This window comes from Enterococcus sp. DIV0756, assembly GCF_051710745.1.
Lineage (GTDB): Bacteria > Bacillota > Bacilli > Lactobacillales > Enterococcaceae > Enterococcus_A.
On the sequence record NZ_JBIOLF010000001.1, the window covers coordinates 3,060,172 to 3,397,840 of the forward strand.

The following is a 337,669-nucleotide window of genomic DNA, read 5'->3' on the forward strand; positions in this document are numbered from 1 at the left end:
AACATCCCCGATGAATAGTAAGCGCACTTTTTTTCCCCTTCTCTAGTTAAGCATCTTGTCTTATTATAGTTGTTTTTGCTTGAAAATAAAAGATTCCATTCATCGTACGTAATGAACTTTAAAATTAAAAAAATTGCAGGCAACATTCACCTGCAATTCTTTGCTTTTAAACTATTTCAGCCGCCTCTTCTTTATTCCAATGCGCCTTCTGTTCACTTTTCGCACGATAGCTTTGGATGTGCTCCCAGTTTTCAGGATCTTGCTGATAGGTGTTGAAATCCAACTCATCCACCAGCCATTTTTTCTGTTCTTCATCATAAACCAGATTGGCGATGGCATTTTGCTTATCCGTGGTCAGCGCTTCATCGATTCCAACCTCCTCAACTAACTGCATCGAACGTTTAAGATCAATAAATACATCTAGTTGAACCTTGGTTTGTCCAGCATTCACCGAGATTGAATCACAATTGAGCTTGACCGATTGAAACTGCTGATCAAAGCTTTTCAAATAGGGTTTTAGCTCCGTAAAGCTCCGTTGCATTGTTTCCCTGTGGGATTTAGAGGCTGCCAACTGAGAAACATTCAAGCCTTCGCGAATGCCTTTATTGAAGGAATCAAAATAATTGACCACTGATGCCAACAGGTGCTTTTGAAATGGTTGATTGTTCTCATACAAACTCGTTTCTTTCACTGTCAGCCGCTGGTCTTCCGCTTCGAGATGGACTGTTTCCTTGGTTTTTTTCAAACCAAATTTTGGATGCGCCATTTCAGAAGACACCTTGTACGTTCCTGGTAGAAAAGGACCAAAAGTATACTTATTCCACTCCTCAGCATAATCTCCAGAGATCTCCTGCTTTTGGATCGTTGCTCGCAGCTCCGTTTCCTTAGGCAGTTCAATAACGAGAAAACGGGCCTTTGGATAAATTTGGGCGGGTTTCAAAAAGGAAGCTCCTTCTTCAACCAAAAAGTTCTCCTCTTTTTTTAAAAGCTCGACAACCTGCTCCTTCTTCAGCTTCTTTAGCTGCTGATAAAAAATAGTTCGTGCCTCTGTGCTAATTTTTTTCTTGTTTGAATAGCTAGGCATATACTGTTTGATTGTTGCGTTATCCTTTTTAAGCAATGCCTTCGCAAGACGATCCACAGTTGCATCCACACTATTATTGTACGTAGAATAGCTGACAAATCCGAAAATAATCACTACGACTACTACGAAGAGTGCCAATATTCCTTTTTTTCTAGTCATTAAGTCCGCCTCTGAAGGCTGCTTTCAAGGATTTGAAATAATAGTTGCGGCTTTCATTTGCGGAATTGATTTCCCACTTGTCATCTTTTTTCTCCAGCTTGACTTGATAGCCTTCACCGTTCATATTGTCATCCGTATTGATTGGTGCTTCATTGATTTTTCCAGGCAATTCCTGTAATAGATATTTCTCAGCATCCCGACGTACACTAGTGTAATCGGTGTATTTCCCTTTGTTTTCCTCTACGAACTTATCTGTGATTGATTTAGTATCGACATCATCTAAAAAGACCATTTCTGGGCGTACGTAGATAACTGCCGTCTCTGGGAAGAATTCCTTAAAGCTGTAAGTCACTTTGCCTTTTTCAGCATTTGTTTGCTGCAGTTGAGTAATGACTTTTTCCAGCTCAGCTGTCGAAGGGTCATACCTTGAGAAATCATCCTTCAAATTATTAATACTTTCTTCCTTAAAGGTCTTACGTTCCGTCTCTAAGTCATTTGCTAATTCAAGCTTTCCAGCAGCTTTCTTGTCCTCTTCTTTCACTTCGTCAGAACCATAAAAGACGCTTGTGATATACTGACCCACCAAGGCTTGGACCGCTTTTGTGTCATCGCTATATTTTTTCGTATTCAGTTCAAGTTCTATTCCGTCGTCTTTTTCATCCTCTGAATAATACATTGGCTTATAATGCAACTCATATTTCGCATCTTTCTTCACTTCAAATACCAATGGTTCTGTAAAACTCTTGTCCTCTGACAAACTCTCACTGCTCATTGTTTTAAAATTATCATTGGAATCATAAACATGCTCTGACGATACTTTTTTCCCTTCTTCGTCGTATAAAGAAAAATCATTCGAGGAGACATCTAATTTGTCTTTTGATTTGTTTTTCACTTTAATATCTAATGCCAAGAAGCCAGTCTCATCATCCACCTTTTTTCCATCGGGTATAATGTAACTACCATTTTCTACACTCATTTCAACCTTTGATGATTGTGCAACATTTTCCTTTTTTTCTGTCTTTTCGGCATCCCCGCCGCCAGAGCAGGCAGTCATTGTTAATAACAAACTACTCAGTAAAATTACCCCGCTAAACACTTTAAACTTTTTCACGTTTCGCCCTCCTAATTCCTTTTATATTAATGTTGATAAAAAAACGCTTATCTCCTACATGATATACGGAAAATATCGCTTCCGTCAACACAGTTAAAGAAATTAACAAGAAACAGACAGAACTTAAAAAAACAAATTAAATTAATGGATAAAAATGTAAAATAAAAGTCTAATAAATATTTATATCTATTTAATTTGTCATTTTCAATTCTTTTTTATTAAGTAATAAACAACATTAAAGTGGTTTTAGTATAAGTAGTGTTTTTAAAAAAGGAAATCAATTTTACCTATTCTCCGCAGCATGTACAATTTATCCATCATACGTTTACATAGACTGCTACGATCGAAACACGCAAAATAAAGAACCGAGAGACAGTGTTCTCTCGGTTCTTCAGCCGGCTAACTATTAATGTACCAATTCTAATTGACGTAAAGCTTTGTAAATCCCATCCTGATCGTTTGTATCGGTCACAAGATTGGCAGCTTCTTTGACGTGGTTTGCCGCATTTCCCATCGCTACACCTGTTCCGGCCAAGTCCAACATCTCGATATCGTTGTTGCCATCACCAAAGGTCACAATGTTTTCTGGTTTTATTCCGACTTTCTTCGCCAAGGCTAAAATCGTTTGCGCCTTAGACCCAGGATTTGGAATGATATCAACGCTGTTTTCATGCCAGCGAACCAAACGAAATTCAGGAAAAGCCGCTTCAAACTCGGCATCCATCGACTGATCATAAAAAGCACAGCCTTGGTATACTTCATGTTGAGAAAAATACTCTGGTTCATACTCTGGTGCTTGCTGACCGAAAGAAGACATCGCATTACGGACTTTCTCTCCATCAAAGTCGGTCACACGACCGAAGGAATCTAACCCAAAGAGCATAATGTCGATTTTCCGTTCACTGGCAAAATCAATCATACGACTCAGTGCTTCACGATCTAAGGTATGCTTATACACCTGCTCATGATCTAAGAATCCAGCGGAACCATTACAAATAATGTAATTCGTACAACCTAACTGATGAATCACATCGCCAGCCAACAAGCGGGAACGTCCCGTCGCAATAGTCACTAAATGTCCAGCCTCACGCAAAACCTTCAACGCCTTCATCGTGCTGTCTAAAGGTTTTCTTTGACTACTTAACAAGGTACCGTCAATGTCTAGTGCGATTAATTTTCTTTCCAAAATATCTCTCTCCATTTATATGTATTTGCTGCCCTCACGTAGGGCTAACTTACTGAATGAATGCTGCTGCATAAACGCTCTTACCCAATCAGGATTCACCTTACTATAATCACGCAATGACCAGCCAATCGCCTTCTGGATGAAAAACTCATCCGTCGTCAGATCCGCCAAGATCGCTTGCGTCAACAATTCTGTATCCGTTTGTTCTTTAAACATCAGCTGCAGATTAATCGCCACCCGCCGGTACCAAAAATTCTCATGTTGATAGAAAAAATGATACACCTGTTTAATCTCTGCCGGATGCGCCAGAACCCACGTTGAAAACACCTTACGCCACGCATCAATACTGTCCCACCAAGTTTTTTCACCCAATAATGGAAGTAATCCCTTTAGTTCCTCCAATGAAAACCGCGTGATGTTCTTTTGGGCTAAATCAATCGCATAATACTGATATTCCCGCTCTTCTTTACGATAGTTGCGAAAAATTTCTTGTATCAGCTCTTCCGTTGATAAGGTGGTACTTTCTTTTAAAAAAGGCCGTTCCAATAGTGCTCGTTGCGGCTTTTTGACCCCGCAAAAGGGAAAAAGATCCTTCATGTACCGTGCCATTGGTGCCGCAACCTCTGGCTGATTCGGAAAAACCAACGCGTCCATCCTTAACCTCCTTCATTGTAGAGAAGTTTCAGAGAATTTGCAAAAGCTTCTTACGCAATTCCACTTCAATCTTTTCGCTGTCTTTGAAAAAAAGTAATCGTTTTTTGCCAGCACCCAACAATTAACACATTTTTTTCAAAAAAGCAACACCTGAACTTGACTCTGCTTGCCCTTTTCCGTTATACTGACATTTGTGTAAAATAATGCAGCAGAAGAATAATAGCCCGTCCCCAGTTCGTTGCCAGTATTGGTTCAATTGTGTAACCGCGGCTGCGAAGGTGAAGATTGAAGAACGAACTACACGGATATGAATTTTTCAACGGATTATTTTACTCCAAAACAATTTATTGGAGGAATTTTTAATGTCACGTTATACAGGACCATCATGGAAACAATCTCGTCGTCTTGGTATCTCATTATCAGGAACAGGGAAAGAATTAGCACGTCGTCCATACGCTCCAGGTCAACATGGACCAAACAGCCGTGGAAAGAAATCTGAATACGGCTTGCAAATGTCAGAAAAACAAAAATTACGTTTCATCTACGGATTAAACGAACGTCAATTCCGTAACTTATTCGTACGCGCTAGCAAAATCAAAGAAGGTAAACACGGTGTTAACTTCATGATCTTACTAGAACGTCGTCTAGATAACGTTGTTTACCGTTTAGGTTTGGCTTCAACTCGTCGCCAAGCTCGTCAATTAGTAAACCACGGTCACGTAACTGTCGATGGCAAACGTGTTGACATCGCTTCTTATGAAGTTGAAGTTGGCCAAGTTATCGGTATCCGTGAAAAATCTAAAAACATGGTTACAGTAAAAGAAGCAGTTGAATCAGCTGTTGGTCGTCCAGCTTTCGTAAGCTTTGACGATGAAAAATTAGAAGGTTCATTATCTCGTTTACCAGAACGTGATGAAATCAACCCAGAAATCGACGAATCATTAGTCGTTGAATTCTACAACAAATTAATGTAAGACTTCTTACAGACACTCAAGTCCTTGGCAGCAGGGATTTGGGTGTTTTTTTATTATCTAAAAAAACTGTTTTAACTCTTTCGTTTGAAACTATGATAGAAATCTTATAAAACACAACTTTAAGCAGGCTCTTGTGGGGTCTTTTAGCAACTTGTTGGCAGCTATACAGACGGAAAAAGTGAGAAAAAAATACTTTTCTTTCCTTAAAATGAGAAATGTCTAATTTTAAAGAATGAAGGAGCTGTCCGAGCGTTTGCTCACTAAAGAATTAAGCCCTAGAATGATAGTAGTATATTCGATTGGAGCGATTCTTATGAACCCTAACCCGAACAATATTAAGTTAGTTGCAGTAGATATGGATGGAACCTTTGCGCGAAGTGATTATACCTATGACATCCCCCGATTCAAGGCGGCTTTATCTAGGATGAAAAAGGCAGGCTGCCAATTTGTCGTGGCTAGTGGGAATCAGTATTATCAACTACGTTCTCATTTTCCCGGCTATTATAACGAGCTCAGCTTTATTGCTGAAAATGGGGCTCTAGTAAAAGACAAAGAGGAGCTGGTTTTTTCAGCAAATATTTCGAAAGAGGCGATTACATCCGTTTTAGATTTATGTAAAAAACATCCGGAAGTCCAAAATGTCATGTGCGGTCTCAAGAGTGCCTATTGCCAACGGGGAACTGTAAGTGAAGAATTTTTTGAATTGACGAATATCTATTACCACAAACTGCAATGGGTAGATGATTTCGAACAAGTAGAAGATCAGATATTGAAGTTTGCGCCAACCGTTCCGGTGGAAAAAACTGCGTACTATTGTGATTTATTTCGTGAGAAATTAGCTGAGTTATTGGTGCCTACCAGCAGCGGTCACGGTTCAGTGGATTTAATCATTCCGAATTGTCATAAGGCCTCCGGATTGAAGAAGCTCGTTCAGCGTTGGGGAATCACGCCTAAACAATGTGCCGCTTTTGGTGATGGTGGGAATGACCTTGAGATGCTGGCGTATTGTGGTTTCGGCTACGCGATGGAAAACGCGTCAGATAATGTGAAGGAAGTTGCAGATTATGTCTGCCCTTCAAATGATGATGATGGGGTCCTCGTTACGTTGGATCAGTTGTTTCCAATCGGATAAGTAGGATGCTTCTTAGTTAAAAACTCAACATACTTCTTTAACTACTTTTTGCTGTAGTATCGACATTGAATAAATGAATGTTTAAAATTTTATAAGAAGACATAAACGATCTTTCTGACACTCATTTTCTTGATACCAAGACTTGGGTGTTTTTGTAATGGTCGAACCAGCATTCAAAAGTCACCAACCTAAATGGAGTACTGATAGGATAATTAGCAGTAATCTAATTAGTAACGGCAGACTATGTGCGGATTAATACGACGCTCTCTATTCAACAGATCAATAATCCAACTGCTTCAATCTTAGTTTTATCTCATTATTATTGATAAAATCAATCGTATATAAACGAGCGATATCCTGCTTTAAATTTTCCAATTTCGTATCCTCTTCAAAAAAATTCATTACACGCAGAACACCTTGAGCTATCAGTGTTCCTAATCCTCCAGAGCCTAGCTCAAAGCCTATTTCAGCGGTTTCAGATACTTGACTTTGCTTGATGTCCATCATTAATCCACGAAAATCCCCTTTGATAATGAACTCTTCCTTCTGCTCTTTAACCCTTTGTCTCAGCTCAGCAACATTCGTGACTTCAAGTAGTTCATCATTAGTACGGATATTTGCCAATTTGTCCAGCTCCTCTTTCTTTTTTCTGATGTCATTAGTATAGCACTTATTGAAAACGCTATTTTTAAAAGGCCTGTTGACGAGCCCCTCCTTATCACTGATAATTGTTAGATGGTATTGAACGAAAAAAGAAAAGAGTGAAAAAATGAGATACTGTCCTAATTGCGGTGCGGAGGTCCGCCAAGAAGCGAATTTTTGTCCGTCGTGCGGCTATCATTTGGAACAACAAATAAGACCAGCGGTTGGTCCTCAAACAGAATCAGAAAACAACAAACCCATGTATCAACCTAAAGTAGAAGAACCACTGAAGCTTGAACTGGAAAAAGTAGAAGGCTTAAATATTACTCGCGCTGAAATCAAGAAACAAGTTCAAGAAAAATTATCTGGCAGATATGGCGAATGGGCAAAAACAATTATTTTATTGATTGGTGTAAACTTCTTTGTAGGATTAGTTTTTCAAATTGCCTATGTTCGTTTCTTTACTCACGGGCTTTTGAGTATACTTAGCCCTTATAGCTATTACGACAGTTATGATTACGGGTATGATTATAACTATGGTTATGAATACGGCGCTCCCTATTCATCGGGGCTTTCTCTATTTGTCTGGTTTCTAATAATGATTGCTGCCTTAATTCTGATCTTTTTGATTGGCGCTTTATCGACCGCTGTCTTACAATGGTGTGCGATCCATACCTTAAGAGGCAATCGTGCAGATGGGGTACAAATTTTTGCTTACTTCATCAAGGCACAAAAAAATCGTGTCTTAAAAGCGAATGTGTTAATCGCCGTTTATACCTTCTTTTGGTCGCTGCTGTTCGTTATCCCGGGCATCGTAAAAAGTGCCTCCTACGCCATGACCAACTATTTATTGGAAAAGGATGACAACTTAAATGCCTCAGATACCATCTTATTAAGTCGCCAGATTATGCATGGCTATAAACTAGAATTTTTGATCCTGCGTTTTTCTTTCTTCTTCTGGAATCTCACAGCGATCTTCCAGTTCACGAATTTTTATGTAATGCCTTACCAAAACGTGACCGAAATTCTTTTCCTAGATATGCTCTATGAACATTACATCGAGCAAAACAAAGAAACTTTGGCTGCTTAATAAGCATTAGAAAAAGTCTTGAACTCTCTCTTATGAGAATTCAAGACTTTTTTGGCCTTTCTTAGTCAGATAGGGCTGAACTAACGACGTCAATGTTTCTGATAAGGATAAATTATCAGTGTCATCATAATAAGGCGTAGTTACTTGATACCAAGTATAAGTAAGATACGAAATCGTCGTAACTAGATGTTTATACGCCGAAGCGGATAAATCCTCTCGCATGACGCCATCTTCAACTAATACTTGAAAAATAGTTTGATAAAAATTCTTTAGTCGTTTTCTGAATAGTAGCAGTTCCTCTTTCATACTAGGGAATTCCTCATGAATATTTATGATGTATTCATAGTAGAATCTATTTTTTTCACGAATCTCCTGAATCTCATAAAAAGATTTCAATAAAACACTCATGGCATTTTCCTGCGTAATTTCACTATCAAACACAGCAAAAAATTCTTCATAAAGTTCCTTTTGAATTCGCAAAAGTAAATCCTCTTTTTTAGGAAAATGATAGGTCAAATTGCCGATGGTTGTCCCCGCAGCCTCCGCTATATCTCGCAATGAGACATTTTTATATCCTTCTTGAAAAAATAATTCTTTTGCACTTTCGTAAATAGCCGTTTTTTTGTCTAGCATAAGCACCCTCGATTTTTCTATTTCATTTATCATAAGCGAATCTTGAAAAAAAGTAAAAAAGAAATTGACAACATCTCCAGTACAGTGTACTATTCGTGTATAGTACACTGTACTGGAGAACTAATTTAAAAAGGGAGAGAACAAGATGACAATAAGAAAAAGACCACCCGCACAAGATATTGGTAGAATTTTAGGCGGTAAAATGGCACCAGAAGATTTTATTAAGATGATGAATGTTACTGAGCTCAATTGCGATACATTAGAGAAAATAGGCGAAGATGAAGCAGAAGATTTTGTAACCGTTTGCGAAAGTTTGGGTGATGCAGCTTTTACTTATGCTGAGAAGAATGAACAAGAAGGACACCTAGAAACGGCTAGTGAGTACTACTTCAATGCAAATGCTCTTTATCGATTAGGAGACTATGGCATCAAATCCATTGATGAAGAAAAATATCGCATCTACGGAAAACTTGTTGACAGCTTTAAACGCAGCAAGCAATTAATGGAGAAGCAGGAAGTTCACTATATTGAAATTCCCTTTGAAGGCAAAGAGATGCCCGCTTATTTATTACTGCCTGAAAATGCACCAAAGGATGTTCCCGTAGTCATTTGCGTTGTTGGTGCAACTGGCTTCAAAGAAGAGAATTTCATTATTGCGGAGACCGTCTTTAATCGTGGAGCAGCAGCGATCATATTTGATGGTCCTGGTCAGGGGGAATGCAATTTGAATCGCGAGTTGTATTTGACTGAAAATAATTATGATGATGCCGTTCTAGCGATTGTTAAGTATATAAAAAATCGGTCAGATTTGGGGAATAAAATTGGACTTGCCGGGGTAAGCTTTGGCGGGTATCTAGCAACTAGTGCAGCTTGTCGTTATCCAGAAGAGTTTTCAGGTTTAGTTGTTAGAGGAGGCTGTTCACAGTTGGATCAGTTAACTATGCACAGCTTTGCGGGGATTGATAAATTTTATATGTACAATTTCCTAAATAAATTTAATGTAGAGACCTTAGAAGAAGCTGAAGCGATTTCCCACAAAATGACACTTGATGACGTTCTTAAAAATATCACCTGTCCTGTTTTAGTCCAGCACACAGAAGAAGATCCCGTAATTGGCACAGTAGGAGCAAAAACTATTTATCAGAACTGTTCTAGCAAGGATAAGGAATACTATGAGATTTCCGGCAATGTCCATTGTGGGAATAATGAAGCTCAGAAAACTTGTACCTATGGAATTGATTGGCTCTTGGATCGACTGAAATAAAACGAAAATCGTCTGCACAAAATTGTGCAGACGATTTTCGTTTTATTCACTTGATTATTTATGGGTCTTTGTCTGTCGACTTTGATACATCTGCTTGAAAACATAGATCGCAATAAACAACGCGAACATACTCAACAGGCCAAACAATATTGTCTTGGTACTGCCGGTTAAATTGCTGCCGACATAGGAATAAACAATCGTTGCCGGAAGTTGCCCGATCCCTGTTGCAATCAGAAATGGCAGCGGCTTGATTGCTGTTAAACCAGCTGCATAACTGATAAAGTCAAAAGAAATAAATGGCAACAAACGACAAATGAGAATCGTATGTTTTCCATAGCGATCAAAGTACTCATCTAGCTTGTCCAATGAAAAATTCTTGTTCAAGCGTTCAACGAGATCTCGTCCGGCAATTCGTGCGATATAAAAGCACACCAATGCTCCCGCCATCGCGCTCGTCCATGAAAGCAAGGCGCCTTGCCACCAACCAAAAACTGCAGCATTCGCAAACGTAATCAAGAATGCCGGTAACGGGGCAATGATGGATTGGAACATCATTAGCAGGAACGAGATGACTACCGCCCAAACCCCAAAGGAGCGCAAATATCCCACAATACTTTCTACACTCATAGAACGAAACAGCATCAATACTTGGGTGACCTTCGAACGAATACCCGGAACAAAATAAAAGCCAATCACTGCCAGTAAAATGAACAGGATCAATAAAATCCGAGCAAGCGAACGTTTTTTTATTTTAGACATTATTTTTCTACATCCTCAACTTTTGCCCAACGATAGTATGAACCGTCATAATTTTTTACTTGCTTGAAGCCGCACATCTCCATGACTAGTTCCATATACGCCGAACGAATTCCAGCAGTACAATACGTAACGATCTTGTCATCTTTGGTTAAGCCCGCGTCTTCGAATAGTTTCGTTAGATTTTCATTACTCTTTAGCTTGCCATTTTTTTGGAATAGTTCTGTAAATGGTATATGAATCGCATCAGGCAAGTGTCCACCCTTAGCCTCTCCATATAAAACATCGCCGTCGTATTCTTTCTTTTCTCGAACATCTACAACTTTGTAGTCATCGTAATCCTTTTTCAATTCATCTGTCCGAATAATATGTTCCTGATCAATTGAATCAATTTTAACGTCAACAGGATCTAATTTCGTGCTCTCTATATCTGTTTTAAGTCCTGCTTTTTTCAATGCCGCAAAGCCGCCATCCACCATTTTAACATCCTGATAGCCAGCCGCCAGTAATTCCCAAGCAATCCGGCCATCGTCGCCCCAACCTTTTTGCGCACCGGCAAACAGCACCACTTCTTTGTCCTTCGCGATACCCTTTTCACCTAGACGTTTGCTTAGTTCAGCCGGTTCTAAAACCAATCCCCAGTTTTCATCGCCTGACGCGCCTTCTTCGACAGAAGCCAAATTTTGCCAGCCAATTGCTGTAGCACCCTTGATGGTCCCTTTGTTGGCTTCTTCCTCGCCGCGAGCATCAATCAGAATGATATCATCCATATTTTTCTTAACATACGCTGCATCCACGATGTATTCGCCGGTAAAAGCCGCGGCTTCCTTTTCCGTTGATTTAGCTGTATCGGCTTTGTCATCACCGCCGCCGCATCCAGCTAATCCTAAAGAAACTAGTGCCAACAAACCAATCATTGTTTTTTTCATCATTTTCTCCATTCATTTGTCGTTTTTACCTCAATCTTCCAATCGAAGCCCAGGAATCTCCATCTTCGTTGCAGGGATCATTTAATTAATCCCACAACAAAGAAACATACCCCCGTATGTTTCCAAACGACTTCTTTTGCTGAATGGTTCTCATTCATAGTAAAAGAGCGTCCGCTGGGAAGGAGAACTTTAAATTCACATTCTTAGAGACTCTAAGGCAAAGTGTTACTCATAATCACTGATGAAAATTCAAAATACTCCCTCCCTTCTTTCTCGATTTTGCCCCTAATGAAAGTATATAAAACGCTTTATTGTTTTACAACCAGTCATTTATCAATTGCTCGTAAAATGACCTGCGGCTCTGTAGCTTCTTCCTGTTCTTCCAAGGCTTCAAACCGAAAGTCTTTTAAGACTGTTCCAACTGGATTTTGATCCACTAGAAAGTCGACTTTCTCTACTAGTGAGAACTGCTGCGCCTCCTGTGGTAAAAGCATTTCAAAGGATTGAATTGTTTTTTCTGGTTCCTCTTCTGGATCGCTCTCACTCGAAAACCCAAAGATCACTGTCTCCGTTGTTTCGACAAAAGCTGCAGATAGGACTGTTTTGAAAATCTCCACTCCAGTTTCATCAAAAAGATGCGTAGTCGTCAATCGTTGCAATGCCTGATAGATACCTGTATCCGATTGAGAAGTATCATCCTCTTTGATTCGCCATTTGTGGGTTTGGCCCACACCATTTGTAAACAGTGCCTCAATATCCATTTGCTCCGCTTCCTTCCCTACTTTTTTCCTCTTTTTTTGAGATACTTCGCGACTCGATTTCGAAACTTTTTCTCCTCTTTCTGCTCTTTATTTTTTCCATTTTTTTGTTCTTTTTTAGGATTTCCAGTATCAGAGTCTTTCTGCTTGTTGTCGCTTGAAGATGGAGCGTTTGGTGGTTCTTCTTGCGATAAATCGTGCGCCATAGCACCTTCAGCATTTATCGCTTGCTTCGCCTTTGTCTGACCGGTTGACTCATTCGGATCTCGTCCACTTAAAATACTTTGTTTGACCGCTGGATCTTTGTACTTCCCTTTGTCCGGCACACTCTTGCGGTCTTCAGAACTTTCGATTGACTGCTTCTCCGGTTGGCTATTTTTCATTTTGCCTGATACGTTCTTATCACGTTTTGGCTTTTCAGAAATAGCTTTGTTGGGTTCAGGTTGTTCTTCAATATATTGCAAATCAAGTTTCGTCGCATCTCGATTAAAATCGACGAATTCAGTGAACTTTCTTACCCCATTTGTCTCAAATATAGTCAGCATGGTTAGAATTTTTAAGGCGCCAGAAATTTCTTCACGATTCTTCGTTGGGTGAGCATTCTTCAATGTCCACGTATGTTTGCGCCCATTCGCGCCTTTGAAGATCGCTTTAAGCGTAAACTCATGATCCGCCAAATCATCGGTTCTAGTCGCGTCTTTTTCTTTTAGGTACTCCCTATACAAACAAGCTTCCTCCGTCGCAGAAAGAAAATCAGTATTGTCACGATACAGACGAGCAACAATCGTTTCCCATTCCCGTTGGTCAAAATAGCTTTCAAAAAGCACACTGAAACGCCGCAACGTGTTGTTCGGCGCTGCGTTTAGGAAGAGCTCTTTGATTAACTCCCGACAAGAAAAATCAGTAACGCTTACCGTCAAAGCCTGTCTCACTAAGACCGCGACCACGTACTCAATCGTCAATGAGCTATCCTTTGTCTCCCTGTAAAAATGAATGATTCGTTTTTCAAGATTGCTTCCAAGCATATGGAACAACTGTCTTTTTTCCAAGCGTTTTGTCTGCATACATTTCCACTCCTCGTCCTTTTCAACCCTAATACCATTTATACCGCTTACATTTTTTTCATGATTGAATTTATGATTTAAAAATAACTCTTAACAACGAAAAATGCTAGGCTTTCCGAACCCTTTCGACGTTATTTCCTTAAAAAAATTTGGGTTTAAAACACGTTTTTATGCAATAAAAGGAGCATTGACAGATTTCGAGCCGCTTTAAAGATAACGAAAAAAACGGACTAAAAAGTTGCTTTTGATCAGAAATTTTCGTTTTTTCTTTTAAAATCTATGCAACTTAGTAGACTAAATACTAGCATTAGATGGTCCTTTTTTAATAAACAAAGATTATATTAAAAAAAGAATGTTATAATTGTTTTATCATTTTTTAAAAGGGAGAATCACTATGGTTCCGATTTATATATGTGATGATAACGGACAGACATTAGCCTTTATCAAGAGCACGATCGAACGCTACTTGATGATCAAAGATTACGATATGCACGTGACGTTGGCGACTAGCGATCCAAATACGCTGTTAAATCAACGAACGCAAGAGGATTTACGCAGTATTTATTTTTTAGATGTCGATCTTGCGCACACCGAGTTTGACGGATTTACTTTGGCAAAAGCGCTTAGGAAGATCGATACACGTGGTTTTTTTATTTTTGTGACGACCCATGAAGAATTGATATTTGAAACCTTCAAATATCGCTTGGAGGCTATGAGCTATTTAACGAAGGAAAATCCGGCCCACTTAACAGAACAGATTCAAGAAAATCTGGATGAAATCTACCGCCTGATTTCGCAAGAACGAGGCTCGACGGAAACTTATTACACGATTCAAGCGGGAGAGCGCGTTTATCAACTCCCCCTATCAGAGATTTATTACTTCGAGACATCGGAACGTTCGCATTTTCTTCGCGTTTACGGGAAAGATCGGATCATAGAATTTCGGGGCAATTTGCAAGAAATCGAGGAAGAACTGACACCAGACTTTTGTAAAGTGCATCGTTCTTTTTTGGTGAATCTTGCAAAGATCAAATACGCAGATTATAAAAAGGCAGAGCTTGAAATGATAAATGGTGCAACATGTTTCATTTCAAGGAAAGGAAAACGATTGCTGAAGGAGCGACTAGAGAAGCGGTAACCCAGCAATTTTTGAAAGGTGAGGATCACGTGTTTTGGATGCTTTTGGGGATTAATTTTGCAAATATCAGCACCGCTTTTGTGCTTTTAGCATGGGCAAACAGTTTAATATTCAATAAAGGTTTAGACACGAAAAAGCTGATCATACTAACCTTTGCTATTTGGGGAAGCGCTGCTTTTTTAGGGACCTGTATTACGTATCAGCAGATAGTGACTGCGGGGCATTATGAAAAATGGTTATTATACGTGCAGAATGTTTATAATATAGTTTTTTATTTGATCTATACACACCTACTATTAAAAAAAGTGTTTATTTATCAACGAATGTTTGTCTATGTTTTTACTACTTTACTTATGGCTGCCATAAACTATATGATTTCAGGCTTGTTATATTCATCGGGTTTGGATCAACTGCTTTTGAACCAGTCAGTACTTGTTTCTTCCCTAGCTATTGATGGTAGTACCCTCATATTTACCATATTACTGATTAAATTTTTTGATAAATTTGGTTTATTTCAGCAGTTTGATGAGCTGCTGAAGCATCGAAGAGCGATTTGGCTGATGATCATCGGATTCTTTATTTATGACGCAGTCTTTATTCTGCGTGAAGCTTACGCTGATAAAACAGTCTTTTATTATGGCCTGTTTTATCTCGCCTTGTTTTTCATCGCCAGTTATTTCGCGATCAAGCTGAGTCGCCGCCAGCGCACTCGTCTAGCTCAGGAGCTGTTAACACAACAAGAAATCTATTCACGTCATTTAGAATTGGCGCAAAAAGAATTGCATACGGTACAGCATAATTATCAAGCAATTTTATCTTCTCTCACTAACTATGCAGAAGTTGACGATTCTATAGGAATGTTGAATTTCTTGCAAAAAGAAGTCTTTCAAATCGATCAGTCGGTTGACGAACACATCAAACAAATGAATCAGCTTGTTTTGATCGAGGTTGTGGAGTTAAAGGGATTGGTTTTGAGCAAAATTTTGGAGGCAGAAAAGCGCGGCTGTCGTTTATTGGTCGAAGTCCAAACGCCCATCACACAGATTTCGATGACGATAACCGATCTATTGAGATGTGTGGGCATTTTATTAGACAATGCGATTGAAGCCACTGCTGACGATAGCGAATTGACGTTGATTCTCCTACAAGAAAAGCATTTAACGATAGTGGTAAAAAATTCTTTTGACGGCACACCGGATCTGCAAAAAATTTGGCATGAAAGCTATTCAACGAAAGGTTCAGAGCGTGGATTTGGCTTGAGTAATCTGCGACAGATTGTCAGCGGATATGACAATATTTTGCAGGACACACGAATTGAACAAGATCAGTTCGTGCAGGTGCTGATTATTGAGAAGGAGGCTGCTTATGAATTTGCGTGAGCTTTTAATTGAAAACTTCTGGTCAACACTTACCATCAGTCTCTTACCACTTTATTTCGCTAATACTTTTTCTCACGAAGCCCCAACAAAGAAAAAAATGTTTGGTTGCTTATTCGTCTATACGACGATTTTTTCTATTGGAGCCAGTTTCTTGACGATCAACGATATTCAAAAGTTTCACCACATTGCTCCAATGACAATGATCGTAATGGTACTAGCAGATAGTCTCCTCCAGTTTTTAACGATGTGCATGATTTTTTCACGAACGCGAAAAATCTTACTACTGTTAAGCGTGACATTTTCGTCCGCGCTGTTTCATTTTTGGCAGTGGTTACTTGTTACTATGCTAGAGTTTACTGAACCATTTTTTTATAGTAGTGCAACAGGGGAAGCATTTTACCTATGGCTGATCAATTTCGGCGTAATGATCATTACTTCGTTGGCCTTGATTTATTGGCTGAAGAAAATGAGAGATAGCGAATTGATCACTGGATTGCTACGAGTAAGTGAACACCCGAAGATCGTGATCGCATTATTTATTTTAGAGCAAATAGCAATCATCGGTAGTTATTTTTTATATCGCCTATTGAAAGGAAATGCTATTTGGTTGATCTGCTTGTTTATTCTCTTGTTTCTTCTATGTTTACTGTTTATCACGATCGAAATTCGAGAGTATCATCAGGCGGAACAATTCGCAAAACAATTGGCTGAACAAAAAGCTTACACCTATTATCTGGAGCAGATCCAAAAAGAATTGCGGAAAACGCAACACGATTACAAAAACCTGCTTACGGCGATTTATGCCTACGCCCAAGAGAATGATTCTGTGACGGCGAAAAAGTATATAGAACAAAACGTGACGATCACTCAGCAAAAAATGGCGCACTATTTGGAACGTCTAGACATACTAGGGGAAATTTCTTCGTTGGAATTGCGGAAGCGTTTCTTAGATTTTTTAATGACTGTAGAACAAGCAACTGATGCTGTATCGATTGATCTGCCAAAAGAAATCCTGCCGGAAAAAGATTTTATCAATCTCCAGCGAATTTTGTCGCTTGAAACCGATGGGAAATTTGAACTACATGAAGCAGAAAATACAATGACTTTCTATTATAGGAAAGAGCCTTTAAACGAATTGAGTTAAGAACTGCGAGAAATTGCAGTTCTTTTTTTGCGAGTTCTGCTTTTCACAGTTCATAAAAAATACGAGCGTTGTTCGTAAATCTGAATAAGTTATCGAACGACCTGTATAGCAGAATTGTATCCGAAGTGAGAACCAAACTAATTTAATTAATTCCTCAGCACGAATTAGCTGACCAATCATGACACTTGAACGACATTTTAAGACAAAATCCATTTTACTGCCGATCAGTTTTGTATGATGGACGCAATAAAGGAGTGAAATCATGATGGAATTATTGAAATTAAAGCATATCTCAAAAACGTTTAAAAACATCGAAGCATTGAAGGATATCAGCATGACGATTCGGCGCGGTGAGATTCTGGGATTTTTGGGGCCATCAGGGTCGGGAAAAACAACAACGATCAAGATCGTGACCGGTCAGTTGAAGCAATCGTCAGGCGATGCGCTTATTTTAGGAACGGACACACGAAAAATCAACGAGAAAATCTATGAACAGATTGGGATCGTAACTGATGCTAGCGGGATTTACGAAGAATTCAGCGTTTATGACAATTTATTATTATTCGCGAAGCTATTGAAGGTCGAGCCAAAGGAAATCGATGTGCTATTGAAACGTGTCAATTTGCATGAGCAAAAAAAACAACACGCGGGAAAATTATCGAAAGGACAAAGCCAGCGTTTGATCTTAGCACGGGCAGTTTTGCATAAACCAAAATTGTTATTCTTGGACGAACCAACCTCTGGGCTCGATCCGTCAACCGCGCTTGAGATTCATCGTCTACTGATGGACCTCCGAGATGAAGGCATGGGCATATTTTTGACGACTCACAATATGGAGGAGGCGACAAAATTGTGTGATCAGGTCGCATTGCTGAATGAAGGACACATCGTGGAATTTGGTGCGCCGCAGGATATTTGTCTGCGCTACAACGAAAACAAAAAATACCGTATCTTATTAAACAACAACGAACGCATCACGTTGAATCACTGTCCAGCAAGTGCAGCGAAAATTCAAGATTGGCTGGTGGAAGACAAGATCGAAGCCATCCATTCTTGCGAGCCAACCTTGGAAAGCGTCTTTTTAACAGTGACTGGGAGGGGATTACAATGATTATCTCAATTTCAAAAATAAGCGCATTGACGCAATTCAAAGTCAAAGAGTTATTCAAAAACAAAACATTTCTTGTGAGTGTATTAATGGTGCCGGCTTTTATCATTTTGTATCGTTATGGATTTTCCAGCATGATGAAAGGTGACGGTCGCGAGATGTTGCTATCCTTAATCTTGCGGATGGGCACGCTGTTTTCAACAGTCATGGTGAGTTTGATGATGCCAGCAACATTGCTGGCAAAAGACAAGGAAAAGAATACGTTGCGGACATTGATGACTTCATCGGTAACAGGGATTGATTATTTCATTAGCTGCATCCTGCCAATTCTCTTAGTAACGATTGTCTTGAATTTGTTTGTACTAATTGTCAGCGGTGTCTCATTAGCTACCAGCGCATTGATTCAGTTTTTCCTAGCCACAACACTATCTGCAGTCGCTGCTAGTATTCTAGGCATGATTGTTGGGATTTTTTCGAAAAATCAAATGGCCGCTTCTAATAATATGGTAGGCTTGATGATGGTGCTGATGATGGTACCCTTGTTTTCTGACATGATCGATATTTTTGAAAAAATCAATAACTTTATTTTCACGGGGATCGTTGCAAAAATGGTTACTGGTTTTGCCACTGGAAACAACCAGCCATTGAAGATGATTGACTGGCTGGTAATGATTGCCAGCTGCGTGATTTTTATGATACTATTTTTAGTCGTTTATCGCCGTAATGGTTTTGAAAAAGAATAAGACGTCGAAATTAATCATTAAATTCTTCATGAGTTTAGATTTTCATAGCCAAAAATGGCCAGTGACAGAACGATAAAATCATTCTGTCACTGGCTTTCTATTTATTAACGCAACAATGAAACAATATCTTTCTTCGCCGCACTTTTCGCTGGCAACCAGCTAAAGACAATCCCGATCACAACTGATAACCCAAAGGCCAGCGTCACCGTAAACAGATCTGGCCGTACAGACAACGGAGTGAACATACTGATGGCAAATCCCAGAAGCATCGCAATCAAATACCCGATCGTTCCACCGACTAAAGTCAACGAAATCCCTTCTAGCAAGAATTGCATCATGATGTTGCCCTTTGTGCCGCCCATTGCTCGGCGGACACCGATTTCTTTGGTCCGTTCGGAGACAGAGATGTAAATCATGTTCATGACCCCGATACCTGAGATGAAGAGGGAGATACCGCCGATCACTGAGATTAACAAGGTAATACTTGTTAACAGCATCCGTAATTGATCGACCTGTCCAGCCAAATCCTCGGTCTTATAACTTCCCAGTTCTTTCCAAGTCCCATATTTTTTTAAGGTTTCTTCGGCTTCCTTCGAAACATTTTTTACATTGGCTGTTTGCTTCATTTTTACCTGAATCATGCTGCGATCTTCTGAATTGAAATAGTTTTCGAAGACATTTTCAGGCACCTCTGCCACCACATAATCCTCCTGTGTTGACACAATCGAACCTGCATTGCGATCGGCCATGATGCCGACTACTTCAAACAAATGACCGCCGATCTTGACACTTTGCCCCACTAATGAAGCCGGTTCTTCCTTTTGAATCGCTTTAGCCGCTGTTTGATCAATCACGACAACTGGATTTTCATTGTAATAATCGCTGGATTGAAGCGGACGACCATACAAGACATCACTGCCTTTATTCTTCAATAATTTAAAGCAATTCCAACGACCGTCATTACCGACATCATCAAAGGTTTGATCCGCGTACTTGATGCCATTGCGGGAATTGTCATAATAGCTCACCGATTGCACCCCAGGGATGCTCTCGATCTTACTAATATCCTCTTCAGTAAACGCATCTAGGCCATTTTCATAGAAATCCCCATTTTTCGGCGTATAGGTATAACCGACACTGCCGTCAAATTGATCCAAGCCAATAAATTCAGACGCGTAATTTTCAAAAGCACGACCAATTGAAAAGACGGTGATTACCGCGGAAACTCCGATGATCAAACCAATCATGGTCAAAAAACTCCGCCGCTTATTCTTTCCAATTGCTCTGAAAGAGGTTTTCCATACTTCACTAAACCGCATGTGCAACACCTTCTTCCAGGATTTCGCCATCCTTTACTGTAATGATCCGCTGACAATAAGCAGCGGCATCTGGATCGTGAGTCACCATCAAAATTGTGACCTTCTCCTCTTCATTCAACCGTTTAAATAATTGCATAATCTCTTCAGAAGTATGGCTGTCTAATGCGCCCGTTGGTTCATCCGCCACGATAAATTTAGGATTGCCGACGATGGCACGAGCGATCGCTACTCGCTGCTGCTGACCACCAGAAAGCTGCTTCGGTAATTTATTGTATTTATCCGCGATCCCGACTTTTCGCAAAGCCTCCATCACCAACGGCTTGGTTTGTTTTTGCTTCATCCCGCCATATAACAGCGGCAACGCCACATTTTCCATCACCGTATTATTATCGATCAACTGGAAGGCTTGAAATACAAAGCCTACTGATTTATTCCGCAAAGCCGAGAGCTTCTCATCATTGAACCGGTACGCATCCTCCCCTTCAAAACGATAGCTGCCTTCAAAATCACCATCTAAAAAGCTGATCGTATTGATCAGCGTTGATTTTCCTGAGCCGGATGGCCCCATTACCGCAACAAACTCGTGCTCTTCAATCGTCAGACTAATATCCTTTAAGACATGGATGCGTTCCTGATCTGCTGTATACAATTTGTTGATATTCTCCATCACGATCATTCAACGGTCACATCCATCCCATCCTTGATGCCTTTTGCATCTTTGATAATTTTGTCATTTTCATTCAAGCCTTCACGCAAAATATAATAGCCATTGCCTTTTTCAACAGAGAGCGCTTGCTTCTTGGCTTTTCCTTTAACAACTGTATAAGCAACATGTTCCCCATCTTTTTCCGCTACGCTCTTAAGCGGTAAATGAATCTCATTGCGCGGGATCAATAATTCAACCGAGTAACCGACAGGAATCGCTTCATCAGGAACTGCTGTAAAGTTATAGGTCACTAAACTATTTGTATCTTCTTTCGTTGGTTCATTGTTCATTTCCGCTAAAGATATCACCTTGCCTTTGACCGTTTTTTCATTATTTGCATACTTAATCTCAATCGGTTCATTCAAGGTAACCTTCGAACGATCATATTCTGTTACGGTTCCTTTGATCGCAGATTCTTCGCTCTTCAAGACCATCAAAGCTTGCTGCGGATCATTTTTTGCATCTTCATTTAAAGCCGTTACCACTGAATCGTTCGCTGCTCGAATCACTTCACCCCAACGATACGTCACCAAAATCTGATCCTTCGTCACATGGTCGCCTTCACTTACATGAATCGTTTGAACGGGTCCTTTTTCTGAATTGACTAGAACCGTTTGTTTCTTCGTTGATTGTACCTGCCCTTTTAAATGCAGCGGTGTTTGCTTGCTGACTTGATACATCTCCACTGCGGTATCATCTTTTGCATTTGCCTGGGTATTTTGATAGAGAAAAAAGCCAGCCCCCGCCGCCACTAACACGCCGATACCAATAATTATTTTTTTCATTCTTTACTCCATTCCTTCCATTCCAAAATTCGCGTACTTGTTGATTACTCTTTAAATTTTAGAGGAAAGATCGGATCGAGACTTCCAACGAAAGTACAAAATCAAAATAAGACTTTAGACCGAAGAACGTTTGTTTTTTTAATGGATGGAGTACTAGCAAGGAACTCGTTGACGCTAAGGACTTATTCCATAGTAAAAAGCATCATCAGAATTCCTTCCAACGATGCTCTCATTTATTTTTCCTTATTGATCTCTTTAGCGACCCGTTCATTCATTTTACGTTTCAGTTCATTAATTCGCGTTTTTGCTTGGATCTCGTGGAGCATGTTTTCTGCGAACTCGCCGACATCTTCACCGACTAATTCTAACACTGGAACATGATTGCTGGCACCTTCTTGGAAGAATGCCAACAACTCGTACATTGGCGTCAGCATGTCCATGCCATCACCTGCCGTAAATTCCCACAAAAATTTTTGCACTTCTTTATAAACAACTTGATAGTCATGAGGTAAATGTTTTACTTCGGCCATATGTTCATTGTATTCTACTTTATCGATACGCATTTGTTTGAAGTAGTTAAATAGATTCTTTTCAGCCATTGTCCTTGCTTCCTTTCAATTTATCAATCTGACCGGAAATGAAGGCCCAACGCTGCCAAAACAAATCCAGCTCTTTTCTGCCATCGTCATTTAATGAATAAAACTTCCGCATCGGACCAAGTGTCGATTTTTTCTTTGTAACGGTCACTAATTTTTTCTTTTCTAGTCTTAACAAAACGGTATAAACCGTTCCCTCAACAATATCTTCAAAGCCATATTTTTGTAAATTATTCGTGATTTCATAGCCATAGGTTTCGTGTTGATTGATGATCTCCAAGATCATCCCTTCAAGCACGCCCTTCAGCATCCCTGTAATCCCGTTCACTATTATCATCCTTCCCAGCTGCTGCGCTAACGTAATTTTTTCCGATAGACATATATAGATAATACTTGGAAAATCACAATTGCGCCAATACTCCATGCCAGTGCTATCCAGATATCTGAGGGGATTCTGCCATCAGTCAAGATTGACCGTAACGAATTAATGATTGGCGTCATTGGTTGATGATCCGCAAATCCGCGCAAAACCTTGGGCAGCGTCTCAGTTGGAACAAAACCTGAGCTAATAAATAATAGACCAATCAGCAAATAAGAAAAGGCGATCGCTGTTTCATTATTCTTCGCGATCAATCCAAAGAGGACGGCGATCCAAGAAAGTGCGTAAGTCACAACCAGTAAAAGCAGCAGCCCTACAGCCCAATCCAAGACATCTGCCTTTGGGCGAAATCCAATTAGAATACTGCTGATCAGAACAATCAGCGCGGAGATAAAATTGAAAATGACACTGGTCATCACGTGACTATTCAAAATCGCGGACTTTGCGATCGGCATCGAATGGAACCGTTCAAAAATACCATTTTGGACGTCGGTATTTAATCGAAAAGCCGTGTAACCGACACCGCTGGCAACAGTAAACAACAAAATTGCTGGCACGATAAAGCCTTTATACGTTTCTTGCGGAATCGTCATCGCTCCGCCGAAAATATAGATAAAGGCCAGCATCAACATGATCGGCATCAGGACCACGGTCATGATCGTATCCACGCTGCGGGTCATATGTTTCATCATCCGGCCGGTCAATACCATCGTATCTGCAAATACGTTCATTTTTCTCTCTCCCCTCGGTTTTCGACAATCATAAAGAAGACATCATCTAATGACGATTGTTTTTGAGTAAAGGTTAAAATTTCAATCTTCGCCGCTTGTAACTGATTCAAAACCGTTGTGATTCGTTCAACTTCATTATTAGTCACAACGTTCAAAGCCAATAATTCCTTGTTCATTTTTCCGCCGACAAGCTGTTCCGCTGCTTCCAAGGTTTCCTCGTCCGCAAAGGTCAATTCCAAGGTCTCCTTTGGTAAATGCTTCTTCACTTCAGCGATGCTTCCCTGCAACGCAATTTTTCCACGATTCAAAATCGCTACAGTATCAGCTAATTGCTCCGCTTCCTCCAAATACTGCGTAGTTAGAAAAATCGTCACCCCCGCTTTTTTCAGTGAACGAATCATTTGCCACAGAACTGCCCGCGCCTGTGGATCTAATCCAGTCGTTGGTTCATCCAAGAAAAGGATCTTAGGCGGATCAATCAAACTCATCGCCAAATCAAGTTTTCGCCGCATTCCGCCAGAATACGTTTGCGTCGGTCGATCCGCTGCTTCATGCAAATCAAACTCTTTTAGCAGCGCATCAGCCTTTTCTGTATAATTTTTCATATGACGAAGCTTTGCGATCAAAACTAAATTTTCCCGTCCCGTTAATACCTCATCTACCGCAGCGAATTGTCCTGTTAAGCTAAATTCCTTTTGAACGTTTAATGACTGCTCCAAAACATTCATTCCATCGATCGTAATGTAGCCATTATCCGGTTTCAGCAAAGTGGTCATCATTTTGACTGTTGTTGTTTTTCCAGAACCATTCGTTCCCAATAAAGCAAAAATACTTCCCTTTGATACACTAAAACTAATTCTATCTAAAACCTTGTGCTCAGAAAAAGATTTTTCCAGTTCAACAACGTTAATTGCTTTCTGCATTCTACTCACTCCTTATTCATTCCTCAGTACTTTGTAATATTAAGTACAGGTATAATGTATAACTATGTACTGGATTTGTCAACTACTTTGTTCTACTAAGTACTAAAAATTTTCCTTTACATCTGGTTAATCCTCTATTATACTTTCGTTAACCAATCAAAATTATATAGTTAACGAAAGAGTGAGTGTATGAAATTAAGCAGTCGAGAAATAGTTTTAGCCGGATTATTTGCAGCAGTCATTAGTATTTTAGCCCAATTCACTATTCCTTTTGGCCCGATTCCATTAACCTTACAGACCTTTGCTGTTGGGTTTGTGGTAACTATTTTAGGAAAAAAAACCGGTTCTATCGCCGTAGCGATCTATCTATTGATGGGTATGATTGGTTTACCTGTGTTAGCAGGCGGATCAGCGGGGATCGCTCATTATTTCGGACCGACCGGGGGCTTTTTAGTTGGATTTATTTTTCAAGCCTATGTTACTGGTCTGATTTTAGAAAAATTAACCTTCAATTATTTTTGGTCAATCACCGCTAATTTAGTTGGGGCTTTTATTACTCTGTTCTTCGGTTCGCTTTGGCTGAAATTTAGCGGAAGTTTACCATGGGATACCGCTTTTTCTGCCGGAATGATTCCCTTTATTCTGCCAGGTGCAATCAAAGCTGTTGCAGCTGGGTATCTGGGTGTTTTGCTTGGCAGAAGATTACCCTTTACGAAATTGGTGTATCGTTAAGTTTCCAATTCTGGAAACTTTTTTTCTTGACTTATTAATCAGGGTACCGTATTATATCAATTCGTAAGGTACCCTTAACAAAAGCTATGAAAGAAGCGAATACCTATGACAAAAGTTTTATTTTTAAATGTGACTACCCACGGACATGTAAATCCCTCGCTAGGTTTAGTCAATGAATTAAGCCATCGTGGCGTGGAGATTGTTTATTTTTCAAATGAAGAATTCCGCGAAAAAATCGAAGCGGCAGGAGCTGTCTATCGTCCTTATCATTATGATTTAAATATTTTTAAAAATGGCTTTGATGTGCTGTTGGATCACGGGTTAGATATCATGCAGGACGTCTTGCAACAAATTGAGGGCGAAACCTTCGATGCGGTCATCCACTCCATCGCGATGCCCTTCAGTAAACAGATCGCCGAGTACTTACACTTACCAGCAGTGTCCATGTTGGCAGTCTTTATGGGAATGAGCGATTTCACGCAACCCAACAAAACACCCTTAGCCGGAAAGTTTAAAACGCTGAATGATACCTATCTGTTGGAAGCAAAAAAAATCGAGCAGACACTTTCAGTTCAGATGCCTACCCGCTTTTTTGATTTGATTTTTAATATTGAACCGTTGAATCTTGTCTTCACCTCTGACTATTTCTTACCAGAAAGTGATCGCGAACTCTTCGATAACAAATACCTTTTAGTCGGCGCCGATTTCTATCAACGCCTAGAAGATACTACAGACTTTCCGATCGAACGTTTGCAGAGTGCCAAAAATGTCTTGTACATTTCCTTTGGCACGATCTTTGGTGATTATGCGAAGGATATCTATCAAAAAGTCTTTGAGGCGTTTGGCAATTCCGATTATCTAGTTGTAATGGCCGCCCATCACGTTGGTTTGGAAAAGCTGACTGTTCCTGATAATTTCATCGTGAAGGACTATATTCCACAAAATGAAGTCTTAAAATACGCCGATGTCGCCATCACCCATAACAAACTAAACAGTATGAACGATTTGATCTTAAATGAAGTCCCCTTCGTTTCATTACCAATGGGCTCCGATCAACCCGCCCTTGCTGATCGTTTAGTCGAGTTGAACGCAGGCATCCGTTTAGATTATCAACATGTGGATAGTGATGAATTAAAAGACGCTGTGGAAAAAGTGCAAGTCGAACCTGAATATTTAAACAATTTGAAAGCCATTAAACAGTCTTTCCTTGATGCAGGAGGGTATAAAAAAGCGGCGGATGCGATTTACGATTATCTAGTCTAAACAAACACCCGCAGTCTCTCTACTTACGAAAGACTGCGGGTGTTTTACTCATAATGTGACCATGCTGAATAAATCTCAACGATTTTATTTTTTTCATCAATTTTATAAACGACTCTATGTTGTCGATTTAATCGTCTAGAATAGCGACCTTCACTTTTTGGGACTAGCTTCTCAAACGATTGCGTTGGGGAATAAGGATCATTTTTTAACGTCTCTACCACTAGCATAAATTGATCTTTCAAATTTGACTGTTTAATTTTCTTTAGATCAGCTTTAGCCGAATTTTTGATCTCTACTCGATATTCTCCCTTTTCCATTACAAGTTATCCCAGTCAATCTCATCAATATCGGTAAATCCAGATTCGTCTTTTTCACGCTCTTTAATAACATCTAGCGTTCCTGTCTGTTCAAGATACAAGGTCTCTTGAATCGCTCTCCAATCTGACAAGCCAATCAATACAGCATTGTTTTCACTCTTATCACTAATGATTTCTATCTCTCTGTGATTCACATTCACTTCTTTTAATAGCTTGTAGAAGTTTTGACGGGCAGTGCTGGGATTTACTGTCGTTTCAGCCATCTCTTATCCCTCCTCTGTTGTTATCACAATCATGATAACGTACGGAATTAAGTACGTCAATTTCGCTGATTAAACTTTATGCTTATTATAATAATTAAGGCCCTTTTTGGACTATTCGACAGACATTTTCCGAGCAATTTTATCCAGACACATGAGGACGTTTAATAAGTGGTCAGCGTCAAGAGATAAGAAGGTAATTCCAAAAATTGCCAAGAAACACAGGAACACAACATTGGAACTGACGTTGGATGGTACCTACTCGGTGCTGTCCAAATTTTTGTGAAATTTCGGCTTATTTCCATAGATGCTACTTATAAGTCGCCGTTTATTCGTGAAAAGAAGCTGACCCGAAAGTCTAAAAGACTTTCGGGTCAGCTCCATCTCTGTTTAGTTTTGCTCCTGTCTCCAAGGCTGCACATTATCTTTACGATACACCGCTGCTTGCCCAATCGAGTTGAACAATTCCATTTTTTGCTTCACAACGGCTTTGGCTGCATCAATACATTCAGGATAGATCGCATTTGGGTCCCATAATTCAGTGGTTGAAAGAATCTCACGACATTTCTTATAGAAAGCATATTTGTAGTCAGATGAGATATTGACCTTTTGAATCCCAATTTGTACCGCTTTGGCGATCTCTTCATCTGGATTGGCTGATCCGCCATGAAGCACCAATGGAATATCGACTCTGCTCTTGATGTCTTCCAGTACATCCATCTTCAATTCCGGCTTGATGTCTTTTGGATAAATTCCATGAGCCGTACCGATTGCCACTGCCAAGGTATCGATTCCGGTTTTTTCAATAAATTCTTCCGCATCCTCTGGTTTTGTGTAGATAACCTCGGATACGCCGCCTTCAACAGAAGTTCCCGTATTCCCGATTGTGCCTAATTCACCTTCTACAGAAACACCGATCTTATGACAAACATCAACGACTTCCTTCGTGATAGCGATATTTTCTTCAAATGGTAGTAATGAACCGTCGATCATCACTGAACTGAATCCACAGTGGACAGCCCGCATGATGCTGGCTAAGTTATCCCCATGATCCATGTGGATAACGAATGGTACCGAACTATTTTTAGCACGTGATACCGCATATTGGAAAAATTCATCTTTGGTAAAATCCAATTCGGTTGGATGAACCGCGATGATCGCTGGCGCATCATTTTCTTCTGCTGCTTCAATGACCACCCGTAAGAAATTACTGTCTGCGACGTTAAAGGCTCCTACGGCGAATTTATTTTCTTTTGCGACTTCTAGCATTTGCTTCATATTGATTAACATTTGACTTTGTCTCCATTCTCATTTTAAGATTTATTTTTTGAACCCGAAAGTTCGATGTACCGTTTCACCACTTCTTTTCCGGCTGCCATCGTTTGATGAACAAGCGTCGGATAATCCACCTCAGGATTTTCTGCTAATTGCTTTTGAACTTCGGCTTTTTGCGCCTTCATAAAATCGGAACCTACGTTTATTTTATTGATCCCTAATTCGATCGAACGCAGGATATTTTTCTCACCCGCGCCTGATCCGCCATGTAACACTAACGGGAGGTTCGTCGCCGTTTTGATTTTTTCGACGATATCAAACCGAAAATCCGGCACATAACCTTCTGGATAATCTCCGTGACTAGAACCATAGGACAGTGCCAAACAATCAACGCCTGTCTCATTGATAAAACGAATCGCATCATCAGGATCGGTGTACATCTCATCATTGGTAAAATGATCGCCGGCTACGGCACCCATGTCGCCAACTTCAGCTTCAACACTGGCATTGTATACCTGCGCCAGTTCCACCATCGCTTTCGTGATTCGAATATTTTCTTCTAGCGGGTACATGGAAGCATCCATCATGACACTGGAAAAACCTTCATGCAGACACTGCTTTACAAACGCGACATCCTGTCCATGATCCAGATTGATCGCCACTTCGACTTTGGCATTGTTTGCCATCCGAATAATCGGTTGTGTTAAATAGCGAATATCCAAATGCTCTTTTAAATGATCCTGCAATAAATCGACAATAATTGGCGAGCGCATTTCCTCCGCCGCTTCGATCACGGCTTTGGCTGTTTCCAAATTGAAGCAATTGATCGCCATTACGGCATAGTTCTCACGATTGGCCTTTTGCAGCATTTCTTTCATCGAAACATACATGTGACAAAACTCCTTTTTCATACTAAAGAATTAATTTTTCTCTGAAAAATTAGTTCGATTTTCAAGCCGTATACCATTCCACTAGGTTCATTACCTGTGATTCTGTGTTGCTGTTGATTTAAGTTTTTTCAACGAATCTAACTGCGAAAAGTGGAACTGACACCCTTCCTACGAAATCTTGATCGAAGAAAAATCGACTTCTTCCTCTTCTTCATCGTCTTTGATGTCATTTTCAACAGGCTCTTTCTTCAAGGCGAACAACAGAATACCAGTAATCGCGGAACCAATTAACAAGGCTAACGTGAATTTCAACGGATCAGTCATCGCGGGAATAATGAAGACTCCACCTGAAGGAACTGGTGACCCAACGCCCCATGACATGCTCAAACCGCCGCCGATCGCTGCACCAACTGTACAAGAGAAGATCACTCGTAACGGATCAACTGCCGCGATTGGAATGACGCCCTCTGTGATCATACAAAGTCCCATTGGGAAAGCAATCTTGATATTGTCTTCCTCTTCTTTAGAATATTTGCGTTTGCGGACAATCTTAGATAGGACCCAAGAAATCGTTACACCAAATGGCGGTACCATGGAAGCCAATACTTTCACTGCTTCTGGTCCCTGCACGCCTTCTAGTAGCAAGCCATCGGCAAATAGTGAAGCAACCTTGTTGACTGGACCACCGAAGTCAAAGGCCGCCATTCCGCCAACGATCGATCCAAATAAGAATTTACCCGACCCCTGCAAGCCTTCCAAGAATTCTGTCAGAGCTTCTGTTGCCCAAACAATTGGCAACCCGATGACAAAGAACATCAATAATCCAATGATCAATGTAGATAAGAGCGGTACGATCATCATCGGCATCAAACCTTGCGCCCATTTCGGAACCTTTAGATTTTTCACTAAGAATAGTACGAAGAAACCAACCAAGTAACCGCCGAGCATCCCGCCTAAGAAACCAGCACCGATGGCATTCGCGATCAACCCCATAAACAAACCAGGTCCGATACCAGGACGATCCGCAATTGAATACGCGATAGCGGCAGCGATAACGGGTGCCAACAGTCCCATCCCCAACACGCCAAGTGAAACCAAAGCGTCTGGAACCGAATAGGCTGCCTTGTAATCCTCAATCACTCCGCCACCTGTCAAATTCCCAATTGCGATCAACAACCCTGCTGTAACAACAACCGGTAACATGTACGAGATTGCCGTCAGAGCATGCTTTTTCAATTGAAGCTGCTTAAACATTTAGTTCATCTCCTTCATTTTTATTAAGAAATAGTACACTTACTACGCCTTTACGATTTCTTCTTCGATCTTATTAATCAAACCCTTTGGTGCTTTGATTACCATGCTAGTCGGGATTTCCACCACCTTTTTCCCTTCAAAGCGATCTTTGCCGCCGACTTTGATATCTGCGGCGATAATCACCACATCGGCTGCCTGGATCTCTTCCATGCTTAACTCATCTTCCGTCCCGATCGTGCCTTGGGTCTCGATATGGCACGTGTGCCCCAGCGCTTTCGCGGCTTTTTCCAGCTTTTGTTTGGCGATGTACGTATGGGCGATGCCCGATGTACATGCAGCGATTCCAACAATTTTCATCATCTATTCCTCCATTTTCTTTTTTAATCTTCTTCCATTGGATCCCGTGATAATAATTCCATCATTTCTGCTTTTGTCTGGGCGTTGACCATATTTTCAATAAAGTCTTCGTCTGCTAAAAGCATCGCGACTTTTTGTAATAGCTTGATATGCATCGTATTGGCATCGGTATTTTTCACCGCGAATAGAATAATCACCCGAACCGGTTCTTCGTCCAACGATTCCCATGGGATCGGTGTGGCGGCTTTGCCGACAACTAACGAGGTCTTGATCACGCTATCCGATTTTCCATGAGGAATCGCAATACTATTTCCGATCCCTGTCATGCCTTCTGCTTCGCGTTCGAACACATCTGCCATAAAGTCGTCCTCGTCAACAATGTCCCCATTTGCCATTAGCAATCGTGTCAATTCACGAATGGCTTCTTCCTTTGTTTTCGCTTTCATTTCTAACTGAATCAACTCTTCGGTAATCACATCTGCGATACTAAAATCGTCCATCATTTGCTCTGCTGTCATCTCATATCTCTCCTAACATCTGTTTTACTCTTTTTTCGTCTTGTTTGGTAAATACGGAATTCACTAAAATCGTCGGGATCATCATCTCGATCGTCAAATTGACCGTGGTCAAAATCAGATCAATGTTCTGGTATTTTTCTGGTGCTTTAGAGAATTTTCGTGCCGACAACACATCTACGATCTCTAATTCAGGAAAAGCTTTGCGAACCTTCACCTTCAACAGCTCCGAGGTTCCCACTCCGCTGCTGCACATAATCAGTACACGTTTTTTCGAATGGATCATTTCTTTATATTTCACAAAATACAAGGTCAAAAAGCCGATCTCATCTTCAGAAATCTCATTTAATTGATACTTCTCTTCAGCGGCTTGACTCACCTGCTGAACCTGTTGAAAAACCTCTGGATATTCTAGTTTGATATCCCCCAGCAGATCATTTTTGACGATGATCTCATTCTTCAAACGGTACAATAATGGATCAATATGTTCATAAAGATCTTGGCGATTCGGTTGATGATCGACCTTCATCCCCATCAAGCGACTCATTTCAGTTGCAAAAAAATCAGTAATCGCTAAAGCTTCCTTCGATTTTCGATTCAGCTTAATCGGTTCCTTTTCCATTCGCGAAGAAATCAGATATTGAAATAAATAAAACGTCTCACTTTCTGGTAGAACAATATTCAGATAATGATTCAGCTTCGTAATCACCATCTTAGAAAGCTGATATAACTGATCATATTGCCTGATCAGCTCTTCTTCATCAGGGTCTAACAGTTCTGCACAAGTATCTGCGTGAATCTCCCCTTCTCTCACCCGTTTGATCAAAATATAAATATGGGAAAAGATATTGCTGTTATAGGGATACGCGATCCCATTTTGCAGCTTTCTCTCGATATACTCCAATAAGGAAGTGATAAAGTTGATATCATAGGAACTAATCTTTTCTTGTTGTGTGGAAAAGTCTTCCTCCCACACACGATTCGCACTGATCAAATGATTGACTGCTTTGCGAATATGCTTTTCTGTTCCTTCAATCGAGACTCGCTGACCCTTGCGAATCAGAGATAATTGGTACTTTAGCAAAAATTCATTCATCCGTACCAAATCATTCGTGATCACGGTATTGCTAACGTAATAGTCATCGAACAAATCATTGATCAGAACCTTCTTAGGTGATTTGAATAACAAAGTCAGCAAGATCGTGTTTCTTCTTTCAGAGGGGCCTTTCACAGTATCGCTGCCTCGTTTACGCACACTTTCTTTTAAATAATTGTCATAATCCAACCGAAAACCTTTTCCAACTTCGGCTGAAATGAGCTCTCCAACATCGGAGGCTTCATTGATTTTTTTGATTGTCCGGTAAATCGTCTTCGTGGAAACATTGGCAAATTCAGCTAACTCTTGAGCGGTGAGTGTCATCCCATGTTTGATAAACAGTTCGATCAATTGTGTTTCACGTTTGCTTAGCTGCATGTTGTCAACCTCCTTGTCATTAATATAGCCTTTTTTTATTCGTGTGCATTTTTTCTTATGTCCATTGAAATGGACATATTCATAAAACGCTTTCAATAACTGAATTGAAGTACGTTTGAAAATAACTGGATTCTCAAAGAAACAGAAAATACTGTTCCTTCTAAGAAATGCTTCGGATTGACCAATTCACTCACCCCTTTCGATTTTTTCTGAATAGATAAGAAAACCTCAGGAGAAAACCGCTCCTGAGGACTTTTTGTTTAGATGAATCATTTTATTGTCGATCACTGATTCTAAATTCGTATCCAAGTACGTTCTTATAATATTCTGGATACATCTCTCCACCGCATTTTTCGCAATCAAATTGCGGAGCGTTCTCAGGATCAAATGCAACATCTCCTGCATCCAAAAATTGAACCACTTCCTTTGGAATTTTTTCCTTTATCCCACATTCAAGACAAATGTAATGAACCACTCCATTGGAATCGAAGGCTTTTAAAAGCTGCTTCTTTTTCTTTTTCATACTTACGTTTCGATGCTTCTTCCCCAATTTTTTTATTCTCCTCTCGCATGAATCGTTCCGATTCTTTATTCTTCGCATATTTCACTACAAGTCGTCCATTTTTAGACACACTAACTCCACTAAATTCATAATATTCGCCACATCTAGTACATTCCAATGGATTTACTCCGAATTCTTCGGCTATTCGTTCACACCATGATTTTGGTTTAAGTGCTTTCTTCACATTCACAAGCATTCGTTGAATCTCTTTCTGGTAATTACTTACTACTTTTTTCATGATTGTCTTGATCCGCCGACTATAAATGCCGTATCTACGAATTGTTTTGAACTGGTTCTCTGGAATATGACGAATCAGTGCACCAATAAATTCCTCTGCCGACATCGTCTTTATCTTATCCGTGTTAGTTCGTTTATCGTGATACTGAAACATCACTATTTTCCCATCGTACAAAAGGATACGATTTAAAGCAATGGGACCACGTTTCATATAACGACTGATATATTCTAATATTTTTTTGAGAGAAGTTCGGCTCCTTTTGGGTGCATGCACGTAAAAGCCCTCTGCATTTTTCGTGTACGCCGCTTGTAAAAGCGGCTGGACTCGTGCCTTATCCCATTGGGATAAGGTTCTTCGAATAAGCTTTAGGACCGCATTCTGCCAATATTTCCTCAACATTGCGAACGGAAAATAGTCATAGTCCTTCCATTTTCCATCCTTCGTCAGTCCACCCATGGTGACGACTAAATGAACATGCGGATTGTATTCTAGCTGAGAACCGAAGGTGTGGAGTGTTGCCACAACCCCAGCTTGTATATGGTGTTTTCTAAAAAAATCTAATAGTATCCGTGCAGCTTCGTCCATTAATCCTTTTAAAAGCTCCCTACGATACTTCTCCTTCAGAAAAATCTCACGTAAACCTTCATCGATCGTGAAGATGACGTGCCGATGTGTCACTGTAAACAGATCATTCGCCGCAACCTCTGCCCACCGTTGACTTTCCCCTGTTGCACAAGTTGGACAAAATTTCCCTTTACAGCGAAAAGCAACTTTCTTTACATCATGGCATCCTTCACAGACAAATAGGCGGTAACCTTTTTTAAGGTCGCCACAATCGCGAAACTTCTTCACTTCTCTTTTCACAACGGATCGAATCCTTCTCGTGTACCTTTGATTGAACTTCTCCCAGTTCTGATATTCATCAAAGAAAATGGCGTGTAAAATATTGGGTTTCATGTCTCTAGTTTAATAGGAAAAAGACCAGATGAAAAGCGGTCAAAAGATTGATGTATCAATCCTTTGACCGCTTAAAATGTTATACTCCCTTTAATGTTAAAAAAAACAGCGAAAAAATCGCTGTCTAACGAGTGGCTTCCAATAAAAGAATTCTTCTTTCACATCCATTTTCCGAAATAACTCTTCCCTTGAAGGTTCTAATCCAAAAATAGGTTAGTTTTCCACCTGTGCAAAACTCGCCTGATTGGCCAATTGATAAATTGGGACCAATTGTTTATAGGTTTCTACCATAAATTCTTGCGCCGCTTCAGGCTTTTTCCACATTGGGTCCTCTTTTTTAATGATTCGACCAATTTGAAACTCCCCTTTTTTCACATCGCGGAACCTTATCAACAGTTTTTCTGTGCGTTCTGGTGACAACTCTTCCACTTTTGGTTTCGTATGGTCACCAGATAACACAAAATTTGGGGATAAGTGCTCAAAAAGCTCTTGATGATCCAATAATGCTTGAGCAATCGCTTTTTCATTTTTGGGCTGATCGATACACGATAACCACATAAAGACATAGTCCGGCCAAATTCCTAGCTGAAAATGCGGCTCCATCTTATAGCCGCGCTTTTGTCGACTTAAAGCTGACCAGGTATTTTCTGGCGGGTATGTTGTTCGACGCCGATGCTGGGCAATGTGGATAAATAATTCTTCCCCCAGCAGCGGTTCTAATACTTGTTGAAAAACTTCATCTAATTGTTGAAAAGTCGGTTGAATCTCTTGGCGAATTGCTGCCATTCGCTCATCCAATCCCTCGACTGCAAAAACGTCAAAACTCTTTTCAGTGAACATTGTCTTCCCCCTTATTCCTATTACTGTAATTCTACCTATCTTGGCACGGACTCACAAGTTAAGAAGCATTCTTCGCGTTGAGAAAAATTCCAACCAAATGATGGTTCCGACAAACATCAATTCATAATTTTGATAAAACCCACCGATTCTTTTGCGAATTTAAAGAAAATATTTCCTTCTCTTTGTTAAATCAAGTATATTATAAGTAGCCATTTTATTATTGGAGATTCAGAAAGTTATTTCTGAGGAGGGTAAAACGAATGATTTCAGACGCAATTGGGTTCGAAAAAAAATTTCGTTTAAAAGAAGATAAAAAATTTGAACATTATAAAATCATGCTTCCAAAATTACGGGAAAATGATGTCATGATAAAAATTTCCGCCATTTCGATCAGTACCTTGGATACGCAGATTCGCCAGACGATTAAAGGAGCGAAAAAACCCTATATTTTAGGCTTCGGCGGGGTTGGAATCATCACTCGTCTAGGCAGCAGCAATCCACATTTGAATGTCGGTGACCGTGTCCTTTACGTGAATAAAGTAGGAAAATACGGCAGCTATAGTAATTTCCAGATCGTTGATGTCCACTCCATCGTCAAACTGCCCGATTCTTTCCCAACCGATGAGGCCGCGGCTTTTTCTTACAGTTTCTTCTTAGCTTTTGAAGTCTTATTTAAACAGCTGAAATTAACACCTAAGCCAGGGAAGAACCAAGGGAATTTGTTGATCTTAAATACTTCGGATGGATTAGGTGCAACAATTATTCAATTAGCCAAGTGGGCAGGATTAAAAGTCGCTGCTACGATCAATAAAAACAATTCAGAGATTTGGATCAAAAACATGGGGGCTGATGTCGTCTTTTCTCAATCCACGCAGTTGTCGAAAGAACTATCTAACGCAGAGATGCTACCCGTTGACTATGTTATCAATCTAGATACTGAAAAAGAAAAGAGCTTTGAACACCTAGCAGAATTCAAAGACACCGCCCAAGTTTTACTACTGCACTTCATCAAAAAGAAAAACAAACAGTTTGATCCGGACTATCTAAACTTTTATTGCGAGGATTTCTTAGAGTCTTCTTTTTCTACCGAAGAAGGCGTAGCTTACTCACATAACGTTATGGAGCTTTTAGTCTACTTATGGGAAAAAAAGCAATTGACATCCATTTTGACTGCACAGCTAAACGGTTTTTCTGATAAAAATTTCTACGGTGCACACAAACTGATTGAAAACAATCCAAACTTTCGTCACCTAGTGTTAATCAACTAATCAAATCTCGTTCAAATGAACGAGATTTTTTTGTTTTGCCTATTTTTTTTATAAAAAACCCTGTTTTCGTCTCTTTCATAACGTATGTTGTCAATTCTCAAAGAAATTTCATGTATTTATGATGTTAACATTTGCTAATTACAAAGAATGGGATTAAGATATAAAATGGAATTTTCATTTACATTTTCATTTCAAATTTTCTAGGAGGTTTTTATGGATTATTCACTGACTACTCGGTTAGCGGCTGAGTTCTTGGGAACTGCTTTGCTAGTAATGCTAGGAAACGGTGCAGTTGCCAATGTTGATTTAAGAGGTACAAAAGGTTACGGCAGTGACTGGATGTTGATTGCGGTAGGTTACGGCTGCGGGGTTATGATTCCTGCAATGATTTTTGGTGGTATCAGCGGCAACCACATTAACCCAGCGTTTACAATTGGTTTAGCAGTTAGCGGGATGTTCCCTTGGGCAGAAGTTCTTCCTTACATCGTCGTTCAAATTCTTGGCGCGATGGTCGGACAATTAGTCGTAGTAGCCAGCTATAAACCTTATTATGATCAAACAGAAGACAAACTACACGTCTTAGGTACCTTCTCAACGATCAATAGTGTTGGTTCTAAATTTAACGGATTCGTGAATGAGTTCTTTGGTTCATTCATTTTATTCTTCGGCGCACTTGGAATTACCAAAGCCCCATTCTTCCAAAACAATTTAGGAACAGCTCACTTAGCATTAGGTTTCTTAGTTTGGACATTAGTCGCATCCTTCGGCGGACCAACTGGCCCAGGGTTGAACCCGGCTCGTGACTTAGGTCCTCGTATCATGCACGCCATCTTACCATTGAAACACAAAGGCGATTCACAATGGAGTTATTCTTGGGTACCCGTACTTGCCCCAATCATCGCTTCAATCGTAGCAATCGCATTATATAAAGCATTGTTTATCTAATTTAAAAAGGCATTTGCAAAATTTTGTGAATGCCTTTTTTCTATCTTTGAATTACTCTTCCGTTTTCTTCTTCCCGATCGCCGGATCTCTTTCAAGTTCAATCGTAACCGGTTTAGGATCATTAATGATTGGATTTGGCTCGACCTTCACGACCAAAACATCTTCTTCTCGGTTATTCTTGCTCCTTTGGATACCCGCGTTTTGCTGGCGAGCTTCAATGGACATCTCTTGAGTAACTGTTGTGTGGTATTTACCTTATCGATAAAAAGCTAGTTTTATTCTCACTACATATACAATTTTTCTAAGCACTGGAGTGTATAGAAAAACACGTAAAAAAGAGGGCTTGATTAAGCCCCCTTTCCTCATTTCTATTAAACCAATCCTTTAACAAACTCGATTGGAAACATTGTTTTCTCAGCCGTTTCTTCTACTGACATCCCTTGAGCTAAATAGCGTTTGGCTACACTTGCCATACTTTCAGAGACTTCCACAATAAACTTATCATAGTCGTAAAAACGCATCACCCGTTGTCCCCAAGGATATTCCTTGCTGTGATGAAGAAACTCGATTCCTTCAACTTTTGAAAGCTTGTCCTCCCACCTGTCTAAATCCTCAACCTCAAAATACAGTTGAAAATTATCCGACTGCTCCTTTGAATTTAATGGAACACCCAACAACCCTTGATAATCAGCCTGTAATGAAAAGCCGCTCTCAAAAGCAACATGGACATTATCCAGATCCATTTCTATTTTTTGTTCCATAACCTCTACATAAAACTGTTTCGCCTTCGTCATATCCTTCACTGCCAATAATACGCCGCCAAAATTCATCCTTATCACCCACAGAGCCGATGCTCGACTCCCCTTCTTTTTTACCAACTATACCCTTAGAATTTGGCAATTTCACTGTAAAAATCGGACATCTTCCGCTGATAAACTTGCGGTGTATTACCCGTCACCTGCTTAAAATCCCGATTAAAATGAGAGAAATCGTAATAACCAGCTGCTTCAACTATTTCTGTAATACTCTGCGAATGAGTCAATGAGCGAATCACTTGATTGACTCGGACTAAACGAGCAAACGTTTTGGTGCTCATTCCCAGATATTCATTGAACAGCCGCGTAAGATGGCGTTCACTATAAAACACTTCATTAGATAACTTTTTTAAAGAGACATTTCCTGATTGTTGAACGATCGTTTTTCTCGCAGTAGCCAACTCTGGCGGACAGTCTTTTAAGAGAGCATGGACAAATAGACGATCAACTCCAGCGAGTAGCTCTTCCACGCTTTCCGCTGCCTCCAACACTTCCAGCAGCACCTGATTCAATTTGGCATGAAGCAATTGAAAAGAAAAATGCTGATCAGCCAATTCATTTTGTTTAAGGCTTAGAAACGCATGAAGTCCAGCCGGTTGAAATTCAACGATGAATATCTGATTGAAAGTCGCAGCTTGCTCACCTACATTAGCAGCCACAGTCATTGGTCCAAGTAGCTGGTTATCAATTTGATGCTCCTTAAACCCACATACCAACGTCCCGCAGCCATGAGGAATGACCGTGTAGTTCTCAGAAATCGCTTGTTTCGTCGGAAAAGTCAACGTGTAATTCGAAATATAAGGCAGCAATGCCGCATGTGGCCTCACATACAGACACTCTTGATTCCGAAAAATAATCCTCTGAGTTTGCGGATACAATAACAGCGCCTTTTGATCGATCATTCTCTCACCTCATTCCTATTAATGGTTTAATTTTGGTCAAAATTGTTTGATTTTCATTTCGGATACCATTTTACTAATCTACTGAAGTAGAAAGTAAAACTGGCAACCTCATTTATATTAATGGTTCAATTTTGGTTAAAATTGATTGATTTTCATTCCGGATACCATTTTACTAATCTACTGAAGTAAAAAGTAAAACTGTCAACCTCATTCCTATTAATGACTCAATTCTATCATCATATCAAGCCTTTTTTAGTTGCTCCTAGATATTCATAACTTCCTTAAATAGTTATAACATGTTATAATTCTATAAAAAAGAGGGGATTTGAATGGGACAAATCAAAGTACGAAAGATTGGTAACTCCGTTGGGGGAATTTTCCCTAAAGAATGGGGATTACACGAGGGAGATATCTTGGAGGTTAAAAAAGAGGGAAATTACTTCATATTAGATGCCCAAGAAGTCGCAAAAAAGAAAGATCGTGAGTTAATCGAAGAGAGTTTTACGGAGTTTGAAACGAATCAGACTGTTTCTGAAAAAGAAATGACTACGCTCTTTAGCAAATATGGTTGGGGTGAGTAATGAAATCTTATCAGCTCATTTATTCCGTCTCTTTTAGAAATAGTCTGCTCCAGCTTATATCGGAATGGGAGAATGAACTTTTTCTTTCAGAAGAAAAAATCAAACATTTCGTTCAATTAATTTATCGCTCACTAGAATTATTAAAACTATTTCCTAAAATGCATGAAGATGTTTCTCCATTATATGGTTTTGACATTCCGACTTATCGAATCTTGATTGGTCAAAGTTATGCAATCTTTTACCGAATCGATGAAGAGAATTATTCAGTTCTAATTGTAAAAATTTTTAAACAGAAACAAATGCATCTGAAATTTTAAAAGACCAAGCACAATGATTAACTAAAAAACTGCGACTCTCATCGAGAATCGCAGTTTTTCATTTATTTATTTAGAAACGCCAACGCATTGGCAATCAAGTGCTGAACCGTTTCTTTCGGCATAACCGATAAGATATCCGTGATTTGAGGAGCAGATTTACTATCGGTAAAGACAACGTTCAACGGCATATACAGCTTCCGTCCTTTTTGTCCTGTTTCTGTTTGAACAGCTGACAAGATGGCAGGATAATCCACTGGTTCTGAATCATCCTTTAATTTTTCTGACATCGTGGTCAAAATTTGTTTAACGCCTTCGCTATCAAATTCTGCCAAGTCGGTATAAGTGAAGGTCACTTGGTTGGCATTCTTGATAAACAAGATTTTTTCCATGAATGTCATCAAGGTCTTCGCTTCTGTGTGATAGATATCTACGACTTTTTTAACAAAATCAAGATCCTTTTCAATTTCGATTGCTTTTAATTGTTCCGCTACATCGGTTTCTGCAGCATCAACTAATAGCATAATTCGTCTCGTTAATTCATCGACAGAAGTTTTTTTAATGTATTCCGCATTGGTCCAGTCTAATTTCTTTTGATCAAAATAAGCAGGCGAAGCGGACATCCGATTGATATCATAAGCTTCGATCAATTCTTCGCGGGTGAACAATTCTTTTTCTCCCACTGGTGACCAGCCAAGAAAGGCGATAAAGTTCAACAATGCTTCACTCAGATAACCATATTTACGATATTGACTGATGAATTGCAGGGTATTTTTATCCCGTTTACTCAATTTTTTATGAGTATCCAAGCTATAGATCAGGGTGATATGACCAAATAGTGGTTGTGGGATACCTAGTGCTTCGTATACTGCGATTTGTTTTGGTGTATTCGCAATATGGTCATCCCCACGTAAAACATGAGTCATCTTCATCAAATAGTCATCAATAACTACCGCAAAATTATACGTCGCCATGCCATTACTTTTTTCAATAATGAAATCTCCGCCGATGTTGTCTGAATTGAATTCCACTCGGCCTTTGATCATGTCATCCCAGCCATAAACATGGTCTTCAGGTAAATGAAGGCGAACGGTCGGCTTGCGGCCTTCTGCTTCGGCTTGTTTGATTTGTTCTTCTGTTGCGCCATACCAGCGGCCATCATAATGAGGCGCGATTTTGGCTTCGATTTGTTGTTCATGTAATTCTTTTAATTCTTCTTCGGTGGCATAGTCTTTATAAGCTAAACCAGCGTCTAACAATTGTTGTACATATTTGTGGTATAAATTCACACGATCTTTTTGGTGGTAAGGGGCAAATTCGACTTTCGGTTTATCCGGACCTTCGTCCCAGTCAATACCTAACCAATGAAGATTTTCCATTTGACTTTCTTCACCATGTGGAACATTGCGTTTCAAGTCGGTATCTTCAATTCGTAAGACCCAAGTACCTTTATAATGTTTAGCAAACAGGTAGTTGAATAACGCAGATTGCGCATTCCCTAAATGTAAAAAACCTGTTGGACTTGGTGCGTATCGAACTCGTACGTCGCCGGTAACTTCTACTTTATCTTTTTTCAATTTGATTCCCTCCAGTTTAAAAGCCCTAATAAATGACAAGATTATTAGGGCTTCAATAACAGATGCTATTATATGTTAAGATGCGTGATGAATCAAATGATTACGATTTAAATCGTCAATTGCTCGAGTTAAATCATCAATAAAATCATCACAAATGGCCATTGTCATGGATGGGCGAACGACAATCCGACTGATGGTTACATCATCAAGATTTACAGGAAGTGGGTAAGCAGGTACTTGCCACCCGTATTCTTTTAGCTTGTCCTCTAAATCATAAAGATTCCAAGTTAATTCAACATTATCTGCGATCTTCCAGCAGTTAATAGGTAATTGTGAACCATCATTGATGATTTCAAAAATACCTAAGTCCTTCAATTCTTGGTTAATTCGTTGTGACACGCTGCGAACATTGTTCATAATCGCCGTAAATCCTTCCCGACCGAAACGAATCATGTTGTAATATTGCGCCACGATATGTGCCCCGCTATGGGAGAAGTTGATAGCAATTGAATCTACGCTGCTGCCAAGATAAGGAACTGAGAACCGCATTTCTGCTGGTAAATATTCTTCCGTATTTTCGCGCCAAACAATCCAGCCAATCCCAGGATAGACCATCCCGTATTTATGCCCTGAAACATTGATTGATGCTACATTTTTCAAACGGAAGTCCCATGGTTTGAACCCATCAACAAATGGTGCAAAGAAGCCGCCAAATGCTGCGTCGACATGGATCTTAATTGGTAATTTTGCCGTTTTATTGTATTCCGAAACAAGTTCATCTAGTTTTTGAATATCATCTACGCGGCCAGTGTAAGTAATCCCTTGGATACCTACGATACCAATGGTATTTTCGTCTACATAATCCATGACGGTGTCAGTGTTTAATGACATATGGGTTTCATCCATTGGAACTTCCCGCATCTCGACGTTCCAGTACGTACAGAATTTTTCCCATACAACTTGGAAAGCCGACATGATAACTAAGTTGGGTTTGTGTTCATGTAAGTTGTCGACATCTAGTCCAGCTGCTTTTGCCCGATGTTTCCAGCTATGCAATAAAGCCAGACCGCCTAGCATACACCCTTCAGAAGAACCTACTGTTGACGTTCCGATGAAGTCTTGGAACAATTTTTTGCCTTCACCGATATTCCATAGATGAGCAATCATACTGATTGTATAATTTTCCATCGCAGTAGTTTTTGGATATTCTGATTTGTCAATCGCATTCGTTTCAAGTGAACCAAGCATCAAACGATCTGCTTGTGGTTCCATTTGAGTGGTACAGAATGTAGCCAAATTTTGATCTGCTTTCGCTTCATTCAACCGAATATGATTGACGAGCGTCTCGGCTGTGTCGGGGTTCATTCCCTCATAAGGTAATACTTCTTTAGGCATGCTGCGGGCAGCCTCTTTACTTCCTAAAAATGAACTTTCTAAATAATCTGTATGCATTTAAAAGATCTCCTTATTATTTTCTTGTTACCTAGATAAACTGCAAAAAGCGGAACTGAAATCCTTTTTCGTATTTTTTCTAGTGTGCTTGGTGGTGCAAATCGCTTCCTGTTTTATCATGATGATGCAGTGTCCAATTCCCATGGAATAGATACATGATGAATGGAATGAAGAAAACGATAATAAACGCGGTTAATAACAATGTCATATACGTATGCTTTTGTTGTGCTGTATAAGCAGCGGGCGGGAAGAAGGTTACGATAAAACCGAAAGCCGATAATACAAAACCTAGAATACCCATGATGACACGCATTACTTTTGATTTTGCCGCACGGAATGTCCGATTTAGGTCATCGTGTTTGAACACTAAGATCAAATAAGTAACGAACATCAGCATATACATTAAGGTATACAGTGCTACCGTCAAACTCATCGCTGTTTGGAATGAAAGGTTTGATTTGTCTCCCCCAGCACCAAAGGTTAATAATGCAGCCATGATCGATACAATGATCCCTTGCAGAATCATGACATTGGTTTCAACCCCATAATTATTGGTTTTAGCGAAACGTTCAGGTAAATAGCCCTCTTTTGCGGCTTCATACATCCCAGCATTTGGACCTACAACCCAGCTGCTGATTTCACCAATGATCCCAATAGCTAACAGCAGACCAATTAGACGTTCAATAAAGACAACATTCACCCATGGAAATTGCTGAACTAACGCACCATAGGCATAAACGATTCCTGTACTTAATTGAATTTTGGCATTTGGAATCGTTGCGCCGATTGAGATCGTTCCGATAATATCTGAAGCAATCGCACAAATCGCTAAAGCCATCATAACTTTTGGATAAATAGATGGTTTCTTTAAGTCTTTAACGTGAGTGGCTGAACCTTCAGCACCGGCAAAGGCTAGAATAAATGGCACAAATCCGACTAACACATTGCCGCTCCAGCTTGATGGCAAAATCGTATGCGGATTGATTTTAATCAACATCGGATTCCCTTTAACCAAATAAGTAATTGTTAAGAACAACAATAGAAAGACTGGAATGATGACACCAATTGTAAAACTCCATTGGGCAATTTTCCCTGTGATTTTTGTTCCTCGTTGTTGTGCGAAGATTAAGCCCCACAAGATGACCATCATAATGATGAATTTGAACAATGGGTTTGTATTAATCACTGGAACATTGAAGGTGATCGATAAACAGCCAATGATGAAATACATCATGGTACACATACCAACAGTGATATGAATCCATTGATAAAATAAAGCCGACCAACCTAGACGTTCGCCTAACATGTGACGACCCCAAGTAAAGATTCCGCCTTTACTCCAACCATCGACTGACGCCATTTCACCAGCCGAACGAGTGACGGGAATGAACCATAAAATACCTGCTAAAAATAGGAAAAACAACGCGGTCGGTCCTTGTTTAGCGAAAGCCGCAAAGCCGTAGACTGTCATGACCATTGAAGTGGTCATTGAGAATAGTTGAACACCCGTGAGCTGATTATGCTCAGTTATCGAAGTGCTCTTCTCTTCGTTATTCATTTGTGACACATCCTTTAAATTCATTGCAATCGAAGTGCGCACGTTTCGAACTACAGCCATCATCATAGACTTTACGAAAACAAAGTCAAACCACGAGAGAACAGCAAATTAGAACAAATATTAAAAATCATTCTGACATTATTATGGTAGAAACCCCGTACTGATCACCCCTTGCTTTTACTGTCGAAGGAAATAAAAAGGACTTTTTGAGAAAAAAAGCACAAGGTTCAAATTATGTAAAAAATGAACGCAAATTTTTAGAACGCAACCCGCGTTTTTGCGTATCAAATGATAGTCCTCACAAAGAAAGCGGCTGCAAAAAAGAATCCTCGCAGGTATCTTTAAATCAACTTTCACATCGTGCTTACCCTTCCTTTAATCATTGCAGATTATACTTATGCATTGAAGGAGTGTTAATTCATGAGCATCGATCTACTATTAGATTTTGAGAGTCAGGCATTATTCTCTATTTTTACTTATCTGAAGGAACATCCTGGTTTTCACGATATCAATGACATTTCAGAACAGATTGGGTTTGAGAAACGAACAACCGTAAAATATTTAGAGCGGCTAGCTGCCCTATCTAACGAAGTCAAGGAACGTACCGACGCTGCTCCGCTTATCATCTCGGAACGAAATTACCAAATCATTCCGCAACATTACTCAGAAAATAAGGAATTGTGCTTAGCAATCTATCACATCTCGATCAAGATCGACTTACTTGAAGGATTATTGCTAAATGATGACAATACGATGGACTCACTGACAGACAAATACAATCTGAGTTATTCTACCTTGAAAAAAGATGTGTACGAAGTAAGGGATTTTCTCAAAGAAGCCACTATTGAGCTTCATATTAGAAACGGCGAAATCGTATTAACAGGGTTGGAGCCAACGATTCGATTATTCTTTTTAAGCTTCTTTTGGCAGTTATATGGCGGCTATGGTCATCCCTTCAACATTGAAAACTCGACCGAAAAAAATTTTATTTTTGAGAAGCTTAGTTTTTTACTTTCGGATCAAATTGACCCCATCACCAAGATTCAATACGATTACTTAGTGGATATTACGTTGATCCGCTATTTATCCAATCACAAGATTGAAAACAATGAATTGCCGGTTGAATCCATTTTAATTGGAAATAAATTCGTTCAGCATTTTCATTTTATTACGGAAGAAAACGTCTCCGCCTACGCGAATTTTAAAGACGAACTTTACTTTATGCTGCTATTTCTACAATCAAAAATGGTTTTTTATCGCAATGCAGCCTTTTTCCGTGAACTAAAGAACTATCATAAAGAGATTGATTCGAATATTTATCAAGCTAACCAGTTCTTCTTCCAAAATATTGGACTGCTTTTTAATCAGTTCACCTTTGACTATGATGAACTGGAAAAAGAACTTTACGTGATTCACACGCGGTTGTTGTTCAAAAGTTTTTACAACTATGTACCTATTGGTGAGCATTACAATTTGTATCCTGAGGATATGGCGATCGTTCAAGAAAATCTCAGAGTTCGGTTCGAAAACATTTGTCCCCGAAATGCCCTGATCTACTCACAGCTTGACTATGCCCTTTTTCTTTACGCTGCGTTGAGTCTTGCCAATGAATTTATGACAGAATGCGAATTATCGATTTTTATCGATGATTCAAAAGGGGAATTTAATTCCATTTGGTTAAAAAAATTCTTTATGAAAAGTACGAAAGGATTAGTCAAACTAAACTTTGTCGATCCTAATCGCTTTTTACTAGCAGATGAATCTGTTGATTTAATTATTAGCACCAATAGATTTTTCCCAATTAAGAACAGCCAAAACAAACCTATCCTGTTTATCGAATGCAAAGACAAATACGAAGATCTGAAAAATGTTCAAGCAATGGTCCGCAAGATCATGATGGAAAAGACAAACTGCTGCAAACAAAACAAAATGATGAACACTTTCCAAACATAAATTTGACTTTTAGCCTTTTTTGAGAAAGTTCTCATCTTTGCAAAGCGACATTCCCAAGACACCGCCATGCAAAATAATTATTTCAGTGCTATACTGACCACAGTTCGTTTCTCTTTCCTAAAATAAAACGAACAATCAAAGACGATCGACCGACATATTCGATCGTCTTTGCGAGTTCTACTTCCTACTTTAGTAGGTTAGTAGAATCGTAGGCGTGACGAGAATCAACTAAACTTTTTCGCTTTTTGAAAAAGTTTATCCTTTAATACGAGTTAGTTGCCAGTTTTACTTTCTACTTTAGTAGATTAGTAAAATGGTAGGCGTACGAGCATCAACTAAACTTTTTCGCTTTTTGAAAAAGTTTATCCCTTTAATACGAGTTAGCTGCGAGTTCCACTTCCTACTTTTTAGTAGATCAGTAAAATCGTATGCGTAATGTGATTAAACTAAAAAAGAGCATTCTCTCGCAAGAATGCACCCTCCAACCTATGTTGTTTCTATTTTTTATTTGCGCTTTTTATCCGCCTTTTTCAAAGCATTTAAATATTGCTTTTTCACACCATTCTCTTCTTCACGATCACTGAGCTCTCTTAACGTCTCATAAAGCGTAGTGTTCACATAATTAGGAAGCAACAAAATACGACTTAACGCGTAAGCACTCCCCCAGCGAACAACCGTCCCAGGATTCGTAGTATTCTGGATTAATCGTTCAATACTTCTTTCTAATTCATTGGGATAAGCAACTGCTACATTCCCAATAATCCTTGAGGTCTCTCTCTTAATCGAATTCGATTCACTTGAAAGATACGCGTTCATGAATTCTACAATACTCGAATCAAATCTTGCCGGGTCCTCCTTAGTCATTGCTTCTATCGCTTCAAAGAGTATTCCTTGCTGCTTACTATCCAAAGCAACACTCTCTGCCTCTAGTTCTTTTACTGTTAAATCATTCGCCGCTATCATTTCGATAATAGCTTTCCTTTTCTCGATTGCCTTCATTTCCTTATTTGCTAAAACTGTTCTCACCAATCATTTCCCCTTCCTTTTACACTTAATTATTCATTTTTCCAACAATATAAACCGATTAGAAAATCCCTTATCGGCAAACGACTTCAAGGATAATTGCTTTTATCCCCTCATTCTACCGATACAATGGGAAGATGAAAAGGGGAAGAAGACAACATTAGCGGTCTTCTTCCCCTTTTCATTTACTTATTTACGCATATTTTTGAATAATCTGAACCAAGGCTTCCGTCGCACCTGGACCACTTTTTTCATCGTAATACTGAGTGAAGCGTTCATCAGCCAAATACATCTCGCTTAGACCTTTATGAGCTTCACCAGAGTATTTCCCCCAACTGAAACTGATCCACTCTTTATGCAGCTGATAAATCGCTTCTGCCAACGAAGGCGTTTCATCCGTTAAATAGTGACGCAACTTTTCTATTAACTCGGCCTCTACTGCCTGCATTTTTTGATAGTCGGCTTCCCTCATGTTCTGCCATTTTTGATTCGACGCTTCGACTGCGTCTTCACCATACTTTTCACGGATTTCTGATCCATAGTTCGCTTCATTTTCTACGATTTTTTCTCGTTTGAAAGCGTCAAATTTTTCTTTATTTGTCATTTTTAATTCTCCCTTATAGTAACGCAAGGTCTTATCAATTGTTTCCAGCAGCTGATCCAATTCTTGACGCTTCTGCTCTAATTGAATCTTTTGCTGAATCAATGTGTCCTCGATTTTTTCGTCAGGTCGGTCCACTAATTCTTTGATCGTTTTTAAAGGAATGCCCATTGAGCGATACAAAAGGATCTGCTGCAGCCGATCAATTTCTTTTTCAGTATACATGCGGTAGCCTGCCTCACTTAAGAAAGCCGGTTTTAATAATGCGCGCTCATCATAAAATCGCAGTGTCCGTGCACTAACACCTGAGATTTCCGCCATTTGTTTGACTGTATAATTCATCCTGCACCTCCTGACAAAAATAGCTTACACCTTAACGTAACGTAAAGGTCAAGTACTTTTTCAACTTAATCGAACATACAAAAAAAAACTCCTAGAACATAAATTCTAAGAGTTTTTTGACCAGTATCAAAATTTGATAGAAAGGTTCTTCGTCCACTAAGCTTCTTTCCGACACCCTGAAATCCGACAGGTGACTTACGTCGTGTGCCTCTGGTATCGAAGGATCAATCTTTCAGATCCACTCGACTCGTCGCATGAGACAAACTATAGCACATCCGCTTAGTCTTTGACAATCATTTTTGGTAGTTCTTATAAATTGTTTCCGTGATTTCTACGGTTTTCAAGGTTAATTCTTTGGTAACAATTGGACTTTCTAAACGTCCTTGCTCTAGACAGGCATTCACATGATCGACTTCAAAAACAAACTCACTCTGTTGATTGCTGTGGAGTGTTTCCTTTTGCCCATCTGCATAATAAATTTCAGCCGTATCTGTCTTCCAAAAATCAGGGACGATAATCTTTCCCTTCTCTCCATAAATAATCATCCGCTTTGACAAATCCAGATCAACGGTCAAAAAGATCGTACCGATCACGCCGTTCGGAAAATTAAGAGTCACCTGTGCTTGAGCATCCGATTGGCCCGCTGGAAAAGTTAACGTTCCTTTGAACTCTTCTGGAGAAGCATTCAATAAATGCTGCATATACTCTAATGGATACGTTCCGGCTCCTCGAAGAACACCGCCGCCCGCACTCAAATCACGGAACCAAGAAATGTGATCAATATTAGGATACGCTGTTACAGAATCTAGCCAGCGAAGAGCCCCAATTTTTCCTGATTGAATCACTTGCTGAATTTGTTTCGTAATTGGTAGAAAAAGTGCCTTTTGCGCTTCCATCAGAAACAAGTTGCGTTCTTCCGCTAATGCAAATAATTCCTCCGCCTGTGCAAGAGTCATAGTAAAGGGCTTTTCCAATAAGACGTGCTTATTATTCAACAAGGCCAGCTTGGCAGCATCGTAATGTCCTTTATTGTAAACAGCCACATAGACGATATCGACATCGTCGCTTTGACAGAGCGCTTCGTAGCTGCCGAATGCTTGTGGAATTGCTAATTCCTGTGCCATTTTTTGCGCTTTTTCGATCCCGCGAGAAGCAATCGCAGTGACCGTTCCTCCTTGACTTTCCTTCACCCCTGCTACAAAACGCGGCACAACTTGGGCTGTACTTAAAATGCCATAACGAATCATGTTATTTCCCCCTTATTCGTGGTTACAGTAATTTTTTTTAAGTGAAAAAAATTAAAAGACCTTCGTCCGAAGACACGTTTCCTTTTGTCTTAAACATGCAGATTGGCTCTCGCAACTGACCTCTCACAAGCGAAAAATGAAGGAACTGATTCGACCAAATCAGTTCCTTATTTTTTCTATTCTTTTTTTAAAGACCAGCGAATGTTTTATTTAAAACGAATAGGCAGAAATACCCATAAGTAGCTACCGACCAAATCTTAAAAATCAAGACGATCTTCAAATACTCGCGAAAAGTCAGATCCGTCATTCCCGCAACCAGACAGGTTAGATCGTCTGGTAAGAAGGGAAAGATGAAGCAAACGATCAAGAGTTTTTTGATGTCTTGAGTATGATCCTGCAAAGTCGTTTCAAATTTCTCAAAATTTTTTTCAGACAATACCAGCTGGGCAAAGCGTGGACCAAAACGACGAACCAATAAGAACAAGCCGATTTCTCCAATCACTAGCCCAATATAACTATACAAAATACCTGGAATATTGCCAAACATCAGCATTCCTACAATCGTCGCAAATCCACCCGGTAGAAAGGGAATGATTGGCTGGATCGCCTGCACGACGATAAAAGCGGTAATCGCAAAATTCCCAAAGTTTTTGATAAAACGCTGCAAATCTGCCACTGAACTGAACATACCAGAATGTCTAATATAGATTAATATAAGAATAAACGCAGCCAGACCGATAGCTGGCGCCACTTGGATCACTTTTTGCTGCCACGGGGCACGTTGCTTTGTTTTTTGTGCCATCCTTCCCCTCCTTTATAATCTAGAATTGCTTCGTTAAATGCTTATTGATAAAACTCACCGATTTGATCAACATAGGGAAGTGATTCTTTTAACGGATAAACGACGAAATCATGCATCATCCCTTCCACGACCTCCAAACGCATCGTGGTTCCTGTACTGCGTTTGATTCGATCTTGCAGACGCAGTACATCTGGATATAAGATTTCATCCGTGCCAGCTACTACTAGCAACTTTCCTAGCTGATCAAAATTTCCATAGATCGGTGAAACCATTGGATCAGTTAATGATAATTCTCCTGCATAGTTTTCCCCAGCTTCTGCCAGTAAATCCTTTTCCAATAAAACATCCTTTTTCTGCAACTCCTGAGAACGTGGATCGCTTAAAGACGCGTCCAGCCACGGGGATGCCAAGGCGATTTTCTTTGGTCGCTTCGGCAGCTCAATATTTCGTAAATGCTGCGCTAGACTCATAGCCAAACCGCCACCAGCCGAATCACCGAATAGGAAAAAACAATCATCTGGATACAAATACGCTAATTGGCGAAAGGCCATCTCTGTTAACGGCACTGTCTTTTCCGCCGTGTTTTCTGGCGCTAAAGGATAATCGAAATAACTAACCTTTAAATTATAGCGTTTGACGAAACGCTCTTGAATTTCTTTATGAAACGGCGAAGCTTCCAACGCATATCCGCCACCATGCAAGTAAAATACGTGACGTCTTGTAGGATGGGCTGGAAATAACGTGATCATCTGGTGCCCATCCACTTCTACAACCTTTTGCGGAATATCTGTTTGCGAAAGTTGACGACTAATCAATCGCCGACGCTTCGGCGGATCAACCATTGTTGCTCCCACGAGCTTTTTCATATTAATGACTTTAAAAACATTTTTTACAAATTTTGCTGAATAGCGCATCGCTATATCCTCCAAATAATTCCCACATAATCGCATAGAATCCGACTTTTCATGCTACAATAGACACGGTGGACTATTGCAGTCTGCTTCTTAAGCATAACGGAATCTGAAGGAGGTGTCCACAATCACAAAAACTAATCGCGAATACCTTTACGACAATATTCGTGGCATCCTGATTTTGCTCGTGGTCTTAGGACACGCATTGGAATATTTTCGTTTAGATAACAAGGTCGGTGAGTTTCTCTACGTCTTCATCTACCTGTTCCATATGCCGGTTTTTATCTTTATTTCCGGTTATTTCTCAAAAAATCTGAAAAAAGGCCGCTCCACCGCAGTGGAAACCTTTCTTGTTCCGTACCTTTTATTAAATTTGATTTTGACCCTGATCATGTTAGCCATCGGTAAGATTGATCAGTTCATGATCTTAAGTCCAGGCTGGACCCTTTGGTATTTATATTGTATGTTTATCTGGCGTTTATTGCTACCAGACCTCGTAAAAGTACGAAGAATCTTAATTTTAAGTTTTATTATCGGGATTTTCTCTGGTTTTCTGACCGAATTCGGAACCTATATGGCAATGGCACGAACCTTGGGCTTTCTCCCCTATTTCTTAGCCGGCTATTATACGACATCCGAACATGTTACCCGAATTCGGAAAATTCCTTTTAGGAAATTAGCCAGTCTTGGAATTATTCTTTTTGGCTTAATTACTGCCTATTTTTGGACAAAAAACAATTTACCACCAGAGCTTTTATGGCGAGATCGCGCGTACGCGTTCTTTCCCGTTCCTTTACTGCAAAACTTATTGACGATCGTCTTTTTATACGGAATCGGCTTTGCCTTTATCTTCGTCTTTTTGGCTCTCGTCAATAATAAGCCGCATTTTTTCACAGCCTGGGGACAGCGAACATTGGCTATTTACCTACTTCACGTTTACCTAGTGGCGCCATTAGTAGAATTTACTCAATTTGAAGATAACCCTGTCCTTCATTTACTTCTCTTAGTGGCAGGCAGCGGCTTTATCACGTATCTGCTGTCTCATCCTAAAGTGACAGAAATCCTGCGAAAAACACTTTCACGAATTCTACATTTTATCATGCCAAATAAAAACGGCGACTCGTCATGAGTTGCCGTTTTTCAGTCTAATGAAATTATTCAAAACTGCTTTCTGTTAAGCAGGCTGTAAAGATTTCCTTCACTGCTTCTTCGTCCATTGGCACATACGCATCCGTCTTGATCATGCTGTGATCAACCGCTTGTTTTGCCATTTCATCAAATTTTTCTTCATTAATGCCCACTTCAGGCAGAGTCATTGGAATCCCGCAAGCCTTGAAGTAGTCATACAATTTTTGGATACCAATTCGAGCGGCTAGCATGGGCACTCTTTCTTCAACGTCCCAAACATTCCATGCAAATTTCGCAAATTTATCAACTGTTTCATCATTCAAGGCATATTCCATCCAACGCGGTGTTAAGATCGCTAGACCAACGCCATGAGTAATGTCGTAAAAGGCGCTCAACTCGTGTTCCATTGGATGACAGGACCAAGCTCCTGATTTACCACTGCCCGTTAAGCCATTCAACGCCAAGGTACTTGCCCACATCAGGTTCGCACGTGCATCATAATCATCCGGATATTTCAACGCAATCGGACAATTTTTGATTACCGAACGCATCAAGCCTTCAGAAACCGAATCTTGGACATCCGTTCCTTCTGTCCGTTTGAAATAATTTTCAATTAAGTGACTCATGATATCAGCCGAGCCTGCTGCGGTTTGATACTTGTTCACACTAAAGGTATTTTGCGGATCTAAGAAAGAAACCTTCGGTAACATCGCTCTGCTTCCAGTTCCTAGTTTTTGATGGGTAGAAAGATTTGAGATAACCGCCCCGCTGTTCATTTCACTACCGGTTGCCGCTAAGGTCAGAATCGTCACTAATGGCAATGCCCCGCCTTGATATTTGCGACGCTGCAAGACCAGATCCCATGCATCTCCGTCAAATTTCGTTGCTGCTGCGACAACCTTCGCACAGTCGATCGTTGATCCACCGCCGACTGCTAAAATCACGTCAACCTTTTCCTTCCGACAGATCTCTGCACCACGACGCACTGTTTCTACTCGTGGGTTTGGTTCTACACCGGCTAATTCAAAAACTTCGTTGCCGTTCGCCTTCAGCTGCTCCATCACTTTATCGTATAAGCCGATCTTTTTAATGCTGCCTCCACCATAAACGATCAACACTCTTTTGCCGTATTGGTTTAATACTTCCGGCAATTCAGCCAAGCGATCCTTACCAAAACGAATATCCGTCGTTACATGAAAATCAAAATTCTCCATTTAACTTTCCTCCTACTGTTCACTTCTATTCAATAAGCATAAACCAAAGTTTTCCAGAATGGAACTAAGTTCGCTCAGATATACCTAAGTTATCCGCAAAAAATTCCGTAATCTGATCCATCGTGGCAATCTGAACAAAGTGCCGTTCCTCTGCGCTGACAAAGGTAATATTGTCTTGCGGATTCGCTTTAATAAAATCAGCGGTATGCTGATAAGGCACCTTTTCATCTTCTGTTCCATGCCAAAAGAATACAGGACGCCCCGCAACTTTTTCCGGAGCTAAGGATAAATCATATGCTTCTAACCACGAAGTCAGTTGCCGATAATCCTTCGGTAAATAGAATCCTAATTCGCCAGCATGCATAGCAATTCGTTCGCGATACTTGATTGGAGCAGGTGAGCCCATTACACAGGCAGCTACATTGATCTCTGGATGCTGAGTCAGCAGCATGCAGGTAGTAATTCCCCCCATTGAAATTCCGCCAACACCAATTTTCCCCATTACTAATCCAAGGTTTTCAAAATAATCCACCAAAAAACCGAACTCGTATAAATTCGTTTGGATGCTATCCCAAAAAGTCAGGGAAGGAATCTCCGAAGTTTTCGTCTTGCGCTCACCATGATTCGCGGCATCTGGCAGCAATACTCGAAAATTTTGCGCTGCTAACTTTCGCCCTTGCGTCAACACCAACTCCTTTGCCGTTTGCCAGCCATGGTAATAAATAACCAGCGGCAAAGGCTCGTAAATTTTATCCTCTGCAACAACTTCAAGCAAAGGAATATTGCCGACTGTGCGTTTGCGTACTACTACTTTCATCATGCTCCTCCAAGTACAAGTAATTACTCCTATTATACAGAACAACTTAGAAATACAGCTATCTTACCGCTCAAAAGATGAATGGAACCTGTTTATCCATCTTTGCCTAGTACAATATAATTGTAGCTACAAAAATTTTCCCCTTTTTTATGTAACTGCTCTGTAGTAAGATGGACAAAAGATTTACGCTGAACACATTTAAAATCTGAGGAGAAAGATGTTATGCGCTTAAAAATAGGAATAGTTGTCTTTTATACTCTCTTCACATTTTTTATACCCGCTTTAGGTGTCTCAACTCAACATTATTTTTTATTTGAATACAGTAATTTATTCTTTTTTATACTATTTTTCTTTCTGTTTAGAAAATTTTTGAACTTGCAAAGAAAAAAGATAATAATTAAACAAATCGTTCTTATTACAATTTTGAGCTTAATTTTTTTGATAATTAACGATACTCTATTTTCATCTATGGATCAAAATAGTATACCTATTGAAAAAGTACCATTGATTACTTTGATTGAATCTGTGACCATTGTTCCATTCGTAGAAGAAATTATTTTCCGTTATTGTTTTATTCCTTTACATAAGAATGTTTGGATCACGGGAATGCTGATACTTTCTTCCTCGATTCTTTTTTCACTTTTTCACGGTGTCTCCCTTTCAATTTTTATTTTTGGGTTACTGCTAAGTGCTCTATATTTATGGAAAAAAAATTTATGGTATCCATTGATAGTTCATTATATAAATAATATTATAGGGATCGCATTATACTTGATAAGTCTCGGATAATTTGGTTTAGGGTTCAAAAAAAACGCCCTTCACGAATGAAGAGCGATTAAGATCTTATTTTGCAATCAACGTTTCCAAGCCAACATACATCATATCTTTAAAGGTATTTTGACGTTCTTCTGAAGTAGTTTCTTCACCTGTCAACATGTGATCGCTAACGGTCATAATACCTAAGGTTTGAACATGGAATTTTGCGCCTAAGTAATATAAGATCGCCGCTTCCATCTCAACACCTAGCACACCGTATTCGGCTAATTTGAAGGTTGGTGCCAAATCATCTTTATAGAAGGTATCTTCTGACAATACATTCCCAACATGAGTAGTAAAGCCTTTTTCCATCGCTACTTTATAAGATTTCATCATCAGATCAAAATCAGCAATCGGTGCGAAGTGGAAGCCAGGAAAATGCTTCTCAACCATTGAAGAACTGGTTACAGCACCTTGAGCAATGATCAAGTCACGAACGTGAACGTCTTTGGACAACGCACCACAGGTTCCCACGCGAATCAATTTTTTCACGCCATAAGATTGGATCAATTCTTGTGCGTAAATACCAGCAGACGGCATGCCCATCCCAGTACCTTGTACAGACACCCGCTCACCTTTATAAGTCCCAGTGTAGCCTAACATGCCTCGCACATTGTTATAGCATTTCGCATACTCTAAAAAATTCTCCGCGATAAATTTCGCCCGTAATGGATCTCCCGGTAACAAAATTTTATCCGCGATCTCCCCTTGTTTCGCTTCAATATGAACGCTCATTGTATTCCTCCCAATAATATACTTACTTCTATACGATTATAACACCGCTAAAGTTTCTTTGATTAATTTCTTGAAGTCTTCTTTGACACGTTCTGTTGTTTCCACAACTTCAGCGTGGTTTAAATTCGCCTGCATGCCCGCCGCTAAGTTGGTAATACATGAAACACCTAGAACCTTCATGCCGCTGTGTGCCGCTACGATGACTTCCGGTACGGTTGACATTCCAACAGCATCTGCGCCGATTGTACGAGCCATCCGAATTTCCGCGGGTGTTTCATAGGTTGGTCCAGTGAATCCCATATAAACGCCTTCTTGCAAATCGATAGCCAATTTATTTGCGACTTCACGCGCTTTTTCTTGGTATTCCTTCGTGTAAGCTGCACTCATGTCCGGGAAGCGTGGACCCATGTTTTCATCATTTGGTCCGATTAACGGATTGGTTCCCATGAAATTGATATGGTCAGTGATCAGCATCAAATTCCCTGGTTGGAAGCCTTCGTTCACACCACCTGCTGCATTTGTCACCACTACTGAATGAATACCTAATGCTGCCATGACGCGAACAGGATAAGTCACCGTGTCCATCGGATTTCCTTCATAATAATGGAAACGACCTTGCATCGCCAATACATTTTTTCCGGCTAAACTGCCGTAAACCAATTGCCCAGCATGACCAACCACTGTGGAAACAGGGAAATGCGGAATCTCGTTGTACGGGATTACTACAGGATTTTCGATTTCTTCTGCTAATTCACCTAGCCCTGAACCTAGGATCAATCCAAATGCAACCTCAGCTACTCCTTTTTCTTGGATATAGCTGGCCGTTTGTTGAATTTTATCTTGTAAGTCTGTCATAAAGGTCTCCTTATATAAAATATTTTTTATTTCAATAATTTTAGGAAGCTTTCGCCATTTTCTGTTGCTGGAACGTTAAAGTTTTCGGCAATGGTCGCTGCGATATCTGAATAGTACCCTTGCGGTAATTTCCCTTGTGCCGCCATTTTCTTGCTGTAAACCAAGAAAGGTACATATTCACGGGTATGATCGGTTCCAGTAAAGGTTGGGTCATTTCCGTGATCGGCTGTGATCATCAGTAAATCATCGTCCTGCATTGCGTCCAAAATTTCTGGAATTCGTAAATCAAATTCTTCAATCGCATGAGCATAGCCGACAACATCCCGACGATGACCGAACAAGGCATCAAAATCAACGAGATTCGTAAAGCTCAAGCCCGTAAAATCATTTTTCATGACATCTAGCAACTTGTCAACGCCGTCCATGTTGCTCTTCGTACGAACCGCATCAGTGATGCCTTGACCATTGAAAATATCGTTAATTTTACCAACCGCAATCACATCTTTACCATTATCTTTCAATGAATCTAAAACGGTTTTACCAAATGGATCAAGGGCATAGTCATGACGGTTGCTTGTTCGAGTAAAGTTGCCAGGTTCACCAACATAAGGACGTGCAATAATTCGACCAATCATGTAAGGATCATCCTTCGTAATATCACGAACATATTGACAAATTTTGTACAATTCTTCTAACGGAATGATTTCTTCATGGGCGGCAATCTGCAATACAGGGTCAGCAGACGTGTAGATAATCAAATCGCCAGTCTTCATTTGTTCTTCGCCAAAGTCCTTGATAACTTCAGTTCCGCTATAAGGCTTGTTCGCACCCATGATAATTCCGCGACCAGAAAACTCAGAGATTTGATCAAGCAACTCTTGTGGGAAGCCTTCTGGAAAAACGCGGAAAGGGGTTTGAATATTCAATCCAGCAATTTCCCAATGACCAGTCATGGTATCCTTGCCGACAGAGATTTCTTCTAATTTTGTCGCATAGCCATCATGATCGGCAACATCCTTCACACCTTTCAGTGGACGAATCGTTCCAAGACCAAGCTGTTCCAAATGCGGAATGTTCAATCCAGCTTCTTCTGCAATATGACCTAATGTATCTGAACCGACATCTCCAAATTTTTCAGCATCCGGTGCTTCTCCGATACCGACTGAATCCATTACGACTAAGTGAATGCGCTTAAACATTTCTATTCCCTCTTTCTATTTATTTATATCAAAATAAGTAAGGCGAAACCTACTTATATATTTAACAAAACTTTTGTGCTGCTAAACTAACTGACACAGCTCCAGTATATTGGGTTCTTGCTGTTCCGTAAAATAAAAGCTATTCTGTGCAAGAATTGTGGAACTCGCATTGAATGATCAACTTCTTCAAAATCGAGAAAGTTTGTCTGACTCTTATCACGTATATCAGCCCCACCTTGAACTGCTGTAAAATAGTTGGACTGGCAGCTAGCTCAGTTTAGCGGAATTCATTTTTCGAAAACCGCGAAAAATGATTTCATCTTCGTACGCATACGATTTCACTAATATAATACGTTTGAACAATTGATTCGCAGCTAATTCGCATTAAGGGATTAACTTTTTCAAAAAACGAAAAAGTTAGTTTGATCCTCATCACGCATACCATCCAACTAAACCTCGCATATTTATGTCTGGTTTAAAGATTTTATTTTTGCCAGTCCAACCTTGAGCAACTGCGAAAGTTGGACTGGCAAAAAGGGCGTGACTAAGAACATTGTCCCATAGTCCCACCCTTTAAAAACGAAAGAATTATTTTGATTTGATGTAATTGACACCGTCTGCTTTTGGTGCTGCTGCTTTCCCTAGGAAAATGACCAGTACCACGATGGTTAAGACGTATGGTGCTGATTGTAGATACACGTCTGGAATTTGTGAAATGATCGGTAAGTTTGATCCTGCGATACTCAAGTTTTGTGCGAATCCGAAGAAGATCGCAGCCCCCATCGCACCTAACGGATTCCATTTACCAAAGATCATCGCTGCTAGTGAAATGAAGCCTTGACCAGCGATGGTTGTTTGCGCAAAACGTCCAGCGATGGATTGTGCAAAGACTGCTCCGCCCATTCCGCCAAGGAAACCAGAAATCAAGACACCTGAGTAACGCAAGGCGTAAACATTGATTCCCAAAGTATCCGCTGCCTGTGGATTTTCACCGACAGAACGTAAGCGTAAGCCAAAACGTGTTTTAAAAATCACGAACCAAGAAATTACCGCGACTAAAATCGCAAAGTACGCTGGTAAACTTGTATTTTTAAAGAAAAGATCACCAAGTACAGGAATCTTGCTTAATACAGGAAAATCAAAGTAACCAAATTGCTGTTGAATTGTATCTGTTTGGCCTTTACCATAAATAACCTTAATTAGGAAAATCGCTAATGGCGGTGCCAATAGATTCATTACAGTCCCACTGATAATATGATCCGCACGGAAGCTGACTGTCGCTACCGCATGCAGTAAAGAGAATGCCATCCCTGCTAAGCCGCCGACTAAAACACCCAACCAAGGCGTCATTGCGCCAAATTGATCGGCAAAAGCTAAGTTAAAGACCACTGAGCTAAACGCCCCAGCAACCATGATCCCTTCCAAACCAACGTTAACGATCCCGCTGCGTTCAGAAAAGACGCCACCTAAAGCTGTTAAAATCAACGGTGCTGAATACACAAGTGTCTGAGCAATAATTGAAGCTACTAAATCCATATTCATCAGACTTTGCCCCCTTTTTCAGATTCTTCATTCGGAGCACTTTCTATTTCTTGGACAGTTGCGACTTCTTTTTTACCGCCCATGACTTTTGCTAAACCAACACGTACGATGTAGTTGATGGCTACGAAGAAGATGATCAACGGAATTACACTATTGGCCAATTCACTTGGAATACCTGAGAACTGCATCCCTTGTCCGCCGAGCTTCAAGATACTGAACAGCAATGCGGAGAGTAAAATCCCCACTGAGCTTCCGTTTCCTAACAGCGAAACGGCCATTCCGTCAAACCCGATGCTGACAGATGTTCCTTGAACAAAGTAATTCATAAATGTTCCTAGTCCATAAACCACACCGCCAAGACCAGCTAAGGTACCTGAAATGATCATTGAGATTACGATCGTGCGTTTACTGCTCATCCCAGCATATTCAGAAGCAAAAGGATTCAAACCAACGGAACGAATTTCAAAACCTAGTGTTGTTCGTTTCATTAAGAACCATACAAGTACTAAGAAGACTAACGCTAAAATAATTCCCATGTTAACCCGTGACCCGCCGAATAAATTCGTTAACCAAGGTTCGCGTAATGAGGCATTCAAGCCGACACCTTTTGTCACACCTTTATTGGAAATGATATCTGGTGACATTACATGGTTAACGATATGATTCGCTACATACAGGATCACATAGTTCATCATGATCGTTACGATCACTTCACTGGTTCCGAAGAATGCTCGCAACAATCCAGGAATCGCTGCAGCCGCAGCTCCGGCCAAAGCACCAGCGATGATCGCTAATGGTAAAACAACGAATTTCGGTGAATCCGGCATGCTTAATGCGACCCAGATACTTGCGACCCAGCCACAGAGCGCTTGCCCAGATAACCCGACGTTAAAGAATCCTGCCGAGTTGGCAACGGAGAACCCAAGAGCGGTAAAGATCAACGGACCTGCACCCACCAAAATTTCTCCGATAGACATTTTGCTTTGGAACGCGGAACTGAACATCGCGTTATAACCTTCAATTGGGTTAAACCCAAACACTAACATTAAAACAGCACCAAGAACAAATCCTAAAATAACTGAAATAATCGGTACTAAAATATTTCTAATTCTTTCTGAGCGATCATTCATTTGTCTCACCAGCCTTTGCTAATTCTGCTCGCGCTTCTTCTAAACTATAGCCGGCCATCAATAGCCCAAGCTCGTTTTCAGAAGTTTCTTTCGGATCTACGATACCAACGATCTCCCCTGCATGAATAACCGCGATACGGTCAGAGACATTCAAAATTTCATCTAACTCAAAACTTACTAATAGCACGCCTTTTTGTTTGTCGCGCTGTTCAACCAAACGTTTGTGGATATATTCAATCGCCCCAACGTCCAGTCCACGAGTTGGCTGTGATACGATCAACAGATCTGGATCACGATCCACTTCCCGCGCAATAATCGCTTTTTGCTGGTTCCCGCCTGATAATGACGCCGCTGGTGCTTTTTCACTGGTCGTTCGTACATCGTATTCTTCAATCAAGCGTTTTGCGTAACGGTCGATTTCCCCATAGTTCAAGATACCTGTTTTACTGAATGGTTCATGATAATACGATTGCAGTGCAATATTCTCTGATAATGGCAATGGTAGAATCAAACCATATTTATGCCGGTCTTCCGGCACATGTCCGACACCCGTTTCAGTAATATGACGCGGTGCTTTTCCTGTGACGTCTTTTCCGCTAATTGTGACAGTTCCGCTTTCGACTTTGCGCAAACCAGTTAACGCTTGAATCAGCTCTGTCTGACCATTGCCGTCGATTCCGGCGATCCCGACAACTTCGCCGCGATGGACATCCAGTGAAAGATTCTTCACAGCTTCTAAGCCGCGACTTTCTTTCACAACAAGATTCTTAATTGAAAGAACGACTTCGCCCGGCGTTGCTGGTACCTTATCTGTTTTGAATGAAACAGAACGCCCCACCATCATATCGGCTAATTGTTGCGAGCTGACATCTTTGACGTCGACCGTTCCTATGTATTGTCCCCGACGAATGACTGAACAGCGATCCGCAACTTTTTTAATTTCATCTAGCTTATGAGTAATTAGAATAATTGATTTGCCCTCATTGATCAGGCCTTCCATAATCGTAATCAGCTCATCAATTTCTTGCGGTGTTAATACTGCCGTTGGTTCATCAAAAATCAAAACATTGGCGCCACGATACAAGGTTTTCAAAATTTCAACCCGTTGCTGCATCCCAACTGAAATATCGCGAATATACGCATCCGGATCAACCTTCAATCCATATTCTTCAGATAGACGAACGATTTCGGCCTTAGCTTTCTTTTTATCCAGCATCCCGTTTTTCTTCGGCTCGCTACCTAAAATAATGTTCTCTGTGACGGTAAAAGCATCCACTAACATGAAATGCTGATGGACCATTCCGATTCCTAATTGATTCGCTCTCGTTGGACTTGAGATATCGACGGGCTGTCCGTCCATTAGAATCTCACCAGAAGTTGGCTGTAATAGCCCGGACAAGACATTCATCAATGTTGATTTCCCAGCACCATTTTCACCTAAAAGCGCATGAATCTCGCCTTTTCGAATCTGTAAATTGATGTTGTCATTCGCTTTAAACGTGCCAAATTGCTTGGTGATATTGCGCATCTCAATGACAATTTGTTCTTCTGTCACTTTCTTTTCACATCCTATCGCTTTTTAAAACCTGACAAAACATTGCAACGCTAAGGGCGTTCTTCCCTTAGACAAATCAAGCACAGGCTGTGACTTGTCTAAAAGAAGACTTTTTTTAAAAGAGGACCATAGCCTCTCAAGTTGGAGACTATGGTCGCCTGATAATTATTTCTCAGGAGTTTCTGGAACTTTAACATCGCCATCAGAAATTTTTGTTTTCGCTTCTTTAACAGCTGCTTTCGCATCGTCTGAAAGGTAGCCTTTGGTTAAATCAACACCGCCGTCTTTCAAACCAAAGGTTAGATGCTTGCCGCCAGGGAATTTATCATTCAATGCATCCGTAGAGATTGATTGAACCGCTGCGCCCACGCCTTTAAGTGTTGAAGTTAAACAGAAGTTGCTTTCTTTACCGTCTTTAGATTTGTATTCGCCTTCTTTATCTTGGTCGCTATCGACACCGATAACCCAAACTTTGTCTGCTTCGTCGGCTTTTTCGTTACGCGCTTTCGCTTCGGAGAAGACCCCTTGACCTGTACCACCTGAAGCATGATAGATAATATCGATTCCACCGTTGTACATATTTGCTGCTAAGGCTTTACCTTTGGCTGGATCACCGAATGAAGCCGCATATTGTACGTCTACAGAAATATCTTTGTCTAATTTTTTAGCAGTATCCTTCACACCTTGAACAAAACCAGCTTCAAAGCGGTCGATTACGGCACCTTCTTCACCACCAACGAATCCTAATTTGTTTGATTTCGTTGTTTCAGCTGCTGCTACACCTGCAAGGTAAGCTGCTTCTTGGTCTTTAAATGTTGCTGATGCAACGTTGTCTTTGCCATCAATCACTGAGTCAATGATAACGAAGTTTGTATCTGGATTTTGATCTGCTGCTGCTGAGATTGGGTCAGCTAGTAAGTAACCAATCCCGAAAACTGTTTTGAATCCGTTAGTAACAGCTTGTGAAATATTTTGTTCATATTCAGAAGCATCGTTTGATTGGATATAGTTATATCCGCCAGTACCTTTTTTGATATCGTGTTCTTTACCCCATGCTTGAAGACCTTCCCAAGCACTTTGGTTAAATGAACGGTCGTCCACCCCACCAATGTCTGTTACGATTGCTACGCTGTGTTTCGCATCTTCTTTAGCCGCTCCGCCGGAAGAATCAGTTGAACCGCCGCCACTACCGCCGCCGCAAGCTCCTAGAGTCAGCAATGCTGCCATTGCCACGGTACCTAGGCCAAATAATTTTGCTTTTTTCATTTCTGTAAAGCCCCCTAAATATGTTTTTTTCAACAGTCCTGCGACTGAATGAACATGGTTTATAAATCTTTGTCAGTAAAGGTATACGGCAGTAACTCTCCAACGGTCATTTCTTTTGTTACTCCGTTGTCACCGACTAAGGTTACTGGCATCGCTGGATCGCAAAATTCCGCCATAACTTGACGACAAGCGCCACATGGAGAAATCGGTTCTGGTGTGTGACCAGCGACTACTAAATGACTAAAGGCTTTTTCGCCTTCCGAAACAGCTTTAAAAATAGCTGTTCGTTCCGCGCAATTCGTTAAGCCGTAAGAAGCATTTTCAATATTGATTCCTTGATAGGTTTTCCCTTCCTTGGTCACAAGACACGCGCCAACAGGAAATTTTGAATATGGGACGTACGCTTTGTCGAGTGCTTCAACTGCGATATCGATCCATTCTTGTTTACTCATGTATACTGCCTCCGCTCTTAGTACCCCGTACCAGATAGGCCGTTCATGATAGCAACACCTGAGCTGGCACCCAAACGAGTTGCTCCTGCTTCGATCATTGCTGCTGCTTCTTTCGCATTGTGGATACCGCCAGAAGCCTTAACACCCATTTCTGGTCCAACCGTTTCACGCATCAAACGTACATCTTCGACCGTCGCACCGCCAGTTGAGAAGCCAGTAGAAGTTTTAACAAAATCTGCGCCGGCTGCTTTCGCTAATTCACAGGCTTTGATTTTTTCTTCATTCGTTAATAACGAGGTTTCGATGATCACTTTGACCAATGCTTTATCTTTCGCAGCTGCTACCACCGCTTCGATATCTTTTTGAACTTTTTCGTCGTTGCCATCCTTCAATTCGCCAATGTTGATAACCATATCTACTTCATCAGCACCATTTTGAATCGCATTTGCTGCCTCGAACGCCTTAGTTTCGGTAGTATTTGCCCCCAATGGGAATCCGATCACGGTACAAACCGCAACGGGTTCGCCCTGCAATTCTTTCGCCGCAAGTGATACCCAAGTTGGATTAATACAGACAGAGTAGAAGCGGTATTTCTTTGCTTCTTCAATAATCTTCATAACCTCTTCTTTGCTAGCATCTGCTTTTAAAATTGTGTGGTCGATCATTCGATTTATTTCCATTTCTGACCCTCGCTTCTTTCATTATAATATACTTTTTATTGTTACAAAAAAGTTTTAAATACTTATTCTGTAATAATATCGTGAATTAAAATAGGCTCTTTTGGTGCTTCACCAATCGAAATATTTTGATAAAGTAATTTTTCAACGTCGGCAATTTCATTGGTATTCGCATAAATCGTTAACAACGATTCGCCCTCTGTAACTTTGTCGCCAATTTTTTTATGCAGCTTGATACCAACTGCATGGTCGATATCTTCTTCTTTCGTTTTACGTCCTGCACCTAATAGCATCGCCGCGATCCCGATTTCGTTAGCCACTAGCTCAGTCACATAGCCTGATGCCTTAGCAGGAAGTTCGATTTCATATTTAGCTGTCAGGATTTTCTCCGTATGATCGATCACAGAGACGTCACCGCCTTGATCCTTAACCATTTCACGGAATTTTTCTAATGCTTTTCCTGAATGCAAAGCTTCCTCTAACATTCCTCTAGCTTCATCCAAGGTCGCCGCTTTACCTGCCAGAACAACCATTTGACTTCCTAGCACATAACACATCTCCGTGAGATCTGCTGGGCCCTCGCCCTTCAAGGTATCGATCGCTTCAACGATTTCCAAACTATTTCCAATTGCCTCGCCTAACGGCTCAGACATATCCGAAATCACTGCCATCGTTTGACGTCCGGCAAGTTTTCCGATGCGGACCATGGTTTTCGCTAAGCGCTTGGCATCCTCAATGTTCTTCATGAAGGCCCCTTCGCCCGTAGTCACATCTAAGACGATCGCATCCGCGCCTGCCGCGATTTTTTTACTCATAATTGAGCTGGCAATCAATGGGATTGAATCCACTGTTGCAGTTACATCCCGCAACGCATATAGCTTTTTATCTGCCGGAGCCAGATTTCCTGACTGACCGATCACAGCAACTTTGCTCTTGTTCACGATATCAACAAATTCTTGATCGGATAATTCGATTTTAAAGCCGGGGATCGATTCGAATTTATCTAAGGTACCGCCGGTAAACCCAAGACCACGTCCAGACATTTTTGCTACAGGGACACCGACACTTGCTACCAGAGGTGCTAGAACCAAGGTTGTCGTGTCACCGACTCCGCCAGTTGAATGCTTATCCACTTTGACACCGTCAATAGAAGACAAATCAATGATGTCTCCCGAATTTGCCATAGCCAAGGTCAAATGAGAAATTTCCTCATCTGTCATATCCTGATAAAAAATCGCCATTAGCAATGCGCTCATCTGATAGTCTGGAATACTTCCGTCTGTATAGCCATCAATGATGAAATCAAGTTCATCTTTTGATAGGGCTTTACCGTCTCTCTTTTTCTCAATCAAATCTACCATTCTCATAGGTTTTCCTCCAAGCTTCAAAAGATATTATACAATAAAATGGCGAAAGGTAAACCACTTTAGTAAAACAGTTTACTAAATACAGAAGCGCTTTCTGTTAGCGCTGCCATCGTTACTATAACGGGTACTCAGCCCGTTGTCAACCCTGACCTACTTTTTTTACACTCTCACGAATAATTAATTTAGTTTGGAAGATTTTATTCGGAATTCGCTGAGAAGGGAAATTAATCGCATCAACTAAAAATTTAGCTGCTGAAAAGCCGATCTCACTACTCGGTTGAAAGACTGTGGTTAGCGGTGGAACCATATATTTACTGACTTCCAACCCATCAAATCCAACGACTGAAATATCCTCAGGAATTTTTAATCCCGCTTCATAAATCGCCTGATAGCACCCTAAAGCCATCTCGTCATTTCCGCAAAATATTGCTGTAATTTCCTTATTTTTTAATACTTCTTTTGCAGCATGATAGCCGCCCGAAATTGTTAATTCCCCAGAACAAATATAGCTTTCTTCAAAAGGCAATTGATACTCAAAAACCACCTGCCGATAAGCCTTCACACGCTCCGTCAATTGATAATACCCTTTACTCTCCTTAAGCATGCCGATATGACGGTGCCCCATCTCGACTAGCACTCGCAGAACTTCCTGGGCCCCAGCATATTCCTCAACTAGCAACTGACCCCAGTCGCGATCATTTAAGCCCCGGTCAATCAATACAATCGGGTGTTTACGGTAAAAATCACTGCCCAGCTTATGTTCACCCTCTAGATGATTCGGTGTCGCCAACAAGATTCCATCTACCGAGCGATGGGACAATTCATTTAAATAACGTTTTTCTTGCTCAATGTCATGGCGGGAATTACATAAAATAATCATATAGCCTAAAGGATTTAAATAACTCTCTACCCCTTCGATCACCTTTGAGAAAAAAAAGTCCGTTACATCGGGCACAATCATCCCGATTGTTTTCGAATGCCGGTTAATCAAATTCGCCGCGAAAAAATCTGGTTTATACTGATATTCTTCAACGATCGCTAATACTTTTTTACGGGTCTGTTCGCTGAAGCGACTGCCCTTATTATTTAAAATCTGCGAAACAGTCGTTACGGAAACGCCTGCCATCTCAGCGATTTCTTTGATGGTGATCTTCATCATGGTCCTTCTCTCTGCGTTTTTTTTAAGTGTAGCAAAGGAAAAATTAGAAAGAAAGTCTTTTTCATCAAAACACAAGACTTCTTGCTTGCTCTGTAGAAAAAAGAGCGTACATTAAAGACTGTAAGAATCAGAAAGCAGGTGAGAAAATGTTAGACGTTTTAGGAGCAATCAACAATCTACGCTGGACAACAGAGCACCATTTTCTGCACATCAAAAATCAGCACGAATTTATGCGCATCTGGGCAGTTCAATTTGAACTCGCTTATACTGATTTTCGTGTGATCCAAATGGCGCTGCAATTAGATAAGCAAACGGCATTGCTGCAACGCTTTACAAAAGCCTATGACGCAGTCTATCAATACGAATATGAATTCGTGAAAGGTGGACTTGAAGGCTTCAACCAGCAGTTCGGCAACCAAATCGAGGCCTATGGCGACGCTCAGCAAAGGTTATTAGCCATCCTAGATGAATTATTACAGCAACAGCCGCAAGTAACCGCAGAAAACGATTTGATTTAAATACAGTAAAAGAAGTGAGCTACGATGATCAAAGATTATGTATACGACGAAAAAAATCAATTAACTTTAGATATTTACGAACCACAAACAATCGAAGCCGCGATTATTTTAATTCATGGCGGCGGTTGGTTCCGTGGCGACAAAGCCAAAGAAACAGCTTTAGCAGAAAGACTGATGAATGATGGCTTCCTCGTTGTCGCACCCAACTATCGTTTAGCACCAGAGCATATTTTTCCCGCTGCTATGGACGACCTGCTGAAGGTCTATGACTGGCTAGCAAATAGTACGTATCCAGTGAAAGGAAAGATCACTACCCTTGGTTCTTCTGCTGGCGGAAACTTATCGATCGAGTTAGCTCTGCAAAAGGGAATCCCGGCTGCTTCTTGGTCAGGGATTATCGATCTTTATGATTGGGTAAATCAGCACCCAGAAGTCGTACCGGCGATGAATCAAAAACCTGATTTTGACAAACAAGCTAGCGGAAAAATCGATCAGGACGGCACAAACGATGCCTTTTACAAATGGTTTATCTTGAATTACGTGAATCAAGATCTGGCGCTTTTAAAACAAGCAGATCCTTTATCCCGCGTTTCAAATAACAGTGGACCAATTTTCATTGCCAATTCATTGGATGAATTGGTTCCTCTGTCTGGCGTTTATAAATTACAAAGTGCTCTAGCTGAAAAAGGTGTCCCCAGTGAAGTAAAATTGATCACTGGAACGGTTCATGGTGAGGGCTACTCAGACATCGCCTATCAAGCAACCGTGCAGTTTCTAAAAGAGAATTTATAAAAAAGAAACTACCGCAGAAACAGTTCTTTTCTGCGGTAGTTCTCTTTTTATATTTAGGTTAATTCAACTCTAAAATACGAACATTAAAAAAGCTGAACTACTGAAAACAACCAACCAATTCATTTGCTTAATTTAATTTTAAATATTTGGGTAATTATTCAGAACATAATTTTCGGCCTTTTGACTCCATATACCGTCGGTTTCAACCAAAATCTTACCCAATTCTGAATCCTCAGCAATCTCTGAGATTTTTTTCAATTCTGATTGCTTGTGGGTGTACACCAATTTTTTTCCACCGCCGATTGCTGGCTGCTCCAAGGTAGTTTCCCCTACGGCATCCAAACCTAGGATGTGGGTCACGACATTGGCCACTTTGACCTGTTTTTCTTCAATTAATTTTACGGCTTTACGCATGTCCTCGGTATTTCCACCAGAGGTTCCGACAAAGTGTGTAAAGGAATAATGAACATCATAGAAATTGACTGGTGCTGAAAATTCTTTATCCTGCGGACCAGCAAAGAAGTTTAGGCAACCATCCGGATTCAACATTTCTGCAGCCTCTGTCACGACCGCTGCGACTGGAATCATCACGAAGATATCGTCGAAGCCGCCGCCAACCGTTTCCTTTAACAGACTAACTTGATCGTCAACATCTGCGACATTTACATAAGAAACCTCGATCCCGTTTTGACTTGGATAAAGCTTTGCCGCGCGTGCTAATTTTTCTGCGTCACGATCGGTTACTACTAGTTTCTTGGGTTTAATCGGACCATGCAGAGCATAATCGATCGCTAGTAACCCCATCGGACCCGTACCGCCCATAATCAGTAAATTACCTTCAGGCTTAATCCCCATCTTATGTTCATAAGAACCTTCTTTTAAATGATAATTGGCTTCAAAAGCACCGATCACACAAGATAGCGGTTCAATCAATGAGCCTTCAAAATACGTATCGCCCTTATAAGGAATCAAGCAATCCTGATTCATAACATCTTCCGAGATCACAATATAGGTTGCGTCGCCGCCTGTATAGGGGTAAGAATACCCGGGACAGTCCGGCCGATCCGGCAATTGCAGATTGGCTTGCAGAACATAACGCTCCCCTTTTTTATACTTATGTGCCCATTTTCCACCAACCTCAAGCAGTTCGCCGCAAAATTCATGACCGATGATAATCGGATTTTCGGCTAAATCATTGGGTGCTTTTTTATGGTCCGCCCCTTGATTGGCTAATTTCCATGTCGACATACAAATGCTGTCGGTGATGACTGAAGCCAAGATTTCATTTTCTTTGATTTCAGGTAATTCAAATTCCTCCAAGCGCAAATCCTTCTTACCATATAAACGCACTGCTTTCGTTTTCACTGCTGTTCCCCCTAGTTTCTTCTATAATAATGCTAAGCTAAAATACCTAACCAATACCCAATGATTCCGACTGCGAATAAAACAAAGATTAAAACAATCGGACTGACCTTTTTCTTCAATAAATACATCATCAATAGTGTTAAACCTAACGCTGGCAATCCCGGCACCAAATCATCCAAGACATTTTGCACCGTTGTGATGACTGTTTTTCCATCCGCACCTGGTGTTTCCGATACAACTAATGGAATATTGACAGTCGTCCATTTCGTTACCAAGACCCCCATGATGAATAATCCTAAAATTGTCGCGCCTTCAGTCAATTTTTGTAATAAATTACCAGATAGATCTTTAACAATGTCCATCCCTTTACTGAAACCGTAAGTTAACCCAAACCACTTCATCGCTAAACGAATCGCGTTAAAGGCCACAAAGAATAAAATTGGTCCCATCACATTTCCAGATAAAGCCAAGGAAGCACCTAATGCTGCGGTGATCGGTCGTAAGGTTCCCCAAACCAACGGATCGCCGACACCAGCTAAAGGTCCCATCAAACCAACCTTCAAACTATTGATCGTTCCATCATCGATATCCGCACCACTTGCCCGCGCTTCCTCCATCGCCATTGTTACGCCAATCACCGGCCCACAAACGGCTGGTGTTGTATTGAAAAAAGTCAGGTGACGTTTCAAGGCTTCCGCTTGTTCTTCTTTAGTTTTATACACGCGGCGAATCGTTGGAATCATGTCTACACAAAAAGCCAAGGCGTGAATCCGTTCAAAGTTAAAGGATGCCTGCTGAAAATTCGAAAAGACAAATGTCGTCATTAAATCTTTTTTGGTTAATTGCGATTGCGCATAGATATCTTTTTTTGTTTCTACCACTGAAGTATTTTCCATTTAAGAATTCCTCCTAATCTTCTAACTCATCGTCGGCTAATTCGCCCGCAACGACCGCCGCTACTTGATTCCCCTGAACCTCATTTTTCTTAAAATTCGGATTCAGCTGTACATAGATTAAGGCAGTGATCAAGCCAATAATCCCGAAAGCCAATAAGCTAAACTCTAAGTAGCCGCCCATAACGAATCCAAGATAGAAGAATGGCATCAGGTAAGCGACACTCATCATGTTCAGCACCATCGCATACCCGACCACAACGATAAAGCCGCCGGCAACCGCCAACCCACCAGTAATCACATCGGGAATCATGTTCAACATATTCGTCACCATCTCTGCGCTGACAAAAGCCGCCACAATCGTCGCTGGGATTGCCACTCGCAACGCCTGAATGAACAAAGCACTAAAATGCAGGAAGATAATTTTATTGAAATTGGCTTTTTCCGCTTCACGATCTGCCGCATGCTGGAAAGCTACCGTAATTGTCCGTGCGATAACCGTCAATACTTGCCCCGCTGCCGCAACAGGCAACGCAATCGCGATCCCTGATTGAATATCCTGTTGACCAACCACAACTAAAATCGTCGAAATGACACTCGCCAACGCCGAATCCGGGGATTGCGCCGCACCAATATTCATCCAACCCAAAGCGATCAACTCTAGCGTTCCACCTAAGATAATTCCAGTCTGCACATCGCCTAAAATCAACCCAACCATCGTACAAGCAATCAACGGTCGATGCGTTTGAAATTCATCCAACACGCTGCCCATTCCGCATACACAAGAAAAAAGAAAAATAAAGACAATTTGTACTGCTGATAATTCCATTTTTGTGTCCTCCTCGTTATATAGCCGCTTAGAAGCCTGCTTCTTTCAGTTTTTCTTCAAAATTTCCCTTTGGATCAGTCGCGACTACCCGCAAGTCCAGCTCCACTCCCGCTGCTTCTAACTTACGAAACGCATCTGCTTCTGTTTGATCGACTGAGACTGCCTTGGTGATCTGTGTGCGACCTGTTTTGAATTGCATTCCGCCAATGTTGATGGATTTGATTGGAATCTGCATTTCGACTAACTCCAATACTTCCATTGGATTCGTGAATAGATAAAAGACGGTTTCATCTGCATATTTTGGATTGTTGTAGACCTTCACCGCTTTTTCTGGATCAACGATATTCACCTTGATTCCTGGCGGTGCCGCTTGTTTCACCAATGTTTTACGAATTTCGTCATTGGCGACTTCTTCGCTAACGACAATAATCCGTTTTGCGCCCGCTTCCTTCGCCCAAACCGTTGCGACCTGACCGTGAATCAAGCGATCATCAATCCTTGCTAAATTGATTTTCATCTTAAAACTCCTCCTCTTCTTCAATCACCTGTTGTTTAAACGCTTTCACTGTATCGCAGGGAATACTTGTAGCATGATTCACAATATCCTGCAGATTGTTTCCTAACATACTGGCTACCTCTAAGACAATCGGCAGCGACATCCCCGATACCACTTCAATCTCCCGCTCAGGATTTTTTAGTGCCACTGCACAGCTGGCATTGTAAGGGGTCCCGCAAAATAAATCCGTTAACACCAGATAAGACGCTGTTTCCTCACACATTGCCGCAGAAATCTTTTCTTGAATCGTGTCCAAGCCCTCTTCCTTCAAAAATTCCACTGATTCAAAATCAGGCAGTGCGCCAAAAATCATTTCCGCGGAATTCTTCATCTCATGAGCCAGCTTGCCATGAGCCACTAAAATTACTTTGTTCATAAGTCCCTCCCAGTTCTGTATTGATTGATAATTCTGCCGACCGCGCATTTTCACGATAGGCAGAATCAAAAATTACCCTCGTGTTTTGCCGCCAGCAACGTTGACAGTTACGCCATCCACATAGCTAGAGCGGTTAGAAATGAAGTATGCTACTAAGTCTGCTACTTCCCTTAATTTGCCATCGCGTCCCAAAGGAATTGTTTTAGTATTGGTGTAGCCGGCGCGTAATTGCTCCACTGAAATCCCTCGCGTATAAGCCAAGGCTGTTTCATACTCGATCGTGCGTAGGCCCGTTTCCTCCATAATCCCAGGCGCGATTCCCACAACGCGAACCCCTTTTTTCCCTAACTCCTTTGCCCAAGAACGAGTGAAGCTGTTCACCGCGGCTTTCGTCGCCGCATAGACACTTTGGCCTTCCGAACCTTCTAATCCACATTCCGAAGACATATTGATGATGACACCATAGCCTTGTTCAACCATTACACGACCAACTGCTTGCCCCATTAAGTAGACACCCTTTTGATTAATCGCGATCATCTTATTAAAAATCTGTTCGTTGATTTGGAATTTCCCGTCTTCGGTCATTTTTTCATCGACCAGCAAGGCTGGAATGTTGATGCCGGCATTATTCACTACCGCATCGATCGATTGATACTTCGCCACTGCTGCTTCTACCGTTTCTTCTACCGATTCAGGTGACGTCACATCCGTTTGACTGAAAAATAGCTTCTCGTGTGTAAATGATCCTTCGCGTAAATCCGCGTTAACAACATTGATCCCTAATTCACATAACTCCTTAACAATGGCCGCTCCAATTCCTGATGAGCCTCCCGTAACAATGACCGTCTTTCCTTCTACGCCTAACCAATCCATTGCAAACGCTCCTTTTAACATTTGTGATTTCTTTTTAACATTTGTTGCACCTTTATAGTAACCGCACAGGAAAACGTTGTCAATAACTTTTTGCAACTTTTTTAAAACGAAATCACAAAAGTGCAAAAAAAGTAGAACAACCGTTTATTGCTTTTGACCTTAGCGAGTGAACGCTGTAAGTATAATGTGAGCGTGTTTTTCGCTCACTCCTTAGGTCGTAAGACAGCTGGGGTTGAATCACATTTACGGATGTTAGTATTCAAGGGTCAAGAGTTAGATGAGGAGTACATAAAGATTAAAGATAGTTAAGTTACTGCGAAATTATCCATTTCAGGAACAATTTCCCTTGTTTCAGGAAGTATTTCCCTTTTGAAATTTATTGTGTGCTACATTCGAATTGCTTCAAAAATAATTTTAAGAAGTGTTCGTAATGCAAAAGGTAAAAAATTAAATATTCAAGAAATGCAAAAAATTAGCGGAGGAAATTCTGGTAATCCAGGTACATCGAATTGGATTAATGGTTTGGGTCAAGGAGGTAAGAAATCTTCCGGAGGTTCTTCTGCAATTGGACAAGGTTTTAATAATCAAATCGGACAGTGCATTGCTTGGGGATTATCAGGTCTTCGCGGTCCTCAAGGATGTGGGGGTTAAAACTTGTATTGAAAGTTTTCGATTAAAGAAAGGGGCTATTCTTTATGGTGTCTAAATCTACTATTATCGGAACCATGCAAAAATTAGATATTGCGTTAAAAATATCTGGTGAATCTTCTGAACTATCGTTGTATATTAATCAAACTTTAGAAATTTTGCGTAAAAGTGAAGGAGTTGCTTTCACTGGAGCTTTCCAACAATTCCTCAATAAGGCGCCTATAGTTAAATCTGAATCTACTATCAATTTTAATGATTTAGAAAACTCTCTATGGGAAGAGCTTTTTTCTATGAGACAGTTGGGAAATAATCTTTGGGGATCAAGTATAGGTTGGTAAACAATATTAACTTGTTCCTGAATCAATAAAAAGTGCTCAAAAGGTTGATGAAATCAACCTTTTGAGCACTTTTTATATTCCCTTTAAGACGAGTCTCTCAACTCGTCCAGATAAACTACTATTCATAAACCAATTCCATAATTGTTTCCTGCTGTTCTTCAGGTATTTCCTCATCACTCAAATAATACTCATAAGAAATCCCGCTAAATTTCCCACCAATTTTTTTAATCTCAGCCATCATAGCGAAATAGGGCTCCGTCATATCATCATATCGCCCGACATAAAGTGCAGATAACGCCTTGTAGGACGGAAGAAAATAGCTGTCACTTTCGATCTCCGCAGCATTTTTGACTTCTTCTGCCACGGGAAAGCCAACCTCCATTTCGACAGCTGATTCATCTAGTCCGCCGTTTTCATCCATATTTTTGAAAGATACGAAGGGTGTGCTCAAGATTTGGATTCCCTGTTCTTGAATAAACCCGCCTTGCTTCATAAACGTTGGTCCAATGACTTGAGGAATTTCTTCGACCTTCACCGTAAAGGTTTGAGAAAGAATCCATTGATCGGGTTTAACGATTTGTTCAAATTTCATTGATGTCGCCTCCTTTTTCTTAAGTGTAACGAATAAAAGTGCCAGAACCTGTCATATTAAAAATGATTTTCGTAAAAAGCAGCCACATAATTTAACACCTTCTCGCGAATCCAATCCGGTCCAAGAATTTCGACATTTTTACCCAGCGGAATTAAAAAGCGATAGAGATCATCAAATTCCGCAAAGGTCAAAGTCGCATCAAAGCTACTATCAGGATTGTCCGTCCAAGCAAAATCCGCAAACTCAGCATATTTTTTATAAGCGATCCGCTTGCTGAAACGCAGATGAACAGATAGCTGCGGAAAATTCAGCACTTCTTCTGGAAACGGATAGTTGATCGGCTCTTTTAAAAAAACATTTCTGATTTGTTTGAGGGGGAATAATTCCCATTCTCGCTTACTTAATTCCCACGCCAGCAAATACCACGTTTGATACTTGTACAGCACCCGTTTTGGTGCCAGAGATAAAAGTCGGGTTTGACCATACTCAGTGTGGTAAACACACTCGATCGCAAAATGATTGAACAACGCCTCTTTGATTTGCTCAAAGGTTTGGCTGGTAATCTCCGTCTGACTCAAATCGACCTCCAGCCATTCGCTCCAATCATAGACCGTGCCCATTTTCTTCAGCAGCTCTTCTGTATCAGCTAACCCCACGGATTGCAATAAGTGCAGGGCTAAAAACAAATCATCCTGCTCCGCCTTATCGATCAAGGCATTGCTGACATGATAGGAATCATCCAAAAAAATTCCGCCATTCCGACCTTTATTGGCATAGACGGGGACTCCCGCTAAACTCAGCGCATCGACATCACGATAGATCGTTCGAACCGAAACCTGGAATCGCTCCGCTAATTCCTTTGCGGTGACATGCTTGCGGCTCAATAAAATTAAGGTTGTTTGAAGCAAACGAATAACTTGCATGGCCCCTCCTTAAATAGAAAAAGACAGGACTCACCTATCTTTTCAATACTTCTCGTGCGGTTTCTTCTGTTGTCACTAATACATTAATATAACGGCCTTTTAGTGCGCTGGCGATCGCGTCGGCTTTATCGACTGCTTCTGCTACACCGATTCGATACGGTGTTCGCTTCAAATCAGCGATATCGATCCCGATTAACCGATCATCTAAGGTGTTATCAATATGCTCTCCCTCAATGTTATAAAAGCGCGACACCACATCACCTACCACTTTTTTCCCTTCCAGATAAGCCAGTACATCTTCGCCATAGAACTGCTTCCAGCTTTCACTTGCCTTCAAGGTTGGCGAGCCGATCCCTAAAATCGCGATATCAATTTTGCGCCAATAATCGATCAATTCTTGATTAAATTCATTTTCCATCAAGGCTTTTTTCAACGCGACCGTTTCGGGAAAAGCAGGCGAATCAATCAACAACGCACGACCATTCAGTTTCTTTGAAGCTTCATAGGTAATCGTGTTGACGTGATAATCACTGATCAAACGTCCAGAAGGACCGCCGATCATCGGTACACAGAGAATATTCTCTACAGCATAATCGGTCAAACCCTCAGGAATCGCCGACATGGTTTCGCCCCACGAAAAGCCAAAGATCATATCGTCTTTGATAATTTCTGTCAGGTATTCACCGACCCCTTGTGCTAACAACTTGTCCTTTTGCGTACGACTCAGATCTGTCCCCGCCTGTACGATGATTGCCTTCTCCAAGTCGAATTTTTCCTGCAATTCCTTTTCGATACTGTAGGTTCCGGCCTTATCATAATTGATCGAGATATTCACGATGCCCTCATTTCGTGAGCGCTTCAATAAACGACTAATCGTGCTGCGGTGAATATTCAGCTCTTTAGCGATCTGACTTTGATTTTTATCTTCTTGGTAGTACATTTCAGCAATGCGAACCAATAATTTATCTTCTTCTTTTTGCATGAACTTGCCTCCTTATCACATTTGTGAAAAACATGAGTCAATGTGATTGTACCCTTTCTTTGACTGTACTTGCAAGCCTTTTCCCTAAACGCAAAAAAATCCCACTCATTCAAAAATGAATGAACAGGATCAACTTTATTCCTTCACACTGCGAATAATGTAATAGCCTTTGTCCTTCGCCACAATTTCAGCGTTGCCAAAAACTTCTTCCATCTTGTTTTTTGCACTAGGTGCTCCTTGTTTCTTCTGGATCACGATCGTCAACGTCCCGCCGACTTTTAGCAGCGGTTCTGCTTCACTTAAAATCTGGTGCACGACTTTTTTCCCAGCACGGATCGGGGGGTTACTGATGATTGCGGCGTATTCTTGCTGATGCAAGGTCTCATAGATATTCGATTGATGAATATCTGCCTCGATCCCGTTGCGCTTCGCATTCCCCTGTGCTAGTTCCACCGCACGGTTATTCACATCGATCATTTCAACTGGATGCCCCGTTTGATACGCCAAAGCCATGCCGATTGGTCCATAGCCGCAGCCCACATCTAACAATGTTCCTTCCGGTAATTCCTCCGCATCGAAATGTTCGATCAAGGCACGTGAACCATAATCAACGGTGTCACGAGAAAAGACCCCGCTATCCGTCACAAATTGAAAATTTTTGCCTGCTAACTCAAACGACCATTGATGCAGATCGTGCGCCGTCTCAGGATTTTCCGAATAATAATGATTTGCCATAAACTTACCCTTCTGCTAATAAAATTTCTTTGATATCACGGGCGATCAAAGCACCTAGGAAATGATAGCCTTCATCTGATGGATGGATGCCATCGAATGTTTGCACGAACTCATTTGGTTTTGGATACACCGTCATGTGATGGTATAGATCAATCACATTGACGCCCGATTCTGCTGCCACCATCTTCGCTTTTTGGGCGAAAAGCTGTTGTTGTTCGTTGTCACCCTTTGGATAAATCTCTGTATTGATATACCCAGTCGTCAATAAAATCACTTTTGACGCATCAAAGGATTCAATGATTTCTTTCATATTTTCGCCGAAGGTAGCCAATGAATCCGCATGTTTCAGCGAATCGTTGGTGCCGAATGAAATGACCACAAAGTCACCTTCAGCATCCACAGCTTCTTCCACACGAGCCAATCCATCAGATGAAGTCTCGCCACGATTGCCTAACTGAACTAAAGTGTAGCCAGGAAAGCCCATCTCCGTCAGCTCATCAAGAATATACTTATCTAAAATATCACTGGTTTCACCATTCATCACACCAGCCAATAAACTGTCTCCGAATAAAACGATTTTTTTCATCCTACGCACTCCCTCTTACCATTTTCTTCCTTATCATAGCACGAAATGCGAAAATTATTTAGGCAAATAGCGCGAACCAAATTCCTCACGAGCCTTTTGACTATATTTCTGCACAAATTCTGATTTCTCATCCGTATAGGCATCACGATTGTGCTCATACTTTTCTTTTAACGCAAGCTTTAATTCTTCATATTGCCGCGCAACTTCTGGATACTTCCGTAGATAATCACGAAAATAGAGCTCATCCCAATCTCCTATAGCACGAACATGCAGATGATACACCTTTTCCGCAAATCCTTCCGGTGTATAGCCCTTATTCAAATCTAGTGTTTGTTTTTTCTGATCTTCAATCATCAAGATCCAGCCGGCTTTTTGCAACCTCGCTGAAGCATCTTCCATATCATACCCGTCAGGAAATTCCAGCAATATATCCACGATCGGTTTCGCGATCAAGCCCTCGACTGAGGTACTGCCAATGTGATTGATTCGTTGAATCGGAAAATCTGCGAACAACTTCGTTAACTGCTGCGCTTCCTCCTCGTACCATCTTTTATATTCCGAGCGATGTTCCTTCAAAATGATTGGAAATAGTTCCCACAATTCCGCCAGCGTCATTTCTTCCAGTTTCTTCATTTTACCCCGCCTTCTTGAATCTCTTGCATCTATCATACACTTTTTCAGAATGCTTCTCAGCTTTTCTTAACATCTACCTAGTTTTTCCCTCCGCAACTAAAAAAACGATGAAACTCCTACCATTATGATAGCTTTTTCCGCTTTTTTTCGGCTAAAATGGCATATAACGTTTTGTGTCAGGAAATTATTCGGATTTCTTAGAAGCAGAGCAATTTCTTCCACCATTTTTATGGTAGAATAAGCGCAGTTGCCAGTTCAGCTTTTTACTTGAAATTGACTGGAATGCGCATGAATACCTTAATAGGAATAAGGATGCCAGTTTGCGAGTTCCACTTCGTACTTTTAGTACGATTAGTAGAATCGTATGCGCAACGACTATCAGAATTATTTTCGAGGTTTTGGAAAATAATTTCCTAAATAGGAGTTAGCCTTGTTTTGATGATTAGTTGAATGGTATACGGCATGAAGATAGGATTCATTTTTCGATTTTGAAAAATGATTACTTTAGTATGAATAAGGAGGTTCTTATGAACGAAAGAGGGAACTATTTCCGGATCGCCCGCGATCAGTGGCAGGATTTCTACACACCGGGAAATACACCGTTGACGCAAGCAGAGCTTGATAATATCAAAAGCTTGAACGACCAAATCTCGATGAAGGATGTGGCCGATGTTTATGTACCCTTATGTCACCTGATCCATCTTTATATGAAGGATTTTGAGTCGCTCACGTTAAGCAAAGGGTTGTTTCTGCACCGTTATGTGAAGATGCCGCCGTTTATCATCGGAATCGCTGGAAGCGTCGCTGTCGGAAAAAGTACCACCGCTCGTTTATTGCAAACCTTATTAGATCGCCTATTCAAACATCAAACAGTCCAATTGATCACCACTGACGGTTTTTTATATCCAAACGCTGTCTTAGAAGAACGCGGAATCATGGATCGCAAGGGATTTCCCGAAAGTTACGACATGGAGAACCTGATTGATGTGCTGAATGAAGTGAAATCAGGCAAAGAAAATATTCCTATCCCAAAATATTCCCACGACGTCTACGATATCGTAGAAGGTGAATATGAAACGATCGATTCGCCAGATATTTTGATTGTTGAAGGGATCAATACCTTGCAACTGCCAGCCAATCAGCAAATCTACGTCAGCGACTTTTTCGACCTGTCGATCTATGTCGATGCCGATCCGAAAATGGTGGAGCGCTGGTATATCGAGCGTTTTGAATCCTTGCTGGACACCGCCTTTAAAGATCCAGATAACTACTATTATGACTATGCTATTGGGGATCGCAAAGAAGCGATCGCTATGGCGGAGGATGTCTGGAAAAATGTCAACTTGAAGAATTTGGAAGAGTATATCTTGCCAACGAGAGGTCGAGCTGATATTATCTTGCACAAGGCAAAACATCATATCATTGATGAAATCTATTTGCGTAAATACTAGCTTATAAAGAAAGCGTGCTTTCTTTTATAATAAAACTTGAAAAGGGGTAATAATTGTGACAAACGTTTCTGCCGAAATGACAAACGTAGAAAAAATCATCGTACTCGACTACGGTAGTCAGTACAACCAATTAATCACTCGTCGTATCCGTGAATTCGGTGTCTTCTCAGAACTTATGAGCCACCGCATCACTGCTGAAGAAGTCAAAGCCATGAATCCAAAAGGGATCATCTTATCTGGTGGCCCAAATAGTGTCTATGACGAAGGAGCCTTCTCCATCGATCCAAAAATCTTTGAATTAGGTATTCCCATCTTAGGAATCTGTTACGGCATGCAGCTGATCACATATAACCTAGGCGGAAAAGTTGAACCCGCAAAAAACCGTGAATACGGTCAAGCAACCTTAGAAGTCGTTTCTGATCACGCGGTACTATTTGAAGGAACGCCAAAAGAACAAACAGTCTTGATGAGTCACGGAGACCTAGTAACTCAAGTTCCCGAAGGCTTTGAAAAAGTCGGTACCAGCAAAGACTGCCCAATCGCAGCGATTCAAAATACTGAACGCAATATCTACGGGATTCAATTCCACGCAGAAGTGCGCCATTCAGAATACGGTAACGAACTATTACGTCACTTTGCCCTAGATGTCTGTCAATGTAAAGGCGACTGGACGATGAGCAACTTCATCGACATGCAAATCGCAAAAATTCGTGAACAAGTCGGCGACAAAAAAGTTCTACTTGGCCTATCCGGCGGTGTAGACTCCTCTGTCGTAGGGGTACTTTTACAAAAAGCCATCGGTGACCAATTAACATCGATCTTCGTTGACCACGGTCTATTACGTAAAAACGAAGGCGAACAAGTCATGGAAGCACTTGGCGGAAAATTCGGCTTGAACATCATCAAAGTCGATGCCAAAGACCGTTTCCTAGATAAATTAGCTGGCGTTTCTGATCCAGAGAAAAAACGTAAAATCATCGGAAACGAATTCGTTTACCTATTCGACGATGAAGCCACTAAACTTGCCGGCCAAGAAGGCATTTCTTTCTTAGCCCAAGGTACGCTTTATACCGACGTCATCGAATCTGGTACCGAAACAGCTCAAACAATCAAATCTCACCATAACGTTGGTGGATTACCAGAAGACATGCAGTTCGAATTGATCGAACCATTAAATACCCTATTCAAAGACGAAGTACGGGAATTAGGAACACAGCTTGGCATGCCAGACTCAATCGTATGGCGCCAACCATTCCCAGGACCAGGTCTAGGTATCCGTGTCCTTGGTGAAATCACCGAAGAAAAACTAGAAATCGTACGGGAATCAGACGCCATCCTGCGTGAAGAAATCGCCAACGCCGGTCTTGACCGCGACATCTGGCAATACTTCACTGTCCTACCAGGCATCCGTTCAGTCGGTGTTATGGGTGATGGCCGTACCTACGACTACACAGTCGGTATCCGCGCGGTTACCTCAATCGATGGTATGACCGCAGACTTCGCACGTATCCCATGGGATGTCTTGCAAAAGATTTCCGTTCGAATCGTGAATGAAGTCGCTCATGTCAATCGGATTGTGTATGATATTACGTCTAAGCCGCCAGCTACTGTGGAGTGGGAATAAAAGAGTAAGTGAAGTTGGCGCTGCAATACTGATTTAACAATGTTTTTGAAGTTGTAAAATGGATAAAAAAGAGGAAATTTAAATACGTTCCCCACCAGCCCCACCACCAACTTAATCAATAACTAGCTATATAATTAGCTCGATGAGTCGAAATACTTCGGTATTTCGACTTTTTTAGATATTTTTTCTTACACATTTTATGGTTCTGTTTCCTTTATAAAAAATTGTCCTATTACGATATAAAAAAAGACCATAAAAATACCGACCTCCAGAAGTTAGATCTTTGGGGGACGGTACATAATTTATTATCCTATTCAAGTTTAGTAGATTGATCTTAAATATTTTGAATCAAATATTCAATAAAAAACGAGGAGTTAGTCCAATGAGTTTCTATTGTATTTATAGAAACAGCTTTGTCTATCCAGTGTATAGACAAATTTAACTCATCAATAAAATCAGCTAATTTATCTAGATGCCTTAAAGAACGTTCCTCAAATACCTTATTCTTTTTCAAATATTGTTTCAAATCTAATATTTTCTTTCTATTTGAAATATCATCTATTTTATTTTCAGCATGTTTTATTTTTAACTTTTTATCGTTTGTAATTATATACTTCGGAAAGCTACTTTCATTTCCATGTAAATTCGATAACAAAAATTCATTTATGAGGGATTCGATTGTTGCTCTTAATAAATATCCTGTTGCGTATGGATATTCTTTAATTCTGATAGATTGTATTTCTTTCAAAAGGTCTTTACATTTACTTGGTTTCATACTGTCATAAATAGTCTGATCAATTGGATTTAGATTAGTTTTAGGTTTTGGCTTAAATGGTTTGGCTGGCGTTTGAGATGGCGAACTTTCAGTTATACTTTTTCCCTCTTTATTCTTTTCATCGTTGGATTTATCAGGACTAGTTGCTTGTCCTGACTGATTTGGATTTAGATTATTGCTTTTGGGAACATCTTCATTTGTGTCCTTTGTAGATTCTTCAATATTAGATTTTGAATTTTCATCAATATTGTCATTTGATGGCTCTTGATTTATCTCGCCTATTATAGGTAATAATACTTCTTCAATCCTTTTTCTTTTATTGAATTCTCGCGAAATTGAAAAATTTTCAATTTTAGACATTTCATTAATTTTAACTATTACTACTCTAATAATCTCCATTCTCTCTTTAGTAAAAGTATCCGGATTCTTCTTATCGAAGCCAATTGCGTCTCTAACTTCTATATTACTAAACAATCTATTAATGTTAGTATAGGCCATTTTATCTCTAACATCTTCATTGAAATATTCCTCATATTTATCGCTTATAATTTTAGCAATTGAACTATTAGTTTTCTTATTCGTACGTAATTGAAAAATTTCTTGCTCTTTTGGATTCCAAGCTTTAGTACCTCGACCTTTATCTTCACCAGAATGTAGTCGTTGCATGATAAAGAAAGCTTCTTCCTCATTAGCAACTAGACAGTCAATCTCTTCTAAAGAAACCTTTGCAGAATTATCCTTTTTCATTTTCTTAATTCTGTCAATTTGATTCTTTGACAAAAAGGTGAATGTCTCTGGGGCCGAAATCAATTTTATACAAGCTATCCTTCGGTTCCCTTCATAAACCGTATACCGGTCATTTCCCTTCTGTTTAACGACAGTAATAAGACTCGCATTAACCAATCCATTATTATAAATATCTTGAGCGAGATTAACCATATTTTGATGTCCAGCAGCATCAAAAAGTTTTTTTAAAGTATCTTGCTCAGTTGTAGCAACGTCATGCCTTGGATTCTCAAAATAGTTATCAATTTTCCCTACCTTTATTTTTTCAATACCCATACCCTATACCTCCAAAAAATTTAAGTACTCATTATCCTCTATCCTTTTAACTTTATTTGAAAAGAATAGGAATTCAGCACCTCTTTTTTTTGTCTGCAAAGTATATGATAGAGTAAATTTTATACTGTCAACATTGCAATACATACTATCAATTTCAGGTGCCAAATCATAAGTAACAATCCACTTTTTCTTATCTAGTTCATCTACAATTTTTTTTGATAACGTATAATGATCACCCATACTGTAGAAATTAGTATATAGACCTTTCCCCTTTTCAAAATAAGGAGGATCAAAAAAAGTAAATGCCTTTTTTTCCTTTTTTATTACATCATCAATGAAATCTAGAGCTTCTAAGTTGTAGATTTTAATTCTATCTCTCACAGAGGCTATCTTTAATATTTTAGCAATTATCTTTGCCTTATTAAAACGACAATCAATTAGATAGTTACCTGTCTGCTGATACCCTCCAATCGGACCTGCTTTATCAATAATTCCTGATCTATTAGTCCTATTGAGAAATAATGTTGAAAAACCAACTTCTGCTACAGAATAATCATAGATATTTTCTCTTATTTTTTTTTGTCTATGCCATTCTTTCAAATCAATATTTGTTGACTCAATTTTCGCTATTAATTCATCTGTATGATAGAGAACACTCTCCCAAAAACAATAAATACTATAATCATAGTCGTTAATAATTATTTTTTTTACATCCTTGCTTAAGAGTAGTTCCAAAGCAAGCCCCGCACCTCCACAAAAAGGTTCAATATATGTATCAACATTATTTTCTGATACTAACGCCTTAATATATTTATACATTTTATGTTTCCCGCCAGGATATCTTAGTGGTGATGGATTCATTGGTCTCCTCCAACAATAATTAGTGAAAGTATTTTAAAACATCCAATCTATTATACCATATCAAGCAATTCATCTAGTACTTGCTATTCTATTTCATTTTTTGATAAAAGTTTAGTAAGTATAGATAACTTATTACTAAATAAAAAAAATTGCCTTTATCTAGCCTTAACATTCTCAAAACAAACAATGTATCCCGCTAAATCACCCCAGCGTTTTCTTTCTTCTGGCAACCTAAGTTTTTCCATCCATTCCCCATTCAATCCCATTTGTTCTCCTCGTCTATAAAATGCCTTCAAATTAATAATGAATGTATTATGAAGACTAGTTCTTAATTTATCCTTATCTTGTTTTTCTTCCTTTGAAAAATAATTCCAATCGGTTCTCATTTTACAATAGGCTAAAGCTGAATTTACAACTTCTTCCCATAATTCGTGTAAATAATCATCTTGGTTATCTAGTACCTTGAAGATTGAATTATAAATGTCTAATGAATCTTCAAATGATAATGAGTCTTCCTCTTTCAAGTATCTAATGTAATCAAACATGTAACTACCTCCTCATTTCTTTATAACCAACTATACATTTAACTTGTTAGCCTTTTCAATAGTTTTTTTATAACACACTATATAAATAAGCCATCTCACAGCGAGACGGCTTTCTATCTCAATTAATTTCAATAAAATAGTCACCTACAACATCACCACTAGAATTAATCAAAAAATCTTTCCCCAGCTTTTCATAATCGATATAACTTAACAAACTACGTGGCACTTCATAATAGCCCAATGCCACTAAGGAATGCCCTACCTTCTCATATTTACTTAGATTTTCACTTCCACCTAAATGAATAATGTTCACTTCTTTTCCATCACAATCAGCGATATACTGAACCACTTCTTCTGGATAACTCATATAATCCCTCAATTCATCATATTTTTCAGCTAATCGTTGTGGAAAATCATATTCACCTATCGAAAATGGTGCATCATAATCAGTAATGAAGTATTCCTCATAAGATTCTCCATTTTCATCTATGAACTCATTTCCAACATAGATCGTCTTATACGCTGCTTCCAAGTCTTTTTCATCAAACGGAAAATGAAGATACACACCCAACAATACTCCTTCACGATATGCCCTTAAGTTCGTAAGATACAGCCAATGTTTACTATAACCACCCGCTCTTTTTCCATCCTGTTTTTGCATCATTTCTTGTGTTACAACAATTTTTTTCATGTCAATTCCGCCCTTCTGTTTTTGACCATCCATTTTGTTTCGAGCTGAGGCATCTTTAAGAACTTGATTTTTGATTTAGTTTTCAAAAAGCCTCGTATCGATTTTGAGTGGAATGGTTCATTTTGCTTTTTCGCTGTCGGCGCAATTGACACAGCAATGTTCTTTTGTAATGGAAAGGGACAAATTCATTTGAGCGGCTTTGCCCGACCCTTACAATGAAAAAAGGTTATTGCTAAATTGCTTCTGCCGATACGAAAAAGTGAAAGGAATCCTTCATCAAACCGCACGAATGGGAAACGAAATTTACGAAATTGCAGTTTTATGCAAAATAAAAAACCGCCAATATTGACGGTCTCTACAATCTATTTTTGCTCCAGTTTTATAATTCTTTCAATAATATTGAGCAGTTCATCTTTGTTCTTTGATAAAGATAGAGCGTGAATAACAGCAGCTTCTCTATTTGTTGTTGTTCCAAAAGAAAAGAAAGCTGGATAATCTTCATCAAGCGCTTCGATAATTTTTTCCAGAGTACTTATTTGAATGTTTGCAGACTTCCCACGTTCAATCCTACCCAAGTACGAAACATCAAAGCCTATTTTCTCAGCTAACTGTTCTTGAGTCATATTTTTAGCAGTTCTGAGTTCTCTAATACGATTCGCTATTTCCTGTTCTAATTTCATAATGACTATCCCCTTTAAACTCTCTCAATCAAGATTAAAGGTATTTCATCATTTTAGTTAGAATTTATTAATCCTTTAATCGGATATAAAATAGACTAATAAGTCCTTTTTAAGGTATAATTACATTGGTTACTAATTAAAAAGGGAGTGCATACAATGAAGTCTAATAATGGGTATGTTTGGGGAAAAGAAGAAGTTCTAAACTATTTATACAAAAAGCAGAAACTTACCGCTGCCGTTCAGGATGCAAGGTATGAGTTATCTGTTGCCAAAAATAGTTTTATAGAACTCAAAAGGAAATATAGAAAATACTTTGCATTGATGATTATCGTTCGCTTTTGTGTAGGTTTATTACTTCTATCTAAAGAGACACTGTTAGACATTTGGGGCGCAGTTTGGTTGATAGCGTTAATCGCATTAATTATTTTGAGAGTGCGTGGTGGGAAACAAGCAAAGTTAGATATTCAATTCGCAACGCAAAATTTATATAACAAACAAAATGATAGTAGCTATCTCGCTGGTATGAATGACTTTCCTCAAAAATTTTATTCATATTGGACTATTGATCGTCTAATCAATCTGATAAAAGAAAATCGTGCTTTGACCATTCAAGAAGCTTTTAATATTGCAGAAAATCAAGATTTTCAAAATGATCAATTAGCTTTGCAACAACAAAATCTTGCTGTTGCAAAATCAACAAACACAATAGCTTCTATATCAGCGGCCGCAAGCGTCGGAACTTTTTTAAATACCCGTAAAAAATAGGAGGCTCTCTATAAAGATGAAAAAGAAACCCATAATCATTATTGCAGTAATTGTAATTGTTAGTATCATTGGCTTTTCACTATACAATAATTCAAAAAAATTGAACGGCGAATACACCGCAAAAATACATGTTTTATTCATGGAATCAACAAGCACACTCTCATTTGAAGGAAATACTGTTACAGAAATATCCAAAGGAAAAGAGAAAAATAAAGGAACCTACGAAATCTCTGAAAGCAAGTTAGAAATGAAATTAGGTGATTACAACATAACTGCCGAACTTTCAAAAGATAAAAAATCATTTGTAATACAGTCAGCAGAAGGGCTCGTTGGACTGACAAATGGAACAAAATTTGAGAAAGAGGATAAATAGCATGAACAAGAAAAAGAAAATCATTTTAGCTATAATCGCTATTCTTGTTGTCTGTATTGGATCCTATGGCGTTGTTCGTCATAACAACGAAGTACAAGCACAACAGAAACAAGAGGCTCTGATCAAGAAAGAAAAAGAAAACCTTGAGTCCGCTAAGTCTGCTGTCGATCAAGCTTATAAGACACGAGACAGCAAAGATATTGAGGCTGCAAATAAAGCGATTGATAAGCTATCTGACAGCCAAAAAGAAGAAAAAGCAAAGCTTTCTAAAAGAATGAGTAAGCTTGACGGCTTAATAAAGCAACTATCTGAAATTAACTCAGCGCTCGAAAAAGCTAATATATCAAAGACGGATACCGATATTAAATCAGTACAAACATTACTCGACAAAGTAACTGATGACTATCTTAAAAATGATAAAAAGGCAATACAAAACAAATTAGATGCTCTAAAAGCGCAAATTGTGAAAGATGTCGAAAAAAAGAAAGCCGATGCAAAAGCGGCTGAGGAAGCAAAACTAAAAGAAACGGTGCAAGCACAACAAACTCAGCAAAATCAAACCGATCAACAAGCACCAAGCATAGATACAACTACAGCACAAAATAATCAGGCATCAGGTCAACCAGTCTATCAAGAACAGCCACAACAAAACTATCAGCAACCTGTTTATCAAACACCCGCAGAACAGCCGAATTATCAACAGTCAGCACAGCCGAATAATAATCAACAACCCGCTCAACAGACACCAAATAAACCTAGCACGCCATCTCAACCAACAGGCCCAAATGGCGGAAATGGTACAGCAAATGGAGCTGGAATCGTCGATAGCCCAGGGGGGTGGGATACAGCCGGAAATGTGGGCATGGAATGGCAATAGTAGATACTAACTCGATTCTCTCTGAGATCGAGTTTCTTTTTTGTTTAAATAGTTATTTATTAAATAGGAAAAACACGAAGCGCCCTGCTCCGTGTTTTTTGTCTTTACTTGTGTATTTGTTAACTAAAGTCCTCTAAAAATTGAGAGTTTGCCTTTTATTTTGCATACGCAAAATAAAAAAGTGAAGCTGCGCCCCACACCCCATACAATTCATGAAAATATTTTTTATTCTCAAATCCTATCCCTAAATAAAAGTTACCTTAAAAAATATTTTTGTCAATAAAAATCAGTTGATTTTAACTTTTTCTTACGTATTCGTTTGCGCGCTAAAGTAAAATTCACTGAAAAAGAAAGGGGATTTTCAAAATGAAACCTTCATAAATATAGAAAGAGATTTGCGCAGGCACACACCAAAAAAAAAAAAAAGAGGTATCTACCATGACGAAAAAGAATCTTAGCAAAGAAGTTTTTATCGAAAACAAAAAAGAAACAAGAAAAATATTTTCTATTGATACTATTGGAGACATAAGAAAACATTTGGGATATGAGACAATTGTAGTATTCAGTCGTTTTTTTATACGCCCATCTAGATTTGGAGATATAGAATATTGTGTACGTTTTTACAAAAAAAATGCAGAAGCAGATATAGACCTAACTCTCAATGAACTAAATAAACATAAACGTACTCGATTCTGGGAAGCTACTAACATTATTAAGTTAAACCCTGCTGGTTTTAACTTAATATTCAATGAAGCAACTACTCACGAACTTAAATTGGCAAAAATGTATATTTTAAGTCACCTTGGCGATAAAAATTATGCGAATGTTTTGCGATATATAAATCGAAAGATCTATTGTGAAAACCCCTTAAAAAAATAATGATTTCACTGGCGAAAGTTATAGTTATTTAACGATCGCCAGTTTTTTTATTCGTAAATTTCAATCCGAATCCATTTCTTTGAGCAAGTCTGCTTTCACTTCATCAAGTGTTAGATTTCCAGCACTTTTTTTGTACTCTTCAACTATTTGGAACACTCTTTGTCTGCTCACACCAAATTTTTTTGCAATTAGTGGTTTAGAAATATGTTCAACCATAGCTAGATAAAGAATTTCAAATTTATCCTTCTTACTTAATCTAGCTTTCCTTTCTAAAGTAAAACGATACCCACATTTTTTGCACAGAAAAGACTGCTGTGATTTTTTCCCTCTCAGTCCATGCTTAATGGCAACTCCATTGCATCCTTCTTTTATACATTTCATTTCAAATATATCCCCCATCACACTTTCTATAATTATTATAAACGATTTCTACCCACACACCAAATTTAACACGGGATTTTGTTTCAATATTTCATCTGACATAATGTAATCATAAGCCGCGCGGCTTATAAATAATAATCCGGTACAACTGGAAGAAAGAGGTTATCCATGAAAAACAGCATTTCATTATCAGAAGCAACACTCAAAGAATTACGAATTTTAGCGAAAGGCTCAAATATCAAACTTCCTAAATCAATTAGGGTCATTGCCGCTCGCATTACTGAAAAGCGTGATGAAAAAAAAGACCCAATCTCAGGCAGTCGTGCAAAAGTTGTATTGAATGCAGTTGATGCCAACACAGCACATGAATTAGAGAAATTGAACATTGAAATCAAACAATTAAAGGGCTTTGTAGTCGAAGTAGAAGGTACCGACGAATTTTTAGCAAATATCAATATTAAAGAGGTAATTGGAAAAGAATACAGTTTAGAAAATGCTGAAATCGCCTTACTTTGGGTAAGTCGTGGCAAGAATGAGGGTTCATACAGCGCTCTCAAATTAGTCTTATCTGATGAACTAAAAGAAATCGCTACGAATCATAGCAAGGCATAATTTATGAAAACAGCAAAGCGCATCACTTGCAACTATCGTCAGAAGAAGAGAGGGCTCCCTGCGTGGGTAGCCCCCTACTTCATCATTTTAGTCGATTTTCTATTTTGGTTACTACTATTGATTACAAAAGTAGGCAATATAGCTCCTTTACTCATTCTGTGGAATGTGGGTTTGATTGCAATAGCAATTCATTTACTCATTCTCTATCTATTTTCTACTCATTCGCCGATAAATTGCTTGAGATGGAAAAAATTATTGCAACTATTCTCAGAATATAGCTCTCTTATTGCTGAAGATAAGCCAACAAGATGGGAAATATCGTCTGATGAAGAAAAAGACATTATCAAGTTCATGCCAACTGGCTCAATTTCAAAAAGCATGTCAAATATCGAAATTGATGTACCGGAAAAACTAACACAGTTTTTAGAAGTAAAGACTGGAAAAATTTGGCACATCACCGATACTATCACTGAACGTTCGAGTATCACAATGATTTTTACACACAAGGAATTAACCAGAAACGAGGTAAACTTTGATGTTTAAATTATCTGATGAAATCGATTTAGAGAATTTCCATATTTTCCTAACAGGTGCAAGTGGAACAGGAAAAACAGCTCTTACCACTTTAGCAATCTTAAGCGCTGCTCGTGAAATTGCCGAATATCCTGTTCCTAACGCTTATAGAAATCTTCGTGTGATTGATCCAAAGGGTGCTTCTCTTTATTCCCTACGCTATTCGGTTGCTTTGGATGGCGCTGAAACTTTTGCAGACACACCTGAAAAAGCATTAGTCCTACTACAAGACTTCTATGAAGAGATTACTTATCGCGGAAAACTACTTGATTCACCACATTTAGACATGGATGCAGATTATCGCACACTTAATCTTCCTCCTTGCTGGTTATTTTTTGATGAATTTGTTGATTTAATCGAACAGGCGAAAATCAAAGACAAACAGCTCGCAAATGAAATTCAATCACTGCTTGTTCGCTGTGTCACTAAAGGGCGTCAATTAGGGTGTTTTTTGTGGATCACAGCAATGCGGGCAGACACAGCTTATTTGCCGGGCTTAGTCCGTTCCACGATGATTAATATTGCGCTTGCAACAGAAGGTCGGGAAATCGACGCTGAAAATGCTCGCATGATGTTCGGATCAGCGATCAATCTTCAAAGACCTCCAAAGAATACTAAATTCTATGGATATGCAAAAGGTGAAACAGGCAAACCAAAGTTATTTTTAACTCCGAAAATTGGTGGAAATACAGATGTACGACACGTATTGAACTATTTTTTAAGTGGTTAGTTAATGCTTGTTAATTACGAGAAAGGTTTGAAGACATGGAAATTAGAAAAAAAATGAACATTATCTTTTATGTAGGCGGTAAAACACAAATTGTCACTGACGAATCCGGACACCAACAACTTGAGATTTGGCATATTAAAGGCTATGTTACACAACCTGTTCAGGCACAAAACGGCGCTTGGGTCACTTATGTTGTTGATGATAAATTTTTATCAATGTCCTTTAAGAAAAAGAGCTAATAAGCTCAAAATGTTCGTTCTGCTAATTGGCTCTTGCTCACTTTTAGTGCTGGCAGTCAGGTAACAGCGAATTGCGAAAAAGAGAAAGTTCGACCCGCCGCTTGCGGTGCGGGGCGAACATATCTTTTTCGCTATATACGCTGACTACCAAACAGCCAGCATAAAGAGAAGCAAGAGCCGAAAACAGAACGAACAACTAGAGCTGAAGTTGCGCTTCTTATAAAGAAGCATAACAAAATATTCAAATAAGACTAGTTGTGGCACGCTCTTGTCTTACGTGCCACATTACGGAAAAAGTAAAAAAAGCTTCTATCTAAGATCAACAACACTATCAAGAAAATTGACGATTCAGATGCGGAAAGGATGAAATAGTGGTTAAGCAAGTCACATCAACAGAGATTATCGAAATTTTGAAAAAAACTTCTAGAGATTATCTAGCCACGCCTGAGGGTTTAGAACGTAGTAAAGAACTTGCTGAGAATCGCGAAAAGAATTTTTACAACGTTAAAAAGACTCGCTATCTCGCAAGTGAAAAAACAATCGTATATGAGCACAAAAAGAAAACAGAATTTTCCTTCAGGCAAGTACAATGCGCGTGGTTAGTAAAATTTTTACTTAAAATTCGTGACCCCGAACTTAGAAAAACGATTATTGATTCTAGTGATTTTAGCGAAGTTACAAAGGATGATTTACAAGAACTGTATGGCACAGGTATGACTGCAACTGACTGGGATGATTATCAAGCGACGTTATTAAGTGACAAAGAAAAAGCGAAACTCCGAAAAAGTCAAAAACGGTTGACTGATCTATGTTTAGCAAATAAATTTGATCTATTTTTTACGCTTACGTTCAATCCTAAAATTGTTGATTCATTTGACTATGATTCCGTGAAGAAAGCTTTAATGAAGTTTTTGGAATCTATGCGGAAAAAATACGGCAAATTTGATTATATTTTCGTTATGGAACTACACAAAAGTGGTCGTGCACACTGTCATGGTCTTACCTATAAATTGCCCCTATCATTTACTCCAAAACTAAATAGTAAAGGCGAAGCAATCGTAGAAAATGAGCATACAGTCTTTGACTGTAAAGAGTGGTCATCAAAATATGGCTTTGGAGAATACTCGAAAATAAAGAATTTAGAATCTGCGAGTCGTTACATTAGTAAATATATAACGAAAGACATGTTCCAGCTTGCCCCCGGGAAAAATAGATATTTATGTTCACAAGGGTTGAATCGTCCCGAGACAGAATATAGCGAGGTAGATTTTACTACTTTTTCAGAGCCGGACGCTCCAGTAATGGTCGTTCAAGACTGGGACGATCTCAAAAAACAGGCTTATGATAAGATTAAAATCTATGTAAAAAAAGACGAATTGGAAACAAGTGAAATGCCAGAATCTGAGGAACCGACACAAACAAAATATGTGGGTACACCAATAATTCAATCATTAATACAACAAACTATTAATAATCAAAATAAGCGACCATTAATCGATACAATAAAGGTTGATGGCGTACAATCCGAAAAAAGTATGAAAAAAGACTGCCCCCGCACCTCCACAGTATTGGGACAGCCATTTCCTATTGTAGATAAAAAATCTACTCTTTAGTATCTCATGCTTTTTCCGAAAAAGAAAGAACGGAGAAAATGAAGAATGCAAACTATTTGTAAGCAAGACTTAATCGAATTAGGCTACAAAGAACACACTGCTCGAAATTTAATTTGCCAAGCCAAAAAAATTATGGTACAAAAAGGGTATCCATTTTACAACAATAAACGGTTGGGTCGTGTTCCAACGCATGTTGTTGAATCAATCCTCGGCGTGAATCTTCACATTGAAGAAAGCGACGTGATTGAAAATGAGTAATAAAACGCAACAAACAACTAAATATACTGGTGTATTTAAAGACTTGAAAACTGGAAAATTTTTCTATCAAACTGAACTAGGTATAGATAGAATCAGTGGTAAGCGTATTAGAAAAAAAGGTAGAACTACACAAAATGGTAATCCCTTTTCCTCAGCCTACGAGGCTCATAAAGAACTCATTCGTATCAAAAGTGAGTACCATCAAGCTCAAGGTTATGCAAATTATAATATGACTTACCAACAATTCATGGATAGTGTTTATATTCCATATTATAAAACTGATGTTGAAGAGAGTACCTTTTTAGTTCGTGAAAAAACACTGGAAAAAATCCGTGATCGCTTTGCCACTAGTCCTTTGCGGTCGATAACGGTTGAGTCGGTACAAAATTTCAGAACGTGGTTACTTACTTCTCAAGAAGATGGTGGCGCTGGATATGCTCAATCATATGCAAGTCTCGTTTTTGGAATGTTCCGTAAAAGTCTTGATAAAGCCGTTGAATTGCAATATCTAGAACAAAATATCTCTAAAAGAGTAAAAGCAATTCCGAAAGGAAAATCCATTGTTCCCTATTGGACTAAAGATGAATTTGAAAAAGTAGTTAACCAAATTTATCTTGGTGACTTTTATGAACACTTAAATTTCGTGATGCTCTGGGTTTATTACATGACAGGTGTACGTGTTAACGAGGGAGCTGCTCTTTGTTGGGAAGATATAGACTTTTCAAAAAAGCGGATGCGAGTACATCATATGTTAGTCTTAAAAAACAAAAATGACTGGAAAAGAAATGCTTACACAAAAACCGAAGATGGAAAGCGAACAATTGCATTGGATGATGACACCATCTCTATCTTGAGAAAATGGCAAACACGACAAGAGACAATGGGACTTGGCAATAAAAATGACTTTGTTTTTACTTATGATGGACTTCCAATGGTCAAGTCAACTATTGCTCGAATTATTGCTCGTTATGCTAAATTCGCTGGAGTCAAAAAAATTCAAGCTAAAGGATTACGTCACAGTCACGCTTCCTACTTGATAAACGAGTTTAATGTATCAGTTTTGGTATTATCGCAAAGAATGGGACACTCTTCACCAGAAATTACCTTGAAACATTACTCCCACATGTGGTCTGGTGCTGACGTTGCCATTGCAGAAGAAATGTCTGGAAATATCAAAATTGAGACCGCAGAAAAATCAAAAGTACAATTTACTGGCAACCAAGCTGTTACACAAAAAGTTAAAAGTGGCACCCCACCAAAGTCACCACCAAAATGGTATGCAGACCCTAAAAAGTCAGTTGTATCAAGCTTTCAAGCTAAACCTGTGGCATTGGAGTGGGAATAGACTAAAAAAGCCTATAAACGCTATAATTCAGCGTTTATAGGCTTTTTTATAAGATGAAATAAGTAAATTAAAAATTTAATATATTCTCACTAAAGAACCAATAAGGATTTTCTCGGTGGTAAAATCCAACTTTGTGCTGTAAAAAATCGCAATTTCTTAGCTATTTTTCTATTGATTCTAAAATTATTTAATTGGGGCACTGAATAACTATATTCTCTCAACCATACTTTTAGTAAATCGAATAATTGTACAAAGTTTTGAAAACTTTATAGTCATTTCTATCCTCGAGTTTTCTAGATTACTCTATATCAAATAATGACTCATCAATATTTTGATTCATCTGTATTATTCGCTTATAAAATAGTTATGCGGTACGCAAATTAATAAAACAATTGAGTTTGCCTATTTCAAATCGGCATGCACATTACCAAAATACTTTTCTATTCACTAACCACTCTTTTATGGTAATTTCTAACCTTTCTTACTTTGTCACGTATACATTTCTAGCATTTTGACTTTATATTGTCAGTAAGACTGGTCAATATGGTTGCACAAAAGAATGTACATTAGACGCAATTGCCAATTTCTCTACAAACTGATAAACATCTTTATCAACGTATCCCTCTCTTAATAATGAAGCTGCTAATACCGAATATTCATTTACTAAATTTGTTAAAAAAATCGTACTATCATCAGTGTTTATTGATATAGGTAGTTCCAATGAATCTGGATTTCCAAAAACAGAACCGCTAATATTCAATGCAGAAATTTCTGAATACTTTTGTACGTAAGAGATTTTCTTATTTGAAGATGGATTAGCTTCAATGAACACCCCTAAGTTCAGCACTTTTTGCTGTATTAATCTTTGCGCCTTTTCCAAACAAAAAATGTAATTCTTGCTTATCTCTACATGAAGTGGTTGTTCTGCATATTCACGATAATTTTTATCAAAAGAATAGCGTAGAAATAACTTTCGAGCAGTGCGATTAGAAAAGGCGCTTTTATGTTTGTTAAACTTAAAATTCAATTGATATGGATATCTAGAACAAATCTTTTCATAAGACAGCTCAGGCTGCTTACTCAATTCAAGATGAGTATCTGGACAATCTCCCCGTAAGTGATAGGAACTTAAATAATCTTCAAAACTTGGAATTTCATCATATGATAAGACCTTTTCAAAAAAATCCCATTTATACTTTTCATACTCATCTTTTAAAAAGAATAGCAAAGAACTATTTTCAATGGAATTTACTAGCACTGAATACAGCCAAACAATATCGTCTAAGTAGTCACCAAGAGAACAAAAAATATTGTTCCGTTTTATATGAAAATAGTCTTCAATATTTATGCCTAAAGCTAATGCATGTCCTATACGATCGTTTTGACGATAACCAAGAAAATTTAAGACTTCATCAATTGCTCTAAGCCCATTGGCCAATGTTGGAAATTCTTCCCCCGCGTGATAAGTTGCGTTTATAACATAATCATTGGTTGTACCTGCTCGAATTTTGCGATAAGCAGCACCGAATAGTTCAGGTCGATTATTTTTCTCAAAGTTTGCTGTATCAATCCCTACTATCTTATGAGCAATTTCTTTTTTATCATATATCGCATTCCCTAAATCACCCGTATACTTTTCTATTCTTTCCAGTGCTTCAAGTAAGATGTCCGAATCTCGATTTATTTTTGTTCTTTTGTTTCCCTGATCTTCTATCATAGTCATACGCTTAGATCTTAATGGTTTGATAAAATGGACAATCAATCCATATTTGATTTTCTGTAGTGAGGGATCATTGGGTCCCAACTTTTTTTTTACTTTATCGTACTCTTGTTCATTCATGCTGTTTAGTTTCTCAATAAATTCAATATACTCAGAAGTAGAACCTTGCGGAGTAATACGAAGTTCGATATTCTTTATATACTTCTCCCTGTAATATTTATGGAATACACTCTGGATGACATCATCTTTTTCCTTTTTGTTTTTTACGAAAAATGCTTTGATTTCTTCTTTTTCCTTGAACTTGGTAAACCCCATGCCCAAATTGTCTTGAACAAATTGAAATTTCAAGATAGTCATTCCAGCGATGTAAAGATTAAATAAGGTTCTAACATATTCTGTGTCTGATTCATCACTATAGACATAGCTCATGATTTGTTGATAAAAATCCAGCTCAATCGCTGCATATTTCGTTAGGTTAAGGTCTTGATATTTTTCGTTCCAGTATTTGTTTTGTTCTTCTTCTAAAGTTATTGTTTCCTTCAGGATTCCTCGGGAATCCAAATAATTGAGGACATCATCTGCACGAATAATCTCCCAAAGATATTTGTTATATTTCTTTTTTAACCTAGTATTACAACAAATAGGCTTATCGATATACATGGTCAAATGAACTCGAAGCAGACGAACTTTTAGAATAAACTCCAATAGATCTTCTTTTTTTCCCACCTCATTCTCAAATTCTCTGAGTGATTCTTGGCTCTCAATAAATTTCGAAAACTGAGTCGTATCAGAAAACTTCAACTGTAAAAAAGAGTACCAATTGATATCATCTGTATAGCCTGATGCTTTTAAATGCATATGATTTTCTGAAATACGATTACGCTCCAGAATATCATACAACTGTTTGTTGTTGTGTCCAATAATACTGTTCACCTTGGAAGAAGTTGGAGTCTCTATATGATGCAAATTATAAGCAGCAAGAAACAGCTTCACATCTAGTTTGTTACGATAACCATCCCATTCCAAGAGATTGTCAAAATCAACGTATAAATTATCTTTGCTTTTCTTTAGAAAACAATCCGCAATAAATGGAAATAAGTTTAATGCATCAGCATCCCCATATTTTTTCTCAAGAATTTCCCCTAAAGAATCTAGTAAGTATTCTAAGTCATCCATATGATAATTATTTGGATAAATTTGGAGATATCTACTAGAAACATTTCTTCGATATTGCTCATTGCTCAAATCGAATAAACATCTGCAATAAGCATTTTCTGGAATAACACTGTCTATTCGAAAATAGTCCAAGCATAGTTCTCTATAAATTATGCGCATGATTCGATCTACATCGTTAAATAGTACCTTCATGTTATTCATTAGAATCCTCGCTTGTAACTTCGCTGATTTCTTTTTTGTTTTCATCATCTTCCTTTTTTGTTAGCATTGAATTCAACCCGTTTAGATAGTTACGTAGTTGTTTAAGGTTGTTGTTAAGTGTAGGAAATTTTTGAGATCTACTAGTAGCGATAAATCTGTTCATTAAATCAATTTCTTCTTTTTGAAGCAAACTAGGCCAAAGACCAAAAGTTTTATGATATTCTTTAGCTACATCCCTTTTTGTTCTAACGTGATTATCACTTACAGCCAAATTTAGCATATCTCTAAGTTTTAACAATTCTTCCTTTGTAACTTTTTTTATATCTTCTTCTGGGGAGGCCGTTATTCCTGAGATTTCCTCTGGTATGATACTCTCTATTAGATTACTTGTTTCTTCTACGTTTTTAAGCAATGGATCAAAACCTCTTTTGTCATCATGTTCTAATTGACTATTTTTAATACATATTGGTAATACCATTTTTTTCTGCATTTCCTTTTCTTCAAAAACATTCAAATCACCAGTGAAACAATCATTTACACGTTTTATCGCATGCTCTATGCCACTATTCGAAGACGAGAATGATCGACGAGAATAATTTTTTCTAATGAAAAAATCTAGGTCGAACATTGAGTAAAATAGATAACTCTTAATATCCATTCTACAGACAGCATAAAGCTTATTAATCACGGAGTTGATATCAGTTAACTGTGAAAATAAGTCGACTAAATAGTGATGATTTTTCTCAAAATCTGACTTTCTAAAAACATTTCTGTATTGGTATTGGTGTCCTTTCTGCTGATAGTTATGAACTTGTAGATTAGCTTTTCTTATATCTCCATCTGCACTGATATCGCTGTAAATAATTTGAAAGATATTATCTTTCTTATCTTCTGAATAAACAACCTTATTCTCCCCTGAAACTATCTTGTCATTGTAGTAAAAACTATCTGGGATGATTTTTCCTTTTGCAAGCGCAAAGTAATTGTCAAGTTCAATTTTTCTTAAAATCATTTCATCGTTCATGTTTTCCTTTTCAATTTTATCAAATTTCATCATAGAATTAACTAAACAATGTAGCATCTCAATTGAATAGGCTATTTTCATAGCATATAAAAAATATAATTTATCTTCTGAATGATTATTTTGCCGTTTATAAAGCTCAAAAACAGAAAATACATCACCCAAGCTCACATTGTAAGATTGTTTATTCTTGATTACCTCAAACTGATCACGCATATTTTCAGAAATAGTACTTCCCACCGAACTCAACAATTTAGTACAAATAAAACTATTACGAGCAGCGTACTCACGGGAATGCCACTCTAAGACTATCTCGTGTAGTGATTTTGGTAGTGTTTCACTAAGAACATTGAAAAAATATTGCCTGTATTTCACTACATTATTTTGCAGACTTGGAAGACATGAATTTAATTGTGTACTGACTCCATCAACCAATTTTTGATAATTATCGAATTGATGGATAATTTCTAACAACTGAAGTATTCCACGCAAATTAGCGGGATAAACAAACCTTGTTAATTCAAAGGCGTCCACTGGATCAATTTGGATTCTTACTTGCTCCATAATTGCGTTTTGAATAAATTGCCTAAAAGTTAAATCTTTACTTTTACCGTAAGATAGTCTTGTACACAACTTTACTAATTTTTCTTTTTGATTTAAATCGATAAAAGGTTGTAAAATATCTAAAACCTTCGTCTTTTGTTCAACCTCCAATACTACCTGTTGAGGTCTCGGTAAGCCTTTTTCAATAAAATTAGCAGCTTGTTCCCTCAGTTCAGCAATGTCCATTTCTTTATGAGCCAACAACTCTGAATTCTCTTTAATCAAAGCATCCATAACCGAATTAATCAGTTGCTCTTTTCGAAAAGCTATAAAAATTATCAAGCTTTGTTGATATTTTAGAAACTTGAATATGTTCTGCAAAGTATTATATACTTCACCGTTTGGAACCAAATCTAAGTCATCGATAGATAAAGAAATATGAGTATATTTAGTTTCCGCAGTTTCTACTATAAGTAAAAAAAAGCTAATTAACTCTGAAATTTTTTCAAAAAAATTCTGTTGTTCTTGAAGAGTAGCGAGTACTTCCACACCTGAATTCTTTTCAGCAAATGCTGATTTATCCACACGCATATTTTTTAAGACAGATATTATTTCTTTCACACCTTTATTGAACCGAGCGATGTTTTGGAACTCTTGATTATCTTGTTTTTCATTTTTTAAAACAATTTCATCTACTTTACTTTTTAACATCGCTACAAACAACTCTAAAATATTAATCTTTCCGTCAAAAATGGTGGGATCAATCTTGGGCAGAGGATATATATCCTGTTTCTTTTCTTTCTCAGTCCATGCTCTTTTTTTCAATGCACCTTCCGCTGATTGAACAAACGAACTTTTACCAGTCCCTCTATCACCAATAACACTAAAGATATTGTTGATATTTTTGTTATCTTCAGATGATTCTACATAATTCTCTGTCCAGTTCAACAATTGCTTTAACTGCTCTCTGTATAGATAATCATTATTCTTATCCAAATCATCTTTATTTTTAAAATCTTTAAATACATACTCTTTAGTTGCTTTGGCCCAATCAATTTCCAAATCCTGATAATAAACGGTTCCCATTTAAAAGCTCCTTCTCATATTTTTCTATTTAAAAATTATAGCGTTTTCAAAATTCTCTATTATTTAACCGATTCCCTCTTTACTCAATCCACCTTGCTTAAATATTTTTCTATTCAACCAGTAATTACTTTTCATTCATTATTTCCATTTACTCACTCTTGTTATTTAATTCCATTGATTAAGCAACTCGATTCGCCCTACTTTTCTCTCATCCAACATAAATCCTCTATCTCATAAAAATGTTTCTATTTTTATAATTTACCATCAATCAGAATCTTTCTCAATAACATTTTAAACGACTATCTATAGAAAAAATACAATAAAATGTTAAAAATAAATACATATAAAGATTTCAATCCTCTTTTCTTCAACCCATATCAGAAAAATGAAAACAGAGAGACTTTTTAAGGTCTCTCTATAACTTTTAAAGAAGACTTTTGACAAATAAAGAAAACAGGATGATTAATCCAACAAATATTCAAGAATTGATTGACCAGATTATAAATTATTCTCACCCATTAGAATAATCCTCCGCAAGCTATATTTCCTCATCAATACTCCCACAAAACCAATATGCTATACTAAACATAGTACCCGAAAGGAGCATTATGATGGGAGTAATTATTATCAAAGCCTAGCAAAAGCTTGGCAGGAATGCTTGAAGAGCTTTTGCTGAATCCTAAATTTTATATTATTAGGAGGGTAAAAGATGGCTTATCAAAACGCATTCGAACTTCTACCAGAGGAAATCGTAAAAGAGATCCAAAAATATGTGAATGGTACAATCCTTTATATCCCTAAGAGATCAACGGAACGTTTGCCTTGGGGCAGCAAGACTGCTAGTAAAGAACTTCTCAAACGAAGAAACCAACAAATCTATCGGGAATATCAGATGGGGAAAAGTACTCGCGAGCTCGCTGACAGCTATTATTTGGATATCAAAAGTATCCAACGGATCATTCGCACAATGAGAAAACAATGTTAAGAAAGAGCTGTCTTTGGCTCTTTCTTTTTTTATACAAAAGGATGCTCCTCTGCCTGCGAATCTCTCCTTTATACTAAAGATAGTACGAATGAAAGGATTTGGTTCACATGCGGATGAAATGAATTGCTGACTGCTAACTGCGATTTTGCTGAAAGGGGGAGCAATCATGACAAAGCCAAAGGTAAAGCTAGAGAAACTTCTTCATGAGAAAAAAAAGAGCGCATTTGAACACTCACAGCAACAATCAAAAAGCAAAGTGACAGGCAAGCAAACTGTCCCTCATGCTCAAAATAGACGTGGTCGACCGTTATCGAAATAATTAGTATAAAAAAGAGCAATCTGGACACTGATTATCATTCAGTAGTCAGATTGCTCCTTCTGTTTTGGTAATTATTTAAGTGAGCGTCTATTTTTCAAACTTTATCGTAATGCCATTTGGATCAACGACTGTCAGACTGCCATTCGCTTCTTTGGTGTAATCGATCTGGTTTTTCCAGTGCTCTTCTAAACGATCCAACTCAGCTTGGGTGGGTACGGAGAAGCTGAAATAATCTAATCCTAAATCGTTTTCTGACATGGCAGGGATATTTTTTCCTAACCAGATGTTGGATCCAATATGGTGATGGTAATCCCCTGTTGCGAAGAATTTGGCTTGATTGCCAAAATTATTCTTCAAGGAAAGTCCTAGAACTTCGGTAAAAAAGTTTTCTGTTTGCATCAAATCCGCAACCTTTAAATGTACGTGACCAACAATCGTTCCTTTTGGAAATCCTTCCCATGTGCCATCACTAGCTGCGATCACCGCTTCCGCATCCATTTCAAGCGTTACGCCAACGATTTCACCATCTGCACGAATATCCCATTCACTTTGCGGCTTGTCAAGATAGACTTCGATACCATTGCCTTCGGGATCGTTTAAATATAGGGCTTCGCTGTAGCCGTGATCACTTGCGCCAATCACTGGCGCCTTCACCGTTAAATAATGACGTAGGGCATTTCCTAAATCTTTTCGGGTAGGCAATAAAAAGGCAACATGGTACAAGCCGGTTTTAGGTGTTATCGGCAAAGGATTTTGTACCTTCTGTAATTCAAGCAATACCGTATCATCAACACCTAGCATACTTTGGTTTGCGTTTTGTTCTAAGACCTGTAAACCAATGATCTCTTGGTAGAAGCGGGTCATTTTTTCTAAATTGGCGACCTTCAACGCTACTCGTCCAATGTGTGCGGTGGCACTTAATTGAAATGTGGGAATAATTACTGTCATGGGAAAAACCTCCTTTTCGACTTAACGAACTTTATGAATTAATCCCACCTTAACATCTTACTATTTGTAAGTAAAATTCCATGCTCAAGAAATGGACTGACATGAAGCCAAATCAATTTTTCTATTTCGTAAAAAGTGTAGTTGTCTTTTATAATAGAAGAAAGAAACGGTTGAAAGGAGTTTGAGGCAATGGCTGAATCAACGGAACAAAGCTATAGACGGTTAATTAATAAAACCGAAGACTACATTGAACAGCATCTCGCAGAGCCAATCTCTTTAAGTGATTTAGCCAGAAACGCGCACTTTTCGGAATTTCATTTCCATCGAATTTTTAGAAAATATTCTTCAGAGACACTGAAGGAATTCGTGACACGATTCAAGCTAGAGCGTGCGGCTATTTTTCTATGTGTTGCTTCATCTATTTCGTTGACCGACATTGCCTTAAGTTACGGCTATACTGATGCGAGTTCCTTTAGCAGAGCCTTCAAGAAACATTTTGGCGTCAGTCCCTCCCGCTATCGAAAACAGCAAGAAATGACAAGCGCTTCTGGTAGCAACATGGAATAATGAAATTATCCATAAAGGGGGACACGAAAATGATCGAACCAAAAAGCATCACCACAGAAAATTTAGAGGAATTGACCATCATCTACATTCGTTTCAGAGGAAGCTATGCCGCCTTTAGAAAACAGAGCCGCAAGCTGTTCAACGAACTGTTCGAGTTCGCAACAAAGATTGATCTGATCATCGAAAATGAGACCAAAGTATTAACCATTTACGATGACAATCCATTTATTACCGATGACAAAAATTTACGCACCAGTGTCGCCATGACCATTCCCAACGATCGAACTGTTCAAGAAAGCGGGAATATCTGCACATCTAGTATTTCTGGCAAATTTGGTGTGGGGCATTTTGAATTATCCGCAAAAGAGTACGGGGATGCCTGGAATTATATGTATCATGAATGGCTGTTTAAGGATAAGCAGAAAGCCCGCGATGCCGTGCCGTTTGAATTGTACGTGACTGAACCGCCGAAAAATTCTAAGGATAAAAGTTTTACCGATATTTATATTCCGATCAATTGAGCAGAATTGAGATTTAGAAAAAGGGAATCGACTTGCTTTTTTGTGCTATCGTTGTCCGCTTTACTATTGTTCACTGGTATACACAGAATGAGTATAAATTTCCATAAGATCAAAAAGTACTAAAGCCAACATTCCAACGACTTTAGTACTTGTCATTTATCTCAAAATAAATTCCAGCTTTTAGTCTTTGTTAATCACCAACATCTTTCCCTGATAGCTCCGATCTCAAATCTTATGCATCCGTATTTCCGCCTTCGGGTGCGGATTCTGCTGGTTGTGTATTTCCTCCATCGTCAGATGACTGGCTGGGCGCTGGCTCAGGATTGGAGGTCTCTGGCTGAATCGGTGTCGGTTGTACCGGATTTGGCTGGACCGGTTGTGGATAGTACGGCTGCGGTTGTTCGCTATAAGCGGGTTGTTCAACCACTGGATTCTGTTGCTCTGGCTGTATTTCTTGGACATTGGGTTGTTCTTCCGATGGCTGAGTTGGCTCTTCTGTTGACTCTGTTTGTACTTGCGCTTCGGCTTCTAATTGCTGCTGGGCAAGTTCATTGGCAATTTGTGTTTTCAAATCATCTAATCTTTTTTGTGCAGCATCTTTATCATCTTTAAGATACGGGTCAATCACTTTATCGATCAGATCCTGCGCAGCCTTGATATCATCCTCGGTTCTCGATTCTTCAGCCTTCTTTATTGCTTTATCTACAGCCGCAATTTGTTTGAGAAAGCCAGCCAGTTTTGTCATTTTATCGGTCAGTTTTGTTTTTTCGGCTTTTTGATTCTCGTTTAGTTTTTTGATGGCTTCATTGGCCCTATCAATATCTTTGTCCAATCGGGTTTTATAAGCGGTATTAACTGCTGCTTCCGCGGTTTCCAGCGTTTCTTTTTCTTTCTCAATTCGTGCATCTAGTTTTTGCTGGGCGACCCTATCTGCTTCCACTTTATTATTACGTTGAGCGTCCCTGTATATTCCTGCGCAAATAACTAAAGCAGTAATAACCGTAGTGATCATGATGAGCACGAGGATTTTCTTATTCATTTTATCTGCCTCTTTTCGCAATTTTTGCTTCGTCTTATATAAATTCTCTGTTCAACGTCAAATAACAATTATAATGTTTTTATATAAAATATGTTATCAAAAAAAGAGAGGGTCAGCAATTTAATTCTGGAAAAATAACTTTTTTCATCATTCGAGACAAATTCGTTGTATCAAAACTAAATAAGCACGAGTACGATCACATTTTACAAAAAATTAGCCGCATCAATAACATGCACTGAAAACATTTGAATGTATCTCACAATAGCAGAACGAATAAAGATGGACTGGAATTTAAGATAAAACAAAACTGCGGAAGTTAAGTAGAAATCTTAACTTCCGCAGTTTTTATTTTAATTACACTCTCACCTCACCGATAAATCGCAAACAGCTTCTCATTATACGCATCGCCGCCATCAATATTGCTGCTTCTAAACACAGGAACATCGACTCCTCGCTCGACCTCAAGCTGGACAAACGTGGTAACCACTAATTGAATAATGAAGCAGCTCATCACCGTCGATGTTGGTCCGGTTTTGACCACTTCTGTATGAGCAATGCTGGCATCACCATAGACAGAGCGGTTATCCAAGATGACATCTGCCAATTCGAATAATCGCAGACCGCTGACATGGCGGCTAGTGCTATTTTTGGAGGCTTCTAAAGCTGTAAGCGCGATGATTTTCACACCAATTGCTTTTAAGCGTTGTGCCAGTTCGACCAATAACGCATTTCGACCAGAATTTGAGGTCATCACAATCGTATCCCCTTTTTCAAAGGGATACAGCTCCAGCAGTACATCCGCGTATTCAGTCGTTCGTTCGATCATGGTGCTCTTGAAGGCGTGATTCATTCCTAATTCATTTTCTAAAATCGGAATAAATCCAGCGTAGCCGCCTGCACGAGCGAAAACTTCTTGTCCAATAATATAGGAATGTCCCGTACCAAAAAAATAAACCTTCTTTTCTTGTTGGATACTCTCGCTCATCATTTGTGCGGCTTGTTGAATCTGGGTCTGTTCTTCATTGATGACGTAGGCCATACTTTCTTGAAGCACATGATAATAGTCCTGCATTCGATTCATCGTCGTGTGTGATACTATTCCAGCAGCTTTGGAATAGCTCTTTCCTCCTTTAGTTTTTTCTCTTATCTCATTATAGCGTATTATTCTAAATCGTTTCTCTTTGCTCATCGTGATAAAACCTTATTGTTATTGTTAAAAATCCTGTACTCTTGATTTTTTTGTAAAATCAAAATGGCTATGCAAAATCGCTATTAAGCAACTTCGCATAGCCTTTTTTACCCTAAGAATATCAATACCTCAATCGCAACAAGTAGCCCGATCAACAACGCCAGCCCTAATGGATGATAGGGATTGATCGCCCAACCGACACCAAAGGATTTTGGAATAATGATCGGGGCGTATCTTCCGCTAACCTTATCATCTTTCGGTATGACCATGAAGAATCGAACGATCGAGAAGATGAACACCACCCCGACAATCAGCATCGGCCATAGTTTTTGATTTTCCAGATTCGGCAGTCGACTCATCACAAAGGCAAAGATCACCGTCAACAGCAGCAGCACCACAAATACCCCATCAAACATTTTTCTTCGCTTCGTTCGTTTCACGAGCTCAGCGTCTTTTTTCATTTTGTCCATTAATTGTTCATCACCTTTCAACAATTCGTCTAAGGAGATTTGGTAGTACTCGCTAATTGAAATGATCATGGGAATGTCTGGAAAATTCCGTCCAACTTCCCAATTGGAGATGGTCTGTCGTGAGACATGCAGATGATCCGCCACCTCCTGTTGAGTCAATCCCAGTGCCACTCGTTGTGTTTTTAATTTTTCACCTAGCAATACTTCATCCCCCTAAATCAAACCTAATCGTTGAAAAGATAAGTTACAAGCAAGATACCAAAGCAACCACAAAATGACAAGCTCGAATGGTAAGCATCGTGATTAGATCAAGGGTTTGCTGCAATAATTTCTAAACTACTAAAAAAGTTAACGGACCTTGATATAAATATTTTTTTGTCTCTATTGCTAAAAAAAGAGAAATCAATCCGCGTCTTAGTACGTTATAAACCAAAAAAACTTCTTTAAAAACCCACTAAGAAAATCCTTAGTGGGCTATAGTTAAGAAATCCTTTTGCAGTTAAGGAGCAGAATATCTAGGATTTTATTCTGCTCTCCTCCTCTTATTGAGGTATTGCTCTAGTCCTAAAGAAAATACGACTAGCAGAGTTCCTATTATTATAAACAAGCTATTTTTTCGATCATTCATTTTAGGAAAAACTTTTGCATTACCCGTCTCACTTGTATTGGACCGCGCTGCTTTTGTTTGGATGCTCTGACCATCATTTCTTTGAGCTTTATCCTGTAGTTTAAGTGTATCATTTGAATCAACTGTTTTTATTGGAGAGTCTTTTTTCTGATTATCATTTTCATCTGATGGCTCCTTGGGAAGTTCATTAACTTTTTTTACTTCCTTATAAACATAAGCAACGATAATCGCTTCATAGCCAACTGTCCCTTGAGCATTACTTGGAACTTCGATCAATTCATACGTTTTTCCATCATGCTCGATTGTTTTTGGTCCTTCTGTACTGTATTCCGTATTTACTCGTTGCGTACTCTTTTCAGGTTCACGCAGCTCGTTACCGTCTTCATCTTTATAAGTAACAGTGATTGGTGTAATCTTCACGTATTCCACTGGGAAGTCGGTATCTTCCTCTGGATATTCGGTTGGAATATCTTCGTCGGGTGTCACGCGCTCGTACCCTGGAATTTCCGGCACAGTGATTTCCACGGATTCACCCGGGATACCTGGATAGTTCTCTGTTGGATACCCGTCGATAGGATCACCTTTTTCATCTGTTGGCGTTACGGTGATAGTTGTCTTATCTTTCACTTTTTTATAGACATAGTCAACCTTGATTTCTTCATAGCCAACTGTCCCTTGAGCATTACTTGGAACTTCAATCAATTCATACGTTTTCCCATCATGCTCGATTGTTTCTGGCCCTTCTGTATTGTATTCCGTATTTACTCGTTGTGTGCTCTTTTCAGGTTCATGCAGCTCGTTACCGTCTTCATCTTTATAAGTAACAGTGATTGGTGTAATCTTCACGTATTCCACTGGGAAATCGGTATCTTCCTCTGGATATTCGGTTGGAATATCTTCGTCGGGTGTCACGCGCTCGTACCCTGGAATTTCCGGCACAGTGATTTCCACGGATTCACCCGGGATACCTGGATAGTTCTCTGAGGGATACCCGTCGATAGGATCACCTTTTTCATCTGTTGGCGTTACGGTGATAGTTGTCTTATCTTTCACTTTTTTATAGACATAGTCAACCTTGATTTCTTCATAGCCAACTGTCCCTTGAGCATTACTTGGAACTTCGATCAATTCATACGTTTTCCCATCATGCTCGATTGTTTTTGGTCCTTCTGTATTGTATTCCGTATTTACTCGTTGCGTACTCTTTTCAGGTTCACGCAGTTTCTTACCGTCTTCATCTTTATAAGTAACCGTGATTGGTGTAATCTTCACGTATTCCACTGGGAAATCGGTATCTTCCTCTGGATATTCGGTTGGAATATCTTCGTCGGGTGTCACGCGCTCGTACCCTGGAATTTCCGGCACAGTGATTTCCACGGATTCACCCGGGATACCTGGATAGTTCTCTGTTGGATACCCGTCGATAGGATCACCTTTTTCATCTGTTGGCGTTACGGTGATAGTTGTCTTATCTTTCACTTTTTTATAGACATAGTCAACCTTGATTTCTTCATAGCCAACTGTCCCTTGAGCATTACTTGGAATTTCGATCAATTCATACGTTTTCCCATCATGCTCGATTGTTTCTGGACCTTCTGTATTGTATTCCGTATTTACTCGCTGTGTACTCTTTTCAGGTTCACGCAGCTCGTTACCGTCTTCATCTTTATAAGTAACCGTGATTGGTGTAATCTTCACGTATTCCACTGGGAAGTCAGTATCTTCCTCTGGATATTCGGTTGGAATATCTTCGTCGGGTGTCACGCGCTCATACCCTGGAATTTCTGGTATTTTGATTTCTACGGATTCACCTGGGATACCTGGATAGTCCTCTGTTGGATACCCATCTATGGGGTCACCTTTTTCATCTGTTGGTATCACTTTTAGGGTTACTTGATTTGAACGAAACACACCTGCATTTAAATAATGTTTGTAGGTAATATCATTTACTTCGAACTCAATTGTATTTTTGTCCTTCAAATTATTTCCAATTATAGGATATGCGTAATTTCTATATTGTGTTATTTGGTCATTAGGACCTAGTTCGAATTCAATTTGGTATTTTCCAAAAGGCAACTCGCCAAAAAAGTACTCGCCAACATTATCTGTAGTTGTCTCATCCGTTTTTTCATATTTTTCACTGTCTTCATTATACTTTCGTAAAATAACTTTATAATTGTCAATCGTCTCATCTTTTGCCTCTGAGTAAATACCATTTTCATCTTTATCTAAAAAGACTTTTCCACCTACGAAGGGATTTATAACAGTCGCTTGGCTATTGCCCGATTCAATCACATCCATCGTTTTGTTCGTTCGTGTTCCAAACGAATTATTGGCGAACTCACCAAACTTTATCGTCTCTGCATCAGCAATTTTAGCATCATATTCAAAATAAACTTCAGATTCTCCTTTTAAAACAGTCCCATCAAGTGATGTGATCTTGATTTTCTTTACTGATGAAAAATCTGAAACCTGTTCTGCTGGAATCCACTCAGATTCAAAATCTTCCTTATATGTCGCCTGTTGTTCATCCAATGAATACAAAACTTCATATCCTTCAGGACCTCTTACTGGCCCACTAAGAGTCACTGGAAACTCACTATTTCTTGCCTCTGTTTCATCAGTCAATACATGGTCTCCGACATATGGCAAGACATTTAATGACTCAGTAAATGGGTAATCCGTTTTCGTTGAATTTTGAATAAATAATCGGTAAGTAACCTCATTTTCTGGGACTACCACACTAGTTGAGAGAAATGGCGCTTGACTCTCAGATTTATTTTTAACTTTAACAAAATTCGTCAAAGCTTCAGCTCGACGGATATTTATCGTTTGTTTACCATGATAAACGAGTTCTTCTTTATTCCCATTATCATTTATATCAAGCGAGTCAGGTATCCCAACATACTTATCATTCGATTTATCTATATATTTGTCCTGATCTCCCCAAATAAAGTAAGACTCGATTTCGTTTTCTCCAACATTTGCATCAAAATTCAGGTTTAACGAATAATTTGCAGTTAATGATTGGTTTATCAGCTGCGCATCCTCATGTAAAAAGAAATAGGCATTTTTTCCTGTTCCCCTATAATTTTCTATTACCTTTGTTGGCAAAATATATGATTGACTTAAATACCGTATATTGGTCCGTTCTAATTCGATACCTTTGGGTGTTAATAATACATGTCCTATGATGCCGTCAATTTTTTGTGGTACTTGTTCCTCACCAGTTCCTAAATCTGTGATGAAAGTTACTGAGTGAGTGTAATTCACGTTGCTTCCGATAAATGCCTCATTTCGATCAAGATAACCGCCAAAATTTGAAAAGTAGGGCTCTTTAAGTAAGCGGAAGCTCGGCCCTGAATATTCACGGCTCAAAAGTGTAAACTCAGGAGGATCTTGGACATCAAAAGTGGCTACAAACGGAAAAAAACTCTCGTTTTTTCCCGGTTCTGTTAATTGGCTGCGAATGTCATTGATATTTTCTTTATCTAAACCAAATAGCAAACCCAGTGTTAACTCGCTAGATTTTGTATCACGCATCTTGATAGAGTCATTAAATACTAGCTTATAGGTTTTATATTTCCCTAAATCTTTTTTTAGAATGTAGTCATCTTTGTTCGTTGTAGTGGGAATATTCTCTGCAACGATCGTCTCATTTCCGGATTCATCAATACCAATCAGCTTATTATTACTTAACTGCTCAAGTTCTTCTTGGCTCAGGTTTGGCATCTCGGTTAGCAAGTGAAACCCTTGAAGTCCTGTGGATAGATTATCAAAATCCTCATTTGAGAAATCAATCGTAATTGTATCAACAGTAATCGTATTTTCTCCTGACTCTGTGTAAGAAAATCTTCCTGTAGCATCTGCATAAAACATCAAATTTTCTGTTGCTTCGGATAAAGTAACGTTTGAACCAGTCGTCTTCTTCTCCTTTTCTGAATAAAAACCAGCGGATGAATTGACAAAAAAGAGTCTGTCTTTCTGCGGTTTATTTCCCAAACTAATTTTCAATTCGACTGTATTTTCATCTAGTAAAACACGACTACCATCATCTTCGATATAGGAAATAGAGTATTTAACGGGCACAGTTTGTCCATTCGCTACACCAGGTATTTTTAATTTTGAGGGAAAAACAAATCCTTTTGGAACACTCGCGCCACTTATGTTTCGAGGAGCTATTACCCATTCTCCAACATTTCCGTTTATTTCGGATGACTCGAAAAAAATCGAACTAGGATCCTCAAATGTATGATTTTCACCTGGCAATTCAATCTTGACTATCACAGATTTATTCTCAACACCATAATGCGTACTATCTACAGGATCAATCTCATCATTGATAAAGGACCGCAAAAAAACAAAGTTATAGTTTTTGGCCGAAGCATTTGATTTTCCGTTTTCAACCTCTGTGTAACTATAACTGATACTATCTGATTGTCGCTCTAAGTCTGTCTTGTATACAGTCATCGTTCGAGCAGTAGCCAGATAAGTATCTTTCCGTAACTCTTCTCCTTCACTAGTAAGTAATTTAAACGGAACCTCGATTTGTCCGTCATCACGATACCCTATTTCATTCGTAGTGACAGTAAACGGGATTACCATATCTTGCCCAGGAGATAATCGGTTGAGGGTCACTCTTATTATTCTAGCTAAACTGACAGGATCAACGATTTGTTCTATCGCCTTAATATTAGCGCTGCCTTCATTTGGAAAATTCTTTAGATTGATACCTTTAAATTTATCTGCAGGGAACGTGTACTCTATTCTAGGTTCAACGTACGTTTCTTGTTGTTCTTCTAGTTGCGTATACTGCAGTATTGTTTTTAAGTTCAAAGTCTCTCCGCTCACAAAATCTGTTGTTGAATTGTTTAAGTACTGGGAACCGCTCATAGAAGTATCGTATTCTGTTCTGAAGGAAATCGCATCGAGGTTGTTCTTAAGCATACTCTTAGTTGCCGGTATCTCTTCTATACTTGGATTATGGCTTTCCTTTACTGAATTTTGTTTAGCATTCGAACTGTCCTCGCTTGTATTGCTTTTTTCTAGCTCTTCAGAACTTTGAACTGTTCCTTCATTTTTTTCCACTTTCGCTTTCTCAATTACTTCTTGTTCATTTTTCTCTTGAGGAGTCTTTTCATTTTCTCTACTCTCTGTTTGATTATTTACGGATGAGTTTATTTCTTCCGCAAACCCATATCCTCCTGATATTAACGTATTTGTTAGTAATAAAATTACTAATACAACTGACATTCTCTTTCTCATTATAAATCTCTCCTCACCTATTTACTTATTTTCGTTATGAGAAACATCAATTTTTGCGCTAAATAAAAATATGCGCTGTTCACCTATACGTGCGCTTTTTACAAACCAACTTACTCTTTTAATGGTCACATAACGTTATTTACATTTAATACTTAAATTATAATTGTGATAATATAATTTAAGTTATTATGAAAAGAACTCACAAAAAAAAGTAATTTGTCGTTTTATGACAAATTACTTTTCAATGATGACTTTAGACCAAACTCTTACAGCCAAAATAAGTATTTGATATCTTAATTGCTACTTTTCCCCAAATCGCCGCTTGTTTGTATCTCTTCCTGACCTCAAAAATTTGAATCATTTTTTTGCAAATATCTACTCCTTGGAATGGATTAATCGAAACATTTCTTTCTTCTGAAAAAAAATCTTCACTGATTGATTCACATCGAATATATTGTTCATTATAAAAACTAAGCATGAATTCATAAAACAAACGATTTGGATGGTTTAATTTTTCATTGTTTTTTGCTTCAAGTTTTTTTACTAGCTCGTTAGCCTCATTCATTCTATTTTCAGAGAGTAATACAGTAGCAAAGGTATAGACATACGCTTCAAAATCTCTTATGTAATCTTCATCATTTAACCGTTCAATAATCGCCTCAAAGACATTCTCAGAAGAAACTAGATTTGAATTTGTATAGGAATATAACAAGACCTTCGAGATACATTGTCTGACAAATCCTTCACTCTTTTTATCATAATTAATGTCTTTAATATTTTTCTCTAAAAAATAAGTTGCCTCTTCTGAAAAGCCATAATACAGCATGCATTGACCATATAAATAGTTCCATGCATCCATAAAATAAGTTTTTTCCTGCACACTATTTTTCATATCTCTCACTTCTGGCAACTCTTTTAATAGCTCAGAGCGCATACCTGATTCCCACTTAAGTAGCAAATTCAAAATGACTAAATATGCTTTTGTTTCTTTATTAGCTGTTAACTCCATAAGCTCATCACTAAGTTCTATAGATTTAGTCAGATGACCCGTGGACATCTCTGAGTGGATACAATAAATGTACAATACTTCTAACAAAAGACTGTATGAATAATTCTCCTTTTCATTGTTGAGAATATCGCAAAGAAAATGACTGATCTTTTGATTGTACAATGCATCATTTTGAAAAGCTAAATCCATTAGCTCTATTGAAAAGTAGGTTTCAACTGTTAATTCATGACTCAATATATCTTCTCTTAATTTTTTAAAAGTTCTATACTCGCCTCTGATTGTTGATTGTAGTGCTAAAACAAGTTGATCTTTCACTACTAGTGATTCGTTTTCTACAAATTCGCTTCGCACGCCATAACAATTTTCAATCGAAATTAGAAACTCGATACTAGGAACTCGGCGATTCCCCTCAATGTTTGATAGGTGAGGAATACTAATATGTCCCATTTCAGCGATTTCCTTCATGTCGTACCCCGCCACCAAACGTTTAAGCTTCAATAAGTATCCAATCATAAAAAAACCCTTCCTGTAATTATTCTTACTGGCTCTTAAAAGTGCTCATACTATAAATAATTGATCCATCATCTATAGAAAACGAATATTTGCGATTTTCGCACTATTTGTTTTCATACTTTAATAGCGTTCTGAAATAATATCCAGTTATATAAATGAAAATGATTTCAGCTAAAAAAATCTAGACTATTAGCTAATTACATACTATAAAATATTTCTAAATAAAATATAATATATTACTTCTAATCATTATATTACTATATTATTTATCGGACAAATTTGAAGCACTTTCAAAATAATCAACATAGTTTTAATGTTTCCAATTAATCGGAATATTTGGAAAATATAATTATTTTATTCTCTTATCAAGTCCGTCAGAATCATCAAATGTTATATCCCTAAGTCACTTAACTTGCTTAACCTCGAATCTCCTCTTATACTTATTAAAAGTAAGCAAAAAGAAGGGATTTCTATGGCAGCATTTCATCATATCTCACTATTAACCAAAGACAGTCATGAAAATGTGCGTTTTTATACCGAAGTTTTAGGGATGCGTTTTGTTAAAAATACCGTCAATCAGGACAATCATCGGATGCTTCACTATTACTATGGCGACTATCAAGGAGCACCTGGTAGCGTCGTGACCTTTTTCATCGTCCCTCATTTAGGACATCGCTATGAGAATAAGAACTTTATTGCGACGATCGGTCTGAAGCTTCCCCAGAATAGTTTGGATTATTGGAAGGAACGCTTCATTCACTATTCGATTGACTATACAATCAATGACCGTCAAATCCATTTATTTGATCCCGATCAGGTGGAAATCATTTTGACTGAGACTGATTTGCCGCCATTGGCCTTGGATCATCAAGTGAAAAATGAGGTTCCGGTGGATAAGCAGATTTTAGGCTTGAATTCTAGTCAGATTCACGTCAACGATCCTCAAGCGACGAGTGACTTCTTTGAAACGTTCTTAGGCTGGACAACGATTGATCAACGGATTCAATTGAACGCAACGGATTTTCTCGAAATTCTCCCTACTGAAACGGACAAACCTAGTCACATGGGACGAGGCAGTGCGGATCATATCGCCTTTGCTGTTACGGATGATGCCGCTTTAGAAGCGCTTCATCAACGGGCAGAAAAACAAGGCTGGCAAATTGAGAAAATCGTTTCGCGCGGCTATTTCAAGAGCCTCTATATTCGTGAACCTGGTGGGAACCGAATGGAGTTTGCGACCCTCACACCTGGCTTTACCATTGATGAGCCTTTGGAGAAATTAGGGGAAAGCTTTGCTTTGCCACCTTTTTTGGCTAATCAGCGAGAAGAGATTGAAGCGAATGTTTATCCAGAGAAATAGCAAAAAGAAGCATGGAATGAGTGTCGTCTTAACATTCATCCCATGCTTCTTTTACTATGAACTGTCGTTGTTTACGAAGTACTACATTTGAACCGACTTTTCTAAGCTGAAATTCAACTATTTACTTTCACTTTTGTTGACCACCATTCTTGAATTTCTTGGTCAATCTGATAGCCCTTACCCCAGATGGTACCAATGCACTCTTTTTCAAACCCCATTTGTTCAAACTTACTCTTTAGCTTACTAATCAAAAAAGATAAATGTGAGAGATTAGAGTTTGTGGTATTGCTTTCCCACAGCTTTTGGCATATCTCATTTCTAGAGACGATTTGCTTCGGATGTTCACAGAGTATATCCACTAATGAACGCTCCAATCTTGAGAAGTTAGGGATTACTTGTATTTTTAAAGGCCTTCTTTGAAAACTATTCTGTCCACCATTTTCCAAACTCTCAAAGCTGTTTATCAGCTCTCTTACTTCACTTTTCGTCATTTCTGAATGAATCCACCCTTTCAAACCACGAGTGGACCACTCTTGCATTTCTTCTTTGTTTGGCAGGGAAGCATCCTTTCTAATCACGGGTAAAGAATAAGGGCGAATATTTTCTAATAAAAGGTGCATCTCCTTGTCTGAGATCGTATCACTTAGAAGCACAATATCGTAGCACTCAAAAAAATCAACTAACGGCGCATTCTCCAGTACTTTCTCCAACAAGTTACTTGAACAGAACACTTCAAAGTTTAACAGTTGAAGTTCATTTTGAAATTCCTGATCAACAAGGATATTTTTTGTTAAGAACAGAATTTTTTTCACGTAGGGTCTCTCCTTGTTTAATATATTAGTGAATGAAAATTAAATCTATTTTAGGTAAAGCAGTTTTTAATTATAAGCAAATAAGCGGTTTTAGGCAATAATCACATACCTGTTTGATAGAATCGTTTTTACCACTCATCTTTCTTCAAAAAAACGAATGCTTTTGAGATTGCGCGGACGACTTGTTCAATTCTTAAAAGCATTTTATTCAGTTTTCTATGTAGTCATCTAGAATGTGCTTCATTCTAGATGACAAAAGACTCGTTACTATGCTGTGCTTACTTCGTTACTCCAGCTTCTACCGTCCACGTAATTGTAGACTGATAGGTTTTTCCAGCTTTCCCTTGTCCTTTTGGTACTCGTAATTTCACTTGATTTTTCTTCCAAACATAGGTGGATTCATTCTTAGAATTTTCGCCATCCCCTTTGAAAATGGAAGAAGGTGCTGAAGTTAGAGCCACTTCGCCATTTGAGCTCAAACCATTCGGATTCATAGCAGATGCCGTTTTCTTGTTATACATGTCTCCACTTGGCAAGACCAAGGCCGCTCCAGTTAATTGATCCGCACCAGAAGCAAAGGTAGTTGCCGAAGCCTTCAATGTCCAACCAGTTGCCGCTGGTCGTTCATCCGCTACCTGTACCCATTGATCCGTTGTTCCTTGTGCTTGGTACTCCATGTCTTTCCATTGGACTTCTTTTGTGCCGATATCAAAGGTTGATGGCACATAATCCAAACGAAGCTCTCCGTGTTCTCCTGTTCCTTCATTTTCATTGTCACTTGGATCCGTTGTAGAAGGATCTCTTGGATCAATTAAATTCGATAGAACAGTTAAATTCACTTCCGTCTTCAAATCAGCTGCTAATTGATTTCCAGTAGTTGCTCGAACAACAAACGTGACCACATAAGGCCCACCCACTGTATTTGGAATCGTAGCAATGTTTTCTACTTCAACGATCAAATCTGTTAAGTCACCATTGATAATTGTTTGCGCCTTAGCGTTCATACCTTTTTTCAAATAATCAGCATAGCTGGTTGATCCGACAGTAAATCCTGAAACATCGCTCCAACGTACCGTCAAATCATTCGCCTGAATAGTATTAATACTATTGGCTTTATGAACAACTAGCTTCACATCTACAGGATCAGAAGTATTTCCGCGGGTATCATCAATAATCACCTGTTCTGTGTATTCTTGAATATCCTGACCATTCGTGATGGTCGCTGAGCCGCCTGAAACAATCCCATTTCCACTATACGTGTAACCGAATTTATCTTTGTCTGTCTCCAACGCATTCGTATCTTCCACGCTAGCAATAAAGTCTTTAATAGAAGGAATTGCATCGCCTTCGACTACGTGAATCGTCCGACCTTTTCCAGTTGGTTTTGTCACATCTTTTACGACTGTTTCTAAATACTTGTCTGGATGACCGACATAGCTTACTTTGATCGTTTCTCCCCAATGGAACGGACGTGATAATGCACCTTTCCATTCGAAGCTGCCATCTGCTTTGACAGTCACCTGTCTTTGGTCAGCTGGTAATAAATCCAACGGTCCGCCGGATAGTTCGACCATTCCGCCTGGCGGCTCTGCCGTACCAGTAACACTATACTCATTTTTCGTTTCATTTGTTATTTCATCAATCGTCTTTACGTTAAATACGATTGGATCAACAACGAGCCGTTGTGCTTTTGATTTGTACTCTGAATTGAACTTACTAACCGTTCCATTATCTACAAACCCGTCCGCCAAATTGGTTGATTTTGAGCCGACGGTTGTATTTGTATAAGCAATCTTCGTTTTGTTTAATGGATGGAAGCTGTTGTCAGGGTTCGCATCATCAAAGTTGCCATTATCCCATAGACGGATGCGATGAACATAGTCATTCGCCGCTGGAATATTCATCGTTCCATTTAATGAAAACAGGTGGTCCTCTGCCGCTCGGGTAAATCCGATATCAAAGGTTGCCTGATCCGCAATAGTGATCGATGATCCGGCCGTAGTCATTTTTAATAAGCCATCTGTATTGCCGCTGGCACTTCGTAATTTAAAGCTCGAAGCCTCATCTAGATCTAGGCTAGCCTTGCCGCCAAAGTAAATTGCATCGCCAACGGCTTTTGCTGGATCGTTGGTCTCACCTACAGTTAAATCAAAGCTGGCATTTTTACCCAACTTGATTGAACCAGTATTTTTGAAATAAATCGGCGTCTCATCTTGACCACTGACCGCAGTTGTTTCATCGACCATCCCAGTGAAGCTGGCGTTTTCACCTAATTCGATCGAACTGTCAGCTACTTCCATTTGAAGAACTGTCGCATGATCTCGTCTCGGTGCTCCATTATGAATTTCTACTTCGGTGTTATCACCAAAATAGATACTATTGCTTCGACCTACTAATGACGCAGGTCGCTGATTATCTGGCCAAGTATTCGCATCACTTGGAAGATCCGAAACCAGCGAGATACTCCCTGGCGCGTAATCATTTACATACCAAGGTCCCGTTTTAGTCGGTGTCTTTAAATTGCTCATCGTGATTTTCGTCCCTGCACCATCTTCTGTGTAGAAGTTTCCACGAGGATAAAACACAAAGTTCGCTCCTAGACGACCATTATCCATCTGGATATTTGAACCGGCTTTAACATAGATTTCACCAACAGCGACATTGGCACTTCCGCGATAACTCCCTCCAACATAGCGCTGGTCGATCGTCACTTGCTGTCCGTCAATCGGTGATGAGTATGTTTCTGTTGGAGAACTCGTCATCGACGTATTTCCTGAAAGGATCAGTCTACCTCTAGAGCCTTCAAATGCCTGCGCACCATATTGGGTATAATTATGGGCTGTTATCACGTTTCCTGCGTTGGCATTGTATAAATCCGCAACGCCCCATTCATTCCCATTGTAGACAGTCACATTTTGGAACACGATATCCCAATCATTATTATTGAAATAAACCGTCAGCTCGCGGAAATCAATGGTTTTATTGTTTCCGTTAATGATTAGCTTTTTATCACTGCGATTCGTAAAAGCCTGTATAACACCAAAGCCACTTGTTTTATCTGACATCTTGAAATTATCCGTAATATTGATATAGGTAATCTCTGTTTTGTTGTTATTGTTGCTGGCGCTTCCCATCGCAGTACCAATCGACAACGCATTATCCCATTCTGCGCGGGAACCTACATCAAAGTAGCTGACATTGTCAAATTGACCATCTGTTACCTGCGGAACGGGTAATGTTCTTGTTGTCGGTGATCCAAGATCTAGTGCCGCTCTTGTCCCACGTTTGGCTGAAGTTTCTTTTTCTTCAGCACTAGTTGTTTCTTCCGTGGCTTCTTTTTCAGTCACAGATGATTCTTCTGTTTCTTTGCTGCTTTCTTCTTCATCAGCCTTCGCTTCAGCTTCTTTATCAATTTGCAAAGCTTCTGTTTTACCGATTGCTTGATCATTCATTACGTGAACGCCTGCCATTGTTGTTTGTTCTGGCAATTTATCAAATGCCACGTCAAGTTCCAATGTTTGGCTTAAACTTTTTTGCAAATCAACCTCTAACACATTCGTCTGACTATCAAACGAAACCAACTCTGATTCTTGCTGATTTTTCCCTTTTGAATACGTCACTCCATCTGGAAGTTCGATCTGCAAACGGTCCTTTTGGATAGCCTGCCCTTCCAACTCCACTGGTGCATAATCGATCTTCAAGGAAAGTTGATCAGTCTTGGTGTCGACCGATACAGCAGACTTGCCATCTACTGTTAACTGTACCTGCGGATCAACAGTGTCTAGATCACTCTCTACTGCCGCTACACTACCAGAAGGAAGGACAATATTTAGCACCAACACCAAACTAGCCACCCAACTAGAAATTTTGTGCTTCATTATTTTCTTCCCCCTCTCTTCGTTTTTTTACCACGAATAATAGTATTCCTAAAACAAGAACTACTCCCGAAAGAAACAGCTTGTTGCTTAAGAGCTCGCCTGTTTTTGGTAATACTTTCCCTAGAACAGTAGCGTTTGAGCCCCCTCCTGTTTTAGGAATACTAGTAGTGTTCGAACCACGTACTTCGTCATCCTTTGCGTCCGTAGCTTCATCGCCCCAGCCAGACAGCTGGATTGTTGTTTCAGATTCCGCGTTAGATGTCGAAGCCTGTGCCGAAACAGGAGAAGCTGCTAAAAGAAACCCCAGTAAAGCTATACATACGATTACTGAAAAACGTTTCATCGCTTTATCTTCCTCCTATTGTTGTGTCTTTTTTTCCCTCTTTTTACGAAAGAGAACCACAAGTAATACAATCAACAAGAAGGCAATGATCGCAACCAGAATATAAAGCAGATAATTTGGCTCAGGTTCTGGATCATTGATCGCTTCCTCATTTAGCTTGTTGGCTTCTTCTCTTGTAACCGTGAAATCTTTCGTCCATTCCCATGTCTGCTCCTTCCACTTTGAATCAGTGGTCGTTGCTTTCAAGTGAAGAGTATAATTTCCCGCTTTTAATGGCTCCTTCCCTAAGAAAAAAGGAACGTTGAAATTGGAATTTGGGGCCATTTTTCGATCCTTCAGCTGACCAGTAAGCAGAGCATTCTTGCTGCCCTTTTTAGTGACTTTTCCAGTGAAATTCAAGTTTGAAATAATCGCTGGCTGATCGTTTTGAACATTGGCATTGATAACCTTCTGATAGTTATTTAAATCAGGAAAGACGTTTAACAGATTCATATTTGGAGCGGCTATTTCATTTTGAATTGTCAATTTAACAGCCATCGCATAAGCAAAACGATTTTCAATATTGATACCTGTTTTTTTCTTTTCCTCTTTTTTTGTATCAGACGAAGCTTGATCATCCTTTTCAAAATACCAAGAACCTAAAATGACACCCTCTGGCGCATCCTGCGGAACGTTTAGTTTCATCGTGACAACTTTTTTCTCTCCTGGTGAAAGCGTCTCTGTACCGTTTCCTTTGATTTCTGCAATATCTGAAAAAAGAAACTTCAGACTCTTGTCCTCATTTTCTTTTGCTAAAGGGGCAGAATAATTGATCTCGCCATTAGCATTTGTATAGGTGGTATAATCACCCATTTTAATTTTCATTCCAGCAGAACTATGATTGGTTACTTCTGCTTGAATGTCAATTTCGTCTCCCGGATTCGCCTTTAAATCATAAAAGGAACTAGTCTCATCTACCTGAGGAGTGGTCGGTGCTACTTTAGCAACGCTGTATCCAGCACTTTCACCTTCTTCGGCATGCACCGCAAGAGAGGGGCCGACTGCTAGAATAAGCGCGAAAGTAAAAAAAAGTTGTCTTAAACGTTTCACGGATGCTCTTCCTTTCCAACTACTATCTTAACTATTGTTTATCGAACGGTTTATGGCGCAGCAGTAACTGTCCAAGTGATCGTTGAATTGAATGTTCCAGTAGCCGCTGTCCCTGGTGCGACCGTTAATGAAGCTGGTGTTGTTTCTGCAACATTGCTAGTTGTATTTCCTTTACCAACTAGGTCATCTTTTTTCACTGTTTTTAATACAGTAACAGCTGAGCTTGATCCAACAGGAATACTCGCAGCAGTTGCTAAGATTGTGTCATCCGCAATTGCGTCAGTCGTTGCCGTATTTCCTTGTGTTGCATTCGCAATACTGTTACGTACTACACCTTTTGGTAACGCTAAAGATGAACCGGTTAATTCTTTTGTTCCATTTGAAAATTCTGTACGGCTTGCAGTCACCGACCAGCCATTTGTTCCAGCATCACGGTTATCACGAACTTCTAGGTAATTTGTCACTGTTTCTGTATCGTTGTAAGTCCCACCTGCTTGATTTACTTCATGTGAACCAAAATCGAACCTTGGAACGACTTTCAAGATCAACGGACCTACTTCTGGTGTTGGAATAACTGGATCTGGATTTGGCTTACTTGGATCTGTTGGATCACTTGGATCGCCACCACCTGTGTTTTGTTTAAATTCAACTGTCCCTGTTGAATCAGCAGCAAATGCAGATGAAACGCCTCCCAAAAGCATTGTGCTCATCATTAAACCTGCAACCATTAATTTTGTCTTTTTCATAATAAATAATTCTCCTTTTTAGTTAGTTGGACCGCCATCAGTTAGGATCCAGTAAATTTTATTCGAATACTCGCCTGCTTTAGCTGTATCTTTCGGGATGTTGAGAGATACACTTTGAGACTGCCAAGAATTCGTTGATGTTGATTTTCCTGCCTTTTTCGTTGTATCACTTGGAGCACTAAAAATGATCTTCTCTTCATTGCTTACTTCTACACCATAAGTCGTTAAATCAGAAGCTAGCTCCGTCGAACCGGCACTGTTGTTTCTATTCCGTGCTTCTCCTACTGGAAGAATCAACGTCGCACCTTTCAGTTCATACGTCGTTTTTTCATCTCGCAAATACCCGTCTTGACGAACCTTCAATGTCCACCCATACGTATCTGCATCCCGATTGTCCGTCACCTGCAAATATTGCTTGTGATCTGAAACACCTTCTGCTTGATACTCATGTGCCGCATGATACATCTTTTGTGTCCCAAAATAGAATCCTTTCGGAGCTACATCTAATGACAAAGGTCCCTTCTCGTCAGTCGGCGGATTGTTAGGATCTTCAGGCTCCTGCGGTTTCGATGGATCTAAAGGATTTTTAGGATCTGTAGGCGAACCATTTTCTACTAAATTAATTTCTCCATCTGACTGAACTTGATTTGCAGCTGCATATCCCAAAGCATTAAAACTTACACCCATTCCAACAAGCCCTACAAAGAAAATCTTTCTGAACATCCTCTTTTTCATTTACTTCACCTCCTTAATCCGCATATAATCCCCTTATTAGAAAACACTACTCGGCTTCCTGAATTTAACTTCTTAAAAATTAATTAAATTATAAAGAAATTATTTTGCAAATATTTTTAATATATTAGTTACGAAATTAGTGTAACAACAAAAAGATATTTTTGTAAACATTCTATTTATGATTAATTTTTGTGGTTTTCTCTTAAAAAAGGTCTTTTACCCCCTCAAAAAAACATTGATTTAATCGACTTCTTGTTAAAAACAACCAACTTTCTAAACATATCTTTATTATTTTTTAACCGATTTATAGTTAAAAAACGAAAATATGATTCTCTTCAATAATGTGATTTGTTACTATAAATCCAACCGGAAAATAATTAAATTATGAGGGAGAATTAAATGAAATCTATATTATTAAGCGACGACTCAAAAAAAAAAATTGAAATTTTTCTTGAAATGAATAACTTAGAGGATGGGAAGTATTCTATAAGTACCATTATTAACTTGCTGCGATTTTCTAAAAACACTGTCTATCACCTGTTGGAGAGTATTGCGATAGATTTAGATACACTTTTTAACTACAAACTCTTTGATGAAAACGGCAAAATAATTTGGTCAAAAAAAGCCTTTGATATGAATCGTTACAATCAATTCTTGTTACAAAAATCACTCCCATACAAGTTCATCTTATTCATCTTACGAAATCCTGATAAAACATTAGAGGATTTTTGCAGCGCTTCCTTTACTAGTGCATCAACCATTCGAAGAACACTCCAACCTTTTTTGACTTTTCTAAAAAAATTTGAAATAAAAGTAAATTTATCTTCTATGAAATTAGAAGGAAATGAATATGAAATACGGATGTTGTTCCATACCGTCCTTTGGTCATGCTCATTAGGTCAAGGAATTATCTCAGTTCAAGAGAATGTGGAAAAGGAAGAGGAGGTACTAAAAAAACTCGGTTTTGCGGACTGTCCCTATATTAATACCAACGACATCCTGACGATTCTGTTAATCGCAAAATTGAGGATTCAAAATAATTTCCCTGTGCTTGAGCCTCCCGCTTCCATTGATTTTGTTCCTGTTAAAACGACAGATGTACTACTTGACTATTTATCTAGTTTTATTTCCTCCACCGCTTTGTTGGAGGCGGAAGTGAGAAGCATCGTATTTCAGATTTATTTTTCAAATCTTTATTTTCACAAGGATGACGTAAGAGTGACGGATATCCATCACTATTATCTTGAAAAAAAGAAGGGGAGTAAATTTATTCCAGTAATAGATAAGTTATTCCGAAGACTTGACCTAAACACAGATCACAACCGGACACTTCCATTAGTGAATTTGATTTCTATTTTTTTGAGTTTTTCGCTCAATCGCAGACCATTACCTTGGATGAATGAATTTTCGGATTATGAGGTTCTATTTCCAAGTATTGCTCCTCAAAAGATTACTACCGTAGAAGCATTTTTTTCAAAGATTTCTTGCAAAAAAGAATTCAATTGGCTTTCCAAGTATCCACCTGAGTTTTATAAATATGTTTATTACATCTTAAATCCTTACATAGTCGAAAAATCACTCAACGTTAAGGTAGCGATCGTCCCGATTCCAAATCATCGGATCATGTCCGAACTCGATCATTTTCTGTCTCTATTTTCCTTCGTTGATGTCAGCTATAACGATCAAGCCGATTCAGACATCGACTTATTCATTAGTACATTCGAATCATTAGTCCCTGATGAAACGACCTCATTTTTTTTAGTCAGTACAAATGAACTTTCATTAGAGACGAAAAATCATTTATTTTCCATTATGTACAAGCTTTACTTTGAGAAAAAAGAGAAAGCATAGGCACAGTTTCCTATTCTCTTCCCTGTTCACTAACTAAAAAGAAGCCGACTAGACTGTTTTACGTCTAATCGGCTTCTTTCGCCTAAAAATTTTTAATGATACAGGACAGTCAGGATCCCATTATCTTTTTTAAACCTTTATGTACTTTACTTTTAACTATTTAGTATATTGGATAAAAGCAATACTTTTAGCAACCTAACTTTATTTATAGAAAATTGGAAAAGCTCAAGTATATTCCCAAGCTTGCTGTGTATATATAGGTGACAGAAACAATTGAAGGGAAGTGATCTTTTTGGAAGACTTGGAATTGCTGCAAAAAATTGTCCAACGAAACGAAGAGGCTTTTGAGACACTGATTGATAGGTACTCAAAACTGCTTTGGGTCGTTTCTTTATCCATACTTGGCAAGAATCATGATCCGCAGGATATTGAAGAAATTGTTAGTGAGACATTTTTAAGAATATGGAAGGCGCCGACAAAGTATCAACCAAAGCGCGGATCGCTGAAGAATTATCTGATCCTAATCACCAGGAGCCTCAGTATTAATAAGATTCAACGTAATCAAAAAGATTACCTGCTCAATGATGATTTCACACTTGAAAATGTACCAGCAGCAGAAGAAGATCGCTCGTTTATTGATGACATCGTTTATTTGATTAATAGTTTGAATAGCCCTATGCGTGAGATTTGTTTACAGCGTTATATTTTTGAAAATACCCCAGCGATGATTAGCGAGGATCTTAAAATCCCACTAAAAACCGTGAATAATTATCTTTATCGTGGGAAAAGGATTTTGCAGCAAACGTATGACGAAGAAGACATGACGTTTTTATTATCACTAAGTAAAGGAGCGGATCGAAATGGCAAAAAAATATGATGAACACCCATTAGGGAAGCTTTCTGATGAAACGCTCGATCAAATTTTAGAACATTACGGCAGTGGCTACTCCGCTGAGAATAAAGCGAATATCCTACAAAAAATACAACTCAAAAAATCAGAACCCGTCGTTTTAGCTACCTTTTCGAAACGTAAATTATTAATGATTGCCGTACTCGTATTGCTGTTCCTTCCAATAGGAACCTATGTTGCAGCAAAACTTTGGGAGATTACTGTTGAAAAGCAGAACTATCAGCTCACAACAAAAATTGATAAACCCGCTGCTCAACAGCCGGATACTGGTAATTACCGATTAGTCGCTGACTATGTGCCGAAGTATTTTAAGGTTCATGATACACGTATAGAATTATCCTTTTATGAGGAAATAGCTGTATCTTCAAAAAATGACGAAAATTTGGAAAATCTAGCAAATTCGCGATCAATCTCCTTTACTCTCTATGAGTTAAACAAAAAAGAGACAGTTATCGATGACTACGTGAAGGATTATAAGGAGATCAAGCTTTCAAAAGGTTCCGCTTATATTTTTGAAAAATTAGACCCTTTTGAGAATACAGAAGCGATCATAGCGAGAAAATTTTTTGAAAAACAAAATAAGTTTGTCGAGTTGAAATGTTATGGAGACATTTCGGAAAAAGAAATCACGAAGATTCTTGATCAGCTGTCCTTAGTCAATGTGGCTACCAAAGAAGAAGCAACGATTTGCCCTGATTATCTAACTCCTGAAGATGAGTTAGAAAGGTTCGGGACTGTTGACCCAATGACCCTAGATAGCAACAACAAAAACGAGGTTGTTCAACTAAATGAAGGCATCCATACGATTGACATTAACGGTACACCAGTGGAGGAACTCACTGTTTCCAAGGTAACACTTAGCGATAAAATTGCTCAGAAATACCTGTCCATCTTAAAGAAACAAATGAAAGCTGGGACCTATGAGGAACGAGAATTTGGAGAGAAGTGGGATAAAAAAGGCAAGCTTCAACCGATCACAGCGATAGAATACACAAATGGAGATGGGAAAGATACTTTGAATAGAGAAATTAGGAAGTTTAAAATACAACCTAAGTATCTAGAAATTGAAATGAAGGTTAAAAACATGCAGGATAAAACGAGGAATTATTCTCCTATTACGCTACAGGTGGAACAATTAGCCAAACAGGGAAATTTCATTACGAACCTAAGTAATGAAACGACTCTGGTTCATAAAGACCTGTCAAATCCAATTGATCCTTATCGTTATATCGACAGTCCCGCCCATCCATTGCCAACGACCGTTGGAAAAATCGTTGATAATCTTATCGTGGATGAGCCTGAAGAGGAGCGACCAATCGCTCCGGGGGAAACAATTACTGTTACTGTGGGCTATATCTTAGCAAGAGAAAACTACAGTAATCTCTTTTTAAACATAAATGCCTACTTTCCTGACTATCGTTATATTCAATTGACTCAATAGCTCGAATACTTAAAAATTACTGCCAAAGACGACATTCCTAGTCAAGAAATGTCGTCTTTGACTTATTTAGCTTATCTAGGGTATTTCATAGCTCACTTTTCAATGTTTTTTTGACTAATCCGCGAACACTATACTCCATTCATCACGCTTACTTAAAAATTCTTTGGCTAAGTCCTGTGCGCCTTCCAGCGTATGGTTCGCTGCCCAACCACATTGGACGGGATTGCTTGCGGGAACTTCGGTAGCGGTCAATACATCCTTCATCGTCATTTCCACCACATCCATGATCTCATCGATAGTGTCATGGTTCAAAACAGTTAAGTAAAACCCTGTTTGGCAGCCCATCGGTGACCAGTCCACGATATAATCCGCATGATTGCGAATCAGTTCTGCCGTTAAATGCTCCAACGAATGCAGCGCCGCCATATCCATATAGGCTTGATTCGGTTGTTTTAGCCGAACATCATATTTAACGATCAAATCGCCATTCACTCCAGTTTTCTTATCTGCCACTCGAATATAGGGTGCCTTTACCTTTGTGTGATCCAAATTAAAGCTTTCAACATTCATTTTCATCTTATTCTGCCTCCATTATTTTTTCTGCGATGACTAGCCAAACAAAGCGATTCATTTGTTGGTACCTTGTTTGGAAACCATTTATGCGGAATAGTTCTTCCAGCTCACTCATCAAAGGATAGTATTCCCGTTCAAGATCAGCCGCTAAGCTGGCTCGGCCCGCTGTTTTTTCTGTTGCCAAGATTTCTGTATATGCCTTCTGCGATAGAAACATCGTATCCCCAAAAACGATCTTCCCGCCAACAGGCAAGAGTTGACTATAGCGGTGAATCGCGCGCGCTTTTTCCTCAATGGTCAAATGGTGAAAGACCAGATTTGAAGCGATCGTATCTACTGTTTCCGAGGGGACAGGGAAATTTTCCATGTCACCAGCGGAAAATGCGAGCTCCTGTAATCCGACTTTTTCAGCCGCGATCGTTCGCATTTCCGCTGATGGCTCCACTGGATAAACGCTCTTACCAGCAACAACTAGCTTCTCCGTTAAATTACCGGTTCCGCTGCCGAACTCTAATACTACCTCCCCTGAAGCAGCAGTGATTTCATCCAGTATTTGCCAATAATTAGCGAAGACTTCTTGATATTCCGGATTCCCGCCATTCACCTCATCGTCGTAATCCACTGCCCACTCTTCAAAAATCGGCATAAATTCCAATCCCATATTGTTAACCTCTCTCTATTTTCGTCTGTCTATTGCCTTGGTGTAAAAATGAAAAGCTAAAATTCTTAACTCATGCACAACGATTGATCTCGTGCATTTTTTTGCCAACTCATAAGAACCATGACTTGGCAAATTCCTCAATACACTTCTCGAGAATAAATCTCTTTCGACAAATAGCGATCCCCCGCATCGGGAAAAATGGTGACCACCTGACTGCCCGCGGGCAGCTTAGCAACTTCTGACAAGGCAGCCACCATCGCCGCACCGGCTGAACTGCCGATCAATGTGCCCTGTTCCTTAGCCAACCGACGGGTCATCGCAAAGCCAGCAGCATCACTGATCGTAGCAAAATCAGTGACTGGCAAGCCTTCAAGAAATTCAGGAATAAATTCAACCCCAATCCCCTCGATCTCATGACCGTGGCTCGCTCCGCCATTAAGGATTGAGCCTTCCGGTTCCACACCGATCAAACGGACTGTGGAATTTCTTTCCAACAGATAGCGTGCCACTCCGCTAAAGGTTCCTCCGCTGCCGATTCCTGCAACAAAACTGGTGATCTCTTCTCCAAGATCCTCAACCAATTCAGGACCCAAAGAATAATAATACGCTGCTGGGTTGGCTGAATTTTCAAACTGCAAAGGCAAATAACTATCTGAAATTTCTTCGTGAAGTCTTTTCGCTTCTTTGATCGCACCACTGATTCCCTCGGCAGTCGGCGTATGCACGATCGTTGCTCCTAAGGCGCGCATCAGCGCTTGCTTCTCCAAACTAAATTTCTCTGGAACTACAAAAATCGTTGGCAGCTTCGCTTCTAATGCAGCGAGCGCAACACCAATCCCCGTGTTTCCCGCTGTCGGCTCAATAATCGTCGTCCCTTCTTTGATTTTCCCCTGCTTCAGCCCCTCTTCGATCAGATAAACACCTAATCGATCTTTGATACTGCCCCCCGGATTCAGATATTCCAGCTTCGCATAGATCGCAGAATTCTCAGGGATTTCCTCAAATTGTTGGTGAGTAAAGCGCAGCAACGGGGTATGCCCGATCGCTGATTGAATAGAATCAATAATCATAGTTGTACTCCTCGGATTTATTTTTAAACATGTATTCAATCATTTTTAGGTAACAAAAAAAGGCACTGACTATTAATCAGCACCTTGAGCTTCCACTATTGTGTCCCTATAATCCCGTTCAACGGGGTATACAGGTAGCCAAAATAATCGAAAAATTGGGCAGTTAATAGACATGACAAAACGGTATGCTGCTTTTTAGCACCATACAACAACAGCAAGATTCAGTTGCGAACTGTTTGCTGAATGTCATGACTCTACCTCCAAAAATTTTTAGACCATTTAGAATAGTTAAAAAATTACCATAGATAGCGATTACTGTCAAAGGAAAAACTCATTGGAAATTAATCAAAAACTGTAAGGAAGGATTATTAACACGCGAAAAAAACGATCATGTCAAGGCGTGTATCAAGTCGCATCCAAATCTTGCAAGCGTCAATTTTCTTTTTCAAGACTTCTATATCCTTCCCTATCAACGATTCAGTATAAAAGAAGAATCAACTATGGTTTTTGACTCCTTAACTCCTGAAAACGAGTCAGAACGGATTGATACGGCTGCTCCTATGATATTAGATAGCAACAACAAAAACGAGGTCGTCCAACTCAATGAGGCGATCAGCACGATGGACCTCAATGGTACGCTCATGGAAGAAATCACTGTATTCAAGGTAACGCTTAACGATATGATCGCTTCGAAATACTTGTCATCCTTAAAGAAACAAGTGAACGCAAGAACAGCTGATTCGCTATCAAGTCAACCATATTGTGTATCTCTTCTGTCCTTTAGTCTTTTCATTTCAGGCGGTTAATCGTCGATTTCAAGATATTTTTATTTTAGGCACTGCAAATATTGATATAGTAATTTTGTACCAAATAACTAGAAATAAGGAGATTTTCAATCATGAACAGTCCAAAGAAATTATCTAAAAAAGAAAGTAAGAAAGTAATCGGTGGAACCTATTACGGGAATGGAGTAAACTGTGGAAAAACAACTTGTACGGTTAATTGGGGACAAGCTTGGAATGAAAGTCTGAATCGCTTTGGTAATTCACTTGTTAGTGGATTGACTGGTATTCGTCAACATTAATTCTTCAAAATGAGAGGAGGGAATAATTTGGAAGATAACCAATTATTTGAACTAATTGACAGATCATACAATGAGGATCTATCAAATCAACCTCAAAAATATAAAGATAGTCTTTTAGAAAGCGCAAAGATGCTAATGGATGGCTCTGATGAATTAAGTGTATGTGTAAATATCTATAAAAGCTATCATGAGAACTATATTGTACCTATGAGCCTTCCAACAGAAAATCGACTTTTGTATCAATATATTCAAGATAAGTTGAAAAAACTAGATCAAAAAAGGTTACGCGATTTTAACATTGGTTATGGTCTTATCGCGACACACAATACATTCAGCCCTTTCAATTAGCAGACATTGATTGAACGTTAAAAATAGGAATCTTTTATAGAATTAATCATTAAGACAAGTAGTACCTTATTATCACGCTAAGATACTACTTGTTTTTTTAGTATTAGTTAGCTTCGAAACCTATTACTGGAAAAAATATCTATCTAAGTCTGGATAACTCATTCATCCAGGCTTTTTCCTATTTTTGCTAACAAGCCAAAACATTTAATTATATTTCTTAACGTTGGGGCAAGTCAAACAGCAACTTCGATTTAGCCCCCCCAACTTAGAGTGACTCGAACGATCTTTCAACGTTTCTAAGATCGAAACATTCGAAATTGGGGGTTCTTGTTCGAAATTGCGATTCGCAATATTTTTCAAAATCCGTTATCTTGTAGTCATCGGTCGAGAATAAGCAATAATTGACAAGGATGGAACCATTTAGGGAGCGCAGCGAATTCCTTAGTTACCAAACCCTTCCATTACCAGATAAATGAATAAAACTTATAATTATACTCCAAATTGAAAATTAGTTCAAATTGCAATTTGACACAGACACCCCCCAATTTGACCATTTTTGAGGGAAAATGGGCCCTTTTCACCCCAAAACGTGTCAAATTGGGGGGTGTCACGGTTATTTTGCGATTCGCATTTTTTTGCTAGATCCCGTATCTTGTAGTCAATAAAAAAAATAAGTGTAAGCAGGACGCTGCTTCCTTTTTCAAATAGAAAATAGTAAATAGTAAATGATCAGATATCAAACCCACAAGGAGGAAATTCGAATGAATGAACCGCTTTTAACTTATCGCCAAACTTTTTCATTAAAACCAGAAACACTTGAAAAACGCATTATGGACTATTATCAAGAAACCCAAAACAGCAGCTTAACCATCAAATATATCTTAGCTTTACGTGTCCGCTTTAAACTAGGCGCACAAGAATTTGATCACATTCTGGAGGACCTTGTCCGCTACCTATTCATGAACACGAAAGCCACTCGAACAATGAAACGCTTCTTCTATTATTTCAAGGACTACTTTATGGAAGCTGAATGGAAACGACTAACACTGAGGATCTTTCCGCTAAGAAACTTTGGAAAAAAGATTCTTTCGGTTGTCCGTTCCTTAATTCCAAGCAGTCGGCCTGAAGAAACCACAGAATCATGAAAGGTCGCCTCACTCACAAAAAATATGAAAGGAAAAAGCCTATGAGAACTGAAACAACCGACTTAGTCGCCCTATTTGGAAAGAATAACGGTGGCAGACACAGCTGGCGCTACAAAGATGTAGACACCAGCTTATCCGCAGCTGAAATCAGAGAAGCGTGTGAATTATTAACGACACTCGATCTTTTTGAACAAGATGGCGTGAAGCTATTTGATTCCGCGCTATCAGCGAAGTTCGTCACCACGATTGAAACGATCATTTTTGACTTGGAACATGAGCCAGAAGAGACACAACCAGAAGTCCCACGATCGGATGAATCCACTTGTGAAGAGGTACCTTGCTTTGAAGTTCCTGATGAACTAGAAAATAACCCAACTAGAACGCAGAACGATGATAATCCTTTTCTGGTTCCTGCTTTCATTCAATCAGACGGACATCACTATGAACGATTGACACAACTTGAAACAAGTAACAATACAAATTCCGTTATCAGAGGAACCACTGAGTCACTCCCATGCAAAAAAGAAAAACAACCAATTAATCCAATGGATGCGGACTGTCAAAAGCCAACAGCCGTTTTGACAAATGAGGTTGATAAACCTCTTCAAGACACTGTAGGAAACACAAGATTTACTCGTTGGATTCAAAAAATCAGGAGTCGAAACAAGGAAGCGCCGGACATTACACCACGAGAATAGTTTTCGCTTGACGAATGTCTGAAGCGAGGTTGTAAGAAGGGCAGTGATGGACCATCACATCCTCTTCTATTCGTTGTATCAGCAAAGAAAGTGACTCAATTTTGGGGTATTTCCTTCGCTTGTGGTTGGAATCGGTCTCATTTATAATTGATCGTATCAAAACAAAGGAGGTTCTTGTTTGACTAACTTGTGTTTATTATCGGTGAGTTGCTCTTCATTTAGTTAAAAAATCCATTTATATGAGGAGAGCAAAACAATGAAACTAACCATTCGAGAAACAACCAACGAAGATAAGCAAACAATTTTTCACGTGGAAAAACATGCATTTGGAGAAGTGGATGAAGCCGATTTGACTGAAAAGCTATTGACCGATCCAACCGCTCAGCCGCTTTTGTCCCTTTTAGCCTTCGACGAGGAGGAACCTGTCGGACATATCCTGTTTACGAAGGCGATGCTTACAAATCATGAGGAGCTTTCTGTCATGATCCTCGGTCCATTAGCCGTGGTACCTGACTATCAGAAACAAGGAATCGGCGGACGATTGATCGAAGAAGGACTGCACCTGCTGCAACAAAAGCAAGTGGAATTGGTCTTCGTCTTGGGACATATCGAGTATTATCCAAAGCATGGCTTCAAGCCCGCGTTGCCACTCGATTTCCAAGCACCTTATCCAGTGGAAAAAGGCAAAGAAGACGCGTGGATGGTTCAAGCATTGAATCCTGATTTTCCCTTCGAAGACTACGCTGGAACTGTGCGCTGTTGCGATGAATTTATGCACCCAGAATATTGGCGAGAATAATTCTTGATCAACAAATGGGGCCGTACACCTATCCTGTTTCGTGTACGGCCCCATTTTTTATTTTACGTATAGTCCGGATAATTGATCCTTATCGTTAAATGAAATTGTATAGGTGAGTTTCGCATTCTCGTATTTTGTCACTAGAACGACTTTATACATCTCTTCAATCTTTTCAACAGAAGATTTAGTGATGGATTTATACGCCCCCGCCTCATCAATCGTCGGTTCAAGTTCCTTCAATTTTTCTTCTGTCAGCGATTTTTTCATTTTACTATCAAATTGAGCAATCATTTTACTGTATTCTTGGTGATTTAAATTTTTTACCACGTCTTCGGCTTTGGCTTCATATTTTTTTGCGGTTTTTTCATCGACCTTTTCTCCACCACTGCTACAAGCCGTTACTATCAGACCCGTCAATAAGATGAAGAATACTTTTACTAATTTTTTCAACATGATCCCCACTTTCTTTTTAGGTTTAGTGTATAAAGAAACAACAAACTACTAATCAGAATAAGTGCTCCTTCTATCACCATCAGGCTGTTCGCGAAATATAGCGGGATGACGACGATCAGAGAGTTCACCAATGTGTGCAGAAACAAGGCTAGAAAATAGCAGTATTTCTGCTTTTTTTGTATGCCATACAAAACGAGCAACGAAAGCCCTACATGCAGAAGCATAGCAAATAGACGCTCCACGCCACCTATAAGTATATTCTCCTCTGACTGCGCTGTTGTCACCATCACCATCGGCAGTCCATAAAAAAGGAGCGCTTCTATCCCGCCATGTCCTAAGCCAAACCAAAGTCCTGTATTCCAAGTAGTCTGATTTGACAGCCCCCACTTCATAAAAATGAGACGACCGGTCTCTTCGAATACACCGGCACTAAATGCCAAAAGGATGCCGTATAAAAACGGTTGGGTTCCTTCAAACAAACGAAAGCCATCATTCATTGCTAGGAGTTGCAGCAAAGGAATTCTTATCAGTATTTGACTGACAACAAAGCAAGCGACGCCTATAAGTAGCGGCTTCAAATAGACTTTTTTTATCCATGCCGCAACAAGAAATCCAATCGGCAAAGCAATCCCAATTCCTACACTGAGTAGTTTAATCAACACGACCTCACTTCCTTTTATATCTAAAGAATAATTTCTCAAGGAAAAAAAGTCATAGCCTTTTGCAAAAGTGGTCGGTTTTTCAACATAAGTGGTTAGCGAATAATCAATTCCTGCGTAACAAACGGCTCTTCCCAGCTTGTGATCAATGTTAGATTTGGATGGGTATCAAGTAAACGTTTGAGTGAGTAAAGACCCACGCCCCTTCCCTTCTTATTGGAAGTCATCCCTAGTTGGTAAATTGCTTTCAAGTCGATCTCCTTACCACTAAAAGAATTACGTATTAAAAAGTGAACGACCTCTTCTGTATGAAAACAAGAGACGATCAATTGTTTGTTCTTGGAGCGAGCACTTGCTTCAATTCCATTATCTAAAAGAATGGAGATTAGACGCAGCAATGTCACGGTTTCCACTGCAATGGTTTCAACTTCTGAAGGAATATCTAGTAGCACTTGAATTCCTTGGGCCTGCGCTTGAATTAGTTTGACCCTTAATAAGCTTCGCACCTCAACTACTTTTATTTGTTGAACCTTTTCAATATTCTCTCGATGCTCTTGCAGATTCTCCTTCGACGGACGAATAACTTCAGAATAAATTTTCTTTATGACGGGCAAATTGTTTTCTTGAATGCCTTCATCTAAAGATAATAGAATGTTCTGATAATCATGGCGAAAAGAAGCCAGCTCATTGTAGGACTCTTCTAATTTTTGAACATACGCCAAAAACTCCTGATCAGCGGCTTCTTTTTGCGACAGAAGTTTCTGATTCTCTTCTTTTCTCAAGCCAATCAGCAATAAAAAAAGTAATAAGCAAGCAACCAGCATTAAGCTTTTTACCAATAGATCTTGATATTGCTCAGAAACGGCTGCCAGAACCCCAATTCTTGGACTAGATAGTATCACCGAGAGAAGATAGATTACTAGGGAAAGAAAGAGAGAGGCAAAGGTCCAGCGGGGCTTTGCCACCAAATTTCCGACTTTTCCAAGAGAATTTCTAAAAAGCAGCACGATGCAAAAACAACTAACAATCGATAAATTGCTCAGCATCATAGAAGAGAGCAATGGTAAGCGATCAACGTAAATAAATACATCTGACAGCACGGAATGAATCACTACATTCAAAACAGTCAAAGACGCACTCGTTAACAAGCTAACGGTTATATTTACTCTCAAAGACAACGGCTCCAATGTATAAAAGCGCCCTAGCACCATTAACATCGGAATAATCAAACTATTCATTTCCGGCATCCTTGTCAGTTGAATGGCGCTGACAAGCATAATAGACGTGACCGTACTATAAAAAAGCAAAAATTTCCAGCGAATATTTTTTTCACCGATAATAAAAAGATAAAGTAACACATAGGCTAAAAAATAGAGGACCATCATCAAATTATTTATAAACATGTTTGAACTCTCCAATCTTCTGCCGCACCTTTGAAAAAAATCTGCGAGATACAGGGAGCATTTCACCATTCGTCAACTCAATCTGCTTTTCTTTTTGAGAAAGGCAGCGAATGTGTTCCACGTTCACTATATAGGATTGGTGACAGCGAACTAGATTTCCCTTCTTTTCTTCAAACTCCTTAAGGCTGCCATAAAATTGAATATAGCGCTTCACGGAAACCAACTCTAAGCGATGCGCTTCAACGGTTCCAATATAGAGAACTTCTCTAAGCGGCAATTGAAAAATTGTGTGTTCATTTTCCACTACCAACATCTCTTCATAAGCAGCATAATCGAGTTGTGCGATAAAATGCGTCACTACCCGATCTAATTCTTCCGAAATTCTTTGCCAATCCTTCTTTTCAATAAAGGTCAACGCAGATACCATGTACTGATAAGACAACGGCGCCAATTCTCTATGGCTAGTCAAGAACACGATAATTCCTTGTTGGTCCAGTTCTCTGATTTTCTTCGCTGCTTTAAGCCCTGCATGCACATCTGACTTAATCTCTAAATCTAAAACATAAAGATTCAAAGCTTCAGTAAAGGTTAATTGGTGCAAAATATTCTCTAAACGCGAAGTAGCCATAACTGTTATTTCTATTTTATTCTGCATAAATTTTACGTTGAGGAGCTGCTTGATCCGTTCCGCTTGAATCGGATTATCCTCAAAAATAAATACGCCCATAGCGTTCTCCCTAGATTTCTAATTTTATTTAGCAAGCACTTTCACAAATTGATTTTACCACAATCTATTTTTCGAACAGCCCTTTATAAAATAACTATCGTAATATCTAACATTCTTAATGACTCCATTCAGGCTGTATTGTATAAGGGTTTTTCTTTGCAGATTTGCGTGAAGTTGATTATAACTAAGGAAATAAGTGTGCGAAAAGGAGTATGCCCCATGTATTCATTAGTTCCTGAAAATATGTATGAAGTCGAACAAAAATTGAATTACTTTAAAGAAAAAGGTGAAACGATCACCGAAGAAGAAGTCATTCGACAAGCCGTACTGGATAACAGTCAGCAAATCCTAGATGGTGATCTGGAAGGTCCCTACTGGAAAGTGACCTGGCAGCCAGAAGATCAGACGCTCGCTATTTTTGATATCATGAACAAGCAAGTTGGTACTGTGGATAGTCTTTCCGGCTCATTTATCGCTGACTTTCGGACGAGTGCGCCGAATGTGATTCGTCATTTGGCGGAAGCGATTCAAAAGATTGTGAATGAGAATTAATTCGTTAAAAAGCCGAGCGACTTTGTGGCTATCGATGATGATAACGCTTAGTCGTTCGGCCTTTAAGTATTTGTAAAAATGATTATCTTCTTTTGTACTTCTTATACCTAGTTGTAATCAGATGACACATTGAACTTCGCGCATCAAATCATACAAGTTGATGCACTCGACTCCCAAAGCTGCACAAACATCTGGTATCCGTGGCTCTTTGCTTGTAGGATTTTTAGAATTTAAGTTCAGATTCCGCTCTTCCATTGTCACAATTGTGTAGTCATAATCTTTTGCTAAGGCAATTAGCCATGGATCAGCCTTTTCAAAAGCAGCCCACTCATCATAACTTTTTTGCTTATAAAAAGGGGATTCAGCTACATAATTGAGCACCGTTGCATACTCATTCAATACGATACTATCGCTATTTGGAAGTATTACTTTTCCTTTTGCTAAGCAATTTTCCTCAACCCAAATCTGTAAATCATCTTTATTCTTTTTGGCGTGACACAGTTCATCTCGAACCTTATCCACTAGATAAATAGACTGATCATAGGTCTTTTTAAACCATTTCCAAAAAGAAGGAACCAAATCAAATTGATAAAACGTTCGGTAGGGTGATATTAGACTATTACTGTCAATTAGATACTTCTTCATTATCGCCCCTCCATGTGTTTCACCAAATTATCATAGGTTTTACCTTTTGCTCCTAAAAGATCGTAGGCTTCTGTATATAAGATTTTCCCTTCTTTTGCTTTCCTATTTACAGAATGAACAAAATTTAGATCCAGTCTTGAGCCTTGAGTATTGTAGTAATTTCCACCCGATTTCTTTTCACTTTGTTCTTTAGCAAGTAAATTCTCTTGCATCTCTTCTATTAACACGCCATACAGTCCATCGAATGTTTTCTTAGTAACTAAGTTTTGCTGCTTAATCTTTAAACAAACCATTAAAGCACTTACACTAAACTGACTAGAAATACTCTTCACATTAGAATATGCATCTACATCTCTTTTGAACATGCGATTCAGTAATTTTGTTGGTAACAGCATCTCCGCTGCCACTTCATTACAAAATCTTTCTAGTTTTTCATTTAAGTAAGTCTGGTCACGATAAAAGGAATCATTATACAATTCATTAACACCCAACCAAACATGAACCAACTCATGACACAAGGAGAATATTCTTCCATTTAAACTATCTCTTGCATTTAGAAAAATCAACGGCGCATAGGCATCAATGACTACGAACGCTCTAAACTCAGAAATATCTAATGGTCTATGGGAATTATTACCAACAATCCCACTTTGCATAACAAGAATGCCTGCATCACTACTAGCTTTTCTAAGCACATTAAACGTGTCATTACCCTTTCTATTCCAATCACTGGCTAAACCAAGATACGCAATTTTTTTTTCAGCCAATCTCTTGGGATCATCATTCATATTCGCGCTTCCTACAATTTCAAGCGGTAAAAAACCATCTTCTATCAATGTTTCTCTCATGAAACTCTGGCGTGTTTCCATGTGTTTAATCGTATCAATCAAATCTCTACTTGGTTCATCATGCATTTCATTATCAATCGTTCGATATTTTAATAAATCGACCTCTTCAACTGGTGGTTTTTTTAGAAAAAAATAGCCGAAAGGGATTCGTAATTCCTTACTTAGCTTATTCAGTTCACTGACACTTAACTCACTTTCAGTAGATACCCACTCATCAATTTTAGAGAATTTTTGAGAAACTTGAACAATACTTTTACCAGAAGATTGTATTGCCCATTGAATAATAGTTGGTTTTACAATAATTCCTTTTGCCATTATTTTCACCTCCATTACAACTCAATCTTACCACAAATGATTCTAAATAATGTGTCTAGAATTTGTTCAATTTCCTTTCAAGATTTTTATCTAATATACGTAAAATCCCTTCTTTTGCAGCAAACCGTTGTAGGATTATTATTGTGCTCGTCCAAGTATTGTTTCAAGGCAGATATTTTAATCTTTTCTTCAATGTGAAACGGCAGTTTTAAAATATCCACAATTATTTGTTCTAGACTGGTCACATACAAATAATTGTCAGCGGCAGATTTTCTTAGAGAGATGCGTTCGTCTTTTTTAGAATGGCTGCTGAAGAGAGAATAGCTTTAGAATTCAGAAATAAACTGTTAAAAAGGATTTCATGATGACGCCCTACTCTTGCTCAAATTCTCTAACTGAATAATCAGACGAACCTTCATTATTCCTCCCAAGAACAAATCCTCGCTTTTTAAAAAGGAACGTAGTAGAATCTACTTAACTTATTAAAAGTAAGTGATTTTTACAAAGTACGAAGGAGGTCTTCCTTATGAAAAAAATTGGCTTTTTGAGTTTCGGCCATTGGATGGACCAAGGCTCACTTGTTAAAACAGCACAAGATTCCTACCTGCAATCAATTGATTTAGCAGTCGAAGCGGAGAAAATCGGGATTGATGGCGCCTATTACCGCGTGCATCATTTTGCGGATCAAATCGGTTCCCCTTTCCCATTACTTTCAGCGATCGGTGCAAAAACCAGCAAGATCGAGATTGGAACTGGCTTAATTGATATGCGTTATGAAAATCCTTATATGATGGCAGAAAATGCTGGACTTACGGATATTATCACTCAAGGAAGAGTTGAATTAGGTGTAGGCCGTGGCTCACCTGAACAAGTTCTTGATGGTTGGAAATATTTCGGCTATGACTACAGTGAAGAAGAAATCAAGGATGTTACTCGCGAACGGACCTTGGAATTTTTGAAATTGATCGAAGGCGGGCGTTTTGCTGAACAAAATCCACAACCAATGTTCCCGCAAGCACCTGGAAAATTACGCTTAGAACCTTATTCAGAAGGCTTACGCCAACGAATCTGGTGGGGCGCTGGTTCGACACAAACTGCCGTTTGGGCAGCACAACATGGAATGAACTTGCAATCATCCACGTTGGTAAACTACGAGACCAACGAACCCTTCCATGTGCAACAAGCAAAACAGCTGCGAGCGTACAAAGAAGCATGGAAAGCAGCTGGTCACGATTTCGAACCACGTACATTGGTAACACGTTCGATCCAACCAATTACTACAGATATGGACCGTCAACTATTTGGTCATCAAGGCGATGACGCTAAGTACGATCAAGTTGGTTTCTTAGCTTATCATCAAAATCCTACAATCTTTGGGAAGACCTTTGCGGGTGAACCAGACAAGATCGTCAAGGAATTGGCAGAGGATGAAGCGATCAAAGAAGCAGATACGGTGCTAGTTACGATCCCTAATACGTTGGGAGTCGACTACAATATGCACTTACTTGAAACTATTGTAAAAGATGTCGCCCCTGATTTGGGTTGGCGCTAGAATAGAAATTAGAAAAAAGAGCGGGTCTGAAAAATCTCAGATTCGCTCTTTTTTAGGGGGTTCGTATTTATTTTACAATCGATACAGGTCCGGTACATACTGCCGTAGAAACCTTATAGTAAGTATCTGGATACTCCTCGTCCACAACAATAAACACCGCAAGTGCCATATCAGAAAAACCTGACTGGATGATATTGATGTAGTGTCCGCCATTGGTATAGTCTCCGGCTCTTCCTGCCTCACGTTCATACTCAATGTATTGCAGGAACATTTGCTTCGCGATCAATTGTGCTAGAATGGTCGAATCGTCCTCTACCTCTACTTTTCGAATATATGTGTGAGAAATATTTTCCGTCCAGAAACCCATTTTTTCCGATCCAATTTCACGATCAACAACATAGGTTTCACCGCTGACGGTATTTGCTGGGCGTGTATGAGAAAAATTGTACATCACTTCGACTGCTCGTTCAGCAACTTCACGATAGGCTGCTTCGTCCTTCGTATTGCTGACTTTTTTCTCGCCATATTTCTCCTGTTCTTCCTGAACCAGTTGTTCAAAATGCTTCGCGACTTCTTTAGAAAACGCAACATTCACTAGGTTATCCGCCTGATCAACGGTGACTCTCGTATCGTCCTTTACTACTTGATCCTTGATTGTTTGGACCGCAGGATCATTGGCGGGTTTGATCGCTTCAATAATTGGGTCGATCTTCTTGTAGGTGATCGTTGTTGTATAGGTCGTGATCGTATCGCCATTGGCTAATGTTTCGACCGTCTTGATTGGCTCGGATTCAGAGATTTTTCGGTACCCGGTCAGATCCGTCAATTCATTCCCAGCTTCATCGACATGCTTCGTGACATACTTATCTTTGTTTTGAATTTTATGATAGGTCACGGTAATCGTATACGTGGTAACCGTATCGCCGTTAGCTAACGTTTCGACTGTCTTCACGGGTTCAGACTCACTGAGCTTGAAGTAACCTTCAAGACTGGTCAATGGATTGCCTGCTTCATCCACGTTGATCGTCACTTGTTTCTCTATGTTGGCAATTTTGTGATAGGTGATGGTCGTTGTATACGTAGTGATCGTATCGCCATTGGCTAATGTCTCGACCGTCTTCACGGGTTCGGATTCGTTGAGCTTGAAATAGCCCTCAAGGTTGGTCAATGGATTGCCTGCTTCATCCACATGGATGGTCACATGCTTATCAGTATTGACTATCTTGCGATACGTGATTGTCGTCGTGTAGGTCGTTATGGTATCGCCATTTTCTAAGGTTTCAACTGTCTTTACTGGTTCGGATTCAGAAACCTTTACATACCCCGTGGTATCCGTTAACAGATTGCCTGCTTCATCAAGCATAATTGTGACATACTTATCTTCGTTTGTGGGGACATGGGGCAGATTGTCTTCAACCTCTTTGGCTGTCTGATCGGATTTACCTAAGTGATCCTCGGTGTCTTCCGCTGAATCTTCTGCCTCTTTTCCTTTTGTTTCGGCCTGTTGGACTTCTTCACTCGCTCCTTGAATGACTTTCTCCAATTCACTGATACGTTCGTCCAGAGCTTGAACTTTAGCGGCCAACTCCGTGATTTGTTGATCCAAAGCCGCGATTTTCTGCTGGTATTGGGCTAGCTCGGCTTGAATTTTTTTGGCTGCTTCACTGGTTGCGGCGGAGGAAGAATTAGGCAAATTGGCTAACTCTTGCTGCGCAGTGTTCAATGTCGCTTGAGCTTGGGCAACAGCGGCTTCAATCGATGTTTTTTCAGCTGCGGCAGAATTTAATGCGGCTTCTGCTGCGGTATAGGCTGCTTGTGCAGTGTTTAGGTTTTGCTGCGCGGTGGTTAATTGCGCGCCATATGCGGCTAATTCTCCCTGAGCTGCAGCAAGCTGCTGCTTCAACTGCGTCAGTTGAGCTTGGAGCGTTTCATCCTCTCCTGCTTGAGCTTGCAACGCAGCAATTTGTTCACTGACTGCTGTCACACGCTGTTGAGCAATGCCTTGATTCGCTGTTGCTTCATTGATCGCTGTCTGAGCATTCGTTAAGGCGGTCTGGGCCGCTTGCTTGGCAGCTGTTGCGGCAACGAGTTTTTGTCCGACTCCTGCTAATTGTCCGGTAAGGCCATCGTAATTCTTTTGTGCTTCTGCTACTTTTGCGGTGGCGGCTGCTTGTTGAACCTGCAGTTCTGTATGGGCGTCCTGATTTTCTTTGTTCAGCTCCTCTGTCAGCTTCTGCTCTGCTGCCTGCTTTAAGCGCTCCGCTTCTTGCCGTTCTTTTTCTGCAGCTTGTTTTTCCTTTTCGGCCTGTTCTCGTTGCGCCTCTGCTGCTTGTTTCTCTTTTTTTGCTTGAGACGGATCAACAGGTACGGCCGCTTGCTCTTCGACCTTTGTTGCAGTTTTTGTGCTTCCTGCAGATTGGGAGGATTCTGATTGTTGCTGAGCAAATGGCTTCGATGGATCGATCTTGTCCTGATCAGTCAGCTCTTTATCGGTTATCGTGTGTCCACTTGGATCGATTACCGTAATTCTGGAGCCATCAAATTTGATAGTCGTTCCAACCGGTACACTATATTGGCTACCCTCTTCAAAACCATTCAATGCCATAAGCGTCTGCCATTTCACATTAACGGCTAAACCAATATTGTAAAAAGTATCCCCCGTTTCAAAGGTATACGTATTTTGCCCAGCCTTTAGTTTCGCTTTGATGGTTTCTACTGAATTTGCTTGCCAGATGGTTGCCTGCGTATTCATAGGACTGGTAACAAGCAGTAGCCCTATCAACAGAACAACAATAAATAATCTGTTTTTTCCTATGTCACAGTTCCTCGTGCCATAGTTTTGCTTCCTGATCTTTTGTAGATGATCCGACCTTATTTTCCCCATCGTAATACCCCATTCTTCTTAGTCAATTCAAGCAAATAATAGTATCTGTTATTTTATAATACTATATATTCTAAAATTGGAATCCCCTAAAAAAAAGAAAATATTTTGTTTTTTGAATTAATAATGTAAAAAACTTGGAAATATGTTTTTTATTGAAATCTGCTTCCTTTGGTTTGTCAAACCCAATAAATCGAAAAACGGTGTTTTCATAGTCGATAAAGGGCGCATTCTGTCGTTGTAGAGCAGTTCACTCTCCATTCTGTTATACTTTAAATATATTTTTTAAGGAGATTTCTATGGAAGAATATGTAAAAATCAATGATATTCAACAATATTTTCTACATTATCCGACAGACTCAGACAGTGTTGTCTTATTTCTGCATGGAGGTCCAGGAGCCTCTGAGACGCTTCTTTCCTATGCAGCAAGACCCACCAATCCTGTTTGCAGTTTTGTCTACTACGATCAACGAGGAGCCGGTCGGACTCAAGGGAAAAATAAATCAAAACCGGACACTTTAACACTGGAGAATCTATTAGCTGACCTGCGAGAAACAGTTAAGTATATCAAAGACAACTATCAAACTGAGAAGCTTTTCCTACTAGGTCATTCATGGGGCTCTGTCCTCGGCACACAGTATGTATTACGCTACCCGGATGATGTCATCGCTTATATTGGCATGGGACAGGTAGTTCATATGATGAAAGGCGAAGAACGTTCGTATAAGTATCTTGGTGAATTAATTCATGCAAAAGGCAAGCGAAAGGATTTGAAGGCTTATGAGGCCTTTGCTGGTTATACTCATAATCTAACGAAAGACAACTTTATGAAATACGCACAACGCTTCCGAAAGCTACAAGGAAAATATGGCTTGACTGGTAATAATTTGAAGATCAATAAAATCGGCCTCAAAAGCCCGACTTTTAAACTCTCAGACATCTATCTGGCTCTACGGTGTCCCCTGTTGAATGCCAAGTTAATGGAGCTACTACTAGACTATTCAATTGAAGACGTGACTCATTATGATTTACCGGTCTTTTATATTTGTGGGAGAAATGATTGGCAGGTTCCTAGCGTTTTAGTCGAAGAATACTACGAACGGATAGAAGCACCTCGAAAGCAACTCTACTGGATTGAAGATGCTGGTCATATGACTAATCTAGAAAATCCGATGGCCTATAACGAGGCAATTCGAGAAATTGTCTTAAGCTTTTAAAGGAATGGCCAGATTACAAACGTAAATCTGATTCCTTTTAAGGAGTAAGTTATGAAGCGTTGCGTAAACTTATTACATCTATATACTTGTTTTAAATACCAATAATACAGGCTACTATCCGCGTGAAGAGACTTTGTATCAGAAAAGGTTTCGTCTTTTTAAAGCAAAATTGTTACGATATATCTACTACAGCGTTATACTTTTAATAGTAACAACGATAATTAGGAGGTTTTCTTAATGGAACAGCTGAAATTAAACAACGGACAAATGATTCCTCAATTGGGCTTAGGTGTGTTTAAAGTTCAAGATCCAGATGATTTGAAACGTTCAGTAGCCGATGCTTTAAAAAGCGGCTATCGTCACTTCGATACGGCAACAATTTACCATAACGAAGCATGGTTGGGTGAAGCTTTAGCGAAAAGTAATATAAAGCGTGAAGAGCTCTTCATCACCTCAAAGCTTTGGAATAATAATACGACTTATGATGAAACGATCACCGCTTTCCATGAATCTTTAAAGAAACTACAAACCGACTACTTGGATCTTTATTTGATCCACTGGCCAAGCGAAGGCTACAACGAAAAATGGCGGGCAATGGAGGACTTATACAACGAAGGCTTGATCAAATCCATCGGGGTCTCTAATTTTGAGAAACCACATTTGGAAAAATTATTGACGACCGCGAAAATAAAACCAGCAGTTGATCAAATCGAAACACATCCCTACTTCCAGCAAAAGGAATTGCATGAGTATTTGAAGAGCCTAGATATCGCCCATGAAGCTTGGGGACCGCTTGGACAAGGCAAGAGCACTGTTTTAGACGATCCAACGTTAGTGAAAATCGCGGAAGCCCACAACAAATCGGTGGCACAAGTGATCTTACGCTGGCACCTGCAACGGAATATCATTGTGATTCCAAAATCGGTTCATGCAGAACGGATCGCGCAAAATATCGATGTCTTTGACTTCACTTTGACAGATGAGGAAATGAACCTTATCGCAGCGATCGATAAAAATCAACGCGGTTCTGGTGACCCTAACGATGAAGCATTTTTGAAAAATTCCATGAGTAGAGAATAATTCTACTACCATCCTAACGTAGTCCATTTTTTGGACTGCGTTTTTTTATCAAAAAAGGAAGAATCGTCTCCTATACAGACGATTCTTCCTTTAGTCAATTTTCTTTAAAAGGGTCCACTAATAACGACTTTTCCTAGCATGTGACCAGACTCAACATCCTTAGTCGCACGTTTTAGATTCTCCGCATTGATTCCAGTATCATAGATTTTGCTGACGGTGGGAATAATAATCTCGGCATCGGCTAGTTCAGCGATCGTTTTTAAGGCAGCGCCTTGTGATTCAAGGTCATAACCAAAGTCCGTCTTCGCAAACATGTACTCCCAATCAAAGGACACTGATTTATTTTTCCACTCAGCAAGTTCTAACGGTTCCTTGATTCCCACAATCGTTCCGACATGACCAAAAGGATTGATCATGGATTTGATGATATCTAAGTACTTCGTGATATCAAACAAAACAGCAATGTAATCAAAAGAGTCCGTTCCAATTTCTCTGAGCTGCGCCTTAAGGTCTTGATGGTAATCAAGCGGGTGATCAACACCGACTTTTTTCAACCACTCAAAATTGTTCGGATTCGAAGTCGCAAACACTTCTAGTCCCGCCCATTTGGCTAATTGATTCAAAATAGAGCCCACACCGCCGGCACCATTGATCACAAGAATGGATTTTCCTTTCGCTGAATCCTGTTGAGGCACGATATTAAATTTGTCGAAAAGTAATTCATACGCAGTCAACGAAGTTAGCGGCAATGATGCGGCTTCTTCCTTCGTTAATTTTTCAGGAGCTAACGCAACGATCCGCTCATCGACGATTTGATATTCTTGATTACTCCCATGTCGTGTCGTTGTTCCCGCGTAAAAAACAAGATCTCCTACCTTAAAGTTTTCTACTTCATTCCCGACAGCCGCCACTTCACCAACAGCATCAAAACCAAGTACCCGAAGCGCATTGCTTGTTCGGGCCGTTTGACGCAGCTTCGTATCCACTGGATTAACAGACACGGCTTGAACCTTGACTAACAAATCTCTTCCGACCGCCTTAGGAATCTCTTCCTTCGCATCAATAAAACTGTTGGGGTCATCAATTGGCAATCCTTCAAAAAAACCAACGGCGTGCATCATTTCTTTTTCAGACATTTTTATCGGCCTCCTATAATTTGATCTTACTCTATGACTTGATAAACATCACTTAATTTTTGACGTTTTTTCTCTGGAATGGCTTGGTCTCTGTAACCAAAACCAGCCATGTAAGAAACGCCGAATTCTTCTGGATCAACATAGCCTTTTTCAACTAAGTATTGATCCACCGCTTCTTTGTTGAAGCCTTCGATCGGGCAGCTGTCGATATCTAGGTATGCGGCAGTTGTCATCATATTGGCTAAGGCAATGTAGGTTTGTTTTGATGCCCAATCGAATAGTTCTCGCTCTGAGGACAGATCAAAATCATTTTTTTGGAAATTATTGAAGAAGATCGTTTGTGGTGATTCCTCTGAATAGGGAACCCCAAAAACATCCTCCACCATATGTTTGACATGCTGGCTATTTCCCGTCAGATTTTTTCTAGCCAGAACGATCAGAAAGTGACTGGCGCCATTCAAGCTGTTTCGTGCGCCCCAAGCGATCTCTTGCAACTCGTCCTTGACTTGCTGGCTTTCGATTAAAAGAAACTTCCAAGGTTCATAACCGAAGGAGCTTGGCGATAAACGACCCGCTTCAATAATTGTTTCCCAGTCCTCGTTACTAATTTTCTTACTTTTATCAAATGCTTTGGTGGCAAAACGGCGTTTGTGTGCGTTCAAAATTTCTGCTCTTTTATTCATGTAATTCTCTCCCTACTTTGATTTAGCTGGCTTTTTGCCAATGAAGATCCGGAATAAGCTATATGGTTTTTCCCGCAGGTCTTTGCCATAATGGAAGCCCGCTTGACGTTGCAGCTGATTACTATTGAAGTACAAATATTCGTCTGGTCCGATCGATAACGTGTCCGGCCATAAAATTCGCGGATCGTGCGCGATCGTTTCCATCGTACCATCCGTATAAATCGCACGAATTCCATTATTCTCGTAGTCCCCAGCATAAATGGTCCCGTCAATTGCTGTAATCATGCCATCAGAGGCGCCCTTTTCTCCCCAGTCTTTGACATGCGCTTCTAGCGCGTCGTCTTCGATTTCTTGGTCAAAAATCAATGCTGTCTCAATCGAGTAAAGATGACGACTGGATAAGGGACTATAATAAAGCAGTTTGCCATCTGGTGATAAGGCAATCCCATCTGCGGCCACTTGCCATGGAGAAGTCTCCCCGTTTTCGTCCCGATTCATTAAGATTTCTCCTTCGACTTTCGGCAGAAAATCAGGATCAACTGCTGTCGATGGTGTCCCATCCAAAATTCGAAAAGCGTTTCCAGTATCCAACTCGACAACAATGATTGCACCAGGTCCTGTAATGGATGAATCCGTGATATAAGCGACACCTTCTTTGCCGCGACGAAGATCGATGCGGACATCATTTAAATAGGTTGAATCTAAGACAACTTCTTTGCAAAAGGTGTATACACGACGAATCGTATTTGTCGCAAGGTCGACGGCCACCAACTTAGCAGCACCTTCGACTGGTACATCAAAGTTTGGTGCAGCCGTATCTAAGACCCAAAGTGTCCCTTCTCCGTCAGCAACAATACTCTGGACACTTAAAAAGCCTTTATCAGGGTTCGCTGGATCAAAGGTATTGGCTTCTTTGCTTGGATAAGGCACCAATTCGCCATCAACGATCTCAACAACTGTGGCTTGAACATCATCGCCCCATTCAGGGAAATTAATAAAAATTCTACCGGTCTCACTGACACTTACACCTGTGGGCATTTCACCATAAAAGGCATGCACTTGTTCTAGCTCACCGAAATAGTTTTCTGTAGGTAATTCCATAATAAACTTCTCCTTTTCATTCTGCACATAATATACACTAACAGGTTGACACAATTTCTTTCGAATCAATGAGTAGCCCCCTGTTTTGTACAGCTATCATAAAACCAGCGTCTACAAATGTAAATTAGGGAATTTTTTTATACCTTAATTTTTAAATTTTTCCTTAAGGCAGCAAAGCGGAGATAAAATAATAGACGCTGGTTATTGTCTGTGATAAAAAAGATAGTATAAAAAAAGACCCCCAGTCATACACTATAAGGAGGCTCCTACATGGTACGAAAAATTTATAATTGCGAAGAAGGTTGTTCCGTGGAATCTACGCTTCAACTGATTTCTGGTAGATGGAAAAGCGTGTTGTTGTATCATCTTATTTTTGAAGGTGAACATCGTTATAATGAATTACAGAAAAAAATCCCCGGGATTACCCGTAGAATGCTCTCACTGCAATTGAAGGATCTAGAAAATGATGGTCTGATTGAACGCCATGTCCTCCAGGAAAAACCGCTGATGGTCTCCTACAATATCACTGGTTATGGCTATTCCTTAAAACCGGTCATTCAAATGTTGCATCAATGGGGAAATGAATTCAATCAAATCAATCACGGAAATTTAGAAGAAGAATGTTTGATTTGTAATTAGTCGTTATATATTAAAATATTGGGTTTCATCTCTCTAGTTTAATAGGAAAAAGACCAGATGAAAAGCGGTCAAAAGATTGATGTATCAATCCTTTGACCGCTTAAAATGTTATACTTCCTTTAATGTTAAAAAAACAGCGAGGGTGATTTTTAGTCAACCTCGCTGTTTTCTATTACTTTTTTACAGGTCTCACGTATTTCCAAAAACGTTCTGGATCATGGTAAAAATAGATCACTCGCCCCGGTGTCGTATCATAGAGATACTCCGTATTCGAAAAATCAAAGTCCTCCATGGCTTTTTCTACGGTTTCCTCCACACTGCGATTTTCCTGCTCGTAATCAAAAGGCCCATGTTCAAAAACTAGATACTCTGCCTCGGGCACATCCATCAACAGCATCTGCTCAGGTATCTCTCCTTGATAATCAGCAGGTAAGCGCGCACCGTAGCATTCCGATCTTAGAAAGCCCCAATCACACAGCCGTCCCTCTGGATCGCTGATATAGGCCATGACTTGACCGCTACTGCTATTGGGTTCGTTCCCACCATTGTCATCAAGTTTCCCCTTGATACTGTCTAACAGTCCACTAATCGTATCGCAATCCTGTCCAGGAATCTGACTTTGCTTCTCCCAAAAATCCCAGTAGCCATTGCTCTGATTGTTTTTAATATACAGAAACTGATGTGCCGGAATCGTGACAAAATATGTTTTGACAGCGTCTGTTGTTTTCACCATACCGATCTCTCCCAATCCTAAAAAGTAGCGGTCAAAAGAACTAATTCTGGTTCGCAGGACGACCGGCTTCGGCAGTCTTCGATACTCGCTAGGAGCGATCCCATACATGTTTTTAAATGCGCGAGTAAACGCCTCATGGGAAGAAAAGCCGTAATCGAAAGCAATTTCTAAAAAACTTTTCTGAGTATCCCGAACCTCCTTCAAGGCAAAGGCTAGTTTTCGCTGACGCAAATACTCGCGAAAAGACATGCCAGAAATTTCCTTGAATTTTCGCGTCGTATAAAACTCAGAATAGCCCATTTTCCGCGAAAGTCGACGTAAGGTCAACGCCTCATCGTTATAGCCTGCGATACAGCGATCGATCTCATCAACGATCTGCTGAATCTGTCTCTGCCACTCATACATCCTTCCACCACCCTGCTTTTATTGTAGAGCCTCGGGAAGCGTGCCGCTTGATTTGACTTGCTGTCTTGATTAATAGACAATCTTCACCTTATCATTCATTATCTGCTTGGTTCGTTCGATAAAATATTCGCGCGACAAATCCTGTCCCTGATTGACATGGATCATGTGCTGATTAGCCAATTCATTCGTGTAATCCTTCAAGGCATAAGTTTTATAGGTTTGGTAATTATCACCAATATAGGTGATCGTCGGCCAAAACGCCACCTTCTCAAACTTGAAATTCTTTTCCCGCTTATCATAAGTGATCGTCCAGCGTCCCATGCCGCCCAACATCCGGTCATTTTCTGCTTGGGAAGAGATGAAGTTTCCAAGCGAATACATCACGAGCGTTTGATTTCCATCTTTGCCTTTTAGATAATCCATTGGTTGAATGACGTGGGGATGTCCGCCTACGATCACATCTACCCCGGCATCGCTTAATAGCTGTGCCAGCTTTTCTTGTTCTTGGTTAGGTGAAAATTGATATTCCTCTCCCCAGTGCATACTAACGATTTGCACATCACTTTTTTTGTTTAATGCCTGCATATCCTTCTTGATTTGCTCTTCGTCGATCAGATTGACCAAATAGTCCTTCCCTTCAGGTAACGGTATTCCATTTAAGCCAAAGGTGTAAGACATAAAGCCGACTTTCACCCCTTTGATTTTTTTTACCTTAAAACGCTTGGCCTCAGGGGATTTTTGCGAACCAGTCACTGTCATATCTGGATATTTTTCCAAGTATTCCAGTTGTTTAATAATTCCCTCTTCCCCTCTGTCCATGGTATGATTACTCGCTGCTGATAGCCAGTTATAGCCGGCCTTATGCAGCGAATCCAACACTTGCGTCGGACCATTAAACGTCGGATAACCAGACAAACCCAATTCTTCTCCAGCACAAATTGTTTCCAGATTAATGTAAGAAATATCTCGATCCTTCTGTAAATAGTTGGTTGGTTCATACATTTCATCAAAGCGATACGTGCCATCCTCTCGTCTGAGGTGGTCATAGATGTAGTCATGAATCAAATTATCCCCAACTGCTGAAAAATTCAACTTCACGATAGAACTGCTTTTCGCTTTTGAGTCTTCCGAAGATTCCTTTTTTGTCGTCTCTTCTGCTGCTTTGTTCCCGCAACCGCCGAGAATGATCAATAAAAGCAAACTCCATTTTAACAATCGCTTCATTCGATTCGCTCGCTCCTTTTTCCATTTCAAGACATCAATCATCTAACATTTTATTTTCCTTCTCACATAAAATTTTACGGCAACTTGCTGGATATAGAAACTCTTTTATTGACAAAAGAAATAGTAAAAATGATTTTTAACCAATCAATACCAAGAACGTCAAAGCGATTCGGTCGTTTTTGGCTATTAATCAAGATCTTACGACAAACGATTTTTTTAAAGGAAAGCACAGAAGAGATTGATAATCATTTTCATTTAGCATAAGATGAACAAGTAAACACTTTCTTTTAACTGATTAATGGAGGACATACTTGTGAAAAAAATCTTTTATTTTTCTCTCGGTGCGCTAACCTTCGCACTTGGAACATTAGGCATCTTTCTTCCCTTTTTACCAACTACAGTATTTTATTTACTGACGGCCTTCTTTTGGCTGCGCAGTTCGGATAAATATTACAATAAGTTCATTCATTCCTCGTTCTATAAACGAGCCGTGGAGGAGCCGATCGTCAAAAAGAAGATCACTAATGCGGGAATGGTCAAAATGTTTTTGATGATTTTTATCGTCTTTTTGATTCCTGGATTGTTGGTGGATAATACACCGATGCGGATTTGCTTAGTAATCGTGTATATTGCCCACGTGATAGGTTTGACTTGGTATCTGCGCGGTAAAAAAGCAGCAGTGAAGGCAGGGGAACCGAATGATTGATCGTCGTTTATTCGCAATTGCTAAGAAACAAACACTGATTCTGCAAGTCGTGATTCGTTGTATCAATCTAGGCTTGTCCTTGTATATCTGGCGAACACTCGCCTTTTTATTGAGCCATCTGGTTCAAGGACGCTCATTGCCTTTGAGTCTGCCATTTGGGTTGATTCTTTTGGCCTTGATCGGAAAATTGATCCTAATCCGTTTATCCGCTTTTTTAACCGATCAGGCTTCAGCCGATTTACGAGTGGCTTTACGAAAAAAAGTGATGGAAAAGGCGTTTCGACTAGGGAACACCTCCCGACAATTACCGGCAACTACCTTAGCGCAGCTTTCTGGCGATGGCATTGAGCAGCTGGAAATGTATTATGCCCATTTCTTGCCGCAGCTCTTTTATTGTCTGCTGGCTTCGCTGATCTTGTTTGCCTATTTGGTCTCACTAGCTTGGCAACCGGCTGTGGCGATGCTGATTTGCGTGCCATTTATTCCGATTACGATCATGGCAGTCATGAAAATAGCTAAACGGATTTTAAATAAGTATTGGGATCAATACACAAATCTTGGGACGCGTTTCCATGAAAGCCTGAGTGCCTTAAGTGTTCTGAAGGCCTATAACCAAGACGCCGCCAAACAACGAGAACTTGCAGAAGATGCACAAACATTCCGCAAAGCTACGATGAGCTTGTTGTCAATGCAGCTGAATTCGATCACGATCATGGATATTTTTTCCTACAGCGGTGCCGCCCTCGGAATTGGCTTGGCGTTAATGGCCTTTCAGCAACAGCAATTAACCGTTTATGGGGTACTCGTCTTCATTTTAGTCGGTGCGGAGTTCTTCCTGCCGATGCGCCAGTTAGGTTCCCTTTTCCATGTGGCGATGAACGGTATTAGCTCCTGCGGAAAAATCTTTGATTATTTAGCTTTGCCAGAAAAAGTCGATGGCTCAATCAACCATTGGCCGGAACCATTGAGTACGATTACGGTCGATCAGTTGAATTTTACCTATGAAAATCAGGAAGTATGTGCTATCCGAAACCTCTCTCTACAATTGAAAAAAGGGACCTTCACTGCTTTTGTCGGAAAATCTGGCTCAGGTAAAAGCACCTTTGCTCAACTATTATTAAATCAATTGGATGACTATCAAGGAACGATCCGTTGGAACCAAACCGACCTTAAGGAATTGAGTTTTTCGGCGGTATTGGATAAGGGTATTTTAGTGAATACAAAGGATTTTCTTTATGCGGAAAGTATTCGCGAAAATCTGCTATTGGCAAACCCTGCATTAACGGATGAGGAAATCTGGACCCTGTTGGATCGCGTAAAATTATCGCCTTTTGTCGAGCAGCTACCAGAGAAATTAGCTACCGTCTTAGAAGAAAACGGGAAAAATCTATCCGGCGGACAACGACAACGATTGATTCTGGCCCGTGCTTTGGCGGTTTCAGCAGAATGCTATATTTTCGATGAGATTACTTCCGGCGTCGATATCGAAAGCGAAGAGATCATTTTAGAAACGCTGAAAGAGCTAGCTGAAGAAGCGATCGTGATTTTTGTTTCCCACCGATTGTACAATGTTCTCGCTGCTGATCAGGTCTATGTCTTTAAAGACGGAACAGTAGTTGAAGCGGGCACACCGCAGGAACTGAAGCAAACATCGGCGTATTTCAACGCCTATTTCACAGAAGAAACACATCAAATGAAGGGAGCGATCGAAAATGAAGGATAGCCTCTTGATTCGTTGGCTGCTCGCTTTCACGAAGCCCTTTTTAGGCAAAATGTCCTTAGCCATTTTGTTAGGCATTATCAGCAATCTTGCCGTCGTCGCAATACCAGTCATCAGTACACTTACACTATTGCAGATGGTAGCTGGAGCAACAATAAATCTTCCTGTCATCTTAGCACTCTTGATTGCTTGCGGTATCGTACGCGGGGTAGCGCGTTACTTAGAGCAATATCAAAATCATGATATCGCCTTTTCTTTGTTAGCACATATTCGTGAACGAATTTTTGCTGCTTTAAGAACCATCGGGCCTGCCCGCTTGACTGGGAAGAACAGTGGCGAATTGATCACCTCGATCTCCACCGATGTGGAGGCGTTGGAGGTCTTTTTCGCCCATACGATCTCCCCTGTTTTTATTGCCTTAGGCACAACATTCGTCACCTTCATTTTTTTGGCCTACTTTGATTTAGGTGTGGCGCTGATCCTGCTTGCTGGACAGCTCCTGATTGGCGGGATTATTCCCTTCATCAGCTACCGCCGAAATCTTCAAATAGGTGACGATTATAAAAAAGCCTTTGTGCGAGTCAACCAAACGATCATGGAAAATGCCAATAGCTTAAAGGATATCGCCCAATTTCATTTAGAAGAAAACCGGTTAAAGAAATTGGATACGGATAGCCGTCTGTTGAACCAGGAGAATCGTCGACGAATTTTTCAAGGCAACTCATTGCAGCTTTTTAGCGAACTAGTTGTTATCGGAACCACCCTTTGCGTTTTTTATTTAGGTAGCAATCGCGGCCTATCCTATGAGGCGATTGTTCTTTCTGTAGTAGTGAGCCTGAGTTCCTTTGGCCCTGTCCTGGCGTTGGGAAATCTAGGAAATGCCTTATTAACAACCTTCTCTAGCGGACGACGACTTTATCAGCTCGTCCATGAAGAGCCTTTTGTTGAATTTGAAAAATCGACAGAAGCTGTTGAAAGCCTTGAAGCCCTTCAAGCAACAAATGTGTCTTTCCATTATCCCAAAACGGATAAAGTTATCTTGAAAGAAATCTCTTTAGAATTGAAGAAAGGGGAACGCCTGGGGATCAGCGGGGAAAGCGGTAGTGGGAAAAGTACCTTGTTAAAACTATTGATGCGCTATTGGGACCCAGATAGCGGCAAATTAACGATCAATGGACTTCCCTTAACATCCCTTAAGGAAGAATCCCTTCATCATTTAGAAGGTGTAATGGAGCAATCGACCTTCTTGTTCGAAGATACAATCGCCAACAATATTTCCTTAAAACGACCAGAAGTCACCCAAGCTGAGATCTCGGAAGCCGCCAAAGCAGCGGCGATCCACGAGTGGATTCTTTCACTGCCTGAAGGCTACGAAACACAACTCAGCAAGCTTTCTCGCACGCTCTCGGACGGCGAACGCCAACGCATCGGTTTGGCACGTTTATTAATCTACGATGCGCCATTGATCTTACTAGATGAGCCTACCAGCAATCTCGATTATGTAAACGAACAAGCCATCCTTGCGACATTTAAAGAAAAGCTGAAGGACAAGACCATGATCGTCGTCTCCCATCGTGAGAGTACCCTAAAGATTGCCGAAAAGCATCTGCATATGGAAAATGGTCGTCTGACAGATCGCTAATCCGTTTAACAGTTGTTCTCTTCCACTAAGTTGTTATCGAACATAAATCATCAGAACGACAGTCACTTAGACTGGAGTTCTGATGATTTTTTCAATTGATACACCTAGTTTCCCTCCACTAATAAAAAGAACTTCCGGTTCGACTGAAATCAATTCCGCGAACTTTTCTACTCTTGCTATCCATCCTAATCCATTATTTTGCCCGCCTAAACAGCGCTGCCTGCGTATCCGATTTAATTTTTAGTTTTTTCGCATATCCATTAAGCAAAGAGACACATCTTTTGTCGTATTGCTATATTTGGCGTACACTGCTTTTGAAGAAAAAGAGGTGCTGGAAAAATGGAAGAAAAAATTCATGAACGATTGGAATTTGGCATGGCCTTAGCAGCAACTGCTGGCGGCTTGGATGCTTATACCTATTTGGTACACGGCGAAGTCTTCGCGGGATTGCAAACAGGGAATTTTATTTTATTAGGCGTACATTTGGGACAAGGTCATTGGCGTGCCTTGATTCACTACTTAATCCCCATTTTAGCGTTTGCGCTGGGGGCATTATTGGCTCGTTATCTACAAACCAAAATTCATAAAAATCAACAGCTGTGGTTTTTGACTTTTGAAATCAGCTTACTTTTAATCGTAGGTATTTTCTCTCCTCAACTGCCAAACTTGGTCGTCAATGCGCTATTATCTATCGCTGCGGCAACCCAATTGCAAGAATTTCAAAGGCTGAAGGGCAAACCCTTCACCTCCTTGATGATGACAGGGAATTTACGAAATCTTTCTACGAATTTTTTTGAAGGGTTCCTCCAGCATGACGCAGCAAAACGGATCGCCTTTCGAGATACACTCATTATTTTAAGCAGTTTTGTTTTAGGCGCCTTGCTGAATGGTTTTCTGGTCACCTATTTCAATCAACGAACCATTCTTTTTAGTTTAATCTTTTTAGGCCTTTCAGTCCTTTTATTACTAAACGATCGGCACATTTTTCGCTAACTAAAAGACAAGAAGTGATGATCCTTCTTGTCTTTTAGTTTCTAAACTTTTCAGTACGCCTTACAAAATCTGCTTTTCTCCTTTTAACTATTCATTTTCTCATTTTTTTATTGAATTATGAGAATACAAAAGCCTTTTATAAGACAAAATGAAAAACCTTTCCTATACTGATTATTAAGTAGAAATAAATTAAATCATTGATTGAATGTCCTTGAATTTACTATTATTTTTAATTTGGTCTAGTCAATTCATTCATAAATTATCAACGTATTTAAGGAGGATTATTATGAGAAAAAAAGTCTTTTTAGTCTTTGGCACGCGTCCCGAAGCGATAAAAATGGCGCCTCTAGCCAAACAGTTAGCAGCCGATGAACGTTTTGACGCAAAAGTAGTCGTTACTGGCCAACATCGTGAAATGCTTGATCAGGTCTTACAGTCCTTTGCCATTATTCCTGACTATGATCTGAATATCATGCATCAGGGTCAGACATTAAGTGACATAACCAGACGTGTCATTGAAAAATTGACGACTATTCTACAAAAAGAGCAACCGGATATTTTATTGGTTCATGGAGATACAACAACCACTTTTTCAGCCGCTCTGAGTGCTTTTTATCAGCAGATACCAATTGGACATGTCGAAGCTGGCTTACGTACATGGGACAAATATTCCCCTTTTCCAGAGGAAATGAACCGACAATTGACTGATGACTTAACCGATCTCTATTTCGCCCCAACGCTAACAAGTAAAGAGAATTTAATCAAAGAGAATCATCCTGATCAGTATATCTATGTCACTGGAAACACTGCCATTGACGCGATGAAGAATACGCTGGATGATACGTACGAAATTCCTGCTGAGATTTCAAAAGGACGCAAACGGATCGTTTTAGTCACCATGCACCGCCGCGAGAATCTAGGTGAACCGTTGTATTCCGTTTTTAAGGCGATTCTTAAGGCTGCTAAGGAGTACCCAGATACGCAATTTATCTTTCCGATGCACAAAAATCCAGCAATTCGAAGTGTCTTAAAAGAGATATTAGGTGGAGAAGCAAATATTTCTTTGATTGAAGCATTAGATGTTGTTGATTTTCACAACTATGCCAAACAAAGCTATTTGATTTTAACTGATTCAGGCGGTGTGCAAGAAGAGGCGCCATCTTTAGGAGTTCCTGTCTTAGTTCTGCGTGATCAAACAGAGCGTCCAGAAGGTGTTGCGGCAGGCACACTCAAATTAGTTGGGACAGACACTCAGAAAGTATTCGCGTCCATCAAAGAATTATTTGAGGATTCAGCCGCTTATGAAAAAATGGCAAAAGCCAGCAATCCTTACGGGGATGGACAAGCCAGTCAACGAATTGTCGAAGCAATCGCTCACTATTTTCATTTAGCCGATCGTCCAGAAGATTTTAGTCATTAAGGAGAACACTAAGATGAAATATTTACAACGAATTCGAATCGAATGGATGACGATCATTCTTGCAGCGGTCTTTCTCATTCAAAATTTGATTTTAGATGACCGCTTTGGGTTTGTCCCTGTCTTAAGCATTTCCCTATTAGCCTTTTTCGGCTTGCTTGTTGGCTTTTTGGGCAATACCATTACAGTTGCTGTCTTTTCCATGCTGGTAATGTCTACAGGAACCTTCCTGCTGTATTACACCCCTATCATCATGCCTAGATTGGAAAAAATTTACCTCATTGTGGTTATTCCTATCTTTGCTGTTTTAGGTTTGATTGTTAAAAGCAGCGTACTATTTAACCAACGGATGAATACGTTTCGACCAAGAATGCGGCAGTATCTGACTACTTTGGATGAGACGACTGGCTTATACAACAGGGAGGAATTCGAAGCACGTTTTGAAAAATTTAAGTGTGCAATGAATTTGTATGCCAAGATTGAGCGCGGTCTGGTCGTATCCTTTTATACCGTCGATTACATTGAACAATTAAAGTATCAAAATGACCAAGCAACGGATGAATTATTGCGGGCATTGGCACAAGAATTGGAGGATATTCGTTTACCCGAGGAAGACCAGTTCTATTTAGGAAATGGTACCTTTGTTGTGATGTCTCCTAGTTACCATTCCGGCAACAGTCTAGAGTTTATCCAAAAACTGAATAAAATTACCAAAACCCAGTTTTCATTGTTTCCATTTAAGAATTTTGAACGTACACAAAACACGGTGATTCGTTTTGGGGAGATCGTCATTGAAGGTTCCACAGAGATGACTGCAGAACAATTAATCAGCCGTGTTCAGCGACGCTCCGAGGCTGATCTAACCGATGAATACATTTTATAAGGAGGGAGATACTTATGGATCAACTGCTCATTTATTTTTTTGAAGCGAGTAAGATCGTCACTGGACTATTTTTTGTCGCAGCAATCGTTTTATTTCTCTGCTTATTGATCATCAAAGATCGAATTTGGCGTTACTTTAGGAGGCGCGATTACTAATGAGTACAATTTTATTAATGTTTGGCATCATCTCAATCTGGTTCTCGCTGCTCATTACTCTAGTCATCTTATTTGGCGCAGTGTATTTTTTATTAAAAAATATTCGACCGCCTAAAAATCAATTGGACCCGCTCAGCACCTATCCGCTTATCACAATCGTTGTTCCCGCCCATAATGAAGAAATCGTCATTCAGGATACGGTGAAAGCCATTCTGAGTATGAACTACCCACGAGAAAAAATGGAAATTCTCATTTTTGCAGATAATTGTGACGATGACACTTATGAACGCGTGCATACAATTTTTCAACAGCCAGAATACACTGGGTACTATTTGACTAAGGTGATCGATCGCAGAGGAACCGGAGGGAAAGCGGGCGTTCTAAACGATTCGTTAAAAATTGCCCACGGCGAATATCTATGTGTTTATGATGCAGATGCGATGCCTGAACAAAATGCCCTGCATTTTCTAGTTGAAAAAGCACTAGAAGATCCTGAGCGCTACGGCGCAGTCTTCGGCAGAAACAAAACAAGAAATTATAAACGCAACTTCTTAACGCGCTGTATAAATTTAGAAATCGTCACCAGCCAACGAATCATCCATACTGGCTTATGGCAACTGTTTAAAATTGGACAAATTCCTGGTACCAATTTTATTATCCAAACAGCGATGATTCGGGAAATGGGCGGATGGGACAACGGTGCGTTGACTGAAGATACTGCCCTAAGCTTTAAGATCATGAAGCGCGGCAAACTAATCGCGTTAGCTTCTCGCGCTGAGGCATTTCAACAAGAACCAGAAACGCTATCCGTTTATTATCGTCAGCGAAAACGTTGGGCAAAAGGAAACTACGAAGTCATTATTCATAATCTCAGGGATATCTTCGGAAGTTCCAACTGGCGCATTCGTTTGCAAAGTATTTATTATTTCAATACGTTTTTCTGGTTTACAAGTGCGATTATCTTATCCAACATTATGTTTATTGCTAATTTGATTGCAATGATTCTGCACGTTTGGTTTCCTTCGATCGATGCAATATTCACTTTTGGCGGCAGCAATCGCCAAATTGGGGCCCTTTTACTAGTGAACTGGGCATTGATGTTTGCAATTTACCTGCTACAAATCCAACTAGCGCTGTCTAGTCAATTTGGTCAAGCAACCACCGCAAATTTCTTTTATGCCATTGCATCCTACTTCACCTATTCTTTATTGTTCATAGGTATTTCGATCGTCGCATTCTTCTCTTACATCGGAGACAAACTGTTTCGACGTGACAGCAGCAAATGGTACAAAACACAACGTTTTGACAATTAGGAGGCAAATTTATGCGTAAACGTCCCGCAATTATGTGGTCACTGCTGTTTTTGATTTTCATAGGCTATATTGCCGCAGTGCTTTTCAATATCAATGACAACCAAACAAAATTAGAAAAAACAGCCTATAATCAATGGCGTTCAACTTATTTAAAAGAAAATAATGAAGGAACGTTCATTAAAACAAATCCCAAGAAAAAAGCAGACATCTCGTTGTCTGAAGGTCATGGCTACGGCATGCTTATTACGATGGAAGCTGCCAAACGCGGCTGGGCCTCCGAGAAAGAGTTCAATGATCTGTATCGCTATTACCAGAACTTTCGAATCAGTAAGGATAATCCGCTGATGAGTTGGCGGCAAAAATTCGAAGACGATAAACAAGTAGCTATAGAATCGACCAATGCCACCGATGGCGATCTCGATATTGCCTATGCTTTGATCGAAGCCAGCAAACAATGGCCAGATAGTCAGTCAAATTATCAAGGTGCCGCGAAAAAGCTGTTGGCGGGGATTAAAGCCAGAAATTACAATGCAACGAACAAACTGTTGACGGTGGGCGATTGGGCAACAAAGGACTCTGAAGCTTACTCACTAATTCGACCATCAGACATCATTCCCAGCTATTTTGATGCCTTTGCCTCATTCAGTGGCGATGATTTCTGGAAAACACTTAAGATCAGTTCAGTAAACGTATTGGAAACACTAAGCAAACAACATAAAACGGGCTTAATCCCAGACTTTGCTTGGGTAAAAAATAATAAGGTTACCTCTGCGAAAAAAGATCAGGTGGCTGGAGCGAATGATGGCAACTACGGAGCCAATGCCTGCCGGATTCCTTGGCGCCTTGCTAGCTCGAATGACAAAGACGTCAATCAAGTTTTAAGTAAGATGATGAATTTCTTTTTAGAGAAAAACACGATCACCGAAGGCTACACACTCTCAGGAAAATCATTATCATCCAGTCAGTCTAAAAACTTCTCAGCCCCTATTTTATACGCCGCAAATCAAAAAGAAGCTTATGGAAACTTAGTGAATTCGCAAGCTTGGGTCATCAACGATGGACTATCCGGCGAGGACTATTATGGCGATACTTTAACCACCTTAATAACCCTGCAGATGAATCAAAAATAAGACAGAAAGAGAGTCCTCTTTCTGTCTTTTCTTTAACGGAAACTCTCAAAATCATACAAAAGATTTTTCAAATTCTCAACATCCCATGGCAATAGCTCCGCGATGGTCAAACCAACAATCTCACTTTGTTCAGCGATGGCTTGCATCGTCTCCTTCACTTCTAAAAGAGACATCTTGCCAGCTTCGGCAGAATACTCCACCACCCCTGGTTCTGAAAAATACAACATTCGAAACACATTAGGATCTAATACATCTAGGTCAAAATGAACCACTACTTTGGTAAACTGATGCTTTCTTAACCAAGCTTTTATTTCTTTGGGTGAAAGTCGTACTTGATCTTGAACTTGGTATTCCAATCCTAACCTTTCCAGAACCACTTTTTCATCCAGAGTAGGGGTTTGAAGTCCGACATACAAAACATCTTTTGCCGCAAATGGGTGCTGGACCTTCTCCGCTAGTACAGGATCGCCGTCCTTCAACAAATTTCCTAGGACCATCGCGTGCTCATTGCAGAAAATATCCGGTGTCGAAATATCTGGATGCGCGTCGAGCCAGATGATCCCTAGCTGCTCCCCGTATTTACCATGCAAATAATCAAAGGGCGCTTGCGAAACCAGACAATCACCACCTAAAGTAATGATCTTATCTGGATTTTCCTCTTGAATAATCCGCGCCGTCTGATCCACATTCTTAGCAACAATACTTTGTGCCGTTACGCCATTTTCTTGTAACAAGGGCTCATCATACTTAGGAATAGGGACTTCGATTTCTTTATGTTCTAAATTTTTAGGGACTAAAAACGACAGCAAATCTGCTCCCAGCGAGTAAGTCGGATTGTTTCCCCCTTGCCATTGAGGAACCTTTAAACGAATTGTTTTAGTCAATCTTGCTACCTCTCCTCCATTAATTTATTTGCTGTCTTCATCTTACCTGTTATCGCTTCGTTAGTACAATTCGCCTGCTTATTTCCCTGGATATTCTCCGACTAAATAGCCATATTGCAGGATATGACCCTTCATCGCAGTTAACAGCTCAGCTTTCTTAGTGTCCGCGGATAAATCCAGTTTTTTATTTAAAACAAACACATGGTATTTGTAACGATGACTGCCAAATGGCGGCTTTGGTCCGCGATAACGGTGCTTACCATAGCCTGTTCCTTGGACTGCGTTACCTAGCTCAGCTATTTGCTCCCCAGAGGGTATCTTCGCCGGAATCACTTGATTTATCGGTAGATTCCAAATCAGCCAATGATTATAAACCCCAGCAAGAGGATGATCGATGTCATCCATGATTACCGCTAAGGAAACAGCTTCATCGTCTAACTTAGACAATCGTAATTCGGGAGAGATATCCTCACCGTTTCCAGTGTATTCGATGGGAATCGTCCCATTGATTTTAAAAGCCGGACTTGTGACTGTTACTTTAGGGGCATCTTCAATCACAAAATCCTTCTGACGAATTACTGCCACAACAATTACTATGACAATAATCAATGCCACCAAGATCCCTACTAGCATGTTTCTGCTCCTCTTCATTTAATTTTCCTCTCTTAATGTCCGCCGAATCCGACTCAAGGAGACAGGTGTCACGCCAACATAAGAGGCAATATGAGCATGACTGACCCGTTGATCGATGTCTGGAATCTCTCGCTTCAATGCCACATAGCGTTCCGTTGCACTTTCCGTCAACAAAGCGGTCTCTCGCACTAATTTAATGCGCAGGGTCTCCTCAAGAATTCCAATATAGACTTGTGTCAATGACGCCTCCTCCAGCATTAACTTTTGAACCCGTTCATAATCAAAACGGATTAGCCGGCACGGTTCGATTGCTTCGAAATTACACATAACGCGTCCGCTAAACACGACATGTTGTGTGCTGAAAACCTGTCCCTTTTCTAAAAACTGATGCGTCAAATCATTTCCTTGATAATCCAAGTAATACTTGCGAACCAGACCATCCACTAATAAATAGAGCTTATTTTCCTCATCGCCCGCCGCAACAATCAGATCGCCTAGCGAAAATTCCACAAAAACACCTAAATGTATTAATTGTTCAAGGACCTCTTCCTTGATCGTTACCTTGGCATAGCGCTTTACTAAGCTGCTGATACTTTGCTCAATGTTTGTCATCGCCTGCTCCTTCTTTGCTTCTTTTCATCTATTGTAGCGAAGCCCAAAAGCCCTGTCATTAACATAGGATAATGGATACTCTGATTGTCGCAAAAAATTTTTTTAGTCCTATTCAGCCCAGTCCTGTACAAAAGTTACGAATTAGTAACTATAGTACTTTAAAGTACGTACTATACAAAGATAAGCAAACTGCCTATACTAACATCAGAAAACTAGCTAGGAGGCTTTTACATGATTCATTCATTAACAGATTACGTACGATTTAACAATGGAACCGAGATTCCCGGATTAGGCTTAGGTGTCTTTCAAATTCCTGATGAAGATACTGCCGAAGTCGTGAAAAAAGGGATCATCAATGGCTATCGCCTGATTGATACCGCTCAAATTTATGGAAACGAAGTGGGAACGGGGATTGGAATCAAAGAAGGCTTAGCCGCAACTGGCCTAAGCCGCGAAGAGTTATTTATCACATCCAAAGTTTGGAACAATCATTTAACTTATGACGAAACGATCAATGCCTTTGAAGAAACACTGGAACGATTAGCTTTGGATTACCTTGATCTCTACTTAATCCATTGGCCAGGCAAGAATGCCTATAAAGAAGCTTGGAAGGCTCTGGAAGATTTATATGCAGCTGGAAAGATTAAAGCCATCGGTGTCAGCAATTTTGAGATCCACCACCTAGAAGACCTGTTATCCTTTGCAAAAGTCGTTCCTGTAGTTAATCAAGTTGAATTACACCCGAAATTAACACAACAAGCCCTTCGAGATTTTTGCGAAGAGCATGAAATCAAAGTCCAAGCTTGGTCTCCTTTGATGCAGGGAAAGATTCTTACTGAGCCTGTCGTTAAAGAGACCGCTGAAAAGCATCAAAAAACGCCGGCACAGATCGTTTTACGTTGGGATATCCAGCAAGATATCTTGCTGGTAGTGAAATCCGTGCATGAACAACGGATGCAAAGCAATGCGGATATCTTTGATTTTGAATTAGCACCCGCAGAAATGGCGCGTTTGAGCAATCTGAATGAAGCGTTGCGTAGCGGTCCTGATCCTGATGTCTTTGATTTTTAATTGACAAAAGCTGTTCCAAGACCGTAATTCGAGCCTGGAACAGCTTTTTGCTTATTTTTTCCTACAACGAATAAATACATTCCTTCTGCTGGGATTAGTTGTTGAATAATCGGTAATTGCAGCTTTTCCAAACTTGCCTTCATGACCGATGACGGGATGCGATGCCCGCCATTGGCATGAGTGGTTTCTGATTCAAATTCTAGAATCACAAATTGCCCATCCGGCTTAACAATGCGCGCCAATTCCTTCAATGCATCTTCAAATGGATGGACTTCATGGATCATCACCGAAACGATCGCAACATCGACGGAACTGTCCGGCAAATCGATTGCTTTAATATCCCCGCTCATACTGGTGATAGTTGTCAGCTGCTCCTGCGCTGCTCGTTCTTGAATCAAATCCAGCATTTTTTGCGATTGATCAAAAGCGATTACTTTCTCTGCTTCCTTAGCCAGCGGTAAGGTTAAATAACCAGTCCCCGCGCCGCCATCAAAAATCGTTTTCCCCTTCAACTCTGGCAAATAGCTGATGATCGCTTCAGCTGATAATTGCTGCTTGCGCTCTTTCCCGTCTAAAACTGCGACCATTCGTTTGAAACTCTCTGCATTGTCTAAATTGTGATGTTCATGCGTATGGTGTGACATTTTGATCATCCTTTTTCTATTTTTATATTAAAGATAGTTTATATCGCTAATTAATCTAAATGAAGTACTTAACCTCATTTAAAGTGTAGACAACTGACTGAGCTTTACTGAAGCAAAATGTGCCCACATCTTATCTTCACCCTCATTGATGATTTGACTGATTGGACAACTATGCTGATTGTTCGCCAAACAGCTGATCTCATCAGGAAAACCATCGATCGCATGAATAACATCCAGAAAAGAAATCTCTGCAGGGCTCATTTTTAATCGATAGCCGCCCTTTACGCCTGAAACCGATGAAATCAAATTTGCCTTAGCTAATTGAGTCAAAATTTTTGATAAATAAGAAGGGGAAACCTCAAATTTGTCCGCCAAATCATGAATACTCAAGTTACTATCAGATTGATCATTTTGGGCAAAATAACCCATGACATGAAGTCCCATATTCGCTGCTTTAGTAAACCTCATTATGCTCCTTCTTTCTATTAGAGAGATTATTTATCTATAATAGAGAGAGAACATATCGTTGTCAACTGATAGTTAAGCCAAACACCTTTTGTAAAGAGCCTTTCTTCACTGCCATCATTTATTTATGAGAATTACTTACCGCATTAAAAACAAGAAATAAAAAAGAATCTACTCTCTTTATTGCCAGAGGGTAGATTCTTTTTGCTATTTTCGTTTTGCTTGTTTAATGAGTTTCAACGCGCGTTTGCGGGTCTTGATATTCGGACTCTTTAATCGCCGATAGGCACTAGATAAATCAGTCTTCTCCATTGTTTTCCCCTCCGTTTAATGTGCTAGCATCTCTTGAGCAATGTCATGGGCAGTCATTTGTACTGGATAGTAGGTTGGCCAATTATCCAATTCTTCGTACAGAGCTTCCTGACTCTTGCCGCCAAAATAGATGTGGAAATGCCCCGCTTTTTCTGGCGCGATTGCATGATCGCTGAATTGAACATATTTGTAGTTACCAGCATTAGGATCTTCTGTTTCAAAAGTAAACCGGACTCCACGATTGCCTTTTTTGTAGGTCAAAATCTTATATCCGGCGTATTTATAGGTGTATTTATGATGCTTCCCGTTAACGATGAAATCAATTTGATTATCCGTGATTTTAATTTCATCAACATCTGTTTTGTAGCCTTTTTCATAGTATTCTTTGTATTGCTCAGCCGTTTTGTCTTTCTTCAGTTTCGCCTTGTAATCAAAAACCTGATCCAACGTTCCTTTTGTTAACAGAGGATAAACGGACTGCCAATCACCAGCATAATCTGATAATTTTCGATCTTTTACTTGCGTATCCTTGAAGTAGCCATTGTAGATGGTTTGCTCTGTAGGTGTGTCCTTCTCAGCTTTTATTTCTTTACCGGCAACACTTGTGGTTTTCTTTAAAGCCTGCAAATTCTCCCGCATAACTGATAGATAATTTTCACCTGCATCCATCTGCTTTTTAGTTAGACTTTCTAGCGGATTTAGCACCTCCAATTGAACCTTCGTCTCATCAGCCAATGTTTGCGCAGCCTTTCCTTGGTTATTATTCTCGAAATAAATATAGGGAATCTCATTGTCCTCAACATAGTGTTTCAACTCGGCAATACGGGAAGGATCCGGTTCCTGATCTGGATTGATTCCTGAAATCCCGACTTGATTCAAGCCATAGTCTAAAGCTAAATAACTGAAAGCTGTATGTTGCGTGACAAAATTCTTCTGTTTCGCTTCTTTGAATGCCTCCGAATAGTTTTTATCTAACGTTTCTAACTCGGCTAAATAGCGTTTTGCATTCGCTTCAAATGTTGCTTTTTTCTCAGGGTAGCGTTTGACTAACTGATCTTTGATTGAAGTAACTTCCTGGATCGCTCGATGTGGGGATAACCACGTGTGAGGATCTAACTCATGGTGATGCCCGTGATCATGACTGTGGTCATGCTCCTCCTCGCCGCCTGGAAGTAACAGCATACCCTTTGTCCCCTTAATGACATTTGGTGATCCTTTTTTCCAAGAGTCGACCGCATCTGGTACCCAAGTTTCCATGTTCTCATTGTGATAAACAAACACATCTGCTTCTGTAATCTTCGCTATGTCTTTAGCAGACGGTTCGTAATCATGCGGCTCCGTTCCAGCAGGTATCAATAAAGAAACATCCCCTGCATTGCCGACTATATTTTTCGTAAAATCATACATCGGATAGAAGGTTGTGACAATTTTCAGTTGTTTTTCTTTGCTTTTCGATTCCGCTTGGTCATTCCCCTTGCAGGCAGCCAATCCGACTAAAGCAAATAAACTCAGTAGGATGATTCCTAATTTCTTTTTCATTTCGAACCTCTTTCTAGTCAATAACTCATGACCTTTATTCTTAAAAAAACACGTACATCTTCTACTATTGATTTTTTAAAAAATGTCCAAATGTATCATCAGATCATTTTCTCCCCACCTCACTAAATTTTCGTTATGAACATTACAGTTCGCACGTCGCAAAACGTAATTGTTACGATTTGACAACGATACTTTATCATCCACTCCCAGAAGTGTCAAGATAAAATAACATGAAATTTTATTCATGTGAATGGCTCGTCATTTTCTCGATGACAGTCGCGACAATCAGAGCGCAAAAAAACGACTAAAATCAAAAGATTTTAATCGTTTTTCTTATTAAATTAATTGTTCCTTCTCAAATTGACTATTATACAAATCAGCATAGAAGCCTGCTTGTGCCATTAATTCGTCATGATTCCCTTGCTCAATAATATTGCCTTCCTTCATCACAAGAATTAGATCCGCATTGCGAATCGTTGATAAGCGATGGGCAATCACAAAGGAGGTTCGGTTATTCATCAATTTATCCATCGCTGCTTGAATCAATTCTTCTGTTCGTGTATCAACAGAACTAGTCGCTTCATCTAGAATCAACATCGGTGCATCTTTGATGAGGGCTCGGGCAATTGTCATTAACTGTTTTTGTCCTACTGACAAACTGACACTATCATCTAAATACGTGTCATAACCTTTTGGAAGTGTCCAAATAAAATGATCGATTCCGACTGCCTTACAGGCATCAATAACTGTTTCATCAGCAACATGCTGTTGATTGTAAATCAAGTTTTCTTTGATCGTTCCTTCAAACATCCATGTATCTTGCAGCACCATACAAAATTGATCATGCACTTCTTCTCTAGTCATATCTTTCGTAGAGACCCCATCGATCTTGATTACTCCACGATTCGTCTCATAAAAACGCATCAGCAGATTAACAATCGTGGTTTTCCCAGCACCGGTTGGACCAACGATGGCGATTTTCTGCCCCGCTTTAGCATCCACACTAAAATTATGGATGATCGTCTGATCTTTGTCATAACCAAAGCTGACATTTTCAAAACGAACATTTCCTTCCGCACTACGTAAATGCGTGCTCTTTTCTGACTCATCGGCTAATTCGTCTTCAGCAAGAAATTCAAATACCCGGTTCATGGCCGCCCCTGCTGACTGCAGACTCGAAAAAGCCTGAGCTAACTGAGACAAAGGTTGTGAAAACAAACGAATATAAACCGTAAAGGCCACAATAACTCCTAACGTAATATCCCCTCTCAAAGCTAATACAGCACCCACAACACAGACCGCTACATAGCCGAAATTTCCAATAAAGCCCATCAACGGCTGCATGATTCCGGAAAGAAACTGCGCCTTCCACACACTACCGTAAAAATCTTGGTTCATTTCTTTAAATTCATCTTTCATGTCTTGTTTAGCACTGTAAGCACTAATCACCTGCTGCCCTGAATAAGCTTCTTCAGCAAAGCCGCTGATTTTAGCCAATTTTTGTTGTTGCTGATTAAAATGGACCTGCGATTTTGCCATGATAACCGCCATCAGTACAAAGCCCAATAAAACAGCAACAACCGAAGTGATCGCTAACAGCAAATTCGTGCGAAACATCATGACTAAACAACCGATAAACAAGGTGATCGATGGGAATAAGGTGCTTAAGCTTTGATTTAGCGATTGACTGACTGTATCCAAGTCATTGGTCACCCGACTCAAGGTATCGCCTTGACTATGGGAATCAAAATAATTCAATGGAACTGCGTTGATTTTTTCTGAGATCTGACGCCGCAGTTGTTTAGAAAAACGTTGCGTAACAGTCGCTACAATAAATCCTTGGAAGTAGGAAAGGATCGACCCGATCCCATATAAAATGACCAAGCCAAAAGCAAGCTGACTGATTCGTGTGAGATTGATCGAACCGCTCAAGCCTTGGGTAATCAAATCCGTAATTTCACTTAAACGGTTGGGACCAATGATTTGAGTGAGGCTGCCGATCGTGGCAAACACGATCGCTATAAGCAACGGCCATTTGTACTGGTTCAAGGCTTTAAGAACATTGTCTCTCAATGGATGTTCCTTCGCCTGTGTGTGAACATTTTCTAAAGTATTATCCATGTGCTAATTCCTCCTTCGACAACTGAGAATACGCAATCTCTTGATAAATTGCATTTGATTCTAGTAATTCCTCGTGGGTCCCCTGCCCAACGATATGACCTTCATCTAAAACGATGATTTGGTCGGCATCCATGATGGTACTGATGCGTTGCGCTACAATTAATTTGGTGGTATCTGCCAGCTTTTCCTTTAAGACTGCCCGTAATTTTTTATCCGTCTTATAATCCAGTGCCGAAAAGGAATCATCGAATAGTAAGATTTCTGGTTTACGGGCGATCACTCGCGCAATTGCCAACCGCTGTTTTTGCCCTCCTGAAAAATTACTCCCGTTTTGTGCAACGTGACTCTTCAGTTTGTCTTCCTTTTTATTCACAAAATCCTTCGCCTGCGCAATCGACAGTGCTTCCTCCATTTTTTCCTCATTCAACGGAGCATTGCTGCTGGTCCCAAAGTCCAGATTTGATTGGATTGTTCCGCTAAACAATACTGGCTTTTGCGGAATGTAGCCGACAATCTCATTTAGATCTACATGACTATACGTGTTGATTGGTTGCCCATCAATTGAGATCGTGCCCTCACTCGTTTCATAAAAACGTGGAATCAAATTCAAAATCGTGCTTTTCCCACTTCCTGTTGAGCCGATGAATGCCACCGTATCTCCCTGTTCTGCTTTAAAGTTGATGTCATGGACCACTGGCTCAGAAGCATCCGGGTATCGGAAGGTGACATGATCAAATTCAACAGTCCCTTTGATACTGGAATGTACTTTCTCTCCTTCATCTGGAAATTCAACAGAGGATTCTTTATCTAACACCTCATTGATCCGTTTGGCCGAAACCGTCGCCCGCGGCAGGATCATAAAGATCATCGACATCAACACAAAACTCATGACCACCTGCATCGCATAAGATGAAAACACGATCATATCACTGAACAAGGTGAGTTTCGTCATACCCGCGGCCTGTTGGATCATGTACGCGCCAATCCAATAAACTGCCAGCGTCAATCCGCTAGAAATCAAGCTCATACTCGGACTCATCAAGGCCATTACCCGACCAGCAAACAAATTCGTCGAAGTTAGCTCCTGATTCACCTCGTCAAACTTTTCTTCCTGATAGTCTTCCGCATTGTAGGCACGCACGACTCGCAGTCCGGTTAAGTTTTCCCGTGTGATACTGTTTACCTTATCTGTTAATTTCTGTATTTTTAAGAATTTTGGTTGCACGAGTACCAGTATGACTGACAACATGATCAATAATACCAAGACTGCTACTCCAGTAGTGGTCGTCCACTGCCAGTTCTTGCCGGCAATTTTCAAGACTGCCCAAACTGCTGTAATTGGCCCCTTGATCAGCAATTGCAAGCCCATTGCGACCACCTGTTGAATCTGGGTTAAGTCATTCGTCGTCCGTGTGGTCAAGCTAGGAATCGAGAATTGTTGAATCTCATGCGTGGAATAATCCATTACCTTGCCAAACATGTCTTGGCGTACGCGGCAAGTTAAACTCGCTGCAATTTTGGCAGCAAATAAACCGACGATAGAGGAAAAAACAAAGCTCATTAAAGATAATAAGACCATCCAGCCGCCGGGTTTTAAAATTTCATTGACAGCAGTATTCGGAGTTTGAAGCAGCGTCGTAATTTGTGACATATAATCTGGTACCTTTAAATCCATCCATACTTGTCCGAGGATAAATAGGACACTCGCCAATACCAGCAGTCGTTCTTTCGTATTTGTTCTTTTGATTAGTTGTATCATAGGGAACCTCCTTGTTTATTTGATTCTCACGCGTAGTTCATTCTGTGATAATCCCCGCTTCAACGGGAAAATAGAAGAAACGCTTTTAGATTAGCATGCTAACTATTGGCAGAAATTGAAATCTGACCGTTATAACGACCAGATTAGAGATGCTTTTTCATATTTTGTTTGAATTTCTCCATCGTGGTGAAAAACTGCAACAGTTCTTCATCAGAGATGTCTTGTCCCAAAACCGCTTCTACCTTTGCTACCTGTTTTTCGATCTCGATCGTTGTCTCTATGGCCTTCTCCGTTACGATCAATTGCTTTAAGCGTTTATCTTTTTGCGAGGGGGCCGTTGTTAAAAAACCATTTTTAATCATGCGATCCACTAAATTGCTGGCTGTTGGTTTGCGAATCGACAATTTCTCTTCCAAATCTTTTTGATAAATTTCTTTGTCGCGATTCTGAACCAAATAGCCTAAAGCAAATCCCTGCGGTCCTCTGATATGTCCGCTGTCACTTACTTTTTCAATGTATCTAGCAATTAACAACGATAACTCTCTTACCTCAAAACCAATTGTTTTTGGGTCATTCATGTATTCTCACCTCAAATAGTTATCATGCTAACTATATTAGTTTGTATTTTGCTTTTTGTCAACCTTGAACAAGAAAAAGTTAAATTATACCCTCCACCTTTTCAAAATGAACGTAATGACTTCCGTGATTAACCAACAAAGAAAACAAGAAATCGTCAGAAAAAGCACTTTATTATCAGTAGTCAAGTCACCCTTTTTAAAAATCAGATAAGAGATCAACGAGACAGCCAATAAAAGCCCGCCAAACAATCGATTACAAAACTTCCAGACCCGTTTTCCATACCGATAAAAAGCGAATCCGCGGTACCCGATCCCGCCAATCGATGTTTCGCTGGCACTGATGAAAAAGACGAACAAACCCAAAGCCCCCAGTAATAAAGGCATCTTGTCAACTTCACTTTTTTCGATGACTGCTATGATAAACATTTTGACTCTTCTTGTGCCGATTTTTTGTATAAACCGATTATATACTCTATCGATAACAACAACATAGTCTTTTTAGTCATTTCGCCTTGTCCTAGTCAATTTTTTCTTTCTCATTCGTTGATTTCCTTAACAAACAACCAATAAAGTTAAACATTTGTAAAAAGATATCCTAATACAAAGAAAGAGTTCCTGTATTTTTTAACAGAAGACTCTTTCTATCTAAAAAATTTCAAATTATAATTCTACAATCCCTTTTTGTACTAAAAACTTACGCCGAATAAGGATAAATATGGCTGCTACTAATACCACCGCTAATACACTAATAACACCAATAATTGGATGGCTGGAATAGGCGAAACCAATCAATGGTCCGAATGCTACTGTTGAAGTGATTCCGAACATTGCATAGATAGAACACAATACTCCACAACTCAACATATTCAGTGGAATCATGAATTTTGGATCAACGAGCATGAACGGAATAGCCGGCTCACTCATTAACAGAAAACTCATTAAGAACGATGTAGTTCCAGCAACCTTCTCATCTTCATCAAAAAAACGACCTTTTCGATCAATTACCGTTGCCAGTCCTACAGACATTGAAGGTACCATAAATGCCGCTGTTGCCATTGTAATCGGCCAACGAACGCCTTCGTTCAACATTGTTAGTGCAAAAAGACCGGCTACTTTATTCACTGGGCCGCCAAGGTCAAAACCAATCATCGCACCCAAAATCAGTCCCAAAGCAATTGCGTTACTACCATACAAGGAAGTTAAGAAGGTTTTCAACCATTCATTGATGAACAAGATTGGCTGTTGAACGATTGTCACTGAAATCATTCCTATTCCTAAAGTAACCACAGTTGGAATGACTACCAATGAAAAAAGTGCCTTTCCAGATCCCTTCAAAGGAAGCTTGCCCATCCAAACAGATATATACCCTACTAACAAACCAATAATAATTGCCCCAAAAATACCTAATCCGTTTTGATTAGCATACAAGGCTAACATAAATGCTGGTGCTAATGCGACTCTATCTGCTACTGAATAAGCAATAAACATACAACAAAAGATATCAAATCGTTCAAGACCAGCCGTCGAAATGAACTTAAAGAAATCAAACAAAGGGAAACTTTCTGGCATAAATGTTACAACTGCCGTAAACAAAGCACCGACAATTATTATTGGTAGCATATAGTTTGTACCAGCTACCAAATGCAACTTAATATCGCTAAATTTAAATTTTTTTTCAGCCGTCTCCATCAACTATCCCCCATCTCAGCCAATTGCTGTATGAGAGCCTTACTGTGTGCCAAAGCCTCAGTCGTATTGATTTTCAACACAGGAATATCAGCGAATCGATCCATTCCCTGAATTGCAGTATCAATAGCTAAAACTACCGCATCGGCTGAATCAATGTCATTTTGTGTTAATTGATTTTCAATCCCTGAAGCAGACTGTGTTTCCATTAACAATTCATGTCCACTCTTTTTAGCTGCTTTTTTTAGGGCCTTTGATGCCATAAATGTGTGCATTAACCCGGCAGGACAAGCTGCTACCCCTACGAACTTCATTTAAATTTCCTCCTTTAAAAGTTTAATTATCATTTCCTTTGAATCCATCGTTAGAATTTTCTCTATGATATCTTCGTCTGCTAATTGTTCTGCAACTTTAGCCAAGATCTTTAAATGCATTTTCTCCTTACTGTCTTTCGGACTCAAAATCAAAAATACCAAGTTTACAGGTTCACCATCTATAGTGTTCCATTCTATAGGATGTTTCAGTTTTCCTATGACAACAGCTGCACTAGTGACGCCCTCACTAATACTATGAGGGATTGCTATGCCTTTAACAAAACCAGTTGAAAGCTCCGATTCACGTCTTAATACATCTTTTAATGTTTGTGCTTTATCGCTAACTGATCCAGTTGATTCATGTTCTATCAGAAACTGAAATAAATCTTTGACGTTATCCTGTGGCAATCCTAAAAAGACATTTTGATCATTCAAGATTCTATTCATCAGCTAACACGCCTTTACTATCAATCAGATCTTTATACCAATAGAAGCTTTCTTTTTTGATACGATTCATCGTTCCCACTGAATGATCATCGCGATCGACATAAATGAAACCATACCTCTTTTTCATTTCTCCTCTAGAACTCAGGATGTCTATTGGTGCCCAAGTTTGATAGCCAATACAATTTACTCCATCTTCAAAAATAGCCTTTCTCATTTCAGAAATATGCGTTTTAAAAAAATCCACACGGTAAGAATCTTCGATCGTTCCATTTTCGTTCAAATACTCGATGACACCCACACCATTCTCCATGATGAAGATCGGTAAATTGTATCTTGAGAAAAGTTTATTTAGCCCCCCGCGCAGTCCAACAGGATCTATCGTCCAATCCCACTCCGTTCGATGCAAAAATGAGTTTTTTGGAAATGGAGAAGGCTTCCCGATGATGCTGTCTAATAAGGCATCAGAAAATCGATAATTCTCAAATGTTCGATTAGTCATTTGGGATGAATAATAACTGATCCCTATGAAATCAGGATTGATGTTTAGCATACATTCACGATCACCGGATACTATTTCAGGAGTAATCTCCTTTTTATTCCAAGCTATTTGATTTCTGGTGGGATAAGTCCCGTTAATCATGACATCCAGAGTATTAAAATTAGCGTCTTCATCTTGAAGTTGTGCCGTCAATATATCACTTGGGTGAGCTGTTTCTGGATAGATCGGACAATAATTGATCATTACACCTATCTGATTATTCGGATATTTAACGTGAGAGTATTTGATCATCCCAGCAGCTGCCAGATTTAGATGATAGTTGATTTGTTCAATATTCTGATTAAAATTTGAATCTGATTTGCTATGACCGCCTAATACCGCAGAAGCTAATTTACACCCGTTTTGTTCATTCATTGGAATCCACCAGTGAACCTTTTCCCCATACTCATCAATCAGAAATTGAGTATATTGAATGAACGCCTCCACTGTCTTTCTAGATGTCCAACCGCCAAATTTTTCGTGTAACGCATATGGCAAGTCGAAGTGATACGCGCAAATCATCGGCTCGATTCCTCGTTCAATCAATGCATCGATAAAGTGATGGTAGAAACGGACACCTTCTTCATTCACTTGGCCGTCCCCATTTGGGAAGATTCTGGACCAAGCAATCGAGAAACGGTAACTATTCATCCCCATTTCCTTCAATAAATCGAAGTCTTCTTCATATCTATGATAAGCATCAGTTCCTGCATTGATGCTCCATTCTGGAAACCCAACTTTTTCACCAAACTTATCATATACAGATTTACCTTTACCGTATTCTTTCGTATTTGCACCTTCCGTTTGGTGAGCCGATACAGATCCCCCCCAGAAAAAATCTTTGGACATTTTTTCTTTCATAAGATTTCAACTCTCTTTCTTCTTGATATACTTATCTTAGCTAGAATAATCAAAGATAATTGTATTTTCTTCATATTTATTGTAAAATATTCATATAGATTGTAAACGAATTCAGAGGAATGGAAATGAAAAAAAATATTGATGTCATTGCAGAGAACTCCTTTATTCATGAATACTCGCACCATCCATACCAAATCGAGCACCATCTTACACAATTCCTTAATAGTAATGATGAGGAATATCACAGTATTCTAACTTTGGATACCTATGTGAATATTTTAGCCCCAACACCCTTGAGGGCACGGAAAAATTCACTGATCAGCTTTTTAACAATATACTGCCGCTTGGCTATTGATCTCGGTTTATCGGTCGAAAAGAGCTTTTCTGTAAGCGACTATTTTATTAATGAAATTGAAAGAACTGATTCCAGTAAAGAGTTGGAGGTTATCTACCACGATATTCTTTACGGATATAAGCACTTATTAGATAAAGATCGTGCGGGAAACTATTCTCTACATATCATGAAAGCTATCCAATACATCCATGCTCACCTCTATGAATCACCAACACTCCAAGATATTTCAGATTACCTTGGCATAAATGAACACTATTTTTGCACGATTTTTTCGAAAGAGGTTGGTGTTCCACCTAAAAAATTCATTATTCAAAACAAGGTTAAAACCGCGATTTCGTTACTATCAAACAAGGATCTTAGTATCTCTGATATTGCTGAATTGTTAAAATTTACCGATACTCCACACTTTATCCATACATTTAAAAAAGCCACTGGGTTAACACCAGGAGCTTTTCGGAAACAAGCTCACGCTAGTTTTTAATGATATCTACTCTAGACAGAAAACATTCGATTATTATCTACTATCAGAGCATTTGTTGATACACAACTTTGATTCAGCAAAAAAACGATTGAAATCGAAAGATTTCAATCGTTTTTTCTATAAATTAATCCATTTTTTTATCCCAATAATGGTTGCATTTTCTTGCCGCAATATTGACTCGTTAGTTTCAACAGCGGACCAATCAGCAGAACACCAACGATCGGACCAATCATAAACTTTCCGCCTAAAACCATGCCGGTGATAAAGCAGATCAAATCAAGACCCATGCGTACTTTTGCCAAGTCGATCGTGAGACGTTTGCTTAGTGCAAAGCTCAATGCGATATACCCTTCCTTGCCGGCATTTGTGGCGGCGGCAATTCCCGAACCGATGCCGATAAAGGAGATCCCTAGCACAACTAACATGAGTTTAATCACTACACCGCTTTGAATTGTCAGATACTTGATCAGCAAATCGGTGAAAATACTTGTAGCGATTGGATTCAAAACCGTCGCTATTCCTAGTTCTTTTTTATCAATCAATGCGACGATAATCAAGCAGGTACAGGTGACGAGTAAGGAAGCCTGACCCACCGTGATCGGCAGATGCTTGGCTAAGCCTTCCCATAAAACACCCAACGCATCCGCACCTAGACCCGTCACTACACACAGACCTACGCCAATACCGACTAAAGAGGAACCTAAAACAGAAATCAAATTTCTTAAAATCATTTTCATCAATCCAATTTCGTGCCGTTTGACGCGATTACCTCTTTATACCAATAGAAAGAGTCTTTTCTGATACGTTTGCATTCCTTCACGTCATCGTCTGTCCGATCGACGTAGATCAGGCCGTAACGTTTTTTGTAGCCATTGCTGGTAGACAGCAGATCAATCGCAGACCAAGGCATATAGCCAACCACTTCCACACCAAGATCCATCGCGCGTTTCGTTGCTTGGATATGCTCACGTAAATAGTCGATTCGGTAATCGTCATGAACTTTGCCATCTGGCGTCAGCTCATCATATGCGCCTAAGCCATTTTCAGTGATCATAAACGGAACACGGTAACGCGTATAAAGGTCACGATAGACGTATTCCAGACCGATTGGGTCAATTGCCCAATCCCAATCCGTCGTACGCAATTCAGGATTCGCGCACATTTGGTAGAAGCCTGGATGCGTCTCAAAGCCAGACATATCGCCTTTTTTACCAGATAAGTTGTAGCCAGACCAACGACGCTCTTCTCCTTCAGGACAGGCATGCGCACATTGGCTGTCGTAATAGTTGATCGCGAAGAAGTCGGATAGATTTTCAGCAAAGAACTGCTCGTCGCCCTCTTCCATCTCCGGTGCCAGACCAGCTTGCTTCAAATAAGTCAGCGCTGCAACATTGTAGTACCCACGGAAATAAACATCCAAGTAATACGCATTGCGGAGATCATTCGCGTTCAATGCCGCCAACTGATCCTCTGGTTTACAGGTACGAGCATAAACGGGTGCATAGCCTAATGCCGGACCTGCTTTTGCGCCTACTTCATGAGCCAGCTTCACGGCCACGGCCTGCGCCAAGTTCATGTGGTGGTTGATTTGATACCGGAGTTGATTGTTGTGTTGATATTCCGGTAATACGTAGCATTTCTGCGTCCAATACTGCACGATGATACTTTGTTCATTGATCGTGATCCAATACTTGATGTCATCCTTGAATTCATTGATGACATACTTCGCGAAGACTTCAAAATCATTTACCACTTCGCGAGACAGCCACCCGCCGTATTTTTCTACTAATGGCCATGGCAGGTCATAATGATACAATGTCGGAATTGGTTCAATGTCATTGTCCTTCAATTCCTTGATTAAATCGCGGTAGAATTGGATACCCGCTTCATTGACGACATCGTCGCCATTAGGGAAAATGCGTGACCAAGCAATCGAAAAGCGATAACTGGTGAAGCCCATTTCTTTAAAAAGAGCAATGTCTTCTTTGTATTTATGGTAATGATCGCTGGCCACACTGGCATCGGCAAAGCCGAATTTTTCGTGACGTTCGCTGTTAATAATGTCTTGTTGGGATAGTCCTTTCCCATCCTCTTGTGCCGCACCCTCTACTTGGTACGCGCTAGTTGCTGCTCCCCATAGGAAGTCTTTTGGAAATTCGTTATTCATATCTTTCGCTCCTCGTTCTTAATAATGGATTAATTTTTCTGATGAAAAATTAGTTCGATGGTCACTACGTATACGATTCCACTAACCTGCTAAAGCAGGAAGAGGAACTCGCATCCTCATCTTTTTATTTAAAACTGAAGGATGAGTCAATAACGGACTGCTTCAGGTTTTACGTGTTTTGCATGGTCTATTCTTTCTGATCGACAAAGCTGGTATCACCGATCTTCTTGATCGTGTATTCTCCATCTTTATAGGTCAATGTTGTTACACTGCAATTGGCAATTTTTTCACCCTGATATTTTCCTGGTGCAACGCTTTCCAGTAAAATCGGAATAATCCCGCCAGATGAAACGATTAACACATTGCCGCCTTTTTTCGTCGCTTTCTTTATTACCTGCGGCATTGCTTTTTCTACCCGTTGCTTCATTTGATCGTAGGTTTCAGCCGTCTTTGTCGGATCAACTTCTGCTACCTTATTGGCTAGTTCTTCTTCAGTCAGCTGCTCCTTCAAGAAATCCCATAACTCATCGCTGCCTTCTGGATAGTCCAAATTCAACGCTTTGACAACAGCTAAGTTCATATCATCATTGGATTGACCTTCAAAGCCGCCAAAGTTTTTCTCGCGAAAGCCTTTATTTTCGATAATCTGCGGGACCTTCTTTTCATTCTGATCTAAAATTAACTGTGCTGTTTTTCTTTGACGACCCAAATCGCTGGAATAAGCGGCCGTGAATTTGACCTCTTTTAAGCCTTCCCCGACTAATTTTGCTTGTGCTTCGCCTTCTTCAGTTAGCAGACTATCGCAGAAGCCTTGAACCTGATTTTGTGTATTGAACCAGGTTTTTCCATGTCTGACTAGATAAATGGTTGTCTCCTTTGACTGCTTACTTTCCTTGGCAGCTGCTTCCTTCATTCCACCAAATGAACCAACAGCCGCCAATAAAATACTCAACACAGACACTATCCCTACTAATTTTTTCTTCATTTAACGCACTCCTATTTTTTCATCGCTAATTCAAACAAATCGACTAAATCTCTGGTCATGTTGACTTCACTGGTAATGGTCATCAAATGATCCTGCGCATGGGTGAATAATAAACACGGCTGGTAGTTTTTCCCCGCGGCTTCGTTTTGGATGACCGCAGTCTGCGAGTGATGCGCCAACACAATATTGTCTTTGGCTTCCTGCAACGCTTCTTTTGATGCTTCAAAATTTAGTTCCTTTGCAAATTTGATCGCTTCCTGTGCTTTTGTGCGTCCATTTCCCGCATGGATAATAATCTGCATTGCTACAGGAATCAATTCGTTTTCTTCTTCGACTAATTCTGTTTCTTCCATCATCTTTTTCACCTCATTCATTTATACAGCCTCTACTGGAGCCGTTAGTTCTGCCCCGGTTTTTTCTTCTTTAACTTCTTCTGCTAAAACTTCTTTTTCATACACTTTGAAGAATGGGTACCAAGTCAACAGGTACATCGCGAATAATAGGACATACCATAAGATCGCTCGGAAATCCTGTAAAATCATCACGCTGGAAATCGGTGCGGGAATCTGTGCTACCTGCATCAGTTCCTGTGGGATGTTCAATAAGCCGCCCCGCATCGCAAACCAAACCACGATACTTCCAGTGATGGAATTGATCCACATCGGCATCATCAAAATCGGATTCATAACCACCGGCGTACTGAAAACGATCGGTTCATTGATGTTGAAAAGTGAGGGACCGATGCAAATACGTCCCAAAGTTTTTAACTTCTTCGCCTTCGAGAAACACATTAATAAATTTAGCGTCAAAGTGGCCCCTGTTCCGCCCATCATGATCAAGCCCAAGCTGTAGACGGTTTCATTTGTGACGATGTTCATTCCGACATCCCCGTTTTTCAGTGCCAAGGCATTCGCTGCAATTCCCGCGATAAAGATCGGATTTTGGATGGCTGACCAGAGCCAAGTCGAGATCCCCATTGAATAAAAGAAGGCTGGGATCAACACAAGTAGAATCAAACCAGGCAACGATTGACCAAAGCTTTGGATTGGTTCAAACAAGTTGATAATCACTTCGAAAACATCGATCTTTAAAGCAAAGATCAAGGTTGACCACAAAGCCAAGCTCAAGAAAATTGGAATAATATTATTGATCCATTCAACGACGAAATCCGGTAATTCTGAATTACGCAATAAATGCAGTTTGCTGAAATAATGGAAGATCACGCTAACGACCGCGCCAACGATAACACCGATCAGAATTCCTGTCGGCCCGATACGTCCCATGTCGTAGACCCCTTCTTCTGCACCAACTGGCTGCAGGGTCATCATCAGAACACAGACTGAAACGATGCCTGCTGTGATGGCGTAATTTTGATGTTTAAACTTTTCCATATACTGGTTGGCAACCATGAAAGCTGCGATTAACCCGATCATGCCAAAGGAATAATTTGAAATATTGCCCAAATCTGGCAGCTGCGGAATATATGAGCGAAACACGTTATAGAAAAAGACGATTGATCCGGTCATGATAAACGGGATCAGTTTCTGCATAGCACTAGACAATCCAGCTACAGACGGTCGCTGCGTTAGATTTTTTGCTTTTGGAGCAAAAGAATTCGCCAGCCAATCCATAAATTTTTTCATTTTGCTTGTTCCTCCTAATTTATATTATTGCTTCTGATTTTCATCACATAGATCCTTTCACTAGGTATGCAAAAAGCATCAAGCGAAACGGATAAGCGATTTTATTTTTCCAATTTACTAAGAGCAAAGTCCAATAGCCCTTCGCCATCCAGCATGCCGTAAATATCTTGTGGAATGACATCAACGACAACGTTGTGAGGGGCTGCTTGTTCAGCCATCTCTTCTTTGAATGACGCGTAATGCGGACCTAAAAGTAAAATATCGATTGAATCTAAATAAGAAGCCACTTCACTTTCACTTCTGGCTTCGATCGAGCCAGAGATTTTACGTTTTTTCGCTGCCTTCCGCGTTTTTTGGGCTAAGAAGCCGCTAGACATCCCAGCACCGCAACATAATAAAATATTTACTGTTTCCATGATCATTTCCTCCTAAAATTTGTTTGTTATCCTTGCGCTGTTCTCTTTACACCCTTATTATCACGATTTTCCAAATCCGCCTCAACTAGACTCTTGCACGCTGGTCGTGCAACTCTCTATTTTTTCTCAAACCGTTTCACGCTATAATGAAACAAAGCACTGATGAGGAGATGTGGAAATGAAAGAAAAGCAAGAACAACTATTGAAATTATTGCTGCAGCAAGACAGTCCTGTCTCTTCCAGAATTTTGGCTGAAAAAATGAATGTCTCCGTGCGAACAGTAAAGAATTATATTTATGAGTTAAATAAGCTGGGGAGCGCACCGGTGATCCGTTCATCAAATGCCGGCTACACCGCTATTCCCGATGAAGCGGACAAGTTATTAGATAAGCCAGAAAATGCAAGCGGTTTACCTCAGACATTTAAAGAACGCTCCTTCTTCATTATTAAACGAATTTTGATGGAACATCAGCAGCTGAACATTTTTGATCTATCTGATGAATTATTTGTCAGCTACTCGACCTTAAAATCCGATCTTGCGAGAATGAACAAAGCATATGAAAAATACCATGTAAAATTTGTCCTTAAACAGGATGAGATTCAGATTATCGGCGAGGAAAAAGAAAAACGTCGTTTGATCTCTTATATTATTTTTGAAGAGGTGCCCCATAAATTTATTGATAAGCAAATTTTGGAAGCTACTTTTGAGAAGGAGGACATTGAAAAGCTATCCAGCATCATCCATGCCATCATGCACGATTCCAACTATCATCTGAATGATTTTTCGTTTGTTAATTTGATGCTGCATTTATTGATTTTGTTGGATTCTGTCCGGAATGACAAATCTTTGGTCACCCGTAATTGGTTCAGTTCCTGGCTTAGGGAGGATAAAGCGAAATTAGTAACGAAAATGATTGGCTTAATTGAAGAGGAATTTGATCTGACGTTAAACAGTTTGGAAAGAGAAGAAATCCACATGATCTTCCAAGCGAACGCCAACTACATTCCTTCCAACAATCTGAAGGAATTGGAGCAGATCGTGGGGGACGAAATTTCTCAGATCGTTCACGAGGTACTAGAAGATGTCCGTCAAACCTTTGGAATCAACTTGATGAGCGAAAGCTTCCTAGTTCCCTTCTCACTACATGTCAGTGGGTTGTTTTCGCGGGCTAAACAAGAAACTTCTTTGAAAAATCCCATGTTAGAGTCCTTGAAAAAAAGTTTCCCTATGGTTTATGATGTGGCAGTTTATCTTTCCTTACGATTGAGTGCACTATTTGATGTTTCTGTCAGCGAAGATGAGACTGCCTATATCGCCCTGCATATCGGGTCTGAACTAGAAGGACAAAAGAGAAATCTATCCAAGATTCGAACGGTGCTCCTTTGTCCTAAATACATGAATTTAGATGAGCAGCTTTACGAAAAGCTGAACCAGCATTTTGGCAATGAACTGATCATTCAAACAGTCGTCTCTAAGTTTTCCGAAACGGCTGCATTGGATTTTGAATTGTTGATCACCACATTGCCGGTTCCGGAATCCACTGATTATCTCGTCATCCAAGTTTCTCCGATCTTTACAGAAGAGCAGCGGGGAAACCTGATCACCGAATTAGGAAATATTCGATTGAATCGGAAAAAGAGCATTCTGCGTGAGAACTTCGATGATTATTTTGATGAAAGATTCTTCAATAGTCATTTACAGGGAGAAACAGCCGATGAAGCGATCCGTGAAATGTGTCGCATCTTAGAAAAAGAAGAGATGATTCCGTCAGAATTCACTACTCATGTCCTGGAAAGAGAGCATGCTTCCTCGACCGCTTTTGAATCAATCGCTATTCCTCATTCGGTCTATATGGATGCCCATCAAACGGTCATCAGCGTAGCAATCTCTGAAAAAGGGATCGCTTGGGGGGATAAAAAAGTCCATGTCATTCTATTAGCAGCGATCAATGATGTCGATCGTCGAAGATTCACAGATATTTACGAAGCCCTAATCTCATTATTCGAAACAACGGAGAGCTACCAGGAAATTAAAAGAATTAAAGATTTTTCCACCTTTCGAACGTTTATTTATGCACGAATTAAACGGAATTATTAGCAAAAAAAAGCGCTCAAATCGGAATTTGAGCGCTTTTGCTTATTCAATATCATATTCAAGTTCAGTTAAGGTTGATTCTTCCTTACTAAGACGTCGAATCCCACCAATATAAAAGGCTCCTGTCAAAACAGCTGCGCCCGCATCAGCGAAAGGGGCCGCATGCAACAATCCGTCCATTCCCCAAGCATCCGAAAAAAGCAGAATCGCTGGAATCAATAAAATAATTTGACGCGTTAACGTTAAGAAAATTGCTGAACGCGTACGTCCTGTCGCTTGAAAGAAATTCGAAGCAACAATTTGAAACCCGATAACCGGTAAACACAAGAACCATATTTGCAGCGCCTTGGCACCAAAGGTCAAGAGTTCTGGCTCATTGTTAAACATTCGCACCAATTGCTCTGGCATCAATCTTGTTGCTAGCCAACCAATGCACACAATGATCGTCGAAATCGCAATTGCGTATTTTTGAGTCTCCCTTACTCGACCAAATTTTTTAGCACCAAAATTAAAGCTGACGATTGGTTGGGCACCTTGAACCAGCCCCGTGATCGGCATCAACAGAATCGTTTGAATGCTATTAACAATTCCCATACCAGATACAGCGATATCCCCACCATAAGTTAGTAGTGTCATATTCAAGACGACGTTCAAGATACTGTTCCCCAACTGCAAGAGAAAGCTAGGCAAGCCCAAGGTGGTGATGCGCACAGCCACCTGTCCCTTGATTCGCATATTTTTAAGCTGGATCTGATGATGACTGCGTTTGCTAAGAAAATACGTCAAAATCCAAACCATGGAAATGAATTGTGATAAAATCGTGGCTAAAGCAGCACCAGCCATTCCCATATCAAAAACATAGATAAATACTGGATCAAGAACGATATTGACCCCTGCCCCCATAAACATCGTGATCATGGCTAATTTCGGCTGTCCATCTGCCCGTAAAAAGTTATTCATACCAATACTGACAATCTGAAAAACAGCTCCCGAAAAAATAATCCGCATATAGCTCATAGCATAAGGTAACACCGTATCACTAGCACCAAAGGCTGACAATAGCGGTGACAAAAACAAATGCCCTATAAGCATAAAAAGAAGACCACTGATGATCAATAAGGAAAATGCATTCCCCATTGCACGTTCTGCTTCCTCTGTTTTTCTGGCACCCAGCTTCATAGAAAAAAGTGTGGCACCCCCAACACCAAATAAAATTCCAATCGATAGCAAAATAATCATAATCGGAAAACCAATCGTGATGCCAGCTAACCCATTTGCCCCCAAACCTGGCGCATGACCGATATAGATTCGATCAACTACGTTATACAGTGCATTGACCACCATTCCAATAATTGCTGGAATAGAAAATTGCATCAATAATTTTGAGATTTTTTCTGTTCCTAACGGATTTGCTGCTTCCATTTATTCTCCCCCTTTTAAATCATGCTGCTCAGTTTTCTCTACCATTTCTTCTAACAACTCAAAAAGCAGATCGCGTTTGGTTTCATCCATTCCCTCCAGCATGATCTGGTTCCAACCCGCAAACTTCTCAATCATTGCTTCTCGCATATCTAGCCCTTTTTTCGTCAAAGAAATTTTGTTGCAGCGTTTGTCCTTTTCATCCTTTTCCTTCGTAACCAAACCCTTTTCTAGTAATGACTGAACAGTGCGAGCCGTTAATGCTTTATCCACTTGAAGGAAGGTACTGATTTCCTCCTGAGTCACTGCATCATTTCGATATAAATACATCAAGATTGGCTGTTCAGCGGTCGTAATATTCAATGGCTTCATCGCCGCATTCAAATAAATTTGATTTTTTCGATATAAAATTGAAATCAAACGTCCAACACTTCGTTTCATCATTTCCTCCAAATATCCTAAAAATAATAGTTGACTACTCAACCATTTTACCGAGTAATAGTTGACCAGTCAACTATTACTCGGTAAAAATTTTTAGTGATTACAAAATAAACTGTAAAAAGACTCACTCGCAGCTAGCTTGTATTAATGAATTAACTTTTTCAAAAAGCGAAAAAGTTTGGCTTATTCTCACTGCGCATACGATTTGGCTAAACCACTTGGTCATTTTTTTTTTTGAAAAAAAATACATCTACATTTCAAGCTTTATAAACTGCGAAAAGCCAAACTCGCAGCTAGCTCAGATAAGGGGAAAGTATTTTTCATAAAACACGAAAAATTACTTTAATTTTCGTACGCATACGATTTGGCTAAACCGCTTGTTCAATTTTTGGTAAGAAACTGTATGTACGTCTCATACTTAACAAACTGCGAAAAGCCAAACTCGCAAAAAAGCGATCAAAACCAAATGGTCTTAATCGCTTTGAATAGATGACTTAAGCTCGCTCAGTATTTGAGTTTGTTGGTGTCTCATCGCTAGCTGATTTTGCCAAACTTTTGATCGATCCGCGAATAATCATCGAAGCCGCAAAACCAACTAACGCTAGCACTGCAAAGATTCGTAGAACATTCGTATATGAATGGAACATCTCAGTGATCTTGCCTAAGAAGATTGGCCCGAACATCCCAGCAGCAGCCCAGGCAGTTAAGATATACCCATGAATAGCACCAACTTCTTTTGATCCAAAAACATCGCCGATATAAGCAGGGACAATCGAGAAGCCGGCGCCGTAGCAGGTCATCAATAAACAGATCAATCCTGCAAACAGCAATGGTGAGTTTACCACCGATAAGCTCAATAGCACGACGATATCAATGACAAAAAGAATCGTAAAGACATTCTTACGTCCCAAGACGTCTGAGATCAACGCCCAAACTAAACGACCGCAGCCATTGAAAACACCCATCACACCTACCATTGTAGCCGCCATACCCGCAGTCATTCCAGTGATTTCCTGTGCCATTGGTGACGCTTCTGAAACAAGTGAAATACCGCAAGTAATATTTAAAAATAGCATAAACCATAATAACCAAAATGTTTTTGTTTTAATCGCTTGGTTGGCGGTTAATTGTACGCCACGATATTGGATTTTCACTTCTTCTTTTGGATTTGGAGCATCAAATCCTTCTGGTGTCCAACCGACTGGCGGCTTTTCCAAATAACGAGAAGCAGTGAACATAACCAAGAAATAAGCAACCCCTAAAATATAGAAGGTGTTCGAAACGCCGACACGCACCATCAACTGCTGGGCGATCGGCCCAGTGATCATAGAAGCGAAACCAAATCCCATGATGGCAAGTCCAGTAGCCAAGCCCTTTCTATCTGGGAACCACCGAATCATCGTTGATACTGGGGTGACATAGCCAGCTCCTAGTCCAATTCCGCCGATAATCCCGTAGGTCAGATACAGCATTGGCAACGATTGACTAGAAACAGCAAAGCCCGTCGAAATGATTCCTAAACCGAATAAAATCGAGGCGACTGTCCCTGTTTTTCTTGGGCCAAACTTTTCTACAAATTTCCCCATAAATGCCGCTGACGTTCCTAAACAGAAAATCGCTAAACTAAATGCAAAAGAGATCGATGATTTATCCCATCCTGTCATCTCTTTAATTGGTTCTTTGAATACACTCCACGCGTATGCTGAACCAATAGACAGATGAATCGCTACTCCTGATAAGGCGATCAGCCATCTATTTTTTTCCCTGCGCATCCTTTTCCCTCCTATTTTATGCATTTGTGTGTGTTTGAGTGCGATAAAAAAGAGATAACAACCGTTATCTTTTTTTGTTTAAAAAATTGTTTTATTTAAGCACTCAATAAACACGAGTATACGCTCTCATTTCGTTAAATTCAACTAAAATTTTGATATAATCCGATATTCTATTTTGCCGTAAAAAAAAAAGAATTTTAATCACTATTTTTATGTGTGATTCACTTATTTTCAGATTGATTAACCCATTTTCAACTAAAAAAAGACCACCAAGCTGATTTCACTTGATCGTCTCTTGGTTAAAAATGAACCCCTTCATTTAAACTCACTGCGTCTGTATTTGAACAGGAGCATAAAAGGATAGTTTTCCTACAGCTGTATATTCTTCAACATTAAAATTCCCAGCGATTTGGATGTCTTCCCTTTGAGCCAACTCGCCATAACTGCGCCCGATCAATTGATCCAACTCTATTTGATCTGTATAACTAAGATCAAAACGGGCATACATCCCCGCAGGCAATTCAAACTCTGACGGACGGGTTTCTTTGGTATCTGTATTTCCAATCAAGTAACACTGATCACCATTAATCACTGCATTAATAGCCAGTAGATCCCCTTCAACCTTCGAAGCATATTCCTCTTTTGCACGCATTTTTTGCTTACTCATTTCTGCCAACCCATCTGCAGAATTTGGAGCGTTTAGGGTAGTGATCCAACCGTGAACAGTCAACGTCTCTCTCTCAACTATCTTAAACATGACTAGGTACCTTCTTTCTCTAAAGTTTATATCTATTTCAACTTTTCTTTTGTTAAAGAAAATCAGGGACTCATCCATTACACGCTAAATATATATCCCTCACCCAGTTAATGCAATTAAGCTGCCTGTACCGCTTCCTAAAAATGGATAAAGCCAGCCCCTGCTAAAATAAGGAGTACTGAACACAATAATGTGACAAACAACGAAACCAACAAGAAAATACTGACACTTGTCCTAACGGAAGGAGTCATCTCCTCCTTCAGATTATTAAAATGAATCACACATACCCAAATCATCGCAATCGTTAGCAAAAGCTGGGTTGGAATGATCCCCGCCAGACTTCCGCCATTGATTGCCGCCGAAAATCCGACAAGCGAAAAGAGCAGCAGCGGACCAGCACAAATCAGCGAAAATAGTCCCATCCGAATCGACTGCAGCAGCTTGGCTTCCTTCCTCATCTTCACCATATACTTCGCATCCCCCTTCATCAAATAATCAAGAGATATCTCATAATAATCACTGATGGCAACTAGTGTCGGGATATCTGGATAATTTTTCTCATTTTCCCAATTGGAAATCGTTTGGCGTGTCACGTGAAAGATTTTCGCCGCCTCCTGCTGCGTAAGTCCCCGCTCTTTTCTTTGCGCTTTTAAAATCTCAGCGATCATGATGATCTCTCCCTCCTAACTTGATGATAGGTACCCTAACCAAATTATACTAGAAAGCCCTGCTTTCCTCGGTATTTTCTCCCGCAAGCGTTGTTTGACAGTACTGATTTATCTGATTATTTTGCAACAAACCGGTCTTTTCCTGCAACAAACAAAAAAAGGATTCTTTCTACAGCCAATCCTTGCTATGCTAAAGATACAGAAGGAGGGGAGCATGTGAACATCAACTTTACCTGGGTAAAAGAAAAAGCATTGAACGAAATCGATATCTTCGCAAATCCTAAACACAAAACCAAACTTGAACGACTTGAAATACAGCTCAAGCAAGAACAGGAAATTGTGGCAATTGATCCCAAAAACAATCGTTCAATCAAATTGCCGCTAGATCAAATAGTTTCTTTTGAAACCATGGGGCATTTAGTTAAAGTAAGCTTAATCAACCAGCAAGACTATCTTATACAAAAACGGCTGAAAGAATTGAGCTTTTTAGAAAGCCAGAATTTTTATCGCATCAATAATTCGCAGATTTTAAATCTAAACTGTGTTCAATCCTTCCAATTAGGAGAGCACGCGCGTTTAGAAGTTCATACCAAAACAAATTCTACTTATGTTGTCAGTCGTCACTATGCCAAGAAAATCAAGGAGGAACTATCATGTTCAAACACTTAAAAAATAATTTCTTTCAAGCAGGCTTCGGATCGTTTATTTGGATCACTATTCTTTGTTCACTCACGGACTTCTCTACACAGATTCCTTTTCGTTATATTTGGAATCTTGTTGGAATCAGTATTCTTATTGCCCTTTTATTCGGTATCGTCTATCCTTTTCTGTGGAACTATTCGACCTTTAAAGCATCAATAAATATTGTCATCTGTACAGTGTTAAATACGCTTTTCGCTTATACAGGCGTGTATCTTTATTCGACTCAGATGTTTGACCTAATCCGACCATTCTTTATCGCCGTATTGCTGCTTACATTGATTCTGCATATCATCACTTTTTATTTCTATTCAAAACACGATAATAAAAAAATGGCCGCAGCCTTAAACAATTTGAATGATTAAAAAAATCCCTGACTTTTGCTTTCAAGTCAGGGATTTTCCTATGCATTTAAAATGTTACAATTTTATCCGCCCATTCGACCATTTCAACACAATCAAACATCGTTGAAATTGGACAGGACGTTTGATCTTCCAGTTGACGGGATTTGAGGCAAGTGCCGCAAGCCAATAATTCGCCACCCTGCTCTTCCAACTTTTTCATCTCTGCAGGAACATCGTATTGCTCATCTTCAATACTCTCAACTTCGACTGCTTCGCCCATCAAGAAAAATTTGACTTGATGGCCTTTTTTTAGAGCTGCCACGCCAAAGCGAAAAGCATTCCAAGCTTTCTCGTGTTCCTTAGTTTCCAAGATAATTGCTAACTTCATTTCATCCGCTCCTTTAGTCTTATCGTTTATACAGTGGATAGTTCTATCCCGATCACTTAAAGTATAGCGTTAAAAAAAATTGAAAACAATCCGCTTTTCTATATAAAAATAAAAGGTACCAGCGCATACTGATACCTTCATCCTTTTAATTTATGAATAGATTAGTCTAGGATTTTCGTTACATCTTCTTGCATCTTTCCTTGCGCAAGGATATTTACTCGAGTTTGTAACTCTTCATACATTGAGGCTACCGATTGACGGGATTCGTTGACTTCTTCAGAAATCTCTTTGGCTTGTTCATTGATCAAAGCTAATTCCTTATTAGCCTCTTCAATAATACGATACGCTTCCATCTTCGATTTTTCTACCATCCGATTGGCTTGTTTTCGAGCGGAAATCAGTACTTCGCCGATTTCCTGTTGCGTCGAAATAGCTTCTTCTTTCAATTGCTCATTTTCTGCACGAAGCTCTGCTACTTTCTCTCGTAATTCCACTAATTCTTTCTCTTGAACTTCTTTTGCTTCCTTTTCTTCTACCATTTGGTCCATCGCTTGGTCTTTCTCGACGATCACTTTGTCTAATTGAGAATATTGTTCGTCCTTCTCATTGATCTCTGCAATCAATTCATCGATTTGACCTTCCAATTGATGGATTTTTTCTAGTCGTTGGATTTCTTCATCTTTTTGTTGAGCAACTAACGCTTGGTGTTCTTCGTGAATTTCTTCCAACTCTTGCTCTACAGTAGCTAAATGAGCGACTGAATCTTTTAATTTCTCGTTTTCTGCTAATGCTGTTTCCAATTGTTGTCTCAATTGATCCAATTCCTGCGTTTCTTTTAATCGTTGGACCTCTTGGCGCGCTCGTTGCACTTCCGCCTCTAAATCTTGAATTTGACGGCGATTTTGGGCTTTTTCTTCTCCCATTCGCAAAACAGACTGACGATAATTTTCATTTTCTTTTGTCAATTGCTGCGTTTGTGCCGACATTTCCTTTTTATATTTCTGTAAGACTTGCTCCTTTTCAAAAATCAATCGTTTCAATTCTTTGATTTCTTCTGCCTGCTTTTCTGGTGTCTCTGGAATGGTGTTATCAGAAACCATTTTCAAAGCAGGAGCAGGTTTAGCCTGTGCTTGTACTTGTGTTTGTGCTGCTGGCTGAGTGGACTCTTCGGTGTCAACTTTCTCTTCTGGAACAGAATTGATCTCATCGATAATGTTCTTGTTGAAAAACCATCCGCTCTTTTTTTGTTGTGCTACCATTGTTTTCCCTTCTTTCCGTTAGTCTTCTTCTTGAATCATTACAAATTTATCTTCTCCATTCTCACGAGAGAAAGTACAACTATAATCTTGCTTCTGCTTCTCCCCATCCCTTACATTTAACTGGAAGGTAATCTGTGTTAGATTGGATACCCCCTCTGCTTCAGCAGCAAAGGCTTTGATATTATCTTTAATTTGTTGACGATTGTCCTCACTGGCCAAATCCCCAGCCAAGGCAATATTTAATGTTTGAGTCGGTATATCCAAGACAATCAATGTCGTTGGCAACCCAAAATAAGAACTGAGTTTGCTGGAAAGGTCACTCTCCATTGCATATTGATTTTCCCGACTGTCCTCGGAAAACAATTCGTCCCATGCATACTCCTGCAAGCCGATACCTTCTGGTGGATACTCTTTGACCGGCAGTTTGTTGATCAATTTCTTTTGTTCTTTTTTCATCACTTGGAGATCATCTTTCAACAAGCTACTTTGTTCATTCATCGCGTATAGCTGATCTTGTACTTGAAATAAGCTATATGTGCTCAGTAGCAACCCCACTGCGAGGCAGAAGGTTATGAACAGTAACGCCGATACATGCTTTGATTGTTGAATTTGCTTGACATAATCCAGCTTCCTCTGAAAAGTCGCTAATGCGTCTCTTGGTGGCTTGATCATCTGCAATCGAACATTGATAACCATTCGATATAACCATACTAAGAGCACTAAAATAATGAGCCCTACGCAAATCCAGTTAATGATTATCACGTGTTTTCCCCTTTTCTTTTAGTTTTCCAATTTAGCGAGATGGATCGCTGGAAAACGGAATTGAACAGTTCCCTCGATTGACCTTCGATGGACAAATCCAAATGACCGGCTGTCTTTAGAAACGTCTACATGATCGCCAATAACGAAGTACACCTCTTCTGGAATTTTGTTTAACGTTTGAAATTCATCTGCTACAGTTGGTGATAACTGATAGGTGTTCGTCGTTTCAAAATCGCCTTGTTCTCCAATATCCAATACCATTCGGCCATTTCGGACAAACATACTGTCACCTGGTAAACCAATCACCCGTTTGACAAACATCCCCTCTTCCTTATCAACTGAGAAAGCAATAATATCGTAGCGTTGAATTTGTGTATTTTTCTTTACAAGAACCTGATCTTTTTCGGTCAGCGTCGGAATCATCGAAGTACCTGAAATCGTATGGACACTATAGCGTTTTTGCAATTGTCCTCTCATAACAAGCAGCATCGTTACAGACAGAATGATAAGAAGTATCGCGGTTAACAGTAATACCCGCCTGTCATTCGGTGGATCCTCTGCATGCCCATGTCGCTTATTTGCCATGAGTGATGGCACCCCTTTATTTTGCTTTAATATAAGTAACTAAATCTGATTTTGCCAAGTTTGAATCAATGACGCGATAAGAGATCACCGTACCACCATAAACGTTGCCTTCTGAGATCAAAATCCCTTCTGGGCGAACCACTTCAACAAAAGCGACATGACCATAACGTGGATCTGATCCAGCTGTACCTGGTGTAAAGGAAATCAACCAGCCAGCTTTTGGTTCACGACTGATTTCATAGCCTAATGCTTTCCCTTTGGTTTCCCACTCACCGCCGTTACCCATAAAGTCATCAACACTCTTGCCTAGTTGCTTCACACGATTAAAGGCGTACCAAGTACATTGTCCAACTGGATACGAACCGGAAGTATTGTAATTGACCCCGTTATAATCTGGGTAGCGCATCATTGTTCGGTATTCTTCAGGGATCTCATCTTTTCCTTTAATGAAAATACCTGAAGACTGGTCGACTTTCACACGATCATATTGTGTCAGGTTGTAGACCGCAATAATCGAATTTAGCTTTCTATTATAAGAAGTATCCGTCGCGTACTTTCCAGTTAAGGCTTGCGTCGATCGTAAATAATTCTTTGCGGTAGAACGCCACGTATCTTTGTAATAGCTATCATTGCCAGAGATTCCTCCGCGTAGTAACTGAACATAATCTCCTAGTGAAGCAGCGTAGTTAGGATACTTTCGAAAGGCGGAATTAATCGAGTACAGTTCGCCATTTCCACGATCTTCTTGTGTTGCCATCGAAACAGCCTGGCCTTGATAGGTTCCCTTTACACCAAATAGATTGTGATTTGGCGGCAATGACAAACTGCTCGTTCCAGAGCCACTTTCTAACAAGGCTTGCGCAATCATCACTGAAGCAAAGACATCATATTCTTGACCCAGCTTACGTGCATCTTCCGCGATTCTTGAGATAAAGGTTTTTGTGCCCTCATTTTCAGTAAAATTAATAGAAGCAGGATATTCTGCCAAAATCGTTTGCCCGTATTCGGTCAAGGTAACAGTCGGTAAAGATAGAACCATTAAGTCTTCATCGATGTTGATTGGTTGAAGAACCACCTGTCGTTGTTTTTCCTTTTGATCTGTCTCCTCATCAGCTGTTTTCTCAGCGTCAATTTCTACAACGTCATTTTTTCCAGTTTCCGTTGTTTCTTTGGCGCTGTCGATTTCGACATCCTCGACGGTTAGATAATAATCTCTCCCAATATAGATACCAACTAATTTAAGCTGATCTTTATTCTTTTGATAGAGCAGACTACCCACACTAATCTCTTCGCTCGGCTTTTCGGGCGTACCCGTAATCTCAATTGCAAAAAGTTCTTCATAAAGCTTAGTTGCTAATTGTTCAACACTGAAATCCTGCTCCTGCTCAAGACCTAGTTTCTTAATCCCATCATAAATCAACGCAGCGTGAGCTTTATTTTCGAAGCTGGTCAGCAGCGGTAATTCATAGCCTTTCAGATCTGATTGAGCAACCTCAGAAGTTTTCAGATCACTTGGAAGCTGCAAAGCACTAGTTGCTGAAAAAGCATCCGGCGTCTGCTGAATAACCGCTGGATTCGTTTGAACCTTAGGCTCGCTGGAAGCCGGAGGCGTGGGTGCTGGACTTGGAACTGTCCCCGGTGCAGATGGTGAACTCGGTTGTTCTTGACCAGAGCTTGACGGCACGGTTGAATAACTGCCTGTTGTACCAGTTGATCCGCCAGCACTTGAACTAGCCGAGCTTCCCGATGTCGCGCTGCTGGAAGTCGATGTTTCGCTTGGCGTAGTACTCGAATTGCTTGTGCTGGATGTCTGATTTGTTGAACTTTGACCTGTAGAGCTCTCACTTGTTGCACCGCTACTCGTAGAGCTTTCGCTGGTAGCACTGTCGCTCTTAGGCGGCTCACTTGTGCTGCTTTGCGTCGGTGTTTCTGGCACAGTATCTACCGGTTCACTTTCTATCGGCTGCTCCACTGGTGTCTCTGGTGCAACAGAGGATGCTTGTGGAGGCGTAGTAGGCGCTGGCGTCTCAGGAACCGGTGCTGGTTCTGCTGGTGCTTCTGGCACAGGTTCTGGTGTAGCTGGAGCTTGTGCAACTGTCGAACTTTCAGGAACTGCCGTCTCTACGACAGAAGAATCTTGAAGAACATTATCCGCTTTTAGTGCCCCACTTCGCAGGCTAGCAACTCCCCAACAAACTACTGCTACCCCGCAAATAACCATAACAATCTTTTTCATGAACATTTCCCCTTCTTTCTGTCTCGAATCATGCTAAGTATTTAATAAAATACTAGGGGCAACCAATGAATGGAAAAAAATCAAGGATGCTGAAAACAATCCGCATCCTTGATTCATTCTTCGATAATGATGCATCCATTTAAATTTTCCAATGAATGCTGATCATTCTCCGCCGCTCATCGCTAAGATTTTAAGTAACCTCTTGATAAGTCACACTATTTCACTGACTCGCGGCATTTTTGCATCTCCTTTTAAGAAGGAGAGACGCTAATCAACATGATCACTGATTGAGTGCTTATCCAACCATAAGCATGCTGTCAGTAATAAAATTACAATGACCGGATATCTATATGTATTTTTTATTCTTTGTATGAACTTTTATGATCGTTATTAATCGCTATAAGAATTGCTTCAAACTCTTTGCCTTAACGTCATAAAAAATGAGAAAACTCCTTCATTGCGCGCACCATTGGTTACACATATTATTCTACCCGCATTTATAAGGATTGTCTCAGCCATTTTTAAAATATAAAATTTAATTTTTGGATAAAATTAAGAGATTTGGGTTCATGCATCCGCTTTCAAAATTGTAGTAGCCTACATCTCAGTAAATGTGAAATTATTAAGAAGATAAATGAAGGAAAAATCTTTTTTTGCTTATTCTATTTATTTTTTGAATAAACAAAGAGATATCGGCTTTAAAAGCCGATATCTCTGCTAATTTACACTGATTTTTTCCTTTTTTATTTGCATCCTTTGAAGCAGTGATTGTTCTTGTAAAAGCTCCGCCAATTCGAGCAAATTCTTAATACAAAGATCTGCTCCTTGCTGATAAAATATTTCCGCTGTTTGTTGATTCACCTGTTCCATTTCTTCTTTTGAGAGTTGTTTATATTCTTCTAGTGACAGTCCCATTACTGAACTTCCCTCAGTCACTGCAATACTCAAAACCCCCGCATTTTTTCCTTCCTGAATGTCAGAGATCGTGTCTCCTACTTTGATCACTTCGTCCATCGAGTGGTTTTGAAAATGGCGCATATTCTCAAAAATCATAAATGGATATGGCCGCCCTAATGAATCGACCTCATCTGGTGTTACAACATAATCGGGATGATAGCCTTCTGCCTTAGCGGTTTCAAAGACAACCTCCATCATTTCCTTCGTATAGCCTGTTGTAGAGCCAATATTGTACCCTAGTTGTTTGATTTTTTTCATTGCTTGTTTCGTTTCTGGCTTTAAATGGCTGTTTTCCGCTAAATCTGCAAACAAGTATTTCTCAAAATCCTGATAGATACCTCGCACATCCTTCTCATCAGAAGCTCGTCCGTAAAGCTCAAACCATTGCTTTTTTACTTGATCAAGCGACAACAGCTGCTTGATATGATCTATTTTAAGCATCCCCATTGGTTTTCGAATTTCTTCATTCGTGAGCTCGATGTGCTTATTTTTAAACGCTTTTTTGAAGGCATAGACTGGCGCCATGCAGCCAAAATCTACGGTCGTTCCAGCCCAGTCTAAAATAATCGTTTTAACTGACATACGCTACCTCCGAATAGTTTTCAATCACTTTGACTAACCGATCAATATCCTCTGGATAAATCTCGCCAATATTCCCGATGCGGAAGCAATCTACAGAGCTGATTTTTCCCGGATAGATCACAAAGCCGTTTTGTTTTAAATGCTGATAAAAATGGGCAAAATTGAAGGACCGTTGCTCAGGATATAAGAACGATGTGATAAATGGTCCCTGATGCTGCTGGATAAATGGATGGTAACCCAGTTCGCCCATTTTTTGCCGCAATAGCCGATTATTCGTCAAATAACGCATATAGCGCTGATAGATTCCGCCTTCTGCCTCTAATTCTTTTAAAGCCTGATGAAAGGCCAAAACAGTATGGGTCGGAGAAGTAAAACGCCACTTGCCATCCTTCTCCATCGTTTCATACTGGTCGTACAAGTCTAGAGAAACAGTCCGGGCAAAACCTTTGCGCTTTTCAAGCTGTTCCCGCTTCGCCACAGTAAAAGAAAAGCCAGGAACTCCTTGAATACATTTATTTGAACTAGAGATTAGAAAATCAATGGACAAAGCGGAAACATCGATTGGAATTCCACCAAAGCTAGACATTGCATCAACAATAAACAGCAGCTCGTTATCTTTGGCAAGAGCAGCAATCTCCTCTAGCTCATTCAAAATGCCGGAAGTCGTTTCACTGTGAACCATTGCGATCCCTGAAATCGTTGGCTCATTTTCCAGGATTTTTTCTATAGCTGTCACTTGTGGAATTTCATCTTCTGCAACCTCATATACGCTGTGGGTTAAATGATGGCGCTCACACATGCTGACGATTCGACGACCATAAGCGCCATTTACACAAACAAGTAAATGATCACTAGGTCCAATGACCGAACTTAAAACCGATTCCACGCCAAACGAACCGCTGCCTTGCATTAAGATCGTTGTATATTCTTCTGACGAGACCCCAGCCAAAGACAATAGCTTTTGGCGGATTTCCTGAGTAATGGTCTTGTATTCTTGGTCCCATGTACAATGATCCACCATCATCGCTTGCTTGACCGAGCGAGTCGTCGTCAACGGGCCCGGTGTCAATAATTTATATTCCATGTCAAACTCCTTAGTCAATTAGTTTTTGATGCTGCTCTAGTAATTCTGCAGTCAATTCAGTTGGAAAGACCTTTTGATCTTTTGCGACCTGTGCATTATCCACTTGCTCGTCTTTATAAAGCGGGCTTGGATAGATTTTCAACAAGTCTGTGCGTCCCTTTTCCAAAATCAAATCAAGCATCTTCTCAGCTTCAGGATTGGTTTTATCTCCTTTATCAATCACCGCTAATGATTCAGTCAATGTATATGTTCCTTCTGAAGGTTCAACAAAATCAATTGGCAGTCCTTCCTGTTTATCTTTGACCGCCTGATGCCGTAACCCAAATCCGATCGCAACCTCGCCTAAGCGAACTTTTTTCAACGGCCCTGAACCAGAGCTTTCCAAGTGGTCGCCAGCGTTTTTGTAAATTCCCTTAAGGATGGTTTTTGCTTCATTTTCTCCGTAACTATCGACTAACGCTTGGAATAACAACCATGCAGTAGACGACTGTTTAATATCAGAGATCGACAACACATCTTTATATTTCGGATCTGCCAATTCTTTTAAACTAGTTGGGACTGGCAGTTTCATTTCCTTCAACACGTCTGTGTTATAAAAGATGGTTCCTTCCTGCACAGTAAAAGGAGCGGTATAATCTGGGATTTTCGCCAATGATTCGACCGGCAGTTTTAATGCCTTAAACATCTCGTCCTTCTTTTGAGCACTATTTAAATAGAACGTACTCATCGTCACTAAATCAGCTTCGATATTTTTTCCTTCTGCTAACAGCTTCCCGCCTAGCTCAGAAGTGCCAAATGATTGCAGCGTGTATTTGCCCTTGTACCCATTTTTGTCTAAAACATTCTTGATTACCTCCACCGGTTCTTCATCGGCATTGGTATAAATCGTGACTTTTTCGTCGGCCGCATTACTTTTGCTGCAAGCACCTAATAATAGAAGGAAAAGCAAGCTTCCAAGTAGTACGAGTAGTTTTTTTCTGTTCATTTATCATTCTCCTTTTTCATATTAATGAATTAATTTTTCCTAGGAAAAATTAGTCCGATTTTCAAGCCGTATACCATTCCTCTATACTTTTTTCGTTGAATAGCAGGTAATTTTGTATTTAGCTTTTTCCCAACTGTCTGACTGGGAGAAGTGGAACTGGCATCCTTTTTCATATTAATGAATTAATTTTTCCTAGGAAAAATTAGTCCGATTTTCAAGCCGTATACCATTCCTCTAGGCTTTTTTTCGTTGAATAGCGGTTAATTTTGTATTCAGCTTTTTCCCAACTGTTTGACTGGGAGAAGTGGAACTGGCAATTCTCTTTATAATTTGAGTAATTCCCTGCATAACCAAATTGATGACTAATAAAAACAACGAAAGCATAAAGATATCGTTAAACCGGCCAAAGTGTTGAAGCTCTTTTAATTTGGCGGTAATAACCATCGTGTTGGCACTTGTTAAGAAAATAACGGCACTGATTGTTACCATCGAGTTGAAAAAGTAATACGCAAAGATGTCTACAATCGTCACTTTCGAATTTGGAATCAGTATCCGCCAAACTGTTTTTAACCAGCTATCTCCCATCAGTTTGGCAGTATTCTCCCAGTTCAAATTCATTTTTTGCAGTGCTTCTTTGGCCATTTGATACGGTGTTGAGAAGTAATGGACGATCGTCACAATGACTAAAATGATCAAGGTGTTGTGTAGCTGACTACCACTAAACAGCAACAAGTAAGCCACTCCCAAAACCATCCCAGGAATCGAGTTCGTAATGGTGGCGATACTGTCAATCACTTGATTAACCCTATAAAGCTTACGCTCTCTAGAGGTCAAGATTGCCGCCAAATATGCGATAATTGTCCCCAGTCCCGCCGTCAGCAAGGCCATCATCAATGAATTCTTCAATGTTAGCACCAAGCTGTCATCTTGGATAAAGCGGGTAAAATTATTCAGCGTTGGTCGCAGATCATAGGGCCAATTACTCACCATCGGAATAACAATCAAGACCGCGAACACTCCTAAAATAAAGAGCGATAAGCTAACGAAAAGCAATCGGAAAAACCAATCTCTGACAGGATTTCTTTTGATGGCCGCCTGTCGTGGACGCTCATAACGCACCACCTTTTTCTGTAAGTGGTTCAGAACCAAAATACTGATGATTGATGGCAGCAGCATCGTTAACGCCACCAATGATCCAAACTGAAAATTCGGGATTGTTCCCATGAAGCCTTCATATAAAAGGGTCGTGATAAAAGGCGTTTGCCCTCCCACTGCACTTGGAATCCCAAAATCAGTAAAAGACATGAAAAAGCCCTGTAAAAAAGCAACCGCTAATACTCGAGTCAATGGCGTTAAAATCGTTTTATAAAGCGACCGATACCAGCTATCCCCCATCAAGCGAGAAACAATAAATAGTTGTGTATCTAAATACTTCATCGAATTATTGATTAGAATAAAAATTGGCGGCAATGTATAAATAATAAACCCTAATAAAATGCCGATAGTGCCGTAGATATGGAACAGTTCCTGTTGAAAAAGCTTGCTCCATAAGCCCTGCTTACCAAAGGCATAAATTAAAACAAAGCCGTAGGTGATCGTCGGCAACAACATCGGAAAATGTAGGATACTCTCGTTAACCTTCAAAAATCGCTTATTAATCCGAGTAAAATTATTTCCATAGGCTAATAAAAACCCTAACAGCGTTGAACAGCTCGTCGCAGCTAAAGAATACTTCAGACTGTTGCCAAACGAAATCTTCCAATCCTGAGTAAAGATATTCTGACTGCTTCCGCCTGAATACGGAAAAGCAGTCGTTATGATCTGAATAATTGGATAAGCCAAAAATAAAAAGAAGAAGGCTAATACAATCCAGCTTGATAGCCTTTTAATGGAAAACGATCGTCTCATGAGGCCACCCTGTTCATTGATTGTTGAAAGATCTGTTGAATATTCTGTTGTTTGATCGCTAATTGGTTGACGATAAACTCTTCAACGAAATGACAGGAAGCCTGATTCATGATTTCGATGGGAGAACTACACTGAGCGATTTTTCCTTCATCTAAAACAACGATCTTATCAGACATTGTCAAAGCCTCTTCTGGATCGTGAGTAACGATGACGATGGTCAAATGAAGTTTACGAGCAATTTCTTGAATTTTTTCTTTGATTGATTCCTTAATTACACCATCCAAGGCACTCAACGGCTCATCTAACAACAGCAACTGAGGCTTCATCACTAGTGTTCGCCCCAGCGCGACCCGCTGCTTTTGTCCACCTGAAAGCTGATGAATCGGTTTATTCAAGTGTTTCTCTAGATTCAATAATTGAATCAGTTCATCGACTTCCTCTTTAGTTGAACATTCTTTTTTGTTCCGTAGTCCGTATGTCAGATTTTGATAGGCAGTTAAATTAGGGAATAATGCGTAATCTTGAAAAACAATATTGAATGGTCGTTTTTCCATCAATGTATGAGTAATGTTTGTCCCATTAAAAAAGATTTCTCCTTCACTGGGCTCCTCCAGACCCAAAATTAAATTTAGCAGCGTTGTCTTTCCTGAACCGGATTGTCCAAGTATCGAAACAATCTCTCCAGAATCGATTTCTAGATTAATATTTTCCAATACCGTTGTCTCTTGAAATTTTTTCGTGATGTTTTCGAGTTTTAACACGATTATCCACTCCTTCTTTCATTTAAAAATCACTTCTATGCTCATAGGCTCGTTTACTAAGGGATTCATTAGTAATCAGCTCATTTACTTCAAGCTGACTTCCTCTGATAAAAAGTATAGCGAAGGAGTGTAAAGACCAAGTCAACTTCCTGCAAAGATAAAATAAAGATTGTTGTTTTTATGTAAAGAACGTAAATTTTTACACATGAACAGCAAATAATGACCTCTAAATCCTTTCATTTTCGGAATTAAATTTGTACGACCCAAATTCGTTGCACCCGCAACTTTTTTCTTTTATACTGTTATATGCGTATTTAACGAGACTTTATCATTTTTAAGGAGGAATATTCAGGTGGATTCTTTTGTTAAAATGATCAACCGCATTTCACGACTTTCTGCTTTGTATCGTGAAAAAGAATTTAAGAAATTAGGCTTAGGAGAAATGCATCACGCATATATTTTAAGTGTTTGTGATGAACCGGGGATTTCACAAGAAGAACTGGCGTGTAAAATCTTTATCAATAAAAGCAATGTCGCTCGCCAATTGGCGCAATTAGAGCAAAAAGGCTTCATCAAGCGCCAAAGCGATGAGCAGGATGCACGCCGCTTGCGGATTTTCCCTACAGACAAGGCTTCAGCAATTGAGGCTGAAATCCGCTCAATTTTAGCGAATTGGAATCAAACATTGCTAAACGAGATTCCCAGCGAACAACAAGCTGCTATCTTGTCCGGCTTGCAGAGGATCATGGAAAAAGCTGAAACAGAGATGTGTAAAAAGGAGCAAAAATGAAATTAATTCTGAACTACTTAAAACCCTACCGTTCCCGCGTCACACTAGGTGTTATTATCAAATTTTTAGGAACCATGATGGAATTAGTCCTCCCTTGGAATTTAGCCTATATCCTAGATCAGGTCATTCCACATAAGGATCCAAAGAAGATTCTTTTTTGGGGAGGTGTCATGTTGGCCGCTTCCGCCTTTGCTTTATGGGCAAACATCCTCGCCAATCGAATGGTTTCAAAAGTTGCAAAAGACACCACGGAACACATTCGCGGGGATCTCTTCCATAAAATTACTTATTTGGATACAACGCAAATTGAAGAGGTTGGTGTCTCTTCATTAGTTTCACGTGTAACATCGGACACCTATAATATTCATTTGACCCTTGGTGTCATGCTGCGAATGGGAATTCGCGCACCGATCCTTTTGATCGGTGGAATCTTGATCACCACTACCTTAGACCCGATTTTGACTTTAGTTTTAGTCGCAGTGATGCCGATCATCTTTGTGATGGTTACCCATATTTCGAAAAAAGGAGTACCGCTTTTTGGCAAACTGCAAAAGCAAGTCGACCAGCTGGTGCTGACGGTTCGAGAAAATGTAACAGGCTCTCGCGTTATTAAAGCTTTATCAAAAGAAGCCTATGAACGTCAACGCTTCGAAAACGTCAATCAATCTTTAGTAAATGCAGAGACGACCGCGAATGTGACTTTGGCTGCTTCTCCAGCTTTGTTAGATCTATTTTTAAACTTAGGTTTGACCCTTGTGATTGTCGTTAGCGCCTATCGTGTAAATGCCGGACTGACACAACCTGGCGTGATCGTTGCCTTCTTGACCTATTTCACGATTATCTTAAACGCAATGCTTTCAATTACTCGAATCTTTGTCCTGTATTCTCGTGGTCTAGCTTCGGCAAACCGAATCAATGAAGTATTGCGAAAGAAACCAACCTTGGTCCCAGGTACATTGGATCAAAGAAAAGCCGCTTCTACTAAATTAGTTTTCGACGATGTGACTTTTTCCTATCCTGATGGCGGACATGCGATCGAACACATCAGCTTCAGTGTCGCTCCTGGTGAAACATTAGGGATTATGGGGGCAACAGGTAGCGGAAAAACCACGATTGCTAGTCTGATTTTACGCTTGTATGATCGAACCTCTGGGCAGATATTGTTAGATGGGCAAGAAATCAAGCAGTATTCCCTTGATGCACTCCATCAAAAAAACGGTGCTGTCCTGCAAAAGGACGTGCTCTTTGCCGATACGATTCGAGAAAACATTTTGTTCGGTCGAAGCTTTTCGGAGGAACAAATGCAGCAAGCTATCGATGATGCACAAGCTCGGGAGTTCATCGATAAACTCCCAGACGGCCTAGAGCATCATTTGGAAGCAAAAGGACAAAATCTCAGTGGGGGGCAAAAGCAGCGGGTACTGCTGGCTCGTGCTCTGATCGGACAGCCTGATCTACTGATCCTAGACGATTCTTCCAGCGCGTTAGATTACCACACGGATGCCAATCTGCGGAGAGCCTTGCGCACACATTTCGGTGATACCACTAAAATTTTGATCGCTCAGCGAATCAGTTCAATCCAACATGCGGATAAAATCCTACTATTAAATAAAGGGCAAATGATCGGCTATGGCACCCACGAAGAGTTACTAGCTGAAAATCCAACCTATCAAGAAATCTATCAAGGACAGACAGGGGGGCAAGCCATTGAAGAATAAAGGCTCACGCAGAGGTACACTGCTGCGTTTATGGGGATATTTGTATCAATTCAAATGGTTGCTGTTTTTAGCTGTCGTCTTGACGATTGCCAGTAACCTGTTTGCTTTAGTCGGGCCACTGTTATCTGGGTATGCAATCGATGCAATTCAGATCGGTAAAGGCAACGTCGCCTTCCAAAAGGTTTTCTTCTATTGTAGCTGGATGGTGGTCTTTTATGCCGCTTCAGCGATTTTAAGCTATGGGATCAAACGATTGATGATCTTTCTAAGTCAAAAAATTGCGTTTCGTTTACGGAAAGATTTGTTTGAGAAGATTGTTTCTTTACCCGTTGGCTATTTTGATCAGCACCAAACCGGTGATATCGTCAGTCGGATGAGCTACGATATCGATACAATCAATACATCTCTAGCAAGTGACTCCGTTCAAGTCTTGAGCAGTTTAGTCACCGTCATTGGTTCCTTTGTCATGATGCTGGTAATCTCACCAGTGATGGTCACGATCTTTTTAGTTACCGTTCCCGCATCGATTTTACTGACCCGTTACTTAACCAATAAGTTCCAGCCTTTGTTTAGACAACGTTCGGCCAAGCTGGGTGAATTAAACGGTCTGACTGAAGAACTGCTATCCGGTGAACAAACAACAAAGGTCTATCATCAAGAGGAAACAATGATTGATCGGTTTGGTAAAAAGAATGAAGAAGCCATGACTGCTTACTACAACGCAGAATATTATGGCAGTATGACCGGACCTTCCGTTAACTTCATCAATAATGTTTCGTTGTCCTTGATCAGTATCTTAGGCGCTTTTCTATTTCTCTTCGGTCATTTAACCTTAGGGAAGCTTTCATCCTTTGTTTTGTACTCACGGAAATTCTCTGGTCCGATCAATGAATTAGCAAATATTTTCAGCGACCTGCAATCTTCTATCGCCGCGGCTGAACGAATCTTCAAGCTATTAGATGAAGACCCTGAAGTTCAAGACGTAGAAAATGCTCATGTCTTTGAAAAAGCTCATGGCGACGTACGCTTTGACCATGTTTCCTTCGGCTATCAAGCAGATCAACCAGTCATCAAAGATTTATCCTTTGAAATTTCTGCCGGCAGCGTCGTCGCCATCGTGGGTCCTACCGGTGCCGGAAAAACCACGATCGTAAATTTGTTAATGCGTTTTTATGATCCAGATAGCGGTGCGATCTACTTAGATGGACAAAATATCAAAGAAGCGACCCGCAGCAGTCTGCGGAAGCAATACGCGATGGTCTTGCAGGATACGTGGCTCTTTACGGGAACGATCTTTGAGAATCTGACCTATGGAAACGAAGATGCTACGCTAGAAGATGTGATCAAAGCGACGAAAGCCGCTCACATTCACGATTTCATCGCACAATTACCAAAGGGCTACGACACGGTGATGACCGAAGATGGACTAGCCATCTCACAAGGACAAAAGCAATTACTAACAATTGCTCGTGCGATGCTTTTAAATGCGGAATTATTGATTCTTGATGAAGCAACGTCGAATGTTGATACCCAGACCGAATTGCAGATCCAAGAAGCAATGGGCCGATTAATGGTCAACAAAACCTCCTTCATCATTGCTCACCGCCTCTCGACAATTCGCGAAGCTGACTTGATCTTAGTGGTCAATGACGGAAATATCGTCGAACAAGGCAATCACGAAGAACTGCTGGCTAAACAAGGACGCTATTACCAACTGCATCAAGCACAATTCGAAAATTAAAAAGACTAGAGCCACCACGTTTTTTAATCGTGGATGCTCTAGTCTTATTTTGTATTTAAAGCAATTTGCTGAATCTTTTCTGCGAAAAGTTCTGGTTCATTGATCCAAGGGTTATGTCCGGAGTGCTCAAACCAAATGATTTCCTTGCTGGGAGCGACTAATTTTTGATAGTAATCTTCAGCTAAGCTAAGTGGCGCATTGATATCGTGCTTGCCTAGTAAAAAATAGACAGGAATATCTAGTCTTGAGTAATCCTTCCTCAAATCTACATCGTATAGTTGCGGATACACATGATTGAAGGTTTGCAGAATGCCCCGCAGATAATTGATCTTATCCAAGATGCCATACTCTTTCGCTGTAAGATCCCGCATCGTTTGGAAGCCGCTATTCTGAATCTCAGGATTTCTTGCCATCCTTTGACTGAGGTAGTTGAGATAGGTCGCGCTTTTGGTGGTAACTGAATTGCCATAATAAGGCGGTTCGCCATTTTTTCTTAGCGTATTCACGACCTTTTGATCCCCATTTTCTTTTGCTAGCTTCATTGCCAGCGCATAATCGATTTTCTCCGTCTCTTCAAATGCCACCATTTGGCCGGTGCCTATAAATGCATGGTAAAGCTCCGGTTGTTCTTTTGCCATAAAAATCCCTAGTGCACTCCCCCACGATTCTCCCAACAAATAGAGCTTCTTTTGCTTGAACTCTTTTAATAGTGAACGAACTAATACCGTACCATCCTTCACATAAATTTCAGGTGTCAGCTTTTTCCGCGGGATCGCTGAAAAGGATTTCCCCGAGCCAGGCTGCTCCCAGTTAACCACGATAAAATCCTTTTCCAGTTCTGCCAGTTCATAACGAGTAGCGGCTAATTGAGACCCTCCTGGTCCCCCAGCCAAAAATAAAAGAATGGGCTTATTGCGGTTTTCTCCTCGAAGGCTGATCCATTCCTTCCGCCCATTCAAACGAACTTCCCTCAGCTCTGCAATACTATTTTCTTTCGCCATTTTCGGTGTTGTTGCCGTTAGTTGGGTGACAACTACCAGACCGCCGGCTAACACACTGAGAATCAGGATACTCCACATAGCTCTTCTAACCCCTTTTGTGACAAATACTGGATTTCTTCCGCGGATACGCTTAGATAAATAGGTCAATAATTTAATCATCAATACGAAACTGAGCAAAGCAAGTACAAGTACAAATACGACGAATATAACTGATACCAACAAAACAATCCCTCCTTCATTTTTGACCGCTGTTCAATAATTTCATCATAACAACTTTTTGAACGATGGTCAACTTCTTGTGATATACTATTTTGGGAGGCTGATACGATGAGTAAAAGAGAATTGATTTTAGATGCCTTGCAGGAACTACTTTACGAAGGAACTGCTGGAACCGCATCTGTTCAAGATATTGCCACGAAGGCTGGAATTGCTAAAGGTGGGCTATACTATTATTTCAAAAGCAAAGAAGAAGTCTTGGATGCTTTAGTCGAACGTCAATACAGCAACGTCATTGATACCTGTCAAACCAAGCTAGCCGCTGTAAAGGCCCCTGCTTTAGAAAAGATAAAGCTATTACTGTACTTTTATCGCAGTACTGCTGTCGATCATACGATTGATAGTGCTTTACACGAACCTCAGAATGCCGCGATTCATCAGAAATCAATGGCTTTTATCATGCAGCGGCTTGCACCGATCGTTGGCGATATTCTACAGCAAGGAGTCGATGAAAAGATCTTTGTCTGTGAACAACCTGAACAGCAGGCGGAAATTTTACTGTCACCGATTATTTTTTTACTTGATCCTGGATTATTTACTTGGACGGATCAAGAAGTACAAATAAAACTAAAGACTTTAGCACAAATGCTGGAAGCTAGTCTGCAAGCACCCTCTGGAGCATTTGCCTTTCTCTATGAACAGTGGACACAACAACAATTAAAATAGAAAAAAGGTTGAAGACCGCGGTCTTCAACCTTTTTAACTATTCAACATATTTTCGACGATTTCTATCCCAAGAAAGGTCTTTTCGCCTAATTCTTCCACAGTCATTCCCTCTGCAGCCAAGCGTTTTACCATCACTGTTAGATCTTCGCCAACTTGGATGACATGCTTATCAGGATCATAGAAACAGGCCACCTTTTGCCCCCAAGGCATCGTTGCGACGTCTCGCAAAAAGTCCAAGTTTTCCTCTTTCGTGCGTTCAACAAAGTCATCAAAATCCTTTGTCTCAAAATAGAATTCTACCGTATTGTTCTGATAGTTGAAAGCTTCTTGGTCACAGCCAGTGAAACGAATCCACGATTCTTCCGTCTGCAATGATAAGCCCCCATTAAAGGTGACATTCTCGCCGAAATCAGAGACGATATCTACCTCTAAAAATTTCCGATAGAATGCTTTTGATCGCTCCATGTCCTTTACTACCAGCATCGGTCCTCGATATTCCATGACATTCCTCCATTCTTTAAAACGGTTACATTATTGTTTACTATATCACAAAAGCGTTCTTTGTGTTTAGGCAATTTCACTTACGCATTTTTTCTAGGAGACGACAAAAATCTTGGAGTCTTTTACGACTCCAAGATTCTTGTTATTCGCTTACTTCTGCGTAACGAATTTTTTTACCCGTCATTTCTTCATAGTCATTGACCATGATTTCCCACGCTTTGGCAATATCTTCGTCTAAGCCGAACAGCCCACTTCGACCCACGATATAAATATCCGGTCCTGCCGCATCAATGCGTTTGAAGGATTTACGATTCGATGACCCATCCATTTCAATCACATAGCTGTAGCCTTTTTTCGCTCTTAACTCCCGCAGATCCACAATCTTATCCAAGGTACTTTCAATGAATCGTTGCCCTGCAAAACCCGGATCGATCGTCATGATCGTGATTTTGTCGACTAACTCAATATAAGGGAAAATTGTTTCGATCGGTGTTTCAGGGTTTAATACGATACCAGCCTTCAAGCCAGCATCATGGATTTGATCGATCAAACGAAACGCGAGACCATCCAATACTTCCGCATGCATACAGATCCATTCACAATGCAGATCAATCAATTGCTGCACCCAAAAACTAGGGTCTGTTACCATTAAATGGGCAGACATTGGTAATGTCGTAATTTTTCGTAGTTCCTCGATAAACCATGGGGATAATGTAATATTTGGTACATAATGCCCGTCCATAATATCGATATGGTAGGAGTCTACTTGGTCATTCAAAAAGGTAATCTGTTCTTTAAACTTGTCTAAGTCCATCGTCATTAGCGATGGTGAAAATTCTACTTTATTCATGTGGCGTCACACTTTCCTAAAAAATTTGAATGTCTTCTAAATTAATCTCGTCTTCTTCTTTTTCTACTTGCATCGCTGCATCTTCTTCAGTCACATTTTTCTTAATTACAGCTAATACAACTGCTGTTACGACCACATTGACTAAGATTGCGATCACACCTGCCCAGGGTCTCGACATCGTTGGAATCATCAGCACCCCACCAAATGGAACGGTTGCATCTGCTCCTAAGATCATTGTTGTTGCGCCTCCGGCAAAGCCGCCGATCGCGGTCGCTGCAACTCCCCGGACAAGATCGTTCATAACTAGTGGAATGACGCCTTCAACGATATTGATAACACCCATTGGTACTGCTGATTTTAACGTTTCTACTTCTAATTTCGTATAGATGTTTTTACCAAATAGCTTGGCGATAAAGAACGCCAATCCAAAACCAATTGGTGTTGCCGTATTCACCAGCTGCAAAGCAGTGATTGGGCCGTTCAAGCCTTCCGCCTGCATCGTTAAAACAAAAGCGAAAACTGTTTTATTGATCGGTCCGCCGTAATCAACCCCGCTCAATAGCCCAATTACACCGCCGAATACTAATAAAGAAGAATTGCCTAAGCCATCTAAAAAGTTCGTTAACAATGACGTTAATGCCGCAATTGGCGCGCCGATGATGTATACCATGATCAAGCCGCCGATGATCGATGTTAAAAATGGAATAACTAGTGTTGGCATTAACCCTTTTGCCCAATTCGGCAGTTTGACATATTTTAAAATTGCTACTACTAAATAACCTGCTAAGTAACCGCCTAAAATTCCGCCGATAAAACCAGCACCGATCGCATTTGCTGTCAAACCAATGATAAAGCCGGGAGCGATCCCTGGTTTACCGCCGATTGAATAAGAAATTCCCGTTGCAATCACAACTGGTAACAGGCCTAAACCTTTACCACCCATTGTTGCTAAGGCATCCCAGATCGTGAATTGTCCTTGTACTAATGCATCTTGACTAGAACCGCCAAAAGCCATGCCGATGGCAATCAAGAAACCAGCTCCACAGACGATCGGAATCAAGTAAGAGATCGCCGTCAACAAGTGGCCTTTAAGATTTAACTCTTTTATTTTTTTCATTTTTCTTCCTCCATTAAGCGAATGCTTCAACAACATCTTCAGGCTTTTTCGCCTGCAACAAATTGCCAACTACTTCATCGTTCCCCAGTTTTCTGGCAAAGAGCGACAATAATTTCAAATGATTGGTCGCACCGTCAGTATCATTGCCCACTGCGAAAAGAATGATGCCCTTTACCCCTTTTCCGTCTAAACTTTCCCAAGGGATCTCCTCTTGATTGATTCCAATCGCTACACCTACCTTATTGACATAGGAGCTTTTTCCATGGGGAATCGCGATATAGTTTCCAATCCCTGTCTGGCCTTCTGCCTCACGGGCATAAATATCTTTGATGAATCCTTCTACTTCTGAAATATAGCCATTCGTCAACAACTGATGGGCCAAATCATTCAACGCATCATCTTTGGTCTTAGCAGTCATATTGGTCTTAACGATGTCTAAATCCACGATATCCTTTACTTCCATTAGAATTCCCCCTACACCTTCTGAGCAACAACCTCTTGTGCTTTTTCAATCAATTTATTTGGTGACTTGACAGCGATCTCCGTCGGCACCTGGATGATACGTTTGCCTTCAAAGCGCTCACGTCCAGAAATTTTCACGTCTACCGCTAAGATCACGATATCGGCTTGATTGATTTCTTCTTGTGTTAATTCATTTTCAATTCCAATTGTTCCTTGCGTTTCTACTTTCATTTCACAGCCCGCTTTTTTTGCGGCATTTTCTAATTTTTCTTGCGCGATATACGTATGGGCAATTCCCACTGTACATGCAGCTACTCCAACTATTTTCATAAGTTATTCCTCCAATTTTTGATAAAAAAGTTCTTCATTTTCAGCATTCAGTAATGCTTCTAAAAATTCTTCGTCTGCCAATTGACGCATGAATTGTGCGATTCGCTTCTTTGTTGCCTGAGTTTCTCCACTCTTCAATAAAATTGTAATAATTAATTGAACCGCTGGAGTTTTCTCATCCAGATCAATCGGTTCGGCTAAACGAATCAGTAATACCTGACTTTGTTCGATCTTGCGGCTTTCTAAATGAGGCAAAATTACGTGCTCGGCGATCATCGTGTTGCCGACTTCTTCCCGTTGCTTCAAAGATGCGATCAGTTCTTCAGCTTCTGCTGGATTAGCAAATTCTGCGATAAAACGCTGAATCTGGTCTTTATTCGTTAATAGTTGATCTAAAAAGACACTGAAAAAATTATCGTTCATCATAAATCGCCTCGATTTTCTTTTGCAAACGGTTTTGATCGTCTCTGGTAAACATCGCACTGACCAATAAGGATGGTACTGAGATCGTATCACTGACATTAATCGTCGTTAAGATCAAATCAATTCCTGGATATTTTTCCATAAATTGTTTGGCATCCCGTGAAGCGATCACGTCAACGATCTCCAACTCAGGAAACTTCTTTTCAATCTTGACTCGTAACAGCTCAGATGTCCCAACACCGGTCGTACACATAATGACCGTTCGAATCGGCAATTGATTGGTCTCAATGATGCGGGCAAAGTACAAGGTGATAAAGCCGTTCTCGTCTTCATTGATCTTTGGCAGATCAAAGCGCTGGCTGACTTCATCCGAAACATTTGCGACATCCGTAAAGATCGTTTCATAGGTCATTTTGATCTGATCCAACAGGCTATTTTTCACATGAATCCCGTGGCCCAAACGGTTGATCATCGGTTTGATATGATTCGCCAAATCCAGAAAAATCGATTCTCCTTTAATCGGGATGTTCAAACGCTGACTCATTCCGTTCAAATACATATTCGTGATTTCCACGACTTTTGAAGAAAACTTTGTCACCTTACTCAAGGAACCCTGCATCCGTGAAGAGGACAGATACTTATAGAGATAGTAAACTTCCGACTCTGGCAAGTCACTGTGCAAGTAATTCTCCACCTGATTGATTGCCGCTTTAGCGACTTGATAAAGAGCCATATCCTGCTGCAGCCCTTCTTGTTCCTTTTGAGAAAGCGGACTCATTTCTTCATTTGGTAAATGATGAACCTTCCGCAAACGGCTAATCAAAATATACAAATGAGAAAAGATATTGACATTATAAGGATAAGGAATCGTTAGCTTTAATTGTTTTTCGATCAGCTTTAGTTGGTCTAAAATGAACAACACATCATAATTATTAAAGTTCAACTCTGAATGATTCTTCAGCTCATCAATCTCAATAATGTTGTGCATTTGAATCAAATCAGCTATTGCTCGACGAATACTCGCTTCTTTTCCTAAAACAGCTAGCGTTCGTTGCTTTCGTTCCAACTTTAAATCATAACGCTGTAAATGCTCTGAGATAATTTGTTCGTCACTGAAAATGACTGATTCACCAACATAGTATTCTTCAAACAGGTCATAAACATTCTTCGCATTAGGTGACGAGAGCAATAACTCTTCCATCACACGATTTCTCCGCTCCTGCGGTGAATATTGACTCCGTTGACTGGGTTGAAACTGTGTTTGGCTGATGTATTTTTCGTAATCTAATTTGTAGCCTCGCCCCTTTTCTGACTGGATCAGTCCTTCGCCATAAGTTTCATTGATTTTTTTGATTAGGCGATAAATCGTTTTTTGCGAAGTTCCTAGGTGCTCCGCCAATTCATCGGACGTGATGTAATCATGTCGTTTCGTTAGAAGTAGTAACAGCCTTTGTTCACGATTTTTCTTTGCTCCCACGGCTATCAACCTCCCCTTCTTGTTTTTATCATAACCTGTCAGAAAGAAAACGCTTCACTCGTTTTTGACCGTTGCAACGGACAAAAAATAAAGCCCCTCACGTTTATTATAGTCAGGAAGCGGTTGGAACGCAGAAAATATGTGAATAATTCATAAAAAATATGACCAGTCACTTATAAATCCAGCAAAAAGGAATGCCTAGCTTTTTAGTCCAAACACAAAAAAGCGCGAGACTTAAGTTTGTCCCACGCTTGCTTTGCTGCTATTCACTTACCAGCCGCCTGAAGCTCCGCCACCACCGGACGAACCGCCGCCGAAGGACCCCCATGATGAACCGCCGCCTGAGCCGCTATCATGATCGGACCAATTACTAGAATTGTAATTTGACGCTAAATAAGCCGTCGTCAATACATCCCCATTACCGGAATATAACGTATCGCCAATTAAAATACGACCGAACATTTTTTTCTCCGCGGAAGGATTACGCAACAGTCTTCCTTGTATGATCGCCCGTCGAATGCCACCTACTGACATTCCGATTAATAACCCACTTAATAGAATTTGATAGAGCTCTGTATGTTTAACCGCTCTCTGCAATTCTTCATCCGCTGTAATCGAAGCCGTCTCTGATTGGTACTTTTTATAGTTTTCTTTGAGACACACTCGCGCTCGCAACAGGTTCACTACTAATAATAGACTGACAAAGACCAGCAATCCTAAAACTACCATGCCTGTCCAATGGAAGAACATCAGCTGTGTCCGCTGACTCTTGACCTTTTTAATTTGCGAATCTACCAAAGCCGTCTTCGTGTTCATGATCCCAAACACTTCATCAACTACTTGGTTGACCCCTGTATCGTAATCTCCATCCTTAAAGGCCTCTACGACATCATCATTATTGATGATATCATCCGCTTTCCCATCAGGAATTAACCCTTCTATCCCATAGCCGACTTCCAAACGAAATTCTCGTTCATCCAACGCGATTAGATACAACACGCCGTTATTTTCAGTCTTATTACCAATTCCTAATTGATTGAAGATTTTATTGGCATAAGATTCAATATCCTCTCCTCGAGGCAATTCTGGTACCGTAACAACTTCTAATTGTGCGCCATTAGTACTTGCCGCTAATTGCTTATTTAATTGATAAATTTTTTCCTTTGTTTTCTGACTTAGCATATTGGCGTTGTCAGAAATAAAGATGTTGTTCTTATTAATGGTCAAACGACCATCGGTTTCCTTAATCGCCACATCGTAATTGTTGGCTTTTTTAGGGTATTCCTTCAAATTCGCCAAATTATCATTCAAAGTTGTTTTAAAGGATTGGTTGACGGTCACTTTTTTACCAGACAAAATATCTTCTCGATCTTGATCTAACTTCGTCAATTGCTGATCATAGGTCGCCTTTTTATCTCCATAACTGCTGGTCGTAAAGCGATTGAACAAACCAAACCCGCTGATCAGCAATACAAAAACTAAAATTAGGGAAAAGACTCCATTACGTTTACGTAACTTACGATAGTTTTCAACGACCTCTTGATGGAGCCGTTCCCCTGAAGCACGCTGTTCCCTTTTCATTTTTCTCACCCATTCTTATTCAAAGCTGACATCTGGCACTTCTTTGGCCTTATCATCTGCTTTAAAATTCGCCTTTTTATCGAATCCTAACACCTTCGCTGCCATGTTTTTAGGAAAACGAACCAAGCTTTGGTTGTAGTCATTGACTTGTTCAATGTAGTTTTTCCGTTCTACAGAGATTCGATTTTCCGTTCCTTCCAGCTGTACCATCAACGTTTTCACATTTTCATTCGAAGCTAACGTTGGGTAACTTTCTTGGATCACATTCACCATCGTTCCTAAACTTTGATCAATTTGATTATTTGCTTCATTTTTTTCTGCCGGTGTCTTCGCATTGTTATAAGCTTTACGCGCATCCGTAATTTGTTTGACAATTTTTTCTTCATGTTTCATGCTGCCTTGAACGCTATTGACCAGATTTGGAATTAAATCCGCCCGTCGCTGCATTACATTTTCCACTTGTGACCATTTTGCATCCACATCGTTTTCTGCTGAAGCCAATGAGTTATATGTCGTTATTAAATAGGCTCCGATTGCCAGAGCAATCACGACAATCCCAACAATGATACCTGAACCTCTTCGTTTCATTTTTATCCCAACCTTTTTCTGATTTATTTGTTATCTGTGATTGAGCTAATTATAGCATTCGGGTAGTGGGACGCCTCAGACTTTCGACTGATTTTTTAGCTAAGCGGTTGACAAAAAATTCACCTGACTTTTTTCCTTCATATAATGAGACAAGAAAAAGCACACAAACTTTTTACTCAGGAAGTTCGTGTACTTTTGATTGTTAGCTTAAATAGACTGGTCGTGCTTCAATATAGCCGCGATATCCCTGTGGTTCTAGTTGAATTCGTGGTCCCTCATTTTCGGCCCATCTACAATTGTTCAAGCTAGGGTCATACGTATCGATTTGCTTCATCACAGCCTCAATCGCCTCATCGAAACGCGCTTCATCATAGGGATCTCCTTGAAACAGCAACATCGTACAGGCAGGAAGATCAATCATTTCAAAGCCTTCAGGAATAAGCCCTTGATAATCAACAGGGACTTCCACTCCTTGAGCATATACAGAAGTACCGGCCGGCCGCAAATCTTCCGGTAGCCATAAGCCAACTGGTTCATATAAGGCTTCTTTGATACTTGCAAGAATCCCCCAAACATCACAGCCTACTTCTTTCGCATAAGCAAGATATGTTTCCGCTTCTTTCCCCCGTAATAGAATTAGCTTACGAGCCGGAAATTCAATAAGTCGAACATGGAGATTCTTAGACAACGGCGGCAAATCGTCATGCTCTTCGCCCATTAAATAGTAGCTTTCCACCGGATAGGGAGTAAATAATGGAATCGGTGGTGTCTTTTTTTGATAAGCCTTCGGTGTGACGCCGAACTGTTTGCGAAAAGCTCGAGTAAAACCCTCATGCGAATCGAAGACAAAATCTAAAGCAACATCAATCACTCGTAGCTCTTCATCTCGTAATACTAAAGCAGCCTTAGACAACTGCAGCTTGCGAATGTATTCGAACGGCGATTTATCTGTGTACTCTTTAAACATTTTGGCACAATGCCAAGGTGAATAGCCCGCTTGCTGAGCCAGTGCATGCAGGGTAATGTCTTCTTCTAAATGTTCTTCGATATAGGACTGCATGCGTGTGACTGCTGCAGCATGTTCTAAGTTCGTCATAATCCCTCCACTATTTTTTTCCGTTACCCACAAATGCACAAGGAAGGTCAAGAAATGCTCTCGCCTCTCTCCTATACTTATGGTATCAACTAAAGAGAAAGCAGTCCAACTTTTCCAGCAGAAATATTGTTTAACGAAAGTCTAGAAAGCGGAACTGCAAGTAAAGAATGTAGTTGAGCGAACGATGATTAAAAAAATTAAAAGGAGTGTTTCAAAATGGAGAGCATCAAAAACAGCTTAGGACGTCATATGGAGAAATTGTGTCAGGAGATCGGACCACGTGCCACAGGGTCAGCAGGAAATCAAGCAGCGGTCGAATACGCCGCGAAAACATTTCGTTCATTGGGTTATGAGGTTCGCTTGCAGGAATTTCCGTGTATGGATTGGCAAAATGACGGTGCGGAATTGATCGTTGATGGTCAATCAGTAGAAGTAGAAGCCGCGGAATATGCGATGCCTTGTCATGTTAGCGGAGAGTTAGTCTGCGTTCAAACAATCGAAGAATTAGCGGCAGCGGATTTAACCAATAAAATTTGCATGATGTACGGCAAACTTTGTAAAGAACCGCTTATGCCAAAAAGTATGGTCTTTTGGAACCCTGAAGAACATCAAGCAATTATTCGGGAACTAGAACAAAAACAACCGTTAGCCGTGATTACCGTAAGTTTTCTTGAAGATGTCCCTGTACCGATTATTCAAGATGGCGACTTCAATGTTCCATGTGGAACAGTCAAAGGATCGCTTTTACCTTCACTGTTAAATAAAAAAACGGCGACTTTACGTCTGATGACAGAGCGTAAACCGGCTACAGCCGCAAATGTTATTGCAACTTTCGGCAAAGGAAAAAAGCTTGCCTATTCCGCTCATATCGATACCAAACCTACCACTCCTGGCGCGCTAGATAACGGTACGGGAGTCGCAATTCTGCTGACTTTAGCTGAACAATTAATCCAAACGGAACGAGAGAATCAACTTGAATTTGTCTTATTTAACGGAGAAGACTATTATTCAATGCCTGGTGAAATGACCTTTATGGAACAATCCTTAAGCCAACCGGCAGAATACGCATTCGCCATTAACATTGATGGTGCGGGAATGCAAAATAGTACCGTATCCTACTCGCTCTATGAATGCACAGAACAATTAACCGATCAGCTAGAAAATTTTGCTACGAACTATCCGACCGTTGAAAAGGTTGAACCTTGGCCAATGGGAGATCATATGCTATTCGCTGGTGCGGGAATTCCAGCGGTCGCTATCGCTTCAACGCAAATGTATCTATTGATGGAAGCGGTGATGCACACGCCGAAGGATAACTTATCAATCGTTGATTTTCAACGGCTAGAAGAAACGGTCATTTTCTTGAGTGAACTGACACGATTCAAGCAAGCCCAACACAAATGATGCAACTAAAAACTGCCGACCGTTACCAGGCCGGCAGTTTCTTTACATCTAAAATTATTGCCTGAACTTACGGCTATCCACTCACTATTAGCCCTGTATTTTTTGATAATGAAACAGAAAGACGGGCTCATTTTTGCTCAAGGATTTTATGTACAAAAAGCATGAAGAAGTGATTGAGGAAGCGGAACGGTCGTGCACTTTTCACGTACGTTACGTTTTTACTGCTTGCTCCATTCACAAATGAAAGCAGCGCATTTTTCAATATCATCAGAAGCATTGGTCTTTCGACGAATGAGGTAAAAATTTCGTTTATAGCTATCCCCTAGCATCTCGTAAGGAATTTCTTTAGCCGCTCGTTCTGAAATCAACGAACAGCCAAACCCTTGCTTCAATAAGCCAACGATCACTTCATTATTTTGAATCTCCATGGTCGGGCCCTCTATATCCTTCTCTTCCAAAAAACGTTTCGTATAATAATAGACACCTGAGGTATTTTCCCGCACGAGCCAAGGCCCCTGCTCCACATCACCGGCTAAAACCAATTGATCCTCCATTAACGGAAAGCGTTTGATACTCGGTGCAGATAACGGCTTTTCAATGAAGCCTAAATCGACAGTATGATGTTCAACTGCCTGGAATACCTCTAAAGAATTCATCATTTGAACACTAAACCGAATTTGTGGAAAGTCTTGTTGCAATTGGATTAGAAGCGAAGGCAAAATATAATTGGCAAATGTATGGGAAGCACCAATCACGCAACGCACGATCTGTTGTTGATTGGTTTGAACTGCTTGATATAGATTATCCCAATCGTCCATTAAATCAACAGACCGTTCGTATAAGATTTCTGCTTGTGGTGTGATCAAAACCTCTTTTCTCCCACTACGAATAAATAATTGTGTCCCCAGTTCATTCTCTAATTGCTTAATTTGAGCTGAAACTGTTGGTTGGGAAATAAAAAGTATTTCCGAGGCTTTAGAAAAATTTTTTGTCTCATATACCACTTTAAACGTTTCTAGCCATTTAAACATCGTAATCACTTCCATTAATTTTTTCTATCTAAGGTATTATATCAATAAATTCTAATAATGAAAGTTATCGGTTATAATTTATTGTGCAAATGAAATGTCGATGAAAAACCATTGAATTTTTACAAAATAAAAAGTTTTTAATAACAAGAACTATCTAATTATCTAAAATATTCACTGGTTGCATAGATTGTCTCTACAGGTTACTTACAAGAAAGAGGTCGAAAGATGTTTACTACTTTTTATACTAAAACAAAACCAATCTTGCCAGGTTTGGGATTGTCCGTAAGTGTGGCAGTCTTAGCAAAGCTGTTGGCATTGCTGATACCGAAACTCGGCGGGGCTACCTTAGCCATTTTATTAGGAATCATTTTAGGAAATACCTTATTCAAACAACCAGCCTTAGCCGCTGGAACTAAGTTCTCTGAAAGTCGTTTATTGGAATATTCAGTCGTCTTGCTAGGGTTTACTGTGACCTTCCAAACGATTGGAGAAATGGGAGTCAAAGGTCTAGTCTTCATCCTAATGATCATGACAACGGTGATTATCGGTGCCTATTGGATCGGTCGAAAACTTGGATTTAATGAAAAAATGGCCTTGATGATGGCTGGAGGAAACGCTGTCTGTGGTTCTTCTGCGATTGGCGCAATTGCACCAGCGATTGAAGCGAAGGACGAGGAAAAAGGACAAATTATTACCTTGGTCAATTTATTGGGAACAGTGATGATGTTAACCCTGCCTTTTTTAGGAATGTCACTTTTCGACGATTCCCTGTTGAGTAAAAGTGCTTTACTTGGTGGTACATTACAATCCGTTGGGCAGGTTGTTGCAGGAGCCAGCTTGGTTAATCCTGAAACAGTGAAATACGCAATGCTTTTTAAAATAACAAGGATCATTTTTCTAGTCGTTGTCGTTTTTCTATTCGAACGCAAAGCAAAGCAGGATGGACTAGTAGCAACCAAAGGATCAAAGAAAAAATTTCCGATCCCTTGGTACGTCACTTGTTTTTTGATTTTTTGTATCATCAATAGCTGCGTTTCTTTGCCGTCTATCTTTAGTGATGGGGCTCACTTTATCAGTACTTGGTTCGAAACAACTGCGTTAGCCGCTATCGGATTGCGTTTAGATTTCCGAAAATTCTTAAAAGAAGGCCCACGTTTCTTACTTTATGGCCTATCGGTTGGTGCGGTTCAAACTGTCGCTGCTTTAGTATTTATTCTGATTTTGCATATCTAATCTAAACATTAACGATTTTTGTTCCATGCGCTTCAGAGGAATCTAATTGTGAAAAAACTTGATTAACATTATCAAAACGAATTCCTGCTCCCGGCAAAATAATGATTCGTCCGTTCGCATAGCTGATCAATTTTTTTAAATGCGGAATATTTTCAACAATAGTAGTTTTAGCACTACCTCCATGTGTCAAAATGCGTTTAACACCATGGTCGACTAGCCAATCAATAGCTCTATATTGATTTTCAACACTTAGTTCGTCAAATGCCATATGAAAAGTAACATCCAGTGCTTCTGCTTGTTCCAATAGTGATTGAATGAGTTCTTCATCCAACCATCCAGCTTTAAGACAACCAAAAACGATTCCGTCTGCATGTAACTTTTTGCATATCTCTATATCTGCTTTCATGATTGTTGCTTCTGCTTCATCATACTCGAAGTTCCCGCCTCTTGGTCTGATCATTACCATGGTGGGAATATTTTTTTCTTTTGTATAAGAAAGTGTTTGTTTAATTACACCGTAACTCGGCGTGGTTCCACCTTCCGCAAGGTTATCGCAAAGCTCAATTCTACCAGCCCCCGCTTCAATGGCTTGCGGGATATGTTCAAAATTTTCAGCGCAAAATTCCTTAATCATCTTGTGTCTCCTTTTCATTTACTAGATCTTCTTTTCTTCAAGGGCTCTCACTATTCGAGTCATACCTACTTCTAAAATAGCTAGTGGACAGCCGAAATTAATTCGAATATAATTACCGTCATTTTCTTTAAAAATCGTGCCCTCATGCACATCAACACCAAACTGATTTTTTAAAACCTTCCTGATTTCATTAGAATCCCTGCATGGACTATCGATGATCCTCAACCACGCGAGATAGGAGCCTTCAGATTTGATCAGTTCTATCCGGTCAATTCCAGCAATAAAATGTTCGAGATAACGATAGTTTTCCTCCAAGATCTTAATCAACTCGTCTATCCACGCAAGTGCTTGATTGGGATTCCCGTATAAAGTCTTCAACAGTTCTATTGCAAATAGATCTAGGTCATTCAACCCCTTCAGTTTGAAAGCAGCTTCCATTCTTTCCTTTATCTCAATATTTCTGGTAATAGCATAGGATGCCTTTATTCCCGCCACATTGAACGTTTTTGCTGGAGAAGAAAGAACAATCACTTTTTCTTTAGGTCGGCAGTTTCGTAAAACCGAATGGAAAGTATGCCCTTTAAAGATAAGATCTCCATGAATTTCATCGGAGATCAAATATAGTTTTTTCAGTCGTACCAGCTGCTTTATTTCCTCTAATTCTTGCTCATTCCAAACGCGTCCGACTGGATTATGAGGGTTACACAGAACGATAGCTTCAATCTTGGGATCATCCATCACTCTCTGTCTTGTTCGTTCAATATCAATCTGATAATTACCATCTCTTTTTAAAAGCGGTATTTCGATTACTTCAATTCCACTAGTTTTCGCAATTGTCATCAATGGCGGATAGATTGGTGTAAACAACAGAATCTTTCCTTCTGTTGTTATGAGTGTTTCCAAAATTACGCGATAGCTGTGCAAAACACTAGTTGAAAAAAGAATGTCCGTTTCATCAACTTTACAATTATAATGATCTTTATACCATCTACTAATTCCTTCATTTATTTCTTTAGGAATGTCCGTATATCCAAAATAATCTGCTTGTACTCTAGTGATTAAGTGTTCTCCCAAAAAAGATGGTGACTTAAAATCCATATCAGCAATCCAAAAAGGAAGAATATCCTTTGTTCCATACCGTGACCATTTCTTTGAATAGGTCTGCTTTCTAATCTCTGCAATTGCCTTCATTGCCTACTCCAATCATGTCCTTAGTTTTTCAAGTTTTTACCTAAAATTCTAAAAAGGTCTCAAACTTGAAAAAGACAAGTTCAAGACCTCGCTTCTTAAATGTGGAAGATCCGATCAGCATAGTTATTCTCTATTTCTAAATTCCGCTCATGTCCGCCATCAACATTGGCACTCATATATACTGGCGGTTCAAAGCCCTTCTCAACCATAATTTTAATCGCTTCATACATTGTTTGCTGCAAAAGTAATGTTGCAGCAAAGGAAGAAGTTCCACAAACTTTTGTCTCTAAGCCTTCGATTTCTAATGCCGCATCACCAAATCCTGAGTGATTATCTAGCACAACATCCGCAAACTCATACAACATTTTTCCACTATGATGGCGTGAGGTCGTTGCTTTCGAAATGTCCAAAGCAGTAACAACAATCAGTTTGTTGCCACGTTTCTTGACCTCTTCCGCAATTTCGATAGCCATCGGATTTCTTCCTGAGTTTGAGATCAAGAAGAAAATATCATTAGGATTGACCATTACTTTATGCATCAATGTTTTTCCAACACCTGCACATTGTTCATACATGCCCCCAGCTGGATCCATAATGGTTTTTGATGTGATCAATCCCCCGGCACGTCCGCTGATTTCAATCGCCGCTGCATAGGAATGTCCACTACCGAATGCTTGAGTGATTCCACCATTCATAATTCCCTCAGCTACGATCTCAGCCGCCTTGGAAATATTTTCACCTTCAGTTTCCTCAAGAATTTGAGTGATTCGTTTGCATTCTTCAAAAAATTCTAATGTCATTTTTCTGTCCCCTTTTTCATCCTGATGTATTATTTTCTAACCTTCTAACCACGTACCATTTCCTTAACCTAAAATCTTAAGATTGTAAAAAACAATCGATAATACCATGACTAATAGAATAGCTTTTGTTGATGTCATTCCCTTTTTACCTAAAAGCCAATAAACAAGAGCAACCAAGCAGGCTGGAATTAGCGCTGGCATGATCTGATCAAGAATCTCTTGTAGCTTCATCGTCACCTCACCAGATTTATAAACGAAAGAAACATTCGCGGTAATAACCGTTGGAATTAGTGCACCAACGACAGTCACTCCTAATAAAATTGCGGCATCCGTCAACGCATTAAGTTTGTCGCTGAATTCATTGACTAGTTTTAATCCCTGTTTGTAACCAAATGGGAGAAAGGTAAATCTGGCAATACAAATGGCAATATTTACCATTAGCCAAATGATTACTCCTGTCACGTTGCCTTTTTGCCCCATATAAGCAGCGATTGAACCTAATACAGTTGGAATTAGAACACCAAAGATTGTATCCCCGACGCCAGCAAAAGGTCCCATCAAACCAGTTTTTATTCCGGTAATAACTTCTTTTGATTCAAAACCTTCCTGTTCTTCAATTGCCAGATCCATACCGACAATAAAGTGTCCCATCATTGGATTACAGTTGAAGAATTGGTTGTGTGTCTCTAGCATTTCTTTTAGCTGTTCTTTGTTATCCCCGTATTTTTTCTCTAGGAAAGGCAGCATCGTGTAGATATAGCCCGTAGACATCATACGTTCATAATTCCAACAAATTTGACTTGCTAACAGCCAACGATAGCTTGCTCGGAAAAGATCTTTTTTAGTGATAGTATTATTCTTCGTATTCTCCATCTTCATAGCCTCCTAAAGTGATAGTTGTATTAGCCGCCGCTACTGTAGCTGTCTCAACGTTCTTCTCCTCACCAGCTTTACGGTTGAAATGATTGATCGCCAGAGCAAAACCGACTAATGCCACCCCCAGCATAGGTACGTTTAAATACGCCGCGAGAAAGAATCCGGCAATTAAATAAGCAATATACTTGTTCGTAGGAAGATACTTCAACAAAACAGCGATCCCGACTACCGGAAGCAAGCCCCCAGCTACCTTCAATCCGCCCATTAACCAATCAGGCATATCATTGACGATCACATCAACTACTTTTTGTCCGAAAATAAGCATGATCCCTACTGGAATAGCACGAGATAAGCCCCAAGGAAACATTCCTAAAACAGTGTTTCTAGCGATCCCTTTTGTGTCCAACTCCTCAATGTTTTTATCGATTCTGTGTAAGAAGAACGTGTTGGCAAAACGAGCTAGGACATCCAATTGAACCATCAGCAATCCGACTGGAACCGCGATCGCTAATGCAAATTCGATTCCTTTTCCGGAAATGTGTGCAAAAGCTGTACCAACAATCGCCCCGGTCGTAAAGTCAGGAACGGAAGCGCCTCCATAAGTACCAACACCAAGAACCATCAGCTGCAACGTAGCACCGATCGTCAATCCCAAAGTCACATCACCAACAATTAATCCTGCAATCGTCCCAACGATTACTGGAAATTGCATACCGATAACCAGAGTCAAGTTATCTAAAATACAAAAGAACGAAAAGATAATCAACAGAGCAATTTGCCAAGTAGCTAGTTCCATATTAGTTCTCCCCCTTCAATAACTTCATGAAGTCACTTTTGTCTTCGTTTGGTACCATTTGAGCGGTTAACTTCACACCCTTCTCGTTTAAATAATTAAAGGCTGCAATATCCTCAGGCGTAACACCAATAGATTTTGCGACTTGTTTTGACCCTTTTTTAGCAGACATATTTCCAACATTGATCTCTTTTAACGCTACACCCTTGTCTACCAATTCCACCAATGTCGCTGGATTTTTTACAATCAGAAAAACCCTTTGATCATCGTATTGCCCATTCTGGATTCGAGCAGAAGCACCTTTAGTTGTTAAAATACTAAGTTTGACTGAATTCGGCTTTGCCATTTTAAGAACATCTTTTTCCATCTCATTTTTAACAACTGCGTTATCGACCACCATAATCCGATTCACCTTTAAGTGATTCGTCCACATAGTTGCTACTTGACCATGGATCAAACGTTCATCAATTCGAACATTAACTATCATGTTTTTCGCCTCCAATTTCTATAGCTCCTTGATGGAATCCTTTGCATCCCTTAAACTACTCTCAGCACTTTCTCCCATAACTAAACTGAGTACCATTGATAGATTCAATCCCGTAAATACCCTTACCCCGTTACTATTCTTTTTGGTCAACAGAGCCGCATTTGCTGGACTGCCTCCAGGAATATCACAATAAATTGATACCTCATCCTCAGCAAATGCTATCCGTTTATTGTATTGCTCGATAATATCTGTCACAGACATCTCTTCTGTAAAATCAATCGTGAAGATATTGTCCTGCTTTCCTGCAATCATCTCTACGCTATTTTTTATCATTTCCCCGTACTTGCCATGTCCGCATAAAAGAATCATCTTCTCACCTTCCTAAACGGATGCCACAGTGACATCGAAGTAGTTATATTTTTTGTATGACAGAATAAATTCAATTAACTTGTTGTCATTCGAAAATGTTTTCTGCGTCATGAGCACGACTGGTTCTGTATCCGACAACTTTAATAAGTCTTTTATCTCATCAGGAACAGGAAACAGAATTTTGAAATTCTCTTCAAACTTGGCATTGAACAAATTGATGTTTTTCTTTTCGCGAACCGTGTCGTAGATCGATTTCAATTGTTCCTTAGAAGCTCCTTGAATATAGTTTGAATCAATATAAGTAACTGCTAGTTGGATTGCTTCATTCTTCGCATATTTCAAACGAGTGATTTTTTGGACCTCAATACCTTCCTCGAACTCCCCCAGAATCTCCGAAGTTAACTCGTTTTGAACGGAGATAACCTCTGTGTGTTCATCGCTGCGATCATAATACTTATAATCATTTTCGAAATATCGGACTGTTGATCCTCTAAGTGCTTTCGTAACAAAAGTCCCTTTCCCTTGAACTCGATGAACGTATCCTTCAGAAACAAGTTCATTGAGTGCTTTCACGACGGTCGTCGAACTTACGTTATATTTATTCTTTAGATCTGATTCACTAGAAATTTTTTGTCCCGGCTGAAATTCCTTAGAGAGTATTTTTTTTACAATATCATTTTTTATTTCTTCGTACTTTGCTATAGCCATAACTTTACTCCTTTCACCAACTTAACACGTTAACCTGTTAACACCTTGATAATAGCATCTCAAAATAGATATTGCAAGCGTTTTCTAAAATTCGTTTTTCACGGATAGTCAGAAAACTAAAAATAAATAGAATTTCTGAGATACTATAAAAAAGCCTTCCTGCTATTAAGCAGGAAGGCTGCATTACATTTATCAAGACATTTATTACTCCACAACCGCAATGATTTCTACTTCAACCAGTGCTCCCTTTGGTAAATCTGCCACCCCAACACAAGATCGACTAGGTTTTTCCTTATCAAAGAAGCTAGCATAAATTTGATTGAAGGCAGCAAAATCGGACATATTTTTCAAAAAACAAGTTGTTTTTACTACCTGATCATAGTCTGAACCGACAGCTTTTAAGACGCCCCCGACATTTCGCAATACTTGGTAGGTTTGATCCTCGATTGTTTCCCCTACTAACTCTCCGCTCACCGGATCTAACGCAATCTGACCAGATGCATACAACATTCCATTAACAACTTTTCCTTGAACATACGGTCCAATGGCTTGCGGTGCTTCTTTTGTTTCCACCGTGTAGCATGGCTCTTCTTGAAAGCTCACTTCTGTTACATTATTTTCCATTTTTTCCACTCCTTTTTTAAATGCGATTAACCAACAACTCGTCTCATTTTTTACATAATTGCCTCTTTTGCTGATGTTGTTAAAACAAGAACTAAAAAAAGCATCACACCGTGATTGGTGGGATGCTTGGAGAATCCCACTCAACAAATGTCAAACAGGACTTCAAACTGTTTTTCCAAAACAGATTTCAAGTCCTCAGTCTAATAATAATGATCATTTGTCTAGTAGTCGTCGCGTTCATAGAAATTCTCCTTTTTAAAATTAAATTTAAATGGCATTTAAATTAATTTATGATTGTAATGATAGCGGAGGTTGCTTTTAATGTCAATGAGTTTAAAGAATTTTCTGACATTTATATCTCACATTTTTGTAAGAAGATTGTTCGTTCAATAAATGGTTGCTTGAAAAAAAATCCGTTATTCTACTATTAAGAAAGAGAGGAGTTTTTTCATGAATAAAGGGATGAATGGTTTCCAGTTGAAAGTTTTAGGGGTCGTGACAATGGTGCTCGACCACATTGCGGAGTTTTTTCTATTTTTAGGAGTGCCAATGTGGTTTCATTGGATTGGTCGTATCGCCGCACCGATTTTTCTTTTTGAAAGTTCAGAAGGTTTTGTCCACACCCGTAATCGAAAAAAATATATGTTCCGTCTATTGGCCGGCTTTTGGTTGATGGGGATCATCAATATGATTTTGAATCGTTACTTTGCGGTTGGAGACGCAATCGTTATCAATAATATTTTTGGCACGTTATTCTTAGGTACGGTCTACATGCAAGCATGCGAATACGTTAAAGAACGTAAAGTCGCTAAGGGAGTGCTTTGGTTCCTTGTTCCAACTCTCTTAAGTGTTTTAGCAATGGGTCTATTGTCTAGCGGATTGCTTGACTCTAAAATTGGCTTGCTCCTATTCCAAACATTCAATTTACTTGTACCAACACTATTATTGACTGAAGGCGGAATTCTGTTTGTTCTATTAGCCGTTTTATTTTACCTTTTCCACGGCAATAAATTTTTACAGGTTGCAGCGTTAGTAATTATCGCTCTCATTACGTTAGTGACTGGCGGTGTACAACATGCATTTACAATGAACTACCAATGGATGATGATGCTTTCAGCAATTCCAATCATTTTATACAATGGTGAAAAAGGACGCAGTATGCGGAATTTCTTCTACATTTTTTACCCTGCACACATTGCTATTTTTGCCATCATCAGCTTTTTGATCCAACGCTAAACTTGACCTTCTCCATAAAAAGTTTTACAATGCTTTTTGTGAATAAATCGTACAGATAACACGCGCTGCGTGTCGAGAGAGAGGCGGTTTCTATTAATTTAGAAACCACCTCTCTTTTTGCAGTTAATAAAAATAGGTTGATCGTTAAATTCACTGTTTGATAATTTTAGGCATCCCGCGTACTTTAGCAGAATGGTCTGCATGACGAAATGAATATTCATTTTTCTGCTTTTTAGAAAAATGATTTCTTTACTATAAGTTAGCCACCAAATCCGCTTCCCGCTCTAACAATATAGTGAAAACTCCCTATTTTAAAGGTATCTGTCAAATTAAAGTGAGGTTATTATATGAAAGAAACGAAAATCCATTTGTTACTAGCAGTCCTTGCCACGGGGATCATGTCCTTTGCGGGAGTCTTAATCGAAACCGCCATGAATGTGACCTTCCCCACCCTGATTAAGCAATTCGGAATATCCACTGGTATGGTGCAATGGGTCACAACCATTTATCTCTTAGTCATCTCCATTATGGTGCCCTTTTCCAATTATTTATTAAAAAACTTTTCGATTCGAAAATTGTTTATCATTGCGAATCTCTTTTTCATTGTTGGATTGGTAACAGATTTGTGGGCGCCCTCTTACAGTATTTTATTGATTGGACGTTTACTGCAAGGAATCAGTACCGGAATCGCGTTACCCTTGATGTTCCACATTATCTTAAATTTCACCCCTATGCATAAACGCGGAACGATGATGGGCGTGGGCACACTGACAACGTCCATTGCTCCAGCAATCGGACCAACTTATGGCGGGATTATGACTGCAAGTCTTTCTTGGCATGCGATCTTCTTATTTTTATTACCGATTTTAGTGCTTTCACTAATCATTGGTCTTTATGCCATTCCAGAAATACCTGTCAAAAAAACTGGTGCATTAGATATTGTCAGTCTCATTGGCGTTGCATTGCTCTTCAGTGGATTATTGATGTTCTTAAATCAAATTGGAAGCTTAGTGAGTCTACTTTCATTGGCAGTTGGTATCCTTGGTTTAGGGGTCTTCTATCGGCAAGCAACACGGGGAAAAAATCCTTTAGTTCGAATCACCGTTTTGAAAAATAAAGTCTTCGTCCTATTTCTGTGCGGTTTCTTAGTTTGTCAGTTCTTATTATTAGGAATTTCCTTTGTCTTGCCGAACTTCGTTCAAATCGTTTTAGGTAAGGACGCCTTTATCGCTGGCCTTGTCATGATGCCTGGTGCGGCTGTTGGTGCGATCTTAGCACCGATCTCCGGTCGCGTCTTGGATTCATTCGGTGCGAAAAAACCAATCTTACTAGGCTTGAGCTTTGCTACCATCGGCTGGATCGCCTTGACTCTGTTGTTACGCTCGCCGTTTTTACTTGGTTTCGTTGCAGGACATGTTTTTTATATGATCGGTATCGGTTTTTCTTACAGTAACCTAATGACCACGGGGATGAATTTGCTATCTGAAGATGAATACGGCGATGGAAATACATTGTTCAATACCTTGCAGCAATTCTCTGGCGCGGTTGCTACCGCGATCGTTGCAACAATCATCAATTTAGCGCAGCAAGCCCAATCGAACTTTATCGCTGCCACCATCACAGGCTCGCAAATTTCACTGCTATTCTTATTGGCTTTATTGCTTACCGTCTTGATTGCTTGTTTCATTCATTTTCGTAAAGCAGCCACTCCTGCTTAATGTTAAAATAACGGGCAAATGTTCAGCCGATACTCGCTAGTTTTTATATCAAATCCTGCTAAACTTAACTTATCAAGTTTGGAGGGATACATCATGACATTAGGAACGAATTTCTTCAATGCACGAAAAAAAAGAGGCTTGTCACAAGAAGAAGTCGCAGAAAAACTCGGTGTAAGCAGACAGACGATTTCAAAATGGGAACTGGATGAAACGTTGCCTGATATTAACCAATCGAAGAAATTAGCCGTCACATACAAGGTTTCTTTGGATGAATTGATCGAATTTGATCCGGATCTTAACGATATTAAAGAAGTGATTGCCAAAACGAGTGAAGAAAAACAAGCAAAAGTCGATTGGACGAATGTCTGGGTGGAAAAATACCCCATTTTAGCGACTTATCAAACGGAAGTCGATTTGAATGACTACATTCCAAAAATAAAAGATATGCTTCTGCTTTTGAAAAAGAATTATGGCTATAACGATCAAGAGGCCTTTTTAGTCTTAAAAGATATTCTGGCTCAAATTTGGAAGGATACAAAGAGACCGTGACGAGTGTTCGTCACGGTTTTTCTGTTTACTCTTCACATTCGGTCATTTCATTTGATGTTTCTGGTGATTCGCTTTTCTTCACTTGCCCAATCAAAAGAATCGCTAAGAATACAATCACGGATCCAAAAATAGGTGTGTAGGCGATCCCCAGTTTCCCAGTTACTTGCGCCCCCACAGTTGAACCAAACGTAATCCCGATATTAAAGGCGGCAATATTAAACGCCGAGGCTAAAGTAATATCTTGCGGTACATATTTCTCCGCTAACTGTACAACATATAATTGCAGTCCTGGTACATTCATGAAGGCAAACAAGCCCAAAAGCAGAGCCGCCAGCAAACCTAAAATAGTATTCCCAATCAAAGTAGTCACAAATAAGAATACCAGAGCTGCCATTAAAAGACCGAACATTTTAATCAACGAAGCCAACGGTTTTTCATTGGCAAGATGCCCACCAATCGTATTGCCAATCGCCACCATTACTCCGTAAACAATCAAAATAATGACCACGGCACTAGCTGAAAATCCAAAGCCTTCTAAAATGGGCGATAGATACGTATAAGCCGCAAAGGTTCCACCATAACCAAAGGCGGTGATTAAGAAGGACATAACTAATGGTTTATTGGTAAAAATTCGAACGAAGCCCTTCAAATCAACCTTACCTGGAATCGGTAACTGACGAGGCACTAAGAAGCTGCTGGCGATCAAGCCTAACAGACCAACCACTGCAATAAAGATAAAGGACATATTCCACGTGGTTTGTTGACCAATAAATGTTCCTAGTGGTACCCCAGTTACAGTCGCTACAGTCAAGCCTGTAAACATAATGGCGATCGCACTAGCACGACGGGAAGGTTCTACGACATCCGCCGCTATCACGGTGGAAACCGACATGAAGATCCCATGAGCCAGCGCCGCTAAAATACGACCCAGCAATAAAATCAGAAAGGTCGGTGCAAAGGCTGCTAATAAGTTCCCACTAATAAACAGCAGCATGATCCCGATCATCAGATTGCGACGATTCCATTTTCCGGTTAGTACCGTTAATAAAGGGGCTCCGATCGTGACGCCTAACGCGTATAAAGAAACGGTTAAACCGGCCTGAGCTAATGTGACATTGAAACTTTTAACGATCATCGGTAAAAGCCCCACACTAATAAATTCTGTTGACCCAATCGCAAAGGCATTGATTGCGAGAGCCAGTAACGTGAAGTTTGGTGAAATTTTCTTTTCCATGTTGTTCCTCCTTAGAAAGGTTTCATGAGCTCCTTCAACTTTGCCAGTTCCACTAATCGTGCTTCAGTCCGATTAGTGGAACTGTATACGTGACAATAATCAAAATCATTTTTCGCCCTTTTAACAAATGGTTTCTTAAATAGACGTTCGCTGAACGGTAAAGCTAGTTCATGAAACCAGCCATCAAAAAAGTATTTGTAACCTACGAGAAGATACTATATACTGTTGATGACCTTTTGATAAGTACCCACTTTTTTGTACTATAGGTACCTTTCAGTAACTTTTGGATTATATCAAGGTTTTTAGGAGGAAATTTATTTTGGAAAATCGTACATATATGATCGGTGTTGAAGCGACGATGGATGTCATTGGCGGAAAATGGAAACCTATTATTCTATGTAATCTCCGCCATGGACCCATGCGGCCTAGCGATTTGAAGCGGGGAATCACGGGTATCAGTCAAAAGATGCTGACGCAGCAACTGCGTGAATTGGAAGAGGATAACATCATTGATCGCAAAGTTTATCAGCAAGTCCCACCGAAAGTGGAGTATTCATTAAGCGACTACGGCCGCAGCCTATCAGATATTTTGGATAGTCTGTGCAATTGGGGCGAACAGCATGTTGCTCACCTGCAGGAACAAGGACAGGCTATTTGCTTGAAATCAAATTAAAATTCATAAAAAAATATTCCAACTCTGCAAGCTAGAGAGTTGGAATATTTTTTACTCTTAAACCATCAACTGGAAAACACCATAAGCGATGATCCCGCCGATCATTGGTCCTACGACAGGTACCCATGCATATTGCCAGTCAGAGGTTCCTTTATTCGCAATTGGTAAGACTGCATGAGCCAATCGAGGACCCAAATCTCTGGCTGGATTAATCGCATAGCCTGTTGGCCCTCCGAGGGATAAGCCAAGAGCTAGGATAAGTCCCGCAACAGCAAAGATATTGGTTCCGGCTGCAAATTCAGTTTGTGTAAAAGCTAAAAGGCCTAATACTAATACAAACGTACCAATAATTTCAGTAATGAGGTTGGCTGGATACTTCCGAATCGCCGGCCCTGTCGCAAAGGTTCCTAAAATCGCTGCTTGATCGTTGGTTGCTTCCCAATGTGGCAAATAAGCCAACCAAACAAGGGCAGCGCCTACAAATGCTCCCGCCATTTGAGCAACGATAAAGGGAACAACCAAACTATATGCAATTGATCCGTTCATCGCCATAGCTAACGTTACTGCGGGGTTCAAATGTGCTGGTCCCATAAAGCCAGAGATATACGCGCCCATCATAACCGCCATTCCCCAGCCCATAGCAATCACGATCCAACCGGAGGCCTGTGCTTTACTTTTGTTCAAATTCACCGCCGCACATACTCCATCACCTAATAAGACTAAGATCAGTGTCCCTATAAACTCGCCCATGATTTGTGTCATATCGCCGCCCATTAGTTATTCCCCCCTGCTTTTAATTCGGTTAAATCTGATTCGTCAATTGCTGCATTTAATTGTGCCGCCATCTCTGCTTTTTCCGTTGCATCCCATTCAAGGTACTCAGCCATCGCTTCAAGAATCGGTTGACGCAACGCATCCAAGCTATCTCTTTCAAATAAAAGATGATTGGTTCTGCGTAACAAATAGTCCACTGGTGTTAAGACCATTTCTTCCTCTATGCCATAGCGTAAGCGTGCCGATTCAGCCAAACTCATTCCGGGATAAGCAGACATTTCTTTTGCAAGCTGGAAGATTTTGCTAGCATTTGTGCCATAAAAATCAGCGATATACGTAGCTTCTTCTTCCGAAAGCCCTGCGTCAATCCCTATCTTCGCATACTCAGCGACGGTTTCAGTTAGCTTGGTCGGGTCAAAATCCCCACCAGAAACCGAATACGTCTTTGAATCTACCTCTTTGAAGGTCAATCCGTAGTGTTCGTTCAATAATTGACGAATCAAATCGATTGCACCGGCTGCCATCTTGCGATAATCAGTGATTTTTCCGCCTGATAATGTAATCATTCCATCCGGTGCTTGTTCCAATGAACTACCGCGAGAAACAGAGGACGGCGCTAAACGTTTCTCAGCTCGACTGCTTTCAAGATTGTTCAAGACCTCTTCGACTTCATCACGAGTGGCTTTGCCTACTTTATAGTCAGTAATGATATCGACGGCCTGTTCAAAGCTTTTAGTAGAGATATTGCCGTTATCACCGCCATTATAATCAGAACCAGCGTTCCCAATCAGTAATGGCCGTAAGCCTGCCCAGCTACTTTCAATGTCATCAATGGTCAACTTCGCCTCAGGATAACGATGATTAATGACCGTTAATAAATAATCGACATCTTCTTGCGTTACTTTAGGATCAACGTAGTCCCCTTGATAATCGGTATCGGTGGTTCCAAAATAGGTTTTATTCTCGCGAGGAATTGCAAAAACCATTCGACCATCATTTTGTGCCGTATCAAAATACGTTGGTTGAGGAACCGGCAACTTCTTCGCGTCGACAACTAAATGAACCCCTTTGGTTGGACGCATTTTAGGCACAATCGGTTGAGTAAAGTTCATATTGCGAACTTTGTCTATCCACGGACCGCTAGTATTGATCACTAATTTTGCTTTGATTTCGATTGTTTCATTCGTTAACAGGTCACGTGCTTTTACACCAACGATCTGATCACCTTCATAGATAAAACCGATCGCTTTCATTTTGCTGACCATATGACCGCCGTCTGAGGCTGCCTGTTTAATGTTTTCAATTACTAATCGCGCATCATTATTGCGAAAATCCAGATAGACCCCTGCGCCTTGAAGACCTTCTTTCTTGATGAAGGGTTCTCTTTCCAAGACTTCTTCTGGCGTCAATGTATAATTTTCAAAGCTTGTTCCCTTCACATTAGCCAATTGATCATAGATATCCATCGCAACCTTGACTGAAAACATACTAAATGTAGTGGGGCCTTCATCGTTATAAATCGGTAAAAGCATGGGATCAGGCTTAGGAATATGCGGTGCAATTCCCTGAACCACTGCTCTTTCTGTAACAGTATCTGCTACCACTTCTACATCAAAATTTTTCAAATAGCGAATACCGCCGTGAACCAGCTTGGTCGACCGGGAAGAGGTTCCTTCTGCAAAGTCCTGCATTTCAATCAAGCCCGTTTTCATTCCGGCTGCGGCTGCTTGGATCGCAACACCCGCACCTGTGATGCCGCCACCGATGATCAATAGATCCATTTCTTCTTTTTTAAGTACTTCAATACTTTTTTTTCGCGTTGCTTTTGAAAATGACATTCCGCTCACTCCTTTTTATTCAAATGCTTGTGTTGCTTTTACAGCTTTTTTCCAACCGTCGTATAGTTTTTGACGACGTTCTGGCGCCATCTCTGCTTCAAAAATCCTTCCAGCTTCATAAAATTCCCTAATTTCATCCATATCCTTCCAATAGCCTACAGCCAAGCCTGCCAAGAAAGCCGCACCTAAAGCCGTTGTTTCAAGGTTGGCCGCCCGTTGGATTGGAACATTTAAAATGTCTGATTGGAATTGCATCAAATATTCGTTATTGGCGGCGCCGCCATCCACTTTTAATACTGGAATCTGAATCCCTGTATCCTCCTGCATCGTATCCACAATGTCGCGAACCTGATAGGCAATCGATTGAAGCGTCGCTTTGATCAAATCTTCTTTGGTTGTGCCTCGCGTCAAACCAAACATGGCGCCGCGTGCATTTTGATCCCAATAAGGAGCACCTAATCCAACAAAGGCTGGGACCATGTACACTTCATCTTGATTTGCAGAGCGTTTCGCCGCATCTTCAGAATCACTTGCCTTTTTCAGCATTTTCAATCCATCTCTCAACCATTGAATGGAGGACCCTGCAACAAAAATACTTCCTTCCAAGGCATAATAGACTTTGCCGTTAATCCCATAGCCGATCGTCGTTAATAAATTATTCTTTGATAATTGCGGCTTTTCGCCTGTATTCATGACAATGAATGACCCTGTCCCATACGTATTCTTAACCATCCCCGGTTCAAATGCCATTTGCCCGAATAACGCTGCTTGCTGATCGCCAGCCATCCCCGAAATTGGTGCTTCACTGCCAAAGAAATGATACCCTTGTGTATAGCCATAGATTTCAGAATTTGAAGTCACCTTAGGCAGAAGCGCTTGAGGGATATTTAATAAATCGAGAATCTCTTGGTCCCAGTTCAGCTCATGGATATTGTAGAGCATGGTCCGGCTGGCATTAGAATAATCCGTTACGTGAGAGCCGCCGTCTGTCAATTTCCAAACGAGCCAGCTGTCGATCGTCCCAAAAAGCAGCTCCCCTTTTTCTGCCCGTTCTTGTGCCCCTTCTACATGATCCAGAATCCAGCGAATCTTCGTAGCTGAGAAATAGGCATCGACGACTAGTCCGGTTTTTTGATGAATCATTTCTTCGTATCCGTCGGTCTTCAACTGATCCGCTATTTGCGCCGATTGCCTTGATTGCCAAACAATCGCATGATAAATCGGCCGCCCCGTATCTTTTTCCCAGATAACAGTCGTTTCCCGTTGATTGGTGATTCCAATTCCTGCCACTTGATCCGGTTTAATGCCAGAGTCAATGAAGGCTCCCGCAATCACAGATTGGACAGAATTCCAAATTTCATTCGCATCATGTTCTACCCAACTTTCCTGAGGAAAATATTGCGTAAATTCCTTTTGTGAACTAGCGACCTGATGTCCAAACTTATCATAGATAATTGCTCGTGAGCTCGTTGTCCCTTGGTCAATCGCCATAATGTACTGTTGTTTTTCATCCATTTTAATTTGTCCTCCTTGATCTAACTTACAATGCAATCGCTTTCTTCATGGTCCTATCCTACTCTGCTTTTCCTAGTAAAAACGGTCAGATTTTTAAGCGGTTTCATAAATTAGTGGCAGTTTTTCCGATAAATTCACTCCTATCAAGGAATTTGGGGTAAAAAATTTTTTCAACAAAAAAGAAGTTCCCATGAACCCACTGGGAACTCCTTCATTAATTTTTCTCTTTCTTTAGCTGATCAATCAAACGTTTTATTTGAATCAGATCATACGCAGACTCAAACTCTGAGAGACAATATTGGATGGAGGTCGCGTGTGTCTCGATTCTTCGAGTGCGAATGATCAAGTCATACGTTTGCTCCTCACGAATCTGTTCGACCCGAATCCCTGGAATCGGCCGTAATTCCGAAAATAAATAGTGATAATACGAAGTCCGATAAACCGGTAATTCTTCTAAATCGATGCCTACGACTACTTCCTTCGCAATGTAAAAATCGATCATCGCTAAAATACTCGCATAATCAATCATTAAAGCCTGCGTGATTAACGGATCATGTGCTTTTTTGGGGTTGAGAAAATTTAATGCTGTTTCTTGCAATACATCCAATAGCTGGCTTCGTTCAATACCTAAGTTTTGTCGCTGCAACATTACTAGGCGATCCGGCTCGTAACGAGGTAGATACCCTTGAAAAAAATAGATTCGATTGTTGGTTTGTGACAACTGGTAGCCTACTGCTTTCTCCTGTTGGATGGACAATCTTTCTGGCCTATAGTGAACCAAAATCATTTCACGAATATACATATCCAAAAGTGCTGGCGGCAGTTTCTTACTGCGTTGTAATTCGTAGCGATAAAAGGCTTCTTCATTCAAAATAGCAAAAGAAACTAAGAAACTGTAAAACATCATCGGTTCATACTGGTTTAATTCGAAGGAGCTTCGGCTATTATACAGGCGGATCAACGGTTCAATCTGTTGAAAGAGGGCGTCTTGTTGAAAAAGTCGGTAGTTTGTTTTTAGTTGTGTTTGCTGCTTTTTCTTTGCTGCTATCCGTTTTAGACTAATCCCTAACCAGCAGGAAACTGCACTTTTGGCATAGCTGGAAAATTCCGTTCCTAAGGCTCTCTCCAACGCACGCAAAAACAATTGATTTTGATCAGACTCAATCAAGTAGCTGGGTCTCATTTCTACCGGAAAATACATGTACAGTTGAAAATAGAAATAGCGTATTTGTAATTCTTCTCCCTGTAAACGACCATTTTTAATCCTAATCTGAAACTCCGCGATAATCTCATTCAACTCGCGAAACTTGCGAAAGACAGAAGACTCACTGGTTGTAAACTCCTGTGTGATCTGCGGAATCGTAAACTCTCGATGCAGCAGCATATATTCCAGTAATTGAAATTTGAAGCTGTCTCTCACTAATAAAGCCGTGATCTCTTCAAGCGTCGTCGCTTTTTCCAAGTTCAATGTGAGTGTCGATCCTTTGCGGGCAATCGAAAAGCCCATCCCCCATTCTTCCCCTAAATAAGAAAGATCTTGAATGTATTGATCCACACTTATTTTGGACAGACCAATTTTCTCAGCCAGCTGGTTCGCTGACAACGTACCGCCGGACAAAAGGAGTTGTGTAAGAATGGACAATTGCAGTTGTTGATTTTTATCCAATAATTGATCAATCCTCATTTTAACGCTCCTCTAAATCAAAAGACTCCAGTAACGGAAAACGAAAGGCTGGATGAAAGAAGCGTTCCAACAACATGAATTCATGAATTGTTTGCTGCTGTTGAATCGCTGAAGCAAATTGATCTAGCAGCGCAAAATCGAGCTGTTTTGAAACGAGCTGCGCCCCTAACAAACAAGCTGTTTCAGTGTTCCAAATTACTTTTACATTTATTTTTTCCTGTGAGACAACCGCTGCGGGCAATTCGAGCTGTTTTATTCTAATTCTTTCAGGATACAAAAGCGCTTCTTTTTCCAACAAACCAACGCTGCCAACAAAATAGCCAAACCACTGATTTCCGCTAACACGAACCGTCCCAGGATCGCTTGTCAACGTACCCGTAATAGTTTGACTAGCAATCTTTGCTGTTCTGATCGCATTGGCAACTAATGATAAATAAATCTTTTCATCCGTTAATTGGAATTTAACTTTGATTGCATCGCCAATCGCATAGATATTCGGATGTGACGTTTGTAAATACTCATTCACTTTGAGCGTGCTATCATCATCTCGGTCTAAGTCTTGCCAAATATGATTATCCGGACGTGTGCTATTCGCCAATAGCACGAGATCAACCTCCAGATTCGTTTCATTAAAAAAGAGTGTTACTTTGCCTTCATCCGTTTCTTTTACCTCATCGACAAAGGTTTCTGTATGTAAATCAACAGTCGATTGACGGATTGCGGTTTCTAACGGTTGGAGCATTTCCGCATCAAAATAGTGCCCCATTACCATAGAATCACTTTCAAATAAGTGAACCTGCTTTTTCGTTTGAGATAAAGCATCCGCGAGTTCTAAGCCCACGTGCCCGCCGCCAATAATCGCTACCGATGTGAGTTCGTCAAGCTGGGCTACTATTTCTGTGACATCCTGCTTGGTTTTACACGTTTTAATTCTCCCAGAACGAGTCTTATTTTGTTGAAACGACTGTTGGGACCCCGTCGCAATAACCAGCCGATCAAAACGTAGCTTTTCTCCTGTAGACAACCGAATGTGATTCTCTGGTAAAAGGCCGGTGCAGGATACACCCGTTTTTACCTGTATCCCGAGTTTTTCCAATTCTGCTTGCGTAACCCAATATAATTCATCCAGCGAAGCGGCTTTTCCTTTTAAAATCAGAGCCAAGCTTCCCGGAACGAAACCCAATTCAGTCTGCTTTTCAATCAAAAGAACCTCCGTCTCTGGTTCTATCCGTTTAATATCTAGTGCCGCTTGAACACCGCCAAATGATCCTCCTACAATAATTACACGCATAAGTCCCCTCTTTTCTTTAACCATGTCTTTCGCTTTTCTTAGTATTTGAAGCCCTCATGCTTAATTATAAATCTTTCATCCCAGCTGCGCTATTTTAATCCTTTTAGCTTTTTCACAAAAAAATCCTTTGTCAGAAAAACAACTGACAAAGGATAACTATAGTGAATCACTATTTTTTTAATTAGTTTGTTTCCTTTATTGAAATAATATCGCGCATTTTTGCCCAATGATTCGTCGGCCCATGACCGTGCCCTACAAAGATAGGCTGACTAATCGCCGCATGGATAAATCTCTTTCCGGTAATGATTGCTTCCTTTAACTCATTCCCTTTTGCTAGCTCAGCGGCGATACAAGCCGAAAAGGTATCGCCCGTTCCATGAGTACTAGCGGTTTCCACTCTCGGTGCACTCATCCAGAAGCTTTCTCCTGTCGCCAATAAAACAAAATCTGCCGCTTCTTTATTTTGGCTATGTCCACCTTTAACGACAATGTTTTTCGCACCAAAATTTTGCAGCTTCTTCGCCGCCTCAACCATTTCCTGATCCGTAACGATTCGCTGCCCGATGAATCCCTCAGCTTCTGGTAAATTTGGAGTCACAACTGTCGCTAACGGCAGCAACTTCTCATTGATCGTCTTAACCGCATCGCCTTGCAATAAATGATGACCACCTTTTGCTACCATCACAGGATCTACGATTAAAGGACCGAAATCGACTTGCTTCAATTTCTTCACGACCGTTTCTACTCGCTCAACATCTGCCAGCATCCCTGTTTTTGCTGCACCAATCGAAAAATCCGCCGCCAAAGAATCAAACTGCTCTTCAATAAAGGAACTGGGAATCGCCATACTGTCTTGTACGCCATACGTATTTTGTGCTGTTAGTGCTACGATGATGCTCATGCCAAAAGCTTCACGTGCTTGAAAAGTTTTCAAATCTGCTTGAATCCCAGCGCCGCCGCCAGAATCAGAGCCCGCGATCGTTACGACTTGTGGTGTTGAATTGATCATACTTGTTCCCCCACTATCTCTGCTATTTTTTGTCTTAAACTGCGAACCTTTTTGTCAACCTCTTCCGCTAGCATAATCTCACTAACGATCGAAACCCCAGCAATCCCTGTTCCACGAAAATTAACTAAATTTTCTTCCTTGATGCCGCCAATCGCAACACTTGGAATTGTCACTGCTCCATTGATCGCTTTTAGCGTTTCAATCGAAGTCAACGGTGTTTCTTTGGTTTTTGTAGGAAAGATCGCACCGATCCCTAAATAATCGGCGCCAACCTTTTCAGCCTCTAGGCCACGTTCAACTGTTTTCGCCGATACACCTAGAATTTTTTCTGACCCAATCAGTGAACGAACAACATCCACCGGCAGCTCATCATCACCGATGTGCACCCCCGCCGCGTCAACTGCCAAACAAATGTCGACCCGATCATTGATAATTAAAGGAGTGTGGTAGCGATCCGTGATGGCTTTAACTTTTAATGCCAGATCATAAAAACTGCTCGTCAAAAGCTCCTTCTCCCGTAATTGAACCAGTGTTACGCCATTTTTACAGGCCTCTTCAATCACCACTAAAAATTGATCGTCGTGAAAATCATACCGACCAGTCACTAAATATAAAGTTAAGTCCATTGCTTTTCCCATCCTTTCACTTTTGTCCACCAGTTCTCCTCCATCAATATTGAAAGCTGATTCAACGTCTCTTGCCGGAAAGCGGCTAGGCCATTCGTATCTCTTGCTTGCTCTCCGCAAAGATTAAAATAGCTCACCGCAGTTACAGCGGCATCGATCGCTTTCATTCCGCTGCCTAATAAAGCTGCAATCAACGCACCAACAATATCACCTGTTCCCGTAAAGCGATCCAATGCAGACAGGCCATTCGCTAAATGAAAAATACGTTCTTGATCAACGATAATATCTTGAGAACCTGTTGCTAGGAATGTGGTCTTCGGATAAAGAACCGCTAACTTCTGCAAAGCTTCTGATAATTCAGCGATTGCTTCCTCACTTTGATCTAACTCACTACCATCTACTCCGCGTGCTTGGCTCGGCAGCCCGCAAAAATTCCGTAGTTCAGAAATATTGCCTTTCACTACTGTTGGATTTTCCGCCACCAATGAACGCCCTACTTGATTTCGAACCTGACTGACACCATAACCAACCAAATCCACCACCGTCGGCTTATGAACGCTATTTGCTAGTTTACTCGCTGCTACCAGGCTAGTCGCACGTTCTTCCGACAAATGCCCGATATTCAGCAGCAACCCATCTGTTTGTTGAAATAATTCCTCGAATTCTCGCGGATCAGAAGCCATGATCGGTTTTGCTCCAATATAAAGCAACGCATTTGCAACAGTCTCACAAGTCACTTCATTGGTTATACAATGAACTAACGGAGCACTTTCTAACGGAAACGCCTTCGAAATATTCGTTTTGATCATCCAAACATCCTTTCACTTGAAAACAGCCGCTGCCAACGTTTAAAAATCGTTGTTTCCTGCAATTTAACCAACACAACAAAAGCAATCGCCGAACCAATCAACGTTGCGCCAACAAATCTTGGTGTATAAATCAACCAGTACAACTCATTTTGACTCCCGGTAAACCAGACCATTACAGGATAAGATAAGAGTGAACCGATGATTCCTGTACCCACGATTTCACCCAGCATGGACCAAACCAATCTTCCTCCCAAACGATAAAATAGACCCGCAAAGAAGGCACCAAACACTGCCCCCGTCAGCGCCAAAGGCGGAATCCCCAACATCGTCATTCGTATCAATGCACAGACTACCGCCATGACTGTTCCGTAAAACGGACCTAACAACACTCCGGCGATAATGTTCATGACGCTGGACATCGGCGCCATCCCTTCGATTCGCATCAAGGGAGACAATACGACATCCAACGCAATCATTAAGGCCAATAACGTCAACTTGTGGATTTTACTTTTTTCCACGACAAATAACTCCTTTCTGCAAGAAACAAAAGGAGTAAAAGACAGAAAAACCCAACCAAAATAAAATGGTCGGGTACGATCAGTCAACTAGCTACATTTCCCTGCGACAGTTTTAACTGCATCAGGTTCCATGGGTATAATCTCAGCCAAAAAGCACCCCAAATGTTTCTCTTCAATTGATTGGAGTATAACATACTTTTTTTATTCCAACTAGCTTATAATGAGAAAAAAAGGAGGAGCCCTTCATGCAAAAACCAGATTTTTCCGCGATCCATCACGTTGCGATCATCGTTTCAGACTATCAGAAGGCACGGCATTTTTATGTGGACATTCTTGGTCTGCCAATCATTCGTGAAAATTTTCGGCCAGAGCGCCAGGATTACAAATTAGATTTACAGTTAAATGACGCGGAGTTAGAAATCTTTGCTGTTAAAAATCCACCAAAACGGCCAAGTTTCCCGGAAGCAGCAGGCTTACGTCATCTTGCATTCAAAACAATGGACATCGAAGCCACAGTCGCTTATTTAAAGAGCCACGGCGTTGACTGTGAACCTTTGCGAACCGACGATTTTACTGGAGAGAAAATGACTTTCTTTTTTGATCCAGATGGCTTGCCGCTGGAATTACATGAATAATTTTCAAGAAATTCAAAAAGTGGTGTTTCCTTATGTTTGAGTGTAATGAAAAAATGGTGCCGTATTCGGCTCTTATCAGAAATGAGAGTAAACAGGACACCCTTTGTCTCTCATATGCGAAGAAAAAGCAGATTTAAAGCCTATGGATATCTCTATCTACTATCTAGCTGAGGCAAGAATAATGATGGTCTTTAAAGAAATCCATTTTATTTAAAAATATTTTTAATAAAGAATCATAGCAATTCACAAACAGCAATTTGAGCATCTTTAAAACGAAAATTCGTTTTTAGATGTTTTTTTATTGTTCCAAAAACTAATTTAACAGCGATAAAACCCGTTTATACCCGTGATTTTATTTCATTCATATTCTTTAAAAAATTACTATAAAAAAGAAAGACAGGTATTTTTTCTATTCTTATCGCAAAATTTAAATCTCGCCATATCCGTCTACTAGCGTTATGATTTTCTCAAGAAAACGGATACATATTTGGAGGGAACAAACAGACATGAAAACAATTGAGCAGAAAAAACCGTTATTACAGAGAAATTTATTCGGCATGAAAAGAGCGACACTTGAGGCTAAACTAATTAGTTATTTTGAATTTTCTCAAGATATCGCGACATTCATGAAGTATCTGGTGATTGTGATGGTTCGGAACTCACTTGTGGTTAGCGATTATTCATTTTTATGTCAAGAGTTGGTGTGTGATCTGTTCCTAACGGCGGATCCTAGTGATGTACTACGTGCGTACTGCGCCTATTTTAAGGATTATTTCAAGAAAAGCGGAGATTGGGACAAGGTGGTTCACCGTTTGTTTGCCGACAAAAAAGACTATTACCGTTCAACCGAGGAAGCGCGTTCACATAAACGGCTTATGGATGCTAAGGGAACAGAAGAAGCTGAGAATCCAGATCTGACCCTGCGAATTGTCTCTACGTTTGAAGATGCCTCAGGTAAAAAGCATAGCTTGACGATTGCCGATGCAGACGAAACACGATCAACGACTGAGCTTTACAAAATTTTAGCAATCCTGACAACGATCCCCCTCTTTAAAACCGCTGACGGTGTAAGGCGCTTTGCAAAACTCGTCAAGGCAAAGCGCCCAGGAACAAAAGAGACATTGAAAGAGGTTGAGCAGCAAGCAGATCAACAGACAGAGAGCGTTCAGCAGCCAGAATCAGAAGTGCAAGAAGTGAAAACCATTGAAATTGTCGTACCAGAGGGTGTTGACCCTAGTATGCTGAATGAGCAAGAAGTATTGACGATGGCCCGCATAGGGCACCCCGATGTGGTTAGTTTGGAAAACATCCATGTTGTATTTATTGAGCAAGTGTCAGAACCAGACGAATCGGTCAAAAAACAAGAGCCGCTTCTTGAACCGACGAAAGAATCAATTGTTCCACCAAATACGGCGAGTGACAGAACCGCATCGAAAAATACACCCGACCAATCTGATCCACCCGTCACCAGCCAAGAGAAACGTAAAAAGCCTAAGTTCCTTACGCCCAGAGCCGCCTACATTCAAAAATTGATTGCAAAGAAAATGAAAGATAAAGACAATGAAGCTTCCACTTCTTAGGTTGGTAACGTGGTCGAACCTTTAAATGGCATGATAAACAAAAAAAGTTCTTTCTCAAGTTTGGTTTATACCCATTCTTGAAAAAGAACTCAAAAAAACTTTTCTATGCATCATTTTTTCGTAGCTCAATTATCTTTTTGGCTGAGAAACCAAGCAAAATAATTAGCGTTATATAAACAAACCAATTCATTGCAGTCATTTTAACGCCTGTTACCACGATTGCTTCAACATATCCCGCATTAAGAATGGGCTTCAATTCTGTTTCAATATCAATTGTGATTGGATCAGACTGTCCATTTTTATTTACATGACTGCTAATCTCTGTGGTACCTTTTTTAACGAATCCGTATTGCCCATATTGACCGTCTAATTTTTTCACAAGAATTTTATACGACCCCTTGTCTACCACCGCAAAGTAATATTTTCCCTCTTGATTCGTAAACGTGGTTTCGACAGGTAGATAGTCATCGGCGGTCGTATCGTATTTCAGCAAAGTTACTTCTCGATTTTCTAGTACCTCATCTGCATCATAGGTACTGTTTCTATTCTTATCGAGAAAAATGGTTCCCGAAAGTGTGGTTGGCGGTCCCCAGATAGCATAAAGATATTTATCACTATCCATCGTGATCGTATCCATTCCATCTAAACCATATCTTTTTCCTTGACCATTAGGATCATCACACCAATATAAGAATACAAAATCAGGATTACTTGAAGGCGGTGTATACTTCAATTCTTCTTCGGAACGAATCTTCACAATTGCAGGTGGGTTCTTTATATACCGTTCTTCATAACGCTCTCCACCTCCACCATTAGGATCATAGACGATTTTAAAGGAATCTGGAAAATAGTTCACTTGATGATCATTTAAATAATTGTTATCAAATTTAAGTGGCCCATTGATAACCTCCGGCACAGGGTATTTTGCTTGGGAACGATTGTCTTCAGTCACTTCGCCAGGAGATGTAATCGTAATATTCTTATAGTAAGTATCCGCATCCACTGGAGAATTGTAGTAGTAATCCTCAGTAAAAATCCCACCACCACTTATTCCTGCTTCATTCAGCGATATCGTTCCATTAGTGACATTTAATATAGCAGTATCTTGAAGATATAGACCCGCGCCATTATTGATGGCGGTATTTTGTGTGATTTTTCCGCCAGACATAATGAACTGCGCCTGATCGCTAGCGAAAACGCCGCCGCCATTTCGCGCTGGATTCTTTTCTATAGTTCCCTCTTCCATTGTAAAAATGGTATCTGCATTATCAATGTTTACGCCACCACCGAAGTGCGTAGTACTATTTTCCGAAATTTTACTTGTAACTCCTGTCATTGTTATCGTGCTAGCGGTATTTGCAGATAACCCGCCACCATAAGGAGCGGTATTTTGGCTAACACTGCTGTCGTCAATTGTTAACGCTCCGTGATCCTCCAAACGGATACCGCCGCCGTTTACTCCCGCTGTATTTTCTTCAACAAAACTATTTATGACTCTTCCTACGCTAGTCTTAATTAGAATTCCGCCGCCATGCGTCGACAAAGCCGTATTTTTCCTTACAGAAACGGCCGTCAGTGTGAACTCAGAATGTGCTGTCGCGTAAATTCCGCCACCGCTGCTGTCAGCTTGATTTCCAGATATTACTCCTCCATCCATTTTAAGTGTTGTATTAGCCAAATCGATATTGATCCCGCCACCATCGCCACCTTTACTGGTTTCTCCAGCGACACTGGCATCGTCTAGATAAAAAGCCCTATTTCCGATCACGTCGGTTCCATTCAAGGTCATTTTACTGCCGGCATTCGCGGATATTCCCCCACCATAACGCGCTTCATTAGCTTGAAACAGACTGTCATCACTTATCGTCAGATCCATTGAGCCGCTAGCTTTGATTCCGCCGCCATGTCTATCCGCATGATTATTCTCAAACGTCACTTTTTCTAGGGTCGTAGCTGTTGTATTCACTGATAATCCTCCACCGTGATGTCGAACACTATTTTCATTAAAGCTGGTATTTTTAATTGACAAAGCTTGACTATTTTCACTAATATAGACACCGCCGCCATCATAGGCAGTATTTTTAGTAAAAAGACTGTCAGTGATCGTCGCTTTCCCTCCTGCCTCAACAAGAATCCCACCGCCATAGCCGGAGCCTGCGCCATTTCCTGTTGCTTGATTTCCAGTGATCGTTACACCCTTAACTTCTACTTTTGCTTTATCCACTAGGATGCCGCCGCCTTGTACAGCTTTGTTTGAACTGATCTCGCCACCAGCCATGTCCAAAATAGTTTCGTAGCCATCCAGATTGATCCCGCCACCACGTTGCTCGGCTTTATTCTCTAGAATCTTACTAGAGATAAAAGAAAGCTTGCTATCCCCATTTGCGGAGACACTGCCGCCGTATTTAGCTGTATTATTGTTCACCTCGCTAGTAGTTATCGTTAGCACTGCACCATTTGTTGAGCGGATGCCACCGCCATCATTTGCCGCGTCGTTATTATTAATTTTTCCACCTGTTACCAAAAGTGTACTTCCTTGCATGAAAATACCACCGCCATTGTTGCTGCTGTGATTAGTACTAATTTCCCCGTTAGACATTGTGAAAGGATTATTGGCGTATACGCCACTGCCGTCCGCTCGTGAGGTATTTTCGGCTATTTTACCGCCTGTCATGGTGAGTGTTGTTCCGTTATGATAAATCCCTGCACCATTGTTGGCCTCATTTTTATTAATCTCTCCGCCATTGATTGTCACACTGCTATTGTCTGCAATATAGATGCCGCCGCCGTTGCCATTAGATTCTATGATGTTGGAAGTAATGCTGCCGGCATTCATCGTTAGGCTGCTCCCTTTTTCAACTTTGACGCCGCCCGTGTCATAATTTTTCCCAATGTTGCCCGTAATACTGCCGCCGTTCATAGTCAAACGGCTCTTTTCAAGCCCACTGTCTCCATTATTGGTTAGATGAATTCCCCCGGTATACCAGCGGCCGATGTTGCCTGAAACACTACTCCTATCCAACATCTCCACAGTACTATTACTTGCATAAATTCCGCCGCCCATGTCACTGGATTGATTAGAAAGAATCTTGCTGTCGCTTTTTAGAACAACTTTACTTGCGTTCTCAGCTTGAATCGCCCCACCTCTATTTCCGAAGGTTTTTGTAATGACGGCACCATCACCGAGGATCAAATTTGCTGATTTTAACTGAATTCCGCCATTAGTTGCTCCCCATTTAGCAGCATTGTATGCTTTTCCCTCTCCTGCTAAAACAATATTTTCTACTGTTAGACTGGCACCTTGGTCAACCACTAGATGGCGTTTAACAAGTTCATTATCTTGATTAAAGTTCTCGATATTTTGTGTAATCGTATGATTTCCAGCGGATTTTAAAGTGATATTTTTATTTGTATTGATCTTCGCTTCGGCTCCTTGAGCGGGATCATCCGCTGTCAATACGATTGTAAAGGTTGTTCCTTCTGTATTATTACAAAAGTCAACCGCGTCTTTTAGTGTTGTCTGTGTATTAAGTAAGGTATTTGATGCATCATAAATTTCATATTTTTCACTACTCATCAACTGAATCTTAGGCTTCACTCGCATCCCCGCGTCAATATCAGCGATGACCTCCTGCGCTGCCTTAATAGTCTTGGTATAAGAAAACTGCTGGGTGCTTTCTTCTATATCAAATTTATTGTCCTTCCCCGTTTGTAGGCTTGCTATTGGAGCCAAATACTCGGTACCATTCAATGTCTGAGCCCCCACCGCTACAGAATATTCTCCAGTAGTAAGTTCGATGAATTCATAATTACCGGCTCCATCCGTGAACGTTTTAGTAACGACCTGTGCTTTATCGTCTGCTTCTACCAGAAATATTTCAACACCAGAAAGCATTTGTTCGTCCGCATCATGAATGCCATCCTCATTCTCATCGGACCAAACACTTCCAGTAATCACACCAGTAGCAGTTGGCGCAATCGTTTCCGACTCACTAGGTGCTGTGCTTTCTTTCGTGTCCTTTACTTCTGTAGGCTTCTCAGGTTCCAAAGATCGACTTTGAAGCGTTGCTGTGCTTTGAAGTGTCTCTTGAACTGCTGTAGAAGGGGAAGTTTCTTCCAATGTTTCCGCATGGATGATTGAAAGCGGGAGGTTTGCCAAAACAAGCGATAGTATTAGCCAGAATGATAACCAACTCGATACGCGATGTCCGATTTTTTTCTTCTGTCTCATTTTGCTCAAACCTCCTAACTTGTTTCTCTGTTTATCACTTTTTTGGAAAAAATGATGTCAGCGTCATTTTCTTCAAAAAAACGATAACTTATTTTCACTAAGAGAGCATCGATCCAATCAAGGTTGGATCGACACTCTACTTTCTTTACTTTCTATGGTTGCTTTGGTATTTCCGCCGGTATAACTCAAGTGCAAAGATCAAAATCAGGAATCCTATGACCCAACTATTTTCCTTAAGCTGACCTGTCCTTGGTAAACGACCTGCTCTGTTTAAGCTATTTCCGTTTTCTTTTTCAGTATTTGGTAAAGATCCTGAAGTGTGGTCCTCTTTCTCCTTGTTGCTGTTTGCGACATAGATATTTGTAAATGCCGCACTTTCTACCTTTAACTTTTGATCATTTTTGACAGTCACTTCTACATCCAGACCATTTACTGATCTCGTCACGTACACAGTAATCAAGTAAACCTGTGCGTCATAAGTGAATCCGACTGTGCTTTTTGGAACCTGCTGATAAAGGTTGTAGGAAAACGTTCCTTCCTGTGAAAAATTAAATCCTTCGATCGTTTTGCGTTCATTTCCTAAAAGTTCTACAGAATACGTTGCCTGATCTGTCGGCATGGGATTTCCTACTTCTAGCGCTTCAAGAACATAGTGCCCTTTTTGTTTCTCTTGATCCAAGCTGCCACTAATGTTGAATGCTTGTTCGAGCGGGATACTGACAAAGGTTTGGCCATGTGTCGTAGGCGAAAAGAAGAACATTCCCAGTAAAAGGACAAACAAATAATTGCTGTATTTCAACGTACTATTCAGCCAACGATTGCTCATCATTCTATTTGTTCCCCTCTCTGTCCCTTCTTCTCAAAAACCATAGTGTCAGCAATAATAGCCAGCAGATCAACAGTAATCCCCAAACCCATAGAGGTAAGCTCTTGATTTTCTTCCACCATGATTGCACATCAATACCAAGAAACGACTTCTCTTCTTTTTCTTTGTAAAAAGGATCCGCAAAAGGAGTATCATACAGTTTACCGACTAAAATATGTCGGCCATTTGTCGGCTCAGAAGCACAAGTACTTAATAGAACTATCCGATCCTCCGCATTGACCTCGATCGAACGCGTCCGATTGGCTTGTTCTGTCAAATACGCTAAATAAGATTCACGAGCAAACCTTTCCTCTATTCCTGGCTTATACAACTGCCAATCATAGGCATCGCCCTGAATAAAAGCGAAAAATTCAATGCCATAATCTTTTCCTTCGTAATAAAGGTTGCCATATTGATGTCGATCAAAATATTTTTTTCCACGAAACTTGTCTAACCCACCAAACATCGCTTCTTTATCCATATGATGCCCGTAAATAATACTGTTAAAATCCGAAAAATCTGCTGCATTTTCACTTGCTAAAAAAATACTGCCCGCCAATGAGTACTTTCCCATAACATCGGTGTTGACATATTTTTGGTCATTTTCTCCCTGTGTAATCGGATAATCGATTTTTGTTCCGTAGACAGTTAGCCAAGCAATCACTTCCTGATTAATTTCTTTTAGCTCTTGAAAGGAGTGGGATTCGGTTGCTTCCGGTTTATACTGTTGCAAATTCGAAGATTGCGCGTTCGACAGCACTTGATTGGTGTCCCACATCCCATAAATACCATATGCACATAATAGTACTAGCACGATAACCGCTATACGATCAATAAGGTCACTCACTTGTTGTACCAGACGAACACTTAAAGAAACAGATACTTTCTCTGATTTCTTTTTTGAGCTCAGCATTTCCTTATTGTGCTCTTCTGCGTTTGCTAATAGTTAGGAAAACAATACCTGCTCCCGCAACTGCAACCATTAAAACGAATGGTAAGTTGTCAGTGATGACACCAGTGATACTAGGTGATTTAAAGGTATTGGTTACTAATGTTTTATTTTTAGTGGTTTCATCTTCTGCCTCAACTAGCAAATTGTTGACTGCTCCAACGGTAACGGTATAATCCACCCCTGCTTTTCCATCTACCGCCGAACCGTTTGTACCGCGTCCAGTAACTTTTGCTGTAGGTTCGTAACTCTTTTCTCCTTTTTCAACTACTTTATAGGTAGAGCCGACTGGTAAATTCGCAAAAGTGATTTTTTCACCATGCTTTAATTTGACATTGATTGGATTGGTTCCAGTATATTCCACAACTGTAGAATCAGATCCGACGGTGTAGGTTACTTTATGTCCCGTTGGAGCAGTCACCACCGTCGGTAAATTCAAGGTAATCTCAAAATTGAAAACTTTCGTTAAATCGGCTGAGTCGCCGACAACCTTCTTTTCTATCACAAGATTGGTGTCATCCCAAAACTCATTGACAAATCTAAATTCACTGTTCTCAAAAGTATCAGGGGATGGATTTACTTTACTTCCATTAGGCGAATTATTATCGTTCTTCACTTTTTGAACAGTAATTCCTTTAACAACTACTCCGCCACCCTCTTCATCTGGTACATTCTCCACATAAACTCTTACAAGATATTCCGCTTGGGAATAATGCGTAATCACAGCGTCTGAACCAGGAGTTTCCGTTACTCTATATTGATAGACACCTGCATGGGTAAAGCTTAGCCCCTTGATTGTAGTCATTAAATTTCCTGTAGATTTAATCGCCTTATTGCCTGTTCCCCCTACATCTGCTGGCTCACTATTTTTACTAAATTCGATTGAAGGGATAAGCCATTCAGGCTGTGTCGCATCTGGAGTAACAGTCCCGTCTGTTTCTTCTGTTCCTAAGCCCTCCGCTGTAAAATCGAACTTAAGATTTGGAACAGTAATCCCTTCAGGTATTTTAATTTCTTTTGTTACAACAGCTTCTTGCTCATATAAAGCCTCCTCCGCCTTCACTTCTGTCGTCGTAGCCATCGTAATTCCAACAACGGAGCTCAGTGTTGCTACTCCAACCACTAGTCCCTTTATAAAATTTTTCATCCTTTTTCCTCCTAAAGTAGTTATATATTTAGTTTCAATTTCCTTTTGGTTTGAAAACTTAAATACTTCTTCGTCTTAACAGTGTAATTACTTTGCCTAATGTTTCTTTGCTTTCAATCGGACCATAAATGCGGCTATCCACCGCAGCAGTACGTTTATCGCCTAGCACAAATACTTCCCCAGGTTTGAGCTTTACCGGATAGTTGATCCCTTGCTTATCTGGCATCGTCTCTTCGTAGATCTGCTGCTCAACCTGCAGATTGCCGTTAATCACTAGCCCTTCATCGGTAATGTCAACGGTGTCGCCTTCAATCGCAACAACACGTCTCATTTGTAATTCTCCCTCGTACTCCAAAGCCAGCACATCCGAGGCAACATAAGTTTTGTTCAAGCGATAGAACAAAACAATATCCCCAGCTTTCACAGCCGGCTGCATGGAGTCATCTCCATAACGAGTAACTCCATAAATAAATTGCAAAAAAAGAAAAGCGAAAGTGACAACAACCGTTAGCTTTAAAACCAAAGCAAAAAGCTCTTGTGCCAATAAGTTGTTTCTTTTCTCTTTTTTCTCTTTAGACTTCGCCTTTGTTGTTTTCTTCTTTTCTTTATTCAATTTCATCCCAATTCTCGTCAAAAACACTTTTTTTGAAATAAAAAAAGCCCACAATTTCCGTTGCACACTTTCCAATGAAATATTTATCAATATAATAATTACTATATAGCATTCAATAATTACTTTATAAGTATAAATTAACATAAACGAAATGATTTCTCAACCGAAATTTTAATACAGAATTCATTTATATTAGAAAATTTATTAGATATATTTCTGATAAAATCAATAAGTCATCATATAGATGACTCTAAACAAAGAAAATCACTAAATATATAGTTTGTAGCATTCGATTATTAATTAAATGTTTTCATGTAACATTTTTTATTCATTTAACCTATTTATAACGTGCATATATAATTGTTCTTTTGCGGAAAATATCTCTAAAAACAAAAAAAGAGCAGTTTTTTCTGCTCTTTTACTTATTTTGCACTTCATCCACTGGATACTTAAGCGCATTTTTCTTCAATTTTTCGCTGATGATTTCATCGATGTCAAAATCCAAATTATCTGCCATCATATACGAATAAATCAATACATCAGCTAACTCTTCTTTCAAGCGTTCCGTTTGTGTACGCGCTTCTTCTGACTCTTTCCACTGGAAAAGTTCCAATAGTTCAGCAGCTTCTAGACAAATCGACAAAGCCAAATCCTTCTCATTGTGAAAGGGACGCCAGTTTCGTTCATCGCGAAATTGATTGATTTTTTCCATACTATTCATACGCAACCTTCTTTCGCTACTATTCTACCATAGTAAGCAGGCTCCGTTTTTCCTCAAGCTCACTGATCATCTCTTGTATCCACCTTGTACTTTGCCTAGTCAAAAAGGGATCAATCACAACCACAGGATAATCATCTGGTAATCCTTCCGCTGAACCTGTAGTAATTAGACAATCATAATTGTTTAGCTCATAGTGCAGCTGGGCTGTTCCCCCGGACAAATTCTCAAAATGCGCAATCATGAAGTTCCCGTAAATCGTATCAGAAATTTGTTTCGCTAAAAAACTCTCCTCGGTTGGAGTCAAGTCAGAAAGCAATAGAATTTTTAATAAGGGTTCTTGATTCGCCAGCCATTCCATACATCTTTCTTCCATTGTAATTAATAGATAGACATAATTACATACAAAATCTTCTTCCTGATACATTTCGTATTTTGCAACAAATCGTTGAACCAAATCCGTGATTTTTTCTACTCCACGGCTATATACTTTCGAAACTTCTGATAAAAACATGGTTCGGTTACGCCATAACAAGCATACATATTTCCCTTGAGGATCACACATGTAGAAATCATTTGATAGAACGGTGGTTAAGTTGATTCTATTTTGTTTTTCTAAGCGGTAGCCTAGCATCTCGTTGTATTCCTCCACCAGTTCATAATGACGCATAAATAGCTGCTGATAGTTTGCATTATCTGTCATTGCGAGTTCACGATGTTGATAACTAAATACAATCGAATCGGAAAAAATTAACCAAAGACCATCTCTTACCATTTCGGGTGTCAATTCTAAATCCACACCTTCACGGACAGCTTGTCTAAGTTTCTTATACTCAATATCCATAGGTAAGAATAAGCCTTCCGTCCGCAACTCTTCCTTTGGATAGTCGTGTCCATTTTTTATTCGCCAAATGCTGACATAGAAATTATAAATCAATCGTTTTTGAAAAACGTATTTTTCGTGGATCTGATTCACTCGTACAAACTCCTGAACATATTGTTCAATGATATGGTAATGTTTGGATGGCAGCTTAGGCATGGTGCTTTCAAACGCTTTTTGCTTTTCACTGTAAAAGCGGTAATAAAAATTTCGGATCTCTCCTTCATCCCCCTCCACGCGCAATGGTCGGTAGCATAATTCCATTCCCGCTTGAGATAAGGTCTTCTCAATCTTTTTCAAGTAACGTTGGGTATTGGAAGAACTAAGATACAGCTTTTTTGCTAGTGCTGTAATATTTTCACATTCCTCGTATAAAAGCTCTTCGACAATTTGAAACTCCGGACTTGTATTCAAAATATTGGCATATAAATTTCCTAAACTCACTCTTTTCCCCACATCTAACCGATAGAGTCCTTTTGTCTTTGTAATCTGGAAACTCGGATATTCATCATTGATCAATTCAATATCATTTAACAAGATCGGCAATGAGCAATTTAACTCACTTAATAATTGGTCACTCGACCACCCATCACGACGATAGTAAAGTCGCTCCAGTAATGCTAATCGTCGTTTATTACTTGTTCCTAAAACTGCACGGAAATCCATGATCATTCTCCTCTCAAAAGAACGCCACCATTGCTAGAAAAAACTCTCCCCTTAAACGGACTGCTACTAGAAACATTTTCTTCAGAATCTTTGTACTCTGATAAAAAAAATGAAGACCAATTGATTGATGAAATCACTCAAAACCATTATCTCGCTACACTTCCTCTGCTGTAATAAAAGATATAACAGATACTCGAATTGTTTTGATGTTGTTAACAAATAATAATATAAACAGGTAATGATGGCAATTTTTAGTCAAAATCATTCAAAATACACAATTAATAAATGGCATTTTTTTGAATAAAGATAAAAAACTTAAAAAAACTCGTTTAAAGCCAACTTAAAAAATCGTAAAAAGCAAATTTATGCCTTATTTCCTCGAAATTATCATCAATTTTGAGTATTTTATAATGAAAAACTCTGTTTATACGTTTGCCCATTTTTTTTCAAAAAATAAAAAAGTAAGGGCTAAACTAGCTCTTACTTTTCCCTACTCTATTCATTTTCTGTCTGTTAAATGCCTTTGATCTTTAAGCGAAGTGCCCGACATGAATCCAGTAACTAACTTCTACTTAGTATCGAAGAACTTATCTCTATCGTTTAAGCTAAGATTCCCACAGTATTTTTATAACTCTTTAGTTAATCAACGATAAATAGTAATTTTCCCAAAACTCTTCGGTCACAACCTTTTCTCCATCTTCCACTCTAAATTCACCAGAAACCGGTTCGATAATTCGATCATCCGGTACATGATATAAACGGCGTTGTCCTTTTATGGGAAAAGGTTTGATACAGCGAACATTCTCAAAGACCCATGCATACGAATCTTCAGCTAATTTTTTCACATCAACCAAGTCAACAATACAAACGGCATGTCCTGAGATGCAGCCGGGCGTTTTAATCGCCGTTGCGCAGATCAACAGCGACCCGCGATGATGTGTGGTCCAAGAACGATACTCCTCAGTCTTCTTGCCTAATAGAATTTCCATCACTGGCTCAGGATGAATTGAGATAGCTTTCAATTTGTTCGCCTCACTTTTCACTTATTTATAAACTAGTTTACCATTTTATAGAACTTCTGATAAAAAATTTAATCGTTTTCATTCGTATAGTCCGTCTGAATGTTTGTAAAAATGGATAGCCAAGTATCATCAAAGACGATCACTTGAGTATCGATTTTTTGATTTTCTCTCCGATTCGCAACATTGTATAAAACACGGGCCGCCGCTTCTTTCGGATACCGGTAAATACCCGCACTCAATACCGGCACCGCAAGCGTTCCAATAGCGTTCTCCCGTGCTAACTGAAAAACAGCCTCGTATGCTGAATAGAGTAATCGTTCCTCATCATGCTTCCCATCAATATAACGTGGGCCTACCGCATGGATCACATATTTCGCTGGTAATCCAAATGCGGGGGTTATCACCGCTGTACCCGTCGGCGTTCCACCGATTTCAGCCATCGCTTGTTTCAATCCTGGTCCCGCTGCCCGATTCAACGCCCCATCGACACCACCACCGGTAATTAAGGAAGTATTCGCGGCATTCACGATCGCATCTACTTGGCTATCCAGTTGAGAAATATCTCCTCGTTTTACTTCGATCATTTTTTTCACCCTTTGATTCATTTCCTTCATTATAACAAGCTGAAGACCCAAACTCTTAAATCCTGCTCCATTTTGAGAATGTCGTTTTTCTTTTTACAACTAGAATCTGTATCTCTAATCAAAGATTATAGTACAATTTCTCGTCAATTCAGTTGACAAAGAAATTGACAAGTTCAATCATCAATGTTTCAATGGTTTAAAAATATAAACAAAAGGTGATACAACTATGTCTGATTTAAAAAAATTACAAAGTGAATTCTCCGAAATAAGCGACTTTCTGATTGCACTAGGTGATGAAAAGCGTCAAGCCATTATTATTGCGTTATTAGAAGATAAAGCGTGCAAAGGGCTGCGGGTAAACGACTTAACAGATACAACCAAGCTCTCTCGCCCAGCCGTTTCTCATCATTTGAAAATTTTAAGACAAGCAAAACTGATTGACTATCGCAGCGAAGGGACCAAACACTATTACTACCTCTCTCACAATACCGATGAAATCAACAAACTCCAAAGACTTTTGACACACGTTAGCCAAATTATCGACAGCACAAAATAAAAACACTGCGAGAAGTTTCTCACAGTGTTTTTCAACATCAGCCTATTTTAAAGAACATCTTCATGCTGATTCTCAAAATTTGCTAAAATCTCTCGAACCTCCGCTGTTGACTTCGTATTCATCAAGCTCACTCGCAAGTCATTTGCTCCTGGGAAGCCTTTAACGTAGATTTTGAAGAAGCGGTGCAACCCAACAATCGAGCGTGGAACCTGATCTGCATATTTATCCTGTAGATCTAGTTGTAATCGCAGCAAGCCAATCAGCTCTTGTGGCGAATGCTCTTTCGATTCCTTCTCAAAAGCATAAGGATTTTTGAATATTCCACGTCCGATCATTAACCCATCCACGCCGTATTTTTCTGCAAGTTCCAATCCCATCTGGCGGTCTAAAATATCCCCATTAATCGTAATCAATGTTTGCGGGGCAATCTGATCACGAAGCTCTACAATTCTTGGGATTAATTCCCAATGCGCCTCAACCTTACTCATCTCTTTTCTTGTCCGCATGTGGACAGAAAGATTAGCAATATCCTGCCTCAATAAATGACTGATCCAGTTTTCCATCTCAGCAAGTTCCGTAAACCCAAGCCGCGTCTTCACACTGACTGGCAAACCACCCGCTTTGGCCGCTTCAATCAATTCCGCTGCAACATCTGGACGTAAAATCAACCCGCTGCCTTTGCCGCGCTCTGCCACATTTGGGACAGGACACCCCATATTCAAATCAATCCCTTTAAAGCCCATATCCGCCAACGCGATGCTCATCTCACGGAAAAATTCTGGTTTATCTCCCCAGATATGTGCGACCATCGGCTGTTCATCCTCCGTGAAAGCGAGTCGTCCTCGAACACTTTCAATCCCATCTGGATGGCAAAAACTATCGGAATTCGTAAACTCGGTAAAAAATACATCCGGAGCTCCCGCTTCTTTTACCACATGACGAAATACCACATCCGTCACATCTTCCATCGGTGCCAAGATAAAAAAGGGCCTCGGCAGCTCTGCCCAAAAATTATTATTCATTATGTATACTTCCTCCTAAATATCAAAACAACGTCATTATACTAAGGTTTGCTGGAAGAAGCAAAAATGCAAATTACAAACACAAAACCTATCCTCAGCTCAGGCTAAGGATAGGGAATTTCATTAATATGCTCTTTACTATCATACCAAAGCTCTTCCGGCGAATACGAATCCGTACCATTTAGAATCACTTCGCCGGACTCCTTAAACTCAAACTCAGATCCAATCCAATGATAGGAAGTATATTTACCAAACCCAAATAGACGTTGGTTCGTTTTCTTTTTTTTCGGTGTAAAGACATCCAACATCCCTTCAAAAAAATGAGACCTTAAAAACCGTACCTCCCCATTATCGAAGGTAATCCGTAAAAAACCAGACATATTATCAATACTTACTGCTTTAGGCACTTTTCCTTCAGGATACTTTTTGATCTCGATCGACTTATCCATGTCCTCTTCTCCTTTAATTTTAGAAAAGAAAGAAGCTAAAAATGACGGTTTTGACTTTCCCAAAAGCTCATCTGTTGATACCTGAAAGAAACTGCTCAGCTTCACCAGCATATCTAAATCAGGATAACTTTTATTTCGTTCCCATTTAGAAACAGCTTGCGGAGTCACATTCAGATAATCCGCCAAATCCTTTTGCGACATTTTTTTCGTTTCTCTCAATTCTTTGATTTTAGCTCCGATCTCTACCATGAATATACCCTCCCGTATCCTAATAGACAATAAACCATCTGTTGTTATCCCAAAATTCAAACTCAACTGTTGGTTGAGTCCTTTAATTTTAACATTTTCAGAAGCTCAATTAGAAAATAGTCTCATTTTTTATCGTTTAACTAAGGAGTCGTCATTGTTTAGAAATACCTGCTCACACTCGTAATCATTTCAAATTAACCATTCAGAAAATGAACCACAAAATTCAAGTGTATAGAATGCTTTAGGTAATAAAAAAGTACACCAAAAACTATATCGTCTTTATAAGTAACAGAAATTTACACAGTATATTTCGATAATTAAATAAATTTTATTCAAAATTTAATTTTCCGATTTAAAAAAATAAAAAGAAAGAAAAAACATTTTATCGTTTTTTGGTAATGTATTTTTGCAGTAATAAAAAATAAAGCTCATTGATTAACTAATAGGAGTGAAAATTATGGCAAGAATATTAATCATAACGAAAAATTTATTAGCAGAGCAAGAGTTACAAACTATTCTTCAACGTTCAAACGATGAGGTGTATTGCTCCTTCGACCTAATGTTTGATGCGCAATTCTCTCCTCAGATTATTAAGTATTTTTCAGTAGTCATTTTTAGTGATACTATTTCGACTTTAGACATTTCAAAGCACTATGCTTCTTTCAAGAAGAACGGACTGGCAATTATAAGAAAGGGACAAAAAGAAGACTTAAAAAAATCGGAGTTTCCCTACCTAATTGATGAAATTGACGAATGGATTGAACCAAAAGAAACCGACATAAGCATCATTGAAAAAATTGCGAAACTGACACACGGAGGCACAACCAACACTCCTACATTGGAAAACAGCAACAGCGAAAGAGACAAGAAGAACGCCGAATTATTCTTTTTTAGTCTTTCATCAAATGAAAAAAAATTCTTATATCATTTGTACCATTATCAAAAAAATGAAACAGTATTATCTCGGGATAAATTATGCTCCTTAATTTGGGAAACAGAAGCTACAAAATCAAACCTATGCCAACTTTCCAATTTAACGAATCGAATTAAAAAGAAGCTTACCGCAAACCACTTCCCTGAAGGAGAATTGATTACAACTTGGAACAAAGGATATTTTTTAGGTGATTTGCTATTTTTTGAATTAGAGAAATATATGAACTAAAAAGCGAGGAGAACCAACATATAAATTGAAATTATACTAAGCTTAATAAGGTAAGGAGACTTTCAATTGATAGATAGCTTCATAGAAAAAGATATTCTCCGCAGAGTTAAAATTACTTATGTATTATATGAATGCAGGCAGGTAAAAATTGGGGAGCTTGCAAACAATATGAATGTTAGCTTTAACACGATCAAAAAGGATTGTCATAAAATTGCTTCAACATTAGAAAACGAACTTACTTCCTATTCTATTTCTCGATCTCAGCTAACATTTAACTTTAAACCAACTACTATCTGTTATGATTTAGTGCGTAAATTGTACTCAGACTCGCTTTTCTTAAAGGTCTGTTATCGTTGCCTATTAGCAGATAGTTATACTTCGATCGCGGAAGAAGAATTTATATCCGTGACGAAAGTTTTCAATTTGAAAAAGAAAGCAGAAAGGTATTTTAGACAAGCATTAGGAAGCAACTCAAATACAAAAATAGCCTTTGAAAACAAATTAAAGGTAAGGTATATTTACTTAGCTCTCTGGATGAGGGGCATCGGTATCAATGAATTAGAAAATGATCCCTTATTTCTTAAATCTGAACAAGTGGCACACGATTTAAGTGTCTTGTTGAAAAATCGATTCAGCAAGAAGAGTTTGCACTACTTACAATATGCTGTATTTATGACCTTAAAAAGAAATGATCAATTATCCATAGATAATGAAACAATCAACTTTTTAAAGACTGGCATTATTTTCAACAGTATTAAAGCATGTTTTTCGCGACAAGGTTTCGAAATAGATGATGAGAACACTGCCTTTATTTCCTTTGTCTACAAAAACCTGCCCTACAATCCGGAAAACTATCAATTGATCGAAGTAGATTACCAATATTATCGAAATCGGCTAATTAAAAGGTATCCTCCAGTCGTAGAGCTGATCCGAAATTTCGAGTCAGCTTTCGAAATGAATCTGTTAGGGGAGATTGAATTTGAAAAGCCGTTAATGGATCTTGTGTATACCACCACTTTAGGAATCAATGAATTTTTACTTAATCAGTACTATTTCACCGATTGTAAAGATTGTGTTATCAGAGATAAAATTAGCAAGATTATTCGTACTTGGCTAAAAGATAAAATTTCAGAAAATATAACTATGTCCGAATCAATCATTTTACAATTTTGTCACTTAGTCATGCCTATTCTGAAAAAAGGTGAAAAAAAGAAGATTCCCATCATTATTGTTTCTAAAGACGAGTACTCCCATATGCTATTCAGAAAGAATATCAGCAAGATCATTTCTGAAAATTATTTTTTTATTAGCGATGAAATTTATTATTCTATTGACGAGATACCAGAATTATTTTTCAATATCAACTGCTTTATTGTGTGCGAACGCTGCTTGTTAAATCAAGAAAGAAAAGACACTCTTCCCATTTCTATCAATCATTTAACAAGCGATTTAAAGAATATATCCAATTATATCTTTACTTGTGTCTTGACAAAATAACAGCAGAAAGTTAATGACTGGCTTTAATGTTAAAAAATCATTTTAGTCCTATCATTTTTTCGTCTAAAGTTTCAAATAAAAGCCATGTGATATCAATTCCTCACAATAAGTACCGCGAAAACATCGCTATCAGAATTTTTTATGCGTCTTTTAAGGGTTGCACTTACCACATAAAAATCGCAACTAAAAAGCCACTCTCCAAAATTTGGAAAGTGGCTTTTGATTTTCTGTATAAACGAATTAACGTTTTGAGAATTGTGAAGCTTTACGTGCTTTCTTAAGACCTGGTTCCGCACATAAAATAACACAAATTTGAAAATTCGTTGTAATACCAATATTAATTAGCGATTTTCTAAAAATGCTAAATCAATGAATTTCAATCAATTTTACAGTATTCGTACCTAAAAACGTACCTAGAAATCATTTGCAAACCAGAACATGACTACTTTTATAATATAACTAAAAATCATTGATTGCATCTGTCATGATTTTTAAGAAATATTCCTTTTCAGGTGCTTCATCAACACAATATAAAACCAATGACTTTCTTACATAGCTGGCATGATCTCGTAAAAGTTTTGAGTTCAACGGAAATCCTTTAGCATTTGCAAAAAGACCGGCAAAGCGCATAACCGTTCGAGTATTCCCTTCTCTAAACGGATGAATTAACCATAGTCGAGCAATCAAGTCTGAGAACAACGGAATCATATCTTCCACACTAATATCAGACCATTCTACTTGGTTCAGATCATCAATAATCGTTTCAATTTGAAGCTGAATTGATGAGATTTCACCGTATGTTAACGACACGCCGCCCAGAACAGCTTCTTCTTTATAGATATCAATCGTTCTGATCCGACCTGCCCACTCATATAAATCACCAAAAATATATTTATGAACTTCAAGAAATGTTTCGTAGTTGAGTGGCACCAAGCGTCAATATCTAACAATTTTAAATACGTGATATCCGCTTCAGCTTTTTCAAGAAGATCCTTATCCGCTATACCCAGTTTATTATGCAAGACATCAGTATCTGGAATCAAATAAGGATCAAGCATTTTTTAAACCCATTGCCCGGTATTTTTCAATAACCGTTTCTAAAGCATCCGCAATTTCCATGTTACCTGCCACATATTCTTCCACTAACTTCATGGTATCATCTGAAGGTTCTGCAGCATCTAAAGTTGAATAACTCAAAGCAACATTACGGAGCTTCTCACGCTCGATTTTAGTCGTATTTTTTACCGAGTATTTATAATCAGACATGTCTCTCAACCCCTTTTAGATTGCTTAATAGGATACATTATATCATGTTTTAAGATTTTAACCTCGTGGTTAAATTTGACGTAGAGAAAAGTTAAAAAACATCATACAAGATTAATATAAATGTTCTTGTTTGTATTTTATCCAAACTCTACTAGTACCGAAATCAGATCCAAATATTACCGAATCCTATAACTCAATTTTATCAAGAACTAAATTAGATAGTTGATGAACTGCTGGCTTCTGTTTTACTTTAACTAAATATCCTAAATCCGTCAGTTTAGTCAAATATTGATTCATTTTATATCTTGAATAGTTTTGGAAATTTGCTATTTCTGAATCTTCTAGATTTCGATCACTAGCAAATACGTAATCTTGTAAATATCCATATAAGACATTGACCTCATCTTCAGATAGATTTTTAAGCGTTTTAAGGTAGTTATCCAATACATTCATCTTAGCTGTAGCTTCTTCAAGTTGTTCAAGTGATGCCTTTTGTCCTTCAAGGATAATCTCCAAAATATCATCAAGTAAATGAGTAACCTCACCTTTATTGCGTGGATTTGAAACTTCAAGAAGTGACGCATAATATTTTTCTCTATTCTTATTAATTGAGTTTGATATTGAAACACCTGTGAATAGATCAAGTTTGCGAGATAAGTATGAGGACATTATGTATCTACCCAGTCTTCCGTTTCCATCGTAGAAAGGATGGATATATTCTAAATAGTAATGAGCTATAATACATTTTTCTAGGTATGGATAGTCTTTTGAATTCATGAAAAAAACTAATTTTTCAAGATTATTAGTAATTTCCTGTTCATTTGCGTCACCTATATGCGCAATACTATCGTCCTTTTTCCTTTTTAAAGATACCGGAGATTCTCTAAAAAATTTCCCATCAGGCCATTCGGAGATATCCTTTTCGTCATCAAACAAAGAATCGTAAACACTTCTAAAATCTTTTGGTTCATTAATTGATAAATAGTTTCCTTCATCTAAAAGATTCATATACATATTCACGATCCCTCGGAATCGTTTGTTAGATCTCGTCTTTTTTTCTCTACTTAGTATTGTTTCGCTTATCTCAGTCTTCGAGCTTTCAATTCCTTCTGTTTCATTTGTACTTTGAATCTCATCTGCTATATTCGATACAACTATATTGAACTGTGCAACACCAGGTAGATGAGCGTTCAAACTCTTGAGTTTCTCAGAATTATATCTAATCTCTTCCTCCTTTTTCAATAATTTAGGAAGTGGAAGATAAAATAATTCAAGTGTCTCATCAGATATACGTTCCCCCTTCAAGAAAGGATGAATTCGAATACTGGTCTTAATTGTTGTATAGGAATTAAATCTTTTTTCATATTCTTCTTCAATATCACCGTCATAAGACAAAATCCTTAATTTTTCGTATTTCAATCTATTTCCTCCGTTTTCTATTTTTAAAAAATTGCATTTTTTAAAAATAGATGATATCATTTACTTGTATTAAATCAAAAATTAGCAACCCTGTCAAAAAGTATACCATGATTAGAACAGGTTAATATACTTTGTTTGACAATAAGCAGGAGGAAAAATGACCTATATCATTGATCAATTATTATCGAATATTATCAGCTTTGTAGTTGGTAGTGTCTTAACCTATATTGTAGCAAGACGAAAACAAATCAGAACTCGTTTTAAAGCATGGCGCCTCGGAAACAAAAAGGTAAGAATGAGCCTTTCTTATCTTTTTCAGATAAAAGATAATGGAAAGTTTCTGTTGATTCATGGAAAACGAATCCAACAATATCAGCCAATCGGCGGAGTGTACAAGTATTATGATACTTTTAACAACGTTAAGCAAGATTTAGAAGTGTCTGACGAATCAAATGAACATTTCTTTGAAGAAGCAGATCTTAGAATTGAAGCGCCCGCGAAGAATGTTATGAAAATTTTAGAATGGTTTAAGACTCGAAAAAACCGCGAAATTACAGTAATACGAGAATTTATTGAAGAAATAATAGAGCCTGGACTCTTAGATATAGAAGATTTAAAAGATATAAGGTTTGAGTATATAAACACAAAAGAAACTGGATTACGATACAGCCCTTATTTCAAGATGGATGAATTTCTTTCCTACGATGTGTTTAAAGTCACTCTACCAGAAAGACTAATGGAAAAACTTAAAAAAAATGCCGCGGGTAACAGCAAATTTTTTTGGGCTTCGCAAAATGATATTGATACAAAAAACACCTATATTAATGGGCAAGCAGTTAAAATTGGCGAACACGCAAAATATATTACTACCTGTTAGGGAGGAAAAGAAATGCACCATATATCACACGAAACATTAAAACGAATTTATCAAGCACTTGCTAATTCGTTAAACGTATCCGATACAACGACCCAAGAAATAGTATCATCTTATGAAGCTGTAGGTAATTATCTCGGAAACTTAGAGGAAGATTTAGATATAAAAATTTTCCCACAAGGATCAATGGCTCTTGGAACAATGATTAAGCCTTTAAGTTCCGATAAAAATGGCGAATATGACGTTGACCTAGTATGTCAATTAACAAACGGGAACAATCTTAGTGATGCAGAAGTAAAACAAATAGTTGGCAAACGATTGAAGGAAAGCTCAAGATATTTTCAAATGATGGATCCAGAAGGAAAACGTTGTTGGACTCTAAACTATGCTGACTTTCATATGGATGTGCTTCCTTGCACACCAAAATTGTCCGTTGAAACATCTACAGCAATTAGGATCACCGAAAAGATAGAAAAAAACGTCTATGGAAACGGAATCAGCGATCCCAAGGGCTATCTCGACTGGTTTACGCGTAAAATGCGTCATGTCTACACTGAGGCTTTGCAAAATTATGCTGAGATTAGAAAAATGGAAGTCGAAAAAATTCGGTTGTATAACCTTAGAACCCCTCTTCAAATGGCTATCCAAATACTAAAACGACATCGAGACATTATGTTCGAAGGTAAGAAGCATAGACCAGCCTCTATCATAATCAACACGCTTGCTGCTCGAGCATACAATGGTGAGAATAACGTTTATGATGCTGTGTGTAATATTTTAGAAAATATGGAAAGTTCTATCACTAGAAATGAGTATGGCGAACTCCAAGTATTAAATCCAACTTTACGGCAAGAAAACTTCGCAGATCGTTGGATTACAGAGCCAAAACGACAAGACGCATTTTTTAGTTGGTTAAAGAAGGCAAAAAAAGATATTGTTGAAGACCCATTGAACTTTATTGATGGACTTGATTCATTAAAAAATCGCATGACTGAAAATTTTGGTTCACAAGTTGTCCAAGATACTTTCGAAGAATATGGAAATACTATCCAAGATAATCGCATTAATGGAAAATTGGGTATCAATCCGCAAGGTCACATAACAAACGCAAAAGGTTCTTCTGTTGTTCCTGTCAAAAATCATACATTTTTCGGGAGTGACTAGTTTATGAAACGAACTTTTCTCACAAAAAAATCTCTCCCGCAGCAATACTTAGCAATAAAAACCGTCTTCCCGGAAGCTAACATAAAGTTCGGAAAAAGAAATATGATCATATCTCTCACTCTTCAGCCAACCGAACTATCCAGAAAGTATCAAACTGAATTTATTCTCGAAAAATTCGGAAAGTGTGAAGTCTGGGTACACGGTGATTTAAAAAAATTAGATGATCCTAACTTTCCACATAAGTATGATATAGACAAAGAGAAAAAAAGAGTTCGAATTTGCTTATATCATCCTATCAAGGATGAATGGAACACTAAATTATGGTTAAAAGATACCCTTATTCCTTGGGCAATTGAATGGTTATTTTTCTATGAATTATGGCTCGCAACAGGAAAATGGTTGGGCGGTGGTGAACATCCTACACCACAAGATTCACAAGAAAATTAATAGTAAGCATTCTATTTAACTTAACTACTCTAGGCAATCACCACGAAGGGTTTCGCCCCAAGGCGAACTACCCTTCGTGGTGATTTTGCCTGTTGCATAGCGGCGCGCCGCTATGCATGCCCCGTTCTAACAGGGGGCTAACTATAAGCAATAAAAGCTTAAAAATATCCGATTACAGACTGGCATGTCAACATTTCTCATTGTCTCTTCAGATAGAGTTTGTCACAAATAATCTATTAACTAATCATTAGTGATTTTGACTTAGATATGCAGCTGTTTTTTCTGTCTCGATTTTAAATGGCTCATAAATAAGAGAATCATTTTCACTGTGTTCGACTTCAAATATTTTCTCTTCATCATTATAGCGATATTCGATGATATTCGCTGCGTTCTCTTTTTCTTTGATTCCATAGTAGACAATCGTAGATTGATTTAACTCAATGTCTAACAGTGGGAATTGACGTGTGAAATAATCTATATCTAGTTGCTTATTCAATCCTGGCACGCTATAAAATAATTCGGATTGGTTTTCAGCAAATATATAAGGTAAGTAGTGAACACTATTCTTTTCTTTCTCAACATGGACAAAAAAAGCAGGTTCTGTTGGTTCTTTATTTTGCGTTATCGTACCTATATACAAGTTATCAGAACCGAGAATAGTCGTATAGCTCAAGTATGTACTTTCCTGTTCTACCAGCAATCCAGAATCAACGATTCCTTGAACGAATTCGATGATCGTCATCTCGTCATATAAATCAACTTTCTGTTGCTCTAAAAAGACAATGATTTGTTTTAGAAAAAGAGGATTTAATTGTATGTGAAAATGTTCAACGATAATCTTCGAAATAAACTCTTCTGGTGTTCCATAAAGTAATTCATTCGTTGTAACCTTCCCTAAAAGAGATATCTTCTTCAACTTATCCTCTTTAGGCAGATTGATACCCCGCTCCCAATTATTGACAGTCGTTTTTGGAGAGTCGCTAATTAATTCTCCAAATTGTGACATACTGTATCCTAAATCCGTTCTTATTTTCTTGATTCTTATACCTACTTCAATCGCATCTGGTTTCATATTTTCGATCGCTCCAAACTTTTAGCTATCAAAATCATAACAGAATACTAAATAAACCACAAACAAATAATGTACTTTTTTTCGTACTTTTTATATTGACGCGTAACTATTCGCGCGGTATCATTTATATGTACTTAAATTCGTACTATATCGTTCTTTGAAAACTGAATATGAAATGGAGGTCACTATGAATGGATTAAACCAAGAAGAATTAGGAAAGTCTGTAAAGAAGACTCGTCTTGCCAAAGGTTGGACACAACAGCAAGTAGCAGACAAGGTGGGAATCTCTCGCTCACTCCTAGCTAAATTCGAGACCGGAAACAGAAAATTATCTGACGAAAAAATCGAACAAATCTTTGATTTCCTTCTTACTAAGCAACAGAAAGATCATCTCGATGGAATCGTGGATTATCTAACCATTCATTTTTTCTCGACAGATTATGAAATGTTGATCGAGAAAGTTTTAGGCGTCAGTATGCGTCATATGGTTTATCATGAATCAACAACTCTTGGATACAATGGGCGCTATAATTTGCTGAAGGCAATCGATATTAGAGTCTCTGAAGATGAGGGAAAAGGTACGCTCTTTGAACTAAAAGGAACAGGATGTCGCTTATTAGCTGGATGGTTGAAGGGAAAAAAGGAATCGTGGAATGATTTTTTCGAACGTGTTTTTGAGTTCGGTGGAAATTTTACTCGAATCGACTTAGCCATCAACGACCATTACGGTTATTTAGATATTCCCACACTAGCAAAAAAAATCGAACGCAGTGAATTTCGCTCCACTTTCCGAATAGGAGATGTTTATCAATCAAAGGATTTTGCCAATCAGGGATCACATGGAACAACGCTCTACTTTGGCTCTCGAAAAAGTCTCATGCACTTCTGCTTTTATCAAAAGGATCATGAGCAGCGAAGAAAAAAAGGAATCCCATTAGAGGAAGCTCCGATTATTAATCGCTATGAAGTTAGAACAAGGCATGAGAAAGCTCAAAAATTAGCTCAACAACTTTTGAGGATTGAAAACTTTGAACCGCTGGTCTTTGGTTTGATCAATCAGACCATCTGTTTCTACGATCGTCCACCAGACGACCCAAATGTCAAAATCGATAAACGATGGAATGAGTTTGTCGGCAATCACGAAGAAGTGACATTGAGTTTAGAAAATGATCCAATGACACTGGAAAAAAGTTTCAACTGGATATTGAACAATGTTGCACCCTCGTTAAAACTAATCAAAGAATTCGGAAATATTTATCACGTGAACTTACTTGGACTTATTCTACAATCTACAGAGATAAATAAAGAAGGTGTAAAAATGCTAGAGGTTGTTCGAGAAAATCCGGAATTATTTAAAGGAGAGATAAAAGTTTACAGAAGAGTCATTGAAAGGAAATTGGAAAAACTAAGAAAAGAAAAAAAGGAAAAGCAGAGCACTGCAAACAATAATGTTCACCGTACTCCACCCTCGACAAGTTGAGTATATCATATTATGCAGTGCTCCCACATAATTTCAGGGAGGAAACTGGATGAACGAAGTCAAAATTACATTAAGTGACGAACAAACTAAAGAACTCAGCACTACTATTTATACAATATTTTCAAAGCAAATTGAACAGGTGCGTAAAGATGCATCATTGAATAAACGCTACCTCACAAAAAAAGAAACATGTCAGTATCTCCATATTGCGAACAACACGCTGGATAAATGGGTTAATCAAGGGCTGCCAAAAATCGTTATCGAAGGTGTCGTGCGTTTCGATAAAGAAGCTGTCGATCAATGGCTACATTGCTTTAATCAATGAGAGCGGTTTATAATCAGAGCGTAGTCAATCCTACGTTCTGGTTTGCATGAAAGAAAGTAGGAGAACAAATGGCAATTACAAAACTAAAAAGCAAAAGTTATAAAGTGGAGGTGTTTTATCCTAAAGAGGTTCGGCAAATACTTGGTATTACCAATCAGCGATTTCGCAAAACGTATAAAACGAAAAAAGAAGCTGAAAATGCTGAGAGAGAAGTTCATCAAAAAATTCAACGTGTATTAAATGAAAAAAGCGCTAGATCATTTGAACTAGCTGGAAACATTAAGTTTAAAGATTTCTACGAAACAGTTTGGTTAGATATGTATCTTGCAGGCTCATCAGGACGTTCACGTCAGATTCCAACAGCAACGACTGTCAGCAATACAAAAGATGTCTTTCGACTCCACTTACTACCAATGTTTGGAGATTATTCAATCAAATTCTTAAATGACAACAAAGATTTTGTCATGCGATCACTAATGCAAAAATCCCAAACTTACGCAAATATCAAAGTCCTTAAGAGCTATGTCAATCAAATGTTTGATATCGCAGAACTTTTGGAATACATTGAATACAATCGTATTGAAAAAACTTTGCGTTATGTAGGTGATCCAAAGAAACAAAAGTTGAAGGCTGAACGTCAATTAGCCGGTGAAGCTTTAACTGCTGAGGAATTGATTGCATGGTTGGATGCAGCCAATGAAGATTATGAGAACGGTGACTTGATTATGCAGGATTATGTTCTATTCATGCTGACGCTCAACTTAGGCGACCGTAAGAGTGAATCATATGCCCTACAGTGGAAACACATTGATTTAGAGAATGGTTATATCACCGTTGTACAAAGTCAGGATAAATTTGGAAATTTAAAAGCAACTAAGGGACGGAAAAACACGAAGTTCAAGCTACCTCCCTTTTTATTCGATTTATTAAGTGATTGGAAGAAAAAGCAAAAAGAGGAGCTATTGAAGATTGGCACCAAGCAATCAGCACAACAATTCCTTTTTACATTCGCTAAACGTTCAGGTGAATTGAATGTACCTGTCCATATCGATTATTTGAACTATCGTTTAAGGCTAATTCGAAACAGACATCCAGACTTAACCAAAACGACACCACACAAACTGAGACACACCTTCAGTACACTGGCTCGTGAAGGCGGTGCAACAATGGCTCAAATCTCTCAAGCGCTAACCCATTCTGATATCAAGACAACTGAAATCTATGTAAATACGCCGAATGTTGTCGACCTTTCTACTTATGAAAAATTTGAAAAACGTCTAAATGAAGCTAGAGAAGCAAAATAAAATAACATATTAAAATAACGTGGCGTTTACCTATAAAGAACGCTATTACAGTTAAACATCTAGGTCTTAAAAACAGCCAATAAAAAAAACTCGTACCTTTTTTCGTACCTATTCTCTCAAAAAAAGACACCTTCCAAAAAATGGAAAGTGCCTGAAACGTTGATATAAAGCGAATATTAACGCTTAGAGAACTGTGAAGCTTTACGGGCTTTCTTAAGACCTGGTTTTTTACGTTCAACCATACGTGAATCACGTGTAAGCAATCCAGCGCGTTTTAATGGTGCACGGAAATCAGGATCTACTTCTAATAAAGCGCGTGAGATACCGTGACGGATAGCGCCGGCTTGACCTGCGTAGCCTCCACCGTTTACGTTTACGAATACATCATATGAACCAGTCGTTTCAGTAACGCCAAATGGTTGGTTGATTACTAAACGTAGGTCAGCATGTGGGATATATTCTTCAACGTCTTTTTTATTTACAGTAATTTTACCAGTTCCTGGTACTAAACGTACGCGAGCAACTGCATTTTTACGACGGCCTGTGCCGCTATATTGAACTTGTGCCAATGAATTTCCCTCCTATTAAATTAAGTTTGTGATGTCTAAGACTTCTGGTTGTTGTGCTGCATGTGGATGTTCTGCTCCACCGTAAACGTGAAGTTTCATGCCTTGAGCGCGACCTAAAGTGTTTTTAGGAAGCATACCTTTAACAGAAGTTTCGACCAAACGGCGAGAATTTTTAGCACGCATTTCGCCTGCTGAGATTGATTTCAATCCACCAGGGAAGTTTGAGTGACGGTAGTAAATCTTGTCAGTTGCTTTCTTACCTGTCAATTTAACTTTATCTGCATTAATTACAATTACAAAATCACCAGTGTCAATGTGTGGTGTGAATGTTGGTTTATTTTTTCCGCGTAGCATTGATGCAACAACTGTTGAAAGACGTCCTAAAGGAACATCAGTTGCGTCTACTACGTACCATTTACGTTCTACTTCGCCTGGCTTAGCCATATATGTTGTACGCACGTTTTTTTCCTCCAATTTCGATTTCGAATGTTTGACAAACACTTGAGTTTCCGGGGCTCTCGTGGGGCAAACAATACCATTTACCATAATACTTGCTAAACCTTGCCATGTCAATGTTTTTCTCTTTGAAAACGCAAAATATTTTCATTTTATCTAACTTCTTCTACTATACATAATCCTTTCTTTTATACAGGCTTAAATGAATAAAGAAACGTATTTTTGAAAATATTTTGCATAAATATTTAAAAAGTGCTTGCTTTTTGTATTTTACGATGCTAATATGACTTCAACACATTAATTAGAATTTAATGAAAAAGCGATAAGGGAGCAATCAGGATGAAAGAAAAAGTGATTTTAGCATACTCAGGTGGTTTAGATACTTCGGTTTCAATCAAATGGCTCGTCGACGAAGGCTACGACGTGATTGCCTGCTGTTTGGACATTGGCGAAGGTCGTGACACCGAATTTATTAAAAATAAAGCATTGCAGGTTGGGGCAACAGAATCTTATGCGATTGATGCTCGCGAAGAATTCTCGCAAGATTTTGTTTTAGTCGCTTTGCAAGGAAATACATACTACGAAAATTCTTACCCATTAGTATCCGCTTTGTCTCGTCCATTGATTTCAAAGAAATTAGTTGAATTGGCTCACCAAACGGGCGCAACGACGATTGCTCACGGATGTACTGGTAAAGGAAATGACCAAGTCCGTTTTGAAGTATCCATCGCCGCTCTTGATCCGAATTTGAAGATCATCGCGCCGGTTCGTGAATGGAAATGGTCACGTGAAGAAGAAATCAATTACGCAGCCGAAAAAGGAGTACCGATTCCTGCTGATTTGGACAATCCTTACTCGATTGACCAAAACTTATGGGGACGCGCCTGCGAATGCGGCATCCTAGAAGATCCATGGGCAACTCCGCCAGCAGGCGCTTATGCGATTACTGCTGAATTAGAAGATACACCGGATAAACCAACAATTGTTGAAATTGAGTTTGAAAAAGGTGTACCAACAGCATTAGATGGAGAAAAATTATCATTAGCTAATTTGATCATGAAATTAAATACTCTTGCAGGTGTTCATGGCATCGGCAGAATCGACCATATTGAAAATCGTCTGGTCGGCATCAAATCTCGGGAAGTTTACGAATGCCCAGGTGCAGAAGTATTAATGAAGGCACATAAAGAATTAGAGGATTTAGTATTTGTTCGCGAGATGGCTCATTTCAAACCAGTCATTGAACAACAACTATGTCAAATGATCTATGATGGTCTGTGGTTCAATCCAACGATGGATGCCTTGATTGCATTCTTGAAGCAATCACAAGAAGTCGTGAACGGTGTACTGCGTGTGAAATTATTCAAAGGCAATGTGATCGTTGAAGGTCGTAAATCTGACAACAGCTTATACAACGAAAACTTGGCGACTTATACGTCTGCCGATACGTTCGATCAAGATGCAGCAATCGGCTTTATCAAATTATGGGGCTTACCAACTAAGGTAAATGCTGAAGTACAAGCGGGAAACAAGCAGACAACCGTATAATCCGAAATACTTAAAATCATGAAAGTGCAAGAGAAACCAGATGTGAGGCGGCTTTTACTTGCCGGTAAATAAGGCCGTCCGGTTTCACATCTTGCCATTGCTCTTAGGAGAGTTTCTTTTCCGGTTAGGAAATAAGGAAACCAGCAATGTTTTCATCCTGAGGTATCTGAAAAGATGCCTCCTCCCTAAACTAAAAGCTTTAAGAACTCGTTCAGCTTTTGAGTAATAAGACCAAAATCTTTCCAAATTTCGAGAGATTTTTGCTTACTGCCGATAAAGCTAGTTCGTAAAGCTGGATATTAAAGAGAGACCGTTGCGACGGTCTTTTTTGTTAAAAATTCGTAGATAAAAGTGAGGATAAAACAATGGCGAAATTATGGGGCGGACGTTTTGATGGGAAAAATGAAGCGTGGATCGATGCGTTTGGCGCTTCGATTCCTTTTGACCAGCAATTAGCGACGCAAGATATTACCGGCAGTTTAGCGCACGTCAAGATGCTTGGTGAAACGGGCATCATCACAAAAGAAGAAGCGCAGCAAATCACGACTGGCTTAAAAGTATTGGCAGAAAAAGCAGTAAAAAACCAATTGTCCTTTACGATTGAAAATGAAGACATTCATTTAAATTTAGAAAAATTGCTCCACGATGAGATTGGACCTGTCGCTGGCAAGCTCCACACTGCTCGTAGCCGAAACGATCAGGTTGCGACTGATATGCATTTATATTTGAAGGAACATCTAACTGAGATTATTGAGAAGGTTCAACATTTCAGAGCAGTTTTAGTTAATAAAGCTGAAGAGCATGTCGAAACGATCATGCCCGGCTATACTCACCTGCAACATGCACAGCCAATTTCTTTTGGGCATCACTTAATGGCTTATTATGGCATGCTGACACGTGACCAAGCGCGTTTGGAAGAAAGTATGAAACGCGTGGATATTTCTCCTTTAGGCTGCGCAGCATTAGCTGGCACAACTTTCCCGATCGATCGTCAAATGACCGCGGATGAATTAGGCTTCAATGATCTATACATGAATAGCCTTGATGGCGTCAGTGATCGTGACTTCATTTTAGAATTTTTAAGCAACAGCTCAATCCTGATGATGCACCTTTCCCGTTTCTGTGAAGAAATCATTCTTTGGTGCAGTCATGAATTCAAATTTGTCGAACTGACCGATACCTTTTCAACGGGCAGCTCCATCATGCCTCAGAAGAAAAATCCGGATATGGCGGAATTGATTCGTGGCAAATCAGGACGGGTGTTTGGTGATTTAGTTGGCTTGCTGACCGTAATTAAAGGCTTACCGCTAGCTTATAACAAAGATCTGCAAGAAGATAAGGAAGGCATGTTTGACACAGTCCACACCGTAGCGACAAGTCTAGACATCATGGCCGGAATGATCGATACGATGACCGTCAACACTCAGATTATGCATGACGCGACGGAAAAAGATTTTTCAAACGCGACAGAACTAGCGGATTATTTAGCGACAAAAGGGATTCCTTTCCGTCAAGCACACGAAATTGTTGGAAAATTAGTTTTGGAATGTACACAAAAAGGCATCTACCTACAAGATGTGCCATTAGAAGAATATCAAGCCATCAATCCGGTGATCGAAGAAGACATCTATGATACGCTATCTTCAAAAACAGCAGTGACGCGCCGCCATTCATTAGGTGGAACTGGCTTCGATCAAGTCAAAAAGCAGATTGAACTAGCAAAAACAGCCTTATAAACTACTAAAAAGGACTATCCGTGTTGGATAGTCCTTTTACTTATGCCTTTGTATAAACCGAGGTTGCGGTTTCTTTTAAAACTTCATTTAATTCTATGATATTTTGTCTTCCTTGTTCGGATAACCAAGTAATTGCTTTTTCTTCGTTCTCTTTCACAAATGGTTCGACACCATTCGCCCAAGTTGCTCGGCCGCATAATACGCCATTAAAGGTTGAACCTGATTGTTTCGCAAAACGTAACGTTTCTTGGAACAATTCGGCACTGACACCCGCGCTCAAGAAAATGAATGGCAACTCGGTTGCATCAGATTGCTCTTTAAAATACGCTGCTGCATCTGCTTGTGTATAGCAGACGGTTTCGCCGAACCCTTCAACAAAATTCATATTTACCGGTACTTCTACTTTCAACACATCGACCTGATAACGTTCCTGTGAAAATTCCTGCATCGCGCCAATCACCTTACGTGGTTTTATTTGGGCATACTCCAATGACGTCGCATCCGGAATCGCTGCGTCATAAGAAACAATCTCCAAGAAAAACGGAAGATCTTCTGCTGTACATTCTGATCCGATTCGTTCCATATAGGCCCGTTTTTGTTCATTAATTTCCTCTGGCTCATCCACATCATAATAAAGCAAGAACTTACAAGCATCTGCCCCAGCTTCTTTCAAACGTTTTACGGACCACTCATTTAATACATCTGGTAAACGTCCCGGAGTTGTCGCATCATAGCCAGTCTTTTCATAAGCCAGCAGCAACCCGCAATCGGCGTCACGCACTCCTGCTGCTGGCAACCCATATTCCGGATCCAACAAGATTGCTGAAGCATAAGGTGTGAGCTGTTGAGAAACCAATTCTTTGAATTTGATTACATCATCCGTTGTCGCTTCCTTATATTTACCGATCATTTTCTTCAAAGCGCCTCGCTGATCAATCGCCAAAGCACCGATAATGCCATTCTCATTCGTTAGCTGATCGAGATATCTTTTCTTTTCTGCACTGATTGTCTTCATTCATTTTCACCTATTTTTTCATTTAATAGTGTCGCGATTTCTGTTTTTGATTGTGCGGTTTTTAGTTTTTCAGTCACTTCACTGCGCATCAGTAGTCGTGCGACCGCGGATAATAATTTCAAGTGCGTAGTTCCAGCTTCTGAATCTGGAATAAATAGCGCAATGACAAAATCAATCAATTGTCCATCTAAACTATTCCATTCGGTTCCTTGATCTAAGGTAACAATGAGAATACTTGGCTCACCGATTGACTGATCTTTCGCATGTGGAATGGCAAAGCCGTCCATCATTCCGGTAGTTCCTTCGTTTTCTCTTTCCACTAGTCTTTGATAGACGTGCTTCTCATGTGCTGAGATACCTGTCTGCACCGCTTGCTTGGCTAAAAATTCAAAGACTTCTTTTTGTGTTGCTAAAGGCTGGTTCAAAAATATTTTCTCTTCTTGAATGATCCCCATCATATGCTCCTTTACTTAGCCACTGCTGATTTTTCTACCTGTTCTGCCGCTTGCTTTTCTTTTTTAGCCACACTGCTCTTTTGGATCAGGCCTAAGATCACACCACCGACAAGGGCACCAATCAAAATCGAAGCGACCCATTGAATTTTCCCTGTTACAACTGGCAACACTAAGAAGCCGCCATGAGGTGCTGGTACCTGTACACCAAACATATAGGTAAGAACAGCGGCAATTGATGAGCCTAGCATCATTGTCGGCAATACACGAATCGGATCTTTTGCCGCAAAAGGAATCGCTCCCTCAGTAATATGCGTAGATCCTAAGATAAAGTTAACCAATCCGGCATTACGATCATTTGTATCAAAATATTTTCCAAAGAATAATGTCGCGAAGCCTGTAATCAGCGGCGGTGCGATACAAGCTGCTGACACACCAGCCATGAACGTCGTATTGCCTTGCGCTAATAACGCTGTTCCCGTAACATATGCTGCTTTATTGACCGGTCCCCCCATATCAAAGGCACTCATACAGCCAACAATCACGCCTAAAATTAACGGATTTGAATTTTCAAAGCCTGCTAAGAAGCTCATCATCCCTTCGTTGACAGCTTTCATTGGATCAGCCAATAGCGACATGATGATACCAATCACTGCAACTCCAATGACCGGATATAAGAAAATCGCTTTTAAGCCATCAAGCTGTTTTGGTAAGCCTGCCATCACTTTTTGCAGGAGTAAGATCAAGTAACCAGCGAGAAACCCAGCCAAAATTCCGCCTAGAAACCCGGTCCCGCCATTGGTTGCAACAATTCCGCCGACAAAACCGACTACTAACCCCGGACGTTTAGCGATTCCTTCTGCGATATAAGCTGCCAGAACAGGAACCATCATGCCCATTGCTGCATCACCAACACTTTTCAACATCGCGGCCGTTGCATTATATTGTGCATTCTCTGGATCGAAGGAATAAATTCCCCAAACAGCAAATGAGATTGCGATCAAAACACCGCCTGCTACTACGAACGGCAGCATGTGGGAAACACCATTCATCAAATTTTTATAAATGCTGCGACCAAAACTCGTGTTGTTTCCTGTCTCTTCTTCTAAAGCGTCCACTGCTTGATTCTCTGCTGCTACTGAGCCTTTTCCAGCCAAAGCATCATCAATTAAACGTTCCGCGTCCTTGATTCCGGTGCTGACCGACACATCAATAATTCGTTTTCCAGCAAATCGTTCTGGATGAACATCCTTGTCTGCTGCGATAATAACCGCATCTGCGTGTTTGATTTCTTCAGCAGTCAGTTCATTTTCAATCCCGATCTGACCATGGGTCTCGACTTTGATGGTCACGCCTTTTTTCTTAGCCGCTTGTTCCAATGCTTCTTGTGCCATATACGTGTGAGCAATACCTGTCGGGCAACCTGTTGCTGCGATTAATTGATAATTTCCCATGTTTTTAACCCCTCTTCATTGATTTCAATTTGTTTACTTAATTCGTTTACATCCGAAAAATCAGTCAGACCCTTGCGAAATGCCGTAGAACTTCCTGCGGCTAAACTTTTGCGTAACGTCTCTTCCAACGGCTGCTTTGTTAAATAACCAGCCAAAAAGGTTCCTAGTAAAGTATCTCCAGCACAGGCCGTATTGACTACTTTACCTTTTGGCGAATTTCCGCGAATAATCCTGTCTCGACTGAAAAAGATTGCTCCTCCATTACCGAGTGATAACAGTACATTTTGTGCGCCTGCCTCTAATAATTGCTGTCCATAGAATAAATAAGCTTCTTCTGAATTAATCCTCTCATCAAACCAGGAAGCTAACTCTTCTTCGTTTGGCTTCAATAAAAATGGTCCATAAGGCAAACAGTCCATAACCTCCTTGTAGCTGCTGTCAATAATCAAATGTACTCCGCGTTCCTGACAAATCTGACTAATATCAACTAAAATATTTGGCTCCATCCCTCGTGGCAGACTCCCTGAGATACAGAGATAGTCCTCTGACTGCAAACTTCTGATTTGATTCAAGAAGGCTTCGACCTTTTCCGGCGGAATCTCCGGTCCTTGATTGACTAATTTGTATTCCTCCTTTGTTTGATTGACTTGAGTAAACACATTGATTCGGGTCATCCCAGGAACTTCAATAAAATCAGTGCTGATTTCCTTTTCCTGTAAATAATCTTCTATATAGTTCCCAGTAAACCCAGCACGAAAACCTAGTGCAGTCGTATCAACCCCCAGCATTTTTAGGATCAATGAAACATTGACTCCTTTTCCATTGGCTTGGATATCATCATCCTTTGTTCGGTTTACAGTAAAAGGCTCCATAGTATCCGTTTCAATAAATAGATCAATAGCTAAATTCAAGGTACAAGTGTATATGGACATAAGTGACGACCTCCTTGATCTTATTATGGGACAACTACCACCGAAAAGGTTTTCACATTCAACCTGAATTCCTGAAAAGCTTTACATCTTTTAATTACTCGTGATACCTTTAACTCGTGAAAAGCGAAAGAAGGTTAGTGAAATAATGGATCATAAATTAAGTGAAACAGAACAATACCTCTGGGATTATATCGAGAGCCACATTCTTGAAATTCCCAATTACTCGATCGTCAAACTTAGTGAGCAGGCCAACGTTTCTACTGCTACGATCGTTCGTACAATGAAAAAGAAAGGCTATGAAGGATTCACTGCCTTTAAACATCATTTAAAGGAACAAGAAAATAAAAATATCAATTTTTCTTCACTAGATAAAGTCGATAAAGGGATCCGCCGTGCTATTTTGAAAAATGAGCAAGAAGTCATTCGAACTATCAATATGATGGAGATCGGCAATATCGAAGATGCCATTCAAAAAATCAAATTTGCCGAGCGTGTGATTATCTTTGCTCGTGGCTTCTCTGAGATGATTGGGCAAGAAATGATGGTGAAATTTCAGTTAACGGGGAAAAATTGTCAGATGCATAACGATCCTGAGATCATCAAAAATATCAGTCGAAAATTAACGAAACGAGATATTGTCATTTTTATCTCTTTGAATGGAGAGACAAGAGAACTTGTTGTCGCTGCCAAAAATTGTTATGATGCCGAAATCGGTTCAATCCTATTAACAGCTAATAACGCCTCTAGCCTAATGCGTTATTGTGAGATTGCTCTAGTCGGTTTTAAGTCGGAAGGGTCGTATTTTCCTGACTATGAGGTGCGATCGAGATTGCCTTTACAAATCATTGCGAGAATTTTATTGGACTCCTATGCGCTACGAGTGATGGATAGTTAAGTTGAATCGAAATTAGTTCAATTATTCATAAATTGAACACGTAAAAAGACTGTCCTTTTAGCTGAACAGCCGCATAATGGGCCATCGTTCAAATAAAGAATCATCGTTTCAGCATTATGAGTTTTCTTCATTCCACAAAAATTAAAATTTAGTCAATTTCATGTAAATTATTACATCTTTCTGAAAATCATGGTACGTTTATATAGTAGGTGCTAAAAGGGAAAATGAACCAGACTAGTTCCTATGCTTCAATAACATTACTTTTTTCACCCTTTAAAACACCTTCGGAGCAACTCCTTCTTACTTTACAATTAGTTCAAATTTAATCTACAAAATTATTCTTCCGCTTTGTAGAATTAGAAAAGATGTGAAACGATGAATCAAAAACTAAAAGAAAATATTTCAGAGTCCCTATCAGCAGTTATTCCGATTACATTGATCGTTTTAATAGTCAGTGTTGTCTTGGTTCCTATGGAAATCGGTACAATTGCTATGTTTCTTGTTGGCGCAGTCATGTTGATTATTGGAATGGGCTTTTTTCAGCTGGGAGCTGAAATGTCTATGACACCGCTGGGCGAAGGGATCGGAGTGCAGCTTTCAAAAAGTAAAAAAATAGGGATACTCGCTTTAGTAGTCTTCGTGATTGGAGCAATCATTACCATTGCCGAGCCTGATCTACAAGTTTTAGCTGATCAGATGCCCGCAATTCCAAGTAATTTATTAGTCTGGACTGTCGCTATCGGTGTCGGAATTTGTCTTACGATCGCTGTCCTACGAATATTATTTAAAATTAGTTTGTCTCGTATACTGATGGTGCTTTATTTTATTGTTGTCCTGCTATCTTTTCTAGCGCCAAACGATTTTGTTCCAGTCGCCTTTGATTCTGGCGGTGCTACCACAGGTCCGATCACAGTGCCATTTATTTTAGCTTTAGGGGTTGGGTTGGCATCCATAAGAAGTGATAAGGATGCATCTGACGACAGCTTCGGTTTAGTTGCCATTTCTAGTATTGGACCGATTCTGGCAGTATTGTTATTGGGGATTTTCTTTCGACCAACAAACACTTCTTACACACCAATCGAATTTGCTGATGTCATTACTACTCGAGACGTTATGAAGGAATTTATGCTGGAACTACCTCATTACGCTAAAGAAGTCCTGATTTCTATTTTACCGATAGCCGCGATGTTCTTCATCTTTCAAATAGTTAGCCGTCGCTACCATCGGAGGCAGTACATTCGAATCATCGTTGGACTTATTTATACATATTTAGGTCTTGTACTTTTTCTAACAGGCGTAAGTATTGGATTTGCTCCTGTAGGTAGTCTATTGGGTGGCGAACTTGCTGCCAGTAAGTTTAAATGGCTGCTTATCCCCATCGGAATGTTGATTGGTTATTTCATTGTAAAAGCAGAACCAGCTATTCAAGTTCTGAATCATCAAGTGGAAAATGTGACTAGCGATGCTATCTCTGCTTCTGCTATGAATCTCTGTCTTTCAATCGGTGTATCTGTCAGTGTCGGATTAGCAATGCTGAGATCCATTACGGGAATTAGTATTTATTGGATCATCATTCCCGGCTACCTTATCGCCTTGGCACTTACTCGATTTGTCCCAAAAATATTTATCGGAATCGCCTTTGACTCTGGCGGCGTGGCTAGTGGGCCGATGACCAGTACTTTCTTACTACCTCTCTGTATTGGAGTCAGTGAGGCTTTAGGAGGAAACATTATGGCAGATGCCTTTGGTGTTGTTGCTCTGGTTGCATTAACACCTTTGATCGCCGTTCAAATTATGGGTGTTGTTTATAAATGGAAATCTGCTAAATCTGCGCAATATGTAGATTTAGTTATAGAAGAGCTAAATGAAATTGAAGAGTGGGAGGATTCTGAGGATGATGCATAATAAGCCAGCAGTTCGAATGTTAGTATTAATTATCGGCCATAAAGATGTGAAAAAGGGTCTTACTATTTTGGAAGCTCATGGTTCTCCCGTTCAATACTTAACAATTGGCGAAGGAACAGCCACAAATGAGGTCATGGACGTTCTAGGTTTAGGTATCTCGGAAAAAGCCCTTCTCTTTTGTCCTGTTTTTAAAAAACACGTTCCTGATTTATTTGATGCGCTTAGTGAAGGCTTGTGCCTCCACAAGCCAAATAGGGGTTGTGCATTCACTTTTCCAATTTCTGGAGCAAGTTCTTATATCATGAAAATTTTAGACTCGGAAAAACTTGAAAAGGTTCAAAAACATGTTGAAAGAGAGGAACGACAGATGATTCACGAAGCAAATCACAGCTTATTGATGGTCACCATCAATCAAGGATTCAGCGAAGAGGTGATGGCAGCAGCGACACAAGCTGGGGCCGCCGGGGGGACGGTTGTCCATGCTCGTCGTCTAGATTCGCAGGAAACCATGAAGAAATGGGGCATCAGCATTCAGCCGGAAAAAGAAATGGTTTATATTTTGGTAGAAAAAGAGAAAAAGAAGACCATCATGAAAGCTATTGGGGAACAATGTGGATTGCTTAGTGAGGCTCAAGGGATCTTAATATCAATTCCTGTAGATGGTGTAATTGGTTTAAACACTGATCTGGCACACTAGTCAGCAAAAAAACTACTGGCAGTGTCTCATTGCTATAAAAAGGCACATATCATAATGATATGTGCCTTTTTCATATGAATTAAGCATCAATTTCTGGTGCTTTTCCTAAATGTGCTTGGATCATCCAAATACGTTTTTCAGTGGCTGTTTTGAATTCGATGAAGATATCTTGTGTTGGATCATCGCCTTCTTCGCCAGTTACTTCGATCCCCTTTTGATAAAGGTCAGCTAGGTAACGGTAGCCTTCAACAAGTGTCGTTAAACGTTCTTCCATCGTACGATCCCAACGTCCTACTTCATCAGGGATTTTTGTGTTATCTGCCATTTCCCGTAATGTTGAGAAAGGTGAACCATCTAACGTAATTAAGCGTTCTGAGATTTCGTCCAATTGATCGTTCACATCGTCCATGAAATCGTCCATCATTGGGTGTAATGTCAAGAAACCAGGGCCGCGCATGTACCAATGTGTTTGGTGAATGACCATGGACATTTGACTCAAGTCTGCAACTAATTGATTCAATACTTCTTTGGTTTTTTCAAATTTCATTCCTGTATACCTCCTAATTTTTACTCTAATAAAAGCATAATACAATTGTGATAAAAGTACAAAGAAAATGCTGGAAAAGTTCTCATTTTTCGTAACTTATTGTAAAAGGGGGTGAAACCGATCGAACATTTTATTTTTGGCACAATTATCGGCTCTTTTTTAGCTGTTGTTTGTTCCCGTATCCCTTGAAATGAATCGCTGCTTTATCCACCATCACACTGTGATCTCTGCAATCACAGACTGCGTCCCAGCGAAATGATCCCATTGTTCTCTGCTTTAAAACAGAGATTTTATTGCACCCACTGTCAGCAAAGGTTTTCTACGCGAAGCTTTTGGTTGGAATTATTCTGTGGAATTCTCTTTGTGATCTTTCTACAAGATTTCCGATGGATCGAGCTTTGGCAAGTCTTTTGGTTATTAAGTTCATTAGTATTAGCCGTGATCGACTGGGATTATCAAATTGTTGAAATGAGAATTTTTTGGGGAACAGGCGTCGTCTTATTGGTCAGTGGAACTTTTCTATTTCAGCCTTATTGGCATCAACCATTGATTGTTTGCGGGTTGTATTACTTTAGTCAAAAAATACTCCCAAACAGCTTAGGTTTGGGAGATCTCTGGATAATCGGGTTATGGAGTTTCTTTTTATCTGGATACGAACTATTAGAGGTTTTATTTATCGCTTCTCTCAGCGGTCTAGTGTTTTTCGGATATCTGAGCTGGCGTAAAAAAATCCCCGAACGTTTGCCGTTTCTACCGTTTCTGTTTATCGGTCTTTTATTCCTACTTCTAAAAAGCCGTTAAGCATTCCAATGTTGGCGAATAAACCCTTTACGTCCCGAACCTTCACTGTAGGCGTTGTAGTGTTCGGGATTTTTTCGATAGAAATCCTGATGATACTCTTCAGCCGGGTAAAAAGCCTGTGCTGGTTCAATCGACGTTACAATTGGCTCTTTGAAACGACCGCTAGTTTGCAACCGTTCCTTAGAAGCTTCTGCTACTTCCTTTTGTTCTGGAGTTGCATAAAAAATTACTGGACGGTAGGAATCCCCCCGATCAGCAAACTGACCAAAAGCATCTGTAGGATCTGTTTGCTGCCAATAAATTTCTACTAATTGCTGATATGAAATTACCGCTGGATCAAAAGTAATCTCAACAGCTTCTGTGTGCCCCGTTGTCCCACTGCAAACCTCTTCATATGTTGGATTCGGCACGTGACCGCCAGTATAACCAGAAACAACCTTCTTAATACCGGACATTTGGTCAAATGGTTTTACCATGCACCAAAAACAACCACCTGCAAAAATTGCTTTTTCTTCTGTCATGAAATACTCCCCCTTTTGGTTTCATCATAAACATTTCCGGAAAAAATGGAACGAATCTGCTCATTTCCTTAAAAAAAAGAGAATATCTCAAATGATAGAGACATTCTCATAAGTATTCTTTCATTTTTAATAGTTATCAGGATCAATCGGATAAATAATTTTCCCATAACCAGTATAGTCATAATGTGTACCCGCGCTAATCTTATCCACATCACTGTCATCAAAGAATAATTGATTGTCGTCCTCTTCATCAAGGTTCGGCAGTTTCTTCTTTGCAGGTAATCCTAGCTGCTTCTTCACAATATTTTGTTCTTCTAACAAATTATTCAGACCTAATATTTGGAAGTAGATACCACTGATCATCTCCCCTTGCCCCTCTAATTGTGTCTGCTTAATATTCTTCGCAGCAGGCGTATAATCCTTCGCAATCGTCAGCATTTCACTCCAGCTTAAATCAGTCCGTACATAATCCTCCACCGCACGCAAATATTTCTTATATTGTGTAACCGAATTGACCGAAAGAATCTTATGAACGATCTTTGATAAGATTTCCCGCTGACGAGCTTGTCTGCCCACGTCACCTTTTGGATCCTCATGACGCATCCGCACATACTCTAATGCATGTCTGCCATCTAGAACTTGCTTGCCTTTTTTTACATGGACACCGTCCAAAGTAAAATCGATCTTGTTGTCGACCTCGATCCCGCCAACAGCATCAACTAATGTCTTCAGACCCTTCATATTAATCTCAACATAATAATCAACAGGAACATCCAGCATTTCTTGAACGCTTTCAATCGCCATCTTAGTTCCACCTAAAGAATATGCTGCATTTAATTTATCATAATAGGTATCGCCTTGTGCAACATAATTGTTCTCGTCACCTTTATACCCAACAATCTGGGTGTAAATGTCTCGATCCAAACTTGTCATCAGCGTTTGCTTTTTCTTAGGATTGATAGTGACGAGCATCATTGAATCCGAGCGTCCTTGATAACTCCGTCCTTTGTCTCCGGTGTCCGTCCCCATTAATAAAATCGAGAAAGGTTCTCCGCTTTTTAAATCGACCGTAGTCGAACGTGTGCTTTTATAGTTAACTTTCTTTGTCATTTTACTGATTGCTTGATCAACATCGTTATTAACTTTCAATAGATAGACAGTGATACCTCCAACAAGTAACACGATAATTCCCACGACAATCAAGATGATTTTCTTCGTTCTGCTCATATGGCACCTCAAAATTTTATATACCTGTAGTCTTTGTCATTTTCTCATAAAACGTCTTTTGACAACAGTCTTTGTTTAGCGCTCTAAACGAAATTTAACATCTAAATATTTCGTCAGATACTTTCTTATAATAGCGCGAAAACAAAAAGACCACAAGATTCTTTTAAATCTTGTGGTCTTTAGTAGCTACTCTAAATAGACTAGCTTCTTATTAACTTAATGGATTGTTCAAAGCGTCTTCGGCAGCCATTTGTGCTTCAATATCAGAGATACTGTAAACATTTTCGCTAGCCACAACAACTTCTTTTGGTTCCATGTTACGGTAAGTTGACATACCTGTACCAGCAGGAATGATCTTACCGATGATAACATTTTCCTTCAATCCAAGTAATGGGTCTTTCTTACCGCGGATTGCAGCATCCGTCAAGACACGAGTTGTTTCTTGGAATGATGCAGCAGATAAGAAGCTGTTTGTTTCTAATGAAGCTTTGGTAATACCAAGCAAGACTGGACGAGATGTCGCAGGTGTGCCACCAGCAACCAACGTATTGTAGTTTTGATCTTTAAAGTCAGCAATATCAAGCAATGTCCCTGGCAAGATATCCGTGTCACCTGGGTCCATAACGCGGACTTTACGTAACATTTGACGAACCATTACTTCAATATGTTTGTCACCAATTTCTACCCCTTGCATCCGGTAAACACGTTGAACTTCACGTAACAAGTATGTTTCAACAGAGATTACATCGCGGACTTGCAACAAGTGTTTAGGATCAATTGAACCTTCTGTTAATTGAGCACCACGATGAACCATATCCCCTTCAGCGACTTTCATGCGAGCTGTATAAGGAACGGTGTAGGTACGAGTATCCGTTTCACCTTTGACGGTAACTTCCTTCGTACGAGTTGCAGCATCTTCAGCAATCTCAACAACTTCACCAGTAACTTCAGTAATGACAGCCAAACCTTTAGGATTACGTGCTTCAAAGATTTCTTGGACACGAGGAAGACCTTGTGTAATATCGTCTCCGGCAACCCCACCGGTATGGAATGTACGCATGGTTAACTGAGTACCAGGTTCACCGATTGATTGGGCAGCAATGGTACCAACTGCTTCACCAACTTCAACGTCATCGCCAGTTGCCAAGTTACGGCCGTAACAATGTTTACATACACCATGTTTAGTATTACATGTAAAGACGGAACGAATCGTTAATTTCTCAACACCAGCATCAATGAGACGTTTCGCATCTGCTTCACTGATTAGCGCGTCAGCAGGCAATAGAACCTCACCTGTTTCAGGATGCATCACGGATTTTTGCGTATAACGTCCAACTAGACGTTCTTCTAATGATTCGATGATTTCATTACCTTCACGAATCGCAGAGATTTCTAGACCGCGGTCAGTACCACAATCTTCTTCACGTACGATCACATCTTGGGCAACGTCAACCAAACGACGAGTTAAGTAACCTGAATCGGCTGTCTTCAAGGCCGTATCGGTCATCCCTTTACGAGCCCCGTGAGTCGAGATAAACATTTCCAAGACAGATAGACCTTCACGGAAATTCGAGATGATCGGCAATTCCATGATTTGTCCGTTTGGAGCGGCCATCAGTCCACGCATACCAGCAAGCTGAGTAAAGTTGGAGATGTTACCACGGGCTCCAGAATCAGACATCATGAAGATTGGATTCTTCGCATCTAAGGATTCCATTAGTCGTTGTTGGATTTCATCTTTGGCTGCATTCCAAACTGCAATAACACGTTCATAACGTTCATCGTCAGTGATCAAACCACGTCGGAATTGTTTCGTAATCGTGCTAACTTGTTTGTGAGCGTTGTCGATGATTTCTTGTTTTTCTGCTAGCGCCATGATATCAGCGATACCAACAGTCATACCAGCATGTGTAGAATGTTTGTATCCTAAGTCTTTCATACGGTCAAGCATCATTGATGTATCAGTGACTTTGAAACGCTTGAAGACTTCAGCGATGATATTACCAAGATTTTTCTTCTTGAATGGCAAGATGATTTCTTGTTCTTTGATCGCTGCAGGAATATCTGCACCTTTTTCAACAAAGTATTTATCAGGTGTGTATTGTGTCAAGTTGAAATCAGTTGGTTCGTTCAAGTAAGGGAACTCTTGCGGCATGATCTCGTTGAAAATAATTTTCCCAACAGTCGTGATCAGCATGCGTTCTTTTTGTTCTTCAGTAAATGGTTTATCACCTAATGTATTAGGATCAACAGCCACACGTGAATGCAAGTGAACATAGCCATTACGCCATGCTAAAACAGCTTCATTCATGTCACGGAAGATCATTCCTTCACCTTCACGGCCTTCTTCTTCCATTGTTAGGTAGTAGTTACCTAGGACCATATCTTGAGATGGTGTAACAACCGGTTTGCCATCTTTAGGGTTCAAGATATGAGTAGCAGCAAGCATCAGCATACGAGCTTCAGCCTGTGCTTCTTCTCCTAGAGGTAAATGGACGGCCATTTGGTCCCCATCAAAATCGGCATTGTAGGCTTCACACACTAGTGGGTGAAGACGGATGGCACGACCTTCAACTAAGATTGGTTCAAATGCTTGGATACCTAATCTGTGAAGCGTAGGTGCTCGGTTAAGTAAAACAGGGTGTTCTTTAATAACTTCTTCTAAGACATCCCATACAACATCTTCTTGACGTTCAATTTTACGTTTTGCATTTTTGATGTTTGACGCAATCTCACGTTGAACTAATTCTTTCATTACAAAAGGTTTGAACAATTCGATTGCCATTTCTTTTGGCAATCCACATTGATACATCTTCAAGAACGGTCCAACAACAATAACTGAACGGGCAGAGTAATCCACACGTTTACCCAGCAAGTTTTGACGGAAACGACCTTGTTTCCCCTTCAACATGTGAGACAAAGATTTCAATGGACGGTTACCTGGTCCAGTAACTGGACGGCCACGACGACCATTATCAATCAACGCATCTACCGCTTCTTGCAGCATCCGTTTTTCATTTTGAACGATGATATTTGGTGCATTCAAGTCTAACAAACGTTTCAAACGATTATTACGGTTGATTACACGACGATACAAATCATTCAAGTCAGAAGTCGCAAAACGACCACCTTCTAATTGAACCATCGGACGTAGATCTGGCGGAATAACAGGAATAACATTCATAACCATCCAACCAGGAAGGTTACCCGAAGAACGGAACGCTTCTAAAACATCTAAACGACGAATGGCACGAGTACGTTTTTGACCTTGAGCTGTTTTTAATTCTTCTTTTAATTCTGCTGACTCACCATCTAAATCCACTTGATCTAATAATTGTTTAATCGCTTCAGCACCCATTGCTGCATGGAATTCTTGACCATATTGATCACGTTTTTCACGATATTCACGTTCCGTCAATAATTGTTTTTTCTCTAGGCTCGTATTACCTGGATCGATTACGACATAAGATGCAAAGTAGATAATTTCTTCCAACGCACGTGGACTCATGTCTAACACAAGCCCCATCCGTGAAGGAATTCCTTTGAAATACCAGATATGTGTTACAGGTGCTGCTAATTCGATGTGACCCATCCGTTCACGACGAACTTTCGAACGCGTAACTTCAACCCCACAACGATCGCAAACAATCCCTTTATAACGGATTCGTTTGTATTTTCCACAGGCACATTCCCAGTCTTTGGTTGGCCCAAAAATTCTTTCATCGAATAGCCCTTCGCGTTCAGGTTTCAATGTACGGTAGTTAATGGTTTCCGGTTTCTTTACTTCACCGTAAGACCAGCTTCTGATTTTTTCAGGAGAAGCCAAACCTATTTGCATACTTTCGAATTTATTTACATCGATCAAAAGGGTTTCCCTCCATTTCATTTTATCGTAAGTCAGCTAGGGATAGCTGACTTACATATGGCAAGTGCGACTCTTATAAGTCTTCAGCAGTTTCGATTTCTTGGATTAAATCTGATTTTTGTTCGGCTTTTTCAGCAGCTGCTTGTTCTTCGACTTGTTTTGCAGATTGTTGTTGCTCTGCATATTTTGTCAACGCGTCAACTGTGATCAAGTCATCATCATCATCATCCATATCTCGCAACTCGATTTCCTTGTCATTGATATCTAAGACTTGCATATCTAGACCAAGAGCTTGCAATTCTTTCACTAATACACGGAAAGATTCAGGCACTCCTGGTTTCGGAATAGGTTCACCTTTGACGATAGCTTCGTAAGTTTTCACACGACCAACTACATCATCTGATTTGTAAGTCAAGATTTCTTGTAACGTATAGGCGGCACCGTATGCTTCCAGTGCCCAAACTTCCATTTCCCCGAAACGTTGTCCACCAAATTGAGCTTTACCACCCAATGGTTGTTGCGTAACAAGAGAGTAAGGTCCGATTGAACGAGCATGCAATTTATCATCAACCATGTGGGCCAATTTAATCATATACATTACTCCAACGGAAATACGGTTATCAAATGGTTCCCCAGTACGTCCGTCATAAAGGACTGTCTTCGCGTCTGCCGCCATTCGAGATTCACGTACTGTTTCCCAAACATCGCTATCTTGCGCACCATCGAATACTGGTGTCGCAACATGGATGCCTAATTGACGAGCAGCCATCCCTAAGTGTAGTTCCAATACTTGTCCGATATTCATACGAGATGGTACCCCTAGTGGATTCAGCATGACATCTACTGGCGTGCCGTCTGGCAAGTATGGCATGTCTTCTTCAGGCATGATACGAGATACGACCCCTTTATTTCCGTGACGACCGGCCATTTTATCTCCTTCATGAATCTTACGTTTTTGCACGATGTAGACGCGCACTAACATATTTACACCTGGAGATAATTCATCGCCTGCTTCTCGGGTAAAGATCTTCACATCATGAACGATTCCGCCGCCGCCGTGAGGCACACGTAGAGACGTATCACGAACTTCACGAGCTTTTTCACCAAAGATCGCATGCAATAAGCGTTCTTCTGCTGATAATTCTGTTACCCCTTTAGGAGTGACTTTACCAACTAATAGATCCCCATCATGAACCTCAGCACCGATGCGGATGATCCCCATTTCGTCTAGGTTCTTCAATGCGTCCTCCCCAACGTTAGGGATTTCGCGGGTGATTTCTTCAGGTCCTAATTTTGTATCACGGGCTTCTGATTCATATTCTTCAATGTGAATCGACGTATACACATCATCTTTCACTAATCGACGACTCATGATGATGGCATCTTCATAGTTGTACCCTTCCCAAGTCATGAAGGCTACGACAACGTTTTGCCCTAATGCCAATTCGCCGTTTTCCATAGAAGGTCCGTCAGCTAAAATATCGCCGACTTCTACTTGTTCACCTAGTCCAACTAATGGACGTTGGTTATAACTTGTTCCTGAGTTTGAACGACGGAATTTTGTGATGTCATATTTATCTAGTGCACCATTGTCGCGACGTACACGCACTTCATGGGCATCTACGAATTCAACAACACCATCGTTTTTACATAATAAAGCGGCACCTGAGTCATGGGCAGCTTTGTATTCCATACCAGTACCAACCCAAGGAGACTTAGGATTGATCAAAGGCACGGCTTGACGCTGCATGTTTGCTCCCATCAAGGCACGGTTGGAGTCATCGTTTTCCAAGAATGGGATACAAGCAGTTGCGACTGCGACAACCTGTTTTGGTGACACGTCCATGTAGTCAACTTTATCAATCGTAACTTCCAAGTTTTCTGATGTAGCACGAGCCATAACGACTTCCTCAGCAAATGTACCATCATCGTTCAGCTTGCTATTTGCTTGGGCTACTACGTAATGGTCCTCGATATCGGCTGTTAAGTAATCAATTTTATCCGTTACTTTACCAGTTGAACGGTCCACACGACGATAAGGTGTTTCGATGAAACCAAACTTATTAACCTTCGCATAAGAGGCCAAGCTGTTGATCAACCCGATGTTTGGACCTTCGGGCGTTTCAATCGGACACATACGACCATAGTGAGAATAGTGAACGTCTCGGACTTCATAACCGGCACGATCACGAGTCAAACCACCAGGTCCTAAGGCAGATAGACGACGTTTGTGGGTCAATTCACCTAATGGGTTTGTTTGGTCCATAAACTGTGACAATTGAGAAGAACCAAAGAATTCTTTGATACTTGCAACAACTGGACGAATATTGATCAATTGCTGCGGTGTCAATGTTTCTTGGTCTTGAATTGACATACGTTCACGAACAACACGTTCCATCCGAGCTAAACCAATACGGAATTGATTTTGCAATAATTCACCGACTGAACGAATACGACGATTTCCTAAATGGTCAATATCATCGACATTGCCAATGCCTTCCATCAAGTTCAAGAAGTAGCTCATTGAAGCAATGATGTCAGCAGGACGTACCGTACGTACAGAAGAATCAGGATATGCATTCCCAATCACAGTGACTTCACGTTCTGGATCTTTTGGTGAGAAGACTTTGATAACTTGAACAGTCATCGGATCTGTCACAACTGCATCCTCAGAAGGATAGTAAGTAACTGAATTTAAGCCGCCTTCAAGCTTTGGTCCTAATTCTTCCATCACTTGGTGAGTAAGAACAGTCCCTTTTTCAACAATGATCTCACCTGTTTCAGCATCAACTAAAGTTTCAGCTAAAGTCAGATTCAATAAACGTGTTTTAAGGTCTAATTTTTTATTTACTTTGTAACGACCAACATTTGCAAGGTCGTAGCGTTTTGGATCGAAGAAACGAGCAGTTAACAAGCTACGAGAGCTATCTGCTGTTTTTGGTTCGCCTGGACGTAAACGTTCGTAAACGTCTTTTAACCCTTCTTCGGTACGAGAATCACTTGGGTTTTTGTGCAAATCTTTTTCAATGGTATTGCGCAAAGATTCGCTTTCACCAAAGATTTCAAAGATCGTATCATCAGAACCAAATCCCAAAGCACGAACTAGTGTCGTTAAAGGAATTTTACGTGTACGGTCGATCCGGACATAAGAAATGTCTTTTGCGTCTGTTTCCATTTCTAACCAAGCACCACGGTTAGGGATAACTGTTGAACCAAATCCTTCTTTTCCGTTTTTATCCACTTTTCCGTGGAAATAAACGCCAGGAGAACGAACCAATTGGGATACGATAACCCGCTCAGCTCCGTTAATGATAAAAGTTCCTTGTTCTGTCATTAATGGGAAATCTCCAAAAAATACTTCTTGGGATTTAATTTCACCGGTTTCACGATTTACTAAGCGTAGTACAACATGTAATGGTGCAGAATAGTTTGCATCGTGTGAACGAGCTTCTGCAACGGTGTATTTAGGTTCTTTCAATTCATAGTCAACAAATTCAAGTGACAAGTTTCCATTAAAATCTTCAATTGGCAAAATGTCTTCAAACATTTCTCGCAAGCCCTCATCTAAGAACCATTGATAAGAATCTGTTTGAATTTCGATCAAATTCGGTAATTCCAACACTTCACTGATTCGTGCGAAGCTTCTACGTTCTCGGTGTTTCCCGTATTTTACTACGTGTCCAGCCAAGTTCTTCACCCCTCTTAAAAGTTTGAAAACCGATCCGAAGATAATTTACAATAATATTACAAAAATTAAATTACTGTAACACGCGACATTTTTTGCGGCTTTTAGGCAAAAAAAAACCAAAAATAGAACGTTCTCTTGAAAATATTCGCGAGCTTCTACTTTTGTTTCCCTTATTAAAAACCGGAACGGACAATATTTCGTTCCTGCCTTTTATCATTTCAGATAGTTTTAGCAAACTCATATGATACATGAGACGAGCATAAAAGTCAATAGCCTCAAGGTTTTAAATGGCGTTCCTCAAGATTTTCTTAAAACTTTCAGCAAACACCAATTGATTCAATTAGATTTACATTTTTGAATATTCAGAATATTCGACAATTTATTATTGACATCTCATTTTTCTTAACGTATACTAATCTACATCTTAATCAAGTTGGAGGTTTTTCTTATGTCAAACAAAAAAAACTCACAACTAAATATCCGCTATTACTTTAGCTATTTTAGATAGGTTTGTATTCATCAAGATGGATACAAACAACTTGAGTGTTTTTTGTATCTATGATGGCTAGAGCATTTCGATGTACCACCGGCCGCATAGAGAAATCTAAGTGGTTGAAGGAGCATACTATTTTTGTATTCGTATCACCCACTTAGAGTTTCGATACTTCTAAGCGGGTGATTTTTTATTTAAAAAAGGAGAGAAAATAATGAAAAAAACAGTATTAGCAGGAATTGGATTGGTAAGTTTATTGATGTTAGGTGCTTGTGGCGGCGGAAACGATGCTGATGGCAATGACAGTACAAAAACAGTGGGCGTCTTACAACTAGTTCAACACCCTTCATTAGACAACGCCTATGAAGGATTTAAAGAAGGATTAGAAGAAGGCGGCTATAAAGAAGACGACAATCTAAAAATTGAATATCAAAACGCGCAAAATAATCAAGACAACCTAAAAAGTATGAGTGAAAAATTGGTTAAGGATGAACCCGATTTATTACTAGGAATTGCGACCCCAGCTGCTCAATCATTATTGAACGCTACGACAGATATTCCGATTACAGTTACTGCCGTTACTGATTTAGAAGAGGCGAAACTAGTTAAAAGTGATAAAAAACCTGGTGGAAATGTAACAGGAACCACGGATATGGTGCCAATCGATAAACAAATCGACCTTCTACTATCAATTGTCCCTGATGCAAAATCAATCGGAATCATGTACAACGCAGGGGAAGCAAATTCAAAAATCCAAGCTGATTTGGCAGAAAAAGCTCTAAAAAAGGCTGGCGTTGAAGTCAAAGTCAAGACAGCAAACACGACAAATGACGTTCAACAAGTTACTGAATCGTTAGCTGGTGAAACAGATGGAATCTATGTTCCAACGGACAATACCTTTGCAAGTGCTGCTGCTGTTATTGGAGATGTCGTAAAAGAAAAGAAAATTCCATTAGTTGCTGGTTCAACTGAACAGATTGACGGTGGTGGTTTAGCAACTGTAGGAATTGATTACAAATCACTTGGCAAACAAACTGGAAAAATGGCTGCAAAAATCTTAGACGGTGACGCAAAACCAGAAGATACTCCCGTAGAATCTGCGGATACACTTAAATTAGTGGTTAATAAAGAGATGGCCGAAGCTTTAGGAATTGATCCAGACAGCATTAAGGAACCAAAATAAAGAGAAAAAGTTAAGACAAGCTCCACAAAGAAAGAAGGAAGAATCATGAATGTTATCTCTCTGTTATTATCAGCGACGTCACAAGGTGTGCTCTGGTCATTATTGGCGATCGGAGTTTACATGACTTTTCGAATTTTAGATATAGCCGATTTGACCGCCGAGGGAAGTTTTCCTCTTGGCGGTGGGATTGCTGCGATTGGAATCGTTAGCGGAATGCATCCCGCATTGGCCACTATATTGGCCTTTGGCGGAGGTGCATTAGCGGGATTAGTCACAGGAATCTTAAATACTAAATTTAAAATCCCAGCTTTACTTGCGGGAATCATTACAATGACTGGCTTATATTCTGTTACTTCACGTGTAATGGGGGCTCCGAATATTGCCTTGCTGGGAGAAAATACTGTGTTTACTGCTGCCCAAGACATGGGACTGAATAAAAATAATGCAGTTATTTTAGTTGGTTTTCTAATCGTGTTATTGGTCATTTTACTGTTGGTTTTATTTTTCCGAACAGAAATTGGGTTGGCTGTTCGAGCAACAGGGGACAATCCAGACATGAGTGAAGCTAACGGAATCAAAACTGAAAACATGAAATTATTAGGATACATGATATCAAACGGCAGTATCGCTCTTTCAGGAGCTTTGTTGGCACAAAATAACGGCTTTGCTGATTTAAACTCGGGCGTTGGAACAATCGTTATCGGATTAGCTTCCATTATTATTGCCGAAGTTCTGCTCCATAATAAACCGATCCTTATCCGATTGATCACGATTGTTGCTGGAGCAATTATTTACCGCTTCATCTTGGCTTTAGTTTTCGAAATGAATGTCGAGCCGACAGACTCTAAATTAGCCTCAGCAATCGTTTTAGTGATCTGTTTATCATTACCGCAAATTCGTTCAAAATTTACCTTCAAATCCAAAAAGAAAGGGGCAGAGGTCAATGCAACCAGTATTAAGAATCAATAATCTACATCAATATTTCGAGCGTGGAACAGTTAATGAAAATCATGTATTGCGTGGCATCAATTTAAGCTTAGCCCCTGGTGAATTTGTTACAATTATCGGTGGGAATGGTGCCGGCAAGTCTACCTTGCTAAATAGTGTTGCTGGTACATTGCCGATTGAAGAAGGCCAAGTGTTTTTGAATGAAGAAGACATCACTAAGCATTCTGTTACACGTCGCTCGAAAAAAATCAGTCGTGTGTTCCAAGATCCCAAAATGGGCACCGCAGTTCGTTTGTCAGTAGAAGAAAATTTAGCCTTAGCTATGAAACGCGGACACAAACGTGGTTTCTCATTAGGTGTAAAAAGTAAAGATCGTAGTTATTTTCAAGAGCAATTAGCGATGTTGAACCTGAATTTAGAAAATCGACTAGATGCTGAAATCGGTTTGTTGTCTGGCGGACAACGTCAAGCTATCACATTATTGATGGCAACCCTACAGCGTCCTGATCTAATTTTATTAGATGAACATACAGCAGCGCTTGACCCAAAGACCTCCTTGACTGTAATGGAGCTGACAGAGCGCTTAATTCGTGAACAAGAATTAACTGCCTTTATGGTAACGCACAATATGGAAGATGCGATTCAATATGGGAATCGTTTGATTATGCTTCATCAAGGCCAAATTGCTTTGGACTTGAAACAAGAGGAAAAACAAAACTTGACTGTACCGAAATTGATGGAGCTCTTCCATCAAAATTCAGGTGTCGAACTAAAAGACGATGCGCTATTACTAAGTTGATAATTGATTGCTTCATTCCTTCTTTCTTGACAGGCTACTTTTATGTAGCCTGTTTTTTTGTTACACTGAGCCCAGAATAGAAATTAAGGAGGTAAAAATGTCGACGAAGGAGAAGATTCTAGCACGTTTGAAGGCAAACGAAGACGTTTTATCTGGTGAAGCTTTAGCACAAGAATTAGGTGTATCGCGTACCGCGATTTGGAAAGCAATCAAAGAACTAGAAAAAAAAGGATATCAGATTCAACATACAGCTACCGGGTATCGCTACCAACCTTCTGATATTTTAGATGCAAAAGAAATACAAGCAGGCGTTCAGCAAGCAATTGATATCTCTGTCCAAGAGACCTCTACCTCAACAATGAAGGATGCACAGCTAGCTGTAATGGACGGTAAAAAGTCACCTTTATTGATCGTAGCAGATATGCAGGAAGCACCAAGAGGACGTTTCAATCGACCATTTTTTGCAGCGAAACAGCAAGGTATCTATATGAGCATGCTATTGGAGCCCAAAGAACAATTACAGGAACTGCCGCAATATACAATCTTAATGGCCGTCGCTGTCGCAGAAGCTATCGATGAGTTGTTGGGTGTTGATACACAAATAAAATGGGTTAATGACATTTATTTGAATCAAAAGAAAATTGTAGGTATTTTATCAGAAGCTATGACTGATATTGAAACCAACTCCCTAAAATATGTAATTATTGGGATGGGGATCAATTTCTCTATTCCTCAGGAAAACTACCCAGAGGAGCTGCAAGAAAAAGCGACCTCCTTGTTTCCTGATGGCAAGGCGACCATCACACGAAATCAATTGATCATTAATATTTGGAATCGTTTCTTTGATCTATTAACAGATCAAACAACGTATCTTGGGACTTATCGAAAAAAGTCATTCGTATTAGGAAAAAAAGTCACTTTTAAACGAAAAGACCACACCTATGTAGGAACTGCCGCCGCAATCACCGATACTGGTGAGCTAGTAGTCGATTTAGGTGAGGAGAAAATGATTCTTTCCTCTGGCGAAATCAGCTTAAGCTCGATCCAATAAAAAGACTGTAGACAAAACCCATCTGAGGAGCTGTCTACAGTCTTTCTTGTTATCTCATCGTTACAAATTCCTCACTGCCAGTTGGATGGATGGCAACTGTATCATCAAAATCTTTTTTCGTCGCCCCCATTTTAATTGCTACGGCAAATCCCTGCAGCATTTCATCAACACCAACACCAATTGCATGTAAGCCAATGATTTTTTCTTCTTTACCAAGACAAACTAATTTCATATCACATTTTTGACGATAGTCGCTCAGTGCAAAATACATTGGTGTAAAACGCGAATGATAGATTTTGATCTGATCTTTTCCATGACGTTCGATTGCTTCTTCTTCAGACAACCCAATCGTCGCCATCGTTGGATGCGTAAAAATCACAGTTGGAACATTTTCATAATCTAAGAATTCTTCTGCCTTGCCATTAAAAATACGCTCCGATAAGCGTCGACCCGCTGCAATAGCTACCGGAGTCAAATCAATCTTGCCAATCACATCACCGACAGCATAAACTCCCTCACTCGTCGTGTTTTGATACTTATCGACAATGACAAACCCTTTCTCATTCAATGTCACAGAGGTATTCTCTAAACCTAACTTATCCGTATTGGGTACACGGCCTCCGGCAAACAGTACCTTGTCCCCCGTCAATGTGTTTCCATTTTCAAAATAAACTGTATAGGTCCCGTCATCATTCTGTTTGATTTCTTTAGCTACATGATGATCGTACAGCTTCATTTTATTATCCCGATAAATCTCAACTAGATTATCCGCCAACATTTTATCAAATGTTCGTAATGGACGGCTGTGACGGAATGCCCAATAAACTTGAGTTCCCATACCTTGCAACACACCACTCAACTCTGCGGCAATATAACCAGCTCCCAAAACCACAACTTTTTTCGGTTGTTCTGTCAGTTCAAAGAATCCGTTGGAGTCAATGGCATACTCACCACCAGGAATTTTCATTTGACTTGGTCGGCCACCAGTTGCGATCAATACATTCGGCGCCGTGTATTCTTCACCGTTCACACTGATAACATGGTCCGATTTGAAAGTTGCATACCCTTCAATTCGTTCTACCTTATTACTATCCAAACCACGATAATAGGCACCATGTAAAAAGTCGATATACTTTTCACGACGTTCAACTAATTCTTTAAAGTTAAATTTTTCGACATCGGCTTGAACCCCATAACTAGGGGCGTCTCGTTCGATCATTTCTAACATGCTGCTGGCCTGCCACATCACTTTTTTGGGTACGCATCCAACATTGACACAGGTTCCACCAATTTTATTTACTTCAATTAATAAAACCTTTGCCCCATACATACCAGCACGATTAGCAGAAGCAATTCCGCCACTGCCACCACCAATAACTATGTAATCATATTCCTTCATTCATTTGCCTCCTAGCTAGTATTTGTGTATAAAAATTTTAGACTAATTTATTCGTAAACCTACATTTAAGCTTTGCTTTACTCTTAATAGGTTCATTTTAATACATTTTTCTAGAAAAGAATCAATTTTTGCCCAATACTCACTTCGCTAAAAAATCACACGCCAAACAATTAGATACTTCCATCCAACCTTAGCATGTGATTTATTTATTAGTCTTTTTTCTTTCGAATCATATCTCCAGGTTGGACAGGTTGTGCAACAGGCATTGTTAATACCATCATAGGATTAGGTGCCCGATCAATTGACTCACCTTCGTCATTTTTCATTTCCGTTACGGTTTGTTCAAAATGTTGGAAATGTGGCCCATAAAATTCAATTTCATCACCTACTCTGAAATGATTCCGTTGACGGACAGTCGCTATCCCTGTAGTCTCATCATAGCTCAAAACTTCACCGATAAATTTGTAGACAGGAATCTTCCGACGCGGGCCAAATAATTGTTCGTTTTCAGTTGGTACATGATAATAAAAGCCCGTTGATAGTTCCCGTTGAGCAACTTTCCATAATTCATCAATCCATTCCTGCTTGCAGACGTAATTATCTGGATCCGCTATATAGCTATCAACCGCTGCTTTATATACATTCGCTACTGTTGAAACATAATGAATGGATTTCATCCGACCTTCAATTTTCAAACTGTCAACGCCATTTTCAATCAAATCAGGAATATGTTCGATCATTGACATATCCACGGCACTCATTGAAAATTCTTCTGTAACATCTCCATTTTCCGTTAATGAGCGATGTTCTTGAGCAAAAGGCATATCGAATAATTCGTACTTCCAACGGCATGATTGCGAGCAGCCTCCACGATTAGCATCCCGCATTGACATATGGTTAGACAACGTACAACGTCCTGAATAAGAAATACACATTGCACCATGAATAAATGCTTCAATTTGAATATCTGTATTGCGACGAATCTCGGCTAATTCTTCCATTGATACTTCACGAGCTAAAACAACTCGTTCAAGTCCTTCATTTTGCCAAAATTTCAACGTCTCGGCGTTCGTTGCTGAAGCCTGTGTTGATAGATGAATTTCTAATCCAGGGGCCTCTGCTGCACAAATTTCGATCAACGCTGGATCAGAAATGATCACGGCAGATATTCCAATATCACGCAATTTCTTGAAGAATTCTCCAGCACCTTCTTCATTGCCTTCATGAGTCACCATATTAGCAGCTACATAAACTTTAGCCCCATACTGATTCGCAAAAGTGACACCCTCTTCCATTTCTTCAAATGAAAAATTTCCGGCCCGTGAACGTAAACCATAGGCATCTCCGCCGATATATACTGCATCCGCACCATAATGAATGGCGGTTTTTAATTTTTCTAATGTTCCGGCTGGCGCTAAAACTTCCGGACGTTTTAATTTTCTTTCTGTCATACTGCTATTACCCCTATTTGATCGCTGCTGGGTCTAAATGATAAAATCCTGTATCCATTCCTCGACCCACAGGATGATATTTTTGAATTTCTTGTTGGGCGTTAAGCATCAACGCATCATTCCAAGAATTCGTTTCTATGTCTGTTTTAGCCTCCGCAAAAATTTTAGCAATTTCCACGAAATTTGCTCCCGGCGTGAATAAACCGTCTAATTTCCACGTTTGATATCCCGCCTGATTAAGCTCCGGCAATTCTTTGATCAGATTTAAATCATTGTCAGCAAAAATATGTGTGCCATGCTGATCTTCGTAAATCGAATAATGTGTCTCAGCCTTTTTCGGTTCTGAAATGAACAACCCTCGTTCTTTAGATGTACTTTCCGTTTGATTTGTATAATTGAAATAATTATCTAATAACGGACGTTTTGATTGATGAATACAAGTAGCCCCATAAACTAACACCTCTACTGGAACATCGACATGTTGACTTAAATGCTGCATCTCTTCAAAAGGAACTTCACGAGCCAAAATTGCACCAACTGCCCCTTTTTTCTGCCAAAAATTAATTTGGCGTGCATTGGTTACTAATGTTTCCGCATCATAAATATAGGGTAAATCATATTGCTGTAATAGATAAATGACCCCTGTATCACCAACAACTACGTGATCTGGTTTAACCTCTGACAAAAAAGCTAAGTATTCTGGTATTTTCTTCATCTTGTCAGGATGCATGATACCATTTACAGCAACATTCACTTTTTTCCCACTAGCATGTGCCAAATCGATCAAAGCTTTTTGTTCTTCTCGAGAAAAAGAGTGAGGCAATCGTAACCCAAAATCTTCTTCTCCTATGTATAATGTATCCACTCCGGCAATTAATAATTCTTCAGCCTGCGCCATTGATTCTGCCGTCGCAATTAGTTCGATCATGGTATTCCTCCTTTTAGACTTTCTCATACTATCACAGCTATCAAAAGTTTCCAACTGATGATACAAAAAGAGAACGACGTTTATACGTCGTTCTCAGAAGGATTAAACCTTTTCTGGTATTTTTTCTTCTTTCGGATTCTTCACAGTTAAAGTAATCTTGCCTTTACTAGCCCCAATTGTTACTGCGTCACCCAATTGAATTTGGCCTGATAGTAAAGCTTCGGCAAGTCGGTCCTCAATTTCCTTTTGCAAAGCCCGACGAATTGGTCGTGCACCATATTCTGGATCAAATCCAACTTTTCCAATCACATCATAAGCAGCTGAAGTAATTTTTACTTTGATCTCATGTTCCTTCATACGATCCAAGACAGCGCGACTCATAATTTTTACGATCTCATGAATCTGCTCTTGATCCAATGATTTGAATACTACTGTTTCATCAATACGATTCAAAAATTCCGGACGGAAAGCCTTTTTCAGTTCTTCTAAAATTCGTTTTTCCATCATCGCATGATCTTTGCTAATATCTTTTACATTGAAACCGACATTTTTCTCTTCACGAATCTCCGTTGCACCAATATTGGAAGTCATAATCAAAATCGTATTTCGGAAATCAACTTTGCGACCTTTCGAATCTGTTAAATGACCATCATCCAACACTTGCAACAAAATATTGAAAACATCTGGATGGGCTTTTTCCACTTCATCTAACAAAATAACTGAATAAGGTTTTTGACGAATTTTTTCCGTCAATTGTCCGCCTTCTTCATATCCGACATATCCTGGAGGTGATCCAATTAAACGGCTGGTACTGTATTTTTCCATGTACTCAGACATATCCACTCGAATCAAGGCTTCTTCACTACCAAACATAGCTTCGGCCAAAGCCTTCGCCAATTCGGTCTTCCCAACACCAGTTGGTCCCAAAAACATAAAGGAGCCTATTGGACGATTAGGATCTTTTAAGCCACTGCGTGCTCGACGAATTGCCCGGGAAATAGCTTTGACAGCTTCTTCTTGACCCACAACTCGTTTATGCAGAACTTTTTCTAAATCCAATAAACGTTGACTTTCTTTTTTCTCTAATTGTTGTAACGGGACACCTGTCCATTGAGACACAACTGCAGCAACATCCTCATCAGTAACTTGATCAAGATAGCCATTCTCTAGCTTAGCAGCTTTAATTTTTGCTTGTTCCAACATTTCTGATAATTGTTTTTCTCGTAATCTTAAGCGAGCAGCTGATTCAAAATCTTGATTCTGGATCGCTTTTTCTTTCTCCATCACTAAATCTTGAATTTCTTCTTCTAACTCTGTAAGCTCAGACACTTCATCAGTCGAATCTAAACGAACTTTCGCAGAAGACTCGTCCATCAAATCAATTGCTTTATCCGGTAATTGACGAGAATTAATATATCGAACAGACAGAGATACCGCAGCGTGTAATGCGTCATCAGTAATTTCTACTCCATGATGCTCCTCGTAACGAGGTCGCAATCCCTTCAAAATTTCTTCTGCTTCCTCCGGCGTCGGTTCTTCTACTTGAACTCGAGCAAAACGACGTTCTAATGCAGAATCTTTTTCAATATATTTCTGGTATTCATCTAAAGTTGTTGCACCAATAGTTTGCAATTCACCACGAGCCAATGCTGGTTTTAAAATATTTGAAGCGTCAATCGCACCTTCAGCACCACCAGCGCCAATCAAAGTATGCAATTCATCAATAAATAGAATAATCTGTCCGTCATGATATATTTCATCAATCACTTTTTTCAAACGATCTTCAAATTCACCCCGATATTTCGTGCCTGCCACTAAGGCACCCATATCTAGCATCATCAATCGTTTGCCACGCATATCTTCAGGTACATCACCAGAAATGATCCGTTGAGCCAACCCTTCAACAATCGCTGTTTTACCAACTCCAGGTTCTCCAACTAATACTGGGTTATTTTTTGTGCGTCGGCTCAAAATCTGAACCACTCGACGAACTTCACTATCCCGACCGACTACTGGATCTAACCGTTTTTCTCGTGCTAATTTTGTTAAGTCACGAGCTAAACCATCTAGAGTTGGTGTTCCCTGCGAGTTACTTTGAGCTGGCTTTGCGGGCGCTTTACGACGACTTCCAGCTCCTTGATTGCCATTTGAAGATTCATTTACGCCCATCTTTTTCAATAGAAGCTGGCGCATTTTGGGCAAACTCAATCCTAAATTTACTAAGATATGAGATGCTAGAATTTCATCGTCTCTCAATAAGCCTAATAAAATATGTTCAGTGCCAACTAATTTTGCATTGAAGCGTTTTGCCTCGTCATCAGCAAAAATTAAAATTTGTTTTGCTCTAGGAGAATAGGGTAGATAGCCACCTTCAGGATAAGACTTTACTGACCCGTAACCAGTCATGTGCTCGATTTCTTCACGAACATCATTTTCATTTGAATTCATTTGACGCAAGGTTTTCCCTGCAATTCCTTGTTGCTCAATCACTAAAGCCAACAATAGATGCTCCGAACCAACCGAGCGATGTTTAAAATATTTAGCTTCTTGTTGTGCAATTGCCAACACGGCCTTTGCGCGTTCTGTATACAGCTGATCCATATCCCTCACTCCTTCTTTTCATAACTTAAACGTTCCAAAAATCCATGAAGAATTCTTGCCCGTAGTCTATTTTCAATTTGACTGATACCAAGAACATTCTTCGATACTGCGCTCAACATCAAATTACCTTCATTTTCTGTAATAATTTCTTCTTCAAATAATTTCTGAATGATTCCAAACGCGTTTGCTTCAGAAATTTCACTTCCAAAAGAGTCCATCAGTTGTTCCAAAAAATAATGCTGATCAGAAATCTTAACTTTACTAATTCGGATATAACCGCCGCCGCCCCTTTTACTTTCAACTAGATACCCACGTTGAAAAGTAAAACGTGTATTGATTACATAATTTATCTGAGAGGGTACACAATTAAATAATTGTGCCATCTCTGCTCTGCGGATTTCAATAATTTCACTATTCTCCAAAATATCTTTCAAGTAAGATTCGATCAAATCAGAGGTATTTCTGCTCATAATATCGCCTCCTATTGACTATTCCTGACCATAATTATATCGAATTTAGGGCATGAAATAAAGAAGAACGCCTTTCTTTAAATAAGGATAAAAAAAAAGAAGGTTTTCACCTTCTTTTTAATCGGGAAGACAGGATTCGAACCTGCGACCCCTTGGTCCCAAACCAAGTGCTCTACCAAGCTGAGCTACTTCCCGATAAATAAAAAAAACTACGCGCCCAAGAGGAGTCGAACCCCTAACCTTTTGATCCGTAGTCAAACACTCTATCCAGTTGAGCTATGGGCGCATGTTTATATTATGCCGAGGACCGGAATCGAACCGGTACGGTGATCACTCACCGCAGGATTTTAAGTCCTGTGCGTCTGCCAGTTCCGCCACCCCGGCGTTTTTTCCTGGTCTTTAGGAAAGCGGAAAACGGGGTTCGAACCCGCGACCCCCACCTTGGCAAGGTGGTGCTCTACCACTGAGCTATTTCCGCACGATGCCGGCTAAAGGACTTGAACCCTCGACCCTCTGATTACAAATCAGATGCTCTACCAACTGAGCTAAGCCGGCAACTACAAAAAAATAAAATGCGGGTGAAGGGACTTGAACCCCCACGCCGTAAGGCGCTAGATCCTAAATCTAGTGCGTCTGCCAATTCCGCCACACCCGCATATACTTATGAGCCGTACTGGGCTCGAACCAGTGACCCTCTGATTAAAAGTCAGATGCTCTACCAACTGAGCTAACGGCTCAAATGGAGGTTAACGGGATCGAACCGCTGACCCTCTGCTTGTAAGGCAGATGCTCTCCCAGCTGAGCTAAACCTCCATGAGTTCGCGTGGCGACGTCCTAATCTCACAAGGGGCAACCCCTCACTACAATCGGCGCTAAGAAGCTTAACTTCTGTGTTCGACATGGGAACAGGTGTATCCTTCTCGCTATCGCCACCACACTATGTTTTTTTGAGTAAACGTCGTTCACTCAAAACTGGATCAGAAACAGTTAAACAACCGTGAATCAATTTTATTGGTTAAGTCCTCGATCGATTAGTATCAGTCCGCTCCGTACATCACTGCACTTCCACTCCTGACCTATCTACCTGATCATCTCTCAGGGATCTTACTTTCTTAAAGAAATGGGAAATCTCATCTTGAGGTGGGCTTCACACTTAGATGCTTTCAGCGTTTATCCCTTCCCTACATAGCTACCCAGCGATGCCTCTGGCGAGACAACTGGTACACCAGCGGTAAGTCCATCCCGGTCCTCTCGTACTAAGGACAGATCCTCTCAAATTTCCAACGCCCGCGACGGATAGGGACCGAACTGTCTCACGACGTTCTGAACCCAGCTCGCGTGCCGCTTTAATGGGCGAACAGCCCAACCCTTGGGACCGACTACAGCCCCAGGATGCGACGAGCCGACATCGAGGTGCCAAACCTCCCCGTCGATGTGGACTCTTGGGGGAGATAAGCCTGTTATCCCCAGGGTAGCTTTTATCCGTTGAGCGATGGCCCTTCCATGCGGAACCACCGGATCACTAAGCCCGACTTTCGTCCCTGCTCGACTTGTAGGTCTCGCAGTCAAGCTCCCTTGTGCCTTTACACTCTGCGAATGATTTCCAACCATTCTGAGGGAACCTTTGGGCGCCTCCGTTACCTTTTAGGAGGCGACCGCCCCAGTCAAACTGCCCATCTGACACTGTCTCCCACCACGATTAGTGGTGCGGGTTAGAGTGGTCATAACACAAGGGTAGTATCCCACCAGCGCCTCTGTCGAAACTAGCGTCCCGACTTCTACGGCTCCTACCTATCCTGTACATGTGGTACAAACACTCAATATCAAACTGCAGTAAAGCTCCATGGGGTCTTTCCGTCCTGTCGCGGGTAACCTGCATCTTCACAGGTACTAAAATTTCACCGAGTCTCTCGTTGAGACAGTGCCCAAATCGTTACGCCTTTCGTGCGGGTCGGAACTTACCCGACAAGGAATTTCGCTACCTTAGGACCGTTATAGTTACGGCCGCCGTTTACTGGGGCTTCAATTCGTACCTTCGCTTACGCTAAGCACTCCTCTTAACCTTCCAGCACCGGGCAGGCGTCAGCCCCTATACGTCATCTTTCGATTTTGCAGAGACCTGTGTTTTTGATAAACAGTCGCTTGGGCCTATTCACTGCGGCTGATCGTTAGATCAGCACCCCTTCTCCCGAAGTTACGGGGTCATTTTGCCGAGTTCCTTAACGAGAGTTCTCTCGCTCACCTTAGGATTCTCTCCTCGACTACCTGTGTCGGTTTGCGGTACGGGCCATTGTTTTCTCACTAGAAGCTTTTCTCGGCAGTGTGACATCAGGAACTTCGGTACTATTATTTCCCTCCCCATCACAACTTGTCCTTAGAGACGTAAGCATTTGACTCACATCAAGACTTGTTGCTTGGACAGACATTTCCAATCGTCTGATTCCTTAGCCTCCTGCGTCCCTCCATTGCTCAAACAAAAACAACGGGTACAGGAATATCAACCTGTTATCCATCGCCTACGCCTTTCGGCCTCGGCTTAGGTCCCGACTAACCCTGGGCGGACGAGCCTTCCCCAGGAAACCTTAGTCATTCGGTGGACAGGATTCTCACCTGTCTTTCGCTACTCATACCGGCATTCTCACTTCTAAGCGCTCCAGCAGTCCTCACGATCTACCTTCAACGCCCTTAGAACGCTCTCCTACCAACACACCATTGGTGTGTTCCACAGCTTCGGTAAACTATTTAGCCCCGGTACATTTTCGGCGCAGGGTCACTCGACTAGTGAGCTATTACGCACTCTTTAAATGGTGGCTGCTTCTAAGCCAACATCCTAGTTGTCTGTGCAACCCCACATCCTTTTCCACTTAATAGTTATTTGGGGACCTTAGCTGGTGGTCTGGGCTGTTTCCCTTTCGACTATGGATCTTATCACTCACAGTCTGACTCCCAGAGATGAATGGATGGCATTCGGAGTTTATCTGAATTCGGTAACCCGAGATGGGCCCCTAGTCCAAACAGTGCTCTACCTCCATCATTCTTACTCTGAGGCTAGCCCTAAAGCTATTTCGGAGAGAACCAGCTATCTCCAAGTTCGTTTGGAATTTCTCCGCTACCCACACCTCATCCCCGCACTTTTCAACGTACGTGGGTTCGGTCCTCCAGTGCGTTTTACCGCACCTTCAACCTGGACATGGGTAGATCACATGGTTTCGGGTCTACGACCACTTACTCATTCGCCCTATTCAGACTCGCTTTCGCTGCGGCTCCGTCTTTTCAACTTAACCTCGCAAGTAATCGTAACTCGCCGGTTCATTCTACAAAAGGCACGCTATCACCCATTAACGGGCTCTAACTTGTTGTAGGCACACGGTTTCAGGATCTATTTCACTCCCCTTCCGGGGTGCTTTTCACCTTTCCCTCACGGTACTGGTTCACTATCGGTCACTAGGGAGTATTTAGCCTTGGGAGATGGTCCTCCCGGATTCCGACGGAATTCCTCGTGTTCCGCCGTACTCAGGATCCTCCTAGGTGCCAGTCAAATTTTGTCTACGGGGCTTTTACCCTTTCTAGCAGACCTTTCCAGGTCCTTCGACTATCTCACTGGACTACCATATCGGAGTCCTACAACCCCAAGAGGCAAGCCTCTTGGTTTGGGCTTTTCCCGTTTCGCTCGCCGCTACTCAGGGAATCGATTTTTCTTTCTCTTCCTGCAGGTACTTAGATGTTTCAGTTCTCTGCGTCTACCTCTAATCAGCTATGTATTCACTGAAAAGTAACATCCTATAAAAGATGCTGGGTTTCCCCATTCGGAAATCTCCGGATCAAAGCTTACTTACAGCTCCCCGAAGCATATCGGTGTTAGTCCCGTCCTTCATCGGCTCCTAGTGCCAAGGCATCCACCGTGCGCCCTTATTCACTTAACCTTATCTTGACTTTCGTCAAGGGTCTTACTAATTTCCATGAGCGATCATGTTCCTTAGTAATAAATAAGCAATTGAACTTATTAAAAAACTCATTCAACGCGGTGTTCTCGGTTTGTTTAAATTATTGTTTCTGTATCCAGTTTTCAATGAACGATTGATGACCAACGTCATCAATGGAGCCTAGCGGGATCGAACCGCTGACCTCCTGCGTGCAAAGCAGGCGCTCTCCCAGCTGAGCTAAGGCCCCAAGTATTTATTTGAGAGTAGACCTCTCAAAACTGAACGAATAAAAGCAAGCCTGTGTAGTTTCCGTAACGTTCATCTCAGATGAACTGATTCCTTAGAAAGGAGGTGATCCAGCCGCACCTTCCGATACGGCTACCTTGTTACGACTTCACCCCAATCATCTATCCCACCTTAGGCGGCTGGCTCCAAAAGGTTACCTCACCGACTTCGGGTGTTACAAACTCTCGTGGTGTGACGGGCGGTGTGTACAAGGCCCGGGAACGTATTCACCGCGGCGTGCTGATCCGCGATTACTAGCGATTCCGGCTTCATGTAGGCGAGTTGCAGCCTACAATCCGAACTGAGAGAAGCTTTAAGAGATTAGCTTAGCCTCGCGACTTCGCGACTCGTTGTACTTCCCATTGTAGCACGTGTGTAGCCCAGGTCATAAGGGGCATGATGATTTGACGTCATCCCCACCTTCCTCCGGTTTGTCACCGGCAGTCTCGCTAGAGTGCCCAACTAAATGATGGCAACTAACAATAAGGGTTGCGCTCGTTGCGGGACTTAACCCAACATCTCACGACACGAGCTGACGACAACCATGCACCACCTGTCACTTTGCCCCCGAAGGGGAAGCTCTATCTCTAGAGTGGTCAAAGGATGTCAAGACCTGGTAAGGTTCTTCGCGTTGCTTCGAATTAAACCACATGCTCCACCGCTTGTGCGGGCCCCCGTCAATTCCTTTGAGTTTCAACCTTGCGGTCGTACTCCCCAGGCGGAGTGCTTAATGCGTTAGCTGCAGCACTGAAGGGCGGAAACCCTCCAACACTTAGCACTCATCGTTTACGGCGTGGACTACCAGGGTATCTAATCCTGTTTGCTCCCCACGCTTTCGAGCCTCAGCGTCAGTTACAGACCAGAGAGCCGCCTTCGCCACTGGTGTTCCTCCATATATCTACGCATTTCACCGCTACACATGGAATTCCACTCTCCTCTTCTGCACTCAAGTTTCCCAGTTTCCAATGACCCTCCCCGGTTGAGCCGGGGGCTTTCACATCAGACTTAAGAAACCGCCTGCGCTCGCTTTACGCCCAATAAATCCGGACAACGCTTGCCACCTACGTATTACCGCGGCTGCTGGCACGTAGTTAGCCGTGGCTTTCTGGTTAGATACCGTCAAGGGATGAACATTTTACTCTCATCCTTGTTCTTCTCTAACAACAGAGTTTTACGATCCGAAAACCTTCTTCACTCACGCGGCGTTGCTCGGTCAGACTTTCGTCCATTGCCGAAGATTCCCTACTGCTGCCTCCCGTAGGAGTTTGGGCCGTGTCTCAGTCCCAATGTGGCCGATCACCCTCTCAGGTCGGCTATGCATCGTTGCCTTGGTGAGCCGTTACCTCACCAACTAGCTAATGCACCGCGGGTCCATCCATCAGTGACGCAAAAGCGCCTTTCAAACCGAAACCATGCGGTTTCGATTGTTATACGGTATTAGCACCTGTTTCCAAGTGTTATCCCCTTCTGATGGGCAGGTTACCCACGTGTTACTCACCCGTTCGCCACTCCTTTTCTTTCGGTGGAGCAAGCTCCGGTGAAAGAAAAAGCGTTCGACTTGCATGTATTAGGCACGCCGCCAGCGTTCGTCCTGAGCCAGGATCAAACTCTCATAAAAAGTGTTTGAAACAGCCTTACGACTGTTAAGCTCAATTGTAATAATTGACTTGCTAGCATATTGCTTGCTATGTTGTTTGCTTCTATAATAGAAGCGCCCTACACATTTGGTTTGTTTTATTCGTTCAGTTTTCAAAGGTCTACATTGTTTGTCGCTTTGTTTCAGCAACTTTTATATCTTAACAGGTTGCCAAGCGAATGTCAACAACTTTTTTAAGTTTTTTTTCGAACAAGTTATCATCATCACTTTATGCGACTTTGATAGAATAACTGAAAACCAGTTATCTGTCAACAGCAATTTAGGTGTTCCGAAATATTTTTTTCTGTTTCAGAACATAAAATAATATAGCAGTTTTAAAGGGTTGGGTCAACGAAAAAATGAATTTTTTATTTACTTTTTTTAAATCCGATGAATAAATATAAATATCATTTTTTTGTTCGCTTTTTATCCGTTTAAAATAAATTTTCAACTCTATTTAAAAATGAATTTTCGTCATTTTATTTTTGATTTTTCCTTAACTCATAATGCTGACTTTCGCCTTCCTTTGATTTCTTTGGTAAAATGGGGGTGTAATTATTTTTAGACGGACGGAGGAACACTTAATGAAAGTATTAGTCGCAGATGATGATAAAGAAATTGTTGAGCTACTTAGCATTTATTTGCATAACGAAGGATATGAAGTAGTAAAAGCTTATGATGGAAAAGAAGCACTCAGCAAACTTCGAACTACTAATGATATTGATTTACTACTATTGGATATTATGATGCCTGTTATGGACGGTATGCAAGTAGTAAAGGAATTGAGAAAGGAATCGCAAATTCCAATCATAATGTTAACAGCAAAAACAACCGATATGGATAAAATTAAAGGATTGGTTGCTGGTGCCGATGATTATGTTACAAAACCGTTCAATCCTTTGGAAGTAATGGCACGTGTCAAATCTCTATTACGTCGGACTAAAATGCACGTTGCAGAGGATCAACCAGATATTCTTGAAATTCAATCTTTGATCATCAACAAAGACTCACATGAGGTAAAAACAGTTGATGGAAAAGAAATTCAATTAACAGCATTGGAATTTGGTATCCTTTATTTACTAGCCAGCCATCCAAATCGTGTTTTCAGTGCTGATGAAATTTTTGAGCGGGTTTGGAAACAAGAAAGTATCGTCTCAGCAAAAACGGTCATGGTTCATGTCAGCCACCTACGCGACAAGATCGAAGAAGCAACTGATGGCGAAAAAGTGATCCAAACCGTTTGGGGTGTGGGTTATAAAATAGATGCAAAATAAATTAGAAAAGAAAAAAAGAGTCACGCTCACTTCAAAAGAAGTGAGCGAATTGATTGCCGAAGGAATTGTCACTGTCATTTTGTTACTTCTATTAAATGTGGCAATTATGGTTCTATTTACACAAATGCTTAATAATTCACCTGATCTGAGCGATGCAATTTATCGTTCAAAAGATATTTTTGCTAATAATTTTGATAGTGATATTTTCTGGAGTGGCCGTAATTTTGTCATTCCTTTCTTCATCATTGTTGATGGATTAGTAGTTTTTTGGCGTTTGATTCGACGCTATAGACAAATGCAACTACGACACATTATTAACGAGCTGCATTACATCGCTAATGGAAACTACGATTACCGAATTCCCTTCGAATTACGCGGTGATCTTAGTAAAGTTGTTGACAGTATTAATGGCTTGGTTGACAGTACTGTTGCTGCTATTGAAGACGAGAGAGAGATCGAAAAATCTAAGGATGAATTGATCACGAATGTCAGCCATGATATAAGAACGCCACTAACTTCAATCATTGGCTACCTTGGTTTGATCGAAGATGGCCAATATCAAAGTACAGATGAAATTTTGAAGTATACGAGTATCGCTTATAAGAAGGCTAAACAAATGAAATCTTTAGTAGAAGATTTATTTGAATACTCAAAAGTTCGACAACCTTCTGTTCCTGTCAACAATGTTTCTTTTGATATGGTACAGTTATTAGAACAATTGGCAGCAGATTTTGAGTTAGAAGCCAAGAAAAAGAATATTCAAATACAAGTCGATACAAAAGAAAATCAATTGGTAATGGACGGTGACACAGAGAAACTCGTCCGTGTGTTTAATAACTTAATCACTAATGCATTGAAATATGGCACTGAAGCTGACAAAATAATTATTGAGATCAAAAAAGAAAAAAATGAAGTTGTAGTTACCGTAAAAAATAATGGATCTCCGATACCTAGAGAATCTCTTGATCAATTATTTGATCGATTTTATCGTGTAGACGGTTCCCGCTCGCAAGAAATAAGTGGGACGGGGTTAGGTTTGGCTATAGCACAAAATATTGTTAATCTCCACGGTGGCTATATCTATGCACAATCAAATGAAGAGTGGACGTCGTTCATTATTCACTTACCACTTTATAAAAACCAAATAAAGACGATATCGGATAATCATTGACTTTAAATTTTTGATTGCTTATACTATTCTCAATAAGATAGATATGCAGGAAACCAAGTACATAAGTTTGTTTTTTTAGAGAGTTGATGGCTGGTGAAAATCAACAAAGCAGCTTTTGGAAATCCAGTTTCGCAATCTGCGTTTTTTGAAAGAAAAACCGGGTGACGTCGATAACCGTCAATCAAGTGCAGCATATGCTGAATTTGGGTGGTACCGCGAAATTCAACACCTTTTCGTCCCTGTAATTGGGATGAAAAGGTGTTTTTTTATTTTTTTAAAGGAGGAAAAATCAATGCTAGATGTAAAAATGATTCGTAATAACTTTACAGAAGTAAGTGAAAAATTGGCAACTCGTGGCGTTAAAGAGGATGTATTAAAGCGTTTCCTAGATTTAGACGAACAGCGCCGACAATTGTTAGTAAAAACAGAAGAACTAAAAAAATACCGGAATGATGTTTCAAGCGAAATTGCAAAACTTAAACGTGAAAAAAATGATGCCACTGATAAAATTGCTGAAATGAAGGAAGTCGGCACACGCATTAAGGATTTCGATGCACAAGTGGCTGAGATCGATGCACAATTAACTGAGATCGCAACAACTTTACCAAACTTGCCTCATGATTCAGTACCTATTGGTGAAGATGAAGATGATAACGTTGAAGTACGTCGCTGGAGTAAACCACGTCAATTTTCTTTTGAACCAAAAAATCATTGGGATATTGCTGAAAATTTAGACATATTAGATTTTGAGCGCGGGGCAAAAGTTGCTGGTAGCCGTTTTGTTTATTACAAAGGTTTAGCTGCACGTTTGGAGCGCGCTGTATATAACTTTATGTTAGATGAACATGTCTATGAACAAGGGTATACTGAAATGATTACTCCTTACTTGGTGAATAGTAAAGCAATGTTCGGAACAGGACAATTTCCTAAGTTTAAAGAAGATGTATTCCAAGTTGAAGATCGTGATTTGACATTGATTCCTACTGCAGAAGTTCCGTTAACAAACTACTATGCTGACGAAATATTAGATGGCAAAGAGTTGCCGATATATTTCACTGCCTTGTCACCTTCTTTCCGTTCTGAAGCCGGTAGTGCAGGTCGTGATACACGGGGATTAATTCGTTTGCATCAATTCCATAAGGTGGAAATGGTTAAATTCAGCGACAAAGAGAACTCTTACGACGAATTAGAAAAAATGACTCAAAATGCAGAAATCATTTTGCAAAAACTAAACTTACCTTACCGCGTAATTACTTTATGTACTGGCGACATGGGCTTTTCAGCGGCAAAAACTTACGATATCGAAGTTTGGGTTCCTGCTCAAAATACGTATCGCGAGATTAGTTCATGTTCAAACTGTGAGGATTTCCAAGCTCGTCGTGCAATGATTCGTTATCGTGATGAAGATGGAAAAGTACAGTATGCCCATACCTTAAATGGCTCTGGTTTAGCTGTTGGACGTACGGTAACTGCCATTTTAGAAAATTATCAAAATGAAGATGGCACAGTTACAATTCCAGATGTATTAGTACCATACATGGGTAATGTAAAAGTTATCAAAAAAGAAAACAAATAGTTCACTGTCATTAAAAAACAGCGACTTCGCAATGCGAAGTCGCTGTTTTTTGTATCAGTAATTTTTCAAATAGATTTTATTGTTCAACTGAATAATTTGGTGCTTCTTTTGTAATTTGAACATCATGAGGATGTGATTCTTTTAAACCATTCCCACTCATCTGGACAAACTGCGCATTTTCACGTAAGTGCTCTAAGTTGCCAGCACCAACATATCCCATCCCAGCTTTCAATCCACCAATCATTTGGAAAATGATGTCCGCTGCTGTCCCTTTATAAGCAACTCGACCCTCAATTCCCTCAGGAACTAATTTATTCGCTTCATTGACACCACTTTGGAAATAACGATCACTTGAACCTTTTTCCATTGCGCCTAGTGAACCCATACCTCGATAAGTTTTAAAACGACGACCTTGATAGATTTCAAATTCTCCTGGAGATTCATCTGTTCCAGCCAGCATCGATCCTAACATAACTGCATGTCCGCCTGCTGCTAGAGCTTTTACGATGTCTCCTGAGTATTTAATTCCCCCATCTGCAATGATTGCCTTACCATATTGACGAGCAACAGAAGCTGCATCATAAATAGCGGTTAGTTGTGGAACACCAACCCCAGCAACAACCCGCGTTGTACAGATTGATCCAGGTCCGATACCGACTTTAACAACGTCCACACCAGCGTCATATAACGCTTTTGCTCCTTCGGCAGTTGCAATATTACCAGCAATCAAAGTGGCTTCTTTAAAGGTTTCACGAATTTCACGAATCTTACGTAAAACACCGGCGCTATGCCCATGAGCCGTATCAATTACAATCGCATCTGCTCCGGCTTTTAGTAATGCTTCTGCTCGTTCAAAGGTATCACTAGTAACCCCAACAGCTGCTGCAACTAATAAACGACCATGCTCATCTTTGGCTGCATTGGGAAATTCAATAACTTTTTCGATGTCTTTGATTGTGATTAAGCCACTTAAACGTCCATCGGCATCAACGATTGGTAACTTTTCAATTTTGTGTTTTTGTAGGGTCTTTTCTGCATCTTGTAATTTAGTGCCCACCGGAGCAGTAACTAAACCATCTTTTGTCATAACTTCATGGATTGGGATACCATAATCAGTCACAAATCGCATATCTCGATTTGTAATAATACCAACTAATTTACGATTTTCCAAAGTTTCTACGATCGGCACACCACTAATACGGTAACGACTCATTAAATCTTCTGCATCCTGTACTTTGTGCTCTGGTGTTAAGAAAAACGGATCTATGATTACTCCGCTTTCTGAACGCTTTACTTTCCGAACCTCATCTGCTTGGGCAGCAACACTCATATTTTTATGGATGACACCAAGTCCGCCTTGTCGGGCCATAGCAATCGCCATTTTACTATCTGTCACAGTATCCATACTTGCACTCATCAACGGAATGTTCAATTTGATATTTTTCGCCAATTGTACACTCATATCCACTTCATTTGGTAATACATGGCTCTCAGCCGGAATCAACAAAACATCATCAAATGTCAGACCTTTTTTTGCAAACTTCGTTTCCCAATTAGACATTGTTCGTTACCACTCCCCAGAATTATTTTTAATAAAAAAACTAACAGAATGAACGAGTGAAGTCAACATCTTCTGCCAAAATCCTCATCTAACCTTTATTTTTTGGAATATTCAAACCACTCTTTAAGTAATTCACCTGTGATTTCACTCTCTTTTTCAATAATTTGATAAGTAGCCTGATTTGTTACATTATCACGAATCAAATAAAATCCTTCCTTATTCGTAAAATCATCTAAATAAATGACCGTATACCGATCATCTACTTGTTGAATTCCCTTAAATACTTCACGTATTAGTATTTTAGCTTGATGAATATTTTCTTGCCGTTCTCGTGCCTTTTCCACTGCTGTTGTCAATGTGTACCCTTCATCTAAAAAGTGTTTAATGATTTCAACTTTGATAACCATTGGTAATTTGAACTTTCGATTACCACTCTTCTCACCTGTTGATTTTATGTAGCCCTTTTGTTCCCAATAGCGAATTTGACGTGGGGAAACACCCGTGACTTTACTTAATTCGCTGATGCCTACTAATAAGTCGTCACTTTCTAGGAGTTGCTTAACCGTATTATTCTTCACAACGCATCCCTCTCTTCACCTATTGATTATACTTTCGATAACACAAGTGTCAAGTAAGTTGACAAAGAAAAGAAATAGCAGTAAAGTAACAAACGAACATTTATCGTTTCTGAAAATTTTCATAGAGAGAAGGCGTTAGATCGTGAGTAATAATCAAACGGTCGATATTTACGGGAAACCCTACAATCGTTCCTTATTAGTTGTTGTACTATTAATAGGAACTTTCTGTACAGTGTTAAACCAAACATTGTTAACAACAGCTTTTCCAGCACTAATGAAAGCTTTTGATATATCTGCTTCTAGTGTTCAATGGCTAACAACTGGCTTTTTGCTAGTGAATGGGATTATGATCCCAATCAGCGCATGGTTGATTAATAAATTTAGTTCAAAAAGATTGTATCTAACTGCAATGACCATCTTTTTGATTGGTACAATTAATTGCTTTGTCGCTCCTAATTTTTCTACATTACTAATTGGACGGTTGGTACAAGCTGCTGGCGTAGGAATATCAATGCCTTTGCTACAAAACATTATGCTATCAATTTTCCCACCAGAAAAACGTGGTTCAGCGATGGGGATGGCAGGAATCGTTATTGGCTTGGCTCCTGCTTTAGGCCCTACCCTTTCCGGGTGGATTATTGACCATTATACTTGGCGTGATCTTTTTGGTATGGTGATCCCAATTGTCATTTTAGTTTTAGTCTTGGCAATCTTTTTAATGAAAAGCGTTATTCAATTATCTAATCCAAGTATTGACGTGTTATCAGCACTGCTATCTACCGTTGGTTTTGGTAGTTTATTATATGGTTTTTCTTCCGTTGGTAACGATGGTTGGGGCAGTCTAAAAGTTATTGGCTTCTTAATTATAGGTGTAGTTGTCATTGGTTTATTCGTATGGCGTCAGCTACACTTAGAACATCCTTTCCTAGAACTGCGTGTTTTTAAATCCCCAACTTTTACAATTGCTGCTATATTGAGTGGTGTGGTAAACATGGCAATGGTTGGAGCAGAGATGGTACTTCCTTTATATATTCAAAATATTCGAGGTGAATCTGCCTTCCATTCTGGCTTAATGCTACTACCTGGAGCTCTGATCATGGGGTTGATGATGCCAATTACTGGAGCAATTTTTGATAAACACGGTGCTAAAAGATTAGCAATCAGTGGTATGTTGATCTTAACAGCTGCTACATTGCCTTTTGCTTTCTTAACGCAAGAAACACCGGTTATAATGATTGTTGTCCTTTATGCAATGAGAATGTTTGGTATATCAATGGTTATGATGCCTGTTACGACTTCCGGCATGAACGCTTTACCGATGAATTTAATCAGTCATGGTACCGCAGTGAACAATACTTTTCGTCAAGTTGCAAGTTCGATCGGTACTGCTGTTTTGATTAGTATTCTAACAAATGTCACAAAAGATAATTTGCCAAAAGCAAGTTTGTTAAAATCCTTGCCTTTATCCTATAAAGATCAAGCAATTAATGCCACCCTTTCTGGTTACCATGCTGCTTTCTTTGTTGCTGTAATCTTCGGACTAATTGGCTTCCTTATTACCTTTTTCTTGAAAAATAATAAGAAGATTGAGGGAGGGGTTGCGAAATGATTTTTGTCATCACAATTATTAGCGTAATAGCATTTGCTTTAACAAATATTTTTGCTAAAAAAGCTTGGCAAACATTTCTGTCAATTATTTTTGCAGCAATCTTTCTAGTTAGTCTCGGTTTCATTACTGCTAATGATCACTACCATTATGGTATGAAGAAAGTCACAGAAACAACTACTCAAACTTTGACTTCAACCGCAAATAATAAAGATATGAATATATTACTTTATCAACCACTGGGTAACGGAACAGAAAAAATTTATTTGTACAAAACGAATGAATCCCAGAAAAAGCCAAAAACAACAGGAACAAATCATGTCACCAATATTGTTAAAAAAAATCAAACAAAATCTCAATTAGAAACAAAGAAAACCTATTGGATTTACAAAAACGATACTACAAAGTTTTGGTTTAAATTTACAAGTAAAAATCATCAACTGATTAAAGAAAAAAATATCTTTAATGTTCAAAAAGATTGGTTGGTTTTAAGTACTGAACAAGCAAAAAAACTAGCGAAATTAGTTCAAGAAAATAAAACTACTATGCAATCTGAGGCAAAATCGTTTATTCAAAATAAAGTTAAGGCAGCAATGATGCAAAATCCTACTATGGATCAAGCAGCTCAACAAAAGATTATTCAGCAAGCTACCGCTGAGTATCAACAACTTGCGCTAGCAAAAATAGTCACTGAAGTGACAAAATAAAAGAAGAAGCAAAGTTCAGACGAACTTTGCTTCTTCTTTTATTATTTCCGTGGTGCAGTTGCCAAACTGCTGATAATTCCAAAACGTTTTTTTAAATAGTAGCGTAACGCTAACGCTAGTCCTGCTAGCACAATCATTACCATTGGATCAAGAATAGGGTTCAAAGCTGGCGGTAATAATGCTGCACCATTAAAGACTAAGAACCAGACTATTGTTACTGAAACCAACATTAGAATCGTTTTCCAAGTCTTCGGTTTTTTCGATTTGTCTGCTCCAGGCTGTTCGTATTGGTAGACAAATAAATACATCATGTAAAACACTAGCCCACCTACTGCAGACGCTACAATTAATGTTGTCAGACCATAAGTAACCGTTTGTGTTCCACGTGAAACAAACAATCCCATGATTCCTGCAACAACTCCTAACAGTCCAAATAACAATAGGAAATTATCAAGCCACATCAATGATGCAGTGGTCGATTTTTTCTGCTCTGCCGGTTTGTTAACAATTGCATCTAATCGTTCTGAAACTGTTCCGAACAATTGACGAGCAGTCTTGCCAGCTTTTTGTTCCTCGACTAAAATTGGCAGCATCTCATTTAAGGCTACGATGGTTTGTTCATCCGTTAAGTTCGCCGCTCTTAATGACTTCTTCAAGTCAAAGATGTACTGCTCATTACGTTTAGTCAACTTCGCTTCAAGTTGAACATTTTCTGCTTGCAACGTTTGTAACTTTTCTGGTTCCATTGTTTCTTTCCTCCCTAAACGTTGAAACGGAACAACATGACATCTCCGTCTTGCACAACATAATCTTTTCCTTCTAATCTGACACGCCCAGCTTCCTTCGCCGCATGCATACTGCCGTACTTATCTAAATCATCAAAAGAAACAGTTTCAGCTCGAATAAACCCGCGTTCAAAGTCAGTATGAATGATTCCTGCCGCTTGAGGGGCTTTCGTCCCTTTTCTGAAAGTCCATGCACGAACTTCTTGTTCTCCTGCGGTAAAATACGTAGCTAACCCTAATAAGTCATACGCGGTACGAATCAATTGATCTAATCCAGACTCCTCGATTCCCATCGCTTCCAAGAATTCAGCTTTATCTTCATCTTCCAACTCAGCAATTTCTTCCTCTGCTTCAGCGCAAACGACAATCACTTCTGAGTGCTCGCTAGCAGCGAAATTTCGTACTATTTGAACGTATTCATTACTGTCAGGATCAGCAACTGTATCTTCATCTACATTTGCTACATAAAGCACTGGTTTACTTGTTAGTAAAAATAGACCCTTAACAATTTTCTGTTCTTCTTCAGTAAATTCAACTGTTCGAGCAGATTGTCCTTCTTCTAAAACAGGTTTTAACTTATCTAGAACGGCCAACTCCGCCACAGCATTTTTTTCTTTCGTTTTAGCTACTTTTGCCACACGTGTGTAACGTTTGTTTACAGAATCTAAGTCGGCTAAAACTAATTCCAGATTGATTGTTTCGATATCTTCTAATGGATCCACTCGCCCTTCAACGTGTGTAATGTTTTCATTATCGAAACAACGCACTACGTGACAAATAGCGTCTACTTGACGAATATGGCTCAAGAACTGGTTTCCTAGTCCTTCACCCTTACTAGCGCCTTTAACGATTCCAGCAATATCTGTGAATTCAAATGTTGTGGGAACAGTTTTTTTCGGATGAACTAGTTCGGTTAAGCGTTCTAAACGCCAATCCGGCACCTCTACCATTCCGACATTAGGATCGATCGTTGCGAAAGGATAGTTGGCAGCTTCCGCTCCTGCTTTTGTAATTGCATTAAATAAGGTAGATTTACCAACATTTGGTAGTCCTACGATTCCGGCTGTTAAGGCCATGTTCCACTTCACTCTTTCTCTACTAAGAATTATTTCTGAGTTGTATCAGCTTTCTTCTCAAGGATTTTTTTCATTTTTTTCTCAAAATCACGGCGTGTCATCATAACAATATGTCCGCAATTGACACACTTAATTTTGATGTCCGCACCCATACGAATGATTTCCCAGCGATTTGTCTGGCAAGCATGCGGTTTTTTCATCTCAACGATATCACCTAAATCATACATCTGGCAAACCTCCTATTGCGCATTCATTTATCAAACATATTCTTGTCTAAGATTCATCAAAATGGATATTCAAAATATCTAAGATACGTGTCAAATCTGATGGTGATAAGTATTCAATCGAAATTTTGCCTTTACCGTCTTTTTCAACGATCTCAACTCCTGTTCCGAATTTATCCATCAAACGGTCTTCGCTTTCTCTTAAATAATAAGGTTTTTCTTTAGTCAAACGAGGTCCTTTTTTCTTGTCTTTCGCTTTTCCCTCATTATATTCAGTAACAATTTGTTCTAATTGACGCACAGTCAAATTCTCTTTTACTGCACGATTCGCCAACTTCAAGATTTGATCTTTTTTCTTTAACCCTAATAAAGTTCTAGCTTGGCCCATGGACAAACGTTCATCCTGAACCATTTCCTTCACTAGCTTTGGTAAAGTCAACAAACGTAAATAATTTGCGATGTACGGACGGCTTTTCCCTAAACGGTTTGCTACATCCGCTTGAGTCAATTTTAGATTCTTCATTAACATCTCATAAGCTTCCGCTTCTTCTAATGGATTCAAATCTTCACGCTGCAAATTTTCCAATACTGCAATCTGCATCATCGCTTCTTCATCAAATTCACGGATAATCGCAGGAATCGTTTCTTTTCCTGCCAATTTTGACGCACGGAAACGACGTTCACCAGCAATCAGCTCGTAGCCTTTAACTGCTGATTTTCTTACAATAATCGGTTGAAAAACCCCCGACTGTTCGATCGAGTTGGCTAATTCTTGCAACGTCGTCTCATCGAACGACTTTCGCGGTTGGTAAGGGTTGGGACGTAAATCACTTAAAGGAATTTCAATCACTTGATCATTTTTCATATCAACTTCTTCAATTTCAGAAAGATCTTGAAACAGCGCATCGATCCCTCGACCTAATCCTTTATTTTTGCTCACGAACTAACACTTCCTTTGCTAGAGCTTGATAAACTTCAGCACCTTTTGAGCGTGGATCATAGTCAATGATCGGTTTGCCATGGCTAGGTGCCTCAGATAAACGGACATTTCTCGGAATAATTGTATCGTAAACTTTCTCTTGGAAATAACGACGAACTTCTTCGACTACTTCTGCACCAAGATTTGTTCGAGCATCATACATTGTTAATAATACGCCTTCAATCTCTAAGCCAGGATTGAAATGTTTTTGAACTAAACGAACCGTATTTAATAATTGGCTCAATCCTTCTAACGCGTAGTATTCGCATTGAACTGGGATTAGAATTGCATCGCTAGCTGTGAAAGCATTGATCGTTAAATGCCCTAATGATGGTGGACAATCTACTAAAATGAAGTCATACTCATCACCGACTTCAGCTAAAGCACTCTTCAAGCGTGATTCACGAGCCATCATAGACGTTAATTCAATCTCTGCTCCAGCTAATTGCAAAGTGGCAGGAACGATCGATAAATTTTCGCGAGGTGTCTTAATAACCGTCTCTTTGATCGAAACTTCATTAACTAAAACATCATAGATATCTTGCTTCACATCAGGTTTCCGAACACCTAATCCGCTTGTCGCGTTCCCTTGTGCATCGCTGTCGATTAATAAGACCTTCTTACCATCTTGAGCTAAGCACGCACCCAAATTGACAGTCGTAGTCGTTTTTCCAACCCCGCCTTTTTGGTTTGCAACAGATATGATCCGTGCCATTTAATTTCCTCCTAGTTCCTAATAAAGAATTTATTTTTCTGAGAAAAAAGAGCTGTGCTATCCATCTAAACTACTTTAGTGGCTGTTTATTAGGCAGACCTGGTTTACGTGGATATTTTTTTGGCGTCTCTTTCTTTTTTTGCACTATTATAATATGACGTGTGTCCCCATTAGGCAACGAAACATCTTCAGCTTGGATTAGTTTACCACCTAATAAAGCAATAGCTGGTCTTGCTTCTGCTAATTCCTCTTCACTTTTCGCTGCTTTCAAAGCAAAAAAGTAACCATTCTTTTTTACTAATGGTAAGCATAATTCTGTCAACACGTTCAATCTTGCCACCGCCCGAGCAGTTACAAAATCAAACTTTTCACGAAACTCAAAACTTTGCCCAAAAGTCTCCGCTCTATCATGGTAAAGAGATACACCGTCCAATTGCAAAGCATCTACTAAAGTTGTTAGAAAAGTGATTCGTTTATTCAAAGAATCCACGATTGTAACCTCCAACTCTGGAAAAACAATCTTTAATGGCAGACTAGGAAACCCAGCGCCTGAACCAACATCGCATAGTTTTCCTTTAGGGTTGAATGTTTCAGAAAAAGCTAACGTTATGGAATCATAAAAATGTTTCAAATAGACCTCTTCAAGTTCAGTAATGGCAGTGAGATTCATCTTTTGATTCCATTTAACCAATAAATGAAAATAAGTCGCGAATTGATCCATCTGTCTTGTTGATAGCTTGATTCCTTGTTTGCTTAATTCCAATTGAAATTCTTCTGGTCTCATAAGAAATCCTTTCGTTTTCGTGAAACAGCAAAATGTTTCACAGACTATCCTCTACTTTAACGCATTATTGCTTTACATGCAATGGTTTACGTATGTTTCACAAGGAGATTAAGAAAGCTTTAACCCGCTATTTATTTTCCGGATTTAAACAAAAATCATAAAATTTTCTTATCACAGGAACCTCTAAATTGTGCTTCTTTACTGCCAAATAAACATTTCTGTGTTCTAGTCGATTCCTAATCTCAATTTTTTTGACTGGATAGGAGGCGATTGAAGGGATATCGGGCATTAATGCAATACCATATCCTTCACCAACAAAACCTAAAATACTGTGATCTTCTTCCAATTCGCACTGAATAGTCAAAGTTATATCCAACTCTTTCAATTGACGGTCCAAATAAGGGCGCAAGCCGCTTTGTTTTCCATAATATACATAGGGATAATTTAATGTCTCCTCGATTTTAACACTCTTTTTTTGGGCCAAAGGGTGATTTAAAGGGACGACCAATACTAGCTTTTCTCGAGTTAAAATCTGAAAAACTAAATCACTGTCTTCACTAATTTTTGAACAAATGCCTATATCGATCGTATCTTCTAACAACATTTTAATGATTTTATTGGAATTTCCTTGGTGAAAGAGAAATTGAATTCGTTCATTTTCTTTTTCCTGTTGAAATGTTTGGATTAATCGGGGAACAAGTGTTGAACCCATCGTATAAATAAAACCAAACTCGATTTCACCTAAAAAAGGATCAATAATCTCTCGGATTCGTTGTTGCCCCTCTTCAATTTTATGCAGTGCCGGCTGAACGTATTCATAAAAGACCCGACCTTGTCGTGTTAAACGAATATTTCGACCTTTTTTTTCAAACAGGGCGACTCCTAATTCTTGTTCCAAAGTTGTCATCGCATGACTGACATTTGGTTGTGAAGTATTAGCCAATTCAGCGGCCTTAGTCATATGCTCGCTTTGAGCCAGTAAAACAAAAAATTCTAATTGTCTTAAGTTCATTTTTCATCACCTCATTCAATAAATAGATTTTATCAATTTTATTAAAATAAATCATTAGTATTAATGGTACAAATGACCTAGTATTAAGGTATAATCAAGTGAATAAAATCACATGAAGAGGGAATTATATGAAACCTACAAAATATCGTCTATTAATTGGTAGTCTCTATTTTAATTACATTTTTCAAGGAATGGCTGCTATTATCCTTTCACAAAATATGGATGGACTTAAAAATCAATGGCAAGCCAGCACCACACAGGTCACTTTAGTAATGAGTGCAATTGGTTTGGGGAGAATTCTCAGCCTCTATTTCTCCGGATACTTCTCCGATACTTTTGGTCGTCGAAAAACAGTAATTATCGCTATTTTATCTTATGCTCTTTTCTTTTTCGGCGTGTTATATAGTCCTAATTATCAAATGGCCTTTTTCTTCGCGCTGTTTGGCGGAGTCAGCAATGCTTTTTTAGATACAAGTACTTATCCTACATTAGTTGAAGCTTATCCAGATGAAAAAACCAATAGCTCTCTCAGTGTTTTAAATAAAGCATTCATTTCCTTAGGCCAGTTTATTTTACCTTTCATTACTCGTTTTCTTCTTAAAGAAGGACTCTTTTTTGGTTGGCCCTTTATTCTTTGCGCAGTGTGTTTGTTGGCTAATTTAGGATATCTAGCATTTGCTAAATTTCCTCCTCTGAGTTCACTGCCCACGGAAGTAGTAGACGATCCTGTACACCCTCCAAGAAAAATTATCAATCGAGGCGATTTTAAAATTGATGGAATTGCTTTGTTGGTTTTCTCATTCGTCTCAGTTTCTATTTTTAATATTTTCATTCTTTGGATTCCACAATATACAGAGGCAATGCAAATCGTTTCACACGAAAATAGTTTAATATTTGTTAGTCTCTACAGTGTTGGTTCCTTTGCTTCTGTTTTTTTTACCTCCGGAATTGTGAAAAAAGGTATAAACATTCCAAAATTAATCAGTCTTTGTGTTGCGATCTCTGGTTTATCTCTACTTTGGATGCTACTTTCGCCTAGTTTTATTTCAACTATTGTAGCCGCATTAGCAATCGGAATTTTTGCTGCTGGTGGAATTTGGCAGCTCGGACTGGCTCTAATGTTAGAACTTTTTCCTAGCAGAAAAGGACGTTATACTAGTTATTACTCTTTAGCTACCTCAACATCTGTTATGATAACTCCTTATATCACCGGTATTATAAGCAACAAAGGCATGGAATACGTTTTTTGGTTTGATACATTTTTAATTTTATTGGGCTTTATCGCTTCGCTGGTTATTCAGCAACGCTATAAAAGCCTTATTCCAGAAAAACCTATCAAAAATTGAATGATAAATATAATTTATGATTAGCATCGAAATAAAGCATTAGATTTTATAGTTTTATTTTCGTAGAATGAAGGCAAGAAATTGTGAATGTTCTCATTATCTACGGAAGGATGAATCTTATGGAAAAATACCAAGCTTTGTTTGAACCTTTAACGATTAAACGTTTGACTTTAAAAAATCGAGTGATTATGCCACCAATGGGAACAAATTTTGCAAATCAGGATGGGACCTTTAACGAACAACATTATTCATATTACGAACAACGTGCAAAAGGCGGTACTGGTTTAATCACCCTAGAGAATATTTGTATCGACTATCCTTTAGGAACGAATGGAACGATGCAATTAAGAATGGACGATGACCAATTCATCCCTGGCCTTTGGCAATTTAACGAACGGATGCATGCCTTTGGAGCAGCTACTTCTGTACAAATCAATCATGCAGGAGCTTCTGCCTATCAATCACGTTTGGAGGGTATGCAAGCAGTCTCTTCTTCGGATATCCCTAGCAAGGCCGGAAATCCTGCTCCGCGCCCACTCCATAAAGATGAAATTGTACAAATCGTACAAAAATATGCTGCAGGAGCCTTACGTGCTCAAAAAGCCGGATTTGACTGTGTTGAGATCCATGCAGGACATTCTTATTTAATTAGTCAGTTTTTATCACCTGTTTACAATAAACGAACAGATGAATTTGGTGGAACTCCTGAAAATCGTGCTCGCTTTGCTCGAATGGTCATTCAAGCAGTTAGACAAGCAGTTGGTCCATTTTTTCCAATCTCTTTGCGTATCAGTGCAGATGAGCTCTTACCAGAAGGAAATACTCTAGACGACACCATAGATATGCTCAACTATATTGCTGAAGATGTAGACATCCTGAATGTCTCAGCTGCATTAAATGACAACCTACAGTATCAGATTGATAAGATGAATCTTAAAGATGGTTGGCGAAGTTATATGGCCAAAGCGGTTAAAAATAAGTTTCCAGAGAAGGTGATTATTACTTCTGGGAACATCCGTAGCCCACAGCGCGCCGAAGAAATTCTACGAAATGGAGATGCAGATCTTCTTGCTATGGGACGAGGGTTGATCGCTGAACCAAATTGGGTTAATAAAGTTGCCAATGGGCAAGAGTATCTTTTACGAAAGTGTATCTCCTGCAACCTTGGTTGCGCAGATCATCGTATCGCCAAGTCACGTCCGATTCGCTGTACAGTTAATCCTGATGTTTATTATGAGGATGCTTATAAAAACATACCAATTACTGGATCAATGAAGATGGTCGTTATTGGGGGAGGCACAGCTGGACTTGAAGCTGCTGCTAGTGCTGCTGAAATCGGTGTAGATGTCACACTTTATGAAGAAAAAAGCTATCTAGGCGGGTTAGCCCATGAAATCGCGCGTTTTCCTGATAAACAGCGAATCGATGATTTCGTCACTTACCTAACGAGAAGAGTAGAACAACTACCCAACTTGACTGTTCACTTAAATCATCGATTCACCTTAAAGGATCTAAAAGAAACGCCAGATTTGATCGTTAATACTACTGGTGCTAAACCACTATTGCCACCAATTGCAGGACTGCAAGAAGAATTGGCTAAATCTGATCGACAAGTTTTTTCTATTTTTGACCTTTTAGGAAACATGAACAATTTCAAAGAATTTGTTGGAAAAGAAGTTGTTGTTATTGGCGGAGGCGCAGTTGGTTTAGATGTGGTTGAATACTACGCAGAAAATGGTGCAAAAAAAGTTCATATTGTAGAAATGGTTGATCAACTTGGAAAAGATTTAGATATTATTACTAAGCTAGGGATGATGGAAATCATCCATGATTACAATGTCGATGTCCATACTTCGACAAAACTGATGGAAGTCAAAAAGAATTGCTTCATCGTTGAAAAAGCTAACGGAGAAACTCTTGAATTACCTTTCGATTTAGGTTTTATCTGTCTAGGTATGCGAGCTGAAGCACCTTTGTTATCCGATTTATCCGAATATACACAAAAAAACAATGTTGCATTACTCAATATTGGAGACAGTAAAGTAGCTCGGAGAATCATGGAAGGTACGAAAGAAGCTCGTGATGTTGTAAAAGTCATTAAAAATTTGGAATCCCAAAGAAAAACGATGTTTGCCACTTATGCTTGATCTTCGTTTCACAATTAAAAATAAATAATAAGTGAGGAATTGAACAATGACAGAAAGATTGACAGGACATACTTTATTAATTAGCTTAATCGCCACTCCTATTCGCCACAGCATGTCTCCGACAATGCACAATGAAGCCTTCGCTAAATTAGGGCTAGATTACGCTTATCTTGCTTTTGAAGTAGACAACTCCACTTTAAAGGCAGCCGTAGATGGTATACGTGCCTTGGGAATTCGTGGTTCAAATGTTTCCATGCCTAATAAACAAGCGATTATTCCCTATTTAGACGAAGTTTCACCAGAAGCTAAATTAATCGGTGCTGTTAACACGGTCACAAACAAAGATGGGAAGGGACATTTAGTCGGTTACAATACAGATGGTATTGGTGCAATAAAAGCTTTAGAAGATGAAGGCGTAACAGTCAAAGATCAAATCATTACTTTGACCGGAGCGGGTGGAGCAGCAACTGCGATTGCTATCCAAGCTGCTTTCGATGGAGCAAAAGAATTGCATATTTTCAATATTAAAGACAACGTATTCGAAAATGCTGAAGAAACCGTCAAAAAAATTAATGAGCATACCAAATGTCAGGCAACGATAACTGATTTAGCCGACCAATCAGCGTTTAAATCAGCCGTTCAAAAAAGCAGTATTTATATAGATGCTACTGGCGTTGGAATGAAACCTTTACAGGATCAAAGCTTAATCAATGATCCAGAAATGATTCGGTCTGACTTAGTAGTCTTCGATGTCGTCTATGCTCCTCGAGAAACAAAACTTTTACGTTTTGCTAAAGAACACGGGGCAAAAAAAATCATAAACGGTTTAGGCATGATGCTCTACCAAGGTGCTGCTGCTTTTCAACTGTTCACTGATGAAGAAATGCCAGTCACATATATTAAAGAATTATTATTTGACGAATAGGCGGAGGAGTATTCATGAAAAATAAATATTTGCCAACAGCAATTGGTCTTTACATCAACTATATTATTCACGGGATGGGTGTTATCATCATCTCTCAGAATCAGAAGGCTTTGATGGGACAGTGGAATACGGATCTGATGGGAATAGCAAAGGTTATCTCCATGCTGGGGATTGGACGTTTGATTGCTATTTTTATTTCCGGTCGTTTATCTGATAAATTCGGTAGAAAACCCTTCATCTATTTAGGAATCGTAACTTATTCTCTGTACTTTTTTGGAATTTTGTACAGCAAAAGTGTGACGACTGCCATGATTTTTGCGGTAATTGCCGGTGTCTCAAACTCTTTCTTAGACTCAGGAACGTATCCAGCCCTTATGGAATCTTTCCCTAAAAAGGCAGGAACAGCCAATGTCTTGATCAAAGCATTCGTTCAAATCGGACAATTTACCCTGCCGATTATGCTGAAAATAATTAATACTAATCAGTTATGGTTTGGTTGGTCCTTTATTATTCCGATCATCATTTTTGTTTTAAATGGTCTATTTTTACTCAAACGACCTTTTCCAGATCAAGATGTTAAAGAAAATCAACAGGCAGAAATACAAGCTGTAACTTTTAAAAGCCAGCCCAAAATCGCAATCGAAGGTGTCTGTTTCATCATTTATGGTTTCATTTCTCAAGCAACCTTCTATTTGATCTCACAATTTATCGGTATTTATGGTGAAGAAGTTGCGAAGATGACTACTGACAACGCAAATCTATTGATTTCTTATTATTCTACAGGTTCTCTTATTTGTGTAGCCGTGACAGCTGTTTTAGCGACAAAAGTTCGTCCTGTCTATCTAGTAACACTTTATACCTTAGTATCTTTTGTAACTATTCTTGTGATGTGGTTATTCCCTACTCCAACAGTTATGATGATAGGGGCGGCATTAGTTGGTTTCTTCGCAGCAGGAGGCGTAATGCAGCTCGGATTAACCGTAATGGGCGAATTATTTCCGGCTGGTAAAGGAACAATCACGGGAATTTTTTATACTTTTGGCAGCATTGCTTCATTCCTGATCCCGATCATTGCCGCAGCCATCGCCAAAACTAATGTTCGTGGTATTATGTTATTTGACACTATTATTGCGGGAATCGGCTTTTTACTTGCGGTAATTATCTTTATTCGTTACCGAAAGACGGTTGATTTATCAGTATAATAAGATTTAATCAAATGGAAGAACTTAAATAATTCGTTTGATAATTTACAAATAATTGGAGAACGTACATGGAGGATACAGCATGAAAACAGTAACAATCGATAAGGTAACCATCGGTGAAGGACAACCTAAAATCATCGTACCTCTTCTGGACAGAACAGAAAACGCTCTGCTAGCTTCAGCTGAGCATATTCAACAACTTGATTGCGATATTGTAGAATGGCGAATAGACTTTTTTCAAGAAGTAGAAAAACCAGAAATTGTCGCCAAACTCTCCCATAAAATAAAAAAAACGCTCAATAAACCGTTGTTAATCACCTTCCGGACTTACAAAGAAGGCGGCGAATTACCATTAAGTGATGAAAAATATTTTGAAATTTATCATATGTTAATCAAACACGGTTGCCTTGATTTAATAGATTTAGAATTATTTATGCCCGATGAGTTAATTAAACAGACGATAGCCGCTGCACATCAAAAAAATATCAAAGTCATTTTATGCAATCATGACTTTGATAAAACCCCTGATAAACAAGAGATACTTTCCCGTTTGCAGCAGATGCAAGCTAAAGGTGCAGATATCTGTAAAATCGCTGTTATGCCTCAAAATAGTGCAGATGTTTTAACACTACTTGAAGCAACTCGTGAAATGTCTGAAAATTATGCAGATCGTCCCTTAATTACTATGTCTATGGGTGCATTGGGAATGATCAGCCGCGTTTCTGGACAAGTCTTTGGTTCGGCTGCTACATTTGGTTCAGCTGGAACAGCCTCTGCTCCGGGACAAATATCCGTTTCAGAATTACGTAAAATTTTGAACACTTTGCAACTTTAGAGACACCATTATTTTACTAATAAGATCAAAAGACTGACTGACTCTTTCAGTCAGTCTTTTTGTGTTTCATGTGGAACACCTCAATACAAAAAAAACGGCTTGTTTTAAGCCGTTTCACTTCCTACCTTCGCAATCTTCCCTTGTTCCACATAAACCATCAAAATACTGATATCAGCGGGATTCACACCACTAATACGGCTAGCTTGAGCAATCGTTTCGGGTTGGATTTTTTGTAATTTTTGTTTAGCTTCTGTCGCCAAACCGTTGATCGCTTCATAATCAATTCGTTCTGGAATACGTTTTGCTTCCATCCGTTTCAGCTTTTCAACTTTTTCCATCGCTTTTTTGATGTAGCCTTCATATTTGATTTGGATTTCTACTTGTTCAATTTCTTTTTCTGTCAGCTCGTTATTAGCTGGAATAAATTGCAGCAATTCTTGATAAGAAATCTCTGGTCGTTTCAAGAAATCTCTCGCTAAAACACCATCTTTTAATTTTGCACTGTTTTTAGCTCTTAGGAAGCTTTGAACATTGTCATGAGGTTTAATACGAATTGTCTGCAAACGAGCTATCTCCGCCTCAATATGCGCTTTTTTGACTAAATATGCTTGATAGTCTTCTTCGTCTACTAAACCGATCATATGTCCAATCTCTGTCAAACGTAAATCAGCATTATCATGACGTAAGATCAAACGGTATTCTGCTCGCGAAGTTAATAATCGATAAGGTTCATTTGTCCCCTTAGTTACTAAATCGTCGATCATAACACCGATATAACCATCACTGCGCTTCATGATGAAGGGTTCTTTACCTTGAATCTTTAAAGCTGCGTTGATTCCTGCCATCAGCCCTTGACCGGCTGCTTCTTCGTAACCACTGGTTCCATTGGTTTGTCCAGCAGTATATAAGTTTTCGATCACTTTCGTTTCTAGGGTTGGACGGAGTTGATGGGGAGCAACCATATCGTATTCAATCGCATACCCTGTTCGCATCATTTCTGCATTTTCTAAACCTTCAATTGAATGTAGAACCTCATTTTGAACATCCTCTGGTAGCGAAGTTGACAACCCTTGAACATACACTTCTTCTGTATTCCGTCCCTCTGGTTCTAAAAATAATTGATGACGTTCTTTATCAGCAAAACGGACAATTTTATCCTCGATCGATGGGCAATAACGAGCCCCTACACCATCTACGATTCCCGTAAACATCGGCGCACGATGCAAGTTGTTTTGAATAATCTCGTGACTTTTCAGATTCGTATAGGTCAACCAGCAAGGAATTTGTTCTGTTAAATACTGGCTATCTGGTGTTTGATAACTAAAGTGATTCGGTTTTTCATCACCAGGTTGAATTTCTGTTTTGCTGTAGTCAATCGAACCAGATTTCACTCGTGGCGGTGTTCCTGTTTTGAAGCGATGAATCTCTAATCCTAATTCTTGCAAATGGTCCGCTAACTTGATTGATGGTTGTGAGTTGTTAGGTCCTGACGAATATTTTAACTCGCCAATAATAATTTCACCACGCAAGGCTGTCCCAGCTGTTATGATTACAGCTTTTGCTGAATAGACCGCACCAGTTGAGGTCACAACACCTTTGCAAATACCATCTTCAACAACTAGACGATCGACCACTCCTTGCTTCAAGGTCAAATTTTCTTCTTTTTCGATCGTATGTTTCATTTCTTCAGCATACGCATGCTTGTCTGCTTGAGCACGCAATGCTCGTACTGCTGGTCCTTTACCTGTATTTAGCATCCGCATTTGGATATATGTCTTATCAATATTACGTCCCATTTCTCCACCAAGTGCGTCGATTTCTCGCACGACCACTCCTTTAGCTGGTCCGCCAATGGATGGATTACATGGCATAAACGCCACCATATCCAGATTGATTGTAATCAACAAGGTCTTTTGACCCATGCGCGCAGCTGCTAAAGCTGCTTCAGAGCCAGCATGCCCCGCACCAACAACGATTACATCATAATTTCCTGCTTTATATTCCATGTAGTTGCTCCTTCACTATTTTCCTAAACAAAATTGACTGAACAATTGCGTAATTAATTCATCCTGCACGCTATCTCCAACGATCTCACCTAAATAATCCCAACAACGTGTCATATCAATTTGAACTAAATCTACTGGCATGCCTGCCATAATACCGTTACGGACTTCACTCAATGATTGTCCCGCCTTCTCTAGTAATGCAATGTGACGAGTGTTTGATACATAAGTAGCATCCTTTTCGCCAGTTTGACCTCCGAAAAAGAGTTTGGCGATAGCTTCTTCCAATTGATCCAATCCAGCCTTTTCTAAAACGGAGATTGAAAAAACTTCATCTTCACTTAGGTATGCCGCAACGTCAGTCTGTGATAGTTTACTTGGCAAATCGGTCTTGTTTAATAACACAATTCGTTTTAATCCCTCTGTCGCTTCCAATAGTTCTCTGTCTTCCGCGGTTAGGGCTTCGCTTTGGTTTAGGACTAACAAAATCAAATCTGCTTCGCCTAATGCTTTACGACTACGTTCTACTCCAATCCGCTCCACCACATCATCGGTTTCACGAATCCCTGCTGTATCAATCAACTTCAACGGTACTCCACGGACATTCACGTATTCTTCGATCACATCACGCGTAGTTCCGGCAATTTCAGTTACGATTGCTTTCTCTTCATGTAATAAATAATTCAGCAAACTTGATTTTCCCACATTTGGACGACCAATAATTGCTGTGCTTAAGCCTTCCCGCAAAATTTTTCCTTGCTTAGCATTTAACAACAATGCGTCAATCTGTTGACCTACCTGTTGAGCTTTTTCTAGTAATAACTGTGTAGTCAATTCCTCGACATCATCATATTCTGGATAATCAATATTCACTTCGACTTGCGCGAGTGTTTCTAAAATTTCCTGGCGTAATTGCCGAATTAAATGAGACAAATTTCCATCTAACTGATTGATCGCAACATTCATCGCTCGATCCGTTTTCGCACGAATCAGATCCATTACGGCCTCTGCTTGTGATAAATCGACACGACCGTTGAGGAATGCTCGTTTAGTAAATTCACCGGGCTCAGCTAAGCGTGCACCAGAACGTAAAATCAATTGCAACAACTGATTAACTACCACGATACCGCCATGACAGTTAATTTCTACAATATCTTCACGCGTAAAAGTCTTTGGTGCACGCATCACGCTCACCATTACTTCATCGACTACCTGTTGGTCTTCGGGATCAATGATGTGTCCATAATGAATCGTGTGCGATGGAACATCTAACAAACATTTTTTCCCGCTGCGGTAAACACGATCGGCGATTGCTACTGCTTGATCGCCGCTCAATCGGACGATACTGATCGCCCCTTCACCTGGCGGAGTTGAAATCGCTGCGATTGTATCAAATTCTAGGGTGATCTCTGCCACTTTTCTTCCTCCTAATGTAATTAAGAACATAAAAAAAGTGCCTACTCCACCCCTTAAAAAAGGAGTAGATTGAGCACTTTGACTGCTTTTTCTACAAAATTCTGGTGTTAGATTAGCATATATTTTTCAACAATTCAAGTTTTCCTGTCAAAATCACACCTATTTTCAAATTTTACTTCTTTAAACAGAGTAAATCCCCTCTCTATTAAGGAATTCTCAAAACCTAAAAAACTTTCTAGACGAAGCAGCTTTCTTCAAAATAAAAAAGTACCAAACAGATTATCTGCTCAGCACTTTTCAATCATTCATAAGACTTAGAAATATTTTTTCGCTGGCTCAACAACCAGATAACGATAAGGATCTTCTCCTTCTGAATGCGTTTTGATATACTCATCTTTGCTTAAAGCTGAATGAATCATTTTGCGTTCAAAGGCAGGCATTGGTTCTAAAAACACCGGACGACCTGTTTCCTTAACTTTTTCAGCAGTTCGCTGAGCTAAGCGAGTTAAAACTTCTTCGCGTTTTTGACGATAATTTCCGACATTTACAACGACTGATAATTTTTCTTTTGCTACACGATGCAGGAATACTTGAGCTAAATACTGCAAAGCATTCAAAATCTTGCCGTGTTTACCAATTAGCATTCCTTGCTTACTAGTCTCTAGGTTCATGACGATCAAACCATTTGCTTCATGCTGGATCTTAACTAACGCTGGCACTCCCATGTCATTCGTAATATTCGTTAAGTAAAGCGCCAATTCTTTGACGGCCTCGTCCTCATCTAATTCAACTAATTGACTGGTCGGGTCTGTTGTTTTTACAGGCTCCTGTGCTTCTTCTATTACTGGCTCAACAGGTTGTTTTTCCGTTGATTCTTTCACCGGTTCGGAAGTAACGGCAGTTTCATCAACAATAATTGGCTCGATCGATACACGAGCATCTTTTTTTCCCATTCCTAGGAAACCTTTTTTCGCATCTGCTAAAATTTCAATATCGACGGCTTCTTTCTTCAACCCTAAAGCATGCAATCCTTTTGAAATTGCTTCGTCGATCGTTGGACCTTCATAAACAGGCATTTTCTAAACCTCCTTATTCGTAATTAATTACATTCTTATTTTTTCTTTTTCTTCTTAGGATGTTTGGCTTTTTGAAGCGCACGTTCTCTTTCGCGGATTTGACGAGCTGCTTCTTCTCTTTCACGACGAATCTTGAACGGATTATTGATCAACAGTGTTTGTACTACTTGGAAAGCATTGGAGATTACCCAATACAATGATAATCCGCTGGCTAAATTCAACGCCATAACAAAGATCATCACTGGCATCGCAAAATTCATGATCTTCAATGAAGCATTAGATTCAAGTTGACTCATACTAGATAGATAACTACTTGCAAAGGTAAAGATTGCTGCAAGAATCGGTAAAATGAAGTATGGGTCGGACTGACTCAAGTTTAGCCATAGAAAATGCCCTGACCGCAATTCAGGAATTCGTAAAATTGCTTGATACAAGGCCATCATCACTGGCATTTGTACTAAAAGTGGTAAACAGCCTGCGTAAGGGCTCACATTATTTTCTGCATAAAGCTTTTTCGTTTCTTCTTGCAGTTTTTGTTGCGTCTCTTGGTCACGAGTACTGTATTTTTCTTGGAGTGCTTTGATTTTAGGCTGTAATTCCTGCGTTTTACGCATGCTTTTTGTTTGGAAATGCATAAGCGGCATCAAAATGATCCGTATAATGATTGTAAATAAAATGATCCCGATTCCGACATTGCCAAATGATAGTCCCTTAATCGCTTGTCCGAAATAATAGACGACATAACGATCCCACACGCCGCTGCTGCTTGCACTAACTTCACCAGTACCACAGGCGGATAACAAGAAGACGAGACTCAGTAATCCTGTCATTAATAATATTTTTTTATATTTCTTCACTTACATCTGTTTCCTTCCTAACTTAATATTTTTGCTAATTTTAAGACGTGTATAAGATTCGAACGCATTTCATCATGAGGCAGATCTTTCGTAGCTGGGCGCGCAATCACGATAAAGTCTATAGGTGGTAATTCCGTTTTTAACTCTTGCAAAATTGCTCGAATTTGGCGTTTTACTTGATTTCGTGCTACAGCATTCCCAATTTTTTTTCCAACTGACAAGCCTACTCGAAAATGTTTTTGACCAGAAGGTTCTAGACGGTAAACTACGAATTTTCGATTCGCAAAAGAAGCACCTTCTTCAAACACTTTTTGAAACTCTCGTTCTTTTTTGACCCGATATTTTTTCTGCATCTAGTTTCCTTCGTTTCTTTTAAATCTATACCTGACAATAATACCATACTTCAAATTAAGGAATCATCCTTATTTATCAGAAAAGTTCCTTAAGAATCACATTTTGGATACAAAAAAAACCACTGACCGGCAGTGGCTTAAGCAGCAAGTACTTTTCTTCCTTTACGACGACGGCTTGCTAATACGCGACGGCCGTTTTTAGTGCTCATGCGTTTACGGAATCCATGAACTTTTTGACGTTTACGTTTATTTGGTTGATAAGTTCTTTTCATTAAAATACACCTCCATAGCTAACTTTACATAGACATACCCGAATATTATAACGATATCTCCCCTACTTTGTCAATCATCAAATGAAAAAGGCTAATAAAACTCGATAATTTTTACGTTCACCATCTAGTAATTTTTCAATCAGCTTCAAAAAATTAAAAGCTATCCTCTCTATTTCTTTCAGCAAAACGACTCCAATCTAATGATTTTTTGAACCATCCAGAGAAAAGTTTATCCACAAATTCTGGGGATAAATTTCCAATAACTGTGCAAAACATTTTTCCACAAAAAAATTTGCATAGAATTTTCAAATGTCTTTTCCCCAAATTATGATCCTTTTGATAAGTTGTCCACAAGGTGGATAAGTTGTGTGCATAAGTGGCTGTATTCTTTATCTATCAAGCCTGCATTTTTCCCGAGATTGTGTATTTTGTAGTGGAAAAAGAGCTCTGTCCACATTTTTTAAACTGGCTGTGTATATGTTTTTGCATACTCGTGGATAGTCTTTTTGTATTTTTATACATTCTGTGGAAAAGGAGAAAAATCTCGCTATTTCATTTCTGGTTGTGGAAAACTTTTAAAAAAAATGATAAAGTATGTCTATCTGAATTTTATTAATTAGGAGGCGACTTAT

At 39.7% G+C, this 337,669-nt stretch carries 322 protein-coding genes, 9 tRNA genes, 3 rRNA genes, 1 pseudogene, 1 riboswitch and 1 other annotated feature (1 of these 337 cut by a window edge); of the genes and pseudogenes, 110 read left to right on the top strand and 225 right to left on the bottom strand.

Going from position 1 to position 337,669, the window contains the following annotated elements; genetic code table 11:
* The 5 genes from IGI44_RS14715 to IGI44_RS14735 form a co-directional block, all read right to left on the bottom strand.
* Positions 1-27, bottom strand: the 5' portion of a protein-coding gene (locus IGI44_RS14715) for a TIGR00282 family metallophosphoesterase (protein ID WP_438788493.1). It extends 768 nt beyond the left edge of the window; 27 of the gene's 795 nt are visible here — the first part of the coding sequence; its start codon is at positions 25-27; the stop codon falls past the left edge of the window.
* Positions 28-166: 139 nt separating this feature from the next.
* On the bottom strand, positions 167-1,243 hold the full coding sequence (locus IGI44_RS14720; protein ID WP_438788494.1) for a hypothetical protein: 1,077 nt from the start codon (positions 1,241-1,243) through the stop codon (positions 167-169).
* A complete protein-coding gene (locus tag IGI44_RS14725; RefSeq protein WP_438788495.1) occupies positions 1,236-2,354 on the bottom strand; it encodes a DUF4352 domain-containing protein in 1,119 nt (372 codons plus the stop codon). The genes IGI44_RS14720 and IGI44_RS14725 overlap by 8 nt, the downstream gene beginning before the upstream one ends.
* A gap of 406 nt (positions 2,355-2,760) precedes the next feature.
* Positions 2,761-3,540, bottom strand: coding sequence for an HAD family hydrolase (locus tag IGI44_RS14730; RefSeq protein WP_438788496.1), 780 nt, complete (start codon positions 3,538-3,540; stop codon positions 2,761-2,763).
* 15 nt (positions 3,541-3,555) lie between these two features.
* Positions 3,556-4,194, bottom strand: coding sequence for a DNA alkylation repair protein (locus IGI44_RS14735; RefSeq protein WP_438788497.1), 639 nt, complete (start codon positions 4,192-4,194; stop codon positions 3,556-3,558).
* A 362-nt stretch (positions 4,195-4,556) separates the two neighbouring features.
* Between IGI44_RS14735 and rpsD the strand changes: the two genes are divergently transcribed.
* Both rpsD and IGI44_RS14745 read left to right on the top strand, forming a co-directional pair.
* Entirely contained in the window at positions 4,557-5,168 is a 612-nt protein-coding gene (gene rpsD / locus IGI44_RS14740; protein WP_016181608.1) for a 30S ribosomal protein S4, read from the top strand.
* A 313-nt stretch (positions 5,169-5,481) separates the two neighbouring features.
* Positions 5,482-6,300 carry a Cof-type HAD-IIB family hydrolase gene (locus IGI44_RS14745; RefSeq protein ID WP_438788498.1) on the top strand — a complete coding sequence of 273 codons (819 nt, stop codon included), beginning with the start codon at positions 5,482-5,484 and terminating at the stop codon, positions 6,298-6,300.
* A 279-nt stretch (positions 6,301-6,579) separates the two neighbouring features.
* On the opposite strand, the gene IGI44_RS14750 is transcribed toward IGI44_RS14745, so the two are convergent.
* On the bottom strand, positions 6,580-6,924 hold the full coding sequence (locus IGI44_RS14750) for a hypothetical protein (protein ID WP_438788499.1): 345 nt from the start codon (positions 6,922-6,924) through the stop codon (positions 6,580-6,582).
* 145 nt (positions 6,925-7,069) lie between these two features.
* On the opposite strand from IGI44_RS14750, the gene IGI44_RS14755 reads away from it, so the two are divergent.
* Positions 7,070-8,032: a DUF975 family protein gene (locus tag IGI44_RS14755; protein WP_438788500.1), complete on the top strand. Its 963-nt coding sequence runs from the start codon at positions 7,070-7,072 to the stop codon at positions 8,030-8,032.
* A gap of 30 nt (positions 8,033-8,062) precedes the next feature.
* Here IGI44_RS14755 and IGI44_RS14760 read toward each other — a convergent pair whose 3' ends face one another.
* Positions 8,063-8,665: a TetR/AcrR family transcriptional regulator gene (locus tag IGI44_RS14760; RefSeq protein ID WP_438788501.1), complete on the bottom strand. Its 603-nt coding sequence runs from the start codon at positions 8,663-8,665 to the stop codon at positions 8,063-8,065.
* A 145-nt stretch (positions 8,666-8,810) separates the two neighbouring features.
* Here IGI44_RS14760 and IGI44_RS14765 point away from each other — a divergent pair, with 145 nt between their 5' ends.
* On the top strand, positions 8,811-9,929 hold the full coding sequence (locus IGI44_RS14765; protein ID WP_438788503.1) for an alpha/beta hydrolase family protein: 1,119 nt from the start codon (positions 8,811-8,813) through the stop codon (positions 9,927-9,929).
* 54 nt (positions 9,930-9,983) lie between these two features.
* On the opposite strand, the gene IGI44_RS14770 is transcribed toward IGI44_RS14765, so the two are convergent.
* The 4 genes from IGI44_RS14770 to IGI44_RS14785 all read right to left on the bottom strand — a co-directional run bounded on the left by IGI44_RS14770 (position 9,984) and on the right by IGI44_RS14785 (position 13,436).
* Entirely contained in the window at positions 9,984-10,688 is a 705-nt protein-coding gene (locus IGI44_RS14770) for a TVP38/TMEM64 family protein (RefSeq protein ID WP_438788504.1), read from the bottom strand.
* Complete coding sequence (locus IGI44_RS14775; RefSeq protein WP_438788505.1) at positions 10,688-11,614, bottom strand: sulfurtransferase; 927 nt, start codon at positions 11,612-11,614, stop codon at positions 10,688-10,690. The genes IGI44_RS14770 and IGI44_RS14775 overlap by 1 nt, the downstream gene beginning before the upstream one ends.
* A 326-nt stretch (positions 11,615-11,940) precedes the next feature.
* On the bottom strand, positions 11,941-12,375 hold the full coding sequence (locus IGI44_RS14780; protein WP_438788506.1) for a hypothetical protein: 435 nt from the start codon (positions 12,373-12,375) through the stop codon (positions 11,941-11,943).
* A 17-nt stretch (positions 12,376-12,392) separates the two neighbouring features.
* The gene (locus tag IGI44_RS14785; RefSeq protein ID WP_438788508.1) at positions 12,393-13,436 is read right to left on the bottom strand and encodes a hypothetical protein; all 1,044 of its coding nucleotides are present in this window, start codon (positions 13,434-13,436) and stop codon (positions 12,393-12,395) included.
* Between the two features lie 394 nt (positions 13,437-13,830).
* Here IGI44_RS14785 and IGI44_RS14790 point away from each other — a divergent pair, with 394 nt between their 5' ends.
* From IGI44_RS14790 to IGI44_RS14810, 5 genes are all read left to right on the top strand, one after another.
* On the top strand, positions 13,831-14,574 hold the full coding sequence (locus tag IGI44_RS14790) for a LytR/AlgR family response regulator transcription factor (protein WP_438788510.1): 744 nt from the start codon (positions 13,831-13,833) through the stop codon (positions 14,572-14,574).
* The gene (locus IGI44_RS14795; RefSeq protein ID WP_438788511.1) at positions 14,517-15,953 is read left to right on the top strand and encodes a GHKL domain-containing protein; all 1,437 of its coding nucleotides are present in this window, start codon (positions 14,517-14,519) and stop codon (positions 15,951-15,953) included. Before IGI44_RS14790 ends, IGI44_RS14795 begins: the two co-directional genes overlap by 58 nt.
* Entirely contained in the window at positions 15,940-17,097 is a 1,158-nt protein-coding gene (locus IGI44_RS14800; protein WP_438788512.1) for a hypothetical protein, read from the top strand. The genes IGI44_RS14795 and IGI44_RS14800 overlap by 14 nt, the downstream gene beginning before the upstream one ends.
* A gap of 262 nt (positions 17,098-17,359) precedes the next feature.
* Positions 17,360-18,208 (top strand): ABC transporter ATP-binding protein, encoded by an 849-nt coding sequence (locus IGI44_RS14805; RefSeq protein WP_438788513.1) that lies wholly within the window; start codon positions 17,360-17,362, stop codon positions 18,206-18,208.
* Positions 18,205-18,948 (top strand): ABC transporter permease, encoded by a 744-nt coding sequence (locus tag IGI44_RS14810; RefSeq protein WP_438788514.1) that lies wholly within the window; start codon positions 18,205-18,207, stop codon positions 18,946-18,948. The genes IGI44_RS14805 and IGI44_RS14810 overlap by 4 nt, the downstream gene beginning before the upstream one ends.
* Before the next feature lie 104 nt (positions 18,949-19,052).
* Here the strand turns inward: IGI44_RS14810 and IGI44_RS14815 are convergent, their stop codons facing one another.
* From IGI44_RS14815 to IGI44_RS14845, 7 genes are all read right to left on the bottom strand, one after another.
* Complete coding sequence (locus tag IGI44_RS14815) at positions 19,053-20,267, bottom strand: ABC transporter permease (protein ID WP_438788515.1); 1,215 nt, start codon at positions 20,265-20,267, stop codon at positions 19,053-19,055.
* Entirely contained in the window at positions 20,257-20,943 is a 687-nt protein-coding gene (locus tag IGI44_RS14820) for an ABC transporter ATP-binding protein (protein WP_438788516.1), read from the bottom strand. The genes IGI44_RS14815 and IGI44_RS14820 overlap by 11 nt, the downstream gene beginning before the upstream one ends.
* Positions 20,940-21,758, bottom strand: a complete 819-nt coding sequence (locus IGI44_RS14825) for an efflux RND transporter periplasmic adaptor subunit (protein ID WP_438788517.1) — start codon at positions 21,756-21,758, stop codon at positions 20,940-20,942. The genes IGI44_RS14820 and IGI44_RS14825 overlap by 4 nt, the downstream gene beginning before the upstream one ends.
* A 233-nt stretch (positions 21,759-21,991) precedes the next feature.
* Positions 21,992-22,357 carry a DUF1048 domain-containing protein gene (locus IGI44_RS14830; RefSeq protein ID WP_438788518.1) on the bottom strand — a complete coding sequence of 122 codons (366 nt, stop codon included), beginning with the start codon at positions 22,355-22,357 and terminating at the stop codon, positions 21,992-21,994.
* A complete protein-coding gene (locus IGI44_RS14835; protein WP_438788519.1) occupies positions 22,350-22,682 on the bottom strand; it encodes a PadR family transcriptional regulator in 333 nt (110 codons plus the stop codon). Before IGI44_RS14835 ends, IGI44_RS14830 begins: the two co-directional genes overlap by 8 nt.
* Before the next feature lie 26 nt (positions 22,683-22,708).
* Positions 22,709-23,464 carry an ABC transporter permease gene (locus IGI44_RS14840; RefSeq protein ID WP_438788520.1) on the bottom strand — a complete coding sequence of 252 codons (756 nt, stop codon included), beginning with the start codon at positions 23,462-23,464 and terminating at the stop codon, positions 22,709-22,711.
* A complete protein-coding gene (locus IGI44_RS14845) occupies positions 23,461-24,387 on the bottom strand; it encodes an ATP-binding cassette domain-containing protein (protein WP_438788522.1) in 927 nt (308 codons plus the stop codon). Before IGI44_RS14845 ends, IGI44_RS14840 begins: the two co-directional genes overlap by 4 nt.
* A 189-nt stretch (positions 24,388-24,576) precedes the next feature.
* Here IGI44_RS14845 and IGI44_RS14850 point away from each other — a divergent pair, with 189 nt between their 5' ends.
* On the top strand, positions 24,577-25,119 hold the full coding sequence (locus tag IGI44_RS14850) for a biotin transporter BioY (RefSeq protein WP_438788523.1): 543 nt from the start codon (positions 24,577-24,579) through the stop codon (positions 25,117-25,119).
* A gap of 105 nt (positions 25,120-25,224) precedes the next feature.
* The gene (locus tag IGI44_RS14855) at positions 25,225-26,382 is read left to right on the top strand and encodes a macrolide family glycosyltransferase (protein WP_438788525.1); all 1,158 of its coding nucleotides are present in this window, start codon (positions 25,225-25,227) and stop codon (positions 26,380-26,382) included.
* A 44-nt stretch (positions 26,383-26,426) separates the two neighbouring features.
* Here the strand turns inward: IGI44_RS14855 and IGI44_RS14860 are convergent, their stop codons facing one another.
* The 11 genes from IGI44_RS14860 to IGI44_RS14910 all read right to left on the bottom strand — a co-directional run bounded on the left by IGI44_RS14860 (position 26,427) and on the right by IGI44_RS14910 (position 35,321).
* Positions 26,427-26,699, bottom strand: a complete 273-nt coding sequence (locus IGI44_RS14860) for a Txe/YoeB family addiction module toxin (protein WP_438788526.1) — start codon at positions 26,697-26,699, stop codon at positions 26,427-26,429.
* Entirely contained in the window at positions 26,699-26,962 is a 264-nt protein-coding gene (locus tag IGI44_RS14865; RefSeq protein ID WP_438788527.1) for a type II toxin-antitoxin system Phd/YefM family antitoxin, read from the bottom strand. The genes IGI44_RS14860 and IGI44_RS14865 overlap by 1 nt, the downstream gene beginning before the upstream one ends.
* A gap of 387 nt (positions 26,963-27,349) precedes the next feature.
* Entirely contained in the window at positions 27,350-28,249 is a 900-nt protein-coding gene (locus tag IGI44_RS14870; RefSeq protein ID WP_316402409.1) for a ketose-bisphosphate aldolase, read from the bottom strand.
* A 23-nt stretch (positions 28,250-28,272) separates the two neighbouring features.
* On the bottom strand, positions 28,273-29,124 hold the full coding sequence (locus IGI44_RS14875) for a class II fructose-bisphosphate aldolase (protein ID WP_438788529.1): 852 nt from the start codon (positions 29,122-29,124) through the stop codon (positions 28,273-28,275).
* Positions 29,125-29,292: 168 nt separating this feature from the next.
* Positions 29,293-30,378, bottom strand: coding sequence for a PTS fructose transporter subunit IIC (locus IGI44_RS14880; RefSeq protein WP_438788530.1), 1,086 nt, complete (start codon positions 30,376-30,378; stop codon positions 29,293-29,295).
* Between the two features lie 42 nt (positions 30,379-30,420).
* Entirely contained in the window at positions 30,421-30,735 is a 315-nt protein-coding gene (locus tag IGI44_RS14885) for a PTS fructose transporter subunit IIB (RefSeq protein ID WP_216409582.1), read from the bottom strand.
* Between the two features lie 23 nt (positions 30,736-30,758).
* Positions 30,759-31,253, bottom strand: coding sequence for a PTS sugar transporter subunit IIA (locus tag IGI44_RS14890; RefSeq protein ID WP_438788531.1), 495 nt, complete (start codon positions 31,251-31,253; stop codon positions 30,759-30,761).
* Position 31,254: 1 nt separating this feature from the next.
* Positions 31,255-32,724 (bottom strand): BglG family transcription antiterminator, encoded by a 1,470-nt coding sequence (locus IGI44_RS14895; RefSeq protein ID WP_438788532.1) that lies wholly within the window; start codon positions 32,722-32,724, stop codon positions 31,255-31,257.
* Positions 32,725-32,998: 274 nt separating this feature from the next.
* On the bottom strand, positions 32,999-33,133 hold the full coding sequence (locus IGI44_RS14900) for a hypothetical protein (RefSeq protein ID WP_002302374.1): 135 nt from the start codon (positions 33,131-33,133) through the stop codon (positions 32,999-33,001).
* Between the two features lie 43 nt (positions 33,134-33,176).
* On the bottom strand, positions 33,177-34,481 hold the full coding sequence (locus tag IGI44_RS14905) for an IS91 family transposase (RefSeq protein ID WP_438785899.1): 1,305 nt from the start codon (positions 34,479-34,481) through the stop codon (positions 33,177-33,179).
* A gap of 213 nt (positions 34,482-34,694) precedes the next feature.
* Positions 34,695-35,321 (bottom strand): DUF1054 domain-containing protein, encoded by a 627-nt coding sequence (locus tag IGI44_RS14910; RefSeq protein ID WP_438788533.1) that lies wholly within the window; start codon positions 35,319-35,321, stop codon positions 34,695-34,697.
* A 260-nt stretch (positions 35,322-35,581) separates the two neighbouring features.
* Here IGI44_RS14910 and IGI44_RS14915 point away from each other — a divergent pair, with 260 nt between their 5' ends.
* Together IGI44_RS14915 and IGI44_RS14920 are read left to right on the top strand one after the other, a co-directional pair.
* Complete coding sequence (locus tag IGI44_RS14915; protein ID WP_438788534.1) at positions 35,582-36,589, top strand: alcohol dehydrogenase catalytic domain-containing protein; 1,008 nt, start codon at positions 35,582-35,584, stop codon at positions 36,587-36,589.
* A 213-nt stretch (positions 36,590-36,802) separates the two neighbouring features.
* The gene (locus tag IGI44_RS14920) at positions 36,803-37,534 is read left to right on the top strand and encodes an MIP/aquaporin family protein (protein WP_016181637.1); all 732 of its coding nucleotides are present in this window, start codon (positions 36,803-36,805) and stop codon (positions 37,532-37,534) included.
* Positions 37,535-37,585: 51 nt separating this feature from the next.
* On the opposite strand, the gene IGI44_RS14925 is transcribed toward IGI44_RS14920, so the two are convergent.
* The 3 genes from IGI44_RS14925 to IGI44_RS14935 form a co-directional block, all read right to left on the bottom strand.
* Positions 37,586-37,759, bottom strand: a complete 174-nt coding sequence (locus IGI44_RS14925) for a hypothetical protein (protein WP_438788535.1) — start codon at positions 37,757-37,759, stop codon at positions 37,586-37,588.
* 146 nt (positions 37,760-37,905) lie between these two features.
* A complete protein-coding gene (locus IGI44_RS14930; protein ID WP_438788536.1) occupies positions 37,906-38,364 on the bottom strand; it encodes a VOC family protein in 459 nt (152 codons plus the stop codon).
* A 56-nt stretch (positions 38,365-38,420) separates the two neighbouring features.
* The gene (locus tag IGI44_RS14935; RefSeq protein WP_438788538.1) at positions 38,421-39,251 is read right to left on the bottom strand and encodes a helix-turn-helix domain-containing protein; all 831 of its coding nucleotides are present in this window, start codon (positions 39,249-39,251) and stop codon (positions 38,421-38,423) included.
* A gap of 329 nt (positions 39,252-39,580) precedes the next feature.
* Here IGI44_RS14935 and IGI44_RS14940 point away from each other — a divergent pair, with 329 nt between their 5' ends.
* Together IGI44_RS14940 and IGI44_RS14945 are read left to right on the top strand one after the other, a co-directional pair.
* Positions 39,581-39,832: an AbrB/MazE/SpoVT family DNA-binding domain-containing protein gene (locus IGI44_RS14940; RefSeq protein WP_438788539.1), complete on the top strand. Its 252-nt coding sequence runs from the start codon at positions 39,581-39,583 to the stop codon at positions 39,830-39,832.
* Positions 39,832-40,149: a type II toxin-antitoxin system RelE/ParE family toxin gene (locus IGI44_RS14945; RefSeq protein WP_438788541.1), complete on the top strand. Its 318-nt coding sequence runs from the start codon at positions 39,832-39,834 to the stop codon at positions 40,147-40,149. Before IGI44_RS14940 ends, IGI44_RS14945 begins: the two co-directional genes overlap by 1 nt.
* A 62-nt stretch (positions 40,150-40,211) precedes the next feature.
* On the opposite strand, the gene gltX is transcribed toward IGI44_RS14945, so the two are convergent.
* The 3 genes from gltX to IGI44_RS14960 form a co-directional block, all read right to left on the bottom strand.
* Complete coding sequence (gene gltX / locus IGI44_RS14950; protein ID WP_438788542.1) at positions 40,212-41,723, bottom strand: glutamate--tRNA ligase; 1,512 nt, start codon at positions 41,721-41,723, stop codon at positions 40,212-40,214.
* Positions 41,724-41,798: 75 nt separating this feature from the next.
* A complete protein-coding gene (locus IGI44_RS14955; RefSeq protein ID WP_438788543.1) occupies positions 41,799-43,175 on the bottom strand; it encodes a glutamate decarboxylase in 1,377 nt (458 codons plus the stop codon).
* 79 nt (positions 43,176-43,254) lie between these two features.
* Positions 43,255-44,733, bottom strand: coding sequence for an amino acid permease (locus IGI44_RS14960; protein WP_438788545.1), 1,479 nt, complete (start codon positions 44,731-44,733; stop codon positions 43,255-43,257).
* 420 nt (positions 44,734-45,153) lie between these two features.
* Between IGI44_RS14960 and IGI44_RS14965 the strand changes: the two genes are divergently transcribed.
* Positions 45,154-46,686: a helix-turn-helix domain-containing protein gene (locus tag IGI44_RS14965; RefSeq protein WP_438788546.1), complete on the top strand. Its 1,533-nt coding sequence runs from the start codon at positions 45,154-45,156 to the stop codon at positions 46,684-46,686.
* 504 nt (positions 46,687-47,190) lie between these two features.
* Here the strand turns inward: IGI44_RS14965 and IGI44_RS14970 are convergent.
* The 5 genes from IGI44_RS14970 to IGI44_RS14990 form a co-directional block, all read right to left on the bottom strand.
* On the bottom strand, positions 47,191-47,712 hold the full coding sequence (locus tag IGI44_RS14970) for a hypothetical protein (protein WP_438788547.1): 522 nt from the start codon (positions 47,710-47,712) through the stop codon (positions 47,191-47,193).
* A gap of 190 nt (positions 47,713-47,902) precedes the next feature.
* Entirely contained in the window at positions 47,903-48,652 is a 750-nt protein-coding gene (locus IGI44_RS14975; protein WP_438788548.1) for a MerR family transcriptional regulator, read from the bottom strand.
* Between the two features lie 293 nt (positions 48,653-48,945).
* Positions 48,946-49,899, bottom strand: a complete 954-nt coding sequence (locus IGI44_RS14980) for a Gfo/Idh/MocA family protein (RefSeq protein WP_438788549.1) — start codon at positions 49,897-49,899, stop codon at positions 48,946-48,948.
* Positions 49,900-50,086: 187 nt separating this feature from the next.
* Positions 50,087-50,701: a TVP38/TMEM64 family protein gene (locus IGI44_RS14985; protein WP_438788551.1), complete on the bottom strand. Its 615-nt coding sequence runs from the start codon at positions 50,699-50,701 to the stop codon at positions 50,087-50,089.
* A 41-nt stretch (positions 50,702-50,742) separates the two neighbouring features.
* A complete protein-coding gene (locus IGI44_RS14990; RefSeq protein WP_438788552.1) occupies positions 50,743-51,615 on the bottom strand; it encodes an alpha/beta hydrolase fold domain-containing protein in 873 nt (290 codons plus the stop codon).
* A gap of 115 nt (positions 51,616-51,730) precedes the next feature.
* Here IGI44_RS14990 and IGI44_RS14995 point away from each other — a divergent pair, with 115 nt between their 5' ends.
* On the top strand, positions 51,731-52,741 hold the full coding sequence (locus tag IGI44_RS14995; RefSeq protein ID WP_438788554.1) for an acyltransferase family protein: 1,011 nt from the start codon (positions 51,731-51,733) through the stop codon (positions 52,739-52,741).
* A gap of 25 nt (positions 52,742-52,766) precedes the next feature.
* Here the strand turns inward: IGI44_RS14995 and IGI44_RS15000 are convergent, their stop codons facing one another.
* Together IGI44_RS15000 and IGI44_RS15005 are read right to left on the bottom strand one after the other, a co-directional pair.
* Positions 52,767-53,954, bottom strand: a complete 1,188-nt coding sequence (locus IGI44_RS15000; RefSeq protein WP_438788556.1) for an iron-containing alcohol dehydrogenase — start codon at positions 53,952-53,954, stop codon at positions 52,767-52,769.
* Positions 53,955-54,018: 64 nt separating this feature from the next.
* Positions 54,019-54,771: an alpha/beta fold hydrolase gene (locus IGI44_RS15005; protein ID WP_438788557.1), complete on the bottom strand. Its 753-nt coding sequence runs from the start codon at positions 54,769-54,771 to the stop codon at positions 54,019-54,021.
* 468 nt (positions 54,772-55,239) lie between these two features.
* Between IGI44_RS15005 and IGI44_RS15010 the strand changes: the two genes are divergently transcribed.
* Positions 55,240-55,560 carry a lysostaphin resistance A-like protein gene (locus tag IGI44_RS15010; RefSeq protein WP_438789007.1) on the top strand — a complete coding sequence of 107 codons (321 nt, stop codon included), beginning with the start codon at positions 55,240-55,242 and terminating at the stop codon, positions 55,558-55,560.
* 54 nt (positions 55,561-55,614) lie between these two features.
* On the opposite strand, the gene deoD is transcribed toward IGI44_RS15010, so the two are convergent.
* The 11 genes from deoD to IGI44_RS15065 form a co-directional block, all read right to left on the bottom strand.
* A complete protein-coding gene (gene deoD / locus IGI44_RS15015; RefSeq protein WP_438788558.1) occupies positions 55,615-56,322 on the bottom strand; it encodes a purine-nucleoside phosphorylase in 708 nt (235 codons plus the stop codon).
* Positions 56,323-56,358: 36 nt separating this feature from the next.
* Positions 56,359-57,177, bottom strand: a complete 819-nt coding sequence (locus tag IGI44_RS15020) for a purine-nucleoside phosphorylase (protein ID WP_438788559.1) — start codon at positions 57,175-57,177, stop codon at positions 56,359-56,361.
* A 26-nt stretch (positions 57,178-57,203) separates the two neighbouring features.
* Positions 57,204-58,376 carry a phosphopentomutase gene (gene deoB / locus IGI44_RS15025; protein ID WP_438788560.1) on the bottom strand — a complete coding sequence of 391 codons (1,173 nt, stop codon included), beginning with the start codon at positions 58,374-58,376 and terminating at the stop codon, positions 57,204-57,206.
* Positions 58,377-58,964: 588 nt separating this feature from the next.
* Positions 58,965-59,918, bottom strand: a complete 954-nt coding sequence (locus IGI44_RS15030; RefSeq protein ID WP_438788561.1) for an ABC transporter permease — start codon at positions 59,916-59,918, stop codon at positions 58,965-58,967.
* A complete protein-coding gene (locus IGI44_RS15035) occupies positions 59,918-61,048 on the bottom strand; it encodes an ABC transporter permease (protein WP_016181658.1) in 1,131 nt (376 codons plus the stop codon). The genes IGI44_RS15030 and IGI44_RS15035 overlap by 1 nt, the downstream gene beginning before the upstream one ends.
* The gene (locus IGI44_RS15040; RefSeq protein WP_438788562.1) at positions 61,041-62,603 is read right to left on the bottom strand and encodes an ABC transporter ATP-binding protein; all 1,563 of its coding nucleotides are present in this window, start codon (positions 62,601-62,603) and stop codon (positions 61,041-61,043) included. Before IGI44_RS15040 ends, IGI44_RS15035 begins: the two co-directional genes overlap by 8 nt.
* A gap of 165 nt (positions 62,604-62,768) precedes the next feature.
* On the bottom strand, positions 62,769-63,869 hold the full coding sequence (locus IGI44_RS15045) for a BMP family lipoprotein (protein WP_438788563.1): 1,101 nt from the start codon (positions 63,867-63,869) through the stop codon (positions 62,769-62,771).
* Positions 63,870-63,928: 59 nt separating this feature from the next.
* Positions 63,929-64,321 carry a cytidine deaminase gene (locus IGI44_RS15050; protein ID WP_438788564.1) on the bottom strand — a complete coding sequence of 131 codons (393 nt, stop codon included), beginning with the start codon at positions 64,319-64,321 and terminating at the stop codon, positions 63,929-63,931.
* Positions 64,322-64,338: 17 nt separating this feature from the next.
* Positions 64,339-65,001, bottom strand: a complete 663-nt coding sequence (deoC, locus tag IGI44_RS15055; RefSeq protein WP_438788565.1) for a deoxyribose-phosphate aldolase — start codon at positions 64,999-65,001, stop codon at positions 64,339-64,341.
* A 62-nt stretch (positions 65,002-65,063) separates the two neighbouring features.
* The gene (locus IGI44_RS15060; protein ID WP_438788566.1) at positions 65,064-66,365 is read right to left on the bottom strand and encodes a pyrimidine-nucleoside phosphorylase; all 1,302 of its coding nucleotides are present in this window, start codon (positions 66,363-66,365) and stop codon (positions 65,064-65,066) included.
* 139 nt (positions 66,366-66,504) lie between these two features.
* Positions 66,505-67,524, bottom strand: coding sequence for a LacI family DNA-binding transcriptional regulator (locus IGI44_RS15065; RefSeq protein ID WP_438788567.1), 1,020 nt, complete (start codon positions 67,522-67,524; stop codon positions 66,505-66,507).
* A gap of 146 nt (positions 67,525-67,670) precedes the next feature.
* Between IGI44_RS15065 and IGI44_RS15070 the strand changes: the two genes are divergently transcribed.
* Both IGI44_RS15070 and IGI44_RS15075 read left to right on the top strand, forming a co-directional pair.
* A complete protein-coding gene (locus IGI44_RS15070) occupies positions 67,671-68,042 on the top strand; it encodes a hypothetical protein (protein WP_438788568.1) in 372 nt (123 codons plus the stop codon).
* A gap of 24 nt (positions 68,043-68,066) precedes the next feature.
* Positions 68,067-68,834 (top strand): alpha/beta hydrolase, encoded by a 768-nt coding sequence (locus tag IGI44_RS15075; protein ID WP_438788569.1) that lies wholly within the window; start codon positions 68,067-68,069, stop codon positions 68,832-68,834.
* Positions 68,835-68,972: 138 nt separating this feature from the next.
* Here IGI44_RS15075 and IGI44_RS15080 read toward each other — a convergent pair whose 3' ends face one another.
* The 6 genes from IGI44_RS15080 to IGI44_RS15105 all read right to left on the bottom strand — a co-directional run bounded on the left by IGI44_RS15080 (position 68,973) and on the right by IGI44_RS15105 (position 73,726).
* A complete protein-coding gene (locus tag IGI44_RS15080) occupies positions 68,973-70,199 on the bottom strand; it encodes a zinc-binding dehydrogenase (RefSeq protein WP_438788570.1) in 1,227 nt (408 codons plus the stop codon).
* Between the two features lie 32 nt (positions 70,200-70,231).
* A complete protein-coding gene (locus IGI44_RS15085; RefSeq protein WP_438788571.1) occupies positions 70,232-71,095 on the bottom strand; it encodes a PTS system mannose/fructose/sorbose family transporter subunit IID in 864 nt (287 codons plus the stop codon).
* A gap of 13 nt (positions 71,096-71,108) precedes the next feature.
* Positions 71,109-71,921 (bottom strand): PTS mannose/fructose/sorbose transporter subunit IIC, encoded by an 813-nt coding sequence (locus IGI44_RS15090; RefSeq protein WP_438788572.1) that lies wholly within the window; start codon positions 71,919-71,921, stop codon positions 71,109-71,111.
* A gap of 28 nt (positions 71,922-71,949) precedes the next feature.
* A complete protein-coding gene (locus IGI44_RS15095) occupies positions 71,950-72,438 on the bottom strand; it encodes a mannose/fructose/sorbose PTS transporter subunit IIB (RefSeq protein WP_438788573.1) in 489 nt (162 codons plus the stop codon).
* 1 nt (position 72,439) lies between these two features.
* Positions 72,440-72,853 (bottom strand): PTS sugar transporter subunit IIA, encoded by a 414-nt coding sequence (locus IGI44_RS15100; RefSeq protein ID WP_438788574.1) that lies wholly within the window; start codon positions 72,851-72,853, stop codon positions 72,440-72,442.
* A 72-nt stretch (positions 72,854-72,925) separates the two neighbouring features.
* Complete coding sequence (locus tag IGI44_RS15105) at positions 72,926-73,726, bottom strand: SDR family oxidoreductase (RefSeq protein WP_438788575.1); 801 nt, start codon at positions 73,724-73,726, stop codon at positions 72,926-72,928.
* 369 nt (positions 73,727-74,095) lie between these two features.
* On the opposite strand from IGI44_RS15105, the gene IGI44_RS15110 reads away from it, so the two are divergent.
* On the top strand, positions 74,096-74,377 hold the full coding sequence (locus IGI44_RS15110) for a hypothetical protein (RefSeq protein WP_438788577.1): 282 nt from the start codon (positions 74,096-74,098) through the stop codon (positions 74,375-74,377).
* Positions 74,378-74,421: 44 nt separating this feature from the next.
* Positions 74,422-74,712 (top strand): hypothetical protein, encoded by a 291-nt coding sequence (locus tag IGI44_RS15115; RefSeq protein WP_438788578.1) that lies wholly within the window; start codon positions 74,422-74,424, stop codon positions 74,710-74,712.
* A gap of 118 nt (positions 74,713-74,830) precedes the next feature.
* Here IGI44_RS15115 and IGI44_RS15120 read toward each other — a convergent pair whose 3' ends face one another.
* The 6 genes from IGI44_RS15120 to IGI44_RS15145 all read right to left on the bottom strand — a co-directional run bounded on the left by IGI44_RS15120 (position 74,831) and on the right by IGI44_RS15145 (position 79,163).
* Positions 74,831-75,304 carry a hypothetical protein gene (locus tag IGI44_RS15120; protein WP_438788580.1) on the bottom strand — a complete coding sequence of 158 codons (474 nt, stop codon included), beginning with the start codon at positions 75,302-75,304 and terminating at the stop codon, positions 74,831-74,833.
* A gap of 56 nt (positions 75,305-75,360) precedes the next feature.
* On the bottom strand, positions 75,361-76,227 hold the full coding sequence (locus tag IGI44_RS15125; RefSeq protein WP_438788581.1) for a helix-turn-helix transcriptional regulator: 867 nt from the start codon (positions 76,225-76,227) through the stop codon (positions 75,361-75,363).
* A gap of 34 nt (positions 76,228-76,261) precedes the next feature.
* The gene (locus IGI44_RS15130) at positions 76,262-77,209 is read right to left on the bottom strand and encodes a sugar-binding transcriptional regulator (protein ID WP_438788582.1); all 948 of its coding nucleotides are present in this window, start codon (positions 77,207-77,209) and stop codon (positions 76,262-76,264) included.
* Between the two features lie 135 nt (positions 77,210-77,344).
* Positions 77,345-77,944: a class I SAM-dependent methyltransferase gene (locus tag IGI44_RS15135; RefSeq protein WP_438788583.1), complete on the bottom strand. Its 600-nt coding sequence runs from the start codon at positions 77,942-77,944 to the stop codon at positions 77,345-77,347.
* Positions 77,945-77,948: 4 nt separating this feature from the next.
* Entirely contained in the window at positions 77,949-78,530 is a 582-nt protein-coding gene (locus IGI44_RS15140) for an SGNH/GDSL hydrolase family protein (RefSeq protein WP_438788584.1), read from the bottom strand.
* 54 nt (positions 78,531-78,584) lie between these two features.
* On the bottom strand, positions 78,585-79,163 hold the full coding sequence (locus IGI44_RS15145; protein ID WP_438788585.1) for a GrpB family protein: 579 nt from the start codon (positions 79,161-79,163) through the stop codon (positions 78,585-78,587).
* Between the two features lie 527 nt (positions 79,164-79,690).
* Between IGI44_RS15145 and coaA the strand changes: the two genes are divergently transcribed.
* Together coaA and guaA are read left to right on the top strand one after the other, a co-directional pair.
* On the top strand, positions 79,691-80,614 hold the full coding sequence (coaA, locus tag IGI44_RS15150; protein ID WP_438788586.1) for a type I pantothenate kinase: 924 nt from the start codon (positions 79,691-79,693) through the stop codon (positions 80,612-80,614).
* Positions 80,615-80,669: 55 nt separating this feature from the next.
* Positions 80,670-82,238 (top strand): glutamine-hydrolyzing GMP synthase, encoded by a 1,569-nt coding sequence (guaA, locus tag IGI44_RS15155; RefSeq protein WP_438788587.1) that lies wholly within the window; start codon positions 80,670-80,672, stop codon positions 82,236-82,238.
* A 334-nt stretch (positions 82,239-82,572) separates the two neighbouring features.
* Here the strand turns inward: guaA and IGI44_RS15160 are convergent, their stop codons facing one another.
* The 5 genes from IGI44_RS15160 to IGI44_RS15180 form a co-directional block, all read right to left on the bottom strand.
* A complete protein-coding gene (locus tag IGI44_RS15160; RefSeq protein WP_438788588.1) occupies positions 82,573-84,075 on the bottom strand; it encodes a hypothetical protein in 1,503 nt (500 codons plus the stop codon).
* 3 nt (positions 84,076-84,078) lie between these two features.
* Positions 84,079-84,936 carry a DNA adenine methylase gene (locus IGI44_RS15165; protein WP_438788589.1) on the bottom strand — a complete coding sequence of 286 codons (858 nt, stop codon included), beginning with the start codon at positions 84,934-84,936 and terminating at the stop codon, positions 84,079-84,081.
* A 155-nt stretch (positions 84,937-85,091) separates the two neighbouring features.
* Positions 85,092-85,481, bottom strand: a complete 390-nt coding sequence (locus IGI44_RS15170) for a hypothetical protein (RefSeq protein ID WP_438788591.1) — start codon at positions 85,479-85,481, stop codon at positions 85,092-85,094.
* Between the two features lie 118 nt (positions 85,482-85,599).
* The gene (locus IGI44_RS15175; RefSeq protein WP_438788592.1) at positions 85,600-86,172 is read right to left on the bottom strand and encodes an antirestriction protein ArdA; all 573 of its coding nucleotides are present in this window, start codon (positions 86,170-86,172) and stop codon (positions 85,600-85,602) included.
* Positions 86,173-86,534: 362 nt separating this feature from the next.
* The gene (locus IGI44_RS15180; protein ID WP_438788593.1) at positions 86,535-86,852 is read right to left on the bottom strand and encodes a helix-turn-helix domain-containing protein; all 318 of its coding nucleotides are present in this window, start codon (positions 86,850-86,852) and stop codon (positions 86,535-86,537) included.
* Positions 86,853-87,008: 156 nt separating this feature from the next.
* Between IGI44_RS15180 and IGI44_RS15185 the strand changes: the two genes are divergently transcribed.
* The 4 genes from IGI44_RS15185 to IGI44_RS15200 all read left to right on the top strand — a co-directional run bounded on the left by IGI44_RS15185 (position 87,009) and on the right by IGI44_RS15200 (position 89,746).
* A complete protein-coding gene (locus IGI44_RS15185; protein WP_438788594.1) occupies positions 87,009-87,617 on the top strand; it encodes a hypothetical protein in 609 nt (202 codons plus the stop codon).
* A gap of 16 nt (positions 87,618-87,633) precedes the next feature.
* Complete coding sequence (locus IGI44_RS15190; RefSeq protein WP_438788595.1) at positions 87,634-87,990, top strand: hypothetical protein; 357 nt, start codon at positions 87,634-87,636, stop codon at positions 87,988-87,990.
* A gap of 1 nt (position 87,991) precedes the next feature.
* Positions 87,992-88,867, top strand: coding sequence for a hypothetical protein (locus IGI44_RS15195; RefSeq protein WP_438788596.1), 876 nt, complete (start codon positions 87,992-87,994; stop codon positions 88,865-88,867).
* Between the two features lie 438 nt (positions 88,868-89,305).
* On the top strand, positions 89,306-89,746 hold the full coding sequence (locus tag IGI44_RS15200) for a hypothetical protein (protein WP_438788597.1): 441 nt from the start codon (positions 89,306-89,308) through the stop codon (positions 89,744-89,746).
* 60 nt (positions 89,747-89,806) lie between these two features.
* Here the strand turns inward: IGI44_RS15200 and IGI44_RS15205 are convergent, their stop codons facing one another.
* A complete protein-coding gene (locus tag IGI44_RS15205; RefSeq protein WP_438788598.1) occupies positions 89,807-90,127 on the bottom strand; it encodes a hypothetical protein in 321 nt (106 codons plus the stop codon).
* Positions 90,128-90,295: 168 nt separating this feature from the next.
* Between IGI44_RS15205 and IGI44_RS15210 the strand changes: the two genes are divergently transcribed.
* The 7 genes from IGI44_RS15210 (at position 90,296) to IGI44_RS15240 (ending at position 95,497) form a co-directional block, all read left to right on the top strand.
* Entirely contained in the window at positions 90,296-90,739 is a 444-nt protein-coding gene (locus IGI44_RS15210; RefSeq protein ID WP_438788599.1) for a hypothetical protein, read from the top strand.
* Positions 90,740-90,742: 3 nt separating this feature from the next.
* On the top strand, positions 90,743-91,282 hold the full coding sequence (locus IGI44_RS15215; protein WP_438788601.1) for a hypothetical protein: 540 nt from the start codon (positions 90,743-90,745) through the stop codon (positions 91,280-91,282).
* The gene (locus tag IGI44_RS15220) at positions 91,275-92,042 is read left to right on the top strand and encodes a hypothetical protein (protein ID WP_438788603.1); all 768 of its coding nucleotides are present in this window, start codon (positions 91,275-91,277) and stop codon (positions 92,040-92,042) included. The genes IGI44_RS15215 and IGI44_RS15220 overlap by 8 nt, the downstream gene beginning before the upstream one ends.
* A gap of 53 nt (positions 92,043-92,095) precedes the next feature.
* Entirely contained in the window at positions 92,096-92,281 is a 186-nt protein-coding gene (locus IGI44_RS15225; protein ID WP_438788604.1) for a hypothetical protein, read from the top strand.
* 371 nt (positions 92,282-92,652) lie between these two features.
* Positions 92,653-93,894, top strand: a complete 1,242-nt coding sequence (locus IGI44_RS15230) for a rolling circle replication-associated protein (RefSeq protein WP_438788606.1) — start codon at positions 92,653-92,655, stop codon at positions 93,892-93,894.
* Between the two features lie 45 nt (positions 93,895-93,939).
* A complete protein-coding gene (locus IGI44_RS15235) occupies positions 93,940-94,152 on the top strand; it encodes a DUF3173 domain-containing protein (RefSeq protein WP_438788607.1) in 213 nt (70 codons plus the stop codon).
* Complete coding sequence (locus tag IGI44_RS15240) at positions 94,145-95,497, top strand: tyrosine-type recombinase/integrase (RefSeq protein WP_438788609.1); 1,353 nt, start codon at positions 94,145-94,147, stop codon at positions 95,495-95,497. Before IGI44_RS15235 ends, IGI44_RS15240 begins: the two co-directional genes overlap by 8 nt.
* 538 nt (positions 95,498-96,035) lie before the next feature.
* On the opposite strand, the gene IGI44_RS15245 is transcribed toward IGI44_RS15240, so the two are convergent.
* Positions 96,036-98,594, bottom strand: a complete 2,559-nt coding sequence (locus tag IGI44_RS15245) for a hypothetical protein (protein ID WP_438788610.1) — start codon at positions 98,592-98,594, stop codon at positions 96,036-96,038.
* Positions 98,587-101,244, bottom strand: coding sequence for a hypothetical protein (locus IGI44_RS15250; RefSeq protein ID WP_438788611.1), 2,658 nt, complete (start codon positions 101,242-101,244; stop codon positions 98,587-98,589). Before IGI44_RS15250 ends, IGI44_RS15245 begins: the two co-directional genes overlap by 8 nt.
* Before the next feature lie 709 nt (positions 101,245-101,953).
* On the opposite strand from IGI44_RS15250, the gene IGI44_RS15255 reads away from it, so the two are divergent.
* Positions 101,954-102,229 (top strand): CD3324 family protein, encoded by a 276-nt coding sequence (locus tag IGI44_RS15255; RefSeq protein WP_438788612.1) that lies wholly within the window; start codon positions 101,954-101,956, stop codon positions 102,227-102,229.
* 166 nt (positions 102,230-102,395) lie between these two features.
* Positions 102,396-102,548, top strand: coding sequence for a hypothetical protein (locus tag IGI44_RS15260; protein ID WP_438788613.1), 153 nt, complete (start codon positions 102,396-102,398; stop codon positions 102,546-102,548).
* An 87-nt stretch (positions 102,549-102,635) separates the two neighbouring features.
* Here IGI44_RS15260 and IGI44_RS15265 read toward each other — a convergent pair whose 3' ends face one another.
* Positions 102,636-103,496, bottom strand: coding sequence for a VOC family protein (locus tag IGI44_RS15265; RefSeq protein WP_438788614.1), 861 nt, complete (start codon positions 103,494-103,496; stop codon positions 102,636-102,638).
* A gap of 189 nt (positions 103,497-103,685) precedes the next feature.
* Between IGI44_RS15265 and IGI44_RS15270 the strand changes: the two genes are divergently transcribed.
* Together IGI44_RS15270 and IGI44_RS15275 are read left to right on the top strand one after the other, a co-directional pair.
* Entirely contained in the window at positions 103,686-104,063 is a 378-nt protein-coding gene (locus tag IGI44_RS15270; RefSeq protein WP_438788615.1) for an AraC family transcriptional regulator, read from the top strand.
* 29 nt (positions 104,064-104,092) lie between these two features.
* On the top strand, positions 104,093-104,584 hold the full coding sequence (locus tag IGI44_RS15275; protein WP_438788616.1) for an AraC family transcriptional regulator: 492 nt from the start codon (positions 104,093-104,095) through the stop codon (positions 104,582-104,584).
* Positions 104,585-104,816: 232 nt separating this feature from the next.
* Here IGI44_RS15275 and IGI44_RS15280 read toward each other — a convergent pair whose 3' ends face one another.
* From IGI44_RS15280 to IGI44_RS15300, 5 genes are all read right to left on the bottom strand, one after another.
* Positions 104,817-105,644: a hypothetical protein gene (locus IGI44_RS15280; protein ID WP_438788617.1), complete on the bottom strand. Its 828-nt coding sequence runs from the start codon at positions 105,642-105,644 to the stop codon at positions 104,817-104,819.
* 346 nt (positions 105,645-105,990) lie between these two features.
* Positions 105,991-106,812, bottom strand: coding sequence for an SIS domain-containing protein (locus IGI44_RS15285; protein ID WP_438788618.1), 822 nt, complete (start codon positions 106,810-106,812; stop codon positions 105,991-105,993).
* Positions 106,813-106,919: 107 nt separating this feature from the next.
* Positions 106,920-107,483, bottom strand: a complete 564-nt coding sequence (locus IGI44_RS15290; RefSeq protein ID WP_438788619.1) for a helix-turn-helix domain-containing protein — start codon at positions 107,481-107,483, stop codon at positions 106,920-106,922.
* A 322-nt stretch (positions 107,484-107,805) separates the two neighbouring features.
* Positions 107,806-113,175, bottom strand: a complete 5,370-nt coding sequence (locus IGI44_RS15295; protein ID WP_438788620.1) for a MucBP domain-containing protein — start codon at positions 113,173-113,175, stop codon at positions 107,806-107,808.
* A gap of 253 nt (positions 113,176-113,428) precedes the next feature.
* Positions 113,429-114,697 carry a helix-turn-helix domain-containing protein gene (locus tag IGI44_RS15300; RefSeq protein WP_438788621.1) on the bottom strand — a complete coding sequence of 423 codons (1,269 nt, stop codon included), beginning with the start codon at positions 114,695-114,697 and terminating at the stop codon, positions 113,429-113,431.
* A gap of 472 nt (positions 114,698-115,169) precedes the next feature.
* Between IGI44_RS15300 and IGI44_RS15305 the strand changes: the two genes are divergently transcribed.
* Positions 115,170-116,057, top strand: a complete 888-nt coding sequence (locus IGI44_RS15305; RefSeq protein ID WP_438788623.1) for a VOC family protein — start codon at positions 115,170-115,172, stop codon at positions 116,055-116,057.
* A gap of 113 nt (positions 116,058-116,170) precedes the next feature.
* Here IGI44_RS15305 and IGI44_RS15310 read toward each other — a convergent pair whose 3' ends face one another.
* The 6 genes from IGI44_RS15310 to IGI44_RS15335 all read right to left on the bottom strand — a co-directional run bounded on the left by IGI44_RS15310 (position 116,171) and on the right by IGI44_RS15335 (position 123,660).
* The gene (locus IGI44_RS15310) at positions 116,171-116,869 is read right to left on the bottom strand and encodes a winged helix-turn-helix domain-containing protein (RefSeq protein WP_438788624.1); all 699 of its coding nucleotides are present in this window, start codon (positions 116,867-116,869) and stop codon (positions 116,171-116,173) included.
* 278 nt (positions 116,870-117,147) lie between these two features.
* Positions 117,148-120,747, bottom strand: a complete 3,600-nt coding sequence (locus IGI44_RS15315; RefSeq protein WP_438788625.1) for a WxL domain-containing protein — start codon at positions 120,745-120,747, stop codon at positions 117,148-117,150.
* Positions 120,728-121,090 carry an LPXTG cell wall anchor domain-containing protein gene (locus IGI44_RS15320; protein ID WP_438788626.1) on the bottom strand — a complete coding sequence of 121 codons (363 nt, stop codon included), beginning with the start codon at positions 121,088-121,090 and terminating at the stop codon, positions 120,728-120,730. The genes IGI44_RS15315 and IGI44_RS15320 overlap by 20 nt, the downstream gene beginning before the upstream one ends.
* Positions 121,091-121,105: 15 nt before the next feature.
* On the bottom strand, positions 121,106-122,179 hold the full coding sequence (locus IGI44_RS15325) for a DUF916 and DUF3324 domain-containing protein (protein ID WP_438788628.1): 1,074 nt from the start codon (positions 122,177-122,179) through the stop codon (positions 121,106-121,108).
* A 50-nt stretch (positions 122,180-122,229) separates the two neighbouring features.
* A complete protein-coding gene (locus IGI44_RS15330) occupies positions 122,230-122,925 on the bottom strand; it encodes a WxL domain-containing protein (RefSeq protein ID WP_438788629.1) in 696 nt (231 codons plus the stop codon).
* Positions 122,926-122,943: 18 nt separating this feature from the next.
* A complete protein-coding gene (locus IGI44_RS15335; RefSeq protein ID WP_438788630.1) occupies positions 122,944-123,660 on the bottom strand; it encodes a WxL domain-containing protein in 717 nt (238 codons plus the stop codon).
* A 399-nt stretch (positions 123,661-124,059) separates the two neighbouring features.
* Here IGI44_RS15335 and IGI44_RS15340 point away from each other — a divergent pair, with 399 nt between their 5' ends.
* The 3 genes from IGI44_RS15340 to IGI44_RS15350 all read left to right on the top strand — a co-directional run bounded on the left by IGI44_RS15340 (position 124,060) and on the right by IGI44_RS15350 (position 127,862).
* Positions 124,060-125,511: a helix-turn-helix domain-containing protein gene (locus IGI44_RS15340; protein WP_438788631.1), complete on the top strand. Its 1,452-nt coding sequence runs from the start codon at positions 124,060-124,062 to the stop codon at positions 125,509-125,511.
* Between the two features lie 283 nt (positions 125,512-125,794).
* Entirely contained in the window at positions 125,795-126,388 is a 594-nt protein-coding gene (locus tag IGI44_RS15345; RefSeq protein ID WP_438788632.1) for an RNA polymerase sigma factor, read from the top strand.
* Positions 126,372-127,862 (top strand): hypothetical protein, encoded by a 1,491-nt coding sequence (locus IGI44_RS15350; RefSeq protein ID WP_438788633.1) that lies wholly within the window; start codon positions 126,372-126,374, stop codon positions 127,860-127,862. The genes IGI44_RS15345 and IGI44_RS15350 overlap by 17 nt, the downstream gene beginning before the upstream one ends.
* A gap of 114 nt (positions 127,863-127,976) precedes the next feature.
* Here IGI44_RS15350 and IGI44_RS15355 read toward each other — a convergent pair whose 3' ends face one another.
* The 3 genes from IGI44_RS15355 to IGI44_RS15365 form a co-directional block, all read right to left on the bottom strand.
* The gene (locus IGI44_RS15355; RefSeq protein ID WP_438788634.1) at positions 127,977-128,438 is read right to left on the bottom strand and encodes an S-ribosylhomocysteine lyase; all 462 of its coding nucleotides are present in this window, start codon (positions 128,436-128,438) and stop codon (positions 127,977-127,979) included.
* A gap of 1 nt (position 128,439) precedes the next feature.
* Positions 128,440-129,096, bottom strand: coding sequence for a class I SAM-dependent methyltransferase (locus IGI44_RS15360; protein WP_438788635.1), 657 nt, complete (start codon positions 129,094-129,096; stop codon positions 128,440-128,442).
* Positions 129,097-129,233: 137 nt separating this feature from the next.
* Positions 129,234-130,166, bottom strand: a complete 933-nt coding sequence (locus tag IGI44_RS15365; RefSeq protein ID WP_438788636.1) for a PLP-dependent cysteine synthase family protein — start codon at positions 130,164-130,166, stop codon at positions 129,234-129,236.
* Between the two features lie 500 nt (positions 130,167-130,666).
* Here IGI44_RS15365 and IGI44_RS15370 point away from each other — a divergent pair, with 500 nt between their 5' ends.
* The 6 genes from IGI44_RS15370 (at position 130,667) to IGI44_RS15395 (ending at position 134,240) form a co-directional block, all read left to right on the top strand.
* Complete coding sequence (locus IGI44_RS15370; protein WP_438788638.1) at positions 130,667-130,972, top strand: hypothetical protein; 306 nt, start codon at positions 130,667-130,669, stop codon at positions 130,970-130,972.
* Between the two features lie 92 nt (positions 130,973-131,064).
* Positions 131,065-131,250, top strand: a complete 186-nt coding sequence (locus IGI44_RS15375) for a leucocin A/sakacin P family class II bacteriocin (protein WP_438788639.1) — start codon at positions 131,065-131,067, stop codon at positions 131,248-131,250.
* Positions 131,251-131,277: 27 nt separating this feature from the next.
* The gene (locus tag IGI44_RS15380; RefSeq protein WP_438788640.1) at positions 131,278-131,598 is read left to right on the top strand and encodes a bacteriocin immunity protein; all 321 of its coding nucleotides are present in this window, start codon (positions 131,278-131,280) and stop codon (positions 131,596-131,598) included.
* Between the two features lie 761 nt (positions 131,599-132,359).
* Positions 132,360-132,743 carry a hypothetical protein gene (locus IGI44_RS15385; protein ID WP_438788642.1) on the top strand — a complete coding sequence of 128 codons (384 nt, stop codon included), beginning with the start codon at positions 132,360-132,362 and terminating at the stop codon, positions 132,741-132,743.
* Positions 132,744-132,784: 41 nt separating this feature from the next.
* Positions 132,785-133,441 (top strand): hypothetical protein, encoded by a 657-nt coding sequence (locus tag IGI44_RS15390; protein ID WP_438788643.1) that lies wholly within the window; start codon positions 132,785-132,787, stop codon positions 133,439-133,441.
* 256 nt (positions 133,442-133,697) lie between these two features.
* Entirely contained in the window at positions 133,698-134,240 is a 543-nt protein-coding gene (locus IGI44_RS15395; protein WP_438788644.1) for a GNAT family N-acetyltransferase, read from the top strand.
* A gap of 57 nt (positions 134,241-134,297) precedes the next feature.
* Here IGI44_RS15395 and IGI44_RS15400 read toward each other — a convergent pair whose 3' ends face one another.
* From IGI44_RS15400 to IGI44_RS15415, 4 genes are all read right to left on the bottom strand, one after another.
* A complete protein-coding gene (locus IGI44_RS15400) occupies positions 134,298-134,693 on the bottom strand; it encodes a DUF3887 domain-containing protein (protein WP_438788645.1) in 396 nt (131 codons plus the stop codon).
* Positions 134,687-135,355 (bottom strand): YhfC family glutamic-type intramembrane protease, encoded by a 669-nt coding sequence (locus IGI44_RS15405; RefSeq protein ID WP_438788646.1) that lies wholly within the window; start codon positions 135,353-135,355, stop codon positions 134,687-134,689. Before IGI44_RS15405 ends, IGI44_RS15400 begins: the two co-directional genes overlap by 7 nt.
* Positions 135,356-135,447: 92 nt before the next feature.
* The gene (locus tag IGI44_RS15410) at positions 135,448-136,755 is read right to left on the bottom strand and encodes a GHKL domain-containing protein (protein WP_438788647.1); all 1,308 of its coding nucleotides are present in this window, start codon (positions 136,753-136,755) and stop codon (positions 135,448-135,450) included.
* Positions 136,742-137,482: a LytR/AlgR family response regulator transcription factor gene (locus IGI44_RS15415; RefSeq protein WP_438788649.1), complete on the bottom strand. Its 741-nt coding sequence runs from the start codon at positions 137,480-137,482 to the stop codon at positions 136,742-136,744. The genes IGI44_RS15410 and IGI44_RS15415 overlap by 14 nt, the downstream gene beginning before the upstream one ends.
* A gap of 219 nt (positions 137,483-137,701) precedes the next feature.
* Here IGI44_RS15415 and IGI44_RS15420 point away from each other — a divergent pair, with 219 nt between their 5' ends.
* Complete coding sequence (locus IGI44_RS15420; RefSeq protein ID WP_438788650.1) at positions 137,702-138,034, top strand: hypothetical protein; 333 nt, start codon at positions 137,702-137,704, stop codon at positions 138,032-138,034.
* Between the two features lie 117 nt (positions 138,035-138,151).
* Here IGI44_RS15420 and IGI44_RS15425 read toward each other — a convergent pair whose 3' ends face one another.
* Positions 138,152-138,679, bottom strand: coding sequence for a DUF4411 family protein (locus IGI44_RS15425; protein WP_438788652.1), 528 nt, complete (start codon positions 138,677-138,679; stop codon positions 138,152-138,154).
* On the bottom strand, positions 138,679-139,842 hold the full coding sequence (locus IGI44_RS15430) for an ImmA/IrrE family metallo-endopeptidase (RefSeq protein WP_438788653.1): 1,164 nt from the start codon (positions 139,840-139,842) through the stop codon (positions 138,679-138,681). The genes IGI44_RS15425 and IGI44_RS15430 overlap by 1 nt, the downstream gene beginning before the upstream one ends.
* 526 nt (positions 139,843-140,368) lie before the next feature.
* Between IGI44_RS15430 and IGI44_RS15435 the strand changes: the two genes are divergently transcribed.
* A complete protein-coding gene (locus tag IGI44_RS15435) occupies positions 140,369-141,394 on the top strand; it encodes an LLM class flavin-dependent oxidoreductase (protein WP_438788654.1) in 1,026 nt (341 codons plus the stop codon).
* 67 nt (positions 141,395-141,461) lie between these two features.
* Here the strand turns inward: IGI44_RS15435 and IGI44_RS15440 are convergent, their stop codons facing one another.
* Complete coding sequence (locus IGI44_RS15440; protein WP_438788655.1) at positions 141,462-144,278, bottom strand: LysM peptidoglycan-binding domain-containing protein; 2,817 nt, start codon at positions 144,276-144,278, stop codon at positions 141,462-141,464.
* Positions 144,279-144,574: 296 nt separating this feature from the next.
* On the opposite strand from IGI44_RS15440, the gene IGI44_RS15445 reads away from it, so the two are divergent.
* Positions 144,575-145,492, top strand: a complete 918-nt coding sequence (locus IGI44_RS15445; protein ID WP_438788656.1) for an alpha/beta fold hydrolase — start codon at positions 144,575-144,577, stop codon at positions 145,490-145,492.
* A 237-nt stretch (positions 145,493-145,729) separates the two neighbouring features.
* Positions 145,730-146,572: an aldo/keto reductase gene (locus tag IGI44_RS15450; protein ID WP_438788657.1), complete on the top strand. Its 843-nt coding sequence runs from the start codon at positions 145,730-145,732 to the stop codon at positions 146,570-146,572.
* 104 nt (positions 146,573-146,676) lie between these two features.
* Here the strand turns inward: IGI44_RS15450 and IGI44_RS15455 are convergent, their stop codons facing one another.
* The 3 genes from IGI44_RS15455 to IGI44_RS15465 are packed head-to-tail and all read right to left on the bottom strand — an operon-like array spanning position 146,677 to position 149,492.
* Positions 146,677-147,708, bottom strand: a complete 1,032-nt coding sequence (locus tag IGI44_RS15455; RefSeq protein WP_438788658.1) for a zinc-binding alcohol dehydrogenase family protein — start codon at positions 147,706-147,708, stop codon at positions 146,677-146,679.
* Between the two features lie 26 nt (positions 147,709-147,734).
* Complete coding sequence (locus IGI44_RS15460) at positions 147,735-148,391, bottom strand: NAD(P)H-dependent oxidoreductase (protein ID WP_438788659.1); 657 nt, start codon at positions 148,389-148,391, stop codon at positions 147,735-147,737.
* 12 nt (positions 148,392-148,403) lie between these two features.
* The gene (locus tag IGI44_RS15465; RefSeq protein WP_438788660.1) at positions 148,404-149,492 is read right to left on the bottom strand and encodes an L-dopachrome tautomerase-related protein; all 1,089 of its coding nucleotides are present in this window, start codon (positions 149,490-149,492) and stop codon (positions 148,404-148,406) included.
* Between the two features lie 270 nt (positions 149,493-149,762).
* Between IGI44_RS15465 and IGI44_RS15470 the strand changes: the two genes are divergently transcribed.
* A complete protein-coding gene (locus tag IGI44_RS15470; RefSeq protein ID WP_438788661.1) occupies positions 149,763-150,131 on the top strand; it encodes a winged helix-turn-helix transcriptional regulator in 369 nt (122 codons plus the stop codon).
* A gap of 172 nt (positions 150,132-150,303) precedes the next feature.
* On the opposite strand, the gene IGI44_RS15475 is transcribed toward IGI44_RS15470, so the two are convergent.
* Together IGI44_RS15475 and IGI44_RS15480 are read right to left on the bottom strand one after the other, a co-directional pair.
* Positions 150,304-151,269 carry a helix-turn-helix transcriptional regulator gene (locus IGI44_RS15475; RefSeq protein WP_438788663.1) on the bottom strand — a complete coding sequence of 322 codons (966 nt, stop codon included), beginning with the start codon at positions 151,267-151,269 and terminating at the stop codon, positions 150,304-150,306.
* Positions 151,270-151,338: 69 nt separating this feature from the next.
* Entirely contained in the window at positions 151,339-152,493 is a 1,155-nt protein-coding gene (locus IGI44_RS15480) for a CapA family protein (protein WP_438788664.1), read from the bottom strand.
* 313 nt (positions 152,494-152,806) lie between these two features.
* Here IGI44_RS15480 and IGI44_RS15485 point away from each other — a divergent pair, with 313 nt between their 5' ends.
* The 9 genes from IGI44_RS15485 to IGI44_RS15525 all read left to right on the top strand — a co-directional run bounded on the left by IGI44_RS15485 (position 152,807) and on the right by IGI44_RS15525 (position 162,452).
* A complete protein-coding gene (locus tag IGI44_RS15485) occupies positions 152,807-153,199 on the top strand; it encodes a YbaN family protein (protein ID WP_438788666.1) in 393 nt (130 codons plus the stop codon).
* Complete coding sequence (locus tag IGI44_RS15490; RefSeq protein WP_438788667.1) at positions 153,192-154,922, top strand: ABC transporter ATP-binding protein/permease; 1,731 nt, start codon at positions 153,192-153,194, stop codon at positions 154,920-154,922. The genes IGI44_RS15485 and IGI44_RS15490 overlap by 8 nt, the downstream gene beginning before the upstream one ends.
* Positions 154,912-156,561, top strand: a complete 1,650-nt coding sequence (locus IGI44_RS15495; RefSeq protein ID WP_438788668.1) for an amino acid ABC transporter ATP-binding/permease protein — start codon at positions 154,912-154,914, stop codon at positions 156,559-156,561. The genes IGI44_RS15490 and IGI44_RS15495 overlap by 11 nt, the downstream gene beginning before the upstream one ends.
* 339 nt (positions 156,562-156,900) lie before the next feature.
* On the top strand, positions 156,901-157,554 hold the full coding sequence (locus tag IGI44_RS15500) for a YoaK family protein (RefSeq protein ID WP_438788669.1): 654 nt from the start codon (positions 156,901-156,903) through the stop codon (positions 157,552-157,554).
* Between the two features lie 286 nt (positions 157,555-157,840).
* Entirely contained in the window at positions 157,841-158,974 is a 1,134-nt protein-coding gene (gene wecB / locus IGI44_RS15505) for a non-hydrolyzing UDP-N-acetylglucosamine 2-epimerase (RefSeq protein WP_438788670.1), read from the top strand.
* Between the two features lie 13 nt (positions 158,975-158,987).
* Positions 158,988-159,854, top strand: a complete 867-nt coding sequence (locus IGI44_RS15510; protein ID WP_438788671.1) for a GGDEF domain-containing protein — start codon at positions 158,988-158,990, stop codon at positions 159,852-159,854.
* Between the two features lie 14 nt (positions 159,855-159,868).
* The gene (locus tag IGI44_RS15515; protein WP_438788672.1) at positions 159,869-160,009 is read left to right on the top strand and encodes a hypothetical protein; all 141 of its coding nucleotides are present in this window, start codon (positions 159,869-159,871) and stop codon (positions 160,007-160,009) included.
* The gene (locus IGI44_RS15520) at positions 160,009-161,322 is read left to right on the top strand and encodes a glycosyltransferase family 2 protein (protein WP_438788674.1); all 1,314 of its coding nucleotides are present in this window, start codon (positions 160,009-160,011) and stop codon (positions 161,320-161,322) included. Before IGI44_RS15515 ends, IGI44_RS15520 begins: the two co-directional genes overlap by 1 nt.
* A gap of 11 nt (positions 161,323-161,333) precedes the next feature.
* Positions 161,334-162,452 (top strand): glycosyl hydrolase family 8, encoded by a 1,119-nt coding sequence (locus IGI44_RS15525; RefSeq protein WP_438788675.1) that lies wholly within the window; start codon positions 161,334-161,336, stop codon positions 162,450-162,452.
* 32 nt (positions 162,453-162,484) lie between these two features.
* Here the strand turns inward: IGI44_RS15525 and IGI44_RS15530 are convergent, their stop codons facing one another.
* The 3 genes from IGI44_RS15530 to IGI44_RS15540 form a co-directional block, all read right to left on the bottom strand.
* A complete protein-coding gene (locus IGI44_RS15530) occupies positions 162,485-163,336 on the bottom strand; it encodes an arginase family protein (protein WP_438788676.1) in 852 nt (283 codons plus the stop codon).
* A gap of 78 nt (positions 163,337-163,414) precedes the next feature.
* Positions 163,415-163,969: a YbhB/YbcL family Raf kinase inhibitor-like protein gene (locus IGI44_RS15535; protein ID WP_438788677.1), complete on the bottom strand. Its 555-nt coding sequence runs from the start codon at positions 163,967-163,969 to the stop codon at positions 163,415-163,417.
* 18 nt (positions 163,970-163,987) lie between these two features.
* The gene (locus IGI44_RS15540; RefSeq protein WP_438788678.1) at positions 163,988-164,581 is read right to left on the bottom strand and encodes a Crp/Fnr family transcriptional regulator; all 594 of its coding nucleotides are present in this window, start codon (positions 164,579-164,581) and stop codon (positions 163,988-163,990) included.
* A 231-nt stretch (positions 164,582-164,812) separates the two neighbouring features.
* Between IGI44_RS15540 and IGI44_RS15545 the strand changes: the two genes are divergently transcribed.
* On the top strand, positions 164,813-165,652 hold the full coding sequence (locus IGI44_RS15545; RefSeq protein WP_438788680.1) for an aldo/keto reductase: 840 nt from the start codon (positions 164,813-164,815) through the stop codon (positions 165,650-165,652).
* Here IGI44_RS15545 and IGI44_RS15550 read toward each other — a convergent pair.
* The 12 genes from IGI44_RS15550 to IGI44_RS15605 all read right to left on the bottom strand — a co-directional run bounded on the left by IGI44_RS15550 (position 165,649) and on the right by IGI44_RS15605 (position 176,916).
* Positions 165,649-166,296, bottom strand: a complete 648-nt coding sequence (locus tag IGI44_RS15550; RefSeq protein WP_438788681.1) for a class I SAM-dependent methyltransferase — start codon at positions 166,294-166,296, stop codon at positions 165,649-165,651. The two genes, IGI44_RS15545 and IGI44_RS15550, sit on opposite strands and share 4 nt — an antisense overlap.
* A gap of 78 nt (positions 166,297-166,374) precedes the next feature.
* Complete coding sequence (locus IGI44_RS15555; protein WP_438788682.1) at positions 166,375-166,764, bottom strand: Rrf2 family transcriptional regulator; 390 nt, start codon at positions 166,762-166,764, stop codon at positions 166,375-166,377.
* A 204-nt stretch (positions 166,765-166,968) separates the two neighbouring features.
* Positions 166,969-167,073, bottom strand: a complete 105-nt coding sequence (locus IGI44_RS15560) for a putative metal homeostasis protein (RefSeq protein WP_438788684.1) — start codon at positions 167,071-167,073, stop codon at positions 166,969-166,971.
* A 15-nt stretch (positions 167,074-167,088) separates the two neighbouring features.
* Positions 167,089-168,612: a metal ABC transporter solute-binding protein, Zn/Mn family gene (locus IGI44_RS15565; RefSeq protein WP_438788685.1), complete on the bottom strand. Its 1,524-nt coding sequence runs from the start codon at positions 168,610-168,612 to the stop codon at positions 167,089-167,091.
* A gap of 336 nt (positions 168,613-168,948) precedes the next feature.
* A complete protein-coding gene (locus IGI44_RS15570) occupies positions 168,949-170,733 on the bottom strand; it encodes an ABC transporter ATP-binding protein (protein ID WP_438788686.1) in 1,785 nt (594 codons plus the stop codon).
* Positions 170,726-172,492 carry an ABC transporter ATP-binding protein gene (locus IGI44_RS15575; protein ID WP_438788687.1) on the bottom strand — a complete coding sequence of 589 codons (1,767 nt, stop codon included), beginning with the start codon at positions 172,490-172,492 and terminating at the stop codon, positions 170,726-170,728. Before IGI44_RS15575 ends, IGI44_RS15570 begins: the two co-directional genes overlap by 8 nt.
* 143 nt (positions 172,493-172,635) lie before the next feature.
* Positions 172,636-173,070 (bottom strand): MarR family winged helix-turn-helix transcriptional regulator, encoded by a 435-nt coding sequence (locus tag IGI44_RS15580; protein WP_438788688.1) that lies wholly within the window; start codon positions 173,068-173,070, stop codon positions 172,636-172,638.
* An 84-nt stretch (positions 173,071-173,154) separates the two neighbouring features.
* Positions 173,155-173,496 (bottom strand): hypothetical protein, encoded by a 342-nt coding sequence (locus IGI44_RS15585; RefSeq protein ID WP_438788689.1) that lies wholly within the window; start codon positions 173,494-173,496, stop codon positions 173,155-173,157.
* A gap of 234 nt (positions 173,497-173,730) precedes the next feature.
* Entirely contained in the window at positions 173,731-174,759 is a 1,029-nt protein-coding gene (locus tag IGI44_RS15590) for a hypothetical protein (protein ID WP_438788690.1), read from the bottom strand.
* Positions 174,759-175,070, bottom strand: a complete 312-nt coding sequence (locus IGI44_RS15595; RefSeq protein ID WP_438788691.1) for a PTS fructose transporter subunit IIB — start codon at positions 175,068-175,070, stop codon at positions 174,759-174,761. The genes IGI44_RS15590 and IGI44_RS15595 overlap by 1 nt, the downstream gene beginning before the upstream one ends.
* The gene (locus IGI44_RS15600) at positions 175,071-175,517 is read right to left on the bottom strand and encodes a PTS sugar transporter subunit IIA (RefSeq protein WP_438788693.1); all 447 of its coding nucleotides are present in this window, start codon (positions 175,515-175,517) and stop codon (positions 175,071-175,073) included. It abuts the gene before it with no gap.
* Positions 175,510-176,916: a glycoside hydrolase family 1 protein gene (locus IGI44_RS15605; protein WP_438788695.1), complete on the bottom strand. Its 1,407-nt coding sequence runs from the start codon at positions 176,914-176,916 to the stop codon at positions 175,510-175,512. The genes IGI44_RS15600 and IGI44_RS15605 overlap by 8 nt, the downstream gene beginning before the upstream one ends.
* Positions 176,917-177,041: 125 nt before the next feature.
* On the opposite strand from IGI44_RS15605, the gene IGI44_RS15610 reads away from it, so the two are divergent.
* The gene (locus IGI44_RS15610; RefSeq protein WP_438788696.1) at positions 177,042-177,752 is read left to right on the top strand and encodes a helix-turn-helix domain-containing protein; all 711 of its coding nucleotides are present in this window, start codon (positions 177,042-177,044) and stop codon (positions 177,750-177,752) included.
* Between the two features lie 137 nt (positions 177,753-177,889).
* On the opposite strand, the gene IGI44_RS15615 is transcribed toward IGI44_RS15610, so the two are convergent.
* The 6 genes from IGI44_RS15615 to IGI44_RS15640 all read right to left on the bottom strand — a co-directional run bounded on the left by IGI44_RS15615 (position 177,890) and on the right by IGI44_RS15640 (position 182,963).
* The gene (locus tag IGI44_RS15615; RefSeq protein WP_438788698.1) at positions 177,890-178,489 is read right to left on the bottom strand and encodes a YczE/YyaS/YitT family protein; all 600 of its coding nucleotides are present in this window, start codon (positions 178,487-178,489) and stop codon (positions 177,890-177,892) included.
* Positions 178,489-179,919: a glycoside hydrolase family 1 protein gene (locus IGI44_RS15620; RefSeq protein WP_438788700.1), complete on the bottom strand. Its 1,431-nt coding sequence runs from the start codon at positions 179,917-179,919 to the stop codon at positions 178,489-178,491. The genes IGI44_RS15615 and IGI44_RS15620 overlap by 1 nt, the downstream gene beginning before the upstream one ends.
* Before the next feature lie 187 nt (positions 179,920-180,106).
* Positions 180,107-180,904, bottom strand: a complete 798-nt coding sequence (locus IGI44_RS15625; RefSeq protein ID WP_438788701.1) for a histidine phosphatase family protein — start codon at positions 180,902-180,904, stop codon at positions 180,107-180,109.
* Between the two features lie 11 nt (positions 180,905-180,915).
* Entirely contained in the window at positions 180,916-181,260 is a 345-nt protein-coding gene (locus tag IGI44_RS15630; RefSeq protein WP_438789008.1) for a PTS lactose/cellobiose transporter subunit IIA, read from the bottom strand.
* Positions 181,261-181,278: 18 nt separating this feature from the next.
* Positions 181,279-182,547, bottom strand: coding sequence for a PTS sugar transporter subunit IIC (locus tag IGI44_RS15635; protein ID WP_438788703.1), 1,269 nt, complete (start codon positions 182,545-182,547; stop codon positions 181,279-181,281).
* Positions 182,548-182,648: 101 nt separating this feature from the next.
* Positions 182,649-182,963 carry a PTS sugar transporter subunit IIB gene (locus tag IGI44_RS15640; RefSeq protein WP_438788704.1) on the bottom strand — a complete coding sequence of 105 codons (315 nt, stop codon included), beginning with the start codon at positions 182,961-182,963 and terminating at the stop codon, positions 182,649-182,651.
* 178 nt (positions 182,964-183,141) lie between these two features.
* Here IGI44_RS15640 and IGI44_RS15645 point away from each other — a divergent pair, with 178 nt between their 5' ends.
* On the top strand, positions 183,142-185,061 hold the full coding sequence (locus IGI44_RS15645; RefSeq protein WP_438788706.1) for a BglG family transcription antiterminator: 1,920 nt from the start codon (positions 183,142-183,144) through the stop codon (positions 185,059-185,061).
* Positions 185,062-185,100: 39 nt separating this feature from the next.
* Here the strand turns inward: IGI44_RS15645 and IGI44_RS15650 are convergent, their stop codons facing one another.
* From IGI44_RS15650 to IGI44_RS15670, 5 genes are all read right to left on the bottom strand, one after another.
* Positions 185,101-186,480 carry an MATE family efflux transporter gene (locus IGI44_RS15650; protein ID WP_438788707.1) on the bottom strand — a complete coding sequence of 460 codons (1,380 nt, stop codon included), beginning with the start codon at positions 186,478-186,480 and terminating at the stop codon, positions 185,101-185,103.
* Positions 186,481-186,918 (bottom strand): MarR family winged helix-turn-helix transcriptional regulator, encoded by a 438-nt coding sequence (locus tag IGI44_RS15655; protein WP_438788708.1) that lies wholly within the window; start codon positions 186,916-186,918, stop codon positions 186,481-186,483. It lies immediately after the preceding gene.
* A 494-nt stretch (positions 186,919-187,412) separates the two neighbouring features.
* On the bottom strand, positions 187,413-188,690 hold the full coding sequence (locus IGI44_RS15660) for an L-lactate MFS transporter (protein WP_438788710.1): 1,278 nt from the start codon (positions 188,688-188,690) through the stop codon (positions 187,413-187,415).
* 325 nt (positions 188,691-189,015) lie between these two features.
* On the bottom strand, positions 189,016-189,447 hold the full coding sequence (locus IGI44_RS15665) for an effector binding domain-containing protein (RefSeq protein ID WP_438788711.1): 432 nt from the start codon (positions 189,445-189,447) through the stop codon (positions 189,016-189,018).
* Between the two features lie 137 nt (positions 189,448-189,584).
* Complete coding sequence (locus IGI44_RS15670) at positions 189,585-190,115, bottom strand: helix-turn-helix domain-containing protein (RefSeq protein ID WP_438788712.1); 531 nt, start codon at positions 190,113-190,115, stop codon at positions 189,585-189,587.
* Positions 190,116-190,331: 216 nt separating this feature from the next.
* Here IGI44_RS15670 and IGI44_RS15675 point away from each other — a divergent pair, with 216 nt between their 5' ends.
* On the top strand, positions 190,332-190,784 hold the full coding sequence (locus tag IGI44_RS15675; protein WP_438788713.1) for a LytTR family DNA-binding domain-containing protein: 453 nt from the start codon (positions 190,332-190,334) through the stop codon (positions 190,782-190,784).
* The gene (locus tag IGI44_RS15680) at positions 190,769-191,179 is read left to right on the top strand and encodes a hypothetical protein (protein WP_438788715.1); all 411 of its coding nucleotides are present in this window, start codon (positions 190,769-190,771) and stop codon (positions 191,177-191,179) included. Before IGI44_RS15675 ends, IGI44_RS15680 begins: the two co-directional genes overlap by 16 nt.
* 46 nt (positions 191,180-191,225) lie before the next feature.
* Here the strand turns inward: IGI44_RS15680 and IGI44_RS15685 are convergent, their stop codons facing one another.
* The 10 genes from IGI44_RS15685 to IGI44_RS15730 all read right to left on the bottom strand — a co-directional run bounded on the left by IGI44_RS15685 (position 191,226) and on the right by IGI44_RS15730 (position 202,665).
* Positions 191,226-191,546 carry a DsrE/DsrF/TusD sulfur relay family protein gene (locus tag IGI44_RS15685; RefSeq protein ID WP_438788716.1) on the bottom strand — a complete coding sequence of 107 codons (321 nt, stop codon included), beginning with the start codon at positions 191,544-191,546 and terminating at the stop codon, positions 191,226-191,228.
* Between the two features lie 161 nt (positions 191,547-191,707).
* Complete coding sequence (locus tag IGI44_RS15690; protein ID WP_438788717.1) at positions 191,708-192,805, bottom strand: hypothetical protein; 1,098 nt, start codon at positions 192,803-192,805, stop codon at positions 191,708-191,710.
* Between the two features lie 18 nt (positions 192,806-192,823).
* Entirely contained in the window at positions 192,824-193,567 is a 744-nt protein-coding gene (locus IGI44_RS15695; protein ID WP_438788718.1) for a hypothetical protein, read from the bottom strand.
* Between the two features lie 18 nt (positions 193,568-193,585).
* Positions 193,586-194,152 carry a signal peptidase I gene (gene lepB, locus IGI44_RS15700; protein WP_438788719.1) on the bottom strand — a complete coding sequence of 189 codons (567 nt, stop codon included), beginning with the start codon at positions 194,150-194,152 and terminating at the stop codon, positions 193,586-193,588.
* 16 nt (positions 194,153-194,168) lie between these two features.
* Positions 194,169-196,388 (bottom strand): glucosaminidase domain-containing protein, encoded by a 2,220-nt coding sequence (locus tag IGI44_RS15705; RefSeq protein WP_438788721.1) that lies wholly within the window; start codon positions 196,386-196,388, stop codon positions 194,169-194,171.
* 717 nt (positions 196,389-197,105) lie between these two features.
* Positions 197,106-197,927, bottom strand: coding sequence for a phosphonoacetaldehyde hydrolase (gene phnX, locus IGI44_RS15710; protein ID WP_438788722.1), 822 nt, complete (start codon positions 197,925-197,927; stop codon positions 197,106-197,108).
* Positions 197,917-199,011: a 2-aminoethylphosphonate--pyruvate transaminase gene (phnW, locus tag IGI44_RS15715; protein ID WP_438788723.1), complete on the bottom strand. Its 1,095-nt coding sequence runs from the start codon at positions 199,009-199,011 to the stop codon at positions 197,917-197,919. Before phnW ends, phnX begins: the two co-directional genes overlap by 11 nt.
* Positions 199,012-199,021: 10 nt before the next feature.
* On the bottom strand, positions 199,022-199,996 hold the full coding sequence (locus IGI44_RS15720; protein ID WP_438788725.1) for an extracellular solute-binding protein: 975 nt from the start codon (positions 199,994-199,996) through the stop codon (positions 199,022-199,024).
* A gap of 234 nt (positions 199,997-200,230) precedes the next feature.
* The gene (locus IGI44_RS15725) at positions 200,231-201,904 is read right to left on the bottom strand and encodes an ABC transporter permease subunit (protein ID WP_438788726.1); all 1,674 of its coding nucleotides are present in this window, start codon (positions 201,902-201,904) and stop codon (positions 200,231-200,233) included.
* Positions 201,901-202,665, bottom strand: coding sequence for an ABC transporter ATP-binding protein (locus IGI44_RS15730; RefSeq protein ID WP_438788727.1), 765 nt, complete (start codon positions 202,663-202,665; stop codon positions 201,901-201,903). Before IGI44_RS15730 ends, IGI44_RS15725 begins: the two co-directional genes overlap by 4 nt.
* Before the next feature lie 352 nt (positions 202,666-203,017).
* On the opposite strand from IGI44_RS15730, the gene IGI44_RS15735 reads away from it, so the two are divergent.
* From IGI44_RS15735 to IGI44_RS15745, 3 genes are read left to right on the top strand one after another with little or no spacing between them, the layout of a single operon-like run.
* Positions 203,018-203,455 (top strand): MarR family winged helix-turn-helix transcriptional regulator, encoded by a 438-nt coding sequence (locus IGI44_RS15735; RefSeq protein WP_438788728.1) that lies wholly within the window; start codon positions 203,018-203,020, stop codon positions 203,453-203,455.
* Positions 203,452-205,173 carry an ABC transporter ATP-binding protein gene (locus IGI44_RS15740; RefSeq protein ID WP_438788729.1) on the top strand — a complete coding sequence of 574 codons (1,722 nt, stop codon included), beginning with the start codon at positions 203,452-203,454 and terminating at the stop codon, positions 205,171-205,173. The genes IGI44_RS15735 and IGI44_RS15740 overlap by 4 nt, the downstream gene beginning before the upstream one ends.
* Positions 205,163-206,914, top strand: a complete 1,752-nt coding sequence (locus IGI44_RS15745) for an ABC transporter ATP-binding protein (protein ID WP_438788730.1) — start codon at positions 205,163-205,165, stop codon at positions 206,912-206,914. Before IGI44_RS15740 ends, IGI44_RS15745 begins: the two co-directional genes overlap by 11 nt.
* A gap of 44 nt (positions 206,915-206,958) precedes the next feature.
* Here IGI44_RS15745 and IGI44_RS15750 read toward each other — a convergent pair whose 3' ends face one another.
* Positions 206,959-208,137, bottom strand: coding sequence for an alpha/beta fold hydrolase (locus IGI44_RS15750; RefSeq protein ID WP_438788732.1), 1,179 nt, complete (start codon positions 208,135-208,137; stop codon positions 206,959-206,961).
* 105 nt (positions 208,138-208,242) lie between these two features.
* On the opposite strand from IGI44_RS15750, the gene IGI44_RS15755 reads away from it, so the two are divergent.
* A complete protein-coding gene (locus IGI44_RS15755; RefSeq protein ID WP_438788733.1) occupies positions 208,243-208,857 on the top strand; it encodes a TetR/AcrR family transcriptional regulator in 615 nt (204 codons plus the stop codon).
* A 33-nt stretch (positions 208,858-208,890) separates the two neighbouring features.
* Here IGI44_RS15755 and IGI44_RS15760 read toward each other — a convergent pair whose 3' ends face one another.
* From IGI44_RS15760 to IGI44_RS15805, 10 genes are all read right to left on the bottom strand, one after another.
* On the bottom strand, positions 208,891-209,358 hold the full coding sequence (locus IGI44_RS15760) for a VOC family protein (protein WP_438788735.1): 468 nt from the start codon (positions 209,356-209,358) through the stop codon (positions 208,891-208,893).
* A gap of 142 nt (positions 209,359-209,500) precedes the next feature.
* Entirely contained in the window at positions 209,501-210,208 is a 708-nt protein-coding gene (alsE, locus tag IGI44_RS15765) for a D-allulose 6-phosphate 3-epimerase (protein ID WP_438788736.1), read from the bottom strand.
* Positions 210,209-210,224: 16 nt separating this feature from the next.
* A complete protein-coding gene (locus IGI44_RS15770; protein WP_438788738.1) occupies positions 210,225-211,325 on the bottom strand; it encodes a PTS fructose transporter subunit IIC in 1,101 nt (366 codons plus the stop codon).
* Positions 211,326-211,338: 13 nt separating this feature from the next.
* Positions 211,339-211,788: a PTS sugar transporter subunit IIA gene (locus IGI44_RS15775; protein WP_438788740.1), complete on the bottom strand. Its 450-nt coding sequence runs from the start codon at positions 211,786-211,788 to the stop codon at positions 211,339-211,341.
* Positions 211,789-211,799: 11 nt separating this feature from the next.
* Entirely contained in the window at positions 211,800-212,117 is a 318-nt protein-coding gene (locus tag IGI44_RS15780; protein WP_438788742.1) for a PTS fructose transporter subunit IIB, read from the bottom strand.
* 3 nt (positions 212,118-212,120) lie between these two features.
* The gene (locus IGI44_RS15785; protein ID WP_438788743.1) at positions 212,121-212,543 is read right to left on the bottom strand and encodes a PTS sugar transporter subunit IIA; all 423 of its coding nucleotides are present in this window, start codon (positions 212,541-212,543) and stop codon (positions 212,121-212,123) included.
* Positions 212,530-214,017, bottom strand: a complete 1,488-nt coding sequence (locus IGI44_RS15790) for a BglG family transcription antiterminator (RefSeq protein ID WP_438788745.1) — start codon at positions 214,015-214,017, stop codon at positions 212,530-212,532. The genes IGI44_RS15785 and IGI44_RS15790 overlap by 14 nt, the downstream gene beginning before the upstream one ends.
* A gap of 270 nt (positions 214,018-214,287) precedes the next feature.
* Positions 214,288-215,598 carry a TPM domain-containing protein gene (locus tag IGI44_RS15795; RefSeq protein WP_438788746.1) on the bottom strand — a complete coding sequence of 437 codons (1,311 nt, stop codon included), beginning with the start codon at positions 215,596-215,598 and terminating at the stop codon, positions 214,288-214,290.
* 15 nt (positions 215,599-215,613) lie between these two features.
* A complete protein-coding gene (locus tag IGI44_RS15800; protein WP_438788747.1) occupies positions 215,614-216,186 on the bottom strand; it encodes a LemA family protein in 573 nt (190 codons plus the stop codon).
* A gap of 202 nt (positions 216,187-216,388) precedes the next feature.
* A complete protein-coding gene (locus IGI44_RS15805) occupies positions 216,389-217,282 on the bottom strand; it encodes a helix-turn-helix domain-containing protein (RefSeq protein WP_438788749.1) in 894 nt (297 codons plus the stop codon).
* A 216-nt stretch (positions 217,283-217,498) separates the two neighbouring features.
* On the opposite strand from IGI44_RS15805, the gene IGI44_RS15810 reads away from it, so the two are divergent.
* Positions 217,499-218,686: a M28 family peptidase gene (locus tag IGI44_RS15810; protein ID WP_438788750.1), complete on the top strand. Its 1,188-nt coding sequence runs from the start codon at positions 217,499-217,501 to the stop codon at positions 218,684-218,686.
* Positions 218,687-218,904: 218 nt separating this feature from the next.
* Here the strand turns inward: IGI44_RS15810 and IGI44_RS15815 are convergent, their stop codons facing one another.
* Entirely contained in the window at positions 218,905-219,717 is an 813-nt protein-coding gene (locus tag IGI44_RS15815) for a LysR substrate-binding domain-containing protein (RefSeq protein WP_438788751.1), read from the bottom strand.
* Between the two features lie 225 nt (positions 219,718-219,942).
* Between IGI44_RS15815 and IGI44_RS15820 the strand changes: the two genes are divergently transcribed.
* Positions 219,943-220,950: a YeiH family protein gene (locus IGI44_RS15820; protein WP_438788752.1), complete on the top strand. Its 1,008-nt coding sequence runs from the start codon at positions 219,943-219,945 to the stop codon at positions 220,948-220,950.
* Position 220,951: 1 nt separating this feature from the next.
* Here IGI44_RS15820 and IGI44_RS15825 read toward each other — a convergent pair whose 3' ends face one another.
* The 9 genes from IGI44_RS15825 to IGI44_RS15865 form a co-directional block, all read right to left on the bottom strand.
* Positions 220,952-221,584 (bottom strand): copper homeostasis protein CutC, encoded by a 633-nt coding sequence (locus IGI44_RS15825; RefSeq protein ID WP_438788753.1) that lies wholly within the window; start codon positions 221,582-221,584, stop codon positions 220,952-220,954.
* A 21-nt stretch (positions 221,585-221,605) separates the two neighbouring features.
* Positions 221,606-222,775 carry a MalY/PatB family protein gene (locus IGI44_RS15830; protein ID WP_438788754.1) on the bottom strand — a complete coding sequence of 390 codons (1,170 nt, stop codon included), beginning with the start codon at positions 222,773-222,775 and terminating at the stop codon, positions 221,606-221,608.
* Positions 222,776-222,870: 95 nt separating this feature from the next.
* Positions 222,871-223,575: an SIS domain-containing protein gene (locus IGI44_RS15835; RefSeq protein ID WP_438788756.1), complete on the bottom strand. Its 705-nt coding sequence runs from the start codon at positions 223,573-223,575 to the stop codon at positions 222,871-222,873.
* Positions 223,576-223,638: 63 nt separating this feature from the next.
* Positions 223,639-224,454, bottom strand: coding sequence for a PTS system mannose/fructose/sorbose family transporter subunit IID (locus IGI44_RS15840; RefSeq protein WP_438788757.1), 816 nt, complete (start codon positions 224,452-224,454; stop codon positions 223,639-223,641).
* A complete protein-coding gene (locus tag IGI44_RS15845; RefSeq protein WP_438788759.1) occupies positions 224,429-225,247 on the bottom strand; it encodes a PTS mannose/fructose/sorbose/N-acetylgalactosamine transporter subunit IIC in 819 nt (272 codons plus the stop codon). The genes IGI44_RS15840 and IGI44_RS15845 overlap by 26 nt, the downstream gene beginning before the upstream one ends.
* A 1-nt stretch (position 225,248) precedes the next feature.
* Positions 225,249-225,731: a PTS system mannose/fructose/N-acetylgalactosamine-transporter subunit IIB gene (locus IGI44_RS15850; protein WP_438788760.1), complete on the bottom strand. Its 483-nt coding sequence runs from the start codon at positions 225,729-225,731 to the stop codon at positions 225,249-225,251.
* Positions 225,732-225,749: 18 nt separating this feature from the next.
* Complete coding sequence (locus IGI44_RS15855; protein ID WP_438788762.1) at positions 225,750-226,100, bottom strand: PTS sugar transporter subunit IIA; 351 nt, start codon at positions 226,098-226,100, stop codon at positions 225,750-225,752.
* Positions 226,101-226,112: 12 nt separating this feature from the next.
* Positions 226,113-226,808: a GntR family transcriptional regulator gene (locus IGI44_RS15860; RefSeq protein WP_438788763.1), complete on the bottom strand. Its 696-nt coding sequence runs from the start codon at positions 226,806-226,808 to the stop codon at positions 226,113-226,115.
* A gap of 204 nt (positions 226,809-227,012) precedes the next feature.
* Positions 227,013-227,432: a RidA family protein gene (locus tag IGI44_RS15865; RefSeq protein ID WP_438788764.1), complete on the bottom strand. Its 420-nt coding sequence runs from the start codon at positions 227,430-227,432 to the stop codon at positions 227,013-227,015.
* A gap of 450 nt (positions 227,433-227,882) precedes the next feature.
* Between IGI44_RS15865 and IGI44_RS15870 the strand changes: the two genes are divergently transcribed.
* The 3 genes from IGI44_RS15870 to IGI44_RS15880 all read left to right on the top strand — a co-directional run bounded on the left by IGI44_RS15870 (position 227,883) and on the right by IGI44_RS15880 (position 230,935).
* Positions 227,883-228,668, top strand: a complete 786-nt coding sequence (locus IGI44_RS15870) for a TraX family protein (RefSeq protein ID WP_438788766.1) — start codon at positions 227,883-227,885, stop codon at positions 228,666-228,668.
* A 347-nt stretch (positions 228,669-229,015) separates the two neighbouring features.
* A complete protein-coding gene (locus tag IGI44_RS15875; protein WP_438788767.1) occupies positions 229,016-230,386 on the top strand; it encodes an MFS transporter in 1,371 nt (456 codons plus the stop codon).
* A 93-nt stretch (positions 230,387-230,479) separates the two neighbouring features.
* Entirely contained in the window at positions 230,480-230,935 is a 456-nt protein-coding gene (locus IGI44_RS15880) for a helix-turn-helix domain-containing protein (protein ID WP_438788768.1), read from the top strand.
* Between the two features lie 25 nt (positions 230,936-230,960).
* On the opposite strand, the gene IGI44_RS15885 is transcribed toward IGI44_RS15880, so the two are convergent.
* The gene (locus IGI44_RS15885; protein ID WP_438788769.1) at positions 230,961-232,169 is read right to left on the bottom strand and encodes an MFS transporter; all 1,209 of its coding nucleotides are present in this window, start codon (positions 232,167-232,169) and stop codon (positions 230,961-230,963) included.
* 319 nt (positions 232,170-232,488) lie between these two features.
* Here IGI44_RS15885 and IGI44_RS15890 point away from each other — a divergent pair, with 319 nt between their 5' ends.
* On the top strand, positions 232,489-232,842 hold the full coding sequence (locus IGI44_RS15890; RefSeq protein WP_438788771.1) for a winged helix-turn-helix transcriptional regulator: 354 nt from the start codon (positions 232,489-232,491) through the stop codon (positions 232,840-232,842).
* Positions 232,843-232,899: 57 nt separating this feature from the next.
* Here the strand turns inward: IGI44_RS15890 and IGI44_RS15895 are convergent, their stop codons facing one another.
* The 9 genes from IGI44_RS15895 to thiW form a co-directional block, all read right to left on the bottom strand.
* Positions 232,900-233,616 (bottom strand): MIP/aquaporin family protein, encoded by a 717-nt coding sequence (locus IGI44_RS15895; RefSeq protein ID WP_438788772.1) that lies wholly within the window; start codon positions 233,614-233,616, stop codon positions 232,900-232,902.
* On the bottom strand, positions 233,616-235,454 hold the full coding sequence (gene glpO, locus IGI44_RS15900; protein ID WP_438788774.1) for a type 1 glycerol-3-phosphate oxidase: 1,839 nt from the start codon (positions 235,452-235,454) through the stop codon (positions 233,616-233,618). The genes IGI44_RS15895 and glpO overlap by 1 nt, the downstream gene beginning before the upstream one ends.
* Before the next feature lie 15 nt (positions 235,455-235,469).
* The gene (glpK, locus tag IGI44_RS15905; RefSeq protein WP_438788776.1) at positions 235,470-236,969 is read right to left on the bottom strand and encodes a glycerol kinase GlpK; all 1,500 of its coding nucleotides are present in this window, start codon (positions 236,967-236,969) and stop codon (positions 235,470-235,472) included.
* A gap of 214 nt (positions 236,970-237,183) precedes the next feature.
* Positions 237,184-238,653 carry a helix-turn-helix domain-containing protein gene (locus IGI44_RS15910; RefSeq protein ID WP_438788778.1) on the bottom strand — a complete coding sequence of 490 codons (1,470 nt, stop codon included), beginning with the start codon at positions 238,651-238,653 and terminating at the stop codon, positions 237,184-237,186.
* Between the two features lies 1 nt (position 238,654).
* Complete coding sequence (locus IGI44_RS15915; protein WP_438788779.1) at positions 238,655-239,944, bottom strand: FAD-dependent oxidoreductase; 1,290 nt, start codon at positions 239,942-239,944, stop codon at positions 238,655-238,657.
* Between the two features lie 181 nt (positions 239,945-240,125).
* Positions 240,126-240,953 carry a bifunctional hydroxymethylpyrimidine kinase/phosphomethylpyrimidine kinase gene (gene thiD, locus IGI44_RS15920; protein WP_438788780.1) on the bottom strand — a complete coding sequence of 276 codons (828 nt, stop codon included), beginning with the start codon at positions 240,951-240,953 and terminating at the stop codon, positions 240,126-240,128.
* A complete protein-coding gene (gene thiE, locus IGI44_RS15925; RefSeq protein WP_438788781.1) occupies positions 240,950-241,579 on the bottom strand; it encodes a thiamine phosphate synthase in 630 nt (209 codons plus the stop codon). The genes thiD and thiE overlap by 4 nt, the downstream gene beginning before the upstream one ends.
* Positions 241,570-242,388: a hydroxyethylthiazole kinase gene (locus tag IGI44_RS15930; RefSeq protein ID WP_438788783.1), complete on the bottom strand. Its 819-nt coding sequence runs from the start codon at positions 242,386-242,388 to the stop codon at positions 241,570-241,572. Before IGI44_RS15930 ends, thiE begins: the two co-directional genes overlap by 10 nt.
* A complete protein-coding gene (thiW, locus tag IGI44_RS15935; RefSeq protein WP_438789009.1) occupies positions 242,385-242,864 on the bottom strand; it encodes an energy coupling factor transporter S component ThiW in 480 nt (159 codons plus the stop codon). Before thiW ends, IGI44_RS15930 begins: the two co-directional genes overlap by 4 nt.
* A gap of 123 nt (positions 242,865-242,987) precedes the next feature.
* A riboswitch (TPP riboswitch) is annotated at positions 242,988-243,077 on the bottom strand.
* A 74-nt stretch (positions 243,078-243,151) separates the two neighbouring features.
* Between thiW and gloA2 the strand changes: the two genes are divergently transcribed.
* Entirely contained in the window at positions 243,152-243,541 is a 390-nt protein-coding gene (gloA2, locus tag IGI44_RS15940) for an SMU1112c/YaeR family gloxylase I-like metalloprotein (RefSeq protein WP_438788784.1), read from the top strand.
* Between the two features lie 506 nt (positions 243,542-244,047).
* Positions 244,048-245,121 (top strand): hypothetical protein, encoded by a 1,074-nt coding sequence (locus IGI44_RS15945; RefSeq protein ID WP_438788786.1) that lies wholly within the window; start codon positions 244,048-244,050, stop codon positions 245,119-245,121.
* Positions 245,122-245,224: 103 nt separating this feature from the next.
* Here the strand turns inward: IGI44_RS15945 and IGI44_RS15950 are convergent, their stop codons facing one another.
* From IGI44_RS15950 to IGI44_RS15990, 9 genes are all read right to left on the bottom strand, one after another.
* Entirely contained in the window at positions 245,225-249,352 is a 4,128-nt protein-coding gene (locus tag IGI44_RS15950) for an SdrD B-like domain-containing protein (protein ID WP_438788787.1), read from the bottom strand.
* Between the two features lie 145 nt (positions 249,353-249,497).
* A complete protein-coding gene (locus IGI44_RS15955) occupies positions 249,498-250,181 on the bottom strand; it encodes a Spy0128 family protein (protein ID WP_438788788.1) in 684 nt (227 codons plus the stop codon).
* 1 nt (position 250,182) lies between these two features.
* A complete protein-coding gene (gene srtB / locus IGI44_RS15960) occupies positions 250,183-251,130 on the bottom strand; it encodes a class B sortase (protein ID WP_438788789.1) in 948 nt (315 codons plus the stop codon).
* Between the two features lie 4 nt (positions 251,131-251,134).
* Entirely contained in the window at positions 251,135-252,313 is a 1,179-nt protein-coding gene (locus tag IGI44_RS15965) for a DUF7601 domain-containing protein (protein ID WP_438788790.1), read from the bottom strand.
* Positions 252,314-252,371: 58 nt separating this feature from the next.
* Positions 252,372-252,932, bottom strand: coding sequence for a signal peptidase I (gene lepB / locus IGI44_RS15970; RefSeq protein WP_438788791.1), 561 nt, complete (start codon positions 252,930-252,932; stop codon positions 252,372-252,374).
* 412 nt (positions 252,933-253,344) lie between these two features.
* Positions 253,345-253,647, bottom strand: coding sequence for a nucleotide pyrophosphohydrolase (locus IGI44_RS15975; protein WP_438788792.1), 303 nt, complete (start codon positions 253,645-253,647; stop codon positions 253,345-253,347).
* A gap of 19 nt (positions 253,648-253,666) precedes the next feature.
* Entirely contained in the window at positions 253,667-255,190 is a 1,524-nt protein-coding gene (locus tag IGI44_RS15980; protein WP_438788793.1) for a helix-turn-helix domain-containing protein, read from the bottom strand.
* A 635-nt stretch (positions 255,191-255,825) separates the two neighbouring features.
* On the bottom strand, positions 255,826-256,212 hold the full coding sequence (locus IGI44_RS15985) for an ASCH domain-containing protein (protein WP_438788795.1): 387 nt from the start codon (positions 256,210-256,212) through the stop codon (positions 255,826-255,828).
* A 68-nt stretch (positions 256,213-256,280) separates the two neighbouring features.
* Positions 256,281-256,796: a macro domain-containing protein gene (locus tag IGI44_RS15990; protein ID WP_438788797.1), complete on the bottom strand. Its 516-nt coding sequence runs from the start codon at positions 256,794-256,796 to the stop codon at positions 256,281-256,283.
* A 226-nt stretch (positions 256,797-257,022) separates the two neighbouring features.
* Here IGI44_RS15990 and IGI44_RS15995 point away from each other — a divergent pair, with 226 nt between their 5' ends.
* Complete coding sequence (locus IGI44_RS15995) at positions 257,023-257,352, top strand: ArsR/SmtB family transcription factor (RefSeq protein WP_438788798.1); 330 nt, start codon at positions 257,023-257,025, stop codon at positions 257,350-257,352.
* A 47-nt stretch (positions 257,353-257,399) separates the two neighbouring features.
* Here IGI44_RS15995 and IGI44_RS16000 read toward each other — a convergent pair whose 3' ends face one another.
* On the bottom strand, positions 257,400-258,374 hold the full coding sequence (locus IGI44_RS16000; RefSeq protein WP_438788799.1) for a tRNA dihydrouridine synthase: 975 nt from the start codon (positions 258,372-258,374) through the stop codon (positions 257,400-257,402).
* Positions 258,375-258,478: 104 nt separating this feature from the next.
* Positions 258,479-259,072, bottom strand: a complete 594-nt coding sequence (locus IGI44_RS16005; RefSeq protein ID WP_438788800.1) for a helix-turn-helix domain-containing protein — start codon at positions 259,070-259,072, stop codon at positions 258,479-258,481.
* Positions 259,073-259,529: 457 nt separating this feature from the next.
* Between IGI44_RS16005 and IGI44_RS16010 the strand changes: the two genes are divergently transcribed.
* Entirely contained in the window at positions 259,530-260,234 is a 705-nt protein-coding gene (locus IGI44_RS16010) for a helix-turn-helix domain-containing protein (protein WP_438788802.1), read from the top strand.
* A gap of 66 nt (positions 260,235-260,300) precedes the next feature.
* Positions 260,301-261,731 (top strand): helix-turn-helix domain-containing protein, encoded by a 1,431-nt coding sequence (locus IGI44_RS16015; protein ID WP_438788803.1) that lies wholly within the window; start codon positions 260,301-260,303, stop codon positions 261,729-261,731.
* 459 nt (positions 261,732-262,190) lie between these two features.
* Here the strand turns inward: IGI44_RS16015 and IGI44_RS16020 are convergent, their stop codons facing one another.
* The 3 genes from IGI44_RS16020 to IGI44_RS16030 form a co-directional block, all read right to left on the bottom strand.
* Positions 262,191-262,661, bottom strand: coding sequence for a Fic family protein (locus tag IGI44_RS16020; RefSeq protein WP_438788805.1), 471 nt, complete (start codon positions 262,659-262,661; stop codon positions 262,191-262,193).
* A gap of 120 nt (positions 262,662-262,781) precedes the next feature.
* Positions 262,782-262,997, bottom strand: a complete 216-nt coding sequence (locus IGI44_RS16025; protein ID WP_104876116.1) for a hypothetical protein — start codon at positions 262,995-262,997, stop codon at positions 262,782-262,784.
* 186 nt (positions 262,998-263,183) lie between these two features.
* Positions 263,184-264,416 (bottom strand): Fic family protein, encoded by a 1,233-nt coding sequence (locus tag IGI44_RS16030; protein WP_438788807.1) that lies wholly within the window; start codon positions 264,414-264,416, stop codon positions 263,184-263,186.
* Positions 264,417-264,573: 157 nt separating this feature from the next.
* On the opposite strand from IGI44_RS16030, the gene IGI44_RS16035 reads away from it, so the two are divergent.
* The 3 genes from IGI44_RS16035 to IGI44_RS16045 are packed head-to-tail and all read left to right on the top strand — an operon-like array spanning position 264,574 to position 266,901.
* Positions 264,574-265,293 (top strand): hypothetical protein, encoded by a 720-nt coding sequence (locus tag IGI44_RS16035; RefSeq protein WP_438788808.1) that lies wholly within the window; start codon positions 264,574-264,576, stop codon positions 265,291-265,293.
* Positions 265,294-265,305: 12 nt separating this feature from the next.
* Positions 265,306-266,454, top strand: coding sequence for a nucleotidyltransferase domain-containing protein (locus tag IGI44_RS16040; RefSeq protein ID WP_438788810.1), 1,149 nt, complete (start codon positions 265,306-265,308; stop codon positions 266,452-266,454).
* Between the two features lie 3 nt (positions 266,455-266,457).
* On the top strand, positions 266,458-266,901 hold the full coding sequence (locus IGI44_RS16045) for a hypothetical protein (RefSeq protein WP_438788811.1): 444 nt from the start codon (positions 266,458-266,460) through the stop codon (positions 266,899-266,901).
* A 247-nt stretch (positions 266,902-267,148) separates the two neighbouring features.
* Here IGI44_RS16045 and IGI44_RS16050 read toward each other — a convergent pair whose 3' ends face one another.
* Positions 267,149-267,973 carry a helix-turn-helix domain-containing protein gene (locus IGI44_RS16050; protein ID WP_438788812.1) on the bottom strand — a complete coding sequence of 275 codons (825 nt, stop codon included), beginning with the start codon at positions 267,971-267,973 and terminating at the stop codon, positions 267,149-267,151.
* A gap of 187 nt (positions 267,974-268,160) precedes the next feature.
* On the opposite strand from IGI44_RS16050, the gene IGI44_RS16055 reads away from it, so the two are divergent.
* From IGI44_RS16055 to IGI44_RS16065, 3 genes are all read left to right on the top strand, one after another.
* Entirely contained in the window at positions 268,161-269,453 is a 1,293-nt protein-coding gene (locus IGI44_RS16055; protein WP_438788814.1) for a replication initiation factor domain-containing protein, read from the top strand.
* Positions 269,454-269,502: 49 nt separating this feature from the next.
* On the top strand, positions 269,503-269,778 hold the full coding sequence (locus IGI44_RS16060) for a helix-turn-helix transcriptional regulator (RefSeq protein ID WP_438788816.1): 276 nt from the start codon (positions 269,503-269,505) through the stop codon (positions 269,776-269,778).
* Positions 269,779-269,846: 68 nt separating this feature from the next.
* Positions 269,847-271,082 carry a tyrosine-type recombinase/integrase gene (locus IGI44_RS16065; RefSeq protein ID WP_438788817.1) on the top strand — a complete coding sequence of 412 codons (1,236 nt, stop codon included), beginning with the start codon at positions 269,847-269,849 and terminating at the stop codon, positions 271,080-271,082.
* A 176-nt stretch (positions 271,083-271,258) separates the two neighbouring features.
* On the opposite strand, the gene rpsI is transcribed toward IGI44_RS16065, so the two are convergent.
* Positions 271,259-271,651, bottom strand: a complete 393-nt coding sequence (rpsI, locus tag IGI44_RS16070; RefSeq protein ID WP_316405382.1) for a 30S ribosomal protein S9 — start codon at positions 271,649-271,651, stop codon at positions 271,259-271,261.
* A gap of 15 nt (positions 271,652-271,666) precedes the next feature.
* On the bottom strand, positions 271,667-272,095 hold the full coding sequence (gene rplM / locus IGI44_RS16075) for a 50S ribosomal protein L13 (protein WP_438789010.1): 429 nt from the start codon (positions 272,093-272,095) through the stop codon (positions 271,667-271,669).
* A 351-nt stretch (positions 272,096-272,446) separates the two neighbouring features.
* Between rplM and IGI44_RS16080 the strand changes: the two genes are divergently transcribed.
* Both IGI44_RS16080 and argH read left to right on the top strand, forming a co-directional pair.
* Positions 272,447-273,655 (top strand): argininosuccinate synthase, encoded by a 1,209-nt coding sequence (locus tag IGI44_RS16080; RefSeq protein ID WP_438788819.1) that lies wholly within the window; start codon positions 272,447-272,449, stop codon positions 273,653-273,655.
* A gap of 365 nt (positions 273,656-274,020) precedes the next feature.
* Positions 274,021-275,391, top strand: coding sequence for an argininosuccinate lyase (argH, locus tag IGI44_RS16085; RefSeq protein WP_438788820.1), 1,371 nt, complete (start codon positions 274,021-274,023; stop codon positions 275,389-275,391).
* Positions 275,392-275,431: 40 nt separating this feature from the next.
* Here argH and lacD read toward each other — a convergent pair whose 3' ends face one another.
* Genes lacD through pfkB form a run of 4 tightly spaced genes read right to left on the bottom strand, consistent with a single transcriptional unit; the run spans position 275,432 to position 279,244 of the window.
* Positions 275,432-276,406 carry a tagatose-bisphosphate aldolase gene (gene lacD / locus IGI44_RS16090; protein WP_438788822.1) on the bottom strand — a complete coding sequence of 325 codons (975 nt, stop codon included), beginning with the start codon at positions 276,404-276,406 and terminating at the stop codon, positions 275,432-275,434.
* Positions 276,403-276,861: a fructose PTS transporter subunit IIA gene (locus tag IGI44_RS16095; protein ID WP_438788823.1), complete on the bottom strand. Its 459-nt coding sequence runs from the start codon at positions 276,859-276,861 to the stop codon at positions 276,403-276,405. The genes lacD and IGI44_RS16095 overlap by 4 nt, the downstream gene beginning before the upstream one ends.
* 11 nt (positions 276,862-276,872) lie before the next feature.
* Positions 276,873-278,312 (bottom strand): PTS fructose transporter subunit IIC, encoded by a 1,440-nt coding sequence (locus IGI44_RS16100; RefSeq protein ID WP_438788825.1) that lies wholly within the window; start codon positions 278,310-278,312, stop codon positions 276,873-276,875.
* Positions 278,294-279,244, bottom strand: coding sequence for a 1-phosphofructokinase (gene pfkB / locus IGI44_RS16105; RefSeq protein ID WP_438788826.1), 951 nt, complete (start codon positions 279,242-279,244; stop codon positions 278,294-278,296). The genes IGI44_RS16100 and pfkB overlap by 19 nt, the downstream gene beginning before the upstream one ends.
* A gap of 145 nt (positions 279,245-279,389) precedes the next feature.
* On the opposite strand from pfkB, the gene IGI44_RS16110 reads away from it, so the two are divergent.
* The 3 genes from IGI44_RS16110 to IGI44_RS16120 all read left to right on the top strand — a co-directional run bounded on the left by IGI44_RS16110 (position 279,390) and on the right by IGI44_RS16120 (position 282,741).
* Complete coding sequence (locus IGI44_RS16110) at positions 279,390-280,139, top strand: MurR/RpiR family transcriptional regulator (protein ID WP_438788827.1); 750 nt, start codon at positions 279,390-279,392, stop codon at positions 280,137-280,139.
* A 375-nt stretch (positions 280,140-280,514) separates the two neighbouring features.
* Positions 280,515-282,044, top strand: a complete 1,530-nt coding sequence (locus tag IGI44_RS16115; RefSeq protein WP_438788829.1) for a DUF1538 domain-containing protein — start codon at positions 280,515-280,517, stop codon at positions 282,042-282,044.
* Positions 282,034-282,741 (top strand): transposase, encoded by a 708-nt coding sequence (locus IGI44_RS16120; RefSeq protein WP_438788830.1) that lies wholly within the window; start codon positions 282,034-282,036, stop codon positions 282,739-282,741. The genes IGI44_RS16115 and IGI44_RS16120 overlap by 11 nt, the downstream gene beginning before the upstream one ends.
* 79 nt (positions 282,742-282,820) lie before the next feature.
* On the opposite strand, the gene IGI44_RS16125 is transcribed toward IGI44_RS16120, so the two are convergent.
* Complete coding sequence (locus IGI44_RS16125; RefSeq protein ID WP_438788831.1) at positions 282,821-283,288, bottom strand: Dps family protein; 468 nt, start codon at positions 283,286-283,288, stop codon at positions 282,821-282,823.
* A gap of 240 nt (positions 283,289-283,528) precedes the next feature.
* Between IGI44_RS16125 and IGI44_RS16130 the strand changes: the two are divergent.
* Positions 283,529-283,603, top strand: a pseudogene (locus IGI44_RS16130) (hypothetical protein); the annotation flags it as partial.
* 48 nt (positions 283,604-283,651) lie between these two features.
* On the top strand, positions 283,652-284,089 hold the full coding sequence (locus IGI44_RS16135) for a prepilin peptidase (RefSeq protein ID WP_438788832.1): 438 nt from the start codon (positions 283,652-283,654) through the stop codon (positions 284,087-284,089).
* On the opposite strand, the gene msrA is transcribed toward IGI44_RS16135, so the two are convergent.
* The 4 genes from msrA to rpoB form a co-directional block, all read right to left on the bottom strand.
* Positions 284,086-284,610 (bottom strand): peptide-methionine (S)-S-oxide reductase MsrA, encoded by a 525-nt coding sequence (gene msrA, locus IGI44_RS16140; RefSeq protein ID WP_438788834.1) that lies wholly within the window; start codon positions 284,608-284,610, stop codon positions 284,086-284,088. The genes IGI44_RS16135 and msrA overlap by 4 nt on opposite strands.
* 126 nt (positions 284,611-284,736) lie before the next feature.
* Complete coding sequence (locus IGI44_RS16145) at positions 284,737-285,837, bottom strand: LCP family glycopolymer transferase (RefSeq protein ID WP_438788835.1); 1,101 nt, start codon at positions 285,835-285,837, stop codon at positions 284,737-284,739.
* A gap of 211 nt (positions 285,838-286,048) precedes the next feature.
* A complete protein-coding gene (gene rpoC, locus IGI44_RS16150; RefSeq protein ID WP_438788836.1) occupies positions 286,049-289,702 on the bottom strand; it encodes a DNA-directed RNA polymerase subunit beta' in 3,654 nt (1,217 codons plus the stop codon).
* Between the two features lie 73 nt (positions 289,703-289,775).
* Positions 289,776-293,390 (bottom strand): DNA-directed RNA polymerase subunit beta, encoded by a 3,615-nt coding sequence (gene rpoB, locus IGI44_RS16155; RefSeq protein ID WP_438788838.1) that lies wholly within the window; start codon positions 293,388-293,390, stop codon positions 289,776-289,778.
* Between the two features lie 707 nt (positions 293,391-294,097).
* Between rpoB and IGI44_RS16160 the strand changes: the two genes are divergently transcribed.
* From IGI44_RS16160 to IGI44_RS16175, 4 genes are all read left to right on the top strand, one after another.
* Positions 294,098-295,066: an ABC transporter substrate-binding protein gene (locus tag IGI44_RS16160; protein WP_438788840.1), complete on the top strand. Its 969-nt coding sequence runs from the start codon at positions 294,098-294,100 to the stop codon at positions 295,064-295,066.
* 42 nt (positions 295,067-295,108) lie between these two features.
* Positions 295,109-296,035 (top strand): ABC transporter permease, encoded by a 927-nt coding sequence (locus IGI44_RS16165; RefSeq protein WP_438789011.1) that lies wholly within the window; start codon positions 295,109-295,111, stop codon positions 296,033-296,035.
* Positions 296,010-296,813 carry an ABC transporter ATP-binding protein gene (locus tag IGI44_RS16170; RefSeq protein ID WP_438788841.1) on the top strand — a complete coding sequence of 268 codons (804 nt, stop codon included), beginning with the start codon at positions 296,010-296,012 and terminating at the stop codon, positions 296,811-296,813. Before IGI44_RS16165 ends, IGI44_RS16170 begins: the two co-directional genes overlap by 26 nt.
* A 97-nt stretch (positions 296,814-296,910) precedes the next feature.
* Positions 296,911-297,864 carry a biotin--[acetyl-CoA-carboxylase] ligase gene (locus tag IGI44_RS16175; RefSeq protein ID WP_438788842.1) on the top strand — a complete coding sequence of 318 codons (954 nt, stop codon included), beginning with the start codon at positions 296,911-296,913 and terminating at the stop codon, positions 297,862-297,864.
* Positions 297,865-297,913: 49 nt separating this feature from the next.
* Here IGI44_RS16175 and gor read toward each other — a convergent pair whose 3' ends face one another.
* The 17 genes from gor to IGI44_RS16260 form a co-directional block, all read right to left on the bottom strand.
* On the bottom strand, positions 297,914-299,263 hold the full coding sequence (gor, locus tag IGI44_RS16180) for a glutathione-disulfide reductase (RefSeq protein WP_438788843.1): 1,350 nt from the start codon (positions 299,261-299,263) through the stop codon (positions 297,914-297,916).
* Between the two features lie 209 nt (positions 299,264-299,472).
* The gene (locus IGI44_RS16185; protein WP_438788844.1) at positions 299,473-300,714 is read right to left on the bottom strand and encodes a peptidase U32 family protein; all 1,242 of its coding nucleotides are present in this window, start codon (positions 300,712-300,714) and stop codon (positions 299,473-299,475) included.
* Positions 300,715-300,727: 13 nt separating this feature from the next.
* Positions 300,728-301,642 (bottom strand): peptidase U32 family protein, encoded by a 915-nt coding sequence (locus IGI44_RS16190; protein WP_438788846.1) that lies wholly within the window; start codon positions 301,640-301,642, stop codon positions 300,728-300,730.
* Positions 301,643-301,744: 102 nt separating this feature from the next.
* The gene (locus IGI44_RS16195) at positions 301,745-304,243 is read right to left on the bottom strand and encodes an ATP-dependent Clp protease ATP-binding subunit (RefSeq protein ID WP_438788847.1); all 2,499 of its coding nucleotides are present in this window, start codon (positions 304,241-304,243) and stop codon (positions 301,745-301,747) included.
* Positions 304,244-304,248: 5 nt separating this feature from the next.
* Positions 304,249-304,716, bottom strand: coding sequence for a CtsR family transcriptional regulator (locus IGI44_RS16200; RefSeq protein WP_269208789.1), 468 nt, complete (start codon positions 304,714-304,716; stop codon positions 304,249-304,251).
* Positions 304,717-304,834: 118 nt separating this feature from the next.
* Positions 304,835-304,908, bottom strand: a tRNA-Pro gene (locus IGI44_RS16205).
* A 17-nt stretch (positions 304,909-304,925) separates the two neighbouring features.
* Positions 304,926-304,999: transfer RNA gene (locus tag IGI44_RS16210), tRNA-Arg, on the bottom strand.
* Positions 305,000-305,011: 12 nt separating this feature from the next.
* A tRNA-Leu gene (locus IGI44_RS16215) sits at positions 305,012-305,097 on the bottom strand.
* 22 nt (positions 305,098-305,119) lie between these two features.
* Positions 305,120-305,191, bottom strand: a tRNA-Gly gene (locus tag IGI44_RS16220).
* 4 nt (positions 305,192-305,195) lie between these two features.
* Positions 305,196-305,268 (bottom strand) — tRNA-Thr (locus IGI44_RS16225).
* A gap of 18 nt (positions 305,269-305,286) precedes the next feature.
* Positions 305,287-305,368 (bottom strand) — tRNA-Leu (locus IGI44_RS16230).
* 9 nt (positions 305,369-305,377) lie between these two features.
* A tRNA-Lys gene (locus tag IGI44_RS16235) sits at positions 305,378-305,450 on the bottom strand.
* A gap of 3 nt (positions 305,451-305,453) precedes the next feature.
* Positions 305,454-305,526: transfer RNA gene (locus IGI44_RS16240), tRNA-Val, on the bottom strand.
* An 8-nt stretch (positions 305,527-305,534) separates the two neighbouring features.
* Positions 305,535-305,650: ribosomal RNA gene (gene rrf, locus IGI44_RS16245) — 5S ribosomal RNA — on the bottom strand.
* 74 nt (positions 305,651-305,724) lie between these two features.
* Positions 305,725-308,636: ribosomal RNA gene (locus IGI44_RS16250) — 23S ribosomal RNA — on the bottom strand.
* Positions 308,637-308,810: 174 nt separating this feature from the next.
* A tRNA-Ala gene (locus IGI44_RS16255) sits at positions 308,811-308,883 on the bottom strand.
* Positions 308,884-308,980: 97 nt separating this feature from the next.
* A 16S ribosomal RNA gene (locus tag IGI44_RS16260) occupies positions 308,981-310,539 on the bottom strand.
* The 16S, 23S and 5S rRNA genes sit together here with 9 tRNA genes alongside, the layout of an rRNA operon.
* 602 nt (positions 310,540-311,141) lie before the next feature.
* Between IGI44_RS16260 and IGI44_RS16265 the strand changes: the two genes are divergently transcribed.
* The 3 genes from IGI44_RS16265 to serS all read left to right on the top strand — a co-directional run bounded on the left by IGI44_RS16265 (position 311,142) and on the right by serS (position 314,578).
* Positions 311,142-311,831, top strand: a complete 690-nt coding sequence (locus IGI44_RS16265; protein WP_010742532.1) for a response regulator transcription factor — start codon at positions 311,142-311,144, stop codon at positions 311,829-311,831.
* Complete coding sequence (locus tag IGI44_RS16270; protein ID WP_438788848.1) at positions 311,821-313,002, top strand: sensor histidine kinase; 1,182 nt, start codon at positions 311,821-311,823, stop codon at positions 313,000-313,002. The genes IGI44_RS16265 and IGI44_RS16270 overlap by 11 nt, the downstream gene beginning before the upstream one ends.
* A 34-nt stretch (positions 313,003-313,036) precedes the next feature.
* Positions 313,037-313,246, top strand: a binding site (T-box leader).
* Positions 313,247-313,294: 48 nt separating this feature from the next.
* Positions 313,295-314,578: a serine--tRNA ligase gene (gene serS / locus IGI44_RS16275; RefSeq protein WP_438788850.1), complete on the top strand. Its 1,284-nt coding sequence runs from the start codon at positions 313,295-313,297 to the stop codon at positions 314,576-314,578.
* A 76-nt stretch (positions 314,579-314,654) separates the two neighbouring features.
* On the opposite strand, the gene guaB is transcribed toward serS, so the two are convergent.
* Positions 314,655-316,139 (bottom strand): IMP dehydrogenase, encoded by a 1,485-nt coding sequence (gene guaB / locus IGI44_RS16280; RefSeq protein ID WP_438788851.1) that lies wholly within the window; start codon positions 316,137-316,139, stop codon positions 314,655-314,657.
* 95 nt (positions 316,140-316,234) lie between these two features.
* A complete protein-coding gene (locus tag IGI44_RS16285; protein ID WP_438788852.1) occupies positions 316,235-316,717 on the bottom strand; it encodes a MerR family transcriptional regulator in 483 nt (160 codons plus the stop codon).
* A gap of 142 nt (positions 316,718-316,859) precedes the next feature.
* Here IGI44_RS16285 and IGI44_RS16290 point away from each other — a divergent pair, with 142 nt between their 5' ends.
* Positions 316,860-318,326 (top strand): MDR family MFS transporter, encoded by a 1,467-nt coding sequence (locus IGI44_RS16290; RefSeq protein ID WP_438788854.1) that lies wholly within the window; start codon positions 316,860-316,862, stop codon positions 318,324-318,326.
* Positions 318,323-319,030, top strand: a complete 708-nt coding sequence (locus IGI44_RS16295; RefSeq protein WP_438788855.1) for a DUF4811 domain-containing protein — start codon at positions 318,323-318,325, stop codon at positions 319,028-319,030. Before IGI44_RS16290 ends, IGI44_RS16295 begins: the two co-directional genes overlap by 4 nt.
* Before the next feature lie 41 nt (positions 319,031-319,071).
* Here the strand turns inward: IGI44_RS16295 and IGI44_RS16300 are convergent, their stop codons facing one another.
* The 7 genes from IGI44_RS16300 to IGI44_RS16330 all read right to left on the bottom strand — a co-directional run bounded on the left by IGI44_RS16300 (position 319,072) and on the right by IGI44_RS16330 (position 324,605).
* Positions 319,072-319,776 carry a DUF1129 domain-containing protein gene (locus tag IGI44_RS16300; protein ID WP_438788856.1) on the bottom strand — a complete coding sequence of 235 codons (705 nt, stop codon included), beginning with the start codon at positions 319,774-319,776 and terminating at the stop codon, positions 319,072-319,074.
* Between the two features lie 14 nt (positions 319,777-319,790).
* Complete coding sequence (gene ychF / locus IGI44_RS16305; RefSeq protein ID WP_438789012.1) at positions 319,791-320,891, bottom strand: redox-regulated ATPase YchF; 1,101 nt, start codon at positions 320,889-320,891, stop codon at positions 319,791-319,793.
* Between the two features lie 29 nt (positions 320,892-320,920).
* On the bottom strand, positions 320,921-321,118 hold the full coding sequence (locus IGI44_RS16310; RefSeq protein ID WP_438788858.1) for a DUF951 domain-containing protein: 198 nt from the start codon (positions 321,116-321,118) through the stop codon (positions 320,921-320,923).
* 46 nt (positions 321,119-321,164) lie between these two features.
* Positions 321,165-322,055, bottom strand: a complete 891-nt coding sequence (locus IGI44_RS16315; protein ID WP_438788859.1) for a ParB/RepB/Spo0J family partition protein — start codon at positions 322,053-322,055, stop codon at positions 321,165-321,167.
* Positions 322,042-322,809 carry a ParA family protein gene (locus IGI44_RS16320; RefSeq protein WP_438788861.1) on the bottom strand — a complete coding sequence of 256 codons (768 nt, stop codon included), beginning with the start codon at positions 322,807-322,809 and terminating at the stop codon, positions 322,042-322,044. Before IGI44_RS16320 ends, IGI44_RS16315 begins: the two co-directional genes overlap by 14 nt.
* Positions 322,810-322,879: 70 nt before the next feature.
* On the bottom strand, positions 322,880-323,593 hold the full coding sequence (gene rsmG / locus IGI44_RS16325) for a 16S rRNA (guanine(527)-N(7))-methyltransferase RsmG (RefSeq protein ID WP_438788862.1): 714 nt from the start codon (positions 323,591-323,593) through the stop codon (positions 322,880-322,882).
* 127 nt (positions 323,594-323,720) lie between these two features.
* On the bottom strand, positions 323,721-324,605 hold the full coding sequence (locus tag IGI44_RS16330) for a LysR family transcriptional regulator (RefSeq protein WP_438788863.1): 885 nt from the start codon (positions 324,603-324,605) through the stop codon (positions 323,721-323,723).
* A gap of 128 nt (positions 324,606-324,733) precedes the next feature.
* Here IGI44_RS16330 and IGI44_RS16335 point away from each other — a divergent pair, with 128 nt between their 5' ends.
* From IGI44_RS16335 to aroD, 5 genes are all read left to right on the top strand, one after another.
* Positions 324,734-325,951, top strand: coding sequence for an MFS transporter (locus IGI44_RS16335; protein WP_438788864.1), 1,218 nt, complete (start codon positions 324,734-324,736; stop codon positions 325,949-325,951).
* Between the two features lie 119 nt (positions 325,952-326,070).
* On the top strand, positions 326,071-328,098 hold the full coding sequence (locus IGI44_RS16340) for an FAD-dependent oxidoreductase (RefSeq protein ID WP_438788866.1): 2,028 nt from the start codon (positions 326,071-326,073) through the stop codon (positions 328,096-328,098).
* 46 nt (positions 328,099-328,144) lie between these two features.
* Entirely contained in the window at positions 328,145-329,023 is an 879-nt protein-coding gene (locus tag IGI44_RS16345; protein ID WP_438788867.1) for a shikimate dehydrogenase, read from the top strand.
* A 14-nt stretch (positions 329,024-329,037) separates the two neighbouring features.
* Positions 329,038-330,225 carry an MFS transporter gene (locus tag IGI44_RS16350; protein ID WP_438788868.1) on the top strand — a complete coding sequence of 396 codons (1,188 nt, stop codon included), beginning with the start codon at positions 329,038-329,040 and terminating at the stop codon, positions 330,223-330,225.
* 82 nt (positions 330,226-330,307) lie between these two features.
* The gene (aroD, locus tag IGI44_RS16355; RefSeq protein ID WP_438788869.1) at positions 330,308-331,060 is read left to right on the top strand and encodes a type I 3-dehydroquinate dehydratase; all 753 of its coding nucleotides are present in this window, start codon (positions 330,308-330,310) and stop codon (positions 331,058-331,060) included.
* Between the two features lie 104 nt (positions 331,061-331,164).
* On the opposite strand, the gene mnmG is transcribed toward aroD, so the two are convergent.
* The 6 genes from mnmG to rpmH all read right to left on the bottom strand — a co-directional run bounded on the left by mnmG (position 331,165) and on the right by rpmH (position 337,037).
* Complete coding sequence (mnmG, locus tag IGI44_RS16360; RefSeq protein ID WP_438788871.1) at positions 331,165-333,066, bottom strand: tRNA uridine-5-carboxymethylaminomethyl(34) synthesis enzyme MnmG; 1,902 nt, start codon at positions 333,064-333,066, stop codon at positions 331,165-331,167.
* 15 nt (positions 333,067-333,081) lie between these two features.
* The gene (mnmE, locus tag IGI44_RS16365) at positions 333,082-334,479 is read right to left on the bottom strand and encodes a tRNA uridine-5-carboxymethylaminomethyl(34) synthesis GTPase MnmE (protein ID WP_438788872.1); all 1,398 of its coding nucleotides are present in this window, start codon (positions 334,477-334,479) and stop codon (positions 333,082-333,084) included.
* 314 nt (positions 334,480-334,793) lie between these two features.
* Entirely contained in the window at positions 334,794-335,555 is a 762-nt protein-coding gene (gene jag / locus IGI44_RS16370) for an RNA-binding cell elongation regulator Jag/EloR (protein ID WP_438788874.1), read from the bottom strand.
* A gap of 35 nt (positions 335,556-335,590) precedes the next feature.
* On the bottom strand, positions 335,591-336,412 hold the full coding sequence (locus IGI44_RS16375; RefSeq protein ID WP_438788876.1) for a YidC/Oxa1 family membrane protein insertase: 822 nt from the start codon (positions 336,410-336,412) through the stop codon (positions 335,591-335,593).
* A 17-nt stretch (positions 336,413-336,429) separates the two neighbouring features.
* Entirely contained in the window at positions 336,430-336,765 is a 336-nt protein-coding gene (gene rnpA, locus IGI44_RS16380) for a ribonuclease P protein component (protein WP_438788877.1), read from the bottom strand.
* Positions 336,766-336,902: 137 nt separating this feature from the next.
* Complete coding sequence (gene rpmH / locus IGI44_RS16385; protein ID WP_006703104.1) at positions 336,903-337,037, bottom strand: 50S ribosomal protein L34; 135 nt, start codon at positions 337,035-337,037, stop codon at positions 336,903-336,905.
* Positions 337,038-337,669 lie beyond the last annotated feature (632 nt).

Bases quoted from the DNA above. Each gene is read 5' to 3' on its own strand.
- IGI44_RS14720 (WP_438788494.1), bottom strand. From the start codon at position 1,243: ATGACTAGAAAAAAAGGAATATTGGCACTCTTCGTAGTAGTCGTAGTG.
- IGI44_RS14735 (WP_438788497.1), bottom strand. From the start codon at position 4,194: ATGGACGCGTTGGTTTTTCCGAATCAGCCAGAGGTTGCGGCACCAATG.
- rpsD (WP_016181608.1), top strand. From the start codon at position 4,557: ATGTCACGTTATACAGGACCATCATGGAAACAATCTCGTCGTCTTGGT.
- IGI44_RS14745 (WP_438788498.1), top strand. From the start codon at position 5,482: ATGAACCCTAACCCGAACAATATTAAGTTAGTTGCAGTAGATATGGAT.
- IGI44_RS14755 (WP_438788500.1), top strand. From the start codon at position 7,070: ATGAGATACTGTCCTAATTGCGGTGCGGAGGTCCGCCAAGAAGCGAAT.
- IGI44_RS14760 (WP_438788501.1), bottom strand. From the start codon at position 8,665: ATGCTAGACAAAAAAACGGCTATTTACGAAAGTGCAAAAGAATTATTT.
- IGI44_RS14765 (WP_438788503.1), top strand. From the start codon at position 8,811: ATGACAATAAGAAAAAGACCACCCGCACAAGATATTGGTAGAATTTTA.
- IGI44_RS14770 (WP_438788504.1), bottom strand. From the start codon at position 10,688: ATGTCTAAAATAAAAAAACGTTCGCTTGCTCGGATTTTATTGATCCTG.
- IGI44_RS14775 (WP_438788505.1), bottom strand. From the start codon at position 11,614: ATGAAAAAAACAATGATTGGTTTGTTGGCACTAGTTTCTTTAGGATTA.
- IGI44_RS14780 (WP_438788506.1), bottom strand. From the start codon at position 12,375: ATGGATATTGAGGCACTGTTTACAAATGGTGTGGGCCAAACCCACAAA.
- IGI44_RS14785 (WP_438788508.1), bottom strand. From the start codon at position 13,436: ATGCAGACAAAACGCTTGGAAAAAAGACAGTTGTTCCATATGCTTGGA.
- IGI44_RS14790 (WP_438788510.1), top strand. From the start codon at position 13,831: ATGGTTCCGATTTATATATGTGATGATAACGGACAGACATTAGCCTTT.
- IGI44_RS14795 (WP_438788511.1), top strand. From the start codon at position 14,517: ATGTTTCATTTCAAGGAAAGGAAAACGATTGCTGAAGGAGCGACTAGA.
- IGI44_RS14800 (WP_438788512.1), top strand. From the start codon at position 15,940: ATGAATTTGCGTGAGCTTTTAATTGAAAACTTCTGGTCAACACTTACC.
- IGI44_RS14805 (WP_438788513.1), top strand. From the start codon at position 17,360: ATGATGGAATTATTGAAATTAAAGCATATCTCAAAAACGTTTAAAAAC.
- IGI44_RS14810 (WP_438788514.1), top strand. From the start codon at position 18,205: ATGATTATCTCAATTTCAAAAATAAGCGCATTGACGCAATTCAAAGTC.
- IGI44_RS14815 (WP_438788515.1), bottom strand. From the start codon at position 20,267: ATGCGGTTTAGTGAAGTATGGAAAACCTCTTTCAGAGCAATTGGAAAG.
- IGI44_RS14820 (WP_438788516.1), bottom strand. From the start codon at position 20,943: ATGATCGTGATGGAGAATATCAACAAATTGTATACAGCAGATCAGGAA.
- IGI44_RS14825 (WP_438788517.1), bottom strand. From the start codon at position 21,758: ATGAAAAAAATAATTATTGGTATCGGCGTGTTAGTGGCGGCGGGGGCT.
- IGI44_RS14830 (WP_438788518.1), bottom strand. From the start codon at position 22,357: ATGGCTGAAAAGAATCTATTTAACTACTTCAAACAAATGCGTATCGAT.
- IGI44_RS14840 (WP_438788520.1), bottom strand. From the start codon at position 23,464: ATGAACGTATTTGCAGATACGATGGTATTGACCGGCCGGATGATGAAA.
- IGI44_RS14845 (WP_438788522.1), bottom strand. From the start codon at position 24,387: ATGCAGAAAGCAATTAACGTTGTTGAACTGGAAAAATCTTTTTCTGAG.
- IGI44_RS14850 (WP_438788523.1), top strand. From the start codon at position 24,577: ATGAAATTAAGCAGTCGAGAAATAGTTTTAGCCGGATTATTTGCAGCA.
- IGI44_RS14855 (WP_438788525.1), top strand. From the start codon at position 25,225: ATGACAAAAGTTTTATTTTTAAATGTGACTACCCACGGACATGTAAAT.
- IGI44_RS14860 (WP_438788526.1), bottom strand. From the start codon at position 26,699: ATGGAAAAGGGAGAATATCGAGTAGAGATCAAAAATTCGGCTAAAGCT.
- IGI44_RS14865 (WP_438788527.1), bottom strand. From the start codon at position 26,962: ATGGCTGAAACGACAGTAAATCCCAGCACTGCCCGTCAAAACTTCTAC.
- IGI44_RS14870 (WP_316402409.1), bottom strand. From the start codon at position 28,249: ATGTTAATCAATATGAAGCAAATGCTAGAAGTCGCAAAAGAAAATAAA.
- IGI44_RS14875 (WP_438788529.1), bottom strand. From the start codon at position 29,124: ATGTATGTTTCGATGAAAGAAATGCTGCAAAAGGCCAATCGTGAGAAC.
- IGI44_RS14880 (WP_438788530.1), bottom strand. From the start codon at position 30,378: ATGTTTAAGCAGCTTCAATTGAAAAAGCATGCTCTGACGGCAATCTCG.
- IGI44_RS14885 (WP_216409582.1), bottom strand. From the start codon at position 30,735: ATGAAAATTGTTGGAATCGCTGCATGTACATCGGGCATCGCCCATACG.
- IGI44_RS14890 (WP_438788531.1), bottom strand. From the start codon at position 31,253: ATGACAGCAGAGCAAATGATGGACGATTTTAGTATCGCAGATGTGATT.
- IGI44_RS14895 (WP_438788532.1), bottom strand. From the start codon at position 32,724: ATGCAGCTAAGCAAACGTGAAACACAATTGATCGAACTGTTTATCAAA.
- IGI44_RS14905 (WP_438785899.1), bottom strand. From the start codon at position 34,481: ATGAAACCCAATATTTTACACGCCATTTTCTTTGATGAATATCAGAAC.
- IGI44_RS14910 (WP_438788533.1), bottom strand. From the start codon at position 35,321: ATGTTCACTGAAAAGAGTTTTGACGTTTTTGCAGTCGAGGGATTGGAT.
- IGI44_RS14915 (WP_438788534.1), top strand. From the start codon at position 35,582: ATGATTTCAGACGCAATTGGGTTCGAAAAAAAATTTCGTTTAAAAGAA.
- IGI44_RS14920 (WP_016181637.1), top strand. From the start codon at position 36,803: ATGGATTATTCACTGACTACTCGGTTAGCGGCTGAGTTCTTGGGAACT.
- IGI44_RS14925 (WP_438788535.1), bottom strand. From the start codon at position 37,759: ATGTCCATTGAAGCTCGCCAGCAAAACGCGGGTATCCAAAGGAGCAAG.
- IGI44_RS14930 (WP_438788536.1), bottom strand. From the start codon at position 38,364: ATGAATTTTGGCGGCGTATTATTGGCAGTGAAGGATATGACGAAGGCG.
- IGI44_RS14935 (WP_438788538.1), bottom strand. From the start codon at position 39,251: ATGATCGATCAAAAGGCGCTGTTATTGTATCCGCAAACTCAGAGGATT.
- IGI44_RS14940 (WP_438788539.1), top strand. From the start codon at position 39,581: ATGGGACAAATCAAAGTACGAAAGATTGGTAACTCCGTTGGGGGAATT.
- IGI44_RS14945 (WP_438788541.1), top strand. From the start codon at position 39,832: ATGAAATCTTATCAGCTCATTTATTCCGTCTCTTTTAGAAATAGTCTG.
- IGI44_RS14955 (WP_438788543.1), bottom strand. From the start codon at position 43,175: ATGCATACAGATTATTTAGAAAGTTCATTTTTAGGAAGTAAAGAGGCT.
- IGI44_RS14960 (WP_438788545.1), bottom strand. From the start codon at position 44,733: ATGAATAACGAAGAGAAGAGCACTTCGATAACTGAGCATAATCAGCTC.
- IGI44_RS14965 (WP_438788546.1), top strand. From the start codon at position 45,154: ATGAGCATCGATCTACTATTAGATTTTGAGAGTCAGGCATTATTCTCT.
- IGI44_RS14975 (WP_438788548.1), bottom strand. From the start codon at position 48,652: ATGAATTATACAGTCAAACAAATGGCGGAAATCTCAGGTGTTAGTGCA.
- IGI44_RS14980 (WP_438788549.1), bottom strand. From the start codon at position 49,899: ATGATTCGTTATGGCATTTTAAGTACAGCCCAAGTTGTGCCGCGTTTT.
- IGI44_RS14985 (WP_438788551.1), bottom strand. From the start codon at position 50,701: ATGGCACAAAAAACAAAGCAACGTGCCCCGTGGCAGCAAAAAGTGATC.
- IGI44_RS14990 (WP_438788552.1), bottom strand. From the start codon at position 51,615: ATGCGCTATTCAGCAAAATTTGTAAAAAATGTTTTTAAAGTCATTAAT.
- IGI44_RS15000 (WP_438788556.1), bottom strand. From the start codon at position 53,954: ATGGAGAATTTTGATTTTCATGTAACGACGGATATTCGTTTTGGTAAG.
- IGI44_RS15005 (WP_438788557.1), bottom strand. From the start codon at position 54,771: ATGAAAGTAGTAGTACGCAAACGCACAGTCGGCAATATTCCTTTGCTT.
- IGI44_RS15010 (WP_438789007.1), top strand. From the start codon at position 55,240: ATGGATCAAAATAGTATACCTATTGAAAAAGTACCATTGATTACTTTG.
- deoD (WP_438788558.1), bottom strand. From the start codon at position 56,322: ATGAGCGTTCATATTGAAGCGAAACAAGGGGAGATCGCGGATAAAATT.
- IGI44_RS15020 (WP_438788559.1), bottom strand. From the start codon at position 57,177: ATGACAGACTTACAAGATAAAATTCAACAAACGGCCAGCTATATCCAA.
- deoB (WP_438788560.1), bottom strand. From the start codon at position 58,376: ATGTTTAAGCGCATTCACTTAGTCGTAATGGATTCAGTCGGTATCGGA.
- IGI44_RS15030 (WP_438788561.1), bottom strand. From the start codon at position 59,918: ATGAATATGGATTTAGTAGCTTCAATTATTGCTCAGACACTTGTGTAT.
- IGI44_RS15035 (WP_016181658.1), bottom strand. From the start codon at position 61,048: ATGAATGATCGCTCAGAAAGAATTAGAAATATTTTAGTACCGATTATT.
- IGI44_RS15045 (WP_438788563.1), bottom strand. From the start codon at position 63,869: ATGAAAAAAGCAAAATTATTTGGCCTAGGTACCGTGGCAATGGCAGCA.
- IGI44_RS15050 (WP_438788564.1), bottom strand. From the start codon at position 64,321: ATGAGTAAACAAGAATGGATCGATATCGCAGTTGAAGCACTCGACAAA.
- deoC (WP_438788565.1), bottom strand. From the start codon at position 65,001: ATGGAAATAAATCGAATGATCGACCACACAATTTTAAAAGCAGATGCT.
- IGI44_RS15060 (WP_438788566.1), bottom strand. From the start codon at position 66,365: ATGAGAATGGTAGATTTGATTGAGAAAAAGAGAGACGGTAAAGCCCTA.
- IGI44_RS15065 (WP_438788567.1), bottom strand. From the start codon at position 67,524: ATGATGAAGATCACCATCAAAGAAATCGCTGAGATGGCAGGCGTTTCC.
- IGI44_RS15070 (WP_438788568.1), top strand. From the start codon at position 67,671: ATGTTAGACGTTTTAGGAGCAATCAACAATCTACGCTGGACAACAGAG.
- IGI44_RS15075 (WP_438788569.1), top strand. From the start codon at position 68,067: ATGATCAAAGATTATGTATACGACGAAAAAAATCAATTAACTTTAGAT.
- IGI44_RS15085 (WP_438788571.1), bottom strand. From the start codon at position 71,095: ATGGAAAATACTTCAGTGGTAGAAACAAAAAAAGATATCTATGCGCAA.
- IGI44_RS15090 (WP_438788572.1), bottom strand. From the start codon at position 71,921: ATGGAATTATCAGCAGTACAAATTGTCTTTATTTTTCTTTTTTCTTGT.
- IGI44_RS15095 (WP_438788573.1), bottom strand. From the start codon at position 72,438: ATGAAAATCAATTTAGCAAGGATTGATGATCGCTTGATTCACGGTCAG.
- IGI44_RS15100 (WP_438788574.1), bottom strand. From the start codon at position 72,853: ATGAACAAAGTAATTTTAGTGGCTCATGGCAAGCTGGCTCATGAGATG.
- IGI44_RS15105 (WP_438788575.1), bottom strand. From the start codon at position 73,726: ATGGATTGGTTAGGCGTAGAAGGAAAGACGGTCATTGTTACGGGAGGC.
- IGI44_RS15115 (WP_438788578.1), top strand. From the start codon at position 74,422: ATGGTGTCTAAATCTACTATTATCGGAACCATGCAAAAATTAGATATT.
- IGI44_RS15120 (WP_438788580.1), bottom strand. From the start codon at position 75,304: ATGAAATTTGAACAAATCGTTAAACCCGATCAATGGATTCTTTCTCAA.
- IGI44_RS15125 (WP_438788581.1), bottom strand. From the start codon at position 76,227: ATGCAAGTTATTCGTTTGCTTCAAACAACCTTAATTTTATTGAGCCGC.
- IGI44_RS15130 (WP_438788582.1), bottom strand. From the start codon at position 77,209: ATGCAAAAAGAAGAAGATAAATTATTGGTTCGCATTGCTGAAATGTAC.
- IGI44_RS15135 (WP_438788583.1), bottom strand. From the start codon at position 77,944: ATGGCAAATCATTATTATTCGGAAAATCCTGAGACGGCGCACGATCTG.
- IGI44_RS15140 (WP_438788584.1), bottom strand. From the start codon at position 78,530: ATGAAAAAAATCGTTTTATTCGGAGACAGTTTATTGGCTGGTGTGATG.
- IGI44_RS15145 (WP_438788585.1), bottom strand. From the start codon at position 79,163: ATGAAGAAACTGGAAGAAATGACGCTGGCGGAATTGTGGGAACTATTT.
- coaA (WP_438788586.1), top strand. From the start codon at position 79,691: ATGAACGAAAGAGGGAACTATTTCCGGATCGCCCGCGATCAGTGGCAG.
- IGI44_RS15160 (WP_438788588.1), bottom strand. From the start codon at position 84,075: ATGGGTATTGAAAAAATAAAGGTAGGGAAAATTGATAACTATTTTGAG.
- IGI44_RS15165 (WP_438788589.1), bottom strand. From the start codon at position 84,936: ATGAATCCATCACCACTAAGATATCCTGGCGGGAAACATAAAATGTAT.
- IGI44_RS15170 (WP_438788591.1), bottom strand. From the start codon at position 85,481: ATGTTTGATTACATTAGATACTTGAAAGAGGAAGACTCATTATCATTT.
- IGI44_RS15175 (WP_438788592.1), bottom strand. From the start codon at position 86,172: ATGAAAAAAATTGTTGTAACACAAGAAATGATGCAAAAACAGGATGGA.
- IGI44_RS15180 (WP_438788593.1), bottom strand. From the start codon at position 86,852: ATGAAATTAGAACAGGAAATAGCGAATCGTATTAGAGAACTCAGAACT.
- IGI44_RS15185 (WP_438788594.1), top strand. From the start codon at position 87,009: ATGAAGTCTAATAATGGGTATGTTTGGGGAAAAGAAGAAGTTCTAAAC.
- IGI44_RS15190 (WP_438788595.1), top strand. From the start codon at position 87,634: ATGAAAAAGAAACCCATAATCATTATTGCAGTAATTGTAATTGTTAGT.
- IGI44_RS15195 (WP_438788596.1), top strand. From the start codon at position 87,992: ATGAACAAGAAAAAGAAAATCATTTTAGCTATAATCGCTATTCTTGTT.
- IGI44_RS15200 (WP_438788597.1), top strand. From the start codon at position 89,306: ATGACGAAAAAGAATCTTAGCAAAGAAGTTTTTATCGAAAACAAAAAA.
- IGI44_RS15205 (WP_438788598.1), bottom strand. From the start codon at position 90,127: ATGAAATGTATAAAAGAAGGATGCAATGGAGTTGCCATTAAGCATGGA.
- IGI44_RS15210 (WP_438788599.1), top strand. From the start codon at position 90,296: ATGAAAAACAGCATTTCATTATCAGAAGCAACACTCAAAGAATTACGA.
- IGI44_RS15215 (WP_438788601.1), top strand. From the start codon at position 90,743: ATGAAAACAGCAAAGCGCATCACTTGCAACTATCGTCAGAAGAAGAGA.
- IGI44_RS15220 (WP_438788603.1), top strand. From the start codon at position 91,275: ATGTTTAAATTATCTGATGAAATCGATTTAGAGAATTTCCATATTTTC.
- IGI44_RS15225 (WP_438788604.1), top strand. From the start codon at position 92,096: ATGAACATTATCTTTTATGTAGGCGGTAAAACACAAATTGTCACTGAC.
- IGI44_RS15235 (WP_438788607.1), top strand. From the start codon at position 93,940: ATGCAAACTATTTGTAAGCAAGACTTAATCGAATTAGGCTACAAAGAA.
- IGI44_RS15240 (WP_438788609.1), top strand. From the start codon at position 94,145: ATGAGTAATAAAACGCAACAAACAACTAAATATACTGGTGTATTTAAA.
- IGI44_RS15245 (WP_438788610.1), bottom strand. From the start codon at position 98,594: ATGAATAACATGAAGGTACTATTTAACGATGTAGATCGAATCATGCGC.
- IGI44_RS15250 (WP_438788611.1), bottom strand. From the start codon at position 101,244: ATGGGAACCGTTTATTATCAGGATTTGGAAATTGATTGGGCCAAAGCA.
- IGI44_RS15255 (WP_438788612.1), top strand. From the start codon at position 101,954: ATGGCTTATCAAAACGCATTCGAACTTCTACCAGAGGAAATCGTAAAA.
- IGI44_RS15260 (WP_438788613.1), top strand. From the start codon at position 102,396: ATGACAAAGCCAAAGGTAAAGCTAGAGAAACTTCTTCATGAGAAAAAA.
- IGI44_RS15265 (WP_438788614.1), bottom strand. From the start codon at position 103,496: ATGACAGTAATTATTCCCACATTTCAATTAAGTGCCACCGCACACATT.
- IGI44_RS15270 (WP_438788615.1), top strand. From the start codon at position 103,686: ATGGCTGAATCAACGGAACAAAGCTATAGACGGTTAATTAATAAAACC.
- IGI44_RS15275 (WP_438788616.1), top strand. From the start codon at position 104,093: ATGATCGAACCAAAAAGCATCACCACAGAAAATTTAGAGGAATTGACC.
- IGI44_RS15285 (WP_438788618.1), bottom strand. From the start codon at position 106,812: ATGAGCAAAGAGAAACGATTTAGAATAATACGCTATAATGAGATAAGA.
- IGI44_RS15295 (WP_438788620.1), bottom strand. From the start codon at position 113,175: ATGAGAAAGAGAATGTCAGTTGTATTAGTAATTTTATTACTAACAAAT.
- IGI44_RS15300 (WP_438788621.1), bottom strand. From the start codon at position 114,697: ATGATTGGATACTTATTGAAGCTTAAACGTTTGGTGGCGGGGTACGAC.
- IGI44_RS15305 (WP_438788623.1), top strand. From the start codon at position 115,170: ATGGCAGCATTTCATCATATCTCACTATTAACCAAAGACAGTCATGAA.
- IGI44_RS15315 (WP_438788625.1), bottom strand. From the start codon at position 120,747: ATGAAGCACAAAATTTCTAGTTGGGTGGCTAGTTTGGTGTTGGTGCTA.
- IGI44_RS15320 (WP_438788626.1), bottom strand. From the start codon at position 121,090: ATGAAACGTTTTTCAGTAATCGTATGTATAGCTTTACTGGGGTTTCTT.
- IGI44_RS15330 (WP_438788629.1), bottom strand. From the start codon at position 122,925: ATGAAAAAGACAAAATTAATGGTTGCAGGTTTAATGATGAGCACAATG.
- IGI44_RS15335 (WP_438788630.1), bottom strand. From the start codon at position 123,660: ATGAAAAAGAGGATGTTCAGAAAGATTTTCTTTGTAGGGCTTGTTGGA.
- IGI44_RS15340 (WP_438788631.1), top strand. From the start codon at position 124,060: ATGAAATCTATATTATTAAGCGACGACTCAAAAAAAAAAATTGAAATT.
- IGI44_RS15350 (WP_438788633.1), top strand. From the start codon at position 126,372: ATGGCAAAAAAATATGATGAACACCCATTAGGGAAGCTTTCTGATGAA.
- IGI44_RS15355 (WP_438788634.1), bottom strand. From the start codon at position 128,438: ATGAAAATGAATGTTGAAAGCTTTAATTTGGATCACACAAAGGTAAAG.
- IGI44_RS15360 (WP_438788635.1), bottom strand. From the start codon at position 129,096: ATGGGATTGGAATTTATGCCGATTTTTGAAGAGTGGGCAGTGGATTAC.
- IGI44_RS15365 (WP_438788636.1), bottom strand. From the start codon at position 130,166: ATGATTATTGATTCTATTCAATCAGCGATCGGGCATACCCCGTTGCTG.
- IGI44_RS15370 (WP_438788638.1), top strand. From the start codon at position 130,667: ATGGTTTTTGACTCCTTAACTCCTGAAAACGAGTCAGAACGGATTGAT.
- IGI44_RS15375 (WP_438788639.1), top strand. From the start codon at position 131,065: ATGAACAGTCCAAAGAAATTATCTAAAAAAGAAAGTAAGAAAGTAATC.
- IGI44_RS15385 (WP_438788642.1), top strand. From the start codon at position 132,360: ATGAATGAACCGCTTTTAACTTATCGCCAAACTTTTTCATTAAAACCA.
- IGI44_RS15390 (WP_438788643.1), top strand. From the start codon at position 132,785: ATGAGAACTGAAACAACCGACTTAGTCGCCCTATTTGGAAAGAATAAC.
- IGI44_RS15395 (WP_438788644.1), top strand. From the start codon at position 133,698: ATGAAACTAACCATTCGAGAAACAACCAACGAAGATAAGCAAACAATT.
- IGI44_RS15400 (WP_438788645.1), bottom strand. From the start codon at position 134,693: ATGTTGAAAAAATTAGTAAAAGTATTCTTCATCTTATTGACGGGTCTG.
- IGI44_RS15410 (WP_438788647.1), bottom strand. From the start codon at position 136,755: ATGTTTATAAATAATTTGATGATGGTCCTCTATTTTTTAGCCTATGTG.
- IGI44_RS15415 (WP_438788649.1), bottom strand. From the start codon at position 137,482: ATGGGCGTATTTATTTTTGAGGATAATCCGATTCAAGCGGAACGGATC.
- IGI44_RS15420 (WP_438788650.1), top strand. From the start codon at position 137,702: ATGTATTCATTAGTTCCTGAAAATATGTATGAAGTCGAACAAAAATTG.
- IGI44_RS15425 (WP_438788652.1), bottom strand. From the start codon at position 138,679: ATGAAGAAGTATCTAATTGACAGTAATAGTCTAATATCACCCTACCGA.
- IGI44_RS15430 (WP_438788653.1), bottom strand. From the start codon at position 139,842: ATGGCAAAAGGAATTATTGTAAAACCAACTATTATTCAATGGGCAATA.
- IGI44_RS15435 (WP_438788654.1), top strand. From the start codon at position 140,369: ATGAAAAAAATTGGCTTTTTGAGTTTCGGCCATTGGATGGACCAAGGC.
- IGI44_RS15440 (WP_438788655.1), bottom strand. From the start codon at position 144,278: ATGGGGAAAATAAGGTCGGATCATCTACAAAAGATCAGGAAGCAAAAC.
- IGI44_RS15445 (WP_438788656.1), top strand. From the start codon at position 144,575: ATGGAAGAATATGTAAAAATCAATGATATTCAACAATATTTTCTACAT.
- IGI44_RS15450 (WP_438788657.1), top strand. From the start codon at position 145,730: ATGGAACAGCTGAAATTAAACAACGGACAAATGATTCCTCAATTGGGC.
- IGI44_RS15455 (WP_438788658.1), bottom strand. From the start codon at position 147,708: ATGTCTGAAAAAGAAATGATGCACGCCGTTGGTTTTTTTGAAGGATTG.
- IGI44_RS15460 (WP_438788659.1), bottom strand. From the start codon at position 148,391: ATGAATAAAAGAGCAGAAATTTTGAACGCACACAAACGCCGTTTTGCC.
- IGI44_RS15465 (WP_438788660.1), bottom strand. From the start codon at position 149,492: ATGGAATTACCTACAGAAAACTATTTCGGTGAGCTAGAACAAGTGCAT.
- IGI44_RS15470 (WP_438788661.1), top strand. From the start codon at position 149,763: ATGGTACGAAAAATTTATAATTGCGAAGAAGGTTGTTCCGTGGAATCT.
- IGI44_RS15475 (WP_438788663.1), bottom strand. From the start codon at position 151,269: ATGTATGAGTGGCAGAGACAGATTCAGCAGATCGTTGATGAGATCGAT.
- IGI44_RS15480 (WP_438788664.1), bottom strand. From the start codon at position 152,493: ATGAAGCGATTGTTAAAATGGAGTTTGCTTTTATTGATCATTCTCGGC.
- IGI44_RS15490 (WP_438788667.1), top strand. From the start codon at position 153,192: ATGATTGATCGTCGTTTATTCGCAATTGCTAAGAAACAAACACTGATT.
- IGI44_RS15495 (WP_438788668.1), top strand. From the start codon at position 154,912: ATGAAGGATAGCCTCTTGATTCGTTGGCTGCTCGCTTTCACGAAGCCC.
- IGI44_RS15500 (WP_438788669.1), top strand. From the start codon at position 156,901: ATGGAAGAAAAAATTCATGAACGATTGGAATTTGGCATGGCCTTAGCA.
- wecB (WP_438788670.1), top strand. From the start codon at position 157,841: ATGAGAAAAAAAGTCTTTTTAGTCTTTGGCACGCGTCCCGAAGCGATA.
- IGI44_RS15510 (WP_438788671.1), top strand. From the start codon at position 158,988: ATGAAATATTTACAACGAATTCGAATCGAATGGATGACGATCATTCTT.
- IGI44_RS15515 (WP_438788672.1), top strand. From the start codon at position 159,869: ATGGATCAACTGCTCATTTATTTTTTTGAAGCGAGTAAGATCGTCACT.
- IGI44_RS15520 (WP_438788674.1), top strand. From the start codon at position 160,009: ATGAGTACAATTTTATTAATGTTTGGCATCATCTCAATCTGGTTCTCG.
- IGI44_RS15525 (WP_438788675.1), top strand. From the start codon at position 161,334: ATGCGTAAACGTCCCGCAATTATGTGGTCACTGCTGTTTTTGATTTTC.
- IGI44_RS15535 (WP_438788677.1), bottom strand. From the start codon at position 163,969: ATGCTAGTAGGGATCTTGGTGGCATTGATTATTGTCATAGTAATTGTT.
- IGI44_RS15540 (WP_438788678.1), bottom strand. From the start codon at position 164,581: ATGACAAACATTGAGCAAAGTATCAGCAGCTTAGTAAAGCGCTATGCC.
- IGI44_RS15545 (WP_438788680.1), top strand. From the start codon at position 164,813: ATGATTCATTCATTAACAGATTACGTACGATTTAACAATGGAACCGAG.
- IGI44_RS15550 (WP_438788681.1), bottom strand. From the start codon at position 166,296: ATGTCACACCATACGCATGAACATCACAATTTAGACAATGCAGAGAGT.
- IGI44_RS15555 (WP_438788682.1), bottom strand. From the start codon at position 166,764: ATGAGGTTTACTAAAGCAGCGAATATGGGACTTCATGTCATGGGTTAT.
- IGI44_RS15560 (WP_438788684.1), bottom strand. From the start codon at position 167,073: ATGGAGAAGACTGATTTATCTAGTGCCTATCGGCGATTAAAGAGTCCG.
- IGI44_RS15565 (WP_438788685.1), bottom strand. From the start codon at position 168,612: ATGAAAAAGAAATTAGGAATCATCCTACTGAGTTTATTTGCTTTAGTC.
- IGI44_RS15570 (WP_438788686.1), bottom strand. From the start codon at position 170,733: ATGGATAATACTTTAGAAAATGTTCACACACAGGCGAAGGAACATCCA.
- IGI44_RS15575 (WP_438788687.1), bottom strand. From the start codon at position 172,492: ATGATACAACTAATCAAAAGAACAAATACGAAAGAACGACTGCTGGTA.
- IGI44_RS15580 (WP_438788688.1), bottom strand. From the start codon at position 173,070: ATGAATGACCCAAAAACAATTGGTTTTGAGGTAAGAGAGTTATCGTTG.
- IGI44_RS15585 (WP_438788689.1), bottom strand. From the start codon at position 173,496: ATGTTTATCATAGCAGTCATCGAAAAAAGTGAAGTTGACAAGATGCCT.
- IGI44_RS15590 (WP_438788690.1), bottom strand. From the start codon at position 174,759: ATGGAGACGGCTGAAAAAAAATTTAAATTTAGCGATATTAAGTTGCAT.
- IGI44_RS15595 (WP_438788691.1), bottom strand. From the start codon at position 175,070: ATGAAGTTCGTAGGGGTAGCAGCTTGTCCTGCCGGGTTAATGCACACA.
- IGI44_RS15600 (WP_438788693.1), bottom strand. From the start codon at position 175,517: ATGAATAGAATCTTGAATGATCAAAATGTCTTTTTAGGATTGCCACAG.
- IGI44_RS15605 (WP_438788695.1), bottom strand. From the start codon at position 176,916: ATGAAAGAAAAAATGTCCAAAGATTTTTTCTGGGGGGGATCTGTATCG.
- IGI44_RS15610 (WP_438788696.1), top strand. From the start codon at position 177,042: ATGAAAAAAAATATTGATGTCATTGCAGAGAACTCCTTTATTCATGAA.
- IGI44_RS15615 (WP_438788698.1), bottom strand. From the start codon at position 178,489: ATGAAAATGATTTTAAGAAATTTGATTTCTGTTTTAGGTTCCTCTTTA.
- IGI44_RS15620 (WP_438788700.1), bottom strand. From the start codon at position 179,919: ATGAATAACGAATTTCCAAAAGACTTCCTATGGGGAGCAGCAACTAGC.
- IGI44_RS15625 (WP_438788701.1), bottom strand. From the start codon at position 180,904: ATGAAGAAAAAATTAGTAGGGATAGTGTCTGTGTTGAGTATTTTATTG.
- IGI44_RS15630 (WP_438789008.1), bottom strand. From the start codon at position 181,260: ATGATGGAAGAAACAGAATTAGTCGAAGAAGAAAACGAATTGATTCCT.
- IGI44_RS15635 (WP_438788703.1), bottom strand. From the start codon at position 182,547: ATGAAAAAATTTATGGATTGGCTGGCGAATTCTTTTGCTCCAAAAGCA.
- IGI44_RS15640 (WP_438788704.1), bottom strand. From the start codon at position 182,963: ATGGAAACAGTAAATATTTTATTATGTTGCGGTGCTGGGATGTCTAGC.
- IGI44_RS15645 (WP_438788706.1), top strand. From the start codon at position 183,142: ATGAAAGAAAAGCAAGAACAACTATTGAAATTATTGCTGCAGCAAGAC.
- IGI44_RS15650 (WP_438788707.1), bottom strand. From the start codon at position 186,480: ATGGAAGCAGCAAATCCGTTAGGAACAGAAAAAATCTCAAAATTATTG.
- IGI44_RS15655 (WP_438788708.1), bottom strand. From the start codon at position 186,918: ATGAAACGAAGTGTTGGACGTTTGATTTCAATTTTATATCGAAAAAAT.
- IGI44_RS15660 (WP_438788710.1), bottom strand. From the start codon at position 188,690: ATGCGCAGGGAAAAAAATAGATGGCTGATCGCCTTATCAGGAGTAGCG.
- IGI44_RS15665 (WP_438788711.1), bottom strand. From the start codon at position 189,447: ATGTTTAAGATAGTTGAGAGAGAGACGTTGACTGTTCACGGTTGGATC.
- IGI44_RS15670 (WP_438788712.1), bottom strand. From the start codon at position 190,115: ATGATCGCTGAGATTTTAAAAGCGCAAAGAAAAGAGCGGGGACTTACG.
- IGI44_RS15680 (WP_438788715.1), top strand. From the start codon at position 190,769: ATGTTCAAACACTTAAAAAATAATTTCTTTCAAGCAGGCTTCGGATCG.
- IGI44_RS15685 (WP_438788716.1), bottom strand. From the start codon at position 191,546: ATGAAGTTAGCAATTATCTTGGAAACTAAGGAACACGAGAAAGCTTGG.
- IGI44_RS15690 (WP_438788717.1), bottom strand. From the start codon at position 192,805: ATGGTAGCACAACAAAAAAAGAGCGGATGGTTTTTCAACAAGAACATT.
- lepB (WP_438788719.1), bottom strand. From the start codon at position 194,152: ATGGCAAATAAGCGACATGGGCATGCAGAGGATCCACCGAATGACAGG.
- IGI44_RS15705 (WP_438788721.1), bottom strand. From the start codon at position 196,388: ATGAAAAAGATTGTTATGGTTATTTGCGGGGTAGCAGTAGTTTGTTGG.
- phnX (WP_438788722.1), bottom strand. From the start codon at position 197,927: ATGTCAGTTAAAACGATTATTTTAGACTGGGCTGGAACGACCGTAGAT.
- phnW (WP_438788723.1), bottom strand. From the start codon at position 199,011: ATGGAATATAAATTATTGACACCGGGCCCGTTGACGACGACTCGCTCG.
- IGI44_RS15720 (WP_438788725.1), bottom strand. From the start codon at position 199,996: ATGAACAGAAAAAAACTACTCGTACTACTTGGAAGCTTGCTTTTCCTT.
- IGI44_RS15725 (WP_438788726.1), bottom strand. From the start codon at position 201,904: ATGAGACGATCGTTTTCCATTAAAAGGCTATCAAGCTGGATTGTATTA.
- IGI44_RS15740 (WP_438788729.1), top strand. From the start codon at position 203,452: ATGAAATTAATTCTGAACTACTTAAAACCCTACCGTTCCCGCGTCACA.
- IGI44_RS15755 (WP_438788733.1), top strand. From the start codon at position 208,243: ATGAGTAAAAGAGAATTGATTTTAGATGCCTTGCAGGAACTACTTTAC.
- IGI44_RS15760 (WP_438788735.1), bottom strand. From the start codon at position 209,358: ATGGAATATCGAGGACCGATGCTGGTAGTAAAGGACATGGAGCGATCA.
- alsE (WP_438788736.1), bottom strand. From the start codon at position 210,208: ATGAATAAAGTAGAATTTTCACCATCGCTAATGACGATGGACTTAGAC.
- IGI44_RS15770 (WP_438788738.1), bottom strand. From the start codon at position 211,325: ATGAAAAAAATAAAAGAGTTAAATCTTAAAGGCCACTTGTTGACGGCG.
- IGI44_RS15775 (WP_438788740.1), bottom strand. From the start codon at position 211,788: ATGGAAGTAAAGGATATCGTGGATTTAGACATCGTTAAGACCAATATG.
- IGI44_RS15780 (WP_438788742.1), bottom strand. From the start codon at position 212,117: ATGAAAATAGTTGGAGTAGCTGCATGTACAGTGGGAATTGCCCATACG.
- IGI44_RS15785 (WP_438788743.1), bottom strand. From the start codon at position 212,543: ATGATGAACGATAATTTTTTCAGTGTCTTTTTAGATCAACTATTAACG.
- IGI44_RS15795 (WP_438788746.1), bottom strand. From the start codon at position 215,598: ATGAAAAGGGAACAGCGTGCTTCAGGGGAACGGCTCCATCAAGAGGTC.
- IGI44_RS15800 (WP_438788747.1), bottom strand. From the start codon at position 216,186: ATGAAACGAAGAGGTTCAGGTATCATTGTTGGGATTGTCGTGATTGCT.
- IGI44_RS15805 (WP_438788749.1), bottom strand. From the start codon at position 217,282: ATGACGAACTTAGAACATGCTGCAGCAGTCACACGCATGCAGTCCTAT.
- IGI44_RS15810 (WP_438788750.1), top strand. From the start codon at position 217,499: ATGGAGAGCATCAAAAACAGCTTAGGACGTCATATGGAGAAATTGTGT.
- IGI44_RS15815 (WP_438788751.1), bottom strand. From the start codon at position 219,717: ATGTTTAAATGGCTAGAAACGTTTAAAGTGGTATATGAGACAAAAAAT.
- IGI44_RS15820 (WP_438788752.1), top strand. From the start codon at position 219,943: ATGTTTACTACTTTTTATACTAAAACAAAACCAATCTTGCCAGGTTTG.
- IGI44_RS15825 (WP_438788753.1), bottom strand. From the start codon at position 221,584: ATGATTAAGGAATTTTGCGCTGAAAATTTTGAACATATCCCGCAAGCC.
- IGI44_RS15830 (WP_438788754.1), bottom strand. From the start codon at position 222,775: ATGAAGGCAATTGCAGAGATTAGAAAGCAGACCTATTCAAAGAAATGG.
- IGI44_RS15835 (WP_438788756.1), bottom strand. From the start codon at position 223,575: ATGACATTAGAATTTTTTGAAGAATGCAAACGAATCACTCAAATTCTT.
- IGI44_RS15840 (WP_438788757.1), bottom strand. From the start codon at position 224,454: ATGAAGATGGAGAATACGAAGAATAATACTATCACTAAAAAAGATCTT.
- IGI44_RS15845 (WP_438788759.1), bottom strand. From the start codon at position 225,247: ATGGAACTAGCTACTTGGCAAATTGCTCTGTTGATTATCTTTTCGTTC.
- IGI44_RS15850 (WP_438788760.1), bottom strand. From the start codon at position 225,731: ATGATAGTTAATGTTCGAATTGATGAACGTTTGATCCATGGTCAAGTA.
- IGI44_RS15855 (WP_438788762.1), bottom strand. From the start codon at position 226,100: ATGATTCTTTTATGCGGACATGGCAAGTACGGGGAAATGATAAAAAAT.
- IGI44_RS15860 (WP_438788763.1), bottom strand. From the start codon at position 226,808: ATGGCTATAGCAAAGTACGAAGAAATAAAAAATGATATTGTAAAAAAA.
- IGI44_RS15865 (WP_438788764.1), bottom strand. From the start codon at position 227,432: ATGGAAAATAATGTAACAGAAGTGAGCTTTCAAGAAGAGCCATGCTAC.
- IGI44_RS15870 (WP_438788766.1), top strand. From the start codon at position 227,883: ATGAATAAAGGGATGAATGGTTTCCAGTTGAAAGTTTTAGGGGTCGTG.
- IGI44_RS15875 (WP_438788767.1), top strand. From the start codon at position 229,016: ATGAAAGAAACGAAAATCCATTTGTTACTAGCAGTCCTTGCCACGGGG.
- IGI44_RS15880 (WP_438788768.1), top strand. From the start codon at position 230,480: ATGACATTAGGAACGAATTTCTTCAATGCACGAAAAAAAAGAGGCTTG.
- IGI44_RS15885 (WP_438788769.1), bottom strand. From the start codon at position 232,169: ATGGAAAAGAAAATTTCACCAAACTTCACGTTACTGGCTCTCGCAATC.
- IGI44_RS15895 (WP_438788772.1), bottom strand. From the start codon at position 233,616: ATGGGCGGCGATATGACACAAATCATGGGCGAGTTTATAGGGACACTG.
- glpO (WP_438788774.1), bottom strand. From the start codon at position 235,454: ATGTCATTTTCAAAAGCAACGCGAAAAAAAAGTATTGAAGTACTTAAA.
- glpK (WP_438788776.1), bottom strand. From the start codon at position 236,969: ATGGATGAAAAACAACAGTACATTATGGCGATTGACCAAGGGACAACG.
- IGI44_RS15910 (WP_438788778.1), bottom strand. From the start codon at position 238,653: ATGAGGATTGATCAATTATTGGATAAAAATCAACAACTGCAATTGTCC.
- IGI44_RS15915 (WP_438788779.1), bottom strand. From the start codon at position 239,944: ATGCGTGTAATTATTGTAGGAGGATCATTTGGCGGTGTTCAAGCGGCA.
- thiD (WP_438788780.1), bottom strand. From the start codon at position 240,953: ATGATCAATTCAACACCACAAGTCGTAACGATCGCGGGCTCTGATTCT.
- thiE (WP_438788781.1), bottom strand. From the start codon at position 241,579: ATGGACTTAACTTTATATTTAGTGACTGGTCGGTATGATTTTCACGAC.
- IGI44_RS15930 (WP_438788783.1), bottom strand. From the start codon at position 242,388: ATGATCAAAACGAATATTTCGAAGGCGTTTCCGTTAGAAAGTGCTCCG.
- thiW (WP_438789009.1), bottom strand. From the start codon at position 242,864: ATGATTGCGTTGGATGTCGTATTGTCTCCCTTGATGCGAATCGAAGGG.
- gloA2 (WP_438788784.1), top strand. From the start codon at position 243,152: ATGCAAAAACCAGATTTTTCCGCGATCCATCACGTTGCGATCATCGTT.
- IGI44_RS15945 (WP_438788786.1), top strand. From the start codon at position 244,048: ATGAAAACAATTGAGCAGAAAAAACCGTTATTACAGAGAAATTTATTC.
- IGI44_RS15950 (WP_438788787.1), bottom strand. From the start codon at position 249,352: ATGAGACAGAAGAAAAAAATCGGACATCGCGTATCGAGTTGGTTATCA.
- IGI44_RS15955 (WP_438788788.1), bottom strand. From the start codon at position 250,181: ATGATGAGCAATCGTTGGCTGAATAGTACGTTGAAATACAGCAATTAT.
- srtB (WP_438788789.1), bottom strand. From the start codon at position 251,130: ATGCTGAGCTCAAAAAAGAAATCAGAGAAAGTATCTGTTTCTTTAAGT.
- IGI44_RS15965 (WP_438788790.1), bottom strand. From the start codon at position 252,313: ATGAAAAATTTTATAAAGGGACTAGTGGTTGGAGTAGCAACACTGAGC.
- lepB (WP_438788791.1), bottom strand. From the start codon at position 252,932: ATGAAATTGAATAAAGAAAAGAAGAAAACAACAAAGGCGAAGTCTAAA.
- IGI44_RS15975 (WP_438788792.1), bottom strand. From the start codon at position 253,647: ATGAATAGTATGGAAAAAATCAATCAATTTCGCGATGAACGAAACTGG.
- IGI44_RS15980 (WP_438788793.1), bottom strand. From the start codon at position 255,190: ATGGATTTCCGTGCAGTTTTAGGAACAAGTAATAAACGACGATTAGCA.
- IGI44_RS15990 (WP_438788797.1), bottom strand. From the start codon at position 256,796: ATGATCGAAGTAAAACGAGGAGATATTTCTCAACTGGATAGCCAAGTA.
- IGI44_RS15995 (WP_438788798.1), top strand. From the start codon at position 257,023: ATGTCTGATTTAAAAAAATTACAAAGTGAATTCTCCGAAATAAGCGAC.
- IGI44_RS16000 (WP_438788799.1), bottom strand. From the start codon at position 258,374: ATGAATAATAATTTTTGGGCAGAGCTGCCGAGGCCCTTTTTTATCTTG.
- IGI44_RS16005 (WP_438788800.1), bottom strand. From the start codon at position 259,072: ATGGTAGAGATCGGAGCTAAAATCAAAGAATTGAGAGAAACGAAAAAA.
- IGI44_RS16010 (WP_438788802.1), top strand. From the start codon at position 259,530: ATGGCAAGAATATTAATCATAACGAAAAATTTATTAGCAGAGCAAGAG.
- IGI44_RS16025 (WP_104876116.1), bottom strand. From the start codon at position 262,997: ATGTCTGATTATAAATACTCGGTAAAAAATACGACTAAAATCGAGCGT.
- IGI44_RS16035 (WP_438788808.1), top strand. From the start codon at position 264,574: ATGACCTATATCATTGATCAATTATTATCGAATATTATCAGCTTTGTA.
- IGI44_RS16040 (WP_438788810.1), top strand. From the start codon at position 265,306: ATGCACCATATATCACACGAAACATTAAAACGAATTTATCAAGCACTT.
- IGI44_RS16045 (WP_438788811.1), top strand. From the start codon at position 266,458: ATGAAACGAACTTTTCTCACAAAAAAATCTCTCCCGCAGCAATACTTA.
- IGI44_RS16050 (WP_438788812.1), bottom strand. From the start codon at position 267,973: ATGAAACCAGATGCGATTGAAGTAGGTATAAGAATCAAGAAAATAAGA.
- IGI44_RS16055 (WP_438788814.1), top strand. From the start codon at position 268,161: ATGAATGGATTAAACCAAGAAGAATTAGGAAAGTCTGTAAAGAAGACT.
- IGI44_RS16060 (WP_438788816.1), top strand. From the start codon at position 269,503: ATGAACGAAGTCAAAATTACATTAAGTGACGAACAAACTAAAGAACTC.
- IGI44_RS16065 (WP_438788817.1), top strand. From the start codon at position 269,847: ATGGCAATTACAAAACTAAAAAGCAAAAGTTATAAAGTGGAGGTGTTT.
- rplM (WP_438789010.1), bottom strand. From the start codon at position 272,095: ATGGCTAAGCCAGGCGAAGTAGAACGTAAATGGTACGTAGTAGACGCA.
- IGI44_RS16080 (WP_438788819.1), top strand. From the start codon at position 272,447: ATGAAAGAAAAAGTGATTTTAGCATACTCAGGTGGTTTAGATACTTCG.
- argH (WP_438788820.1), top strand. From the start codon at position 274,021: ATGGCGAAATTATGGGGCGGACGTTTTGATGGGAAAAATGAAGCGTGG.
- lacD (WP_438788822.1), bottom strand. From the start codon at position 276,406: ATGAAGACAATCAGTGCAGAAAAGAAAAGATATCTCGATCAGCTAACG.
- IGI44_RS16095 (WP_438788823.1), bottom strand. From the start codon at position 276,861: ATGGGGATCATTCAAGAAGAGAAAATATTTTTGAACCAGCCTTTAGCA.
- IGI44_RS16100 (WP_438788825.1), bottom strand. From the start codon at position 278,312: ATGGGAAATTATCAATTAATCGCAGCAACAGGTTGCCCGACAGGTATT.
- pfkB (WP_438788826.1), bottom strand. From the start codon at position 279,244: ATGTCCATATACACTTGTACCTTGAATTTAGCTATTGATCTATTTATT.
- IGI44_RS16110 (WP_438788827.1), top strand. From the start codon at position 279,390: ATGGATCATAAATTAAGTGAAACAGAACAATACCTCTGGGATTATATC.
- IGI44_RS16115 (WP_438788829.1), top strand. From the start codon at position 280,515: ATGAATCAAAAACTAAAAGAAAATATTTCAGAGTCCCTATCAGCAGTT.
- IGI44_RS16120 (WP_438788830.1), top strand. From the start codon at position 282,034: ATGATGCATAATAAGCCAGCAGTTCGAATGTTAGTATTAATTATCGGC.
- IGI44_RS16125 (WP_438788831.1), bottom strand. From the start codon at position 283,288: ATGAAATTTGAAAAAACCAAAGAAGTATTGAATCAATTAGTTGCAGAC.
- msrA (WP_438788834.1), bottom strand. From the start codon at position 284,610: ATGACAGAAGAAAAAGCAATTTTTGCAGGTGGTTGTTTTTGGTGCATG.
- IGI44_RS16145 (WP_438788835.1), bottom strand. From the start codon at position 285,837: ATGAGCAGAACGAAGAAAATCATCTTGATTGTCGTGGGAATTATCGTG.
- IGI44_RS16160 (WP_438788840.1), top strand. From the start codon at position 294,098: ATGAAAAAAACAGTATTAGCAGGAATTGGATTGGTAAGTTTATTGATG.
- IGI44_RS16170 (WP_438788841.1), top strand. From the start codon at position 296,010: ATGCAACCAGTATTAAGAATCAATAATCTACATCAATATTTCGAGCGT.
- IGI44_RS16175 (WP_438788842.1), top strand. From the start codon at position 296,911: ATGTCGACGAAGGAGAAGATTCTAGCACGTTTGAAGGCAAACGAAGAC.
- gor (WP_438788843.1), bottom strand. From the start codon at position 299,263: ATGAAGGAATATGATTACATAGTTATTGGTGGTGGCAGTGGCGGAATT.
- IGI44_RS16185 (WP_438788844.1), bottom strand. From the start codon at position 300,714: ATGACAGAAAGAAAATTAAAACGTCCGGAAGTTTTAGCGCCAGCCGGA.
- IGI44_RS16190 (WP_438788846.1), bottom strand. From the start codon at position 301,642: ATGATCGAACTAATTGCGACGGCAGAATCAATGGCGCAGGCTGAAGAA.
- IGI44_RS16195 (WP_438788847.1), bottom strand. From the start codon at position 304,243: ATGGATCAGCTGTATACAGAACGCGCAAAGGCCGTGTTGGCAATTGCA.
- IGI44_RS16265 (WP_010742532.1), top strand. From the start codon at position 311,142: ATGAAAGTATTAGTCGCAGATGATGATAAAGAAATTGTTGAGCTACTT.
- IGI44_RS16270 (WP_438788848.1), top strand. From the start codon at position 311,821: ATGCAAAATAAATTAGAAAAGAAAAAAAGAGTCACGCTCACTTCAAAA.
- serS (WP_438788850.1), top strand. From the start codon at position 313,295: ATGCTAGATGTAAAAATGATTCGTAATAACTTTACAGAAGTAAGTGAA.
- guaB (WP_438788851.1), bottom strand. From the start codon at position 316,139: ATGTCTAATTGGGAAACGAAGTTTGCAAAAAAAGGTCTGACATTTGAT.
- IGI44_RS16295 (WP_438788855.1), top strand. From the start codon at position 318,323: ATGATTTTTGTCATCACAATTATTAGCGTAATAGCATTTGCTTTAACA.
- IGI44_RS16300 (WP_438788856.1), bottom strand. From the start codon at position 319,776: ATGGAACCAGAAAAGTTACAAACGTTGCAAGCAGAAAATGTTCAACTT.
- ychF (WP_438789012.1), bottom strand. From the start codon at position 320,891: ATGGCCTTAACAGCCGGAATCGTAGGACTACCAAATGTTGGTAAATCT.
- IGI44_RS16310 (WP_438788858.1), bottom strand. From the start codon at position 321,118: ATGTATGATTTAGGTGATATCGTTGAGATGAAAAAACCGCATGCTTGC.
- IGI44_RS16320 (WP_438788861.1), bottom strand. From the start codon at position 322,809: ATGGCACGGATCATATCTGTTGCAAACCAAAAAGGCGGGGTTGGAAAA.
- rsmG (WP_438788862.1), bottom strand. From the start codon at position 323,593: ATGAGACCAGAAGAATTTCAATTGGAATTAAGCAAACAAGGAATCAAG.
- IGI44_RS16330 (WP_438788863.1), bottom strand. From the start codon at position 324,605: ATGAACTTAAGACAATTAGAATTTTTTGTTTTACTGGCTCAAAGCGAG.
- IGI44_RS16335 (WP_438788864.1), top strand. From the start codon at position 324,734: ATGAAACCTACAAAATATCGTCTATTAATTGGTAGTCTCTATTTTAAT.
- IGI44_RS16340 (WP_438788866.1), top strand. From the start codon at position 326,071: ATGGAAAAATACCAAGCTTTGTTTGAACCTTTAACGATTAAACGTTTG.
- IGI44_RS16345 (WP_438788867.1), top strand. From the start codon at position 328,145: ATGACAGAAAGATTGACAGGACATACTTTATTAATTAGCTTAATCGCC.
- IGI44_RS16350 (WP_438788868.1), top strand. From the start codon at position 329,038: ATGAAAAATAAATATTTGCCAACAGCAATTGGTCTTTACATCAACTAT.
- aroD (WP_438788869.1), top strand. From the start codon at position 330,308: ATGAAAACAGTAACAATCGATAAGGTAACCATCGGTGAAGGACAACCT.
- mnmG (WP_438788871.1), bottom strand. From the start codon at position 333,066: ATGGAATATAAAGCAGGAAATTATGATGTAATCGTTGTTGGTGCGGGG.
- jag (WP_438788874.1), bottom strand. From the start codon at position 335,555: ATGCCTGTTTATGAAGGTCCAACGATCGACGAAGCAATTTCAAAAGGA.
- rnpA (WP_438788877.1), bottom strand. From the start codon at position 336,765: ATGCAGAAAAAATATCGGGTCAAAAAAGAACGAGAGTTTCAAAAAGTG.
- rpmH (WP_006703104.1), bottom strand. From the start codon at position 337,037: ATGAAAAGAACTTATCAACCAAATAAACGTAAACGTCAAAAAGTTCAT.